Raw genomic sequence first — 450,267 nt, 5'->3', positions numbered from 1 at the left:
GCAGCCGGCTCACGAGGCTGCGCGGCTCGGGTTCGGGCTCCGGCTCGGCCGAAAGGTTGTTGATGCGCCGGCTCAACCCGGGCAGCACCGTGGTGATGAGATAGAGCAGCATCAGCACGCTGGTCAGGCTCAGCAGCAGGGTGAAGTAGTCGAGCCAGTCGTGGCGCGGCGCAGGGCCGGCTTCAGTGGACTGGGAAGTCAGTGGCCGCTCGTCGCCTGAAGCGGACGTTGCATCGTCGTCGTGTGTGGTGAGCGGGGCCGTAACGGGCGCTTCGGCCTGGGCATCCACGTCGGCGGGCGGCACGGCGGCCACCTCTTCGGGGGCACCGGACGCGTTGAATTGCGCCGTGGCCTGCTGAATGAGGCGCTGCTCGGCCCGAATGAGGGCCACCCGCTCGTCGCGCGGCAGGTTGTGAATGAAGAACTCGAAGTTCTTGTCGAGCAGCACCGACTTGAGCTGTTTTTCGAACTCGGCCAGGGTGTTCGGGCCGTTGCCGTAGCGGTTTTTGTACCGCTCGGCAATGCCGTTATAGTTCATAAACAGCTGCTTGAGTGCGGCGTTATTACCAAACTCATCGAAGCTGCGGCGGGCGGCCGCAGTGCGCAGCGTGATGGGAAACTTGCCACGGGTAAACGACTTGTCGTACACCGTCTCCATTGTCCGGAAGTTCAGCTCGTCGATGGTCTTATCGAAGAGGCGCTTGTTGGCTTCGGCGGGCGTTTGGGCGTGGGCCAGCTGGCCCAGCAGCAATAGCAGAACGAAAAGAAACGGTTTTACCATGGAGCAAAGGTATAGCGCAAGGTTTCGCGAAGTTTAAAAAGAAAGTTTCGCAAACTGCATCTGTCTCGGTAGGCACGCGTGCGCTAACCCATGCCCATTTTCGCGAAACTCACTTTTAAACTTCGCGCTACTTTGCGCTGTGGGCTTCTACCAACGATTCGCGGCAGGCCGTGAGGTACTTCTCCACCAGCTCATCGGTGATGGCCACGGACACAAACAGGGCTTCGAACTGCGAGGGCGCCAGGTAGATGCCCCGGTTCAGCATGGCGTGGAAGTAGCGGCCGAAGGCGGCAGTGTCGCACAGCTTGGCGTCTTCCAGGTTGTTCACCGGCGCACTGGTGAAAAACAGGCTGAACATGGAGCCGACGCGGTTCACGGTGTAGTTCAGGCCCAGGCTCGGCGGCAATCTGGCGGGTGCCATCGGCAAGGCGGGCGCTGCTGGCCTCGAGGTCGCGGTAGAGCTCGGGGTGCTCGTGCAGGTAGCGAAGTTGAGCCATGCCGGCCGCGGTGGCCATGGGGTTGCCCGAGAGCGTACCGGCCTGGTACACTTTGCCGGCGGGGGCCACGCAGTTCATGATGTCTTCGCGGCCGCCATAGGCGCCCACGGGCAAGCCGCCGCCAATGATTTTGCCTAGCGTGGTGAGGTCGGCTTTGATGCCATACAGCTCCTGAGCACCGCCCGGGGCGAGGCGGAAGCCGGTCATCACCTCGTCAAAAATCAGGACGATGCCGTGCTCGGTGCACAGGGCGCGCAGGGCCTGCAGGAAGCCTGCGGCGGGCGCGACCAAGCCCATGTTGCCGACCACGGGCTCCAGGATGAGGGCGGCTATTTGGCCGGGGTTGGCGGCGATGAGGGCTTCGACGGCGGGCAGGTCGTTGTAGGGCGCGGTGAGGGTGTCCTGGGCTACGCCGCGGGTTACGCCGGCCGAGTCGGGCTCGCCGGCGGTGAGGGCGCCGCTGCCGGCGGCAATCAGGAAGGCGTCGCCGTGGCCGTGGTAGCAGCCCTCAAACTTGATGATTTTGGCGCGACCGGTGTAGCCGCGGGCCACCCGAATGGCCGACATGCAGGCTTCCGTGCCGGAATTTACGAGCCGTACTTTTTCGATGCTGGGCACCATTTTGCGAATCAGCTCGGCCATTTCAACTTCGCGCTGGGTGGGCGCGCCGAAGCTCAGCGAGTTGGGCAAAGCCTGGGTTACGGCATCAAGCACCACTTGCGGTGCATGCCCCAAAATCATTGGGCCCCAGGAATTGATGAAGTCCACGTACCGATTACCGTCTACGTCGGTCAGCCAGGCGCCCTGAGCACTTTGCATGAAAACCGGCGAGCCGCCCACCGAGCGGAAGGCCCGCACCGGCGAATTGACGCCGCCCGGAATCAGGGTTTTGGCGCGGTCGAACAGGGTGGTGGAAGTGGTGAGGTTGAGCATAGAAAAACGGAGTAATCGGGATTGAGTAGTTAGAAATTGGGTTGAGCAAGAGACAACTTAACTCACGCCATCTGTCATGCTGACGAAGGAAGCATCTTCTCACGTCCGGACGACTCGTTCCGCGGCGATAAGATGCTTCGCAAGCTCAGCATGACAGACAGCGCGGACGTGATGCCCCTTAACTCGCCTGACCGGTCTTTTGCCAGGGCGCTCCTAGCGCAGCACTTGCAGCTCCAGATTGGTGAGCTTGACGATGGGTACTACCTGGTTGTCGTGTGCACCACCGGCGTAGCTCTGGCTCTCGAAAATGGCTCCGGGCACGGCCGGCGCGCTGGCCAGGCTGGCCTGGAACGCGGGGCCATACTGGAACAGTGCCGAGCCAAAGTACAACAGCATTTCGAAGCCCTGGTTGGCATACACCGACGGGGGAATGCGCTGCTGCTGCAGGTACAGCTGCCGGAACCGCCGGAAGCCGGGCGCCTGCTCGTCGTAGTACTCGGGGTGCACAAAGTACATGCCGGGCGCGCCCAGCTGCGACACGCTCAGCTTGGGGTTATCGAGCCAGGAGCCCGGGGCCAGCAGCGCGGGGCGGGTAGCGGCGGGCTGCTGCTGCAGCACCTTCACGGCGAGGGGGCCCACCCGGCGGTTTTCCGACGCAACAACAACATGGCTGCTGGCCGAAAGCGCAAGGCCCGCAAACGCGGCGCTTACGTTTTCATCGGTATCGGCCTTGAAGCGCCGCAATACGCTGATTTTGCCGCCTTCCGCTTCGTAGGTGGACTTATAAGCATTGGCGAAATCGGTGTTGTCCTTGCTTTCTTCCTGCAACAGAATACCGGGCCGGCCAGTCCCGAAAGTGCCGAGCGCAAACTGCGCGGCCACCCGGCCCTGCGTAGCCGAGCCTGGGCCCGAAGAGGTAGTGCCAGGGGTTGTCCACTACCAAATCGCCGTCCTGCGACAGGGGATTGACGCACACTATCTGGTGGTCGCGGGCGTAGCGGGCCAGCAGCCGGGCGCCGGATTTATACACCGGCCCAATCAGCAAATCCATGCTAGCCAGCTCGGGTTGAGCCAGTACCTGCTTCAGGGTCAGGGTGTCGGCGCCGGTGTCGTAGGCGAAGAGCTGGAGGGTGCGGCCGGCGCGCTGCAGGCTGTCCTGGGCTAGGCGCAGGCCGGCGTAAAGGTCGGTTACGAACTGCAGCTTGCGCTGCTTTTGCCAGCTGGGGTCGTTCAGGCTCGAAGGGCAGCAGCACGCCCACGTTGTAGCTGCTTTTCTTGAGGGCGCGGGGCTGCGGGGTGTAGCGGGCGCGGTCGAGCTTAAACTTGCCGATGAGCTCCTCGAGCCGGGGCCGGTCGGCGTCGGTGTAGGCGCGGCCATACACGAGGCGGTCGGCGTAGAGGCGGCCCAGGGTCGCGTCGTCCGGGTAGCGACGCAGCAGCCGCAGCCACGTGCTGCGGTCCGAGATGCGCGGCAGGTAGGTGGCCTTCATCACCTCGCGCTCTGGGGTGAGGCGGGCATCAGGCAGCTGGCTCAGGGTTTTCAGGGCGGTGTCGTAGTCGCCCTGCTCGAACGAAACCTGGCCCTGTAAGAACAGCACGTCGGGCAGGTTGGGGTACGTGGGGTACTCGGTCCGGAGCAGATTGAGCAGCTGCTCGGCTTCGGCCCAGTCCTTGAGGCGGGCGGCGGCCACGGCACTCAAGTAGGCTGCATCGGCGGCGCGGGCAAAGCGGGCAGCGGGCCTAGCCAGGGGTTCCAGCGTTTTGAGCGCCGCCTGGTAGTTGCCCTGGTCGAGCTGGGCTTTACCGCTGCGGTAGCGGGCGTCGGGGCTTTGGGCCTGAGCCGGGGCAGTGGCGGGGCGCGGCTTGGCGGGCGTTTGGGCCAGCACCGGGCCGGCGAGCAGCAAGCTGGTCGCTAGCCACCCAAGCGGCCGCCGCAGCGTAGGAGAAAAGGTCATCGAACCAGAAATTAGCTTGCCCTTGTGGAAAGCGGAGCAAAATTAGCCACAAATGCTGCGGCCCCGTGCCCGCCTGGGTCCAGCTTATACGCTGGCCATTGCGCGGCGCGTTATCTTCCCTCACTTAACCTTGCTGTTTGCCGTGTTGTCTCCTTCCAGCCTGCCCCTGTCCCGCGCCCGGCTTACGCTGGTGTTTGTGCTGGGCACTTCACTCACGCTGAGCATCTTGCTCATTGCCGGCCGCGTGCTGATGACGGGCCGCCTGCTGTTCCTATTTTTGATTTGGAACTTGTTTCTGGCCCTGATTCCCTACGCCCTGAGCACCATGCTGGGCCTGGCCCGGGGCCGCTGCGGGCCCGGATGCTGGTGCCGGTGGGCGCGGCCTGGCTGCTGTTCTTCCCCAACGCGCCCTACCTGCTCACCGACCTTTTTCACCTGGAGCCCCGCCCCGGCGCGCCGCTCTGGTACGACCTGGCCCTGATTCTGAGCTGCGCCTGGAACGGCCTGATGCTGGCCTATGCCTCCCTGGCCGACATGCAGCGGCTGGTGGAGCTGCGGCTGGGCGTGTGGGTGAGCTGGGTGTTTGCGGCAGTGGCGCTGCTGCTGGGCAGCTTCGGCATTTACCTGGGCCGCTTCCTGCGCTTTAATTCCTGGGACGTGCTGGCCAACCCCCTCACGCTGTTCTACGACATTCTGAACCGGGTGCTCCATCCATTTTCGTACCCGCGGGCCTGGGGGTGACGCTGGTGTTTGGCGTATTTCTGCTGGTGGGCTACAGCACGGTGCGGCTGCTGGGCCGCCCGCACGAGGAGCCCCTGGCATAGCTGCAGGAGCTGCATCATATATAGAATAAAATCCCTTTTCGGCGAGAGCCTGGCTCGCACCTGCTACTTTCGCTTGTCCGCAAGTGCGGACTCGCTCGCCGTTTCTACCCTGGCATGACCCAACATATTCTCCTCGGGCTTCTGGCCCTGCTGCCCGGCCTGGCCGTGGCTCAACCCGCCAAACCTGCCCGCGCCACCACGGCCGCCTACTTCCAGCAGCAAGTCAATTATGCCATCGACGTGGCCCTCGATGACAAGGCCCACCAGCTCACCGGGCGCGAGGAGCTGACTTATACCAACAACTCGCCGGCGGCCCTGTCGTTCATCTGGTTCCACCTGTGGCCCAATGCCTACCGCGACAATACCACGGCCTTTGCCAGGCAGGAGCTGCGCAACGGCAAGCGCCGTTTTCAGTTCGCTAAAGCGGCGGAGCGAGGCTTTATCGACGGGCTCGACTTCAAGGTAAACGGGCAGGCGGCCAAGCTGGAGTTCGACCCCAAAAACCCCGACATTGCCAAGCTGGTGCTGCCGCAGCGGCTGGCGCCGGGGGCCAGCGCCACCATCAGCACGCCGTTTCGGGTGAAGCTGCCGGCTTCGTTTTCGCGCCTGGGCCACGTGGGCCAGAGCTACCAGATTACGCAGTGGTATCCCAAGCCCGCGGTGTACGACCGACGCGGCTGGCACCCCATGCCCTACCTCGACCAGGGCGAGTTCTACTCCGAATTTGGCTCGTTTGACGTGACCATCACGCTGCCGGCCAACTATACCGTGGGCGCCACCGGCGAGCTCCAGAACCCCGACGAAATTGCGCGCATGGATGCCCTGGCCGCGGCTACAGCGCTTAAAAAGACGGCCAAGGACTTCGGCAAAGACCTGGCCTTTCCAAAGTCTGATGTCGTTACCAAAACCCTGCGCTACAAGCAGGACCGGGTGCACGACTTCGCCTGGTTTGCCGACAAACGCTTCAACGTGCTCAAGGGCGCCGTCACGCTGCCTTCGGGCCGGAGCGTGACCTCGTGGGTGTTGTTTACCAATAAGAATGCGGAGCGGTGGATAAAAGGCCTGCAGGAAGTCAACGATGCCCTCACCTACTACTCGCAATGGGTGGGCGAATACCCGTACACCGCTGCCACCGCCGTGGATGGCGCCCTGAGCGCCGGCTCCGGCATGGAGTACCCCATGGTGACCGTGACCCAGCCCGACGCCATTGTGCACGAGGTGGGCCACAACTGGTTTTATGGCATCCTGGGCAGCAACGAGCGGGACTTCCCTGGATGGACGAGGGCGTGAACACCTACGAGCAGCTGCGGGTGGAAGGCCGCGAAAACCCCAACGCCGGCCTGCTCAAAGACCTGGCTAAGAGCAAGCAGGCCGTTTCGGCCCTGGGCCTGGAGAACCTGCCCGCCAGCGCCCTCAACCAGCTGCCGTACCAGGTGATGGCCAGCCGCGGGCTCGACCAGCCGGTGCAGGGCCCCACAGCGGGCCAATATGGCAAGGGCAACTACGGGGTGATAGTGTACTACAAAACGGCCGCGCTGCTCAGGTACCTGGCCGGCTACCTGGGGCAGGAGAAATTCGACGACGCCATGCGGGCCTACTACACCAAGTGGCAGTTCCGGCACCCCTACCCCGAAGACATGGAGGCCGTGTTTGAGGAAAGCACCGGCCAAAAGCTCGACTGGTTTTTCCGCGAGATGCTCACCAACACCCGCGAATACAATGCGGACATCTTTGCCACTCAGACAATCGGCGACCAGGTGAAGGTGCTGGTGCGCACCGACTCGCCGGTGCTCTGGCCCGTGCCAGTGTCGACGGTGGACGCTCAGGGCAAGGTGCTGCAAACCCTCTGGACCCCGCCCTTCGGCAACCCCGAAGACGATGCCGAAAGCCAGCTCAACTTCCGCAAGGAAAACGTGGCCGCCGTGGTGGTCGACGCCGAATACCTCACGCCCCAGCTCAACCGCCGCGACGACCGGCTGGCGCTCGGCGACGGCAACTTCCGCCGCTGGGAGCCCGTGCGCGTGCAGCCACTGGCCAGCGTGGAGCGCTGGGACCGGTCCGCCATCAACTGGATGCCGGTAATCGGGGCCAATACCTCCGACAAATTCATGCTCGGGGCCGCGTTCTACAACGGCCTGCTGGCGCCCAAAAGCTGCAGTACCTGGCCATGCCCATGTACAGCTTCAGCCGGAACGAGCTCAACGGCATCGCCACGCTCAACCTGAACGTACTACCGGCCAAGGGCAGCCGCCAGGTAGTGACCAGCCTCACCCTGCAGCGCTTCGAGCGCTACCTCAAGCTGGAGCCCAGCATCACCGTGGTGCTGCCGCACTCGGCCTACGACGCTCCCCAGCAGCAGGTAAAAGTCGCGCTCACCTCCGTCGAAGACCAGGACCGGGGCCTCACCAACATTCTCACTGCCGAATACGGCGTGCGCGGCGGCAATGCGCTGCAAACCTGGGGCGCCAACGTTGAGCTCAACCAGCTCGATAAACTACCCGAGGGCGACGCGCTGACTGGGTCGGCCCTGCTGCTGCGCGCCAATGCCACCTACGAGCGGTTTTACTCGCCTAAAAAACGCGTGAGTGCGCGCCTGTTTGGCGGGCGCTTCCTGACCCAATCCGCCAACAACGCCTTCGTGATGGGCCTGAGCGGCAGCCCAGACTACCGCCGCCAAACCGCTTTCCTCGACCGCCAGCAGATTTCCAACACCTTCACCGCCCAGGTGCACCAGACCGACAACCGCGACGGTGCCTTCAAAGCCTACGTGCCTGCCAGCAGCAGCAAGTGGCTCAGCACCCTCAACCTGCAGGCCGATTTGCCCGTCACCAACCTGGCCGTATTCGCCGATTTTGGGGCCACCGCCGAGCGCAATCTGCTCGAAAGCGGCTCGTCGCAGCGCCTGTATTACGACGCGGGCCTGGTGCTACCGCTCGTCCGCAACTTCTTTGAGCTGTACCTGCCCGTGGCGGGGTCGCAGTACGAAAGCGGCCTGCCCAACAGCGGCCGGGACTTGTTCAACCGCGTCCGCTTCGTGCTGAACCTCAACCAGGCCAACCCATTCCAGCTCCTGGACAAAAAGTTAGCTCAATAACCAATGAGTGAATGAGTGAATTAGCGAATGGGTGAGGACTTCAGGGCTTGTTCTCAGTCCTCCTCGTTTACCTCTTCGCTCCTTCGCCCAATCACTCGTTCACTCCTTCACTCATTGATGAAGCCCATGCAGTGGCCGCGTTTGCTTTCGCAGCGCCGCTTCCCCGACCAGCAGTTGCCCCCGCCCAGCGCCGCGCCCGTCCGGGGAGCCTTTGTGCAGGACTACGACCGGGTGGTGTTCAGTTCCGCGTTCCGGCGCCTGCAGCGCAAAACGCAAGTGATGCCCCTGCCCGAAACCGACTTCGTGCACACCCGCCTCACGCACTCGCTCGAAACTGCCGTGGTGGGCCGCTCGCTGGGCCGCCTCGCTGCCCGACAGCTGCTGGAAAATGATGCCGCCCTGGCCCAATCACAGCCCAACCTCGACCAGGACTGCGGCGACATCGTGGCCGCCGCCTGCCTGGCCCACGACATCGGCAACCCGCCCTTCGGCCACTCAGGCGAAGACGCCATCAGCAGCTACTTTGCCAGCCACGCGGCTGCTCCCTACCTCGACAAGCTCACCCCAGCCCAAGTAGCCGACCTGCAGCATTTTGAAGGCAACGCCGCCGGCTTCCGCATCCTCACGCACACCTACGCGGCCCACAGCACCGGCACCGCTGGCCTGGGCCTCACGTATGCTACGCTCGGCGCCTTCACTAAGTACCCCAAACCCAGCGTGGTGCCCGCCGCGGCCAGGCTGGGCGGAGCTTCCGAAAAGAAGTACGGCCACTTCCAAACCGAGAGCCCCCGGTTCCAGCACGTCGCGGCCGAATTGGGTTTGCTTTCGAAAGGCGACCCCGCGCTGGGCTTCACGCACCGCCACCCTCTGGCCTTTCTGGTGGAAGCGGCCGACGACCTGTGCTACCGCATTATCGACTTCGAGGATGGCCTGAAGCTAGGCCTGATTGAGCCGCAAACCGGTCTGGGCTTGCTCAAGAAAATGCTCAACGACCCGGCCGGCCGCGTAGGCAGCGTGCAGTGGCACGACTGGCGCGAGGAATTGGGCTACATCCGCGCCCGCCTCATCGGCAAGCTAGTGGCCGAGGTCGCGGGCCTGTTTGCCCAGCACGCCTCTGCCATCCTCCGCGGCGAATACGACCAGCCCCTTATCAAAGAGCTCGGCTGCTGGGCTGACTTGCAGGAAGTGCAGCGCCTGAGCATCGAGAAGCTTTACCGCAGCCGCCCGGTGCTGGAGATTGAAGCGGCGGGATTCGAAGTACTCGGTGGGCTGCTCGATGCTTTCCTGTGCGCCGTGTTCGACCAGAGCCAGGGCCACCGCAGCCGCAAGTTGCTGCTGTTGCTCCCCGAGCAGTTCCGCGCCGAAGGCCACCAGGCGGGGGTATGCGACTACGAGAAGATTCTGCTCCTCACCGATTTCGTGGCCGGCATGACTGACCAAAACGCCCTGAGCTTGTACAAGACCATCAAAGGAATTGAGCTGCCGAAAGGATTCTGATTTTTATTTCCCAGGCGCTGGATCCATAGGATGATTGACAAAAAATAGAAACGGTAGTACCACTACGAGTCCTAACAGTAGCCCGCCGCTCATCAGCAACCACACCAGCCAAAGCATCAAGCGTGTAGCTAATCTCAGGCCTTTGACTTTAGCCAAGCGGTAAGCCAGGTAAATGCATAGCGCAAACCCTGCCAGAGCCGCTATCGGAAGGGAATAGTACTGCGCTTCAATCGACATCTTCCTTCATTCTGCTACAACCACTTGGGTAACCCTAGCTGCCCAATGCACTTTCGGAGTTGTACTCCAAAAGAGCGAGCGTCATGCGTTGTCACATACATAAGCAGTCGCTAAAACGTAGCCCCAGTGGGGCGGCATATTGGTAGAAAGCATCTATTTACTGCCAAAAAAGCCCCAGCGGGGCGACACTCGTTGCAACGAGTGTCGCCCCGCTGGGGCTTAAGCCTTTTATAAACCGCCTTTCACTACCAATATGTCGCCCCGCTGGGGCTGCGTTTTAATAGGGCAACACTTCCCCCTCGTGGAGCGCCACCATATTCGCCAGCAGCGACTCGAGCAGCTTGCGGCCCTTCCACACCGATTTTAGCTTGGCGCGAATCTGCTCGGCGGTCTGCACAAACTCCTGCTCTTCGGCTGTTTCGTGGCCTTCGATCTCCATGAGCTTCTCCACCATCTCTACCGTGAACTCGGGGTGAAACTGCAAGCCAATGATGCCGTCGCCCCACACAAAGCCCTGCGTGGCGCATCCCGCCGACATGCCCACGCGGATGGCGCCCGGCGGCACCGTAAACGTATCGACGTGCCAATGCAGCACGGCCGCCTTCTCGGGCCAACCCTGCAACAACGGATGCTCCAGCGCCTTAGCTGAGAAGCGCACCGTCCAGAATCCCATCTCGGGGTCGTGGTTAGGGCGCACCTCTGCACCAGCTCCTGGGCCACCAATTGGGCCCCCAGGCAGATAGCCAGGGTGACCTTGCCCGCCCGCAACACCTCCTTTATAAAAGCCTTTTCGGGCACGAGCCACGGGCACGCTTCTTCATCGTGCACACTCATGGCCCCGCCCAGAATCAGCAACCCATCAAACTCGCTCAGCGCCGGGAATACCGGATTCGGCTTAAATAAATAGGTATAGCTCAGGAAATGGCCGTGCGCCGCCAGCCATTCGGCGGCGTGGCCGGCGCCTTCTTCGGGCATGTGTTGCAGGCAATGCCACCGCATTTGATGCTTTTTTATAAAGTTTCTAAAATCTAGAACGTCATGCTGAGCGAAGTCGAAGCATCTCTACCGCGCCACTAATCAATTTTAGTATTGCACTAGAGATGCTTCGACTTCGCTCAGCATGACGTTCTTTTTATTTCTTATTCAGCAAGGCAAAATCCCTATTCCCACTCAATCGTCGCCGGCGGCTTGGAGGAAATGTCATACACCACGCGGTTAATCCCCCGCACCTGGCTGATGATTTTGTTGCTCACCTCGGCCAGGAAATCGTAGGGCAAGTGGGCCCAGTCGGCGGTCATGCCGTCGATGCTGGTTACGGCGCGCAGGGCTACCACTCGCTCGTAGGTGCGCTCGTCGCCCATTACGCCCACACTTTGCACGGGCAGCAGCATGGCACCCGCCTGCCACACGTGTTCGTAGAGGCCGTGCTCTTTCAGGAGGCTAATGAACACGCCGTCGGCGCGTTGCAACAAGTCCACTTTTTCGGGGGTGATGTCGCCAAGGATGCGGATGCCAAGGCCGGGGCCGGGGAACGGGTGGCGGTTGAGGATTTCGGCGGGCAGGCCCAGGGCGGCGCCCACTTCGCGCACTTCGTCTTTGAAAAGCATGCGCAGCGGCTCCACCACCTTTAGGTTCATGTCGTCGGGCAGGCCGCCTACGTTATGGTGGCTTTTGATGGTCACGGCCGGGCCCTTCACCGATACCGACTCAATCACATCGGGGTAAATGGTGCCTTGCGCCAGCCACGTAGCGCCTTCCACTTTGTGCGACTCGCGGTCGAACACCTCAATAAAGGTGCGGCCAATGGCCTTGCGCTTGGCTTCGGGGTCGGTGAGGCCCGCCAGCGCGGCGTAAAATTCGGGGGCGGCCCGCACGCCGGTCACGTTCAGGCCGAGGCCTTCGTAGGCCTTGAGCACCGTGGCAAACTCGTCCTTGCGCAGCAGGCCGTTGTCGACAAAGATGCCGTGCAGGCGCGGGCCGATGGCGCGGTGCAGCAGCAGCGCCGCCACGCTCGAATCGACGCCGCCGGACAGGCCCAGAATCACCTGGTCGTCGGGGCCGATGGTGTGCTGCAGGGCCAAGACGGTCGAGTCCACGAAGTGGTCGGGCGTCCAGCTTTGGCTACACTGGCAGATGCCGACCACGAAGTTGTGCAGCAGCTGCTTGCCGTCGGTGGAGTGCGTTACCTCGGGGTGAAACTGGATACCGTAGGTGTCCTGGCCCTCGATGGCGAAGGCTGCCACGGCCACCTCGGGTGTGCTGGCGATGATGTTATAGCCCGCGGGCAGGGTCTGAATGGTGTCGCCGTGCGACATCCACACCTGCGAGCCGGCGTGCACGCCCGCCAGCAGCGGCGAGGCGGCGTCGAGGGTGGCCAGGCGGGCGCGGCCGTACTCCCGAATGGTGGCGGGCATTACCTCGCCGCCGCCCTGCTGGGCCAACAGCTGCGCGCCGTAGCACACGGCCAGCACGGGCACGTGGCCCAGCAAGTGGCTCAGGTCGGGGTTGGGCGCATCTTCGTCGCGCACCGAACACGGCGAGCCAGAAAGAATAACGCCCCGAATATCGTCGGTCAGAACGAGGTTCGGGGCGTGGGTGTAGGGGTGAATTTCGCAAAACACGTGCAGCTCGCGGATGCGCCGGGCTATCAATTGCGTGTATTGCGAGCCGAAATCCAGAATGATAAGTCGTTCCATGGTGCAAAGCTAACCACGGATTAGCGCGGATTCTTGCGGATTTCACGGATTTTGTGGACGGCGCGACCCCGCCCCGATGAGCTTTAGCAACTAAGATTCCGGAGCAGCGGCCAAATCGTTTTCCACATTAAATCGCCTCAGTACCAATTTCCTGTTCCTTCCGAAGGCTGCCATTCGGCTACAAAATCCGTGAAATCCGCAAAAATCTGCGCTAATCCGTGGTCTGTGCATTACCTTTGCATCGGCAAGTCAGAACGACCAGCTCCCGCTGAACTCCCCCAGGACCGGAAGGTAGCAAGGGTAAGTGGTTGTAGCGGTGCGATTTTGGCTTGCTTTTTTGCCCTTTCGTGTCGGCCCCGGAGCTGCTCTTTACCGCATTTAGCGGCTCAATGAGTAGCTTTGGGGCCGACCTTTTTGTTTCTGGTTGCTTGTTTCTGGTCAGGGTCCTTTTGGCAGCACCAAATGGCAGCAACGGACCCTGACCAAAATGAGCAACCGGAAACGAGTAACCAGAAACCAGAACCCCCTTTCCAATGAAGTTCTTCATTGACACCGCCAACCTCAACGACATCCGCGAAGCCGTTGAGCTGGGCGTGCTCGACGGCGTGACCACCAACCCTTCGCTGATGGCCAAAGAAGGCATCCGCGGCGTCGATAACGTGATGTCGCACTATCGTCAGATTTGCGAGCCTGGTGGATGGCGACGTGTCGGCCGAAGTAATTGCCATCGACTTTGCCGGCATGGTGCGCGAGGGCGAAGAACTGGCCGAGCTCCACCCCAACATCGTGGTGAAAGTGCCAATGACGAAGGACGGCGTGAAGGCCATCAAGTACTTCTCGGAAAAAGGCATCAAAACCAACTGCACCCTGATTTTCACGGCGGGCCAGGCCCTGCTCGCGGCCAAAGCGGGCGCAACCTACGTGTCGCCCTTCGTGGGCCGCCTCGACGATATCGGCCACGACGGCCTGCAGGCTGGTGGAGCAGATTGTGCAGATTTTCAGCAACTACGGCTACCCTACCGAAGTACTGGCCGCCTCGGTGCGCCACGTGCCGCACCTGATTCAGTGCGCCGAGATTGGCGCCGACGTGGTGACCTGCCCGCTCAGCGTCATCACCGGCCTGCTCAACCACCCGCTCACCGACAAAGGCCTCGCCACGTTCCTCGCCGACCACAAACGCGTTAATTCTTAACGCTTAATTAGGAATGAAGAATGAGGAATTATGAATTAGCTTTTCATGAATTCCTCATTCTTCATTCTTCATTCCTAATTCAAGAAAATGTACATCATCAAAGTAAAAGGCAAGGCCAAAATCCCGGATTACATCCAACTGCGGGACGAAGCTTTCGTGCTCATCGCCTACTTCCGGGCCGACCGGCCGCTGAAGGATTTGCACCGCTACGGGCTCGAAGGCAAGGAAACCGAGCTGGCCGCCGTGATTGCCGACCTGGAATTCGGCAAGCTGCGTCCCCTGGCCATCTGAGCCAGGGCCGCGTCGCGAAGCAGGCTTTCTTTTTACTTACTGTTAAATTCCGCACTGATTTTTAAACCGGCATTATAAATAGCCGTCTACAAAATCCGTGAAATCCAATAAATCCGAGCGAATCCGTGGTTCAAACAGAAAACGTTATTGAATTACATGATGCCACCATCATGCAGGAGCAACAGGCTGTTTTGCAAAGGGTGACGTTTTCGCTGGAGAAAAGCGCGTTTGCCTACCTGGTGGGCCGCACGGGGTCGGGCAAGTCGTCGCTGCTCAAGACGCTCTACGCCGACCTGCCGCTGCAGAGCGGCATGGGCACGGTGGCCGGGTTTCCGCTGGCAAAATTATCGGCTGGCAAAGTGCCGTTTCTGCGCCGCCGGCTGGGCATTGTGTTTCAGGACTTTCAGCTCCTCTCCGACCGCACCGTGGCCGAGAACCTCATGTTTGTGCTCAACGCCACCGGCTGGAAAGGCAAAGCCAAAAAGCAGCAGCGCATCAGCGATGTGCTCACGCAAGTGGGGCTAAACGGTACCGCCAACCGCATGCCGCACCGCCTCTCCGGCGGCGAGCAGCAGCGCGTGGTTATTGCCCGCGCCATGCTCAACGAGCCCGTGCTCCTGCTCGCCGACGAGCCCACCGGCAACCTTGACCCCGACGTATCAGACAGCATCATGAAGCTGTTTGGGGAGATAAACAATTCGGGCACGGCCATTTTGATGGCCACGCACAATTTCCAGCTGATTGAAAAATACCCGCACCGCGTGCTGACGTGCAAGGACGGAGAATTGCACGACTCGGCCAACCAGCGCTAGCGTGAGCTTTCTTGTGCGCATCCCATATGCTCATTGCTAACGGTGGAGTAAGATGACCCCTGGGCTGTCGGTATTGATTCCTGTTTTTAATTGGGACGTCAACGAGTTGGTTGGGGCTTGCTCGCGCAGCGAGCCGACTGGCCCGGACCGGTCGAAATCATCTTGTTCGATGACGGCTCGGGCGAAGAAATCCGGAAGTTGAACCGGCCCCTGGGGGCGCAGCCGGGCGTGCGCTACCACGGTGGCGCACAACGTGGGCCGCGCCGCCATCCGCAACCAGGCGGCCGCGGCCTCGGCGCGCCAGGAGTGGCTGCTGCTGCTCGACAACGACAGCCTGCTGCCCGACGGCAAGTTTTTGCGCGCTACGCAGCGGCGCGGCACCAGGCACCGCTGCTCATTGGCGGCACCAGCTATGCCCCGCTGCCGCCGGCCGATACGGCGCTGCACCTGCGCTGGCTGTACGGCCACAGCCGCGAGGCCCGGCCGGCCGCCGTGCGCCAGCAGGCGCCGCACGCCCAGCTCACCATCAACAACGTGCTGATGCACGCCGACATCCTCGCGCGCTTCCCCCTCGACGAACAGCTCAACGGCTACGGGCACGAGGATACCACCTTTGGACTGGCACTGGCGGCGGCCCGGATTGACGTGTTTCATCTGGACAATCCGGTGCTACACGCGGGGCTGGAGCCCGCGGCCGCGTTCCTGCAGAAAAGCGAAGAGGCCGTGCACAACCTGGTGCAGGCCTTTCGCGATGGCGGCGTGGCCATCGATTCGCGCTTGCTGCGGCTGGCCCTGCGGCTGCGCAAGCTGCGGCTGGCAACGCCTACGCGGGTAGCGCTGGCCGCCATCGAGCCGCCCCTGCGGCGCAACCTGCTCTCGGCCACGCCCCGGCTGCAGGCCTTCGACATGCTCAAGCTGCGCTGGCTGCTCAAGCTGCTTTAAATCTCTTTCTTTTTGTGGGAGGCCGGCGCCGGAAGCGGCCTTGGCGCCTTACGGTCCGGTTATCTTTGCCCCGGCTTTTCTCACCCTTATCCATTGATACTCCCGGCTCCACCCTCCCCCATCCTTCTGCTTGATTTGGCGGCGGAGCACGCCGCGATGCAGCCGGCGCTGGACGAGGCGCTGCGCGAGGTAATGGCCACGGCTGCCTTTATTCAGGGGCCCGCGGTGGGCGAGTTTACCACCGAGTTGGGCCAGTACCTGGGCGGGGCGCAGGTCGTTCCGTGTGGCAACGGCACCGATGCCCTCACCCTGGCCCTGATGAGCCTGCAGCGCCCGCGGGAGCCGAAGTTATTGTGCCCGCCTTCACCTACGTGGCCACCCTGGAGGCCGCGGCGCTCCTGGGTTTGCGCCCGGTGCTGGCGGATGTACTGCCGGGCACTTTTAACATAGACCCGGCCGCGGTAGAAGCTGCCATTTCGCCCCGCACAGGCGCCATCATTGCCGTGCATTTATTCGGGCAATGCGCCGATTTGGAGGCCCTGAGCCAGCTGGCCCAACGGCACGGGGTGGCCTTGATTGAAGACAACGCCCAGGCCATCGGCGCCACCTTTCGGATGGGCAGCGGGGTAACAGCCTATGCGGGCACCGTGGGCGAAGTAGGCACCACGTCGTTTTTTCCATCCAAAAACCTCGGGGCCATGGGCGACGGGGGTGCCCTGCTCACCCGCGCCCCCGCCCGCGCCCACTTGCTGCGCCAGCTCGCCAACCACGGCCAAAGCCAGAAGTATCACCACCAGCACATCGGCCTCAACTCCCGCCTCGACACCCTACAAGCCGCCCTGCTGCGAGTGAAGCTGCAGCACCTGCCCGCAGCCACTGCAGCCCGCCAGGCCATCGCCGCGCGCTACGATGCAGCCCTGGCGGCCTTCCCCAGCCTGGCCATTCCGGCCCGCGCCCCGCGCAGCAGCCACGTCTTTCATCAGTACACCCTCACGCTGCGGGAAGCCGGCCAACGCGACGAACTGCGCCACTTCCTGGAGCGGTGCGGGGTGCCCACCATGGTGTATTACCCGCTGCCGGTGCACGCCCAGCCGGCCTATGCCTACCTGGGCTATCGGGCCGGGCAGTTTCCGGTAGCGGAGCGGCTGTGCGGGTCGGTGCTGTCGCTGCCCATCCATCCGCGGCTCAACCTGGAGCAGCAAGCCTACATTATCGAGTGCCTGGGGCTTTACTTTGGGGGTTAATTCTGTTTTGTGAATAATTCGACCTCGGAAGTACGCTTCGCCATCTGCGGCGTGGGCCACATTGGCCGGCGCCACGCAGCCCTCGTGGCGCGGCATCCCGGCGCCACGCTGGCGGCTCTGATTGACGTGCGCCCCGAACTGCAGGCCGAGCTGGCCGCCGAGTTTCCCGGCACTCCCTTCTTCACCTCACTGGAAGAATTCCTTGCCCACGGCCCGGCCGCGGATGTGCTCACCGTAGCCACCCCCAACGGCCTGCACGCCCCGCAGGCGGTGGCCGGCCTGCGCCACGGCTTGCATGTGGTAATCGAAAAACCCATGGCCCTGACCCGGGCCGACGCCCAGCTCATCGTCGATACGGCGGCGCAGACCGGGCAGCGGGTGTTCTGCGTGATGCAAAACCGTTATTCGCCGCCGGCGGCCTGGCTCAAGCAGGTGGTAGCGGAGGGGCACCTGGGCCAAATATATCTGGTTCAGCTGAACTGCTTCTGGAACCGCGACGCCCGCTACTACCGCCCCGGCGGCTGGAAAGGCACGCAGGCGCTGGATGGCGGCACGCTCTTCACCCAGTTCAGCCACTTCGTCGATTTGCTGTACTGGGTGTTTGGGGACATCACCAATATTTCGGCTCGCTTCCGCGACTTTAGCCACGCCGGCCTCACCGAGTTTGAAGACAGCGGCCTCGTCACCTTCGACCTCGTGCGCGGCGGCAGCGGCACCCTCAGCTACAGCACCGCCGTGTGGGACCGCAACCTCGAAAGCAGCCTCACCGTGGTGGCCGAGCGGGGCAGCCTGCGCATCGCCGGCCAGTACATGGACAAGGTGGAGTATTGCCACCTGCAAGGCTACACGCTGCCCGACCTGCCCCCCACCAACGCTGCCAATAATTACGGCGCCTTCCAGGGCTCGGCGGCCAACCACGTGCAGGTCATTGAAAACGTGGTGGACACCGTGCAGCAGCGCAGCTCAGCTACAACCAATGTACTGGAGGGCTTGAAAGTGGTGGAGATAATTGAGCGGATTTACGCGCTGCGGTAAATAATTGCCATTACTATTCGTCAGGATTTGTGCCCTTGTAGTAAGCAACACGGTGAATGAGACCGGGGCTGAACAGTAATCCAACGGCGGCGCCGACGAAGATGCCGCCCAGATGCGCGGCGTTATCGACCCCGGGCATCAGGAAACCCAGCACTAGGTTGAAGCCGCCCATTACCGCCACCAAGGTGACGAGCACGCCTCCGAGGTCGTCGGGCAGCGCTTTGCGCAGCGCCAATACCAATGCGGCACCCATTAACCCAAAAATGGCTCCGGATGCCCCGACGCTTACCGTATCGGGGTGCCAGTAGAGGCCGACAAGGCTGCCGCCAATGCCGGCAAGTAAGTACACAAGCGCAAACCGGACGGTCCCAACTGGCTTTTCCAACATCCACCCTAGCAAGCCCAGAATCGCGAGGTTGTTGGCCAGGTGCATGAAGCCGCCGTGCAGAAAGGCGCTGCTCAGCAACCGCCACCATTGCCCGGCCGCCACAGCCGGGCCGTAGTTTCCTCCCCAAGCCCTCAAATCGGATGCGGCAAAGGATTCGATGCCCGAGTGCGTAGCCAGGGCCATGGCCACATACACCCCGGCGTTGGTGAGCAGCAACAGCGGCGTCAGGAAATACCCACGCGGGGCGTGAGCCATTCCGGCCAGCCTTGAATTCGGTGCTGGCCGGCGCGGAACTCGTTTACTCGCCAACTCCGCGTGTTCGGAATCATCAGGAGCAGAAGAAACAGAATTGAACCTATTCCGACACAGCCCACAAGAAGCACTGCTGAATCGTTACCACGCGTCGCAAAGGGTTCGTCTCCGGGCTGGAGCACAAGCAGGGCCTGGGTATTATCAGAGGTGGCAAAGCCGGTGCGGCGGGCGGCTTCAACATAGGCATCTCGTTCGTCGGTATTTCCCAACCGGGTATAGTAGCCCCGGTAATTATTCTCAAATTTTTCCGCTTTAAAATGGCTTTCGCTACGCTTGACAAACGCCTGCAAAGCAGCTTCATTTTCCCTATATGAAGCCCCGGTGGGTATGTTATCAGCGTAATGGACCCCTAGCCAGACAGGGGTCCGACGGAGCGTGTCGGCTGGAGAAGCTAACACGGGGACGCTGAGATACAAGTCGAAGTTGAGCTGCCTTCCTTTGTTTACGGTTTTTGTTTTGACGACCCATTCTCCATATTTCCCATGGATGTATTCGGTTCGAAACCGGTAGTGGCGTTCAAACGTTTGGGTGGGGTTTACGCTGGCCGACGATGCCAGCACGACGAGTTTACCTTTGGATGAAACTAGATAGCCGTGTAGGCAAGCCGCTCCACAAGCCATCACGGCCAGTGTGATTAGCGCCAGGAACACGCGCGCATCAAATCGGCCCCGCCCTTCGGACAGCAGACGCAGTCGAGGCCATAGCCACACTACTGCCACAACGGTTCCTACGAGCAACGGCAATCCCAATTTCCAAAGCGTCTCGGGAGGTTCAAAGGCGGGGACCCAAGTTAGCAAGGCCCAATCGAGCAGGCCATAAACCGCTAAAAACAGCAGCATCAGCCGTAAATATGGCCAGAAAATGAGCTGCAGTTTGTCCTTAAGTTGGGTGTAGTCGTTGGCCATAAGCATGGAGCCAAAGTCAAACTTACGTCTCAAATCGGCGCATCATTTCCTGTGCGTCTGGCCCGGTCTGCATCCATATTGCTACTTCTTCTCGTCCACAAAATTCTGGAAGGCGTAGGCGATGCCGATGTTCAGCCCCTGCGAGTACTGCACGCCGGAGTCCTGGTCGAAGTCGTAAAGCGCGATGCCGTTGAGGGCCACGTTCACGTACTTGCCCACCTTGGCGGTGAGGCCGAGGTCGAGGCGGTGGTCAATTTCTTTGGTGTTGAAGTGCTCGTAGTTGGCAAACAGCAGGTAGCGGGCCTTTAGGCTCACGGTGGGGCTGAGGTTCTTGTCGTACTCGGCCAGGATTTGGGCGGCCAGGACCTCGAAGCGGGTGCTGTGGCCGGGGTTCACGCCGTAGGGCTTGTCGCCGAGCACTTCCACAAACCGTTCGGCGCGGTTTACCACCGTCAGGCGCGGGGCAAAGGGCGCCAGGCGCACCCGGAACGTGGGGTTGGGGTGGTACTCGAACCCGTAAGCTGCCGTGATGAAGCCGGGGGCAAAGAAGTCGGACACCTGCCGGGCGCGCTCGTTGCCCTGGGCGTTCTTGTCGTACTTATAGCCGGGGGCAAACTGCGTGAGCAGGTTCAACGACAGGAACATGTTCCAGTCGGTGCTGATGTCGCGGCCGAACTTGGTGTCGAGGTACAGCCGGTCCTGGCCTTTGCGGTAGCCCAGGCCCTTGGTTTCGGAAAAGGCAAAGAGGAAATCGGCTTCGTTGTCGAAGGATTTTACCCCGCTTTTGCGGTTGGCCTTCAGGTTGGCCAGGGCATTGAAGCCAATGGTGTTGACGCCGCCTCCGCGCCAGTTAGTGCTCAGCAGCGATTCGTTGAGCCCGAGTCCGGTCTTGCCGGATTTGCGCCAGAGCGGGGCGGGCGGAGCCGATACGGTGGCAGAATCCAGGGGCGTGGTTTGGGCCTGGGCGGAAGTAGCCAGCAGCCCAGCCGTCAGCAAGGCGAGGAAATGTGGACGCATAATAAGGAATTATTGAGCTAACAAAGAAAGCGGACAAGCGCCACTCCACCTTCCCCACGCTGTTTAGCTCAATTCATTGCCAAAGCACTAACCGCGCAGATTTTCCCGCCGCCCTTTCTTGAGCCAACGCCCGCCCGGCGCGCCGGTATGTTCGCAGAGAAAGCCAGACAATTTTCGTAAATTACTGCCTCAGAAACCACTCCGGTGCTTTGCCATACCTGGGGCGATGCCGAAGCCGTGCTGTTTCACCATCTTGTTGCGGCCATGGGACTTTACCAACTGATTTACCAGAGCCAGGCGCTGGTGCCGTTCGAGACCCCGGACCTTGACGCCCTGCTTCAGCAGGCCCGCGCGTTTAACCTCGAGCACAACATCACGGGCCTGCTGCTTTACACTCCCGACGGACGGTTTTTGCAGGTGCTGGAGGGCGAGCAGGCCGTGGTGCACCACTTGTACTACGACCGGATTGTGGCCGACCCGCGCCATTTCAACTGCCGGGTGCTGGCCGATGGCCCCTGCCTCAAGCGCAGCTTTTCCGACTGGTCGATGGGCTTCCGGGTGGCCAACGCGCAGGACCTGCGCAAGTTGCTCCGCAACGTTCCGTCCGATTCGCCGGGCGTGAACGTGCCGCGCCAGCACACCCGCCCCGAGCTGCTGGAGCTGCTTATCGAATTTGTGGCCAACAGCGAAGCCGAGCCGTGGCTGGAGCACCCTCATTAATTGGCGGCGAGCCAGCTCAACCTGTCAGGCGGGTGAAACGGGGCCGGTCGGCGCGTTGTTCGGTAGGCTGAATATCCGCGCCACCGATGAAATCCAGGGTCCTTCTGACCGGGAGTAGCAGCCGGGGCCGGTATCTTTACCCCAATGCCTGCCCAGCCTACTTCCTACCCCACTCCTGCCCCTGTTTCGCCGCTCACGGCTCCCGTTTCCTTCCTGGCCGCCACCGCCCGCGAGCTGCTGGACCGCTACGGTTCCGGCCCGCTCGACGAGCTGTCGGAAGTCATAGTAGTGGTGCCCACGCGCCGCGCGGTGGTGTACCTAAAGAACGAGCCTGGCTCTGGCCCTGCCGCCGGGCGCCCCGCTCTGGGCCCCGCGTGTGGCGGCCATGGAAGACTACATGGTGGAGCTGGCGGGCGTGCAGGTCGAGGAGCCGATTGCCTTGCAGCTCATGCTGTTCGACATCCTCAAGCACATCGACACCCACCTCGATTTTGACCGGTTTGTGGGTTGGGCCGGCCTGCTGCTCGGCGACTTTTCCAACCTCGACCAAAACCTGGCCCCCACCCGCAAGGTGTTCGAATACCTGAGCCAGGCCAAAGCCCTGGAGCGCTGGGACCTGGACGCCCTGCCGGAAAAAGCAAGGCCGCGGCCCACTCCTTCAGCTTCTGGGACCAGCTCGAACGGGTGTACCGCGAGCTGCAGCGGCGCATGAAAGCCAACCACCTGGCCTACCCTGGCCTGGCCTACCGCCTGGCCGTCGAGAAACTAGAAAAGCGCATTCAGGACCCTGCCGAGCCCGAAGTGGCCCGCCACGTGTTTGTGGGCTTGGGCAATTTGTCGCGCTCCGAGGAAAAGCTTATTCGGCTGCTGCTAGCCGCCGGGCGGGCCGAAGTCCGTTTCGATGCCGACCCGTTTTACCTCGAAGAAGGCTCGCCCAACCGGGCCGGCCAGCACCTGGGCCGCTACTTCAAGCAGTGGAACCTGCCCCGCGAGAACATGGGCGGCGGCGTGGAATGGCTGCGCGGCCAGCCCCACCACGTGCGCTACCTGGGCGTGGCCAACCCCAGCATGCAGGGCAAGCTGGCCGGGCAGCTCCTGGCCGAAGCCCGCCGCCAGCACCCCGATGCCACCGTGGCCGTGGTACTGCCCGACGAAACTCTGCTCCTGCCCGTGCTCCACGGCTTGCCGCCCGACGAGGTCCCCGACTACAACGTGACCATGGGCCTGAGCTTCCAGGCCACGCCCCTGTTCAACCTAGTCGACCTGCTCTTCGAAGTGCACCTGACTGGCATCCGGGAAGGCAGTGCCGAGACCGGCTACGGCGTGCCGCGCTACCACCACCTGGCCGTGACCAAGCTGCTGGGCCACCCTTTCCTGCGCCGCTACCAGCACTGGCTCGACCGCCAGCCCGACCAGCCCCAGTACCACGGCGTCCTCGACCTCGTATGCCGCGAGATTGTGCGGCTCAACGCCGTGCTGCTGCCTGCCTCCGAGCTGCTCAAGCTCGGCTCGCACCACCCGCTCATCGAGGCGCTGTTCAAAACCTGGGACAACTGCGACGACATCATCGCGGCCTGCAACACCCTGATTGACTTGCTCAAGCAAGTATATTCAGACAAGCAGTCGGGCATTGAGGCCGAGTACCTGTACCTGTTTTATACGCTGATAAAGCAGCTCGACTCGGCGTTCGACTGCCGCGAGCAGCGCTTGTCGGTGCGTTCGTTCCGGCGGTTTTTGTACGAGCAGATGGGCCGCACGCGCCTGCCGTTCAGCGGCGAGCCCCTGGCCGATGTGCAGGTCATGGGTCTGCTCGAAACCCGGGCCCTGGACTTCGACCACGTCATCATATTGAGCTGTAACGAGGGCGTGCTGCCCGCGCCCAAAAAGCAGCAGTCGCTGTTTCCCTACGACGTGCTGCAGGAGTTCAAGCTGCCCACCTACGCCGATGCCGAAGCCATCACGGCCTACAACTTCTGGCGCCTGCTGCAGCGCGCCAAGCGGGTTGATTTGGTGCACGTGCTGCCCGGCGCCGAGGGAATCAAGAGCGGCGAGCGCAGCCGGTTTTGCTGCAGCTGGAAAACGACTTGCTGCCCCAGAACCCGCAGGCTCACGCTGGAAGACCTCACAGTGACCGTGGCCGGCCCCGACCACGAGGCCCCCGTTGACCCCTACGAAGGCGACCTCATCCTGGAGAAAGACCCCGAGATGCTGGCGGCCCTGCGCGGCGTGCTCGAGCGCAATATCTCCCCTTCGCGACTCAACGATTTCCTGGCGTGCTCACTCCGGTTCTACTTCTCGAAAGTGGCCCGCTTCCAGGAAAACGACGCCGTGGAGGAAACGCTGGAAGCTGGCAGCTTTGGCACCATGGTGCACACTGCCCTGGAGAACCTGATGCGGCCGTTTGAGCAGGACGCCCGGCCCATCACCGCCGCCGACATCCCCGCGCTGCTCAAGCAAGTGCCCGAAGAGGTGCGCAAGGCCCTGCGCCAGGAAGAAACTGAAAAGCACGCCCGCCCCGACGAAGGCCTCAACCACGTGTATGGCCAAGTGGCCGGCCGGCTTATCTCACGCTACCTCGAAGGGCTGGAGCAGACCGAGGGCCTGCCGTTGCGCCTGTTCAGCCTGGAGAAAGACCTGGCCGCCACGGTGTTTGTGGATGTACCCGGCTCAGGCCGGCTGGCCGTGCGTTTGTTTGGCAAAGCCGACCGGGTCGACCAGCTGCCCGACGGCCGCCTGCGCGTGGTGGACTACAAAACCGGCCTCGTCGAAGCCAACGACCTCAACCTGACCGGCTACAAGGGTCGCTTCAGCCCCGCCGAAGCCACCGAGCGCCTGCTCTGGGAAGCCACTTCCAGCGCCGACAAAGTGCGCCAGCTCTGGCTCTACCGCCTCATGCTGGCCAGCACCGAAAAGCGCGAAACCGAAAACACGGGCATCGTTTCGATGCGCAACCTCGACAAAGGCCTGCTGTCGGCCGACTTAAGCTTTCTCACGCCGGAAGGCCAGGATTTCGTGCAGGTTTCGGAGGAATTGGTGCGTAAAATTGTGCTGCGCATTCTGGACCCCACGGAGCCCATTCGCAAAACCGACGATTTGAAAAAATGTGAGTATTGCTCCTACCGCGGCATCTGCGCCAGATAATTATTGAGCTGTTAGCTAATAGCCGTTAGCTGTTAGCTCATCTTCAAACATTCATTCTCACTCATAACCTGGCTAATAGCTAACGGCTATTAGCTAACAGCTCAATTTACCATGGACGAATTCATGCAAGCCGCCATCGACGAAGCCCGCCTGGGCCGGTCGCAGGGCGGCATCCCCATCGGCTCGGTGCTCATCCGCGACGGCAAAATTGTGGGCCGGGGCCACAACAAGCGCGTGCAGGAAGACTCCGCCATCAAGCACGGCGAAATGGACTGCCTGACCAACGCCGGCCGCCAGCGCACCTACCGCGACACCGTCATCTATACCACGCTGATGCCTTGCTACATGTGTGCCGGCACCATCGTGCAGTTTAAAATCCCGAAGGTGATGGTGGGCGAGTCGCGCACGTTCGGCGAGTCGCGCGCTTTCCTCGAAAGCCACGGCGTGGAAGTAGTCGACCTCGACCTGCAGGAGTGCGTGGACATGATGAACGAATTCATTGAAGCCGAGCCCACCCTCTGGAACGAGGACATCATGGAGCTGTAGGCCGACGCCAATCCCGACCGATGAGTTGGGCCGGAAATTTCAGGGGTTCGACGGGGTTTTGCTATAAATCAGTACCTGCCGGCGCCATTTTTGCGTTGCTCATAATGCGTTAGCCTTCCATTATAGCCCATGCCTCACCACGCCGTCCACCGCTTGCTGCGCCCGCTGCTCATTTGGCGGGCGCGCCACATCAGCGAGCGGATGTACATGCTCCTGCTGAGCATCGTGGTGGGGCTGGGCGCCGGCCTGGCCGCGGTGGCCCTCAAAACCTGCATCAAGGCGCAGGTAGACCTGCTGCAGGGCGCCATCTCGGAGCCGCAGCGGGTATTTGCCTTGTCGGTGTACCCCATCATCGGCATTTCGCTCACGGTGATATTCACCAAGTACCTGCTGGGCGGGCAGGCTGGGCCGCGGCATTGGGCCCATCATCTACAGCACCGCCCGCGAAAACAGCGTGGTGCCGCGCTCCAAGCTGTATTCGCAGCTGGTGACGGCGTTCCTGACGGTGAGCTTCGGCGGCTCGGCCGGTACCGAGGCCCCGATTTCGGTGACGGGCGCGGCCCTGGGCTCCAACATCGGGCGGGTGCTGCACGTGGACCGGCGCCGGCGGCGCCTGCTCACCGGCTGCGGCGCGGCGGCTGGCGTGGCCGCCATCTTCAACTCGCCCATTGCGGGTGTGCTGTTCGCGGTCGAAACCATTCTGATGGAGCTGCCCGCGCAGTACTTCATCCCACTCCTGATTTCGTCGGCCACAGCCACGGTGATATCCAAAGCCCTGTACGAAGGCCAGCCGTTTGTGCTCATCACCACGAGCTGGCCCGTCGATGCGGTGCCGTTTTACGTGCTGCTGGGCTTGTTTACGGCCCTGTTCTCGGTGTACATGATTCGGACCTACCACTGGTTCGAGCGTTTTTTGAGCGGTGGCCGGGCCTAAACTGGCGCAAGGTCTTGTTTGGCGGCACCGCGCTCGGCCTGCTGATATTCCTGTTTCCCACGCTATACGGCGAGGGCTACAACACCGTGGAGCTGCTGCTGCGCGGCCACGCCGAGCGCCTCACCGACGGCAGTATTTTCTCGGTGTACCAGGACAATAACCCGTGGCTGGTGCTCGTACTGGTCGTATTCAGTATGATGCTTAAAGTAGTGGCTACCAGCATTACGGTGGGCAGTGGCGGCAACGGCGGCATGTTCGGTTCGTCGCTGTTTGCGGGTGCGCTGGCAGGCTTCTTCTTTGCCCGGCTGCTCAACCTGAGCGGGGTAGTGCACATTCCCGAGGTCCACTTTGTGGTGCTGGGCATGGCCGGCATGCTGGCGGGTGTGATTCACGCGCCCCTCACGGCCATCTTCCTCATCGCCGAAATCACAGGCGGCTACGCCCTCTTCGTGCCCCTGATGCTGGTAAGCAGCTCTTCCTACCTCATTACCAAGTACTTCGAGCCCTACTCCGTGTACACCCGCAAGCTCACCGCCCGCGGCGTGGACGTGTATGCCAACCGCGACCGCGGCCTGCTGGCTCAACTCGACCCCCGCAAGCTGCTCGAAACCGACTTTATTGCCGTGCGGCCCACTACTACGCTGGGCGAGCTGGTGGAGGTGTTCCGGCACGCTACCCGCAACCTGTTTCCGGTGGTAGCGGCCGGCGGCCGGCTGCTGGGCGTGGTCAGCCTCGACTCGGTACGCAACGCGCTGTTTGACAACGCGCACTACAGCACCACGCAGGTAAAAGAGCTGATGAAGCCCGCCCCCGCCGTGGTGGGGCCCAACGACGACTTGGAGCACACCCTGTCGCTGCTCGACCGCTACGGCGCCTGGGCCCTGCCCGTGTGCGAGGAAGACGGCCGCTACCTGGGCTTCATCCTGAAGTCGACCATTCTGGCCCGCTACCGGCGGCAGCTTATTCTCGAAAGCGAGGCGTAAGCCAGGCGGTGGCTGGCTACACTTCCAGCATGTCCGGGGTGCGGTGGGCCAGCTGCAGGCCTATCATCATCAGCAAGCCCGTTAAGAGAATCACGACAAACAGAATGTTTTCGCTGACTTCGCCAATCAGCATGGGCTGGGGAATGCTGTAGAACAGCAGCACCGAAATCAGTCCTTTGGGAGCGATGAAGAGCTCGGGAATCAGGTCGGTGCGGGCCACGTACTTCAGGTACACGAAGCGGATGAGGGTGAGCACGCCCACGATGAGCGCGCCCTGCAACAGTAGCGACCAGCTGATGAGGTTCGACAAGGTGATGGAAAACCCAAACAGCAGGAAGAAGAACGTGCGGATGAGAAACGCCGACTCGGCGGTGATGCTCTTGAGTTGCTGGAGTTCAGCGGCCAGCTTTTCGGGCCGAAAGAAGCGCTGCAGGCGGGGCCCGCGGGCCAGCAAATCTGCGTTGTTTACCACCAGCCCAAACACGAGCACCAGCACCAGCGACGACAGGTGCAGCTTCTTGGCCAGGCTGTAGATGAGCACCAGAAACGCGAACAGCAGAAAGAACTTGACGTGGGCCCGCAGCCGCCCCAGCAGAAACACCAGCAGCGCCGTGCTCAGCACCGCCACTACGCCCACCGCCAGCACGTCGCGGCCAAAGGTGACGACCGACAAGCCCTGCGCAAAATTGTCCTGCAAAGCAAAGTTGAAAAGCATGATGCCGATGATGTCGGAAAACGTGCTTTCGTAAATAATAAACTCCTGCTTTTCGCCGCCCAGCCCGGCCACGCTGGGGATGGCCACGGCGCTGCTTACCACGGCCAGCGGCACGGCGTTCACGAGGCAGCTCTGCCAGCTCGCACCCAGGTACATGTGCAGCAGCGCGGCAATGGCCCCGGCCTGCACCAGCATAATGAGGGCCGCCGCCGCGAACGAGCGGCGGATAAGAGGAAACTTTTCGGGTGTCAGGCGCAAATCAAGCGAGCCTTCCAACACAATGAGAATCAGCCCAACAATGCCAAACATCTGCAGTAGCAGTGGAGGCACCGCGATGGGCAGATTCCAGTAGACGGTGGCCTGACTCAGGGCGATGCCGGCCAGCAGCAGCAGCAGCACCGAGGGCACTTTGGTGGCGCGGGCCGTGAGGTCGAACAGGTAAGATAAAAGGACGGCCAGGCTCAGGCCGATTAGAATAGAGTATGGTCCCATGTGCTAGGGCTAACGGTTGAGCGGCTCTTTGGTTAGCCGGCGCAGCCGCTGCCGCCGTACCTTGGGGCGCCTTTGTTACTCCAGGTTGTGGCCGAAACAGTACCCGATAATTCTCCTTTTGTGGCCGTGGTGGGCGGCGGTCCGGCGGGCTTGCTGGCGGCCCAGCGCCTGGCCGAGGCTGGCCAACGGGTGCGCGTATTCGAAGCTCAGGCCACGGTGGGCCGCAAGTTCCTGGTGGCCGGGCACGGCGGCTTCAACCTAAGCAATGCCGAGGACCTGTCCCGCCTTACCAGCCGGTACGGCGCCGAGGAGGCCCGGTTCCGGGACCTGCTCAGCCACTTCTCGCCGGCCGAGCTGCGGGCCTGGGCCGCCGATTTGGGCATCGAAACTTTTGTGGGCACCAGTGGCCGCATCTTCCCGGTGGCCGCGCACAAACCCGCCGACCTGCTCCGGGCCTGGCTCACCCGGTTGCGTGACCTGGGCGTCGAAATTCATACCCGGCACCGCTGGCTGGGCTTTGCAGGCGCCACCGGCCTGCGCCTGCGGGACGAGACCATGGGGACGGAAGCAGGCCGCGAGCCATAATTGAGCCAGCTGCCACGGTGCTGGCCCTGGGCGGTGCCAGTTGGGCCAAAACCGGCTCGGATGGCGCTTGGGTGCCGCAGCTGCAGGAAATCGGGGTGTCCGTAACTCCCTTTTCGCCCGCCAACTGCGGGGCTGAAATCGTCTGGTCCGAGTTCTTTAAAGCGAAAACCGGCCGGGTCCCGCTCAAGAATATTGCCCTACGCGTGAACAACGGGCCCGAGGTGCGCGGCGAAATCATGCTCACCGAGTACGGCGTAGAGGGCACGCCGGTGTATGCCCTCACGCCCCAGGCTGCGGGCCGCGCTCGGGGGCGGCGGGCCCGCGCTGCTCCAGCTCAACCTGAAGCCCGACCTCCCGGCTTCCGAGCTACTGGCCAGGCTGCAGCAGCGCCGGGCCGGGGCGTCGCTGCCCGATATCCTGCGCAAGGCGCTGCACCTCGGGCCGCCCGTGCCCACGCTTTTGCGGGAAGCCCAGCCCAACGTCGCCGCTCTAAGCCCGGAGGAATTAGCGCAGGCGCTGGCTGCAGTCCCGCTGCCCGTGACGGGCCTGCGCCCCCTGGATGAAGCTATTTCGACGGCCGGTGGTATTGGGTTCGCGGCCCTGGATGAGCACCATATGCTGCGGCAGCGGCCGGGCACGTTCGTGGCAGGCGAGATGCTCGACTGGGAGGCCCCAACGGGCGGCTATCTGCTGCAGGGTTGCTTCAGCACCGGGGCGTGGGTTGCGAAGGGAATATTGAGCTGGCTCAGGGAGACTGGAAGCCCTGAGGAATCTGCAGTTTAGAAGATGTGGGATTGTGAAGCTGTAGAGACGCAATATTTTGCGTCTCGTCGTTGAACGACGAAAACTGCGCCTTTCCAACAATGACCGTCCAACGACGAGACGCAAAATGTTGCGTCTCTACACCGTTATGAAATCCAGATAAGTAGCGCCAGCCGCTTCCGGGGCCCGCTATTTCTGAGCTTTGGTGCGCGCGGCGGCTTCTTGGGCTTCGCGTAGGATTTGCCGGGCCTCGGCCAGGAGGCGGCGGCTGGGGTTGAGCTCGTCACGGGCGATGAGGGCGAAGAGCAGGAAAAACGAAACCAGCGGCAGCGTCCAGCCCAACACAAACCACAGCCAGAACGACCGGCCCCGGCTGTGCGCGCAGTAGCCAGTGAGAATCGGGATAAAGGAAATGGCCACCGCCATCACAAAAAGCATGTCGACGAAGAGCATAAGCTTGCGAGATTTGCGGTGGTGAGGGCGAGGCGGCTAGAACCTGCCGGGCGTATGCCGAAGATACGGATTTGGAGGCAGTGCAGAAGCGGCGGGCAGGTAATTTTGTTCCGGAGCACCACTATGCCGAGCTTTTTCCGTAGTTCGGGCTGAAGTCGGGTCCGCAAGGGGACACGGCCGTCCTCTATTTGCCCATGTGGGAACACCAAAGTCTGTTTCGAGTCTCGGCCCAACTCTTTGCCGAGGGTATTTTTAATCTGCTTGACCGCAACCTGCGGCCCGAAGTATTTCTGGTAGGCTTTGCGTCGGCCAAAGAGGCCGACGACCCTGCTGCCGTGGTAGTTGAGCCCCCACCACCCGCTATGCTCCGTCCGACTTCAAGGACGTGAAATCAACCGCGGCCTCCCTCGAAGCCAACGCGGGGCCGCAGGGCGTGGTGTACCACCTGCACCCCAACGACCACGACCGGTTTGAAAAACAGCACTGGTACGAGTGGTGTGCCAGGCCACCGAGTCGACGCTGAACACGCTCACGGCGAACCGCCACGAAAACCGGCGCTCGTTCTGTGCCGTGCCGGTGAGCCTGCAGGGCTACCTCGTGACGGTGGTGCTGCAGCTCTCGGCCGACTGCTACGAGGGCTACTACGCCCTGCCCAAGTCCAGCGGCGGCCGCCCGGCCAACCTGCCCCACGCGGCGGTGCTCGAGTTTCTGCACGACTGCACCCGCGCCCTGCGCGAAGCCGACACCGCCGATAACGACCAGCCCGTGCTGGACCGTGACTACAACGAGCTGCTGCGCTCGGCTGGCCGACGCCTGATGCTGCGCGTGGCCCCGGCCGGCACCCACGGCCTCTACGACGCCTGCAACGGCGTGGCCGCGCTGCGCCACGAGGGCGACGAGGGCATCGGGACCATGCTCGTGAGCCGGCGCCTGCACCCGGCCATCGTGCCGGTGCTCACGCTCGAAACGCCCGTGCCCATGCGCGACCACCGCTCCATTCGCAAGCTGCTGGAGCTCAGCGAAGGCCACACCGCCCTGATTTCGGATGCCTCCCACGTGTTCGGCCTGGGCCAGGCTCGTGCCCGAAAACGACAGCCAGTACGAGCCCCTGGTGACGGTGCATTTCACGAATCACTACAGTTGGGAGATGAGCCACGCCGGCCACGTGCTGATGCGCGTAGTGAGCAACACCCCCGCCTGCCCCAGGGCCAGGTCGCGGCCGACAACTTTGCCCGCACCGCGCGCATCGTCTTCCCCAACCTCAACGCCGACAGCATCGATTACCTCTGGGACCTGGCTCAGAAAGCCAGCACCCAACCCACGGGTACCATCCTGGTTATCAGCACCGGCGCATCTAAAGAAGCGCAGCGCCTCACCCGCCAGTGCTTCCGGGTAGTGCCCCGCATCATGACGCCCTCGGTGCTGCGCCTCGTCACCAACATCGACGGGGCCGTGCTCATCGAGCCCAGCGGCATGTGCCACGCCATCGGCGCCATTCTCGACGGCCTGGCCACGGAGAAAGGAGATTCGTCGCGCGGCTCGCGCTACAATTCGGCCCTGCGTTACGTCAACAGCAGCAAGTACCCCGTGCTGGCCGTGGTGGTAAGCGAAGACGGCTGGATAGACTTGCTGCCGAGCTAAACAGCAGAACCAAAAACTCCCCTCCTTTTTTAAGGAGGGGATGTTTTCGCGCAGCGAAAACGGGGTGGTTGCACTCGTTGAACGACGGTCGAACGACTAGCAGCAGAACGAGTTGGGCTGGAATCGTTCGGGTTTCCCTGGGCATCGTTCTTATGCAATCGTTCGGGTGTCGTTCAACGACTTCACCACCCCGTCCGAGCCTTTGGCTCGAACATCCCCTCCTTAAAAAAGGAGGGGAGTTGCTCGTTCTTTCCTGCTACCTAGCCATTTACCGAGCCCATCATGGCTTCGGGGTAGCGCATGCCGGCTGCGGCGGCCCCTTTGGGGGCAATTTCATCGAGTTGAGCCAGCTCACTGCTGGACAGCTCAACTTCCAGCGCGCCCAGGTTTTCTTCGAGGTACTTCACGCGTTTGGTGCCGGGAATGGGCACTACGTCTTCGCCCTGGGCAAGCACCCAGGCCAGGGCCAGCTGGCTGGCGGTGCACTTTTTCTGTTGAGCCAGGTCGTTGATGCGGGCCACGAGGTCGAGGTTCTTCTGGAAGTTTTCGCCCTGAAAGCGGGGCGTATGGCGGCGGTAATCATCGGCTTCCAGGTCCTCGAACTTCTGAATCTGACCGGTGAGGAAGCCACGGCCCAGCGGCGAATACGGCACAAAGCCCACGCCCAATTCGCGGATGGTGGGCAGGATTTCGTCTTCGGGCTCCCGGCTCCACAGCGAGTACTCGGTTTGCAGGGCGGCGATGGGGTGCACGGCCACGGCCCGGCGCACGGTGGCCGGGGCGGCCTCGCTCAGGCCCAGGTACCGCACTTTGCCTTCTTCCACGAGGCGGGCCATGGCGCCCACGGTGTCTTCGATGGGCGTGCCGGGGTCGACGCGGTGCTGGTAGTAGAGGTCGATGTAGTCGGTGCCGAGGCGGCGCAGGCTGGCCTCGCAGGCGGCCTTCACGTACTCAGGTCGGCCGTTGATACCGCGTTTGGCAGGGTTGCTGGGGTCGCGCTCGATGCCGAACTTGGTGGCCAATACGATGCCTTCGCGCTTGCCTTTGAAGGCTTGGCCCAGCAGCTCTTCGTTTTTGAAAGGCCCGTACATATCGGCCGTGTCAAAGAAAGTCACGCCCAGTTCCAGAGCGCGGTGCAGGGTGCGGGTGCTTTCGGCATCGTCCTGGCCTCCGTAGAAGTCGGACATGCCCATGCAGCCCAGGCCGATGGCCGAAACGGTGAGGCTGGAGCGGCCCAGTTGGCGGGTTTTCATAGATGGAAAGGGTTTTGGTAAAATGGAAAGTGGAATTGTTACCTACGCACAGGTCTTCTCAACCGGCTAAGAGTTGCTTTTGATTTATGGGCGTGTGCTCCTTTGTTTCGTTTCCGTCAGCGTCTTCCTTTACGGCCGGCGGTCTTGGGTTCGCGCCGGCCGGCCGTACCTTTGGGGCGTGAAATTTTATCAGAAAAAGGCCTTGCAAGCGTTGCTGCTTGCCCTGGCGCCTGCACTAGCCGCTTGCCCCTCAGCAGCCCCGCCGCGGCAGGTGCCGCCAGCCCAAGCCGCCGAAAAAGCCCTGATGGCCCGCCACGATTCGCTGATGGCGAAGATGGACCAGCTTTACACCCTAAAGGCCACCATCAATAAGGCGCATTCGCCGGCCGCCGGGCCCTACTTGCGCGGCCTGGCCGCCGCCGACGCGGCCATGATGGACTGGATGCACCAGTACCGCGCTCCCGATACCACGGCCGCCCCGGCGGCGCGCCTGGCCTACTTCCAGCAGCAGCAGCAGGTGCTGGCCGGCGTCAGCCAGCAGTTTCGGGCAACGATAGACTCGGCTACGTTGTTTATCAGGCAGCTGCCGACAGCTCAATCTGACGCAACAGCGCCCGCTCCTACTAAATAACTCATGCTCAAACGCTTCGTCCTGTTGCCTCTGCTGGCGGCTTCCTTGTTTACGGCCTGCACCGGCCCCAGCGCCGACATCACCGCCCGCCTGCCCATCCTGGGGGAGCGCGACGTGCGCCCCGCGCCGACGGCGGCCCCGCCGATACGGTGTTCAGCAAGGTGCCCGCCTTCCGCCTCACCGACCAGAACGGCCAGGTCATCACCAACCAGACTTTTGCGGGCCGGGCCTACGTGGCCGATTTCTTCTTCGCCACCTGCCCCGGCATCTGCCCCAAAATGCAAGGCGAGCTCCTGAAGGTGTACGCCAAGTATGGTAAAGACCCGCGCCTGGCGTTTCTCTCCCACACCATCGACCCGGCCCACGACAGCATCCCGGTGCTGCGCGACTACGCCGAGCGCCTGGGCGTGGGCGGTGCCCGCAACTGGTACTTTGCCACCACTGGCGCCCACGGCGTGCCCACGGCCAAAGACACGGTCTTTCAGCTGGCCCGCGCCTACTTCACGGCGGCCGAGCCCGACAAAGCCGCGCCCGGCGGCTTTGCCCACAATGGCACCTTCGCCTTGGTTGACGACCAGGGCCACATCCGCGGACTCTACGACAGCCTCAACCCCAAAGAAGTGGAGCGCCTGCTGGCCGAGTTGCCCACGTTGCTAGCCGAAATCGACAGCCGGAAGCAGGCCGTCGCCCGCCAGTAAATGCGAACCTGGTATTACCCATTGGTTGGCAGCCTGATGCTCCTGCTCACGCTGCCCGGCTGCTTCAGCAACAACCGCAACCAAGGCGAGCGGTTGTACGTGCAGCACTGCGCGAGCTGCCACGGCGAGCAGGGCCAGGGCTTGGCGAAGCTCATTCCGCCGCTGGCCGGCGCCGATTATCTGGCTACCCACCGCGCCGAGTTGCCCTGCATTCTGCGCAACGGCCAGCACGAGCCGATTGTGGTAAACGGCGTCAAATATCACAACGTGATGCCTGGTCACAAATACCTTAGCCCATCCCAGCTCACCAATTTGTTGAACTACATCGAAAGCCACTGGGGCAACAAGGCAACACCGTGGACTATTCGGGAGGTGCAGCAGCAATTGGATGCCTGCCGCGTGCCGTGAGTGCTTGCTGTCGGTTCGGCTTAGCTCAACGTCTCTCATGCTGAGCGCAGCGAAGCATCTTTACTATGGAAGTAATCCAATCGTCTGTTATGCTGAGCCTGCGAAGCATCTTCTCACCGATGAACGAATAGTTCTGACCTGACAAGATGCTTCGCAAGCTTAGCATGACAGAGGTATAATTGAATTGAAGGGGATTTAACACCGGTTTCAAATAATCGAGGGAAGGGATTCATCAAGCTCAACCCAGCCCGATTTTCCAGTAATAAGACCGCCAGATTAACCACTTTTTACCGACTCCTAACCCGTTTTCCGCCGTAGATTGCACTCCCAATCCACTCGCATTTGTATTCCATTATGGGCCTGCTCGACTTCCTGAAAAACAAACCCGCCGATACTACGCCGGCTACTCCTGCCTCCGCTACGCCCGGCGCTCCCGCTCCGGCGGCCGAAAAGCCAGCCGGCGGCCCTCGTTACCAGGGCGCTAAGTTTACGGCGCCGCCCGCCCCGGTTGAGCCAACATACAGCATGCCGGAGCCGGAGCCCCTGCCCTTCGAGCCCGAGAACGTGCTGGAGCAGTTGCTACTGCTGGCGGCCACCGACGAAAACGCCCGCCCTGCCTTCTACCAGGCCCTGCTACAGGAAGAAATCCTGATGATTCTGGCGCCCATGGAAGGCATTGCTGAAGGCGAAGTGGTACTCGCCGAAGGCCAGGAAATCCAGCTCCAGATTTTGTCGGATGGCAAGCTGCCCATCTTCTCATCGGTGCCGCGCCTCACGGATGGCGGCGTCGACAACGGCACCGTGAGCTACGTGCGCCTGCCGGGCCACGCGTTTTTCAGCATGGTGCAGGGCCAGGACTGTGTGCTGAACCCCTTCTCGCCGGCCGGCAAGCTGCTACCCAAAGACGAACTGGCCGCCCTGCTGGCCGGGCATCTCACCGGCCCCACCTCCCCCGGAGGCGGCGACGCGCAGGTGCTCCTGAGCCAGCCCGCCGAGTACCCGACGGCCGTGGCCGACGCCATCAAGGCCTGGGCGGGCACCCAGCCCCACATCGAACAAGCGTTTCTGGCTCAGATGCAGCTCGCTGACAACCCCGACGTGCCGCGCCTGCTGCTAGCCTTCGAGAGCAATAACCCCGACCCCAGCTTCATGCAGGACCTGGGGCCCGTGCTGCAAGGCCAGACCGACGCCTACCAATTCGTGGACCTGATGCTGCTGGACATGAGCTCGGAAGAGGGCGTGAATCCCTATTTCCGCACTATTGAGCCGTTTTATAAAGCCGGCTAACGGTTGGCCTGAGTCCGCCGTTGTTTATCGGAACGTCCTGCCGAGCGCTGCGCTTGGCAGGACGTTCTTTTTGTTATCCTCGTTCCCGTCCTACCTTTCCCGCATGAAACTCGCTACGCTCTTCCTCCTGGCGCCCTTCGCCACCCTGGCCCAATCCAAACCCGGTCCGCTGCTCCCACCCGCCGACCCCCGTATCCAAAAGCTGGTGGATGAGATTTCGGCCAAAAACCTGGAGGCCGATATCCGCAAGCTCGTCTCCTTTGGCACCCGCCACACCCTGAGCGACACCCAAAGCCCCACCCGCGGCATTGGCGCGTCGCGCAATTGGGTGCGCGATGAGTTCCTGAAGTACAGCAAAGCCGGGGGCGGCCGCATGACCGTGGAGATGGACACCTTCACGGTGAAGCCCGACGGCCGCCGCATCAACAAGCCCGTGCTGATGGCCAATGTGCTGGCCACGCTTCCCGGCACCGACCCCAGCGATACCCGCGTCATCCTGGTGAGCGGCCACATCGACTCGCGCGTGAGCGACGTGATGAACGCCACCGCCGACGCGCCCGGCGCCAACGACGACGGCTCCGGCACGGTGCTGGTGATGGAGCTGGCCCGCGTGCTGGCCGGCCAGAAGTTTCCGTGCACGCTCAAGTTTGTAGCGGTGCAGGGCGAAGAACAGGGTCTTTACGGCTCGGGCCACCTCGCCGAGCGCGCCAAAAGAAGGCTGGAACCTGATTGCGATGCTCAACAACGACATCGTGGGCAACTCGCACGGCTTCGACCCGGTCATCAACGACGACAAGCACCTGCGCGTGTTCAGCGAAGGCGTACCGGCCAATGAAACGCCCGAGCAGGCCAAGACGCGCCGCCAGCTCAGCAACGAGAACGACGGCATCAGCCGCCAGCCTGGCCCGGTACACCCAGCGCATCGGCAAGCTCTATGGCAAAGGCCACGAGGTGGTGCTGGAGTACCGCCCCGACCGCTTCCTGCGCGGCGGCGACCACACGCCCTTCAACCAGCAGGGCTTTGCGGCCGTCCGCTTTACGGAGATGAACGAGGACTACACCCACCAGCACCAGGACCTGCGCACCGAAAAAGGCCGGGCCTACGGCGACGTCATCGAAGGCGTGGACTTCGCCTACCTGCGCCGCAACGCCGGCATCAACCTCGCCACCATGGCCAGCCTGGCCCTGGCCCCCGCCGCTCCCGCCAAAGTAGAAGTCCTTACCGCCAACCTCACCAACCGCACCGAGCCTGCGCTGGCAGGCCCCGGCCACCGGCGCCAAGCCCGCGGGCTACGTGGTGCTGGTGCGCGAAACCAGTTCCCCAGTGGCAGCAGCGCATCCCCGTGAGCGGCTTAACTGCCAACCTGGACATCAGTAAAGACAACTTCATTTTCGGCGTGGCATCTGTAGATGCTGCCGGGCACGAGAGCGTGCCGGTGCTCCCGGTGGTGGGCCGGTAACCACTTAGAACCTATCCGAAAGATAAATTAAACGTCATGCTGAGCTTGCCGAAGCATCTCTACCGCTCAACTAATCTTAATTAGTACTGAGGTAGAGATGATTCGACAAGCTCAGCATGACGTTCTTTTTTCGAAGAGGGTATTTTTCAGATACGCTCTTATTACCCAAATTGAACACCACGATTTCCCAGTAAAGCAAAGCGTACGTGATAATTAGGTAGTGGAAAGCACAAAGCACAGATTTACAAAGCCAACAGTCTACTTCTCACTTGTTGGCCTTATTGCCGCCGCAATCCCTGCTTATGTTTTTCTAGGCGCCGTATCGTGCCTGGAAAAGTTAGGCTATAGCTGCATAAGTGCCATACCAATAGTCTGTACTTACGCAGCCGTTATTTGCTTATCGCTGCCTGTCACCTTTTTCTTTTACCTAATTCGTTCACGCACTTGGTTTTCCAATTCGCAAATCAAGACAAGGATATTAGTCTTTAACTCTATCCTTTTTGTGTGTATTCCGGCAGCTTTGGAACCACGCATGAGTACAGCAAATACACTTTGCAACGTAACCGATGGACAGAACGGCTTAGAGCTAGTATTCAGCGCATGGATTGCCCTGCCAATTTTACTGCTCTTAAGTTTTCTATTTGAGCAGGCATTTAAGCGCAGGAATGGAATCTTGCCTCGGCTCAATCAGGCTTAAAACATTATTCATCAGTATATTTAGCAATTTAAAAGGAATAAAAAAAGCTCCGTGCTTGATTGCACGAAGCCTTTTTTCATGTCCAGCTTTTGAATTGAGCTGAATTACTTCTTCGCTCCAGCGGCGGCCAGTACCTCCTGGTTCAGGCGGATATACTCGTTGCGGGCGACTTCGTTTTTGTCGTCCTTCAACAGCTCCAACGACTTCTTGGCGGCCACAATGGCTTCCTTATTGTTGCCTTGCTTCTGGAGCAGCTTGCCTTTCCAGTAGTAGCCGTTGTACCGGGTGGGATTGGCGGCGATGTACTCGTCGAGCCAGCCCAGGGCCGGGGTGAGGTCCTTGCCCGCGTTGTAGTAGTACTGAATGGCCGTCAGGTACGGCTTCTTTTCGCCCTTCATGGCCTGCTCAATCTGGCCCATCACAATGCGGTCGGGGTCGGCGGTGATGGGCAGGGCCACCTGGGTGCGGTCCCAGGCCACAACGAGGTCGGCGGAGGCGGGGCGCAGGTTCTCCACGGTCAGCGACATGGTTTCCTGGGGCGCGGCTAGTTTGGTGGGTTTGGCTTTCACCCGCAGCACGTCGAGGTCCGACTTGTAGGCGTAGGTGCCCCATTGGGCCGTGTCGCGGTTCAGGATAAAGGTCCACTCCCTGGCATCCGGGATGGTGAGCAGGGCGTAGGCGCCGGCCGGCACCACCTTCCCGCCAATCTTCACTTCTTCGCCGAAGCGCACCTTGGTTACGGTGTTGGCACCAGTGCGCCACACCGTGCCGTTGGGCACCAGCTTGCCGAAGGCCACGCGGCCCCGGAGCGAGGGCCGCGAATACGTCAGGTCGATAAACGAAGTGGAGAACTCCTGGCGCACGTGCGTGCCCGGGCTGAGCGGCGGCACCGTGAGCTTGGTTTGGGCCTGGGCCGCGGAGGTTAGGAGCAGGCCGGCGGCCAGCAGAGAGGCAAAGTGTTCCATGCGGGTGAAGTTGAGGTGTAGCCTTTGGAATGACAGCCGCGGCAAGAGCTTCTGTAGCGACGGTCCCTAAACAACCAAAGGCCTCAGACGTTCAGTTATGGAGTGTTACTGCCGCCCACATAGCTCAACGCCGCATGAAAATCCTCCTCACCGGTGCCACCGGCTACATTGGGCAGCGCCTGCTGCCGCTGCTGGCCGCAGCCGGCCACGACGTGGTGTGTCTCGTGCGCGACCCGCGCCGCTTCTCGCTGCCCGAGACGCTTCCCGAAGCGGCGCGCACGCAGGTGCAGGTGGCCCAGGGCGACTTGCTGCAGCCCGATAGTCTAATTCAACTTCCCACCGACCTCGACGCCGCCTACTACCTCGTGCACTCCATGAGCGGCCACAGCGAGAACTTCTTCAACCTCGAGCAGCAGTCGGCGCACAACTTCGTTCAGTACCTGAATACCACCACGGCGCGCCAGGTAATCTACCTATCCGGCATTGCCAACGACGAAGGCCTGAGCGTGCACCTGCGCTCGCGCCGAGCCGTCGAAACAGTGCTGGGCACGGCCATTAAGGCCCAGCTTACGGTGCTGCGCGCCAGCATCATTATCGGCTCGGGCTCGGCGTCGTTTGAGATAATTCGGGACCTGGTAGAGAAGCTGCTGGTGATGGTTACACCGCGCTGGCTCAACTCTCGTTGCCAGCCAATTGGCATCCGTGACATCATGTTTTACTTGATGTCCGTTCTCGACCGTGCAGAATGCTTCGGGAAGGCCTTTGACGTGGGCGGCCCCGACGTACTCACCTACCGACAAATGCTTGAGGGCCTGGCCGCCGAGCGTGGCTACAAGCGCTGGATATTCACGGTGCCGGTGCTCACGCCGCGGCTGTCGTCGTGGTGGCTGTACCTGGTCACGAGCACCACTTTCTCCCTGGCCCAAAGCCTGGTCGAGAGCCTGAAAAACGACACAGTGTGCGACCCGTCCAAAAGCATCAGCGCCGTGATTCCGCACGAGTGCATGAGCTACAGGGCCGCCCTGGCGCTGGCGTTCCAGCGCATCGAGCAGAACGAAGTGGTCAGCAGCTGGAGCGACGCCCTGAGTTCGGGCACCATGCGCCAGAACTACATGGACGCCATCCAGATTCCCAGGCACGGCATGTTCTTCGACCGCCAGGTGCAGCCCTTCACGCGGCCTGTACCGGAAGTGCTCGACAATATCTGGCGCATCGGCGGCGACCGGGGCTGGTACAAAACCGACTGGCTCTGGCGCCTGCGCGGGTTCCTGGACAAGGCCGTGGGCGGCGTGGGCCTACGCCGCGGCCGCCGCTCCCCAACCCGCCTGCGCGCCGGCGACCCACTCGATTTCTGGCGCGTGCTGGTGGCCGACCGCGCGGGCCGGCGCCTGCTGCTCTACGCTGAGATGAAGCTACCCGGCGAAGCGTGGCTGCAGTTCCGGATACTGGACCAGCCCAATGGCAGCCACGCCGTAGAGCAACTGGCCGCGTTCCGCCCCCGGGGCCTCGCCGGGCGGCTGTACTGGTACGCCATGCTGCCCTTCCACGGCGTCATTTTCAAAGGTATGCTCGAGAACCTGGTGCGCTTTGAGCAGTGAGCAGTGAGCAGTGAGCAGTGAGCAGTGAGCAAAAGAACGTCATGCAGAGCGCAGCGAAGCATCTTTACGCGATACCATTTCCCTTTCAAAGGATTAGTGGTGGCGGTAAAGATGCTTCGCTGCGCTCTGCATGACGCAATTCCTATACTCTAGCTAATTCCACAAGCAAGCGGTAATTACCCAAACACCGGCACCACGCGCCCTTCCTCCACTTTCAGCGCGGCGTCGTACTTGTTCCCCGTCTTCGCCGAGATAAATCCCTTGATAACACTCGTTTCGCCGCGGCGCAGCAGTTGCTTGAGCTGCGTTTCGGTGAGGGCCTTGCCGCCCCACTCGAAGGCCACGCGAAACTGGCAGTCTTCGCGGAAGCGGGAGCAACCGTAGGCGGCTTTGCCCTTGAGCATGGTGCCGAGCTTGCACACCGGGCACGGAATCTGGCCCGATTCGGGAGCGGCGCCGGGCTTGCTGTCGGCCAGCAGCAGCAGCGTGGGTTGGAACGCTGAGTCGAGGCCAATGGCGGCGTCGAACTTCTGGCCGTCGGCCCCCACAAAGCCCTTCATAATGGGCGTGCGGCCTTTGGCGAGCAGGGCTTTCACCTGCGGGTCGCTCAGCTTCTTGCCGTGAACTTCGGCGGGCAGGCGGAACGTGCAGCCCTCCCGGAAACGGGCGCAGCCGAAGGCGGTTTTGCCGCGCAGCACGTGTCCGGTTTTGCACACCGGGCAGTAGCCCAGGCCGTTGCCGCTGGTGGTGCCGGCGGGGTTGGCAGCTTTCGCGGCCTTGGTTCCGGTTAGGCCGGCGGGCACTTTGTTGCCCGCGGCCGCGCCATTGGCCTGGCCCTGGCTCATGGCCAGCTCCGCACTACCGGACGTGACCATGAGCCCGCGGCCGTCGGTTTTCACTTCCTGTACCATCTCGCGCACCAGCCCCGTGAGCTCGGCCAGGAACTGCTCAGACGAGAGCTCGCCCTTCTCAATCTGGCGCAGCTTGCGCTCCCACTGCCCCGTGAGCTCCGCCGACTTCAGGGTGGGGTTGCGAATCAGCCCAATCAGCTCAACCCCGGTGGGTGTCGGCAGCAGGCGCTTTTTCTCGCGCCGGATGTAGTTGCGCTTAAAAAGCGTTTCGATGATGGCGGCGCGGGTACTGGGCCGCCCGATGCCGTTTTCCTTCATGGCCTGGCGCAGTTCTTCGTCGTCGATGTTACGGCCCGCTGTTTCCATGCCGCGCAGCAGGCTGGCTTCGGTGTAGTCCTTGGGCGGCTGCGTGATTTTGCTATCGAGGCGTGGGTTGTGGGGGCCGCTTTCGCCTTTCACGAAGCTGGGCAGCACGGTGCTCACCACGTCTTCCTGCTCCTCGCCACCGGTCTTTGCGTTGGGCGCGGGGGCTGGCGTGGGCGCCTGCTGCTCTTCGGGGTTGCCGTACACCACGCGCCAGCCGGGGCTCAGAATCTGGCGGCCCCGCACCCGGAAGGGGCGCTCGGCGGCTTCGGCCAGCACGGTGGTGTTGCTCACCTCGCAGTCGGGGTAGAAGGCGGCAATGAAGCGGCGCGTGATGATGTCGTACACGCTGCTTTCCATGCCGCCGCCCGGGCCGGCCGCGCCTGTCGGAATGATGGCGTGGTGGTCGGTCACCTTGGCGTTGTTGAACACCTTGGGCGTCTTCGGAATCTTGATGGCCAGCAGTGGCGCGGTCAAACTCTCGTAGCCAATGCCGCGCAGAATGCCAGGAATTTTAGCATACTGGTCGTCGGGCAGGAAGGTAGTATCAACGCGCGGATAGCTCACTGCTTTCTTCTCGTAGAGGCCCTGCACAATCTTCAGCGTGTCCTCGGCCGACAGCCCCAGCCTGGTTGTTGCACTGCACCTGTAAAGATGTCAGGTCGAACAAACGCGGTGGCGACTCGCGGCCTTTTTTTATCTCAACATTAGTGATAACCAGCGGAGCAGGCCGCACTGCCTCAAGCGCTTCTTGAGCTTCCTGCTCGGTCACGAAGTAGCCCAACGCCCGCAGGCGGGTCTTTTCGTCGGGCGCGTCCTCGGCGTCTTTGGCCTGCTTGGGGGCAATGTGGCTGAACATGGTGCCGCGGTATTCGGTGCGCAACACCCAGTACGGCTCGGGCTTGAAGTTCTGGATTTCGTGCCAGCGGTCTACCAGCAAAGCCAGCGTGGGGGTCTGCACGCGGCCGATGCTCAGCAGCTGCTTGTCCTGGTAGGTGGTGTACTTTAGGGTAAACAAGCGGGTAGCGTTCAGGCCCAGGAGCCAGTCGCCCACGGCGCGGCTTTTGCCGGCCTGGTACAGCTTGTCGAACTCCTTGCCGTCGCGCAGATTGGCGAAGCCCTGGCGGATGGCTTCCTCGGTAAGCGAGGAAATCCAGAGGCGTTTCACAGGCTTGCGGCACTTGGCTTCCATCAGCACCCAGCGCTGTATCACCTCCCCTTCCTGCCCGGCGTCGCCACAGTTGATGACCTCCTCGGCCTCGTCGACCAGCTTCTTGATGGTGTGAAACTGCTTCACCACGCCCTCGTCGCGGCGCATGAGCTTGATGCCGAACGAGTCCGGAATCATGGGCAGGTTGTGCAGGCTCCAGCGCTTCCATTCGGGCAGGTAGTCGTCGGGCTCCTTGAGCTGGCATAAGTGGCCAAAGGTCCAGGTGACCTGGTAACCGTTGCCCTCAAAATAGCCGTCCATGCGGCGGGTGGCGCCCAGCACGTTGGCAATTTCTCGGGCCACGCTGGGCTTTTCGGCAATACAAACCTTCACTGATTTTCGCTAAGTAATCGGACGCGGCTGATACCTTGAGCCGCGTCGTAATCAACAAAGGTAACCGGAGAAAAGGTCGTTTTTGAAGGGCTTAAGCCAGCTCCTGCTGTGCCCTTCCTGCATAGTGAATTCTCCTCACGTCGGGCGCTTCCCTGGCTGAGTTGCGGGGGCTGCTCTGCCACGAACGGAAATAAATCTGTAATAAGATTTTGCACTCTTCGCATTAGCCCGGTGCCCGCCAGCTGGATTGGTCCCTGCTCGGCTTTAGGCTTTTTAACCTTCTGACTAGCAATCATCACAATGGACTGGCTCAATCTGAACCGCTAATCAAATTACCCTGCTTAGCACCAACCGCCGGCTAGTCGGCCGGGGCTTTGCCCTGCATAATTATCAACCCCCTCCTACTACGACCGTATTTCTGACCATGTCTCCAAACGACCCCGAATTCCTTCCCTCGTCGGCTACGCCCGAGTTCCTGCCCCGGACCATTCCGGTCATCGAAGAAGTAGCCCACATCGAGAAACAAGTAGTCGATACGGGCACGGTCACCGTGCGCAAAACCGTGCACAATGAAACCCAGACCGTGAACGTGCCCACCAAGCACGAACAGGTTTCGGTAGAGCACGTGCCTGTAAATCAATACGTAGACGTAATTCCCCCGTGCGCCACGAAGGCGACACAATGATAATTCCGGTGTTCCGTGAAGAAGTGGTGGTGACTACCCGCATCCTGCTCGTGGAGGAGGTGCACGTGCGGAAGCAGGTAGTTACCACCAATACGGCCCACCAGGTGGAGTTGCGCCGCGAAGTCGTGACGGCCGAGCGGGTAGCTGCAACTCCCGGCTCTACCGGCCCAAATACAGGAAATTCCGGCTCAACCCCCGGAACTCCCAGCCCATCCCCAGGAGCTCCCAACGGCTCCCTACCCTCCTAGCCTTCCCATTCCTTTTCCTTCCTTTCCACATTTCTAATCGGTTACTTATGGCCCAACAAACAGTAGTTGGCTTGTTCAATAGCGCTTCAGAAGCGCAGCAAGCCGTTCAGAGACTCATGTCCGCCGGTTTTGTGAGCAGCAACGTGGACGTAGCTGCCCAAGACGCTCAGAATGCCCAGCGCATGACCGCAGGCGCAGGCAGCACCGGTACCCGCAATAACGACCCTTCGGATTTCCAGAACACCAGCGGCACGGCCGTGGAAGGCGCCGCCGACGCTACCAGCCGGGCCGCCGGCCGGGCCGAAGACGGCATCAGCCGGTTCTTCAGCAACCTGTTTGGCAATGACCACCAAGACACCCACGCCTACACCAACGCAACCCGCAGCGGCCGCTCGGTGGTGACGGTGCACGCCGCCTCGCCAGAGGAAGCCGAGCGCGCCCGTGACATCATGGACGACAACGGCGCCATCGACGTGCGCGACCAGGCGGCCACCCAAGGCTACGGCATGACCGGCGCCCGCGGCTACGCCGCCGATACCGGCTCCACCCAAACGGCTACGGGGCAGCAGAATGGCGCACTGCCCATTATCGAAGAAAACCTGCAAGTGGGCAAGCGCGTGGAGCAAACCGGCGGCGCCCGCATCCGCAGCCGCATCATTGAGCGGCCGGTGGAAGAGCATGTACGCCTGCGCGAAGAGCACGTGAACGTGCAGCGCCGCGACGTAAACCGCCCCGCTACCGAAGCCGATTTCGCCGCCTTCAAAGAAGGTGAAATCCAGGTGACGGAGCAGGCCGAGCGTGCCGTGGTTTCTAAAGAAGCCCGCGTGGTAGGCGAGGTCAACATTGGCAAAGAAGTGACCGAGCGCGACGAAACCGTGCGCGGCACCGTGCGCAAAACCGACGTCGATGTGCAACAGCTCGGCGCCAACGATACCCGCACGGGCAACAATGACCTCAACGACCCGAACCGCACCAACCGTTAATCACCCTTAACGCACATAAAAAAGGCAGCTGATAACTCGGCTGCCTTTTTTTGTGCGCATTGGGCTAAAGCTAGCCCGTGATTAAACCACCGTTTTGGGAGGTACTTGAGCCGCTGCTTGAGCCAAACGCAGCTTGCTGTGCTTCTTTCCGTAGCCGTAATAGATACCCAGGCCAATGGCCAGCCATACAAACAGGCGCAGCCAAGTGTCGAGCGGCAGCGAGAACATCATCACCAGGCACACAATGATGCCCAGGATGGGCACCACCGGCACCCACGGCGTGCGGAACGAGCGCGGCGCGTCCGGGTCGGTGCGGCGCAGGATGAGCACCCCGAGGCAGACCATAACGAAGGCCAGTAGCGTACCGATGCTCGTCATCTCGCCTACCACCGCAATGGGTACAAAGCCAGCGAACAAGGCAATGAAGGCGCCCAGCAGCAGGCTAGACTGAAACGGCGTGTTGAACTTGGGGTGCACCTTGGAGAATACCGGCGGCAGCAACCCGTCTTTCGACATGGAGAAAAACACCCGCGACTGGCCCAGCAAATCCACCAGAATCACCGACGTGTAGCCGATGAGGATGGCCAGAATCACGGCCGAGCTTAGCCAGCCGTAGGGTGTCTTTTCAATGGCAATAGCCACAGGGGCCGCGCTGTTCTTGAACTCCGTGTAGTTGGCCAGGCCCGTGAGCACGTGGCCGAACAGCACAAACAACACCGTGCACACCGCCAGCGAGCCCAAGATGCCGATGGGCATGTTGCGCTGCGGGTTCTTGGTTTCCTGAGCCATGGTGGCCACGATGTCGAAACCGATGAATACGAAGAAGATAACGCCCGCCCCGCGCAAAATCCCGCTCAGGCCAAACTCGCCAAACGTCCCGGTATTGGCCGGAATGTAGGGTTGGTAGTTGGCCGGGTCGATGTATTGCCAGCCCAACGCAATGAATACCAGCACCACCGCCACCTTCAGGGCCACCACCAGCGCATTGAACCACGCTGAGCCCTTGGTCCCACGCGTGACAATGGCTGTGATGGCCAGCACGATGAGTATGGCCGGCACGTTGACGAAGCCCGATACCACCGAGCCGTCGGCCAGCGTGGCTTTCTCAAAGGGCGACATCACCAGTTGAGCTGGAATGTGCAGGCCGTACTTGCCCAGAAACTTGATAAGGTACTGCGACCAGCTGATGGCCACCGTGGCCGCGCCCACGGAGTATTCGAGCACCAAATCCCAGCCGATAATCCAGGCGAACAGCTCGCCCATGGTAGCATACGAATAAGTGTAGGCGCTACCCGACACGGGTACCAACGCCGCGAACTCGGCGTAGCACAGCGCCGAAAAGGCGCAGCCCACGGCAGCTACAATAAAGGAAAGGGTGACGGCCGGCCCGGTGTTGTTGGCCGCGGCAATGCCCGTCAGGGAAAAGAGGCCGGCCCCAATAATAACGCCGATGCCAATAGCAATGAGGCTAACGCCGTTGAGGCTGCGCTTGAGGGTGTGAGCCCCCGTTTCGGCTGCTTCCAATCGAAGCAGCTCCAGTGATTTTTTTAACATGAAATAGTTGAGGCGCGCCGGTGGGCAGGTTGAATTGCCGATAGGCACATGGAAAGTAGGAACGCGCCTTGGCGCGTTCAGCAACAGAACAGTTAGGCGGACGGAAAGCTATTTTTCCGTCCGCACCGTCGTTCCGGGATGGAACGCGCCGAGGCGCGTTCCTCCAGAGTTAGGCTAATACTTGAATGACGGCTTCCGAGAACCGCTCCATTTCCTCTAGCTGCGGGCTGGCCTGCAGCAGAAAGAAGTCCACCCCGACCTGCTCGAACGCGCCGATGCGGTCCTGAATCTGGGCGGGCGTGCCGGTGAGGCCGGTACGCAGGCCGCGGTTCGATACCGAATAGTCGTGCAGCGATACTTGCTGCTCGAGCCTGCGTGCCGGCCAGCCACTGCTGGTAGTTGCCGTAGCCCGCGGCCGACGCCTTCACGTTGGTGATGCGGTCGAGCTCCTTCTTCACGTCCTGGTCGTTGTCGCGGACGATGGTGTAGCCAGCCACGCCAAACTTCATGGGTGGCAAGCCTTTCTGCTCGCGGCGGCGACGCATATCGGCAATGCGGGCACCTATTTGCTCGGGCGAGTCGCCGTGCATCACGTAGCCGTCGCACTGGCTCGAAATCAGGTCCTTGGCCGCTTCCGACTCGCCGCCGGCGTACAGGAAAGGCGTCTTGGCGGGCTTGGGCTGCAGAACGTTATCGGCCACCTGATAGTACTTGCCGTCGTAGCTGAAATGGTCCTGCTTCCACACATTTTTCACCACGTCGAGCCACTCCCGGGTGCGGGCGTACCGGTCGTCGTGCTGCTCGAAGTGCAGGCCGTACTTGGTGGCCTCGTCGCGCCACCAGGCTCGACACCACGTTCAGCGACAGGCGGCCGGGGGCAATCAGGTCAATGTTAGCGGCCTGCTTGGCCAGCTGTGCCGGGTTGTGGAAGGTGGGACGCACCGCCACCATGATTTCCAGCTGCTCGGTCACGGCAGCAAGGGCGGCAGCGGTGCTCCAGGCTTCCATCGAAGGAGCTTCCGTGCCCTTAATGTCGTTTAGGTACAGCTCGGCGATGAGCGTGAGGTCGTAGCCAAGGGCTTCGCTGCGCTGCGCCAGCTTCTTGACGTAGCTCCAGTCGGTGGGCATCTGCTCGTCTTCCACGTTGCGCAGCCAACCTCCAAAAATGGGCATCCAATATCCGAATTTCATGGCTTAGTGTATTGATTCCGTGACGAGTTGTTGAGCTGGTGCGGCCGTGGTTGCGGCAGTAGGTTGGGCTAGGCTGCCGTTGACGGGCAGTTGGGTTTCCAGGTAATCCACGAAGCGGGCGTAGGGGTCGAAGCCCACCACGTTCACTGCATCGGCCACGAAGTTGGAGAGGGCGTTGATGTCGTAGAACAGCACGTCGCCGCTGCGGTCGTCGATGAGGTATTCGATGCCGCCCACGTCGATTTTGGCGGCGGCCACGATGCGTTCCACGGCGGCAATCACGTCGGCCGGCGGGGTAAAGGCTTCCACCTGAATGCCCTTCTTGGGCGCTTCGGTCAGGCAGAACTCGGCCGACTGCTCTTCCGGAATCTGGCAGATTTCGGCCGGGCACAGGTTGAAGCTCTCGCCGGTGGTGTACACCTTCATGGCGTAGAGAAACTTGCCATCGAGAGTCTCTACGCGGTGGATGTTGCCGCCGCGGGGCGTCACGTATTCCTGCACCAAGGCGGTTTGGTCGATGCCCAGGTCAATCTGGTTGTTATCAACCGCCGCTTGCAGGCCCTCCGGTGTGTCGAAGCGGATGATGCCCGCGCCGCTGCCGCCGATGTTCACCTTCACCACGATGGGGAAGCGCAGCTCTTTGGCTGCATCCACCGCCCGCGAGGCGTGGTTTATCACAAACGACTTCGGGTATTTCAGCCCCAGCGACTCAAACAACGAGAGCTGGCGGGCTTTGTTGGTTTCGATGGCCGTGGCCGCCGAACCGTTGATGATGCGCACGCCCAAGCGCTCGAGGTGGGTGGCGTAGCCGGCCGTATGAAAAATGCCCTGCCCGTGCCCACGCAGGTAAGCCGAGGAGCTCATGCGGTTCACTACAAGGCTGTAGCGGCTTTCCTTTTCCGAAGGATTGAAGAGGTGATGAGCGGCATCAATTTTTTCGTAGGGCAGCTCGCGGCGGTCCAGCTCGGCAAACAGCGGCTTAAACCATTCGGGGTGCTCGAAATAGATGCCAATGGGCTTTTGAATCAGCGACATAATCAAAAAATAGAAGTTGAGAAACGAGGTTGAAATTGGATGGGTCAGCTCCAATTTGGGCTGGCACCACCGGGGCAGAAAGCCCAACAATTGAAAGAGCCCTGACTGGTCAGATGGTGGCGGCGCCTCAGCTTCAGGGGGTTCCCACCGCGCCTCGCGTTAGCCCAAGGCTAGGGCGGCAGGGCTTGCTAGGCAGCAATGCGGGGCGGCATGAAGCCAGCCCAGCACGAGCATGCAGGAGCAAGTAGAAACCCAGAAAAGGTGGAAGCGGCGCCGCGGGCGGCCACAAAAATGCAGGCGTGCGCCAGCCCCAAGCTTGCGCAACTGCCTACCTACCCGCGAAAAACCATTCGGGACAGGCTAAGCCAGACAACAGCAACAACAGCCCATGGCTGCCCGACGCATGACAGCGGCGAGGGCAGTTACAGCAGTAATCGGAAGGGGGAGTTTGTTGGCAGCGTCCACGGCAACTTGTTTTTATATGGTCAGGAATTGGCACCTTGCCCACGAATGTGGATGGTTGCCGGCGCGTCTTAGAGCCTGTCTCTCAGCGCCTCTGTATAAAAACAATCCTTTGGGGATAAAGAATTGATACTGCAAATATACAGCGAAGCCCCCGATATGTTCCAAATCGGGGCTTCAAAAGAAAAATGATGTTGAAATGCGCCTCGGCGCGTGCCTACTTCTGCAGGGCCAGGCGCACGCCGCCCATCAGCCAGCGGCTGGGCATTTGGGCTCCCAGCAGGTCAGAGTACTGCTCGTTGAACAGGTTCTGCACCTGGCCGGTGAGCCAGAGTTTCTTAGGCAGCAGCGCCACCTCCAGCCGGGCGTTGAACACCATGTATTCCGGGTCCAGCGTGCGGTTGATGCCGGCTGCGGCGTTGCGGTCGCGCTGTTTCCATAGGCCGCTGAGGCTGCCGTTTACCCGGGTGGTGGAGAGGCTAACCGTACCAGACGCTACCTGGCGGGCAATGTTCGCCAGGTACTGCGAGGCAATGTTTTCGGCGTTGGTGACCCGCACGTAGGTGTAGCCCAGGCTGCCGTCAAGGCGGGTAGTTGAGCTAAGCTGGCGCATGAGGCTCAACTCCGTTTCGACCCCGCTGGTGGTCACGTCGAACAGGTTTTGGGCAAAGCGGTAGGTTCGGGTGGCGTTGAGGTTGGTGAGGCCGGTGGCTTCGATAACCTGGGCGCCCGATACGGGCACGTAGTCTATTTGATTGTTGCCCTTCCGGAGAAAATAAGTCGCCTTGGCGGTGAAGCCAGCGAACGGGCGGTAGTCGGCGCCGGCTTCGTAGTTGAGCGTACGCTCGGCCTGCAGTTGGGGATTGCCCACGTTAAACCCGTTGGGCACGATGCCGGGCCGGCCGTTGGACGTGTAGCGCTCCGTAAAGTCGGGGGCGCGAATGGCCCGGCCGATGGCGCCGCGCACCGTCAGTACCTCCCCTAGCTGCTGGCTCACGTTGAGCTGAGGCACGAGCTCGGTTCCGTAGGCCTGGTCGTGGTCGAGGCGCAGGCCGCCGGTGAGAGCGAGGCCGGGGGCGGGCGTTACGGCCACTACGCCAAAGGCGGCATAGTGCCACTGTGCGTGGTTGCCGCGGTCGTTGCTTTGCACGGCGCGGCGGTCGGCCTGGGTGCCCAGCGTAGCGCGCACCTTGTCCGAAAACTGCTGCTCGTGGCTCAGCAGCACGTTGGTGTAGTGCGTGAGGTGGTCGCTGGCCACGGACGTGGGCGTAAACACATAGTAATCAGTGCTGAGGCTGGTGGACACCTGCGCCTCGGTGCGGGCGCGCTCGTTGTGCTGGTAGCGCACCTGGCCCTGGTACCAGTCGCGGTTGGTGGTTTCGCGGGCCTGGTCGGTGGGGTTGGTGGTGTAGAAATACTGGGCGTTGTAGTCGCGGCGGTCGAGGCTGGCGCGGGCGGCCAGGTTGAGCTTGGGGGCCACTCGTAGGCGGCCGAGAGCGAGTAGGTTTTCAGGTCTACGTCGCTGCGCAGGCTGCTGGGGGCGTTGCGCAGCTGCCCGTCGGTGGTGTTGAGCAGGATGCCGCCGCCCAGGCGCAGGCGGTTTTTGGCCAGGAAGCCGCCGGTGTTGGTGTGCCAGAGGTTCCACTCGCCGCGCATGGTGGTGCTGCTGAGCTCGGCTTCGTCGCGGCGCTCGGTGGCCGCGAAGGTTTTGGTCACGATGTTGATGACCCCGCCCACGGCATCGGGCCCGTAGAGCGCCGCGCCGGCGCCGCGGATGATTTCAATCTGCTCAATTTCGGCCGGGGTGATGGGCATGTACGCACCGAAGTGGCCCGACAGCGGGTCGTTGAGCCGCACGCCGTCGAGCAGGAAAAGCACCTGGTTGAAGGTGCTGCCGCGCAGGCTCACGTCGGCCTGCGCCCCGAAGCTGCCGCGGCTCTGCACCTCCAGGGCCGGCAGGCAGCGCAGCAAATCGTCGAGGGAATTGACCGGGTAGCGGGCCACGCTGGCCCCCGAAATGACGGTAACGGCGTGGCCGGTCTGGTTGAGCGGCTGGCTCAGGCGCGAGGCGTACACCGTGACTTCGCGCAGGCTGCGGCTGCTGTCGGCCGCGGTCTGCGCCAAGGTGTTAAGCGAAAAGAAAAGACCGAATGCGGGGGCCGCGAGGCGTAAAAACTGCATCACATTGAGCTGAATGAGGCCACAAACTTACAGGCCGAAAGCGACCCGGACCGTCGGGCAGGCATCACGGGACTAGCTGAACAGTAGAGAAGCAGTACTTCTCGCTAATAGTCAGGCAGCGGCGGTAGCACGCACACTTTCCCTACTTTCGTAGCCGGATGGGCAACCTCGCCAGTGCGGCGCTGTCCTTCGCGCGAATCCTCATTTTATCAAACCGTTTTCATGAAGCACCTTTTAGCGCTGGGCCTGCTGGGCCTGGTGTCCGTTTCGCCGGCATTGGCTCAGGCTCCTGCCACTCCCGCCCCCAAGGCGATTTCTCCCTACCGGGCCTCGGCCACGAAGGTCAACGACTTGGTGCACACCAAGCTCGACGTGCGCTTCGACTACGCCAAGCGCTACCTCTACGGCAAGACCTGGATTACGCTCAAGCCCCACGCCTACCCCACCGATTCGCTGCGGCTCGACGCCAAGGGCATGGACATCAAAGCGGTAGCGCTGATTAATGGCGAGCAGCAGGTACCCCTGAAGTACACCTACACCGATGGCGCCAACCTGCGCATCAACCTGGGCAAGACCTTCAAGCCCGGCGAGCAATACACCATCTACATCGACTACACCTCCAAGCCCGACGAGCTGAAGGTGCAGGGCAGCGCCGCCATCACCGACGCCAAGGGCCTGTACTTCATCAACCCCGACAGCGCGGTGAAAGGCAAGCCGGTGCAAATCTGGACGCAGGGCGAGACCGAAGGCTCGTCGGCCTGGTTCCCGACCATCGACCGGCCCAACCAGAAAACCACCCAGGAAATCAGCATGACCGTGCCGAGCAAGTATGTAACGCTCAGCAATGGTGCTTTGGTAAGCCAGAAGCCCGCCGGCCCCGGCCTGCGCACCGACACCTGGAAAATGGACCTGCCCCACGCCCCCTATCTCTTCATGATGGCCGTGGGCGACTTCAAAATCTACAAAGACACCTGGCGCGGCAAGGAAGTGAGCTACTACCTCGAGCCCAAGTACGCGCCCTTCGCCAAGCAGATTTTCGGCAACACGCCCGACATGATGGAGTACTACTCCCAGCGCCTCGGAGTGGAGTACCCCTGGAACAAGTACAGCCAGATTGTGGCCCGCGACTACGTGAGCGGCGCCATGGAAAACACCACCGCCACCCTGCACGGCGAGCAGGTGCAGATGACCGACCGCGAGCTGCTGGACCGCGAGTACACCAACGAGTCGGTGATTGCCCACGAGCTGTTTCACCAGTGGTTTGGCGACTACGTGACGGCCGAATCGTGGTCGAACATTACCGTGAACGAGACCATGGCCGACTTCTCGGAGGGTCTCTACGCCGAGCACAAGTACGGCAAAGATGCCGCCGACGCCCACTACTACCGCTACCTGCGCCGCTACCTGAGCTCGCCGCGCGACGCCGCCAAAACCCTGGTTCGCTTCCACTACGAGCAGCAGGAAGAGGTGTTCGACCTGGTGAGCTACCAGAAGGGCGGTGCCATCATGGACATGCTGCGCACCTACCTCGGCGACGACGTATTCTTTGCCGGCCTGCAGAAATACCTCAAGGACAATGCCCTGGGCAACGGCGAAGCGCACCAGATGCGCCTGGCGTTCGAAGCCGTGTCGGGCCAAGACCTGAACTGGTTCTGGAACCAGTGGTACTTCGCCCCCGGCCACCCCGTCGTGACCATCGACTACGCCTGGGACGCGGCCAAGAAAGTGCAGTCCGTAACCGTGAAGCAGACCCAGCAGGGTCAGACCTTCCAGTTGCCCTTCACCATCGATTACTACGTGGGCGGCAAGGTGCAGCACCAGCCCGTAGTGATGACCGAGGCCACCCAGACCTTCACCATGCCCCTTTCGGCCAAGCCCTGGTGGTGAACGTGGATGCCAACAAGAAAATGCTCTGGCAGAAAACGGATACCAAGTCGATGGCCGAGTACGCGTATCAGTACGCCCACGCGCCGTTGTTCGTCGACCGCCGCGAGGCCGTGGACGCCGCGGCTAAGGAACAAACCAACCCCGCCGCCCGCACCATCCTGCTGGCTGGCCTCAACGACAAATTCTACAGCGTGCGCCTCGGCGCCATCGAGCCGCTGAAGCTCGAAGACAAAGCCGTGGCCAAAACTTTCGCATCGGCCCTGCGCAAGCGGGCTGCTATTGAGAAAGAGCCCGCTGTACTGTCCAGCCTGCTCACGGCCATAGCCAAGCTCAAGGACAAAAAAGACGAAAAGCTCTTCACCAAGCAGCTCAACAGCCAGTCGTACAACGTGCAGGGCGCCGCACTGCGGGCCTTTGCCGCGGTGCAGCCGGCCCAGGCCATTGCCCGCGCCAAGACCTACGAAGACGACAGCCACGGTGCCCTCACCGAAGCCGTGATGGAGGTGTATGCCAAAAACGGCAGCGCCGCCCAGTGGCCCTACGTGCGCGACAAGTTCGACGCGGCCCGGCCCCAGGGCAAGTTCAACCTGATGGAGCCCCTGGCTGCCATGCTCGGCCGCCTCGACGATGCGGCCGCGGTCAACGAAGGCATCACCCGGTTGAAAGACCTCGGCGTGAAGTACAAGGTCTACGGCGCCGACAAGCCCGTCATTGGCCTGCTGCAGGGCGTGGCAACGGCCAAAGCCGGCAAGCCCGCCGCCGCCGAAACCCAGCAGGCGGTGGAAAAGGCAGTAGCCGAAATCCAGGCGGCTAAATAGAGCACCTACCGCACACAAAAAAGGCCTTTCGCATTGCGCGAAAGGCCTTTTTTGTTATTGCAGCGAGCTTATTCGGCTACGCTCGCCAAGGGCTGCTTGGCTTGGTCTTGCTTGGGCGCTTTCCCGTTTTTGGCCGATTGGTCGGCCTTGGCCTCCAGCTCTACTGCGGCCGTGGGCTGGGGGCGTGCGCGGCTTCCGCGTCTTCGGGCACCTCGGTGCCGTAGATGTGCTCCATGTCGCGCATCACGTCGTCTTCGCTCACGTTCAGGTCCTTGAGCACACCGTCGGCAATGTCGTACACGAGGCCGTGCAGGCGCGGCGGGTTCTCGCCGCGCATGGCGTTCTGGATGATGTTGGTTTTGGACAGGTTGCGCACCTGCTCTATCACGTTCAGCTCAACCAAACGGCGCAGGCGCTGGGTTTCGTCCTTGATGCGTAGCACTTCGGTTTCGTGCAGCCGCACCACGTCGCGGATGTTCACCAGCCAGTTGTCAATCAGGCCATACTGCTTGTTGGAAGCCGCCGCCGCCACGCCGCCGCAGCCGTAGTGGCCCACCACCAGAATGTCTTTCACGCCCAGCACTTCCACGGCATACTGCAGCACCGACAGCAGGTTCATGTCGGAGTGTACTACCAGGTTGGCGATGTTGCGGTGCACGAACATTTCGCCCGGACCCGTGCCGGTGATGCCCGACGCCGGCACCCGCGAATCGGAGCAGCCAATGAACAAGTACCGCGGGGCCTGGCCGTTGGCCAGGCGCTGGAAAAACTCGGGGTCGTCGGCTTTTTTGGAGGCCACCCATTGGCGGTTGTTTGCGAGAATTTTTTGAATGCCGGACATAATAGAAACTTGTTTTTGCTTGTTGCCTCGGTATACACCAACGTGTATGCCGGGAGTTGGTTAAGGGAAAGTAACAGTTGAGGCTTTCGTCGCCGTGCAAGCTCCTTCCCGAACGGGTAAGTACACAACGAAGCCAGCCCAATAATGGCTCAATTAATGGCCGGCTACGGCTACCTCGCGGATGCCGCGCAGCTCCAGGTCGATGTTGCGCTCGGCGGCCACCTGCTTGTAGGTTTCAATGGCTTCCAGCACGTCGTGGTCGATGTCGGCCGACTTGGTGCCGTCGAGAATCACGCGGCTGTTGGCCGGGAGCCGGTCCAGCGCGCTCACAATGCTGGCCTTGTTCAGAAACGACACGTGCTCGGACAGGCGCAGGTAGAACGTGCCGGGCTCGCGGCCCGGAACATCGCGGCTGATGAAGTACGCCTGCTCGGCGTTGGCTTTCAGGATAAAGAAAAAGCCCACGGCCATGCCCAAGCCCACACCCTTGAGCAGGTCCGTGAACAGCACCGCTATAATGGTGACGATGAACGGGATGAACTGCGCGTAGCCCAACTTCCACTGCGTGTGGTACAGCACCGGCTTGGTCAGCTTATAGCCCACCATCAGCAGCACGGCCGCCAGCGCCGACAGGGGAATCATGTTGAGCACCGAAGCCAGGAACAACAGGCTGGCCAGCAGCAGCAAGCCGTGGATAAAGGCCGACATCTTGGTTTGGCCACCCGCGCCAATGTTGGCCGACGACCGCACAATCACGGCCGTCATGGGCAGGCCGCCAATCAGGCCGCTCACCATGTTGCCGATGCCCTGGGCAATCAGGCTCGCGGTTGGGGGCGTGCGGCGCTTGTGCGGGTCGAGCTTGTCGACGGCCTCTACGCTCAGCAGGGTTTCCAGCGAAGCCACAATGGCAATGGTGAGGGCGACGCCATAAACGGCGGGGTTGGCAAAAGCCGACCAGTCCGGAAATTTCAACTGGCCGAATAAGTTGCCCAACGACGAAATCACGGGCAGATTGACCAGGTGCTCGGGACGTACCTGCATGTCGGGAGCCACGGCCCGCAGCACTTGGTTGAGCCCAATGGAAACCACCACCACGATGAGCGCGGCCGGAACCTTGCTGGCCCACGCGAAACGCTTGATGAAGCCACTGTCCCACAGCAGCAGCAAGGCCAGCGAAACCACGCCTATCAGTACCGAGCCCGGGCTGAGGCCCTTCAGCGCGTAGCCAATGGCCGAGAAGGTGTTCAAGCCGTCGTACTGCAGGAAATCCATGTCTGCGAAGTAATCGGAGTCGGCTCCCAGGAAGTGCGGAATCTGCTTGAGTATCAGAATCAAACCGATGGCAGCCAGCATGCCGCGAATAACGGAGGCCGGGAAATACATGCCGATAACGCCGGCCTTCACCAGCCCCATAATGACTTGAATAGCGCCGGCTACTACCGTGGCCGCCAGAAATGCCGGAAAGGAGCCCAGCGTGCTGATGGCCGTGAGGACAATGACCGTCAGGCCGGCCGCCGGGCCGCTCACGCTCAGATTCGAGCCGCTGAGCCAGCTCACCAGCACGCCGCCCACGATGCCGGTGATGAGGCCCGCCAACAGCGGCGCGCCCGAGGCCAGGGAAATGCCCAGGCACAGCGGCAAGGCCACCAGGAAGACCACCAAACCAGCCGGGGCATCCTGGCCGATGGTGCTGAAAATCGACTTGTGGGCCGGCTGCGGCGTTGGCGCCGGGGTTGGGTTAATGCGAGCGCCGGTGCGGGCCGGCGAGGAAATAATTTCGGGCATAACTAATCTTGAATAAGGGCCTCGCATACGCGGGCTTCCTGGCGGCAGAACTGTGATAATTCTGGCACAAGGTTACGGGGCCCCTATTAAGACCGAATTAAAGAGAAATTAAAAGGAAATTAAAAGGGCTCTAATCCCTATCTGGGCTGTTTCAGGGGCCATTCCAGCCACACCTGCGTGCCCTGGCCCACCTCGCTTTCCACGCGCACGGTGCCGCCGTGCAGCGCCATAATCCGGGCCGTGAGCGGCAGCCCAATGCCGTGCCCCGGCACCGCCCGGGCCGACGCCGCCCGAAAAAAGGCACAAAAACCTGCTGCAAGTCGGCCGGCGAAAGGCCCGCGCCCTGGTCGGCCACCAGCAGCGTGAGGGTGGTGCCGGTGCGGGCCAGCGTGGCCGTAACGGTGCTGCCGTTGCCAGCCGAGAATTTGCACGCGTTGTCCAGCACGTTCAGCATGGCCGAGAGCAGCAGGGCTTCGTTGCCGCGCTTCAGGGTAAAGTCGTTTTCGTCGGGGCTTCGCCAAAATCCAGGTCCACGCGGCAGGTGGCGTGGCGGCGCTCGATTTGCTCGTGGGCCAGCAGCAGCAGTTCATCAAGACGGACCTCGGCCATGGGCACCTGCGAGGGGTCGTCGGAAGCGCGCGCAATCTGCAGCAGGCCGTTGGTCAGGTTGTTGAGCTGGCGGGCCGAATCCAGGGTCGACTGCAGCACACGCCGGTATTCGGCCGGCGACCGTTCGGCCTGCAGCAGCGACACCTCCAGCTCGCCAATGAGGGCCGTGAGCGGGGTGCGCAGCTCATGCGAGGCGTCGCGCACAAAGGTGCGCTGGCCGGCAAAGGCCGACTCCAGCCGGTCGAGCAGGCGGTTGAAGCGCTGGGCCAGGCGGCCGATTTCGTCGTTGGAGCCCGAGCCCTGGGTCAGGCGCTGGCTCAGGTCGGTGGCCGTGATGCCGTCTACTTCCTGCACCATGCGCCGCAGCGGGCGCAGGGCCCGCCCGGCAAACACCCAGTTGCCCACGCCCACCACCCCCAGGGCGGCCAGCAGGCCCACGGCCAGCAGCTTGCGCAGCTGCTCGAGCCTGCTGGCGGCTGTCTTCGTCTACCGACGATGCCACCACCACCAGCGGGCCCAGCCGGGCATCCTGGTAGAGCAGGCCCACGGTTTCGTGGTAGTTGGTTTCGGACTCGAACACGGCCCGGCCTTCCCGGCGCACTTTGGCCAGCCATTCCGCGGGCACGGGCTTGGCGGGCCCCTGCCCTTCCTGAAACACCAGGCGGTTGGCCTTGTCGTACACCCGGCCTTCTTCCTCGGGCAGAGTGCGGTAGAGCTGGCGCAGGTAGCGGCGGTAGGATGCTTGCTGAGTGGAATCGCTGCTGCTCTCCTGCCCGTCGGCGTAGGCGTGGCCCACCACCAGCGTCCGCCGAAACAGGCTTTGGGTGAACAGCTCCTGCCGCGATTTCTTGGTGGCGAAATAGATGGTGAGGGCAAACAGCAGCAGCGTCACGGCCAGAATGGAGCCGAACTGAATGGCGAGACGAAGGCGAATGGACACTAGACGAGGAAGAAAATCATGAACAATCGGCCACGGCGGAGGTAAATGAGAAAAGTGAACAACGAAGCCGGACAACAGGCTTTGATTGGCTTGGCAACTTTTTGAGTTGACCACTGCTTCGCCGCTGCTTTATTATCCCAGCTTCAAGCTCTCCTCATCCTTCGCTTTTCATCACGTAGCCCATGCCCACCAAGGTGTGAATCAGCTTGGGCTCGAAATTTCGGTCAATTTTTTTGCGTAGGAAGTTGATGTAGACGTCAATGACGTTAGAACCCGTGTCATAGCTCATGTCCCAAACCTGCTCCAGCAAGTCGGCCCGCGACACGACCCGGCCCTGGTTGCGCAAAAAGTACTCGAGCAGGGAAAACTCCCGCGCAGTGAGCTGAATCACCTGGCCCGCCCGCTCCACGCGCTTGGCCACGGGGTCCAGGGTCAGGTCGGCAAGGTGCAGCACGGCCTTGGTCGCGGGGGCTTCGGTGCGGCGCCGCACCAGGGCCCGCAGCCGGGCCAGCAGCTCCTCGAAGGCAAAGGGTTTCACCAGATAATCGTCGGCCCCAGCGTCGAGGCCGCGAATCTTGTCGTCGGTTTCGCCCAGGGCCGTGAGCATCAGAATGGGCACGCCCGGGTCGTGGGCCCGCACCTGGCGGCACACTTCCAGGCCGCTCAGGCCCGGCAGCATCTGGTCCAGAATCAGGCAGTCGTAACGGGTACTTTGGGCGCGGCGCAGTCCCAGCAGGCCGTCGGCCGCGAGGTCCACGGTATAGTCTTGCTCGGTGAGGCCCTGGTGCAGGAACGCCGCTACCGAGGGTTCGTCTTCAACTAAAAGAATTTTCATGGCGCCGGAAGGTAGTGCTGGCTGCCCGAAAATGCCGCCGGCCCGGCCCCGTAGCGTGCGCTACGGGCCGGGCCGGCGAATAATAAACGGGCCGAACTTCAGCTGCCGGGCCTACCGGGTGGCAACCTCAGCCGGGGCATTACGCACCTGATTGCCAGCTGGTGCAGCCGCTTCGGTCTCTTCTTTCACTATCGAATCGGTGCCGAGGGGGCAGCCTGCATCCGGACACCCACTGCCAACATAATAATCAAGGCAAACGCCAAGTAATAGCGAAAGTACTGTTGAATATTAGTCTGAATCATAGAAGCCTGTTACTTGATTAGCCGAATTAAATCCCGGCTGATTACCATTTCTAGACTTCAAATTTATCATCAAAATAAGCTGAACCCAAACTTATTTAGCTAAACATTATGGTTTTCTAGCCGAACTTACCCAAAGGCTCGCTGAATGCCAACCAGGGAAACCCCGACTGTTATAATATCATTGCATTATGTCTATATCATTACCTAAAAGCAAGGGATAATTACAGCTCAATTTTACCGGTAAGGCCCCATTTGCCCGGGCACTTCTGCCTGGTCACTCGTATAGCAGCGCGCCCTTGTAGTGAACTTCCTTCGGGCGCGCTTACTTGTTACCTCGTTTACGTTAATCCATGACCGAACTCCAGCGCCTGCTTCTTGCCTACGACCAGCACCGCGCCGAGGCCCGGCCCTGCGCCCTGGCCACGGTGGTGGAGGTGCACGGCTCGGCTTACCGGCGCCCGGGAGCCCGCATGCTCGTCACCGACGACGGCCGGCTGACCGGCGCCATCAGCGGCGGCTGCCTGGAAGGCGATGCCCGCCAGCGGGCCCGGCAGGCCATTTTCCGGGGCCAGCCCGCGCTGGTCAGCTACGATACCCGCGACGAAGACGACCCGCGTCACGGTCTGGGCCCCGGCTGCCAGGGCGTGGTGCGCATCCTGCTCGAGCCACTCGACTTCGCCGCCCCCGACAACCCCATGGAGCTGCTCCGCGGCTTTGCCCAGCACCCCGAGCCCGCGGTGCTGGCCACCGTATTTGAAACCGACAAGGCTAATGGTCTGCGCGCCGAAGTAGGCCAGCGCCTGCTCCTCACGGCCGGTGGCGCGCTGCGCGGCGCTTCTGCCTTGGCCACGCCGCTAACCCAGGCCGCGCGCGCCACCCTGGCCCAAGGCCTCTCGCAAGTGCTGGACATTGAAACCGAAGCGGGCTCCGTGCGGGCCCTGCTTGAGCCTGCTCACTCCTCCCCTGCGCGTCATCATCTATGGGGCCGGCAACGATGCCCAGCCCCTAGTGCGGCTGGCGGCCTCCCTGGGCTGGCACATCACCGTGCTCGACGGCCGGCCCAACCTGGCCACCGCCGCCCGCTTCCCCGAAGCCGCCGAAGTGCGGGTGGTGCCCGTAGCAGACCTTGCCCAGGAAACCCGAACCGATGCCTACGCCGTGCTGCTCAGCCACAACTACGCCTACGATTTGGCCGCGCTGGCCCTGCACATTCCGGCGTCCACGCCCTATATCGGCTTGCTGGGCCCCCGCCTGAAAGCCGCCCGCCTGCTCGACGAGCCGGAACTTGGCCTCAGCGAAGCTGAAAAGAAGCCCTGCTGCAAACCCGCCTGCACAGCCCCATCGGCCTGGACCTGGGCAGCGAGACGCCTGAGGAAATTGCACTGGCCATCGTGGCCGAAATCCAGGCCCGGCGCAACCAGCGCAACGGGCGCCCTCTACGCGAAAAAGCGGGCACTGTGCACGCGCCCGCTTCTCATTCCATTTCTATGGAAGTGCTATAAAAGCGTCAAGGTCTGCCAGCAGTGTCTTAACTCGTTTTCTAAACCTCGGCCGGCGCCTCGGTTTCGCCGGAGTACACGCGGGCCTTGCCGGGCAGGGTCTTGTGGCGCTCCTTGCCCAGGGCCGCGGCGGGCTCGGGCACCCAGTGGTGGCGGCCGCCAGCACGTTCGTCGTTGAATTCGGTGGGCGCGGTGCCGGCTTCCACCCGCTCCTTCCAGGTGAGGTGCTCGGTGCCGGAATCGGTGCGGTCCATGGTAATGCAGTCTTCCACGGGGCACACCAAGGAGCACAGGTTGCAGCCCACGCAGTTCTCTTCGATGATTTCGGGCACACGGGTACCAGCGTTGAGCTTGATGGCCTGGTGGGCACCGTCTTCACAGGCCGTGTAGCAGAGCTGGCAGCCAATGCACTTGTCCTCGTGGATGTTTGCCGTCACCTTATACTTCATGTTCAGGTCTTCCCAGTGCAGCACGTTGGGCAGGGCCTTGCCCACGAAGTCGTAGATGGTGTTGAAGCCCTTGTCGACCATGTACTGCTCCAGCCCGGAAGTCATTTCCCGAATGATGCCGAAGCCGAAGTGCATGGCCGCCGTGCACACCTGCACGCTGCTGGCACCCAACAGAATATGCTCCACAGCATCGCGCCAGTTCTCGATGCCGCCAATGCCCGAGATGGGCAGGCGCACGTCGGGGTGCTGGGCGCAGTTTTTCACCATGTTCAGCGCAATGGGTTTCACAGCCGGGCCACAGTAGCCGCCGTTGGTGCCCTTGCCATCCACAATGGGGTAGGGCGCGAATTTGTCGAGGTCGACCCCGACAATGCTCTGAATGGTGTTGATAAGCGAAATGGCATCCGCCCCGCCGCGGCGCGCGGCCATGGCCGGCTCGGTAATGTCAGAAATATTGGGCGTCAGCTTCACGATGACGGGCTTGGTGGCCACTTCCATCACCCACTCCACTATCATCTGCAAAATCTTTGGCTCCTGCCCTACCGCCGAGCCCATGCCGCGCTCGCACATGCCATGCGGGCAGCCAAAGTTCAGCTCAAAACCATCGGCGCCGGCGTCCTGGCTCTGCCGCACGATGTCGTGCCACTCCTGCCGGCTCTGCACCATCAGCGAGGCGATAACGGCGTGGTTCGGAAAGCGCTTTTTCACTTCCTCAATCTCGCGCAGGTTATCGGCCAGCGGGCGGTCCGAAATCAGCTCAATATTGTTGAAGCCAACCAAGCGCTTGTCCCGATAATTCACGCCGCCGTAGCGGCTCGATACGTTCACGACGGGTACGCCCAGCGTCTTCCACACCGCGCCACCCCAGCCGGCGTCAAAAGCCTTCATTATCTGGTAGCCGGAATTGGTAGGCGGAGCCGAAGCCAGCCAGAAAGGATTCGGCGATTTGATGCCGGCGAAATTGATGGATAAATCAGGCATATCAGTAGCGTGGACTCTGCGAGTCCGCGCGTTTGGTTAGGATGTGGGAGGATTGACCGTCGCGGCGCGGACTCGCAGAGTCCACGCTACATTTCTACTTGCTCAGGTATGCATGGATGCCGCGGGCCGTGAGCTTGGCCTCGGCGGCGGCGTTCACTACTTCAGCCCCGCCGTTCCAGGCATCGCCGGAGGCGAAGTACTTGGGGTTTGAAGTCTGGCCGGTGTGCGCATCAGCCACGATTCGGCCCTTGCCGTCCACTTTCAAGCCCGGTATCAGGCTCAGGAAATCGGTTTGCTTGGCCTGGCCGGTGGCTTTTATCACCATGTCGCAGGGCTCCACGAATTCTGAGCCGGCAATTTCCGAGACCTTGCCATCCTTGGTTTCGGTGCGGATAAACTTCACGCCAGCCACGTAGCCGTTGCCCATAATCTCGACCGGAGCCACGTTGAACAGGCCCTTCACTCCTACGCCTTTCGCCAGGTCGTACTCGAAGTCGTAGGCCCCCATTTCCTCCTTGCCGCGGCGATAGGCCAGCACAACATTTTCAGCACCCAGCCGGGCCGATTCGGAGGCAGCGTCCATGGCGGTATTGCCGCCACCCAGCACAATTACCTTTCGGCCCACCGCCACCTGGTGGTGATGCTGGCGCAATTCGGCAATAAATTCCACGGCGCCGGTGCAATTGATTTTGTCTTCTCCGGCAAGGCCCAATTCGTTGGTTTTGCCCAAGCCAATGCCTAGGAAAATGGCGTCGTATTTATCCTCTAATCCGGCTAATTCTTCGCGTGAATTAATGGGCGAATTAAAGTGCACATTGTACCCGAATTGCGCTTGCAAATAAGCCATTTCGGCGAGCGTTTCTTCATTGGTAATTTTATAGGGTGCCACGCCGTACACCGTGAGGCCCGAGGGCTGGGCTTTGGCTTCAAATACATCCACTTCGTACCCCAACGCCCGCAGGCTCGCACGCCGCCGAAATGCCCGAAGGTCCGGCGCCAATTACGGCCACGCTTTTCCCATTTGCTTCGCCGGGGCCAAACAGCTTTTTGCCGCTCTCAATCACCTTGGTGGTGGCGTAGCTCTGCAAGCGGCCGATTTCGATGGGCTTCACATCCTGCAGGTTATACACACAAGCGCCCTCGCACAGCACCTCCGTGGGGCACACCTTGCCGCAGGCATTACCGAAGTAATTGGCCTCGTAAATAGTGCGCGCGGCGCCGGTATCGTTGCCCGAATTTATCTGGCGAATAAACTGCGGAATGTCAATGCCCGAAGGGCAGGCTTGGATGCAGGGGGCGTCGAAACAAAACAGGCAGCGCGAGCTTTCGTACAGCGCCTCCGTCCGGTTCATGTGGGGCTTGAGCCTGCGCAAAATTGAGCTGGAATGCCTGTTCGGTGGTGGGGGTGGAATATTCGGCCATCTTTGGCAATGTTGAGTTTTGAGTTTTGAATGTTGAGTGAAAAATATCGAGTGCTGAATTTGAGACCGAATATTATCCGATGCTCAATTCAACACTCAACATTCACCACTCAAAACTGCTAGAGTTCCACCAGCTTCTCGTAGGTCTCCGGGCGACGGTCGCGGAAGAACTGCCAGGTCGAGCGCACCTCATCAATCATGTCCAGGTCGAACTCCGTTACCAGCAGTTCGTCGTTGTCTTCGCTGGCTTGGGCAATGATTTGGCCGCGCGGGTCTACGAAGTAGCTGGTGCCGTAGAACTTACCCAGATTCCAGGGCTTCTCGGTGCCCACGCGGTTGATGCAGCCCATGAAATAGCCGTTGGCGGCGGCGTGCGCGGGCTGCTCCAGCTTCCAGAGGTACTGCGAGAGGCCGGCCACGGTGGCCGAGGGGTTGTACACGATTTCGGCGCCGTTGAGGCCGAGCACGCGGGCGCCGTCGGGGAAGTGTCGGTCGTAGCAGATGTACACGCCCACTTTGGCGTACTTGGTCTGGAACACGGGGTAGCCCATGTTGCCGGGCTTAAAGAAAAATTTCTCCCAGAAGCCGGAAGTGTGGGGAATATGGTTTTTGCGGTACTTGCCGAGGTAGGTGCCGTCGGCGTCAATCACGGCGGCCGTGTTGTAGAGGAAGCCGGCGGCTTCGCGCTCGTACACCGGCACAATCATCACCATGTTGTACTTCTTGGCGTACTCGGCCATGCGGTCCGTGGTCGGGCCGGGCACGGCTTCGGCCGAGGCGTACCAGGCTTTGTCCTGGCCGGGACAGAAATACGGGGTATTGAAGATTTCCTGCAAGCACAGGATTTGCACGCCCTGACGGCCGGCTTCCTCAATCAGTGGAATGTGCTTCTGCACCATGGCCTCCTTGATTTCCTCAATGGTGCCTTCGCCTTCGGTCATCGGCAAGCTCATCTGAATCAGGCCGGATTTGATAATTCTGGACATGCGGTTGGAGTGGGAAAATGAAATGTTGCGGATAATTTGCATTGCACCGGGAAAGAGCCACGCTGGTGGTCCGGCTCTCAGTGCAACGGGTTGAGTTGAGGTAAAATCAAATTAGAAACGGACAGCCCAAAGTGGGCTAAAAGTTAAGCAAAAAATAGGGCTTTGCGCAATGTTGAGTGGCCGCCTGGGCACAACGACTTCCTTCGTTCCACTCGGAACGGGAATACGCTTGCCCATAAACCCAATCAATTCATTAGAAAGCAGTTTTACCGCGCTTTATAAACTGGCCGTAGCCCTTTGCCACCTTGGTTTCGCCAGCATCAATGGCCACTTTTCCGCGCAGCAGAACCGTCTCAATCTTGCCGGTCAGCTCCCACCCTTCGTAGGCCGAATAGTCGACGTTCATGTGGTGCGTCTTGGCCGAAATGGTGTGCTTTTTATTTGGGTCAAACACCACTAAATCCGCATCGGCCCCGATGCTGATGGTGCCTTTGCGCGGAAACATGCCAAAGATTTTTGCCGCATTCGTAGAGGTTACTTCCACGAACTTGTTCAGCGTGATTTTTCCGGTTTTTACGCCTTCTGAAAACAGCAATTCCATGCGGTGCTCCACGGCCGGGTGGCCGTTGGGAATTTTGGAAAAATCTTCCTTGCCCATGAGCTTCTGCTCCCACAAAAAAGGGCAATGGTCGGTGCCCACCACATTCACCAGTCCCTGGTTGATGCCGGCCCAGAGCGTGGCCTGGTCTTTCTTTCGCGCAGCGGCGGCGACATCACCACTTTGGCGCCGTTGGCTTCGTCTTCGTAGAGCGAAGCGTCGAGCAGCAGGTACTGAATGCACGTCTCGACTAGCATGCGCTGGTTGCGCTCAGTGGCGCGGCGCACTTGGTTGAGGGCGCCCTCGCAGGTGAGGTGCACGATGTAGGCATTCACGCCGGTGTAATTGGCAATGTCGGCGAAGCGCCCGGAGGCTTCGGCCTCGGTCACTTCGGGCTGCGAGAGGTAGTGGTAAAGCGGCGAGAGCTTGCGCTGCGCCCGGTGCTGGGCAATGAGGGTATCAATCATGTCGCCGTTGGTGGCGTGGGCCGTCACCAAGCCACCGTGCTTTTTCACCTCCTGCATCAGGCCCACCATTTGCGCGTCGTCAATCATGAGCGCGCCCTTGTAGGCCATGAAGGTTTTAAAGGAAGTGATGCCCTCGGCAATCATTTCCTTGATTTCCTCCTTGGTGTCGGGGTTGAAATCCGTCACGGCCATGTGGAAGCTGTAGTCACCCACGGCGTTGCCGGTGGCGCGTCCGCTCCATTCATCAAATGCGGCGCGCAGCGAATTGCCCTGCTTCTGCAGGATAAAATCGATGACGGTGGTGGTGCCGCCGTGCAGTGCCGCGCGGGTACCGGTTTCGTAGGTGTCGCTGCTAAAAGTGCCCATGAAAGGCATCTCCAAATGCACGTGCGGGTCGATGCCGCCGGGCACGATGATTTTGCCAGTGCAGTCGATAACCTCCGCCCCATCGGCCGACAAGTTGCGGCCAATGGAAACGATGGTTTCGCCCTCAATTAATATGTCGCAAATCGAGTCAGAATCAGCGGTGACAACGCGGCCGTTTTTTAGGAGGATGGACATGGTCCGGAGAACCTCACCCCGGCCCCTCTCCATAAGAGAGGGGAGCCAAGAGTGAAATAGTAAAGCGGTTAGATTTAAAAAGTCGTTGGGCTCCCCTCTCTTATGGAGAGGGGCCGGGGTGAGGTTCCGCGGCTACGGCCTAGTACACGTGCTTATCGGCAATGCTAATGGCCTCGGAAATGATGGCCAGGCCTTCGTCGATTTCGTCCTTGGTGATGGTCAGCGGCGGGCAGATGAAGATGTAGCTCCAGCGCACGAAGGTGTACATGCCCAACTCGCGGATTTTCGCTGCTACCTGGTTCATGATGGCCATTTGGTCGGCTGTCGCATTCCAGGGGGCCATGGGCTCTTTGGTGTCGCGGTTTTTCACCACTCGATGCAGCCGAAGAGGCCGGTGTTGCGCCAGTCGCCGATGCTGGGATGGTGGCGCATGAGTTGAGCTACCTGCTCGTCCATGTACTTGCCCATTTCCACCGTGTTTTCCAGCAGGTTGTCCGACTCGTAGATATCGAGCACGGCCACAGCGGCAGCGCACGAAACCGGGTGGGCCGAATAAGTCAGGCCCAGCGGCAGAGGCTTGTCGTCGAAGGACTTGGCAATTTTCTCGTCCACCATCACGGCACCTAGGGGCAAGTAGCCGGCAGTAATGCCCTTGGCCATGCACATGATGTCAACTTTCACGCCGTGGTGGTCCGAGCCGAACCACTTGCCGGTGCGGCCGAAACCGCTCATCACCTCATCAGCTACCAGCAGAATCCCGTGCTTGTCGCAGATTTCGCGGATGCGCGTCCAGTAGCCGGGCGGGTATTTGATGCAGCCCGACGTGCCCGACTCCCCTTCCAGGATAATGGCGGCCACGCTGCCGGGGTTTTCGTAGCCAATGATGCGCTCCATGGCATCGGCGGCGCGCTGGGCGCACTGCTCGGGCGTTTCGGAGTGCCAAGGGCAACGGTAGAAAAACGGGTTCTCGACGTGCACCACGTTGGGCATGGCCTGGCTATCCACGGCAAACTTGCGGGGGTCGCCGCCGGCGCTCATGGCACCGTAGCTGGCCCCGTGAAACGACTGGTACAGCGTCACAATCTTGTGGCGGCCGGTGTACACCCGTGCTAGCTTGATGGCATTTTCAATAGCCTCGGCGCCGCCCAGCGTGAAGAAGGCTTTGGTGAGGTTGGGTGAGGTGATTTCGGCCAACTTCCGGCCCAAGTCGCCGCGGGCCTTGGTTATCATGCCGGGGTACACGTAGCTCAACTCGCGCATCTGGGCAGCCACGGCTTCGGTCACGCGCTGGTCGCCGTGGCCGATGTTCACGTTCATCGCCTGAGACGAGAAATCGAGGTAGCGCTTGCCGTCGCGGTCGTACACGTACACGCCCTCGGCACGCTCGGCGTTGATGGGGTTCAGGCCCGTTTGCTTCGACCATGAAAAGAGCGTGTGGTCGAGGTTGTCGTGCAGGATTTGGTCCTTGTCGGTATCGAGCGTCGGATGCATAAGTATCGAGTGGAAAGGAATGGAAGGAAACGGAAGCGAAGGACTTCCCCGTTCGGCGCAACAACTTACGAAACAGGAGGCAGCCTTCTATCTCTGCGGCCCCGAAGCCAGTAAGGTGTTTTGGTATTGTGCGCCGTTCAGAAAAGCCCTCCGTTCCGCCACGGCGCGCGGCGGAAGCGCGCCGTGTTGAGTGGGAATTCTCGCCGGGTGTTTTTGCTGGTTATCAGTTGGAACTTTGTGAAAAATCAGGCCGTCATGCCGAGCGCAGCCGAGGCATCTCGGGTGCTGACGTAAGGGTACTTTTTAGCCGCTCCAAGTTTGTAAATCTATTGGCTCCCAGGCAGGGTTCATTGTGTTTATGAGAAAATCCTTTTTGGCACGCCCCCAATTCTTTATCTGCTTCTCCCTGGCAATAGCTTGCTTAGCATCGGGACTGATTTCAAAGTAGACAAGCAGATTGCATTGGTAGCGCCCAGTGAATTTCCCGGACTCGCCTAACCCTGTACTATGCTCGTGCAGGCGCCGCTCCAGGTTGTTTGTAATGCCGGTATACAATACCGTTCGGGCTGGGTTGGTAAGAATGTTGACGTAAAAACTCATTTTAGAACGTCATGCCGAGCGTAGCCGAGGCATCTCGCTTGCCTCGTTGAGCCGGTTGAATTACTGCTGCAAGCGAGATGCCTCGGCTACGCTCGGCATGACGTTCTTTTTCCAATACCACATGGTCTAGCTCATCCAGTTCACCCGCGACTCCGGGTTCCACTTGGTGGTGGTCTTCTTGAGCTGGGTCCAGAATTCGATGGAGCTTTTGCCGGTGATGTCGCAGGCGCCGAACTTGGAATCGTTCCAGCCGCCGAAGGAGAAGGGCTCGCGGGGCACGGGCACGCCGATGTTCACGCCAATCATGCCGGCGTTGGCGTGGTCCATGACGTAGCGGGCGCTGCTGCCGCTGCTGGTGAATACCGCAGCGGCGTTGCCGTAGGGGTTGGCATTTTCGATGGCTAAGGCTTCGTCCAGCGTATTGGTGCGCATGATGGCCAGCACCGGGCCGAACACCTCTTCCTGGGCAATGCGCATGTCGGGCGTCACATGGTCTATTACCGTGGCGCCCACGTAGTAGCCGTCTTCGTGGCCGGGCACCACGGCGTTGCGGCCGTCGAGCAGGACTTTGGCTCCGGCGGCTTCGGCTTCGGTGATGTGCTGCTCGATGCGCTCCTTGGCTTCTTTGCTGATGACGGAACCCAGGTTCTGGCCGGGCACAATCTTGCGGGCTTCTTCCACAATCTTGGCCACAATGCCATCAATTGCGCCCACGCCCACCATGGTGGAGCCGGCCATGCAGCGCTGGCCCGCGCAGCCCGACATGCTGGCGGCCACGTTGGAGGCCGTCATTTCGGGGTGGGCATCAGGCAGCACCATCAGGTGATTTTTGGCACCGCCCAGCGCTACGCAACGCTTCAGGTTGCTGGTAGCCCGGATGTACACCACTTTGGCAATCTTGGTGGAGCCCACGAAGCTCACGGCCTGAATATCAGGGTGGTCGCAAATGGCTTCCACGATTTCCTTGTCACCATTCACGATGTTGAGCACGCCGTCGGGCAGGCCGGCTTCTTTCAGCAGGCTCGGCGATTTTTACGGCGCTCAGCGGCACCTGCTCCGAGGGCTTCAGCACCATGGTATTGCCGAGCACAATGGCATTCGGGATGGTCCAGTGCGGCACCATGTTGGGGAAGTTGAACGGCGCGATGCTGGCCACCACGCCCAGCGGCTTGCGCTCGACGCGGGCTTCTACGCCCTTGCTCACTTCCAGAAACTCGCCCTGAATAAGCTGCGGCATGGAGCAGGCAAACTCGGTTAGCTCAATGGCTTTTTCGACTTCGGCGCGGGCCTCGTCGTAGGTCTTGCCGTTCTCCTCGCGCACCAGGTCGGCGAGGGCTTTCATGTCGCGCTCGAGCAGCGTTTTGTAGCGGTAAAAGATTTGCACCCGCTCCTTAATCGGCGTGGCCGACCACGCGGGGTAGGCGGCCTTGGCGGCTTGCACCGCGGCGTCGAGCGCGGCGGCCCCGCTCAGCGGCACGGTGGAAATCAGCGCGCCGCTGAGGGGCTGAACACGTCCATCGTGGCCGTGGAGGAATTATCTACCGACTGGCCGGCTACAAAATTGCGGATGGCCGGATACTTCAACGTTTGAACTTCCATGTTACCTAAATGTTAAGCGGGGCGCAAGCTAAGGGTTTTGCGGGAAAAGAAACAGGGGCGCAATCGTTTCCGGAAAATAATTTTCGGGCGCTCCACGCCCAGGCCCTTTCCTTCCACCGCTAAAACTGTAAAAGCGAGGCCGTCAAATCCCGCAATCAGAATTTGTTAAGCGCTTGCAAAGCCGCAACTGAGAAGCCGCTCCATTAAAGCAGGCAGGGCGCCCGGCTACTTTACCTCTTCCCCGTTCTTGTCGATAATGAAGCTGCGGCCATCGAGCATGACCCAGGCTTTGCCCCCGACGAAGTCGGTGGCTTGGGCGTAGCGTCCGAAGGGCTTGGTGCCCGTGCTCGGGTCTTCGAGATAATCGGGGGTGATGAAGGTGTAGCCGTCGGGCAGCTTCACCCGGGCCAGCCCATCCACGAACGAATAGGCTTCGAGAAACACCGCGGGCACCGCTTCGGCTACATCGGGCCCGGTGATGTAATGCCAGCCGCGGTAGTCGCGCACGGCGGCGCGGCCTTCGGCAAAATCGCGGGCGTTGAAATAGTAGTGGTCGAACTCCTCCCCTTCCTCATTCAGAAAAGTATACGCCTCGCCCACGCGGGCCCGGGCGTAGCCGCCGTGGTAGGCGTTCAGCGAGTCGTAGGCCGGCGCTATCACCTCGTCGCCGTCCTCGTCTATAATGCCATACGCGCCGTCTTTGGCCACCACGGCCTGCCCGTCCCGAAAAGGACCGGCGGCCGTGAATTGAGCTGAAATAACCGGGGTGCCGCTGGCTTTAGCATAGCCCCAGCGGCCATTTTCCTGGTAGGGCACCAGGGGCCCGCTGCCCAGGTGGCTCAACCCCCAAACGCCCAGGCCGAGCGTGGCCAGGCCCGCCACAGCCATGGCCGCCTGCGGCCGGCGTCGGCGCCACTCCTGCAGGAGCTGCAGCCGTTCGGCAGCCCACGGCGCCGGGCGAAAGCCGGCCCACGGCCGCGGCTTCGGGGCGGTTGGCGGCATTGGCGGTGCGGCACTGGCCGGGGCCGCAGCCGCCGGCTGCGATGGGCGAGGGGCGGCGGCTGGCTGGGAATTGAGCTGCTCAATCAGCTGGCCCAATTGCTGAATTTTGGCGTCGAGCTCCCGGTTACGGGCGGCAGACTCGGCCTTCGAAGCTTCCATAGCCGCTTCCAATGCTTCCTTCTCGCGGTTCTCGGCGGCGAGGCGGGCTTCCAGGGCGGCGGCTTGGGGCGCTACGGCGGGGGCTTGGGCCAGCTCCTGGCGCAGCTGCGCAATGCTGCGCTCCCGCTCGGCGTCGCGGGCTTCCAGGGTGCTGAGCCTGGGCGTTCAGGTCGGCTTGCATTTGCTGGCGCAGGTGCTCGAGCCTGCTTTTTCTTCGCTGCGGGCGGCGGCTGTGTTGGAGTCGTAGCCGTAGGCCGGGTCGTCCGACACATCGTCCGCCCCCAGCCAGCGCCACAGGGCCCCGGCTTTCTGGCTCAGGAAACTGCGGGAAGCGGGTGGCTCGGGCGCTGTGGCCGATGGATTGGCAGCAGCGCGGCCGTACTCATCGGCCGGCTGGCCGGCTGGCTGCTGCGCACCAGCCGCGGCGGCCGGTTGTTCGCCGGCGGCAAACGCTGCCCACTCTCCCGCCCACTCGGCCAGGTCTTCGGCGGTGAGGTCAATTTCGGGCGTGGCCAGCTGGCGCAGGCGGCGGGGCAGGTCCGTAGGTTCGCTGAGCAGCCTGGAAGCTTTGGGTGGCGCTGTTGAGCGCGGCCTCTACGTCGGGGGCAAAGGTGACGGACTCGGCAAACAGCACCAGACTGCTGATAAAGCGCAGGTTGACGTGCTCGGGGCTGAACCGGGGACTCAGCCACGCCTCAAGCTCCTGCTTCTGGTGCACCAGTTGCTCAAAGGGGTTGTCGAAGTCCTCGGCCCCGGACAGGGCGCGCCGCCCAGCTGCCAGCGGCCGTAAGCCAGGGCAGGTATGCTCAGGCGCCCGCCCCGGGGCACCAGCACCAGCAGCGTGATGCTGTGCGGGCGCACCACCACGGCATCGAGGGGCGCGGCACCGTCCTGCAGTACGAGGTTGCCCAGCAGCAAAGAATCGGTGGTGGCATCAGCTTGCAGGGCGGCTTGCACGGCGGCGTACTGCGCAGTCCGGGCGGCGTCGGCAAAAGGGGAAGCGAGGAAACTATAAACCATAAAATCTTAAGTCGATGCCAACGGAGCGGCGGAACCCACGCGCAAGCCAGCGCCCCGGGCGGTGGGGCTTAGTCGTCGTACTCCTCCTCATTCCCGCGGCCGTGCCCTTTGCCGTGCTTCTTTTTGGCCTTTTTAGGCTTTTTGTATTTGCCCTCGCGGTACTGGTCGTCGGCGCTCCGGCCAAACATTTCTTCCATCACCGTGCGGGTGGGAATGGCCGGGGCAGCGCTGGCAGCCGACTTTGCCAGCACCAGGGTGCCGTCGGGCGCGGCGCGCACGGCCACGGGCCGGCCCCGAAAATCGCAGGCCTGGCCTTCGCGCAGCTCCGTGCGCTGGCCACTGGCACTCACCACAAAGCCATCGGTGGTGATGGTAGCGCCGTTGGGCAGGTGGGCGTCGCGGGTCAGGGGCGGGGGCGGCCGTTGCGCACCACCTGCATCTGGCCGTTGAGCCGCTGGAAACCGTCGTTGTTGGGCGTTTGCTGGGCAAGGGCTGAAAAGCTCAGCGCCAGCAAAAGGCCAGCGCTGCGGCGACCCGAAAGGTGGGCATTGGCATGGGTAAATCAAACTTTAAAGCAAAGCCGCGCAAAATCTGGCTCAACTAATGGCCCGAATACGGCAAACTGAGCACCAGGATGCCCGGCTGACGGTGAATCAGGCCGCTGGCGGCGGTTCATTCGAGCGCGGTTGACCAGCTGCGGGACGCACAGGCTGCCCGGTGCGCATTCGGGCTGGAGGGACAAATTTACCTCCATAATCAGGTCAATAGGCTGGCCCTGTTCCAGAAGTTTCCGGTTCTGATGATTCCAACGCGCAGTTGGCTCAATAAAAACCAGCCGGATGGTATGGTGCTGCTTGCTACGTTTGCACCGGGCACCCGTACTACGAGCGAATTTCTTCTCAACCCCTCACCTACATTTTCTTGATGCGCACCTTTTTGCTTACTCGCTATGCGGCACTGTTGCTGGTTTTTAGCGGAATGAGCCCGGCTTTGGCCCAGGTTAAACCGGTCCCGGCCGATACCACCCACAAGTTTGAGAACCCGGCTGGTGTGTCGCCCCCAGGCAACGCGAAGTGGTACAAGAGCAAGCTGTTTCGGGCCACCGTCATCCCGGCCGCGCTCATTGGCTACGGCGCCTACACCTTCAACGGGGGCGGCTTTTACACCAACCAGGAGGCCAACCGCGACATCCACAAGCTCTTCCCTACGTACCGCACCAAACTCGACAACATCCTGATTCTGGTGCCCTACCTGGAGCTGGGAGCCGTGGCCCTGGCGGGAGTTGAGTCGCACAGCGACCGCATCAACACGCTGCTCATCATTGCCAAAGGCGAGGCCATTATGCTGGCCACCACCTACGCCCTGAAGTACTCAACCCACGAAACCCGGCCCGACGGTTCCGACAACCTGTCGTTCCCCTCGGGCCACACGGCCCAGGCCTTTCTGGCCGCCAGCATCGTGCACACCGAGTTTCGCGACAAAAGCCAATGGTACGGCATCGGGGCCTATACCATCGCCACGAGTGTGGCCGCCCTGCGCATGATAAACACCAAGCACTGGCAGAGCGACGTGGTGGCCGGCGCCGGCATCGGCATCCTCTCTTCCCACCTCGCTTACCTGAGCCACCGCAACCGCTGGGGGCGCAAGTCCATTGGGCGCGACGTGGGCGTGGCCCCGGCTTATTTCGGCAACGGCACGCCGGGCGTGACCATTTCCTGGCGGGCGCGCTAAGCGTCGGCCACAAGCCGCCGCCCGGCAATTGTTAGCTCAACTTCTGCGGCGGCTTGAGCTACTCACAGTTTCTCTCCCGCTGCCAGAGAAGCGGCCTGAGTTAACCCTTAAACAGAAAAAGCCCGCTCAACGCGGGCTTTTTCTGTTTAGCTGAATTTAGGTTGACGGAGCTAGCTGCGCCAACCACAAATTGGGCTAGGTTTGTCCTCGCTGATTGGTGCCTGAGTGGAGCAATAATTAAACTCAGCAATTTTTTAAGGCGAAGCCTGACATTCGCGCAACGTCAGCGGCGGCAGCATGTCTTTTCAGTTAATATTTCTGCCCATCTTTACGAATCTAGTTTTCTATTCCCCAATTCTATTCTCTTTTGAAACGACGCGACTTTGTGGGACTCTCCGGCCTGGCGGCCGGCGGCTCCTGTTTCTGCCCAGCTTTCCCAGTTTAGGCGGCACTCCGGTTGACCCATCCCGCCTGCTGGAAGGCATCGACCAAGCCGTGAAAAAGCGCCTGGCCGATGCCGGCCTCAATGCCGCCAAAGCCGCCGGCGCCAGCTACGCCGACGTCCGCATTGGCCGCTACCTCAACCAAAGCATTTCGACCCGCGAAAAGCAGGTGCAGAACATCGCCAGCGGCGAGAGCTTTGGCGCCGGCGTGCGGGTGCTGGCCAACGGCACCTGGGGCTTTGCCGCCACCAACACCGTGACCGAAGCCGGCCTGGCCAAAGCGGCTCAACTCGCTGTAGCCATCGCCAAAGCCAACTCCAAAGTGCAGAAGGAAAAGGTGGTGCTCGCTCCGCAAAAAGGCTACGGCGAGGTAAGCTGGAAGACGCCCATTCAGCAAAACTCCTTCGAAGTGCCGGTGGCCCAGAAGGCCGAATTGCTGCTCGCCGCCAACGCCAAAGCCCTGGATAACGGCGCCAGCTTCGTCAACTCCACGCTTTTTCAAATCAACGAGCAGAAGTACTTCGCCAGCACCGACGGCTCTTACATCGACCAGGACGTGCACCGCATCTGGCCCACGTTCAGCGTCACGGCCATCGACCGCGCTACGGGCAAGTTCCGGAGCCGCGATGCGCTCAGCGCGCCCATGGGCCTGGGCTACGAGTACCTTACGCCCAAAGCCGCCGACAAAATTGCGGGTGCCGCCGGCACGGGCCTCGTTGGCTACCGCAACAGCTACGACATACTGGAGGACGCCGCCCTGGCCGCCAAGCAGGTGAAGGAAAAACTGACCGCCAAAACGGTAGTTCCCGGCAAGTACGACCTGGTTCTCGACCCCAATCACCTGGGCCTCACCATTCATGAAAGCGTGGGCCACCCCACCGAGCTCGACCGGGTGTTGGGCTACGAGGCCAACTATGCCGGTACTTCCTTCGCCACGCTGGAGTGGAAAGCCAAGAAAATTCCCTTCGGCTCGAAGCTGGTGAACATCGTGGCCGACAAGCTGCAGCCCGGCTCACTCGGCGCCGTGGGCTACGACGACGAAGGCGTGAAAACCAAGCGCTGGGATATTATTAAAGACGGCATCCTGGTCGATTACCAGAAGATTCGCGACCAGGCGCACATCGTCGGCCAGAAGGAATCGGACGGCTGCTGCTACGCCGACTCCTGGGACTCGGTGCAGTTCCAGCGCATGCCCAACGTGAGCCTGCAGCCCGGCAAAGCCAAAATGAGCGTCGACGACATGATAAAGAACGTGGACAAGGGCATCTACATCGCCGGCCGCGGCTCCTACTCCATCGACCAGCAGCGCTACAACTTCCAGTTTGGCGGGCAGGTGTTCTACGCCATCGAAAAAGGCAAGATTGCGGGCATGATTGAAGACGTGGCCTACCAGGCCAACACCCAGGAATTCTGGAACAGCTGCGCCGCGATTTGCGACGAGTCGGACTACCGCCTGTTCGGTTCGTTCTTCGACGGCAAAGGGCAGCCCTCGCAGGTGTCGGCCGTGAGCCACGGCTCGGCCACCACCCGCTTCAACGGCGTGAACGTCATCAACACCGCCCGCAAAATCGGCTAACCGTCGAACGACAACTCCCCTCCTCAGTTGAGGAGGGGATGTTTGAGCTTTAGCTCAAACGGGGGTGGTTGAAGTCGTTGAACGACACTCGAACGATTCCAGCTCAACTCGTTCTGCTGCCAGTCGTTCGCCCATGGTTCAACGACTTAACCACCCCCTGACGCTTCGCGCCAGCATCCCCTCCTTAAAAAAGGAGGGGAGTTTAAAAAAGCATTTCCAACTGCACTTCACTCCCAAATGGCAATTCTCTCTCAAACCGAGGCGCAGGACATCCTGAAGAAAGTCCTCAGCTTCAGCACCGCCGACGAGTGCGAGGCGACCCTCAACGGTAACATCGGCGGCAACGTGCGCTCGGCGCGCAACACCATCAGCACCTCGGGCGCCGTCGACAACGTGTCGCTGGCGGTGCAGTCGCGCTTTGGCAAGCGCAGCGGCGTGGCCACCTGCAACGAATTCGACGAAGCGAGCCTGCGCCGCTGCGTGCAGCGCGCCGAAGAAATCGCCAAGCTCGCGCCTGAGTCGCCCGAGTACGTGCCGTTCCTTGGTCCGCAGAAGTACCTGGCCTCGCCCGCGTCGTATGCCCAGCGCACGGCCGACATCACGCCCGACTACCGCGCCCAGCAGATTGGGGCGAGCATGGCGCTGTGCGAGGCCCGCAAGCTCACCTCAGCCGCCTTCTTCAACGATTCCACGGGCTTCATAGCCAAGCGCAACTCCAAGGGCCTCGAAGCCTACCAGCGCCTCACCGGCCTGGACTTTACCATCACGGTGCGCACCGCCGACGGCACCGGCTCGGGCTACGCCATCACCAACTACACCGACCTGGCCAAGTTCGACGCCGCCCGCCTCACCCGCGTGGCCGCCGAGAAAGCCGCTTCGTCGGTGAAGGCCAAGGCCATTGAGCCGGGCAAGTACACCGTGATTCTGGAGCCGGCAGCGGCCGTGGATTTGCTCAGCAACATGATGCGGTCCATGGACGCGCGCAACGCCGACGAAGGCCGTAGCTTCCTGAGCAAGAAAGGCGGCGGCAATCGCAAGGGCGAAAAGTTATTCGACGAGCGGGTGACCATCTACTCCGACCCCACCCACCCCGACGTGCCCGACCTCACTTTCGCCGGCGACGGCCGCCCGCAGCAAAAAGTGACCTGGATAGAAAAGGGCGTGGTGAAGAACCTCTACACCTCCCAGTTCTGGGCCCAAAAAGCCGGGATTGCCGACATCCCCCTCCCGGCGGCTGGATAATGGAAGGCGGCACCCAAAGCACCGCCGACCTCATCAAGGGCACGGCCAAGGGCATCCTGGTAACCCGCCTGTGGTACATCCGGGCCGTCGACCCGCAGACCTTGCTCTACACCGGCCTCACCCGCGACGGAACGTTTTACATTGAGAATGGGCAGATTAAGTTCCCCATCAAGAACTTCCGCTTCAACGAAAGCCCGGTGATTATGCTCAACAACCTGGAGGCCGCGGGCAAGCCCGTCCGCCTGGGTGGCAACCTCGTGCCGCCGCTCAAAATCCGCGACTTCACCTTCACCAGCTTGTCTGACGCCGTGTAGCTTGTAGCGTGGACTTTGTGAGTCCGCGCGGGGCAGGTATCGTTCAGGCGCGGACTCGCAGAGTCCACGCTACTTTTTTCGCCATCACTCTTCTTCCTTTTTTAATGAAACGTCGCGACTTTGTGGGACTCTCCGGCCTGGCGGCCGGTGCCCTGTTTATTCCCAGCATACCCAGCTTCGCCGGCAACCTGGTGGACCCCGCGCGCCTGCTGGAGCCGGGCGCCGACGCGGCCATGAAAAAGCGCCTGGCCGATGCGGGCCTGAATGCCGCAAAAGCCGCCGGCGCCACCTATGCCGACGTGCGCATCGGCCGCTCCCTCAACCAGGGCGTGGTGACCCGCGAGAAGCAGGTGCAGAATATCTCGAGCACCGAGAGCTACGGCGTGGGCGTGCGCGTGATTGCCAACGGCACCTGGGGCTTCGCGGCTACTAACACCGTGACCGAAGCCGGCATCGCCAAAGCGGCTCAACTCGCCGTGCAGATTGCTAAAGCCAACTCCAAAGTGCAGAAAGAGAATGTGCAGTTGGCCCCGGTAAAAGGCCACGGCGAGGTAACCTGGAAAACGCCCATCCAGCAAAACGCCTTTGAAGTTCCGATTAAAGACAAGGTAGATTTACTACTGAGCGTCAATGCAAAGGCGCTTGAGCTGGGTGCATCGTTTGTAAACTCCGTGCTGTTCCAGGTGAACGAGCAGAAGTACTTCGCCAGCACCGACGGCTCCTATATCGACCAGGACATCCATCGCATCTACCCCACCTTCGGCGTGACGGCGATTGACCGGGCTTCGGGCAAATTCCGGACGCGGCAGGCGCTGAGCTCGCCCATGGGCCTGGGCTACGAATACCTCACCCCCAAGGCTGGCGACAAGGTGGCCGGCCCGGCGGGCTCCAACATCATCGGCTACAAAAACAGCTACGACATGCTGGAAGATGTGGCCGCTGCTACCAAGCAGGTGAAGGAAAAACTGACCGCTAAATCGGTAGTTCCCGGCAAGTACGACTTGGTGCTGGACCCCCACCACCTGGGCCTTACCATCCACGAATCGGTGGGCCACCCTACTGAATTGGACCGGGTGCTAGGCTACGAAGCCAACTATGCCGGTACCTCTTTCGCCACGCTGGAGTGGAAGGCGAAGAACATCCCTTACGGGTCTAAGATGGTGAACATCGTGGCCGACAAGCTGCAGCCCGGCTCGCTCGGCGCGGTGGGTTACGACGACGAAGGCGTGAAAACCAAGCAGTGGGACCTCATCAAGGAAGGCAAGCTGGTGGACTATCAGAAAATCCGGGACCAGGCCCACATGGTGGGCCAGAAGGAATCGGATGGCTGCTGCTACTCGCAGTCGTGGCAGGATGTGCAGTTCCAGCGCATGCCCAACGTGAGCCTGCAGCCCGGCAAAGCCAAGCTGAGCGTGGACGACATGATAAAGAACGTGGACAAGGGCATTTACATCGCCGGCAACGGCTCCTTCTCCATCGACCAGCAGCGCTACAACTTCCAGTTCGGCGGACAGGTGTTCTACGCCATCGAGAAAGGCAAGATTACCGGCATGCTCGAGGACGTGGCTTATCAGGCCAACACCCAGGAATTCTGGAACTCGTGCTCGGCCATCTGCGACCAGAGCGACTACCGCCTGTTCGGCGCCTTCAACGACGGCAAGGGCCAGCCCTCGCAGAGCTCGGCGGTGAGCCACGGCTCGGCCACCACCCGCTTCAACGGCGTGAACGTTATCAACACCGCCCGCAAAATCGGTTAATTATAAAGCTGTTAGCTATTAGCTGATGGCTGTTAGCCTTTTCGCGAAGGCACAGTTAAAAAGCTAACAGCTAACAGCCATCAGCTAATAGCTCAACCCATCATGCCCATTCTTTCTAAAGACGACGCTCAGACTATCCTGAAAAAGGTACTGAGCTTCAGCACGGCCGACGAGTGCGAGGTTTCCCTCAACGGTAACATCGGCGGCAACGTGCGCTCGGCGCGCAACACCATCAGCACGTCGGGCGCCGTAGATAACGTGTCGCTGGCCGTGGAGAGCCGCTTCGGCAAGCGCAGCGGCGTGGCCACCTGCAACGAATTTGACGACGCCACCCTGCGCCGCTGCGTGCAGCGCGCCGAGGAAATCGCCAAACTCGCCCCCGAGTCGCCCGAGTACATGCCCCTGCTCGGGCCCCAGCAATACCAGGAAAGCAACAAAGCTTTTGCCGCCGCTACCGCCGCCATCGACCCCGACTACCGGGCCCGCCAGATGGGCGCCAGCACCGGGCTGTGCGACCAGCGGAAGTTGAATTCGGCCGGCTTTCTGGTAGACTCCGCCGGCTTTGTGGCCAAGCGGAACTCCAAAGGCCTTGAGGCCTACCAGCAGTTCACCAACGTGGAGTTCAGCGTGACCGTGCGCACGCCCGACGGCACGGGCTCTGGCTACGCCGCGGCCGACTACACCGACGCCAGCAAGTTCGACGCTGCCCGCCTTACCCGCGTGGCCGCCGAAAAAGCCGCCTCGTCGGTAAAAGCCCGCGCTCTCGAGCCCGGCAAGTACACCGTGATTCTGGAGCCCAACGCCCTAGTATCGAACGTAGATACCTCGCTGATGGTGGCGCTGATGAGCGCGCTCGACGCGCGCAACGCCGACGAAGGCCGCAGCTTCCTGAGCAAAAAAGGCGGCGGCAATCGCAAGGGCGAAAAGATGTTCGACGAGCGGGTAACCATCTACTCCGACCCCATGAACGCCGAAATCCCCGACCTGATGTTTTCCGGCGACGGCCGCCCGCAGAAGCGGGTAACCTGGATTGAAAAAGGCGTAGTAAAGAACCTGTATTCCTCGCGCTACTGGGCCCAAAAACCGGCATCCCGGACCTGCCCCGCCCCGGCGGCTGGATTATGGAAGGCGGCACCCAAAGCACGGCCGACCTGATTAAGGGCACGGCCAAGGGCATCCTGGTCACGCGCCTCTGGTACATCCGCCCGGTTGACCCCCAGACCTTGCTTTACACGGGCCTGACCCGCGACGGAACGTTCTACATCGAAAACGGCCAAATCAAGTTCCCGGTGAAGAACTTCCGCTTCAACGAAAGCCCGGTGATTATGCTCAACAACCTGGAGGCCATTGGCAAGCCCGTACGCTTGGGCGGCAACCTGATTCCGCCGCTCAAAATCCGCGACTTCACCTTCACCAGCCTGTCCGACGCTGTTTAATTGACTAACCAAAGGCCGTCAGGTTGAGCTAAGTTGAGGCCATTCTACTGGGCTAGTAATTCGATTACTTTGCCGGTGGAGTTGCTTCAACTTAGCTCTACTCGACGGCCTTTTTGGTGTCTTGCCCTCTCCTACTAACCCTGAGTTATTGATTCACCTTTACCGCTGCAAAAATGAAAAGACGTGACTTTGTAGGCCTCACCGGCCTAGCGACTGGTGCGCTGTTTCTGCCGAGCCTGCCCGGCTTTGGCCACACGACCGTCGACCCGGCTCGCCTGCTGGAGCCCGGCGCCGATGTCATCGTGAAAAAACGCCTGGCCGACGCGGCTCTGAATGCCGCCAAAACGGCCGGCGCCAGCTACGCCGACGTGCGCATTGGCCGCTCCCTCAACCAGTATGTGTTTGCCCGCGAGAAGCAGGTGCAGAACATTGTGAGCACCGAGAGCTACGGGGTAGGCATTCGGGTGCTGGTAGCGGGTTGCTGGGGCTTTGCCTCCACCAGCGTGGTAACCGAGGCCAGTCTGGCCGCTACCGCCCGCGCGGCGGTGGACATTGCCAAGGCCAACCGGCTGTTGATGAAGGTGCCCGTGCAGCTGGCGGCCCAGCAGGGCTACGGCGAGGTGAGCTGGAAAACGCCCCTGCAGCAAAGCGCATTTGAGGTGCCCATCAAGCAGAAAGTGGACCTGCTGCTGGCAGCTAATGCTGCCGCGCTCGATGCGGGGGCCAATTACATCAACTCGGTGCTGTTTCAGGTGAACGAGCAGAAGTACTTCGCCAGCACCGACGGCTCCTACATCGACCAGGACATTCACCGACTGTGGCCGACCTTCAACGCCACGGCTGTGGATACAAAGTCGGGCAAATTCCGCTCGCGCCAGGCGCTGAGTGCGCCGGTTGGGCTGGGCTTCGAGTACCTCACGGCCAGCACAGCGGAGCAGGTGCGCGGCCCGCAGGGCACCGATACCGTGGGCTACAAGTTGCGCTACGATATGCTGGGCGATGCGGCGCTGGCTGGCAAGCAGGCCAAGGCCAAGCTGACGATGAAATCGGTAACGCCCGGCAAGTACGACCTGGTCCTCGACCCTGCCCACCTCGGCCTGACCATCCACGAATCGGTGGGCCACCCCACGGAATTGGACCGCGTGCTGGGCTACGAAGCCAACTACGCCGGCACCAGCTTCGCTACGCTGGAGTGGAAGGCCAAGAACTTGCCCTACGGCTCAAAAGAAGTGAACATCGTGGCCGACAAGCTCCAGCCCGGCTCGGTGGGGAACGTGGGCTACGACGATGAGGGCGTAAAAACCCGCGAGTGGGACATCATCAAGGAAGGTAAGCTGGTGAACTACCAGAAAATCAGGGACCAGGCGCACATCGTGGGCCAGAAGGAATCGGATGGCTGCGCCTACGCCCAGTCGTGGGAAGACGTGCAGTTCCAGCGCATGCCCAACATCAGTCTGCGCCCCGGCAAAGCCAAAATGAGCGTCGATGAAATGGTGAAGGGCGTGGACAAGGGCATTTACATTGCCGGCGCGGGCTCGTTTTCCATCGACCAGCAGCGTTTCAACTTCCAGTTCGGCGGGCAGCTCTTCTTTGCCATCGAGAAAGGGAAAATCACGGAGCCGTTGGAAGACGTGGCCTACCAGTCGAATACCCAAGAATTCTGGGGGCCTGCGCAGGCTCCTGCGACCAGTCCGACTACCGCCTGTTCGGTACTTTCTTCGATGGCAAGGGCCAGCCGGCGCAGGTGTCCTCGGTAAGCCACGGCTCGGCTACCACACGCTTCAATGGCGTGAACGTCATCAACACGGCGCGCAAGGTTTAGCGTCAGGACGACAACTTCCCTCCTTCCAATCCCTGCAAATCCATCATGGCTATTCTCTCCAAAGACGACGCCCAGACTTTATTAAAAAAGGTTCTCAGCTACACCACTGCCGACGAATGTGCGGCCACGCTGCGGGGCCGCACCGCTGGCAACATTCGCTACGCCCGCAACAGCGTGAGCACGGCCGGCTCGCAAGATTCCGTATCCCTGGCCGTTGAGGCGCGCTTCGGCAAACGCAGTGGCATTGCCACGTGCAATGAATTCGACGATGCTACCCTGCGGCGCTGCGTGCAGCGGGCCGAAGAAATTGCCAAGCTCGCGCCCGAAAGCCCGGAATATGTGCCATTTATTGGCCCGCAAACGTATCTGAGCCCACCCTCCTCGGCCACTACGCTGCTTACGGCCACCACGCGGGCCCAAGCCGCTGCCGATAGCATGGCCGTATGTGCGGCCAAAAACCTGAGCGCCGCCGGATTTCTGGATGGCGGCACCCGCTTTGTGGCCCACCGCAACTCCAAGGGCCTGGAAGCCTACCAGCAATCGACCAATACCGACTTCTCGGTAACGGTGCGCACGGCCGATGGCAAAGGCTCCGGCTATGCCATTGCCGACGTGACCGACCCCGCCAAGCTCAACGCCAAGGGCATCACCGAACGCGCCGCCAACAAGGCGCTGAGCTCGGTGGGGGCGAAAGCCATTGAGCCCGGCAAGTACACGGTCATTCTGGAGCCGGCCGCCCTGATGGCCGGCGACGACCTATCGCTGCTGGGCGGGCTCGTCTTTGGCATGGGCGCCCGTGAGGCCGACGAAGGCCGCAGCTTCCTGAGCAAAAAAGGCGGCGGCAACCGCAAAGGCGAAAAGCTGTTTGACGAACGGATTACCATCTACTCGGACCCCATGAACGCGGAGGTGCCCGGCAATGCCTTCGACGATGACGGCCTGCCCACCAAGCGCCAAACCTGGGTTGAGAAAGGCGTGGTCAAAGACCTTTTACACCCGTTTTTGGGCGCAAAAAAGCAACGTGCCTGCCACGGCCTTCCCCAGCGGCTTTATCATGGCCGGCGGCACCCAGAGCACGGCCGACCTCATCAAGGGCACAGCCAAAGGCATCTTAGTTACGCGCCTGTGGTACATCCGCGAAGTTGACCCGCAAACGCTGCTCTACACCGGCCTCACCCGCGACGGAACCTTCTATATCGAGAACGGGAAAATCAAGTTTCCCATCAAGAACCTGCGCTTCAACGAGAGCCCCATCATCATGCTCAACAACATCGAGGCCATCGGCAAGCCGCAACGCCTGGCTGGCTGCCTGGTGCCCCCACTCAAAATCCGCGACTTTACCTTCACCAGCCTGTCCGACGCTATTTAACTTAGTTGGTGGTTAGTTGAAAATGGAATAATAAGCGGAACGTCATGCTGAGCTTGTCGAAGCATCTCGCGTGTGGTAGTAAATCAATCGTTCAACGATGCGAGCGAGATGCTCCGACAAGCTCAGCATGACGTTCCGTTTTTCTGCCCTCTACTTCTTGCCAAATTGCAGGGCTGCATACACCTGAAACACCCGGTTCTGAAGGCGGGGGTCGTTGATACCTGAGAGGTTCTTGGCGTCGTTGATGTCGTTGAGGCCGGCTACCAGGCGGGCGCCCAGCGAAAAGTTGCCGGCCAGCTTCAGACCGGCGCCGCCCACCAGGCTGAAATCGTTGCGCTTGAAGCTGCCGGTTGCGGGCCGCGACTCATTGCCGTAAGCCGGTGTGCCGTCCGGCGCGAGGCCCACTTGCAGCTTGCCCGATTGGTTGGCACTCAGCAGCACCCCGAACTGCGGGCCCGCTTCTACAAACACGGGGCCCAGGGTAACTTTGGCCAAAACTGGAACCGTGAGGTAGTGCAGTTCGCTGTCGTAGTTGGTAAAGGCCGATTTCAGGTTGCCGCCGGCTACGGAGTACTGCACTTCCGGCTGAATGGCGAGCGGCCCCAGCAGGTTGGCTTGGTAAAAAACGCCGACGTGGTAAAACGCTTTGTAAGACGCGCTTTCTCCTTCACGGCCCGTTAGCTCGGCTACATTCAACCCGCCTTTTACTCCAAACTGTGCTTGCGCCAAGGGTGCTGAAAACACACTTAGCAAGATGATAATCAGAGCCTTTTTCATAGGATAAAATAAAATTATGGATAGGAATAAACTGCTGCGAAGCGTTCGATGGACAAGCCTGTTTTCGTCTTAAAAAACGGCTCAACCCGAAGTGGTAGCAATGAGTACGCCAGCTTCCCGACTAAAAGTTGCAAACCTCCTTCCCACCCCAGTTCAGGAAGCGCCTCGGTAACTTCAGCCCAATGGCACCGAAAAAGCAACTCCAGTTTTTCTAATCCGAATAACAGCCTTACAGCCCTGCTTCCGGCCGCTTCCCCTTTACTGCCCTATTTCGTTATCTGTGTCTGCTACTCCCTTCACTTTTGTGCGTTTGAAATACCACTCCGGCGACTGGGACGCCGTGGACGAGCGGATGCCGGCCAACCTGCTGCACTCCCTGGTGCAGTACACCACGGTGCCCGTCGACCCCAAGGAAAAAGTAGTAGCCCTGGATAGTCCGGAGCTGTTCAATTACCCGTTCTGCTACCTCTCGGGCCACCGGCTGGTGCAGTTTTCGGCGGCTGAGAAAAAGAACTTTACCCAGTACGTTCGCAACGGCGGCTTCGTGTTTGTTGACGACTGCAACCACGACATCGACGGCCTTTTTGCCCGCTCTTTCGAGGAGCAGATGCGCCAGTGTTTCGGCGCGGGCGCCCTCAAGAAAATCGCCAAAACCCACCCGATTTACTCGCAGTTTTTCAAGTTCAAGGACGGCCCACCCAATACGGGTTTTGAGCTCAACGGCTGGGGCGACGACCTGGTGCACGACTACCTGAAAGCCGTGGAAATCAAGGGCCGCATCGGCGTGCTCTACTCCAACAAAGACTACGGCTGCGAGTGGGACTACGACTTCCGCAACAAGCGCTTTCTGGCCGAAGACAATACCAAGTTTGGGGTCAATATTCTGCTTTATGCCCTGACGTAAGCTGTTAGCTGATGGCTGTTAGCTATTAGCTTTTTTCACGCTTTCCTTATATAACATCGGCTAACAGCTATCAGCTAATGGCTAACAGCTAAAAAAATGACTGAACAAGAAGTAAACACCCTACTGGCCAAGCTGCCAGTGCTCAAAGCCGAAATTGCCAAGGTCATCGTGGGCCAGGAAACCGTGCTGGACGAAGTGCTGGTGGCCCTGCTGGCCGGTGGCCACGCCCTGCTCGAAGGCGTGCCGGGCCTGGCCAAAACCCTGCTCGTGCGCACGCTGGCTTCCGCCACCGACCTGCCCTTCCGCCGCATTCAGTTCACGCCGGATTTGATGCCGACTGACATTCTCGGCACCGAGGTGCTGGAGGAAGACCACGGCACCGGCCACCGCTCGTTCAAGTTCAACCCCGGGCCCATTTTCGCCAGCCTCGTGCTGGCCGACGAAATCAACCGGACGCCGCCCAAAACCCAGGCGGCCCTGCTCGAGGCCATGCAGGAAGGCCACGTAACCTACGCCGGCACCGAACACGCCCTGCCCAAGCCCTTCTTCCTGCTGGCCACCCAAAACCCCATCGAGCAAAGCGGCACCTACCCCCTGCCCGAAGCCCAGCTCGACCGCTTCCTGCTCTACGTGCGCATCGGCTACCCCACGGCCGAGGAGGAACTGGCCGTGCTGCGAGGCACTACCGGCGCCAATGGGCAGCAGGTACAGCCCGTGCTGGGCGGCGCCGACATCCGGCAGCTCCAGCAGCCTGGTGCGCCAGGTCAGCTTCAGCCCCGAGCTCATGGACTTCGTGAACCGCCTAGTGCGCGCCACGCGGCCGGCTACGTCGGAAGTGCAGTTCATCAAAGAATACGGCCGCTGGGGCGCCGGGCCCCGGGCCGGGCAGGCACTTATTCTGTGTGCCAAAGCGCGGGCCTTACTGCACGGCCGCTTTGCCGCGACGCTAGAGGATATCCGCACGCTGGCGCCGCCCGTGCTTCGCCACCGGGTCCTGCTCAATTTCAACGCGGAGGCCGAGAATCTAACGCCGGACGATGCCGTTGCGGCGTTGCTGGCAGCCGTCGCGGTAACGGTGTAGCTGGAATTAGAACGTCATGCTGAGCGCAGTCGAAGCATCTCGCTAGCTCAACTAATCGAACCACTCACAATCATCTGTCATGCTGAGCGCAGCGAAGCATCTTATCCCCGCAGAACAAATCTAACGTGATAAGATGCTTCGCTGCGCTCAGCATGACAGACGTTTGAAGCAAAGCCGATTAGCTCAACCCCTCTAAGCTCCTTCAATCTATCTGACTCTAAGCCCCAAATGCTGAACCCCGAACTCCTACATGGCCTGCGCAACCTGTCCCTGGCTGCGCGGCAAGCGGCCCAGGGCTTCCTGAACGGCGCGCACGCCAGCCGCCGGCACGGCGCGGGCATGGAGTTCAGCCAGTACCGCCCCTACCAGCCCGGCGACGACCTACGCCGCCTCGACTGGCGCCTGGCCGCCCGCTCCGACCGCTACTACCTGCGCGAATCGGAAGTAGACACCAGCCTGACGGTGCACCTGCTGCTCGACGCCAGTGCCAGCATGAACCACCGCGACGACAACGGCCTCACCAAGCTCGACTACGCCCGGCTGCTACTGGCCGCCTTGGCCTACATCAGCCACCAGCAGGGCGACGCCGTGGGGCTCACAATTCTGAGCCCAGCCGGCCTGCGCCACCTACCGGCCAGCGGCGATACCCGCCAGCTGCCCCGCCTCTACCATGCCCTCGAAACCGTGGAAGCCGCGGGCCAATTCCCCGATGCGGGCACGCTGGCACCGCTCACTGCCCGGCGGCAGCGCGCGCTTACGGTGTGCGTGAGTGATTTGTACGAGGAAGAATCTGAAATCAACGCCCTGCTTACTCGCTTGCGCGCCGTGAGCGGCGACGTATTGCTGCTGCACCTGCTCTCGCACAACGAGCTGGCCTTCAGCTACCAGGGTTCGGTTACTTTCCGTGATTTGGAAACCGGCCGCACCCTCCAGGCTCGACGCCGACCAGCAGCGCCCCGCCTACCAGCAACAGCTGCAGCAGTGGCTGAAAGAAACAGCTCAAGCCGCCCGCCGCAAAGGCTTCGACTACCACCAGCTCAGCACCGCCGAACCGCTGGACCAGGCCATTCGGGAGTTTCTGCGGCGGCGCAATGCCATAAGTTGAGCTGCTTTAGGGAGCCGCAGCCCCGGCGTTCTGCGCCGGGCCTTTGCATGCTTTTACCAGCCGATTTACTTGACCGGGGCAAGGGCCGAATTAGTGAACAACTGCGTTGATATTTCGCTAAAACAGAACCCCGCTCGTATATATCTACGTTTTTGGGCCGGAAATTGCCCTGCTTAAGTAGCGCCTGACAGCCGGTCGCTCGTATAGCTTCCTTTCCCCGACTTATGAAACGCATTCTTCTTCCTGTAGCGCTTGTTGCTCTGCTGCTTCCGTTGGTTGCCACTTCGGCCACTGCTCAACAGACCACGGTTAAAAAAACGACAACCACGGCCACTTCTACTCCGGCAAAGCCCAAAGTAGCTACTACTTCAAAAGTATCGACTACGAAGGCCACCACCAAGACCACGGCCGCCCCGAAGAAGTCGGCCGCCACTCCGGAGCAGGACCTGCGCACGTTCAGCTACTGGGTCGATGAGAAGCTGGAGATGAACATGGCCACGGTCCGGCTCGACTGGGAGACCCTTCTGAACGATTACACCCGCATGACCAAGCGCCTCGATGCCGCGCTCAACGACCTGTCGGTGCAGTCGCGCCGCGAGTACCTTGGGCAGAAGGCGCGCTTCAAGGACTGGGCCATTGAGCAAGGCCATCCGGTGCCCGAAACCGTGCTGGTGGGCGAGGCCCGCGACAGCGCCGCAACGGCAGTGCAGCGCCGCCTGCTAAACACCAGTGCGCCTATCAATCGGGCTATGGCCAGCACACTGCCCGACCTCTACAGCCGCCTGGTGGAGTCCACGCGCCTGGAGCACAAGCGCTGGACCAAAGCCAACTGGGACGATGCAAACCTGGTATTGAGCCGCCTCAACGACCGTTACAGCCAGGTGGGCGACCAGCTCCACTCGAGGACCGGGTGCGCGTGCGCTCCCTGCAAGCCGAATTCCGCACCCTCGAAAAAGCCCGCGACCTTAAAGGAATTCTCAACGGCTTTTAGGCCGTGAGCAGTTAGTAGCCTGCGAATAATGCCTGGTCGAACCTGGCTAACACAGGCCCTTTGGCGGGTCAGAATACGGAATGTAAAATTTAGCCCGGGCGGGTTGGCTGCCTGGGCTACTTTTGTTACAGTACTTGCGAATTCTCTGATGCCATTGCACTCCCCTGCAATGGTCGGTAGTGGTTCTGCGTCTGTGTTCTGATTTCATCCTGGCCGTACTTTCTTGCTCACGCTTCTTAACCCATCTGCGTTGCTGGCCCTGCTGGGCTTGCTGGTACCGGTGGCCATTCATTTGTGGAATCGCCGGCCCGGCCGGGAAGTGGCAGTGGGCAGCCTCCGCTGGCTAGCGGCGGGCGCCAATCGGCGGCTGCGCAACCTCAAGCCCGAGCAATTGTGGCTCCTGCTGTTACGCACGGCCTTACTAGCGGTACTGGCCGTGGGGCTGGCCGGCCCTGAGTGGCGCCAGGTGCTGCCCGGCGGTCGGGGCCAGGTGCTGGTGAGCCCGGAGCTGATTGGCACGCCCGCCTTTGCCGCCCTGCGGCCCACGGTAGATTCTTTGCGCCGGCGGGGCTATGCGCTGCGGTGGTTGGCGGCCGGCTTCCCCAAGATGTCCCGCGCCGCTTTGCGGGTCGATTCGGTGGGCCCGCGCGATAGTGCGCGCGTGCTGGCGGCCGTGAGCAAATCGGGGATAAATTTCCAATGGGCGCGGGTGCAGCAAGCAGCCGGCACGTTTCCGGAGCAGCCGCTTTATGTGCTCACACCGGCCACCCTGCGCAGTTTCCAGGGCCTGCAGTCCGGGCTTCCCGCCACGGTTACCTGGCAAACGCTGCCAAACTCTGCCTCGGCCACCTGGGTGCAGGCCGCTGGTTTTCGGGCCGATAGCCTACGACTTATATTGGGCCAAAGCAACGAAACACGGACGACGTTTCGGACTATATCGATTAAACGGCCGCAGCCCGGCGCAGTGGTTCGCCTGGCCGGGCTCCCGGCTTTCCGCCTGGAAATTGGGGCTAGCGGCAGCATGCTTCGCCCAGTTCAGGAGGGTTCCGCCGGCAGCTATCAGCCGTTGCCGGCCATTCCGGTGCGTTCGCGGCCGCTTCGCATCGCCATTTATGCAACTGCGCCCTTTGCCTTGGACGCGAGCTACCTGAAAGCTGGGCTGCGCGCCGCCGCAACGGGCCTGCCCGTGCCGCTGGCTCTGCAAACCACCGCCACGCCGCCCACACCTTCCACCGCTCCCGACTGGCTGTTCTGGCTGAGCGATGCGCCTTTGCCCGCTCGCTGGCGCGAGGCAATGCGCCGGGGCACCCGCGTGTGGCAGGAAGCGCCCGGCCCCGGCGTGCCCGATAAGGCCCGCCTGGCAGTAACTGAGGCCGACGAAGTCCCTGTGAGCATCTTCAGACGCAGCACTGCGCAGCCCAACTCGGCAGTTGCCAGCTTGCCACTCTGGTCCGATGGCTTGGGCAGGCCGGTGCTTTCCCACCGCACCTTGGGCGCAGGCGCATTCTATCAACTAGCTACCCGGCTCAACCCCCTGGAGCGAACTGGCCGACAGTCCTTCCTTTCCGGCGCGGCTGCTCAGGCTGCTCCAGCCCGACTTCACCGATGAGGCGGACCCAGCCCCAACCGCACTGGAGCAAACATTGGCCTCCTTCGACCAGCGTGCTCTGGACCCCACGCAGCTGATATTAAGCAGCAAGCAATTGACACCCATGCCGTCAGCCAGCGCGGCGAAAACCAGTGCCGTGCCCCAGAGCTTCCGCCAGACCGATTTGCGGCCCTGGCTGGTGCTGGTGGCGGGGCTGCTATTTGCTCTTGAACGCCTGCTGGCCCGTCGACGGGAAGCGCAGACCCTCCCTTCCGCCCTATGAGCCAGCCGGTAGCTTCTTCTCAAACCGTGGATTTAGCCCAGGCCCGGCAGCTGCTCAGGTCGGTTGGGCGCAGCTATGCTTGGCGGCGGGCGGCAGCTATCCTGTTGCCAGCCGCGGCGGGTGCCCTGCTTTTGCTGGGGCTAAACCGGCACTGGCCGGCCGCGCAGCTGGCCTTTGCCGCCGTGGCGGCGCTCGGGTTCTTGCTCGTGCTGGTGCTGCTCTGGCCCCTGCTCAAACTGGCTCCCAGTATTGCGCCCCGGCTCGACCGGCAGTTCCCGGCTTTGGAGGACAGCACCGGGCTGCTTTTGCAAGACCCCGACCACTTCAATCTACTTGAGCGCCTGCAGCAGCAGCGCGTAGCCCAACGCCTGCACGAGCTACAGACGGCCCGGGAGTTAACCCTTCCCGTGTCATTCCGGCAGCCGCTGCTGATTACGGGCGCACTGCTGCTGGCCAGCGCGGTGCTGTGGTGGTGGCCCACTCAGTCTCAAAAGCCGGCCCAACCGAAAGGAGTTGCGGTGCGCTTCTCCAATAGCGCGCCCATCGTGGCCGGCCAGGCTCCGGCCCGCATTCTGGAAACCAAGCTGCTGGTAACGCCGCCGGCCTACACCCGACTGCCGGCTTTCGCTCCGGCCCAGGCCTCGTTTCAGTGCCCGCAGGGGGCGCGGGTGCGCTGGCAGGTGCGCGTGAGCGGCTCCCGCCGACTGGTACCGGAGGTAGAACTGGGCCGGCAGCGGTTGCTGATGCAGGCCGTGGCCGGGCAGGCGGGCATGTTTTTCCTCGAGCAAACTTTGAGCGCCTCCACGCTCTACCGGCTGCGCTTTGCCGGGACGGTTTCCGATGATTATGCCATCGACGTGCGGCCCGACCAGGCGCCGGTGGTGCGCATTCAGACGCCTAAACCGTACACCCTGGTGGAGTTTGGCGTGCGGCCCGACCTGCCGGTGCGTGCCACGGTGCGCGACGACTACGGCCTGAGCCGCGCCGAGCCTGGTTATCACGGTAGCCCAAGGGCAGGGCGAAGCGGTGAAATTCCGGGAAGTACGCCGCGACCTGAGCGCGGCCCTGAGCGGGCAGCCGGCCCAAAGCAGCCTCGCCAGCCAGCTCAACCTACCCAAGCTGGGCCTGACTTATGGCGACGAGCCTGTACTTCTACATCTCGGCCCGCGACAACGCCGGCCACTCTTCCCGCACCGATTCTTACCTGGTGCAGTGGCAGGACACCGCCGTGGCCGACAGCCAGGCCGACATGGGCATGGGCGTGAAAGTGGCCCCGGCGTACTTCCGCAGCCAGCGCCAAATCATCATCGACACCGAAAAGCTGATAGCCGAAAAACCCAGGCTCGCCCCCGCCACCGTGGCCGACCGCGCCAACGCCCTGGGCTTTGACCAGCAAACGCTGCGCCTGCGCTACGGCAAGTTTATGGGCGAGGAGGTGGGCGGGAGCATGGCCCCCAGCGCCCCGCCCTCTCCCATTGCCGAGGACGAAGACGAGGCGCCCACTGCCGACCACGCCGGCGAAAAACCGGGCGAAGCCGACGAGCACCACGAGCACGACACGCCGCCCGCCACTTCCGCCAAAGCGTCGCCCACCGCCGAAAGCGACGCGCTGATGGAACCCTACATGCACAAGCACGACGACTCAGAAACGGCCGACTTCCTCGAGCCCGCCGTGAAAGCCAAGCTGCGCGCCGTGCTCAACGAAATGTGGGCCGCTGAGCTGCGCCTGCGCACCGGCCAGGCTCAAGGCCGCGCTGCCTTACGAGTACCGCGCCTTGCGCCTGCTCAAGCAAGTGCAGCAGCAAACCCGTGCCTACGTCAAGAAGGCGGGCTTTGTGCTGCAGCCCATGCCCGAGGCCACCCTGCGCCTGACCGGCGACCTGGCCGGGGCTGCCGTGCCCCAACGCCAGCAGAACGTACCGGCCGCCACCACCCAGCCCGCGGTGCGCGCCGCCCTGCGCTGGCTGGCGCAGAATGCCACCACAACCCGCCCCGCTCCCACCGATGTACGGGTGCTGGAGCAAGCCGGCTCGGAGCTGGCCGGCGCGGCGCTGCAACGGCCGGGCGTGTATTTGCCGGCCCTGCGTGCCCTGCGCGAGTTGGTAGCCGACGTCCGCGCCGGGCGCCCCGCCTGCCACGAGTGCCGCGCCCCGATAGAGCGCGCCCTCACCGACCTGCTGGCGGCGCCCGCTCCAGCCCCGGTAGCTCCACCCGCTCCCAACCGTTTGGCCCGGCGTTATTTCCAAGAGTTAAGCCGCTAGCATTTTGGCCTTTACGACTACGCACCTCACCATTTATTATATTTTACTAGCTTTCTGCCTGCTGCTCGGCGTTGGGCTGATGGCGCTGGCATGGCAGCGGGCGCGGCAGCGGGCGCGGCAGCGGCAACGGTGGGCTCGGGTGGTGGCCGGGGCAGTCGCAGCGGCGGCCTTGTGGTTTACCGCTTTCCCGCCGATGCGGGAACTGCCCGCGGCCCGCGCCGAAGCCATTCTGCTCACCGATGGGTTTCAGCCCGACACGCTACGCCAGTTGCTGCGGGGGCTGGGGGCGGGCACGCCGGTCTGGTATTATGGACGGGCAGCGGCGCCGGCCAGGGCCCGGCCGCTGGCCAGCCTGCTCACGCTGGCGGAGCAGCGGCCGGCTCTGCGCCGCCTGCACCTGGTGGGCCAGGGCCTGCCCGCGGCCGAGCTCTCGGCCCTGGGCGCCTTGCCGATGCAGCTGCACGCCGCCCCGGCCCTGGCAGGCTTTCGCACAGCATTATGGAACCAAAAGACCCTGCTAGGCCAGCTGCTGAGCGTGGAAGGAACCGTAGCGGCCCCGAAGGGCAGCAAGGCAGCCTGGGTGTACCTGCGCGCGGCAGGCGCGGCCCGCGATTCGGTGCAACTACCAGCCGGAAGCGGCGCCTTCCGGCTTCGCTACCAGCCCAAAACAGCCGGCCTGGCGCTTTATGAGCTTCAACTCCGCCGAGCCGGCCAGCCCGTAATCTCCGAACCGGTACCGGTGGAGGTGACAGCGCCGCAGCTGCCCGCGGTGCTGCTGCTCACGGCCACGCCATCGTTCGAGTTCCGGTTCCTCAAAAACTACCTGGGCGAAGCGCACTACCCCGTAGCCCTGCGCACCACGGTAAGCCGCGGCCTGGTACAAACGGATTTTCTTAACCAGCCGGCCCTGGCCCTCAGCCGGCTTACGCCCGCATTGCTCACGCATTATTCGGTTATCATCGCCGATGCGCCCACCTTGGCTGCGTTGTCGGGGGCTGAAACGCAGGCCTTGCAAGCGGCCGTCGACGCGGGCCGGTTAGGCCTCATTGTGCTGGCCAATTCGGCCCCGTTGCCCAGGGCCACGCCCGCACGCTTCGATTTTGCGGTCCTGCCGCGCGCAGCGCTCAAGCCGTGCCGCAAGCCCTGACCTGGCCAGATGCGCCCGCTGAAGCCCGCGCGGCGATGCCCGCCCAGCTACGCCCGGCGCCGGCGTTGCGGTCCCTGGTCATGGGCCCGGGCCAGGCGCTGGTGGCGGCCAGCCGCCGGACCGGCCTAGGCTTCGTGGTGGTGTCGGTGGTGCCCGAAACCTTCCAGTGGGCGCTGCAGGGCCGCACACCGGTATACGCCTCGTTCTGGACCCGCCTACTGACTGCTGCCACGCCCCCGCCCCGGCCACGGCCACCTGGCGCGCGGGCTCGCCGTGGCCCCGCCCCGCCCAGCCGCTTACCCTTCATTTGGCCGCGGCTTTTCCCGAAGCCCAGCCCACCGTAAAAGCGCTGGCCGGGGGCCCCGCCGTTCGGCTGGCCATGCGCCAGGGCACCCGCCTGCCCGAGTGGAGCACAGCTCAATTTTGGCCGGCCGCGGCTGGCTGGCACCAGGTGCGCGGACCAGGCCGCAGCACCCACAGTTTTTACGTCTTTCCTGCTTCGTCCTGGCCGGGCCCGGAAGGGCAAGCCCGGCAGCAGGCCCTTGCGCAGCGCGCAACCGCGGTGCCCGCGGCTGGGCCCCAGGCCACAGACACCGTGCAGGTGCCATGGCCCACGGCGTGGTTCTTTGGCCTCTTCCTGCTGGCAGCAGGGTACTTGTGGCTGGAGGAGAAGCTGTAGCTTTTCACCTACTTAAGGCTGGTCAATTGGCAGTTCAAGAGACCTCAGTTGCTTGCTTCTCTTTAGCTGTTTTGCTGCTTGATTACCTGAAATCACGACCAAACAAAAAAGCCCCTGCCGAAGCAGAGGCAGTTTTGTTTGGTCTTAAAATTCTGCCCAACTTATTGGGCTAACTCTGAATTGAGCTAGTTCTTCTGAATGCGGCGCACGGCAGTCACCGAACCTTGATGCACCTCGAGCAGATAAGTACCAGTGGCGAGGCTGTTAGGCAGGCGCACCTGCTGGTCGGCGGCCAGGGCCGCAGGAGCGAGCACCAAACGGCCCGTAAGGTCACGCAGGGCTACCGTAGCAGCGCCAGCCTGGGGCAAGCCCACTGCGATACGGTCGGTGGCGGGGTTGGGCGACACCGTTAGGCCGGGCATGGCTTTGCTGGCGCTGGTAGCCGTGGCGGTGCTGCAGGCATTGGTGTTCAGGGGGTATCCGTAGCCGTCAAAACCAGGGCGGCGCCGGCACCACCGGTGGGGTTTACGGTATTGGCACCGCTGGGCCAGGTACCATCGGCATCGGAAGCGCATCCCACAATTGAATTGTCAACGATGGAGCGCTGCTCTACGCGGCGGACGCCATTGGCGAGGGCATTGGGGACAACCGCGGTGTACGCGCCCGCGGCAGTGCTGTAGGCGTACACGGTGGGGCCGGCGGTGCTAGAAACCGTGCCGGTGGCAACGCCCACGCTTTCAACCAGGCCCACGCTCAGCGGGCGGCCCGTGCCAGCCACGTTATCGTAGGTGAAGACGAGGTTCTTGGGAGTGGCCGACGAAGAGCCGGTGAGTAGCGTGCCGTTGGCGGCGCCAGCGGCATTCACAAAGCCCAACACGGTAACGCTCTGGTTGAGGGCGCGACGGGCCACAATAGTGCCGGGAACCGCGTCGGTTGCCAGTGTAATGCTTGGGAACAACGCCGTGCCGGGCGTCTGGAAACGGGCGTTGTTCGAGTTTACCAAAGCAAACCAGCCGGTGTAGGCCCCGTTGGCATCGGTGGTGAAGCTGCCGTACTGCCCTGCTGCCGACAAGCTGCCCGTGCTGGCCGTAACGTAGGTGGTAGCGGCCGTGGTGGCAGCGGGGTTTACCATCAGCAATACGCCAGCCCCGGAGGCCGTGGTTCCGATATCCGTCTGCGAAGCCGCCTGTACATAATAGCGGTAAGCCGTATTCGCCGTTAGATTCGATACGGTGGCCCGAAACACGAGTGCCAGACGCGGGCCCGGGTAGTTGGAAGCGCCCACTGCGGCATTGCTGTTGTTGCCATTGCTGATGTACTGGGGCACGAGCACGCCGGTGAAATCGGACTGGGCCAGGTTCTGGCCCCAGCCGGCCAACGGCATTACGGACAAGAACGTGAGGAGAAGTTTTTTCATGAGAAATGGCTTGAAATGAGTGGGTAACTTAGATTGATTGGCAATTTAACACCTGAGTGCCGTTGTGTTAGCTCAACTTACGGGCGCAAGGCTAGAAAACTACTGTCGGGCACTATTCCCAGAGCGGATAGTGCTCCAGATGCACTTCCTGCTCGAAAAATATCCTCGTGCTTTCCTCAAACGACCGGGTAAAATCGGACACGTAGAAGTGGTGCGCGGGCGGCGTAGTGCTGGCCGGTGCCAGCAGGCCGTGCGCGGCCAGGTAGGCTTCGGCGTCGGCCGCTACCACGTCGGAGGCGTCGAGCACGTCGACCCGGCCGCCGTAGAAGCGGGCGATTTGCTCCTTGATGAGCGGATAGTGCGTGCAGGCCAGCACCAGGGCGTCGATGTCGGCCAGGGTCGCGTGGCTGAGGTAGGTGCCAATAATGTCGTCGCTGATGGAGTTACTGAAGAACCCCTCCTCTATCATGGGCACCAGGAGCGGGGTGGCCAGCGACTGCAGGTCCACTCCGGCGTCGAGGTCGTCGACCTTCTTTTTGTAGACGTTGGAGTTCACCGTCTGCTTGGTGCCGATGAGGCCCACCCGCCGGCCGGGGTACGCCTGACCCAGGTGCGCCACGATGGGGTCGATGACGTTCAGCACGCGGGCTTTGCTGCCCACGTACTCGCGCACCGCTCGTAGGCCGCCGCCGAGGCCGAGTTGCAGGCAATCATGATGAGCTTGCAGTGCTGGCGCAGCAGCAAATCGCAGATTTTGACCGAATAAGCCTGAATGGCGGCCGCGCTTTGTCGCCGTAGGGCAAGTGGGCCGTGTCGCCAAAGTACACAATGCGTTCGTGGGGCAGGCGCCGCGCCACGGCCCGGGCCACCGTGAGCCCGCCAATGCCCGAATCGAACATGCCAATGGGCCGGGAGTCGTGCGCGGCGGCCGAAACGGCGCGCCCGGAAGCTGCTGTTGTCATGCGGTAAAGGTACGGGGAGGCTGCAACTGGGAGGTCAACTGCCTTACCTCGACCATAAGAGTACAAATTTTTCAGCCATTTGCTTTCTAATTTCTTAAAAACCTTCTATATTTCGCCCCTTAACGGCGTTTTATTACACATGAGCATTATCCTGACGGCCATTGACAGCGCCCTGGCCAGCCACGACGCTCGCCTTGGGCGCCCCGTAGCCATTTACCTTGGCGAGCGCAAGTACACGCAGCTCACCCTCGACGCAGCCCGCTCCCTCCTCCCCGACCTGAGCACCGACGCCGGCCGCCCCTGGCCTACCGCAACCTGGAGCTCCTGCGCGATGAAGTGGACGTGGACGGCCTGCGCGTTATCTAATAAGCTGTTTAGTTGAGCTGTAGAGACGCAATATGTTGCGTCTGATTTTCTGCGCCTTGGGTTAATTGTTCGCGAATTTTCGTTCAACGACGAAAAGCAACATATTGCGTCTCTACAAGCCTATGAGCCCGCAGGGGCAGCAGCGCCCTGTAGCAGCGGCTGGAGCACGGCCCACACCGTGCGGGCCACTATGCGGTGCCCGGCCGGCGTGGGATGAATGCCATCGGGCTGATTGAGGCGCCGGTCGCCTCCCACGCCTTCGAGCAGAAAGGGAATCAGCACCAACTCATTTTTTCGGCAATTTCCTGATAGAGCGCCTTAAAGTTGGTGGCATACGAGGCGCCCAGGTTGGGCGGAATCTGCATACCGGCCAGCACAATCTGCGCGCCGGGGCTGCGCCGCCGCACCGTGTCGATGATGGCCTGCAGGTTGCGCCGCGTGTCGGTGAGCGGGATGCCGCGCAGGCCGTCGTTGCCGCCCAGCTCCAGCACAAATACGTCGACGGGCTGGCGCAGCACCCAGCCCACGCGGCTGCGCCCGCCGGCCGTGGTTTCGCCGCTCAGCCCGGCGTTGATGACCTCATACTTCAGGCCCAGCGAATCAATTTTCTGGCCCACCAGCGCCGGAAAGGCCTCTTCGGGTTCCACGCCGTAGCCCGCCGTGAGGCTGTTGCCAAAGAACAACAGGCGCTTCCTGCCGGTGGGCTGGGCGGGTTGAGCCGGGGTTTCTGAGCCACGGGTGGAGCCGTGGCTGTTTCGGCCGGCGGGTTGGAATTGCAGGCGTTCAGTGCCAGGGTGAGCAGGGCGGCCAGCGCAAAGCGAACAAGAGTCATGGGCAGCGGGTTGGGCAGAAAGCCGTAAAGACAGAAAACATAGCGAAGGTTTTGGCGTCTTCCGTAGTCGTAACGCGCCCGGCGCGGCGCGGTTTCGCGACCAGCCACGCGGTGGCCGCGTCAGCAAGGATAGTGGGATGCCCTCCTCGTTCCCGCTTCCTTCGTGGCGCACCACGGCCAAAACTCCGATTTATATTTCCTGCATGAGCATTCTTCGAGTAGACTCCCTTACCAAAACCTACGCCAGCGCCGGCCACTCCCTCACCGTGCTGCACGCCGTGAGCTTCGACTTGGCGGCGGGCGACACCTTCGCCATTGTGGGCCCCTCGGGCTCGGGCAAAACCACCCTGCTGGGCCTGTGCGCCGGTCTCGACCGGGCCACGTCGGGCAGCGTGTGGCTCAACGGCATTCAGCTGGATAACCTGAGCGAAGACGAGCGGGCGGCCGTGCGCAACTACCACGTGGGCTTCATTTTCCAGAACTTCCAGCTGCTTCCCACGCTCACGGCGCTCGAAAACGTGCTGGTGCCGCTGGAGCTGCGCGGGCAGCGGGGCGCCGCGCACACGGCCCTGGCGCTGCTCGACCGGGTTGGGCTGGCCGACCGCGCCCACCACTACCCGGCCCAGCTTTCGGGCGGCGAGCAGCAGCGCGTGTCGCTGGCCCGGGCCTTCGCCAACCGCCCGGCGGTGCTCTTCGCCGACGAGCCCACCGGCAACCTCGACCCCGACACTAGCGAGCGGGTCGTCAACCTCCTGTTTGAGCTGAACCGCGAAGCTGGCACCACCCTCGTCCTCGTCACCCACGATTTAGAGCTTGCCGCCCGCACCCAACGCACGCTGCGCCTTCGCGGCGGCAAGGTGGTGGAGGCCTGAACATCACTCCCCTCCTTGGATAAGGAGGGGACGCTCAACTGCTAAGTTGAGCTGGGGTGGTGGCACCGCAGGGGATTCATTGAACGACTGGCGCACGACTCGCGTGGAAATCGTTCGGGTATCGTTCAACGACTCAACCACCCCCGTTTGAGCTGAAGCTCAAACATCCCCTCCTCAACTAAGGAGGGGAGTTATTGGCTCAACTTCCCTCAATTAACAATGACCAATTTCCCTGGCTTCTTCGCATGGCGTGGCGCGACAGCCGCCGCAGCCGTGCCCGGCTGCTGCTATTCATGGCCAGCATTGTGCTGGGCATTGCCGCGCTGGTGGGCATCAATTCGTTTGGCGACAACCTGGCGCGCAGCATCAGCGAGCAGGCGCGCGAGCTGCTGGGGGCCGATTTGGTTTTGTCGGCCAACCACCCGTTTGCCCCGAGCCTGCTGCCAACCCTGAACCGGCTGGGCGAGGCGCGCACCCGCGAAATCTCCTTTGCCTCCCTGGTCGAGTTCCGGCCCGGTGGAGGCGTGCGGCTGGCGCAGGTGCGGGCCCGCGACGGCGGCTTTTTCTACGGCGATTGGGAGACCGAGCCCCGGGCCGCCGCCCAACGTTTTGGCGCTCCCGGCCAAGCTCCTGGGGCTTTGGTCGACGATGTTCTGCTGGCTCAATTTGGAGCGAAAGTCGGTGACTCGGTGCAGGTAGGCGGCATTACGCTGCCCATTATCGGCCGGGTGCTCAAGACGCCAGGGCAGTCGGGCATCAGCTCGGCGGTGGCGCCCACGGTGTTTATTCCAGTTGGCTTGGTGGCGAATACGGGCCTGGTGCAGCGCGGCAGCCGGGTTCAGTACCGGCGCTCGTTCCGGTTTGCGCCGGGCACCGAGGTGGCGGCTGTGGTCAAAACCCTGCAGCGCCGCCTCGACAAGGCCGACGTGGACGCCGACACCGTGGCCAGCCGCCAGCAGCAAATCGGCCGCTCCTTTGCCGACCTCACGCGCTACCTCAGCCTCGTGGCGTTTGTGGCCTTGCTGCTGGGCTGCGTGGGCGTGGGCAGCGCCGTAAACCTGTACGTGCGCGAAAAGCTGGCCGCTGTGGCCATTCTGCGATGCCTGGGGGCCAGCGGCCGCCAGGCCTTGCTCATCTATCTGTTGCAAACCTCAGGCCTGGGGCTGGTGGGCGCAATAGTGGGCGCGGCATTGGGCGCCGCGGTGCAAGGGCTGCTGCCGCGGGTGCTGGGCGACTTTTTGCCGGTGGCCATCACCGTGAGTGTGTCGTGGCCGGCCGTGCTCACGGGCCTGGTCACGGGCCTGCTCATGGCGGTGCTTTTGCGCTGCTGCCGCTGCTGAGCATCCGGCGGGTGTCGCCGCTGCGGGTGCTGCGCGTGGCTTTTGAGGAAGACACCAGCGCCCCCGACCCGCTGCGGGGCGTGGTGCTGGCCGTAATAGGGCTGTTTATTCTGGCCTTTGCCTACAGCCAGACCCGCGACTGGAAGCTGACGCTGGGCTTTGGCGCGGGCCTGCTGGCGGCCTTTGCCGCGCTGGCTGGCCTGGGCCGCTTGCTGATGGGGCTGGTGCGCCGCTTCTTCCCGGTGAGCTGGGGCTACGCCTGGCGCCAGGGCCTGGCCAACTTATACCGCCCTCAAAACCAAACACTCACCCTGGTGACGTCCATCGGGCTGGGCACGTTTTTGCTGGCCACCCTATTCCTCACCCAGGCCCTGCTGCTGGGCCGGGTGCAGCTGGCGTCCCAGGCTCGCAGGCCAATCTGGTGCTGTTCGACATTCAGGCCGAGCAGCGGGCCGGGGTAGAAGCCTTGCTGCAGGCCCAACGGCTGCCGGTGCTGCAGCGGGTGCCCATTGTCACGATGCGCCTAACGGCCATCAACGGGCGCTCGGTGTCGGCCATCAAGAAAGACACGGCCCTGGGCATTCCGCCCTGGGTGCTCACCCGCGAGTACCGCGTCACGTACCGCGACTCGCTGAACTCCTCGGAAAAGCTGGTAGCCGGCACCGCCCCCAGCCGGGCACCCGACGGCACGCCGCGCATTTCGGTGGAGCAGAGCTACCTGCAACGGGCCAAGCTAAAGCTCGGCGACACGCTGGACTTCAACGTGCAGGGGCGCCGCTGCGCACCGTTGTAGGCGGCACCCGCGAAGTTGACCGGAGCCGCGTGCAGCCCAGCTTTCTGGTACTTTTCCCGGCGGGGTCGCTGGAACAGGCCCCGCAGTTTTACGTGCTGCTTACGCGCACGGGCAGCACGGCCGCGCTGGCCAGGGTGCAGCAGGACCTGCTGCGCCAGTTCCCCAACGTCTCGGCCATCGACCTGGGGCTGATTCTGCAAACCATCGAGGATATTCTGGGCAAAATCTCCTTCGTCATCCGCTTCATGGCGGGCTTCAGCATCCTCACCGGCTTGCTTGTGCTGAGCAGCTCGGTGGTTATCAGCCGCTACCAGCGCGTGCGCGAGAGTGTGCTACTGCGTACCCTGGGTGCCAGCCGGGCCCAAATCATGCGCATCACGCTGGTGGAGTACGCCCTGTTGGGTTTGTTGGCCGCGCTGGCGGGCATTGGGCTGGCGGTGCTGGCGGCGTGGGCGCTGGCGGTGTGGGTGTTCGAAGTCGGATTTGGCCCCGCGCTGCTACCGCTGCTGGGGCTGGCCGGGGTTGTCACGGTGCTCACGGCTGGCATTGGCTTGCTCAACAGTCGCGACGTACTGCGCCGCTCGCCCTTGGAAGTACTGCGGGCAGAAGGCTAGCGGCGGTTGAACAGGCCGATGGGTGATGCTCGGACGGTGTAGAGACGCATAATTGCGTCTCATCGTTGAACGACACCCAAGGGGCGCGGACGACGAGACGCAATTATGCGTCTCTACACCGTTCTGCTTACTGTAAATACTAACCCAAACAACTACTAAAACTATTTGAATTTAAGCCTATTACATTCATTCGCCAAGTGGCTGCCAGCCGGTCTTTTCTGCCCATAGCTCAGCCGCTTGGTACACAAGGTGGAAAACCGGTTCTTTCAGAAACAGGTAGCCGTCGATACTGTTGGGAAACAGCGCGGCGGCGCGGCGTTTTAGCTCGCCGTACTCGTCCCGGGCCGGCGCCTCGGCGCACAGATAATCGCGAAAGAGCAGCGCGTAACGGGCATTGAACCGGCCGGCCTCTCGAATGTGCAGGTGCACGCGCCGCTCACCCACCGGCTCGCGCATGTACAGCTTGGCGAGCTCGGGAGAGTGGGGCGACATGCCATGAAAAATGTCGCACGTGAGCTGTTCTCCTTGCCGGAAACCATCCGCACACAGCCGCCGCGTGAGGCCCGCTGCATCTGCTAAGCTGGGCAATTGCAGCTGCACGTCGAGCACGTCTTTGGCGCACAGGCCGGGCACGGCGGTAGAGCCAATGTGGTCGATGCCCATTAGCCCCGCTCCTGCCGCGGTGCGCAGCCGTTGGGCCAGCGCAACAAACTCCTGGGCCCACGCGGGCTGGTACGGCAGCAACACCACCGGCCGCGAGGATTCAAACTGGGACAAATTGTGCATGTATTTTCCTAGCCCCGGGTACTCCCAAACTTACGGACACCCTAAGCTAACCGCCGGTGCCGTCTTGAGCCATTCCCAGCGGCAAGTCCCGCTACCGCGTCAGCATCACGTGGGTTTGCAGGGGCAGCCCCGCTCCCACTACCCGCAGCGTGTACACACCGGCGCCGATGCCTCCGGGCAAAGCAAGCGTGACCTGATGCTGCGCTACGGTAGGTTTCGAAGGTTGAGCCAACACCACGCGCCCGGTGGCGTCGAGCAGCTGCAGCAGCAGCGTCTTGCCCTCGCAGTTGTCCACAGTCGCCGTTAGGCCGTCGCCGGCGTGGGCCGGATTGGGCGCCACCCGCACCTGCGCGGCGAGGGCGGCGCCCGCCGCTACCTGCACCACGGGGCCATAGGCGCGGGTGCCGTCGTTATCGATCTGCAGCAGGCGATAATACCAGTTGGTGGCGGGAGGTACCGAGGCGTCCAGATAGGCGTAGGTGCGGGGGCTGGAGCTGGTGCCCGCCGAAGGCACCGTCCCCACCGACGTAAAGCTCCTGCCGTCGGCGGAGCGCTGCACCTCAAACTGCTTAGCGTTCAGCTCCGACGCCGTGCGCCAGTCCAGCCGCACGCCCGCACTTTCGCGCCTGGCCGTGAAGGCCGTGAGCTGCACGGGCAAGGGCGGCCCCTGCTGCACCAGGGACCGGTATACGTTGACCTGCTTGGTCGCGGGATTGAAGCTGCTGCTGTCGGCGCCTGTAACCCTAACCTCGGTGATGGTGCCGGGCGAATCGACCAGCCACGTCAGGCTTTGAAAACGGGTGCCGGGATTTACCCGCGAATAATCCAGATTGATGGTCAGTGTGTTGCCGGTCAGCGACTCGGTTTTTACGACCTGGCTGCTCACGCGGCGGTATTCTTCAAACTCGCGCAGCGTGGTCACCCACAAACGGTCTTGGGCAGCGGTCTGGGTGTAGTTCATCCACTCGCTCAGCACGTTGAAGTTGATGGTATGTGCAAAAACCCGCTGCAGGTACACGTCCGAAGTAGATTCGCCGGGAGCCAGGAGGTCATCGGTCACACGCTTGAGTCGGTTGAGCAGCGATTGGGCCGTTTCCTCGTTGTTGGCATCGGCGCTGTAGCGGCGATACACAAACGGCGTACCGGGCGCCGGCAGCGTTCGGAGCAGCACCCGGTTGTTGGTGTAGGCATCCACGAAAGGCAGGCCGTCGCTCTGGCTGGCGCTGGAAACGCCGATGTAGCCGGCGGCAAAGGCGGCCGTCGGGTAGCCCCCAAAATTGGTGGGCACAACGAGCACCGATGGCTGATAGCCTTGTAGCCGGCTGGCTATCAGCATATCCAGGTCGGCTATCTGCTGTGCGGGCGATGGATTGCCAGCCGTGTGCAGGTCCGAGTGGTTTTCGATGTCCCAGCCCTTGTCGAGCAGCTCCTGGGCCTGCGCCCACACCAGCTTGCCGGGGTCGTGCTGGGGGCCGGGGTCCAGCCACACCGCATTGTTGTAGGTATTGTGGCCGTTGATGGCCACGGCAGCCGTGTAGCGCCGGCTGTGGCCGCAGCCGTCGGTGTAGCGCAGGCCGGGGTACACTTGCCCATTGGGGCCCCTGCCGCCGTGAAACAGGGGGTAAACGTCGGTATAAATCGTAGCCGGGGAGTCGTCCTCTTCAAATTGCAAGACCCGCGTTTTATTGTACAGCGTGGGCGCCAGGCGCGAGTAGGCACTGCCCGGCGGGGCGGCAAACGTAACCGTGATGCGCACGGCGCTTCCCGCCGCTTTGCGCGCAGAGGCATTGGCTGCCGGGGCCTTCGGTCCGGTAGCCCGCGCGGAGGTTTTGGCCGTTAACGCGAGGGGCTCGGGAGGGGCTTCCTCTTGAGCGTCAAACCGAAAAGGGTTGAAAAAAACAGCAGAGATATAAAATAGTGGCTCACGCTCAAAGTATTTAAAGGACAGAGGCTCCGGCGGGATTTAGCCAAACAGCTGAGCTACAGAACATAGGCTCGCTACTCTATCCAAATTGTTCAACATCAGAATTTAAGGCCCTAACGAGCAGTCTTTCACTTAAGTTAACCCTCTTTTTCCAGTATCTTATTGCCGAGGTGCCAGCAGCGGGCCTGCCCGGCTGCTACAGGCATTTGCATCGGCTAAGAAAATTGAGCCGAATTGATTGCAGGTACGGCGGTCTGTCATTGCTGCCGTGAAATGAGGGCTGCTCCACCCCGTTCAGACTCCCAGGCGGCACCGAGTTGCGGTGGGATGGTTCCCGTCTTGCTCAGTTGCAGCAAAGTGCGGCATCTTGCGGCGGACACTGCTACCGGCCGTGAGTCGGAGCTACTGGCGGGCGTTTTGGCAGCTCCATTTGCTGCCCGAAAGCAATGGCCGCACGGGTGTACATTTGGGAATAATCCCATTGCATATGCCCAAGCTACTCTTACTCTTCGCCTGCTTTGCTTTTCTACCGCTTGCCCGGGCCCAGCAGGCCCCGAAAAAGCCGCTCGACCACTCGGTTTACGACCAGTGGGAGAGCATCGCCAACCAGCGAATCAGCAACGACGGCAAGTACGTGGTGTTCCAGATAAAGCCCCAGCAGGGCGACGGTACGCTCTACATCAAAACGGCCAGCAACCGCGCGCTGAAGCAGATTAGCCGCGGCGACTCGGCGGTATTTACCGCCGATTCCAAGTTCGTGGCTTTCCTGATTAAGCCCCTGTACAAGGATGTCCGGCAGGCCAAAATCAAGAAGAAAAAGCCCGAGGACATGCCGAAAGATTCGCTCGGCGTGTATGCGCTGCAAACGGGCAAGCTCACGAAATACGCCAACGTCAAGTCATTTCAGCTGGCCGAAAAGGCTTCGGTTCTGGCCTTTCTGGCCACGAAAATGCCGACCAAGGATGGAGCTAAAAAAGCGCCCACCGACTCGCTCAAGAAAATAACCGACGAGCCTGCTCGAAACGAAAAAGCCGGCGCCGACTTGACCGTACTCAACCTGTCGAAGGGCAGCTCGCGGGAGTTCGCGGCCGTGACGGATTATCGGCTCAGCAAATTGGGCAACAAAACGGCCTTCGCGGTGGCGGCCCCCAAGAACAGCAAGACGGTGAAATCGGGCTTGTTTGTCTACGACCTGGCTTCCGGCGACGTCAAAAAAGCCAGCTCGGGGAAAGGCGTTTACAAGAACCTGGCCTTCGACGACGCGGGCCAGCAGCTGGCTTTTACGGCCGAGAAGCACCCCGAAAAGCCCTGGTGAAGCCGTTTACGCTCTACTACACCGACTTCCGGGCCGATAGCGCCCAGGCCGTGCTGCTGCCCGGCGCCAGGAACCTGAAATCGGGCTGGTCGCCGAGCGGCTTTGGCAAGGTGCAGTTCAGCGACAACGGCGAGAAGCTGTTTTTCGGCACCGCCCCCGACCCCATCCCGCAGGACACCACCCTGGTAGAATTTGAGCACGCAAAGCTGGATATCTGGAATTATAAGGACGACTACCTGCAGCCCATGCAGCTCAAGAACCTGAAGAAGGACCTGCAGCGCAACTACCTGGCGGTGATTTATCCCAAGCAGGACAACAAATTCATTCAGGCTCGAAGACGAATACCTGCGCGATTCGTACCAGGCCGAAAACAAGAACGCCGAGTACATACTGGCCGTCACGGACACCGCCAAGCGCGTCTCGCTGCAATGGGAGGGCAACACCCGCAAGCAGGCTTTTCTGGTTTCGACGCGCACCGGCGAGCGGATTGCCATCAACTCGAAGGCGGCCAAAAGCCGGTTTCAGCTTTCGCCGCACGGCGACTACGCCGTGTGGTACGACGACGCGGCCAAGAACTGGTTTGCCTTTTCGGTGGCCACCCGCAAAACCACGAACCTGACCGAGAAAGCGGGCGTTTCCTTTACCGACGAGGAAAACGACTCGCCCGAGGACCCGCAGCCGTACGGCATTGCCGTCTGGATGAAAAACGACGAGGCCGTGCTCATTTATGACCGGTACGACATCTGGAAAATCAACCCCAAAACCGGGCAGGCCAGCAACTTTACCAACGCAGTGGGCCGGAAGAACAAGCTGCGGTTCCGCTACCGTATTCCGGTGGACAAAAAGGAATTTATTGAGCCAAAGGACGAACTGCTGCTGCTCGTGCAAAACGACGTGAGCAAGGAATGGGGCTATTACAAGAAGAGCATTGCCAGCACCAAAAGCCCCGAGCCTGGTGGTGATGGCCCCGATGGGCTACTCGAACGTTGAGCAGGCCAAAAACAGCTCAACCTTCCTGTACACCAAGTCGGACGTGAGCCGGCCGGCCGACGTGTACGTGAGCAGCAACCTAAAAAAGGAAACCAAGCTCAGCGCCATCAACGCCCAGCAGAAGGACTACAACTGGTTTAGCGCCGAGCCTGGTGCGCTGGACTACGCCGAAGGGCTACAACGCCACGGGCGTGCTCTATAAACCGGAAAATTTCGACCCGGCCAAGAAGTACCCGATGGTGGTGTATTTCTACGAAAAGCTGTCGGACGGGCTGTACAAGTACACGGCTCCCGCGCCCACGCCCTCGCGGCTCGACATCGCCATGTTTGCCAGCAACGGCTACCTGGTGTTCACGCCCGACATCAGCTACACCATCGGCGCGCCCGGCCCGTCGGCCGTCGAGTTCATCAACTCGGGCGTGGAGAGCCTCAAGAAAAGCAGCTGGGTCGACGCCTCGCACATTGGCATCCAGGGCCAAAGCTGGGGCGGCTATCAGGTGGCCTACCTCATCACCCAAACCAACATGTACGCCGCCGCCTGGGCCGGGGCGCCGGTGGTGAACATGACCTCCGCCTACGGCGGCATCCGCTGGGAATCGGGCATGAGCCGGCAGTTCCAGTACGAGCACACGCAAAGCCGCATCGGGGCCACGCTGTGGGAAAAGCCCGAGCTCTACATCCAGAACTCGCCCCTGTTTTACTTGCCCAAGGTGCAGACGCCGGTGGTCATCATGTCGAACGACGCCGACGGGGCCGTGCCGTGGTACCAGGGCATCGAAATGTTCACCGACCTGCGCCGCCTCAACAAGCCCGTGTGGCTGCTGCAATACAACGGCGAAGCCCACAACCTGGTGAAGCGCGAAAACCGCAAAGACATTTCCGTCCGCGAGCTCCAGTTTTTCGACCACTACCTCAAAGGCCAGCCGGCCCCCGTGTGGCTATCCAGCGGTGTGCCTGCCGTAGAAAAAGGCCGGAACTGGGGCCTGGAAGTGCCGAAAGGCAATGGCTTGTAGGAAGCGGCCGTGAACTCGCGCGAGTTCACGGCCGCTTGAGCTAACAATTAAGTCTTAGTTGGCCAGCGTTTTGGCCTGCAGCAGCGGGGCCAGCGTGCTCCATACGGTGCGGGCTACCACGCGGTAGCCGGTGGCGGTGGGATGAATGCCGTCTTCCTGGTTCAGCTCGGGCACGCCGCCCACGTCCTCCAGTAGGTAAGGAATCAGTGCGGCCCGGTTCTTGGCTGCCACTTCCCGGAAAAGCGACTGAAACTCGCTGACGTAGCCCGGGCCAAAGTCCCCGGGAATCTGCATACCGGCAATGACGATTTGCGCGCGGGGATTTTTCTGGCGCACGGCCGCGATAATGCCCTGCAGGTTGCTCCGGATTTCAGCCACCGGGGTAAAACGAAAGACGTCATTGGAGCCCAGCTCCAGCACAAACACGTCCACCGGCTGGCGCAGCACGGAGCCCACGCGGCGCAGGCCGCCGGCCGTGGTTTCGCCGCTCACCCCGGCGTTGATTACCTGGTAATGCAGGCCGGCCGAATCAATTTTCTGGGCAATCAGGCTCGGCAAGTTGCTTTGGTGTGATACGCCGTAGCCGGCGGTGAGGCTGTTGCCGAAGAAGACCAGGCGCTTTTTGGGGCCTATAGCCACGCCCCGGGCAGCCGTCCCAACCGCAGAGGACGCGGCTTGAGACGCCCTTTTAGGAGGAGCCGTTTGGGCCAGACCGGTAAAGCCCGACGCGGATAAGAGCACAATCAACCAAGAGGTAATTAGGAATTGGGGCACTTTCATGGAGGCAAACTGACTTTGATAGATAAATCGGGCCGGAAACGGCGGGAGGCAAAAAAGCTGCCGGAATTGGGCTAGTTAAAACACCGCGCGCCACACGCAGTTCCAGCCCAACGCGCGCTTTTTGCCAGGAGGCAGTTGGGCCGCGGCCCGCTGTGAAGCTCAACGCTTGTCCGGCTCAATTCCTTCTCCCCGTTGATTGCCCACCAATCGCCGGCCCCAACGGCCCTACCTTTGCAAACTATGAACCTGTTATCCGCCGAGAATATCTCGAAGAATTACGCCGACCGCTGGCTGTTTAAAGACTTGAATTTTGGCCTGCAGCAAGGTCAGCGTGTGGCCTTCGTGGGCATCAACGGCACCGGCAAAACCACGCTTTTGCGCGTGCTGGCCGGCCTCGAAATCCCCGACACCGGCCTGGTGAGCGTGCGCAAGGGCATCCGCGTGACTTACCTGGGTCAGCAGCCCGTGTTCGACGAGAGCCTGAGCGTGGAAGAAACCATCTTCGCCAGCCAGAACGACACGCTCAAGGCCATCAAGGAGTACGAGCACGTCATCAACGACCCCAACCACAAGTCCGACGACCTACAACGCGTGATGGAGCGGATGGATTCGCTCAATGCCTGGGACTATGAGGCGCAGGTGCAGCAGATTCTGGGCAAGCTGGGCATCCTGGGCGAGCTGCTGACCCGCAACGTGAGCCAGCTTTCGGGCGGGCAGCGCAAGCGCGTGGCCCTGGCCCGCGTCCTCATCGAAGAACCCGACGTGCTGCTGCTCGACGAACCGACCAACCACTTGGACCTCGACACCATCGAGTGGCTCGAAAACCGGCTGAACTCGCCCAGCCTCACCCTGCTAATGGTGACCCACGACCGGTACTTCCTCGACAAAGTGGCCAACGAAATCGTGGAGCTCGACAAGGGCCAGATGTACCGCTACCAGGGCAACTACGCCTACTTTGTGGAGAAGAAGGCCGACCGCGAAATGCGCGAAACCGTGGAAGTAGAAAAGGCTCGTCAGCTCTTCAAAAAGGAGCTCGACTGGATGCGCCGCATGCCCCAGGCCCGCGGCACCAAGCAAAAAGCCCGCATCGACGCCTTCTACGTAACCAAGGAAAAGGCCAGCACCAACCTCAACAAGCAGCAGGTAGAGCTGAGCGTGAAAACCACCCGCCAGGGCGGCAAAATCATCGAAGCCGACAGCCTAAACAAAAAGTTTGGGGACAACGTGGTACTGAATGATTTCAGCTACGTCTTCAAGAAGAAAGACAGGATTGGCCTCGTTGGGCCAAACGGCGCGGGTAAATCCACGCTTCTCAACATGCTCACGGGCAAGCTGAAGCCCGATTCCGGCACCATCGACGTGGGCACGAACACCGTGTTTGGCTACTACACCCAGACCGAGCTGGAATTCGACCCCGAGCAGCGCGTCATCGACATCGTGAAGGAAGTGGCCGAAGTGGTGGAACTGGCCAACGGCGACGTGCTCACGGCCAGCCAGTTCCTGAACCTGTTCCTGTTCCCGCCGGCCCAGCAGTACACGCTGGTGAGCAAGCTGAGCGGCGGCGAAAAGCGGCGCCTGCAGCTGCTGCGCGTGCTCATCAAAAACCCCAACTTCCTGATTCTTGACGAGCCCACCAACGACCTGGACCTGGCCACGCTCAACATTCTGGAAGACTTTCTGCTGCACTTCACCGGCTGCCTGCTCATCGTGAGCCACGACCGGTACTTCCTCGACCACCTCGCCGAGCACCTCTTCGTGCTCGAGCCCGGTGGGGCCGTCCTGAATTTCCCCGGCAACTACACCGACTACCGCGAATACCTCGCCGAGCGCGAGACCGAAGCCGCCCTGGAAGCTGAAGAAAAGGCTGCCAAAGCCGCTCGCGCCGCGGCCAAAGCGGCCATTACCCCCGCGGCCGTGAGTACCTTCGTGGCCCCATCGCCGGCCAAGCGCCGTGCCACCTTCGCTGAGAAGAAGGAGTACGAGCAGGCTCGAAAAAGCCATGGCCACGCTGGAAACCGAAAAGGAACAGCTCACCGCCAACCTGAACGGCGGCAGCGGCAGCCCGCAGGACTTCGCTGCCTGGGGCGCCCGCCTGCAAGCCCTGGAAAAGGAATTGAGCCAGAAAGAAGAACGCTGGCTGGAACTGGCCGAGCCTGGGATAAGAAGAACATCAAACCTCCTTTTTTAAGGAGGGGATGTTCGAGCCAAAGGCTTGGACGGGGGTGGTTGAAGCCGGTGAACAACTTGCGCCCGCATCGTTCGGGTGTCGTTCAAGGGCTTCAACCACTCCCGTTTTTGCTCGCGCAAAACCCCTCCTCATCTGAGGAGGGGAGTTTGTCGTTCCGGCCTTATCCTAGCGCCGCCGGCGCACCTGCACGAATTCCAGCGGCACGGCCCGGCTACCCACCGGCGCTTTCACCACCAAGCCATCGGCTGCGTCGTAGCGCGGGAAGTAGAGGTAGCCACGCACTTCATAGCCGGGCTCCAGGGTTACCTTGCGTAGGGCATATTCCTGCAGGTTGGCGGCGCGCTGCTGCATCACCTCCGCCGCCACAGCGTGCCCAATTTTGGCGGCCGTGGAAATGGCGCTGTAGGTCACGGCCGCGTCGTGAATGGCGGCCCGGCTTTGGACCTGCGCCGAGGTTTCGCGCTTGCCGATGCTGGCCACATCGGTAGCGAGGCTGGCGGCACCCAGGGCCAGCCCCAGCCAATCGATGCGGGCCGCTTTGGCAGCTTCTTTGTCGGCCTTTTCACGCAGGGCTGTGATTTCTGGTTCGGGGTCGAACGCCGCCACGGCTTGCGGCGGCAGCGGGGGCAGCGGCAGGGCCATGCTGGCGGCTGCTTCGGCGGCCGTCACCTCCGCGCCGGGCAGGGGCTTGGGCCGCCTGGCTTTCTGGCCAGGGGACGGTTCAGGCGGCGCTACGCGGCTGGCCTGGTACTGAAAGGCAGCCGGGTCGACCACGAGCCGGCGTTTGGTGGGGTTGAAGTACTCGGCCTCAAACACCACCCGCGTGGGCTCGTAGCACACGAAGCTCAGGCGCACTTCCACGCTGTCGCCCACGGCCAGCGCCTGTTCGCGGCCCTCGTTGTAGAGGCCGGTGGGCCGGGCCGGCTTCAGGCCAAGCTGATAAGTGGGCGCACAGGCCGCGGTGGCCAGGCCAGCCAGTGCCAGCAAAGGCAAACGGAGCAAGTAGAAAGACAGCATATGACCGGGTTAAGGGAAGGTGCTTCTCAGGAGAAGATGCCGAATTGCGACGGTTGGTTGCATCGATATCGGCGCTCCCTGTTTAGGCAAATACCTTTTAAAGAATTGATTCAAAGGCCAACAGCCACTGTCGTGGAGGGCCCTCCCCTACCAAAACCGGTTGGTGCACACCACCTGGGCTTTTTCTTCAGCCGCAAGCCCAGCAGCACTTCGTGGCTGCCGCCGTGGTAGCCGGCCAGCTCAGAGAGTCCTGCATCGTAGGAATAGCCCAGCGTGTACTGCTCGTAGCTCAGGCCCACCATGGCCACGGCCGAATCGAAGGCCCGCCACGAGGCCCCGAGCCACAGCAGGTCCTGGTACTTGAGTTTGGCGTTGAGGTCGACCGATACCGGGGCCGGGCTCACAGCCTTCACCAGCACCGACGGCACCAGCGACCAGTCGTCGTTGAGCGGCACCCGCGCCCCGGCCGTGGCGAAGTAGTGCCGCTTCAGCGTGTTGCCGGGCGCGCCCTCGCCCGTCTGGTCGGGCCCGTAGGAGAAGTTGAGCCTGGTTGCCCAGCACCTGCGCGCCGGACACGCCTACGTAGAACTTGGAGCTGTACAGCCACAGGCCCACCGACCCATCCAGCACCCGCGAGGCGGCGCTGCCAGCGCGGGTGGTCTGGTCAAGTGCAGCTGCTGCCCGTCGACGGCAAACTGCTGCATGCCCGCCGACGCGCCCAGCGCCAACCGCAGGTCGGGCATCAGCACCAGGTTGTAGGCGTAAGAAAGGTAGGCGCCCGTCCGGCTCGTGGGCCCGGTCTCGTCTTTGTACACGAGGCCGCCCACCGCATGAAACGGCCGGCGCCGGTCGCGGATGGTGCGCTTGGGGGTGCTGCGCCACTTGCCCAGCGAGGAACTGGCGCTGGCGTAGTAGGTTTTGGGCGCCCCCTCCAGGCCCGTCCACTGGGTGCGGTAGCTGAACTTGACGTCGATGTAATCCTCCACCCCGGTGGCGCCCGGGTTCAGGAGGTAGTTGTTGTTCATGTACTGGCTGTACTGCGCCTGCTGCTGGGCCCGGGCCGGCGCGGCGGCCAGCAGCAGCGGGAGCAGCAAAGGGAGGGCTGTTTTCATAGCATTCGGTGCCTAATTGTCGGGGGAGGAAGCAGGCGGGGCGGCTCCGCGCGGCGCGTTGGTTAATACAGAACCGTCAGCGAGCCGGTGTAGGAGCGGCCCAGCGGGCCCTTCGTCACGAGCACGTAGTAATAGGTGCCGACCGGGGCGGGCTGACCGTTGATGTCGCCTTTCCACCCGTTGGCTCGGCCGTAGCTGGTGGCCGAAAAGACCCGGTTGCCCCAGCGGTTGAACACGTTCACGGTATTGTCCGGGAACTGATCTATGAACTCAATCTCCCAGGTGTCGTCGCGGCCGTCGCCGTTGGGCGTGAAGGCGTTGGGGATGCGGATGGGCGGGCGCACGGTCACCGTTACCTGGTCGGAGGAGGCGCAGCCACCGGTGCCACCGGTGAGCGTGTAGGTGGTGGTCACGGCGGGCGCCGCCCGGGGCCGCAGCGGGTCGTTGTCGGGGAAAGTGAGCCCCGTACTCGGGGTCCAGGTCACGGGGTAATTGCCGTCGGCGCGGCCTTCCAGCCGCACGGAGGTGCCGGCCAGAACCTCCTTATCGGGGCCGGCATCCACCATCGGCGGCATAACGCGCACGGTTATGCCATTGGAAACAGCCGTCGCGGCCTGGCCGCACGCGTTGGTCGTGCGCAGGCGCAGCGTCACGGTCTGGCCGTCGCGCAGCGTGGTGCTGGTAAAGACCGGCCCCGTGGCGCCGGCTATGTCCGTGCCGTTGACCTGCCACTGGTAGTCGGGGGCCGGGCCTGCCCCGGTTACGCTCGCGATGCTGAAGGTCAACGGCTCGCCTGGGCACACCTGCCCGTTCGGCTGCACGGCAATGGCGAGCGTGGGCAGCGGCGGCGTGGGCGTGCGCGTCACCGCGACGGTGGCCGTGGCCGGGCCCGTGCTGCACTGCCCGGTCGAGGGCGTGACCTCCACCCGCACCTGGTCGCCGGTCACCAGCGTGCTGCTGGTGAACGTGGGCCCGCTGGCCACGGCCACGTTGTTGACGAGCCAACGGAACGTAGGCGCGGCACCCGCGTTGGTAGCCACGGCCGTGAAGGTGAGCGGCGTGCCGGGACACTGCGCGGGTGGGGCCGCCAGGGTCACGGCGGGCGTCACGACGGGCTGCACCTGCACCGCCACGGCGTTGGCAAAGGCGGTCGCACAGGTGCCGGTGCCCGACGTCACCCGCCGCCGGTAGTAGGTCGTGGCCGTGAGCGGACCCGGCGCGAACGTTTCGCCGACGGCTCCGGGAATGTCCATCCAAGTGCTTTTATCCGGCGAGGATTGCCACTGGTAAGCAAACTTACCATCGCCGCCCGTGGCCGGGGCGGTGCTGCTGAACGGCGCCACGGGGCTGCCAGCACATACCGTTTGGTCGGCAGCAATGCTTCCAGCCAACACGGGGACGGTAATCGCGACAGACGTCGTGGGGTGCGTGGCCCGCAAAAGCCCGAGGTCACCACCCGGCGGAAGTAGGTGGTGGCGGTCAGGGGGCCAGGAGTGAAATTCAGACCGTTGGCCCCGCTGATGTCGGTCCAAGTTGAATTATCCGGCGACGATTGCCACTGGTAGCTGAACTCACCGGTGCCGGCGCCGGCCGGGGCGCTGCTGGTGAGCGGCATTGGCGTCGCGCCCGCGCACAGCGCTTGGGGAGCCCCAATGCTCCCCGGGGTAGGCGGACCGGGCACGAAAATGCTGCCGTTAACTTCGCGGCAGAAGCAGGCTTTGGTGACGCGTAAGGTTAAGTTGTAGTAGCCGGCAGGTGCCGGGAAGGTAAATACGGGGTTTGCCGCCGCCGAAGTGCCGAGAACGGTCCCGTCCGGCTTTTTGAATATCCATTCGTAAGAATCCGGGTTGGGCACGGGCGAGTTGGCCTGAAAGGAAATCTCCCGGCAAGCCGTGAACTTGAACGAGAAGCCCACGCGCAGCAACGAGGTTTGGCTGAAGTTGGGCAATCCCAGGCCGCTGCGGCGGCCCCCAACTGCACGCCGTCATCGACATAGCGCGCATTGGCCCCCAGCGAGTCGGGGTAGCTGATGAAGCCCAGCGCGGGCTGATTTTCGCGGGCCACGTAAATCTTGCCATCGGGCGCCGCCTGCAGGGAGCCCAGGTTAACGGGGGCCTTTTGCTGGAGCGGAAGGACTTGCTTGCTGGCCGGCACGTTGCCGACATTCAAATCAAATTGCAGCAGCTGGGTAGGGCTCAGCGCGGTGGCCAGCACGGTGGCGTAGAGCCGGCTGCGGCTAAACGAAAACTCGACGCCGTAGTAAGGGCCAGCCCCGCTCTCGATGACGCGGCGGTTGCTGACCTTGCCCGTGGCTGCATCGAAGTCGAATAGCTCAACGGTACTGTTATTACTATCGCCCGGCGTTTCGCTGAAGCGGGCCACGGCCAGCCGTTCCCCGTCGAGCGACGCTTTCATTTGGCCGCGGTAGCCCTGGGCCGCGGCGCTCGGTGCATGCAGCGCTCCGATGGTTGAAACCACCGGAATATTATCGACGCCAGTCGGCCTCACGCGGTACGCCAGAAAAGAATCACCCCGGTTCTCATAGCCGGAAGTCGCCGTTCCCCAACCGTGCACAATTATCCAAACATCGCAGCCGTCTTTATGCAGCACACCCGTCATCTTTTCAGTAGTACCCAGGGTGAGGCGCTGGTTCTTGGTGGCCGCAACTACATCGCCCTGGCCCCCGGGGGGAATAACAATTTCGGAATAGCTTAAGCCCTTGGGGCCACCCTGCGCATCTTGGGTAAAGAGGTAGTAGCTCGTAGGTCCTCCAGAAGTGATTGGGCTGCCCGGCTTGCGGATGGCCAACGGGCCGTCAGTGGTCAGGCGGTTGCCGTCCAGCCCAGTCCCGTTGGGCATCGCGGCATGGTTACGGCTCCAGACGGTTTCGCCGTTGCTGTAGAAGAGAATCTTGCCGTCTTTATCCGACATCACCCCGGAGCCGGCGGGGGCATCCATCTGGCCATCGGTTAGCGCCGAGGGCGGAATGGAGTCCGTGGCCGCGTTGAAGTCCAACCCAGCCTTATAGCCAAAATACCATTGATTGATGGCCCTATCGTCCTGGTTGCACTCGCGGGTCTGAGCCAGGGCGGTGGTGGCCGCGCCGGCTAGCAACACCAACATGAAGGCCAACGTGAGTAGCCAACCAGCAGCCAATTGCACCCGCTTGGCGGGCATTTTTACACTACTGTTAACCAATGATTTGGTATTTGGGAGGAGTGATATACAGAACTTGAATATGGCAGGATAAGGTAGCTCTGCGGGCATAGAAGGATAAGTAAATTGGCGAACCGGTAGGCGGGCTCTCCGTAAGAAGCAGAGCCAAACACCGCATTTGAAGACCGGAACTTAGTGGGGCTGGCCACTTCTAAAGGGGCATTACCAGCCGGTTTAAGTAAAGCTACGCACAGCCAGCTTGGTTGTTGCGCAAGGCAGTGCCTGATTGATTCTGGAAGCCACAGCCAACTGCCCGCCCGGCCCGGGTTAGCTTTTTAATCCATTTTTTGTGTTATCGAGACTCCCAACCCTCGTTTGCTCACCACAAAAGGTGTACCATAGGCCGCGAAGAGGAATGCGAAAAATTGGTGGGCTGATGTAGAAACGCAACTCATCGCGTCTCCGGGACCGCGCCGTTTCGGCATGGTCCACCGCCGATACTCGCTGGTTCGCGTCTCTACACCGCTCGCATTCCTCTCCGCGACGAGTATAACGCCTGCAAAACGTCACTACCCCGCTCCCCTACCCGACAGATCAGGCGGCAAGCAAAAGGTGCCCTGCGCATCCGCGGCAAAGGGCCACACGCGCCGCACGGCCGCCAGCGGCACCGGCCCAAATACGTGGGCAAATGCCTCCCCACGAGAGGCCACCCACTCGCGCTCCACGCGTACGCCGGCCGTGGCCAGGGCCGCTTCGTCCCATTCCAGCAAAACAAATCGGCCCGCCCGGCATAATACCGGCGGGCCGTTTCGAGTATCTGGTGCTTTTCCGAAGAATGAATAAAGCCTTCGGCTGCTAAATCGGGGCTGGCAAAAAAGCCGGTTTGCTGGGCTTGCTGCCAGTCGGCAGGTTCGGCAATGCGGTATAACACTGTGTTTAATGAAGAATGAGGAGTGAAGAATGAAGATTACCCAGGCTGAAATAAAGCCCAATTCTTCATTTTTCACTCCTCATTCCAAATTAAGCGAAGCGTTACGCCTTCCATAGTTCCTGCTGCACCTGCTTGCCGACGGTGAGCATGATGCGCACAGGGTTAGGTATCAGCGTGATGCGGGCTTCCTTGCCGGGGTACTTCTCCGAATCGACCCACACGCCTTCTTTGGGCGAGGGCGTGGAGCCGGGGTTGCTGGGCAGGTAGGCCGTGGGCAGCAGCACGTCGGTGTCCGACTTCAGGTCGGTGTGCACCTTGTCGAGCGCCGATTCGAGGAAGTCGCCGTACTCGTCGTTGAAGTCGTCCTCCAGGTCGTGCAGGGCTTCTTCCACGTCGTCGTAGCGGGCGTCGTCGTAGGTGAGGGTGTGCAGCTCGGCCTTCTTTTCAATCAGGGCCACAAGGGCGCGGTTTAGTTCTTCGGTATTCATGGGAGCGCTAAGGCAGATGATTGGGCACAAAAATGGGGATGATTTGCTAAACACACGCCGCGGCCCGCTATCATTTTTTTTGCATCGGCCTACATTATTTCCGAAACCGTATTTTTACCCGACCATCCCCACCCCTCACCCACCCCGTCCCACCCATGCAAACCATGACCTCGCCCGAAGTGCTGGCCCAACCCGCCCAGGACTTCCTGCCCCTGAAAGGCACCGACTTTGTTGAATTTTACGTCGGCAACGCCAAGCAGTCGGCTTACTACTACCAGGCCGCTTTCGGCTACGAGCCTGGTGGCCTACGCCGGCCCCGAAACAGGATTGCGCGACCGCGCCAGCTACGTGCTGCAGCAGGGCAAAATCCGGCTGGTGCTCACCACTTCCCTCCTGCCCGATTCCGACATCACGCGGCACGTGGCCCAGCACGGCGACGGCGTGAAGGTGATGGCCCTGTGGGTGGACGACGCCCGCAAATCGTTTGAAGAAACCACCAAGCGCGGCGCCCGCGTGGCGTTCGAGCCCTACACCATCGAAGACGAGTACGGCTCCGTCACGCTGGCCGGCATCTACACCTACGGCGAGAGCGTGCACACCTTCGTGGAGCGCACCAACTACACGGGGCCCTTCATGCCGGGCTTCGTAGCCAAGAAAAGCCTGGTGCCGCAGGGCACGCCCGTGGGCCTGCTGCACGTGGACCACTGCGTGGGCAACGTGGGCTGGGGCGAAATGAACACCTGGGTGAAATTCTACGAGGACGTGATGGGCTTCAAGCTCCTGCTCACCTTCGACGACGAAGACATCAGCACCGAGTACTCGGCCCTGATGAGCAAGGTGGTAAGCAACGGCAACGGCTACGTGAAATTCCCCATCAACGAGCCGGCGGAAGGCAAGAAAAAATCGCAGATTGAGGAGTACCTCGACTACTACCACTCGCCCGGCGTGCAGCACATCGCCATCGCCACCAACGACATTCGCGCCACCGTGACGGAGCTGCGCCGCCGCGGCGTGGAATTCCTCTCGGTGCCCGGCACCTATTACGACGACCTGCTCGACCGCATTGGCGCCATCGACGAAGACCTGGCTTCCATCAAGGAGCTCAATCTGCTCGTGGACCGCGACGAGGAAGGCTACCTGCTGCAGATTTTCACCAAGCCCGTGGAGGACCGGCCCACTGTTTTCTACGAAATCATTCAGCGCAAAGGCGCCAAGAGCTTCGGCAAAGGCAATTTCAAGGCCTTGTTCGAAAGCATTGAGCGCGAGCAGGCCCTGCGCGGCAATTTATAGGTTGAATTATCCGTAGAGACGCATATTTGCGTCTTGTCACTGAACGCGGGCCCCGGCCAACGCTTCAACGACAAGGCGCCGATATGCGTCTCTACATTTCCTGCCCTCACACCTTTCCCTTTCCCATGGCCCTTTCTCCCGAAATCCAGAAGACCGTTGATGCGTGGCTCACGCCCGACTACGACTCCCAAACCCAGGCTCGCAATCCGCGAAATGGTGGCCAGCGGCCACCACGAAGCCCTGACCGACGCCTTCTACCGCTCCCTCGAATTCGGCACGGGCGGCCTGCGCGGCATCATGGGCCCGGGCTCTAACCGCATGAACCGCTACACGCTGGGCATGGCCACGCAGGGCTTGTGCAATTATTTGATTCAGAGTTTTCCGGGCCAGGAAATCAAGGTGGCCATTGCCCACGACAGCCGGAACAACAGCGCCGAATTTGCGCAAATTGCGGCCGGCATTTTCTCGGCCAATGGCATCATCGTGTACTTGTTTGAGGCGCTGCGCCCCACGCCCGAGCTGTCGTTTACCATCCGCGAATTGGGCTGCCAAAGCGGCTGTGTGATAACGGCGTCGCACAACCCCAAGGAGTACAACGGCTATAAAGTATACTGGAACGACGGCGCCCAGGTGGTGGCCCCGCACGACAAAAACATCATCATCGAGGTGAATAAAATCACCAGCGTCGGCGAGGTAAAATTTGAAGCCGACCCCTCGAAAATCATCAGCATTGGGCAGGACCTCGACGCCCGGTATTTTGCCCGGGCGCGCCAGCTCAGCATCGACCCGGCCGCCATTCGGCGCCAGCACGATTTGAAGATTGTGTACACGCCCATCCACGGTTCGGGCATTACGCTGGTGCCGGGCTTGCTGCGGGAATTCGGGTTCACCAACGTGAGCATTGTGGAAGCCCAGGCCACGCCCGACGGCAATTTCCCCACCGTGCAGTCGCCGAACCCGGAGGAGAAAAGCGCCATGCAGCTGGCCCTCGACCAGGCCCAGGCCCAGGACGCCGACATCGTGCTGGCCACCGACCCCGACGCGGACCGCGTAGGCGTGGGCGTGAAAAACGACAAGGGCGAGTGGGTGCTGCTCAACGGCAACCAGACCGCTGCCCTGCTCACCTATTACCTGCTCTCGGCCCGCCACCGTGCCGGCCAGACCACGCCCAAGGACTTCATCGTCTACACCATCGTGACGAGCGAAATCCTCGGCGACATCGCCCGCGCGCACAATGTAAAAAGCTACCGGACACTCACGGGCTTTAAGCACATCGCCGGCCTCATCCGCGACCTCGAAGGCGTGGAAACCTACATCGGCGGCGGCGAGGAAAGCTACGGCTTCCTCATCGGCGACTTTGTGCGCGACAAAGACGCTGTGTCGGCCTGCGCCCTGATTGCCGAAATGGCCGCCGTGGCCAAGGACCAGGGCCGCACCCTGTACCAGGAAATGGTGCAGATGTACGCGCAATACGGCCTCTACGTGGAAGACCTGATTTCGCTGACCAAAAAGGCCAGCGCGGCGCCGAAGAAATCCAGGAAATGATGGCCGGGCTGCGCGCCAACCCGCCCGCCAGCATCGCCGGACTGAAGGTGGTGGAAATCCGGGACTACAAAACCGGTAAAATTCACGACCTGCACACGGGCATATCCACCGATACAGGCCTGGAAAGCTCCAACGTGCTCCAGTTCATCACCGAAGACGGCAGCAAAATCTCGGCCCGCCCCAGCGGCACCGAGCCCAAAATCAAGTTCTATTTCAGCGTGAAGCAACCGCTGCACTCTGCCGTGGATTACGACCTGGCCACGCGCCTGGCTCAGGAGAAAATCGCGGCCATTATTGCTGATATGAAGCTGCAATAGCGCGCAAGGTTTCGCAGAGTTAAAGGGAAGTCTCGCAAAGTTTGGCAAAACGTCAAACTTTGCGAGACTTCCTTTAAACTTCGCGAAACCTTGCGCGCTACAGTCGGACCCCAATGCCCGGCCCAAGCAGGTAGAACCACTTGCCCACGCCCAGCAAGCGCCCCCGCCGAGGTACAACGGGAACGTGAACTTGGCGTCGCGGCGCGTGGGATACACCGAGCCGAGGATGACCACGCCCAGGTCCCGCTCGCTGGTGGCAGTGGGGCTGAGGTTGAAGGCGTTGAGGGCCACGAAGCCGGCGCCGATTTTATACGGCCGCAGCCGGTTGATTTTGTCGGGGCTGTAAAAGCTAAGTTGAGCCAGCGTGGCTAGCGAAATACCGCCGAAGTTGCCGTAGCCTTTTTCATCTTCGCGGCGGGTGAGCAGGCCGGCCGGGAAGCTCACGTCGATGTCGAACTTGTAGCGGCGCTTGAGCACGAGTTCCACCGTCTGGGTGTAGCCTGGTTCAGAATAGGGTCCGGTTTGGTGTTTCACCGTGACGAGGATGCGGCTCCAGTCGTCGAGGTCGTAGGTTTTGCGGCCCAGCAGGGAGTTCAGGCTGAGCGGGTCGGTGCGGCACTGCTTGTCGGTGTAGAAGGCGTACCGGGGCGAATTGTCGCCGGGGCAAACGACGACGTTGTCGACGTTGCGCATCTCGATGAGCTCGCCTTTGCTGTTGAGCGTGCGCACTTCGAAGCTCAGAAACTGCTTGCCGTAGAGCTGCTCGCCCTGGTCGATGCCGTTGGGGTTAAACTGAAAAACGACGTCACGGATGGTGCCGTTGTACAGCACCGGGCCGCCGAGGCGGGTAACGGGCCGGGTGGCCTCGCCGTAGCTCACCGACACAAAATCGAGCGGGTGGGGCCGCTGGAATTCCCGCACGCTAATGGCGTAGCCGGTGGGCTGCCCCGCGTTGTAAATCGTGCTTTTGCGCTTGGAAAAATTCACCGGCACCATCACCCGGTACACCAGGCGAGCGTCGGTACGCACCGACGAATCGGAGGGGATAATGGGCAGGTCTTCGAAGGACATGCGCGCCTTTTGCAGGCCCTCGCCTTCGAGGCGCACGTCCACCATTTCGCCAGGGCTCACGCTGAGCGACGACGTCCATTCGCCGCCGCGGTGCAGCACCTGCACGCTTCGCACCACGGTTTGGGGCGTGATATCGAGGTTGGTGATGTAGCGGGCCACGTCGTTTTCCTTGATGTAGAGGTAGCCGGCGGTCTGGCGGTGGGTGTTGTAGGGGCGCAGGTAGCAGAGCACCCGGTCGTTGCTCAGGTACTGGCGCGTGTACACTTCGGCGATGAGGGAGCCGCCGGGCTCTTCCTGGTCCTCAATGCGGTAGGTGCGGTGTAAATCGAAGCTGCGGCCGTTGTCCAGAATCAGCTCAACGCCGCGGCGGCGGCTCACGTCGTCCATGGTCACGCTGCGCTGGTCGGGCGACAGGAACTTCAGGCGGCTCCCTTTCACGTTAAACTCCTGCCGCAGCACGGGCAGCTGGTAGCTCAGGCGGCTGCCGCTCAGCAAGGTGGGCCGCTCGGTTTGCAGCTTCACCAGCAGCGTGCGTTGGCCCAGCCTGGTTGGGCAGCACGTGCAGCCGGAGCAAGCCGCTGGCCTCGGCCACCACGCGGTAGTCGAAGTCGGTACCGCGCACCCACTCGCCGGTGGTGCGCACGTTGCGTGCGTTGGAGCTGGTCAGCTCAAAAACTTTTTCCTCACCCACAAACAGCTCGGTATCCGCTACGCGCAGGGCCAAAGTCGTGCGCGTCAGCGGCAGCAGCGGCACCACTTGGCGGCGCGGCTCCCGGCCCGCCGAATCGGACGGCTGCTCCACCACCAGGCGCAGGAAGTGGCCGGTGGTGAGATTCTGAAATTTGAGCCGGGTGCGAAAGCTGCCATCCTCTTCCTTGGTCAAGGAATCAAGCTGCGCATAGTCGGGCGTGCGGCGCAGGCGCAACGGGCGGGAGCTGGCGGGCGTGGCCGGGTACAGGCGCAGCTCCACGGTTTCATCGTCGCGCCGAAACCAGAAATACTGCGTGGCCACGCCCTGCACAGGCACTGTATTTCGGCTCAATAAGTAAACGGCCGTATCGGTACGGATGCTTACGTCGCGCAACACCGGCGAGTCCGCCGAGCTTTTTGGGCCATTGCCAACCGAGGAATCCCCCCAATAAAATGCCACAAACGGCCAGAATTACACGGAAGCGTATCGAATAAGGCATTCAACTCAACCGGGGCGGACATACAGCCCCGTGCCGCAAAGGTCGGTGCAGCCAAGCTCGACTACAATGGCTGGCTTACAAATTAGAATGCGCAACGCTGCGTGGAACCTCACCCCCGGCCCCTCTCCAAAAGAGAGGGGAGCCGGACGGCGCGGGAATGTAGCGCGGACTTTCAGTCCGCGCTCAAAAGGTGTAGCAGGCATTCCGCGGACTAAAAGTCCGCGCTACTTGTACCCCGCCGTGGCTCCCCTCTCTTTTGGAGAGGGGCCGGGGGTGAGGTTCCACCAGCCGTAAGGTCCCGCCACTATGAGGTCCAACCGACGCGCGCACACTCCTACTCCTTCGCCCGCCGCCCGGTGCCGAGCAGCATCAAAATAAGGAGTACGAAGCCCGTGGCGCCCAGGCTCCACCACGTTATTTCGGGCACGCCGCGGCGGTAGGGCATGTCGGGCGAGTAGCGGCCCATCAGCGAAAGACCCGAAAAGATGAGCCCGCCCACGCTCAGCAGCGCCAGAATGGTGCGGCTCACCAGCTGGTCGGCTTTGCGCAGCAGCGTGTTGTAGCCCACTAGCTCAAATTTCAGCCGCAGCTCCCCTTTGCTGATTTTGCGCACAATCTGGCGCACATCCGAGGGCAGGGTTTGGAGCAGGGCCAGGAGCTGGGTGCCGGTGTATTCGGCCTCGCTCAGCAGGTTTTGGCGGGAGTACTGTTCGCGGATAATCTTGGCGCCGTAGGGCCGCACAAACTCAAACGTGTTGAAGTTGGGGTGCAGCACCTTGCCGATGCCTTCCAGAATGACCAGGGCCCGCAAAATGAGGAACACCGCGCCCGGCACCTGCAGCTTGTAGTTGTAGATGACGGTTTGCAGGGCATCGGCCAGGTCGCTCATGCTCATCTCCTTCACGTCGAGCGAGGCAAAGTCCTCAATCAGCAAGCTCAGGTCGGCCTCGAAGGCCCGCATGTCGGGGATTTCGGCCGTGAGGGCCAGGCGCCGGAAGTTGAGCGCCATGCTGCGGGCGTCCTGCCGCGCCATGCCGATGAACACCCCCGCAAAGGCGTATTTCTGCTGCTTGGTGAGCCGGCCCACCATCCCAAAGTCGATGAGCACCACCGTGCCGTCGGGCTGAACCAGCACATTGCCCGGGTGCGGGTCGGCGTGAAAAATCCCAAACTCAAAAATCTGGGTAAGGTAGATGTCCATGCCCGTTTCGGCCACGGTGGCGGGGCTCAGGTTCCAGGCCAGCAGCTGCGCCTTGTCCGTAATTTTGCAGCCGCTCACAAACTCAATCACGAGGATGCGCTGCGTGCTCAGCTCCCGAAACGGCTTGGGAATGTAAAACGTGGGGTAGTCTTCGTAGAGCTTGCGGAACTGCTCCATGGACCTCGCCTCGGCCGTGTAGTCCATCTCCTTGCTCATGCTCCGTTCGAAGGCATCCACGATGTCCTGGGGGTTGGACAGACCCTGCTTTTGCAGGAAACCGGCCGTGAGGCGCACCAGGCTCGCGCAGCAAGGCCAGGTCGGAACGCACTTTCTCGCGCACGCCGGGGCGCTGCACCTTCACTACCACTTGCTCGCCGGTGAGCAGGCGGGCCTTGTGTACCTGCCCAATGCTGGCCGAGCCCAGGGTAGTGTCCTCAAATTCGCTGAACACCTCCGTGATGGGACGGCCCAGTTCTTCCTCAATTATCTGGCGGGCCGTGGCCACGTCGAAGGGCGGCACGTTGCTTTGCAGCTTCTCAAATTCGTCTATCAGGCCCTGGGGCAGCAGGTCGGCCCGGTTGCTCATGGCCTGGGCCAGCTTGATAAACGTGGGCCCCAATTCCTCGATGATGAGGCGCACCCGCTCCCAACGCGTGGTTTCGAACACCTGGCGGTCGGCCCGCTGCCAGCTCAGGCGGCGCGCCTGGCTAACCAAGCGGCGCAACGGCGTGGTAGTCACCACATCCTCAAACCCGTAGCGCAACAACACCTCGGCCACCTGCCGGATGCGGGTGAGGTTGGAAATCGTGTTTTTAAACATCGACAGTGAAAGTAGTGCGGCGGCGCGGCAACTAGCCGGTCAGCACGCCAGCCGCCCCAGGGCGGCGACGAACAAAAGCCCCGTTCACGCGACGCAAACGGGGCTTTTAATTGGGAAACGACGCGGAAGCTTATGCTTGCTCGCTACCGCCTGCGGAGGCACCGGCCGACGAAGTCGACTTCTTGGCGGCCGGCTTTTTGGCGGCACCGGCTTTGGCGGCGGCCGATTTCTGGGCCGTGCCGGCGGCGCTGCTCACTTTGTCGGCTACTTTTTTGGTAGCGCCGGCAGCTTTGCTGGTGGCGCTGCTAGCTGGCTTAGCCGCGGCTTTGGAGGCAGGCTTCTTGGCGGAGGGCTTGCTCTTGGGCTTCGATTCGCCCAGGCCTACCGACCGTTTGATGCTTTCGGACAAGCCCTGGAACTGCTTTTCGAGCTCGTGGCGCTTGCTTTCGCCGCTTTTCATGAGCTCGTCCACGATGCGCTTGCCCTCTTCCTGGGTCATCTTGTTGTCCTTCACCAGCTTCTCGATGGTGCTTTGTACCGTCTTGCTGCCCTGGGCAATGTAGCCAACGCCAGCATTTACGAACTTCTTAAACAAATCTTCCATGGTAAAAAATGGATTGGGGTGAAAAATAGTAACAGGGGAAGTGGTTGAACTCAAACAGTTTGACCAACATATTTAGTATGCAAGCCGACTATTATTGCTGCAAACCTACGAAGACTATGCAATATAGTGGAGTTGTGTACGCCGCTTTTAGTGAAAAGTAGTCTTAATTACGCAAAAACAAGAATTATTTTTCTGCAGCACAGGCAGATGGCTTCTTCAATTCACTTTTTGTTCGCATGAATCTGCTTAGCGCTTTCCCCTCCTAGCTCACGCAGCCCGGCGGCGCGCTACCGGCCGGCGCGCCTCCTCAACGGGCAACGTCGCCGAAACGGCCCGGGGTTCTTCCCAAAGATGATTCAGGAAGGCCGCTATTTGGTCGAGGGCCTGCCGGGCCTCGGGCACGATGCGCCAAAACAGGTGCCACCAATGCACCAGTCCCTCAAAGGGTTGGAGCGTGACCTTGACCCCGGCCGCCCGGGCTTTGTCCACGAAAGTCACCACGTCTTCGTACAGCACTTCGGCCGTGGAAATCTGGATGAGCAGCGGCGGCAGGCCGTGCAAATCGGCCTGGGCCGGCGAGAGCAGCGGGTGCGCCAGCGAGGTTTTGTGGGCGTAGAGTGGGCCCCAGGTCCGCATTTGCAGGGCTTCGAGCAACAGCCCCTCTTCGCGGGCCACGCGGCGCAGGGCCGTGATGGGCAGGTTCAGGTCGGTCCAGGGCGAGAGGCCCACGCCGGCGGCGGGCAGGGCCTCGCCGGCATCGCGCAGGGCCAGTAGCAGCGCCAGGGCCAGCCCGCCGCCGGCCGAGTCGCCGGCCACCACGATGTCGTGCGCCTGGTGGCCGTGGCGCAACAGCCAATGGTAGGCGCGCTTGGCATCCTCCAGCGCCGCCGGAAACGGGTGGTCGGGCGCCTTGCGGTAGTTGATGGTCAGGATATTGAGCCGGCAGCGCTGGGCCAGGCTGCCCACCAGGCTGCGGTGGGTATTGAGCGAGCCCAGCACGTAGCCGCCGCCGTGCAGGTACAGCATCACGCGGGTGGAGTGGGCAGCGCGGGGCCGCACCCACTCGGCGTCGAGGCGCTTGTCCAGCTTCAGGCTTTCCAGGTGCACACCCCATGGCATAAACTGGAACAGGGCGCCGGCCTCCATGGCCAGGCGCATGGCCCCCACGCTGGGCTTGCGCCGCGCCAAGGAGACGCCGCCGCCGTAAGGAACTGCTTGAGCAGCAGGTGCTGAAAAGAGGGCATTGGGTGGGATGAATGCGGGAGGAGAGTAGCGCAGGGCAGCCTGAAAACGTCCAATTTCGCCAGCTCTTGGCCGGACGTTCTCATTTGTTTTTCAACAACAGCAACCCTAGGATTTGTGCCCAAGCTTGTTGTGCCGATATCCCTTGATGGCCAACGGAATCCAGCCCAACAAAGGGATGAAATAAGCCAGCGTGAGGGGATTTCGCCACAGCATACGCAGCCAGGCGCCCGGACGGTCGAGTTTCATGCGAAAGTCGCGGCGGCCTTCCTTCAGGTAAAGCCGCTCAAACTCGGTGAAAGCGGCCGGCCAGGCAAAGGGCAGGAAAAAGGGAAAGAACCGACGGTTTTCCTTCATGCGCTGCCACAGCTCGCCCCAGCGGTAGGGCTTTTGGCCGTGGGCCAGCACGGCGGCATCCAGCTCAACCTGCATTTTCTGGCGAATCTGCTCCGACAGGGCCAGATAATCTTCGCGGGTGAGCTCGTCGACGGGTTTGTCGGTGAGGTCGGAGGGCCGGATGCGGGTGCCCATCACGAAGATGAGCTTGGCCGGAAAAGCCAGGTAAAAGGCCCAGGGCTGCACCAGCACCAGCAACAGCAGCAGCGTGATGGGCAGAAACGGGATGCCGATTTTCTTGGTGTAGTGGTTTACCCAGGGGATGCTATAGGCGTAGGGGTTGAGGTACTCGGCGTTGATGGTGTAAAACGGCACGATATCGGTGCGGTGCAGCAAACTCAGGCGCACCATGCTGGTGGCCAGGCGTTGCACTGGTACTTGCGGTTGAACCCCTTGCCGATGCCCGGCACGCCCTCGGGGTACAGCATCAGGTTGTGGTCCTGGTAGTACATCATGGTTTCGAAATTCAGCGTGGTGGCATCCACGGCGCCGCAGCGCTTCCAGAAATTCCGGATGAGGTAAGGGTTCATCAGGGCCGTTTTCGAGAGCAGCGGGGCCGACAGGGGCCGCGGCAAGTCGTGAATGGACCCGTGCTTGGGCAGGTACCGGAACAGGTGCGACAGGGCCACGATGGCATCCCAGGGGAAGGCCATGCCGGAGTGGTTGCTGGCGAAAATCAGCGGCCGGTCGGGGTTGTTGCGCTGCGGAAAGTTCTCGAAGCCCACCAGGCTCGGAGCGAAACCACACGCGGTCGAGCAGCTGCAGGATGTTTTCGTCCACCGTGCGGGTGAATTCCTCCTCAAAGTAGTCGTCGTAGATGTGCTGGTTCGCCTGAATGTAGGGCGGAGGCGACGTAGCAGAAGCGGCAGAGGACATAAGCTGAAAAGCGGCAGACGGAGGAAAGATAGGAGAATTTCGCCTGCCGCCCGGGCCGCTCCTGCCCCACCCTTGGGCAGCGGGGCGCTTAGCCCCGGCTGCCGAAGATGGCGCTGCCCACCCGCACCAGCGTGCTGCCTTCGGCCACAGCCAGCGGATAGTCGCCGCTCATGCCCATGGAAATCTCGCTGAAAGCCGGCTCCGAGGCGAAATACGTGGTTTTCAGCTGCTCAAAGTAGCTGCGCAGCTGCTGGAATTCCTGCCGCAATTGGGTTTCGTCGTGGGTAAAAGTGGCCACTCCCATCACCCCGGTCAGGCGCACGTGCTGCAGCTGCCGGAACTCTTCCGACGCCAGAATTTCTTCGGCTTCCGAGAGGCTTAGGCCTGATTTGGTTTCCTCCTGGGCGATGTGGAATTGCAGGAGTCCGTTGATGATGCGGTTGTTCGCGGCGGCATGCTTGTCCAACTCGCGCAGCAGTTTGAGGCTGTCGATGCTTTGCACAGTATGCACGAAGGGTGCCAGCAGCTTCACTTTGTTGGTTTGGAGCTGGCCGATGAGGTGCCACTCCACGTCCGCGGGTAGTTGGGGCTGCTTGGCGGCCATTTCCTGCGGGCGGTTTTCGCCGAAGATGCGGGCCCCGGCGTCATACGCCTCCTGGAGTTTCTCGACGGGGTGCGTTTTGGTAACCACAACCAGGCGGGCGGCGGTACCGGTTAGCTCTTGCTCAGTGCGGTGGATGTTTTCGGCGATTGACATTATTTAAGACGAGTGAAATAAACCGTCATGCTGAGCGCAGTCGAAGCATCTCGCGTGCAGTCACTAATCCTGACGATTGGTTTACTGCTGCTAGCGAGATGCTTCGGCTGCGCTCAGCATGACGCTCCTTTAATAACAATGAACTCCGTTAATCCTCCAGCGGGTTGCTCAGGAAGGTGCTGCGCAGCGCCAGCCACAGCACCCAGAGGCCAATGGCCAGCCACAGGTACGGCGGGTAAAAGTCCTTGGTATTGCGGAAGCGCAGCCTGCTTGATTTCCGATTTTTCGAGGCGGTTGATTTGCTGGAATACCTGGCGCAAGCCGGGCGCATCGGTGGCCCGGAAGAACTGACCTTCGGCAGCGGCAGCGAGCTGGCGCATGGTGGTTTCGTCGAGTCGGGTTTGCACGTAGCGGGTGCGGCCGGCGGCATCCTGGCCGTAGGGCACAAAGCCGTCTTTGCCCAGCCCGATGGTGTAGATGCGAATGCCGAAGGCGTGGGCCAGGCGGGCAGCCAGCAGCGGGTCGAGGCTGCCGGCGTTGCTCTCGCCGTCCGAGAGCAGGATGCACACCCGCGAGCGGGCCGTGGACTCGCGCAAGCGGTTGGTGGCCACGCCCAGCGCCGTGCCAATGGCCGTGCCGTCGAGCTTAATCATGCCCACGCGCAGGCTGGCCAGGTGCTCGCGCAGCAGGTCGTAGTCGGTGGTGAGGGGCGCCAGGGAATAGGCCTCACCGGCAAAGGCCACCAGCGCCAGCCGGTCGCCCACGCGGGTTTTAAGGAAATCGGCGGCGATGCGCTTGGCCGCTTCGAGGCGGTTGGGCCGCAGGTCCTGGATTTCCATGGAGCCCGACACGTCGAGCGCCAGCACGATGTCGATGCCGCGGCCGGACTGCTCCACCCGCTCGTCGGTGCGCTGCGGGCGGGCCAGTGCCACAATGCCGAAGTTCAGGGCGAGGCCCAGCACCACATCGGGCAGGAAGCGCAGGGCCGCCACCCAGTCGCGCCGCACCGGGCCGGGCGCAAACGCCACGCCTACCTGGGGCCGGCGGCGGGCAAGCACCCAGCGCAGCACAAACAGCAGCGGCACCACCCCGATGAGCAGCAGCAGCCGCGGCTGCTGCCACTGATAGGCGGCCAGCGTGGTATAGCGCAGAAGGTTAAAAAGTCGTTCAAGCAACCGCGAAGGTAAGTCTGGGCGGTTCTCAGTTGTCAGTTAATAGTGAACAGTTAGCAGTGAGCAGTAACCCGGATGATAACTGTTCACTGATAACTGCTTACTGCGTCACCGAGGCGTATCGCCGCTCGGCAAACCCGCGCAGGCGCTGAAAGGCGCGGTCAACCTCGGTGGCTTCTTCGGTTTGCAGGTTGCCGTAAATCACTTTGTCCGTGGCGCTTAGCGCCTGTCGCACGTCGGTGTCGTTTTCGAAATGGACCACAATCTCGCGGGTTGTAAACGAGCTAAGGCCGCTGTTTTCGAGGTTGGATAGGTAATTTTTCCAGAGCGCCACGGCCCGTTCCACGTTGGTGGCCGAGCGCGAGAGCTCGAACCGCTCGACGTGGCGGGCAAATTGAGCCAGAAAATACCCGTGGTTTTTGCGCAGCTTGTAGGCTCGGTAGCGCCGCAAGAGGCGCCGCCGAAACAGCGCCGCACTGACCGCCAGCAGCAGTAGCACCGCCCCCGCCCCCGCCAGCCAATAAGGATAATTGAACACCGGCTCCACCGGCACCAGGGCCAGGTTCTGGCGCAGCTCTGGCAGGCCTCCCGATAGTTGCGGGGCGGCGGTGCGCAACAGCCGCACCCGGCTCGGCGACGGCGCGATGCTCAGGGTGTCTTCGCCCTGCAGAACGGCCACTGGCAAGGCCAGGGTTTGAATTGAGTCGAGGCGAAAGGTGCGCAGGTGGTAGATGGTGCGGTCGAGGCTGCGGCCGGCGCGGGTGCGCGTGGGGAAGTAGGTTTTGCCGGTGTACTCAAACGGCCCAAACGCCGCCAGCGAGTCCGGAAACACCACTTCCAGGTCGGGCGCGTGCTCGTAGCGCAGGCTCGTAGTCGATGGGCTCCCCCACCAGCACCGTCTGCTTCAGAAAATGGCCTTGGGGAACCGGCACGGGCACTGGTTGGGCTGCCGCCCCGCTGCTTAGCAGCAAGCCCAGGACGCAGGCGGCCACGCCGGTTTTCGTGCGCTTACCCACGGCGGCCCGACTGTTGACGGTGACGGAACAAGTTCACGAGCCTGGGGCACAAAGTCGCCTTCGGTACTCAGGGACACAAAGCCCGTGCGGGTGCGGCGGCAGATGTTCACCGCCTGGGTTTCCTGCTGGTCGGCGGTGGCCTCGACCCGGGCCCGGAAACCCGGAGCAGACGTATTGACCCAGCGCACCTGCCCGGTTTCGGTGTCGCGCAGTGGCACGATGCCCAGGGCCGGGAAATGCCGCTCGCGCGGGGCCAGCAGCTGCACCACTATCAGGTCGTGGCGCTGGGCCAGCATGGTCAGCTCCCGCTCGTAGCTGTTGTCGATGAAGTCCGAAATCAGCACCACCAGGCTGCGGCGCTTAATTAGGCCCAAGGCCTGCCGGATGCCTGCGCCCAGCCCCGTGCGCCGCGAAACCGGCTCAAGCGCAAACAGGCGTTGAATGAGGGCGTAGGCGGCCCGTGGGCCTTTGCCGGACGGCATGTACAGCTCCTTTTGGTCGGAAAACGCGAACAAGCCCAGCGCCGAGCCCTGCCGGGCGGCCGACAGCGCCAGCAGGCCCGCGATGTCGCGGGCCACGTCGAGCTTGCGGCGCTGGCCGTCGCCCACTTCCAGCGAGCCGCTCACGTCCAGCAGCACCAGCACCTGCTGCTCCTTCTCCTCCTTGTAGGTCTTCACGAAGGTGCCGTGGCCCTTGCTCGAGACGGCCCAGTCGATGGCCCGCACCTCGTCGCCGTACTGGTAGAGGCGCACATCGTCGACTTCGAGGCCCGTGCCTTTGAAAACGGAGTGGAAATCACCCTGCAATTGGGCCTCCACCGCTTTGCGAATGCGGATTTCGAGGTGGCGCAGGCGGCGCACCAGGGCGGTGAGAGCCGGAGGCACGGAGGGGTTCATATCGGCGAAGCTACGGCTTGGGACTAACTTTGCGCTGTGAAATCATTCCGTCGTTGCTGCCTGGCCCTGCTGCTGGCCCCTCTCCTCCTGGCTTTGCCGGCCTGCCAGCGCCCCGAAGAGCCGCCCCGGCCCGCCGACCTGATACCGCGGGAAAAGATGATTTCGCTGCTCGCCGACCTGCACGTGCTCGAAGCGCGCGTGGAAAGCAGCCGCCTGCAGGCCGACTCGTCGCGCGCTCTGTACCTGTCGCAGCAAAAAGCCCTGCTCAGCAAAAGCCAGGTGACCGACTCGGCGTTTCAGCGCAGCTACCGCTACTACGGCATCCACGGCAAGGACCTGGACGAAATTTACAAAGCAGTAATCGACACCCTGAACCAGCGCGAAAAGAAGCTCGACCCCGCCGCGGCCGCCACGCCCAGGCTCGGGAAGGCCGCCCGGCTCTGCGGGCCGCTAAATCAGCCGACTGCCGTTGGGCACCGGGCCTGCGACGCTAGCCAGCACAATGTGCCCCTCGGCGTCGGCAAAGCCGGTAACGAGGACTTCGGACCGAAACTTCCCGATTTGCTTGGGCGGGAAGTTGACCACGGCCAGCACCTGCCGTCCCAGCAGCGCCTCGGGGGTGTAGTGGTGTGTGATTTGGGCACTGGACTTTTTCAGCCCAATTTCCGGCCCGAAGTCAATGAGCAATTGATACGCCGGTCGGCGGGCTTCCGGAAAGGCGCGGGCCTCGCAGATGGTGCCCACGCGCAAGTCCACGTGCTCAAACTCGGCCCAGGTAAGGTTAGGAGAAGTCATGCGCGAAAGTAGCGCCGCCACGAGTTGCCGGTTAGCAGCAGGCTACTCAGCGGCCGCGAACGCCTCCAGCTGCGCGAGCTTCGTTTGCGTCTGCTTTTCCCAGAAGGCCTGGCGCACCGCGTTGAGGCCGTGGTTGGTTTCGGCGTCGTAGCGGTTTTGCTCCCGGTTCCACTCGGAATACACCATCTTGGTGAGGTTGTTGAACGCGGGCTGGAGCTTTTCGCAGTTCACTTTGGCCCGGAATGCCACCAGCCGCTGCCGCATGATGCGGGCGTACACCTCCGTGAGGTCGAAGTGCATCTGCTCGTGGCGCAGTAGCTGGGGCGTGAAGTTTTTGGGGTCCCGGAACCACGACGTGTTGGGGTCAAAGGTGGCCTGCACCGTGCCGGTAAACACAAAGTCGCGGCAGGCAGCGCCGGCTTTGATGTCGGTGGTGGTCAGGGCCGCCAGCTTTTCGTACGGCTTGGGCCGGCTCTGAAAATCGGCCACGGTAAGCGGGCGGGTGGCCGACCAGGTAATGGGCGCGACGGTGGGCTTAGCAGCCGGAGCGGCTTGGTTTGGCTGAGCGGATGGGCCCTGCAGCGCAGAAATGGCCACCAAAAAGGGGGTCAGAAATGAAAGCATAAACGTGGTAGTGAGGGCAAGAAGCGAGCATGGAATTGAGCTCGGCGCATTGAACACCACCGGGCTTACAAAAATTGCTCCAACAGCTCAATTTATTACCCGAGGTCTTCGCCCACTGCTCACTCTATACCGTAGCGGGCTCTTCGGCCGCAGCGGGCCGGGAGGCAAATTCCGGCTCGGTTTCGCGGCGGAAGCGCAGCAGCAGCACCACGGCCACGATGGTGAGGCCCACCAGCAGGCCCGTCCAGACGCCGGGCGCGCCCATGTGCAGCTTGAAGCCCAGAAAGTAGCCCAGCGGCAGCGCCACGGCCCAGTACGCCAGCAAGGCCACCACCGAGGGCACCTTCACGTCTTCCAGGCCGCGTAACGCGCCCAGGCCCACCACCTGCAGCCCATCGGATACCTGAAACAGCGCCGCTACCAGCAGCAGCGTGCCCGCCTGCGCCACCACCTGCGGGTCGGTGATGTACACGTACGGCACCACGTTTCGGGTCAGAATCAGCAGCAGCGCCATGGTGCCCATGAAGCCGAAGGTGAGCCAGTACGCTGCAAAGCCGGCCTGCCGGGCCGCGCGCAAGTCACCGGCGCCGCGCAGGTTGCCTACCCGGATGGTGGCCGCCGCGGCAATGCCGCTGGCCGCCATGTAGGTCATGCTGGCCACGTCGATGGCCACTTTGTGGGCCGCCTCGGTGGTTACGCCCAGCCAGCCGGCCATGAGCAGCGACAAGCCGAACGCGCCGACTTCCAGCGCCATCTGCACGCCGATGGGGGCGCCCAGGTCGGCCACGCGGCGCAGGGTGGCGCCCTCGGGCACTAGGCTCACCACGGCTTCCCGCTCGGCCCGCAGGCGCCGGGCGCGCAGTACGTATACGGCCATAAATGCGGCCATCAGCCCGCGGGCCAGGAGCGTGGCCCAGGCCGAGCCCATCATGCCCATTTCGGGGCGCCCCAGCGGCCGTACACCAGTGCATAGCACAGCAGGCCGTTCAGAACGTTGGCCAAGATGGAAAGCCACATGGCCTGCCGGGTAAGGCCCAGGCCCGCGGCAAACTCCCGGAATCCCTGGAACACCATCAGCGGAAACAGCGACAGGCTGATGACCTGAATCCAGGGGCCGGCCAGCGCTACCACCTCGGGCGGCTGCCCCAGCAGGTACAGAATGGAGGGTATCGCTGGCCCACACCGGCCAGCACCAGCCCGGCCAGCGCGCTCATCCACACAGAGGCCACCAGCAGGCGGCCGAGCTCCGGCACGTCGCGGCGGCCATCGGCGGCGGCCACCAGCGGCACAGTGCCCATGCTCAGGCCCACGCCCAGCACCAGCAGCACGCTGGTGGTGCTCACGCCCACGCCCACGGCCGCCAGCGGCACTTTGCCAATGTGGCCCACCACCACCGAATCGACGAAATTCACAAGCACGTGGCCCAGCTGCGAGAGCATGACCGGGAAGGCAAGCAGCAGCGTAGGGCGCAGATGCGGACGAAGGTTTTCCAACTTAAACAACAAAATCAACCGGCGAACTAGCCGGCCACAAAGGTACGCCCCGCGTCCCGTGGGCTAGGCCGAAAAGGTGAATTTCATCGCCGTTTCGGGGCAGGCAAGACATTGCCCGGCGCCCTTGCGTTCCTTAGGACGCGGGTTTTCAGACGGCCAGCGGCGCAAACACCTCCTGCATCCGGGCCAGGGCCTGCCGCAGCTCGGTTTCCGGCACCGCGTAGGAAAGCCGCGCAAAACCAGGAGCGCCGCAAGTGGCGCCGTCCACTACCTCGACGCCGCCGGCCGCCAGCTGCTGCACCGCCTGCGCCGAAGCCAACGCGGCGGGCAGCGCGGGGTCCAGAAAGCGGGTGAAATCGGCGAAGACGTAGTACGTGCCTTCGGGGGCTACCAGGGCCGGGGCGCCCGGCAAGGCTGCCAGCCCCGCCAGCAGCACCGGCCGCGTCTGGCTCAACTGGGCACACAGGGCCGCACTGATGGCCTCGGCGTGCTGCGTGGCAGCTAGGGCAGCGGCCTGCGCCAGCACCGTTGCCGGAGGTACCGTGCTGAAGAGCCGGGCCTCCACGGCGCGGGCCAACTCGAGCGGCGCTACCAGGCAGCCCACGCTCCACCCGGCCAGCGCCAGGGATTTGGAAAAGCCGCTCACCACCACGTGCCGCCCGTGCGGATTGGGCTGGGCCAGTAGCGTGGGCACGGGCTCGGGGCCGAAGCAGATGCCTTCGTAAATCTCATCGCTGAGCACCCACAGCTCAGGAAAATCCTGGGTGACGGCCAGCACGGCGGCCCACTCCTCCTGCGAGTACACGCGCCCGGTGGGATTATTCGGGTTGCTGATGATGAGCAGCCGCGTGGCCGGCGTGAGGGCGGCGCGCAGCGCCTCAGGATGCAGGGCGTAGTTGTCGGCAGCGGCCAGCGGCAGGGTGCGCAGCTGCCCACCGGCCCGGCGCACCATCTCGTAGAACCCGAACCAGTTGGGCGTCGGCATCAGCACATCGGCGCCAGGCTCCAGCAGCTCAGTGAGCAGAGCAAACAGGCCGGCTTTGCTTCCAGCCGTCACCAATACCTGCTCGGCGGTGGTGCCGCGCGCGCCGCGCTGGCGGTAGCGCGCGGCCAGGGCCTCGCGCAGCTCCGGCAGGCCGCCGATGGGGCTCACGGCCAGCGGCGCGTGGCGTTGTTGCGCGCTGGTTAGTACCGCTGTGGCGGCCTGCAGCGCAACGGCTGGCACTGCAAAATTTCCGTAGCCCGATGCTAAGCTTATCATTCCTGCTGTCTTGTTTTTTGAGATGATGGCGAAAGGTAGGGCGATGCTAGAAAAACAGTTGCTACTTTCCTCCGTGTGTCATGCTCATCTGGCGTCCGCCTGCGAAGCATCTTCTCACGGCTCAACGATTGGTTCTGACCTGATAAGATGCTTCGCAGGCGGACGCCAGATGAGCATGACAGACAATTAGAATCAATTTGCGGCACCTCAAAAAGCAGCCGGTTAGCTCAACTTAGCCTTCCTGGGCCGCCAGCACCACGTCAGCAAAATCCTTGGCCGAATCGGTGAACGACGTCATCACACGCAGGCCTGCTTCAGCGGCCACTGCTCAATTTGCGGCAGGGTAAACTTGTAGGAGTTCTCGGTGTGAATCACTTCCCAGGCATTGAAACTGTACGTCTCATCCAGCGCTTCGATGCGCACCTGCTGGGCAAGGGTGCTGACCAGATACGACCGCACGGCCCCGTTCAGGGGGTTGTAGTCAGTGTAGTGCTGCCACCTGGCGAGGTCAAAATCGGCGCCCAGGCTCGCGGTTGAGGCGGGTGAGCAGGTTGAGGTTGAAGGCGGCGGTCACGCCCTGGGCATCGTCGTACGCGGCCCGGATGCGCCGCGGGTCTTTCTGCAAATCGAACCCGATGAGCAGGCGGTCGGTGGGGCCCAGGGGCGCGGCCGCCTGGCGCAGGAAGTTGAGCCGGTCTTCCGGATGGAAATTGCCGATGTTCGACCCCAAAAACAGCACCGCCTTGCTGCCGGGACGCGTGCGCAGCTGCGTGAGCGCCGTGGCGTAATCGGACACCATGGGTGCCACGCGCAATTCGGGCAGCTCCTCTTGCAGCGCCTGCACCAGGCCCGTCATGGCGCCTTCGGAAATATCTACCGGGGCGTAGGTGAAGCGGGTGCCGGCCTGCAGCAGCTCGCGCAGGAGCAGCTTGGTTTTGGCGCCGTCGCCAGCACCCAGCTCCACCAGCGAAAATGCCTCGCCAGCCGGCGAACTCAGCGCCGCTGCCAGGGCTGCTCCGTGCTCCCGAAAAATAGAGAACTCGGCCCGGGTAGGGTAATACTCCGGCAGCTCCATGATTTGCTGAAACAGCCGGCTGCCCTCGTCGTCGTAGAAGTACATAGACGAAAGCGTTTTAGGCGTTCGCCGCAGGCCGTCGGCCACGTGCCGGCCCAATTCAGTGGTGGTCCGGCTGAGGGTAGGAGAAGTCGTCATGGAGCAGCTTAAAAACAGAGGTAACACCCGGGCCGAACCGGGTTTTATTGGAAACGTCGCACGTCAGGATAGGTGGCTCAATAGCAGCAGAACGCTTTTTCAGCCCAACCTGCCGGTTAGCGAGCCAGCCGGATGCCAGTGAACTGCCAGCGCTTGTCGGCGTGGAAAAAGTTGCGGTAGCTCACGCGGATGTGGTTTTCGGGCGTGGCGCAGGAGCCCCCGCGCAGCACCACTGGTTGACCATGAACTTGCCGTTGTACTCGCCCAAAGCCCCGGCGGCGCGGATGTAGCCGGGGTAGGCGTGGTAAGCCGAATACGTCCATTCCCAGCAGTCGCCCAGCAGGCGGTGGCAGGCGGTGGGGTCGGCGCCGGCGGGCACGGGCTGCGGGTCCAGGGCCGGGTTTTCCAGCCAGGTGCCGCCGGCGGTGGTGGCCCCGAAGTGGCGAGCGGCGGTTTCCCACTCGGCCTCGGTGGGCAGGCGGGCGCCGGCCCAGTTGGCGTAGGCGTCGGCTTCGTAGAAGCTGATGTGCGTGACCGGCGCCGCCGGCTCCACCACTTGCAGGCCGTGGTGAGTGAAGCGATGCCAGCCCCCTCCTTCTGCACCCAGTAAAGCGGGGCCTCCCAGCCCTGCGCCTGAGCCAAATCCCACCCCTCGCCCATCCAGTAGCGGAAGTCGCGGTAGCCCCCGGCTTCCATAAAAGCCAGGTATTCGGCGTTGGTCACCAAGCGGTTCTGCAGCTCGAAAGGCGCCAGCAGCACCTCGTGGGCCGCCACTCGTTATCGAAGCAAAAGCCCGTTTCCTGAAAGCCTATGCGGTAAATGCCACCGGGCACCGGCAGCCAGGACGCAGGCGCTCCGCTTGAGAATGAAGAATTGGCTGGTGCCGATAATTCCTCATTCTTCATTCCTAATTCCTTATTAAGCGGAGCGTAAGCCGGGGCCAGCGGACTGGTGCTTAGGATGTATTTGATGTCGGTGGCCAGCAGTTCCTGGTGCTGCTGCTCGTGCTGCAGGCCCAGCTCCAGCAGGCTCGTAGAAGGCGGCGGGCAGGTGGTCGTTTTCGGTAAGGAGCGTTGCGAGGGCCGCATCCACGTGGGCGCGGTAGCCCAGCACGTCGGCCAGGGGCGGGCGCGAGAGCGTGCCCCGGTCGGCCCGGTTCACGCGGGAGCCCAGGGAATTGTAGTAGGAGTTGAAGAGGAAGGCGTAGTCGGGGTGGAAGAGCTGGTAGCCGGGGGCGTACTCTTTCAGCAGAAACGTTTCCCAAAACCAGGTGGTGTGGGCCAAGTGCCACTTCGGGGGGCTCACATCGAGCATGGGCTGCACCACGGTGTCTTCGGGTAAGAGCGGGGCGCACAGCGCCTGGCTTTGGGCCCGCACAGCCTGGTAGCGCGTCAGCCAGGACTGGGCCACGGGCGGAGCCGCTGGGGAAGGGTGTAGTTGAGACATGGCAGGCGGCAAAAAGGTAATCACAGCACTAACCGCATTAGTAGCCCCGGGGTTGCGATACGGGGATTTTTCGCGCTGTGACGCAAGTTGAAGGTCAACGGTGAAATAAACACGCAGAGCCCCTCAGTAAGTACGTAGAAGCTCTTCGGTAGAAAGTGGTATTTACACTCATTTTCGGCCTAAATCACAACGAATCAGCCTGATATTAGTACGACTATGGGCAGGGTGGCTTATACTTGTAATACACTAAACCTTCTCAACATATTACTATGTCAACCTCCCCCTCAAACCTCGCCAACTCGGCGGCTGCGGCCGCCAAATCGTCCACCCGCCCTGCTAACCGCGTAGGCACCAAGAGCCGCCGCGGCTTTGCAGCCATGAGCCCCGAAACCCAGCGGCGCATCGCCAGCGAGGGCGGCAAAGCCTCCCACGCCAGCGGCCGTGGCCACCGCTTCTCGGCCGAAGAGGCCCGCGACGCCGGCCGCAAAGGCGGCCTGGTAAGCCGTCGCGGCAAGACCAACGCCACGGCCACTAAGTAAGGCTAGGGCTGGGACTAGCTGACTGAGTCACGCCGCGCATCTTTGCGGCATGCTTCGACTCAGTTTTTCGCAGCGCGCGTTGCGTTTCAATTTTCCAGCCCGCACTTCGCGTGGCTCCCTGGCCGAACACGTGGCCTGGTACCTGCACCTTGCCGACGATGCCGCGCCCGCGGTGGTCGGTGTGGGCGAAGCCGCACCACTGGCCGGCCTCAGCCTAGACTACGTTCCCACGTTTCCAGCCGCAATAGCCCAGCTTTGCGAGCGGTTCAATGCCGGAGTATTTGCCACCTTCTCGGCGGCCGATGCTCCGGCATTCGTGGGTTTGGGGTGGCCGTCACTGGTCTTTGCCCTCGAAACCGCCGCGCTCGACCTTGCGCGCGGCGGCCGGCGGCAGCTCTACGCCAATGCCTTCAGCGAAGGCACTGCCCCCTGCCAATCAACGGCCTTGTGTGGATGGGCGACGCGCCCTTCATGCGTGAGCAGATACGGCAAAAGCTGGCCGCCGGCTACTCCTGCCTCAAGCTAAAAATCGGCAGTCTGGATTTTGCGACCGAGCTGGCACTGCTGGCCGAGATACGCGCCGTGGCCGGCCCCGAGCAGCTCACCCTGCGCGTGGATGCCAACGGCGCCTTTGCCCCGGCCGACGCGCTGGCCAAACTCAAGCAGTTGGCCGCTTTTCAGGTGCACTCCATCGAGCAGCCCCTTGCCGCGGGCCAATGGCCTGCCCTGGCGGCCCTGTGCCGTAGCTCGCCCATTCCCATCGCCCTCGACGAAGAGCTGATTGGGGTGAGCGACCCGGCTCAACAGGCGGCCTTGCTCGACGAGGTTCGCCCCGCTTATATCGTACTCAAGCCCACGCTGCTGGGCGGCCACGCCGCCACCCGCCACTGGATTGCCCTGGCCGAAGCCCGCGGCATTGGCTGGTGGATGACGTCGGCCCTGGAGTCCAATATTGGGCTGAATGCGGTGGCCCACCACAGGCGAATACGAGGTGAACGGCTTTGCGCAAGGCCTCGGCACGGGCCAATTGTACCATAACAATATAGCCGCGCCGCTGTATATCGAGCAAGGCGTCCTGCGCTACGACCCGGCCAGGCCGTGGGAGCGGCCGGAATAGTGCGGCGCGGCTAGGTAAAGGCGCGTCTTATCGCTTTATTTACCAGCCCCGTTGCGCCATTCTGCCATGCTTGTTCAGCGTATTGTGTATGTGCTGCTTTTCCTGAGCATCTGCTGGGGAATGGGCGGGCTGCGCTTGCCCAGAACACAAACCCCGGAAGGCCTTTCGTTTTTGAAAGGAAGCGCAAAAAGGTGCGGGTTCCCACAGTGCTGCAGCGCAACCTGCTGGTGGTAAGCGCCAAGATTAACAACGCCGGGCCCTTTAACTTCCTGCTGGATACGGGCGTCAACACATCCATTATCACTTCCACGGCCCTGGCCGACTCCTGCAGCTGCGGAAGGGCGAAAAGTACCGGGTGGTGGGGGCCGGCGGGGCCGAAACCGGCCTGCTCGCCTACCAAACCGACAGCGTGCGGGTGGAGCTGCCCGGCGTGGTGGCGCCCCACATGACGTGGCTGGTGCTGTCCGAAGACGTGCTCAACCTGTCCGGCTTCATTGGCGTGCCCATCCACGGCATTCTGGGCTCGGAGCTGTTCCGCAGCTTTGTGGTGACGCTGCGGCCCGAAGAAGGCCTCATGGTCCTGACCGACCCGGCTGCGTACCGCGCCCCGCGCGGCAAACAGTGGGCGAGCGTGCCGCTGCTGCTGCAAAACAACAAGGCCTACTTTATGGCCACCGTGCAGCTCACCGACTCGCTCACGCTGCCGCTCAAGCTGGTGCTCGACACGGGCGCCAGCCACGCCCTGTCCATTGAGCTGGATTCGGACCCGCGCCTGGTGGGCCCGGCCAAACGCCTGCCCGCCGACTTGGGCCGCGGCCTCACGGGCTTGGTGCAGGGCTACCTGGGCCGGGTAGAGTCCCTGCAATTGGGCCGCTACGCCCTGCGCTCGGTGCTCACTTCCTTCCCCAATGCTTCCGATGTGCACCGGCGCGTGGGAGTGTCCCGCAACGGCAATGTGGGGTACGAGCCTGCTCAAGCGCTTTGCACTCGTCGTCGACTACCCGCACGAGCGCCTGCTGCTGCGGCCCAACACCAATTTCCGCGACCCCTTCGAGCACGACATGTGCGGCATGGAGCTGCTGGCCACCGGCCCCGACTTTCACCGCTTTCTGGTGTTGCGCGTGATGCCCAACTCGCCCGCCGCGGCCGCGGGCATCGAGGTCGACGACGAGGTAATTAGCATCAACCTGATGCCGGCCAGCATCTTCACCCTCAGCCAGCTCGACCGCATGCTGCATTCCGAAGACGGGCGCACCCTGCTGCTGGTGCTGCGCCGGGCCGACGGCAACCTGCACACCGCCACCGTGCGCCTGAAACGGCAAATATGAGCGGCGCCTGTCGTCGTTGGCCTTACCTTCGGGCCCACTTTTACCCTCCCTGCCTTATGAATGCTCGACTCTTACTGCAACTCGCGGCCCTGCTCGGCGGGCTGGGCGTGGCCATTGGCGCTTTCGGCGCCCACGCCCTGCGCGACATGCTGGTGAAAGCCGGCCGCCTCGACACCTTCGAGACCGCCGTGCGCTACCAGTTCTACCACGTGCTGGCCCTGCTGGCCATTGGGGTGCTGTGGGCCGCCCGCCCCGAGCTGCAGAGCCTCGGCACCACGGGCTGGCTGTGGCTGGGCGGCATCCTCATTTTCAGCGGCTCGCTGTATGCGCTGTGCTTCACGGGCATTACCAAGCTGGGCGCGGTGGCGCCCCTGGGCGGCCTGCTGCTGCTGGCGGGCTGGCTGAGCCTGCTGCTGGCCGTGCGCAAGCTCTAGCCGCGGTACGCGAATAGTTTCTGCCTGCCTGGGCCAACGGTTCGGCATCTGCACGAACGCGAAAAAGGGCTGTCCGCACGTGCGGACAGCCCTTTTACTGAGTCAGCAGCTGAAATAGCTTACTTCACCTTGGCTTTGAGTTTGCTGTCGGTGGTTTTGGTCTTAATCTTTTTGCCGTTGTCCTTGATGGCAGTCGAGCCTGTCGAAGCCGAGGCTTCTGCGTGCGCAGCAGGCGTAGCGCTGGCCGTGGTCGAAGCTTCTTTCACTTCGCCTACGAGCGCAACGGTGGTGCTGCCGCCCACGGCGTTCGACTCGATGGTCAGCACCTTGTTCTGCATGCCGATTTTGCCGGCCGAGTTGAATTTGGCGGAGATGGTGCCGGTTTTGCCGGGTAGCACGGGTGCTTTGGTCCAGTCCGGGGTGGTGCAGCCGCAGCTCACGCCGATGTTGGATATAATGAGGGGCGCGGTGCCGGTGTTTTTGAACTTGAAGGTGTGGTCAACGATGCCGCCCTGCGCGACCGAACCGAAATCAAACTTCGACTCTTCAAACGTGATGGAGGGACCAGCAACCGGGCCAACTGCTTTGGCAACGGGCGGTGTAGCCTGGGCCTGGGCAGTGTATGCGGCGGCGGTTAGGCTCAGGGCGAGGAGCAGGGTTTTTTTCATGAGGCTAAAGTAATGTGGGTTGAGAAGGCCAGCTAAACACTAAGTGGATACAACAAATTTACTGGTTTCGGGCCGTGAGACAAATTTACGACCAAACTAACCAAGCATGTATGAAGATACAAAAAAGCCACCTCCCGAACCAAATTATTATCCTTTAAATTCTTAGAATAAATAAATTCATGCAGTGCTTCGCGCAGCCCTCTGGTACTGATTAATTTATAATCCAAAGTAAGGCCTCTGCTTTCTTAAAGTGGGTGTTTACTACTGCTGAGGCCGGCTATGAAGCCAACTGTCCTCCAAATACTTGCGCAGGCCAGCTAGTCCTCCTCCGGCGCGTCGCTGATAAGCTTCTGCTGAAAATTGAGCAGGAACAGCCGCTCTGAGGCCCGCGTGATGGCCGTGTAGAGCCAGCGCGCAAACTCGCCCGCCAGCGGCTCGTCGGGCTTCAGGAAACCGTGGTCGACGAACACGGCCTGCCACTGCCCGCCCTGCGCTTTGTGGCAGGTGAGGGCGTAAGCAAACTTTATCTGCAGGGCGTTCAGGTACGGGTCTTTGCGCATTTCCTTATAGCGCTCGGCCTTGGTTTTGAGGTGGGCATAATCCTCGCTCACGGCCAGGTACAGGGCGTTGTTGCGGTCGGAAGGCAGGGCCGGGCTTTCGGTGTGCAGGGTGTCGAGCAGCAGCTTGACTTCAATCTCAGGCTCGTCGGGGTAATCGACGAGGCGCACCTGGGCCTGGGCAAAATGGAAGCCGTACATCTCCTCGCGGCGGATGATTTTGCTGATTTGCAAGAAGTCGCCGTTGGCCAGGAATCCGATTTCCGAGTCCTTGGGCAGCCAGAAGTAGTTGTTGCGCACCACCATCAGGTAGTCGCCGCCTTCTATTTCCTCCTCGGCATCGAACAAGGCCCGCCGGATGAGCTGGTTGTACTGATTGGCGTTGCGGTTGGAGCGGCAGATGATGGTGGTGTTTTCGTGCCCAAAATTGCGATACGCCCAGCGCAGGCCGTCCTCCAGCTTGTCGCCGCCCATCTTGAAGATGTCGCGAAAGCCCTTGGTGTGCAGCTGAATGTTGGGGTGTTCCTCGCGCAGCTCTTCCCGCAGCTCGGTGGCATTCACCAAAATGCCCGATTCCTGGGCCTGGCGCATTACCTGGCGCAGCTCCACGCTGCCCACGGCGGCCCGGAAGCGGTGGGCCAGCAACTCCGGGTCGAGGGCCGGGCTTAGAGCTGGCCCACCGGCGGCAGCTGGGCCGTATCGCCGATGAGCAGCAGCTTGTTGCTCGTTTTCTCAAAGACAAAGCCCATCAAATCGTCGAGCAGCCCGTTTTCGCCGAAGGCTTTCTCGTCCGAAATCATCGAGGCCTCGTCCACGATGTAGAGCGTTTGCTCCACGCGGTTGGGCTGGCGCTGGAAGTTGAGCCGTTCGCTGGGCGCGCCCGAGGTCTGGCGGTAGATTTTCTTGTGGATGGTGCTGGCCGGCACGCCCGCGTAGCCCGCCATCACCTTGGCGGCACGGCCGGTGGGCGCCATCAGCGTGTACTTGCGCTGGAGCTTGTGCAGCCACTGCACCAGGGCGCTGATTACCGTGGTTTTGCCCGTGCCCGCATAGCCGCGCAGCACAAACACCTTGCGCCCCGGCAGGTCGTCGCGCAAAAATGCGTCGAGCTGTGTGAACAGCAGGGCCTGGTCGTCGGTGGGCTCGTAAGGAAAGTAGTCGCGGACCGACGGGGTTCTCAGTTTTAACATCAATTATTTAATCTTAATCAAATCACCGTCTATAAAACCGGTATAAATTGGAATACCACGTCCCAAAAATGATGCTTGAACTGAGCTCTTGCTTAAAATCCTCTCCAAGAAATCAATCATTTGCTGCAGCATTTCATTCCACTCCCCTGCTTCATTTTCGGCAATAACAAGTTCGTCTTCGGCAATGAAGTCAGGGGGTAGCTGGCCCATTCTTCATCTTCACTTTCATAAGTTTTAGAGCCAGCTAAGTAAGCCAAGTACCCTTCTTCGACTTCGGACAAGCCAAAGCGAAATACTTTGATTTCGCCGGGAGGCTTTTCAGTGGCAATGATTCTTTCTAGCCAATTCTCCAAAAGCGACTGTAGTGCAGTATTCACGTTTTGTGTATTAGGCAACTGGCTCAATTACCGCCATCGTGGCGCTGGCCTTGGCAATCAGCAGGTCGTCGCACCATACCTCGGCTTCGCAGAACTGCAGACGCCGCCCGGCTTTCAATACCCAACCGATGGCTTTTAATTTCTGCCCCACGCCAGGGTGCAGGTAGGATATTTTCAAATCGGAGGTAACCAGCCCAAAATGGTCCGGAATGAGGGTGACGCCGGCAAAACCGGCCACCAAATCGGCCATGGTGGCGATGAGGCCGCCGTGGGCAAAGCCGCGCTGCTGCTGGTGCTGCTCGCCCATCATCGCTCGGCCTCCACGCGGCCGGGGTAATCACCGTCAAATCGGCCCCGATGAGGTGCATAAAGCGCTGACGGGTAAGCTTGCGGCGAATGCGGGCTTCCAGCTCGCTTTGGGTATCGGCGGGCGCGAGCGGAGCTGCTGTTTCTTGGTTAGTGGACACGGGAATCTTTATGTTTGCTGACAGACCACGGAACGCACTACGTTCGCAGTCCCTTGTTTGTACATCTTTATACTTCTGGCACGGCCTGAGAACTCCTTAGTGCCTTAAAATGGCTCCGGCAGCTCATCAGGCCACTTTGCCGTTCAATAGCCCAAAGGTACTGGCTACGTAGCAGGCAGGTACCTTGCCCACTCACTTCAGCCCTTCGAATCTGATGGAACAGTTGCCGACGATGCAGTATCTGGTGGCGGGCGCGCTGGGCCTGGGGCTCGCGGCGTGCAGCGGCTTTCGGGTGTTTGTGCCGCTGCTGGGCGCCAGCGTGGCCTACCATTTTGGCTACATGACGCCCGCCGCGGGCTTTGTGTGGCTGGGAAGCTGGGCCGCGCTGCTCACCTTGGCCACGGCCACCGTCTTCGAAATAGCCGGCTACTACATCCCCGTGGTCGACAACTTGCTGGACTCCCTCACCACGCCGGCCTCCTTTGTGGCGGGCACCATCCTCATGACCTCGGCCCTCCCCCACCTCGACCCCACCCTGCGCTGGACCCTGGGCGTACTGGTGGGCGGCGGCACGGCCGGGCTGGTGCAAACCGCTACGGCCCTGCTGCGGGGCGCCTCCACGGCCGCTACCGGTGGCTTGGGCAATCCCGTGCTGGCTACCGCCGAAAACGCCCTGGCCGTGGGCGGCGTGGCTTTCACCCTGCTTTTGCCGCTGGTAGCGGCGGGCACGGTGCTGTTGTTTGTGGTCTTTATCGTGAGCCTGCGGCGCTGGCGCTCCCGGCGGCGCAACGCCGCGCAGTAGCCCCGGGTGACTTTTGGTGGGGCCAGAAGAAACAATGTTGTCGGGATGGCGTTAGGCGTAATGCGCCCGGCCTATGCCCAGCCGGCCGCAGCCTATTCCTCTCTACCAGCCCACCATGCACACTCCCCTTGATACTCCCCCAGATGCCTTACTCGACGCTTATGCCGGCAAGGTGCGGGTACGGGTGGGGGCTGCTGCTGCGCGATGGGGCCGTACTGCTGGCGGCCCACCGGGGCTTGCTGCCGGGGGCGCCGTTCTGGTCGCCTCCCGGCGGGGGCTGGCAGTTTGGCGAGAGCATCCGGGCTTGTGTGGCGCGCGAATTCAAGGAAGAAACCGGCCTCACCGTGAGCGTGGGCCGCTTTCTGCACCTCCACGAGTTTAGCGAGGGGAGCCTGCAGGCGCTGGAGCTGTTTTTTGAAGTCTTCGCCGAAGACGGTGCCCAGCCGCAGCTCGGCCAGGACCCCGAGCACTCGCCCGGCCAACAGCTGCTCACCAAATTGAGCTGGCACACCCCGCGGGAGCTGTTGCAGCTGCCTCCGGCGCAGGTGCACCCCATCCTGCGCATGGTGCTCAGCATCGACGACATTTTCGTACCCCAGACCCTTTTTGCGTAAGCTTCAGCGCGCGCTCTGGTTAGACTTTTGAGCGGAGAAAAGCAGGTTTCCGGGCCTGTCTGCTATTTCGGGTGCTTTCGGTTTCGTTCCTCCCGAAGCCCGGCCTTATCTTTAGCCCCGGCCACTGCGCCTGTTTAGCTTCGATTCGTGCCTGCTTCCGCTGCTTCTTCTGCCCCCCGGCCGCGCCGTCGTCCTTGTTGCGCCTGCGCGACGAGACGTTTGACCCCGCCAACCTCACCGCCTACAACCTGTACCTGCTGGTGGGGCCGTCCCGCCTCTACCTGGCCGTGGCCGATGTGGAGCGGCACAAGTTTGTGGCCCTCGAAGAATACACGCTGGCCGCCGGGGGCCTGCCCGCCCTGGCCGCGCAGCACGACTTTCTGGGCCAGCGGGGCTGGAATGCCGTGCGCATGGCCGTTACGGGCCGCGCCTTCACGCTGCTGCCGGCGCCCCTGTTCCGGGCCGGCGACGAGCCGGCCGCGCTGCGGCTGCACCACACCCTCGCCCCCACCGAAACCGTGCGCCACACCACCCACCCCGGCCTGGAGCTGGTGAACGTGTTTGCCGCCGACGCGGGCCTGGCCGACTGGCTGGCCGCCACGCACGGCGCCACCGGCCGCATGCTGCACCACACCAGCGCGCTGCTGGCGGGCCTGGTGCACCAGCGCGGCGCCGCCGCCCCGCGCCGCCTCTACCTCAACCCCGGCCAGCAGGAACTCACGCTGGTGGTGCTGGGCCAGCACCTGGAGTATTGCAACGTGTTTGCCTGCACCACTGCCGAAGACGTGGTGTATTACACCATCCTCGTGATGCAGGAGCTCAACCTCGACCCCGACCAGGACGAAGTAACCGTGTGGGGCGAGCTCATGCCCGACTCCGCGGTGTTCAGCCTGCTGCGCACCTACGTGCGCAACGTCCGGTTTGGGGCGCGGCCCAGCGACGTGCAGTACAGCTACCGGCTCAACGACGTGTTTGAGTACCGGTACTTCGACTTGTTCAGCCTGCATTTTTGCTGAGGAGTTATGAGTTATAAATCATGAGTTATGAGTTGTATCGCTGTCCAAATTGGCTCAATTCCTAACTCATAACTTCTAATTCAAAACTGATAACGCTCCTCCCCATGGCCCGCATTGCCCTGTTTCCCGGCTCTTTTGACCCTTTCACTAACGGGCACCTCGACATTGTGCGGCGCGGTACGGGGCTGTTCGACCAGGTCATCGTGGCCATTGGCACCAACAGCAGCAAGCAGCGCTACCTGCCCGTAGAGCAGATGCAGGCGCTCATCGAAGACGTATTCCGGGACGAGCCCCGCGTGACGGTGCGCACCTTCAAAGGTCTTACCGCAGAGTTTGCGCGCGAAACCGGCGCCCGCTACCTGCTGCGCGGCCTGCGCAACAGCCCCGACTTCGAGTACGAGAAGCCAATTGCCTACGGCAACCAGCACGTGAATGCGGAGCTGGAAACGGTGTTTTTGCTTACCTCGCCCACCCTGGGGGCCATCAGCAGCACCATCATCCGGGACATTCACCGCTACGGTGGCAATGTCGATGCGTTTCTGCCTTTTGCGCTGCCGCCGCTGGCTCAATAGGCTGCTTACGCCGCACTCGGGCCTGCTGTTTTAGCTCAATTTCCCGAGCTTACTGATTCAGCGACACGGCCAGCACCCGCAGGCCGAGCAGCTTGGTGGCGTTGCGTTCCTGAAATACGGGCAGCACCAGGTACTGGTCGGCGCCGAGCTGCAGCTGGGCGCGGCGCATCACTCGTTTTCATTGCTGCCGAGGAGGAGCAAATTGCTCACCTTGCGGGTGCGGTCGTCGTACGAGGCCACAATGTTCAGCCCCCGGCGCTGGAACAGGGCCGCAGAGTCCAGCTGCTCATTGCGCTGCACCAACGGGGCCATCACCGGGTCTTCGAAGCCTGCGGGCAGCGGGTGGCGCGGCCCGCCTGCTGGCCCAATTCGTCAATCGACAGGGCCAGCAGGCCGGGCACATTCAGCCCGGAGGCGTCGCGCGCGGGCTTGGGCGCCGACCGCGCCGTACGGTCGTACGGGGGCTCGTGCGAGCCCGAACAGGCTCCCACCGCCACCACAACCCCCACGAAAAGCGCAAATAGAACCGGTCGCATAGACCGCAATATAGCTTATTTCCCGGCAGTTGGCACCGCTTTCACCGGCTTGCTGGCCATGTTGTTGAGGTAGTGCCGCATCACCAGCGCAATCGAGGCGTAGGAGTTTTCGAGCTTGGACAGGGCTTCCTGGGGCGACATCCAGCGCACTTCCTCGATGTATTCCTCGGTCTGGGGCTTCATCAGGCTGTCGTCCAGGCACTTCATGAGGAACCAGCTGGTCTTTTTCAGCATTTTGTTGCCCTTGTAGGCGTAGCTGTGCCAGGTGCTGGGCAGCTCTTCGCCGAGCTCCAGCTTGATGTTTGTTTCCTCCTCCACTTCGCGCAGGGCGCCGGCGGCCTGGTCTTCGTCGCTCTTGAGCTTGCCCTTGGGCAGGTCCCACTTGCCGAGCCGGTAAATCATGAGCACCTGGTCGCCCTTCACCACCAGCCCGCCGCCGGCCTTGGCGATTTTGAACTGGTCCTTGAAGTGCAGGGTGATGTATTTTTTCTTTTTGACCAGCATGGTCAGCGACTTCAGCTTTTTCAGCTTTTTCACCTCCATCAGCCGCAGCAGGCGGTCGATGAACAGGGGGCCCGCATCGCGCACCAGCACGTCGCCCACCAAATCCTTCGAGGTGAATTCATCGTCCGGATTAAGTATCAGGTCGAACTTGTGCTTGTACACCTTTTCGCTCAGCTTTTTGATAACCAGCGGAATGTCGTTGATGAAAATATTCATCGGGATATGCGAATTGAGAGGATGATGACGGGCAGCGGGCGGTGCTGGGGTCAGTAAATTACTAAAAAATAAGCTCCGAGCCGCGGCTGCAAGATACGGGGCGGCACCGATTTGGCGGCAGGCCGCATCTTTGCGCCATGACGCGCATTGGCCTGCTTTCCGACACCCACAGCTACTTTGATGACCGTATCGCGCACCATTTGCGCGATTGCGACGAAATCTGGCACGCCGGCGATTTCGGCGACGCCCGGGTGATAGAGGAGTTAGAGAAGCTAGCGCCGCGGTTTCGGGGCGTGTACGGCAATATCGACGGCACGGACGTACGCCGGACCCAACCGTTGGTGCAAGACTTTGAGATTGAGGGCTTGCGCGTGCTCATGACGCACATCGGCGGCTACCCGGGGCACTACGCGCCGGCCGCCCGGCCCCTGCTGGCTGCCTCACGGCCGGGGCTGTTCATCACGGGCCACTCGCACATTTTGCGGGTGATGCCCGATAAAAAGCTGGGCCTGCTCCACCTCAACCCGGGCGCCGCGGGCCGGCACGGCTTTCACCAGGTGCGCACGCTGCTGCGCTTCGGCATTGAGGCCGGCAAGGTGGTCGACCTGCAAGCCGTGGAGCTGGGCAAGCGGGCCTCTGGCTGAGCCCGGCGCCGGAATCGGGCCGCAAAAAGCAGCTCAACTTTCTATAAGCCAACAAGCCCCGTTGCCTGCATCACAGGCAACGGGGCTTGTCACAGAAGTAGGCTTCCATCACGAAACAGACCAAAATGCGTGGTGCTGCTTCCGACGAAAAGCTTGATTACAGCGCGATTTCGGGCTTGGGGTGCTCGCCTTCCTGGCCGTCGGCGTTGACAGGCTTGGTTACGGCTTCGGCGTCGTCGAAAGCCGCGGCGTTGGCGGCCGTGGTGTCAGCAGCTTTGGTTTTCTTAGCGGGAGCAGCAGCGGCAGCCGTGGTGCCACCGGTGGTGGTGAAACGCGACTTCAGCTCTTCAATATCCACGTTTTTGAGAACGGGCGTGCGGAGCAGCTCCTTGATGATGTGCTGCTTGTTGTTGGCACGGGCAATGTTTTTGCGGTGCTTGCGCTTGAGGCGGGTAACGGACATGGTGCCGGAATGGTTAAAGTCTAGGGGCTTACGAAACGGAGGGCAAAAGTAAGGCTTTCATTTCGAAAGTGCAAGCCCATGAGGCATTTTGCTGAATTACTGCGGATTCGGAACCGGCATGGGCAAGCCGCTCCGCGCGTTATTTTTGCTGCCATCCTGGCCGCGGCGCTAGCCAATGCAGCTCCTGCAGGCCTACCTTCGCTTTCTCCCTTAGCCTTATACCTTATGTCTTATAATACTCCCCTCTTCCCCCAGCCTCTGACGGCCGAAGGTTCGGCCCTGCCCGTGGTGGACCTGCGCTCTGATACCGTGACGCGCCCTTCGGCCGCCATGCTCGCGGCCATGTCGGCGGCGGCCGTTGGCGATGATGTGTACGAAGAGGACCCCACCGTGCGGCGCCTTGAAGAAGTGGCCGCCGCGCGTTTCGGGCTCGAAGCCGGCCTGTTTTGCCCCTCGGGCACCATGACCAACCAAATCGCCATTAAGGCCCACACCGAGCCGCTGAGCGAAGTTATTTGCGAGCAAACGGCCCACGTGTACCTGTGGGAAGTGGGCGGCATTGCCTTCCACTCCAGCGCGTCGGTAGCACTGCTGGCCGGACAGCGCGGCCGCCTGACGGCCGCACAGGTGGAAGCCGCCATCCGGCCCCAAAACATTCATTACCCCACCACCCGCCTGGTGTGCCTGGAAAACACGCACAACCGCGGCGGCGGCGCTGCTACAGCTGGGAAGACATGGCCGCCATCAGCGAGGTGGCCAAGCGGCACGGCCTTGCCCGGCACCTGGACGGCGCCCGGGTGTTCAACGCCCTGGTGGCCACCGGCCAGCGGAGCGAGGACTACGGCCAGCTGTTTGATTCGATTTCGGTGTGCCTGTCCAAAGGCCTCGGGGCGCCGGTGGGCTCCGTGCTGCTTGGCTCGGCCGATTTCATCCGGAAAACCAAGCGCATCCGCAAGGTGATGGGCGGCGGCATGCGCCAGGCCGGCTACATCGCGGCGGCGGGCCTCTACGCCCTGGAAAACAACGTGGAGCGCCTGGCCGACGACCACCGCCGGGCCACGCGCCTGGCCGAGGTGCTGCGCCAGCAGCCCTACGTGGCCGAAGTGCTCAACCCCGAAACCAACCTCGTCATCTTCCGCCTGCACGACAGCCAGCCGGCCGCCGATTTCCTGGAAGGGCTCGAGCAGCAGGGCATCAAGGCCAGCAGCTTTGGGCCGCAGTGGGTTCGCTTCGTGACCCACCTCGATGTGGACGATGCCGGCATCGCCCGCGTGGAGGAAGCCTTGCAGCAGGTGGCGCAGCCCGCCTAGGCCCGCTGCTCGCCGGTGCCGGTGAATACTGCCGCTTCGTCGGGCTCTTCCTGGTTGTTTTTCGCAAACCCGAGCACGGCGGCCCCCACCAGGGCCGCCGTAGCCGAGCCCAGCAGCACGGCCAGCTTGGCTACGTCCACCGCGGTAGGGTCGCGGTAAGCCAGGGTGGCGATGAAGATGGCCATGGTAAACCCGATGCCCGCCGTGAAGCCCAGCCCCACCATCTGCCGCCAGTTGACCTGAGCCGGCAGCTGGGCCACGCCCGCACGCACCAGCAGCACAACCGTGCCCACGATGCCCACGGGCTTGCCCACCAGCAGCCCCAGCCCGATGCCCAGCGCCAAAGGTGAGGCCAGCGCCGGCAGCAGGCTGCCGTTGAGCACAATGGCCGTGTTGCAGAGCGCAAAGATTGGCAGAAGAATGTAGTTTACGGGCCGCTGCAGGGCGTGCTCAAGGCCTTCGATGCGGTGCACCGGAATGGTGAGGGCCAGCAGCACGCCCGCCACCGTGGCGTGGATGCCCGATTCGAGCACGCAAAACCACAGCAGAGCGCCCAGACCCAGGTATATGGCCAGCGGTTTCACCCGCAGCTTATTGAGCAGCACCAAGACCGCGAAAATCCCTGCGGCCCCGCCCAGGTAGGCCAGGTGCAAGGTGCCCGAGTAAAAAATGGCGATGATGAGCACGGCCATCAGGTCGTCGATAATGGCCAGGGCGGTAAGAAAACGCGCAGACTGGGCGGCACGCGCTTGCCCAGCAAAGCCAGGATGCCCAGGGAGAAAGCAATGTCGGTGGCGGTGGGAATGGCCCAACCCGTGGCCGCGGGCGTACCCTTGGTGAACGCCAGATGAATAAGGGCCGGCATCGCCACGCCGCCAATGGCCGCCAGGGCCGGCAGCAGGGCCTGGCGCGGCTGGGCCAGCTCGCCCTCCAATACCTCGCGCTTGATTTCCAGCCCAACCAGAAAAAGAAGATGGCCATCAGGCCATCGTTTATCCAGTGCGCTACTGATTTATCCAGCAGGCCGCTGCCGACGTGCTGCTCCCACAACGCCAGGTAGCGGGCGCTCAGGGGCTGTTGCTGAGCAGCATGGACACGGCAGTAGCCAGAATGAGCAGCAGGCCCGCAAGCTTACCACTATCAGATAACTCCCTGATAGGACGGAGGACGCGACGAATGGGCATAGAACTGCAAAGGTAGCCACGCCGGCAAAGGGGCCTGGTTTGGGGGTGAATGCGGAGGTGGAATTCCTATTTTCGGACCCAAAGCCGGGCGTTTGACGTTCTAGTAGCCATGAATCTTTTCATTATTGGCGATGTGCACGGGTGCTTTCACACCTTCGGGGAGCTCCTGCGGCAATGGCGGCCGGATACGGAGCACCTGGTTCAGGTGGGCGACTTGGTGGACCGTGGCAACCATATTCCCGAAACCGTGGAGCTGGCCCGCAGCCTCAGCGAGCGGTACCCCGGCTCTACTACGTTTTTGATGGGCAACCACGAGCACGGCATGCTGCGGCACTTGGGGGCCAGCGGGCCGTATCCGAGCTGGCTGCAGTGGGGCGGGCGCAGCACCATGAAGCAGTACGGCCGCCGGCCCGGCCTACTGGCCCAGCACCTGCCCTGGCTGGCCGAGCGGCCGCTGCAGTGGCAAAACGAGCACGTACTGGTGAGCCACGCGGGCCTGTCCAAATCGGCCCACGCCCTCGAGCCCAACCACCCCGACGGGCTGCTCTGGCGGCGCGGCCCCCTCAAGAAACTGCCGCAGCTGCAGGTAGTGGGCCACACTCCCACCGAGGGCCAGCCCGTTTTGGACGAAGCCACCAACACGCTCTACCTCGACACGGGCGCTTTCCTGAGTCGGAACCTGGCGGGCGTGCGGCTCTCGCCCACCGGCAAAGTGCTCGAGACCATCCTGGTGCCCACCAGCGCCGAGGATGTATGGTAAAATTGCTTTCCCTTCCCAATTCCTTTTTATGCTAAACCACGCCGCAATCCAGCATTTGTCCACGGCCGACCCGGTCCTGGGCGCCGTTATTGCGCAGGCCCGCGAAATCCACCCGCGGGCCCACGAAGATTTGTACCTGGCGCTGCTGCGCGCCATTGTCAGCCAGCAGATTTCGACCAAGGCCGCGGCAGCCATCTGGAAGCGCTTCCAGGCCCTGTTTCCGCCCGAGGGCTACCCCGAGCCGCGCGAGGTGCTGCAGATGGACGAAGACCTGATGCGAAGCGCGGGCCTATCGCGCCAGAAAGTGGGCTACCTCAAGGCCATAGCCGAGTACAACGAGCGCGGCCTGCTCGACTACGAGCACCTCACCAGCCTGTCGGAAGACGATTTTACCCAGCACCTCACCGCCATTCGGGGCGTAGGCCGCTGGACGGCCCAGATGCTGCAGATGTTTGCCCTCGACCAGCCCGACGTGTTTTCCGAAGGTGACCTGGGCGTGCAGAACGCCATGCGCCGGCTCTACGGCCTGGAAGAAACCGGCCGGGCCCTGCAAAAGCGCATGCTCCTTATTGCCGAAACCTGGCGCCCGTACCGCACGCTGGCCTGCAAGTACCTGTGGCAGTCGCTGGACAACGGCACCCAGATTCCACCCACGGTATGAGGGTCAGTTAACAGTGAGCATCCTGATTGGCTAAGAACTTATCCGAAATATGCTCTGTCGAAAACAGGCACGTCATGCTGAGCTTGCCGAAGCATCTTTACCGCGCAAGTAATCCCAATCGTCTGTCATGCTGACGAAGGAAGCATCTTTTCACCGCTGAACGATTCGTGCAGACGTGAGAAGGTCCTTCGCAGGCTCAGGATGACAGACGAAGCGCGCGAGATGCTTCGACAAGCTCAACATGACGTGCCTATTGTTTTTCGGCTAGGTTTTAATCCGCTAACTGACAACTGTTCACTGTTCACTGCTCACTGCCCCTACGGCTTGCCGGTGAGCTCGAAGACTTCCTCGCGCAAAAACTGGTCGCCTTTTTTGCACAGAATGGCCAGGTTGTTCACATTCAGGCGCAGGTTGTAGGTTTCCTTGTTGAGGTAGCCCAGCACGGGGCCCAGCAGGTCGGGTGTGGTGTCGTGCAGGGCCAGCGAGAGGTGCGGCAGCCAGCGGTCGGGGCTGTAGTTACCGCTGGCCCGGCAGAGCGGGGCCGTTACGTCGAGCACGCGCTGGTGCAGCAGGTTCAGGTCGTTGGAGCGCAGCACCGGAACGTAGATAACCGGGTTTTCGCCCGGAAACACGCCCAGGCCGGTGGTGTAGGCCGAAAAAGGCGCTGTGGTGGCGGCCACTTCCTGGAGCAGGGCCTTCAGGTCGCTCAGGCGCCGGGTGCTGGCGAGCAGGTAAGTCAGGTGCGGGTCGGGCGTATCCTGCACATCGTCGAGGGCGAAGCGGGTTTCCAGGCCCTTCACAATGCGGTTGATGCGCTTGGCATTGCCGGGATTGAGCAGCGAAGTAATGGCGTACATATACCGGACTAAACTGGAGAAGAGCCCTGCGGGTTGGCGCGGAAGGGCATTTGCTGATTGAATTGTTCGCTCTGCCCCCGCGGAATGCTCAGGCTGTGAAAGGCTTCGCCCCGGATGGTTTTGGCCAACTGCACCACCTGGCCCACGTGGTAGGCATAATGCGCCACCTGGCGCTGCACGGCAGCCAGCACGGTGTGGGCCTCGCCCCTAATCGTGACTGTGTGCAACAAATCCTCGGGCTGCAGCTCGTCGAGCAGCGTGAACAAAACCTGCCAGGCCGCCTCCCACTCGAGCCGCAGCGCCGGAATGGCGGCCGCGCTTTTGGGCTCTGCAAACTCCTTGTCGCGCTGGCGGGTGGGCTTTTCGCCATCCGTAGTCAGGAAATCGGTGAAGCGGGAGCGCAGGTTGCCCGCCATGTGCTGCACGATAACGGCAGCACTGTTGCTACCGGGCGCTGGCACGTGCAGCCACTCCGCATCGGTGATTTGGGCCAGGGCGCGGTCAGCCAGCGACTTGTACGCCAGGAAGTTTTGACGAAATGAGGCGAGCAGTGCCGCGCCAATGGGGTCTTGAGAGGGCATGGCCCAAAAGTAAGAAATATAGCCAGCTCAGAATAGACAAACATTTTGGCGGTTCAGACCCTTAGACTTGGCTTACTGGTCGGCAAATCAGCCATCTCCGTCCACTTATTAGCCCAATACCCCATCCTTGAAGGGGTATTTGCCGTTAAGCCCAGCCTTGCCTTTGTACTTGTTGTCGTGTCCGAAACGCTTACTGCGGCCGATTCTGCTGCCGCGCCCTCCTCGCCAAGTAATTCGTTGCCTCCCCGGCCCCGCCGCTGGGGACGCTGGCTGCTGGGCGCCCTGGCGCTGCTGGTGCTCCTGGGATTCGTAGCCCTGCAGTTTCTGGACCCTGGCTGCGCCAGAAGCTGGAGAAGCAAGTAGCCACCCAAACCCACGGGCAGTACCGCCTGCAGGTGGGCGAGCCTGCGCACCAGCCTGTGGCAGCGCGCCGTGCGCCTGCGCCACGTGCGCCTGCGCCCCGCCGCCACCGTGGCCGATACCCTGCCCCGCGTGCGGCTCGACGTAGCTCAGCTCAATATTACCGGCGTGGGCCTGCTGGCCCTCCTGCGCAAAGGCACGGTGCCCATCGACAGCGTAGTGCTGGATTCGGCCCGAATTGAGCTGCTCGCCCTGGCCAAGGCCACGACCAAAAACGCCGGCAAGCCTCTGCACGAGCGGTTGCCCCTCAAAGTCGAAGGCTTCGAAATCGGCTACCTCGGCCTGCTGCACACCCAAGCCAGCTTCCGGCCCAGCGGCCAGCCCACGGCTCAATTTCAGCAAGCAAACCTGAGCGCCCGCGACCTGCACCTGACCGCCGCCGGCGCGGCCGATTCCCAGCGCCTGGGCTACGCCGCCGCCTGGAACCTGAAGCTGCTGCATAGCCAGGCGCAGATAGCCGGGCACCGCCTCGCACTAGCCAGCCTGCATCTGTCGACAGCAGATAAGCGCATCCAACTCGATTCCATTCGCATCCGTCCGGTTGGCGCCGGAGCTTCTTCCAATCCCAAAGTTGAGCTAACGCTCCGGCGGCTTCGGCTCACGGGGCTCGATGCGGCCGCGCTGCAGCACCAGCGCCGTTTCCGGGCCGACTCGCTGCTGATTCAAACGCCGCTGCTTACCGTGACGCCACCGGCCCAAGGTTCGGCAAACGGCTCAACTTCCATGCTGAAGTACCTGCGGGCGCTAGACCTGGCCCACCTGGCCGTGCGCAATGGCTACATAAAAGTAGCTGGCATTCCCGAGGCCCCCACGGTGCAAGACATTGAGTTGGCCAGCACGGCTTTGCACTTCGATTCGGCTGCCGCACCCGACGCGGGCCGCATCTTGTTTGCCAAGGCCTGGACCGTGGCCCTGGGCCGAAGCCAGGCGACTGTGGCAGCCCACGCCCTCTCCTGGGCCAGCCTGCGCCTGTCTACCCGGGCGGGCACGTTCGATTTGCGGTCGGTGCGCATCCGGCCGCCCGCGCCGGGCCGGGGCCAGCCCGGCGCGGTACGCGTGGACCTGACGCTGCCAAGCCTCGCGCTGACCGGATTTGATGCCGCAGCGTTGCAGCAGCGCCAGCATTTCCGGGCAGCTTCGCTGGTGGTTAACAATCCCAGGCTCAACTTCACGCCGCCGAAAAAGACGCCGCCTCCGGTCTGGAAGCTGCTGTCGAAATTCCTGAGCCGCGCCGATTTAGCTCAACTTCGCGTGCAAAGCGCTGATGTGCAGATTGACGGCCTGAAGCATTCTCCGCAGGTATTCGCGCTCAACCTGACGGGCAAATCCATCCGCATCGACTCGCTGGCGGCGCGCACGCCCAGCCGCATTGCCTACGCCCGCGCCTGGCGGGGCGGCTCCGGCCTAGTCACGGCGCCCTTCGACCCGCCCTATTACCGGGCCACGAGCCAAAGCACGCGCTTCGACACCGATGCCAAGACCTTCCGCTTCGAGCAGATGGCCCTCACGCCCAAGTACTCGCCGGTGGGCATGAACCTGCACAAAGGCTACCAGGCGCCGGCCATTACCATAAAGCTGGCCTCGCTCACGGCCAGCGGCCTGGACTTCGCCGGCCTGGTGCGCAACGGCGACTTCCGCCTGGCGCGGCTCACGGCCCAGAGCCCGGTGGTGCGCATCGCCTCCGACGGCCGCGGGCCCATCAACCCCAACCTGTCCAAAATTTCGCCCGAGGAGATGCTCAAGCTTCCGGTGATAGTGGACGTGCGCCGGCTCGACATCCGAAACGGCAACCTGTACTCCAGCTACCGCAGCCCGCTCACGCCCATCACCGGCACGATGAGCATCAACCGCTTCAACAGCAGCTTCCGCAACCTGAGCAACGACCCCAGGCGCCAAACCGCCGCCACGCCGCTCACCGGCACGGCCTCCACCTATCTCCAGAACCAGTGCCGGCTCGACGTGCAGCTTACCATGTACCTGCTTGACCCGCAGGGCCGCCACCACGTGTGGGGCTCCTTCGGGCCCGGTCCCTTCACCATGCTCAATCCAATGACTGTGCCCACGCGCCTCGTCAAGTTCAAGAGCGGCGACGTGCGCCGGATGCGGTTTGATTTCCGGGCCGACCGCCAGGGCGTGAAGGGCACAACCTGGACCGAATACTCCGGCCTGCAGATGACGTTGCTCAGCTACAAGCCGGAGGAAGAAGAAGTGAAGAAGTCATTATTGAGCCGCATTAAATCCAAAGTGGTGAACGTGCTGGTCATCCGCGACCAGAACCCGCGCAAAGGCGGCAAGCTGGTGACCGGCGAAATGACTTCGACCCGTGAGCCGCGCTTCTCGGTGTTCACGCTCTGGCGCCAGGGCGTGGTGAGCGGCTTGTTCAACAACGTGGGCGTGCCCCAGAAAATAGCCCAGAAGCTGAGCGAGGCCAAGGACGAAGCGCCCCTGCCCAGGTAAACCGACACCCGCTTGCCAAAGCACAGGCCCTACCGGGCGTCGGCAGGCACGAACCAAGTCTTAACGAATAAGGGCGGAAGCTACAGTTTGCTACGGCTGAGCTTTTTATTTTGTGGCTCAGGGAATATTAACCAGGGTTGGGCTGTTTGAAGGCGCCGAGCCAATTGCGCAAGCCGTACCTTTGCGCCCGAATACTCCAGACCCGATGATTTCCATTTCCGACCTCGACTTCCACTTTGGCTCCCGCACGCTTTACGACAACGCCAGCCTGCACATCAAGCCCAAAGACAAAATCGGCCTGATTGGCCTCAACGGCACCGGCAAATCCACCTTGCTGCGCTTGCTGGTGGGCGAATACAAGGCCGACGGCGGGTCGATTTCGATGAGCAAAGACGTGAGCCTGGGCTTCCTGAACCAGGACCTGTTGAGCTACGACACGCACGAGAGCATCCTGCACGTGGCCATGCAGGCCTTCGAGGAAGCACTGGACCTGCAGAAGAAAATCGACGAAATTCTGGTGCAGTTCGAAACCGATTATTCCGATGATTTGGTCGACAAGCTGGCCACCATGCAGGAGCGGTTTGAGGCCCTGGGCGGCTATACCATGCAGTCGCAGGCCGAGGAAATCCTCGAAGGCCTGGGCTTCACGACTGAGGAATTGTCCAAGCCGCTCAAGACCTTCTCGGGCGGGTGGCGGATGCGCGTGATGCTGGCCAAAATCCTGCTCCAGAAGCCTTCGCTCCTGCTGCTTGACGAACCCACCAACCACTTGGACCTGCCGTCTATCAAGTGGATAGAAAACTACCTGGCCGACTACGAGGGCGCGGTTATCATCGTATCGCACGACCGCGAATTCCTGGACCGCACCACCAACACCACCGTGGAAGTAACCGGCGGCAAGCTGGTGCCCTACGCCGGCAACTACTCCTACTACCTCGAAGAAAAAGAAGAGCGCAACCTGATTCAGAAAGGCGCTTTCGAAAACCAGCAGTCGCAGATTCGGGCTGCCGAGCGCTTCATTGAGCGCTTTAAGGCCAAGGCCAGCAAGGCCAAGCAGGCCCAGAGCCGCGTGAAGGCGCTGGATAAGCTGGAGCGCATCGAGGACGTGGCCAGCGATGCGGCCAAGATTAACATGAAGTTCCAGTTCAAGGTGGAGCCCGGCCGGCACATCCTGCGCATGGAGCACGTGATGAAGAAGTACGACCAGAAGCTGATTTTCCGCGACACCCACGTGCACATCGAGCGGGGCGACAAAATTGCCCTCATCGGCGCCAACGGCAAGGGCAAATCGACGCTCATGCGCCTGGTGGCCGGCACCGAAGCTCCCACCGACGGCAAGCACCGCCTGGGCCACAACGTCATCATGTCGTTCTACGCCCAGCACCACCGAGTCGCTGACCATGGAGAACGAAATCATCCAGGAGATGCTGGAAGCCGGCTCCAAGCGCAGCGAAATGGAACTGCGCTCGGTACTGGGCTCATTCCTGTTCACGGGCGAGGAAGTGTTCAAAAAAATCAAGGTGCTGAGCGGCGGCGAAAAAGCCGCGTGGCCCTGGCCAAAACCCTGATTTCGGAAGCCAACTTTCTGCTCCTCGACGAACCGACCAACCACTTGGACATGGTGTCGGTCAACATCCTGATTCAGGCCCTGGAGCAGTACCAGGGCACGTTCATCGTCATCAGCCACGACCGTTTCTTTGTGGAGAATGTGGCCACCAAAATCTGGTACATCGAAGACTTCCAGCTAAAGGAGTACCCCGGCACCTACGCCGAGTACGAGCAGTGGCAGGAAGACCGCGAGAAAGCCGCCAAGAAAGCTGGCCTGCCCAGCCCCTCAGCCCCCAAGCCCATGCCCAAAGTGGAAGAGGCCAAGCCCAGCCACACCAGCAACAGCAACAGCAACGACGCCAAGAAAGCCGCCAAAGAGCTGGCCGAAGTGGAAGCCCGCATCACGGCGCTCGAGAAAGAGCTGGCCATTTACGAGGCCCAATTGGCCGATTCGGCCATCTACTCCAACGCCGCGCAGCTAAAAGACGCGACGCTGAAATTTGAGACCGTGAAGAAAGAATTAGCTGCTCAAACCCAACGTTGGGAGCAACTGATGTAGCCCCCGGCAACACTTGATGCAGCTAAAAGCGACCGGCGCTGTTCCTATATAGGAGCAGCGCCGGTCGCTTTTTGGCACTGGGCAATTGAGCTAATCTTAGGTTCTGATTGGCTTCGGAGCGTGAAGTACCCCTGTGCTCTTTTGCCCACCTGACGTCGAGCCCGTGCCATTGGCAGTTCTGGCACATAGGCACTTTTCGGTGCTAAATCATCGGTTATCAGCTTGGTAGCAGAAGCGTTGCCCGCCGGATACACAGAAAGTTTTGGGGATTTGTTAGGTGGTCTGACAAATTTCCATTTACTTTGAAACACAAAGTTCTTTTGAAGCACCAAAAGCAGAGGAGGTTTGGAGCTGTGGGCATGTTCTCCACATTTAACCGGCTTCATTTCCAGTCTAGCCCTAATTGTTCACTTCAATCTCAAAGGAGAAACAAGCCATGAATAATACCTCAAATTTCATAAGGGGCGAATCAATTATTTCGAATGTAACCGGGTGGCTATTTGGCCTGGTTGCGCTGGCAATCGGCGTAATAAATACATTTTGGGGAAATGACCCCGGCTTTGGCCTTTTTATTATCCTGCTGGCTTTCTTCTTTTTCCCACCGCTAAATGTTTTCCTCAAAGAGAAAACCGGGTTTGTCATTCCTAGAGTTGCGAAATGGCTTTTGGGCTTTTTTATTCTCTGGGCTTCCTTAGGCGTAGGCGAATTATTCAATAAGATTGAGCTGATGATGGCGTCTTTTTAATAATTAATCCGGAGCGACCTACGCGCACATAAACTAATTCATATAACCTGATTACCTGCGCTTTATGCACATTTCACCCAAAACCTCATAAAAGAAAAAGCCATGAATAATAACTCAAATGTTATGAGTGAAAACTCAATTGTATTTAACCTAATCGGGTGGGTATTTGCAACGCTGGTTTTCGCAATTGGCATAGCGAATTTGCTTTGGGTGCATCCGGTTCCGGGAATTGCTTACCTACTTCTCTCTTTGGTTTATTTTCCTCCGGCAAACGCTTTGCTCAAGGAGAAAACGGGGTTTGCTATTCCTAAAATCGTAAAAATCGGCCTGGGTATTATCATCGTCATGTTCACCCTGGGCGTGAGTGACCTGGGAGATATGATAGATAAAAAGGCCTGGATATCCTGAACCGTTTTAGTGATTCTGATGCGTCATCAGCGGGCCGGGGTGGGCTAATGAACCCTCTTTGCGGCTTCGTTGCCTGGGGCTGGCATGGGCTAGCTAGGCTATCAAAATCTTAGCCCGGCCGTCTGACGAATAACCTGACAGATTTACAAGTGATAGCGCAAACTTTTCGGGGAGCTACGCATTGTAAGGGGGCGAAATAAACCGCCATTTCAACATGCATAACCCCCAAGGCACCCCGCCCCCGAAAACTCCATCCTCTACGAACTGAACGAGCCCGCGGCCCAATGCCCGTTTAGCAGTGGCGCCGTGAAACAAAGCGCCGGCGGGGGCCGCACCAACCGCGAGTGGTGGCCCAACCTGCTCAAGCTAAGCATCCTGCGCCAGCACGCCGACCTGTCCAACCCACTGGGCAAGGATTTCAACTACGCCGAGGAGTTCAAGCAGCTTGATTTGAATGCCGTCAAGCAGGACTTGTTTGCGCTGATGACGGATTCGCAGGACTGGTGGCCAGCCGACTACGGGCATTACGGCCCGTTCTTCGTGCGGATGGCCTGGCACAGCGCCGGCACTTACCGCATCGGCGATGGCCGGGGCGGCAGCGGCTCGGGCGCCCAGCGCTTTGCGCCCCTCAACAGCTGGCCCGACAACGCCAACCTCGACAAGGCCCGCTTGCTGCTGTGGCCCATCAAACAGAAGTACGGCCAGAAGATTTCCTGGGCCGACCTGATTGTGCTGGCCGGCAACTGCGCCCTGGAGTCGATGAACTTCCAGACCTTCGGTTTCGGCGGTGGGCGCGACGACGTGTGGGAACCCGAGCAGGACATTTACTGGGGCCCGGAAACCGAGTGGCTGGGCGACAAGCGCTACACCGAGGACCGGGAGCTGGACAACCCGCTTGCCGCCGTGCAGATGGGCCTCATCTACGTGAACCCGGAAGGCCCGAACGGCGAGCCCGACCCGGTGCGCTCGGCCCGCGACATCCGCGAAACCTTCGGCCGCATGGCCATGAACGACGAAGAAACGGTGGCCCTGATTGCCGGCGGCCACACCTTCGGCAAAACCCACGGCGCCGCCGACCCCGGCCAGTACGTGGGCAAGGAGCCCGCGGGAGCCAGCATAGAAGAAATGGGTTTGGGCTGGCGCAACAGCTTCGGGCAGGGCCACGGCGGTGACACTATTACCAGCGGCCTCGAAGGCGCCTGGACCAGCACGCCCGCCCAGTGGAGCAACGACTACTTCGATAACCTGTTCGGCTTCGAATGGGAGCTGACCAAGAGCCCCGCCGGGGCGCACCAGTGGCGGCCCGTGAACGGCGGGGGCGCCGGCACCATTCCCGATGCCCACGACCCGGCCAAAAAACACGCCCCCTTCATGCTGACCACCGACATCGCCCTGCGGGCCGACCCGGCGTATGAAGTCATTTCGCGGCGCTTCCACGAAAACCCCGCGGAGTTTGCCGATGCATTTGCCCGGGCCTGGTTCAAGCTGACGCACCGCGACATGGGCCCCAAAGAGCGGTACCTGGGCCCCGAAGTGCCCACCGAAGAGCTGCTCTGGCAAGACCCCATTCCGACCGTTACGCACCCGTTGGTTGATGCGCAGGATGTGGCCACTCTGAAAGCCAGGATTCTGGCTTCCGGCCTGTCGGTGTACCGCCTGGTGTCCACGGCCTGGGCATCGGCCTCTACTTACCGCGACTCCGACAAGCGCGGCGGCACCAACGGCGGGCGCCTGCGCCTGGCCCCGCAGCGCAATTGGGAAGCAAACAACCCAGCCCAACTGGCTCAGGTGCTGCAAACGCTGGAAGGCATCCAGCGGGAGTTCAACAGCGCGCAAGCCGATGGCAAGCAGGTTTCTATGGCCGACTTGATAGTATTAGCCGGCGGGGTTGGCATCGAACAGGCAGCCCAGAAAGCCGGGCAGGTGGTGACGGTTCCGTTCACCCCGGGCCGCGCCGATGCCTCGCAGGCGCAAACCGACGTCGTGTCCTTCGCAGCGCTGGAGCCGGCGGGCGACGGCTTCCGCAACTACCTGAAGCCTCATCACAAGGCCGCGGCCGAGGAAATGCTGGTCGACAAAGCCCAGCTCCTGACGCTGACCGCCCCGGAACTGACGGTGCTGTTTGGCGGCTTGCGGGCCATCAACATCAACTACGACCAGTCGCAGCACGGCGTCTTCACCACCCGTCCGGGCGCGTTGACCAACGACTACTTCGTGAACCTGCTCGACATGGGCACTACGTGGAAATCCACGTCGGATGCGCAAAACACCTTCCAGGGCCGGGACCGCAAGACCGGGCAAGTGAAGTGGACCGGCACCCGCGTGGACCTGATTTTCGGCTCCAATTCTGAGCTGCGGGCCCTGGCGGAAGTCTACGGCTGCTCGGATGCGCAGGAGAAGTTTGTGACCGACTTCGTGGCGGTGTGGACCAAGGTGATGAATCTGGGCCGTTTCGACCGAGCTTAACTCATTATTGGGCAAACAAAAAGCCTCGCCTACAGCAATTGCTGTAGGCGAGGCTTTTTGTTAAATCCTAATGAAGCGCTATTTAGCGGCAGCGGCAGGAGGAGTTACCTTGTAGCCAAGAGTTTGCAACACGAACAGCCGGTCGTAGTAAATGCGGTCAGCATCAATCTTCCCGTTCGTAACGTGAGCGGTGTATTGCACCGGGAATCCGGCCTTTTTGCCGTTTTGGGTGAAGCTGTAGTCGCCCCATATGGAAACCCAGTTGCCCTTCAGCTTGCCCGATTTCACGCGAAATGTTTCGTACACAAAGCTCAATTTTCGATTCATTTGGGTGGCATAGGTTTGCTTCCAGTTGCTCATTACTTTCTCGGTATTGAACGAATCCGCCGCGGACGGGCCGTATCCTTTGTAATTGCTGGCCAACAACAGCTGGGCTTTCGCGGCATCTCCTGCGACCATCATGTTGATGTAGTCGCTCACAACCTTGATATCGGCGTCTGCCGTGGGGTTGGCCTCCACCTCGTCTTTGTAGCGGGCCGGGGTGGCCGTTTTCGTTTGCGCTTGAACCGATAAGGTGGCCACCGCGAGTAGAAGGCTGGCAACAGAGAGTGCAACTGTAAATTTTTTGTTCATGTGAATTGTGAAATGAGTGAAATGAGTGAAATGGATTTAAGAATTACCTAAGCAGAAAGAATTCAACCTAAAGGCACGAATGTACTGTATATTTTACTTATCCAATTTTTATTTGCAGTATATACTGTGGGATGACTTACAGCTGCCAGTGCTGACAAGCGCTTGGTCTTACTTTCGCGGCATGCGCATCTCCCGTTTCGCCTCCCTCCTGCTCCTCGCCACCGCCTGCGTTCCCCTCGGCACGCCCATCACCAGCACCAGCCCGGCCGCCACTGGCACCCAAAAGGCGCCGGAATACTACGCCGACAAAACCCTGCGCTACCAGGACTACACCTACTCGCCCGACGTGCGCAGCGTGCAGTGCTACGTGGCCACGGGCCAGCCCAACGAGGTGTTTCAACCGCCGGTGGTGCCGTTGGGCCGCAGCCAGGCCATCACCCTGGAGTTTGACGTGCTGGGCGAGCAGAGCCAGCGCTACACGGCCAAGCTCATACACTGCGACGCCAACTGGCAGCCCTCGGTGCTCACCGACATGCAGTTTCTGAGCGAGATAAACGAGTTTTTGGTAACCGATTACCGGGTGGGCATCAACACCAAGGTGCCGTACTTCCACTACCGGCTGCGGGCCCCGGGCGTGAAGCTGAGCGGCAACTACCTGCTGGTGGTGCAAAGCCCGGGCAGCGTGCCGCTGGTGTCGCGCCGGCTGCTGGTGTATGAAAACCAGGTGCAGGTGGCCCTCAAGCCGGGTATTGTGATAGGCGGAGCCGAGCGCTACACCCTGCAGCAGCTCGATTTTGGCATCGGCTATTCCAGTGTAAATCTGGTCAATCCCATGTCGGAAGTGAAGGTGGTGCTGCGCCAGAACTTCCGCTGGGACAACGCCAAGTACAACCTGCGGCCCACCTTCGTGCGCGACGCCGAGCGCCGGCTAGAGTACCAGTACTTCGGCTTCGAAAACGCCTTTCCCGGCCTGAGCGAATACCGGTTTTTTGATACCCGCTCGGTGCAGGCCGCTGGCATTGGCGTGCTGCGTATCGACCCGCAGGCTACTCCCGTGGCCGCTACGCTGCAGCCCGAAGCCTCGCGCGCCAAGCAGGCGTACAACCAGTACCAAGACGCCAACGGCCAGCGCGTATTTGAAAGCCGTGAGTTCGGCAACGGCGACACCAACGCCGACTACGTCGACGTGACGTTTCAGCTCAAGGCCGAGCAGCCCGCGCCCGGCCCCGTGTACGTGCTCGGCGCCCTCACCGACTGGCAGCTCAAAGACGAGTTTAAGCTGACCTACGACGAGGGCAAGCAGCTTTACACCGGCCACGCCCTGCTCAAGCAAGGCTACTACAACTACAGCTTTGCCGTGGGGGCAGCACGCGGCGCGGCCCCCAACGAAGTGTACTTCGAAGGCAGCCACCAGGAAACCGAAAACCAGTACGACCTGCTGGTGTACTACCGCCCGCCGGGCACCCGCGCCGACCTGCTCATCGGCTACCAAACCGTGGGGGTGAACAACCGGCAATAAGGCGGCCGTACAACCTGCTCCGTTCGGTTGCGTTTGTTAGCGCACACCAGCGGCCTACCAGGCGCCGGCCGATATCCGGCCGCACGCCCGGGGTCGGCATTCCCACCCATATGAAAACACGCTTTCCCCTCAGCCTTGCCACGGTAGCTTTACTGCTGTTTAGTGGCTGTGCAACCAACCCCGTCACCGGCAAGAAAGAAGTCATGCTGGTATCGGAAGGACAGGAGCTGGCCATGGGCCAGCAGTCGGACCCCGCCGTAGTGGCCCAGTTTGGCTTGTATCCGGATGATAAGCTGCAGAAGTTCATCAACGACAAAGGCAAGCAGATGGGCGCCGTCTCGCACCGCCCCGAACTCACCTACAACTTTCGGGTGGTGGATTCGCCCATCATCAACGCCTTTGCCATTCCCGGCGGCTACGTGTACTTCACGCGCGGCATTATGGCCCACTTCAACAACGAGGCGCAGTTTGCCGGCGTGCTGGGCCACGAAATTGGCCACGTCACTGCCCGCCACTCGGCCAAGCAGCAAACCAGCGCCATTATCGGGCAGGTAGGCCTGATGGGGGCCATGATTGCCTCTCCCAGGCTGGCTCAATTTGGCGAACAGGCCATGCAGGGCATGCAGCTGCTGTTCCTGAAGTTTGGGCGCGACGATGAGCGGCAGTCCGACGAGTTGGGCGTGGAGTATTCGTCGAAAATCGGCTACGACGCCAGCCAAATGGCCGATTTCTTCCAGACCCTGGCCCGCCAGCAGCAGCAGTCCAAGGCCGAGGCCATACCCGACTTTCTCTCGACCCACCCCAACCCCGAAGACCGGTACAACACCGTGCACAAGCTAGCCGACGACTGGAAGCAGAAAAACGGCAACCCCAAGCTGGCCATCAATCGCGACCAGTACCTGCGCCTCATCGACGGCATGGTGTACGGCGAAGACCCCAAGCAGGGCTTCGTGGAAAACAGCATGTTCTACCACCCCGAGCTGAAGTTCCAGATGCCTGTGCCCACCGGCTGGAAGAGCCAAAACACGCCCCAGCAGTTCCAAATGGCCGACCCCGCCGGCAAAGCCCTGCTGATTCTGATGACGGCCCCCGGCTCAACCCTGGAAGAAGCCGCCCAGGCCATTGCCAAGCAGCTCAGCCTGCAGCCCACCGAGTCGCGCAACACCACCATCAACGGCTTCCCGGCCCTGGCCTTCGTGGCTGACCAGGTGCAGCAGGACCAGCAAACCGGCCAGCAGGTGGCGGGCGTAAAAGTGCTGGGCCACATCATTCAGGACGGCAAAACCCTGTACGCGCTGCTCGGTGTGTCGGCTCCGGCCGATTTCCCGACCTACGCCCCGCAGTTCAGCAGCGTGGCCGAATCCTTCAAGCGCCTCACCGACCCCGACAAGCTCAACCGCCAGCCCGAGCGCATCCGCATCAAGAAGCTGGCCCTGCGCAGCAGCCTTTCGCAGGCCCTGAGCAGCAACGGCGTGCCCGAAAAGCGCCTCGAGGAAATGGCCATCCTGAACGGCATGCAGCTCAACGAGCAGGTGAACGCCGGCTCGCTGATAAAAGTGGTCGGGAAATAACTGGCATTATGTTGGATTACTAACGCTCGGGCTTGCCGCGCAACCCAGATTCCTGCGGTGCGTTTGCAAGCTCAGCCGCTGCATCCCGCGTGGCTCACCTAGCTATATACGAATATGAAATTCTCCTTCTTGCGTACCGGCGCCGCGCTGCTGTTGCCGTTGAGCTTAATCAGCACCATTCCCAGCTTTGCCCAAGGCCCCAAGCCCGACCCGCAGGTTCTGGCTCAATTTGGCCTCTACAACAATTCCAAGCTGCAAAGCCTGATTGACACCAAAGGCCAGCAGATGAACAAGGTCTCGGACCGCCCCGGCGACTACGGCTTCACCATCGTGGACTCGCCCATCATCAACGCCTTTGCCACGCCCGACGGCCACGTGTACTTCACGCGCGGCATCATGGCCCACTTCAACAGCGAGGCGCAGTTTGCCGGCGTACTCGGCCACGAGTTGGGCCACATCACGGCCCGGCACGGGCAGAGCCAGCAGCGCCGCTCCACGGCCGCGGGCATTGGCTTGCTGCTGGGCTCGATTATCGCCCCCAAAATCACGCAGTCCATCGGCGGCATTGCCCAGCAGGGTTTGGGCGTGTTGTTCCTGAAATACGGCCGCGACGACGAGCGAGAGTCTGACCAGCTGGGCGTAAAATACTCGACCAAAATCGGCTACGATGCCAGCCAGATGGCCGACTTCTTCCAGACCCTGCAGCGCAACGAGCAGCAGAACGGAGGCTCCAGCGTGCCCACCTTCCTCTCCTCCCACCCCAACTCGGCCGACCGCTACGCCACGGTTAAAAAGCTTGCCGCCCAGGCTAAGCAAAACGCCGGTGGCCGCCACCAACGTGGGCCGCGACTCCTACTTGCGCATGATTGACGGCCTGCCCTACGGCGACGACCCGCGCCAGGGCTACGTAGAAGGCGGCGTGTTCTACCACCCCGACCTGAAGTTCCGCATGCCGGTTCCGTCGGGCTGGAAGTCCCAGAACTCCCCTTCCCAGTTCCAGATGGCCGAGCCCAGCGGCAAAGCCATGATAGTGCTGGTGCCCGCCAGCGGCAACTCCTCGATGAAGCCGCCCAAGGCCTGGCCAAGGCCATTGGCCTGCAATCGGCCAACGCCCAACGCACCACCATCAACGGCTTCCCGGCTGTGGCCATGCAAGGCCAGCAAGCCGCCGACCAGCAAGGCCAGGCCGGAGCCGCCGTGCTGGCTCACGTCATCCAGGACGGCAGCAACTACTACGGCATCGTGGGGCTGACGGCACCATCTACGTTTTCGTCTTACAGCAATACCTTCAGCAGCGTAGCCCAAGGCTTCGCCCGCCTCACCGACGCGAGCAAGCTCAACCGCCAGTCCGAAAAAATCCGCATCAAAACGGCCACCGGCACCCAAACGCTTGACCAGGCCCTGGCCGCCAATGGCATTCCGGCCAACCGCCGCGAGGAAATCGCCATACTTAACGGCATGCAGCGGTCCGACCGTCTGAGCAAAGGCATGCTGTATAAGGTAGTGGCCAAATAGACCACTGATTGGCACGGATTTAAGCGGATTTCACGGATTTTGTAGATGGCGCGGCTAAGCTCTGGCGAGCTTTCCTCTACTCATCCAGCAACTTCACAAAAAAGGCTTGCCAATTGGCAAGCCTTTTTTAATTAGGGAACCGTCCACAAAATCCGTGAAATCCGCTTAAATCCGTGCCAATCAGTGGTCCTAGACGTTGAAGCGGAAGTGCATGATGTCGCCATCCTGCACCACGTAGTCTTTGCCTTCCACGGCCATTTTGCCGGCTTCTTTGATTTTCACTTCGGTCTTGTACTCCTGGTAGTCGGGAAGCTTGATAACCTCGGCGCGGATGAAGCCTTTCTCGAAATCGGAGTGGATAACGCCGGCTGCGGCCGGCGCTTTATCGCCGCGATGGATGGTCCAGGCGCGTACTTCCTGCACACCGGCGGTGAAGTAAGTAATCAGGTTGAGCGGCTCGTAGCTGGCGCGAATGAGCTTGTTCAGGCCCGATTCGGTGAGGCCGTACTCGCCCAGGAACATGGCTTTTTCCTCGGGGTCTTCCATCTCGGCAATCTGGGCTTCGATGGCGGCCGACACTAGCACCACCTGGGCACCTTCGGCTTTCACGTGCTCGCGCAGGGCGGTTACGTGGTTGTTGCCGTTGCTGGCAATGCTGGCTTCGTCCACGTTGGCCACGTAAATCACGGGCTTGATGGTGAGCAGCTGCAGGTCGGCTACGGCTTCGAGCTCGTCGGGCGTAGCCTGGATGGCGCGGGCGTTTTGGCCGGCTTCCAGCGCGTCTTTGAAACGCTGCAGCACCGCCACTTCTTTCTTGGCCACGGCGTCGCCGCCCTTGGCGCTGCGCTCCGATTTCACCAGCTTCTTGTCCACACTCTCCAGGTCTTTAATCTGCAGCTCGGTGTCGATAACGTCCTTGTCGAACACGGGGTCGACGCCGCCGGCTACGTGCACGATGTTGGGGTCGTCGAAGCAGCGCACCACGTGGATGATGGCGTCTACCTCGCGGATGTTGGCCAGGAATTTATTGCCCAGGCCTTCGCCCTTGCTGGCGCCCTTCACGAGGCCGGCAATGTCGACAAACTCGATGATGGTGGGCAGCACGCGCTTGGGATTCACAAGGGCTTCCAGAATCTGGAGGCGCTCGTCGGGCACGGTGATGACGCCCACGTTGGGCTCGATGGTGCAAAAAGGATAGTTGGCCGATTCGGCCTTGGCGTTCGAAAGCGCGTTGAAAAGAGTGGATTTACCGACGTTCGGCAAGCCGACGATACCGCAGCGGAGGCCCATATTGGGAGTGAATGAGTGACTGAGTGATTGAGTGAATTGGGGGCAATTCGGCCGCAAAGGTACAGCTTGCAGCAACGCCAAACGGCGCGAACGGACTTTAATCCATTCGCGCCGTTTGGCGTTGCTGCAAGCTGGTTGTTGGTTTCTAGTTTCTGGTTGCTGGCTTGAGAACCGCCAAATAACCAGAAACAAGCAACCAGAAACTAGAGACCCTTAGTAACTCTCCTCGCTCTTGTTGGGGTCGAAGGCGGGCCGCTCGAACTCCGGACGGGGTCGGTCACGGTCGTCGAAGTCGCGCGGGCGGTCGAGCTCCGCTACTTCTTCGGGGGTCAGCAATTCCTCCCGAACGTATTCTACGGCATCCTGCAGGGCATCCACGAACTTCAGAAAGTCCTCCTTGTAGAGGAAGATTTTATGCTTTTCGTAGGAGACCGAGTCGTCGCCGTTCTGGCGGCGCTTGCTCTCGGTGATGGTCAGGTAGTAATCCTGGCCGCGGGTGGCTTTCACGTCGAAGAAATACGTGCGCTTGCCGGCTTTAATACGTTGGGAGTAAATTTCTTCCTGGTCGTGACGGTCGTCCACGGGAATGGGTTGGGGTATGAGTGGGAAATAAAATCGCGCAGTTAATTGAGGGGCCTAACTTACGAAGGTTGAGCCAAAGGTAAACGCCGCGGCTGCGCTTGCTGTTGGTAGAACGTCATGTCGAGCGTAGCCGAAACATCTCGCTCGCATCGTTGACCTATTGATTTAGTGGTGGCACGCGAGATGTCTCGGCTACGCTCGACATGACGTTCTTTACAACCCCATTTGCTTGCCCTCTCCTACTGCCTTATGCCCCTAGACCTCGCCGCCATCCGTTCCTTCGAAAACCTCGAGTTTCTGGCCCGCCAGCTGGTCGATGGCTTCATCACGGGCCTGCACCAGTCGCCCTACCACGGCTTTTCGGTCGAGTTTTCCGAGCACCGCCTCTACAACCCCGGCGAAAGCACGCGCCACATCGACTGGAAGGTGTTTGCCCGCACCGACAAGCTGTTTGTGAAACGCTACGAGGAAGAAACCAACCTGCGCGCCCACATCCTGCTCGACGTGAGCCCCAGCATGTATTACCCCGCGCCGGGCTATGACAAGCTGAAATTCAGCATCCTGGCCGCCGCGGCGCTCACCACCCTGCTCACCCGCCAGCGCGATGCCGTAGGTCTCGTCACCTTCGCCGAGGCCGTGGAGCAGCAAACGCCGGTGCGCTCCACCAGTACCCACCGCCACACCCTGCTCCTGCTCCTGCAGCAGCTGCTAGAGCGGCCGCCCGCTCCCAAAACCGTGCGCAGCACCGACGTGGCCGGCACCGTACACGCCATCGCCCAACAGATTCCAAAACGCTCGCTCGTTATCCTGTTCAGCGACATGCTGGGCCGCAGCAAATCGGAGCAGGACGATGCCCTGGCCGCCCTGCAGCACCTCAAGCACCAGCACCACGAGGTGCTGCTCTTCCACGTGCTCGACCGTGCCACCGAAGCCAATTTTGACTTCGCCGAGCGGCCGTACATCTTCGAGGACATCGAAACCGGCCAGGAAATCAAGCTGCAGCCTTCCCAGATAAAAGAGCAGTACCAGGCCGCCATGACGGCCTACGAGCAGGAGCCTGGCCCTGCGCTGCGGCCAACTGCGCATCGATTTTGTGCCGGTCGACGTGCGCGAGCCCTTCGAGAAAGTGCTCTATGCCTACCTGGTAAAGCGCGGCAAAGTGCGGTAAACGAGCTGGTTGGCGGGCAGTGCACGAAACAAAAGCCGTTCGTCATTTGTCCGAAGCACCACCGTGGCGTAGCATTGCACTTTCTTTGGCGTGGGTTCGGCCCAGGCCTTCACCTCTTTCACCCTTCTATGTACCCAATTCTCCTCGCGCTGCACTCCTGGTCCCGCTGGCTGGTCATCATCTTCGGCCTTATCGCCATTTACCGTGCCTACGTGGGCTGGACGGGTCGCCGCCGCTTTGTGGGCGCCGACAACGGCATGGGCGCCAGCTTCGTGGGCTCCATGCACCTGCAGGTGCTGCTGGGCCTGGGCCTCTACTTCGGCCTGAGCCCCTGGGGCCTGAACGCCATGAAGCAGGCCGGCGCAATGAAAGACCCCACGGCCCGCTTTTTCGGCATGGAGCACGTGGTGGTGATGATACTGGCCGCCGTGCTGGCGCAGGTAGGCCGCACGCTTTCCAAGAAAGCCAAAGACGACACCATCAAGCATAAAAAAGCCTTCACTTACTTCGCAATTGCACTCGTACTGGTGCTGCTTATGATTCCGTGGGGCATTTGGAACCCGGCACGGCCGTTATTTCGCTTTTAGTTATTAAGTTTGGAGGACTAAGAGTAAATCGCCCCCTCCTGCTATTTTGCATTATAATCTATTGTTGAAATCGTGCCTTCTGAGCTCAAACGTTCCTACTCGGTAGAGGACTTCTCTGATTTGATAAGTTCCCGGCTCCAAATGATTGAGAGTCAGAAAGAGGCTCAGCAGCGCTATGGCAGTTTGCTGGCCGTGCTACGCCAGCAAGTCGATACCTATCGCCAACGGCGCCCCCGGAAGTAGCTACCGGCCTGAGGCCGATTTTCAGTGTCCCTACAACAGAACGCCTGCCGGATGTGTATCCGGCAGGCGTTCTGTTGTAGGGACGTTTCTGGTTAAACCACTTTGAGCCAGCGGGCAGCCCCCGGGTGCGAGCTCAGCGCAGCGCAACTCGTGCCAGTACAGGCTCCGAAACCAAAGCAACTAATATTCCCTATACTTCGGGGTACTTCACCAACAACCACCTTTATATGGGCTTTTTCTCTGCAATACTGGGCAACGCGGGCGTTGTCCAACCCGCCGAACTGCACGGCGAATACGGCGTGCTGCTCGCCGACGGCGAAGCCATTGAAATCGGCTTCAAGCTGGTGCGCGACGTCTTTATCTTCACCAACAAGCGGCTGATTCTGGTTGAAAAGCAAGGCCTGACTGGCAAAAAGACAGACTACCTGTCCATCGCCTACAAAAGCATCTCCCGCTTTGGCATCGAAACCGCTGGCCACCTGGACCTGGACGCCGAACTGAAAATTTGGGTATCGAGCGAGGCACAGCCCAGCATCATCCGCAAATTCAATAGCCAGGTCAATATCTACGACCTGCAAAAGGTGTTAGCCCAACACGTGTTGGGCTAACTTGCTGCTACCAAAATCAGCCATTACGCTGCGGGAATTACAAGTGAGAAAAGTCCTTCACCGAACACGTGAAGGACTTTTTTGCGCAAAAGCGAAATGCGGGTGAAAGACCTCCCGAACCGCGCATCCGGGTGGCAGATAGCAGGTATATGCTTTGGTCTTTTTATCGGCGCGGGAAGCAATTTTCGCTGCTGAACACTCACAATTGTCCGTTAAGCATATCAGTATCGAAGTATTAAATTCCGCAATCATCCGCACCAATCCAGCAATCGTATAGCGCTGTATGTCTAACCCTTAAACACCCGAGCAATGAGTAGCAACCTAATAGACATTGTGCAGAACTACTTCGCAGGCGACACCGTGCGCCAAACCAGCACGGCGCTGGGCGAGAACGAGAGCAGCATCGGGACGGCGCTGCGCAGCGTGGTTCCCCTGGTGCTGGGCGGCATATTTGCGCGCTCGCAGCAGCCGGGCGGCAGCACCGAGCTGTTTGGCATGGCGCAGCAAGCGCACAGCAACGGCATTTTGGGCAACCTGGGCAGCCTGCTGGGTGGCTTGAGAAGCGGCAGTGCCGCGCCCGCTTCCGACGGGGGCCTGCTCAACCGCGGTACCGAACTGCTGCGCTCGGCGCTGGGCCACGGCTACACGCCCGCCGTGGAAGGTGTGAGCCAGCAAGCCGGCGTGAAGACCTCTACGGTGAGCAGCCTAATGAGCATGGCCGTGCCGGTGGTACTGGGTGTATTGGGCAAGCACGCTGCTGAGAATAACCTGGATGCCAACGGCTTCAGCAACTACCTGAGCAGCCAGCGCGGCAGCATTATGGGGGCGCTGAGCAGCTTGCCGGCTGGGTTGGGCTCGGTGCTTTCCGGGCTGGGCCTCGGGGGCGTGGCCGCCGGCGTGGGCAATGCCGCGACGGGCGCGGCCCGCAGCATGGGCAATACGGTTTCGGCAGCCACCGAACGCACCGGCGATGCCCTGCGCAACACGGCCCGCGACGTTGAAACAACGACTTCATCGCCAAGCCGCTGGCCCTGGCTTTTGCTGTTGCTGCTGGGATTGGCCGCACTGCTATATTTCATGCGCAGCTGCAACAAAACTCCTGAGGCCACGGCGCCGGCCACCACCGAATCCGTGACGGACACTACCACCACAACGACCACCACGGTCACGGCGCCCTCCGGCCGCTATGACGACGCCACCGGCAACTACATCTACGACACGGGCACCACCGCCAACATCACGCTGCCCGATGGCACGGTGCTCAACGTGGGCAAGAATTCGGTGGAAGCCCGGATGTTCAATTTCCTGAACGATGCCAACCAGACCGTGAGCGACGACAAAACCCAGGGCTGGATGAGCCTCGACCGAGTGTATTTCAACACGGCCAAGTCCACGCTCACCGCCGAGTCACAGGCGCAATTGAAGAACATTGCCGCCATCCTAAAAGCCTTCCCGAACGCCGCCATCAAACTAGGAGGTTACACCGACAACCAAGGCAAGGCCGCCATGAACCTGGCGCTCAGCACCGAGCGCGCCAACACCGCCCGGCAGGCCGTCATCGCCAACGGCATCGATAAGGGCCGCGTGACGGCCGAAGGCTACGGGCCGGAGCACCCCATCGCCTCGAACGACACCCCCGAAGGCCGCGCTCAGAACCGTCGGGTAGACGTGCGCGTCACCAAGAAATAAGGGCATCCGCGCACAAGCCTGCCGGGCTTGTGGCACAACAAAAAAGCCAGCCGCTACAGTAGCGGCTGGCTTTTTTGTTAGCTCAACTCAGACAATTATTGCCCGAGCACGATGGCAAATACCAGCGGGGCCACAATGGTCGCGTCGCTCTCGATGATGAACTTCGGCGTTTTCTCGCCCAGCTTGCCCCAGGTGATTTTCTCGTTGGGCACGGCGCCGGAGTAGCTGCCGTAGCTGGTGGTGGAGTCCGAAATCTGGCAGAAGTAGCCCCACAGCGGCACCTCGTGGCGCTGCAGGTCCTGGTGCAGCATCGGCACCACGCAGATGGGGAAGTCGCCGGCGATGCCGCCGCCAATCTGGAAGAAGCCGATTTTGCTTTCCTCGGTGGCGGTTTCGGTGTACCAATCAGCCAGGTACATCATGTACTGAATGCCCGTGCGCATGGTGTGCACGTTCATGATGTCGCCCGTCATCACGTGGCCGGTGTAGATGTTGCCCAGCGTAGAGTCTTCCCAGCCCGGGCACACAATCGGCAAGTTCTTCTCGGCGGCGGCCAGCATCCAGGAGTTTTTGGGGTCAATCTGGTAGTACTGCTCCAGCTCGCCCGAAAGCAGAATCTGATAGAAGAATTCGTGGGGGAAGTACGATTCGCCGGCCTTATCGGCCTTTTCCCAGTATTTCAGCACCACGTGCTCGAGGCGGCGCATGGCTTCCTCTTCCGGAATGCAGGTATCGGTCACGCGGTTCAGGTGGCGCTTGAGCAGCTCGTGCTCGTCGGCGGCCGTCAGGTCGCGGTAGTTCGGAATCCGCTCGTAGAAATCGTGGGCCACCAGGTTGAAGATGTCTTCTTCCAGATTGGCGCCGGTGCAGCTGATGATTTGCACCTTGTCCTGCCGAATCAGCTCGGCCAATTGGATGCCCAACTCGGCGGTGCTCATGGCACCAGCCAGCGTTATCATCATCTTGCCACCATCGGCGAGGTGGGCGGTATAGCCATCGGCGGCGTCGATGAGCGCGGCAGCGTTGAAGTGACGGAAGTGGTGGCGAAGGAAGTTAGTTACTTGCATTTTTGGGTGGGTTATTATCTGGGTTAATTGAACGGGTCATGCCGAGCGCAGCCGAGGCATCTCGCGTGGGGTAGCAATCAAAATCGTTTCGACGATTGAATTAGTAAAGCACGCGAGATGCTTCGGCTACGCTCAGCATGACGTTCTGGTTGGTTTTTCAACCGACTGATTAGCTCGGCGACTCAATCATCAGGTTATGATTGGTGTAAATGCAGATGTCGGCGGCAATGTGGAGGGCGTCTTCCACCATTTGCCGGGCCGACAGGTGCGGGGCGTGTTTCTTGAGCGCCAGCGCGGCGGCCTGGGCATACATGGCCCCGCTGCCGATGGCGGCCACGTCGGAGTCGGGCTCTAGTACGTCGCCGGTGCCGCTAAGGATGAGCAGGCTCGTCCTTGTCGGCCACCACCATCATGGCTTCCAGCTTGCGCAGGTACTGGTCTTTGCGCCATTCCTTGGCCAGCTCAATGGCGGCGCGCTTGAGGTTGCCGCCGTAGCCGTTCAGCTTTTCGTCGAATTTGTCGAGCAGCATAAAGGCATCGGCCGTAGAGCCGGCAAAACCGGTCACGATTTTGCCATCCTGCAGCTTCCTGATTTTGCGCACGTTGCTCTTGGCCACGTGCTTGTCCATGGTGGCCTGGCCATCGGCGCCGAGGGCGATTTCGCCGTTGTGGCGGATTCCCAGGACGGTTGTAGAACGGATTCTGGTCATTGGATTCGGTAAAATGTAGGGGCGGGGCTCGTCCCCGCCCGTCGTTGAACGGAATTGAACAGGGAATGCCTAATTCAATCGTTCAACGACGGGCGGGGACAAGCCCCGCCCCTACTTCAGTTAAAATCAAATCAGCATGCGCATGGGGTCTTCCAGCAGGCCTTTCAGGGTCTGGAGGAAAGCGGCGCCGGTGGCGCCGTCCACCACGCGGTGGTCGCAGGCTCAACGTCACCTTCATGATGTTGCCGACCACAATCTGGCCGTCCTTCACGATGGGCGTCTGCTTGATGCCGCCCACGGCCAGGATGCAGGCATCGGGCGGGTTGATGATGGCCGTGAATTCGTCAATGCCGAACATGCCCAGGTTGGAGATGGTGAAGGTGCTGCCCTCCCACTCGGCGGGCTGCAGCTTCTTGCTCTTGGCTTTACCGGCCAGCTCTTTTACTTCGGTGGCGATTTGCGACAGGCCTTTCTGGTCGGCGTTGCGAATCACGGGCACCAGCAGGCCTTCATCTACGGCCACGGCCACGCCGATGTTGATGAGCTTATTCTGGCGGATTTTATCGCCGAGCCACGAGGAGTTTACCACCGGATGCTGGCGCAGGGCCACGGCCGCCGACTTCAGCACCAGGTCATTAAACGACAGCTTGATGGGCGACAGCTCGTTGAGCCGAACGCGGGCTTCCATGGCCTTGTCCATGTTGATTTCCATCGTGAGATAGAAATGTGGAGCCGTGAACAGGCTTTCCGAGAGGCGCTTGGCAATAACCTTACGCATCTGCGATACGGGCGTATCGGTGTAGGTGCCTTCGGTGGCGGCCGGCGCGCTGGGAGCCGCTTGTGGCGCGGCGGCCGGAGTGGCAGTTGGGCTGGGAGCGGCGGGAGCAGCTTGAGGAGCGGGAGCAGCCGAGGGCTGGAAGTTCTCCACGTCGCGCTGCACGATGCGGCCGTTGTCGCCGGAGCCCACTACCTGGGCCAGGTTGATTCCTTTCTCTTTGGCAATGCTCTTGGCCAGCGGCGAGGCCAGGATGCGGCCAGCGGGTGCGGCTGCTTGGGCCGGAGCTACCGGAGCAGCCGGGGCAGTGGCGGGCGCGGCCGGCGCTTCAGCAGCCTTGGGGGCTTCGGGGGCGGGTGCCGCAGCAGCACCACCGCTCTGGCCGCCCAGAAGGGCTTGAATGTCGGCTCCTTCTTCGCCGATGATGGCCAGGATGCCATCGACGGGCACTGCTTCGCCAGCTTTGGGACCGGTGTAGAGAAGGGTGCCGTCTTCGTAATTCTCCAGTTCCATCGTGGCCTTGTCGGTTTCGACTTCGGCCAGGATATCGCCGGACTTCACTTTATCGCCTACTTTCTTGAGCCAGGAGGCAATGGTGCCCTCGGTCATGGTGTCGCTCATTTTGGGCATGCGCACCACAGTGGCTTTCTTGCCATTAGCTGGCGCGGCCGGAGCTGCTGCAGCTGGCGCAGTAGCCGCGGCGGGGGCAGCTTGCGGGGCAGGAGCGGCTGGGGCAGGTGCCGGAGCAGCCTCGGCCTTGGGAGCTTCGGCAGCCGGCGCGGCACCGCCGCTTTGGCCGCCCTGGGCCTGGGCCAGCAGGGCCGAGAAATCCTCGCCTTCCTTGCCCACGATGGCCAGCACACCGTCTACTACCACCGATTCTTTTTCCTTCGGCCCGATGTAGAGCAGGGTGCCGTCTTCGTAATTCTCCAGCTCCATCGTGGCTTTGTCGGTCTCGACTTCGGCCAGGATATCGCCGGATTTAACTTTATCACCCACTTTCTTGAGCCAGGCCGCGATGGTCCCTTCGGTCATCGTGTCACTCATTTTGGGCATTTTTATGATTTCGGCCATCGGGTTTGTCGCGCTTGAATTGAGGAGGCCAAAATTAGCCCGAAAAGTTGGCCAGACAATTTCTGGCCGCATTCCATTGCTTACAACCCGCTTTCGGGCCTACGGCACGCCAATTTCCGACGGTACCCTGGCACCCTAAGCTGGAACCTGCAGATGCGATACATCCAGGAAATTCTTCACTGTAAACATGCTGCCGGTGTATTCCAGCTTATAGAGGCATAAGTTGCTGTGCTCGAAGCCTTCCATGTAGCTCAGCGGGTAGTTGAGCAGCTGGCAGAGCATCACGCGCATGGCGCGGCCGTGCATGCAGATGAGCACCGTTTGCTCTTCTTCCCGGGATTTCAGCAGCTCAATAAAAGGCCGTTGGCGCGCGGCTACTTCCTCGGGACTTTCGCCGCCGGTGAGGCGGGCGTGGGTGTTGCCGGCGGCCCAGCCGGCCAGCACCTGGCGGTATTCGGCGTCTTCTTCGAGGGTAATGCGGGTACCCTCGCGCACGCCCAGCCTGATTTCGTTCAGGCCGGCGTGGGCTTCGTGGGGCAGGCCCAGGTCCAGGAACTGCTGCACCGACTCGTGCGTACGCCGCAGGGCCGAGGTGTAGATTTTGTCGAAGGGCATGTGCTGGTAGGCCGTAAAAAACTGCGCGGCCTGGCGCCGCCCGGTCTCGTTCAGGCTCGAATCGACGCCGCTGCCCTGCACAATGCCCTGCACATTGAAATCGGTCTGGCCGTGGCGCAGCAGAAAGATGGTCCGGGCCCTCACGTTGCGTGTAGTTTTGCGTGAACATGCTTCAACAATAGGTCAAAGTACGGGGTTTTAAACCCGGCCGTTGGCCGTTATCCTAAACAACCGGCAGCGAGCGCGCCACTTCCGGCTTTGCTCGGCTGCCCCGCCCCTCTCCCCATGACATTGGAAGAAGTGAAGCGCTGGACGGCTTCCCGCCCAACCCTGGCCGATGCTCTCGGCATTGAAATCACCGAAGTAGCTGAAGGCTACATCGAAGGCCGCATGCCCGTCGACGGCCGCACCCACCAGCCCATGGGCCTGCTGCACGGCGGCGCCTCGGTGGCGTTTGCCGAAACGCTCGGCAGCATCGCGGCCGCTACGCGCGTCGACCGCACCAAGCAGGCCACCGTGGGCCTCGAAATCAACGCCAATCACCTCAAAGGAGTTCGCGACGGCTGGGTGCGGGGCCGCGCCACGCCCGTGCATGTGGGCCGCAGCACGCAGGTGTGGGAAATCCGCATCAGCCACGAAGAAACCGGCGCGCTGGTGTGCATCAGCCGCATCACCATGGCTGTGATTGACCTGCCGGCCGCAAAAACCGCCTGATGAACACCAGCAACTTCCGGCAACTGCGGTGGCCCGCCGTGGCCACCGGCCTCGATGCGGCGGCCCGGCTGCGGCACGTAGCGGCCGGCGCCCTGCGCACAAACCGGCCGCTGGCGGTGTGGCGCGAGCCCGGCGCCCCGCCCCGCTTGCTGGTGGCCCGCTCCCTGGAAGCGGCCTACACGGGCTTGCCACCGGCGCTCGATGCCCAGGCGCCGGCGGGCTTTGCCTTTTTCCTTTCCGCGACTCCGACCACAACCCGGCGCTGTTTCTGCCCGCCGACGTGCTCTACGACGCCGCCCAGCCCGATGTCGTGGCCGTTTCGGCCCTGGCCCGCGACCTGGTGCCAGCCCTCACGGCCTGGCTGGCCGCCGCGCCAGTAGAGCAGTTGAGCTGGCACCACAGCGCCCAGCCCCTGCCCCACGCCGCTACCGAAGCCGAGTACACCGCGCTGGTGCGCACGGGCGTGGCGGCCATTGAGGAAAAGGAAGTAGTGAAAGTGGTGACGTCGCGGGCCGCGCGCCGGGCCCTGCCCACCGGCTTCGACCCGCTCGCGGCCTTCGACGACTTGAGCCAAAAATATCCGCAGGCGTTTGTGTCGCTGGTGAGCGTGCCCGGCGTAGGCACTTGGCTGGGGGCCACGCCCGAAATCCTGGCCGAAGTCACTGCCGATGGTACTTTCAGGACCATGGCCCTGGCCGCCACCCAGCCACTCACGGCCGACGTGACGCCGCGCACGGCCATCTGGCGGCAGAAGGAAATCGAAGAGCAGGCCCTGGTGGCACGCTACATCGTGAGCTGCTTCAAGCAGCTGCGGCTGCGCGAATACCACGAAACCGGCCCCCGCACCGTCATTGCCGGCCAGCCTGCTGCACCTGCGCACCGACTTCGAGGTGAACCTGCAGCACGTGCCGTTCCCGTCGTTGGGCACAGATATGCTGCGGCTGCTGCACCCACTTCCGCCGTGGGCGGCATGCCCAAAGTGGCCGCCATGGCGTTTCTAAACAAGCACGAAGGCTACGACCGCGCTTACTACAGCGGCTTTCTGGGCCCGGTGAACGTGGCCGCGCCCGGCATTGCGCGCCTCTATGTAAACCTGCGCTGCCTGCAGCTGCACGCCCACGAAGCCGTTCTCTACGCCGGCACCGGCCTGACGGTGGATTCGGACCCGGAGCGGGAATGGCAGGAAACGGAAATGAAATTGCAAACCGTGGGCACTGTGATTGCAGCAGCCTCCTAGCAGCATTTGTGACTTAAGCAGCTCAACCGCGCCGTCTGTCATGCTGACGCAGGAAGCATCTTATCACGCCTGAACCGTTCAGCGGTGATAAGATGCTTCCTGCGTCAGCATGACAGACGATTGAACATGAACTGAGGTTTAGGATAACGGCCAAGTGAAAAACGCAGCAAAACATATCTACAGACATGCTTAAACCAGCTCAGCATTCGTTTTAGGCAGATGTCCTTTTCCGTGCCCGCTTCCTCCTCTTCCGGTAAATACCTTCGCTTTCACATCTGTCCAAATTCATTCACCCGAATAAACGCCCCGTGCTTATGCGCTTTTTTACATTGCTGTTGCTGCTTAACAGTTGGGCTGGAGTAGCCGGGGCTCAGTCGCCGGCGTTGCTGCAGGCGTATGCCCGCACGAGTGCCGTTGCGGGCCGGGAAGAGGAAGCCAGCCGTTTCGTGCAGGCGTTGTTCAAGGCCGGGACTGTGCAGCGCGACCGCCTCGGCAACCTAGTGCTGGTGCTGGGCAGCGGCACCCCGCGTCGCCTGTTGGTGGCCCCGCTCGATGAGCCGGGGTACGTGGTGAGCCAAATTCAGGACAATGGCTACCTGCGGGTGGCGCCCGTGGGCGGCGGGCAGGTTGGGCCGCTGTTCCATCAGTTTCTGGAGGGCCACGATATAAGCATCCTCACCGAGCAGGGCGCCCGCAACGCCATCTCGTGCGTACCATCCTCGCACTACGAAAACCTGCGGGCGGAGCCGGAAAGAAACAAGCTTCCCTTTTCCTGGCAGTCCTCTTTCCTCGACGTTGGCGCCGGCTCGGCCGCGGGAGTAGCCCAACAAGGCATTTGCCTGCTCGACCCGCTTACACTTGAAAAGAAGCCCGTAATCATGGCCCAGCAGTGGGTGGCGGCCCCGGCCATGAAGGCCAAAGCGGCGGCCATGGCGCTGGCCACCGTGGCCCAAACGCTGGCCGCCACACCCGTGAAGGGGACGGTGGTAATCGCCTGGACCACGCTGGAACTACTAAACGGCAAAGGCTTTGAAGCCGTGGCCAACCAGTTCGGTCCCTTCGAGGAAGTGTACCGCTTCGACCGCACCCTGGAGGCTGAGCCCACGAGTACAGCTCAATTTCTGGCTAGCCCGGCGCTGCCTTCGACCCTGCCGGGGCAGGTGCTCGTGCAGCCGGCCCGGCCCGCCCGCAAGCCCGTGCTTCCCAATACCAAGCTGGCCGCGGCCCGCACCTACCTGCTGGGCTTGCCGGCCCGATACGCCAATACGCCCGTGGAAGCCGTAACGGTGGCCGACGTGCAGCTGGCGCAGGCATGGCTGCGCGCCGCTGGCGCTACCACTACTACCCTGGCCACGCTGTCGCTGCCCGCCGCTAAGCCCGGACCCAAGCAACCAGCCCAATCGCAACAGGCCAAGCTCCTGGCCGGCCTCGTGGCGCAATACGGCGTGAGCACGGCCGAGACGCCCGTGCGCGAATTCATTGCGCGGCAGCTGCCCGCCTGGGCCAAACCCGTGGTGGACCCGGCCGGCAACCTGACGCTGACCTTCGGGCAAGGCAAGCGCCACTTGGTTTTCGTGGCGCACATGGACGAGGTGGGCTTCGTGGTCGATTCCATCCGCCCCGATGGCCGGCTGGTGCTCGGCCTGAAAGGCGGGGCGTACACCTGGCTGTGGGAAGCGCAGCCAGCCTTGCTGCACATTCCGGGTCAGGCAGATATCGCGGCGGTATTTGAGCCCCGGCCGGGCTACCAGAAGGCCACCAAAAGCGCGCCCACCACGGCCCTAACTGCGTTTGCGGGTTTTACTTCGGCCCAGCAGGCCCAGGCCGCCGGCATTCGACCGGGCAAAACCTCCGTGACCATGCCCAAGCAGCTGCGGCCGCTGGGCCCGCAGCGGGCCGCCGCCCGGGGCTTCGACGACCGGGTGGGCTGCGCGGCCTTGCTGCTGAGCCTGCAGAAGTTAGACCCCGCCAAGTTGCCTTACCGCGTCACCTACGTGTGGTCGGTGGGCGAAGAAATTGGGCTGATTGGCTCCGCCTTTGCCGCGCAGCACCTGCAGGGCGCCAGCGTGGTGTACCCCATCGACACGTTTGTATCGTCGGACGCGCCCCAGGAATCCCGGACTTTTGGCTACTGCCCGCTGGGGCAGGGCGCCGTAATCCGGGTATTGGAAAGCCCGAACTTTGCCCGGCGCGACCTGGTGCGGGATGTGCACGCCCTCGCCGACCGTCAAAAGATTCCCATTCAGGAAGGCATGACCGTGGGCGGTACCGACGGGCTGGAATTCCTGAACTACGGCATCCCGTCGGTGCCGCTTTCCTGGCCGGGCCGCTACTCGCACTCGCCCGTAGAAGTGCTCGACTACCGCGACATGGACAGCCTCGTGCGCCTGCTGCGGGCACTGGTGCAAGCGGAGCCCGCGGTCAAGCCTGCTTCAAGAACTGCCAAACCCCGACCCTAGCTAAGGGCGCATTTCGTGCGTAAAGGCTTTGCTCAACAAGCCTGGTGCATTCCCGATTACCATCTATGACCATACAAGCTGTATTCAACGTTGCTGAAATCTGTGCGCAACACGGCATTACCGACGTCGTACTGTCGCCTGGCTCGCGCTCGGCGCCGCTCACCCTGGCCTTTGCCCGCCACCCGGCCCTGACGGTGCGCGTGGTGCCCGACGAGCGCGCGGCGGCCTTTATTGGGCTGGGCATTGCGCAGGCGCAGCGGCGGGCGGTGGCGCTGGTCTGCACGTCCGGCACGGCCGGGCTCAACTATGCACCGGCGGTGGCCGAAGCCTTCTTTCAGCACATTCCGCTGGTAATTTTCACCGCCGACCGGCCGCCGGAATGGATAGACCAGCTCGACGGACAGACCATCCGACAGCGCAACCTCTACGGCGCCCACGCCAAGGGTGAGTTTGAATTCCCGGTGGACACTTCGCACGCCGATGCCAAATGGCATTCAGCCCGCATCGTAAACGAGGCCATCAATCTGGCTCAAGCCGCGCCTGCCGGGCCGGTGCAGGTGAATGTGCCGCTGCGCGAGCCATTTTACCCCAAGGCGGGAGAAGAAATCGGGTATGAAACGGACGTCAAAGTTACCCGCGAGCTGCCCGGCGCCACCGGCCTGACGGATGCGGACATTGCCGACTTCACCGAGCAGCTGCACACGACCGAGCGGGTGCTGATAGTGGCGGGCCAGCAGCCCACCGATGAGAAGCTCACCCACGCGCTGCAGGCTTTCTCGGCTGCTTTTGGCACGCCGGTCGTCGGCGACACTATTGCGAACCTGGACGACGCCGGGGCTTTCGCCATCGGCAGGCAGGACATTTTTCTGGCCGGCCTGAGCAAAGAAGCTAAAGCTGCTTTGCGCCCAGATTTGCTCATCACCTTCGGGCAGTCGCTTATCTCCAAAAGCCTGAAGCTGTTTTTGCGGGACGTGGCCCCAAAGCGGCATTGGCACATTCAGGCAACCGGCGCGGCAGCCGATACTTTTCGCAGCCTCACCTCCATCGTGCGCGTGGAGCCCGCTGCCTTTTTTGCACGCCTGGCTGCGAAGGCCACCGCCAGGCAGGACGACGCGGCTACTCCCTGGTTCGAGGCCGAGAAAGCAGCTGATTACTTTCTGAAGGGCTTTTTTGCTGCTGAAGGCCAGCCATTCAACGAGTTTTCGGCTTTCTACCACACGCTGGCGGCTCTTGCCGAAGGCACGGCTCTGCACCTGGCCAACTCCATGGCCGTGCGCTACGCCAACATTATTGGTATTCCGCAGGGCAAGCACATCGAGGTATTTGCCAACCGCGGCACCAGCGGCATCGACGGCTGCAACTCCACGGCCGTGGGCGCGGCGCTGGCCCAGCCCAACCGGCCAGTGGTGCTGCTCACCGGCGACGTGGCTTTTTCTACGACCGCAACGCGTTCTGGCACAATTATCCTACGCCCAACCTGCGCGTAGTACTGTTCAATAACCACGGCGGTGGCATCTTCCGTATCATCGACGGGCCGCGGCAGCAGCCCGAGCTGGAAGAGTTTTTGAGACGCGCCAGACGCTCACGGCCGAGAACACGGCCCGGGATTTTGGCCTGCGTTACTTCCCGGTTTCATCGTTTTCAGAACTTGAAGCCGCGCTGCCGGTTTTCTTTGCACCCAACGGTGGAGCTGCGATACTGGAATTCATGACCGATAGCCGCACCAACGCCGCCTTTTTTGAAGAATACCGTAATGCAGTGAAAGCCGCATTTGCATAAGTTTTAACTTAAACGTCATGCTGAGCGTAGCCGAAGCATCTCGCGTGTGGTAGCAATCCATACGTGAGAACGAAGCGGGCGAGATGCTTCGGCTACGCTCAGCATGACGTTCTTTTTTCATCTTAATCTATGTCAGAAACCATTCAGTGGAGCCCTATCAAGGAGTTCCGCGAAATCCTGTTCACGCAGCACGGAGGCATCGCCAAAATCAGCATCAACCGGCCGCAGGTGCACAACGCCTTCACGCCGCTCACGGTGCAGGAGATGATTGAGGCCATGAACATCTGCCGCGACCGCACCGACATCGGCGTCATCGTCCTCACCGGCGAGGGCGGCCGGGCCTTCTGCTCGGGCGGCGACCAGAGCGTACGCGGCCACGGCGGCTACGTGGGCGAAGACGCCATGCCCCGCCTCAACGTGCTTGACTTGCAGCGCATCATCCGCACCATTCCCAAGCCGGTGATTGCCATGGTGGCCGGTTGGGCCATCGGCGGCGGCCACGTGCTGCACGTGGTGTGCGACCTGACCATTGCGGCCGAAAATGCCCGCTTCGGCCAGACCGGCCCCAACGTGGGCTCCTTCGATGGCGGCTTCGGTGCTTCTTACCTCGCCCGCGTGGTGGGCCAGAAGAAAGCCCGCGAAATCTGGTTTCTCTGCGACCAGTACGACGCCCAGGAGGCCCTCGACATGGGCCTCGTCAACAAAGTAGTGCCGCTCGATAAGCTGGAAGAAACCACCGTGGCCTGGTGCCACAAAATCCTGCAGAAAAGCCCGCTCTCGCTGCGCATGCTCAAGTCGTCGTTCAACGCCGAGCTCGACGGACAGGCCGGTATTCAGGAGCTGGCCGGCAACGCCACGCTGCTCTACTACCTCTCCGACGAGGCCAAGGAAGGCCGCAACGCCTACATGGAAAAGCGCCAGCCCGACTTCTCGAAGTTTCCTAAGTTTCCGTAAGCAGCGTCTCCCCTCGTTGCACAAACCACAAAAAGCCTTGCCATTTGGCAGGGCTTTTCTGTGCTAACTGGCGCGGTGCCGGCAATTCAAAACGCCGAGCCAAAAGCCTGGCAGCCCTCGCACCAGCCCAGGAAGAAGCGCATTCGTTCCGCTTTGCGCTCCTTTTTGAGTGCTTTGGCCTGTGCTTTTTGCTCCGGGGTGCGAGAATCGGGAACTGGAGAACCGGCGCCACTGGGCTGCGGTACGGGGGCGGGCTGGGGCTGGGTGGTCATGGCAACGCGAGGCTGATGATGCACCCATATTAATCATTTTGCTGCCGAATGTCAAGATATATTTCGCTTGAAGCGACTGACCTTGAGTCGTTACTGCCTGAGCTGTCCTTTCCGGTACCTTTCCGGCTCAATGCGGGCGTGTTCGCAGCCTGGCCGAATTAAAACGGAACCATGAATTTTTTACAGCGAATCGTCAGCTACGTTTATCCGCTGACTCGAAAAATAAAATCGGAGTATAACGGCGAGTTGGAGCTGACGCTGACGAATGGACGAAAAATCCTCGACAGCGCCAACGCTAATTATTCTTACGGCTCGCTGCAGCGCATTTTGAAAGTCGCGCTAACCAAAATTGACCTGGTTGCCACTCAGAATATCCTGCTGCTGGGCCTGGGCGGCGGGTCGGTGGTGGCCACGCTGCGCAATGATTTCCAATTCAACGGGCGAATTACGGCGGTTGAAATTGACCCGGCAGTAATTCGAATTGCAAAAGAAGAATTTGAAATTATCCCTGCCGAAAACCTGCACATTGTGTGCGCTGATGCTTTCAAATTCATCAAAGAAAGCAGCGAAAAACACGATTTAATTATTGTCGATTTATTTATCGATAATCGGGTACCAGACCAGTTTTTATCGCGGGAATTCTGGCACAGCATCCGGCTGAAAACCGGGCCAAATGGCTACCTGATATTCAACACCATTGCCGATACCACGAACGCCGGCGTGGTAAAAAGCGAGTTGAGCCGGTTGGGCTACGCGGTGCAGGAATACGCGCAGGTTGAGGGCACCAACACCATCTTCATCGGCCACTGTCGCTAACTATAAAATGCTCGCAACCGTCTGTCAGGGCCAGTTCTGAGGGGGTGAAGCTACAAGATTTTGGGGTGCAGAAACATGAGCGGGCTTGCTTGCCGTAGCAGTGGCTCGCACGCTATTTTTGTTGAAGGGGCTGCCGGTCCCGCCTCGCCGCCCATGACCGACGCTGACTTCCACCGCGCCATCCGCCGCATTCGCTGGCTGCACTGGTTGCATTACCTGGTGCAGGCCCTGGTGATGGGCAGTGTGGTGCTGGTGGTGGGTCGCCGCGCGGCCGTGGGCAACACCCTGGAGCCGCGCCTGGCCACCTGGCCCGCGCTGCTGCTGCTGGCCACGCTGGTGCCGGCGGTGGGCGTGCTTTTGTACGGGGTGTATCGGCGCATGCAACCCAACCTGCGGCGCCCCGCCGAAGAGAACCTGCGCATCTACCTCTGCCGGATTTTTATCCGCAACAGTCTGCTGGGCCTGGTGGGCCTGCCCATGCTCGCCTCCTACCTCATAACGCACAAACCCTTCGACCTGATTGCGGCCGCCGGGATGCTGCTGGCATTGAGCTGGCGGCTGGCGCCCTCGGCCCAGAAGTACCAGCGCTGGCTACTGAGCTGAGCCCACGCGCAGGGCGACTTCCGGCACGCCAGCGCCCTGCCCGGCTCGTGGCCTTTGGCCATGAATTCTGAGCGGCGGCAGCGGTGCGAGCACCGGCGCAAGTAGTTTTGCGCCATGACCACCACTGCCCTGCCCACTTCCCTCCTGCTCAACGGCCGCGAGTTCAGCTACGCCGCCATTCGCCAGTACCCCGCCCAGGCTCGATGTGCCGGTGAACGGCTACGAAGCCAAGGTGCTGGATTTCATTCGGCAGTGGCTCAACGGCACCCAGGAATTTAACCTGACTACTTCCGGCTCAACCGGCACGCCGCAGCCCATTGTGCTGCGGCGCCGGCAGCTGGAAGCCTCGGCCCAACGCACCGGCGACTACTTCGACCTGGGCCCCGGCGACCGCGCATTAGTGTGCCTCAACTGCGAGTACATCGGCGGCATGATGATGCTGGTGCGCGGGCTCGAGCGCAACCTGCACCTGACCATTGTGGAGCCCCAGGCCAACCCGTTTGAGCCTGGTAGCGCCCGAAGCCGAGTTTGACTTTGCGGCCTTTGTGCCCTTGCAGCTCAAGGCGGTGCTGGCGGCCGGCCTCAGCCCGCGCCTCAACCAGATGAAGGCCATGCTGATAGGCGGCGCTCCGGCCGACACCAGCCTGCAAAAAGAGCTGCAGTCGCTGCGGGTGCCGGTGTACCTGACCTATGGCATGACCGAAACCTGCTCGCACGTGGCCCTGCGCCGGCTCAACGGGCCCGAGGCCAGCGCCAGCTTCCGGGTGCTGAGCGGCATTACGGCCGGGCAGGACGAGCGCGGCTGCCTGACCCTGCGCGGCGATGTGACCGATGACCAGCTCATCGTCACCAACGACCAGGTAAAGCTGCTCGACGCCCACACGTTTGAGTGGCTGGGCCGGGCCGATTTTGTGATAAACTCGGGCGGCGTGAAGGTGGCAGCCGAGAAAGTTGAGCTGGTGCTCGATGTGGCGCTGGCCGAAATCAGCGAGGCGCGCCGCTGCTTTGTGGCCGGCCAGGACGACGAGCGACTGGGCCAGGCCGTAACGGCGTTTATCGAAGGCGCGCCCCTGCCCGACAAGGCCGAGGAGCGCCTGCAGGAACTGCTGGCCGAGCGCCTGAGCCGCTACGAACGGCCCCGGCAGCTGCGCTACGTGCCCCGGTTCCAAACCACGGCCACCGGCAAGCTCGACCGGCCGGCCACCCTGCGCCAGGCTGGCGCCGGCCGATTAGCCAACGCCGGGCCGGCGGCTATTCTTTCGTGCCGGCGTCTTCGCGGCGCAGTCCGTCCTGGGTGAAGAGGCGCTGCCGGCCCCTTATCACCTTCAGCAAATCGCCGAGAAACAGCTTGCCCCGCAGGTAGAAAACCGGGCCGTTGAGCTCGCGCTGGATGGGCGCGGCCACCAGCACCGGTTGCCGCCAGCCCACCCCGGCGCCCAGCCCCGCCCAGCGAAAAACGCGCATCTGGCCCGAGACAGAAGGCTCGACTACGCCCATAAATTGCTTACGTGTGCGGTACACGCTGCCTTCGGGCGCGGCGTAGCGCACGTACGCCGACCCCAGGCCGAGCTGCAGGTTGCCGCTGAGCTCCCAGCGCGGGGTTTCGAGCAATACGTACTCGCCATACCCGGCCAGGTAGCGGAAGCGCAGGTCGCCCATGGCGGTGGGCGACGCGTTTTCGGGCCGCTCCTGGCGCGTGGGCACCCCGCGGCTCAGGAAATAGATGGCGGCGCCGGTCCGAAAGCGGTTCTTGAATTCCACGCCCAGCTTCAGGCCGTTGATGGTAGTGAAGTGGTAGTTCAGAATGGAATAGCGCGAGTCGTACTGCACCACCACGCGGCGGTGCGAAATGCGCGGCACCGCCCGCCGGCCCACCGCCGTATCGGGCGGGGCCGGCAAAGCGAAGGGCCGCGCTGCTGGCGTGCGCCAGCAGCAACAGCCCCCAGTATCGGAATCAGCGGTGCCATTATGGGCAAAGTACGTAGGAACGGCCGGCGGGTGTTGCCGCTCAGCTGTGCACAACCGGCCCGGGGGCCGGAGGTTATGGAGCCCCGGTGGCCGCCACTTCGGCCACACCGAGCGGTGAGCCGCTTCACTCCAGCAGAACGCTGCTTGAACCTACTCATTCGACACTTCGGGGTGATAACAGTAGCAGAACGCGGGGCAAAAATGTACTTTTGAAGCAACGCACTAATTCTGCCTCCCAGCCACTTATGCTCACGCCCGACTTCCTTTTTACGGTAGCCAATCAGCTTGCTTTCGGAAGCTGGCTCCTGCTGCTGGTGGCCCCAAACTGGCGCTGGACCCGCGCGCTCGTGCTGCGGGGCACGGTGCCGTTGCTGCTGGCGGGCGCCTACGTCATTCTCATTGGCTACCAGACGCTGGCACACCCCGCGGCGGGGGCAGGCTTTGGGTCGTTGGGCCAGGTGGCGGCGTTGTTTCGGGAGCCGTGGGCGCTGCTGGCCGGCTGGGTGCACTATCTGTGCTTCGACCTGGCCATTGGGGCCTGGGAAGCCCGCGATGCCAAGCGCCGGGGCGTGCCACACCTGGCCCTGATTCCCTGTTTGGCCGCCACGTTCATGCTCGGGCCGCTGGGCTTGCTGCTGTATTCTGGGGTGCGGCGGTTCTATCGGCCGGTTGCGGCACCGGTGCCGCTCATCTAATATTAAAGCGTTGGCATATTAACTAATTCAGCCTGAGCCATGACCAGCCTCGACTTCCCTTTTTCTGCTGCCACCCGCCCGTCGAACCCGGTTGCCCAATTCCTGGTGCGCTTGCACCGTGCCAACCCGGTTCTGTTCTGGACCGGCGCGCTGAATGTGGCCTTGGCACTATTGGCCCTGACCCTGCTGCCCTTCGACCACCGCACCGTAACCGGCCTGGCCGTCTGGATAAAGCCGCTGAAATTTTCCCTATCAATCATTGCCTTTGTCTGGACATTGGGCTGGCTGCTGAGCTACCTGCCGGCCGCGGCCCAGCGCAGCGTGCGCCGCCTGAGCTGGGGCGTGGCCGTGAGCATGACCGTGGAGCAGGCCGTCATTTTTGGCCAGGCGGCCCGCGGCACTACCTCGCACTTCAACATCGGCTCGGCGCTGGATGGGATACTGTTTGCCGTGATGGGGTGGTTTATTGTCATCAATACCCTCATGACGTGTTGGGCGCTGTGGCTGGTGTGGCGGCACCGGCCCGACGGGCCCGCCAGTGCCGTGTGGGGCATGCGGCTGGGCATGCTGCTCTTCGTGGTGGGCAGCCTGTTGGGCGGCGTCATGATTCACCTCAACCAGCACACGGTGGGCGCGCCCGATGGCGGCCCGGGCCTGCCCGGCCTGGGCTGGAGCACGCGGGCCGGCGACCTGCGGGCCGCCCATTTCCTGGGCATGCACGCCCTGCAAGTGGTGCCGCTGTTGGGCTGGGCCCTGAGCCGCTGGGTGCCGCGCCGGGCCGTGCTGCTCACGTGGGTGGGCACCGCGCTGTACGCGGCCGCCGTGGGCGGCTTGTTTGCGCTGGCCATGGCCGGCCGGCCCTGCTGGCGCTGGGCCACTAGCTTTTCGTGCATTCCGGGCCACCACTTTCCATTACTTCCGAGCCTCAGCTGCCTTGCGCACCCGCATGCCGGCCTTGCCCCAGGCTCAATATGCCGTGCACGCGGGATTCGGCAGCGCAGGCAGTGGCTTTAAGCCAATTGCAAAAAAGTAGCCAAGCCCCTGTAACGTTCCGAAAGTCGCGCGGTATTCACATTCAAACACGCTGCTCACCTTCTTTCTGCAACCGGACTTCGGGTCCGAAAAGTCTCGGCGGAGCAGGCTGGTTCACGACTGGCCTGCTCCGCTGAAAAGGCAACTAGCAACTGCGCCGCGACAGCCGCGTAGTCAAGCTGTCCTTCACTTGCGCTTCGGCAACAACATAGCCACGGCCACGCCCGCCGCAACAGCGGAGCAGAATCAAGACGCCGGGCTTAGTATTCATTATGAACACGAACGCCGCTGCTGAGCCACTGGAACCTCACCCCGGCCCCTCTCCAAAAGAGAGGGGAGCCAGTCGTTACCAAGTAAAAGGCCCGGCTCACTTGAGCCGGGCCTTTTCGTTCTTATTAATTTAATTGAGCTGATTCTTGTGCCGTGGCTCCCCTCTCTTTTGGAGAGGGGCCGGGGTGAGGTTCCGTCGGGCTGAGGTCCCACCGGCTCCGCTGGACCACCCCTTTACCTATCCAGCCAGTTCTTGAACACGTTCACTTTCTCGCGGCTCACCAGGACCTGAGCATCGGGCGCTACGGGCTTGAGCACGGTTTGCAGCCGGGAGTTGGTGTAGTGGATGATGTCCTGAATGGCCGATTGCTGAGCCAGATACGCGCGGTTGAGCCGGAAAAAGCGGCGCGGGTCCAGCAGGCCTTCGAGCTGGTCCATGGTATAGTCTACCACGTACTTGCGGCCTTCGGTGGTTTGCAGGAAGGTGGCTTTTTCGAGGCTGAAGAAGTAGGCAATCTGCTCCAGGGGCACCACTTTCAGGTGCTCGCCCACCCGCACCACAAACTGCGTTTTGTAGCTGGTGCCCGGGGTGGTTTGGTGCATCTGCTGCAGGAGTTGGCCCAGCAGCGCGGGGTCGAAAGCCGGGGCCGGCGCGGCGGTTTGGTGCAGGGCGCGCAGCTTGCGCAGGGCCGCCGCCAGCTCTTCTTCGTCGATGGGTTTGAGCAGGTAATCGACGCTGTTGACCTTGAAGGCCTGCAGCGCATACTGGTCGTAAGCGGTGGTGAAGATGACCGGGCAGCGCACCGGCGTGCGCTCAAACAGCTCAAAGCTGAGGCCGTCGGCAAGGTGAATGTCCAGGAACAGCACATCGGGCGCGGGCTGGGTGCTTTCGAACAGGGCCACGGCCTGGGCTACCGACTCTGCCATGCCGAGCACCTGCACCGGCTCGGGCTGGCGAGCCAGCATGTCGGCCAGGCGGCGGGCGGCCAGGGGTTCGTCTTCGACGATGAGGGCGCGGAGAGTAGTCAATGAGCGAATGAGTGGATGGGTGAATGACTGATTGGGTGAATTAACGAAGGAGTGAAAGAGCAGCTGTTCGGGGTTAAAACGAATGAGGGAGAAAGCACACGGCAGGAAAACCATTCGCTCCTTCACTCATCCGCTCATTCACCCATTCACCGATTCACTCATTGTCAAAAGTGGTAAGGTCACTACAAATTCTCCGTTTTCCTCAGTCACGACCAGCGGCTTGCTGGTGAGAAAGGCGTATCGGGCGGCCAGGTTTTTCAGCCCAAGGCCGGACTTTTCTTCGGGTGGGAGGCGGCGCGGGCGCAGTGTGTTGCGCACGGTAAGGGTTTGGGCGGCCACGTCGAGGTGCACGACAATGCGCAGCGGGTCGGCCTGAAAGGCGGTGTTGTGCTTCACCACGTTTTCGAGGAGCAGCTGTAGGGCCAGCGGCGGCACGAAGAAGGACGCCAACTCGCGGGCGGGCGGCAGGTCCATCTCCACCGCCAGGGCGTCGCCGAGGCGGGTTTTCTGCAGGTACAGGTAGCTTTCGGCAAAGCGCAGCTCCTCGGCCAGCGGCACCAGCCTCCTGGTTTTCGCTGTCGAGCACGTAGCGGTACACTTGCGAAAGCTGCCGGATGAAGCGCACGGCGCGCGGCGGGTCGTTTTCTTCAACCAGCGACGTCAAGGCGTTCAGAGAGTTGAAGAGAAAATGCGGGTCTACCTGCCGGCGCAGGGAGTCGAGCCGGGCCACGGCGGTTTCCTTTCCAGGCGCTCGACGCGCACCGCCGCCTCGCGCCACTGCTGGAAAAACGAGCGGCTGTGGTTGAACAAGGAAATAATGGTGGTCACGCCCAGCGGCACCAGCACTTGCCCGTACATGCGCGGGCTCCAGAGCATGGCCATCGGCTCGCCCATGAGCAGCAGAAACGCCACCTGAATAAGCAAAATCACGACCATCGACCCGCCTATCGATACTACCAGCGTGAGCAGCAACCGCCGCAAAGGCCGCTCAACCCACGACACGCGGCGGTTGAGCCAGTCCACACCATAGCCATTCACAAACCACAGCCCGGCGCTGTATGCAAAGGTGATGGCGAAGGTGATGGCCAGCCTTTTGGCATCGGTAAGCGACTGGGGGTTGAGCACCACCGTGAGCACCACCGAAATGAGCAGCAGCACCTGCAAGGCCTTCCACTTGCTCACCCACGAACCCGAAATGGGCAGGTAGCCACCAGTAAACTGCGGAGTCGATTTGGGCTGGGCCACGGAACAGGACGGGGAAGGGTGCATCAAAGTAAAGAAAAAGCAGCCAGCGGGTCGCAGCGCGGGCTTATTGACCCACTCCCGCAGCCCGCTGGCAGGACGAGCAGGTTATTTGGTTTTGGCGGTAGCTCCGGCGGCCTCGGCGGCCATTTGCTCCAGGGCGTACGCCACGTTCTTGGCGCCCCCGGGGCTCAGGGCTGTGGCAGACTTGAAGGTGGCGAAGCTCTGGCGTGCCCGCTCGTAGTACGGCCGGGCCATGTCGGCCCCGCCGCCGAACATCCTGGGCCGGTAGTAGAAGTCGTTGCCCATCACCAGCAGGGCTCGCGGATTATTGGGGCTGAGGTTCAGGGCTTGCTCCAGCGCCTCGTGCACCCGGCCGGTGAAGACGGGCCCACGCGTCATGGGCGATACCTGGATGCGGCCCTGGTAGATGTAGGCCTGCAGCACAAGCACCTCCGCTTTGTCGGCCCCGGGCAGTTTGTCGGCTTGGTCGAGGGCGGTTTGGGCCTGGTCCAAGAACTTCTCTTTCTGGTCATCATCCTTGGCCGCAAACCCCATTTTGAGGTAGCCGCGGGCCTGGTAGTAGCGGGGCAGCCAGTCGGCGGGCCTGGCACTGGCGGCGCGCTCCAGCTTCGCGATATTGGCGGGCAGGGCGGCGAGGGGCGCGGCATCCTGCTCGGCAATGGTGCTGGCCATCATGGCGGTATAGGAATCGGCGGGGGCTGTGCCCGGCTGGGCAGCGGGCGAGGGTTGGGTCTGGGCCCTGGCGGCCAGCGAAGCGGTGGCCAAAGCCAGGGTGAAGAGGATGGTTTTCATGGTCGTGGAGGGGGTTGGTGAAGTGTTGCCTGATTGATGATTCAAAGGTGGCTGCACCGGCCCCCGGCCGAAAATCTCCGTTACCGAAGCGTCGGTTGGGGCTGATGAACCGACGGAAACCCGCGATGACGCCAAGGCAGGATTCCCAGCTTTTCGGCTACAGCCTTGCAACGATTTCGGGGTCAACTGACCCTTATCAGCATCTCACCTTATTCTGCTGCTCCCTTCATGCGTTTCTTTCCCTTTGCCCTCGGCACCCTGCTACTCGCGGCGCCCCACCTGAGCCTCGCCCAAACCACCGACCCGGCCCCCGCGCCGCGTTTCTTCGTGGGCCTGGGCGCCTACAGCAGCTACTATCAGAAGCTGGGCAACCAACGCTTTCTGAACTCCGGCCTGCAGGTGCCGGTGCAGCTCACGGCGGGATACCAGTGGCGCCCGCGGCTGGCGGTGCAGGTGGGCGTGGCCTATAGCGGAATGTCCAACCGCTACTCCAACTCGGGCTACTATTACACAGGGCCCAATTCGCTCAACTACTACGAAGCAGCCGGCAGGTACACCGGGCGCAGCGCCTCCGTGTCTGCCCTGGCCCGCTACACGCTCACCCGCAACCCAGCCCACCGCATGCAATTCGACGCGTTGGGCGGCCTGACCCTCGAGCGCCGAACGTCCAGCAGTCGCGGCACCCGGTCCGACAGCGTGCAGAGCAGCTTCGTGACCACGCCCTACAACTACAATTTCTCCCAAAACACCGTCCTGCTCACGCTGGGCATGGGCACGCGCTACCGCATCACGCCACGCTTCGAGCCTGACCTATGACTTCACCCTCAACCGCGAGGTGGCGTCGAGCTCCTCGTACCTAAACCCGAACATTACCAGTAGCCACGCACTAGGCCTGCGCTACCGGTTCGGCAGTCGCTAGGAGGCGCAACAAAAGCAAAAGGCCGTTCCACAGAAGCAGAACGGCTTTTTTGCTAAATTTCGCTCTTTCAGAGTAATACTCCGAAAAAGCAAACGGGGAGCACAGGGGTGGCTAGGGCCTTTAGTCCGGCCGCTCGTTCAGGTCCACTTTGGTAGTCTTATTAATCGAGATGAACAAACCCAGGAACAGCATACGGGGTGCGCCGGGCGTCACGGCTACGCTGCGAAACTGGCCGGAGGCGTCGGCCGCGCCGGCGTAGTTGTAGCCGTACACGTTGTTGCGGCCCAGTACGTTGGAAACCGCGGCGTGCACAATGGTGAACTGCCCAAACCAGTTGGTGAGGTAGCTCGTATTCAGGCTCAGGTCCTGGTAGGCGGGTAGGGTGCTTTGGTTGTAACCGGGCTGGTTGGGGTCGTGGTAAGAGCGGCCGCTGCCGTAGCTGTAGGTGAAGCAAAACTTCGTGTGGAGCTTCTGCACCCAGTACTTGCCCACGGCGTTCAGGTTGTGCCGGGCGGCGAAGGTGGGCACGGCCGGCACGGGGTCGGCCCGGAACTGGCGGCGCGTGTCCAGAAAGCCATAGCTGAACCAGTAATCTACTTTTTGAAGGTGGTGCGGTCGCGCCAGAGCAGGTCGAGGCCGCGGGCGTAGCCGGTGCCGCCGTTGTGGTACGTGCGGGGGTCGAAGGGCCGGGCGCCGTCGTAGGTGGTGAGCTGGGTGTAGTTTTTATGGTACACTTCGGCCCGCAGCGTGCGGTCGTGCACCAAGCGCTGGTAAGTGAGCATGTAGTGCTCGGCCCGCTCAAACTTGAGCTGAGCGCTGATGCGGAGCAAGTCGGTGGTGGGAGTTTGATAAAACCAGCCCCAGGCCGCCGAAAGCTGGCTGTTTTCGCCGGTTTTGTAGGCCAGGCCCAAGCGGGGGCGGCGTTCCAGCGGCCCAGCAGCGCTGAGTATTCGGTGCGCAGCCCGGCGCGGCCGGCGACTTTATTGCTCAACATTAGCTCACTTTCGACGAAGCCCGCGCCGCGCTGCTCGTTTACACCTAAGTGCTGCGTGGCGGCTTCGGGCGTGGCCCGGTACTGCTGGCGGTAGCGCTGGGCGTAGCCTTCGGCCCCCAGCTTGAGGTTAAACCACGTGCTGGCCGAGTCGTTGGTGAGCACCACCCGGGCCACGGCCGACTGGTCGAGCTCGTGCACGGCCTGGGCTGCAGGCCGGATGGTGTTGTCGTCGCGGGTCAGGGCCAGGCCGGTATTCAGGCTCCAGCCGCGCACCAGCGGCGTGCGGTAGCTGGCGTTGAGGTAGGCGTTGTCGTTGGCCAGGGCCACGGGCCGGCCGCTGGCCGCAAATTCGGGGTTGGCATCGGGCTGGCGCATGGCCAGGCGCTGCTGGCTGAAGGTGCCGTAGAGCTTGAGCATGCCGGCCTGGCCGGTGCGGTGGGCCAGCTTAAAGGAGCCGCCCAGGTTGCGCGGGGCCTTTTCCCAGCCAAAGCGCTGCGGCACCAGGTTGAAGTAAGGCGCGAGGTTCACGTAATCGGCCGTAACGGCCAGCGACGTTTTCTCCCAGCGCTTGGTGCGCGCCACGCTCGCGCCCAGCGACATTAGCGAGAGGCTGGTTTGGGTTTCCGGGGCGAAGTCCGTCGAATTCAGGGCCACCACCGCGCTCAGCGCCTGCCCAAACTCGGCCGAATAGCCGCCCGTGCTAAACACCGTGCCCTTGAACAGGAACGGCGAAAACCGGCCCCGCGCGGCCACGTTGGGCACCGAGCTGCCGTAGGGCGTTTGCACGGGCAGGCCGTCGAGGTAGGTTTTGGTTTCCGAGGCCGCCCCACCGCGCACGAACAGCTGCCCGCTCTCTCCTACCCGCGTAGTGCCGGGCAGGGCATTGAGCGCCCCGGCAATGTCGCCCAGCGCGCCGGCCGTGGTTACGATATCCAGCGGCTTGAGCGTGGCGGCGCGCTTGTCGTCGCTGGCCTCGAAGGCACCGGATGTCACCACCACGTCGCCGAGCCTGGGCCCGGCTGGCTTTGAGATTGATGTTGGGCAAGGAAACCGCGCCCTGGCCCAGCGTCACGGGCAGCTCCTGGGGCTCGTAGCCAATGAAGCTAACCACTAGCAGCAACGGGCCCGCTGCGTGGTCGGTGCTGAAGCGGAAACGACCCAAGGAGTCGGTGCTGGCGCCGTCGAAGGTGGTTTTCAGAAACACGTTCACGCCGGGTAGGGGCTGGCCGGCGGCGTCGCGCACGGTACCAGCTAGGTGGGTGGTGGCACTGGCGAGTTGGGCTGAAGGGGCCGGCGTTTGGGCGGTGGCGGGGCGGGCGGCGCTCAGCAACAGCAGCGGCAGGAGGAGCAGGGTTTTCATGGGACCAGCAGGTAAGGAATGGCCCAAAGGTGTCCGCGGCCCCCACCGGCCCCCAACTCCGAGTTGCCGAAGCGTCGCAGCAACCGGATGAATTGCGGGCTTCGTTGGATAAGGTTTTTTGACCAAGCCCTGCTTCTCTCCTTACCTGTGAGAATTGAGCTAAGCTTTTACGAGCCCAAGCGCCTGTTTTACCTTTCATTTAAACCAGCCAAAGTACCTTTACAGCCCAGCTTTCCCGGCCAGTTCATCCGGCCCTCCTGTTGAAGGCTCTCCTTTGCCTCCTAGTTGTTCCACCCGACTATGCCGACCCCCGATTCTCCCGTTGACTACCAGCGCCTATTTCGCTCGCTGCCAAACAATTTGCTGCTGATGGAGCCGGATGGCACCATCCTGGACAATACCGACAGCCACGTAGCCGTGTCGATGAAGACGCGCGAGGAAGCCGTGGGGCGGTCGCTATTCGACGCCTACCCTTCGGTCGACCAGAACCAGGGCGACATCATTGCCGCTTCGCACGAGCACGTGCGCCGGCACCTGGAGCCCCATTCCATGCCGATTATCCGCTACGACCTGGCCCGCCCCGCCGAGCTGGGCGGCGGCCTGGAGGAGATGTACTGGCAAGCCACGCACTATCCCATCTTCGATGAGCAGGGCCAGCTCCAGTACATTCTGCAGCGCACCCAAAACGTAACCGAGCAGTATCTCGCCACGCTGGAAGCTGATAAGGCCCAACAGGCGCTGGCCGACGCGCAGGACCGCACCCGCTTCGTGCTCGAAAACCTGCCCGTGTCCATCTGGACGGCCCAGCCCAACGGCGAACGCGACTACTTCAACACCCGCTGGCTGGCCTTCACCGGCCGAACCCTTGAGGAACAACTGGGTGGCCAGTGGATGACTAGTCTTCACCCGGAAGACCGGGACCGCGTGCTCAACACGTGGCAGGAATCCATCGCTACCGGCAACCTCTACCAGGTAGAATACCGCCTACGCCGGCACGACGGCCAGTACCGCTGGATACTGGTGCGGGCCACCCCCGCCGCAACGCCGAGGGCGAAATCACCATGTGGGTGGGCGGCGCCATCGAGATTCACGAGCAGCGCCAGATGGTGCAGGAGCTGCTCGAAGCCAACGAGCAGCAGAGCGCCCTGTCGGAGCAGGCCTACGACCTGTACCACAAGGCCGAAAACCAGCGCGAGACCTTCTTCAACCTGTTTATGCAGGCCCCGGCCATGATTTGCATCCTGCGGGGCCCGGAGCACACGTTCGAGTTTGTAAACCCGGTGTACCAGCAGATTTTCCCGCACCGGGAGCTGGTGGGCCACCCGGTAGCCGAAATCCTACCTGAAATCAAAGACCAGGGCATAGTTGAGCTGCTGGACAAGGTGTACCAGACCGGCGAGACATTTAATGGCAACGAGCTCAAGCTGCAGCTGGAGCGCGACGCCAGCAAGCAGCTGCGCGACTCCTACTTCAATTTCATCTACCAGCAGTTCCGCGAGAAAGACCAGCCCGCCGGCATCATGGTCTTTGCCTTTGAAGTAACCGACCTGGTGCTGGCCCGCCAGGCCCTCGAGCAGCTGCGCGACACCCCCAACGCAGCCCAATAAGAAGCGGGCGCCCCACCCCCTCCTCTTCCGTTCTACGCTTTTTCTGCTTACCCCTCCCCCGCATGGCCCTCTCTTCTTTCGACTTTCAACAAGCCCGCGTGAAGCAGGTCTTGTTCAAGTCGCGGCTGCGCTCGGTGCTCTACGGAGTGCGTGCAGCAGAGCCAGAACTGTTCTCCCTTCACGACAACCCCTGGGCCAGTGGCTCCAAACCACCGTCAAACCCACGCACAGCGGTTATCCCGAAGTGCGCGAGATTGAGCGTGTGCTGCAGCAGATGCTGCATGCCGGCCGCGACCTGGCCACCCGCTATGCCCACGGGCACATCGAAGAGTCGCGCGCCGGTCTGGACCAGATAAATGGCTACGCCGAACAAATCGAGGCCCTGCTCACCCAACTGGAAAAGGCCGTTACCAGCCGGGCTTAATCGGCGCACCCACTAAAAAGGGCGGATGGCTTAGCGGCTGTCCGCCCTTTTTAGTGGGTGCCGGGCCCGCGCTGCATGAACATTAAAGCTCGACCATTCGGTAGTGGCCACTACTCGGGATGCATTCCAGCCTGCCAAGGCCGATTTTGCTGCCAAATACCCGGAAATGAAGCACGCTTGGTCTTAGCGGTTTTTAATAGGGCTTTAACGTGCTTCTAATAAACTTATAATTCGGCTTTAATTCTGGGCCTGAAGGGGGATTCTACCTTTGTTATAGAAAGTTCACCGTCCCATTTCGGGGCCGGCTTGCTCACAAAACCCCGCTAGAAAGCTCCCTTTTCTACCAGCCTGGCACTTCCCCGCCGGCCACCTTCCAATTCGGTTCCCTGATGCTTCGCTGCTTTTGGCAGTGCCGGAACCCTCATGCCTTTTGCTAAGCCTATGACTACCACCTCAGCCTTCCCCAAAACCTGGGATTTTTCTTACTTCAAAAGCGACCTGCAAGGCGGCCTGGTGTCGTTTCTGGTGGCCGTGCCGCTGTGCCTGGGCATCGCGCTGGCCTCGGGGGCGCCGCTGTTTGCGGGCATCATCGCGGGCATTGTGGGCGGCCTGGTAGTAGGCACGCTGAGCCGCTCAGCGGTCAGCATCTCGGGGCCCGAAGCTGGCCTTATCCTGGTGGTGGTGAGCAGCATTAGCACGCTGGGTTCGTTCAAGGCGGTGCAGCTGGCCATCTGCGTGGCCGGCGTGATGCAGGTCTTGCTGGGCGTGGCCAAGGCGGGGTTTATCAGCAATTTCTTTCCGTCGTCGGTTATCAAGGGCATGCTGGCCGCCATTGGCATCATCCTGATATTAAAACAGTTGCCGCACCTGATGGGCTACGATGGCGACACCGTGGAGTCGCTGGCGCTGTTTCCCTGGGATGGGGGCAACATTGTGGCCTTGCTTGAGCATGCCGTGCGGGAGGTCAATCCTACGGCGGTGGTAATTGCGGTGGCCAGTCTGGCCGTCCTGCTCGCCTGGGAAAGGCCCTTCTGCAAGACGCACCGGGTGCTGTCGAAAATACCCGCCGCGCTGGTGGCCGTGCTGCTGGGCGTGGCCCTCAACGAACTGGCCCGCGCCCTGAACCCCGGCTGGGCCCTGGGCGGCACGCACCTGGTGCAGCTGCCCGTGCCGCAGAGCGCCGCCGAATGGGCCGGGCTGTTCACCCTGCCCGATTTCTCGCAGCTCACCAACCCCGACGTATACAGCGCGGCCGTCGCCATTGCGCTGGTGGCCAGCGTGGAGGCCCTGCTGGCCGTGGAAGCCAGCGACAAGCTGGACCCGTTTCAGCGCAAAACACCCACCAACCGCGAGCTCAAGGCCCAGGGCATCGGCAACGTGGTGAGCGGCCTGCTCGGCGGCCTGCCCCTGACGTCGGTGGTGGTGCGCAGCAGCGTGAGCATCAACGCTGGCGGGCGCACCAAGCTGGCGGCGCTGGTGCACAGCAGCTTCCTGCTGCTGAGCGTGGTGCTCCTGCCCCACTTGCTTAACCTGATTCCGTGGGCGGCGCTGGCGGCCATCCTGCTCATCACGGGCTACAAGCTGGCCCGCGTGAGCATCTTTAAAGAGAGCTACGCGGCCGGCTTCAACGAATTCCTGCCCTTCGTGGTGACCATTGTGGCCATTCTGCTCACCGATTTGCTCATCGGCATTGGAATTGGGGCCTTGGTGGGGCTGTTTTTCATCCTGCGCGAAACCCACAAAAACGCCCACTTCTTCCAGCGCTACACCGTGAAGGGGCAGGAGCACGCCCGCATCAGCCTCGGCGAGCACGTGTCGTTCCTGAACAAGGCCAGCATCTTGTCGCTGCTCAAGGACATCCCGGCCGACTCGACGGTGGAAATCGACGGCACCAACTCCGCCTACATCGACCGCGACGTGGTGAGCGCCATCGAGAACTTCCGCGAAACGGCCCGCCAGCGCAATATTGAGCTGATTTTTATGCGCCGGGGCGAAGACTATGCCCACAACGTGGCCCAGCAGCCCCACGTGAGCAGCAAGGAGGCCGACTTTGAAGCCTACTACAAGCTCTTCGACAACAACCGCAACTGGGTGGCCGAAAAGCTCCGGCGCAACCCCCGCTTTTTCGAAAATGCGGCCGAGCAGGCCCCAAGTTCCTTTTCATCGGCTGCTCCGACAACCACGTGTCGGTGAGCGAGATGACGGGCACGGCGCCCGGCAAAGTGTTTGTGCACCGCAACGTGGCCAACCTGGTGGTGAGCACCGACCTGAACCTGCTCTCGGTGCTGCACTACGCCATCGAGACCCTGCAAATCCGCCACATCATCGTGTGCGGGCACTACGGCTGCCGAGGCGTGAAAACCGCCATGCAAAACACCGACGCCGGCGTGGTCACGAGCTGGCTCAACAGCGTGCGCGAGGTGATGCACCGCCACCAGCACGAGTTGGGCGACCTCGAAACCGAGCAGGAGCGCTACCGCCGCCTAGTGGAGCTGAACGTGATTGAGCAGGTCTACAACCTGCACCAGACCGCGACTGTGCAGAAAGGCTACCAGCGCGGCGCGGCGCTGCACCTGCACGGCTGGGTGTACGACATCCACGGCGGCATCATCCGCGACCTGGAGGTGGACGTGCGCAAGGATTTTGCCGAATACGACACCATTTTCCGCTACCAGGTGGCCCCCGAGGGGCTGCGCAAGCTGCCTGGCGAGCTCTTCCAGGCGCCCTCCATCTACTCCATGAACCCCGGCGGCCGGCACGGCTCGGTCATCGCCATTCCACCCTTCGACGGCGACGGCGCGCTGGGCGTGCCGTAGTTGCCTGATTATTAAGCCACTTGTCGAACCCAACCGAAACTCGGCGGTTGCTTTTGCAGCACCATGTTCTTGCCTATTCCAATTCCCACCCAACACCAGTCTATCACCGGCGACGCTGCGGCCTCCGCAGCGTTGCCTTTCGACCAAATCGGGATGAAGATATTAATTGTAGAAGATGACCTCAAGATTGTTTCCTTCCTGAAAAGTGGCCTGGAGCAGTACGGCATCAAAACCGCCGTGGCGCTCGATGCCACTTCGGCCCAGCAAATGCTGGCCACGGCCGAATACTCGGCCATTATTCTCGATGTGAACCTGCCCGAGATGAACGGCTTTGAACTGTGCCGCCTCGTGCGGGAGCGGTACGACCAGGTGCCCGTGCTCATGCTCACGGCCATGGCCTCCACCCACCACAAGCTCATGGGCTTCGACGCCGGGGCCGACGACTACCTCGTGAAACCGTTCGAATTCAACGAGCTACTGGCGCGCCTGCGGGCCTTGCACCGCCGCTTCGCCGTGGGCTCCGACGACAAGGTGCTGAAAGTAGCGGACCTGGAGCTGCACAGCACCAGCAAGCTTGTGAAGCGCGGCGACCAGCGCATCGAGCTCACCGTGCGGGAGCTGGCGCTGCTCGAATACTTCATGAACAACCAGGGCCGGGCCCTGAGCCGCCCCGAAATCGTGGGCCAGGTCTGGGACCTGTCGTTCGACACGGGCACCAACGTCGTGGACGTGTACGTGAACTACCTGCGCAAAAAGATTGACAAGGATTTCTCGCCCAAGCTCATTCATACGCTCAACGGCGTGGGCTACATTCTCGAAGACCGGGAGGCCTAAAATATGCTGGTATTCCTGCTTCTTGGGTTTGTGGCGGGCGCGGCCCTGGTCGGGGCCTTGGCCTGGCGGCGGCACCGGCGCACGCAGCGGCAGCTGGCCCAAGTGGCGCAGGCGCTGGCCGCCCTCAACCCAGCCTCCTTGGTGCGCTGCCGGCCAGCGCCGAGCATTCGGCGGAAGTAGCCCGTCTCACGCACCACGTCAACCAGCCTGCTGGCGCGCCTGCAACGGTCGGTTGAGAGCCAGCGGACGTTTGTGATGCACGCCTCACACAAGCTGCGCACGCCGCTCACCATCCTGCGGGGCCAGATTGAAGTGGCGCTGCTGCGGCCCGCAGCGCGGCCGAGCACGAGCACACGCTGCGCACGCTCCTGGAGGACATCGCCGGGCTCAACCAGCTCTCCAACGACCTGCTCCTGCTCAACCAGGCTCGAGGCCGACCACTACCAGCCTGCCCCGGCAAGCCGTCGACCTCGACGAGGTGCTGTTCCAGGCCTGCCACAAGCTCAACGCCCAGCACCCCACGCATCGGGTCACGCTGGCCTTCGACGAGCCTGCTGGCCGAACAAGCCGGCCCGCTCACCGTATCTGGCGACCCCGATTTGCTGGAGCAAGCCTGCCTGCACCTGCTCGACAACGGCTGCAAGTTTTCGCCGGCCGGCCAAGTCCAGGTACTGCTAAAGCGAAACGGGCCGCACGCCCGGCTCGAGTTCCGGGACCACGGCAGCGGCATTCAGCTCAAGGAGCGGCCGCACATTTTTGAGCCGTTTTATCGCGGCAGCAATGCCCGCTCCAGCCCCGGCCACGGCCTGGGGCTGGCGCTGGTGCAGCGTGTGGTGGAGCTGCACGCGGGTACGGTTCAAGTGGTGACCGGCCCGGAGCCGGGCACGGCGATGGCCGTTGAGCTACCCCTTGTGCACTAGTACCCGGGGGTAACAAAGGCCTTTACCCAGCTTACAGCAGATTCGTAGTCGTTGCACAGGTTACGCCTCACCCCCGGCGCCTGTCCGAGGGTTGCCAAACGAGTGTAGCGCGGACTTTTAGTCCGCGACTTGCTTGATTCTACGCCGTTCAGGCGCGGACTAAAAGTCCGCGCTACGTGCGCGCCGCCGTGACACCCCTCTCCCTCGGCTTCGCGCATCAAGCGAACCGGGGCCGGGGGTGAGGCCAATCGAGTACACGGACCTTACGCCCTATAAATTGAAAAGCGCCGCGGCATTGCGTGTGGTGGCTTCGGCCACTTCTTCCACGTCTTTGCCCAACAGCTCGGCCACGCGGCGCAGTACGAAGGGCAGGTAGGACGGCTCGTTGCGCTTGCCGCGGTGCGGTACCGGCGCTAGGTACGGGCAATCAGTTTCGAGGAGCAGGTGCTTGAGGTCGATGCCGGGCAGCACCTTGTCGGCCCCTCCGTTTTTGAAGGTAGCCACGCCGCCGATGCCCAGCAGAAAGCCCAGCTTGATGGCTTGCTCCGCTTCTTCGGGCGAACCCGAAAAGCAGTGGAACACCCCGCGCAGGGTGCCGTCTTGGGCTGCTTCTACCAGGGCCACGGTTTCGGCAAAGGCCTCGCGGGTGTGCAGCACGATGGGCAGGTTGTGCTTTTTGGCCATGTTGAGCTGAATCTTGAGCGCCTCCTGCTGCTCGGCTAGCAGCGACTTGTCCCAGTATAAGTCCAGCCCAGCCTCGCCCACGGCGGCGAAAGGCCGGCGGCCCAGCCAGGTTTCCACCTCATATAGGTCCTGCTCGAAGCTGCGCGTGACCGAGCACGGGTGCAGGCCCATCATGGCAAAGCAGGTTTCGGGGGCCTGCACTTCCAGCTCCATCATAGCGTCGATGGTGCTGTGGTCCACGTTGGGCATCACGATGGTGCGCACGCCGGCTTCCTGGGCGCGGCGCAGGGCCTCGAGCCGGTCGGGCTTGAACTGTTCGGAGTAAAGGTGGGCGTGGGAATCGGTGATGTGCATGGTGAAGCAAAGGTCGGCGGAGCGCGGGGCCAACCACAAACTTTCCGCACAAATCCTCATTTGCAGGCCGACATCAGCTCAAAACGCATAAATCAGTTTCATAACTGAAAAATAAGTTTTGAAACTGATTTATGCGTTATACATTTGGAGCATGGAAGAATTAACCAAAACCGAGGAGCGCATCATGCAGGCCTTGTGGAAGTTGAAGAAGGCTTTCGTCAAAGATGTCATCGAGCACCTGCCCGACGAGCCCAAGCCGCCCTACAACACCGTCTCGTCGGTGGTGCGCATTCTGGAGCGCAAGGGCTACGTGGGCTTCAAGGCTTATGGCAAAACCTACGAGTACTTCCCGCTCATCAGCAAAATGGAGTACCGGGCGGCCAGTCTCAAGCGCATGCTGGCTCAATATTTCGACAACTCCCCCACGGCGCTGGTCTCCTTTATGGTGGAGGAAACCCTGAGCCAGCGCGAAAAGCAGCAGCTGCTCGACCTGCTCCACGATTCCGAAACTTCCTCCAAACCCGACGGCGATGCTCAGTAATATCTTGCTGTACCTGGCTGAAGCCAGCTTCTGCCTGGCCGTGTTCACCCTGGCCTACCGCCTGCTGCTGGCCCGCCTCACCTACTTCGCCTGGAACCGGGCCTACCTGCTCGGGGCGCTGGCGGCGGGCGTTGTCTTGCCGTTCGTAGCCTTTCCGGGGCTGGTGGATTTCCTGTCCTCGTCGGCCCAAGTAACGCGCCCGCTGCCCTTTCAGCTCAACTGGCAAGTGGCGGCGCAAGCGGCAACCGCCTCGGTACCAACTGCAGCCAAGCCCGACATAGTCGAAATGGCCATGATGGCGCTGTTGGTCGTTTACGCGCTGGGTGCCTTCTACAAGCTCATTTTATCGGTGCGCAGCCTGCGGAAGCTCACCCAGCTCGCCCGGCGCCACCCCAAAACCGAGCACGGCCCCTTTGCCATCGTGCACCTGCCCGCGCCCGGCATGCCGGCTTTTCCTTCGGCCGGTTTGTGTTTCTCTCGCCGCGGCACGAGGCCCTGAGCGAATCGGAGCGCCAACAGCTGCTTTTGCACGAGCAAGTGCACGTGCGGCAGCGGCATACGCTCGACCTGCTGCTGGTGGAGGCGCTGGGCGTGCTGTTCTGGTTCAACGGGCTGGTGCCTTATTTCGGCCGGCAACTCAAAGCGATGCACGAATTCCTGGCCGACGAGGCCGTGGCGAGCACCCAACCCAGCCCCACCGCCTACGGCAAGCTGCTGATAATGCTCGCAGCCCAGCAGCCTCCCTTTTCCCTCGCTCACACTTTCTCCAACAAACAAATTTTTCTGCGAATCCAAATGCTTACCCAACCTACCTCCACGCCTCTGCAAAAGCTGCGCTTTCTGCTCGTTCTGCCCGTGTTTGCCTTTGCCTGGGCCGCCACGGCCTGCACGGGCTCGCCCACTCCGGAAGCCGCAACGCCCGCCACCGCTGGCTCTACCGCCCCTGCCACTTCGGCCAGCCGCATCGGCCGCATCACCTGGAAAGGCAACACGTACCTGTCAACAGCTGAGCTTAACGAAGCCCTGGGCTTGAAAACCGGCGACGCGTACGACTCGGCCACCGTGGTGCAGCGGCTGAATTACGACCCGCAAGGGCACGATATCGCTTCGCGGTACATGAACAACGGCTATTTGTTTTTCTGGGTAAACCCAAGCGCCACCCGACAGCCCGATGGAACCACCGACCTGGAGCTTACCCTCAACGAAGGCCGGAAAGCCCAGCTGCGCACCATTTCCATCGTCGGCAATAAGAAAACGTCTGCCTCCGCCTTGCTCAAACTTCTCCCGTTGCGCTCCGGCGACGAGTTCAGCCGGGCCAAGCTCATGGAATCGCAACGCATTTTAGCTCAACAGGGAGACTTTGACGCCACTAAAATTGGGGTAAATCCGAAACCCGTAATGCGCCCCGACAAGCCGACGGACCTCGTGGACATCGACCTTGTGCTGGTTGAGAAAGCCAAGCTCTAACGCTTCATAGCCTTTTTCTGCATTTCACCTGGCTCAACTGCTTCCCCAATGGCAGCTTGAGCCGGGTGAAACTCGTTTTACGGCTGGGCAAAAGGCTAATCGTAGCGCCGGCCCTTCCACACCACGGCCCCACCCAAGGCCCGAATACCAACGAGGCCGATGGTTAGCCCCAGCGTGTATAGCTCAAACAGCGGCAACAGCAGCAACGGCAGCCGCAGCCCCGCCCGCCGGTGTGCAAAATGCGCCAACACGCCCTGCGTCAGAACTTTCAGACCCCAGGCCCCTAGCGCCGGCCCGGGCCCACCCACCACGGCCAGGGCTACCAGCGCCGGCCAAAACCCGCTGAAAAAGAGCAGCTCCAGCCGCAGGCGCAGCGGCAGCGCCTCCACGCCGCGCAGCCAGCGGCGGCGCTGCTTCATCAGGGCTGCCCAGGTGGGAATGGGCAGCGAGTCGGCCCGGGCCTCGGAGTTGAATACTTGACGGAAGCCGAACCCTTGTGCTAGTACGGCCTGGAAGAGGGCAAAATCCTCGGTAACGGAGAACGGCAAGGCTTCGTAGCCGCCGGTGGCTTCGTAGGCGGCACGGGTCACGAGCATATTGTTGCCCATGGCCGTCACGGGCCGGCTCATGTCGCTCACTACCTGCACCATGCTCAGCGACAGCAGCCAGTCGATGCCCTGCAGCCGATGAAACACTTGCGGCCCTCGCACCGCCGTGATGCCCGTGACGGTGCCCACGCCCGGGGCTGTATGCGCCAGCAGCGCCGTTATCCAGGTTGGGGGCACCTGGATGTCGGCATCGGTGATGAAGAAAAATCTGTGGTGGCCTGCCGCGCCAAGTGGGCCAGTACGTTGGCCTTGCCCCGCGCTGCGCCCATGGTTTCCTGGATGGGAACGAGGCGGAATGTGCCCTCGAAACCCTGCATGGCCGCGGTGGCCACGGCCGCGGTGTCGTCGGTGCTGGCGTCGTCGCCGAGCAGGGTTTCCAGCAGCTCGGACGGATACTGCAGCGCCCGCAGGCTGGCCAGGCAGCGGGGCAAGGCCGCTTCCTCGTCGCGAGCCGCGATGAGCACGCTCACGCGCGGCAGCGGCGCCGGAACCGACCCCGCCGGAATAGTCCCGCGCCGGGTAGCGAAGCGCCAGGCGGCGTACGCCATTCCCAAGAGCCAAAACGCCAAAAAGGCCAGTAGCAAGCCCTCCACCCAGCCGCTCACAGCGTGGAGAATTGATAGCCTTGCTCCGCCAAGTGGGCTAGTACCCGCGGTAGCACAAAGCGCAGCCGGGCGCTGGCCTTGCGGCTGTCATGAAACACGATAACATCGCCCGGCCGCACGGCCGCCAGCGTAAACCGCAGGCAGTCAGTTGGGCTAAGGTCCAGGTCGTAGTCCCGGGTCAGGACCGACCACATGGCCACCCGGTACTGCGGGCGCAGGGCCCAGAGCAGCGGCCAGGTCAGCCGGCCGTGCGGGGGCGAAAAAGCATTTCGGGAGCTCCCAAGCCCGAGCCGGATTCTAGCCCAACTTCGGTCAGTGCCGCTTGGCAGTCGGCTATTCCGGCCAAGTACTCGCTGCGCGTGCTGGCCCAGGCGCTACGATGGTGGTGCGTGTGGTTGCCCAGGCGGTGCCCGGCGGCCAGGGTAGCACGAGCAATTTCGGGGTAGCGCTCCAGGTTTTGGCCCACGCAGAAAAATGTAGCTTTAGCCTTGAACGCCGCTAATTGCTCTAGAACCCAGGGGGTTTCTTCTGGGATGGGGCCGTCGTCGAAGGTCAGGTACACCACAGGGGCGCCAGCGGGTGCGGTGCGGGGACCGGTCCATTCGCAGCCGGGCAGCAGGGCGTGGAGCAGGCGGGGCGGGCGGGTGAGCAGGGCCGCATCGAGCCGGGTACCCATGGGCATCAGGAGCGCACCACGCGCATAAACGGCACGCCCGTATCGGGCAGCGGCCCGAGCACCGTGGCCAACGCGTCGAGGAAGGCGGTGGGGGTTTCGGGCTGACCAGCAGAGGGGCCCCGGCCCAGGTGGCGGTGCACTTCGCCGGCCCACTCGCCTACCAGGGTAGGCAGGCCCCCGGCGCCACTAAGGCCCAGCGTGGCTTCCAGGGTGAAGTAGCGAGGCCGCGTTTCTTCGGCTTCGGTGTTGGCGGGTTCGTCGGTTTCCTCATATACCAAAGCCGACAGATAGGCTTCCATGGTGGCCTGGGGCGCGGGCAAGTGGAACAGGGCCGTGACGCGGCCGGCTACTTCGTGCCAGCTCAGGCGCAGGCCCTTGGGCACCACTTTCTCGGCGGCGGGCAGGTTTTCGGCGGCCTTGTCCCAGACGTAGTGCAACAGCTCGCGCGCCAGGTAGGGGTCGCTCAGCTCGCGGCGCACGGAGGCGGGGCGGCGCCAAGCCAGCTGCGGCAGCAGCACATGGGCAAAATTATAAGGGTGCGAACGGGCCATAGCGAAGGGCAAAAGTAACCGCGCGGCGCCAGAAACCCGCCTGCTCAGCCCTGGCCCGTGGCCGCCAGCACGGCACTCCACAAGACTTCGGCGCTTTGGGCCCAGGAAAACCGGCTCAAGTTCTCGTGTCCCTGAGCTACCGCCTGCTCGCGCAAGGCATCGTCGTGCCACAGGCGGGTGAGGCCGGCGGCGATGTCGTCGGCATCGTGGGGGTTTACGTAGAGCGCCCCTCCTACCCCGCCCACCTCCGGCATGGAGCTAACGTTGGCCGTGAGCACGGGGCAGCCGCTGGCCTGGGCTTCCACGATGGGAATGCCAAATCCTTCGAAATAAGGCACGTATACTGTGGCCCGGGCTGCGGCGTAGAGGCCCGCCAGCTCGGGGTCGGCCACGCGGCCGGTGAAGTGCACAGCCGACTGGTGCCGCATCTGCTGGTAGGCCGTGAGAATGGGGCCCGCCTTCCAGGCCTTGCGCCCCACAATGAGCAACTGGGCGTTGGCCACGCCCTCCCCGCCTGCGGTTTTGAACGCATCGAAGGCCCGCAGCAAATTGCCCAGGTTTTTGCGGGGCTGCAGCGCGCCCACAAACAGGAAGTAGGGCTGCCCGTGGCTGAAGCGCCGGCGAATCTCGCGTTGAGCTGCCTCTGGCTGGGGCCGAAACAGCTCTGCCGGTGCGTTGTAGGCTACGCTGATTTTGGCAGGCGGGATGCCGTAGGTTTTCACGATATCGGCCTTGGTGGCTTCCGACACTGCTACCACCCGCGCGGAAGCCCGCGCAAACCGCGGCACGAAAAAGTGGTAATATTTCCGCTGTAGCAGGCCTACGTCGAGCGGGAAATGCTCGAAGGCCAGGTCGTGTAACACCGTAACGCGGGGCACGCGGGTAGCGAGCGTGGTAAAGCCGTCGAGGCTCAGGAAAGCTGCCGGCCGGTGCCTGGCCAGCCACCGGGCCACCGCCCCTTCAAACCACGCCACGAAGAGCAACGGATGCCGCGCCGGCGGAAACAGCACGTGCGGCACCACGTTGGGCCCGAACAGGTAGCGCACGTCAAATGGCCGGTCGAACAGGAAATGAAACGTCACCTGCGGGTGCTGGGCCACCAGCCGGCTCAACGTCTCGTAGCTGAACCGCCCAATGCCCTCGAGTTGGTCGCCAGGCAGCAGAAAACGGGTGTTGACAGCGATTTGCAAGGGAGAGAGGAATGGGATGATTAAATAGTACGTCTTGCAGGGCGCAACTGGAGTATCAGAGCCGCTTCATTAGCATGCAACACCACTCGTCTGTCATGCTGACGAAGGAAGCATCTTCTCAAGTCTGCACGAATCGTTCTAACGTGATAAGATGCTTCGCGAGCTCAGCATGACAGATGGTGTGTAGCTGTGGATACCGAGTTCGTATGCGCCGCTCTCACAAACGCCCTTTTAACTTTTAATTTTTGCCGGCAGCAATTGGGCTATTTCACTGCGGCGCACCAGCCCCGTGCCCAGCACAATCAGCCCAAATACCACGCCCATAATTCCGGCTTCGAGCCACCACTCAATTCCTGATTTAGGCGAAACTGCAGGGCGTACCATGTGCCGCAGAGCAGGCCAAAAGCCAGTAGCAGGCGGGCTAGCAGGCGGAAAGGCACCGGCACGCCCGTGCGCCGGGCCACCAGCACCAGGTAGCCCACCGACACGGCCACGGCGCATAGCAGCGTGTCGAGCGAGGCGGCCACGGCCCCGTAGCGGGGCAGCAGAAACAGGTTCAGCCCAATATTGAGGGCAATGCTGCCGGCCACCAGCCAGCTCACGGCCTTCTCGTGGGTGGTGCTGGTGAGCAGAGTGCTGTAGATGGCGAAGAAGGCGTGCACCAGCACATTGACAAACAATATCTTCAAACACAGCGTCATGCGCGCTACTTCGGCCGGGGAGCTGTGGCTGAACTGCCAGAACAGGACCTCGCCCCGAAACAGCACGAAGGCCACCACAAACAGCAGCGGCAGCGTGAGTACCCGCTGCCCAAACCGCAGCAGGCTCGCGCTGGGCCGCGGCGTCGCGCGGCACACTGGCAAACTTGGCAAAAAACAGCGGCAACACCGTCCAAGCGTACATCATCACGGCATCGACCCAGCGGTAGGCGCCGGCGTAATAACCGGCCTCGGTGGGCGAGGCCAGGCGCTCGAGCATCACCATGTCGATGCGCTCGTTCATGCCGTAGAGCAGGGTCATGAGGGCAAACGGGAGGCTGGCGCGCAGGGCGTTGCGGGCCACGGGGCCCTGCCAGCGGTACTTCACGCGGCCAAACAGGCGCGTCATCAGCCCGTAGAGCACCACAGTGGTGAAGGCCGCCGCCCCCAGCCGGGCGCCCACGTAGCGCGGCAGCGTGAGCCCCAACGGGATGAGTACCAGCACGGCCCCGAGCAGCAGGAACTTCTCCACCACCGAGAGCACGGCATCGGTGTTGAATTTCTGGTGGGCCTGCAGGGTGCCGCGCAAAAACTGCCCGTACTGGGCCAGCAGCAGGGCCGTGCCCACCGCGGCCAGCAGCCCCAGCTCGGCGCCGCGGTAGCCCAGCACCCAGCCCACGCCCAGCATGGCGGCCAGGGCCAAGAAGTTGAGGGCGCCGCGCAGGGGCAACAGCGTGGGGAAGGTTTCGGCCATGAAGGTGGGCTCGGCGGCCACGCGCTGCACGGAGTAGGGCGTGAGGCCCAAATCGGAAAGCGCGGCCACCACCAGCGTGAGCGCCGACAGCGCCGTGATGAGGCCAAACGAAGCGTGCCCGAGCCGGTCCTGCACCAGGTTTTCGACCACCACCCAGCCGGGTTTCACCAGCAGGTTGAGCAGGACCACGAAGCTGATATTGCCAAAAAACCGTTTGATGCCGACGAGGGAGCTAAATGCGAAATAAAAAACCGCCGCCGCGCGCCGGAACGGCAAAGCTACACAACGCGCCGGGGCAGCCGCGCAAGGGGCACGGCCGGGCTATTTTCCGGCTATCTTTGCTTGCCGCCCTCCCGCTTCCGGCTCAATTAATACGAGAAGCAGGGTAAGTGGCTTATTTTCTGTATGTCTGCACCTTCTTTCTCGCTGGTGGGCCTGGGCCCCATTATCAACCGCTGGAAATACTACGTGGCCGGGGCCGTGGCGCTGGCCGCCCTGGTGAGCATCGTGGTAGCGCTGCTGCTGCCCAACGTGTACCGTTCCACCGCCGTGTTTATCCCCACCAACCCGCAAACGGCCGACCCCGACCGCCTGCTGGAAGACAACGCCGAGGTACGCGGCAAGCTGGAGCTGGGCAGCCGCGCCGAAGACCTGGACCGCGTCATCACCATCGGCGAGTCGCAGCCGGTGGCCGAGCTCATTATCAAGAAATTCGACCTTTACAAGCACTACAAAGCCGGCTCGCCCGGCGACGATGCCACCGACAACTACGTGCTGAGCGAGTTCAGCAGCAACTTCAGCATCGTGCACAACGAGCGCGACGCCATTGAGCTGACGTTCCTCGACGAAGACAAAAACCTGGCGGCCGCCGTGGCCAACACCATGGTGCACGTCATCGACTCCATCAACCAGCAGCTGACCCTGGAAAACCGCCGCACGGTGCTCGACCTCTACCGCAAGCGCTACGACTACCTGAGCACCAGCTTCGAGCGCAGCCGCCGCGAGCTGCTGGGCGCCCGCCGCCGCTACGGCATCTACGGCTTCGAGATGCAGGGCCGCTACATGGCCAAGCAAATCGTCGAGACCGAGGCGGCCCTGCGCAAGGCCGAGGGCGGCGGCGGCGACGTGGCCGGTCTGCGGCGGGCTCTGCGCGGCCTTACCCGCGCCGACGGCGGCAATACCATCAACCTGGAAAGCTACGTGCAGGGCATCGACTCGGTGACCATGTTCAGCCAGCGCGTGAAGGACCTGCAGGAGCGCCTCATTGCCGCCCGCTCGGCCTTCGAGACGGCCGAGCTCACCATCAAAGGGCACATTTCCAGCATCTACCTGGTGCAGAAAGCCTACCCCGCTACCCGAAAAAGCAAGCCTTTCCGCACGCTCATCGTGCTCGGCTCCATGCTGTTGACCTTTACCTTATCGGTGGTGTTTGTGTCGCTGCTGGAGTTGTACCGGCACAACCGGGCCCGGGCCCTGCAAGCGGCGTGAATCCGGCCGTAAACGAGCCTGGTGCACCGGCTTCGGCGCTCCTTCGACGGCGCGCAGCTTCTCTTTATGGGGTTTGTGCTGCTGCTGCTGGGCGGAGGAGCCGGGGCCGCGCTCCTGCGGCAGCCGGCCCTGCTGTTGCCGGGCCTGGCCGCGGTGGGCCTGCTGGTGGCGCTGGTGGAGTGGCGGTGGCTGTACTACCTGTTGTTTTTTCTGCTGCCCTTCAGTCAGGAAATCAGCCTCTTCGGTGGGCTGAGCATGGACGTGCCCTCCGAGCCGCTGATGCTCGCACTCACGGCCTGCGTGGCCGGGGCGCTGCTGTTGGGCACGGGCCGCCTGCGGCGGCGCGAGTGGCAGCACCCGCTGCTCGTCATCCTGGGCCTGATGCTGCTCTGGACGGCCGTCGACACCGTTTTTTCGGTTGATGCGGTAAAATCCATCAAGTACCTACTGGCCAAGGTCTGGTACATCACGCCGTTTGTGCTGGGCACGCTGCTCATTGTGCGACAGCCCCGCGAAACGTGGCGCTTTGCGGCCATCTACACGGCCGGGGCTTGCCTGAGCGTGCTTTACGTGGCGGCGGGGCACGCCGGCCGCGGGTTTAGCTTCGAAGGGATTAACGACGCGGTGCACCCGTTTTTTCGCAACCACGTCATCTACGCCAGCATGCTGGCGCTGCTGCTGCCGTTTGGCTGGCTGGCGCTGCGGTCGGTGCGGCACAGGGGCGCCCGGCTGGCCTGGCGCGTGGGGCTGGCCATTTTGCTGTTTGGGCTGCTCACTTCGTACACCCGGGCGTCGATGCTGTCGTTGCCGATAGCGGGCCTGTTTTACCTGATGATGCGCCTGCGCCTCACGAGAGTGGTGCTGGTATTGGTAGCAGTGAGCGGAGCGGTGGGCGTGAGCTACATCGTGCGCGGCGACAACTACATGGAGTTTGCGCCCGACTACGAACGGACCATTTTCAACGGCCAGAACTTCGAAAAGCACCTCGCCGCCACCTACAAGCTGCAGGATGTGTCGGGCATGGAGCGGGTGTACCGCTGGGTAGCCGCCAGCCGCATGATAGCCGACAAGCCGCTGGTGGGCAGCGGCGCTGCCACGTTCTACCCCGAGTACAAGCGCTACACCCTCAAGAGCTTCCGTACCTACGTGAGCGACAACCCCGAAAAGTCGACCACGCACAACTACTTTCTGCTGCAGCTGGCCGAGCAGGGCATTCCCGGGTTTCTGTTGCTCATCATCCTCATGGCCACCGCCCTGCTGCGCGCCGAGCGGCTCTACCACCGCGCCCGGCCGTGGCCCGAAATCCGGCGGGTGGTGCTGGCTGCCACGCTCTCGTTTGTGGTCATCGCCTTTCACCTCACCCTCAACGAGCCTGGTGGAAGCCGACAAGATTGGAGCCGTCTTCTTTGTGTGCCTGGCCTTGCTGATTCGGGCCGAAACCTGGCTGGAAGACGCTGCGCTGATTGAGGAATGAGGAAGGGGGAAATGAGGAATGGGGAATGAAGAATGAGGAAGGGGCGGACAACTCCCCTCCTTACCAAGGAGGGGACGCTCAACTTTTAAGTTGAGTGGGGTGGTTGCAGTCGTTGAACGATGGGCGAACGAGTTGAGCTGGCATCGTCCGGGTGTTGCTCAACGGCTAAACTCGTTCTGCTGCCGGGTCGTTCGGGTGTCGTTCAACGAGTTCAACCACCCCACTCAACTTAAAAGTTGAGCGTCCCCTCCTTAAAAAAGGAGGGGAGTTGTCGTTCGCCCATTCCTCTTTCAGCGCAGCGCTACTTAAACCGGCAGCTCAGAATGGTGATGTCGTCGGCAAACTGCGCATTGTGGGAGCTGAACTCGTCGATGCTGCGCAGCAGCTCCTGGTGCAGCTTGGGCAGCGGCAGGTAGCGGTTGCGCAGCAGCACGTTGAGCACTCCTTCTTCCCCAAACTCGTTGTTGTCGTCGTCGAATACCTCCGTGAGGCCGTCGGTGTAAAGCAGCAGCAGCGAATGCGGCGGAATGATGACCTTGCCCACCATCAGCAGCGGCAGCTCTTCCATGATGCCAAGCATCACGGTGCCGTGCTTGAGGGGCTGCACGGTGGAGTCGTCGGTGATGAGCAGGGGGTCATTGTGGCCGGCGTTCACGTACTGCAGGCTGCGCGTGCGGCGGTCGTAGATGCCCAGAAAAGCCGTGATAAACTTCTCGCCGCCCGAGTTGCGGAACAGCAAGTGGTTGAGCTCGGGCACAATGGTGGCCAGCTCCACGCCCTGGCGCAGCAGCGTACGCAGCCCGGCCTGGAAGTTGGACATCAAGAGCGAGGCTGGCACGCCCTTGCCGCTCACGTCGGCCACGCACAGCAGCAGGCGGTGCTCGTCAATCTCGACCACGTCGTAGTAGTCGCCGCCGATTTCGGTGTGCGGCACGTAGCTGCGCTCGATGGCCAGGTGGCCGTCGTTGGGCAAGGTGCGGGGAAAAGCATCGCCTGCACTTCCTGGGCAATCTCAATCTCCTTGCGCACGGCCGCATCGGCGATGCGCTGGGCTTGCAGGCGGCGGTTTTCCACGGCCCCAATCAGGGTATTGGCCAGCGAGCCCAGAAACGGGATGATGGTGCCGGTCGAAGTCGCTGCGCAGTCCGCCCACAAAGACGTAGGCAGACACCTGCTTCTGGCGCAGAATGGGGATTATCAGTTCGTACTTGTCCCAATCCGGCCCCAGGTGCAGGTCTTCCACGGCCTGGGGCTGGGTCACGCCGCCTTCGGTCAGGTGCGGGGAGAGCTTGAGCTTTTCGGCTTCGGCCAGGTCGCAGCCCAGGGATACGCGCACCCGAAAGCCATCCTCTTCCAGCGCAAACAACAGGAGCTGCACCACGTTGCGCTGGCCCTGCAGGGTGAGGCGCAGCATGTGGTAGAGCTCTTCCACGGTGTGGTCGCGTGCTGTCATGTCGTGCGCCACACCCAGCACCGTGTCCAGCTCAAACTGCTTAAGCAAAAGCTGCCGCTTGAGCTGCTTTATTTGCTCAATGTGAGCCGCTTGGCTCGCGGCAGACTCGACATAAGACTCAGCAGAAGAAATAGGGAGAATAGGAGACATACAGCAAGGTACGCAACGTGGACCATACGCACACCCTGCCGCAACCTTAACCCGCTACCGGAGTTTTGGGGTCGTAGGCATCGCGCAGGGCATTGCCAAGTAGGTTGAAGCTGAGTACCAGCAGGGAGATGGCCAGGCCCGGCAGCAGCGTCAGCCACAGGCCGGCCTCGGTGCCCAGCAGGTCGTAGCCTTCTTTCACCATGAGGCCCCAGGCGGGCGCGGGCGGCTGCACGCCCAGGCCCAGAAAGCTAAGACCAGCCTCCAGCAAGATAGCCGCAGCAAAGTTGCTCGTGGCCAGCACAATGAGTGGGCCGCGCATGTTGGGCAGCAGGTGCTGGGCAATGAGGCGGGGCGTGGGCAGCCCCAACACCCGCCCGGCCTCCACAAACGTGGCCGAGCGCAGGCTGAGCATCTGCCCACGCACCACGCGGGCCACATCGACCCACATGGTAAGGCCCACGGCCACAAAGCTGACCCACACGCCTTTGCTGTCCAGGGCCAGCGAAATGGCGATGACCAGCATGATGCCCGGAATGCTCCACACCACGGTCATGATGCCGAGCAGCAGCGAGTCGACCCAGCCGCCAAAGTAGCCGGCCACGGCGCCCACGGCCATGCCCAGCACCAGCGAAATGAGCACCGCCACCAGCCCAATGCCCAGCGAGATGCGCGTGCCCAGCAGCAGCCGGCTCAGCTCGTCGCGTCCGGCTTTGTCGGTGCCCAGCCAGTAGGTGCGGGTGCTGAGGTGGTCTTTCTGCACGAGGCGCTGCAGCTCGGCGCGGGGGCCGGGGTGGCCCACCACGTCGGCCAGGGCCAGGCGCCGGAGCCGGCCGGCCTCGGCCGAGTGCTCGCCCAGGGGCTTGAGGATGATGGAGTCGCCAGAGAATTCGTAGCCGCCGATGGGCGTTTCCTGCACCTTGGGCTCGCGGCCGTGCAGCCAGGTGGCGAAGATGTTATCGGCGGCCTGGTTGTCGCGGGCCGAGTCAGGCAAGGGCTGGCGCAGCAGCTGCACGCGCAGGACGGGCCGCTCTTTTTGAATCTGCACGAAGCCGTGGTTGGCGTTGGGCGAGTTGTCGGGCATCACCCAGTAGCCCAGCAGCGCCACCAGCGTGCACAGGGCAATAAACGCCAGCCCGGCCACGGCGGGCCGGTTTTGCCACAGGCGTTGGCGCACGTAGTAGCCCGGCGGCCGGGCCACGGCACTCGCCTGGACGGCCGCAACCGGCGCGGCTGAGGAAACTGCTGTGGCCACGCTTAGCGGGTGTTGTGCTGCAACAGGCCTTCCTTAGAGGCCAGGTAGGAGGCGTCGCGGGCAATGGCGCCAAACGAGGTGGTCTCGTAGGCCAGGCTCGGTGTCCGGGTCGGGCCAGAAGCTGCGAATGAGGCCCTGCTCGAGCAAGGTGCGCAAGTGGCCTTCCAGCTCAGGAGCAGGCAGGCCGGTTTTTTCAACCAGCGTGCGAAAAGGGGTGACGAAGTACAGTTCGTCGAGCAGGTCAAATTCGGGGTCTGTCACGGGGAAATGGCGTGAGAAGGTAGTTAGGCAAATGTAAGCCGGGCGGGCGGCAAAGGCAGCTTGAATTGCGAAACCCTACATTCACTTACGCAAAGCAGTGTGAAGCTTACTACTATTTATCAGCCTTCACTTTAATATAGGGAACTGCTTGACTTTTTACCAGAGACTTAAAGTATGGTGTATCCACAAGAAATATTTCTAAGAATGGCGGTCGTTTGGAAGGACGAGCATATGCTTGAAGTCGAGTTTACTGCCAGCAACGCTTCTTTCAAAGGCACTACTCAAGCTTACGACACAAGTGAATCCCTCAGCGACTTAGCCAATAAACTAGTCGATTTTCCTAACAAAGAAGCTTCAATATTTCATCAGGTTGGAGCAAAAGACGGTTATGCCTATTGCTCAATGAGGTTCTATCCAATAGGCGGTGGTGGATTGATTGGGGTTTTAATACAACTGGAAGAAAACGTATCAACCGCCTACAGAAAGGAAGAAAAATCAAAGCTTGCGTTGGAGCTAATAGTTGAGCCATGTGCCATTGACAACTTTTACAAGCAGCTAAAAACAATGGCCCATAAGCAGGAAGGCATTGCTTTATTGGTAGGCAGAATGTAAAAGTTAAAATAAACCCATCATTTAAAACGAGCAGATTTCTGCAAATATTTGAATTAGCCAGTGGAAGTAAATTTTGATTTACCGCACCGCCCTCCCCTTCCATTCATAGCCGCCGCGCCAGCCCGCCGCCCCCACCGCCAGCGCGTACGGCGCGTACAGTACTTGCAGCGGCAGCAGGCCCCACAGCCACTTGCGCTGCCCGAAAAATGGAGCACTGGGCCCAGAAACCACGCATCGGCGCCCAGCTTGATAACCCACGCCGCCAGTACCCACGGCCACAGCCCGGGCCATACCAACGCAGCGCCGGCCCCGGCGGCCAGGGCCACGTTGGCGCCCAGTACCAGCAGGGCCAAGCGGCGCGGGGCGGCGCTTTGGTAGTGCCGCCACTTGCTGGCCCAGCGCACCCGCTGCCGTAGCAGCGCCCGCAGGGTAAGTGGGGCCGCCGTGCGCACTATTGCCGCCGCATCGGCCAGGAAATAAGCGGAGCCGGGGAAGGCTGCGTGAATTTTATGGAGCAGAAATTCATCGTCGCCGCTGGCAACGTGCAGGTTATCGGCAAAGCCGCCAACGGCCTCGAACGCCGTGCGCCGGTAGGCCAGGTTGGCGCCGTTGCACATGGTGGGCTGCTGGCGGGTGAGGCAGGCCGCGCCCACGCCCACCAGTCCCGCGAACTCCAGCCCAATTAGCAGCTGCAGGAAAGAATTCGGCCCCGTGAGCAGCACCGGACCACTGATAAAATTGGCCTGCGGGGCCCGCTCGAGCCTGCGCGGCGTAGGCCGCCAGCCAGCCGGGCTGCAGGCGGCAATCAGCATCGGTGCATACCAGCCAGGGCGCCTGGGCCGATTGCAGCGCGGCAAGCAGCGCGGCTTTCTTGCCGGTTTCGCCAGCTGGCAACGTGATGAGGCGAAGCGTAAAACCAGTTTCCTGAGCTGCTTTTGTTACCAGCGCGGCGGTGGCATCGGTGGAATGGTCGTCAGAGATAAGGACTTCAAAGTTCGCGGCGGGCAGGGTTTGCGCAGCCAGGTCATGCAGAAGTTGGGGAAGGTTGGCCGCTTCGTTGCGGGCGGCGATGAGAACCGAGAAAATCAATGAGGAATGAATGGTCGAGAATGAAGAATGAGGAATGAGGAATGAAGAATTATTACCCGGTGAGGGCGCCTTCCAGCTCAATTTTTCCTTCTCGCCCAATTCCTCATTCCTCATTCTTAATTCTTCATTCATACTCATAACCCACCCGCCACGCAGCCAGCCCATCAGCCCAGCGTACAGCAGCGGCAAGACCAGCAATGCTGCTCCGGCCACCATCATCGGGCGGCGCGGCTTGAGCGCAGCACCCGCAGCCCGGGCACCAGCAGCAGCCCGGCGGCGCTGGGCAGCGCTATGTTGATGACCCACAAGCTGAGGCTGGCGCTGAGCACCGGCAGCGCGGGCTGGCCCAACAACCCAAACAAGTGGGTGGCCGACAGCTCCCGCACGCCCACATCGGCCAGGGCATTGAGCGAGGGCACTAGCGACTTAAGCAGAAACGTACCTGCCACTGCCGCCAGCCCCGGCCCCAGCGGCGAGGCCACGCCATACGCCCCCAGCAACAGCAGAAACTGCGCACAAAACACCGCGTAGCGCAGCCCCGAAATGGCCAGCACCGCGTGCAGCGCCCGCGCCGGATACGTGGGCATGATGGCCAGCGCCGGCCGGAATCGCCGCAGCGGGCGCCACAGCCCCAGCGCCGCCAGCAATAGCCGCGACCGGTACAGCGGCACCAGCACCGCCGCGCTTATCAGTACCGCCGACACCACCACGCCCAGCCCCGCCGCCGGGTAGCCCTTCAAATAAAACGTGAGCAGAAAGTAGAGTAAGCCCAGCACGCCCGCCAGCACCGTGGCCACCAGCGGCAGTAGCGGCCCAAAAACACGGCGCCCAGCGCACTCACGCGGCGGCTTTTTAGCTCAATAATGCGGCCGGCGTAGTCGCCCACGCGGTTGGGGGTGGCAAAGCCCAGGGTGAGGCCCACCAGCACCGCCCGGAAGCTGCGCCCGAACGTGACGGGCTCCAGGTGCCGGGCCAGCCGGTGCCACTTCCACGCCTCCAGGCCCCAGTTGACCGGCACCAGGGCCAGGGCCAGCAGCACCGGCGTGCGCCCCGCCCCGCTCAAGGTAGTGGCCAGCAGCGTGCGCCAAGCCGCGGCGGTGTCGGGCGCCGCAAAAATGGAATTGTAGAGCAGACCCAGCGTGAGCAAGGTCACCAGCACTTTGCCCCAGAATACCAGGCGGCCCCATTTCTTGGCGGCGGGACCTTTTTCGGGCTGCTTTTCACTTCTAAGGGGAAAAGAAGCCGGCGCCCGGCCGCTGGCCGCTGCTGAGGCCTTGGCCGCGTCGTAGCTTTGTGAAGGAAGCTCGCTTTCCGTTTCTTTTTCGCCGCTTCCGGCTGTTTGCTCACTTCCGCTCCTTTGGCTGCCCCCTTCGCCCCCGCCCCGCTCCTGCTGTCGAGCCTGCTGCCCAAAATCATCATGGGCGTGGACCCCGGCACCCAGATTATGGGCTACGCCCTGATTGAGGTGCGCGGCCAGCGGGTCGACGTGTTGTGCTACGACGTTATCAATATGAAGGCGCTCGGGTCGAATCACGCCGTAAAGCTAAAGCGGATTTTTGACCGCATGCTGGAGCTGATTGACGAGTACCTTCCGGATGAGCTGGCCATTGAAGCGCCGTTTTTGGGGTGAACGTGCAAAGCATGCTCAAGTTGGGCCGGGCCCAGGGCGTGGCCATTGCCGCCGCCCTCAGCCGCCAGATTCCCTACGTGGAGTACGCCCCCACCAAGGTGAAGCAGGCCGTAACGGGCTCGGGCGCGGCCACCAAGGAACAGGTGGCCCACATGCTCCGCCAGACGCTTACGCTGCCGCCCATCGCCGAAGCCTCGAAGTTTCTGGATGCTACCGACGCGCTGTCGGTCGCGCTGTGTCACCACTACCAAAAGGGCAACAACGTGCAGGCCGGCAGCAAAAGCTGGGGCAAGTTTCTGGCCGATAACCCCAGCCGCCTGAACGCCACCACGACCACGAAAAAGGCCGCTCCCAAAAAACAGCCTAGCCGCCGGGCTGCTCCCGCTTGGGGCTGCGGCCCCGGGCGGTGCTGGCTGGGGGCGTACCGGGCGAGAATATCACGGCCTTCACTTCGGGGTAGCGCGTGTGGAAATCCTGGGCCCAGCGGTAGGTCTTGGGCGTTTGCTCTTCGGGCACAAACAGCACGATGGGCTTGCTCTGCATTTCAATCTTGATGGCTACCTGCTCGCGGAACGGCAAATAGCAGCTACCCATGGCACTCGTCACGGCCGGCGTATTCCGGCAGTCGCTGGCCACCCACGTCACGTTGGCGGCTCCGGGGAAATAGGCGGCGATGGAATCGGGGCGCGGCGGCGTCCAGACCCACACCACGGTAGTATCGCCGGAGGCGCGGTAGCTTTTCACCAGCTTCTGCCAGGATTCGCGGTAGGCGCTGGCGTTCGGCGCTTTCACGATGGGGCGCAGCAGCAGCTGGTTTTCGTGCTTGAGCAGGTTGAGCACCTGCGCTTTAAACACGCGGGCACCTTCGGGCGAATCTTCTGGCACCCAGGTCAGCAGCGGAATATCGCCGCGCTGGTTGATTTCTTCGATGGCCGCAACGGGAAGCTTGGCGGGCTGGCCCGCTGGCAAATCCAAGGCAACTACCTGGCCGAGCGTTGCCGGCGATTTCACCCAGGAAATAGCAATCTGGCTGGGGTTAGTAACCGTCTGCACGGGCATTTTGGAGCTGGCTGGCCGGTATCGGGCTGGCCCACCCGGAAGGAGCCGAAGCCGGTGTGCGCCCAGATGTAGTCGTCGGAAATGGACTGCTGCTCCTGCCACTGCACCAGCACCACGCCGCCCGATATCAGCGTGTGCAGGATGGCCAGCCCCGTAGCAAATGCAACCGAGCCCGTGCGCAGCCGCTTGGTGATAACGCCCGAGCCGGCCGCCAGCGTGTTGTCGACCCAGCGCTTAACGGCGTGTAGCGGCCGCGTCGACCACATGAACGAACGGATGCTGTTGAGCAGCGCGTGCTGGGCCATTAGCACCGACATTATCAGAATGAAGGCGTTGATGAGGGCCAGCGTGGCCATGAGCTTGGTGTACGGGCCGCGAATGCCCTGCACCTGCATGCTGTACACCGCCGCCCCTATCGAAATAAAGGCCAGCAGGAGGTTGGGCATGCATAGCAGCCACTCGTTCTTCACTTTGCCTTCCTTGGGCGTCGGGATGTACGGCACCTTGATGTTGAGGAAGGTGTATACCAAACCCAGGGAATAAACCCACCAGGTGGCAATGCGCAAAAACCCGCCCGCCAGGTGCAGCCCCGGTTCGTGGGGCTCGCGCAGCCACTGCTGGGCGTTGTAGCGAATCAGCAGGCCTATCATCGTGACGGGCAGCATGTGCAGGGCAAACTCGGGCAGCGAAAGGTGCCACGGAAACTGCAGCAGCAGCAGCGAGGCAATGGGCACCGTGATGTCAATCAGGGCCACAATACCCGAGAAGAAGTACAGCGGCAGGGTGAAGTAGTGCAGCCGCTGCCGCCACGAGAAATTCTTGAACAGCTTGGGGTACACGTGCGCCAGCAAATCGAAGGTGCCGCGCGCCCACTTGAGCTGCTGCATGTAGAAGGCGCCGAGCGTGGAAGGAACCAGCCCGCGGCTCACCACCACGGGGGCGTAAATGGATTTCCAGCCGGCCGCGTGCATGCGCATGGCCGTGTGCATATCTTCGGTGAGGCCCGCAGCGTGCCCGCCAATGGACTCGATGGCCGTGCGGCGGAACGTGCAGTTGGCCCCGATGGCCTGCACGGTGTTGTACACGTTCATGCCCATCATGAGGGGGCCGTAGAAGTGGTAGGTCTGCTCGGCGGCGCCCAATGCTACGAGACTATCTTTCTGGTTGCCATAGGCCTGCACTACCTGCACGTAGCCCACGGTGGGGTCTTCGAAGTAGGGCATCACCTGGTCCAGGAAGTCGGGGGTCACTTCGTGGTCGGGGTCGAGCACCACGCACATTTCGCCCGTGGCCTGGCGCAGGGCGTTGTTGATGTTGCCGGCCTTGGCGTTTTTCTTTTCGATGCGCGTGACGTGCACTACGCCGAGGCGCTCGCACACGGCGCGCAGTTCGGGGTCGTCGCCCTCGTCGCAGAGGTAGGTGGTATGGGGGTAGCGCACGGCCACCAGCGACTCCAGCGTCCGGATAATCATGTCGTGCGGCTCACCCGGGCAGGCCGTCGTGAGCATGTCAACGGTGCGCAGCGGGGCGCTGGGCGGTACCTCCGGGGCAATGGGCTCCACCACGTGCACGTAGTGGTACCACTCGTGCACCATGCGGAGCATTTTGTAGCACAGCGAGAACGTAAGCAGCCAGTACAGGGGCGCGTAGCCCATGTGCTCGGAATCGGCGAACCACCAGAAGAACTGGGCCAGCAGCACCACCCCAATCAGCACCAGAATGCGCATCTGCTTGGTGCCCTTCATGTCCCGAAACTGAACAGTAGCCCTGTTGGGTTGTAGCGCTTCGTTGAGTTGCGGCTCCTCTAATACTTCGGCGGGTAGAGTTTTTGAGACCGGTAGATTTTCCATTAAAACTGCTCGCGCAGATGATTTAAAATTGATAGATGCTCTTGCGCAACTTTATAACGATACGATATATCAGCAGCCCGCGGTCTTGGTCTTATAAAAAAGCAGCGCTTTCTTAGAATTTGCGCCTTCTAACGTAAACAAATCTAACAATGCCGCCCCGGATGGTTAATTATTTTTGACCTTCGAACGTATAAGCCGCGTTGTATAATTCAGCATTTGGAATCCAAGAAGCTTTTAAGGCAAACCGTACTGCTGCTAAAACCATTACCCTCAGTGACATATTTCGTTTTCAAAAATAAAGCAGTCGTAGCCTCACTTTTCCTTGCGCTCGCACAGGTGGTGGGCTGCCACCCTGCCCCCGAAGCGGTAGTTGAAACAATTACGCCCCTGCACCCGGCCGAGGGCGTGGTGCCCGTGCGGGTGGTGCAAACCGCCGGCGGCTATGAACTGCAGCGGGATGGCAAGCCGTATCTGATAAAAGGGCCGCCGGCGTGCAGTACTTCAACCAGGTGCGGGAAAAGGGCGGCAACTCGGTGCGGATTTATACCCCCAACTACGCCGACGTGCTCATGGACCAGGCCCACCGCGAGGGCCTCACCGTCATGTTTGGCTTGTGGATGAAGCCGCCCTATGAGAAGTTCGACTACTACGACCCCAAGGCCGTGGCCGAGCAGCAGGCCGAGGTGTACAAGCAGGTGATGCGCTTCAAAAACCATCCGGCCCTGCTGATGTGGAACCTGGGCAACGAGCTGGACAACCACACCGGCGACTTCAAGGTGTACCAGATTGTGAACGAGACGGCCCAGATGATTCACAAGCTGGACCCCAACCACCCCGTCACGACCACCATCACCGACGGTACGTACTCCATCCCCGCCATTGCGCACCTGTGCCCCGATATCGACGTGCTCACCGTCAACGTGTTCCAGAAAATGCCCATTCAGCCCAAGCGCATGATTGACGCGGGCTGGCATGGTCCTTTCATCATCGGCGAGTTTGGGGGCCGCGGCTGGTGGGAAGCCCCCGAAACCGGCTGGGACGCCCCCTCGACCAAAGCAGGCTCGGCCAAGGCAGCCTTTCTGCGCAACGGCTACGTGTCCACAATTGAAGGCAACCGCGGGCGGTGCCTGGGCTCCTATGTGCTGTACTGGGGCAACCGTTTTGAGCAGACCGACATGTGGCTGAGCATGTTTGCCCCCACGGGCGAAAAAACGGCCCTCGTGGACATGATTGAGATGATGTGGACCGGAAAAAACCGGTAAACCAGGCCCCGCAGGTCGGCGCCATCCGACTGGACAACAAGTTTGACACCGATAACGTCGCCTTAAAGCCCAATGCTGACTACCCGGCTACCATCCCGGCTTCCGACCCCGACGGCGACTCCCTGCGCATAGACTGGAAGGTAACGCGCGATGTGGACGAGTTTCACACGCTGCCGCAGAGCCGCACGGCGCCGGAAGCCATTCCCAGTGCCATCCGCGAGGCCAATGGGCCGACTGCCCTGATACATACACCGACCTCGCCCGGCGCTTATCGCCTGCTGGTGAACGTTTACGACGGCAAAGGCAGCGTGTCGACCAACAGCTTCCCCTTCTACGTAGGCACGCCCCCGCCCCGGATAAAGGCATCCACATGCCCAAGTACGAGCGCAAGTAATTGGGCTGGAAGTTGAGCTGAAATGGCCGAAGCAATGCGAAGCCCTTGCTCCTATTCAAACCGGTGCTGGCAAAACGTCTGTCATGCAGAGCGCAGCGAAGCATCTTTACCGCAGTAGTAATTATGATTAGTTACGCGGTAAAGATGCTTCGCTGCGCTCTGCATGACGGCCTATTGAAATGGGCTCTTTGGAATGGGCACTAGTAGTCAGCTCCTAAAATCTACACCATAATTTGGCCAACCGAATACGTCACGGCGTAGCCGCTGATGTCGACCCGGTCGTGGCGCAGGCGGCACCAGAGGTCACCGCCGCGGGGCGAAATCTGGCGGGCGCGCAGCTCATTTTTGCCCAATTTTTCGGCCCAATACGGAATCAGCGTGCTATGGGCTGAGCCCGTAACGGGGTCTTCGGGCACGCCCACGCGGGGGCAAAAAGCGCGACACGAAATCAAGGCCATCGGCCGCGGTGCCCGGCGCGGTGGCGATAACGCCCACGTATTCGAGCGCCGCAATGCGGGCAAAGTCGGGCTTGAGGGCGCGCACTTCGGCTTCGGAGCTGAACACGGCCAGCAAATCGCGGGCGGCCAGCACCTGCAGCGGCGTGGCCCGCAGGCCATCGACCAGGCCGGTGGGATGCGTGGCCAGCAGGCGGGGCGGACGTGAGGGAAAATCGAGGGTGAGGCGCCCGTCGGCTTCGCGCGAGACTTCCAGCGGGCCGCTCTGGCTGTGGAACACCACCTTGGGCTGGGCAAAGCCGAGGTGGGCAAACAAGACGTGGGCCGAGGCGAGCGTGGCGTGGCCGCACAAGTCAATTTCGACGGTGGGCGTAAACCAGCGGATGTCGTACTCGGCCGCGGTGCCGGCGCGCGGCACGATAAAGGCGGTTTCGGCCAGGTGGTTTTCGGCCGCAATTTGCTGCATGTGCTCAGCGGGCAGCCAGGTTTCGAGCGGGCACACGCCGGCGGGGTTGCCCGTGAAAGGGTTTTGGGCGAAGGCGTCGACGTGGAAGTAGCGTATCACGGGAAGGAGCGGGATGAGGTTGGCGGCGTAATTCTGAGCAAGAATACGGCAAAGCGTCTTTGCCGGGAACAGTTGGCGGCGGCACTGGCAGAAATTTTAAAATAATTTAGGGGCCATGCAACCGCTCCGGCCTGGCGCCGGTCAGGCCTTTACCAGGCGGGTGCTGTACAGCCCGCCTTCTATCACACTTCTCCATGCCGCCTCCCATTGCCCCGGTCGATGAGGCGCTGCTGGCGGCATGCCGTCGCGGCGAATCGGCGGCGCAGCACCGGCTTTACCAGCGGCTGGCGTACCTGCTCATGGGCGTGTGCCTGCGCTACTGCCCCAGCCGGGCCGAGGCGGAGGACGCGCTGCAAAACACGTTCGTTAAAATCTTTACCCGCCTCGACCAATACCGGGGCCAGGGTCCGTTTGAGGCCTGGGCCCGGCGTATTGCCGTGACCACCTCGCTCCATGCCCTGGAGCAGCACCGCCTGCGCCACCCCGGCCCGGGCGCCGACCTCGACGAGCCTGGCCACCGACCTACCCAGCCCCGAGCCTTCGGCGCTGGAGCAGCTCGCCGCCTCCGACCTGCTGGCTCTGCTGGCCACGCTGCCGCCCGGCTACCGCACCGTGCTCAACCTCTACGCCGTGGAGGGCTACTCGCACCAGGAAATCGCCGAGCTACTGGGCATTGCCGAGGGCACTTCCAAATCGCAGGCGGCCCGGGCCCGCCGGCTGCTCGAAACCCGCCTGACGGCCCAGGCCCACCATTCCCCGCAACTGCCATGACCCACCGCAAACCCGACGACTTGTACGATGCCCTGCGCGACCGGCTGGCCGACTACGGCCAGGAGCCGCCGGCGCAGCTGTGGGCCGGCATTCGGGCGAAGCTCCCGGCGCCGGTGGCCCAGCCCAGGCTGCGGCGGCGCCGGCGCTGGAACCCGGTGCTACTCGTGGGCCTGCTGCTTCTGGTAGCCGGCGGGGCCGGCTGGCAATGGTGGCGCACAGCCGGCCCCGGCCAGGTCACTACCCGCCAAGGCCAGGCTGGCTCAGGCCGGAAACGGAGCGCGCCCAAACGGAGCAGCAGGTTCGCAGGAAGCAGCCAGCATACACGAGCCAGCCACTAGCGCGGCAGTAGTCTCCACTGCAACACCTTCCGCAATCGACTCTGAGAATAAGACAGAAGCACCACAAGTGCCACTTACATCAGCAGAGCAATTCTCAGCAGGCGCTATCGCAGCTACCAGCACGCATTCTCCAGCTTCGCCAGAAATGGTGAGCGGCGGGACTTTCTCAGCGGGGCTGGCTGCGGCTGCAAAGCGGAGAAGGCCGGTTCGATTGCCGGCTGGCCAATTTGACGGAATCCGACCGGCCCGCCACGCCCAACCAGAACCGGGAACGCCGGCGACAAGCACAACAAAACGCCTATCGCGGCAGTCCGGACATGTAGCCTCTGCGGTTACGGGGTATCAATCCCCTGCGTCCAGCCTGACTGATTCAAAAAGTCCAACTACTACTAGCCAATCGGCCAGCGCAATCGCGGCGGTGCGGCCTACTCCCGGGGCACCGGCGGGCTTCCGAAAGGAAACCCTGACCAGCGCCACGGCTGCATCGGGTGCCGCAACTGCTGCGGGCACCTCCGGAACCGATGCCAGTGCGGTTTCGACCAGCTTGCTGGTGATGCGCCCGGTTGAGGTAGCTACGCCGTCCTTCAACCGGCCGGATTTGCTGGTGAGTTCGGACTCTATGCTTTCGCATCCGGCAGCGCCTTCGCGCTGGGCGGCGCAGGTAATGGCAGGGCCTACCCTCACCCACCGGCAGTTGGGAACCGCCCAAGCCAACTCCTCAAGCCCGGGCTACCCAATTCCCAGCACCAATTCGCTGCCTTACGATTCCTGGGGCAGCCGCCTGGCAGCCCAGGAAAAAGCCAGTATGGGCTTCGGCGTGCAGCTGCAAATTCAACGGGTGCTCACCGGGCGCTGGAGCGTGAGCGGCGGCTTGGGCTACCAGGAATACGCTAGCCAGAACACCTACCCGGGCTGGGGCAGCGCCAGCTTAAAAGCTCTTACTCAATCCCTCAAAATATAAACCCGAACCTTCCCAGCTACACCAAGCGGGACACCTACCGTTTTGCCACGGTGCCGGTGCGGGTCGGCTACACCCTGGGCCCGGCCCGGGAACGGCTGCGCTACGGCGTGGTAACGGGGGTCGATGCGGCCTGGTACCTGGGCGGAAACAGCGCCGGCACCGACACCGCCCCCACCGCCTGGAGCAGCAGCGGCAGCCCCTACCGCCCGCTCAGCCTGAGCGTAAGCGCCGGGCTGGACCTGCGCTACCGCGTGGCCTCGCGCCTCGACCTGATGGCTCAACCCACGGTTACGCGGTTTCTCACTTCCCTAACCGAATCCGGCTCGGGCCTGCAGTCCCGCTACTTACTTGGGGCTGGGGTGTTATTCGGGGCTTCCTATCAATTGAGGTAGCCTGGGAATTACACCTGCGGGAATAAGATAATGCCTTTGCCGTTACAATACGTTGCCACCAATCACGACGTCGCGCACCGGGTTTTCGCCCAGCCAGTACGGGATTTCGGCCACGCTGCCCACGTTCAGCACCAGCACGTCGGCGCGCTTGCCGGGCTCCAGGCTGCCGCAGTCGTGCGCCTGGGCAATGGCCCAGGCCGCGTTGAGCGTGACGGCCGCCACGGCTTCCTTGGGCGTGAGCCCCATTTTCAAGCAGCCCACCGACAGGGCCAGCCACAGGTTTTTGCTGGGGCAGGAGCCGGGGTTGAAATCGGTGCTCAAAGCCACGGGCAGGCCCTCGTCGATGAACGCCCGGCCCGCCGCGAACTTCTCCTGCCGCAGAAACAGCGGCACCAGGGGCAGCAGCACCGCCACGGTGCGGCCCTGGCTTTGCTGGGCAATGCGGGCCGCGGCTTCGGGCGTGAGGTAGTCGCAGTGGTCCACGCTGGTGGCGCCCAGCTCGGCCGCCATTTCGCAGCCGCCCAGGTCGTGCAACTGCTCGGCGTGGATTTTCAGCCCAAACCCCATTTTGTGGGCCTGCTCCAGGAAATACCGCGCCACGGCCAGCGGAAAAGCGCCTTCTTCACAGAAAACGTCTACAAAAGCGGCTTCCCCTTTCAGGTCCGACAGCACTTCGCGCAGGATAAAATCGACGTAGGCGCGCGGCCCGGCGTCTTTAAATTCCGGCGGCACCACGTGGGCCCCCAGGAAGGTGGGCACCACCCGCACGGGCTGTTGCCGGCCGGCTTCGCGGGCCACGCGAACGAGGCGCAGTTCGGTGTCGCGGTCGAGGCCGTAGCCGCTTTTGGCTTCCAGGGTGGTCACGCCGTAGCGCCGAAAACCCTCGAGGTGGTGCAGGGCATTAGCCAGCAGTTCGGCTTCGGTAGCGGCGCGGGTGGCCCGCACGGTGCTCAGAATGCCACCGCCGCCGGCCAGAATTTCGAGGTAGGATTCGCCGCGCAGCTTGCGCTCAAACTCATCGGCCCGGTTGCCGGCAAACACGAGGTGGGTGTGGCACTCCACCAGGCCGGGCATCACCACCCGGCCAGAGGCATCGAGCAGACGGGTTTCGGGGCCAATGTGCGCCAGGTTGAGCTCAGCCATCGGCCCCACGGACACTATTTTATCGCCCACGCAGGCCACGTAGCCGTGCTCGATGACGGTCCAATTGCCAAGGTCGGGCCCGGCCAGTGGGCGGTCGGTCGGGCCACCGGCCAGGGTAAGCACCTGCGCAGCGTGCTGAATAACGAGGGTGTAAGGAAGCATCCGGTAAATGTAGACCGGACCGTTGTTTTAATGAAGAATGAGGTGAGGCGGTCAATTCCCCTCCTCAGTTGAGGAGGGGATGCTCAACTGTCAAGTTGAGTGGGGTGGTTGCGTCGTTGAACCATACCCGAACGAGTCCGGCCCAGCGGTTCTGCCGCGAGTCGTTCAACGAGCGCAACCACCCCAGCCGCAGCTGAAGCTGCGGCGTCCCCTCCTTAACTAAGGAGGGGAGTTAACCGCCACTCTTCGCCCAATTCCTCATTCTTCATTAAACGCAGCGTCACGTCCAGTACTGTACCGGCGCGGCCGGAAAACGGCGCTGCCACTCGGTGTAAAACCAGGCTTTCATGGCTTTCATCTGCTCGGGCTGGTACACGTATTTCAGGCCGCCGAACTTGTTGCGCTTCACGGCGCGGCCTTCCTCAGCCAGGTCGAGGCTGGTGTTGGGGTACCACTGCAGCAGCACGTCTTTCGAGCCCGGCGTGAAGCGGTGGGTGATGAACTCCATGGTCAGGTCGCAATCGAAATCGAGAGCCTGCTGCAGGCGGTCGAGCAGCTCGGTATAGTGCTGCTGCCAGTCGGGAATGGGCATGATGGGCGCCAGCACCACGCCCACGGGGTAGCCCCCGCCCCCGAGTGCCACCGGCAAAGCCAGCCGGCGCAGGGCCTGCATGCGCGCCTCTACCGAGGCGGTGCCGCCTTCCAGGCGCCGGGCCACGGGCTCGGCATTGAGCGAAAAGCGGGCGCGGGTGCGGCCGTGGTGGGCCAGGCCCATCAGCGGCCCAATGTGGTCGTACTTGCTCACGAAGCGCAGCTGGGCGCCTTCGCGGGTACTGAAGTGGCGCACAGCCTCGGCCAGGCTGCCGGTGAGGTGCTCGATGCCCAGCACGTCGGTGTAGCAGGCGGCCTCGAATCTCACCACGCGGCCGGGCTGCTCGTAGGTGGCGGTGTTGGCCAGCAGGGCAGGTTGGCGAAGGCCTTCACCACGGGCGGGCCGCTGAGCGAGCCGGCCAGGTAGCAGTACTGGCAATGCGCGGGGCAGCCTTCGGCCATGTTGAGCTGCCAGTCGGCCGATGGCGGGGTGGGCTGCAGGCGCAGGGCGCCGGCGGGCGCTTTCACGATGGCCAGGGTGTTTTTGGCGGTGCGGTAGGTGGCGCGCACGTCGTCCTGGCGCAGGCCGGTGAGGCGGTTGCTTTTCAGCAGCTCAACTTCCAGGTTTTGGGTTGAAACGCGGGCCAGGATTTGCTGGCCGAACTCTTCGTCCAGGGCATCAGGAGTGAACACCACGCGCTGGGGCAGCCACAGCTTGGCCGAATGCGTGCGCGGGGCCGAGACCGAAGCCGGCTGGTCGGTAAGCAAGGTGTCGGAAAGGGAAACCTGAGAGCCGGCAGTGAGCATAAAAACGGGTAAGTGACGGATATTTTACCAACGTTTTTCAGGTCAGATACAGTCCTTCGTACTGCTTCTAATTAATTGATTTTATCGGTTTTTAGCCATTTGCAAGCCAAGCTCTTACCTGCATGATAAAGCAGAAAAAACCGACGAATTGAGCTAAATCTGCGTACCTGTTCCGCTTCGCTTTCGCTCTGCTTTATGTCCTACCTTGCTGCTGCCCCGCTCATCCTCACGCTCACGCTCGACGATGCGGCCCAGACGTATTTCAACGCCCTCCGCCGCCGGCATTTCCCACCCAAAATCAACTATCTGGAGGCCCACCTCACGCTCTTTCATCACTTGCCTGGCCCGGAGCTGGACGCCGTGTGCGAGCAGCTGCGCACCTGCAGCCTGGCCCATACGGAGCTCCCGCTCCAGGTGACGGGGCTGCGCTTCCTGGGCCGGGGCGTGGCTTTCGTGCTCGAAAACCCTAAGCTGCAGGCCCTGCACCGGCAGCTGCAGCACACGTTTGGACCTTCCCTTACGCCGCAGGACCAGCAGAAGCTGCAGCCCCACATCACCGTTCAAAACAAGGTGGACCCCGCCGAAGCCCGGCAGCTGCTGGCCGACCTGCAGGCCGATTTTGCTCCCTTCGGAGCCGTGGGGACCGGGCTGCACCTGTGGGCCTACCGCAACGGCCCGTGGGAAAGTGTGGCCGAATTCCCCTTCGCCGTGAAAGCGGCGCTGGGCTAGAATTGGGCCAGGCCGCGATATGAGTTTTGTCTTTTTACCTGGCCGGGCCCTCCCACTGGCTCAGGGCGGCCCGCCATTCGCGGCGCACGAGGGCCTGCACGGTGCTGTCGGGCAGCAGGCCGATGGTGATGTGCGTGCCCCACTCCCGGGCAAAGGGGTTGGTAACGGACCCGAAGCGACGGTAGGCGCCAAAATGCGGGGCCAGCTGGTCGTCGGGCTCGTCGTCGACGATGATGATGGCCCGGTGGTGGTTTAGCGTCGGGTACCAGAATAAATAACTGCCGTTTAAGCTATTGGCTATGGGAAGTGCGCGGCGCCGGTTGTAGTAGTTGATGGCGCTGGCCTGGCCGTAGTTGGCGCAGAAGATGAGGGTGTGGGCGCGCACCGAATCGGGCAGGCTTTGGTAGGCGGCCCAGGTTTTGTCGGCCAGGCTCGCGCCAGCCCAGCATGTCGGCGTAGTCCTGGGGCAGGGCGTGCTGCTGGCCGTCTTCCCACCGGTATATGCCCAGGTGGGCATAGCGGGGCGCAGCGCGGCCATGGTGGCAGGGCTCCGCACCGGGGACATCAGCGGCAGGAAAAACAGCAGGAATGCCAGCGGGAAAAGCACCATGGCCAGCTGCAGCACCTTGGTCCACCCAAAACGCGCCCGGGCCACTTGCGGTCGCCGGCCGGCCCGGGCCAACCGCTGCTCCCACCACACCGCCCCAAAAGCAAACAGCACCGGGTAGTAGCCCAGGGCGTAATAATCCTTGCCGTGCAGAACGGCCAGCAGCCCCACGCCCAGCACCGCCACCAGCCCCACAGCCCGGTACGGCCTGAAGTCGTGCCCCAGCAGCAGGGCCAGCAACCCGGGCACCCACACCCAGGTGGCCGGCAAACACATCAGCAGGCTGGGCTTTCAAAAATCGGCCGGCTCCACGTGCACCAGGCTGGCTTTGCTTGAGCAGGGCCATGTGGTGCAAAAACGGAATGCCGTGCCGCAGCTGCCACACCACGTTGGGCAACCACAGCAGCAGCGCCAGCCCCGCCGCGCCCCAGAAGTGGCGCTGGAGCAGCAGCCGGCGCTGGGGCGTAAGCAGCAGCGCGCCACCCAGCGCCGCAATAAAAAACAGCGTGGTGTACTTGTTGAGCAGGCCCAGCCCCAGGCACAGCCCCATAGCGTATAGGTAGCGCGGCCGATGCTCCTGGATGTAGCCCACCAAAGCATACAGGCACGCCACAAACCCAAACACCTCAAACGAGTTGGGCTGAAACAGAATATTGAGCCGGGCGAAAGCCGAACCCAGGTAGCAGGTACCCGCCAGGGCCTGGGCAAACCAGCCGCCTCCCAGCCGCCCGGCCAGCCGCACCACCACATACACCGTGGCCGCGCCCCACAGAAAGGGCCAGAACTTCACCCAGCCCTCGCCCCCGCCCAGCGCCAGCGCCGCCCAGGCCTGCGCCGCGATGAGCGGCGGCACTTCCAGGTAGCCCCAGGCCAGGTGTTGGCCCTGCACGAGGTAGAGGTATTCGTCGCGCTGCAGCTCATACACCGGGCTGATGAGGAAATAGCCCGACACGAATTTGAGCAAGGCGAAGGCCCACGGCAAGATGCGTTTCATGCGGCCAAGGTAGCATGTGCCACGCGTTGGCTGGATTATTTGAATAAGTAATTTACCAAGCAATTATCACGCGTAAGTCCCTGGTTTTATTCCAATTTGCTCCTATTTTTACCGCCCCACTTTATCCCTTTTGCCTCTCGACCCACTCCTACTCTTCCATGATTATTTTCGGAACCAAAGGTGCTCACGTGCGCACCGAGCCCTTGCCCGCCGTCACCTGCCCTACCTGCACCGTCCCCGAAACCCTGCAGCTAAGCGTATTCAGCCGGTACGCGCACGTGTATTGGATTCCGCTGTTCCCCATCGGCAAGCCCGCCGTGGCCCAATGCACGCATTGCCTGAGCGCCTGGGAGCAGCAGAACATGCCGCTGGAAGTACGCGGCGCGGCCCAGGAGCTCAAAGAGGGCGTTTCGGCGCCCATTTGGCATTGGGCCGGCTTGGCGATTATTGGGCTGTTCGTGGCGTGGAGCGCCGTGGTCGGCGCGCTTTAAGGCGGCAGCAGCCCGGGGCGGCGCAAGGACCTATAAGTTGGTCGGGAGCTGCACCAGGCGAAGGTAGTCGCCGAGCCCGGCCGGCTTCTGAAACACGTGGATGAAGAGGATTTGCTCCTCGCCGCGGCTCCGCCAGATTTCCGCGTAAAAGCCTTCCACGGCGTACAGCGTCAGGTCGAAGCTGTCTTCCTGGCGCTCGGCCAGGCGGTGGCCGTGCCGGGCGAGGTGCTCGGCTTGGCGGCGCTGGTGCAAGGCTTTGAAGTCGGCAATGGTCATGGGGGCGCAACGGTGGTTTTGCAAAGTTCGTGCGTAGCCGCCCTACTTTGTGCCATGAACACCTTTCGCTTTCCTCACCCGCTGGTGCTACTGGTGGGTTTTATTATACTGGCCGCGGCGTTGAGCTACGTGCTGCCGGCCGGCCGCTTCGACCGCCAGAAAGACCCCGCCACCGGGCGCGACGTGGTGGTGGCCGGTTCCTACCACCGCGTGCCCGCCACGCCCGTGGGCCCGCTCGAGATGGTGGTAGACATTCCCAAAGGCCTGGCCGATGCGGCCGCCGTGGTGTTCCTCATTTTCCTGGCCGGCGGCGCTTTCACAGTCGTGGACCAGACCGGTGCCCTGCGCCACGGCGTCGACTGGCTGCTCGTCAAAGCCCACGGCCGCGAGGTGGTCGTGATTCCGCTGGTGTGCCTGCTGTTTGCCACCATGGGCGCCCTGGAAAACATGGGTGAGGAAATCATCCCGCTGGTGCCCGTGCTGCTGGTGCTCATGCGGCGGCTGGGCTTTCCCACGCTCACGGCCGTGGCGGCCAGCGCAGGGGCGGCCTTTGTGGGCGCCTCGTTCAGCCCAATCAATCCGTTTCAGGTGGGCATCGCGCAGAAGCTGGCTCAACTGCCGCTGCTCTCGGGCGGGGCTGGCGCCTGGCGTTTCTGGCCGTGGCCGTCACGGTCTGGATAGTGGGCACCGTGCGCTATGCGACCCGCCACCGCATCGCGCCCGAAATCACGACCGCCGACGTGGCTGCCGACCAGCGTGGCGCCGGCCGCCACGGCCTGGTGCTGCTGTTGCTGCTGGTCACGTTCGCCGTGTTTGCCTACGGCGTGCTGAAGTTGGGCTGGGATTTTGAGCAGATGTCGGCGCTCTTTTTCGTGCTGGGCGTGAGCGCCGGGCTGCTGGGCGGGCTGGGCGCCACCGGCACCGCCGAGGGCTTCGTGCAGGGCTTCCGCGACATTGCCTTTTCGGCCATGCTCATTGGTTTTGCGCGGGCCATTTTCGTGGTGCTCGAGCAGGGCAGCATCGTCGATACGATTGTCAACGGCCTGGCCACGCCGCTGGCGCATTTGCCCGTCACGTTTGCTGCGCTGGGAATGATGGCCGTGCAAACGGCCCTGCACGTGCCCGTGCCCAGCGGCAGCGGCCAGGCCACGCTCACCATGCCGCTGCTCACACCGCTCTCGGACCTCATTGGTTTGTCGCGCCAGGTTATGGTGCTGGCGTTTCAGTACGGCGCCGGCCTCTGCGAGCTCATCACCCCCACCAACGGCACCCTCATGGCCATGCTCGCGGCCTGTGGCGTGCGCTTCGACCAGTGGCTGAAGTTTGTGTGGCCCCTATACGCGCTGCTCATTTTGCTGGGCATCGCCAGCGTAGTCGGCGGCATTGCCGTTGGGCTGAAATAGCGCTTGACCTCAGTGAGCAGTGAGCAGAAGAACGTCATGCTGAGCTTGTCAAACCGAAGGTCGGCGTAGCCAAGCATCTCGCCCGCGCCGTCTGTCATGCTGAGCGGAGCGAAGCATCTTCTCACGGTTCAACAATTCGTGCTGGCCTGATAAGATGCTCCGCTCAGCATGACAGACGATTGGGTTCGTGCTGCACGCGAGATGCTTGGCTACGCCGACCTTCGGTTCGACAAGCTCAGCATGACACACTTTCATTCCTCATTCCTCATTCCTAATTAAGCGCAGCGTCTAGTCGGCGCGGAGCTCGGCGGCCGTGAACACGCGCGGCAGCTTGCGCTTGCGCTCCACTATCTGAAAGGAAGCCGTGTCGGTGGCTTCGTCCCAGAACACGTCGGACACCTGCCCGAAGTGGCGGTACTGGCCCGGGGCGGGCGTCACTTCCTCCACCGAATCGCCGAAGCTGAACTTGGGCCGGTGGTAAATCTCTTTGAAGAGCTCTGGCCGCACCAGAAACTGCTGCTCGTCGTAGCGAATCGTGACCCACTCGCCTTCTTCGTCTTCGCTGATTTTCTCAAATAGTTTGCCCACGGGCTCCAGCAGCTCAAACGAGCGGCGGTTGGCGGGGTGGATATACCGGAAGCCGTATTCGGGCGACCAGCCATAAAGACCAAAAATGACGGGTTTGGGACGGCGCATCTAACAAAAGGGGTAATGAACAATGGGCAAAGAACACGCAAGCCGCCCAATTTGCTCATGGCGTTCCAAAATTATCGCACTGGTCGCCGCGGCAGTGGCTGCCGTTATTGCCCACAAGTATCTTTAGCTCAATTCTTTATGAGGCGTCCTTCATTGCCTGCCGGGCGTGTGCCAGCAGCCGGTCGCGGTGGGCGGGGCCGTCGTGCAGCCTATCGAAGGCAATGCGATGCTCCTGCCCGTCGAGGCGCCGGATGAGCACCCCGTGGGCCCGGCCGGCTCCACGGCCGCCACGTCGGCCCAGCGCACGTGGTGCGCGCTACCGAGCTGCCCCGTGCGCACAGCAAACCCATCGCCGTGCAGGTGCAGGTACAAGCGGCTAGCGAGCTGCCGCATGCGCAAGGACAGCACCACGTACATGCACGCCACGGCGGCGTAGAGCCACGGCAACACGTGCAGGCGGTGCGGGGCCCCGGCCAGGCTCGGCCACGTGGTGGCGGTGCCAGATGTGGTAGCTCTCCAGGGCCAGTATGGCCGCCGCGGCCAGCTCCAGCCACGCCACCTGCTCCTGATGAAACGGGTTGTGCCGCAGGTGCACCAGGCTCGCGCACCATCAGGGCGAGATAGGCGGCGCCCGCCGCCAGCTCCAGGCCGGCCATGAAGGTGAAGGGCTCGGCTCCCGAAAGAATGGGCGCTACCCCGCTCACCAGCACCAGGGCCGGCCCAAAATGCCCGAGGGCTTTGGCAAGCTGCCGCCGCGGGTGCCGGCGGTTAAAAAGCGTGGTGCGGTCCTGAGCTTCAGGCGTAGGGGTCTCGGCTTTCATGCCCGAAAGTCGGCAAAAAAGCGGAGCACGGCCCGCGCGGGCGCCCCGCCCGCAGCCGGGTCATGGTTGGGCTCAGCCGAGCACCTCCACGGCCTTCCACCTGAAGCAGTTAGGCGCCAGATAGCCAAAAAACAGCGAGTCTCGTATTGTTGAGCTACGTGCTGTCCAGCATCGGCCGCATTTTCGGCACTCCGGGCAGCGCGGATTTCTCTTTGTCATGCCTGCCCCTTCCACCCCCATCCGCGCCACCGCGGCCCCCAAAGTCTCCCTCAAGAAAAAAGTTACCTCGCTTCCTTCGGCCCCGCAGCCGGGCATGGGCGCCGTGCCCCACGCGGCCGGCACCACGTTCCGGGTGTGGGCCCCGCACGCCGATGCCGTCTCCGTCGTAGGCACGTTTAATGACTGGAAGCCCACCAAACACCCGTTGCAACACGAGGCCGACGGCTACTGGGCCGTCGACGTGCCCGACGCCCGGCCCGGCGACGAGTACAAATACCACATCAGGCACAACGGCAACGCGTTTGACCGCAACGACCCCTACGCCCGGCAGGTAACCAACTCTGCCGGCTCCTCGGTGGTGCACGACCCGCACTTTGACTGGGGCGACGACAATTTCCAGATGCCGCCCTGGAACGAGCCTGGTGATTTACGAGCTGCACGTGGGCACCTTCAACGCCCCCCATGCCGACCGCGTGGGCACCTTTCTGGGCGTGGCCGAGAAGCTGCCGTACCTGCGCGATTTGGGCATCAACTGCATTGAGCCTGCTGCCGGCCACCGAGTTTCCGGGCAGCCGCTCGTGGGGCTATAATCCGGCCAACCCGTTTGCCCTGGAAAGCGACTACGGCGGGCCGGTGGCCTTCAAGGAAATGGTGAAGAAGGCCCACGAGCCTGGGCATCGCGGTGGTGCTCGACGTGGTGTACAACCACTTCGGGCCCGGCGACCTTGACCTCTGGCAGTTCGACGGCTGGAGCATAAACGACGGCGGCGGCATCTACTTCTACAACGACTGGCGCGCCGAAACCCCCTGGGGCCACAACCGCCCCGACTACGGCCGCCCCGAGGTGCGCCAGTACATCCGCGACAATGCCCTGATGTGGCTGCACGACTACCGCGTGGATGGCCTGCGCATGGACGCCATTGCCTTCGTGCGCAACGTGCACGGCGAGGAAGACCCCGGCGCCGACCTGCCCGACGGCTGGAGCCTGATGCGCTGGATAAACGAGGAAATCGACCAGACCATGCCCTGGAAAATCACCATCGCCGAGGACATGCGCAGCAATTCGCGCATCACCGACAGCGTGGCCACCGGCGGCCAGGGCTTCAACTCGCAGTGGGACAACTCCTTCGTGTACCCGTGGTGAAAGCCCTGACCGCCCACGAAGACGCCGACCGCGACATGCTGGCCGTGGCCCAGGCCCTCACCCAGACTTACAACGACGACGCCTTCCGCCGCGTCATCTACACCGAAAGCCACGACGAGGTGGCCAACGGCAAAAGCCGCGTGCCCGAGGAAATCATGCCCGGCGACGCCGCCCACTGGTTTCCCAAAAGCGCGCGACGCTGGGCGCGGCCCTGGTGCTCACGGCCCCGGGCATTCCCATGCTGTTTCAGGGCCAGGAGTTTCTGGCCGATGGGGCGTTTGTCGATACCGAGCCCCTGCAATGGGAGCACGTGGCCGCCCGCCCCGGCCTGGTGCACCTCTACCGCGACCTGATTGCGCTGCGCCGCAACGCCGGCGGCCACACCCGAGGCCTGAGCGGGCAGCACACCCGCGTGTTTCACGTGAACAACGACGCCAAGCTGGTGGCCTTTGCCCGTTGGGCCAATGACGGCGGCCCCGGCGATACCACCGTGGTGCTGGCCAATTTCGCCAACCAAACCCACGCGGCCTACACCATTGGCCTGCCCGGCCCCGGCCACTGGCACGTGCGCCTCAACAGCGACTGGCGGGGCTACGACGGCGAATTCTCCGACCACGGAAGCTTAGGCATCGAAGCCCACGAGGGCGAGTACGACGGCTACGGCTGGCACGGCAGCATTGGCATCGCGCCGTACGCCGTGCTTATTTTGTCGCAGGAAGACTAGTTCCCAGGCGCCCCGCGTCCGTGCTCAGGCATGGGCGGGGCAGTTTCCCTGATGGGCCGCAACACTTTCTGCCTCGGTCCGAAAGCCCGGGCTTTCCCCAATTCTGCCCTCCCGCACTATGACTACGGCTACTCGCGCCTCCAACATCAACGACCCAAACTCCGAGCTGCAAAACGCGGCTTTCATCATTGCCGGGGTCGTTTCAGCGGCCTTTGGGCTGAAGGCGTTTCTACTGTCCAGCCATTTTATCGACGGCGGCGTCACGGGTGTTTCGATGCTGCTCGCGGCAGCGCTAAAGCTGCCGTTGGCTGTTCTCATTCTGGTGATTAACCTGCCCTTCGTGGCGTTGGGTTACCGCCAGATGGGGCGCCGCTTTGCCCTGCGCAGCGCCATTGGCATCGGTGGGCTGGCCCTGGTATTGGCCCTGGTGCCGTTTCCCGACGTCACGCCCGACCCGCTGCTGACGGCCGTGTTCGGGGGCGTCTTCATCGGGGCCGGCATTGGGCTGGCCATGCGGGGCGGCGCCGTGCTCGACGGCACCGAAATCGCGGCCCTGCTCGTGAGCCGCCACCTGGTGCTGCTCAAGGTCAGCGACATCATCCTGATTCTGAACCTGGTCATCTTCTCGGCGGCGGTGTTCATCCTGGGCACCGAGTCGGCCCTGTATTCCATGATTACCTACTTTGCCGCCGCCCGCGTGATGGAGTTTGTGCTCAACGGCATCGAGCAGTACACGGGCGTCACCATCGTGTCGGAGCACAGCGAGGCCATTCGCCTGGCCATCACCACCGGGCTGGGCCGGGGCGTGACGCTGTACCAGGGCAAATCCGGGTACGGCAAGCGCGGCGACCAGCTCGCCCTGCGCGACATCGTCTTCACCGTGGTCACGCGCCTCGAGCTGCCGCGCCTGCGGGCCGAAGTGCAGCGCATCGACCCGCAGGCCTTCATCATTCAATACGGCATCGACGATGCCCAGGGCGGTATCATTAAGAAGCGGCCGCTGCACTAGCCCCATTCCGCTACTTCGTAAAGCCCTTCACGACCAGCTTCCGGGCTTCGTCCAGGAGCAGAATGGCGGAAGCCACGGCGGCGGCGCGGCCCCAATCGGGCGCACTCAGGGCCGTGGTTTGAAAGATGGCCTGGGCCGGGGGCCAATGGACCACCAGCACCTGCAAGCCCACCACCAGGCCCAGGGCCACCCACAGCTTGCCATTGCTGAAGAAATGCTGGTTGAAAGCCGAATGGTGCTCGGCGCGGGCATTGAACACATTGAAGAACTGAAATAGCACGAACGTGGTGAAAGCCAGGGTCAGGGCGTAGGCCTGGCCGCGCTCCAGCGCGTAGTGCAGCAGCCCCAGGGTGCCCACGGCCATAACGATGCCGTAGAGCAGCAGCCGGGTGAAGCGAGGCAGGGATAAAATACGCTCATCGGCCCGGCGCGGGGCTCCTGCATAATGCCCGCCCGGGCCGGCTCCAGGCCCAGGGTCATGGCTGGGGGGCCGTCCATGATGATGTTAACCCACAGGAGCTGAACGGCCGTGAATGGGGTGGGCAGGCCCAGCAGTTGCGCGCCGAGCATGGTGGCGATGGCCCCCATATTGGTGGAAAGCTGGAAGCGGACAAACTTAATGATGTTGTCGTAGATGGTGCGGCCCTCCTGCACCGCGCCCACGATGGTGGCAAAATTATCGTCGGTGAGCACCATCGTGGCCGCCTCCCGGGTCACGGCCGCGCCGGTGATGCCCATGGCCACGCCGATGTCGGCATTCTTCAGGGCCGGCGCGTCGTTCACGCCGTCGCCGGTCATGGCCACCACGTGGCCCCGCGCCTTGAGGGCCTGCACAATCTTGACCTTGTGCTCGGGGGCCACGCGCGCAAACACCGCCGTTGCTTCGATGTGCCGGGCTAGCTCGGCCACGTCGATTTGGTCGAGCTCGGCTCCGGTCAGCACGGCCCCTTCCAGGCCCAGCGCGCGGGCAATGGCAGCGGCCGTGAGGCGGTGGTCGCCGGTAATCATCTTGACCTGAATGCCGGCCTGCTGGCATAGCCGAATGGCCTCGCGGGCTTCGGGCCGGGGCGGGTCGATGATGCCCACCAGCCCAATGAGCACCAGTTCATGAGCCCAGGCCATCAGGTCGGCAGCGGGGTTGAATTCGACGGCTGGAATGACGCGTCCGGCCACGGCCAGCACGCGCAGCGCCTGGCCGGCAAAGGCCCCGTTTGCCGCCTCAAAAACGGCCCGGGCGGGCTCGTCGAGCGGCGCTTCGCCCGCGGCGCTCAGCCAGCGGGTGGCCCGTGCCAGCAGCGCATCGGGGGCCCCCTTCACGAGCATGCGCACCTGCTCGCCTTCCCGATGAAAAGTAGCCATGAACTTGTGCGCCGAATCGAACGGGATTTCGGCCGTGCGGGGGCTGCGCGCCGAGGCCGCGGCTGGTTCGAGGCCCCCTTTGGCGGCGAGTGCCAGTAAGGCCCCTCGGTAGGGTCGCCAAGGAGCTGCCCCTCATGAATGCGGGAATCGGAACACAGGGCCGCCGGCAGCAGCAAGGGCCGAAAGTCGGGCAGAGGGCCGCCGGCCTCGCGCTCAATCGTGCCGGTGGCAGCGTAGCCTTCGCCATTCACGTCAAAGTTCTGCCCCTGGTAGAACAGCTTCCGGGCCGTCATCTGATTGAGCGTCAGCGTGCCGGTTTTATCCGAGCAAATAACCGTGGTGGAACCCAGCGTTTCTACGGCCGACAGCTTTTTGACGATGGCCTGGTGCCGGGCCATGCGGTGCATGCCGATGGCCAGTATCACCGTGACCACTGCCGGCAGCCCCTCGGGAATGGCCGCCACCGCCAAGGCAATGGAGGTCAGACTGGTGTGCACCAGCGAGTCGCCCCGCAACAGGCCCAGCACAAAAATCAGGGCCACCACCACCCCGGCGATGCCGGCCAGGCGCTTGCCCAGGGCATTGAGCTGCACCTGCAGCGGCGTGGGGCTTTCGGGCGCGGCCTCCAGCAGGCCGCTGAGGCGGCCCATTTCGGTGCGCATGCCGGTAGCCGTCACGGCCAGCTCCAGGCGGCCGCGGGTGAGCACCGTGTTCATGTAGGCCATGTTGGCCCGCTCGGCCAGCGCCAGCTCGGCGTGGGGCAGGGCGGCGGCCTGTTTGCCCACGGCTTGCGACTCGCCGGTGAGAGAAGCTTCGGCCACTTCGGCGTTGTGCGCAGCCAGCACGCGGCCATCGGCGGGCACCTGGTCGCCGGCGTCCAGCAGCACCACATCGCCTGGCACCGCCTGCTCGGCGTCAATCTCCAGCGTCTGCCCGTTCCGCCGCACGCGGGCGTGCCGGGCCAGCATCTGGCGCAGGGCAGCCAGGGTCGCTTCGGCCCGGTGCTCCTGATAAAAGCCCAGCACAGCGTTGAACAACACCACGACGAGTATCACCAGGGCATCTTGCACGTCGCCAATGACGGCGGCCAGCACCGTGGCCCCGACCAGCACCAGCACCAGTACGTTTTTGAACTGGTCGATAAACTTAAGCCACGCCGAACGGGGCGGCTTCTCGGCCAGCCTGTTGGGGCCGTAGCGGGCCAGCCGCTGTTCGGCCTCGGGTTGGCTCAGGCCGTGGGCAGCGGTAGTGGCCGCTGCTGAACACACTGTTCAACACCAAGGGCATGCCAGGCCGGAGAGTCTGCTTCATTCGACATGGCCAACTACCGCGTCAGGGGTTTATCAAGAGAGAAGGAATGAACGCCGAACACCAACCGGGCACCTGTCCGGGCCCAATGCCAACGCCCGTCCCAAGGCCCCGGCCCAGGCATCCGGGCACCGCCCTAAATACAATCAATTCTTTTTCAGTAGCTTAAAAGCATGGCCCCACTCGTTGGACCGAAAGCCGGGAATGCACCAAAGAATGCACAGCGGCTCGATGGCGCGGGCGGCTTCGGCGCCGCCCATGTCTTCGGGCTCGTGGCCAAAGGCGCGCACTATCCCGGCTACCTCGGCTTTAGCGTCAGCGTCGTTGCCGCAGATGAACATGCTGGGCTGCGTGCCGCCAAAATCCGGCTGCACCATCAGGTGCGCCCCCACGCTGCTAAAAGCTTTCACGAAATGCGCCCCCGGCACAGCCGTCTGGCAGGCTTCCATCAACGACTCGTCGAAGTTGGTGAAGAAGTGAAGCACGCCGTTTTCCGGTGGGGTTTCGGAGATGGGGTTGGTGGCATCAATCACGGTTTTGCCGTCCAGCGTGTTGGCGTCCAGCGTGCGCAGCAGATGCGCGGCCACGTGGCCCTTCACGGCCAGCACCAGCAGCTCGCCAAAAGCGGCCGCCTCAGCCATGGAACCCACCCGGGCGCCGGGCCCGGCGTTGGCTTGCCACTCGGCCAGCTTCTCGGGGTGCCCGGTGCCCAGCATCACGGCGTGGCCCTGCTTCAAGAAACCATCGCCCAGCGTGGTGGCCACCACGCCCGAGCCCAGAATGCCAATATTTTTCATAGCTGAACAGTTTGATTGTTAGCTACTAATATAAAAATAATTGGCTGGCATAGCCAATTATTTACACCGGAGCCACGTCGTAGCGCTCGGAGGCCGGCGTGGGCCAGGCCCCTTCAAACATGAACTCGCCGAGGGGCTTGCGCACGCGGGGCGTCGTTTCTTTTTCGCGCAGCCCATCGGGCAGGATGGCGGGGTCGCCGGGGTAGCCCAGCGTGAACACGGCCACGGGCTCGTAGCCGTCCGGCAGGCTGAAAGCCGCCCGGATTTTATCGGCCGAGAAGCCGGCCATCTGGTGCACCTGCAGGCCCAGGCTCGGTGGCCTGAATGGCCAGCGTGGCGGTAGCCTGGCCCACGTCGTGCCGGGCCCAGGCGTTGGGGTTGTCGTCGTGCGAGAAGTGCAGCTTGGCAATGCTCACGGCCAGCACGGGTGCGCTTTTGGCCCACACCTGGTTGAATTCGCCCATGCTGGCGAGGATTTTTTCGTACGCCTCGGGGCTGCTGGCGCGGGTGCCCACGAGGTAGCGCCAGGGCTGCTCGCCAAAGCACGAGGCGGCCGAAGACGCCGCGGCGAACACCTGCTGCAGCACCTCGGTGGGCGCGGGCTGGCTGGTGTAGGCGCGGGGGCTGCGGCGCTGCGTGAGCACGGGCAGCACCGGGTGTTCGAGAACGAGGACGTTGGTGGTATCGGCCATGAGGGCGGGGTTATTTATATAAAGGAATGCAGGTAACAGGCGCCGCGCCGCGAAGTTTCGGTACCGGGCTAAACGGAATTCCGGGGCGGTCCGCCGAAAAATAGCATTTGCGGTGGCATCAGAACATCAAGCGGCTTACCTTTCGCCGCGTTCTAACCTCCGCCTTTCCACTATTCTTCTATGCAGCCTACGCCCCACGCCCCCGATGTCCTGTTTCCCGATGCTTTGCTGGTGGAGGTAGCCTGGGAAGTTTGCAATCAGGTTGGCGGCATCTACACGGTGATTCGGTCGAAAGTGCCGGCCACCGTGCCAGCCTGGGGCGACCGGTACTGCCTGCTGGGCCCGTACTTCCCCAACCAGGCGCAGGGCGAGTTTGAGCCCCTCGACGACCTGGCCGTGCACACCGCCTCCGACCCTTACACCGCTGCGGTGCGCACCATGCGCGCCCAGGGCTACGACGTGCAAATCGGCACCTGGCTCGTGACCGGGCGGCCCCGCACCGTGCTCATCAACCCGTTTCAGGCCTACGACCGGCTCGGCCAGCTCAAGTCGGACCTGTGGGCGCGCCACGGCATCCCGGCCCCGGACACCGACGACTTGCTGCACCAGGTGATTGCCTTCGGGCACCTCACCACGATTTTCTTTCAGCACGTGGCCGCCCAGGTGGAGGCGCCCCAGCGCCTGTTGGGCCATTTCCACGAGTGGATGACCGGCGTGGCCATCCCGGAGCTGCGCCGCCTGCAGGTGCCGGTGCACCTGCTGTTTACTACCCACGCCACCCTGCTCGGCCGCTACCTGGCCATGAACGACCCCAACTTCTACGACCACCTGATGTGGGTGAACTGGGAAGCCGAGGCGCGCAAGTTCAACATTGAGCCGGCCGTGCGCATGGAGCGCGCCGCCGCCCACGGCAGCCACGTGTTCACTACCGTGAGCGAGCTTACGGTGCGCGAGTGCATCTACCTGCTCGACAGGATTCCGGACGCGGTGCTGCCCAACGGGCTCAACATCGAGCGGTTTGTGGCCCTGCACGAGTTCCAGAACCTGCACCAGCAGTACAAGGCCAAGATTCACGAGTTTGTGATGGCCCACTTCTTCCAGTCGTACTCGTTCGACTTGGATAAGACGCTGTATTTCTTTACCTCGGGCCGCTACGAATACCACAACAAAGGCTTCGATTTGACGCTCGAAGCCCTGGCCCGGCTCAACCACCGCCTGCAGGCCAGCGGCCTCGAAGGCCAGGTAGTGATGTTCTTCATCACCAAGCGGCCCTTCACCAGCATCAACCCGCAGGTGCTCGAGCGCCGCGCCATGCTCGATGAAGTACACGAAACCTGCCGGGCCATCGAGCAGCAGGTGGGCGAGCGGCTGTTTTATGCGGCTGCTTCCAGCCCCGACCACAAGCTGCCCGAACTGGGCTCGATGGTGGACGACTACTGGAAGCTGCGCTACCGCCGCACGCTGCAAAGCTGGAAAACCAACGCCCTGCCCCCCGTCATCACCCACAACCTGGTGAACGACCAGGACGACGACATCCTGGACTTTATGCGGCGGGCCAACCTGCTCAACAACCGCCACGACCGGGTGAAAATGGTGTACCACCCCGATTTTGTGTCGCCGGCCTCGCCCCTGCTGGGCATGGAATACGGCCAGTTTGTGCGCGGCTGCCACCTGGGCGTGTTCCCGTCTTACTACGAGCCGTGGGGCTACACCCCGCTCGAGTGCGTGGCCCGCGGCGTGCCCGCCATCACCTCCGACCTCTCGGGCTTTGGCGACTACGTGCTGCAAACCATCCCGGACCCCGAACAAAAAGGCATTTTCGTGGTGCACCGCCAGGAAAAGTCTTTCGACGAATCGGCCGAAGAACTCACCGACATGATGTGGCAGTTTGTGCAGCACACCCGCCGGGAGCGCATCATGCAGCGCAACGCCGTGGAAAGCTCCGCCGAGCTGTTCGACTGGAAAAACCTGCGCGTGCACTACGACCACGCCTACGCCCTGGCCCTGGAGCGGTAAGGCGGTTGAGCTGTCTTCGGTATACTTTTTCTTTTGATTAACCTCCATGCGCCGGCTTTCCCTCACCATTGGCCTCTGCGTCTCGGCTGGCCTCACCGTGCTGGGCCACGAGTTCTGGCTGGAAGCTCCGCGCTTCCGCCTGAAGCCCGGCCAAACGCTTAGCATTCGTCCCCTTATCGGCGAGAATTTCAAAGGCGGGCCCTGGACTACCAAAGCCGAGAAGGTGCGGCGGCTGGTGCGCTTCGGCCCCACCGATTCTACGGCGCTCACGCCCGCCCCGGGCGTCGCGCCCACTGATACTTTTCGCACCGCGTTCACCTTTGCCCTACCGGGCACGCACGTGGTGCTGCTGCGCTCCACCAATTCTTTTATTGAGCTGACGGCCGAGCAGTTCACCGCGTACCTGCGCGAAGAAGGCCTCGACTCGGCCCTGAAGCTGCGCCAGGAGCGCGACCAGCAGGCCACCCCGGGCCGGGAAACCTACAGCCGCTGCGCCAAGGCGCTGGTGCAGGTTGGCGAAGCCAGCGCCCCGGCTGCCGCTGCCGACAGCGCTTGGCGCCATGTGTACGGCCTGCCGCTGGAGCTGGTGCCCGAACAGAATCCTTATCGCCTGGCTACGGGCAAATCCCTCACGGTGCGGGTGTTGCGCGGGGGCAAGCCGGCCACTGGGGCAGCCGTGCAGATATGGCAGCGCCAGGCCGGGGGCCTGCCCACCACCCATTTTACGGTGCGCGCCAACCAAAACGGCCGCGTGCTGTTACGACTATCCGGACCGGGGCCATACCTGCTGGCTACCGTCGACATGACCCAGGCGCCGGCCCAACTGCGCGACCGCGCCGACTGGCAATCGACCTGGGCGTCGCTGACATTTTCTGGCCCTGCTATTGCAGGGTCACGTTTCCCCGCAAAACATTAGCCAAGTTCATAGGAACATCACCCAAAATTTTGGGTTTTTTCATTTACCTTCGCCGTTCTCTTACCCTCCTTGCCTACGCTGTATGAAGTACACGATTGATAAAAAAGAAAGCTACACCATCATCACCATTGAGGAAAAGAAGCTCGACACCACCGTTGCGCCCGACCTCAAATCGGAGTTTGTGAAGCTTAACGCCGAAGGCATTAACAATCTGATTCTGGACCTGACCAACGTGAAGTACACGGATTCGTCGGGCCTGAGCTCCATTCTTATTGCCAACCGCCTGTGCAACTCCACCGGCGGCCTGCTCGTCCTCACGGGCTTGCAAGACCATGTACTCAAACTCATCACCATCAGCAAGCTGGAGTCGGTTCTTCACATTCTGCCCACGGTAGAAGAAGGCATCGACCGGGTGTTTTTGCACGCCATCGAGCGCGACCTCACGGATAAAGAGTAGGCTTAAGTTGTCAGTGGTTGGTTGTCAGTTGTCAGTTTGTTGAAGCTGGCAACCGGCAACCAACTTTTTGTTACCCCTCTACCAGCCCCCTGGCAACCGCCAACTATCAACTGACAACCATTACGCCTTGACTTTTGAGTTGAAGATTTTGGGCTCGGCCTCGGCTACGCCGGTACTTACGCGCCACCCCACGGCGCAGGTGCTCACGGTGGGCGCGCACCACTACCTGATAGACTGCGGCGAAGGCACCCAGTGGCAGATGCTCGAGCACCGCGTGCGCCCCCATCGCCTGCGGGCCATCTTCATCTCGCACCTTCACGGCGACCATTATTTCGGGCTCTTTGGCCTGCTGGGCACCATGCACCTGCAGGGCCGCACCCAGCCGTTGCACATCCTGGGCCCGCCCGGCCTCGACGAGGTGCTCACCACGCAGGCGCGGGTGTCCAACATGCAGATGGGCTTCACGATGGAGTTCACGCCCATCGACACCGAAGCGCACGCCGTGGTGTACGAGGACGAGCTTATCACCGTGTCGTCGCTGCCCATGCGCCACCGCATTCCCTGCACCGGCTACCTGTTTGCCGAGAAGCCGCGCCGCGCCAACCTGCTCAAGGACAAACTGCCGCCCGGCCTGCGCCCCGACCAGCTGGCCCGCCTCGCCCACGGCGAAGACCTCGAGCCCTACGACCACCAGCCCGGCGTGCGCCACGCCGATGTGGCCGGCCAGCCCCCGGTGCCCCGCCGCTACGCCTTCTTTTCCGACACGCTCTACACGCCCGACCTCGCCGACCTCATCCGCGGGGCCGACCTGCTTTACCACGAGGCCACCTTCCTGGAAGACCTCAAGGAGCGCGCCGCCCAAACCCACCACAGCACCGCGCGCCAGGCCGGGCAGCTCGCCGCCGACGCTGGCGTGAAGCGCCTGCTCCTGGGCCACTTCTCCAGCCGCTACAAGACCCTCGAGCCCCTGCTGCACGAAGCCCACGGCGTGTTTCCCACCGCCGAGCTGGCTACCGAAGGCCTGGTCGTGAGCTTGTAACTATTTTCATCTGTCACTATTTATGCTGTCGTCCTGAGCTTGCGAAGGACCTTATGGCGCCCGAACGGATTGAAATAACAGCAAAACCGTTCAGCCGTGAAAAGGTCCTTCGCAAGCTCAGGAGGACAATAGGTAGATGACTAAAGCTTGTCCCGATGACTCCCTTCGCCCACAAGAAGCAGCAGCTTTACCTTGTTCTCAGCGGCATCTTTCTGGTGAACGCGCTGCTGGCCGAAATCATCGGCGTCAAGATTTTTTCGGCTGATAAGCTGATGGGCCTGCCCGGTAATCTCACGGCCGGCGTACTCATCTGGCCCGTGGTGTTTGTCACCACCGACATCATCAACGAGTATTTCGGCAAAGCCGGCGTGCTGCGCGTGAGCTACCTCACGGTGGCTCTCATCCTGTTTGCTTTTGGAGTAATCTACTTCACTACCAAGCTGCCGCCGGCCGACTTCTGGCTGGACGTGAACAAGACCGACAACCTCGGCCGGCCCTTCAACATCGACTTTGCCTACCAGAGCATTTTCCGGCAGGGCCTGGGCATCATCACCGGTTCCATCGTGGCGTTTGGCATAGGGCAGGTGCTCGATGCCACTATTTTTGCGGCCATTCGCAAAGCCACCGGGGGCCGCTTTGTGTGGCTGCGGGCTACCGGCTCCACCCTGATTTCGCAGCTGGTCGATTCCTTCGTGGTGCTGTACGTCGCGTTTTACCTCTTCGGCAACTGGACGCTGGACCAGGTTCTGAGCGTGGCCAACACCAACTACTGGTACAAGTTTGCGGCGGCCATTCTTCTCACACCGGTGCTGTACTTAGCTCACTTTCTCATTGATAAGTACCTGGGCCAGGAAGAAACCGCCGAGCTGCAGGAAGAGGCCGTGGAGAACGTGAGTGTCTGAAGTGGCCGGAATTTTGACCTGTTGTATGGCTATGCGCCACTTGAAGATTCTGCTTGCTGCCGCCGCCGCTTTACTGCCCGGCCTGGCTCAGGCTCAATTTAATTTTGCGCCCGGGACCTACCAGGCGGCCAATGGAGCCAAAGGCTCGGCTTCCCTAAAGCTGGCGCTGGCCGAAGGCGGCCAACCCACCCGGATGGTGGGCATCAAAAACGACGACGAGCGCACCTTTCGCAGCGCCCAAGTCGTAGCGTTTACCACGGATGGCCACCGGTTTGTACAAATCAAGGACTTCCGGTTTCGCCTCGGCACCGATGCGGGCTTCAAAGACCCGGCCTTGCTGGAAGTGCTGGAAACCGGCGCCGTTGAGCTGTTTTATTACTACTACCTCGTGGACATGGGCCCCAGCATCACGGCCCACGTCAAGCTGCCCGTGTTGCGAAAGGCCGGCACAACCACGTTCTTTGCCTACAGTCCCGGCCGCACGCCGGGCCTCGACCCCAAGCTAGCCCCCAACGGCTTCGTGGCGTCGCTTTTCCCCGCCGACCCGGTGCTGCAGAAGCAATTTGCGGCCAAAGCCGTGACCCGGGCCCAACTCGCTGCCGTGGTGCGCGCCTACAACCAGGGCGTGCGCTTATCTCATTAATTTCTTTTATGTCCCGCATTCTTACCGGCATCCAAAGCACTGGCCGCCCGCACCTGGGAAACCTGCTCGGCGCCATACTTCCGGCGATTGAGCTGTCGAAAAACCCCGCCAACGACTCGTTGTATTTCATCGCCGACCTGCACTCGCTCACCACCGTGCGCGACCCTGAGCTGCTCCGCCAGAACACCTACGCCGTGGCCGCCGCCTGGCTGGCCTGCGGGTTCGACACCGAGAAAAACCTGTTCTATCGGCAGTCCGACGTGCCGCAGGTCACCGAGCTGACGTGGTACCTGAGCTGCTTCACGCCGTACCCGATGCTGGCCAACGCTCACTCGTTCAAGGACAAGTCCGACAAGCTTTCGGACGTGAATGCGGGCCTGTTTACCTACCCGGTGCTCATGGCGGCCGACATCCTGCTGTACGACGCCGAAATCGTGCCCGTGGGCAAAGACCAAATTCAGCACCTGGAAATTGCCCGCGACATTGCCGCCACCTTCAACGCCCGCTACGGCGAAACGCTGGTACTGCCCCAGGCCCGCGTCGATGCCGAGCCTGATGACCATCCCCGGCACCGACGGCGCCAAGATGAGCAAGAGCTACGGCAACATTCTCGACGTTTTTGCCCCCGAAAAGGAGCTGCTGAAAGCCGTGAAGACCATTATCTCGGATAGCACCCCGCTAGAGGCACCCAAAAACCCGGACACCGATACCACCTTCAAGCTGTATTCGCTGCTGGCCACGCCCGCAGAAACAGCCACCCTGCGCGCCAACTACGAGGCCGGCGGCTACGGCTACGGCCACGCCAAAAAAGAGCTGTACGAGTTGATTTTGCGCCGCTTTGCTACGGAGCGTGAGCAGTTCAATTTCTACATGAACAACCTGCCCGAGCTCGACGCCAAGCTGGCCGTGGGCGCCCGCCGAGCCCAGGAGTACGGCGCCGGCGTGCTGGCCAAAGTGCGCCAGAAAGTGGGCTACGGGCGTTAATATTCGCACAGCGTCAGGGGAGGTAAAGGAGTTTCACGGAGCAAGTACGCGTCTCTGTGAAACTCCTTTTACCTCCCCTGACGCTGTGCGAAACAGCTAAAACTCCTGTTGGGCTGAAAAGCTGAACCCGACTTTACTGCCGCGGCTCACCTGCTGGTTTTCCATTTTTTGCTTGACGCTGATTTTCTGGATTTCGGGCAGCGGCGGGGCAATCAGGTCGTTGTTGACGGCGGCAATCATGGCGCTTTCCACAAACAGGCGCATGGTTTTCGGCGTGATGATGTTGTCCGACATATCGTTGTCGGGCAGCTCGAGCCTGCTGCACGCCTTCGAGGTAGTAGTGGTTGTCGATGTTGATGAGCAGGCGGCCCACCAGGTACCCGGGGTCGTTCAGGCGGTGGTACTTGATGCTGTCGGCCATGAAGTTGTAGGCCATGATGTGCCCAAAGAAGCGCCGCCGAAAGTCCTGGTTTACATACGTGGTGGACATGGGCCCGTAGTCATCGGCAAACGTGACGATGTTGGAGTGCATGATGAACATCAGCAAATCGCCCGAAAACCGGATGTGAAATTCCATTTCGTTGACGGGACGGTACTCTATCGCCACGGACGAGTCGAGGGGCGTGAGCTTGCGGCTCAATTCCACTACCAGCTCCTGCGACACCAGACGCAGGCAGTCAAACGCCGCTTGCGTGTTCCGGAAAATAGCCTGCTTGGCGGTAGATTTCTGCTTCAGGCCTTCAAAAATCTGGTCGAGGCGGTCGGCCGGGGCTTCGGTGGGCGAGCCGGCTTCGGCGGTGGGCTGGTTGTTGGTGGCCGTGGCCCCGCGGTGCGTGGTCTCGGGCGCCGGAGCGGTTGCAGCAGCGTCCGGCTTCTTCTTGCTGGTCTTGGCGGCTTTCTTTTTGGCAGGCGCCGAAGCGGTGAGTTGGTCAGCCGCGGGAGCACCAAGCGTTTCGGCGCTGGTAAACAGCTCGGGTTCGGCGTTTTTTGGGTGGTTGACTTGGCCATGCGATAGGGAAATAACGCCCCGCAAACCCGTGGAGCGAAGGAAGACATCGAAGATAAGCGCAACAACAGGCGCAGCTACTGCTTAGCTTTTACGTAGCCGGCGCGCCGGAGGGTAATGGTGACCCTGTTTCCGCCGTGGCTTGCCTGCCATCGTTAAAGCCGACCTTGGAAGACTGGCCCAGCGCCGGAGGTCCGCTTAGTTGGGCTGCTACCTCCCATGCTGAGCTGCGGAAAGCTACCGTGCGCAGCCCTGCCCGCTGGTTTCCGGCTGCTGGCAGCAGCATGGCTTGGGCCGCCGGCTGGTTTAGCGCCTCCCCTACCGTGCGCACGGCGCCGGCAGGCACAGCCCGGCGTTCCAGCTCGGCCAGCAGGCTCGTCGCCGTTCACGGCAGCAATGCGCTGGGTGAGCAGGGCTTCGAGCTCGGCTCGGTGTACCACGCGGGCGGCATTGGTTTGAAAGCGGGCATCGGTTGCCCAGTTGGGCTGGCCCAATGCGGCGCAGAGCTGCCGGAACTGCCCATCGGAGCCCACGGCCAGCACCAGGCGGCGGCCGTTGGCGGCGCGATACACGGTACCATAGGGCACTATGCTGGGGTGGCCCGAGCCCATGGGCCGCGGGTCGTGCCCGGTCACGAGGTAAGTGGCAGCCTGGTTGGCCAGGGCCGATAAGGCACTGTCGAGCAAGCTGACATGCACCAGGGACCCGCGCCCGGTTTTTTCCCGCTGGTACATAGCGGTGAGCAGCCCTTCCTTGAGCCTGGTGGGCGGCCAGCAAATCCACCATGGCCACGGGCATTTTTTGGGGTGGGCGGCCGGGGCCCTCGGCGTTGAGGTGCATGAAGCCGGCCTCCGCTTGAAGCACCGCATCGTAGCCGGCGCGGGCATTAGCGGGGCCGTAGCCGGTGAGGTGGCCGTAAATCAGCCGCGGGTTCTGCGCAGCTAGCGTGGCGTAGTCGGCGGCCAGCTTCTCGGCATCGCCGGGCTTGTAGCTGGCCAGTACGATGTCGGCCTGGGCTGCGAGGTGCTGCAGCATGGCCTTGCCTTCTGGGTAAGTAAGGTCCACTACCAAAGACTGTTTGCCCCAATTGGAAGCCGAGAAATAGGCCGAAACCGACGCATCGAACGTGGCGCTGGGAGCGGCTGTTTCAGCCGTCGTTTTCCAGGTGCGCGTCACGTCGCCGGCCGGGCTCTCAATCTTCAGCACCTCGGCCCCTAGCTCGGCAAAAAACTGGCCCACCTGCGGGCCCGCCAGCACAGAAGCCAGCTCAACAACGCGGATGCCGGCGAAAGGAAGTTGATTATTCATGAGTCCGCAAAATAAGCCGCTGCAAAGCATGGCCAGCACGTTCTGCGCTAGTGGGCCAGGTAGCCATAGTCGCGCAGCGCCTCTCTCACGTCGCCTTCCAGCTTGAGCAAGCGGCCCTGGTGCAGCAAATAAACCACGTCGCAGAGGGGCAGCACCTCGGCGTAGCGGTGGTCGGTCAGGAGCAGGCCCTTGCGCTGCTTGAGGCGCTGCATCTCGTCGGCCAGGGTTTCTACGTGCACCGGCATCACGCCGGAAAATGGCTCGTCGAATAGTGAGAAGGCCGTGTCGGCGTGGAGCAGCAGCAGGGTTTGCAGCAGGCGAGCTGAGCCACCCGACAACTCGCTGGAGCGGCAATCGAACTGCGCCCGAAGTTCGGGAAAGCTGGCGGTAGCTTTATCCAGGTCGACACCCAGCAGACGGGCGGCCTGACGCAGCGGCAACGACGGCGGCAACAGCGGCTCCTGCGGCAGGTAGTTTACCAGCCCCCGCCGGTGGAAAGCCGGCACCACGCGGTGGCCGTTCACGCGCACCGAAGCATCGGCCACGGACCGGGCTCAAAAACGGTTTGGAGCAACACCGATTTGCCGCTGCCGTTGCGGCCCAACAAGCCCACTATCTGACCAGTCTGCACCCGCAGGTAAATATTGGCCAGCACCTGCCGCGCACCAAACGCCACTTGAATGCCGTCGGCCTCCAGCACCTGCGGGCCCGCCGGGTTCCAGGTCGCGGCCCTCACGCCAGGCTGGCCCGCATCGCCAGTACGCCCCCAGAAACACCAGGCCATCCAGGGCCACAACGCCGCTCCACAAGCGCCGGCGCGACACGCCCAGGTTGAAATAAAACCAATACTGGTCGGGCCGCATCTGTTCCGACAGGTACCACACCACCGGCGCTGTGGCCAGCTTGGTGAGCAGCAGGCCGGGCAGCAGGCCTTCGCCCCAGCCCTCGTGCAGGGCCGGCAGCAGCACGGCCAGCAGTATCAGGGCCGACACGCCCAGCATGAAAGGCGCCACCGTCCGATAAAAAAGCAATAGCGCCCGGATTTGGGTAGCCAGTAAGGTCATAGAAGGAAGGTGCGTGAGGTGCTCCAACGCGGGCGCTGCGGATTATTCTATTCGCCCGGCCCGCGCAAAAACCGGGAATACAACCTCCCGCTCGCCGGGCCCCCACCGCTGCATTATTTCCTCTGCAATCAGCGCCACGGCGTCTTCGCCCAGCGCCTGCTGGTACTTGGCTACGCTCGACCACGTGCGCAGATACTGCAAAAACCACTCGGCCGACCACTGCCGCTGCACCGCAAAGTGCGCCCGCTGCACGCCCGCAAACGGGAAGGGAATGCGCGCGTATTCGTCGTCGATGTGCCAGCGGTTGGCGTCCCAGTACGCGCCCATGATGGCGTCGTGAAAATGCCGGACGAGCGAGCCAATTTCCGGGCTGATTTGAACCAGACCGTAGCCCCATTCGGCCAGTACCGCGCCGGGCCGGGCCACGCGGCGCACCTCGCGGTGGTACGCCTCCGGCTCGAACCAATGCACCGCCTGGGCCACCGTGATGAGGTCGAAGCGCTGGTCGGGGAACGGCGTTTGTTCGGCGCGGGCGGTTTGGTAGTGAATATTGGGCCGGGGCGCGGCCTGGGCCAGCTGGCTGGCGCTGAGGTCGGTGGCGTTCACCCGCACGAAATAATCGGCAAGCACCACGGCTACCTGGCCGTTGCCGGTGGCGCAGTCCCAGGCCCGCTCCCGGCCGGGCACCTGCGGCAGCAGCCACTCGTAGAGCGCGGCGGGGTAATCTATGCGGTAGCGGGCGTAATCGGCGGCTTGGGCTGAAAAACGGTCGAGGGCCATGAGAAAGTAGGTACGGATGCGCGCACTGTAAAGAACGTCATGCCGGGCGCAGCCGAGGCATTTCAGGTGGGGACTAATCCAATCGGCTGTCATCCTGAGCAGAGCGAAGGACCTTATCACGCATGAACGAATCGTTGAGCCGTGATAAGATGCTTCCTTCGGGACGCCAGATGAGCATGACAGACGGCAGCATGACGGGCGGCGCGAGCGAGATGCCTCGGCTTCGCTCGGCATGACGTTCTGTTTTAATGGTGTTCTGTCCCGGCTGTTCCAATCCACTGTGCAACACCCGTTGCCCGCCGTATCTTTACCTCAAATCAAGCGGTTTGCTGGCCCAAGCACCAAGGTCAGCCCAATATTCAACCCCAAATAAGCTGAACCTTGACGTTTCACGAATTTAAGCTCCACGACGACCTGCTGGCCGGCATCGATGCCATGAACTACCAGCAGGCCACCCCCGTGCAGGAGCAGGCCATCCCCAAAATCCTTGACGGTAAAGACCTGATTGCCTGCGCCCAAACCGGCACCGGCAAAACCGCCGCCTACCTGCTGCCGCTGCTCGACAAGATTTCGCACGCCAAGCACGGCCACACCACCACCCTCATTCTGGTGCCCACGCGCGAGCTGGCCACCCAGATTGACGAGCAGGTGATGGGCTTCGGCTACTACGTGGAAGCCAGCTCAATTGCCATCTACGGCGGCGGCAAATCCGAGAACTGGGAGCAGCAGAAGCGCGCCCTCACCTCGGGAGCCGACATCATCATCGCCACGCCTGGCCGCCTCATTGCCCACCTGCAAATGGGCTACGTGAAGTTCGACCAAATCAAGTACTTGGTGCTCGACGAAGCCGATAAGATGATGGACATGGGCTTCAGCGATGACATCTTCAACATCGTGCGCCAGCTGCCCAAGGAGCGGCAGACGCTGCTGTTCTCGGCCACCATGCCGACCAAAATCCGCGACTTCTCGCAGCAGATTCTCAAGAACCCCGAGGAAATCCGGCTGGCCGTATCGAAGCCCGCCGCCGGCATCGACCAGCAGATGTACATGGCCTTCGACCGCCAGAAAATCTACGTCCTCGAGCACATCATCAAAACGCAGGACGTGCAGAGCATGGTGCTCTTCACCAGCCAGAAAGCGGCCGTGGGCGGCATCGTGAAGGCCGTAAACAAGCTGGGCATCGAAGCCCGCGGCATTAGCTCCGACCGCACGCAGGAAGAGCGCGAGGAAATCATGCGCGCCTTCAAAAACAAGCAGTTCCCCATCCTGGTAGCCACCGACGTGTTGAGCCGCGGCATCGACATCGACTCGCTGAGCCACGTGGTGAACTACGACATTCCGCGCGCCGCCGAAGACTACGTTCACCGCATCGGCCGCACGGCCCGCGCCGCCACCAAAGGCACCGCCATCACCTTCATCTCCGACCAGGACCAGGACCGGGTGGTGAAGATTGAGAAGCTAATCGAGCGTGACTTAGAAAAGAAAAGTATCACCGAAGAGCTGGGCCTGGGCCCGGCTCCGGAATTTGACCCCAAGCGTTTCGCTGGCCTCGGCGGCAAAATCGGTGGCCGCCCCGCCCGTGGTGGGCACGGTGGCAGCGGCGGAGGCGGTTCGCGTGAAGGCGGCCCGCGCCGCGAAGGTGGCGGAAGCCGCGACGGCGCCCGCGATGGTGGCCGCGACGGTGGCCGTCCGCCCCGTCGCGACGCGCCCGACCCCAAAGACCCCAAGCACATCGAGCGCATGGCCAACGCCAAAAATGCGCTGGCTGCCCTCGATGCGGGCCACGCCCCCACCGTGCCCTACCAGCGCCCCCCGCGTGAGCCCCGGCCCGAAGGCGAAGCCCGCCCGCACCGGGAGCCGCGTGCCCCCCGCCCCGAAGGAGAGCAGCGCCCGCCTCGCGAGCCCCGCGCTCCACGTCCCGAAGGCGAGCAGCGGCCACCCCGCGAGCCACGCCCGGAAGGTGAAGCCCGTGCACCTCGCGAGCCACGTGCAGAAGGCGAATCGCAAGAGCCCCGCGCCGAAGGCGAGCGCCGCCGGAGCCGCGGCGGCCGCAACCGCAAGCGCGGGCCTAAGCCCGAAGGCGGCGAGGTGACTGCTCCGGCCGCCCCCGCTCCTACTGCTGAGTAAGTTTTAGCTCAACAAAAAAGCCCCGCTGTGCGACACAGCGGGGCTTTTTGTTGAGCTTCATGTGGGCCTTTTAGCGTGGCCTCGACCCATGGCCCACCTTCAAAAGGTCATAGCCACGGCCATCTTTATCCCACCACCTGCCCAATCCCGAAAAGCAACGTGAACACCAGGGTGCTCAAGGCCATCTGCTTGAGCAGCGGGTCAATCTGCATAGAGTCCTGCCGCTGCCACACCTGGATAGCGTTGAAGGCAAAAAGCGGCGTGGCCAGGGCAAACAGCCATTGCCAGGGCGAGTGATACGTGAGGGCCACAAACACGGTGGCGCAGCCCAGGCCCAGCAGCAGCAGCAGCCAGTGATAGCGGCGCGCGTGGGCCGGGCCCAGCCGCACCGGAATGGTGATTTTACCGGCCAGCACATCGGAGTTGATGTCGCGGATGTTGTTCACGTTGAGCACCGCGGTGGCGAAACAGCCCAGGGCCGCGGCGGGCAGCAGAATTTGCAAGGGCAGCGTGCGCGCCTGCAGAAAATACGTGCCGCACACGCCCACCAGGCCAAAGAACAGGAACACCGAGATGTCGCCGAACCCGGCGTAGCCGTAGGGATTTGAGCCGGCCGTGTAGTTCACCGCCGCCCAGATGGCGGCCAGTCCCAGCGCCAAAAAGCCCAGAAACAGCCCCAGGCCCGCTGCCCCCAGCGCCACCCACAACAACGCCAGGCCGCTGGCCAGCGCCAGCACACCACAAATGAACATGCCGCGCTTCATCTGGGCGGGGGTGATGGCGCCGCTCTGTACGGCGCGCTGCGGGCCCTGGCGGTGTACGCTGTCGGCGCCGTTTTGCGAGTCGCCGTAGTCGTTGGCCAGGTTGCTGAGCACCTGCAGCAGGATGGTGGTGAGGGCCGCCAGTCCCACTATCAGCCCATTGAACTGGCCGGCCGCAGCCGCCAAGAAGCCCCCGTGAGGATGCTGGCCAGGGCCAAGGGCAGGGTGCGCGGACGGAATGCAGAAATCCAGGGACTCATAGCAATGAGAATGAAAAACAATCAGACAACAAAAGAACGTCATGCTGAGCGCAGCCGAAGCATCTCGCGTGTGGTAGTAACTCAATCAAATGGTTTACTGCCCCTAGCGAGATGCTTCGGCTGCGCTCAGCATGACGTTCTGGATACGCTGGAATGCGGCCCTACTTCGCGATATCCGCCAGCAGGCTCGGGGCTCAGGGGCTTCACGTCGGCTTTGTAGAACTTCACCACATGGCCGTTCTCATCGACCAGGTATTTGCAGAAATTCCACGACGGAGCGCTGTCCACGGCGCCGTTCTGCTTCTTGTCGGCCAGGAACTTGTAGAGCGGGGCCGTATCTGCCCCCTGCACCGAGATTTTGCTAAACAAGGGGAAGGTGACGCCGTAGTTTTTCTCGCAGAAAGTGGCAATCTGGGCTTCGGTGCCGGGCTCCTGGCCGCCGAAATTGTTGGCCGGGAAGCCGAGCACGGTCACTTTGTCGCCGTGCTTTTTGTAGAGCTCTTCCAGGTCCTTGTATTGCGGGGTATAGCCGCACTCCGAGGCGGTGTTCACAATCAGCAGCTTTTTGCCTTTGTACTGGCTCAATTTCACGTCTTTACCGTCGATGGATTTCACGGTAAAATCGTAGACGGAAGCAGGAGCGGCTACAGTTTCTGAAGAGTTGTTCATGGGGAAAAGTTGGGCTGGTTTCGCGGCAATAAAAGCTACCGCAGCGGTAGCCGAGGCCAGCGTGAGAAAAATGGATTTCTTCATGGGGAATGAAAGCCGGCACTTGCCAGCCGAGTGCATAACCGCTGGTGGGCCGGCAGGTTTTCGGTGGTGCCGAATCAGGTAGTCGGCGGGGTGAGCCACTTTTCGAGCTTCACCGGCTGGTAGGCCGCTAGTTGAGCCAGCAGGTCTTCGGCATTGTCCGACTGCAGGAGCTGGGAGCGGTTTTCGGCGCGCAGGAGCTGGTCGTCGCGCATGCGGTCGAGGGCCAGCAGCAGGTGGTCGTAGTAGCCGTCCACGTTCAGCACGGCCACGGGCTTGCGGTGCAGGCCCACTGGCCCCAGGTCAGGACCTCAAACAGCTCTTCGAGGGTGCCGTAGCCGCCGGGCATGGCCACGAAGGCATCGGCGCGGTCGGCCATCAGGAGCTTGCGCTCGTGCATGCTTTTCACCACGTGCAGCTCGGTGCAGCCCAGGTGAGCCAGTTCCTTATCAGCCAGGAAATCAGGAATAACCCCGATTACTTTCCCACCATGGGCCAGCACCGCGTCGGCAATGGTGCCCATCAAGCCCACGCGGCCGCCGCCGTATACTAAGGTAAGGTCATTCGCGACTAAGGCTGCGCCCAAAGCTTGGGCATGAGCAATGTAGAGCGGATTGGTTCCGGCGCTGGAACCACAGTAAACGGCAACACTTTTCATAAGAAGAATTGTAGCGTGGACTCTGCGAGTCCGCGCGTGGCGCGATAGTATATCTGTTCGTTCAAGCGCGGACTCGCAGAGTCCACGCTACATGCGCTCGGGCACCTGCATACCCAGCAGGCCCAGCGACACCTTTATCTGCTCGCCTACGCGGGCCGACAGCGCCACCCGCAGGCTGCGCTTGGCCACGTCGGTTTCCTGGAAAATGGAAACTTCGGCGTAGAAGCGGTTGTAGGCTTTGGCCAAATCGTAGGCGTATTGGGCTACTACGGCGGGCGACAGGTTGCGGGCGGCATCGGCCACCACGGCGGGGTAGCGGGCCAGCTCCTGCACCAGGCTCGCGCTCGGTGCCGTCGAGGCTGGCGATGCTGCTCCAGTCGGCCGCTTCGCTGATGCCCAGCTCGGCGGCTTTGCGGCGGATGGCGGCGATGCGGGCGTGCGAATACTGGATGAACGGCCCTGTGTGCCCTTCCAGGCTCACCGACTCTTCGGGGTTGAAGAGCATGCGCTTCTTGGGGTCCACTTTCAGCAGGTAGTATTTCAACGCGCCCAGGCCCAACATGTGGTACAGTTCCTCCAGCTCAGTGTCCGTCAGGCCTTCGGTTTTGCCTTTTTCGAGGGTGGCGGCTTTGGCGGCGGCCACTACGTCGCGCACCAGGCTCGTCGGCATCCACCACGGTGCCTTCGCGAGACTTCATCTTGCCCGAGGGCAAATCCACCATGCCGTAGCTCAGGTGATGAATGGCCTCGGCGTAGGGCTTGCCCAGCTTGCGTAGGGTGGCCTGCAGCACCTGCATGTGGTAGTTCTGCTCGTCGGCGATGACGTAGATGCTGCTGTCGTAGCCGAAATCCTGGTACTTGAGCTCGGCCGTGCCCAGGTCCTGGGTGATGTACACGCTGGTGCCGTCGGCGCGCAGCAGGAGCTTCTCATCGAGGCCCTCGGCCTGCAAATCAACCCACACCGAGCCGTCGTCCTTGCGGAAGAATACGCCTTTCTGCAGGCCTTCTTCTACCCGCTCCTTGCCCAGCAGGTAGGTCTCGGACTCGTAGTAAAACTTGTCGAAATCGACGCCGATGGTCTTGTAGGTTTCGTCGAAGCCTTCGTACACCCAGCCGTTCATGCGGCGCCAGAGGCTTACTACTTCGTCGTCGCCGGCTTCCCAGGCTTGCAGCATCTGCTGGGCTTCGGCCATAAGCGGAGCCCGCTTCTTGGCAATGTCGGTGGCGACGCCTTCGGCTTCGAGCTGTTTGATTTCTTCGCGGTAGTGCTTCTCAAACAGCACGTAGTATTTGCCGGCGAGGTGGTCGCCCTTCAGGCCCGCCGACTGTGGCGTTTCGCCGTGGCCGAAGCGCTGGTAGGCAATCATCGACTTGCAGATGTGGATGCCGCGGTCGTTCACCAGGTTGGCTTTGGTGACGGTGGCGCCAGTGGCTTTCAGAATCTCAGCCACCGAGTAGCCCAGGAAGTTGTTGCGCAGGTGGCCCAGGTGCAGGGGCTTGTTGGTGTTGGGCGAGGAGTATTCGACCACCACGCGGCGCGGGGCGTCGGGCAGGTTCACCGGCGCTTCGGCGGGCTGCGCGCGCAGGCTGGTTGAATACCGTCAGCCACTCCGTATCGGCCACTTCGAGGTTCAGGAAGCCTTTCACCACGTTGTAGCCGCTCACGCGGGGCTCGTTGGTTTTCAGCCACTCGCCTAGCGCCTGGCCGATTTGCTCCGGGCCTTTGCCAAAGGCTTTCGTGAGCGGGAACGTAACGAGGGTGAAGCTGCCGGCAAACTCCTTGCGCGTGGGCTGAAGCGTGAGACTGGCGGCGGGGATTTCTACGCCAAAAACAGCCTGAGCGGCGGTTTGCAGGGCGGTTTTGAGGGACTGTTCGAGTTGTTGCACTAGGCAAAGGTACGGGCTGGCGTTAACCTCACCCCCTGCCCGCCTCTCCAAAAAGAGGGGAAACCGATTCAGGTTCTGTTGGCGGGCCAGCGGCCTTAGCTAGCAGCCAAAGCGGCCAAGTGCCGCTGCGCCCGCCGGACGAATAGACTAACGAAACTTGAGCAACAAAAAGCCCCGTCAGTGTCTGGCGGGGCTTTTTGTTGCTTGTCAACATGAGTTATATTTACTCATTTAGCATACCATTCCCCGTTTCCGCCGCAGCGAGCAATAGCTTCTTTATGCCGATGAAATACAAAAGCCCTGCATTCCATCACTCACTACACGTATTTATACTAATTCAGAGCACGTTAAACCTTGGCTTCTTTATTGACAGCAAAATTAAAACTTATTATTTTTTCAATAATATCCTTATAGGATGCATCTCGCATTTCAGGTGATATCTTTTCTACTAACTGTATAGCTGTCAGAAACTTTTCTGTACTCTGTAGACTAGTATGAAAAATATTAATTTGCTTTATCGCTTTGCTGTATAACCAAAAGAAAAGACCTGCTATAATTTCAACAATTGCGCCACCAATAGTTGAATAAGGAACTGCTGCTGATTTTTCTGGCATATAATACACTGAAAATATGCCAGCAGAAAAAATAAAAAACCCTAGAATACTAATAGTTAAAGCTGCTGAGAATGCGTTTCGAGCCTGTTGCTTATTCATTACATAGTATTCACGCAGCTCTGCAACATTTTTAATCATTAATGTCAAAACATCCTTATCACCTTCTTCGATAATCTTGGTTATTTTGGTAACTTCTTCATTTATTTCTCTATTATCTGCATTTGCTGTTTTCTTATCAACAAAGGCTTTTAATATATAAGACAATACAGGAGCAACAACTGATGCACTAGCGACTAGAACTACTTTGAGAATATCGGATTCAAACATGGCTCTGATTAAATATTACTACCAAGCTACAACAAAGTCCCAGCTTCAACAGTATCGCCCTTACCCAAATCTTTTTTTAGCCTCTTAGACGTACAAAAAACGTCTTTCCTAGTCGGATAGCACTGCTTAGAAAAATTCAAAGCGGCCAGTTAATTGTTTAAACGAAGCGACTGGGCTGCCTCCGAGAAACATGGAGACAATTTGATGAAAGCCCCGCCAGCTACTGGTGGGGCTTTTTGTTTCTTCAGCGGCTTAGGCGGCGGGATTGGTGGTGGGGCTGCCTTGGCTGAGGGCAACTTGCCGCCGGCGGCCGTTTAGCGCGCGGTACGTACCGACGGCCAGCGGTAAATCTGCCAGCGACTACTGACCAGTTGTCGGAACGCCGACGCCGCGAAGCAGTGTTGGGCATTGATTCTTGCTCTAATTCTTTCCTACGTGCTGCTATCCCGTTTTTCCTTCCCTGCCAAATACCGTTTCCTGTGGCTGTTTGTGGCGCTTGCTGCTTCCCCGGCCTGCAAGAACACAGCTCCCGAGCCTGCCGCCGCAGCCCCCACCGCCGATACCTCGGTCCTGGCCGGCAGCACGCTGATTGGCGAGTATAGCGCCGCCACCCTGGGCAGCCGCGTGCAGAGCGTGCCGCTGGCAGGCAGCCTGGTGCGCTACCCCATTCGGGTGTACCGCCTTACCTACCACACCCGCACGCCCGAGGGCACTGAGACCACGGCCTCCGGGGCCGTGCTGGTGCCGGTGGCCACCGCCACCCTGCCGGTGCTCAGCTACCAGCACGGCACGCTGGCGCCCAGCAGCGAAGGCCAGGCCCCTCCTACTACGCCACCGGCAGCGACGTGTGGTCGGTGGTGTCGGTGCTGGCCTCGACGGGCTACGTGGTGTCGGCCTCCGACTACCTGGGCTACGGCGCCTCCAAGGCCTTGCCCCACCCCTACGAGCAAGCCGCCTCGCTGGCCTCCGCTTCGGCCGATATGCTGCGGGCCACCCGCGAATTCTGTCAGCAGCAGAAAGTGAGCCTGAACCAGAAAAACTTCCTGCTGGGCTACTCCGAGGGTGGCTACGCAACCATGGCGCTGCACAAGCTGCTGGAGGAGAAATACGCCACTACCCTGCCCGTGACGGCCAGCGCGCCCGGCGCGGGCGCCTACCACAAGTCTGCTTTTGCCCGCTACGTTCTCAGCGCCACGCAGCCGCTCAGCTTCCTGAGCACCTACGTGTGGGTACTGCGCACCTACGACCGCATTTATGCCCTGAACCGGCCGCTGTCGTTCTACTACCAGGAGCCCTACGCCACCCAACTGCAAGCCAACCCATTCGCCGCCGTGCCCAGCCAGCAAGACCAGTTGTTCACCCCCGCCTTCCGCCAAGCCGTGCTGAATAACTCCGATGCGCCGCTCGCCGCCACCCTCACCGCCAACGACATCTACGACTGGCAGCCCCGCGCCCCGCTGGCCCTGTTCCACGGCACCGCCGACGACTACGTGCCGTTCTTCAACTCGCAGGATGCCTACGATGCCATGCAAAAGCGCGGCGCCACCCAGGTTGAGCTACGCCCCATTCCAGGCGGCAACCACTTCACCTCGACCACAGAGTACACGCTGGGCGCTTATGCGTTTATCAGCAGGTTTTAAATGAGGAGTGAAGAATGAGGAATGAAGAATTGGGTCAGGAATGGGCGGACGACAACTCCCCTCCTCAGTTGAGGAGGGGATGTTTGAGCTTTAGCTCGAACGGGGGTGGTTGCCCTCGTTGAACGATACCCGAACGACTGGCGGCTCAACTCGTTCGGTCGGCAGTCGTTCGCCCATCGTTCAACGAGTGCAACCACCCCACTCAACTTGGCAGTTGAGCGTCCCCTCCTTAAAAAAGGAGGGGAGTTGTCCGCCCATTCCTCATTCTTCACTCTTCATTCCTCATTAATTTTCAATCACCGGCTCACCACTTCATCCAGGCGCAGGCGCTGCTCAATGGCCTCCGTGGCGGCTTCCAGGATGTTGAAGGCATTCTTGGCCATGGTGTTCTCGCTGTCGAGCGTGGGGTTGATTTCAACCATCTCGAAGCACACCACCCGGTCGTTTTCGAGCAGGGCGCGGCAGAGGGCAATGGCTTCGGGCACATCGAGGCCCAGCTCAACGGGGGTGCCGGTGCCTTTGCTGAAGCGCGAATCCAGGGAGTCCACGTCGAAAGAAATGTAGACCAGGTCGCAGAAGCGCAGCTGTTCGTAAATCTCGCGGGCTACCTGGCGCGGGCCTTTGGCGCGGAACTCGTCCAGCTTGAAGTTCTTGATGCCCTGCTGGTCGATGATGGCGTTTTCCTGCTCCTCGGTGTCGCGCACCACCACGTACACGAGGTGGTCGGGCGTGAGCTTGGGCCCGGGCTCGCCCAGGTCCTTGAGGCGGCGCCAGAAAAACTCGGTTTCGGGGTCGGGCTGGTTGCGCTGGTGCTGCAGGTTGTCGAGGCCGAGCGCGGCGGCCAGCGGCATGCCGTGCACGTTGCCGCTGGGCGTGGTGTAGGGCGAGTGAATGTCGGCGTGGGCATCTATCCAGACCACGCCCAGGGTTTTGTGCGGGTACGTCGCCTTGATGCCGGCAATGGTGGCGTTGGCGCTGCTGTGGTCGCCGGCCAGCACCAGCGGGAATTCGCCAAAGCGCAGCGTCTGCTCCACGGCGCTGGCAATGCCCTTTTGCACGGTATAGATGGCGTCGATGTGCTTGGCGAACGGGAATGGGTTCTTGTCGAACAGCACGTGGTTCAGGTCCGGCACCACCACGGAGTTGAAGCGGCGGAAATAATCGGAGCCTTTGTTGAGGCAGGCCACGCGCAGGGCGTCGATGCCCATGCTGGCGCCGCGCGTGCCGGCCCCCAACCGGAGCGGACTTCCAGAAGTTTGATGCGTTTCATCGGGTGGGAATTTGGGTAGCGTAATGGGGCATCGCTCTTTTAGCTGTTAGCTATTAGCTGTTAGCCATTAGCTCTCTTAAGTCGAGAAGCTAACAGCTAATAGCTAACAGCCAACAGCTAGAATTGCGCTGCCTTGCGGTAGAGATGCTCTACCGTAGCCAAGTCGCTATCATTCCATCGTCACGATGCAAGGCCGGATGGGAGTAGAACAACGGATTGTTCCCACTACTTCCCGACCTCGGCGGTACTTTTGACCTGCCGACTGCAAAGGTCGGCTTTTCCCGCCGCTTTTTCAAAACCGATGGATACTTACCACGACCTGATTTCTCAAACCTTCGATTTCCCCACGGCCGATTTCACGGTGCAGGAGCACGAATTGCAATTCCACGGCATCGACCTGATGGGCCTCGTGGAGAAATACGGCACCCCACTCCGCCTCACCTACCTCCCCAAAATCAGCTCCCAGATTCAGCGGGCCAAGAAATGGTTTGCCGATGCCATTGCCCAAACTGGCTACCAGGGCTCGTATTCCTACGCCTACTGCACCAAGTCGTCGCACTTCCGCTTCGTGCTGGAAGAGGCCCTGAAAAACGACATCCACCTCGAAACCTCTTCGTGGTTCGACATCAGCATCATCCGCAACCTGCACGCCCAGGGCAAGGTCGACAAGCAGAAGCACATCATCTGCAACGGCTTCAAGCCCGAGGCCTACAAAAAGGAAATCGCGGACCTGATTAACGACGGCTTCGTGAACTGCATGCCCATCATCGATTCGCCGAACGAAATCGAGTACTACCACGACCACGTGCGCGAGAAAGTGAACCTGGGCATGCGCCTGGCCTCCGACGAGGAGCCGCGCTTCCAGTTCTACACCTCGCGCCTGGGCATCCGCTACGCCGACGCCATCCCGCTCTACGAGAAGCGCATCAAGGAAGACCCGCGCTTCGAGCCTGACGATGCTGCACTACTTCATCAACACCGGCATCAAGGACACGTCCTATTATTGGTCGGAGCTGAGCCGCTTTGTGCACAAGTACTGCGAGCTGCGCAAGGTGTGCCCCACCCTGCACACCATCGACATCGGCGGGGGCTTCCCCATCCAAACCAGCATCCAGCCCGAGTACGACTACCCGTACATGGTGGCCGAAATTTTGCGCACCATCCAGCGCATCTGCCAGGAAGAAGGCGTGCCCGAGCCCAACATTTTCACCGAGTTCGGCATCTTTACCGTGGGCGAAAGTGGAGCCACCATCTACTCCATTCTCGACGAGAAGCTGCAGAACGACAAGGAGCTGTGGTACATGATAGACGGCTCGTTCATCACGAACCTGCCCGATACCTGGGCACTTAACCAGCGCTTTATCATGCTCGCGGTTAACGGCTGGGAAAGAGGCTACAAACGGCTGCAGCTCGGTGGCCTCACCTGTGATTCGCAGGACTATTACAACGCCGAAAAGCACATCTACCAGGTGTTTTTGCCCGAGCGCAAGCCCACCGACGCGCAGCCGCTCTACGTGGGCTTCTTCCACACCGGCGCCTACCAGGAAAGCCTGAGCGGCTACGGCGGCATCAAGCATTGCCTCATCCCCGCGCCGCAGCACGTCATCCTCGACCGCGCCGCCGACGGCACGCTTATTGACACGGTATTTGCGCCGCAGCAGGAAGCCGCCAGCATGATGAAAATTCTGGGATACCAATAATGCAATTTCTGCGTTGGCATTTTTTCTTAAAATATAGGTGTAGCTCCTTATCTTTGAAGCCCAACCCCGTCATCCCTCACCCGTTTTGTTTATAATTATGAAAAAGCTCATTCTGCTTGCAGCCGGTTTCACGGCCCTTTCGCTCGGCGCCTGCAACCGCCAGGTGTGCCCCGCTTACACCAGCACCAAAGCAGTGAAATCTGTTTCTGCGCCCGTCACGGCCAGCACCGCTACGCCTGCTGAACGCCAGTAGTAATTGAGCTGGATTGCATAAAAAAGGCCGGCCTTCCCAATTGGGGAGGCCGGCCTTTTTATATACTAGTTGGTGCATGTAGAGACGCAAAATGTTGCGTCTCGTCGTTGAACGGCTTGCGTTGCGCAACCGCTAGTACCGTTCGCTTGCAAACAACAGCAGCAACGACGAGACGCAAAATATTGCGTCTCTACACCCCCAGAATCATGTCCGTGGCGGCCTGCAAATCCAACGCCCGGGGCGTGAAGTCTACCGCTTCGGTGGCGCCCACCAGAATGCCGCGCACGCCAATCTTGGCGCCCGCTTCCATGTCGCGGAACCGGTCGCCCACCACCCAGCACTGCGCCACGTCGAGGTTGAACCTGGCCACGGCTTTTTCGAACATGCCCGAGTCGGGCTTGCGCAGGATGGATTCGCTTACGCTGGGGTGGCCTTCGCTGAAATAAAAGGCGTCCACAGCGTGGTTGCAGGCTTCCTGCAGCTTGGCGTGGCATTTCCCGACGTCGGCGGCGGTGTACAGCTTTTTGGCGATGCCGGCCTGGTTGGTGACGACGATGAGGTAGTAGCCAGCCGCTTTAAGGCGGGCCAGGCTTTCGGGCACGCCGGCGCACACGATGAAGTTTTCGACCTGCCACACGTACTCTCCTATTTCCTCGTTCAGCACGCCGTCGCGGTCCAGGAAAATTGCTTTGTTCCTTGTTGTCATTGCGGCAAAGCTACGGGCGAACCGCGGGACCGCGCCCCTAACTTTGCTGCATCATTCGCGCTACGACATTATGAGAATTGCCATCATCGGCGGCGGCATCAGCGGCCTCACCCTGGCCTGGTACCTGCAGAAAGGCGGCGTGGCGTACGACCTGTACGAAGCCGACAACCGCCCCGGCGGCAACCTGCGCAGCCTGTCCCGGCCCGAAGGCTACCTGCTCGAAGCCGGCCCCAACTCCCTGCAGTTGAGCCAGGAGCTGGAAGAACTACTAGCCGACCTCGGCCTGACTGACCAGATTCAGGACAGCGCCGCGGTGAGCAAGCACCGCTACGTGCTGCGCGGCGGGCGCTACCGCCAGCTGCCCGGCTCGCCCCCGTCCCTGCTCACCAACGGCTTTTTCAGCTTGAAAGCCAAGTGGAACCTGCTCCAGGAGCTGCGCCAGCCCGCCGCCCCCACCGATGCCACCGAAACTGTAGCTCAATTTTTCCGGCGCCGCTTCGGGCCCGAAATCGTCGACTACGCCGTCAACCCCTTCATGGCCGGCATCTACGCCGGCGACCCGGAGAAGCTGCTGCTGCACAAAACCTTCCCCCTGGCGGCCCTGGAGCAGCAGTACGGCTCGGTGCTGCGCGGGCTGGCCAAAACGGGCAAAGGCGCGCCGCGCCGCCGCATTGTCACGCTCAAGTCGGGCGTCCAGACCCTCACCGATACGCTGGCCGCCCGGCTCACCAATTACCACTCCAATACGCCTGTTGAGAATGTCACCCGACTTGCCGATGGCAGCTACCAGCTTCAACTCAATTCTTCAGCCCAACCCGCGGCTCACTACACGCACCTGGCCCTGGCCCTGCCGGCATTTGCGGCCGCTAACCTTTTGCAAGGGCTGTTTCCACAAGCAGCGGCCGCGCTGGCCGCCGTGCACTACCCGCCGATGAGCGTCGTTTTTTCGGCCTACGACCGCGCAGCTGTCACCCATTCGCTCAACGGGTTTGGCGCGCTGCACCCCAAGGTGGAAGGCACCTACGCGGCCGGCTCCATCTGGACCAGCGCCATCTACCCGCAGCGCGTGCCGGCCGGGCAGGTGCTGTTTACCACGTTTGTGGGCGGCGCGCAGTACGAGGCCGCCGCCACCCAGCCCGAAGACGTGCAGAAAGCCGCCGTGCACGCCGAGTTGAGCCGGTTTTACGGCATTGCGGGCGGCCCGCGCTGGCAGGAACGGTACTTGTGGCCGCGCAGCATTCCGCAGTATGATGAGCGCATCGTGGCGGCCCACGCGGCAGCCGATTCTCTGGAATCCGCCAACATCCTGGCCGTAGCCAATTGGCGGGCGGGCGTGAGCGTGCCCGACTGCATTCGTCACGCGCGGAAAGTCGCCGAAGGCCTGGCGGCTGGTCAGTAGCCGGTTTGGAGTGCCTGGCAGACTGCGTGCAGAGTACCCCATTCCGATGCCGCAGCTGAAATAGTAGCAAGGTGGACCGTACGGGCATGCAGCTTCGTGCCCCCAAACCCTATCTTTGAGCCCATGAGCGAAGGGGTCGTCCTAATTCCAACTTACAACGAGCGCGAGAATGCGGAATTAATCATCCGAAAGGTGATGTCGTTGCCGCTGGCGTTTGATGTATTGATTATCGACGACGGTTCTCCTGATGGCACGGCGGCCATCGTGCGTCGGCTGCAAACGATATTTCCGGGCCGGTTATTTCTGGAAGAGCGCAGCGGCAAGCAGGGCCTGGGCACGGCCTACCTCCACGGCTTTCGCTGGGCGCTGGACCGCGGCTACGAGTACATCTTCGAGATGGACGCCGACTATTCGCACAATCCCGAGGACCTGTTGCGCCTTCACGACGCCTGCGCCGTCGAGGGCTACGACATGGCCATCGGCTCGCGCTACATTCAGGGCGTGAACGTGGTGAACTGGCCCATGTCGCGGGTGCTGATGTCGTACTTCGCCTCCTGGTACGTGCGCCTGATAACGGGCATGCCCATTCGCGACGCCACGGCCGGCTTCAAGTGCTACACGGCGCGGGTGCTGCGCGCCATCGACTTGCCCAACATTCACTTCGTGGGCTACGCGTTTCAGATTGAGATGAAATGGCTGGCGTACCACTGGGCTTCCGCATCAAAGAAGTGCCCATCATCTTCACCGACCGCACCCGCGGCACGTCCAAAATGTCGAGCGGCATTGTCGAGGAAGCCTTTTTCGGGGTACTGCAAATGAAGGTCAGCAGCTGGCTGCATCCGCTCAGGCGGGTAGGCGGCCGGTAGGCGGGCCCGGCGGTGTGCCTTGGCCGGGCCGGGTGCCCGCGTTTTGGCAGGTAAGCCGGCCGGTGCCGCATTGGGCCTGGCTCAACGTCGCTGGCTCAACCAGCTTGCGAGCCCCGGTGTATCTTGCCCCTACGCATGGAAAACACCCCCTGTTCTGGCTCGGCTTTAATGCTTTTGTAATCGGGCTGCTGCTGCTCGATTTATTCGTGTTCAACCGCCAAGCGCACGCCATCAAGCTGCGCGAAGCCCTGGGCTGGAGTGCGTTCTGGGTGGCCCTCTCGCTGTGCTTCAACTATTTGGTGTACCGCACCATGGGCCACGAGGCGGGGCTACAGTGGCTCACCGGCTACCTAGTAGAAAAGGCCCTGAGCGTCGACAACCTGTTTGTCTTCCTGCTGATATTCAACTATTTCAAGGTGCCGGCGCAGTACCAGCACCGCATTCTGTTCTGGGGCGTGATGGGCGCGCTCATTCTGCGGGCCGTATTCATTCTCGTGGGGGCGCGCTGCTCGCCAAGTTTCACTTTCTGATTTATCCGCTCGGGGCCTTCCTCGTGTACACGGGCGTGAAAATGGGGTTGAGCGCCGACGACCCCGAAATCGACCCCGACAACAACCCGGTGGTGCGGTTCCTGAGCCGGCACCTGCCCATCACCCGGCAAATGGAAGGCGGCAAGTTCTTTGTGCGCCGCGACGGCCTGCGCTTTGCCACGCCCCTGTTTGTGGTGCTCGTGATGGTGGAAACTACCGACGTGGTTTTTGCCGCCGATTCCATACCCGCCATCCTGGCCATCACGCGCGACACGTTTATCGTGTTCACCTCCAATGTGTTTGCACTGCTGGGGCTGCGCGCCATGTACTTTGCCCTGGCCAGCATGATGCGCCTGTTCCACTACCTGCACTACGGGCTGTCGCTGATATTGGTGTTTATCGGCTTTAAAATCCTGGTTGAAAGCATTTTCCCCATTCCCATGCCGGTGGCGCTGGGCGTGGTGGGCGGCCTGCTGCTGCTGAGCATCCTCGCCTCGGTGGTATGGCCCAAAAAGAGGTGGAAGAGCTGCAGTAGCTCTTCCACCTCTCGTCTATTTGGGCCGGGCGGCAGCCGTTATTTAGGTGGCTTGGGCGGCTCAACTTCGGGGGCGCCGGCATTCACGCCGGCATCGGGCGTGGAGGCGCCGGTGTTGAGCAGGTCAATGAGGTTGAGGGGCTCAAACTGGCTGGAATCGGCCGCGGCGGTGGTGCGCGTGGTGTCGGGGCGTGCGGCAAACCGCATGTATTTGCGCGCCGGTCCGTTCAGGTTGAGGGAATAGGCCATGTTTTCGCGGTCGTTGTTGGTGATGAGGCCGCGGGTGGCCATGATGTCGGCAATGAGCCGGAAGAAGTAGCGGGTGCTGCGGCGCAGGTCCCCATAGGAGTCGAACGACGACCGGTAATACTTCGGCTTGGGAATGATGCTCGCCAGGTACAAGCTCTCCGACAAGTTGAGCTCGCTGGGGCGCTTGCCGTAGTAAAACAGGGCCGCGTCTTTCACGCCGTACACGCCCCGCTTGCCGCTGGGCCAGCGATATTGGCTCGGCCCCCACTCGATGATGTTCAGATACACCTCAAACATGCGCTCCTTGCTGGCCAGGTGCGTGTTTTCGAGCAGCCACACAATCAGGGCTTCTTCTACCTTGCGGGCCACGGTTTTCTGGCGGGTCAGAAACACGTTTTTGACGAGCTGCATCGACAGCGTGCTGCCGCCGCGGGCAAAGCGCTTTTCCTTGATGTTCTGAATGGCCGACTTCACAAAGGCCTTCTCCATGAAGCCTTTGTGCACGAAGAAGCGCGGGTCCTCGGCCGTGGTGATAGCCCGGATGAGGTACGGCGACACGTCGTTGTAAGACACAAAATCGGGGTTGGGTGGGCCCACCAGGAAGGTGCGCACCGAGTCGCCCTTGTCGTTGTACACCGTGTGGCGGAAGGCCGTGTTCAGCTTGCTCAGGTCCTCCTCGCCGTAGTTGGTGAGCTTGAAATTCTTGCCCTTGAGGCTGGAATCGAACTTGAGACTGTCCACCTTGGCCATGTCTACACTGGCGCTCATGCGGTAGGTGAGTGTACCGGTGCCCTGCACGCCCCGCACCTCGTCGAAGATGCCAGTAGGCAAGGAGCTGAAAAAGTCGTTGGCCTGCGTTTCGTTCGAGGTGACTTTGATGGAAACGGCCCGGCTGGGCTTCATCCGCACGCTGATTTCGGGGTTGAGCACGATTTTATTTATCGTGATTTGGCTGCCCTTCTCCAGCGAGGCCGTGCCGCGGCCCAGGGTGGCCACAAAGTCGAGCGCGCCGCGCTTCACTTCGATGTCTTCAGCGGCCAGCTTGGGGTGGTAGAGGCTGAAATTGCGGGCGGCCATGGAGCCGCGCACCGTGAGGTGGCCGCCGGTGTCGTCGTTGTCGAAGTCCTTGCCATCGAGTCGCACCAACACCGTATCGAAGCTGACCAAGGCTCCAAAGCGGCGCGGCAAATACGGCAGCTGCACCGAGCCTCCCACTCCGAATACCCGGGCCGTGAGGGCGTAGTCGCCGGGCTCGATGTGCCCGCTGATGCCCAGCTCGTTCACCACCGAATCGATGTTGGCGGTGAGGCGGCCCGAAATATCGCCGTCCTTGATTTTGAGCTCCGGCAGGCGCAGGATGGCCGAGTGCCGCGGGCTGAGGTAGCTCACGTAAAAATCCTTGAAATCAGCTTCGCCGGGCACGTTGTCGAAAGCCGTTTCGAGTGCCCGGTTGAGCAGCAGGCCGTAGTTGGTGCCCTTGGTGGTATCGCGGGGCACGGTGGCAGTCTTGTCTTTCTTTATCAGGAAGCCATAGTTGTCGCCGGTAGCCGTTTTGCGAGCGGTAAAGCGGGCCGTAATAATTTCCAGCCCACTAAACACCGGCCGCCCGGCAAACAGCGAGCGAACGCTGAGGCTGGCCTGCAACTTCTTAGCCGTGAGCAGGGTATCGGCAGGATTGGCGCGGGGCACCAAGCTCATGCCGGCAATTTCAACGGTTTTGAAGCCGGCAAACTCCGCGGGCCCCAGGGTAAGGATGACGGGGTATTTGCGCTCAACCTTGGCTTTTACCTCCCCGAGGGCGTAGGTAAGTAGTTGCTGACGCTTCCACTGAAACACGGCAAAAGCAACCAGCAGCAACACGGCGAGGCCGGCCAGAATGCCGAAAAGAAGTCGTTTGGTGGAGGGGGATATGGACACGGAACTCAATAAAGTAGGCGGGTTAGCCGACGTCAAAGGTAAGAAAAACGGTAGCGGCAAGCAGAATTAACCGCGCCACGCCGGAGGTACTATACGGGCAATGTGCCGGGTACGGGGAGCTCCCGGGCTTGTCGCGCTTTTTTCTGCCCGTACTTTTGCCTTCATGCCTAGCTCACTTACTGCCCTCTCGCCCCTTGATGGGCGCTATGCCCGCGCCACCGCCCCTTTGGCGCTGCGGTTCTCTGAAATGGCGCTGATTCGCTACCGCGTGCTGGTAGAAGTCGAATACTTCATAGCATTAGCTGAGCTGCCGCTGCCCCAGCTTCAGGGCGTCTCGGCCGAAACGTTTCCGGCCCTGCGCCGCCTCTACGAGGCGTTTAGCGAAGCCGATGCCGAAGCGGTGAAGGCCCACGAAGCCGTGACTAATCACGACGTGAAAGCGGTGGAATACTGGCTGCGCGACCAATTCACCACACTTGGGCTGGGCAGCTTTGTAGAATTTATACATTTTGGCCTCACGTCGCAAGACATCAACAACACTGCCATCCCGTTGAGTTTCCGCGATGCGCTGATGGGGGTGCTGCTGCCGGCTTATGCGCAGGTGCGCAACGCCCTTTCGGCCCGGGCCCAGGAGTGGGCCGCGGTACCCATGCTGGCCCGCACGCACGGCCAGCCGGCCTCGCCTACGCGGCTGGGCAAAGAAATAGAGGTGTTTGTGGCCCGGCTCGATGCCCAGGTGACGCTGCTGGCACAGGTACCGTTCGGGGCCAAGTTTGGCGGTGCCACCGGCAACTTCAACGCCCATTACGTGGCCTACCCGCAGGTAAACTGGCACGCCTTCGCCAACACGTTCGTAAACGACCGGCTGGGCCTGCACCGCTCCTTCCCCACTACCCAGATTGAGCACTACGACCACCTTGCGGCCCATTCCGACGGCCTGAAGCGGCTCAACACCATCCTGCTCGACCTGGCCCGCGACGTGTGGCAGTACATTTCCCTGGGCTATTTCAAACAGACCATCAAAGCCGGCGAGGTAGGCTCCTCGGCCATGCCGCACAAGGTCAATCCCATCGACTTCGAGAACGCGGAGGGCAATCTGGGCGTTGCCAACGCCCTGCTTGAGCACTTTGCCGCCAAGCTGCCCATCTCCCGCCTGCAGCGCGACCTCACCGACTCCACGGTGCTACGCAACCTGGGCGTGCCCCTGGGCCACATCCTCATTGCCCTCGGTGCCCTACAGCGCGGCCTGGGCAAGCTGGCCTTGGATGAGACTGCCCTGCAGCGCGACCTGGAAGCCAACTGGGCCGTGGTGGCCGAAGGCATCCAGACCATTCTGCGCCGCGAAGCCTACCCCGACCCCTACAACGCCCTCAAAGCCCTCACCCGCACCGGCGAGGCCATTTCTGCGGAGAGTATCGGGGCGTTTATTAATGAACTGGACGTGAGCGAGGCAGTGAAAGCCGAGCTGCGGGCCATCAGCCCACATAACTACGTGGGTCGATAAATGGCTTTTCCGCATTTCTATAACTCTACCCTTCGCATGCTCGCTATCATCTACCGTTACAGTAGTATCATTTGTCTGTTAGCTGCTATAGTTTTCACGGCCTGCACTTCCGCCAAAAACGATGCTCCCACGCCTCTTGTGGCGGACGGCCTGAGCTGGACGGTGGACGGCGCAGCATCGACCACCAACACCTACACCACCAGCTCTCCAAGCGCCAACAATCTAGTAACGGTAATTGGGCAGTTGAACGTTAACACTTCTACGACCAACAGCCAGCTTATGCTGGATATGCCCCGGACGGTGGGTACTTACCCATTTGGCCCAGCAACACTTGCTGGGGCTACTTACATCTCCTCTGCTAATAATAAGTCCAAGGTATATTTTGCTGGCTATGATGGCCGCACTTTAATTGGCTCGGGGACCATTGTCGTAACGGAAATAACTGCATCCCGCATCAAGGGCACCTTCGCCTTCACTGGCATCGACCAACTTATCCGAGACACTAAGTCGATTACAAACGGCACGTTCAACGTGGGGCTGTAGCCTCATATAGCTACAATCTATTTTTAAGGCCGTTGAAACTATAGCGGCTTTTTGCGGGCGTACCTGCCTGTTACTTTTACCATCCCAACTCCTTCTCGCCGCTTTGCCCCACCTCCAAGAAACCGTTGTGCACCCCGATTGCCGCCATTTCCGCGGCGACCTGCCCTGCCGCCCAAATAAAACCCACGGCTACGTGTGCGAAAGCTGCCCGGTGTACGCTCCCGTGAGCAGCCGGGTGCTCATCATCAAGCTGGGAGCCATCGGCGACGTCATTCGGACTACGCCGCTGTTGCGCCGGCTGCGGCAGGAACGGCCCAACTGCTTTATTACCTGGCTCACGCACACGCCCGCCATCTTACCGCAGGCGGAGGTCGATGAGATTCTGAAGTTCGATTTTGCCAGCGCGCTGCAGCTGCAGGCCCGGCAGTTCGACGTGGTCATCAACCTCGACAAGGAGAAGGAAGCCTGCGCCCTGCTCAACACCATTCAGGCGCCGGAGAAATTCGGCTACGCCCTGCGCCCGCACGATGGCGTGGCCTGGCCCCAAAACCAGCCTGGCGGAGCATAAATTCCTCACCGGGCTCTTCGACCAGGTCAGCCAGGCCAACACCAAGCCCTACGTCCAGGAGATTTTCGAGCTTTGCGGCTTCGATTTCCGAGGCGAAGAGTACGTGTTCGACACCCACGAAGACAAAGGCTACGACTGGAGCCTGCTGCCCACCGCTGGCCCGCGCATCGGCCTCAACACCGGCTGCGGTGACCGCTGGACCACCCGCCTGTGGAGCGACGAAAAATGGATTAGCCTGATTATCCAGCTCCAGCAGGCCGGCTACAGCCCCGTGCTGCTCGGCGGCGAGGCCGAAGCCGCCCGCAACCAGCACCTGCGCGGTGCCACCGGCGCCACTTACCCCGGCACCTTCCCCTGCCCCAGTTCATCAACCTGATGCATCAGATGGATACCATCGTGACGCAGGTGACCATGGCCATGCACATCAGCATTGCCCTGCGCAAGCCCACCATCCTGATGAACAACATCTTCAATCCCCACGAATTCGACCTGTACGGGCGCGGCCAGATAGTGCAGCCCAACCGCGAATGCGTGTGCTTCTACCGCGGCACCTGCAAGCTGGGCACCAGCCTGCATGGAGGATTTACCGGCGGAGAAGGTATTTGCCGCAGTGCAAGCCGCTGCTCCAATAGCCCAACAGCACCAGATTGCTTCTTAAGCTACGCTTGAGCTAAAGCCCCGCGACTTCCTTGAGCGCGGCTACCATAACCGGCCACGAAAACTGCTTCTTGGCTTCCCGCACGCCCGCTGCAAATGCTTCTTCCCGCTGGTTGCGGTAGAAGTCCACCACGGCATCGGCAATGGCCTGGGCTGTGGGCGGCACCACATAGCCCACCACGCCGTCCGGAATCAGCTCGGCCAGTCCGCCCACGTCGGTCACCAGCATGGGGCGCTCAAAATGATAGGCTATCTGCGATACCCCGCTTTGTGTGGCGTTTTTATAAGGCTGGACAATTAAATCGGCCGCGCAGAAATAATTCACCACCTTTTCATTGGGGATAAAATCCGTCGCTCTAATTATTCGGTCTTCTAATTGATACCGTTGAATTAAAGCGTCATACGGCGCAGCGCCCTCATAAAACTCGCCAGCAATAATCAATTTAACGGGCAATGCGGCAATGCGCGCATCCGCCATGGCTTCGAGCATGATGTCCAGCCCTTTGTACGCCCGGATAAATCCGAAAAACAATAAATAGCCGGTGGTATCCGGCAGCTGCAACGCCTGCAATGCCTCGGGCTTGGGCTTGATTGGGCCGAAGTTGTCGTAGAGCGGATGCGGGCGGTATTGAGCTGGTTTCTGGCCAAAGCCCAGGCGCTGCAGGTCCTGGAGCACGCTGCGGCTCATGGTCACAAATCCATCGCAGGCGCTCAGGAAATAGCGCGTCAGCGGCGTATCGCCGGGCCGTTTCTCGTGCGGAATCACGTTATCGGTTATGGCTACCACGCGCGTGTGTCCATTGCCGCGCACCAGCCGCGCCACCGTGCCCAGCGCCGGTCCCATGAACGGCAGCCAAAAGCGAAACACCACCAAGTCCGGCCGCTCGGCCCGCAGTTTTCTGCCCACCCGCCACCACGAGAGCGGATTCACCGAGTTCAGGCTTACCTCGATATCCAAATCAGCCGGCCCCGGCTCGGTGCTGAACTGGGTTTGCCCGGGAAATAAGAAATCCGGGTACTGCAGCGAAAACGTGACAATGCGTACGTCGTCACCGGCTTCTTTAAAAACCCGGGCCAGCCGCTCATTGTAGGTAGCCAGTCCGCCCCGCAAGGGATACGCCGGCCCAATAATTACAATCCGCATGCAAGCAGGCCTAATTATTCACGTTACTTAAGCGTTTCCCGCACCAGATAGTCGTTGCGCCGGGGCCCGTTGAGCTGCACCATCTCGGCCAGAAAGCCCGCCAGAAACAGCTGCACGCCCACAATCACCGCCACCAGTGCCAGGAAAAACAACGGCTGGTCGGTTACGTCCCGGGCCCGCAGGTTGTGGTAGGCCAGCCACCATTTTTCGCCCGTCAGCCACAGCGTCAATATCATCCCGACGAAGAACGACAGCGAGCCCAACGTCCCAAAAAAGTGCATGGGCCGCCGCCGAAACCGGCTCACAAACGTGATGCTGGCTAAATCCAGAAAGCCGTACACGAAGCGCTCGAGCCCAAACTTCGTGACGCCGTACTTGCGCTCCTGGTGCTGCACCACCTTCTCGCCAATGCGCCGGAACCCGTTCCACTTGGCAATCACGGGAATGTAGCGGTGCATTTCGCCGTACACCTCGATGCTTTTCACCACGCGCTGGTCGTAGGCTTTCAGCCCGCAATTAAAGTCGTGCAGCCGAATGCCCGAAATCATCCGGGTGGCACCGTTGAAGAGCTTGGTGGGCAGGGTTTTTGAAAGCGGGTCAAACCGTTTCTGCTTCCAGCCACTCACTAGGTCAAACTTGTCTTCCGTAATCATCCGGTAGAGCTCGGGCAGCTCCTCGGGCGAGTCCTGCAGGTCGGCGTCCATGGTAAAAACCACCCGGCCACGCGCCGCTTCAAAGCCCACGTTCAGCGCCGCCGACTTCCCATAGTTCCGGTTGAAGCGGATGCCCCGCAGGGCCGTGTCTTCTCTGGCCAACGCTTCAATTACTTCCCAGGAATCGTCGGTTGAGCCGTCGTCAATCAGGATGACTTCGTAGGTCAGCCCACGCTCCAGCAGCACCCGCGCAATCCAACGCGTGAGTTCGGGCAAAGACTCTGCTTCGTTGAGCAGGGGAATAACGATGGACAGTTCCACCGGAAAAACAGCAGATGATTTATTCAAACTCAGGTTTCGAATGCTTGATAAAGGCCGACACGACCAGTGCGATTAACAGCCCAAAGAAGATGCTGGTGAACAAAACGACGGCAATCATGATGGGGCCGTTCATGAATTTTCCGCTCAGGGCCATGGCCTGGTCAATTTGCTCATCCGACATGCCGCCCCGGGCTTCCATGTCGGCACGCATTTTCTCCGTCATGCGCCCCACCACGTCGGGGTCGATAATGTTCATGTAGAAGTACGTAAAAATGGCGCTCAACGCCCCCACCACGGCAGAAATCAGGGTGCCGATGCCCACGCCCTGCCCAAAGCTCATAAAGCCGTAGTTGTTCTCTTTAAAGTGTCGCATGGCCATCACCATGCCTCCTATCAGTACGAGAAAGCTGACGTAGCGCAAAGGGCTTTGCTCCATGCTCAGGGCAAACAGCCCAAAGGAGATGATGACGCTAATGAGCCCGGTTAAGAGGCCGTAGCGCAGGCCTACCGAAGTAGCAGAGACAGGTGTAGAATTTGCTTCCATTGGGGTTGAATAAAATGAACCGAAAGGTATATTAAATTATTCGCGTAGAAATATTCCGCCCGGCAGGGCCAGAATAAGTCCCATAAACAGCACCTTGAAAAAAGTGCCGCTCGCCATATCCCCAATAGTCATGTTCTCTACCAGCTGAATCTGCTGCTGCTTTTGCTGCTCACTGAGAACTACTTTGGGGTTTTCGCGCTGCTGTGCACGCACAATCTCCAGGACTTCGGCCCGATTTACGGCCAGAGCCTTTTCGCCGGCGCTATGGGCCAGCCCAATCAAACTGCTTGCGGAAATAAGGGCCGCTACGAGCACCGTCAGCACGCCCACGCCCAAGGAACGGCCCAGACCCGGTTTCTCGGGTTTCAGGCGACGACGCAACATCCACTCGCTCGCGACGGCAGCAAGCGGCACCAAGAGTTGAGCCAGTATCTGCTTCGGGCCAAATCCGTTGTTGCCCGTTAGTTGAAGCCCCACCATCCACAGCGCACACGCCAACCCGGCCGCCAGCCCAAAACGCAACCCCAGCCGCAGAGCCAGTCCCTTCGCAGCTTCGGCTTTGGGTGTATCGGAAGCAATGGAAGAACCGGCCATAGGTAACGCGTCGTTTAAAGCCGAAAGATACGCGTCAGGGCCGCACTGCCCCGGCCATTTCTTGCGAAAGCGCCGCCTTACGCCGCAACTTTAACCTTCGCCGGCACCACCCGCCGATTCCCAAAGCGGATGAGCAGCACCTCGGCCAGCAAGCACACCAATGCGAACACCAGGAAATATCGCCAAAGCGGCTCACCCGTTTGCTCAGCCCGAAACTTGGCCAGACCCGCCCCGTTTTCACCCGGCTCCAATACCTTGATGTTCGGGTGATTCGCGCCAAGCAGTTGCCGCAGCTCATCGGGTGAATACGCCGCCAGCTCCGATTCCTTTTTGTCCTGATTAAAAGCCAAGGTGGTCACTATTTTCCCGCGACGCTGCAGCTGATAAAATCCAGGAGCTTCCATGTCAGCCGGAAGGTCCAGCCTCACCTCTTGGCCCACAACGCGTTGAGCTGGAATCAAGGTCAGGCTATCTTTCACAAGTCGAAAGCTGGCTTCGTCGCTCCCGCCTGCCGCCCCGGCTTTTGCGTCAGCCTTCGGGAGCTGCAAATTTATCGTCGGCTGCGTCAAGCGGTAGGCCGGGAGCTGCTCGTTGCGGTAGCTCAACATCGCCATCCGATACATCACGGGCACAAAAAGGGCGTGCGAAACAAAGTCAGAGTACTCCGTCGAAAAAGGAGCGGAAAATACGTACACGCGCCCAGCGCTACTAGCAAAATTCGCCAAGTAACTCTCTCCATCCCGCAGCCGCAGAATATCGGTCCCCGTGCGTGACCAGCGCAACACCGGCGCCACACGCGGCATAGTTACCGCCCGCTGCTGTGCCCCAAAAACATCCCTAAAAAATGGCTCCCGCGCATTCGGCATGGCCACCTCCCGCAGTTCGGGCTTCTGTGCATTTGCCTCCCACTGAGCTGTTCCCAGCCCCAAATCCCTAAACAGGTTTTGATAGGAAGCCCGCCCGGAAGCCAAAGCACTAGGCACCACCACGACACTGCCACCGCGTTTGACTACGGCTTTCAACCCCTCCCGCAATCCGGCATCCACCTCGTTCACCTCCCGCACCAGCACTAGGTTTGCTTGCTGCATCACCCCATAGTTTACGCTTTGGGGCTTAGAGTAGGAATACTCGAACAATGGCTCGTTGGCATACAGTTGCCGGGCCATTGGCTCCGGCCCAATTTCCAGGACGCGAATTGCCGCCGCGGGCTGAATAGTGAAATAGTAGGTGTTGTCAAAAGTTACAGGCACGTCATCCGTCACGACCCGCCCCAGAGCCAGCTGCTCATCACTCACCTGCACCTGCACCGTGGAAGCCGCCGTTTGTCCTGGCTCAATGGTTACCTGAAAAGCAGCTACCTGCCTCGAACCGAGGAACACCTTCACCGGACAGTTACTGGATACGATGCTCCCTCCATTTTTTAATCGTACGTGCAGCCCAACGTTGGTTCGCACGCGCACAAACGCATCATCCAACCACACACTATCTACATAAACATTTCCACTTTTCCGGCTAGCAAGCGGCACCAAAACCACTTCACTCCTACCCGATAAAGCATCCAACATCTTTATATCAAAGGAGCTTTTCTGAAAATCAGAAAACACAAAAAGCGAAGCATCAGAGCTGCCATTGTCGGCACTCAGCTTAGTAAAAGGGGCCCGCGATGAGAGTCTTAACTCGTCAACTTTATCCTGGTAAGCCGCCTGGGTCATCAACCCGTTACCCTTATTAAGCACCTTAAACTTGCTGCTAGCCAACCCTGAGCTTCCCAAACGCTTTGCTTCTGAAACAGCCTCTTCAAACATGGAAGCTTGCACGGCACTCTGTCGCTGCATGCTAAAAGTGTTATCAATTAACACATCAACACTTGCTGCACTATTTATTCGACTATCGAACTTAGGAGGAATAAATGGTTGACAGAAGGCAATAACCAGAGCACTTATAGCTAAAATTCGCGCAAGCAGTACCAATAAATTCTGCACCTTTCGATGCCGAACAGTAACTAATTCAACCTCCCGAATAAATGCAGTATTAGTAAATAATAGACGTTGAGGCCTGCGTAACTGCAGCAAGTGAATAATAATTGGGATTACAATAGCTACTAACCCGGCCAAGAACCACGGATACATCAATTGCATAACTACACGTCTTTAATACCCGAAAGTAATAGCTACACAACAAGCAACAGCGGTTAAAGAAATTGAACGGATGTTCGTTTAAGCAATCTGTATACAATCAGCAGAAACGAGAAAATCTAGGCTTCCATTGAGCAGGGGTTTGCATGGGTATAAAAGCAAAACGCCTGCCGCTGGTGAAAGCGGCAGGCGTTACAAAAAGGTTGGCGGCGACCGACTCTCCCACCGGTGAAGGCAGTACCATAGGCGCACCGGGGCTTAACGGCTCTGTTCGGAATGGGAAGAGGTGAACACCCGGGCTAAAGCCACCATTGCTGGCGGGTCACTGCGTGTTCGTGCAGGACTCAATAACGTTGACATAAGGGGACAAAAACGAAGCGTGTGTTGCGCGCTCGACGAATGAATTCAATTGCTTGAAGTAGCGAAGCCCTCGGCCACTTAGTACGGCTCAGCTATTGCATTTCTGCTGGTTCACCTGCCGCCTATCCACGTCGTCATCTCCGACGGGCCTTCATATTGGGAAATCTCATCTCCAGGTGAGTTTCGCACTTAGATGCTTTCAGCGCTTATCTCGTCCCAGCGTAGCTACCCGGCGCTGCACCTGGCGGTACAACCGGCGCACCAGCGGCTGGTCCATCCCGGTCCTCTCGTACTAAGGACAGGTCCTGTCAAATTTCCAACGCCCACCACAGATAGGGACCGAACTGTCTCACGACGTTCTGAACCCAGCTCGCGTGCCACTTTAATCGGCGAACAGCCGAACCCTTGGGACCTTCTCCAGCCCCAGGACGTGACGAGCCGACATCGAGGTGCCAAACCTCCCCGTCGATATGAGCTCTTGGGGGAGATCAGCCTGTTATCCCCGGCGTACCTTTTATCCTTTGAGCGATGGCCCTTCCATGCGGAACCACCGGATCACTATATCCGTCTTTCGACCCTGCTCGGCTAGTCGGCCTCACAGTCAAGCCCGCTTCTGCTATTGCGCTCTGCGTACGGTTACCAAGCGTACTGAGCGGACCTTTGAAAGCCTCCGATACTCTTTTGGAGGCGACCACCCCAGTCAAACTACCCAGCAGCCACTGTCTCCTTCTTGGAAGGATTAGGCATCAGGCACGGCAAGGGCGGTATTTCAACGGTGGCTCCCCGAGAACTAGCGTCCCCGGCTCAGCGCCTCCCGCCTATGCTACACATGCCGAACCCAACACCAATGGCAACCTATAGTAAAGGTGCACGGGGTCTTTCCGTCCCGTGGCGGGTACTCGGCATCTTCACCGAGACTACAATTTCACCGAGCTCACGGCTGAGACAGCGCCCAGATCGTTACACCATTCGTGCAGGTCGGAACTTACCCGACAAGGAATTTCGCTACCTTAGGACCGTTATAGTTACGGCCGCCGTTTACCGGGGCTTCGATTCAAACCTTCGCAGCTTGCGCCACTAAGTTCCCCTCTTAACCTTCCGGCACCGGGCAGGTGTCAGGCCTTATACGTCCGCTTGCGCGTTAGCAAAGCCATGTGTTTTTGTTAAACAGTCGCCTGGGCCTTTTCACTGCGGCTTCTCGCATTGCTGCGAGGAAGCGACCCTTCTCCCGAAGTTACAGGTCCATTTTGCCGAGTTCCTTGGCCGTGATTCACTCGAGCGCCTCAGGATACTCTCCTTGACTACCTGTGTCGGTTTGCGGTACGGGTAATGTTAAAATTAAAACGCTTAGCAGGTTTTCTTGGCAGTCGGATTAGGCACACTATCCGCGTGTCCCGAAGGACGTGCGGTACTATCAGCTTTCGACAAGAGTGGCGTACTTAACTACCTCTCCTATATCTACGGCCTTCAACGGGCACTTCCGTCCGCCCGCGGTGCTTTCACTTCTGCGTCACTGCATCACTTTTTAACATTAGTACAGGAATATTAACCTGCTGTCCATCGAGTTCACCTTTCGGCTGCCCCTTAGGTCCCGACTAACCCAATTCCGATTAGCGTTGAATTGGAAACCTTAGTCTATCGGCGTGGGGGTTTCGCACCCCCATTATCGTTACTCATGCCTACATATGCTTTTCTCCACGCTCCAGCACGCCTGACGACGCACCTTCACCGCAAGGAGAATGCTCCCCTACCACGTAGCAGTCTTGCATGCTACATCCATTGCTTCGGTACTAGATTTGATGCCCGCGTATTATCGATGCCCGGTCGCTCGACCAGTGAGCTGTTACGCACTCTTTAAAGGAATGGCTGCTTCCAAGCCAACCTCCTGGCTGTCAAAGCAACTGGACCTCCTTTGTTCAACTTAATCTAGATTTAGGGACCTTAGCAGATGGTCTGGGTTCTTTCCCTCTCGGCCGGGGACCTTAGCACCCCAGGCCTCACTGCCGTGTATAGCCGCTGGCATTCGGAGTTCATCAGGATTCGGTAGGCTCTGACACCCCCTAGTCCTATTGGTAGCTCTACCTCCAACGACCTCACCACGACGCTGTACCTCAATACATTTCGGGGAGTACGAGCTATTTCTCAGTTTGATTGGCCTTTCACCCCTACCCACAAGTCATCGAAATCCTTTTCAACGGAAACTCGTTCGGTCCTCCAGTGCGTGTTACCGCACCTTCAACCTGCTCATGGGTAGCTCACCAAGTTTCGCGTCTACCCCCCGACTCCGCGCCCTGTTCAGACTCGCTTTCGCTGCGGCTCCGCGACTACAATCGCTTAACCTTGCCGGGGAGGAGTAACTCGTAGGCTCATTATGCAAAAGGCACGCTATCAGGCCACAAAAGCCCTCTAACTGCTTGTAAGCACACGGTTTCAGGTTCTTTTCACTCCGGTATTCCCGGTTCTTTTCACCTTTCCCTCACGGTACTAGTTCACTATCGGTGTCTGAGGAGTATGTAGCCTTAGCGGATGGTGCCGCTCGCTTCAGACGGGGTTTCTCCGGCCCCGCCCTACTCAGGGTATCGCTACCGTGAATCAGAATTGTCGCTTACCGGGCTCTCACCGTCTCTGGCACTGTTTCCCAACAGCTTCAGCTAACTCGATTCAATCAGATGTCGCGACCCTACAACCCCGGACTGGCCGTAACCAACCCGGTTTGGGCTCCTCCCCGTTCGCTCGCCACTACTTGGGGAATCATTGTTATTTTCTTTTCCTGCCGGTACTTAGATGTTTCAGTTCCCGGCGTTTGCCACCGCTCGTCAAGCGAGTCGGTTCCTGCCTCTTCCAGGCAGGGGTTGCCCCATTCGGAAATGCGCGGATCACAGAGTATGTGCCTCTCCCCACGCCTTATCGCAGCTTATCGCGTCCTTCGTCGCCTCTCAGACCCTAGGCATCCCCCGTGTGCTCTTGCTTACTTCGCTTTCGTATCGCTACTCTATTGCTAGAGTGTGCTTGTCTGTTGCCAGACCAAGCGCGCTACGCTTCGTTTTTGTTACCCCTTACGTCAAAGAACGTGTATCACTCTGGTATTTAGTGATGTCGTGAAAAGCAGCCAATTGCTGTTTTTCTTGAATTATTATGGTGGAGAATAACGGATTCGAACCGTTGACCCCCTGCGTGCAAGGCAGGTGCTCTAGCCAGCTGAGCTAATCCCCCGTGTTTCGTGCCAGCAGCAATCCCGCTAGGTACAGTGGGCCTGCGTGGACTCGAACCACGGACCTCTACATTATCAGTGTAGCGCTCTAACCACCTGAGCTACAAGCCCGGGTTTCGACGATACCCGAAGGCAAACGTAGAATCCGTATTCAAAAATTATTTGAATGAGGAAACAAACAAAGAGTAAGTACCAAGCAGTACTCATATAGATAACATCGTGAGCAAGGCCGCTCCAGAAAGGAGGTGATCCAGCCGCACCTTCCGGTACGGCTACCTTGTTACGACTTAGCCCTAGTTACCTGTTCTACCCTAACCGGCTTCTGTGACGAGCACCGGCTTCAGGTCTACCAAACTTCCATGGCTTGACGGGCGGTGTGTACAAGGCCCGGGAACGTATTCACCGCGTCATTGCTGATACGCGATTACTAGTGATTCCAGCTTCACGGAGTCGAGTTGCAGACTCCGATCCGAACTGAGAACGGCTTTTCGGGATTGGCGCACCATCGCTGGTTGGCAACCCGCTGTACCGTCCATTGTAGCACGTGTGTAGCCCTAGGCGTAAGGGCCATGATGACCTGACGTCGTCCCCGCCTTCCTCACTGCTTGCGCAGGCAGTCTGTCTAGAGTCCCCGCCATTACGCGCTGGCAACTAAACATAGGGGTTGCGCTCGTTGCGGGACTTAACCCAACACCTCACGGCACGAGCTGACGACGGCCATGCAGCACCTTGCTTTGTGTCCCGAAGGAAAGCCCCATCTCTGGGGCGGTCACGCGCATTCTAGCCTAGGTAAGGTTCCTCGCGTATCATCGAATTAAACCACATGCTCCACCACTTGTGCGGGCCCCCGTCAATTCTTTTGAGTTTCACCCTTGCGGGCGTACTCCCCAGGTGGGATACTTAACGCTTTCGCTAAGCCACCGACATTGTATCGCCGGCAGCGAGTATCCATCGTTTACGGCGTGGACTACCAGGGTATCTAATCCTGTTCGCTCCCCACGCTTTCGTGCCTCAGCGTCAGTTACAGTCTAGGCAGCTGCCTTCGCAATCGGGGTTCTGGATGGTATCTATGCATTTCACCGCTACACCATCCATTCCGCCACCCTCGTCTGTACTCAAGCCGTCCAGTTTCCAGGGCAGTTCCACTGTTGAGCAGTGGGCTTTCACCCCGGACTTAAACGGCCGCCTACGCACCCTTTAAACCCAATAAATCCGGACAACGCTTGCACCCTCCGTATTACCGCGGCTGCTGGCACGGAGTTAGCCGGTGCTTATTCACCAGGTACCGTCGTCGACCCACGCATGAGTCTTATTCTTCCCTGGCAAAAGCAGTTTACGACTCAGAAAGCCTTCATCCTGCACGCGGCATGGCTGGGTCAGGCTCTCGCCCATTGCCCAATATTCCCTACTGCTGCCTCCCGTAGGAGTCGGGCCCGTATCTCAGTGCCCGTGTGGGGGACCAGCCTCTCAGCTCCCCTAGCCATCGTCGCCTTGGTGGGCCGTTACCCCCCAACTAGCTAATGGCACGCAACCCCATCCAATTCCAATAAATCTTTAACCACTGTATGATGCCATACTATGGTCTTATGCGGTATTAATCCGCCTTTCGGCGGGCTATCCCCCAGAACTGGGTAGGTTGGTTACGCGTTACGCACCCGTGCGCCACTATGGTATTGCTACCACCGTTCGACTTGCATGTATTAGGCCTGCCGCTAGCGTTCATCCTGAGCCAAGATCAAACTCTCCATTGTAAAATGTTCTACACCTATTCGAAAATAGGCTGATGTCGAGTGCTGACCTTGCTCACATATTTGACGTTATCGTCTAATTCGTTTCGCTTGGTTTGTTTCACTGTGTTCTTTCCGAAGAAAGAGCAGCAAGTGGAACACTTACTATTTTGTCTGTTTCCGTCATTCAAAGAACGTGTGTTACTTCCATTTGAAGTAACAGTGTGGAGTTTGTTTCAACTCCTTTTCGTTGCTAGTGCAGCGCCCTATTCGATTTGGGAGTGCAAAGGTACGAGGACTTTTCTAGTTGGCAAGTTTTAATTAGAAAAGTTTTTTATTGGCTTTTCTTCTATCTTTTCAACTTTTTCCGTTTCCTATCGAAGCGGGTTGCAAAGGTACGGTAGCTCTTTTCGGCTTTGCAAGCGGTTCGAAAAATAAATTCTTTCGAGGCTTTTTAAGCGCCGCAGATGATAGACAATTCTATTGTCTGCAGGAGTTCCGACACTTTCAAAATTTCGCTGAACACCTTCGTTTCGTGGCGCCCCGTAGTCCGTTTGACGTTTTGGGACTGCAAAGGTAGGAGGAGTTTTTGGAGCAGCAAGGGTGCTTCTACGAAATACTCGCAAACTGGTTCTAAGTGTCTGATTGATGCGATGAAAAATTTCTCCTCGTCATAATAGAGCATGTTGTGGAATCGCTGTTGAGCTAAACCAGCCAGAGTATAAAGCCTACTATTCGACACCTAAAGTGCCACAGTTGAGCTAAGACTTAGCCGTTTTCACATTGCCTTCAAGGCCTCATTTATCCCCTATTTGCTTATTCAACTGACAAGCGAAGCATTATAGGCTTGCCATGAGTAAGGACAAAAGCGCCGTAAGCGGCCCCTATCAGGTCCAGCTTACGGCGCTTTTTTCCTAGCGCATCGCGGTACCACCGATTTGCGGTGGTCTTCCACAAGAATTAGCGGTGGAGGGTGCTTACTCTATCGGGGCCTACGCTGACAATGCTGATGGGCACTTGCAGTTCCTGCTCCAGGAAATCCAGGTAGGCTTTCAGGTTGGCAGGAAGCTTGGCAGCGTCGGTTATGATAGTGAGGTCGCTATTCCAGCCCGGGAGGGTGCGGTACTCGGGAGTGATGGTGGTGAGCTCACCCGGGTCGGGCAGCTGCGGGGTGCTTTCGCCGGTGGCGGTGCGGTAATGGGTGCAGGCCTGGATTTCGGTGAAGGCGTCGAGCACGTCGGCTTTCATGAGGTGCAGCTCGGTGACGCCGTTGAGCATGATGGCGTAGCGGAGGGCGGGCAGGTCTATCCAGCCGGTGCGGCGGGGGCGGCCGGTGGTGGAACCGAACTCGCGGCCTGCCTGGCGAATCTGCTCTCCAACTTCATCATGAAGCTCCGTGGGGAACGGGCCGCTCCCGACACGGGTGCAGTAGGCTTTGGTGATGCCGTATACCTTATCGATGTGGCGGGGCGCGATGCCGAGGCCGGTGCAGGCGCCAGCGGCGATGGTGCTCGAAGACGTGACGTAGGGATAAGAGCCAAAGTCAATATCTAACAAGGAGCCTTGGGCTCCTTCGGCGAGGATGCGCTTGCCTTGCGTGAGCAGGTCGTTGAGGAGGTATTCGGTGTCGATGAGTTGGAGGGTGCGAAGAAAGTCGACAGCCGAGAAAAAGTCGGCTTCGAGCTCTTCGATTTCCAACTCCTTATTATAGTGAGAAGCCAGGGAGGCATGCTGGGCAACGGCTTCCTTATAACGGGCCTCGAAATCGGGCAGCAAGATGTGGCCGACACGGAGGCCGACGCGGCCGATTTTGTCGGAGTATGTGGGGCCGATGCCTTTGAGTGTGCTGCCGATTTTGGAGCCGCCGCGGGCTTCCTCGTTGATGCGGTCGAGGGTGCGGTGCGAGGGCAGGATGAGCTGGGCCTTCTTGGAGATATAGAGGTTTTTAGCCCAATCCACTCCCCTATCGGTGAGCTTTTGGAGCTCGGCGCGGAAGACGATGGGGTCAAGCACGACGCCGTTACCTACGATATTGAGGATGTGCGGGTGGAAGATGCCGCTGGGCACCTGGTGCAGCACGTGCTTGATGCCGTCGAAGGTGAGGGTGTGGCCGGCGTTGGGGCCGCCCTGGAAGCGTGCTACGGCATCGTAGGTGGGCGCGAGTACGTCTACGATTTTGCCTTTGCCTTCATCGCCCCACTGGAGGCCTACTAATACGTCTACTGGCATTGGAAATGGGTTTGTGTCAGACTGAACATGGGAGGACTTGATGCCTCCGGGCCTGCTCAGAGAATTTATTATATAAAGTAAAAAGCTGCTATTGGGTCCGTGGCAAGCTTTCGGATGGCAAATGGCAAAAAAACAGCCGCCCTATTGGACGGCTGGGATTAGCTGTTGGCGGGCGGCCGCTTCGTCGGTGGTGACGGCGAAAATATTGGTAAGCTTGGTTAGCGCCAGCATTTTCTTGGGGTGGTCGGCGGGGTTGATGAGGACCATTTCGCCGCCCCGACTCCGGAATTTGGTAAGGAGCGAGACGAGGACGCCGATGCCGGTGCTGTTGATGTAGCGGACTTCGGACAAGTCGACGGCGCAAAAATTCAGTGTTTCGCCCAGGTGGTCGTTGACGGACTTGAGAAGCTGGTCGGTGTCGGGGCTGCCGATGAGGTCGCCGGCAAGTCGAATAAACAGGATGCCGTTTTGAACGGAGCTGGTAATGGTCATGCGGGAGAAACGGATGAGCGGGCGGCAGCCTGGGCACGGCAGTCGCCGCAAATGCCGTAAAGATTTAAAGAATGGTGCAAGATATGGAAGTTCAGAAGCTCCCCGACCATAGTCTGGATGCCGTGAATGCGGGGGTCGCAGAATTCCACCACTTTATGGCATTCGGTGCAAATGACGTGGTCGTGCTGGCGGTAGCCGTAGCTCTTCTCATATTGAGCCAGGTTGCGCCCGAACTGGTGCTTGCTCACGAGGCCCTGCTCCACCAACAGGTCGAGCGTGTTGTACACCGTGGCGCGGCTCACTTGCAGGCCCCGCTCCTTCATGCCGGCGTAGAGTTCCTCCACGTCGAAGTGGCCGGAGCGGGCGTAGATTTCTTCGAGAATGGCGTACCGCTCGCCGGTTTTGCGCAGGCCTTTGTTCTCGAGGTGGGCGGTAAAGAGCTTGCGCACCTCCTCCAACTTGTCGGTATTGAGGGTGGCCTGGGAGGCAGCGCTGGGCGTATGCTTGGCCGCGTAACCCGTTTCGGAAGAGCCGCCTACCTCCTGCCCTGCCGCATTGGCGGGGTCGGCGGGTGGCTGGGGCGCCTTGCGGGTGGCTTGAGGGGAATTCACGTTATATATAAGGTATAGTTTGGCAAAGGTAGAAACTCAGGCTAGCTAAGCGCCAACGCCTGCTTTCGGTTTTACCGTTCGAAATAAAGATGGTAATGATTGGCACAGCCTGGGTTTAAGGCGGCCTGGCACGTTGGGCAAGTGTTGGCGCATCCCAGGTACTCGGTGATGCTCAAGGTGCTTTTGCAATTGCCGCAGTAGATGGCCTGGGCTGAAAATTCAGTCTTGGGCCAAACCACGGGTGGATGGTCGGCCATTTCTTCGTGGCACTGAATGCAGGCGTAGAAGGCCTCGCAGCACTTGAACTGGATGGCGATGATGTCGCGCACGGAGTGGTAGTGGGCGCATTGCGTGCGCTCGTTTACCCCGGTGCCGTGGCAGATGATGGGGGCCGCTATTTTCACTTCAACGAATCAAACCGCTCTACCTGCAACACGCCGTGTACCTTGCTCAGGCGATGGATGAGCTTATTCAAGTGGTCCGTGTCGTTTACAAAGACCATAATCTCGCCTTCAAAAATACCGTCGTTGCTATCCACAGTAATGGCCCGCATGTTCACCTTGAGGCTGGTGCTGATGATGCGGGTCACGTCGTTGACAAGGCCCACCCGGTCGGTGCCTTTGATGCGGATGCCAGCCAGGAAGGCCAGTTCAAGCTGCTCCGTCCACTTGGCGCGCACGATGCGATTGCCGTAGTTCGACATCAAATCCACGGCGCGCGGGCAGTTGGTGCGGTGGATGATAATGCCGCTATCGGTCTCGAAGCCGAACACGTCGTCGCCGGGAATGGGATTGCAGCAGCGCGCAATGCTATAGTTGAACTTGTCGGTGTGCTCCCCCACCACGAGCATATCGGGCCGAACGCCGCGAATTTTCTGCACCTCGTGGTCGAAGGACTTGGGCTCAAGGACCGAGGCCACGCTGGCCACGGGCTTGTCGGCATTGAACAACGACTCCCGAATGGTACGGCCGTCGACCTGCCCCACCGCGAGGCGGTAGTAGAATTCCTGAGCCGTAGGCACATTAAAGTACGCCAGCAGCCGGTTAAAATTCTCCTGCGTGAAAGGCACACCAATCAGCTCAAGCCGCTTTTCGAGCAGGCTGGCGGCCGTCTTCGGCTTTGGCCCGGCGGTCGTCGCGCAGAAAGTCCTTGATTCTGGACCGGGCCTTGGTCGTGATGACGTAGTTGAGCCACTCGGTGGTGGGCCGCTGCTTGTGCGAGGTCAGGATTTCGACCTGGTCGCCGTTGTGGAGCTGGTAGCTCAGGGGCTCCAGCTTCTGGTTGACTTTGGCGCCGAGGCAGTGCAGCCCAATTTGTGAGTGAATCTCGAAGGCAAAGTCCAGCGCAGTGGCCTTGTCGGGCAGAATTACGAGCTTGCCTTTGGGGGTGAAGGCGTAAACCTCCTTTACGAACAGGTTCTGGCGGAACTCGTCCATGAATTCCAAGGCACTGGAATTGTTGGATTCCAGCATCTCGCGCACCTTGTTTACCCAGCCTTCCAGCGAGCTTTCGGGCTGGATGCTGCCGGTGTCCTTGTATTTCCAGTGCGCGGCATAGCCTTTCTCGGCAATGTCGTCCATGCGTCGCGAGCGAATTTGCACTTCCACCCATTGGCCCGAGCGAGACATCACGGTGGTGTGCAGGCTTTCGTAGCCGTTGGCTTTTGGTGTGGATACCCAGTCGCGCAGGCGGTCGGGGTTGGGCTGGTAGAAGTCCGTGACAATGGAGTACACCTGCCAGCAGGCAGCTTTCTCCTGCTCCGGCGGCACGTCCAGAATTACGCGGATGGCAAACAGGTCATACACCTCGTCGAAGGTGATGTTCTGCTTTTTCATCTTCTTCAAGATGGAGTAGATGCTCTTGGGCCGCCCTTTGATTTCGTATTCGAAGCCCTGGGCCTTCAGCTCATCATCGATGGGCTGTACAAACTCCTTGATGAAGCGGTTGCGCGCGCTTTGGCTCTGGCGGACTTTCGCCTTGAGGTCGTTGTAGGTCTCGGTGTCGGTAAACTTGAGGTACAAATCCTCGAGCTCACTCTTTATAGTATAGAGGCCGAGGCGGTGGGCCAGCGGCGCGTACAGGTACAGCGTCTCCGAGGCAATCTTGAGCCTGCTTGTGCCGCGGCATCGAGTCGAGTGTCCGCATGTTGTGCAGGCGGTCGGCGATTTTGATGAGGATGACGCGCACGTCTTCGCTCAGCGTGAGCAGCATTTTGCGGAAGTTCTCGGCCTGCTCGCTGGTGCCGTACTCGAATACGCCGGAAATTTTCGTGAGGCCGTCAATAATGCGCGCCACCTTGGGGCCGAACTCGCGCTCGATGTCCGAAATTTCGGTGGGCGTGTCCTCCACCACGTCGTGCAGCAGGGCGGCCACAATGCTGGTGGTGCCCAGCCCAATTTCCTCCACCGCAATCTGGGCCACGGCCAGCGGGTGCAGAATGTACGGCTCGCCCGACTTGCGGCGCATCTCCTTGTGCGCCTCAAGGCTCTGATTGAATGCCTTTTTGATGAGCTTAGTATCGCCCTCCTTCAGGTAGGGCTTGGCAGTGCGCAGAAGGCGGCGGTAATGGCGCAGGATTTCCTGGCGCTCAGCTTCGGGAGAGATAACGGGAGGCATAATAGGTAAAGTAACAAAGCAGAAGAGGAAAAGGTGGCCCGAAAATCCCTACTCCGACTACTTACGCTTGGGCTTTGCGTACAATCGTTTTAGCGAGTACCTTTGCGGGCCCGTAGCAATTGGCTGGGCGATGCTCATATGCGGATATGGCGAAATTGGTAGACGTGCCAGACTTAGGATCTGGTGCCGCAAGGCGTGTGGGTTCGAGTCCCTCTATCCGCACTTTATTTGATGTAGGCCTTCAGTCGTATAGGCTGGAGGCTTTTTTTCAACTTTTCAACCTGGCCAGCGGAAGCCGGCTCCCCTGTTTTGAACATTACCCTCGACAAGAACGACGAGCAGCTGACCGGGCTGCTGACCGTGCACCTGACCGAAGCCGACTACGCGCCTACGGTTGACAAGCAAATCAAAGAGTACACCAAGCGTGCCCAGGTGAAGGGCTTCCGCCCCGGCATGGTGCCCGTAGGCATGGTGCGCAAGATGTACGGCAAAGGCATTCTGGCCGAGGAAATCAACAAAATGCTGGGCAAAGCGGTGGACTCCTATATTAAGGAGAACAACATCAAGCTGCTCGGCGAGCCCCTGCCGGTGCAGAGCAACGTGGACTTCGACACCGACAAGGACTTCGATTTCCAGTTTGAGCCTGGGCCTGCTGCCCGACTTCGAGCCGCCCGCCGAAGGTGCCCTGCAAGTGGAGCGCCACCAGGTAACCATCGACGAAGACACCCTGAGCCAGACCAACGAGCAGATTGCCCGTCAGTACGGTGAGACCACCAACCCCGAGGTTTCGGAGGCAGGCGACTACCTGTTCGGCAAGCTGAAGAAGGCCGACGAGGAAGGCGAAGGCCGCACGGTGCTGCTGCCCCTGAACAAGGTGACCGGCGACGCATCGCAGTTCATCGGCAAGAAGGCTGGCGACGTTATCACGTTTGACCTGCAGGCGGCTTTCGGCAACGACGCGGCTTCGATTTCGAATTTCTCGGGCTTGAGCAAGGAAGAGGCTGCGGCCGCCACCGGCGACTACGTGCTGAACGTAGAGAAAGTGAACCGCACGGCGGCTCCCGAGTTCAACCAGGAGCTGTTCGACAAAGTATTCGGCCCCGAGGCCGTTTCGAGCCAGGAAGAGTTCGACGCCAAGGTGCGCGAGACCATCCAGTCGAACTACGACCGCGAGAGCGACGGCGCGCTGAACAACAGCATCGTGGAGCAGCTCGTGAACACCGTGGACATCAAGGTGCCCACGGAGTTCTTCAAGAAGTGGCTGGTGCGTGCCAACGAAGGCAAACTGACGCCCGAAAAGGTAGAAGAGCACTACAGCGACTACGAGAAGGAGCTGAAGTGGAGCATGATTCGCAACAAGGTGGTGGAAGACGCCGGCCTGAAGGTGAGCAACGACGAAATCGTGAACCGCACCCTCGACAAAATCATGGGCCAGTTCAACATGCCCAACATGCCCGACGAAATGCGCGAGTCGATGCGCCAGTACGCCGACAGCTTCCTGAAGCAGGACAACGGCAAGAATTACGTGAGCGAGTACGAGGCCATTCTGGCAGAGAAAGTGCTCGAAAACCTCCGCGGCAAAGTTGTTGTTACGGACAAGCCCGTAACGGCCGAAGAATTCCGGACCCTGCACAGCTAAGCTTAGCCCCGCAGTTTCCCTTTTTCAAAAAGCCCTTACGACATCGTAAGGGCTTTTTTGTTGGCTTTCCGGCAACATTCCTTTACTTCGTTCGTCTTTCATACCTCACTGCGCAGGCGCAAGCGGCGCTACATTCCTCACAAATGCTGAATAAACAAGAGTTTCGCAAGTTTGCCGTTAAGCACCAGGGCCTCAGCGGACTGGGTGTAGACCAGTATATCCAACACGTAGAAGGCCAGACGCGCGGTGGCCTTATCCTGCCCACGGGCATGACCCGCTCGGTAATTGAAGAGCGCCCGACGCGCTTTGCCGAAATCGACGTGTTTTCGCGCCTTATCATGGACCGGATTGTGTTCTTGGGCACGGCCGTAGATGATTATGTAGCCAACATCCTGACGGCCCAGATGCTGTTTCTGGAGTCGGCCGATGCCAAAAAAGACATTCTGCTTTATATCAACTCGCCCGGTGGCTCGGTGTATGCCGGCCTGGGCATCTACGACACCATGCAGTACGTGAACCCCGACGTGGCCACGATTTGCACGGGCCTCGCCGCTTCGATGGGTGCTGTTCTGCTGGCCGGTGGTGCCGCCAACAAACGTTCGGCCCTCCCCCACGCCCGCGTGATGATTCACCAGCCCTCGGGTGGCGCACAGGGTCAGTCGTCGGACATTGAAATCACGGCCCGCGAAATCCTGAAGCTCAAGAAAGAGCTGTATGACATTTTGGCCCAACACACCGGCAAGACCTACCAGGAAATCCACGACAACTCGGACCGCGACTACTGGATGCGTGCCGACGAGGCCAAAGAATACGGCCTGATTGACGAGGTGCTGGAGAAGAAGAAAGACTAATTACGAGTTAGTAGGATTCTTCTGAATCGTTATATAAAAAAGCCCCTGCTGTTTTGGCAGGGGCTTTTTTGTTGTTGAAGCTGTTCAGTAAGTTGTAAGTCCGTCATGCTGAGCGCAGCCAAGGCATCTCGCGTGTGGTAGTAATCCAATCGTCTGTCATCCTGAGCAGAGCGAAGGACCTTATCACGCCTCAACGATTCGTTCGACGGTGAGAAGATGCTTCGCAGGCTCAGCATGACAGGCGGCGCGAGCGAGATGCCTCGGCTGCGCTCGGCATGACGTCTCTTTTGAAGTAGCCGACTTTATAAACGCGTTCGGTAAATTAGATTGAGCTAAAACTTAGCTGAGAGGCCTATTTTGAGGTAGCTCTGGTCGTAGCCCAATTCGGCGAATGCGCCGAAATTCTGGAGCAGGAAGTAACGCGCGCCTACAAATATGCCCGTGGCGAGCTCCGTCTTGTTTCCTTCATCGGGCGAAGCAGTGCTGCCCTCGTAGGAGGCGCTGTTGTGGCGGACGCCCAGCCCAACTCCTGCGTAAGTATCCAGCTCGGGCAAGGCCGGGATGGGGTAGTGAAACACGCCGCGCACGGTCATGATGACGTCGGCGTATTTCCACTTGCCGCCGCCATTTACGGTGTAGCTCGCCCGGCGAAAGCCAGCCAAGACGCCCGCCGACACCACGCCCGGCCCCGCGGCCAGCAAGCCCTGTTCGTAGGATAGGCTGATGGCCGGCGACACCGACGAGGTGCCAGGCAGAAGCTTGGTGCCGTAGCTGTAGCGGCTGCCTACTCCAAAGCCCAGATTCAGCGCCCGGGTGCCCACCTCAAAGGGGCCGCCGGTGAAGGTATTGGGAATCACAGTTTCGATGAGCGACGGTTCTGCGGCGGGTGCGGGCGGAGGCGCGGGTTGAGCCGGGGCCGCGCAGGAGCGGGTTTGGCAGTGGGTTTGGGAGCGGACTTGGTGGCTTTTGGAGCGGGCCGAGGCGCCGGCTTGCGCGTGGTTTGGGCCTGAGCGCTCAGGAACGGGAACGCGGCCATTGAGGCGGCCACTACTAAAATATTGAATACACTTTTCATAGGGAAGCAAAGTAAGCGGGTCCGCACAGAAATGCGCGGCGATTAGCCCCTGCGGGTCCTGACGAACTGGCACCGCGTTGGCCCGGTTGGCTACATTCTGGCTCTGAGAACCGGACAGCCTGTTGGCGTGAATGTCTTGGCACCAATTCGGTGAGCCGGAAAAAACACTAGTTGCTAAACCTGGTTTTGCCCTTGCCAAGCGGGCCGTTTTCTAGTGATACGGTAGGCGTAGCAACCCTTAAGCCCTTGGCAGTGTCTTAATAGCGTGCGCATTGCAAACTGCCGCAGCCGGCCGCCAAGGATTTCCAACTCCTGAGCATTTGACAGTTGGCTTGTTTTAAATGGCTCAACATCCAGGAAATAGCTTATCCAAGCTTTTAAGAATGGCACCATTTTTCACGCGGCAGGCGTTGGCGGTGTTGTACCTTTGAGCCCGCTTGTTCAAAAACGAGCCTTCCCACCTTACTATTCTATCCCTCTTTCCGTGGCTGAAATATCCTGTTCCTTTTGCAATAAGAGCAAGCGCGAAGTCGCTGTTATGATTTCGGGCATCAACGCTCACATCTGCGAAAAATGCGTGGGCCAGGCCCAGCACATCCTCAACGAAGAAGCTAAAGCGCAGGACGCCAGCAAGCAGCCCAAGTTCAACCTCATCAAGCCCAAGGCCATCAAGGACCACCTCGACCAGTACGTGGTGGGCCAGGACGAGGCCAAGCGCGTGATGTCGGTGGCCGTGTACAACCACTACAAGCGCCTGATGCAGAAGCCGCAGGACGACGAGGTGCAGATTGAAAAGTCGAACATCATCATGGTGGGCGAAACCGGCACCGGCAAAACCTTCCTGGCCCGCATGCTGGCCAAGATTCTGCAGGTGCCCTTCTGCATTGCCGATGCTACCGTGCTCACCGAGGCCGGCTACGTGGGCGAAGACGTGGAAAGCATCCTCACCCGCCTGCTCCAAGCTGCTGATTATAACCTCGAAGCCGCCGAGCGCGGCATCGTGTACATCGACGAAATCGACAAAATTGCCCGCAAGAGCGACAACCCCAGCATCACGCGCGACGTGAGCGGCGAGGGCGTGCAGCAGGCCTTGCTGAAGCTGCTGGAAGGCACCGCCATCAACGTGCCACCGCAGGGTGGCCGCAAGCACCCCGAGCAAAAGATGATTTCGGTGAACACCGAGAACATCCTCTTCATCTGCGGCGGCGCCTTCTCCGGCCTCGACCGCATCATCAAGAGCCGCCTGAACACCAAGCCCATGGGCTTTGCTAAGACCAACCTCGACGACCAGGTCGACACCGAGAACTTCCTGCGCTACGTATCGGCCCAGGACATCAAGTCGTTCGGCCTCATCCCCGAGCTCATCGGCCGCCTGCCGGTGCTCACCCACCTCAACCCGCTGGACCGCACCACGCTACGCATGATTCTGACCGAGCCCAAAACTCGCTCGTGCGTCAGTACAAGCGCCTGTTCGGCATGGAGAACATTGAGTTGAGCTTTACCGAAGACGCCCTCGAGTACATCGTGGAGAAAGCCGACGAGTACCGCCTCGGGGCCCGCGGCCTGCGCTCCATCTGCGAGAGCATCATGACCGACGCCATGTTCGAGATGCCTTCCGAAGAAGGCGCCGACGCGCTGGTCATCAACCTGAGCTACTGCCGCAGCAAGTTTGAGAAATCGACGCTGCGCCACATGCGCGCTGCTTAATCTATTATATTTCTGCAGCTTATCTGTTGTTAAAGAAGAAGGCCCGCCGATTGGCGGGCCTTCTTCTTTCAGCCCCTTGCTGGTTTTAGCTCAACTTTACTCTACCACCACGCGCCGGATGCTCGGGCCGCGGCCTTCCACCTGCACGGTGAGCAGGTAGGTGCCGGCTGCCAGCCCCGCCGTGGTCAACTCCGTGGCATTGCCGCTGAAGGCGCGCGTGCTCACCAGGCTGGCCCAGCACCGTGCGCAGGGTCAGGCTGGCTTTGGCGGCGGGCAGGGCCAGTTTTATGTGCAGCGTGCCCTTGCCGGCCACCGGGTTGGGCCACACGCTGAACTCGCTCCTGGCGGCGTTGGTCGCGGCCGTGACGGTGGTGACGGTGAAGGCCTGCGGGTTGCTGCTGCCGCCGGGAGTCGTTACCACGATATTGCCGGTGCTGGCTCCGGCGGGCACGCTGAACGTGAGCGTGCCGGCATTCACTACGGTGTAGCCACTGATGGACACGCCATTCAGGGTCAGGCTGGTAGCGCCGGTGAAGTCCGTCCCCGTAAGCGTTACCACCGTTCCTACGGGCCCGCTGGCCGGACTCAGCGCCGCTAAAACCGGAGCCGGCGGGGCGCAGGTAGCACTGATGGTGAAAGGGCCGCTTTCGTCCTGGTAGCCCGTCACGAACACCAGGTAGCTGGCGCCGGCTATCGAATTGAAGGTAACGGCGGAGGCAGTGCCGTTGGAGCCGCAGCTTGCGTCGTCGTCGTTGCCGTCCACGCAGGTGTAGTTGCCGCAGCTGCCCGTGAACACAAACAGCTTGCTATCGAAGGTGGTAGTAGCGCTGCAGGTCGAAAGCGTAATGCTGCCGCCGGTGCCCACGATGCTGTAGAATACCCCGCCCGCGTCGATGGTCTCGTTGCCATTGCAGGTGCCGGCAGGGTCACCGGTAGCGGTAGCGTACAGCGAGGTACCACCGAGGGTTTGGCCACAGGCCAGCGGCGTAGCACTGGCGCACAGGTCGTTGGGGGCGACACCTGGAAATTGACGGCAGAACTGCCCGGCCCGCCGGGGGCCGTGACGGTGATGGGACCGGTGGTAGCGCCAGCCGGCACGGTCACCGTAATCTGGGTGGGTGAATTCACGGTGAAGCCGGGCGCGACGGTACCGTTGAACGTGACCTGCGTGGCGCCGGTAAAGTTGTTACCCGTAAGCACCACCACCGTACCCACTGGGCCGCGCGTTGGGCTAAACGAGGCAATAACTGGCGCCGGAATCACCGTGAAGCTGCTGGCCGAAACGCCCGTGCCGGTGGGCGTGGTCACCGTAATTGAGCCGGTAATAGCCCCGGGCGGCACCGTCACGGTGATTTGCGTGGCCGAATTCACGGTGAAAATCGGCGCATAAGTTCCGTTAAACTGCACCGCGCTAGCCCCGTAAAGTTGGTCCCGGTGAGCACCACGGTGCCTCCTACTGCCTCCGTATTAGGGGTAAAGCCGGAAATGGTTGGCGGATTGCCAATGACAAACGGCGTGGCCGAAGTGCCCGTGCCGGCGGGCGTGCTCACCGAGATGAGCCCCGTGCTCGTGCCGGGCGCTACGGTGGCCGTAATCTGAGTAGCCGAGTTCACAGTGAAGCTGGCGGCGAGCGTGCCGTTGAAGCTCACGGCCGTGGCTCCCGTCAAGTTGGAGCCGTTGATAATTACAACAGCGCCGGGCAATCCACCTGCTGGCGAGAAGCTGCTGATGGTGGGCCCCGCTACCGCCGCAATGCTGAAATCCGTGTTCGAAATGTCGAAGAAGTAGTTGTCGGCCGCTTCCACCATCAAGCGGGCCTGGGAGGTAGTCAGGTTGGGCGCGGCCACCACGGCAGAGCCGTCGTTCGACTCGTTCTGGGCCAGCACGATGGGGTAAGTCAGGCCACCGTCCAGGCTTAGGCGCAGGTTCACTACGGCGCAGCTTACTGGCGGGGCAGTGGTGTTGGCCACGTCCCAGGTGATGGTTTGGGCCGCGCCACCGGTCCAGGCCACGGCCGCGTTGGGCGCCGTTACCACGAAGGGCCCGGCGACGCTGCTCACCTTCAAACTCACCAGCGAGCTGAAATTGATGCCGCCGACCAGGCCGGCGGGGCCGCTGTGCTCGTCGCGGACCGTGCAGCGGAAATTGAGCTGGCGCGAAACCGTAGGCAGGCGCTCGCCAAACACCAGGGAGTTGTTCACCAGGTTGGTCAGCTGCGGAAAGTACCGGGTGCCCGAAGTGCTGGGCAGAAATGAGCGGAACAGCGGCACGTTGTCGTTCGGTACCTGGGCCGTGGCCGGCGAGGAACTCGAGCCCGTATCCAGCTCTTCCCACAAATAAGTAAGCGGGTCATTCTCAATATCCGCGGCGGTGGCCGTCAGCTTGAAAGGCGTGCTCACAGGCAGGGTTTTGCCACCCGCCGGGGCCGTTACCGTGGGGGCGGTGTTGCCGGTGGCCAGCGAGGTGCCGCAGGTGGTGGCATCTACAAAAGCGCGAATCTGCTCGTAGCTGCCTGTGTGGAATATCGGGTCTGAATTAGGCTGCAAATCGTTGGTTGATTCGCAGATGCCCGCGTAGGCCATGATGGTTGAGCCCGAGCCCGGCTCCCAGGCTGTGGCGGGCGTACGGGTACCCGCGCAGTTACCGGCATTGCCGTTGAAGGTGTGGGTGCCGCCAAACTGGTGCCCCATTTCGTGCGCCACAAAGTCAATGTCGAAGGCGTCGCCCACCGGATTGGGCTGGCCCGTCACGCCGTAGGCTTTAAAGGCGTTGCGGCACACCACGCCGAGGGAAGCCACGCCGCCCCCGCCGGTGCTCACCACGTGGCCAATGTCGTAGTTGGACGGGGCGATGACGCGGTCGATGTTTTCTTGGTTTTGGGGCAGCATGGCCTCGCCGTTATTGTTGGTATACGCCGGCGAGGGCTGCGGCCCAGTGCCGCTAAGGAAATTGAGCTGGTCGTTGTTGGGCACCAGCACCATGCGCACGGTCAGTTCCCGCTCGTACACGCCCACCACGCGGTTTACCGTGGTCACCTTCGCGGCCATCACGCCGGCATCGGTGTTGCCTTTGGTGAGGGCATATTCGGGGGTATTGGCCAGGGCCAGGCGGTACACGTGCAGCATGGGCCCGCTCGATAGCGTCGAGGCCGTTGCATTGGCCCGGGCGGCCAGTGGGGCCGCAGTGCCTTTGGCGGCGCTGCCGGTGAGTTTGAACCCGCAGCTCAACGCCGTGGTCGCGCGCCGGTTCATGTCGCGCTGGTAGAAGCCCAGGTAGTGGCGGGCATCGTTCGCGGCCACGGGGTCGATATAGAAGCTATTGCCGGCTCCCGTAAGCACTTGGGCATGAAATCCCTGCGGGCTCAGGTCGAGCCGAACGGTGGCCGCGGCATCGTCGAGGCCCACGCCGGAGTAGGTTTTAATCTGGGGAAACCGGGCCGCCAGCTCCGGAGCCATCACCGAGGTTTCGCGCACGGCAAACCGCCCGGTCCCACCGTTGGGCAAAGGCAAAGCCACCAGCAGCGGGGCCGCGCCGGCCTGGCCTTCCGCAGGCGCAGCAGCCAAAGCTGCCCGCAGGCCGGCTACGTCCAGAGTAAGGGCCTGCGATTTTAACAGAGCCGACGCCAGCCGCGAGGCCGCGGCTACGCGACGAGCTTCGCCATCCGCCCGAAAAAACAGGGGCGCTGGCCCTTTCTGGGCCTTCGCGGGTAGCCCCATTCCCAATACGAGAACGAGGAGGGTCCCAACGCCCTGAAGAAAAGTATTAGCCGCTAAAGGGAAAGCTGACCACAAGCAAGCTGGGCGGCGCGGGTACCGTTGTGTCATCTAACCGGAGCTGTTTTAGGTGTAAATAGTAAATCTAAGGCAAAAACCGATTTGCGTCCGCAGGCAGCAGCAGGCTTGCCGAGCCTTAAAACACTATTGATGAGGCTAACATTCTGGCGGCTGAAAAAGGTGAGCGCATCTGCCCCGGGCACTAAAAAGAAAACTCCGATGCTCGGCACCAGAGTTTCAGGAATTGTAGGTCATCCGCCGTGTTACGGCCCAAAGTGGCCGGGCAACAGGAGGCGGTGGTTGTTAGCTCGACGGAACCGGGGCGGCCTTTAAGTACTTCACCATCAGCTCGGCCGTTTTTTTGGCTGCTTGCTGCTGGCCCAGCTTTTCGCGCAGCTCCGAATAGCCGGCTTTGATGCGGGCCATGTAGTCGGTGTCGGTCAGCATGAGCCGGAGCTCGTCGAGCAGATTACGGGCATTGAAACCACTCTGTATCAACTCCTTCACGACGGCGCGGCCGGCAATCAGGTTCACCAGGGAAATGTAGGGCACCTTGATGACCATTTTGCCAATGGCGTAGCTCAGGCTGCTGGTGCGGTAGCACACTATCTGGGGCACGCCAAACAGGGCCGTTTCGAGCGTGGCCGTGCCGCTGGTGACCAGGGCCGCTTTGGCGTGGCTCAATAAGTCGAAGGTTTGCTCAAACAGGAACTTGATGCCGTTGCGCTCGAAGTGGCGGTAGTAGTTGGGGTCCAGGTTGCTCACGCCGGCTACCACAAACTGGTACTCCTGAAAGCCCGGCAAAATGGCAATCATCTCGTGCAGCATTTCCTCGATTTCCTGCTTGCGCGAGCCCGGCAGCACGGCAATAATGGGCTTATTAGGGTCGAGGCGGTTGCGGTCGTAAAAGTCGGGCGAAGGCTCGAACTCGGCCACCGCATCGGCCGTGGGGTTACCGGTGTAATCGACGTTGTACCCGAATTTCTGGTAGAACTCTTCCTCAAAAGGCAGGATGACAAACATCTTGTCGACCCGCGCCTTCACCTTCTCCACGCGGCCCTGGTTCCAGGCCCAGATTTTGGGCGAGATGTAGTAAAACACTTTGATGCCGTGGTCTTTGGCCACTTTGGCCATGCGCAGGTTGAAGCCCGCGTAGTCCACCAGAATCAGGACGTCGGGCTTGAAGGCCAGCAAATCGGCCTGGCACTGCTTCAGGTACCCGCGGAACTTGAGCACGCTGGTAGCCGCCTCCACAAAGCCCATGATGGCCAGGTCCTGGTAGTGGCGCACCAGGCTCGCCGCCCACGGCCTGCATCTGGTCGCCGCCCCAGAACCGGAATTGCGCGGCATCGTCCTGCCCGCGCAACTCGCGCATGAGGTGGGCAGCGTGAAAATCACCCGAACGTTCGCCGGCAATGAGATAATATTTCACTTTGGAAGTGTTGAATGTTGAATGTTAAGTTTTGAATTGGGGGTTAGTTTTCAGATGTTGCTGCTTCCGGACGAAACTGCCGCTTCCACTCAACATTCAACCCTCAAATTTTAAAACTTCTAGCCGCCGTAGTACTCTACGAAGTTGCGCGGCGTTTCGTAGAGTTTCACGCAGTGCAATTGGGCATCGGTGATGGCCGGTAATTCGCGCTCCAGAATCTGCCAGAACGCAATGACCAGGTTTTCGGTGCTGGCCATCTGGCCGGCCATGAAGGGCACGTCGAGGTTGAGGTTTTTGTGGTCGACCTGCTCGGTAATGTGCACGCGCAGCAGGTCGGAAAGGGCCTTGAGGTCCACTACAAAGCCGGTTTCGGGGTCGGGCGTGCCCTTCACGGTCACGATGAGGTCGTAATTGTGGCCGTGCCAGTTGGTGTTGGCGCAGGGCCCGAAGACCTCGCGGTTGCGCTCGTCGCTCCACTTGGGGTTGTGCAGCTTATGGGCGGCGTTAAAATGTTCCTGACGGCTAACGTAAATCATGTTTCTAGTTGCTTGTTACTGGTTTCTGGTTACTCGTTCTGAAAATGGAACGCCCCAACGGAGCTTTCAACCAGAAACCAGCAACGAGAGACTAGAAACTCTTTTTCCGCAGCAAATATACGAAGAAGGGTACCCCAAACAGGGCCGTGACCAAGCCTACCGGCAGCCCGGCGGGCGGGTAGAGCAGGCGCGCGAGCAGGTCGCAGGCCAGCAAAAGCACCCGCCCAGCAGCGCGCACCCCAGCAGATTGTAGCGCCCCGTGGTGCCGAGCAGCCCCCGCGTGAGGTGCGGCACCAGCAAGCCCACAAAGCCCACCGGCCCGCACAGCGCCACCACCCCGCCCGTGAGGCCTGCCGCCAGCAGCACCAGCAGCCAACGCCGCTGCGCCACCGGCAAACCCAGCGCCGCCGCCCGCTCTTCGCCCAGCAGCATTAGGTTGAGGTCTTTTTGCAAAAACGCCAGCACGAAGAGGCTGAGCCCCAAGGCTACCGCCGGGTACGGCAGCACGCTCCAGCCCGCCCGCTCGAAGCTGCCAAATGCCCAGAACACCACGCTGCGCAAGCTGCCTTCGGGCGAGGCTAAGAAGGTGAGCAGGCTGCCAATGGCTGCGGCCAGGGCGCCTACTGCTACGCCGGCCAGCAGCAGCGGCGCCGGCAGTATCCGGCCCTTCTGCGTGCCCAGGGCCACCACCAGCAGCGTGGCCCCGAAAGCGCCTAGCAGGGCCGCTACCGGCGGCAAGTACACGCCCGCCACCGTGAGCGACGGCACCAGCACGTAGCTGGCAATGGCCCCCAGCGAAGCGCCAGACGCCGTACCCAGCAGGTAAGGGTCGGCCAGCGGGTTGGTTACCAGCGTCTGGAGCAGGTAGCCGCTCACGGCTAGGCTGGCGCCGGCCAGCAGCGCCAGAATGATGCGCGGCAGGCGCAGCTGCACGAGCACAAGTTGAGCCGGGTCGCTGGGGTCGTAGTGTAAGAATGTGTTCAGAATGAAGCTGTACGACGTGGCATAGCTGCCCACACGCAGGCCCAGCACCACCAGTGCCAGCAGCAGTACCAGGCCCACGGCCAACCACAACAACGGGCGATTCTTCAGGGAAGAATGAGTCTTCAATGAAGAATGAGGAGTGAGGAAAAAGGAATTATTTGAACGCGAATTCTTCATTCTTCACTCCTCATTCTTCATTGAAGACTCACTCCTCGAAGACTCACTCCTCATTAATAACAGCTTTTTCAGCTCCTGCACCGATTCAACCACCCGGGGGCCGGGGCGCTCCATCAAGTTGCCCGTGATGGGATACACACGGCGGGTTTGGTAGGCCCGGATGCGGCGCAGCTCGGGGTAGTTCCGGAAAAAGGTGCTGTCGAGCTTCTCGAAGCTGCCGCCGAGTAGCACGTCGGGGTTAAGCTTGAGGATGTACTCCCGGGTGAGGGCCGGGTAAGGCTGCGGGAAGGCTTCGGTAACGGCGTTTTGCCCCCGGCGAGGCGGATTTCGTCGGTAAAGAGCGTGTTCTGGCCGTAGCAGTAAATGGGGTCCTGCCAGGTAATGGCCAGCACTTTGGGTGCCATACCGCGCCGGGAAGCGTCATCCGCAAGGGTCTTCAGCTCCCGGCGGAGCGAATCGGCGAGGTGTTGGGCCTGCGGCTGGCGGCTCAGCAGCGAGCCCAGCTTTTCAATTCCAGCAAAAACGTCTTCGACCCGGCGGTAGCGCTGGTAGTACACCGGAATGCCCAACTCCTGCAGGCGTTGGGCATCGTCGATGGACGTAATGCCTTCGATGGTAAAAACGACGTCGGGACGCAGCAGCACCAGTTTTTCCAGGTCGAGCGGGAAGTTGTTGACGACCGGCTTTTGACGAACGGCGGCGGGGTAGTCGTCCTGCGGCACGCGGGCCACGATGGTGGCGGTATCGGCCACAGCGTACAGCATCTCGGTCATGCTGGGGGCCAGGGCCAGCACGCGGCGCGGGACCGCGGGCAGCGTGAGGGTGCGGCCCAGGTCGTCCTTCACCACCACGGTAGCCGCCTGGCGGGCCTCGGGCTGGCAGCCCGCCAGCCCGGCAACGAAAAACAGCAGAAACCGGTAACGCATGGGGCAAAGGTAGGCCCGATGGCCTACGGCCAAGCCCAACGGTTTACCTTTGCCCCGTCCCAAACCTGCCTTGTATGATAGTAGTTACCGGCGCAGCCGGCTTCATTGCCAGCTGCCTTGTCTCCCGCCTCAATGCCTCCAATTTCAACGACGTGGTCGTGGTTGATAATTTTTCGGTAGAAAAAGCTGCCCAACATCCGGGGCAAAAAGCTGCGCGAGTACGTGGACCGGGAAACGTTTTTTGAGTGGCTCGATGCCAACCATGAGCAGGTGGAGTTCGTGTTTCACCTCGGCGCCCGCACCGACACCACCGAGATGGACCCGGCCGTGTTCGACCTGCTCAACCTGAACTACTCCAAGCAGATGTGGCAGGCCTGCTGCAAGTACCAGTTGCCGCTGGTGTACGCCTCCTCGGCCGCTACCTACGGCGACGGCATCCTGGGCTACACCGACACCGACGAGGCCTTGTTCCCGCTCTACCGCCCGCTCAACCCCTACGGCGACTCGAAAAACGACTTCGACAACTGGGCCTTGCAGCAGCCCGAAAAGCCCTACTTCTGGGCCGGGCTCAAGTTTTTCAACGTGTACGGGCCCAATGAGTACCACAAGGGCCGCATGGCCTCGGTGATAATGCACGCCTTCAATCAGATACAGCAGACGGGCTCGATGATGCTGTTCAAATCGCACAACCCGGACTACACCGACGGCGGGCAGATGCGCGACTTCGTGTATGTGAAAGACGTGGTGGAAGTGTGCTACTTCCTGCTGCACCACCGCAAAGATTCGGGCATTTACAACCTCGGCAGTGGCCAGGCCCGCACGTTCCTGGATTTGGCCCTGAACACGTTTCAGGCCCTGGGGCGCACGGCCGATATCCAGTTTAAGGATACGCCCGAGGACATTCGCGACAAGTACCAGTACTTCACCGAGGCTGATATGAGCAAGCTCAAGGGCATTGGCTACGACAAGCCGTTCACGCAGTTGGAAGACGGCATTGCCGATTACGTGCAGAACTACCTGGTGCCGGGGAAGTATTTGTAAACTGAAATTTTTAGCTTGCACCAACTTGGGTGGCCGCAAACTATTGGGCCAGCCCCGGGTTGCCACCCTTCTGCCGCTACTATTTCGGCGCTGAATGCGTCGGCGCATTCAGCTCTTCACCACTCTCCCGCCCTGCGCCTGTGAATCAATCCGCTGCTCCCGTTATCACCGTTGTGGGCGGCGGCTTTGCGGGCACGGCGCTGGTGCTGCAGCTGCGGCGGCAGCCTGCTCTGGCGCAGGCCGAGATTCACCTCATTGAGCCTCGCGCAGTGCCCGGCCCCGGCCTGGCGTACACCGCCCGGCGGCCCGAGTACCTGCTCAACGTGCGCCCCGGCGCCCTGAGCCTTTACCCCGAGCAGCCCCAGCACTTTGCCGCCTGGCTGCAGCAACAGCCCGAAAGCGCGGCCGGCGTGCCGGAATTTGCGTCGCGCTCCGCTTATGGCCGCTACTTACACGAGGAGTTGGCCCAGGTTCTGCAGCCCTCGGCAAGCCAGCTTGGGGTAGTGTGGCACGCCACGCGGGCCGTGGCCGCCCCCTCCTGACGGAAGGCGGCCGGGCCGTACAGCTGGCCGATGGCACCGTCATCAAAAGCGACTATGTGGTGCTGGCCCTGGGCAATTTTTCGCCCCCGCCGCCGGCCGGCCCCGACCTGGCTTACCTCACGCATCCCGGCTACCACGCCGACCCCTGGGTGGCCGGCAACCTCCGCCGCATCGGCCCCGACGAAGACGTGCTGCTCATCGGCTCGGGACTGACTTCCGTTGATGTGCTGCTTGCCCTGCGCCAGGACGGCCACCGCGCGCCCATCACGGTGGTGGCCCGCCACGGCCGCTGGCCCGCCGCGCACGGGCCCATATCGGAACCTTACCCCAACTTTTACCCCGAGCCTGGCCCACGAAACCACCGTAACGGGCGTAGTTGCCGTGGTGAAGCGGCACCTGCGCGCCGCCACGGCCCAAGGCGCCGACTGGCGGCCGGTGCTCGACTCCCTGCGACCCGACCTGGGCCGCATCTGGGCGGCCTGGCCGCTGGCGGAGCAGCGCCGATTTCTGCAGCACCTGGCCAGCCTCTGGGCCGTGGCCCGGCACCGCAGCCCCCGCAAAACGCGGAGGCCATCGAGGCGCTTACCGCGGCCGGCATGGTGAAGATGCAGGTGGGCACGGTGCGCGAAATCCTGCCCGAAGGGGAAAAGCTGCGGGTACGCGTGCGGCCCCACGGCACCGCAGGCTGCTGGCACACCGCGCACCACGTGGTGTGCTGCGCCGGCCCGCTCCTGGACTACGGCCGCATTGCCGACCCGCTGGTGGTGAGCTTGCGCGAAGCCGGGGACCTCACACCCGACTCGCTGGGCCTGGGCCTGCTCACCGACGAGCAAGGCGCCCTACGCCGCCGCAGTGGCACCCTGGCCCCGGCGCTGTTCACACTGGGCCCGAGCCGGCGCCCGGCGTATTTTGAATCGACTGCCGTGCCCGAGCTGCGCCAACAGGCCGCTGCCCTGGCCGTCGAGCCTGGCCCGGCTGGCTGGCCTATCACCGGCTGACTAAAGCACCACGGTGCGAAATACGGGCGCATACCGCCCGGCGCGCAGCTGCAGGAAGTAGGGCCCGGGAACCAGGCCGCCCCGCTCCCACCGCACTTCGTGATGCCCGGCGCGCAACGGGCCATCGAGCAGGCGGCCTACTTCGCGGCCGGCTACGTCCAGCACCACCAGCCTGCACGGCCATGCGGCGGGGCACCGAGAATGCCACGCGCGCTGTTTCGAGCACGGGGGTTGGGTACACGCCGTACAGCATGGGCAGCGGGCTCAGGCCCTTGCGCAGCGTGTAGGCGTCGACGAGCCTGGCCGGTGCGGGCGTAGAAGCGCAGGCTGAGGCTGTCGGCGCCAGCTTCTAGTAATTGGGCTCCGTAATCGGCGTTGTACCGGAACTTGCTACCGGCAATGGGGGCGATGCTCATGTTATACTGGCTGCGGCCGCCCAGGCCGTTGACGCAGTACACCAAATCGCCGCGCACCAGCCGCTCGTAATGGTGGTCGTGCCCGGCCAGGACCAGCGAGGCGCCCCAGTCCTGGAACGGCCAGCGCAGCAACAAGGTGCTGCCGTGCTCGCCCGACGAATACGGCGCATGATGGAAGTAGACCACTTTCCAGGGCTCCGGAGCCGCCGCCAGCCGCTCGCGCAGCCACTGTGCCTGGCGCGACAACACGGTAATACCGTCGGGCTCGGAGGGGTGGCTGTTCAACACAAAGAAGTGCACCTGGCCGCGCGCAAAGTCGTAGTACCGCTCGTTGCCAGGCAGGTCGAAATAATCGAAGTAGGCCCGCGCGCTGTCCGTGGCCAGGTCGTGATTGCCGAGGGACGGAAAAAGCGGTTTTCGGCCGCGCCCGGGCCATAGCTGCCGCGGTAGGAGCCAATAAACTCGTGGTAGTACTGCCCGATGTTGGCGTCGATGGTGCGGGCCTCGCCGGCGTCGTAGTTGTTGTCGCCGAGGGTGATGATGAACTCCGGTTTCCAGCTTTTCACTAATTGAGCCACGTCGCGCTCGGCCGGGCTGGCATAGCCGTAGTCGCCAATGGCTGCGAACCGCTGCGCTGCCGCCGGCTGCCAAACCAAGGTGCCCACCAGAAAGCAGCAAAGAATTAGACGGGATAGAAAATCACTCATACAAGCGGAGACAAACGGCCTGCTAAACACTATCACGGCGGTATCAGTGCCTGTTTTCAGCTCAATAACTCAAAAGCGGCGACAGCAGGCTACAGGTAGCTACGCAAAAGCCGCCCTTTGTGGGGGCGGCTTGCCTTACGAAGATTAAAGTGAAAGCTGACTGCTTAAGCGGCCATCGATGGGTACAGCGGCAGCACGGGCGCGTCGGCGCCGGTGAGCGGGAACGAATGGCTGATGTCGGACAGGCGGGCCGGGGGTGAGACGGGCTTGGTTCCGTCGGCGTGGCGGCGCAGGGCGCGCATCAGCAGGTACTTGTATTTCTCAGCGTCGGCCAGGCTTGCTCAATGGCATGCACGGCGTCGGAATAGGCTACCACGGGCTGCAATTCACGGCGCGGACGGCGGGCTTCGAACACATGGGCTTCGAGGTAATTGGCAGCAGACTTCATGGCAAAAAATTTAGCTGAATTAGGGAGTATTTCGTCGTGCTTTATTAACCCCAAAACCTTCATTTTCATTCCTTCTACCGCATATTATACTGCAGTTTCAGGCAATAAAAATTAGGCAGAATTCAGCTCAATTTCAAGCACCTGGCTCAAACGATTTTCAGCACCACCTTCCCGAATTGGGCACCGGCTTCGAGGCGGCGCAACGCGGCCTCACCCTGGGCCAACGGGAAGACTTCGTCCACCACGGGCACAATGCCTTTTTCGGTGACGAGCTGCAGCATTTCCTCGAAGTCCTGCTCGGTGCCCATGGTGGAGCCCAGGATACTGAGCTGCTTCCAGAACACCTTGGCGGGCGGCAGCTGCGGAATGGCGCCCAGCGTGCCGCCGTAGAACACGATGCGGCCCCCGGGGGCTGCCGCGTCGAGCAACGAATTAAAAGCGTCACCGGCCGCGCTGTCGATGATGACGTCGAACGGGCCGCCGGCTTGCTGCACGAGGGTTTTCACCCAGTTTTCGGCGTTGTAGCTGATGCCGCCTTTGGCGCCCAGGGCCTGGGCCCGGGCCAGTTTTTCCTCCGAGCTGGACGTCACCCACACCTCGGCCCCGCGGGCGGCGCAGAACTGGGCCGCCAGCAGCGCCACGCCCCCGCCCACCCCGGTTACCAAGACCCGTTCGCCGGCCTGCACCTGCGCCCGCGTGAAAGCAGCGCGGTACGCCGTGAGGCCCGCCAGCGGCAGGGCCGCGCCCTGCTCAAAGCTAAGGTGGGCTGGCATAGGCCGGATGTAGCGGGCCGGCAGCGTGATGTACTCGGCAAAGGTGCCGGGGTCGGGCATGCCGAGTACCACAAAGTCTTTGGCCTGGGCGCGGGGGTTGTTGCCCCAGCGCAGGCCCGGGTTAATGAGAACGCGCGTGCCCACGGCGGGGGCCTCGGCGGGCACGTTTTCGCCGTGCGCGGCTATTTCGCCCGCGCCGTCGGCCCCCAGCGTGCAGGGCAGGCGCAGGCCGGCGTACTGGCCCTTCTGAATCCAGACGTCGCGGTGGTTGAGGGCGGCGGCGTGCAGCTTCACCAGGATTTCGCCGGCGGCGGGCGTGGGCGTGGGCACCTCGCGAACGGCCGCGGGCTGGTGGATGGCGTCGAGCCTGGAGGGCTTGCATAAAGCGGTAAGTCGTGAGTAGTTGCTTGGGAGTAATGGTAATCAATTATACCGTTGGTTGTTTGGTTGAGCTGTTGCAAGCGTGGCGGCAGGTGCTCTCGCGTGTTGGCTCAACGACCTACATCGCTACCGTTTTCTTCATGCCCAGCAGCGCCAGCGGGCCGGCTACCAGCATCCCGGTCAGCAAGCCGCCGAGGTGAGCGGCGTTGTCGATGTTGCCGGTGAGGCCCGAAATCAGGTTGCTGAGCACCAGGTAGAGCACCAGCCCCAGCATGGCGCGGCGGTCAGACTTGTCCAGCACCATTTTTTTGCTCACCAGAAGCGTCAGAAGTAAGCCGTAGAGGCCGAATATGGCGCCGCTGGCCCCCACCGAGTTGATGCCGAAGCTGTGCCACCACAGGCTGGCCAGGCCGCCGCCAATTCCGCTGGCCAGATATACCAGCACCAGGCGCAGGGCCCCACCCGGTCTTCAATCAAAAGGCCCAACAGCCAGAGCGAAAACATGTTGAGCAGCAGGTGCGAAAGCCCGGCGTGCACAAACAAGGAACTGACCAGACGCCACGGCTCGCCGTGCAAGGTGAGGCCCGACACATTGGAGCCCCACAGCACCAGCTCCCGGCCCCGGGGTTCGGAGGCAGAAATGCCGGAAAGCACCATCAGGCCAAACACCAGCAGGTTGAGGTCGAGCAGCAGCGGCGTGGCCAGAAAGCGGCGCGAGGGAATAAACAGGCCGCGGAACAGGTGGCCCACCAGGCTCGGCCCAGGTTTCTTCGGCGGCAGGCGGAGCCGCGGCGGGTGGGCTGGAATCAGGCAGCAGGCCGCGGCGCTTGAGCTCGGCTACGGCGGCGGCGCCCACGGCCGGGGGTAGCGCGCGGCATTCTGCGCCAGGTACAGCAGCTCGGCTTCGGGCTTTTGGGCGAAAAGCTGGGCGGCCAGGGCGGCCGTGGAGCCGGGCGCGGGCGTGCCGGTTTCGGGTTCGGGTGCTTGCATAAGGAAGGGAAGCGGCAAGGATGGCGCCACCCTCGCCCAACCGGCCACTTTGCCAGATGTTGGGCGGCGCTAGAGGCGCGCCTTGAGCAGCGTGGCTTTGTAAGGGCGGCCGGTGACGGGCGACCTGGGCACCAGCGCGGCCAGCCAGTCCTGCACGTCGGCCTGACGGGCGTTCAATTCTTTGTCGTTGATGAACTGGCGGTTCGCCAGCTTGGCCGGCAGCTGGTCGAGGATGTGCTGCTGGCTGCTGGCGGCATTGGCCATGCGCTCGAAGTGCTCCTTCATCACCGGGCCAAATTTGTAGGAGTACACCGCGGCCTGGTTCCAGCCCCGCCACGTTTGGCGCACCAGCAGGGCCTGGTCGACAAACATGGGCCCCGCCTTGCCGGCCTGCGCCTGGCTGGTGAGGTGCTCGGTTTGGGTTTCGGCCGTCCAAAACCGCTTCAGCAGCTCCCGGTACTGGCGCAGGTGCTGGGCATCGGTTTTTTCGGCGGCGGGCACCCTGCTCGGCTGCTGGGCCACGGCGCTGGCGACGGCTCCGTCGAAGTTGGGAATGGCATTGGTGGGCACTTCCGTGAGCTGCGGCGGGCCTTGGTGGCGCCGCCGGGCTTCGTTGCGGGCCTGCACCTCGGCTTTCTGGGCGTCGCTGTGCTGCTGCAGCCAGTAAATCCCGCTCACCAGCACCACCATCCCCAAACTCAGCCCAACGGCCTTGCCCCAGGCCCGGGGCGGTGGGGCGGCCTCGGCCGGGGCGGGCACGGGGGCAGCCACCGCCACCCCGCGGCGACGGAGCTCGCGCTGAGACGCTTCCACCAGACTGGGATGGTAAAGGGCCGGCTGCTGGACGATAAACTGCAGCTGCTCGTCGGTTTTTTGGTGGTAGAAGTCGCTAACGGAGTCAGACACGGCTGTAAACAAAGGCTGGTGAAGGAAAGGAAGCAGCAAGATGGCGAACGCCGGCCAATCGGCAAGCCCCAACCGTTGGGCCCGGCGGCCGTAAACCCTGCTACCGGGGCCGCAGCCGTGCCTCGGCTCCATTTTTATTTCCCATCCGCCATGCCCCGCCCCGAACAAAACCCCACCGACCCCCGCCCCGACCTCGCCAGCACGAGCACCGGCGGCGAAACCCCTCCCAAGACACTGACCGCGACCAGAACGCCACCGGCAACCCCGAAGCCGGCACCGCCGCCGACGGCGCCATGCCCACCGAAAGCACCCAGCAAAACATGGGCGACGGCGCGGGCATCCGCGGCGAATACGGCACCGCCAGCCAGACCAACGGCATGGAAGGCGGCGACGACCAGCCCCTGACCGATACCGAGCTGACCGGCTCGTAGGAAATCCATCCCTGGCGCTCCACAGCCCAACTTAAAAAAGCCCGAAGCCAAAATAGCTTCGGGCTTTTTTCGTTCAGCGCCCAGCCGCGCCCCCGCCCGGCCGGGCCCAATTGGCCGTCTGCCCCACAGATTTCCCATTGGCGCTACTGTTGTGCTCCGTAATTTGCAGCACTTATCTGTATTGTTATTCTTATTAATGCGTCCTCCATCCGCCGCTAGCCGATTCCTTTTTTCTTTTTGCTACTGGCCTGGCCCGGCCTCGTGGCGCCAACCCAGGCCCAAGCCGCGGACGAAGACGAGGTGCCCTTGCCGCCCAAGCGCGAGCTGCGCGGCATGTGGATTGCCACCGTCGAAAACATCGACTGGCCCAACCAGCGCGGGCAGTCGCCGGAGGTGTACCGCCGCAGCTACCTGCGCCTGCTCGACGCCGGCCAGCGCGCCGGGCTCAACGCCGTGTTTGTGCAAATCCGGCCCGCGTCGGATGCCTTTTACAAATCCAGTCTGGAGCCCTGGAGCAAGTGGCTCACCGGCGTGCAGGGCCAGGCCCCGGCCAACGGCGACGACCCCCTGCCCTTCCTCATCACCGAAGCCCACCGGCGCGGCATGGAGTTTCACGCCTGGTTCAATCCCTACCGCGCCACCATGGACTCGGTGACGCGCCGCCTTGCCGCCAACCACCCCTACCGCCAGCACCCGCAGTGGTTTTTGCGCTACGGCGGCCAGCCTGCTCTACAACCCCGGCCTGCCCGAAGTGCGGGCCCACATCACCCGCGTCATTCTGGACGTGGTGCGCCGCTACGACATCGACGCCGTGCACTTCGACGATTATTTCTACCCCTATCCCGAGCCCAGCAAGGTGTTTCACGACGAAGCCGCTTTCCGCGATTTCAACCCCGAGGGCTTTGAAAAGCTGGCCGACTGGCGCCGCAACAACGTGAACGTGCTTATCCGCGACCTGCACGACAGCATTCAGGTGACGAAGCGGTGGGTGAAGTTCGGCATTTCGCCCTTTGGGGTCTGGATGAACAAATCGGCCAATCCCCTGGGCTCCGATACCCGCGCCGGGCAGCCGTCTTACGCCAACCTGTACGCCGACTCGCGGCTGTGGCTCGAAAAAGGCTGGATTGACTACATCGTGCCGCAGCTGTACTGGAGCACCAATTTCAAGCTCGTGCCCTACCCCATTCTGCTCGAATGGTGGACCCGCAACCACTTCGACCGGCACCTCTACATCGGCCACGGCACCTACCGGATGCTCGAAAGCACCCGCTCCGATACCACCTGGCGCAACCCGCGCGAGCTGCCCCGCCAGATTCGTCTCAACCGCTCTTATGACAACGAGGTAACCGGCAGCGTGTTCTTCTCGGCCAAATCATTACTGGCCAACCCTCTGCATACCACTGACACCCTGCGGCAGGACCTGTACCACTACCCGGCACTGGTGCCCACCATGCCCTGGAAAGACGCCACGCCACCCCTGCCCGTGGCCAATCTGGCCCTGCGCCGCCTCGGCCGCTCCGTCACGTTGAGCTGGCAGCCCGGCGCCGTGGCCTCCGATGGCGACGCGGCCACTTACTACGTGCTCTACCGCTTCGAAGCCAACGAGCGGTCGACACCCCACGACCCGCGGCGCATTCTGGCCGTGCCCCGGCCGGCGCCCGGCTTCCCCGCCGTTTACATCGACACCACTGCCGCACCCGGCCAGGCCTACGCCTACTACGTAACCGCCGTCGACCGCCTGCACAACGAGAGCCGGCCCATGCGCGTCATCACCACCGGCCAGCAAAGTGTCGAGTTGGCCGTGGGCCAGTCGCCGGCCGGCGCACCCCGCCCCGCGGGCCAGCCCACTTCGGCCACGGCCTCCACGCAGCCGGGCACGAGCACGCCGCGCATCGTCTTCCGGCCCACTATTCCGAATGAAAAACCCGAGGCTTCGGTCCCGTTTAGCAAACTAAAAATCAAGGAGAAGGCCAAAACGAAAGAAGCTCCCCGGAGGCGTGGCTTCCTGTCGCGGCTGTTTGGCAAATAAATTTCTCATAATTCTTCGGGATTTAAAAGCAAAAGGGACGCTTACCGGCTGGGGTAAGCGTCCCTTTTTGCATTGGGCGCTGAATGATTAAGGCCGTATCGACATAGGAGCTTTTGAGAAGGCAAGGCGCATTTAGAGCAGTTTCGGAGCCGTGGAGCGGCCAGGCAAGTAGCGCGGACTTGTAGTCCGCGTTTCCGGCGAAAGCTCGAACATCACTCAACGGCGCGGGGATGCGGACTACAAGTCCGCGCTACTGTACACGCAGTCTGAAACCGGTCCGGCAGCCTCTTTTCGGCTGGAATCCGTACCCCTTTTCGGGCACCGAATTTCCTTGGGGCCTGGGGTGGAGCCGAATCGGCCGCCACTGCTTCCTATCAGCTTACTGTTCATGCGTAAAAAATTATTTAACTGGCTGCTTGGGTCGCTTAGCGTATTGCCCCAGCTAGTTCATGCCCAAGTTGAAAAAGGAGAGCCCACCGTCGTTCCCAAACCGGCCGTAGCGGCGGTTCCGGCGGCAGCCAAGCCGGCCTCGCCCCGCCAGCTGTTCCTGGTCTTTTTGAGGCTGTGCAGCTGGGCCGCGTTTTCCCCGACAACAAAACCTTTGTGGATGCCGCGCCCCGGCAGCGCCCCGCCACCATTCTGGCCGCCTGGAACCGCGAGAAAAGCCAGCCTGGCTTTAAGCTCAAGGCCTTTGTGGCGGCACACTTCGTGGTGCCCACCGACAGCACCACGGCGTTCCAGAGCAACCTAAAAGCAGGCCTGCGCCGCCACCTCGACACACTCTGGACGGTGCTGGCCCGCCCCGCCGCCCCGCCCATCGACACAAATGATTCGCTGGCGGCCTACCGCTCCTTGCTGCCCTTGCCCAAGCCCTACATCGTGCCCGGCGGGCGCTTCCGCGAGGTGTATTACTGGGATTCGTACTTCACAATGCTGGGCCTGGCTGAAGCCGGCAAAAACCACTGTTGCAGTCCCTCACCGACAACTTCGCCTTCCTGATAAACCGCTACGGCTTCGTGCCCAACGGCAACCGCACCTACTACCTCACCCGCTCGCAGCCGCCGTTTTTCGCCAGCATGGTCAGGCTCCTGGCGCAGGACCAGGGCAACGGCATGCTGCTGCGCTACCGTCCGGCCCTGGAGCGTGAGTACAAATACTGGATGCTGGGCTCAGAAAAATTAGTGCCCGGCACCGCCGCCCACCGCGTGGTGCGCCTGCCCAACGGCGCCCTGCTCAACCGCTATTGGGACGAAAGCACCCAGCCCCGTGAAGAATCCTATGCCGAGGACGTGGCCGCCGCCAAGCGCAGCAAGCAGCCGGGCGCGCAGTTCTACCGCAACGTGCGGGCCGCCGCCGCCTCGGGCTGGGACTTCAGCAGCCGCTGGTTTCAGCCGGGTGGTGGCCTGGCTACCATCCAAACCACCGACCTGGTACCCGTGGACCTCAACTGCCTGCTCTACAACCTGGAGCAAACGCTGGCCGAAGCCTGCCGGGCCGCCGGGCAGCCGGCTCAGGCACGCGACTACGCTGCCAAAGCGGCCCGCCGCCAGGCAGCGCTGCTCGCCTTGAGCCTGGGACCCCAAAGTAGGCTGGTTTCAGGACTACAACTGGCGCTTGCGCCAGCGCTCGACGGTCCGCACGCTGGCCGGGGTGTATCCGCTGGCCTTCGGGCTGGCCACGCCGGCTCAGGCCAAGCGCGTCGCGACTAATCTGAAAGCTAACTTCCTCAAGCCCGGCGGCCTTGTCACGACCCTTGCCAAAACCGGCCAGCAGTGGGACGCGCCCAACGGCTGGGCGCCGCTGCAGTACCTGGCCGTGGAAGGCCTGCGCCGCTACCAGCAGCCCACCCTGGCCGATACCGTTGCCCACCGCTGGGTCCGGCTCAACCGCCGCGTATTCAACCAGACCGGCAAGCTGCTGGAGAAGTACGACGTGGTGGACCCCAACCGCCCCGCTGGCGGCGGCGAATACCCGCTGCAAGACGGCTTCGGGTGGACCAACGGCGTGCTGCTGCGCCTGATGGAATGGTATAAGATTGAGTAACCTGTCGGTTGAGCTAAGAGCGTATCCGAACAGGCAATAAAATGAAACGTCATGCTTTATCTGGCGTCCGCTTGTCGAAGCATCTTTACCGCACCAGTAAATTCTGTTGATTGGGATTACTACTGCGGTCGAGATGCTTCGACAAGCTCAGCATGACAGTCCTATTGGCATTGGCTCTAAAAGAGCTGAGCTAAAGAAAGGGAGGCTTTCCAGTTGGAAAGCCTCCCTTTCTTTAGCTCAACCGGCAGCCCAGAGCTGCCCATCAGCCCACTTTACAGCGCTTTGATGCTCAGCGTCACGGCTACGTCGGTGGCAGAGGTGCGGTTGATGCCGGTCACCTGCATGGCTACGTACTGGTCGAGGCCGCGCAGCTTGGCGATGATGACATCGCCCACCACGATGTTGTCAAGAGTCGTCACCTGGGACGCAGCGGCCGTGGCGTTGTACGTCTGGCGAATGCTGGTGAGTGTGGCCGCGTTGTACACCGCTGCGGTCGAGCGCACGAGTTTGGTGTTCGTGCTCAGGGCCTTGAACTGAACCTGATTAGTAGCGGTGCTGGTAATTGCCAGGTCCTTGCTGGTGGCGGGGTCGGCCGCGGCCACGGCTGCAAAGGTGGTCAGGTCATAGGCCGCCAGGTCGCCGCCGGTGGCGCCGGTGTAGCTGAGCGTGGCCGTGCGCACGGCGCCAAACGGCGTGGCCGCAACGGGCGTAATGGTAGCCGATGCTGTAGCTGATGCCGTGCGCGCAGGGGTGCGCACCTTGGCCTCAAAGCGCAGCGTCACGGGCTGGCCGGCGCTGCCGGTGGGCAGGGGCACATCCACGTTTTGCGTGGCTGTGCGCCGCTGGCGGCCGTTTTGATGCGCACCACCCGACGCTCGGCCGCCGTGCCTACTTTGGCATAAACCACCAGGCTGTCGAGGTCTTTGTAGAGCGTGCCGGTGGGCACGGCGGAGGTAGACGGCGGAATGGGCGCCGTGGTGATGCCCCCGGCGTTCAGGGTCACGTTGTAGCGCACGATGTCACCGGGAGCCGGCGAGCCCGCGGCGGGCACCGTCACATTGGTCGGGCCCGAGTTGATGACGATGGTGGGCGTGGCTTCGGCCAGGCGGAAGTAGAAGGTCCGCAGCTTGGTTTGGCCGTTGTTGCTGTCCACGCGGGCATCCACGCGCACCAGGGCTTTGTTGGCACCAGCGGGCACCACGTAGTTCACCATCAGCGTATCGGTGCGCTTGATGCGCGAATAGGCCGGCTTGTACGGCAGCGTTTGCACCACCATGGAGTCGCGGCTGGGCTCCACTTTCTGCAGGATAACAATCTGCTTGATGGGGTCGGTTTGCTGGGCAAACTGCAGCTCAAACGTCACTGTTTCGCCGGTAGCGTACTTGGTGGCGGGCGCGGGCAGCAGGTTCAGGAAGCCCGGGTACTGCGGCCCTTGCTCGGTGTAGTAGTCGTCCAGCTCTTTTACAGCCGGTGGCCAGCACGGCCAGGGCGAAAAGCCCGCACAGCGCGGCGCGGGCCGGTATCAATGATTTCATATGGAAAGTCGGTTAGGTGAGGGCCCGGAAGCCAGGTAAGCTAAAGCGCGGCAGGGCCGCGGGGCGCCTCAGGGCATGTCGAACCACAGCGGCTTGGTGATGTAGTCCGCATCGGTGGTGGCACCGGCTTCGGCGTAGAGGGCGGCCACGGCGTTCGGGTTCACGGTGACTTCGGTAGCACCGGGCAGCAGGCGGGGGTAGCGGCCCTGCAGCGGGCCGTTGCCGCTCGGGTAGCGCGGGTACTCGTAGTTCACGTAAATCAAGGGGTCGTAGTCCAAGCGGCGCAGGTCCGTCCAGGCCTCCGGGTTCATGAACATGGCAATGTACTTCTGCTCCATAATGGAGCGAAGCGTCACGTCGGCCGCGGTCTGGGGCACGGCGGCGCTGTTCAGGTAGGCCGTAATCTGGGCGTCGGTGATGACGGGGAACGTGACAGCGGGCGGCGAGAAGCTGCCACCAGCCGATACCTTCTTCATGTGCGCCCGAATGCCTTCACGCAGCGAAGCCAATGCCTTGGCGTTGTCCTTGGCCCGGTAAGCGGCCTCGGCCTCGATGAACTTCAGGCTCGTGGTAGGTGATGGCCTCGTAGTAGCCCAGGTCGCGGGCGTACCAGCCGCCGTACACGTCCGTCACCGTCGTGGAGCCGGGGGTCAGGTTGGTACCCGTGGGCGTCCCGGCGCCCGGCGAAGCACCCGTGCTGGTGTTGGGCACAATCACGCCAAAACGCGGGTCTACTACTCCCGCAAAGGTTGTACCGTTCAGATACTTAACAATGTTGGTCGAGAAAGCGGACGTGCCAAAGTTGTTCCGCGTGGGCCCGAAGATGTTGGTGGTGCCCGCTAGCGGCGCCGCGGCCACCTGGAACTGAATCTGGGCATCGTCGGCCGACGTCTTGAAGCCCTTGGCGCACAAGGCCAGCACGGCGTTGGGGTCGTAGCTGGCTTTCTTAATAAGGTGCTGGGCCTGGCGGGCCTTCAGCGAGTAAGCCAGACGCTCCCACTTGGCGGGGTCGCCCTTGTAGAGGATGTCGCCGCTTTCGCTGGGGTTGGTGCTGTAGAAGGGCCGGAAATTGGCGCTGGCCGGCTTGGCCATTTCCACCGCGCCTTCGTCGCACAGCTGGTTTACCACCTTATAGATGTCTTCCTGCTTGTCGTACTTCGGCGTGAAGTTGGCGCCGCCCTGGTAGGCTTCCGAATACGGAATGTTGCCCAGCATGTCGGTGGCGTGGGCCAGAATCATGGCCTGCATGATTTTGCCGGCGCCCACGTAGTAGGGCGAGCCCTCTTCCTGGGCCGTCTTTATCATGCCCGGGATGTTGCCCCCGGCCTGGTAGTAGAGTAGTTGAAGGTGTTGGTGCTGTTGCCGTTGGTGAGGTAGTACTGGTCGTTGCCGAGGTTGTTGGCCGTGCGGCTCACCACGTACTGCGCCAGAAAAGGCGTGCGCAGCGCCGTAAACATCTGCGTTTGAATGCCGTTGGAAATGATGCCCGGCAGAATAAAATTGGTGTGGAAACGACGGGGTTATTGGGGTTGTCGTTCACGTCGAGGAACTTCTCGCACGATGATAGGACGGCGCCGCTCAGCAGCAGGCCCAGGCCCATCAAATGGGGTTTCAGGTTCATATAATATCGGAAAGGACAGCGGAGCCGTCGATTAAAAATTTACGCGCAAGGCCATGTCCACGCCGCGCGTGCCGGGCACGTTGCCGTAGTCGAAGCCGCCCGAGCCACCGCCGCGCACACCTGCACCAGCGGCCGACGTTTCGGGGTCGGCGCCGGTGTACTTGGTCAGCAGCACGAGGTTGCGGCCCGTCACGCTCAGCTCCACGCCCTTGATAAACTTGGTGCCGGTGAGCAGCGAAGCAGGCAGCGCGTAGCTCATGGTTACGTAGCGCAGGCGGGCCCACGAGCCGTCTTCGATGAAGGCGGTGCCCACGCGACCCAGAATGCTGGTGTAGTACGCCTGGGTCAGCTCAACCGAGCGGGTGTTGCGGGTGTACTTGCCATCGGCCCCGAGGCTCACGCCGTCGAACACCACCTGCTTGTAGCGGTCGGCGGTGCGGGGCGAGGTGCCCACGCCGGTCTGGTACCAGTCGTTGCCGTTCACTACCACGCCGCCCACGCGGAAGTCGAGCAGCGAAGTCAGCGACAAGTTCTTGTAGGTAAACGTGTTGGTGAGCTGGGTAGTAAAGCGCGGGGCGCGGTTGCCAGCGTACAGCAAGTTGGCATTCACCGACGGGTAGCCCGTGGTGGGGTTAATCAGAATCTGGCCGTAGAACTCGCTGTTCGGGTCGGTCACGCGGTTGAAGTCCGTAGCACCGAGGCCCGACAGCGGACGGCCCGGGAAGGCGCCGCCTTCGTGCACGTCGGTGATGAAGGCATCGGACTGGAACACCACGGTGAGCGGGAACGGCAGCTCCTCCACGCGGTTGGTGTTGTGGTAGAAGTTGGTGATGATGTCCCAGGTGAAGTCACGCGTTTTCACCGGCGTGCCGGTCAGCGAGATTTCCTGGCCCTCGTTGGTCACCACGCCGCCGTTGATGTACTGCAGGATGAAGCCAGCGGCCTGGCTCACGCGCGGCGCAATAATCTGGTCCTTCGTCCGTGAGTAATAGTAGTTGAAGTCCAGGCCCAGGCGGTTTTTGAAAAACTGCAGGTTGATGCCGGCTTCGTAGGTGCGGGTGTTTTCGGGCTTCAGGTTGGGGTTCGAACCGAAGAAGTCGTTGCGGAAACCGCCGCCGATGTAGGTGTTCTGGGCCAGCGCGGCCTGCACCTTGTAGGGCGGCGCGTCTTTGCCCACGCCGGCTATCGAGGCGCGCACCTTGCCGTAGTTCAGGACGTTGTTCTGCTCCAGGCCCAGGATTTTGGTGAATTCGTAGCCCAGGCCGGCCGAGCCGTAGAAGAAGCCTTTGCCGAAAATCTTGCCTTCGTCGGGCCGCGGCAGGGTCGACGACTGGTCGTAGCGGCCCTGGAATTCGAGGAACAGCTGGTCGTAGAGCGTCAGGTTCAGGCGGGCAAAGTTGCCGATGAGGTGGCGCTTGGTGTCGCGCTGCAGGGCGTTGCGGTTCACCGTGTTGTTGAGGCCCACGAAATCGGGGTTCTGGAAAATCAGGCCGATGTAGTCCACTGCCTGGTCCTTGTTTTCCTCAATGGTGTTGCCCAACACCAGCGAGCCGCCGAGTTTGTCGCCAAAGTCGTGCGTGAAGCTGGCCAGCGTGGTGGCCGTGAGCAGGCGGAACTGGTCCACGGTTTCGGCCAGGCCGCCGTTCTGGTTGCCAATCTGCGACGTGCCCACGGCCCGCACCGACGTGGTGCGCGAAGTGTACAGGTCGGTGCCGAGGTTGTGGCTCAACGTCACGAAGCTGAAGGGCTTAAAGCTCAGGTTCACGTTGCCGATGAAGCGGTTGGTGCGGTCGGTCTGGGGGTTGTTTTTCGCCGACCAGTAGGGGTTGTCGGCGTCGGCGTCGGTGCCGTTGCCGCGGGCCAGCAGGCGGCGGCGGCTGCCGTCGGGGTTGAGGTAGTTACGGGCATCGTCATCGCGCGGCCAGTTGAGCAAGCTCAAGAGGAAGCCGCCCGACGACTGGTACAGGCCGGGGCCCTGAATGGGCCGCTGCCCACCCGAGGTGAGGTACTGGGCCGCGCCGCTCACTTTCAGCTTGGGCGATATTTCGGCCGTGCCCGACAGGCGGAAGGTGCTTTTATCGTACTTGCTTTCGGGCACCACGCCCGACTGCTGCAGGTTGGAAGCCGACACGAAGAAGCTGGCCTTGTCCGAGCCGCCCGACATGTTCAGGAAGTTCTGGAACATAGTGCCCTTCCGGAAGAAGTCGCCCACGTTGTCGTACACCTGCTCGCCGGGGCCGAAGCGCGGGCCGAACGAAATGCGCACCGTAGGGTCGGCAATGCCGTTGGAGCCGCGCTTGTACTGGTCTTGCATCTTGGGCAGGCGGCTCACCTCGTCTACCGAGTACTGGGTGCGGTAGTTGAGGGTGGTGCGGCCGGCCACGCCTTTTTGGTGGTAATCACCACGGCACCACCGGCGGCGCGCAGGCCGTAGAGGGCGGCCGCGGCGGGGCCTTTCAGCACCGTAATGCTCTCAATGTCTTCGGGGTTGAGGTCGCCGGCGCGGTTGGAAGCGCCCACCGAGCGGCCCAGCAGGCCGTTGAACTGCGAGCCGGCACCCGGCGCGGCGCTTTCCGAAAACGAGCCGTTGTCCATAATCATCCCGTCGATGACGAACAGCGGCTGGTTGTCGCCGTCGAGCGAAGTACCCCGCGTATGACGATGGAAGTGCCTTCGCCCGGCGCGCCACCCGACGACGTGATGTTCACGCCAGCTACTTTGCCTTGCAGGGCGTTCACCACGTTGGTCTGGCGCGAATCGATGATATCCTTGCTCTTCACCTCTTGGATAGCCGTCACAATCGTGCGCTTTTCCTGGGGAATGTTGTAGCCCGTTATCACCACTTCTTCGAGGCCGGTGGTGCTTTCTTTCAGGGCCACGTCCACGCTGCCATCGGCCGGGACGGTGCGCTCCTGCGGCGCGTAGCCGATGAAGCTGAACACGAGCACGGCGCCCGGCGAGGCCTGCACGGCGTAGCGGCCGTCGGCGCCGGTGGTGCTGCCGTTGGTGGTGCCTTTCACGAGCACGGTCACGCCCGGCAGGGGGCTTTGGTCAGTGGCGGTCGTGACGATGCCCGTCACGGAGCGGGCCGTTTGGGCCCAGCCGGGAGGCGCCAGCAGCACGCCCAGCAAGAGCAGAAGTAGCCAGTATTTTTTTCATCAGAAAAGAGAAAGGGGTGGGGAAAGAATTGGAAACGGAAGCCAACAAAAAAGCCGGAACCCAGCGCTGCGCGCAATCAGGTTCCGGCCTAAAAGGTCGAAAAAAGCCTTACCCTGCTACAACAGAAGGCCTTAACATTAATAAGGGTATCGGGGAAACGCATGTGGATGGAAGGAAGGGGTTCAAATGTGCACAATAATCAGGTAACCTCCTCTCTAAACCCCCAAAAAGAAACCGGCGCAGCTCAATAATTCATAGTATCATTACCCTCATTTATTTGCTACTTACTATTTGCTAACGCCCGCGTCTCGGCTGGCGCTGGCGGCGCTTTGATTACCGCTTGGCTTTCGCCAACTTTCTGCCCCTTTCACTTCGTTTTCCGGATTTTGCCATGGCTCCTTCCCTCGACACCTTGCCCGCCACGGCCGGCGCCCACCTGCCCGTGCGCATCTACGCCGATTCCGAAGATGCCTCGGCGGCGGTAGCGGCTCAGATTGCCGCCCTCATCGGGGAGCGCGCGGCAGAAGGCCGGGCCTGCGTGCTGGGGCTGGCCACGGGCTCCTCCCCCACCCGCGTGTACGAGGAGCCTGGTGCGCCTGCACCGCGAGGAGGGCCTGAGCTTCCAGAACGTCGTGAGCTTCAACCTGGACGAGTATTACCCCATGGCGCCCGACTCGCTGCAGAGCTACGTGCGCTTCATGCGCGAGTACCTGTTCGACCACGTCGACATCCGGCCCGAAAACGTGCACATCCCCGACGGCACCGTGCCCCCGGAGCAGGTAGCCGAGTACTGCCGGCGCTACGAAGAGCAAATCCGAGAGGCCGGCGGCGTCGACCTGCAGCTGCTCGGCATTGGACGCACGGGCCACATCGGCTTCAACGAGCCCGGCTCGGGCCCGGCCTCCCGTACCCGCATTATCACCCTCGACCACGTGACGCGCACCGACGCCGCGTCCGACTTTTACGGCGAGGAAAATGTGCCCCGCCGTGCCCTCACCATGGGCGTGGGCACCATCCTGGAGGCCCGCAAAATTGTGCTGCTGGCCTGGGGCGAGGGCAAGGCCGCCGTGGTAAAGCGCATGGTGGAAGGCGAAGTAACCGACACCGTGCCCGCCACTTACCTGCAAAGCCACCCCGACGTGCAAGTGGTGCTGGACGAAGCCGCCGGCGCCGAGCTCACTCCCCGCAAAACCCCTGGCTGCTGGGCCTGCCCTGCGACTGGCACGACGCCGCGCTGCTGCGGAAGGCCGTGACCTGGCTGGCCCGTTCCGTAACCAAGCCCATCCTCAAGCTCACCGAAGAAGACTACAACGAAAACGGCCTCTCGGAGCTGCTGGCGCAGTCGGGCCCAGCCTACGACATCAACATTCGGGTGTTCAACGAGCTGCAGCACACCATCACGGGCTGGCCCGGCGGCAAGCCCAACGCCGACGACACCTACCGTCCCGAGCGGGCCGCGCCCTTTCCGAAGCGCGTACTCATCTTCTCGCCCCACCCCGACGACGACGTAATTTCGATGGGTGGCACCCTGCTGCGGCTCGTCGACCAGGGCCACGAGGTGCACGTGGCCTACCAAACTTCGGGTAACATCGCCGTATTCGACGACGAGGCCATCCGCTTCGCCGAATTTGTGGCCGACTACGACCACGCCTTCGGCCTGCCGGCCAACGAGCCCGCCGACAACCTCTACCACCGCGTCTCGGATTTTCTCAAAAACAAGCAGCCCGGCCAAGTCGATTCCGACGAGGTGCAGCAGATAAAGGGCCTCATCCGGCGGGGCGAAGCCAAAAGCGCCTGCCGCCTGGCTGGAATTCCGGATGCTAACGCGCACTTTCAGGACCTGCCCTTTTACGAAACCGGCCGGGTGCGCAAAAAACCGCTGGGCGACGAGGACATCCGCCTCACCATGGAGCTGCTCAACCGCGTGCAGCCCCACCAGATTTACGCGGCCGGCGACCTCAGCGACCCGCACGGCACCCACCGCGTGTGTTTGGCAGCCATATTCCAGTCCATTCAGCAGCTCAAAGCCTCCGGTACCGCCTGGCTCGACGACTGCTGGGTGTGGCTCTACCGCGGCGCCTGGCAGGAATGGGATATCGACCAGATTGAGATGGCCGTGCCGCTCTCGCCGCAGGAGCTCACGCGCAAGCGGCGCGCCATCTTCAAGCATCAGTCGCAGAAAGACCGGCCACTCTTCCCGGGCGCCGACCAGCGCGAGTTCTGGCAGCGCAGCGAAGCCCGCAACCGCACAACGGCCAAGCTCTACGACCAGCTGGGCTTGCCCGAATACGAAGGCATTGAAGCATTTGTGCGCTGGGAATTCTAGCCCATTGAACGTCCACAACTCCCCTCCTTTTCTAAGGAGGGGATGTTTGAGCTTTAGCTCAAACGGGGTGGTTGCCCTCGTTGAACGATGGCGGAACGATTCGAGCCCAAGTCGTTCGGGTGTCGTTCAACGAGTGCAACCACCCCACTCAACTTGGCAGTTGAGCGTCCCCTCCTTAAAAAAGGAGGGAGTTTTAGGTGCTATCGCAACCAATAGCCCCTATTGCCAGCACAAGGCGGCACAAAATACTTTTGTACTGCTGCAGCAGTTCTTAAAAGCCCTAGCATGAATCCATCTGTTGCGCGCCTCTACCAGCTTGCCGGCCAGCCCAGTCGCCGTATTATCGGCTTGATGTCAGGCACTTCGCTCGATGGGCTCGACGTGGCGCTGTGCCGCCTCACCGGCGACGGGCCCGGCACGCAGCTGGAGCTGGAACACTTCCGCACGGTGCCTTACAGCGACGACACGCGGGCCCGAATCCGCACCGTGTTTGCGCGGGAGCAGGTCAGCCTCGAATACCTGACTTTGCTCAACCCCTGGCTGGGCAGCCTGCACGCCGCGGCCATCCTGGACTGCTTGCGCGAGTGGAACATTGCGCCCGCTGATATTGACATAGTTGCCAGCCACGGCCAGACCGTATATCACGCTCCGCAGCACCAGCACCATCGGCCCGATTTCTCTATAAATGCCACGTTGCAGCTCGGCGACGGCGACCATGTGGCGGTAGGCACGGGCATCATTACCCTCAGCGACTTCCGTCAGAAGCACGTGGCAGCCGGCGGCGAAGGTGCGCCTCTGGCGGCCTACGGCGACTTTCTGCTGCTAAGCAGCCCGGATGAAGAGCGCCTTCTGCTCAACCTGGGCGGCATTGCCAATTTCACCTACCTGCCCCGTGCGGGCGGCGACGCCAGTACTGCCTTCAGCACCGATACGGGCCCCGGAAATACCCTGCTTGACGCCACCGTACGCGCCCACTGCCCCGGCCTGCAGTACGATGAGGATGGCCGGCTGGCCGCGGCCGGCCGCGTGCACGAAGGCCTCCTGGCGGCGCTACTCGCTCATCCCTTCTTCGCGGCGCCCCTGCCCAAAACCACCGGCCCCGAGCTGTTCAGCTCAACTTATCTGGCGGAGGCGCAGCAGCGCAGCGGCACCACTGCGCTGGGCCTGGAAGACACTTTGGCAACGCTGGTTGAGCTGAGCGCCGTGGGCGTGGCCCGCGCCGTGCAGGCGGCTTTTGCGGAGCGGCCGGCTCCCACGGCCGTGTACACCAGCGGCGGCGGCGCGCACAATCCAGCGTTGGTGGCAGCGCTGGAAAGACATTTACCGGGCGCGCGCTTCACCACGACCGATGCGCTGGGCGTACCCGGCGATGCTAAGGAGGCCATCCTGTTTGCGGTGCTGGCCAACGAGGCGGTGGCAGGCCAGCCGGTGGCCATCGGCGCTGGGAGGCAGCGGGTGCCGGCAGTGAGCATGGGCAAGATTTCCTTTCCGGGCTAAGCGTTTAAGCTGGGCGGTTGAGCTAACCGGCTGGTGGGCGCGCGTGTCATCGTGTTTATGGTATAATGTGAATGTTGTACATTACGATTCCTACAGCTTACTTCGGGTTTCCCTCTTCACCTTTCACCTTTTTCACTACGGTATGTCCCACTCCTACTTATCATCTGGCCTCCGACGCTACGTTGGGGGGCTAGTGGCGGTGCTGCTTCTGCTGCTTGGCGGGCCCGCCGCCGCGCAAACCACTCGCTACATCATGCAGGGCCGCGTGCTGGATGCCAGCAACGAGCCTTGCCGGGCGCCACGGTGCGCCTGCTCAACACGGTGGTGGGAACGTCATCGGGCGGCGATGGGCGGTTTTCCATCGAAGCCAGCCTCGCGCCCGGCACTTATCAGCTGGAAATCTCCTCGGTGGGCTACCGGGCCGTGCGCCGGCCCGTAACGCTGGGCACCGAAACCACCGTGGCGATAGGCGACGCCGCCCTAACCGAAGACCGGGTGGGCCTGAACGAAGTGGTGGTAACCGGTACCTCGGTAGCCACCAGCAAGCGCCAGCTGGGCAACACCATTGCCACGGTGAGCGGCGACGAGCTGCGCACAGCCGTGCCTACCCAGATAGACCAGGCCCTGCAGGGCAAGTTTGCGGGCGTGCAAATCACGCAGAACTCGGGCAACCCGGCCGGCGGTATATCGGTGCGCCTGCGCGGGCCAAGCACCGTGGGCGGCTCTTCGGACCCGCTCTACATCATCGACGGCGTGCTGGTGAACAACGACTCGCCCGCCTGCTCGACCTGGGCGGCTACGCCCAAAACCGGCTGGTCGACATCAGCCCCAACGACATCGAGCGCATTGAGGTAATCAAGGGCGCGGCGGCGGCGGCCATCTACGGCTCGCGGGCTTCCAATGGCGTGGTGCAGATTTTCACCAAGCGCGGCAAGGAAGGCACGCCGCAGGTGACGGTGGGGTCGCAGTTCATGGTGTCGCAGCTGCGCAAAAAACTGGCCTACAACAACTACCCCTTCCGCTTCGCCACCATTGGCGGCACGGACCTGGCCAACGCCGACCTGACCCAAACGCCGGTGACGCGCTACGACTTGCAGGATGAGATTTTCCGAACGGCCATTGGCACCGACGACTACGTGAGCGTGAGCGGCGGCGGCGGCGGCACCAAGTACTTCGCCTCGGGCAACTACTTCCGCAACCAGGGCATTGTGAAAAACACCGACTTCAACCGGGGCGGCGGCCGGCTGCGCCTCGAGCAAACCATCGGCACCAAAGCCCGCCTGAGCGTGGGGGCCAACTACAACCTGAGCCACAGCAGCGAGCTGCCCAACGGCGGTATCAACGAAGCATACGGCGTACTTACGGGCTTCATTTTCGCCAACAACTACATCAACCCCGCGCCCGACCCCAACACCGGGCGCTACCCCAGCACGGCAGCCAACATCACGCGCACCAACCCGCTGGAAGCCATCAACCGCTTCGATTTTCAGCAGCGCACTTCCCGCTTCATCGGCGATGCCCAGCTCAACCTCACGCCATTTGCCGGCTTCTCGGTGGATTACGTGTTGGGCTACGACGCCAGCACGCAGGTAGCCAGCGGCTTTATTCCCAGCGGCAGCACGGCGCCCACCTTCACCACGGGCCTGGCCCGCCGCGCCGACCTCACCACCATTCTTGTCAACAACGACCTGACGTTTAGCTACAAGCGCGATTTAACCGAAAACTTCAACAGCACCACCACCGTGGGCGGCACCCTGCAATACCAGCGGGGATTCAGCACGGGCATCCAATCCATCGGGCTGGCACCCGGCATCGTTACGACCGCCACTGGCACGGTGGCCGGTTCGGGTGAGTTTCGCAACGAGCGCACCATTCGAGGTGCGTTCGTGCAGCAGACGTTTGGACTGCTGAACCGCTTCTATCTGACCGGTGCCCTCCGCGTGGACGCCGCGTCGGTGTACGGGCCCAAGGTGCGCACGCAAGTTTACCGCAAAGGCAGCTTTTCCTATGTGCTATCGGAAACGGATTTCTGGAAAAATGGCCCTCTGAGTCGGCTGGTGCCTCAGCTCAAGCTGCGCGCTTCCTACGGCGAGGCTGGCAACCTGACCGCCATCGAATCCTATCAGCGCTTCACCAACTACGACCCCGTGGCGCTCGGTACCCAGCCAGGATTGGCCCCATCCACCCTGCAAGGCAATAAATCTCTGGGGCCGGAGCGGCAGCGCGAAATCGAAGCCGGCGTAGACGCCAGTTTCCTTGGCGACCGGGTGGGCATCGAGTTTTCGGTGTACGACAAAAAAGTATTCGACCTAATTCTGCGGCGCGACCTAGCCCTGAGTTCGGGCTTCCTCACGCGCATCGACAACATCGGCAACATGAGCAACCGCGGCGTGGAGTTGCTGGTGCGCGCGACGCCGGTGCGCAGCTCGGGCGGCCTGACCTGGAACGTGACGGGCACGTTCACGCACAACAAAAACCGCATTACCGGCATCCCGGGCGGCCTAGTCACCTTCCCCAACGGCTTTGGGCTGGTGGCGGCGGTGGAAGGCCGCCCGCTGGGCACCTACTACGGCACCTACTCGGCCCGCCGGCCCGATGGCTCGCTGCTGCTCACGCCCGGCGGCCTGCCCCAGCGCGAGCGGGGCATCCAGGGCACCTTCGGGGCGGCCAACACGCCCCAGCGCGGGGCCGATGGCCAGCCCTCGGGCACCCTGCTCAACGGCGTGCTCGGCGACCCCAACCCGCGCTATGTGGCCTCGCTCATCAACGAAGTGGCCTTCAAGAACCTGTCATTGCGGGTGCAGTTCGATACCCAGCAGGACTTCTCGGTGTTCAACTTCACCGAGCGGGTGGGCTCGCGCGAGACGTTTGGCGGGCTGGAAATCTACGAAGCCGAGCTGCGCGGCGAGAAGCCCAAGGGAACGAGCGTGAACGAGTACACCACCTTCGATAAGTGGGTGCAGGACGGCTCGTTTGTGAAGCTGCGCGAAGCCTCGTTGAGCTACCTGCTCAAGCCCAAGTTCCTGGGTTTGCGCGATGTGCGCTTCTCGCTGACCGGCCGCAACCTGCTGGTGTTTACCAAGTACCGCGGCTACGACCCCGAGGTGAACGCCGCCGGCCAGAGCAACGCCGTGCGCGGCTTCGACTTCGTGGAAGTGCCCATTCCGCGGTCGGCTTCGCTGGGCTTCACGGCCACGTTTTAACGCCTCATTGGTTTAATAATCGACTGTCATTGTCATGAATATATTTGGTTTAACTCGTTCGCGCACCCTGGCCCTGCAGCTGCTGCTCGCCGGGGCCCTGGGGCTGGGCCTCACCGCCTGCAGCCTCGACCTGCCCAACCCCAACGCCGCCACCGACGAGCAGACGCTCAACACCCGCGAAGGCGTGCTGGCCCTCAGCCTGGGCTTGCGGCAGCTCTACTCCACCTCGGCCCTCGAGCCCAACATCATTACCACGGGCGCTACGGCCCGCGAGCCTCAAGGGCATTACCACGTTTTTCAACATCATTGAAATTGAGCAGGGCGGCACCCAGCTCTCGCCCAACAACGCCAACACCACGGCGCTGTTTTCGCGCAACTACCGCGTGGCCAACATCGCCGACCAGCTCATTGCCGCCGCGCCCAAAGTCCTGGGCTCCGACGCGGCCACCCGCAGCGGGGTGCTGGCCCACGCCTACTTGTTCAAGGCCGCCGCGCTGGGCGCCATTGCCATGGGTTTTGAGCAGGGCCCGCTCAGCGCTAACCCCGAAGGCAACGGCACCACCGCGTTTGTGGGCCGCCAGGAGCTGCTGACCGAAGCCGTGCGCCTGCTCGACCTGGCAGCTCAGGAACTAGCGGCCAACCCGCCCTCGGCCGAATTCAACGCCCAGGTGCAGGGCACGGCCTTCAACCTGCCCAACACGGTACAGGCCTACCGCGCCCGCTTCAACCTGCTGGCCGGCAACTACGCCGCCGCCCTGGCCGCCGCCAATCTGGTGAACCTGACCATCAAGTCGGCCTTCACGTATTCGGCCCAGAACCCCAACCCCGTGTTCACGGCTGCCACGCAGGTGGGCAACTTCAAGCCCCGCGACCAGTTTGGGCTGCCCGCCAGCTTGTTTGAGACCGGCGACGGCCGCCTGAATTTCTACCTCACCGGCCCCGTGGTGGTAGACCGCAACAACGGCGGCCCCGACAACCTGCGCACCCTGGCCGGCTTTTTCACCTCCCAAACCAGCGAAATCCCGGCCTACCTGCCCGACGAAATGCGCCTGATTCGGGCCGAGGCTAACCTGCGGGCCGCCACGCCCAACATTACTGCCGCCCTGGCCGACATCAACGCCGTGCGCACCCAGTCCAGCGGCGACCCCTTTGGTGTGCACGCCAACCTGCCGGCATACTCCGGCGCACTCACCGTGCCGGCGCTCCTGCTGGAAGTGTACAAGCAGCGCAGCGCCGAGCTGTACCTCAGCGGCTTGCGCCTGGAGGACAGCCGCCGTTTCGGCCGCCCTGCCCCGCCCACCAGCCTGGCCGAGCGCACCCGCAACTTCTACCCCTACCCCCAGCAGGAGCGGGTAAACAACCCCAGCACTCCGGCGGACCCGGCCATTTAGGCACGCAGGGTATTCAGCTGGATTGAATCCCCTGATTTCCCTGATTATAGCTTAATATCCAGAACATCATGCTGAGCGGAGCCGAAGCATCTCGCGTGGGGTAGTAATTCAATCGGCTATCATTAATCGTCTGTCATGCTGACGAAGGAAGCATCTTATCACTGTTGAACGATTCGTTAGACGTCATAAGATGCTTCCTTCGTCAGCATGACAGACGGTTTGGTTTACATGCGCGGTAGAGATGCTTCGGCTCCGCTCAGCATGACGTTCTTTTTCTGGGCCAAGAGCTTCTGAATTGCCAGCGAGCAAGACATCTGTTTCATGGATTAACCTGCGAATACCGACCTTAGTAGCGTTTCCTACCCAGTCCGCCACCCATGCAAACCATTACCGACGCCGCCGTAGCCACTACCGGGGCCCAGCCGCTCGCCGAGGCCTCGCAGCCGGGCCGCCTTATCTCGCTGGATGTCTTCCGGGGCATCACCGTCATGGCCATGATACTGGTGAACAACCCCGGCGACTGGGGCCACATCTACCCGCCCTTCGAGCACGCCGAATGGAACGGCTGCACGCCCACCGACCTCATTTTCCCGTTTTTCCTCTTCATCGTGGGCGTGAGTCTGGTGTATGCCCTCGACGGCGTAAAGCAGAAAGGCGGCCCGCAGGGAGCGGTGCTGCTGCGCGTGCTGCGGCGGGCCGCCGTGCTGTTCGGGCTGGGTTTGCTGCTGTCGCTTTATCCAAAATTTGACTTTTCGGTGGTGCGCATCATGGGCGTGCTGCAGCGCATTGCGCTGGTGTTTCTGGGCTGCAGCTTCATCTTTCTGAAAACCAGGCGGCGTACGCAGGTGTATCTGCTGGTGGCTTTCCTGGTGGGCTATGCCGTGCTCATGCAGGCTGGTGCCCGTGCCTAGCTTCGGCCCCGCCAACCTGGAGCCCAGCACCAATCTGGGCGCCTGGCTCGACCGCCTCGTGTTCAGCGAAGCCCACCTCTGGAAATCAAGCAAAACCTGGGACCCCGAAGGCCTGCTGGGCACCCTGCCCGCCCTGGGCACCGGCCTGCTCGGCGTGCTCACAGCCCAATGGCTACGGCGGCGCGACCAGCAGCCGGCCGCCAAAGTGGCGTGGCTGTTTGTAGCGGCGGGTGCGGTGGTCATCGCGGGCCTGGTCTGGGCGCCGTGGTTCCCCATCAACAAAGCCTTGTGGACCAGCTCCTACGTGCTCTACACGGGCGGGCTGGCCATGGCCGGGCTGGCCGCTCTGTACTGGATATGCGACGTGCAGGGCTACCGCGCCTGGACTCGCCCGGCGCTGGTGTACGGCGTCAACGCCATCCTGGTGTTCTGCCTTTCGGCCCTGCTTTCGCGCACTTTCAGCCTGTTCAAACTAACGGGGCCGAGCGGCAAAACCGTAGGCCTGAAGGAATGGCTGTACCAGTGGGGCATTGCGCCGTTTTTTGCCGACCCGCGCACGGCCTCGCTGGTGGGAGCGGTGGTGCTGGTGCTCATCTGGCTGGGTATATTGAGCTGGATGTACAAAAAGGGCGTGATTGTGAAGGTCTAGCCAATCAGTATTTCAATGGTTAGCGAGCAGATTGTGTTATGAAAATTCTTATCATCGGCGGCGGCAACATGGGCCTGACCTACGGCCGCAGCTTTGTGCGGTCGCACATCACCTCGCGGCTCGATTTGCGGCTGCTGGCCCGCTCGCCCGAGCGGGTGCCGGCCCTGGCCCTGCACGATATCGGCACGGTGTGGGGGCACCCCAGCGAGTGCGTGCCCGGCGCCGACCTGCTTATTCTGGCCGTGAAGCCGCAGGACTCGCCCGCGCTGTTTGAATCGTTGCGCGGGCTGGTGCAGCCGCAGCAGGTGGTGCTCAGCATCATGGCCGGCGTGCGCATTGACACCCTGCGCGAGGCCCTGGGCACGCCCAAAATCATTCGGGCCATGCCCAACCTGCCGGCCCAAATCGGCATGGGCATGACGGCCTTTACCAGCACCGACGCCGTGACGCGCGCCGAGCCTGGTACAGGTGCAGAACCTGCTCAGCACCACCGGCAAGACGGTGTACGTGGAGGAAGAATCGGCTATTGATGCCGCCACGGCCATTTCGGGCAGCGGCCCGGCCTACGTGTACTATTGCATGGATGCCCTTATGAGTGCCGCCACCCAAATGGGCTTCTCCCCGCCGAAGCCGAGTTGCTGGTGAGCCAAACGTTTCGCGGCGCCGTGGAGCTCTACTCCCAATCGGGCCTGAGCTGCACCGACTGGATTGCCAAGGTTTCCTCCAAAGGCGGCACCACCGAAGCCGCGATGAAGTCCTTCGGCGCGGGCCAGGTGCGCGAAGGCCTGGTGGCCGGCGCCACCGCCGCCCGCGACCGGGCCGAGGAGTTGGGCAAGTAGATAAATGCCCAATTATGAAATAGCCTACTTTCTCTTAAATAATTACTATATATTTGTTAATATTGGGGACCCTGGAATGATATGCCCAGGTGCTTTTCGATAAGCGTTGACCCTTCCCCGCCCATTCCTTTTACCCACTTCTACCCAGCCCGCTTCCATGGCCACTCACTTGTCTAAGCGCTGCTTGCTTTTCATCCCGCTCCTGGTACTTGGCGGTCAGGCGGCCCTTGCTCAGTCTCAGACCGCAATGGCGCCGGCCAAAGAGAACCTGCCTCCGCCCGCCTGGATTAGCGAGAACTTTGCCAAAGACCGCGCAAAGGCCACCAGTGATGCCCGAAACACAACGAAGTTCAAATTGCCCACCGCCGAGTCCTACTACCTATTTCCCACTTGGACACTGGGAACTTTACAGCCTATTGCCGGTCCGGTGGCCCGGCGTTGGCTGAAGTACAATATTATTGACCATCAGCTTATTGAGCGTATTTCCGGTGACAAAACGAATATTGTAAACATTGTCAACACCGATAATCTTCGCGAATTCTCAGTGGGCGATTCCGCGCGCGGCCTACGCCTGACCTACCGCCGCTACCTCAACGTGCGCTCGACCAAGCGCGCCCTGCGCACCGCCTTCTTCGAAGTGCACTACGATGCTGGCAAAGCCGCCCTGCTGTGCCAGCGGGTGGCCGCTCCCAACCGGGAGGATGTGCTGAAGTATTACGTAAAAACCGCTCAAAACCAGCTCACTCCAGTAGAGCTAGCTCCTCAGCCGGTGCTGGCTGCATTGGGAACCGAGCACGCCGACGCACTGGCCGCATATGCCCACCAGCAGCAGCTGAATCTGACCCTGGAAAACGACGTGGTGCGGCTGCTTGCTTTTAGCGACACCCTGTAAAAAGCGGTGCTTTCGGGTTTAAGCCACCGAGTACCCCGCAAAATCTTTGCGTATCTGGGTCTTGAGCAGCTTGCCAGTGGCCGTGTGGGGCAGCTGCTCCACAAATTCCACGGCGTCGGGCTCGCAGAATTTGGCCACTTTGCCCCGGAAAAATCGAGCAGGCTCCTGAGGTGATACGTCCATGCCGGGGCGGCGCACCACTACCAGCAGGGGCCGCTCGCTCCACTTGGCGCTGGGCACGCCGATGACGGCGGCTTCGGCCACGGCCGGGTGGGCCACGGCCAGGTTCTCGAGGTCGATGCTGGAAATCCATTCGCCGCCCGACTTGATGACGTCCTTCGAGCGGTCGGTGATTTGCATGAAGCCGTCGGGGTCGATGGTGGCCACGTCGCCGGTGCGGAACCAGCCGTCGGCGGTGAGCTCGCCGGGCTGGCCGCTGCGGAAGTAGTCGCGCACCACCCACGGGCCGCGCACCAGCAGGTCGCCGAAGGCCACGCCGTCGTGCGGCAGCTCCTGGCCGTCGTCGCCCACGATTTTCATATCCACCCCAAACACCACGCGGCCTTGTTTGGCGCGCACGGCCAGGCTGTCGGCGGGGCTGAGGGCGGCGTGCTTGGGCTTGAGGTGGCCGGCGGTGCCCAGGGGGCTGGTTTCGGTCATGCCCCAGGCGTGCATGATGGTCACGCCCAGCTCTTCCTCAAACGCCTTCATGAGGGCCGGTGGGCACGAGGAGCCGCCCACCACCGTGCGCCGCAGCGTACTGAACTTCCGCTGGCCTTCGCGCATAAACTGCAGCAGCCCCAGCCAGATGGTGGGCACGCCGGCGGAGAACGTGACGCCCTCGGTTTCGAACAGTTCGTACAGACTGGCGGCATCCATGCCGGCACCGGGCAGCACCAGCTTGGCACCGTTCAGCGGCGCTGCGTACGGCAGGCCCCAGGCGTTGACGTGGAACATGGGCACCACGGGCATTACCACATCGAGAGCCGAGCAATTGAGCGCATCGGGCAGCGAAATACCCAACGCGTGCAGCACCGTGGAGCGGTTAGAATACAGCACGCCCTTGGGCTGGTCGGTCGTGCCGGAGGTGTAGCACAGCGAGCACGCCGTGTTTTCGTCGAGCATCGGCCACTCATAATCCGCCGTTTCGGCGTCCAGCAGGTCTTCGTAGCTGCAGAGGCCGGGCATCTCCGACGCGGCGGGTAGGTGCTGCGGCCCGGCCATGAGCACCCATTTCTCCACCTTGGGGCACAAGGGAGCCAGGCGCTCTACCAAGGGCAGAAAGGTGAGGTCGAAGAACAGCAGCCGGTCTTCGGCGTGGTTGATGATGTAGACGAGCCTGCTCCGGAAATAGGCGCGGGTTGATGGTGTGGCACACCGCCCCTATGCCCGCTACGCCATAGTACAGCTCGAAATGCCGGTGTGTATTCCAGGCCAGCGTGCCCACCCGGTCGCCGTCCTGCATGCCCAGGCGGAGCAGGGCGTTGGCCAGCCGCTTGCTCCGGTGGTGTGCCTGGGCGTAGGTGTAGCGGTGGATGCCGCCTTCGGGCAGACGCGACACAATTTCAGAGTCGGCGTGCCACTTGGCGGCGTGCTCAATTATGCCAGCTACGCGCAGCTGGTCGGCCATCATCAGTCCTTGCATAAGTTCGGCGGTGGTGGGTGGGAGGGAAAAGCAAGCACCCAAGCTAGCTAATATTTACGACATCGAAATCGCCCCGGCGCCAGCATTCAGCACGGCTGGTTTCAAGGGCTAAAATGATGACAATTCCCTATGCTGTAATGTTGCTGCACAACACTATTACCCACCAACAAATTACTCGCAAACAAGCCCATACGGCACCCCATCAGGCCTTTTACTTCATAACCATCAGCTCATTACATTTCGCTCAACTAAGCAAGCCTGTCTGAAAGCAGAAGCCGCGGCGGCCGGCGCTGACGGGTGGCCGAGGGGCGGTACCCCAGCACCGGAACGGGTGCCCTGCTACTTCTTCACCGCCTCTATGGCCAGCTGCAGCAGGGCGCTGCGCACACTCAGCTCCGAGAGCTTGTTGTTGTTGCGCGTCGGGTGTACGCGGTTGGCCAGCAGTACCACCACCAATTCCTCTTTCGGGTCGACCCAGAAGTAGGTGCCCGTGAAGCCGGTGTGGCCGTAGCTGCTGGGCGAGGCGCTTTTGGCGGAGTTCACCGTCGGGTTGGCGGCGGGCCGGTCGAAGGCCAGGGCGCGGCGGTTATCGGGGCAGAACTGGCAGCGGGTCCAGTCGGCCATGATGTCCTTGTTGAAGAGCTGCTGATTGCCGTAGCGCCCGCCCCAGGCGTAGGTTTGGGCGAGCTTGGCCACGTCGTTGGCATTGCCAAACAGGCCGGCGTGGCCCGACAGCCCCCGAGCAGAGCCGCGCCTTCGTCGTCGACGGTGCCGTGCAGGAGCTGCCGCCGGAAAGCCGAATCAACCTCCGTGGGCACAATGCGGCGGAGCGAGAAGCGGTTGGTGGGCCGGAAGCCCATGGTGGTAGCGCCCAGCGGCCCGTATACTTCGCGCTGCAAAAAGGCGTCAAACGTCTGCCCCGTGCGCGCTTTCACTAGCTCCGGGTACAGAATAAAGGAAAGGTCAGAGTACACGTAGCCGGGCTTTTCGTTCAGCGGCGACTCCCCTATTTCCTTGTAGATGCGGGCCGGCAGCTTCCGGCGTGCCCACAGGTCGTGAGCGGCCTGCAGCGGAAACCGCGCCGACGAATCGGCCCGGAAGTAGCGCCGCCGCAGCTTGCCGTTTTTCTTCGTGAGCTCCTTCCAAAACGGAATCCACGCCTTGAGCCGCGCCTGGTGGGCCAGCACGTCGCGCATCCGCAGGTTCTCTTTATTGGTACCGCGCAGGAAGGGAAAATAGTTGCCCATGGTGCTGTCGGGGCTGAACTTGCCTCGCTCCTGCAGCTTGAGCAGCGCCGGCGTCGAGGCCATGAGTTTGGTCAGCGAGGCCAGGTCGTAGATGTCATCGTCACGCACCGGACGCGGCGTGGATAATGAGGAATGAGCAATGAGCAATGAAGAATTAGCAGAGGAGCTTTGCTTCTTAGCTCTTTTCCTCTTTTTCGATTCCTCATTCTTCATTCCTGATTCTTCATTGGCTGCAAAGCCGGCATAGGTCTGGTTGCCATAGCTTTTGCGCAGCACCACAGTGCCACGCCGGGCAATAACAACCTGCGCGCCGGGAAATGCCTGGGCGGCCAGCGCCCGGCCAATGAGGCTATCCACGCGCGCTTCGAGGCGGCCGTCCATGTCCACGTCTTCGGGGTAAGCGTAGCGCAGGCGCTGGTTGCCTGTGGTGCGCAGCCCGAAGCCGCGCGGGTACCGGTCCGACACCGTAACCGGCAGCTTGCCGGTGGCCGCCATGCCGCCGAACATGGCCTGGGCGGCCAGGCTTTGGGCATCTTTGCTTTCCTGGTACGCCAGTACCACGGCCCCGGCACGCTCCAGGTCGCGCACCTTGGCCACGGCGTAAGCCGAGCCAAACACGCTCAAAACCACCTTCTGGTTTTGGTTTACCAGCTCCCGCAGCAGCATGTTGGTTTCGGGCGTGATGCCAAAGCTGGTGGCCGGCAGGCGGCCCAGCCCCTGCAGCGCCACTAGCACCATGTTATAAGGCTTGAGGGCCGCGCGCAGCTTTATCAGCTCATCCAGAGTGGGCGTGGCCGCGGCATGAAAGTGAGCCGCTGGCGCGTAATCGGCTACCGCTTTCTGGAAATCGGTGGTGTCGCGGGGCGAGCCGCCCAGTACCAGCGTGGCTATACGCAGGGTGTCGAGCCGCTGCAAGGGCAACAGGTTTTGCTGGTTGCGCAGCAGCGTAATGCTCAGCTCCGTGAGCCGGTGGCTCAGGTATTGGGCGTGGGGCGCGTTGAGGTCTTCGTAGAGGTTTTTGGTATCGATGGGCCGGTAATGCTTCAGGCCCGACCACTGCTTGAGGGCCAGCACGCGGCGGCAGTGCTCGTCGATTTCCTTTTGCGAAATGCGGCCGCTGTCTACTGCGGCCCGCACCATCTGAATGGCCAGCGGCACGTTTTTGCTGAACTCCAAGATGTCGTTGCCGGCCATCAGAGCGCGCACATCGGCCTCACCGGGCGGGAATTTCGAGATGACGCCCTTCATGTTCATGGCATCGGTGAAAATCAGGCCTTTGAAGCCCATTTCGCCGCGCAGAAAATCCGTCACAATGGGCCGCGACAAGGTGCTGGGCCCGCTCACCGTATCCAGCGCGGGCACGTTGAGATGGGCCACCATCATGCCGCCCAGGCCGCCGGCAATGAGGCTGCGAAAGGGCGGCAGTTCCAGCGTATCGAGCCGCCGGCGGTCGACGCGCACGGTGGGCAGGGCCAGGTGCGAGTCGGCGTCAACGTCGCCATGGCCGGGGAAGTGCTTGGCCACGGCCAAAATGCCCGCATCCTGCATGCCGCGCATGTACTGGCGGCTGTCGCGGGACACGGCGGCCGGGTTTTCGCCCCAGGAGCGGAAGCCGATGACGGGGTTGGCGGCGTTGTTGTTCACGTCCACCACAGGCGCGAAGTTGACGTGCATGCCCAGCCGCTGAAATTGCCGGGCCACCTCGCGGCCCATGTCGTAGAGCAGCGTCGTATCGGTGTCGCCGCCCAAACTCATTTGGTACGGGAACTTCACCACGCTGTCGAGGCGCATGCCCACGCCCCATTCGCCGTCCAGCGCCACCAGCAAGGGTACTTTGCTTTGGCTCTGGTAGCGGTTGAGCAGCCGCGCCTGCCGGCCCGGCCCACCCTGAAAGAATATCAATCCCCCAATGCCGTACTGCTGGATAAGCGCCGAAATCGAGTCCTCATCCACCCGCGTGCGGTTGGAATACGCCGCCACCATAAACAGCTGCGCCGCTCGCTGGTTGGGGGTGAGCACCTTCATCAGGCTATCTACCCACGGCGAATGCAGATACTGCGTGAAGGCCGGGTCGTTGGGGGCTATCAGCGGGGTAGCCGGAGCCTTGCGGGTAGAGGCTGACTTTTTCCCTTGCTTCGCTTTTGAAGCAGAAGCCCTAGGCTTTCGACCGGCGGGGTGGGCCTTCTGCGCAGAGGCAGGTACCTGCCGGGCAGTGCCTTTTGATGTGGCTGGCGAAGTGCGGCGCTGGGCAGGAGCCAGTGATGGAGCAGCCAGCAGCAAGAATAACAGGAAAAACTTAAGAATTGACAAGGGCGGGGCGGGATTTTTACACGAAAGTAGCACCTGCTCTACAGTGAACCTTAGTTCGCCTTATCAGTCGAAGGCTCTCATCCCCCTAAAGAGCAAAGGCATCAATTGAAAGTCCTGACTTTCCATGTGCTCCACTAAGCGCATCAAAAGAATAATTCATAAATTGTATTTATAATATATATTATACTAATATAAGTGATGGCTATTTCCTAAACACCTAATTTTTGATAATTAAAGGCCTTTTTAAAAGCAAAGGTGCATTACGAGCAATTTGAATATTTGTTACAATACCACGAAGTATTCTTACCTTGCACAGGTTTTATGAACGAACATTCTTTTTTTGTCATAAATAGAGTACAATTCTAATTGAAGCTGCTTCACAAATCCTACTTATGAAGCAAATACAAACTAAGCTATAGTCCACTTGCACAATTGGCACTAACGCTTTTACGCTTTTAAATCTGACGCTTTCCAGAAAGCTTCTTCTTTTTCAAATACAACTCTAATTAAATTTTACCCTTTTCAATGTTGCAAGTTTTTACTTCCTTTTCAAATAAGCGTAACCACCGGGCGGCGATATTGCTTGGCACATTTGCGCTGTTAAGCTCAGTAGGTGCCCAGGCGCAAACTACTACGTTTGTAAGTCCGAATATTCAGAATTTCTCTCCCAGCAATCTTGGTTCGTCGGTATTAACCTTTACTCCGACAGTTATTGCTGGAGGCACCGGGACCACCGGTTATTTTACTGAAACCGGTGCTGCTGGATTTGGAGCTTTTGGGGTTGCCGATGGTAACAACAATCAAGTTGCCACTGCTATCCAATTGGATTTTGATGAAAGAACATTCGCTCCCGGCTCCGGTTCATCTTCCCCTAATACGCTAAGATTTGACTTGGCAAGCTTATCATATACCAATGGGAATGGGAAAACAAGTGGCTTTGCAGACTTGTCAAAGGTTGAAGTTTATATCAGCGTAAATGGCGCTGCCTATTCTGCTACCCCTCAACTCAAAATCACAGGCCCGCAAGTTTCTGGTAACGACCAAGGCCCTATTTATAACTTTGGCGGTGGCACAACGCCTCCACCATATAGCTACGCCACCAATAACAATATCGTGTTGAGCCCAGCTCCAAGCCCTGGTATCTCCACTGTTGTAATTATCCTTCCTTCCTCTGCCACGGCCTATACAAGGGTGGGGGTTCGGATTATTCTGGGTTCGACGAACAAAAATCAGCTTTTGATTGACAATGTCACACTAAGGTCAGGTAATGCTTCGCCCCTACCCGTTGAGCTGACCCGCTTCAATGCGACCAGCCAAGCACAAGCCGTGAACTTGAGCCTGGGCTACGGCCTCGGAAAAGAACAACGACCGTTTCGAAGTACAGCGCAGCGCCACCGGCGACGCTTTCCAGACCATTGGCACCGTGAAGGGCCAGGGCAACAGCAGCAGCCTGCACGACTACACGTTCGTAGATAGCCGTCCGCTGGCGGGCCAGTCCTACTACCGCCTGCGCCAAGTCGACGCCGACGGCACCAGCACTTTTTCGCCGGTAGCCACTGCCCAGGGTCCGAACAACATCTGTGTGGCCGTGTACCCCAACCCCAGCGCCAGCACCGTGACGCTGCCCGCCACCATGGGTGCGGTACGGTACCGCATTCTCAATACCTTGGGCCAGGAGCTGCTCAGCGGGAAAGCTGCCGGCAACGACCGCCTCGACTTGACCACGCTCAACAAAGGCACGTTCTTCCTGGAACTGACCGGCGAATCCGGCCGTACCACGCAGCGCTTGGTGCGCGAATAACTCAACTTCAATACTAAGCTACTTCACAGTATTGAAATATAAAAAAGCCCTGTGCCCTTCTTGGGATGCAGGGCTTTTTTACGTTCCAGCCCACTCCTCCGAAAAGACGGTCCCACAACGTAGAAGGCATGGCCATGAGCCGCGCAGCCAACCCAAAATTTTCCCGTTATTTGGCCCAACTCTTTCGTTTCCTCCCGCTTCACCTTTTTCCATGAAAAAACTTGCCTTAGCAGGCCTTGTGGCCGCGGCGCTCACCACGGCCTGCAACCAAACCAAAACCACTGAAACGGCCACCAGCGGCACTGCCGACTCCGGCACCGGCACGGCGGCCGATTCGACAAAAGGCCTGACGGGCCTCTTTAGCAGCTACTGGGAAACGCAGTCGCGCCTCGACCCGCTGGCGGCCACGGCCCAGGGCGACAACCGCTACAACCACATCTTACCCAACGACCAGACTCAGGCGTTCCGCGACACGCTGCGCACGTTCTACGGCGACTACCTGGCACAGCTCGGCAAATTTGACCGCGAGCAGCTCAACGACAACGACAAAATCAGCTACGACATCTTCAAGTACGAGATGGAGCAGCGGCTGGCCGGCCTCAAGCTGAACACTTGGATGATGCCCACCAACCAGTTTTGGGGCCTGCCCATCACGCTGGGCCAGTACGGCTCGGGAGAGGGCAACCAGCCGTTTAAGACGGTGAAGGACTACGACAACTGGCTGGGCCGGGTGCGCGGCTTCACGGTGTGGACCGATTCGGCCATCGGCAATTTCCGCCGGGGCATGAAGGCCGGCGTGGTGTTGCCCCGCGCCCTGGTGGTGAAAATGCTGCCGCAGATGCGCGGCAAGGACATCTTGGTGAGCGACCCCACCAAGAGCCTGTTTTACGGCCCAATTACGCGCTTTCCCAAGGACTTTTCCGACGCCGACAAGTCGCGCCTGACCGATGCTTATAAGAAGGCCATCAGCACCGAGCTGGTGCCATCGTACAAGAAAATGGGCGACTTCCTGGAGAAGGAATACCTGCCCAAGTCCCGCAGCACGAGCGGGATTGCGGCCATTCCGGGCGGGCCCGAGATGTACAACTACTACGTGGCCTACTGGACCACCACCACCAAAAAGCCCGCCGAAATCTACCAGACCGGCCTGGCCGAGGTGGCCCGCATTCGCGGCGAGATGGAGCGCGTGAAAACCCAAACCGGTTTCAAAGGCGACCTCAAAGCGTTTTTCAACTACCTGAAAAACGACAAGAAGTTCATGCCTTATAAGCAGCCCAAGGAGGTGCTCGACGCCTTCCGCAAGATTCAGGCGACCATCGACCCGAACCTGAAAAAGATGTTCGGCCGCACGCCCAAAACGCCGTTTGAGATACGCCAGACCGAGGCGTTCCGGGCGGCTTCGGCTTCGGCCGAATACAACCAGGGCTCGCCGGATGGTACGCGGCCCGGCATTTTCTACGTGCCGATTGTGGACGCCAGCAAGTTCAACACCACCTCGGGCATGGAGTCGCTGTTTTTGCACGAAGCCATTCCGGGCCACCACTACCAGATTTCGCTGCAACAGGAAAACAACGACCTGCCCAAGTTCCGCCGCTTTGCCTGGTACGGGGCCATGGGCGAGGGCTGGGCGCTGTATTCCGAGAGCCTGGGCAAGGAACTGGGCCTCTACACCGACCCCTACCAGTACATGGGCGCGCTGGGCGACGAAATGCACCGCGCAGTGCGCTTGGTGGTGGACACCGGCCTGCACTTCCGCAACATGACCCGCGAAGAAGCCATCAAGTACATGATGGACAACGAGGCCATTTCGGAAGACGGCGCCACGGCCGAAATTGAACGCTACATGGCCATCCCTGGTCAGGCGTTGAGCTACAAAACCGGCGCCCTGAAAATCCAGGAGCTGCGCGCCAAGTACCAGAAGCAGCTCGGCAGCAAGTTTAAGCTCAGCAGCTTCCACGACGAGCTGCTGAAAGACGGCGTGATGCCGCTGGCCGTGCTCGAGAAGAAAATGGACGCCTGGGCCGCCAAGCAATAGCCCTAGCTACTGTTGAGAAAACCCGCGCCGTGCACCCACGGCGCGGGTTTTCTTTAGCGGCGGCAGTGGCTCAACTACTTTGCTCAACTATTTCAATTTTCGTGAATTGCTGTAGCTTGCTTTCCCAATCGCACTCTTCAACCCCATGAAAATAACAACCTTGCCCTTGCTCGCGGCGCTGTGGCTGCCGGCCGGACTGGCCCTGGCGCAGGCACAACCCACCAAGAAGCAGGCAGCGCCTGCCAAGAAGACGGTGAAAGCGCCGGCCAAGGCTTCTGGCAAGGGCGCTGCGACCACCGTAGCGACGTCGGCCCCGCTTGCTGCCTTGTTCGACGCCTACTGGGAAGACCGCGCCAAGCTGTTTCCGCTGAACGCCACCAGCCAGGGCGACTACCGCTACAACGACCAGCTGCCCAACGACCAGACCCGCGCCTTCCGGCAGCAGCAGGAACGGTTTTACGAGCAGTACCTGGCTTCGCTCAAGAAATTTGACCGAACCCTGCTCTCCGACGCCGACCGGGTGAGCTACGACATCTTCGAATATGAGATGCAGAACCGGCTCGAAGGGCTGCAGCTCAACACTTGGATGATGCCCTTTGCCCAATTTTACAGCCTGCCCAACACCCTCGGGCAACTGGGCGCGGGTACGGGTGCCCAACCGTTCAAAACGGTGAAGGACTACGACGACTGGCTGGCGCGCGTGGGGCAGTTTCCGGTGTGGGCCGATTCGGCCATCGGCAACTTCCGCCGCGGCATGAAGGCCGCCGTGGTGCTGCCGCGCGTGCTGGTGCTGAAAATGGTGCCCCAGCTGCAAGCCCAAATCACGGCAGACGCCACCAAGAGCCTGTTTTACGGGCCCATCACGCGCATGCCGGCCAGCTTTTCGGAGGCCGACAAGGCCCGCCTGACCACGGCTTACCAGCAGGCCATCCTCACCCGCCTGGTGCCCACCTACCGCAAGCTGGCCGACTTCCTGCAAACTGAATACCTGCCCATGGCCCGAACCAGCACCGGCCTGGCCGCTGTGCCCGGCGGAGCCGCCATGTACCGCTATGCCGTGCGCAGCTATACCACCACCGACCGCGCGCCGGAGGCCATTTACCAAACCGGCCTGAGCGAAGTGAAGCGCATCCGCACCGAGATGGAAGCCGTGAAAAACCAGGTAGGCTTCCAGGGCGACCTGCCGGCCTTCTTCAAATACCTGAACTCGGACCCGAAATTCACGCCCTACAAAACGCCGGAAGACGTGCTCAATGCCTTCCGCGCCATTCAGGCCCGGATTACGCCCAACCTGCCCAAGCTGTTTGGGCGCACGCCGAAGTCGCCGTTTGAGATTCGGCAAACCGAAGCCTTCCGCGCCGCCACGGCCTCGGCCGAGTACAACCGCGGCACGCCCGACGGCTCGCGGCCGGGCATTTTCTACGTACCCATTCTCGATGCCACCAAGTTCAACACCACCTCGGGTATGGAGTCGCTGTTTGCCCACGAGGCCATTCCCGGGCACCACTACCAGCTCTCGCTGCAGCAGGAAAACACCGCCTTGCCTAAATTCCGGCGCTTCGCCTCCTACCCGGCCTTCAGCGAGGGCTGGGCGCTGTACTGCGAAAGCCTGGGCCCAGAGCCTGGGCTTGTATCAGGACCCGTACCAGAAAATCGGGGCGCTGGGCGACGAAATCCACCGCGCCATCCGGCTGGTGGTGGACGTGGGCATGCACGCCAAAAACATGACCCGCGAAGAAGCCATCAAGTACATGATGGCCAACGAGCCCATCTCGGAGCAGGGCGCCACGGCCGAAATCGAGCGTTACATGGCCATGCCCGGCCAGGCCCTGGCCTACAAAACCGGCGCCCTCAAGCTGCGCGAGCCTGCGGGCCCGCTACGAAAAGCAGTTGGGCTCCAAGTTCAGCCTACGCGCCTTCCACGACGAAGTGCTGGCCGGGGGCTCCATGCCGCTGGCCGTGCTGGAGCGCAAGATGGACGCCTGGGCTGCCCGGCAACTGTAGCGCCTCAAAGTGTATCGCTGCTTTATTTGTTTAATTTCAATAATATATAGTAAAATATAACAATAAATCGAATCATAAGGGCGAGATTTGATAATTCTTTAAACGAATTTTTCAAATCTTCGACATGCTCCGAATTGCTCTCCTCAGTAGTGCCTTGGTCGCGGGATTGTTCCTGTCGGCCAAGGCACAATCAGTTTCTACTACCGTAGGCCCGCTCGATGTGGCAGCCGTGGATGCCGTGGTAGCCCGCACGCTGAAGGCATTTAATGTCCCAGGCATAGCGGTAGCCGTGGTGAAGGACGGCCAGGTCGTAATGTCCAAGGGCTACGGCGTGAGCTCTTTAACCACCAAAACGCCGGTGGATGCCAATACGCTGTTTGGCATTGCGTCCAATACCAAAGCATTCACCACTGCAGCACTGGGGCTGCTGGTGGAGGCGGGCAAGCTGCGCTGGGACGACAAGGTGACCGATTACATCCCCGAGTTTAAGATGTACGACCCTTACGTGACGGCAGAGTTCACGGTGCGCGACTTGCTAACCCACCGCAGCGGCATGGGCTTGGGCGCCGGCGATTTGATGTTTTTCCCGGACTCGACGGATTTCACCATCAAGGACGTGATTCACAACCTGCGCTACTTCAAGCCGGTGTCGTCGTTTCGCAGCAAGTACGATTACGACAACAACCTGTACCTGGTAGCGGGCGAGGTGGTGACGCGGGTAGCAGGCCAGCCTTGGGCCGACTTTGTGGAAACCCGCCTGCTCAAGCCGCTGGGCATGAGCCGGAGCGCCACCCTCTTTTCCCGTCTCCCCGACCCCACCAACGTCATCGACGGGCACGGCCCGGTGGAGGGCACAGTCCGGGTAATTCGACGCGACCTAGGCACCGTGGGTGCTGCAGCCGGCGGCATGTACAGCAGCGTGGCCGACCTGAGCAAATGGGCAATGATGCTGGTTGGCGGCCCCGGCGCGCCAGCCTCGCTGCTCAAACCCAAAACCCAGCACGAACTGTGGTCGGCCCAAACCATTCTCCCCGTGGGCCCGGTACCTGCAGCGTACTTGCCGTATAGCTACAACACGCACTTTGCGGCCTATGGCTTGGGCTGGGTCCTGCGCGACGTGCGGGGCTACAAGGAAGTATCGCACACCGGCGGTCAAATCGGGATGGTGACCAAAGTAACGCTGCTGCCCGAGCTGCACCTGGGCATCATTGTGCTTACCAATCAGGAAAGCGGGGCGGCTTTTACGGCCATTACCAACACCATCGAAGACCATTACCTCGGGATGACCGGGCTGGACCGGGTGAAGCTCATGGCAGACTTAACCGCGGCCAGCAAGGCCACTGATGGCAAGGCCACCGCGGACGTGTGGAAGCAGGTAGCGGCAGCTACCAAAAAGCCCCCAAGCGGCCCGATTATACGCCTTTTCTGGGCCGCTACCACGATGCCTGGCTGGGTGATGTAAACCTTTACCTGCAAGGCAATCAACTGTGGTTGAAATCGGTACGCGCCCCACGCTTGGTGGGCCAGGTCCTGCCCTACCGCGGCAGCACCTACGTAGTACGCTGGAAGGCCCGCAGCTTAAATGCCGATGCCTTCGCCGCCTTCGCACTCGATGAGCAGGGCCACGCTTCGGGCTTTAAAATGAAGCCCATTTCGGCCCTAACCGACTTCAGCTACGACTTCCAGGACCTGGACCTGAAGCGGGTGCCCGAACCGGCCGTCGTGAATTAAGGCCAGCGAATAAAGCGCCCGGACAATCCTCCTTATTCCTGATATTGGGCAAGAGGACCTGCTATTCTGGAGGCACGGCCGGCTTTCCTTCCCTAATCTATACCGATGAAACAGCACTCCCTTACCTTACTCGCGCTGGCGCTGACGGCAACCAGCTACTTCCCGGCGGCCAGCCTGGCCGCGGCTCCCGCTCCCACCCCCGACGCCCGGTTTGATGCTTACAAAACCCAGTTCCTGCTGGCCCTGTGGCGCCAGGAGCCGGAGCTGGCAGCTGCCAAGGGCTACCACAAGTACGACTCGCTGCTGGTGATACCCGACGCGTCCCAACGGCAGCGGAGCGCCAAGTTTGCCCAGACCAATCTGGCCACACTGGGCACGTTTGACTTGGCTCGCCTCTCGCCCGCCAACCAGATTGACCTGCGCCTGCTGCGTAACGCCTGCGCGCCCGCCGCTGGTATGCCGATACCTTGAAAGCCTGGCAGTGGAATCCCGCCAATTACAACCTGGGCGCCACCGTCGGCCCCCTGCTCAATGGCCGCTACTACCGCCTGGACCGGCGCCTGCGTAACATCTCCGATAAAATCAGCCACGCGGCCGAATACTACGCCGCTGCCCGAGCCAACATCAGCACGCCCACCAAGGAGCACACCGAGCTGGCCCTGCAACAAGTGGCGGGCGGCATGGCCGTATTTGGCCTCGCCCTGGCCGATTCGGTGCAGAAGTCGGGATTGAGCGCGGCTGAAAAACAGACCTTCACCGCCCGCATTTCCGCCACCCGGCAGGCCATACAAGGGTACCTGGATTTCCTGAAGAACGACGTGTTGCCAGCGGGCAAATTCCGGTCGTTCCGCATCGGCAAGAAGCTCTACGACCAGAAGTTTGCCTACGACATCCAGTCCCGATTTACGGCCGACCAAGTGTACCTGCAGGCCCTGAAGCACAAGGCCGAGCTGCTGCACGACATGGGCCACCGCGCCGCCCGCCTCTATTCCAAATACCTGCCGGGCAAGGCCGCACCCGCCGACTCGCTGACTCTGATTGCAGCCGTCATCGACCAGCTTACTCTGAAACACACCACGCGCGACGGCTTCGTGGCGGCAGTGAGGGCCCAGATTCCGACGCTCGTGGCCTTCGTGAACGATAAAAAGCTGCTGACCCAGGACCCACGCCAGCCGCTGATTGTACGTGAGACCCCGCTCTACATGCGCGGCAGCGGCGCGGGCGCCAGCGTGTCGGCTCCCGGGCCGTATGAAAAAGGCGCCAATACTTATTACAACGTGGAGCCGATTCCGGCCGAGTGGACGCCGGCCCAGGCCGAGAGCTACCTGCGTGAGTACAACGACTACACCCTGCAGATTCTTAACATCCACGAAGCCATTCCCGGCCACTACACCCAGCGAGTATACGGCAACCGCTCGCCCTCGCTGGTGAAGAGCATCTTCAGCAACGGGGCCATGACGGAGGGCTGGGCCGTGTACGCCGAGCGCATGATGCTGGAAAACGGCTACGGCAACAACTCCGACGAAATGTGGCTGCTCTGGGACAAGTGGAACATGCGCGTGACGCTCAACAGCATCATCGACCACGCCGTGCAGGTCGACAACATGAGCGAAACCGAAATGGTAACCTTGCTGCGGCGCGAGGGCTTCCAGGAAGAGTCCGAAGCCCGCAACAAGTGGCGGCGCGCCACCCTGAGCCAGGTACAGCTCAGCAGCTACTTCGCCGGCTACACCGAGATTATGGCCCTGCGGGAGGAGATGAAAAAGAAACAAGGCCAAGCCTTTTCCATCAAATCCTTCAACGAGCAGTTTCTCAGCTACGGCAACGCGCCGGTCAAATACATCCGCGAGCTAATGCTGGCGCCGGCCGTGGCGAAGCGTTAAGAGGCTCGGGTGATAAACCCCAGAACCGGATTGACTAGAAAAGCGGGCCATCAGCATTTGTATTAAAGTCCTTTTCCAGCTTCATTAACTTCAGCGACGAATTGCAGGACCTGGGCTTGCGGCGGATTTATGAATCCCCGCAATGACAAACCAATTTCCAAGAACTAAATAATGAGAAGATTACTACCTCTGGCCGCCGGCTTACTGCTGGCTACGGCGGCGCCCGCAGTGGCGCAAAAGGTAAACCTACCGCAAAGCCCGCCGCAACCGCAGCAAAGCCGGTCGCTTCTGCGCCGCTGGCGGCACTGTTTGAGGCGTACTCGGAAGAACAAGTCCGGCTGCTTCCGCTGAATGCCACCAGCCAGGGCGACTACCGCTACAACGACCAGCTGCCCAACGACCAGACCCGCGCCTTCCGTCAGCAGCAGCAACAGTTTTACCAGCAGTACCTTGCCTCGTTGCAGAAATTTGACCGCGCCAAGCTCTCGGCCGAAGACCAGGTCAGCTACGATGTATTCCGCTACCAGCTGCAAACGGATTTGGCCGGCCTCCAGCACATCCGGTGGATGATGCCTTTTGGCCAAGCGGGAGGGCTGCCGCAGGGCATGGCTCAGTACGGGTCTGGCACGGGCGCGCAACCCTTTAAAACCATCAAAGACTACGATAATTGGCTGAGCCGGGTGCACGGGTTCACCGCCTGGGCCGACTCGGCCATCGGCAACTTCCGCCAGGGCATGGCCCGGGGTGTGGTGCTGCCCAAGGCATTGGTGGTCAAAATGATTCCGCAGCTGGATGCCATGGTGGTCACGGACGCGACCAAAAGCGTGTTTTACGGCCCCGTTGCCAAGCTGCCCGCCAGCTTCTCGGAGGCTGACAAGACCCGGCTCACCAGCGCCTACCAGCAGGCCATCCTCACCGAGCCTGGTGCCGGCTTACCAAAAGCTAAACACCTTCCTGAAGAACGAGTACTTGCCCAAGTCCCGCAGCACTTCCGGCTTTGCCGACCTGCCCGGCGGCCCGGCTGCCTACCGCTACGCCGTACAGGCCGCCACCACGACCACCAAAACGCCCGAAGAAATCTACCAGACCGGCCTGAGCGAGGTGAAGCGCTTGCGCACGGAAATGGAAGCCGTGAAAAAGCAGGTAGGCTTTCAGGGTGACCTGCCGGCCTTCTTTGCCTACATGAAAAACGAGCCGAAGTTCCGGCCTTATAAAACGCCGCAGGAAGTGCTCGACGGCTTCGAGGCCATTCACCAGCGGATGCTGCCCAACCTCAAGAACATGTTCGGCCGCACGCCCAAAACGCCTTTCGAAGTGCGCCAAACAGAGGCGTACCGGGCCGCTTCGGCTAGTGCCCAGTACTCCCGCGGGTCGGCCGATGGCACCCGGGCCGGCATTTTCTACGTGCCAATCCTCGACGCCACCCAGTACAACATTACCTCCCTGCCGCCCATGGAAGACGTGTTTTTGCACGAAGCCATACCCGGGCACCACTACCAGATTTCGCTGCAGCAGGAAAATACCGCCCTGCCCAAGTTCCGGCGCTTTGGCGGCTACAGCGCCTTTAGCGAAGGCTGGGGCCTTTACTGCGAGTCGCTGGGCAAAGAGCTGGGACTCTACACCGACCCCTACCAGTACGCCGGCTCGCTGGGCGGCGAGATGCACCGCGCCATCCGGCTGGTGGTGGACGTGGGCCTGCACGCCAAGGGCATGACCCGCGAGGAAGCCATCAAGTACATGCTCGACAACGAGGTCATCAGCGAACAGCTGGCAACCGCTGAGATTGAGCGCTACATGGGCAACCCCGGCCAGGCCCTGAGCTACAAAGTGGGCCAGGCTCAAGCTCCTGGAAATGCGCGCCCGCTACGAAAAGCAGTTGGGCTCCAAGTTCAGCCTGCGCGCTTTCCACGACGAGCTATTGGTTGGCGGCGGCATGCCGCTGGCGGTGCTGGAGCGCAAGATGGACGCCTGGGCTGCCCGCCAGAAGTAGGCGAAAATCTGGCTCAACCGCTTACCTTAGAACGTCATGCCTGGCTTCGCCGACCTTGGGTTGGAAGTTGGCCGGCATGACGTTCTTTCATTTCTATTCTTGTCGTCCGTCACCTGCTTTCGCCTCGCATGCCCACGCCTACCCTGCCGGCCGACGCCCCCGCGGCCACTTTCCCCAAAGCGGTGCCCTTCATCATCGGCAACGAGGTGGCCGAGCGGTTCAGCTACTATGGCATGCGGGCCATTCTGCCCACGTTTCTGGTGGCTCAATTTTTCAACCCCGGCCACAGCGCGGCCCTGACGGCCGTAGCGGAGGCCCGCGCCAACGACTTCGTGCACTCGTTTGCGGCGTTGGGCTACGCGCTGCCGGTGGTGGGCGCCCTACTGGCCGATTGGGTGGTGGGCAAGTACCGCGTCATTCTGTACCTCTCGCTGCTCTACTGCGTGGGCCACGCCCTGCTGGCTGCCTTTGCCGACGACCTGAACGGCTTTCGGCTGGGGCTGCTGGTAATAGCGGTGGGCATGGGCGGCATCAAGTCCAGCGTGACGGCCAACCTCGGCGACCAGTTTACCCGCCACAACGCCCACCTGCTGCCCAAGGCTTACGGCTGGTTTCAGTTGGCCATCGACGTGGGCGCGGCGCTATCCACGGCCTTCATCCCGGAGCTGTATGCCCGCTACGGTCCCGCCGTGGCCTTCGGCGTGCCCGGCCTGCTGATGGGCGCGGCCACGCTCATCTTCTGGCTGGGCCGCCGGCGCTACGTGCGCGTGCCGCCCACCGGCCTGCTGCCGGGCCTGCGCCAGACCTTCGGGCCGGGCGAGGGCCGGGCGGCGCTGCGGCGGGTGGGCGTGGTGTTCGTCTTCATCCCGGTGGTGTGGGCGCTCTACGACCAGAGCGTGAGCGAATGGGTGCTGCAGGCCGCCCACCTCGACCGCGAGCTGTGGCCGGGCTTTACGCCGCTGCCCGAGCAGATTCAGATTCTGGGCATTGTGTTCGGCATTGGGCTGAATCCGCTGCTTCCCTACCGCGTATATCCGGGCCTGGAGCGGCTGGGGCTGCGTATGACGCCGCTGCGGCGCATGGGCACGGGCATGGTCATCGTGGCGCTGGCCCTGGCCATTGTGGCCGGCATTCAGCACAGCCTGGATATGGGCGGGCAGCCGTCCATCTGGTGGCAGGTGCTGGCGTATTTTGTGGTGGCGGGCGGCACGCTCATGGTGGCCGTTACGGGGCTGGAGTACGCCTACACGCACTCGCCACAGGTCATCAAAAGCCTCACCACGGCGCTGTGGCTGCTCACCATTGCCGGCGGCAACTTCTTTCTGGGCATCATGAATGCCAGCATTGCCGGTGGCGGGTTTTTCGCCCGCTTTCAGGGCGCCAACTATTACTGGTTTTTTGTGGGTTTGATGGCGGTGAATGTTACCCTGTTTCTCGTGGTGGCCGCTCGGCTGCGCGAAAAAACCTACGTGGGGGCCGGTGCCGCCGCCCTGGCTTAAAAATAGCTTGACAAAATCGGCCGTCATGCCGCACCTTCGGCTTCGTAAGGCTTACCACTGCCTTACTTTGAAGTAAATCCAACTCCACTGCTTTTCGCTCATGAATACACTTTTGAAAACCACCACCGGCTTGCTGCTGGCGGGACTGAGCCTGGCTGCGCCCCAAACGGCCTTCGCTCAGAAAAAGCCAGCTCAAGCGGCCCGCAAACCTGCCACTTCGGCCAACGCCCTGGCCGCCATTAAGGAGAGCGACATCAAGCGCGACGTGTTTGCGCTGGCCGGCGACCATTTCCGGGGCCGCGAAGGCGGCACGCTCGACGAGCCTGAAGGCCTCCGTGTGGCTGGCCGACCAGATTCGGGCCATTGGCCTGCAGCCGGCCGGCGACGACGGCACCTATTTTCAGTGGTTTAACCTGCAGCGCACGCGCCTCGCCAAAAGCAGTACGCTGCGCATCGGCACGCACCAGGTCAAGCTCGACGTGGACGGCGTGGTGACGGCCCCCACCAACGCCACCGTGAACGCGCCGCTGGTGTTCGTAGGCTCCGGCTCGGCCGCCGAGCTGGCCAAAGTAGACGTGAAGGGCAAAGCCGTGGCGGTGCAGATATCGGGCGCTCCCACCGACGGCATCAGCTACCGGCGCTATGTGTTTGGCAAGTTCAGTGGGCAAACGACCGACCTGGTGAAGGCCGGGGCCGTAGCGGTGGTGTTCATTTCCGACGCGCCTTCGCAGGCCCTCTACGACCATTGGAGCCACATCTATGAGCGGGGCCGCTACAGCCTGCCCGGCGCGGCCAGCACCAAGGTGGTGAGCTCGCCGCCGGTGATATGGCTGCCCGCCAGCGCCGCCATCTGGGCGCAGCAGGCCGGCCAGCAGCTCACGGCCGATTTGAAAGTGGAAAGCTTCCTGTACCCCTCCGTGAACATCGTGGCCAAAGTACCCGGCACCGATGCCCAGCTCAAGAAAGAAAACGTGCTGTTCAGCACCCACCAGGACCACGACGGCGTGCGCGCCCCCATTGCCGGCGACTCGATTTACAACGGCGCCGACGACAACGCCACCGGCTGCGCGGCCCTGCTGGCCATCATGCGGGCCTTCAAGCAACAGCCGGCCCGTCGCACGGCCCTGTTTGTGTACCACGGCGCCGAAGAGCGCGGCCTCATTGGCTCAACTTACTACGCCGCCAAGCCCACGGTGCCGCAGGCGTCCATCGTGGCCGTGCTCAACGCCGAGATGATGGGCCGCAACGCCCCCGACAGCGCCGCGCTGCTGGGCTCCATTGCCCCGCACCTCAACTCTTCCGACCTTGTGAAAACCGCCCTGGCTGCCAACCAGGCTGGCCCCAAGTTCAAGCTCGACACCGAGTGGGACAAGGCCACGCACCCCGAAGGCTGGTACTTCCGCTCCGACCACCTGCCGTATGCCCGCCTGGGCATTCCGGCCGTGATGTACACTTCCTGGCTGCATGTGGATTACCACACGCCCAAGGACGAACCCAGCCGCATCAACTACTCCAAGCTCACGCGCATGACCAACTGGATGTACCTCACCGGCTGGGCCGTGGCCAACCGCACCGCGCCGCCCGCCCGCGAGCCCGGCTTCAAGCTGGAACGGTAGCACGCTTCACTTAATGAGGAATGAAGAATGAGGAATCTGGAGTTGTCCCGATAACAATTCCATGTTCTTCATTCTTCATTCCTCACTCTTCCTTAAACGCAGTGTTTCATGCGCCACATTACCGCCGCCGACATCAAGAACTTTGAGCGGATATACCGGCTCAACCTCGTCAACGGCCTGCCGGGCTTCAAGCCGGCCAACCTCATCGGCACGGCTGCGCCCGATGGCGCCACCAACCTGGCGGTGTTCAGCTCGGCGCTGCATCTGGGCTCCGACCCGCCCCTGCTCGGTATTGTGACACGGCCCGCCACCGTGCCGCGCCACACCTACCAAAACATCAAAACCTGCGGCTGCTACACCCTCAACCACGTGCCCGTGGCGCTGGCCGCGCAGGCCCACTATACTTCGGCCGACTTCGGGCCCGAGCTGTCAGAGTTTGAGGAATGCGGTTTTACGGCCGAGTACCGCGACGATTTTCCGGCGCCCTACGTGGCCGAAAGCCCGTTGAGCATTGGCCTGCGGCTGCGTGAAGAACTGCCGATTTCCAACGGTACGGTGTTGCTCGTGGGCACCGTGGAGCACGTGTATGTAGGTGATAAAGGCCTGCGGGAAGATGGGACCCTGGACCTGTTTGCCCTGGGCACGGCCTGCGTTTCGGGCCTCGACGGCTACCACGAAACCATGCCGCCGGCGCGCTTCGGCTACGCCCGGCCGGGGCAGCCGCCCGTGGCGCTCTAGGCCGTTTTTCTATTCGCTGCCAAACACAAAAAAGCCCGCTCCTTCGTCTGGAGCGGGCTTTTTTGTGTTCATCTCACTACGGATATTGTGTTTCGATGCGGCGGCTGCGCTGGTCGGAGTAGCGCAGGTCGGCGTAGGACTTGCCGGCGCTCGGGGAGCTGGCAGCGGGCTGGTCGGCAAAGGTGCCGGGGCGGCGGTACTGCCAGTCGGGCCCCGAGGGGCTATGCTCGGCCGGGCTGTCGCGGTACCAGGCCCGGTAGCTGCTGTCGCTGGTATTTGCGCTCAGCTTTTCTTTCCGGGACTTGCCGCGGCCGTCGTTCTTTTTCCATTGCCCGCCTTGGCCAGCGCCACCGCGCCGAGGGCCAGGCCCGCTACGGCCAGGCCGGCCACCCACGGCTTCACCACGGGCGGCGGTACCGAGCGCACCCCACTGGCATCGGCCGTGGCGGGCTGGTGGGCGTAGCGGCCCGTCTTGGGCCGGGCCATGGCATCGAAGTGCGCAGCCAAATCGGCCAGGCGGCGGCGCAGGCTGCTCGCCGTGCATGGGAATGCCGTGGCCGGTGGCGGCTACTTCCGGCTCCATGCGGGCCAGCAGCTCAACCGAGGCGCGGGCGGCGTCCCAGTCGGGTGTGAAGTAGGCCGGGGGCCGTGCACTTCCTGCTTTTGCGTGTAGGTGGCCATGCCCGACTCGGCAAAGACCGTGGTGAAGGCATCGCCCGCCACCAGCAGCTTGTCGTGCTCGCGGAAGAACGACACGTGCCCAAACGTGTGGCCCGGCGTGTGCACCCAGCGCCAGCCCGGCAGGCCGGGCACGCTGCCATCGGCCGGCAGGGCCTGCACCCGCGCGCCAAAATCGTAGGCGTGCTTGGGGTAGGCAAACGACAGGTAGGCCATCATGCCCCCGCCCACGGTGGGGTCGGGGGCGGAAAGCTCGAGCGGCCCGTGAGGTAGGGCAGCTCCAGCGGGTGGGCGTACACGGGCACGTTGGGCCAGGCCGCGAGCAAGCCGTCCAGGGCGCCCACGTGGTCGAAGTGCCCGTGGGTGAGGAGAATGGCTTCGGGCGGGTTGTTGGCGCCAAACTGCTCGTCGGCGTGCTGCTTGATTTTGTCGGCCGAGCCCGGCAGGCCGGCGTCGATGAGCACCCAGGGCCCCTGGGGCTGGTCTTGTGGAAAGGCGTAGTAGAGGTTCACAAACACGTCGCGCAGCACGCTCAGGCCAGGCGCTACGGCGGTGAAGGCGGGCGTACTGGCCCGCGTGGCATCGTTGGAAAGCATAGGCAGAAGGAATGTAAAATGTGGAAAAGCAGGAGCCCTCGCCAAGGGCCGGAAGTAGCTACTACGGCCCCACCCGCCGGCGGGGTTGAGCCCCGGCCGCCCAGGCCCAGCCCAACGCCGCGCTACGGTGGCGCTTGGCCCAAACGTAAAAAGCCCACTATCGGGCAGATAGTGGGCTCTTAGGGCAGCGTTTAAATTATTTGGGCTGGGTGGCCGGCTGCGGCTTCACATTTTGGTTGCCGGTGCCGCTGGTGGATTTTTCACCGGCGCCATTTGGCCGCTGGCGCTTTGCGACGCAGCGGCGCTCTTGCCGCCCGGGGCCGAATTGAGCTGGTCCTGCACGGTGCCGTTGGCAATGGCCGCGGCCGAGCCTACGCCGCCGGCCTCGGGGGCCCGCTGCTGGTTGTTGATACTGTCACGGTCGACGTCGACTTTCCGCCAGCCCGGAGGGTTATTGAAATTGTTGACGGATTGGGGGTTTTTGCCGGGGCCCCAGTGATAGTCGCAGGAGGAGAGCGAGCCGGCAAGGGCGGTGCCCAGCACCAAGGCCAGGGCAGAACGGGAAGAAAGCTTCATGAAGTAGTGCTTGGGAATTTAGCCACAATGTACGGTGATTTTTAGCGGAAGGGTACGCGGCCGATGCACAGCCGGCCCCGCCAATGCCGGCCGCAGCGCTACTTTAGTACTTCATTACCGCCGCGTTTTCCCGCTCATGCCCGATTCCGACCCCAAGCCGCCTTCCCGCTTCCGCCGGGCCCTTCAGGCCGTGGGGTGGGCGGCCCTGCTACCCGTGAAAGGGGCGGGCTACCTGGTGCGCTCCGGCAAGGCCCACCAGCACTTCTTTCTGCCGGTGCTAAACGGGGCCCTGGGCGACCAGCTGGCCGCCCGCTACGACCGCCGCGCTATCCGGATGAGCTTCCGGCGGGGCGGGGAAGACGTGTCGGTGGCCGACCTGCGCCTCAGCGAGCCCCGCCAGAAAACCGTGGTGTTTCTGCACGGGCTCATGGGCGACGAGCCGATTTGGCAGTCGGGCTTTCAGGACTCCCCCGCCACCCACCGCTACGGCACGCGCCTGGCCCGCGAAGCGCACCTGCGCACCCTGTACCTGCGCTTCAACTCCGGCCTGCACCTCTCCGAAAACGGCCGCGAGCTCAACCGCCTGCTCACCGAGCTGGTCGAAACCTACCCCGACGCCATCGGCGAGCCTGGTGCTGGTGGGCCACAGCATGGGCGGGCTGATAATTCGCTCGGCAGGGTATTACGCTTCGCTTAATGAAGAATTAGGAATGAAGAATGAAGAATTGGATGCGCAGGAGAAAATGAGCGAGGAAGTGCCTTCACCGGCCAATAATTCCTCATTCTTCATTACCCATTCCTCATTTAATAAAGCTCCCTGGCTGGCCCACCTGCGGTCGGTGTTTCTGCTCGGCACGCCCAACGACGGCTCCTGGCTCGAACAGAACTCGCACCTGACGGCACGGCTGCTGGAGCGCATCAACCTGTTTCCCACCCGCTTTCTGAGCAAGGCCCTCAACAAGCGCAGCAACGGCATCAAGGACCTGCGCTATTCCATTCTGGTGGAGGACGACTGGCAGGACGCCCACGCCAACGACCTCGTGCCGCCCCGCACGAGCGTGCCGCCCTTGCCGGGAGTGCAATACCACATCCTGATGGGCTCCTGGCTGCGCTCGACGCGGCCCTCGGCCCTGCGCGAGTACTTCGGCGACGGCCTGGTGGGCCACGGCAGCGCACGCGGACACACCACATTTGGCGACGAGGCCGCCCTGGCGGCCGGCGCCAAGGTGCGCACCGCCGTATTCAACCAGCAGCACCACGGCGGCCTGCTCACCCACCCGGAGGTGTTTCAGTATCTCAAGCAATGGGTGTAAGCATTCGTATCCTAACATAAAAAATGCCATTCCCTGCGCGGGAATGGCATTTTTTATCTTCTTAGACGCAAGGTTATCGAGTAGTGGTACCGGAGGTCGTGCCCGATGTCGTACCCGAGGTGGTTGTGCCAGTTGTGGTGGTACCCGAAGTGGTAGTGCCCGACGTAGTGCCGCTGGTAGTACCCGTTGTCGTAGTACCTGTGGTGGTACCCGTGGTGGTGGTGCCGGTATCGGTGGTGCCCGATGTGGTGCCGGAAGTACTGCCGTAAGTGGTCGAGCCAGACGTTGTGCCTGAAGTAGTACCGCTGGTGCTACCCGAAGTTGAGCCGCTCGTGGAGCCGGCATTTTCGGAAGCGGTGCATGCGCTGAAGAAGGTGAGCGACGTGCACATGATGGCACCGGTCAGCCCAAAAAGCCATTTACGTTTCATAAATCGTGGAAAAAGTGGAAAGGAAGGTTTGTTAGCCATCGGCTACATCACTATACGAGTGTTGCTGGCGCGATTAACCCGTATTTTCCTAAGGGTAAATACCCATTTATTGCTTGGGCTTCCCCGATTCGACTGCTAACTCGCACTCGCACAGTACTTCACGGATTGGCGTCGACGTTTCGTAATCGGGCAATGACACCTCTTTCATGTACACCACCGACAGGTGGCGCAGCGGCGGGTGCTGGGGCCGCTCGTGCCAGACGCGAAGCAGGTAGTTGCAGTAATACGGCCGCATCCAGGCATTATTTACGAACAAGTAATTCTCGGAGTACTTGCGCCACCGGTCGTTCTTAAACAAGGCCACCACCGAGGCAGGCTTGTCGTAGCGCACGGGCGCGCCGTTGCGGTTCAGGTCCAGCTGCCGGCCATCGGTGGTGGTGCCTTCGAGGATGTACCAGCCATCGTCCTTAAACACCGTGGGGGCAAACATGCCCCAGTGCTGGTCGACCCGGAACAGGTAGCCGAACCAGCGCATGGGCGCCGACATGAGGCCGCCTGCCGGGCGGATGACGGCCACATCGTCGAGGTTCCACCAGCACACGTAGGCCAGCACCACGGCCACGAAGGTTTCGCGCACGGCGCGCGCCAGCCGCCGCCGGCCGGGCGCCGGGGCGCCCGTGCGCTCGAGGCGCAGGCGCCACGGCAGCTGCCAGGCCGGCAATTGCGGGCGCCAGCGGCGGGCCCGCGCCGCGTGGGGTGCCAGGCGGTGCGTAATCCAATCGAGCACCCCGCCGGGCAGCAGCCCCTGGATGGAAGCCAGGTTCACCAAAAAGAAAATCCCCACAAACAAGGTGACGCTGATGGAGAGGTGAAAAACCGCCAGCACCCCAAATACCAGCATGCGCCACCACGCCACGCCCACCGGAATAAACAGCGCAAACGGCAGCAGCAGCTCGGTGAAATACGCCCCAAACGTGAGCAGCCGCAGCAGTTCCGGGTACGGATAGAGCAGGCGCCCGGCGGGCAGCAGCACCTGGTCGAGGCTGAAGGCGTAGTACAGCGCGGTGCCGTCGCGGGTCCACTCGGCGCCGCTTTTCAGCAAAGCCGTGCACCAGTAGAGCAAGGCCAGCTGCACGATATACGCAACGGTGGCCGCGCTGAAATAGTCGAGCCGCTCGGGAGCAGGTTTGCCGCGCGCATCCCAGGACCAGACCCGGCCCCAGGGCAAAAAGATGCCCCAGAACAGCAGCATGCGCAGCAGGTCGTCGCCGCCCTGCGCGATGAAGGGGTTGCGGTTTTGCAGCGACACCAGCAGCACCCACGAGGCCACCGTGGCCAGCCGCGTGTGGTAGCCCAGCAGCAAGGCCCCGGCCAGCACCGCCGCTATTATAAACAAGAGGGCTTCGAACTGCCACATGCCACTGGCGGCGTGCAGCGAAAACTGGTAGGGCGTCCAGCCGTGGTCCAGCACCGCGACGATGGGCATCACGCCCATGTTGGCGTAGTGGGCTTCGAGGTCGGTGCTGCGAATGGCCAAATCGATGAGCAGCACCGCGGCCGTGGCTATCCGCAACAGGGCCAGCGCCCGCAGGTCGAGCACAAACGGCCGCCGCAACACGCCCCAAAAACCGGTACTATCGTTACCCATAAAACGCTTACGTGCGTGGCCGCCAGGGGCTCAAATTGAACAAGGCGAAAAGGCGGCCATCTACAGACCAACCTTTTCGCCTTGCGAAGAAAGAACAAACTTTTGTTCGGGGCCGCAATTTAGCGGGTAGTGCTGCCGGTGGTGGTCCCGCTGGTTGAGCCCGAGCCCCCGCCGAGCCCGTGCCGCCGGTAGCCGCACCGCCCGCTCCGGCCGTGGAGCCCGAGCCGCCCATTGCACCCGTGCCAGCCGTGTCGGTACTCATGGTAGATTCTGTACCAGCAGTAGTGCCGGAGCCAGACGTGTCGCCAGCGGTTGTGTTGTTCTTGCTTTGGCACGATGCCAACAGACCGGGACCCAGCACCATGGCAGCAATTATTATCGAAGGCTTTTTGAAAAACTTCATCTTGATTGATTGGTTGGTTCGGATAAGCTATACGGTCATCTTTGCAAGCGGAACTGCCGGGAAAACCCTTAATCTTCAAGGACAACTACGTAGATACGGCCGACGCCCACTCTCTCCCTGGCCAGGCTGCACTGCGGAGCTGCCCGGTGGTGGCGGCTAACCGTGGTGGCCCAACCCGGCGCCCGGTTGCTCGTTACTAGTCCCGCACCTGCCTGCCCAATGCCCTCCATGCCCGACACTGCTCCCGATACCATCCTTTTCGACGGGGTGTGCAACCTCTGCAACGGGTTCGTGCAGTTTGTCATTCGCCACGACCCTGAGGGCCGCTTCCGGTTTGCCGCCTTGCAAAGCGAAGCTGCCCAGGCCGTGTTGGCGGACCTAGGCCTCGACCCTGCCGCCCTGCCACGGGAGCCGGAGTCGGTACTGTTGGTCAGTGGGGGCCGGCTGTACTCCCACTCCACCGCGGTGCTGCGCATTGCCCGCCGCCTGGGAGGCGTGTGGCAGCTGGCCGGGTTGGGCTGGCTGATGCCCCGGCGCTGGCGCGACGGCCTGTACCGCTTCGTGGCCCGCAACCGCTACCGGTGGTTCGGCCGCCAGGAGAGCTGTATGCTCCCCACCCCGGCCCTCAAAGCCCGCTTTCTGTAGAGCATTTTTGGGTGCAGCGGCTCCATTAGGGTCAGGTTGCTGCGCGCCTTTCTGCTGCTGTAGAGCAGCGCGCGGCCGGCATTGAGCCAACTCGCACGGCTGGTTTGGGGAAGTAAAAACGGCAGTTCGTCGAACTCCCGAAAGGAATCCATTTGGCTTAATTCCGCCGGCTCGTTGAGCCAACCTTTGGGCTTAAAATATAAATAATACAGTATTGCCTAAATCCATGGCGCAACTGCGTGCGCAAGAGCTTGGCCGCTCTTGCAGAAGCGCCAGCAACGACAGCGGCCAGCACAACAAGTGCTGACCAGCGTTGAAAATATATAGGCAAAATTCTTATACGGGATTTGATTTTTCGAAGTGATTATACTCATTATACACTGATTTTTAATTTGTTAGTAATAATCATATTGAATTTTCAGCAACTTATTTCTAGGAGCAACCTGCTTAACTTAGCAATAAGCGAGGCTGAGAAACATATGCATTCTTCGATGATTTTGCTTGTGAAATATCAATTCGCAATAGCTCAATAAAACGTCGGACCGGGGAATAAGCAGCCGTTTTAGCATCAAGTTCGAAATTAATATTTAGTACATTTTCCACTATCCTATGAACAGTAGACCCCGTACTCCCTATTTCAGTTCTTTGGTTTTTTTGCTGCTACTCGTGCAGCAAAGCTTTGCCCAGACGGGCGGCCCGCTGTGGCAAGCGGCCGCCACTCCTACCGCCCGCGCCGCCGGAAAGCAGCAGCCCGGCAGCTGGTTTACCCTCGATGCCGCGCAGCTCAAGGCCCGCCTGTCGCTAGCCCCCGTAGAAACGAGCCCGGCCGATGCCGTGACGCTGGAACTGCCGTTTCCGGATGGCACCCTGCACCGCTTTGCCATGACCCGGGTGCCCGTGATGGCCCCCGCGCTGGCGGCCCGCTACCCCCAGATTCAGACCTATGCGGGCCAGGCCCTCACCGACCGCGCCACCTCGGTGCGGCTGGAAACCACGCCGGCCGGCCTGCACGCCCAGGTGCTCACGCCCACCGGCCCGCTAAGCGTGGTGGCCGAAGGCGCCGCCAACCTCTACCACAGCCGCGCCGATGCCCCCGATGCCTTCGAGTGCCTGGCCAGGCAGCTACCCACCCAGCAGCGCCTGCTCGGCGGCACGCCGCCCGCGGCCCCGGCCCCTTACGGCGCTCGCTGCGCACGCTGCGGCTGGCCCTGGCAGCCACCGGCGAGTACACCCAGAGCCTGGGCGGCGGCACGGTGGCCGGCACGCTCGCCACTATGGTAACGCTGGTGAACGCCATCAACGCGGTGTATGAGCGCGACTTGTCGGTACGCATGCAGCTGGTAGCCAACACCGACCAGCTCATCTTCACCAACGCCAGCACCGACCCCTACGACAACAGCAGCCCGTCGGCCCTGATGGAAACCAACCGCACGTACGTGCCCGCCACCATCGGGGCGGGCAGCTTTGAGGTGGGCCACGTGCTGGGCTACTGGGCCGGCGGCTACTCGGGCGTGGCGTATGTGGGCGTGGCGTGCTTTCCCACCTACTCGGCCGGTGGGGCGTCCACGGGGGCTCGGCCAGCCTCATGGTTTCGGTGCTCACGCACGAGATTGGCCACCAGGCCGGGCTCCAGCCACACGTTCAACGGCACCGGCGGCTCGTGCGGCGGGGGCAACCGGGAGGCTTCGCTTGCCTTCGAGCCGGGCGCGGGCAACACGCTCATGTCGTACGACTCGCGCTGCTCGCCCGACAACGTGGGCGCCGGCATCCCTTACTTCCACGCCGGCAGCATCAGCGCCATTCTGCCCAAGCTCACCTGCGGCACCCTCACGGCCACCGGCAACCGGCCGCCCAGCCTGACCGTGCCGCCCAGCAGCTACACCATCCCGACGGGCACGCCCTTCAGCCTGGCCGGCAGCGGCACTGACCCCGACGGCCAAGCCCTCACCTACTCCTGGGAGCAGATGGACACGGGCGACCCCACCGGCCTGGCCGGCGCGGCTGCCGACCCCTCGGGCCCGCCGCTGTTTCGCAGCTTCGCCCCGAGTGCGAGCCCGGTGCGCACCTTTCCCACTTTGACGTCAATACTGAACAACACGACTTCGCTGGGCGAAATTCTGCCCCAGGTGGCCCGGGCGCTCAACTTCCGCCTCACGGCCCGCGACAACCGCGGCGGCGTGGCCAGCGCCAACATGGCCCTGACCGTGGCCGCGAGCGGCCCCTTCAAAGTAACTGCGCCGGCGGCTGCCTTCTCGGCCGCGCCGGGCAGCTCCTACAACCTGACCTGGGACGTGCAGGGCACCAACCAGGCCCCCGTGAGCTGCGCCAACGTGCAGGTGCTGTTCTCCACCGATGGCGGCAACACCTTCCCCATCGTGCTGCTGGCCAGCACTCCCAACGATGGCTCGACGCCGTTGCAGCTGCCGCGCGTGACCACCAACCAAGGCCGCATAAAAATCCAGGCCGTGGACAACGTGTTTTTTGCCATCAACAACGCCAACATTACCATTGCCGGCAGCGTCCTGCCGGTTGAGCTGTCGGCCTTCACCGCCGAAGCCCGCAAGACCACGGCTCACCTGGCCTGGACCACGGCATCGGAAAAGAACAACGCCGGCTTTGCCGTGGAAGCCTCCACGGATGGCACGGTGTTCCGCCGCCTGGGCTGGGTAGCCGGGCAGGGCAACAGCTCCAGCCCCATCCGGTATCAGTTCGACGACGGCACTCTAAGCGCCTACCCCAGTGCCACCGTGTACTACCGCCTGCGCCAAATCGACACCGACGGCACCGAGAGCTTCTCGCCGGTGCGAACCGTAACAGGGCCCGTTGGGCTGGTGGCGCAGTTGCAGGTATGGCCCAACCCCACCCGGGGCACGGTATCGGTGGCCGGTCTGGCGCCTGGCCAGGTGGTGCAGCTGTTTGACCTCACCGGCCGCGCGCTGCTCACGGCCGTGCTGCCCACCAGCGGCCCGCTCCAGCCGGTATTGCCCAGCGGCCTCGCGCCGGGCTTCTACGTAATAAGCGGCGGCGGCCAGTCGCGCCGCCTGGCGGTTCAGTAAGGCAACCAGGGAACTGCGAAGGGGAGGTAAAGCTCTGGCTACCATGGCCGGGGTTTTACCTCCCCTTCTTCGTTGCGCGTTGGGCCCGGCGGCATTCGGCTTCGTACACTCGCAGGCCCAGGGAGCGCAGAAAGGGAAAGCCGATGCTGTCGTACTCGTATTGGTCGTCGTTCAGCACGCCGTCGGCATTCACGTAAATCACGGCGCTGAGCAGGAATTCCACTCCTTTCTCTTCGTTCGTGATGTAGGCATTATCGATAAGAAAGCCGTAGGCCTGGCCGATTTTGTTGAACACGCGCACGCCTGCCGGCAGCGCCGTGGTGCCACCCCCACCCAGCAAGAACTTGGCGTAGGTGTCGGGGTAGTGCGCGGCGTCGAAGCGGGGGTGGGTGCTTTCGCGGGGCAATTGCGAAAGCGCCTGGCGCAGCAGGGCGTAGTCGTCGGGGGCCAGGCGCAGGCGGCGGGCGGCCGGTACGGCTTCGGGAAAGAGCACGGCCCGGAGCAGCCGCTGCAGGTCGGGCAGCGAAAACGCGTTTTTCTGGCTGAAATCCAGCGGGCCGGGCACGCGCTCGGCACCTTGCAGGTAGGCCTGGCCGATACGTTCGCCGCACAGGCCCGGCTTGGGCCAGGGCCACCGTAGAAGGCGGCCGGCTGCTGGTAGAGCAGCTGCGTGGCGGCCGTGTCGGCGTAGAAAGCTATGGGGTTGGTGTGGCGGCTGGCGGGTTCCTGGTCGCCCACGGACAGGCGGTGCAGCAGGCGGCTGCGGTGCAGGCCCAGCCGGGCCAGGCCCGCGTTCAGCTCGGCCGGCCCCACAAACTCGTAGAGCCGATTGAAGGCGTCGTTGTCGCTCACGAGCAGGGCCTTGCGCACGTAGTTGGCGAGGCTGGGCCGGCCGGAGGCGCTGCTGGTATCGCGCAGCACCCGCGTTTGCCCGGCGAAGGCTGAGTCGGTCAGCATCGGCGAGTCGGGGCCAATGGGCGGCGTATGTCCGTGAAACGCTTCTAGCTTGAGCCGGTTAATATCACGCATCTTCTCTAACGCCAGGGCCGCGGCGGCCAGCTTCACCGCGCTGGCGGGGTAGAAGTATTCGCGCGGCCGCAACCGGTAGCGGTAGCTGCGAAAATGCGGGCGGCCCGCCACGTCACGCCGGATGCGGGTATACAGGATTTGGAGGCGGTAGGCGCCGGGCCGGGCCAGCACGCGCGCCATGCCCGCGGTGTCCGCTCGCAGCAGGCGCCGCAGGGGATTGGCCAGCCATTGGGCTGATGAGGGCCCGGCTCCGGCCAGCAGCATTCCCAGAACGATAAGCGCCCTCCGCGCTACTTGCTGCATCCCGGCCATGGGGTAAATATAAATCGGCAATTATTGCTTATTTTAGCAAGATGCAATTCTTGAGCTAACTTACAGGCCAGAAGAATGTTGTACCCGAGCTTACTCCTTCCTTCCCTCAACTTATGACAACACTTCTTCGCCCGCTGCTGGCTTTGCTGACCGGCATCTGCCTGCTGGGCCCGACCCAGGCCCAAACCATTAGCAACCCTGGCCTCGAGACCTGGGCCCTACGCACCAAAGCAGTACCGCTCGGAGTGGAAGCCCCCAGAACTGGCAGACCATCGACGATTTACTAAGCGATGCGGCCAAGTCCCCGTTACCGTCCAGCACGGCCACCGTCACGAAGACCTCCGACGTGCACGGCGGGTCGTTTGCCGCCAGGATTGAGAATAAGGTGTACGCCCCCTTTCAGTCCATCTTCCCGGTATTGCCGGGCATCCTGTCTTTAGGTAGTGGCATCAGGTACACCACGGACGACACGGAGTTTACCGGTGTGCCCTACACTGGCCGCCCCACCCAGATTCAGTTTTATTACAAGCTGACGGGCCCCGCGGCCACCAACGACTCGGCAGCTGTTTTTTCTCGCTCACCCGCTACGTCAGCGGCAAAACCCAGGAGGTCGCCTCTGTAGCAGCCCTGCTGGCGCCCGCCGCCACGTACACGGTGGCGACCATACCCATCACCTACTCCAACGCGACCATCCCCGATTCGCTGCACCTGTCGTTCACTTCGAGCGCCGCCAACCGCCCAACGGTCGGAACAGTGCTTTTCGTTGACGATATAACCATCGGTACCGCCATAACGGCCACCCGCGACGCCGCTCTGGCTGCCGCGCTCACCGTGTGGCCCAACCCCAGCTCCGACGGGCGCTTCACCCTCCAAACCACTGACCCAGCGCTCCTGGCCGCGCCCCTGCTCGTGCAGGACGCCACCGGCCGCGTGGTGTACCGCGACGAAACGCCGAAGCCAGCTGCCGCGCGCACGCTTGATTTGAGCAGTTTGGCCCGGGGCCTCTACACGCTGCAGCTCTTCACCGCAAAAGGCCTGGTGACCAAGAAACTTTCGCTGCGTTAGGCGCGCCAGTGGCCGCAGTGGCGGTGCTAATTGCTAGGCGCCTTGAGCCTTAGTCAGCCGCCTTTGAGAAGTTGAAGCTGTAGCGCAGTCCGGCACCAACGCCGAAGGTAAAGGGTTTGACACCGTCGGAAGCCGGTTTTTCCGTATCCCGGTTGGCGGTGGCTTCCACCATAAGGTCGAGGTGGGGCCTGAGGCGGCAGCCGGCGCTAAAGCCGCCGCTTAGATACAAATGCCGGCTGGTGAAATCCTCGTGTACATCACTTTGCACTTGCCCTCCCACCGTGAGGGTTTCGTCGATTTGATACCGGTGAAAGAGTAGCGTGGGTCCCAGCAGGGCATCTACGTAGAAGCGGTTAGCCGGCTGGCGGGCCAGACGTACGCGCAGCAATACGGGTACCGCGACATTGTATCGCTGCAGTTCCTGGCTGTAAAGGACCACCTGATTGGCCTGGTTATAACTGGTCGAAGTGATTTTTGAACTGCCTGTACTGCGCCGCATAAAGCCCGCCTGGATGGCTACATGCGGCGTCATTTGATAGCCGGCAAACACGTAAAGCGGCCTCACAATGGCTTCCTGCGTAGCATAACTGGTCGATTGTACCCGAAAGGCCTGCACTGCCGCCTGCGCCCCGGCGTAAAACCGGTACTGCTTCAGCAGTTTAGCGCTCGGCTCGGCCTTGGCACTTGGTTGGGCCGCGGGAGCCGGACCGCTGCCGGGGGCATCCTGCGCGCGGCACGGAAGCGCGGCGCAGCTCATTATCAGGGCAACAGGCAGCAGGCGTAGGCCTGTCATAATTGAAGTGTGAGAACGGTAGAAATAAGCGGCTTTTTCTCTATCGCCATGGGGCTATTTTATTGCAATAACAGAAATATTGCACTTCATCTATAATAATTCGCAGTTAAAAAGCAGGTAGATTTTTTTATTTATAGACATCGCGAAGTGGCTTGCGAGCATGAGGTAGAGACGCAATATTTTGCGTCTCGTCGTGGGCGCAGCGTGGGTGTAGTTCAACGAGGAGACGCAAAATATTGCGTCTCTACCTCTGCTTGATATTCGCAGCTTATTTCGCGACGAGTTTAATCAGTACTGAAAAAGCGAAATGGACACAGGCATGGGGTAAGCAAGGCAGCTTCGATACCCGGCTCCGCCGCGGGATAGCATGACATAACCCTTCCACGCTATCATATTTGCATAAAAAAGCCCCACAACCGCCGGTTTGAACCAGCAGCCGTGGGGCTTTTTGCATCAGGAAACCAGCCTTATGCCGCTGGCTGGCCAGTTGCCGGGGGCGTCGGAGGCACAATGGCCAGCGCCACCCGTACCTCCCCAAAGCCCACGCCTACTACCACGCTGGGCAGCACGAGGCCGGTTTCCAGCGTTGCCTCGGCGGCCTGAGCGGCAGCGCCATCTACTGAAATGGCGGCGGGGCCCACGGGCAGGCCGTGCAGCACCACGCGGTAGGTGGCGTAGCTGGTCCGATACTCACCTTCGATGGTCTGGGTGAGCACCAGCTCCGTTTCGGACCCCGTGACGGTGAAGCGGCGCAGCGTTTTGTGGCCGTCTTCGTAGGCGTAGCCTTCGCCGCCGTCGTCGTAGTGCACGCTGTCGGCGGTGCCGTTTTTGTAGTACACGTGCAGCGTAAGCTCCTCAATGGACTTTTCGCCCACGTACTGCAGCACGGGCTGCATGGGCAGCACGGCGCCGGCGCGCACGTAGAGCGGAATGCGGGTGAGGTCGGCATTGGCCCACACCTCGCTGCCGCCGGCATTGGGCGCGTCGGTCCAGTAGTAGAACCAGTCGCCGCGGGGTAGGTACATCCAGCGGCCATCGGCGCCGGGCTGCGTGATGGGGCACACCAGCAGGTTGTCGCCGAGGCCGAATTCGGCCATGCGCAGATAAGTTTCGGTGTCGTTCTGGTCGAGGAAGGTGAGCGGCCGCAGCATGGGCGTGCCGGCCGTGGCGTACTGCCAGAACGTGGTGTACATGTAGGGTAGCAGGCGGTAGCGCAGCTCAATAAAGTGGCGCGCCAGGCTCGTGAACGGCTCGCCGAAGCTCCAGGGCTCCTGGTCGCCGTGGTCCCCGGAAGAGTGCGTGCGGAAGAACGGGTGGAAGACGCCGAGCGCAATCCAGCGGGAATAGAGCTCGCCAGTGGGCGTGTCGACGAAGCCACCGATGTCGGAGCCGATGAAGCTGAAGCCCGAGATGCTCAGGCGCTGGCACTGGATGTTGGCCAGCCAGAGGTGCTCCCAGGAGGCGATGTTGTCGCCGGTCCAGCCCGAAGAGTAGCGCTGCCCGCCCGAGTACGTGCTGCGCGTGATGGTAAACGGCCGGTTGGGGTAGCAGAACTGCTTCATGCCCTGGGCCGTGGCGCGGGCCATCTGCATGCCGTAGATGTTGTGGGCTTTCTGGTGCGAGGCGTGGTGGCCGTCGTAGTTGAAGCGCACGTCGGGCGGGAACGTGCCTTTTTCGAACACGGCCGGCTCGTTCATGTCGTTCCACACGCCCTTCACGCCGATGTCCTGCACCAGCTCTTTGAACAGGCCGGCCCACCACTCGCGCACGTCGGGGTTGGTGAAGTCGGGGAAGTTGCAGAGGCCGGGCCACACCGAGCCCTTCATGAGCGGGCCGTCGGCGCGGCGGCAGAAGTAGTCGTTGGCAATGCCTTCCTGGTACACGGGGTACTCGGGGTCAATCTTGATGCCCGGGTCGATGATGACAACCAGCTTGAAGCCGTCCTCGGCCAGCTCCTGCACCATGCGCTTGGGCTCCGGGAAATGCTCCTTGCTCCAGGTAAAGCAGCGGTAGCCCTCCATGTAGTCGATGTCGAGGTAGATGGCATCGCAGGGAATCTGGCGCTCGCGCAGGCCGGTGGTGATTTCCTTCACGTTGGCCTCCGGGAAGTAGCTCCACTTGCATTGGTGGTAGCCCAGGGTCCAGAGCGGGGGCAGCTCGGGCGGGCAGGTGAGCAGGGTGTACTCCTCGGTCACCTCCATCAGGGTGGGGCCGTAGATGAAGTAGTAGTTCAGCTCGCCACCCTGGGCCCAGAAGCTGGTCACGTCGGCGCGCTCGGCGGCAAAGTCGAAGCTGGCCTTGAAGGTGTTGTCGAAAAAAATGCCGTGGGCAATTTTCTGGTGCAGCACGTGGTAGAACGGGATGTTCTTATAGAGCGGGTCGCTGCCTTTGGTGTAGCCGTAGGTGTCGGAGCCCCAGTTGGTGAAGCGCTTGCCGCGCAGGTTCATGTTGTCGGGCTTGTCGCCGAGGCCGTAGTAGTGCACGCCGGCGGGCACGTGCTTGCTCATCTTCACGATGTCGTTGCCGGTGTCGTAGTCGTACTCCCAGTGGAAGCCCTTCTCGTCGTCGCTCAGGATGGAGCCGGAGCGGTCGAGCACGCGGGTTTTCAGGTTTTCCTTCTGCACAATGCAGATGAGGCGCTCGGTGGTGATGCGGTAGTGGTCGCTCTTTTCCTTGAATTCCAGAAACTCGGGCGCCGGGCGCTGGCGGCCGTCGGTGGGCAAGGCGTAGGAGAAGTCGGGCAGCAGCGGGCCGTCGGTGAGGTAGCGAAAGCGCAGGATTTTATCGCTGAGTACGTGCAGCACGAGCCGAACTCCGTTTTGGCAGTTAAAAAGGAAGCGGTTGTCGTCGAGCTGGTCGGCCCGGATAATTTCGCCTGGATAATGTTCCTGGTGGCTTTGGGCCGCCAGGTCGTTGACCATGTAGTTATTTTCCTGAATCGTGGTATCCATAAAGTTATTCTAAACAAAAGGCAAAACCGACCGCCAAACCGGGCAAAAAAGACCGGCGAGGCCGGTTAACTGCGGGATTAGTACGCAAGTTACTTTTCGGAGGCTGGGCAGTCGCGAATTTTTCGCTGATATATGGTCTAGGTTGCGTAGCATTGGAGGCAGATTGGCTACTGCGCCGCTACCAACGCCCGGGCGGGCCAAATTTTGCTTCCTCTTTCCGACCCATGACCCTGTCCGATTTTTCTGTTCTGCTGCTGGCCTGGGACGATGCCGACCCGAGTGTGGCCGTGCTCGGCGGCACAGCCCTGCCCCCTACCCTGCCCCTGGTGTACCAGGCGGCCGCGCAGCAACCGGTGGTGGCCTTGTACCCAAACCTACCCCCGGCGAAGAACCAGCCCAAGCCACAGAAACCAAACCCAGCGGCTTAGCTCAAGAACACGTTGGGCTGTCCAAAGCCTCAACACCAGGCCCGGAAGCCACCGCAACCGACGCCGAAGCACCAGCCCCCGAAGACGCATTGACCACCGTGGCTCCCACGGCGGGGGTCCGGCTGCTGCCCGGCACGCGCCCGGCCCCCAAAGCCGCCGCCGAAATGGTCCTGTTGCAGTCGCGCATCATCGGCCTGAATGACCTGTCCCAGGCCAGTGCGGCCACCATGCCGGATGAATTGGAGGGGCTGGCGGCCGCCCACAGCCAGTGGCCTACTCAGGCGGGCAGCGCAGAAGCTAGCTCCTGGCAGTCGCCAGCGGCGCCTTACCTCGGTGCCAGCACCAGCGGTGAGGGTACGCGGCAGCTGCTGGCGCCCGTAGCACCCTCCCTGCCTTCCTCCACGGTGCGCGAAGCCGCCGACCTGTCGAATGGGAAATCGCTGCCGACTCTCAGCTCAACGGCTTTGCCTGCGGGCACGCTGCAGCCCAACGCGCACCCCAGGGACGGCGACCTGAATTTTGACCCCGACCCCGAGCTGCCCGCCGTGGTGCGGCCAGCGGCGTTCAGCGAAATGGCAGCGGAGCCGGGCCCCGACGAGGCCATTGCCCTACTGGCACCCGAGGACGACATCACGCTGGATGAGCTACTCGTGGCGGAAAACCAGCCCTGGGCCGAACCCATAGCGCTGGAACCCGAACCCGTTGCTGCTGTGCCCGTCGTGCTCATGCCCGTGCTGGACGGGCTCAATTTTCGCATGATTCAGTATGCCCGCCGGGCCGCGCTGGTGCGGGGCCGCTCCGACTTCGGCGTCATCTACGCGCCCAACTGGCCGGCGTGGCTGGCGGCGCTCGAAATCCGCAACAGCACGGGTCAGCCCATGGTGCTTTATGTGGCGAGTCTGGCAGCCGACTTTATCAGCCCCGGCGACCGCGGCTGGCTCCTGGAAGTGGAGCGCATGACCCTGCGCCGCGCCCGCGTGATTCTGGTGCCCGAAGAAAGCATGCAGCACCGCCTGGCCGAGCAGTACGGCACCACCATTGGCGAGGTGCGCGTGATAGCCGCCGCCGATGAAGAGGCCGTGCAGCGCATCCTCAGCGAAGTGGCCATTGGGTAACCCCGCGAGGTTGGGCTGGCGGCGCAATGGTTTACTTTGCCCCGGAAAGCCATTCCCAACCCTTGCAACCCCAATAGCCACCATGCAGCCAGAACACGAGTTTGAAGCCATTTTAGAAGCGGGCGAAGACCGCGGCGGGGTATTTGTGGTGGTACCGTTCAGCGTGCCCGACGTGTACGGCACCCGCGGCCGCGTGCCCATCCAGGCTACTTTCGACGGCTATCCTTACCAGGGAAGCATCGTGCCGCTCGGCGATGGCCACCACGCCCTGCTCCTGCTCAAGGAAATCCGCCGGGCTATCGACAAAACGGTGGGCGACACCGTGCGCGTGACCCTGTCGCGCGACGTGGCAGAGCGCAAAATGGAAGCCCCCGCCGACCTGGCCGAACAGCTGGCCGGCAACCCCAAAGCCGCCGCCTACTTCGCCAAGCTGGCCTACACTCACCAGCGCGAGTTCGTGCGCTGGCTGGAAGGCGCCAAGAAGCCCGAAACCCGCACCCGCCGCCTCGGCGAAATCGTGGAGATGCTCACACAGGGCCGCAAACGCGCGTAATTCGGTTGCCCTATTGATCGGAGCCTTTGTCCGATGGTACCTCACCCCGGCCCCTCTCCAAAAGAGAGGGGAGCCACGGCACAAGGTTTTAGCTCAATTCCTAAACACAGGAAGCCCCAGTTCAATTAAGTCGAAGCTGTTTGTTAGTTACCGTCAGGCTCCCTCTCTTTTGGAGAGGGGCCGGGGGTGAGGTTCCCCGGTCGCACTCAGCAAGACGAACTTACGCACACGACGTTGTTACTTATTCTTTCAAGTTTAAGCTGAGGCAGACACCACGCATAGCGCTGGCCTTCAAATTTCTTACTTCATGAAAAAAGGATACCTACTTCTGATTCTATTGCTTGCGGCCCTGCTGCCGGAAGTAGCCCAAGCCCAAGCCGTTTCCATTCAGCGCATCAACCCCACCAACTGGTGGGTGGGTATGAAACGGCCCAACGTGCAGCTGCTCGTGTACGGCCCGGGCGCGGGCACGCTGACCTACACCATCGCCTACCCCGGCGTGAAGCTGGTGAAAACCAACACCGTCGAGAACTCCAACTACGCCTTTCTTGACCTGACCATTGCGCCCACCGCTAAGCCCGGCAAGTTGCAAATCGTGGGCAAGAAAGGCAGCCAGACCCTCACCCGGGCCTGGGAGTTGAAAGCCCGCGACAACGCCGCGAAGGCCCAGGGCGTGACACAGGCCGACTTTATCTACCTGGCCATGCCCGACCGGTTTGCCAACGGCGACCCGAGCAACGACAAATTCGCCGACCTGCGCGACCCCAACTCTGACCGGGCCAACCCCTTCTTCCGGCACGGCGGCGACTTGACCGGCGCGGCCCAGCACATCGGCTACCTCAAAGACCTCGGCATCACGGCCGTATGGTTTACGCCCGTTATTGAAAACAACCAGCCCCTGACCAACGAAGGCGGCACCATGCGGGCCTCCTACCACGGCTACGGCTTCACCGACCACTACAACGTGGACCGCCGCCTGGGCGGTAACGCCGCCTACAAAGCCTACGTGCAGCAGGCCCACGCCGCCGGCCTCAAGGTGGTGCAGGACGCCGTGTACAACCACGTGGGCAACACGCACTGGTTTATCCAGGACCTGCCCATGAAAAGCTGGCTGCACCAGTGGCCCACCTACACTAACACGTCCTACCGCCAGCAGCCCATCACCGACCCGCACGCCTCGCAGATAGACCGGAAGATTACGCTCGACGGCTGGTTTGTGCCCTTCCTGCCCGACCTGAACCAGCAGAACCCGTACGTGGCCAACTTCCTGATTCAGCACGCCATCTGGTCGGTCGAGAACTTCGGGGTGGACGCCTGGCGCATCGACACCTACATGTACAACGACCAGCCGTTTATGAACCGCTGCAACGCCGCGCTGCTCACGGAGTACCCCCGCATCCACATTTTCGGGGAGTCGTCGGTGAGCAACGTGGTCGACCAGTCGTACTATGTAAAGAACAACATCAACTTCCCCTTCAAATCGAACCAGCCCGGTGGGCTGGACTTCGTGCTGGAAGGTGCCATGGTGGATGGCCTGAAGCACGACGGCAGCGCCCAGCGCATGTACGAAGCGCTGGCTCAGGATGCAGTTTACCAGGACCCCACCCGGCTGGTGACCTTCCTCGACAACCACGACCACGACCGTTTCCTGTCGGTGATTGGCGAAGATTTCAGCAAGTACAAAATGGGGCTCACCTGGCTGCTCACCACCCGCGGCATCCCGTCGATGTACTACGGCACCGAAATCCTGATGAAAAACCTCAAGAACCCCACCGATGCCGAGGTGCGCAAGGATTTTCCCGGCGGCTGGCCCGGCGACAAAGAAGACAAATTCACCGCCGCTGGCCGCACCGCTCCCGAAAACGAGGCCTTCGATTTCGTGAAAAAGCTGGCCACCTACCGCCGCTCCCACCCGGCGCTGCACTCCGGCAAGCTGATGCAGTACCTGCCCGAAAACGGCCTGTACGTGTACTTCCGCTACGGGGCTACTGGCACCGTGATGGTGGCCACCAATACCACCGACAAACCCGTTGCGCTGCCCACTGCCCGCTTCTCGGAGCGCACCACCGGCTTCAGCAAAGCCCGCAACGTGCTGACTGGCGAGAACCTGGCCAGCATTGCCACGCTGCAGCTGCCGGCCAAAACCGCCGTGGTGCTGGAGCTGCAAAAGTAGCAGCGCGTTCGGATTAGGTCTGTTCTTTTTTGAGCCCGATGAACTCAGAAGACAATAGCCGTTGCAGAACCCTTCGGTGAGCGTCATCACTGGACTCTTTTGCGCCTTAAGCTTCCTGAGCAAGTATTTCAACTTTTAATGCGGCTTTTAGCAAGCCGTTGCGAGCAGCGCAGAGTTCTGCCAAGGCTATGGCTGGTTGTGTAAATCGTGCTGCGGTCGGGACCTAAATAAAAGAGTCGGCGTGCACTAGGGTGTGTGGACAATCGCCGACCTTTGGGTGGTGCGACGCTATGAACTCAAAGATGCCGATTGGGCGCGATTAGCGCCCCTGTTGCCGGGCAAAGCCGGCGATGCCGGCCGCTCGGCGGCAGACAACCGCTTGTTTTTAAACGCCGTGCTCTGGATTGCCCGCAGCGGCGCGCCGTGGCGCGATTTGCCCGAGCGGTTCGGGCCGTGGAACTCCACGTACCGCCGCTTCCGCCGCTGGGCGCAGAAAGGCGTCTGGCAACGCGTATTCGAGGCCGTACAAGACCCGGACCTGGACTGGGCCATGCTCGATTCCACCAGCGTGCGGGCCCACCAGCACGCCGCGGGGCAAAAAAGCAGTGCCCTAGCCGAAGCGCTGGGCCGTTCGCGCGGCGGGTTCACCAGCAAGCTCCACGTCGTCGTAGACGCGCTGGGCAACCCGCTGCGCTTGCGGTTGACGCCTGGACAGCAGGCCGATTGCACCGTGGCCGCGGACTTGCTGGCCGGATTGGCGGTGGGGGCCGTGCTGGCCGACAAGGCCTACGACACCGATGCCCTCGTGGCCGGCTGCGCCCAAACCGGCGCGGCCCTCGTCGTGCCCAGCAAGCGCAGCCGGCGCGTGGCGCGGGTGCTGGACCGCAACCTCTACGCTGACCGCAACAAAGTCGAGCGCTTCTTCAACCGCCTCAAGCAGTACCGACGCCTGGCCACGCGCTATGAAAAAACGGGCGCCTCCTTTCTCGCTTTCGCGCATTGCGCCGCTACTTTCGTCTGGCTGCTCTAATTGTCCACACACCCTAGTAGGTTGGGCTGCCAGTCAACGAATTAGAACCCCTGCCCTTCCTTCATGAACCCGAAACTCACCCGCATTACGGCCTGGCTGCTCGGCAGCCTTTGCACTATGGCAGTCGGGGGCTGCACCAGCCAAAAAGAGGCGCCTGCACCCGAGCCTGGTGGGGGTGCGCTACGCCCAAACCCAATGCGCCGACCGCTGGGGCCAGGCCTCGGGCACGCAACAGCTCGCCGCCGCAGCCCAGGCCTACCTGGCCCAGCAGGGCCTTACGCTGCACCAGCCCCAGGCCAGCGTCAAAAACGCTGGCGCTGTTTGCAGCGCCTGCAACTGTCCCACGGGCCTGGTGCTGGAGGGCACGGTGCAACCCGCCGATTTATCGGCCGTGCTCGCTTTAGGTTTTACCAGACAGTAGCCACCGCGAAGCGCACCTGCTTCTTTTGCCATCCTAAGCGATTTGCAATAAAAGCGAGCTTGGCATAAAGCGCGTTTGGTCTTTCCACCGTTTGCCCAAACTCCTAAGTAGAGGCGGTTCTACTTATAAGTCAACCGAAGGAGCAATCGTTGGGCCTTTTGAATAAGGGCGGTTTGGAGTTGCACACCGGCCGCTGCCTTTGCAAGGCAGCACCGACCTAGCGCTTGAGCAAGGGTCGAGCGGGGGCTTGGTCTAGTACTAGCCAGTAGAGGCCCGCCGGCAGGAAGGAGAAGTTCAACGGCTGTCCGTCGTGATACACGCCGGTCAGCAAGCTGCGGCCCGTGCTGTCAAAAAGGCGTAGCGCACCGGCGCGGGCCCCGCCGGTGACGGTGAGTTGCTCAGCGACGGGGTTGGGAAAGAAGTTGGCACTGGCTCGTGGCGCAGCCGCAGCGCGCTGGGCAAGGGGGTGCTAGCCGTAGAAAAACCCACGTCGCCCCTAGTTTGTTGTTGTCATTCCATCCGCCCGTGGCCATGGTTGAGCCGTCGGCCGATAAAGCGACAGAATGGCCTTGTTGTACACTGCCCAGGAAGGACCCGGTTCCGACGATTTTGGCCCCCTGTTCGCTCCACGTCGTGCCGGTGCGGGTGAACACCCACGTGGCCCCGACGTTGCCGTTTTCTCCGGATGCGCCCGCAGCGAGCGTGTTGCCATCGGCGGACAAGGCGACGGAAGTGCCTTGGAAGGCATCAGAAAGTCCACTTGCCCCGCTTCCAACGAGCTTGGGCCCCTGCTCGCTCCACGTGGAGCCGGTGCGGGTGAACACCCACGTGGCCCCAGCGAACCGGTTGTCGTGCGGTCCGCTCGCAGCCAACGTGTTGCCATTGGCTGATAGGGCAATGGAAGTGCCTTGGGCCGCCCCATAAAGTCCACTTGCTCCGGTTCCGACGAGCTTGGGCCCCTGCTCGCTCCACGTGGAGCCGGTGCGGGTGAACACCCATGTGGCCCCTGTTTCGTCGGCGTCTGAGGGTCCACTCTCAGCCAGGGTGTTGCCGTCAGCAGACAAAGCGACGGATTGCCCTTGCTGTACAAGGGGGCCCCTGGCACCGGTTCCGACGAGCTTGGGCCCCTGCTGGCTCCACGTCGTGCCGGTACGGGTGAACACCCACGTGGCCCCCGTTTGGTAGTTGTCTCCGGGTGCGCCCATGGCCAAGGTGTTGCCGTCGGCCGATAGGGCAACGGAAAGGCCTGCTGCCACGGAACCAGCTCCGACGAGCTTGGCGCCCTGCTGGCTCCACGTTGTGCCGGTGCGGGTAAATATCCATGTGGCCCCGGCGTTGCTGTTGTCGCCTCGCCCCCTACAGCCAGGGTGTTGCCGTCAGCAGACAAGGCGACGGAAGTGCCTTGGAAGGCAGTAGTTCCCGTGGCCCCGGTTCCGACGAGCTTGGCGCCCTGCTGGCTCCACGTGGAGCCGGTACGGGTGAACACCCACGTGGCCCCGGCGTTGCTGTTGTCAGCATTTCCGCCCACGGCCAGGGTGTTGCCATCGGCCGATAGGGCGACGGATTGCCCTTGCTGTGCACCAGTCCCAATAGTCCCGGTTCCGACGAGCTTAGGGCCTTGTTGGGCGGTGGTTAGGGGCGTGCGGGTAATCGTAAAAGTGGCGGGAGAAATGGCCGTGGCCGTCCCCGTGGCAGTAATGGTGCCGGAGGTAGCACCGGGCATCACCAGCAGATGCAACGAGGTGCCCGTTTGGTCCAGAATCACGCCGGCCGTGCCGTTCACGGCCACGGCCGTAACCAAGTCCAGGCTGGTCCCGGTGAGCGTTACCAGCGTGCCCACGTTACCCGACGTCGGTGACACGGAACTGATGGTTTGGGCGAAGACGGCGGCGGGCAGCCAGGCCAGCAGTAGCGTAAGGGCAGCGGAGTAGAGACGGGGCATGCAAGGGGAAACTAGAAAAAGAAAAGGACAAGCGGAGGCCAAATATATGGTGCCCTTCCAGAGCAACCGCCGTCTGGAGCGCGGGGCTTCCCCTGAAGCCATGGAGCCGTAAAAAGGAATGCGGAAGAACGGAAGTCCAGAACAGGAAGGCTATTGGATGAGAGAGCCAGTAAAGCACAATCGCTCGTTTGAGTAAACAACTGCCAATGGACGCTTACCAGGCTGGCGACAGGGCCCTACTGTCCAGATTGAGTTCAAGAAACCCGTTCACTTTTCAAAGTTCACGAAACTCGAATTAGAGATGAGTTTCGTGAACTTCTATTGCAGTTGTTTTTCCGACTACTTGACGGGCAACGCAAAGGCTGCATGGCAGGAACACGCGGGGTAGCAAAACGAGCCTTAGGTAATGGTACATTTGAGATAAATCTTGAACTTTGAGAAGCAGGAAACGGCTCCTCTTTCGAATCACTGTAGTAAGCCACACCACCGGGTTGACTCAGGAGGTGTACCAGGATGAAGGTGGCGCCGCTAGCTTTTCTGGCGCTCCTGGCACCGCCCGGCACCGTTCCCTCAACTTCTTTGCTCTTTGGCATGACTTCTCAACTGCTGCGACTTGGGCTGCTGCTGGGGCTGGTGGGGTGCGCTGCGCCCGACGAGCCCGTCGTTGTGCCCGAGCCCGACGGCCCGGTTGTGGCTCCTTCGGCTTATAACCTGGCCGTGCCCAGCAATTTTCCGGCACCGCTCGCCCAGCCCACCGACAACCCGCTCACAGTGGAAGGCGTGGCCTTGGGCCGGCAGCTGTTCTACGAAACGGCCTTGTCGGTAACGAGCAACGTTGCCTGCGCCTCGTGCCACCGGCAGCAACTGGCCTTCACCGACGGCCTGGCCAAATCTATCGGCGTGAACGGCGCCCGGTCGACGCGCAGTGCCATGTCGCTGGCCAACCTGCTCTGGGAACCCAGGCTGACGTGGGACGGCGCCGCAAGCACCCTGGAAACGCAGGCCCGCATCCCCATCGAGAAAGACGTAGAAATGCACCAGTCGCTCGCCGTCGGGGTGGCGCGCCTGCAGCAGGACGCGCGCTACCCGCCGCTTTTCCGGCGGGCGTTTGGCAGCAGCACCATCACGGAAGCCAACACGCTCAAAGCCCTGGCTCAATTTGAGCGCACCCTCATCTCGGGCAACTCCCGCTACGACCGGTTCCGGCGCGGCAACCGCACGGCCCTGAGCCCGTTCGAGCAGCAGGGGCTGGTGCTGTTCACTACCCACCCCAACGGCACGCTGCGCGGGGCAACTGCGGCGACTGCCACAGCGGCGACCTGCAAACCAACCACACCTTCAGCAACAACGGCCTCGACGCCACTCCCGCCGACCTGGGCCTGGGCACTGTCACCGGCCAGCCCACCGACCGCGGCAAGTTCCGGGTGCCTTCGCTCCGCAACATTGCCCTGACGGCCCCCTACATGCACGACGGCCGCTTCAGCACCCTCGAGCAAGTGGTGGACCACTACAACGAGCACGTGGCCCTCAGCAGCCCCACCATCGACCCGCTGCTGCTCAACACCACCAACGACCCGCGCCAGCAAAGCACCACGCTGGAGCTCACGGCCACCGAAAAGGCCCAGATAGTGGCGTTCATGCGTACGCTCACCGACTCGACGTTTATTCAGGACCCGCGCTTTGCCAAGCCCTAGTTCTCGGCCGGCGGGGCGCCGGTGCTTCAGGACTTGCGGTGCAGCAGGTACTTGGTTTGGTTGAAGCTGTAGCCCACCGATACCACCAGGCGCCCGGCGCTGGCCGGGTGGTCGGTTTCGGCGGTGTAAATGGGGAGCTGCCGCTGGTGTTCAGCGACGCATTTTTGTAGTACAAATCCAGGCCGGGGCCCAGCAGGGCGTTGTTCATGGCGTGCTCGCCGGTGAGCTGGCCTTCGAGCATTTCGCCCTTGGTCTTCTCGTAGAAAAATTGACCTGAAGGGTAGAGCTGCCAGTCGGTGCCTACGGGAATGCGGTAAAACAAGCTGGCAAACGTGGCCGTGCTCGGCGCCAGGCTGTTGCGGAAGGTGTTTTCCGTGGAGCGCCGGTAGCTGGAGTTCACGCTCAGCCCGAAGCTGCGGTAGCTGCCGATGTAGTTGGCGTACACAAAGCCGTCGGTGGTGCCGGTGCCCACCTGGTTGAGCAAGGGTACCGCTCACCCTGGGCGTTTTGGCGCCGAAACGCGCCGGTGGGCAGCTTCACGCCGCCGCCCACAATCAGGCGGCTTTGCACCCCGGCGGTTTCGATGGCCCGGATGAGGTGGTAGCCGGCAAACACGGTCACGTCGCCCAGGCCCGAGGCGTTGAGCTGCCGCCGGTTTATCTGCGAGGTGTTCATCACGTACGGCACAAACGCATTGACTTCCACGCGCTGCGAAAGGAAGTATTTGCCGCGCAGCTCCACCACCCGGAAGGCCTCAAAATCGGTGGGGTCGCCGGAGTGGTGGTGTTCGTAGCCGTCATCGCCGTTGAGCGGCGACGGGAAAAATGGCCGCGCGCCCTTCGGGAAAAAGCGCGGCGAGTGGCCGTACTGCTGGTAGCCGTTGAAGATGCGGTAGCGGTGCATCAGGCTGATGCTGCTTTGGTTGTCGTAGGGCGTGATGCCCATAAAGCAGCCGCAGATGTCGCAGGCGCGACTGGCCCGGGGCAGCAGCCCCAGCGCCGCGCCCAGCAAAAGAAGGGAAAGGAGTCGCATGAGGCGTTTAATTGGCGTGAATGTGGGACACCGAGAACATGCCCGCGGCCAGGTTGTCGGCTATGCGGGCCGCGGGCAGGCCGCCCATCACGTTGTAGGTGGTGCCGAAGCGCACCGGGTTCGGGCCGTCGAACAGCTTGGCGAGGTCGACGTGCATGTGGATTTCGGGCGAGTGGTCGGTGCGCACCAGCAGCTTGGCCGTGGGGAAGGGCAGCGTCACGGTGCGGATGGTATTGGTGGTGGCGTGCTTGTAGCCCGCAATGTGAAACACCAGGCCGGTAGTGGGCGACTGCGGCGAGCGGCCTTCCAGCTTGAGGTTGATGAACTCCGGGCCGTTCATGTCCCAGTACATGCCGTTGTTGGCGTCGAGCACGCCGGTGAAGTTGACTGCTTTGGTGCGGGTGCTGTCCACGCCCACGGTGAAGCTGATGCCGGTGTAGTCGCCTACGGGCACGCCCTTCATGGCGAGGGCCTGCGTAGCGGGCGTGGCGTGGTCTACCAGAAAGTAAGTATCCGGCACGGCGTAGGTGCTGCCGTCGGCTTTTGCGAGCTTCACGTTGGAGATGTAGTACTTAAAGGTGCTCACCGCAAAGTCGTCGCCGGCGGCGGTTTTGTAGGTGTTAGCGTTCAGCACCAAGGCGCTGAAAGTGGTGGTGCCATTGGCACCGGTCACGCTCAGGCCGTTGTCCATGTGCAGCGTAAACACGCCGGTTTCGGCGGTGGGCTCCACCGGGTCGTTGGTGCAGCCCCCAGGCTCAGGGCCACGAGGGCGAGGGCGCCGGCAAAAGCGGAGATAAAAGAGAAATTCATCGGAAAAGGAAGCTAAAGCTGATTGAAAATCTGGCGCGTGCGCGCACGCGCCAGCCCGCCGTGGGCACGGCCGGGCTCACCCATGGATCGGCGGCCGGCCATGCCAGCTCAACCGGTTGCCAATCAGACGCTTAATGGGGGACGGAACACGCCCGCGCTGTGCGCCGAGGCGTAGCAGGCCCGCGCTGGCGTGGGGTAGTGGCGCGCGGGCCGGGGCCAGTGCCGGAGCTCCAACAAGGCAAAAGCCGCCGTGGCCAGCACCTCGTATTTCACCTTCGCCAACGAGCCGGCCGGGGCTTTCTTCTCCGAAGCATCGACTGCGCGCAGCTGCTTCGCCAAATGGCACTTGCCGTTGCACTTGAGCTGGGGGCGCGCTTTGTTGACGCAGTACAGCTCTGTGATGCGCGCTTTATTGAGCTGATAATCCAACACCAGCACTTCCCGCCCCAGGGTCTGGAGCAGCATCAGGGAGGTAAGGAAAAGTGCCAGAAAGCGGTTCACAGGCAAAACAGAGCCAGCGCGTGCCAGCAGCAACAAAGGTAGAAGGCTACTTAAATATACCACTGCCTGTGCATCTCTTGACTAAGAGCGTGTTTGGATTTTGCATAAAGCAGCTTTTTTAACGTCATACTGAGCTGGTCGAAGCATCAAGACCGCGCTACTAATCTAGGTTAGAGCAGTTTCAGGGTGCGTGTATTCGATTTCACGCCCGGCCCCGGTTCGCTTGCTGCGCGAAGCCGGGGCTGGGGGTGAGGCATAACCTGTACACCCACTACGAATCTGCTGTAGTATTGAGGTAGAGATGCTTCGACCAGCTCAGCCTGACCCAACCTCAAATTCCCAAATACGCTCTAACGTTTATTTAGAGACCAACAAGCCGCCCGGTTAAACGCGGCTCATTTCGCCCTGCCCCTTCTAAACATTCCCGTGTTTTCGTTCTCCGAAACGGTGGTTCAAGCACCTTCGGCTGCCTGGTCAACGGCGAGCCGGGGACCCATTTGCCGGACCGCTGCTGTCCACCGCTTATTCAGGCAGCCGATACGGCATTTCCGCGAATCGCAGCATGCCAGATATAGGAAACCAACTCATCAGCAGAGTCAGGAGCACCAGCGCGCTAAAGAATGTCATTGCTCGGCCTTTGCTCGTCGGTTTGGCTGGGTAGCGGCTCAGGACTTGGGCCACCGACTCCTGGCCGAGCAACAGATAGTAGTTGACCGCAGAAACTATCAGCCACAAGGCAACGGTGCCTGGGGTACCAATGGAGATATTGAAGGCCATTTCCACGAGCATAACAGCCTGAATTATTGGCGTAAGCAGCAACACATTAAGCGCAATGAGAGCAGCGACGGGTAATTGTTCGACAATAGCGTCAGGCTTTAGCGTGTGAATGTTATGAAAGAGGCGCGCGAAAAGCCAGTGAATAGGATTCATAAGGGCTGAAAGTAACCAGTTGTTGCCGGTCCTATCCTTTTGCTAAGCTAGTTCAGGAAAACAGCCACAGCAGCAGAGCCACGAATATCTGCTTTAGAACACGTTGTCGCGCTATATCAACATGAAATGTGCTGTTGCGAAGCAGCGCCACATACGGCATGCGGCGAGCTACCTTTACGCCTCTTCGCGCCCTTGCCGTTTCATGAAGATTTTACTCGTAGAAGACGAAGCCAAGCTCAGCTCCTTCGTTCGTAAGGGCCTGGAAGGCGAAGGCTACTGGGTCGATACGGCCTTCGATGGCCGCTGGGCCTGAGCATGGCCCTGCACGGCGCCTACGATTTGGCCATTCTCGATGTCAGCCTCCCCAGCTCAACGGCTTCGAAGTGTGCCGCCGGCTACGGGCCGAACAGCCCCAGACCGCTATACTGCTGCTGACGGCCCTGGGGGCATCGCCCACAAAACGGAAGGCTACGATGCCGGCGCCGACGACTACCTGGTCAAGCCGTTCGAGTTTCAGGAGCTGCTGCTGCGGGTGCGCGCCCTCTACCGCCGCTACCACGACGCCGGCCCCGGCCGCACCCTGAGCATCGCCGACCTCACGCTGCATCTCACCACCAAGCGCGTAGAGCGGGCCGGCCGGCCCATTGCCCTCACCGCCCGGGAGTACGCGCTGCTTGAGTACCTGCTGCTCAACCAGGGCCATGTGGTGTCGCGGATAGACATCGCCGAAAAAGTCTGGGAGCTGAAATTCGACACCAACACCAATGTTATCGACGTGTACATCACGTACCTGCGCCGCAAGATTGACAAAGATTTTTCGCCCAAGCTCATCCATACGGTAGTGGGCATGGGCTACGTGTTGCGCGAGTAAGGTTCCCCGCCCTCTCGCTTACCGCTGCTACTTATTTGCCCCTAAAGAGTGTGTTTAGAAATTTTCAAGTTCGGGTCATGCTGAGCTTGTCGAAGCATCTCGCGTGCAGTGGTAATCAAGCCAGTTCAACGAAGCGAGCGAGATGCTTCGGCAAGCTCAGCATGACGTCCAAAGGATGTTTTTTGCTAAATCCAAACACGCACTAAGTCGTTTGATTCGATGACCATTCGCACCCGCCTTACGCTCTTCTTTGCCGGCCTGATGCTGGCGCTGGTTGCGGCGGTGTCGTGTGGCGTCTATTTCTTTGAGCGCAGCAGCCAGCGGGGCATTTTCGAAGGACTGCTGCTGCGCAAGGCCGAGGCCACGGCGAAGGTGTACGTGCGCAAGCACGACCGCCTGGAGCCCACCGATGCCATCCTGCTGCTGACCCAGGAAAACCAGTACGAAGCCATCTACAACGACGCCAACCAGGCTCGTGTACGCCAGCCGGCCTAACCCCGGCCTGGTTATCACGCCGCGCTTGCTGCGGCAGGCGCGCACGGCCGGGCGGGTCACTTTTGGCCACGGGCCGGCGTTGGGGGTGGCGCTCTACACCAGGGAAGGCAACGAGCGGTTCGTCGTCATCGTCACGGCCGAAGACAAGTTTGGCCGCGAGGGGCGGGCGCGCCTGCGCAACAACCTGCTCATCACCAATATCCTGGGCCTGACGCTGGTGGTAGCCTTGGCCAACCTGTTTGCGGGCCGCGCTCTGCGCCCGGTGCAGCAGTTGAGCCAGGAAATTCAGGCGCTTTCCTCGCGCACCCTGGACCAGCGGCTTTCTACCGGCAACGGCCACGACGAGCTGGCCCGCTTGGCGGCTCAATTCAATGCCCTGCTCGCCCGCCTCTCCGACACGGTAACCCAGAACCGCACCTTTGTGTGGCATGCCTCACACGAGCTGCGCACGCCCCTGGCCAACCTGCTGGGGGCACTCGACATTTCGCGGACCTACGACGAGCGCCCGAAGGAGCTGCGCGCCACGCTTACGTCGGCCACCGAGGAGGTGCGGCGCCTCATCTCGCTCACCAACGACCTGCTGCTGCTGGCCGAGTTGAGCCAGGAAAACCCCGCCCACGACCTGCCCCTGACGCCCGTGCTGCTGACCGAGCCCCTGCTCGATGCCGTGCAGGCCGTGCAGCGCCGCTACCCGGCCGCCACCATCGAGCCTGCACCTGCCCGCCGCGATGGAGGACTGCCAGGCCCGGGCCCACGCCGAGCTGCTCACCCTGGCCCTCGTCAACCTGCTGGATAATGCCTGCAAGTATTCGCCGGCCGGTGCGGCCGTGCACGCCAGCCTCACCGCCGGCCCCGGCGGCTGCACCTATGCCGTGCGCGATTCCGGCATCGGCATCGCCCCCGAGGCCCTGCCGCACGTGTTCGAGCCGTTCTACCGGGCCGAGGCGGTGCGCGCGCGCATCAGCGGCAACGGCGTGGGGCTGAGCCTTGTGCAGCGCATCGCGGAGCTGCACGGCGGCGGGGTCTCCGCCCAATCGGTGGTAGGTGAAGGCACGGAGTTTCGCCTGTGGCTGTAAAGAGCCCAATGCTGGCTAGGAGCCTGTAACCTGGCTTTCTGGTAAGAAGTCCCGCCCCGAAAACCGGTAACCCAGGCATGGGAAATCCCGACATTAGAAAGTTCTAATTTCCTTCCAATCCCACGTTAATACCGCCTCCGCACCTTTGCGACTTCTAAGGAGTAGAACTCAACGGTATGGTCTCGTTTCAGCGTTTTTTGGAGGTGCCGGCTACGCTGCCGTGGGCGCTTTGGGCCGGGGCAGCTGCGCCTCCGCCGCTAACACCAGGCGCGGCGCCGGCCTACGGCGCTGCTTGGCCATCGAAGCGCCGCCGGCCCGCTTGCAGGGCCTAGTGGAGTTCTTCCGGAAACAGGGCAGCTCAACGCGCTTGCCCTTCTGGCCCAATATCATAAGGGCATTTGCAAACGCCCGTCATTGTACTTGATTTTATGAAAAGAATGCCCCGGCTCGTGCTGATGAGCTTGTGTGCCTTGTATTGCGGTACAAGCTGCTCAGAAGAGAAAAAGGAAGTGGAAGAAAAGGTGCAGCTGCTGGCCACCAGCCCTTTGCAAAAAGACACGACCGTTACCAAAGAGTACGTCGCCCAGATTCACTCCATCCAGCGCATTGAGCTGCGGGCCCTGGAGAAAGGCTACCTCGAAAAGATTTACGTCGACGAGGGGCAGCACGTGCAGCGAGGGCAGCTCATGTTTCAGATTAAGCCCACCGTGTACCAAGCCGAGCTGAAAAAGTCGCAGGCCGAAGCCAACTACGTGGGGCTGGAATACGACAACACCAAAAAGCTGGCCGACAAGAACATCGTGTCGAAGAGCGAGCTGGCGCTGGCCCAGGCCAAATACGACAAGGCCAACGCCGACGTGTCGCTGGCCCAGACGCATCTGCAGTTCACCACCGTCCGGGCGCCTTTCAACGGCATCATGGACCATTTCCAGGGCCGGCTGGGCAGCCTGGTCGACGAGGGTGAATTGCTGACCACCCTCTCCGACAACAGCAAAATGTGGGTGTACTACAACGTGCCCGAAGCCGAATACCTGGCTTATAAAGCCCATGCCAAAGCCAGCGACAAGCCCACGCACGTGAAGCTGCGAATGGCCAACAACGAGGAATTCAAGCAGACCGGCGTGGTGCAAACCATTGAGGCGGATTTCAACAACGAAACCGGCAACATTGCCTTCCGGGCCACCTTCCCCAACCCCGACGGGCTGCTGCGCAACGGCCAGACCGGCAGCGTGCTCATGACCGTGCCGCTGAAAGGCGCCCTGATTATCCCGCAGAAAGCCACGTTTGAGATTCTGGAGAAGAAATACGTCTTCGTGGTCGACAAAAACAACGTGGTGCACCAGCGCGAAATCGGCATTGCCTCCGAAATGCCCGACCTGTACGTCATCAAATCCGGCATCTCGGCCACCGACCGGATTCTGCTCGAGGGCCTGCGCAAGGTGAAAGACGGCGACAAGGTGAGCTACGACTACAAGGCCCCCAGGCGGTCATCTCGAATTTAAAGGTGTACAGCGAATAGATTATTAGCTGTTAGCCATTAGCTGTCAGCTGTTAGCCTTCCCTGGGCTGAGAGCGGACGGACGCTGGCTAGTGGTTTTTCCTCAGAACAACAGCTAACAGCTATAAGCTATTGGCTGACAGCTAAAAACGTATGTTTAGTAAATTCATTCGTAGGCCAGTATTTGCCATTGTTATATCGATTGTCATCCTGCTCATGGGCGGGCTGGCCATCCTGCAGCTGCCTACGTCGCAGTTTCCGGAGATTTCGCCGCCGCTGGTGATGGTGAGCGCCTCCTACCCCGGCGCCAGCGCCAAGGTGCTTACCGAGTCGGTGCTGATACCGCTGGAGCAGGCCGTGAACGGCGTGCCGGGCATGAAGTACATGACCTCCGACGCCGTGAGCGCCGGCGAAGCCAACATCCAGATTGTATTTAACCTGGGCACCAACCCCGACCAGGCCGTAGTGAACGTGAACACCCGCATTGCGCAGGTGCTCAACCGCTTGCCGCTGCTGGTGCAGCGCGAGGGCGTGATTGTGAACCGCGTGGTGCCCAACATGCTCATGTATGTGAACTTGTACTCCAAGGACAAGAACACCGACATGAAGTACCTGTTCAACTTCGCCGGCGTGAACATGATACCCGAGTTGCAGCGCCTCAACGGCATCGGGCGGGCCAGCATTCTGGGCAGCCGGCAGTACGCCATGCGCGTGTGGCTCAAGCCCGACCGCATGCGGGCCTACAACATCTCGGTGGATGACGTGATGAAGGCCCTGGAAGAGCAGAGCGTGATTGGCTCGCCCGGCCGCATTGGCCGCTCCGACGGCAAGCAGGCGCAGTCGCTGGAGTACGTGCTCAGCTACCAGGGCCGCTTCAACGACGTGGAGCAGTACAAGAACGTGATTCTGAAGGCCAACGCCAACGGCGAAAGCCTGCACCTGCGCGACGTGGCCAACGTGGAGCCTGGGCTCGGAGTACTACGACATCTACTCCAACCTGAACCAGTACCCGTCGGCGGCCATCGTGCTGAAGCAGACCTACGGCTCGAATGCTTCGGACGTAATTAAAGAGGTGAAGTCCAAGCTGGAAGAGCTGAAGAAAACCAGCTTCCCGCCCGGCATGGACTACAAAATCACCTACGACGTGTCGAACTTCCTCGACGCCTCGATTGAGAACGTAATCCACACCCTGCGCGACGCCTTTATTCTGGTGGCGCTGGTGGTGTTCCTGTTCCTGGGCGACTGGCGCTCCACGCTGATTCCGGCGCTGGCCGTGCCGGTGTCGCTGGTGGGCTCGTTCGTGGCCATGCAGGCCTTTGGGCTCACCATCAACATGATTACGCTGTTTGCGCTGGTGCTTTCCATCGGCATCGTGGTCGACAACGCCATTGTGGTGATTGAGGCCGTGCACGCCAAGATGGAAGAGAAGCACATGTCGCCCTACAACGCGGTGCGGGAAGTGGTGGGCGAAATCAGCGGGGCCATCATTGCCATTACCATCATGATGACGGCCGTGTTCATCCCGGTGTCGTTCATGAGCGGCCCGGTGGGCATTTTCTACCGGCAGTTCTCTATCACCATGGCCACGGCCATCGTGATTTCGGGCCTCGTGGCCCTCACGCTGACGCCGGTGCTCTGCGCCATGATTCTGAAGAACAACCACGGTCAGCCCAAGAAGAAAACGCCCATGCAGCGCTTCTTCGACTGGTTCAACCGCAGCTTCGAGAAGCTCACCAACGCCTATGTGGGCCTGCTGGAGCGGATTGTGGCCAACCGGATTATCACCTTCGTGATGCTGATTGCCTTCGGGCTGGGCATCTGGGCGATTACGGCCAAGCTGCCGGCCGGCTTTATTCCGAGCGAAGACCAGGGCCTGATTTACGCCATTGTGCAGACGCCGCCCGGCACCACGCTGGAGCAGACGAACGCCGTATCGAAGCGCCTGCGCGACCTGGCCAAGGACGTGCCCGGCATCGCCAACATCTCCACCCTGGCCGGCTACGAGGTGCTCACCGAAGGCCGCGGCTCGAACGCCGGCACCTGCTTGATTGACCTGAAGCCGTGGTCGGAGCGCAAGGAGTCCATTGCCGAGATTGTGGAGAACCTGGAAAAGAAGGCCCACGAGATTCCCGGCGCGACCATCGAATTCTTCGAGCCGCCGGCAGTGCCGGGCTACGGCGCGGCGGGTGGTTTTCAGCTTCAATTACTGGACAAAACCAACTCCGGCGACTACAAAGCCCTGGAAAAGGTGAACAACGAATTCATCGCCAAGCTGAAAAAGCGCAAGGAGCTGACCGGCGTGTTCACCTTCTTCTCGGCCAACTACCCGCAGTACGAGCTCAAGATTGACAACGAGCCTGGCCATGCAGAAAGGCGTGAGCATCGGCAACGCCATGAACACGCTCTCCGTGATGGTGGGCTCGACCTACGAGCCTGGGCTTCATCAAGTACCAGCGCTTCTTCAAGGTGTTTGTGCAGGCCTCGCCGGAGTACCGCAAGCTGCCCGAGGACGTGCTGAACATGTGGGCCAAAAACGACAAGGGCGAGATGGTGCCGTTCTCGGCCTTCATGAAAATCGTGAAGACCCAGGGTGCCAACGAAATCAACCGCTACAACATGTACACCACCGGCTCCATCCGGGGCGGGGCAGCGGCGGGCTACAGCAGCGGCGAGGCCATCAAAGCGGTGCAGGAAGTGGCCCAGGACCTGCCCCACGGCTACGGCATCGACTGGGGCGGCCTCTCGAAAGACGAAGTAAGCCGCGGCAACGAGTCGACCGTTATTTTCCTGGTGGTGCTCGTGTTCGTGTACCTGGTGCTGGCGGCGCAGTACGAAAGCTTCCTGCTGCCGCTGGCGGTAATCTTCTCCCTGGTGGCGGGGGTATTCGGGTCGTTCCTGTTCATCAAGATGTTTGGCCTGGCCAACGACATATATGCGCAGGTGGGCCTGGTAATGCTCGTCGGGTTGTTGGGTAAAAACGCCGTGCTGATTGTGGAATTCGCGGCCCTGAAGCACGAAGAAGGCATGACGGTGCGCGAAGCGGCCATCGAAGGCGCCCGGGTGCGATTCCGCCCGATTCTGATGACGTCGTTCGCCTTTATCGCCGGCCTGATTCCGCTGGTGGTGGCCACCGGCGCGGGGGCCATCGGCAACCGCACCATTGGCAGCTCAGCCCTGGGCGGCATGCTGTTCGGCACCGTGTTCGGCGTCATCATCATCCCCGGCCTGTACTACTTCTTCGGCACCCTGGCCGGCAGCAAAAAGCTGATTCGGGACGAAAACGAGTCGCCCATTTTTGAAGGGGTTGAGCCGCGTGTATTAATCGAAGAAACAGAGGATTATGCTTAAGAAACGCCTTTATCAATGCCTGGGCGCCGCCGGCCTGGCGCTGGCCGTGGGCGCCTGCAAAACGCCCGAGCCTGGTGGTGAAAAACGAGAGCCGCAACACGCCGGCCCGCTACTCCACCGCCACTGCCGCCGCCCCGGACAGCGCCAACATCGCGCGCGTCCAGTGGAAGCAGTTTTTCACCGACCCCAACCTGCAAGCGCTGATAGCCACGGCCCTGCAAAACAACCAGGAGCTCAACATCACCCTCCAGGAAATCGAGATTGCCCGCAACGAAGTGCGCGCCCGCAGCGGCGAGTACCTACCCTTCGTGGGCCTGGGCGGCCGGGCCGACGTGGCGAAAGTAGGCCGCTACACGCTGCAGGGCGCCACCGAAGAGAAGGTCAACATCCAGGAAGACCGCCGCACGCCCGACCCGCTCACCAACTTTCAGCTGGGCGCGTTTGCCACCTGGGAGGTCGACATCTGGCACAAGCTGCGCAATGCCAAGAAGGCCGCCGCCCTGCGGTACCTGGCCTCGGTGGAGGGCAAAAACTTCATGACGACCAACCTGATTTCCGAGCTGGCAAACTCGTATTACGAGCTGCTGGCGCTGGATAATCAGCTGGCCATCGTGAAGCAGAACATCGGCATCCAGAGCAACGCGCTGGAGCTGGTGCGCCAGCAAAAGGAAGCGGCCCGCACCACCGAGCTGGCCGTGAAGCGCTTTGAGGCTCAGGTGCAGCACACCAAAAGCCTACAGTTCAAGCTGCAGCAGCGCATCGTCGAGACCGAAAACAAGATTAACTACCTGGCCGGCCGCTACCCGCAGCCGGTGGCCCGCAACGACGAGTCCTTCAACGACTTGGTGCCCACGGTTATCAGCGCCGGCATGCCCACGCAGCTCCTCACCAACCGCCCCGACATCCGGCAGGCCGAGCAACAGCTGGTAGCCGCCAAGTTGGACGTGCAGGTAGCCCGGGCCAACTTTTATCCCTCGCTCCGCCTTTCGGCCGCCGTGGGCATGGCCGCGTTCACGCCCGGCCTGCTGCTCTCCACGCCCGAGTCGATGCTGTACTCGCTGGGCGGCGACTTGGTGGCGCCCTTGTTTAATCGGAACGGCATCAAGGCCACGTACTACAGCGCCAACGCCCAGCAAACCCAGGCGGTGTACAAATACGAAAAGACCGTGCTCAACGCCTACGTCGAGGTAACCAATCAGCTCTCGAACATCAGCAACCTGCAAAAAAGCTACGATGCCAAAGCCAAGGAAGTAGCCGCGCTCAACCAATCGGTTGACATCTCCAACAGCCTCTTCCGCTCGGCCCGGGCCGAGTACACCGAAGTCCTCTTCACCCAGCGCGAAGCTCTGGAATCGAAGTTTGACCTCATTGAAACCAAAATGCAGCAGCTCAATGCTACGGTAGATGTGTACCGCGCCCTGGGTGGCGGCTGGAATTGAGCCGTTTCGTAAGCTGAGGAAGCTGTTCAGCACCACTTACCGCTGAACGCCAAGAGCACCGCTACTGTGCCAGTAATTAGGTTTACTGGCGCGGGAGCGGTGCTTTGCGGCGTTGGGAATGGGCGGTGCTCGTTGGGCTCCTCTTGCCCTGGAGCGAGTTTAGCGGAGCAGACGGGCTAATTCCTGATGCAGTGCCGCGCCCCGTAGGTCTTTGGCCACAATGCGTCCTTGGGGGTCGAGCAACAGCGTGGCCGGAATCGCCTTGAGTTGATACAGTTGCCCCGTCGGGCCTTGGATGCCTTTTTCGTCTCGGACCTGCGTCCAGGGCAGGGCGTCTTGCGCGACCGCCTGCTGCCACGCGGCCGCGTGTTCGTCGACGGACACACTGAGCACGGTGAAGCCGGGGCCGCGGTCGTGGTAGCGTTGGTACGCCGCCTGCACATTCGGATTCTCGGCTCGGCAGGGCGTGCACCACGATGCCCAAAAATCCATCAACACGTAGTGCCCCCGCAGGCTCCGCAGGGCCGTGGGCTGGCCGGTGCCGTCGGGCAACGTAAAATCGGGGGCCAGCGCGCCCACGTTGAGCGCCGGAGCGGGGTGGCGCAGCGCTTGCAGGCGTGGCAGGTACGGCGAATCCGGTTGCTCCTGCGCGAAGCGGGTGGTCAGCGAATCCAGCAACGACCGGGCGCTGGGGTGCAAGCGCAGGTAATAATACGCCAGGTAGGGCGCCACGTAGGTGTCCGGGTAGCGGCGGAGCAGGTTCGAGAAGTCGCGCAGTCCCTTGTCCCCGGCGGCGGCCGGGAAATTACGAAGCAGAAACCAGGCGCTAAAGACTTGCAGGGTCACGACTTCGTCCGTGCCACCCGGCCGCAACAGGTATTCGGGGTTCTCTGGCGAATGCACGCGCGGAAGCACTACTTCCACCGTTATCCGCTCGTTTCGGTTGGCCAAGGGGACGCGTTGGAAGACGGTGTTTTGGTCCACCCGTAGCAAGTAAATGTCGGGCGCGGGGACTTGTCCCCGCAAGAGGAAGCGGCCGCTGGCATCGGCCTGCGCCGACTGAAGGACGGGGTGCTGGAAGCGGTTGACCCGGGAATCGGGTACCTCGGCAGCGAGTAGGTGGATGGTCTTTCCGGCCAGCCGGGCATCGTGGCCGCTGATTTCGTAGCCTGTTGACGGTTGCGCTGGGCTGGTAAAGGCAACCAGCAAAGCGAGGGCCGTTAAGTAGATGTAGCGGAGCGACATTATGGCGAAGTGGCTAGTAATATTGCAATGTATTATTAATTAGCCACAAGAAAAACTGCTAAATGGTACCCTTGCACTGGCGCGAGTGTAGCGAAGCATAACTCGTGACCAGTTTAAACGTGGAGGCTGCGCCTCCGCTGCCACCCAAGCGGCAAGCCGGTACCGGGCCAGCAACGTCGTTCCGATGCGAGGCGCAGCCTCGCCCGAACAAGAGACACGAGTTACGCTTCGCTATACTCGCGCCAGAGAAGCAGGCCCTCCTATCGTCTTATGCATGGTCAGTTGAGCCACTGCGAGCAGCCACCAAGTCCCCGGGCTGTACTCGCAGCTTGGGAGTGCCTAATGAGCTAATGGGCATTGTCAGTTATTAGTAACTATCCTGAAAACCTTATTATCGGCTCTGGCAATATAAATCTCAATATCACCAGAACCCCCAAAGGAGGTATGGTACAGGTACATATACGTATCGGGCTCTTGACCTTCAAAGTAGGAGTTTTGCGTCCGATAGGGACGGCCCATTACGGCAGTTACCTGCTCAGCGCTCATCCCGTTGCGGAGGGTCCTCACCTTCTGCTCATTGTTCCGGGCACGTAGCTCGAAGTTGAGAAAAAGGCCCAGTAGCACGACACCGGCTACCAAACCTACCCTTAGCAAGATTTTCATGAGCCGTCCGAGGATGTTGGTTGATGAACATAGAACTGCATAGCTACGTCAGGAGGCACTATGGTATCTGGCTTCCTAGCAGTTGCGTCGTTCAGAAACGGCTTTTTTATGTTGCATAATAATCCGTTTTTATTCAGAAAACCAGTAGTTGTTTGAACTCCTCACGGCATAACTTCTAGCCCCGCGCCAGCACCAGCGCCACCCGGCTGGGAATGTACAGGGTGAGTTGATGCTCGAAGGTCTCGTACTCGAAGCTCTCATCGGTCCGGTCGAAGCCGCCGAACCGGGCACTGTCCGACGACAGCACCACGCGGTACTTGCCTTCCTCCGTTACCCAGAAGCGGTAGTTGGGCAGGCTTTTCTCGACGTGGAGGTTCACGATAAACACCAGGCCGTCGCGCTCGAAGGCCAGCACCTTGTTTTCCTCGTCGTGCTTAAGCAGCGTGGCGGGGCCGGCGCCCAGCACGTGGTACTTGCGGGCCATGTGCACCATGGCTTTATCGAAAGCGCCGAGCCTGGTGGTATTTCAGGTCGGGGTTGTCGGCGAGGCTCCACTGGCGGCGGGCGAAGTGGTAGCTCCAGTTGTTGCCTTCGCGGGGGAAGTCGACCCATTCGGGGTGCCCAAACTCGTTGCCGATGAAGGTGAGGTAGGCCTCCCCTCCTACTGCGAGCGTGAGCAGCCGGATAATTTTGTGCAACGCCACCGCCCGGGCCGCACCGGGGTCGGGGTCGCTGGCCTGCATATGCGTGTATATGCCCGCATCAAACAGCCAGTGGGACAGTGTTTTGTCGCCTACCAGGGCCTGGTCGTGGCTTTCGGCGTAAGCCACCGTTTTCTCGCCGGCGCGGCGGTTGGTGAGCGTGTGCCAGAGGTCGCCGAGCTGCCAGTGCTCGTCGTGCGTGTGCTTGAGCAGCTTTATCCAGAAGTCGGGGATGCCCATGGCCAGGCGGTAGTCGAAGCCCACGCCGCCTTCCACGATGGGGCGGCACAGGCCGGGCAGGCCGCTCATGTCTTCGGCAATCAGCAGGCTGTCTTTCTTGAAGCCGTGGGCCAGCGTGGTGGCCAACTGCAGGTACAGGATGGCGTCCTCGTCGGCCCCGGGGCCGAAGTAGTTGTCGTAGCCCACGAAGGCCACGCCCTCGCCGTGGTGGTGGTAGAGCATGCTCGTCACGCCATCGAAGCGGAAGCCGTCGAAGTGGTATTCCTCGAGCCAGAAGCGCAGGTTGCTGAGCAGGAACCGCTGCACTTCGGGCCGGCCATAGTCGAACAGCTTGCTGTCCCAGCCGGGGTGGTTGCCGCGGTCGCCGCGGTGGAAGTACAGGTTGCCGGAGCCGTCGAAATTGGCCAGGCCCTCGGCCTCGTTTTTCACGGCGTGCGAATGCACGATGTCGAGCAGCACGGCAATGCCGCGCCGGTGCGCCTCGTTGATGAGAAACTTCAGGTCTTCGGGCGTGCCGAAGCGCGAGCTGGCGGCAAACAAATTGGCCACGTGGTAGCCGAAGGAGCCGTAGTACGGGTGCTCCATCACGGCCATCAGCTGCACGGTGTTGTAGCCGCCGGCCTCGATGCGGGGCAGAATGTTCTCGGCAAATTCGCGGTAGGTGCCCACCCGGCCTTCCTCGGTGGCCATGCCCACGTGGGCTTCGTAGATAAACGGCTCGCGCACGGCCGCAGCGGTGTCGAACTGCTGGTCGGTCCAGGCAAACGGGGTTTCGGGCTGCCAGAGTTGAGCGGCAAAGTCCTTGGTTTGCTCGTCCTGCACGGCGCGGCGCAGCGTGGGGGGCAGCCGGTCTTTGCCACCGCCGGCCGTCACGACGTGCACCTTGTACAGGCTGCCGTGGGTGAGGCGGCTGCGGTACTCGGCATCGGGCAGCAGCACCTCCCACACGCCAAATTCCAGGCGCCGGAGCGGGGTGGCCTGCCGGTCCCAGTTGTTGAAATCGCCAATCAAATACAGCGCCTCGGCGCCGGGGGCCCACTCGCGGTACACATAGCCGCCACGCTCGGCGTCGTAGTTCAGCCCCGCTGCTGGTGCACGGTGGCGTACTCCTCCAGCGAGCCGTGGTACTTCTCAATTTCGGCCAGGCGCGCCTGCAGCCGGGCCTGGCGCCGCAGCAGCACCGGCTCGAAGGGTTCCAGCCAGGGGTCGTTTTTGACGAGGGTCAGCGAGGCCTGGCGAGGAGCTTCGGGCGCGGCGGGGGCGGTAGGTTTAGACTTGGCCATGGGACGGAAGGTTTGGGCCAAAAGTAACGCGCCAAAAGGGTCGGTCCAGCATCGGCGGCGTCTCGCGGTCAATTTCCTTTCACCCAGCCGGTAGTTTAACTCAACCGTAGCAATCAGCCCAATCCTGCCGTTTATTTGCTCAATGAAGCATACCCGTTTTTGGACCCTTCCGCTGGCATTGCTGCTGGCTTGCTCGGCCGAGCGTCCGGTTACGTCCACCTCGCGAGCGTTTGAGAGCTCGCTGGCCACGCCTATTCCCAAAGCGGCCGCGCCCCGCCTGGCCAACTACGCCATGGTAGTGTCGGCTCACCCCGAGGCCTCAAAAATCGGCACCCTGATACTGCAGCGCGGCGGCAACGCCTACGACGCAGCCGTGGCCGTGCAGTTTGCCCTGGCCGTGGTGCTGCCCGTGGCTGGCAACATCGGCGGCGGCGGCTTCCTGCTGTACCGCGACCGCAACGGCTCGGCCGGCAGCCTCGACTTCCGCGAAACGGCCCCCGCCGGCGCCACCCGCGACATGTACCTCGACAAGCAGGGCAACGTGGTGGAAGGCCTGAGCGTGGCCGGCCCGCTGGCCGTGGGCACGCCCGGCACCGTGGCCGGCATGGCCACGCTGCACAAGCAGCTGTGCAAGCTCTCGTGGCCTTCGCTGGTGCAGCCCGCCGTGGCGCTAGCGGCCAAGGGCTTTCCGCTCACGCTCAAAGAAGCGGCCGGGCTCAACCGTACCCGGGCCGAGTTCCTCAAGTACAACCCCGGCAGCACGCCGGCCTACCTGCGCCCCGGCGGCGGCGACTGGCAGGCCGGCGACACCCTGCGCCTGCCCGACCTGGCCCGCACCCTGGCCCGCGTGCGCGACCAGGGCCGCGCCGGCTTCTACCGCGGCGAAACCGCCCGCCTGCTGCTGGCCGAAATGAAGCGCAGCGGCGGCCTGGTGAGCCAAAAGGACCTTGACGCCTACCAGCCCAAGTGGCGCGAGCCCTGCGCGGCCGCTACCGCGAGTACGACGTCATCACGATGCCGCCGCCCAGCAGCGGCGGCGTGGCCCTGCTGCAAATGCTGCAGATGCTCGAACCCATCGACCTGGCCCAGGCCGGCTACCACACGCCCCTGGCCGTGCACTACGTGACCGAGGCCGAGCGCCGGGCCTACGCCGACCGCGCCACCTACCTCGGCGACCCCGATTTCGGGCACGTGCCGGTGCAGAAGCTGCTTGACGTGGACTACAACCGCCAGCGTGCCGCCACCATGCGCACCCACGGCCGGGCCACGCCCAGCAGCGAAGTGACCGCCGGCAAAGGCCTACCCGGCTACGAAAGCGCCGAAACCACCCACTACAGCATCGTGGACGCCTTCGGCAATGCCGTGAGCTGCACCACCACCCTCAACGGGGCCTACGGCAGCAAGGTGGTGGTGCCCGGCGCCGGCTTTCTGCTCAACAATGAGATGGACGACTTCAGCGCCAAGCCCGGCGTGCCCAACGCCTACGGCCTGGTGGGCGGCACCGCCAACGCCATTGCCCCCGGCAAGCGCATGCTCAGTAGCATGACCCCCACCATCCTCACACACAACGGCAAGCTGGCCCTGGTGGTGGGCTCGCCGGGTGGCAGCACCATCATCACCAGCGTATTGCAAACCATTCTGGGCATCGTTGATTACGGCTTCAACGCCCAGCAGGCCGTGACGGCGCCGCGCCTGCACCACCAGTGGTTGCCCGATGTCATCGACGTAGAAGCCGGCGCCCTCGTGCCGGTGGCTCAGGACACCCTCCGGGCCCGCGGCTACAAGCTCAACCCGCGCCTGCCCTGGGGCCGCCTCGACATCATCCATGTACGGCCCGACGGTAAGCTGGAAGGCGGCGCCGACCCGCGCGGCGATGATACCGCGATTGGGTATTAAACCCGTGTATGGTAATTAAGGCAGTAGCATTTCTGGCAAATTGCAACTCTTTAAAACAGGAAAAGATGGAAGACCACCAACAGGAAACGACCAATACCGCTTCACCTACCGGCGCCACCCCGAAGGTGACCGGCATTGGAGGGATATTCTTTTTTCAGACAGCCCGCAGGAAACGAGGGAGTGGTACGCCAAGAATTTAGGACTTGAAGTCAATGATTGGGGTTCGACTTTTGAATCAAGAAACGCCGACCGACCCGACGAGATAAATTCCCTTCAATGGAGTCCTTTCAAAACAGGAAGCGACTATTTCGCCCCTTCCCAAAAGGAGTTCATGGTTAACTACCGGGTTCAGAATATCGAAGGACTCGTAGCCAAACTCCAAGAAAACGGCGTGACCATCCTGGACAGCATTGCGAATTCCGACTATGGAAAATTTGTCCACATCATGGACGCCGACGGCAACAAGCTTGAACTGTGGGAACCCAGTTAACCGGCCAAATCAAGTTTCAAACCCGCGCTAAGTGCCCGAAACCGCAAAAAGCAGAAAGTCCCGCCAAGCAATGCGCTCGGCGGGACCTTCTGCTTTTTGATTTTTATCCGTTCGTTAGCGAACTACTGGAGCGTTAGCTACGAGGCGCAGGTTGCCGGCGGCGGCAATCAGCTTCTGGCTGATTTCGCGGGCTTTGTCGCCGTTGCCGCTGAAGTTATGCACCGACAGGGCCGACTGGGCCGTCATTTCGCCCAGGTTCTGGAAGGCCTCGGCCATGCCGGCGGCGTTGTTGCTGTCGATGTGGCCGCGAAGGGTTTCCAGCTCTGTTACGATGGGGCGCAGCGCGGGCTCGTTGGTGGAGCGCAGGTGCTGAATCCAGTTATCAATCTGGTTGTAGCCCGCGGCCGGGTCCATCTGGAAGCCGCTGCCGATGGCCGCGAAAATGGTTTGGATGCTGGATTCTACTTCGGAAATAAAGCTCATGGGAGGAATGGAGGGAGATGAAAATTCGGCCCATTCGCGCCGCGCTCCCACTTTGTGGGGTCGCAAAGCCAGGCTTGCAGGCACGAAGGTACGCAGGCGGGCAGGCAAAAAGCCAATTACTGCCAGCCCTCATTGCCTGGCGGCGCCGGGCAGAGTTGAGCTGATTTCAGCCAGAAAAGGCGGCCAACGCGAAAGTCGGCCGCCTTTTTTAATTGCTGCGGGCAAATGGCTGAACGTTGAGCTTAGCTCAACTCGTGCAGCTGGCTTGCCCCCTTCAAACTGGAGACTGCTAGGCGGCTACCGTGGTGCTGGCGGCCTGCAGGGCTTCGCCCAGCCGGCGCAGCTTGCTGCTCATTTCCTCGTCGACGCCGGTTTCGGTGGCCGCTTTTGTGGTGAGCAGACCCAAGCGGTTGAGCGCGTGGCTGATGTTGGCCACGTCGCCCTGGGCTATGTATTTTTTCAGGTCGGTCATCTCCTGGAGCATGGCGCCCTGGGCGCCGGCACCGGTGCCGTCGAGCAGGCGCATCCAGCTATCGAGCTGGCTGGCAGCGGGTGCGGCGGTCAAATCGCCTTTCACGGCGTTGATGGCATCGTCGAGGGATTGGCCTGCGGAGGCCGGGTTGAATCTGGACATAGGAAAGTAGTTGGGTGGAAAGAACCCTTGACTTTACTGCCCCGAAACCCGAAAGGTTGGGCTACCCGCGCAGCTGCACCGCGGCCGAGCTCAGGGCCTGGCCCAACTGGCGCAGCTTGTCCTGGGCATCGGGCGTGGCCTTGGCCGCGGCCCTGGTGGTTTGCTCGCCCAAGGTGCTCAGGCTGCTGGCCAGCGCGCTGGGGTCGCGGGTGCCGCCGTCTTCCAGCGCATCGTGCAGGGTTTGCAGCTCGGCGCTGATGTCGGCAAACTGCGGGGAGCCGCGCAGGGTCCTAATCCAACCCGAAATGTCGGCGCCCGCCAAATCGGCCGCGTTGGTCAGGCCGCTTTCCAGCGCGTTGAGCGTCAGGTCGAGCTGGCTGTTGCCCTGTCTTCCTTGTGATTGAGGATTCTTCATGAGCTTGAGGCTTGGCGATGGAGAACAATGCTTTACCAACGCGTTTGCCGGGGGCTTGTTAAGAATATGTCCCTCTAATTTCAACTCTTGTTATATAATCATCAATAATTCAAATACTTGCGCCGCGGTTAAAGTAGCAGATATTATTAACAAGAAGGGCTCCGGCAAATGCCGGAGCCCTTCTTGTTTTTTACGGAGCATTGGAAACGGCTCGGGTTCAGCTCAACTAGCTTTTCTTGCCAGCTGCCTTCTTCACCGGCGCTTTGGCCGGGGCCTTGCTGGTTTTCTTGGCCGTCATGGGGAAGCCGCGCTCCTTCATCAGAGCGTCGATTTTGGGGTCGCGGCCGCGGAATTTGCGGTAGGCTTCGGCGGGGTCCACGGTGTTGCCCACCGAGAAAATGTACTTGGTCAGGCGCTGGCCCACGGCCTTGTCGTAAGGGCCGCCGGCTTCGGTGAAGGCGCTGAAGGCATCGGCCGCCAGCACCACCGACCACAGGTAGCTGTAGTAGCCGGCCGAGTAGCCGTCGGAGGAGAAGACGTGCGAGAATTGCGGCGTGCGGTGGCGCATCACAATCTCATGAGGCATGCCGAGTTGAGCCAGGGTTTCGCGCTCAAACTTGTCGGGGTCAATCTTCTGGGCGCCAGCCAGGTGCAGCTTCATGTCGATAAGGGCGCTGGCCAGGAATTCGGTGGTTTCGAAGCCCTGGTTGAAGGTCGAAGCATTCTCGATGCGGTCGACCAGGGCCTGCGGAATGGGCTTGCCGGTTTCGTAGTGCAGCGCAAATCGCTGGAGCACCTGCGGCGTGGGCAGCCAGTTTTCGAGCAGCTGCGAGGGAAATTCCACGTAGTCGCGCACCACGCTCGTGCCCGAGAGCGACGGGTACGTGACGTTGGACGACAGCCCGTGCAGGGCGTGGCCAAACTCGTGAAACAACGTGGTGGCGTCGGTCCAGGAAATGAGTACAGGCTGGCCCTCCTTGCCCTTCACGAAGTTGGAGTTGTTGGACACAATGGTCGTGACGGGCTTGCCGTCCATGCGCTGCTGGTTGCGGTAGGCATTCATCCAGGCGCCGGAGCGCTTGCCCTGGCGGGCGTAGGGGTCAAAGTACCAGAGGCCCACGTGCTGGCCGGTGGTTTTGTCCTTCACTTCCCACACCTTCACGTCGGGGTGGTACACGGGCACGTTGGTCACGGGCGTGAAGTTGAAATTAAACAGTTCGCCGGCCACCCAGAACATGCCCTCGCGCATCTTGTCGAGCCTGCAGGTACTGCTTCACCTCGTTTTGGTCGAGGTCGTAGCGGGCCTTGCGCACTTTCTCGGCGTAGTAGCGGTAGTCCCAGGGCTCAATTTTGAAATCGGCCGCGGCGCCTTCTTTCTTGGCCAGGGCCTGCATGTCGGCCACTTCTTCTTTTACGCGGGCCACGGCGGGCGTCCACACTTGCTCCATCAGGGCCATGGCCGCTTCGGGCGTTTTGGCCATGGTGTTGTCGAGGCGCCAGTGGGCGTGGGTTTTGTAGCCCAGCAGCTTGGCCCGCTCGGCGCGCAGCTGCAGGATTTCGGTGATGGTGGCGTTGTTGTCGTGCGTGCCGCCGTTGTCGCCGCGGTTGTAGAACATGCGCCAGGCCTTCTCGCGCAGCTTGCGCTGGTCGGAATAAGTCAGGAAGGGCTCAATGCTGGAGCGGGTGTTGGTGATAACGCCGGCCGCCGTGAGCTTGCAGGCGGTGGCGGTGTTAGCCGCGTCGTCGCGCAGCGACGCCGGCAGGCCCGCCAAATCGGCGGGGGTTTTCAGCACCAGCACCGAGTCGGTTTCGTCGGCCAGCACGTTCTGGCTGAACTTGGTAAAAAGACCCGCCAGCTGCTGGTTGATGGCCGACAGGCGCGTTTTGGCGGTGGCGTCGAGCTTGGCGCCGGCCCGCACAAAGTTGTTGTAGTACACCCAGGCCAGGCGCTGCTGCTCGGGCGTGAGCTTCTTTTTGTCGGGCGAATTGTACACCGCCTCGATGCGGCGAAACAGCGGTGCGTTCTGGTTAATCTGGTCGGAGAAAGCCGCTAGGCGCGGCGCCATTTCGCGCTGAATGGCCTGCACCTCGGGGCCGCTCAGCGTGCCCGACCAGATGCCGTACACGGTCTGCACCTCGTCGAGCCGCTGCCCGGCCCGCTCGAGGGTGCCAATGGTGTTGTCGAAGGTGGCGGTCTGCTTGTTGCCGGCAATGGCGTCGATTTCGCGCAGGTTTTCGGCCATGGCGGCCTCCAGCGCGGGCTTGAAGTGCTCCACTTTTACCTTGTCGAAGGCCGGCACGCCGCCGTAGGGCCCGGCCCAGGGAGCCAGCAGCGGATTGCCGGCCGCCGAGGCCGTCGCGGGAGTGCCCGCACCCGAAGTCGTTTGGGCAAGGCTGGGCGTGGTCGTCATAAAAGCAGCAAGGCTAAGGGTGAGAAAAGCAGTGGCCAGACTGGTTTTGCCAGGAGAATTCGGGTGGGTCATGCGCAAGGGCTGAGCGTGGGAAGGATAATCAGATATCGGGCAAAGAACCAGATAAAGTTCCTTTCTTACGGTTGGGCCAAATTTCCTTGTTTGGAAAAAGGCATAATTTATTCTGAAGTACCTCAGGCTACATTAAGCGACGGGATGCCCCATGGAATGACTTGCTGCCCACTTTAAGGCCATCTTACTAATAGCCAAATGCACCAAACCAAATGACCATGCTGAATAGGCCGTCATGCTGAGCGGAGTCGAAGCATCTCGCGTGTGGTAGTAACTCAATCGATTGGATTAGTTGAACCACGCGAGATGCTTCGACTCCGCTCAGCATAACGGCCTATTTTATCTAAACAGGCAGCTTTGCAGTAAATGGCTTCAGGGCTTAAGCTCACTCTGGCCTTCCTTATCCTCGCTGCTGGCGGTCAGTTCCTGCACGTTGGGGTGATGGTAATTGACCACGATAACCGAAAACGGGTGGGGCTCGCCTTCGCGCTTTTCGATGCGGATGGCGCCGGCATCACGCAGCCGGTTGAGCAGGTCGCGGCGCTCGTAGTCGGGCAGCTCGGGCATTTCGTCGGCGAGCAGGCGCATGAACGGGCCCAGCCACAGCTCGCGCACCCGCCGCTGCTGCTTGGCCTCCAGCTTCAGAAACTCGGCCAGAATACAGGCCAGGGTTTGGCGCTCGACATCGCTGACCAGGGGCGCACCGGAGCAAAGTCGGGCACTTCGTCGGGAATGCGGGGGCGGGCCGGGCCGCTACTGGCACAATAGGCCGGATGGTTCCGGCCGCGGGCACGGCGGCTCCGGCGGCGTCCCGGGCTCCTTCGGGCATGGCACCGGCGCGGGCGGCCAGCCCCGCGGCCATGCCTCCCGGCAGGCCCTGCTCGCGCAGGCGGCGGCTTTCTTCCAGGGTGCGCTGGCGGTCGGCCCTTCGCTTTTCGAGGTGCTCTACCCGGCCGTCGGGCAGCAGCTCGCGGGCGTCGATAAAATGGTCGGCGCCGATGTTCTGGAGCAGGTCGCCGGATACCGACTCGCGGAAGCCGGCCACCAGCACCTGCCGGGCCTGGCGGCGCAGGTGCTGCAGCAGCGGGATGTAGTCGCGGTCGCCGGCCACGAGCACAAACGTCCCGATGTCGGGCCGCGTGTACATCACCTCCAGCGCATCGATGCAGAGCTGCATATCGGCGGCGTTTTTGTGGTTAGTGCCCAGCACGTTGCGGGTGCTCACGCCCATGAGGTACAGGGCGCCCTGTGGGGCGGTGGCCAGCCGCTCGAAGTCGGCGTACGCGTAGCAAATGAGCGAATCGAGGCCTTTTTGCTCAACTGCTCGCGGAGCGTGCCCACAATGTCGAGCACGTAGTCGTTGAGCTCGGGAGGGTCGTGGAAGTGGCTTTTGAGGAAGTAATAGATGTTTTCGAAGTCGATGAAAACAGCAGCGTAGGGCGAAGGGATGACTTTGTGGGACATAGCGCAACAACAAAAAATCAGAAGAAGCCGGTCCACCCGGAGCAGGCCGACCGACACCAGAAGTTACGGTCCATCCTGCATCGGAGGCCACGGCCGTAACTTGCCTTCTTCCTACTTTCCTGCATTTATTGAGCTGAAAACGTCGTTTTCACTGCTTGCTTCCAGTTTTTTGGTTTCTATCCCATGTTCAGCCTGCAGCCATTCGACACCGCCCGCCTTCACTTCCGCCCGTTGCGCGAGGATGATGCGGCCGGCATGTTTGAGCTGGACTCGGACCCCGCCGTGCACCTCTACCTCGACGGCATTGGCGGGCAACGCGCGACCGAGCCAGCCCAAAGCCTGGAAACCATCCGCTACGTGCAGGCCCAGTACGCGGCCAGCGGCCTCGGGCGGTGGGCGGTGGTGCTGCGGGCCACGGGGAGTTTATGGGTTGGGCGGGGCTGAAGCTGGTGGCCGGCCCGGTGAATGGCCACCGCGACTTTTACGACCTGGGCTACCGCTTCATCCCGCGGTTCTGGGGCCAGGGCTACGGCTACGAAGCGGCCCAGGCCTGGCTCAATTTCGGCTTCGAGACCATGCGCCTGCCCCGCATCTGCGGCTATGCCGACGTGAACAACGCCGGCTCGCGCCGCATCCTGGAGAAGATTGGCTTGCAGCCGGGGAACACATTCGAAGAAGGTGGCACCTGCTGTGCGTGGTACGAGGCCAGCAACCCGCACCTGGCGCAGCCTGCCGTTTAGTAATCGGAATTGTTTGTTGAATTAACCTCGGCACAAAAAGAGCGTCATGAAAAGAACGTCATGCTGAGCGCAGCCGAAGCATCTCGCGTGCAGTCACTCATTACGATTGGTTTACTACCACACGCGAGATGCTTCGGCAAGCTCAGCATGACGTTCCTTATTTTTTGTTTAGGAACAAGTCTATCAGGCAAAAATTAGCGCATGCCCCCTTTATTGGGCTGACTCTTGAACTGATGTTTTTTCGCCTCACCTTTGGGCGCTGCACCCGCTGGTAATTTGCCAGGCAGGGCGGCGGCTCCCTGCCGCAGCGGGCGGAAAACCGGCGAAAACAGCAGCTGCACGCCGGTGACCCAGCCCACGGCGCAGGCCCAGCCCGCCAGCACATCGGAGGGGTAATGCACGCCCAGGTACATGCGCGCCCACCCCACGCTGAGCGCAAACAACGGCCCCAGCGTCCAGCCCAGCCGGTGCGGGCGGTACTCCCAGAGCAGGAAGCTCACCGCCGCGGCCACGGCCGCCGTGTCCATGGCGTGCCCGCTGGGGAAGCTGTAGGTGAAGGCCGGCTTGATGCTGGCCCAGAGCTCGGGGCGGGGGCGCGCAAAAAGCGGCTTGAGCAGCTGCGTGAGCAGCATGGAGCCGCCCACCGACAGCACGAACACCCAGGCGTGGGTGAGGTGACGCCGCCACAGCAACCCGACCGTAATCAATAGCGCCAGCCCTATCATGGGCACGGTATCGCCCACATCGGCAAGGGCAATGGCCAGCTTATCAAGCGCCGGAGAGGCGTGCTGGCCCAGAAACAGCAGAAACCTTCTGTCGCCCACGAAGCCGCCCGTTTCCCAAACCCTCTTGGCCAGCACGCCATAAATGACCCAGGGCAGCACCAGACTCGCCAGCAGCACCAGCAGCGCCTTGTGGTGCCCCGCCAGAAACCTCCGAAGCTTCAGCCAATTTGCAGCAACAGACATAGCACCAGCCTAACGATGTGACAAACAACCGCAAGTATTCTCGTACGGGTGGCGTCGGCCGGCGTTAAGGTTTCTGGCTCAACTTCCTGTGGCCCCGGCTACTGACGTCGGACAGCCCAATTGGGGCTTGTTTTCGCCTCTAATCAGGCTCTTTAGAGACTATCCGAATAGGTCGTCATGCTGAGCGCAGCCGAAGCATCTCTACCGCAGCAGTAAATCCTGTTGCTTGGGATTACTACCCCACGCGAGATGCTTCGAAAAGCGGACGCCAGATGAGCATGACGTTTCATTCTATGGTCTATTTGGATAGGCTCTATGTATGGCGCAGCCCACCTGGCACTGGTTTTCCCGTAAGTTGCGGCATGATTTCTTCCTTGCTTTTCCGCCTAAAATGGGCCCTGGCTGTGCCGTTGCTGGCTTTGGGCGCTTGCCAGTCCGGCAGCAACTCTTCCACTGAAACGGAGACACAAGCCGCCGCAGGCGCGGCGCCCCCTGCAGCGGCGTTCACCGTGAAGCACCCGGCGTGGGCTAGTACGGCCACCATATACCAGGTCAATGTGCGGCAGTTCTCGCCCGAAGGGACCTTTCGGGCCGTGGAGCCGCACTTGCCGCGCCTGCAGAAAATGGGCGTGGGCATTCTGTGGCTCATGCCCATCAACCCCATCGGCGTGAGCCACCGCAAGGGCACGCTGGGCAGCGCCTACTCCGTGCGCGACTACCGCGCCGTAAACCCCGACCTGGGCACCCTGGCCGACCTGCAGCACCTGGTGAAGGAAGCCCACCGCCTGGGCATGCACGTCATCCTCGATTGGGTGGCCAACCACAGCAGCCTGGGACAACGCCCTCACCACAGAGCACCCGGACTGGTACACCCGCGACAGCCTGGGCCATTTCCGCCCGCCCGTGGCCGACTGGCAGGACGTCATCGACCTCGACTATACCAAGCCCGCCCTACGCCAGTACATGACCGAAAGCATGGCCTATTGGGTTAAAAACGCCGACATCGACGGCTTCCGGGCCGACGTGGCCGGCCTCGTGCCTACCGAATTCTGGAACCACACGCGCCAGGAGCTGGAGAAGATAAAGCCGGTATTCATGCTGGCCGAATGGGACGAACTGTTCCCGCCCACCTTCCTCAAGAAGAGTGAGTTCGACCCCAATACGCGCCTGCTCGAAAAAGCTTTCGACGCCACCTACGCCCTGCGCCTGCATGGCCTGCTCGACAGCCTGGGCCAGGGTCTTACCCGGCAGGGCCAAAAGTCCACGACGGAGCTGGCGCGGTACCTCGCCGCCGAGCGCCGGATGTACCCGCCCGGCGTAAACCTGATGACTTTCACCAGCACCCACGACATCAACGCCTGGGACGGCAGCGAGTACGAGCGGCTGGGCGCCAACGCCCAGCCCATGGCCGTGCTCACGGCCCTGTGGCCCGGCATCCCGATGCTCTACAACGGGCAGGAGGCGGCCCTGAAAAAGCGGCTGCGCTTTTTCGACAAAGACACCATTCCGTGGAACGGCTACCCGCTGCAGCGCTTCTACACCACGCTGCTGCAGCTCAAGAAGCGGCACCCGGCCCTGTGGAACTTCGATGCCGAAAGTCAGTTTCGCCTCCTGCCCAGCCCCGCCCAAACGGTGGCATTCGAGCGGCGGGAAGGCGACGACGTCGTTATCGTGGCCGTTAATCTGAGCGCTAAACCGCAGCAAGTGCAATTGCCTCAGCCCACAAGCGCAACCCCGGCGGTCGTGCTTGACGTATTCAGCCAGCGCCCCGCTCCTACCGGTCCCGTGCCCCTGGCAGCCCACGGCTGGCGGGTGCTGGCCACCCAATAGACGAGCCGGGGAAGTTCACCTTCTGCTCGTACCCATGCTCTTTCTGGCCGAAACCGTTACGCCTTTTGACTGGCAGCGCTTGTGGTGGCCCGGCGAAAACTCCCCGCTTTACGCCGTAGAAGTCCTTTTCCGGTGCGTGGTGACGTACCTCATGCTGCTGCTGGCCTTGCGCATCACGGGGCGCCGCAGCGTGAAGCAGCTTTCCCTTTTGAGCTGAGCATCGTGATTGGGCTGGGCTCGATTGCGGGCGACACCATGTTTACCCCGAAGTGCCGCTCAGCCACGCTGTCATCGTGTTTGGGGTGGTGATGGGGCTGTACTGGCTGTTCAACTACCTCACCGAAATCTCGCCCAAGTTCAGCGACTGGATGGAGGGCAAAGACGTGCTGCTGCTGCACCAGGGCCGGTTGCACTGGGCTAATTTTCACGCCCAAAACCTCACCCACAAGGAGCTGTTTGGGGAATTGCGCCAGCAGCAGGTCGAGCACCTGGGCCAGCTCAAGGCCGTGTACAGCGAAGCCACCGGCGAGCCTGAGCTTGTTTTTCTACGAAGACGCCGACGTGCGGCCCGGCCTGTCCATCCTCCCCAGGAGCTGGCCCGAGCCAGCGAAACCATTGCCACGGCGGGTCTCCACGCCTGCGTAAACTGCGGCCACGTGCTGGACGCGCAGCCCGCGCCCGCCCTGGCCTGCCCCACCTGCCGCGAAGGCCACTGGCTGCCCGCGTGCACGGCCCGGCGGGTTACTTAGCGCCTATTCGAAAAAATACCATCCCCACAAAAAGGCCGTCATGCTGAGCCTGCCGAAGCATCTCGCCCGCGCCTCTTGTCATGCTGAGCCTGCGAAGCATCTTCTCACGTTGGCACGGAATCGTTGTGGCACAACAAGATGCTTCGCAGGCGGACGCTAGATGAGCATGACAGACGATTGGAATAGTACCGAGTGAGGGAAATATGCTTCGACAAGCTCAGCATGACGGCATTTTTTGTGGGGGTATTTCTCGAACAGGCACTTAGCTCAATTTTTGGGCCGGGTCATCTTACCGCCTGCCCCGGCTTTTCCGAACATCGGGCTGGTTTTTGGGGTATTGCTATTCTTCATCAAGCCCCTTTATATGCCGCTGCTTCTGGGCCTGCACCACGTTGCCCTTATTTGTTCCGATTACGCTGCTTCGAAGCGCTTTTACACCGAAGTCCTGGGGCTGGAAGTGCTGGCCGAAACCTACCGCCCCGAACGAGACTCCTACAAGCTGGACCTGGCCGTGAACGGCCACTACCTGATTGAGCTGTTTTCCTTTCCCAGCCCGCCCCCGCGCCCAAGCTGGCCCGAGGCGGCTGGCCTACGCCACCTCGCCTTCGCAGTGACCGACGTAGCCGCCGCCATCCGGCACCTCGAGCAGCACGCGGTGGCCTGCGAGCCCATCAGAACCGACGAGCTGACCGGCCGCCGCTTCACCTTTTTCAGCGACCCCGACGGGCTGCCGCTGGAATTCTACGAAGCCTAAGCCCGTCTTTTTTACTTTCGAACCTTCAATTCCAATTAGCGATGCAAACCCGTCAACTCGGCCGCTCAGGCCTCCAAATCTCGCCCCTGATGCTGGGCGGCAACGTCTTCGGCTGGACCGTCGACGAAGCCACATCCTTCGCCGTGCTCGACGCCTTTGTGGCGGGCGGCGGCAACGCCATCGACACCGCCGACGGCTACTCGGTGTGGGTGCCCGGCCACGTGGGCGGCGAATCCGAAATCATCATCGGCAAGTGGCTCAGGCAGCGCGGCCGCCGCGACGACGTCGTGATTGCCACCAAAGTGGGCTGGGAAGTGAACACCGAAAACAAGGGCCTGGCCAAAAACTACATTCTGCGGGCCGTGGAAGGCTCGCTCAAGCGCCTCGGCACCGATTACATCGACCTGTACCAGTCGCACAAAGACGACCCCACCGTGCCCGTGGAGGAAACCCTGGAAGCTTATGCCCAACTCGTAAAAGAGGGCAAGGTGCGCACCATCGGCGCCTCCAACTTCACGGCTGAGCGCCTGCGCGAGTCGCTGGCAGCCAGCCAGCAGCACGGCTACCCGCGCTACGAAACCCTGCAAAACCTCTACAACCTCTACGACCGGGAAGATTTCGAGAAAAACCTGGTGCCGGTGCTGCTGGAGGAAAACATCAGCGCCATCCCCTACTACGGGCTGGCCGCGGGCTTCCTCACCGGCAAGTACCGCACCGAGGCCGACTTGCAGAAAAGCCCCGCGGCGGCGGCGTGGGCCAGAAGTACCTCAACGAAAAAGGCCTGGGCATCCTCACCGCCCTCGACGCTGTGGCCGGCCGCCAGCAGGCCACGCCCGCCCAGGTAGCCCTGGCCTGGCTGATGCAGGCCCCGAGCGTGGCCGCCCCCATTGCCAGCGCCACCAGCGTAGCTCAAGTCACGGAGCTGCTCAAAGCCACTGAGCTGCAGCTGACAGCCGAGGATTTGCAGACGCTGCAGCAGGCGCAGCCCGTAAAGGCGTAGGCAATCTGCCTCTTAAGCAAAGAGCCACTTTGCTGGTACTGAACGCCGTGCGCCTCTTTCTTCGGAGACACCTGGCGTTCAGTACCAGCAAAGTGGCTTTATTAAAGCACGGCAGTACCTGGCAACAATGCGGTTGCAGTTGGGCTATTTGGCGCTTACCACCGTGGGGTCCTTGGCCTTGGCATCGACCTGGGTGTTTTGGCCGGCCGTGAGCAGCCAGCGGCCCTGCTGCTTCACCATCACCAGGGTCACGATGTTCTGGTTGTCGCCCCACTTGTTGGTGCCCCGGTTCACGCCGTCGGGTGGGTAGAAGGCGCCCACGTGGTAGGTGGCGTTCACCACGGCCACCTCGGGCGTTACGGCCCTGATAACCACGGGGCCGGGCGTAAAGGCGACGCCTTTGAACAGGTTATCGAAAATGGCCTGGTGAGCGGCCTGCACCTGGGCCCGGCCGCGCCACCACATGCCCACGATGTTCACCCAGCTCACGTCGGGAGTGGTGTAGGTGGCCATGTCCTGGAAGTGGTGGTCGGTATAATTGGCATTCATGCGGTCAATTACTTTCCGGATGGCGTCATCGTCGTCGGCGGAGATTTTGGGGCCGGAGGCCGGGGCCTTGGCCAGCGTCTGGTGGGCGGCCAGCAGGCCGACCAGGGCAAAAAACAAGGTTTTCATGGGCATTGGTTTGGGGGTTTAAGTACCCTGCAAACCTAGCCGTGCCGCCTACCGGGCAGGTAGTAAAAATCCGACATTTACAGCCCTACCCCAATTTAGCCAGCACCTGGGTATGAGCCTCTTCCGCCGCTAGCAACAAGGGCGGCGTCACGTGGGCAAAGGCTTTGAAATCGCGCACCAGGTGGCGGTAATCGAAGTATCCCACGCGGGTGGCCACGTCCAGCCAGTCGAGCCCGGGCCGGCGCTCCTTGAGCCGGAAAGCGCGGTCGAAGCGCACGATGCGGGCGTACAGCTTGGGCGACATGCCCACCCGCTCCCGAAAGTTGCGCTCGAACTGCCGGGGGCTGAGGCAGGCCGCGGCCGCCTGCTGGTCGACGGTGGGCAGCAAAGCGCCCGCTACCAGCTGCGGCAGCAGGGCATCGATGGGCCGGGCCGGATGGCGCAGGGCCCGCAGGCGCCGCAGCAAGTAGGCTTCTACCACGTCCAGCATGGCCGCGTATTCGATGGTTTCGCTTAGCCGCGCGTCCAGCTCATCGATTTCCGGGCCCAGCAGGGCGCGGCTTTCGGCGGCAAAGTCGAACAGCTCCTGCACGGGCACGCCCAGCAGCCGGTGCAGCCCGCCGGGCCAAAACGCTACGCACAGCACCAGGTGGTCGGGCGAAAAACGGAGGTCGACCCGCGACACCTGCGGCCCCACGATGATGCTGCGCGGCGAGCGAATGTCGCGCCCCTGACCGTAATGATACGTCCACACTTCGTCGCGCGGGTAGAAGTAGAGGCAGTGCTGCGGGGCCGGCGGCATGGGCTTCACCGCCCGCTCGGGAGCGACGGCGTAGCGGGTGTGCACCAGCATATAGTGCTGCACAAAGGGCCGAAGCGGCGGGGCGGGCGGCTGAAAGTGTACTACCAACGGACGGCAAATCAGGAAGGGCTGAATATACCAATTATCCCTTGATTGCCCTACTCGCCAGCTGGTTGAGCCACTTAGGATGCCTTATTCCGTCACGTCGGCAAACTCATACGTCTTGGCTACTTCCAGGGGCTTGCCATCGGCTTCGGCGTAAGGGTACACGAAGTAGTTGAGCGGCGCAGCGGCTTGGCGGGGCGCGAGCACCACATCGCGGCCGCGGGTGAATTCCACGCGGTTTTCGTCGTGCGCGCCGAAGAAGTAGTTGCGCTTACTCGGGTCCTTGGCGGCTTCGGACGCGTCGACGGGCACCCAGCCGGTTTCGGGCGTGTAGAATTCAGCCCAACAATGGTAGCCTTTGATTTCGCCCTTGCCGCGCCCGGCGGGTAGCGGCAGCCCGATGCTGAAGCGCGCCGGAATGCCCACCGCCCGGCAGTAGCCGATGATGATGGCGTGAAAATCGGTGCAGTTGCCGCGGCGGGCGTCGCAGGCGTAGTAGATGTCGCCGCGGCCCCAGCCCTGGCCGGTTTTGTCGTAGGTCACGGTGCTCACCACGTGCTCGTAGATGGCGCGGGCTTTTTCGAGGTCGGTTTTGGCGCCGGCTTTGGCCACCACTTCTTCCGCCTGCTGGTGGATGAGGGGGTCGAGGGGCACGAGGCGGTCGGGGGCCAGCCAGCGGGCCATGTCGGCGTCGCGCTTTTCTTTTTTAGCGTGCTCCTGGGTGGTTGGGCTGGTGGCCAGCAGGTTGAGGTGCTCGCGGCGGGTGATGGTGGCCGTGAGCTTGACCAGCACGGGCGCGGCCGGCGGAGTAGCCAACTGCAGGTGCAGCATCTTGTTGCCGTAGGCGCCTTTCTCGATTTTATAGGGCACGGGCGACTCAATTTTGAGGTCACGCACGTCCTGGCTGCCATCGGAATGGGGTATGGGCAACCAGAAATCGACGGGGGTGCCGGTCGGGGCCGCGGGCACAGTGGCTGTGGTGGTGAGCACAAACGTGCGGCTGCGCCTGGCCGGCGCGGTCGGCTTATGCTCGGAGGCGTTAAAGCTGGACAGCAAGACGCTCGCCCCCAGCAGCCCAGCCCAAACGGCTGCGCTGTTCAACAACAGAATATTCACAACAAAAAGGCACTAAAACGCTGCTGGCGGGCGTCGGTCGAGCTGGGAAGGTGCCCAGAGCGGGCCCCTTGCCACGGCCGCTTCCGAAGAATGCGCCCGAGGTCCACATGCCCGAAAGCACGCGCCAGTCAGGGCCAACCAGACCCCAGCAGTACACAAAGTTACCTCCTGCGGGGCGGCCCCGGAGCAAGCGGAGCAGTGATTGGGCCCGCTTAGCCGAAGTTGAGCCGTGCACTGTGCCTACTTTCGCCCCCTTCCCTGCTCCCGCCCATGAAAGCTGCTGGCCCTCCGGTATTGGCCCTGGCCTCGTTTCCCCCGCCCCTGGCCCGCACGCCCTACTACTGCGAACGGCTGGAAACGCACGTGGTAAAATTTCCGCACGTGAACCTGCCGCACGCGCACGATTTCTACCTTTTGCTCTACATCACGGCCGGCACGGGCACGCACACCATCGATTTGGTGACGTACGAAATGCGGCCGGGCAGCCTGTTTCTGCTGGCGCCCGGGCAGGTGCACCACTGGCGCTGGGAGCCGATGCGTGCGGCTACGTGGCGTTCTTCGCCACCGACTTCTACCTGTTTCGCTACCCCGGCAGCGCCCTCTACGACTACCCGTTTTTCAACAGCACGCACCCGCCGGTGCTGTACCTGCCGCCCGCCGAAACCGACATCCGCCCGCTGGTCGAGTGCCTGCTGGCCGAGTACCAAACGCCGCAGCCCAACCAAGCCGAGGTTTTTCGCAGCTACCTGCACCTGTGCCTGGAGCTGGCCGCGCGGCACTGCCCCGCGCAGCCCACCGCCGAAACGGGCCTGGCCCAGCAGCAGATTCGGCAGTTTGGTACCTTGCTCAACCAGCACTACCGCACCAAACGCAGCGTGAGCGACTACGCCGACCTGCTGCACCTGTCGGCCAACCACCTCAACGCCCTGTGCCGCCGGGTGCTTAATAAAACCGCCAGCGCCCTCATTCACGAGCGGGTGACGGTGGAGGCGCAGCGCCTGCTTAGCCACTCGGCCCTGGGCGTGGCGCAGGTGGCCTACGAGCCTGGGGTTTGAGGATGCCTCGTACTTCGTGCGCTACTTCCGTAAGTACACCGGCACCACGCCCGAGGCGTTTCGGCAGCAGCGTTGATTTGTCCTGTAGCTGCCCGAAACCGGGCTGCCAGTGGGGCTGGCGGGGCTGGTAATTTTGTAGGGTAAAGCAGCTCAAGCAGCATTTACTTCGCTGCGGCGCTAGGCGAGCTTCGTATTTGCTCGTATACTTTCTACCCCTTCTCGACTTACTCTATTGGTTATGGCCACTCGCATCGATTCCAACACCATGGCCCTGCTGGCCCTGCGCTGCCCGCGCTGCCACCAGGGCAAGCTTTTCAGCCACTCCGCGCTCAACATTACCAAGTTTGCCGACATGCCGGCTCTATGCCCGGTGTGCAACCAGTCCTTCGAGCCCGAGCCGGGGTTTTATTTCGGCTCGATGTACATCACCTTCGCCTTCAACGTGGCCACCATCTTTCTGGTGGGCGTGCCGCTTTACTACTTCTTCGGCAATCCCGACACGTGGGTGTATGTTGTGACGGTGACGGTGGTCACGCTGCTGCTTACGCCGCTAATCCTGCGTTATTCCCGCGCCATGATGCTCTACTTGTTCGGTGGCGCGCACTACGACCCCAAATGGCAGGACAGCGGGCGCGCAGTTCGGTCGTGAACCTCACCCCAGCCCCTCTCCAAAAGAGAGGGGAGCCTGACGTTAATCAGCAAACAGAAAGGCCCGGCTAACTTGAGCCGGGCCTTTTGCTTTATAATTGAGCTAACCCTTGTGCCGTAGCTCCCCTCTCTTTTGGAGAGGGGCCGGGGGTGAGGTTCTGCCGAGGGCGAGGTCCCCGCTACTTCAGCACCTGGGGCCGCCACACGTTGTTATTGGGGTTAGCGTCGGGCAGCAGTTTGCTGGGGTTGAGCCGCACGAGCGTGAGCGGCGTGGTCGAATTGTAGCGGAACGTCCAGGTGCCGCCGCGCTGCCAGATTTCCACGGGCAGCTGCACGCGGCTGGTTTTGCCGTTGGTTTCGCGCACCTCGGCCGTGACGGGCATGGCGGCCTGCCCGCGGTTTTCGATGGTAATGAGCGCGCCCTGGGTCGGGTCCTGGTTGACGTAGGCCACGGTGGTCACGGCCTGGTCGAGGGTCCAGTTGTTGTACACCCACTCCTTCCAAAACCAGCTCAGGTCTTCGCCGCTGGCCTCATTCATGGTCCGGAAAAAGTCCTTGGGCTGCGGGTGCTTGAAGGCCCAGCGCTTGATGTAGGTGCGGAATGCGAAGTCGAACCGCTCGGGCCCGAGCACTTCTTCGCGCAGCATAAACAGGCCGTAGCCCATCTTGCTGTAGGCCGCGAAGCCCAGGTTCTGGGCCTGCGTCACGTCGGGCACGGTGTAGGGCGGGTCGACGGCCGGGATGGCGATGGCACGTGCCAGACCCTGCGCCAGCCGCACCGTGTCGTTCAGCAGCTTGGCGTATTCGCCGTTGTTGAAGGCCCCGGTCGAGAGGATGTTAATAAACGTGTTGAAGCCCTCGTCCATCCACGGGTACTTGCGCTCGTTCGAGCCCACAATCATCGGAAACCAGTTGTGGCCGAATTCGTGGTCGGTCACGCCCCACAGGCTGGCTTTGCGGGCTTTGGCGCCGCAAAACACGATGCCCGGGTACTCCATGCCGCCCACTACGCCGGCCACGTTGGTGGCCACCGGGTAGCTGTACTCGTACCACTGCTTGGAGTTGTACTCGATGCTTTTCTTCACGTATTCTGTCGAGCGGTTCCAGGCCGTATCCTGGGCCGACTCCGTGGGATAGAGGGACATAGCCAGCGACTTGCGCCCGCTGGGCAGGTTCATCTTGGCAGCATCCCACACGAAAGCGGCCGACGCCGCCCAGGCCACGTCGCGGGCCTGGCGGCAGCGGAAGTGCCAGCTCAGGCGGCCGTTCTTGCCGGCCGGCCGGGAGTTGGCCTGGGTCACTTCCTCGGCCGAGCGCAGCAGCACGGTTTTGTCGGAGCCGGCGGCCTGGGCCAGGCGCTTTTGCTGGGTGGCCGTCAGCACTTCGGCGGGGTTCACCAGCTCGCCCGAGCCGCCCACGATGAAGTTGGCCGGCACGTTGATGGTGTAGTCGTAGTTGCCGTACTCCAGGTAAAACTCGGCCGACATATAGGGCAGCGTGTTCCAGCCTTCCACGTCGTCGTACACGGCCATGCGCGGGTACCACTGCGCCACCTCGAAGATTTCGCCGTTCTGGGTCTTGAGCCGGCCGAGGCGGTCGGCGCCGTATTCGGGGATATTAAACGCATAGCTGATGCGGATACCCAGCTTGTCGCCCTTGGGCTTCAGGTCTTCGGGCAGGAAGATTTGCATGCGCGTATCGTTCACGCGGTAGTTGGCTCTCTGCTTCTTGCCGTGCAGCTCAATGGTCACGGTTTGGAGGCTGTCGCCGCCCCGGAAGCCCCGGGCCGCGTTGCCAAAGCGCCCGCCGCTCACGGGCGTGGCCGCCGCCCCGCGCGAGTCGGCCCGAAACAGGTTCTGGTCGAGCTGCAGCCACACAAAGGAGAGGCGGTCGGGGCTGTTGTTGGTGTAGGTGATGTTGACGGTGGCCGTCACGCGGGCCGTTTTGTCGTCGAGGCTGGCGTCGATTTTATAGTCGGCCGCGTTTTGCCAGTACGCCGCCCCCGGCTGGCCGCCGGCTGTGCGCGTGGGCGTGGCCAGCTGCTCAACGAACATGGGACTGAACAGCGTGCGGGCGTCATAAGCGGGCCCCGCGGCCGGCTGTTGGGCCGAAACTGCGCCGGCCGTGAGCAGCGCGGCCCCCAGCAGCACATTTGAGAATAACCGTATTGTCATATGAAAGGCGGGAAGAAAAAGGTGTTGAAAGCAGTTTGAAGAGAGTACAATACTAACCCGGCAGCTCACCTCGTCTGTCCTGCTGACGAAGGAAGCATCTTATCACGGATGAACGAATCGTTGAGCCGTGATAGGATGCTTCCTTCGTCAGCATGCCAAAGGCCGGCTGCCGGGCGTTTTGTTCGGCACCAAATGTACGAGTGCAGACTACCCCTGCGCTAGCCGGGCCTGCACCAGCGCCATCAGCCCATTCAGGTCCGTAGCGTCCATTTCCTGGGCCTGGATAAAAGGCAGCAGCGCGCCCGAATCGGACTCGGCAAAGGCCGCCGGCAGCTGTTGCTGCTGCCACTGCGGGAAGTCGCGCGCAAACTCGTCGCGGTGCAGAAACGCAACCGACACGGGCAGGGCCTTCACAAACTGCTTCCACTCGGGCCGCATCTGGGTGGTGCCGTGGGTAATGCCGCACAGCGAGCATGGGTACGTACTGGGCGAGAGCACCTTATGAAACGCATCTTTGAGGCTGGGCAGCAGGCCGCCATCGGCGTTGTACACAAAAAGCAGGCGCTGAAGCATTGGAGGCCGAGGAGTATCGGCGGGCAAGGTAAGGGGCAAGGGCATTTTCTCGGATTTAATGAACTGCTTTGGGGGCGGTGAGCTGCTTTACGAGCCACCCCACGACTTCGGTGTCCACTTGCTCGCGGCATTCGTCGAGGCCGTGGCCGCAGCCGGGGTACAGGCGCAGCTCTTTGGGCTCTTTGGCGTGGGCGTAGATGTAGCGCGAGCAGGCATCGGACAGCACTTCATCGGCCGAGCCGTGTAGCAGCAGCAGGGGGCGCGGGCTTATCCGCGGAACCAGGTCGGTGCCGTAGGTTTGGCTGCTCATGGCCACCACGGCGGTCACGGTGTTGCTGAGGGCGCCGGCCGCAATCACCACGGCCCCGCCAAATGAGTGGCCCACCAACGCAATGGATTGATAGCCGCACTTCAGCGCCAGATACTCGGCCCCAATCAGGGTATCCATCACGCAGTCTTCGAGCTGGTTGGGCCGGCGGTAGTGCAGGCGCAGCGAGGCAATTCCCCGGGCCGCGAGCCTGGCCCGCCAGGCGCGGGTACATGCCCCAGGCCGGCCCATCGAGCCCGCCGCCCGAGCCGCCCACCCACACCACGGCGGGCGCCCCGTCGGGCGCCGGGTGCAGCCGCGCCGTGATGATGCCATCGGTGGTGTTCAGGCTCAGTTCCTCCACTCCCTCGATGGTGCGGTGCGCCGTGACGGATTCGAGCGTCAATTCAACTTCCTGCTTGCCTGCCATGACCGCGCCGTTGAGGGTAAGAGTATGCTGGCTGTACTTGGCCCGGGCAATGTTGGTTATCGTGGAGCTGCGGGCTGAGCGGGATTGGGCAAGCCAGCAGGCTGTGGAACCTCTGGCGTTACAAACAGCCCACCTGCCTTGGCTACCCATTCAATTGCCTGTCATGCTCATCTGGCGTCCGCCTGCGAAGCATGACAGACGAAATAGTAGAGATGCTTGGCTACGCCGACCTTCGGTTCGACAAGCGGACGCCAGCTGAAGCAGGATGGAAACGGGGTTCTGCCATATCTCAAACAGACGCTCACAAGCCAGATTGAGCACTCCAGCCCTCTTGCCTAAAATACTTCGCTGGCAAATGGCCCGGCAAGCGGGCATGGCTAGCATCTTTGTGTATATGCCTACCGCCGCCGCTCCCCTGCCCTACCTCGTATTCGATTTCGATTCCACCTTCACGCAGGTCGAAGGCCTCGACGAGCCTGGCCGACATTGCCCTGCAGGGCCACCCCGACCAAGCCGCGGTAGTAGCTCAGATTCGGGCGCTTACCGACCAGGGCATGGCCGGCGAAATCGGCTTTCAGGAGTCGCTGGCGCGGCGGCTGGCGCTGCTGGGCGCCAACCGGCAGCACCTCGCGCCGCTAGTGGCTCGCCTGCACACCAAGGTGAGCGAGAGCATTCAGCGCAACAGCGCCTTCTTCCGGCAGTTCGCCGACCGCATTTACGTGGTGAGCAGCGGCTTTCGGGAGTTTATTGAGCCAGTGGTGGCCGAGTTCGGCATTGCGCCCGACCACGTGCTGGCCAACACCTTCACCTTCGACGAGGCCGGCAACATCACCGGCTGCGACCCAGCCAACGTGCTCAGCCGCGACGGCGGTAAAATCCGCCGGCTCGTGCTGCTCGACCTCGACGGCCCCGTGTACGTGCTCGGCGACGGCTACACCGACTACCAAATCCGCGAAGCCGGCCTGGCCCACCGCTTCTATGCCTACACCGAAAACGTGGCCCGCCCCACCGTGGTGGCCCGCGCCGACGAGGTGCTGCCCACCTTCGACGAATTTCTATACCACTCAAGCTCCCGATGACCCTTTCGTACCCCAAAAACCGCATCAAGGTCCTGCTCCTCGAAAACCCCGACGCCCGCGCCCGGGAGCTGTTCACCGCCGAAGGCTACCAGGTGGAAAGCGTGCCCGGCGGCCTCGACGAAGACGAGCTGATTGAGCGCATCGAGGGCGTGAGCATCCTCGGCATCCGGAGCAAAACCCAGGTTACGGAGCGGGTACTGGAAGCAGCCAACCGCTTGATTGCCATCGGCGCCTTCTGCATCGGCACCAATCAAATTGAGATGGCCGAGGCCATGAAGCGCGGCGTGGCCGTGTTCAACGCCCCATTCAGCAACACCCGCTCGGTAGTTGAGCCTGGCCCTGGGCGAAATCATTGTGCTGGCCCGCCGCATCCCGGAAAAGAACCCGAAAATGCACGCCGGCGAGTGGGACAAGTCGGCCAAAGGCTCGTTTGAGATTCGGGGCAAGACGCTGGGCATCATCGGCTACGGCAACATTGGCTCGCAGCTGTCGGTGGTGGCCGAGGCCGTGGGCATGAAGGTGGTGTACTTTGACATCGCCGAAAAGCTGCAGTTGGGCAACGCTGTGAAGTGCCGCACCCTGGAGGAGCTGCTCGCGCAGGCCGACGTGGTGACCCTGCACATCGACGGCCGCACGGCCAACGAGAACTTCATCGGCGCCGCCGAATTTGCCCTCATGAAGCCCGGGGCGCTGTTTCTCAACAACGCCCGCGGCCATGTGGTGGACGTGCCATCCCTGGCCGCCGCCCTGCGCTCGGGCCACCTCGGCGGCGCGGCCGTGGATGTGTTTCCCTACGAGCCCAAGACCAACCACGAGAGCTTCGAAAGCGAGCTGCGCGGCCTGCCCAACGTACTGCTCACGCCCCACATCGGCGGCAGCACGGCCGAGGCCCAGCGCAACATCGCCGAGTTTGTGCCCGAGCGCATCATGGCTTACATCAACACCGGCAACACCCAGCAGTCGGTGAACTTTCCCAACATTCAGCTGCCGGTGCAGCAGGCCCACCGCCTCATCCACATCCACGCCAACGTACCCGGCGTGCTGGCCAAAATCAACAACGTGCTGGCCGCGCACCACGTCAACATCCTGGGCCAGTACCTGAAAACCAACGAGCTAATCGGCTACGTCATCACCGACATCAACCGCGAGTACGACCAGGAAGTCATTAAGGCCCTGCGCGAAGTGGAGCACACCATCAAGTTCCGGGTGCTGTACTAAAGGACCGTAACCTGCTACCCAAACAGCTCAACCAGTCACTGGCCCTCCGGTTGCGTGGCGTTCGGGGCTTTCCGAATGATGTAAAAGCTCATCTCCTTGCGGGTTCTAAAGCCTAAGGACTCGTAGAGCTTTATCGCGCCCGTGTTGTCGGCTTTCACGTGCAGAAAGGGGATGCCCGCCTCCGCTCTGATGCGCCGGGCCTGGTACTGGAGGAGCTGCCTGGCGTAGCCCCGGCCCAGGTAGTCGGGATGCGTGCACACGGCGCTAATTTCGGCATACGGCTCCGGGTGCAGCCGCTGCCCGGCCATGGCCACCAGCTCATTTCCATCGAAAATACCCGCGTAGTGCCCAAACGCAATGGTATTGCTGGCAAATGGGCCGGGGTTGGTGCGCTTGGTCAGGGCCAGCATGGCGGGCACATGCTCCTGCCCCAGGGGAATTAGCCGCGCCTCCTCCGCCACCGCATCCGCAGTCGCAGCTTCCTGAACCATTTGCAGCACCTGCATCTGCTGCACCACCTGCCACTGGCCTGGAATAGCCAGCGCCGCCGGGCTGACCACTCCTAAAAGCCGCTGCGTGGGCATGAGGTCGTGCAGCAGCCCAAAGCACTGCGGCGCAAGCGTCTCAAACCCAACAAAGGGCGAAACGTCGCTGGCAAAATACTTCACCCCATCTACGCCTTCGGACAGGCCTTTATTGCCGGAAATCAGGGCGTTCCAGACGGGATTATCAAGTACATGGGCCATGAGTTACGGTTTTGTCGCGAGTTTTAGGAAGGCAGGTTTTCCAAGTCGCGCAGGTCTTGGGGGCGGCCACTGGCCTGCTTGGCGGCGCGCAACGCCGCGAGGCCTATGTACCGGACGGGCACGTCGGCAAATACCAGCTCTAAGCCGGTAGAAAACGCTTCATCAAACCCCACGCCCTGCAATTCGGTCAGCAAATCAATCCACACGCCATTAGTGTGGAAGGATATGAAATTGGGAACCGTGACGAAATCGGCTTCTTCGAACTCTCCCTGGGTGTAGCCAAATTGGCCGAGGGCCTTCACCACGCGCCGGGCATTTGCCGCACTGGGCCGCACCAGCAGGTCCAGGTCGCCGGTGGTGCGCGGAAAACCGTGCGCAATCACCGCGTATCAGCCTACCACCACGTACTCAACGCCCTCGGCGTGGAATTGGCGCAGCAGATTTAAGTACTCGTCCTCCATCGGTCGTCAGGGGTGGGTTGGCCGGGTTGGCAGTGTAAATCAGCCGCGCCTGCTGGTTGAGGCGCACGGCTAGGGCCAGGCGCTCGTGCGGCGTCAGGCTCCAGTAGTAGCGGCGCTGCTGCTCGTCAATCTGGGCTTTGTCGCGGGACTTAAAAACGGGGCTCATGCTCGAAGGTACGTTTTTCGCTCGCTGAAAGTGCCCCGCTCGTGCGCGCCCTACAGCCGGTCGCGCACCTCGCGGAGCAGGCGCTCCATTTCGTTGCGCACGGGCTGGTCGTCGCCCGGAAAGCCGTTGTTGAAGAAGCTCACCGCCACCAGCCGGCCGCTCTTGGTGCGCACGTAGCCGGCAATGTTCACGTTGTTGGTCAGCGTGCCGGTCTTGCCCCAGAACCAGGTGCCGCTGGCGTCGTGGTAGCGCTTGCGGAGCGTGCCCTGGTGCCCGCCGGCGGCCAGCACGCTGAGCAGGCGCGGCTCGGGCACTTCCTGGTGCAGCTTGAGCAGCAGCGCCGTGAAGCTGCGCGGCGACACCAGGTTGAGCCGCGAGAGCCCAGAGCCATCGACCCACACGGGCTTGTCGGGCAGGGTGTTGAGGTGCTTTTTCAGGGTGTAGCGAATGGCCCGGCTGGTGCTCAGCGAGTCGTGGCCCAGGGCGGTGCTGCACATGAGCAGCAGCTGCTCGGCCAGGAAGTTGTCGCTCACGCGCAGCATGCGGCGGTAGAGCGAGTCGACCGGCAGGCCGCGCAGGGTGCGCACGGCATCGGTGGGCCTGGGGTGCCACGGCACGCCCACAATGGCCCGGCGCAGGGTGTCACCCAGCATGCGCAGCAGCAGCGTGCGGCTGGTCCGGAACGGCACCTCATCGACCCACTTCTTGGGCGAGGGCAGGGTGTAGAAATGGTTCGTGGCCGGGTCGCGGCGCACGTGGGTATCCGGGTCGATGTCGGGCGAGAGGAAGTTGGCCGGCGCCGCCTCAGTGAGCGGGGCAAAGGAGCGCGGCAGCACCCGTACCCGCTGGGGCAGGGCCAGGCCGTGCGCCAGCGCGGCAGACCCGCCGGTGCGCTTGCGGGGCAGCGGGGCGGCGGCATAAAAGCGCACCGTGTTGCCATAAATAGGAAACGCCGTGCGCTCGGGCTGGAAATAAAACGTGAAATCGTCCCAGCCCAGGCCTGGGGCCGTAGGTGGGCACGGTGGCGATGTCGCAGTAGGCCAGCATCTTTTCGGGCCGGCTTTGCAGGAAGGTGTAGGCGCGGCGGCTGGGCACGTCGCCGTGCAGGAAGGTGGGGTCGCCGGTGCCCTGGAAAAACAGGGTGTCGCCGCGCGAGAAGTAGCGCAGGCTGGGCAGCGAGTCGGGCAGCAGGTGCAGGCCGGCGTAGAAGCTGAACAGCTTCATCATGCTGGCCGGCGTGAAATAGCGGGCGTCGTTGTAGCTAAACAAGGTTTCGCCGGTGGCCGCATCGGCCAGGCTGATGCCCACCTGGTGCTGGCGCAAAATGGCCGAGCTATCCAGCTGCAGCTGCAGCCAGGGCAGTTTGCCGGCCGGCAGCACCACGGCCACCGTAGTGTCCGACGATTGGGCACACGCTGGCAATTGGGTAGCACCCAGGGTCAGCAACAACAGGAAGTAGATGGGGCGTAGCACAGCACGCAAATTACGCAGTTTTGAAGCCCTGAGCGGGATATTTTTTCAGAATTAGCTCGGCATTATGCTGAGCGGGAGGATTTGGCGCTGGCCGCGCCTCATTTCGCTACGGGGTTTGGTAATCGTCGTGCTCAATGTGCTGGACTTTGGCCTCGTCCAGGTCGAGCCTGGGCTTCCTGCTGGCGCAGCACTTCGTCGTCGAAGGTGTTGTGGCGGCGCATCTCAAACAGCTCGGCCCGCTGCACGCGCAGCACGTCGAGCAGCACGCGGTGGTACTGGTGCAGGGCCGCGCGCTGGCGCTCGTCAAACTCCAGCGACTCCAGCGTGTGGGCGGTCAGCTGCACTTCGGTTTCCATGCGCTGCTGCAAGCGGCCAATCAGCATGTTGGCGCGGGTTTCCTCGGCGTACTGCTGCTTGAGGTGGGCAATGGCCGCCTTGCGCAGCCGCAGCCGCACGCCGGCTTCCTGCTCCTCGGGCGGCACGGGCTCTTCCAGCTCGTCGAGCCTGGTAAGCCGGATGAGAACCGGCAGGCTGAGCCCCTGGAACACCAGCGTCACGAGTATCACCACGAAGGTGATGAACAGTATCAGGTTGCGCTGCGGAAACGGCTGCCCGTTGGCCAGCAGCGGAATGGACAGCGCGGCGGCCAACGACACCACCCCCGCATGCCCGCCCAGCCCAACACCAGCGGCCCCTGCCAGCCCGGGCTGGGCTCGTTGCTGCGAACGGTGCGGCTGAACATGCGCGGCAGAAACGCCGCCGGGAATATCCAGAGCAGCCGAATCAGGATAACCATCGCGCTGATGATGAGGCCGTAGGTGATGGCCTGTTGCAGCGAATAATTCCCGAGGCCCTCCACCGCAATGGGCAGCTGCAGCCCGATTAAAATAAACACGAGGCCATTGAGCACGAAGCTCAGGCTGGCCCACACGCTGTTGGTTTGCAGGCGGGTGTTGGCGTCGAACACCGCGTGCGAGAGAAACGACATCAGCAGCCCGCCGCTCACCACCGCCAGCACGCCCGAGAAGTGAAATTCTTCGGCCACGAGGTACATCACGTAGGGCGCAATCAATGTGAGGCCGGTGTTGATGCTGGGCGTGGTGGGCAGGTATTTGTGAATCAGATAAAACCCGTACGCCACCCCTACCCCCACCACCAGCCCCATGCTGCTGGCCAGCAGAAAACTGGTAACGGCCTGCTGCCACACAAAAGCGCCCGAGAGCACCGTGGCCAGCGCAAAACGGAACACAATCAAGCTGGACGCGTCGTTGAGCAAACTTTCGCCGCCCAGAATGGCCAGCACGCGCTTGGGCACCTTGATGCCTTTCAGCACCGAAGTGGCGGCCACGGCATCGGGCGGCGAAATGATGCCGCCCAGCAGAAACCCCAGCCCCAGCGTGAAGCCCGGAATCATGGCCCGCGACACGTACGCCACGATGACCGACGTAAAAAACACCAGCCCAAACGCCAGCAGCCCAATGGCCCGCCGCCAGCGCCAGAAGTCGCGCCACGAGGTGTACCACGCCGCTTCGTAGAGCAGCGGCGGCAGAAATATCAGGAAGATGAGCTCCGGCTCGATGGCAATGCGCGGCAGCCCGGGCATAAAACTGAGCACCAACCCGCCCAGCACCAGAAAAATCGGGTAGGAAATCCGCAGCTTCTGCCCCAGCATCACCAGCAGAAACACAACGAACAGCAGGCCCAGAATCAGCAGTAGTCTTTCGTGCAGCATGAAGCGAAATTAGGAGAAAGAGTGTCATGCTGAGTTCGGCTTGTGGAGCGGTATGGATGCACGCTACCGCTTCGTTTCAATTCGCCAAGAATCGTCTGTCATGCTGAGCGGAGCGAAGCATCTTATCCCCGAAGCACGAATCGTTGAGCCGTGAGAAGATGCTTCGCTCCGCTCAGCATGACAGACGATTGGATTGGTTAGGCACAAAAGACGCTTGGATACGCCGGCATCCGGTTTAACAAGCTCAACATGACGGGCTAGTGTTGATTTTGCCCACTTGCTTGCGGCATTGCCAAGGCTGAATCCCCTCCTTTGGAAGCGACATTTCCCGGGTTCCAATTTTAGAAGGACTACTTTTGTCCCCCGTCATGCCCGAACGCTCCACCCCCACCCCCACCGCGTCGGCAGCGAAATATATTTTCGTTACCGGCGGCGTCACTTCTTCACTCGGCAAAGGAATAATTTCCGCCTCGCTGGCCAAGCTTTTGCAGGCCCGCGGGTTCCGAGTCACCATCCAGAAGTTCGACCCCTACATCAACATCGACCCCGGTACGCTCAATCCCTACGAGCACGGCGAATGTTACGTCACCGACGACGGCGCCGAAACCGACCTCGACCTGGGCCACTACGAGCGGTTTCTGAACACGCCCACCTCGCAGGCCAACAACGTCACTACCGGCCGCATCTACGACACCGTAATCCGCCGCGAGCGCGAAGGTGCTTTCCTCGGCAAAACGGTCCAGGTGGTGCCCCACATCACCGACGAAATCAAGCGGCGCATGCTGCTGCTGGGCCAGAACGGCCAGTTCGACGTCGTCATCACCGAAATCGGTGGCTGCATCGGCGACATCGAGAGCCTGCCCTTTGTGGAAGCCGTGCGCGCCTGCGCTGGGAGCTGGCCGATTCCGATTCGCTGGTGATTCACCTCACGCTGCTGCCCTACCTGAAGGCCGCCGGCGAGCTCAAGACCAAGCCCACCCAGCACTCGGTGCGCGACCTGCGCGAGGCCGGCCTGCAGCCCGACATTCTGGTGTGCCGCTCCGAGCACCCCATTCCGGCCGAAATGCGCCGGAAAATCGCGCTGTTCTGCAACGTGAAAATCAACTCGGTCATTGAGTCGCTCGACGCCGACAGCATCTACTCCGTGCCGCTGCTCATGCGCAAGGAAGGGCTCGACGAGCGGGTAATCAAGCGCCTGAAACTGACCGGCGGCACCGCCGTGCCCGACTTGGAAGCCTGGAAAGACTTCTTGGGCAAGCTGAAAAACCCAACCGAGGAAGTAACCATTGCCCTGGTGGGCAAGTACGTGGAACTGCCCGACGCCTACAAGTCCATCAACGAGTCGTTTGTGCACGCCGGCGCTCAAAACGAGTGCAAAGTCACCGTGCGCAGCATTCAGTCGGAGCACATCACCCCGGAAAACGTGGCCAGCCTGCTCCACGGCTGCGACGGTGTGCTCGTGGCGCCCGGCTTCGGCGAGCGCGGCTTCGAGGGCAAGATTGCCGCGGTGCGTTACGTTCGCGAAAACAACATTCCCTTCTTCGGCATCTGCCTGGGCATGCAGGTGGCCGTGGTGGAATTTGCCCGCCACGTGCTGGGCCTGCAAAACGCCAACTCCACCGAGATGGACGCCCTGACGCCCAACCCCGTAGTGGCCATGATGGAAGAGCAGAAAAACGTGACCCTGAAAGGCGGCACCATGCGCCTGGGCGCCTACGCCTGCGACCTGCGCCGCGGCTCGCGCGCCGCCAAGGCCTACGGCCGCAACCACATCAGCGAGCGCCACCGCCACCGGTACGAGTTCAACAACCAGTTTCTGGCTCAATTTGAAGAAGCCGGCATGCAGATGACCGGCACCAACCCCGAAACCGGGCTGGTGGAAGTAATTGAGCTGCCGAACCACCCCTGGTTTGTGGCCGGCCAGTTCCACCCCGAGCTGAAAAGCACCGTGGAACAGCCGCACCCACTATTCACGCGCTTCGTGCGCGCCGCCATCCAGCACCGCAAAGGCTAGACGCTGCGCTTAATGAAGAATGAGGAATGAGCGGACAACTCCCCTCCTTTTTTAAGGAGGGGATGTTCGAGCCGCAGGCTCGGACGGGGTGGTTGAGCCGTTGAACGATACCCGAACGATGGTTACTGCGCCGTTCTGCCGCCAGTCGTCCGGATATCGTTCAACGAGGGCAACCACCCCAGCTCTACTTGGCAGTTGAGCGTCCCCTTCTTAACTAAGGAGGGGAGTTCGCCGCCCATTCTCCATTCTTCATTCCTTATTCTTCATTAAGCGCAGCGTAACCCCGTACCTTTGCGCTTTAGAGCATCAGTAATTTCCTAATGGACAAAAATTCAGCAACCGGCCTTTTTCTAATCTCGGCCTTGCTTCTCGTGTACCTCTTCTTTTTCAGCCCGAAAAAGGAAGATGTGAAGGCCCCCGGCAAAACGCCCCCGCCCACTGCCGCTACGGCCCCGGCCGCCACTCCTGCAACAGCGCCTGCTTTGGCCCCGGAAGCGGCCCTCGTCGACACAGCCGCTACGGCCGCGGTGGCCCAGGATGTGACGCTTTCTAATGAAAACCTCAACGTGACCTTCTCCACCCGGGGCGGGCGCGTGGCTGCCGTGCGGCTCAAGAAATACAAGACGTTCTTCGGCCAGCCGCTTGACTTGTTCGACGCGAAAAGTGCCCGCATGGACACCCGCTTCCGCACCATCGACGGCAAAACCATCAAGTTTTCGGACCTGGTATTCCAGCCGGCTACCTCGCAGGGCACGGGCGGCGCTTCAGTTATCACCTTCACGGCGCCGGTGGCCGGCGGCAGCGTGGTGCAGACCTACACCTTGCCCGCCAACAGCTACGAACTGAGCTACAACCTGCGCCTGAACGGCCTGGAGCGCACCGTGGCCCAGGAGCCGCTCACCTTCACCTTCGTGGACCAGGTGCGCCAGACCGAGCAGGACCTGCAGCAAAACCGCAACCACACCACCATCAACCACTACCTCGCGGCCGGTGACCAGGGTTCTTTGGCCGAGGCCAGCGAGAAGCCCGAGGAAATCAAAGCCGCCGGCCCCGTGAAGTGGGCAGCTCACAAGCACGACTTCTTCGTGGCCGGCCTCATCGCCGACCAGCAGCCCTTCGCCGGCGGCGCGTTCAACTCGAACGTGAACATGGCCGATTCGTCGACCATCAAAACGCTGAGCACGACCCTCACCCTCCCGGTAAACGAAGTGGTGCGGGGCCGCGGCCAGTACCGCTTCTTCTTCGGCCCAAACTCCTTCAATTTGCTGAAGGAAGTGGCGCCGGAATTCGACCGCAACGTGTACCTGGGCTGGGGCTTGTTCCGCTGGGTGAACCGCTTTGTGGTGCTGCCGGTGTTCCACTTCCTGGAGCAGTTCATTTCGTCTTACGGCCTGATTATCGCGCTGTTGGTGCTGCTCATCAAGCTGGTAACGTGGCCGCTCACCTACAAAACCTACGAGAGCCAGGCCCGCATGAAAGTGCTGAAGCCGGAGATTGACGAGCTGAAGGAAAAGTACGGCGACGATGCCACCAAGGTGCAGCAGGAAACCATGAAGCTCTACCAGACCTTCGGCGTTTCGCCCCTGAGCGGCTGCGTGCCTACGCTGCTCACGCTGCCTATCCTGTTCGCCATGTTCCAGTTTTTCCCCAACGCCATTGAGCTGCGGCAGGAAAGCTTCCTGTGGGCCAAGGACTTGAGCAGCTACGACGTATTCCTGAAGCTGCCCTTCTACGTGAAATGGTACGGCGACCACGTGTCGATGTTCACCCTGCTGATGACGGCCTCCACCCTGCTCATGACCTGGCAGAGCAACCAGACCAACACGGCCATGCAGGGCCCGATGAAGACCTACAGCTACCTGATGCCCATCATCTTCCTGTTCGTACTGAACAGCTTCGCGGCCGGCCTCACCTGGTACTACTTCGTGTCGAACGTGGTGACGTTTGCCCAGCAGGCCATCACCAAGGCCTTTGTGGACGATACCAAAATCCGCGCCCAGCTCGACGCCAACAAAATCAAAAACAAAGACAAGAAGCCCAGCGGCATCCAGGGCCGCATTGCCGAAGCCATGAAAGCTGCGCAGGAGCGCGAGGCTCAGGCCAAGAAAAAGCAGTCGTAGCGCGTGCAACGAAACCGTCGTGCGCTGGCTCCCCTTCGCATGACGGCCTTGCAACTTGCCTGACACCGGCAGAACGAAACCTTAGCACGGTTTTCGTTCTGCCGGTTTTTTGTTGCCCTACTTGCACGCTCCTCCTCAACATGCAGCCAACCCCTTCCCTGCTGATGCGCTACTTCACTGTTCTGCTGCTTTTGTTTGCCGTCAGTTTTTCGCTGCTGCCGGCGTGTGCCCAAAAGGCCGTTACCACCCAGAAAGTAAAAGCGAAGAAGCTCAGCAAGAAAGAGGCCGCCCGGCAGGCCCATGCCCAGGCCATCAAAGCGAAGAATGAAGCCGGCGCGGTGCTCACCTTCGAGCGCACGCCGTGTATGGGCCGCTGCCCCGCTTATGTAATGCAGATATTTGCTGATGGCCGCGTGGCCTACGAAGGCCGTGGCGCCGTGCCCGTACTTGGTGCCAAGGAGTTGAAGCTGCCCGTCGCTACCGTCGCTGAGATACTACACACAGCCAGGGAAGCCCATTTCGAGCAGTTCGAGGACCGTTACTCGCAGGGCACTTCCGACTTGCCCAGCACCGTAATCACCATCCGCCAGCCCAACGGTCAGCTCAAAAGGGTAGTCGTGGAAGAAGGCGCGCCCCTCAACGTGGTGAAGTTCGTCACCTACCTCACCAACCAGTTCGACACCCTGGCTCAACTTCAGGCCGACCGATAGGCTTCAAAAGAACTCAGCAGCAATACTTAAAGCCTCTTATCCCAACAGAACGTCATGCTGAGCGAAGCCGAAGCATCTCTACCGCAGCACTAAAATCAATTAGTTGCGCGGTAAAGATGCTTCGACTTCGCTCAGTATGACGTTCTGCATACTGCTTTGACAATAACAAGGCTTAGTCCTTGTGCACCCGCTCCAGCAGCAGGCTGGTTCATGGGGTTGGGCGTAAGACCGCGGACGTTGTTTTGCGTTAGGCGCACTACTTCGTCGTAGTAAAGGCTGATAACCGGGCATTCCTCCACGATTATCCGGTCCATGGCCTGGTAGAGGGCCGTGCGCTTGGCTGCGTCCTGCGTACGGCGAGCTTCGTCGTAGAGCTTGTCGTAGGCCGCGTTTTTGAAGTGGGTTTTGTCGGGCCCGGCGGGGCTGAAGTTGGGGCTGTAGAACAGGGCCAGGTAGTTTTCGGCGTCGGGGTAGTCGCCCAGCCAGCTTTTGGCGAAGAAGGCCACGCGGCCGTTGTCCACTAGGTCTTGTTGAGCTGCTGATTGGTTAATGTCAATCTGCACCTGCACGCCCACATCGGCCCACTGCTTCTGCAGGTATTCGCCTATCTCCTTGCGCTCCAGCACGGTGCTCAGGCGCAGGCGCAGCGGCCGCTGCGGCCCGTAGCCCGCCGCGCGGAGCAGCTGCCGGGCCTTCTGGGGCTGGTAGGTGTAGCCCGGCACCAGCTTTTCGGAGAATGACGGCAGGGCGGCCGGCACGAAACCCGACGTGCCCGCCTGCCCCACCCGGTTCAGGATGTAGGTCAGCATCTCGGGCTTGTTCAACGCATAATTCAGCGCCTGCCGCACGCGCTTGTCACGCAGGGCCCGGCCCTGGATGGCCTGCTCCCCGGTCAGGTTCGCCGAATCGAGCTGAAAGCCCAGGTACTCGTTGTTCAGGTACGGCACTTTCTGCACCGTGAACTTGCCCTTGAAATCGTCCCGAATGGTGCCATCGGGATTCATAATTAAGTCGCGCGAGCCGGCGCGAATGCCCGAAAGGAAATCCAGCTTGCCCTGCATGAAGGTCAGGAACTCCGTTTTGCGGTCGGCCAGGAAGCTGATGGCCACGGCATCCAGGTAGGGCAGCGGGCGCCCCTGTCGGTCGCGCCGCCAGTAGGTGGGGTTGCGCTCATACAGCAGCACGTTGCCTTCGTCCCACAGCTTGAACCGGAACGGCCCGGTGCCCACCGGGTGCTCGCGGAAGTCCTTGCCATACTTTTCTACCGCTTCGTGGGGCACCACGTAGGCATAGGGCATGGTGAGAATGCCCAGAAACGGAATGAACGGCTCCTTGAGATGAATACGCAGCGTCGAATCATTGGCCGCCACGAAACAGGTGTCGCTGGGCGTACCATCGGGCTTCTCCAGCACCTTGCCCCGGAAAATCCATCCGCCCGTGCTGGCCGTAGCCGGGGCCAGAATGCGTTTGAAGGAGTAAACAAAGTCGGCCGCCTTTACTTCGCGCCCTTTGCCGCCGGGAAAAACATCGCTGTCGTGAAAGCGCACCCCCGGCCGCAGCACAAAGGTGTAGACCCGGCCATCGGGCGAAATACTGAACGTGCGAGCCAGGGCCGGGGTGGGCAGCAGGGTCGAATCCAGCTCCACCAGCCCGCTGTAGAGCTGCCCAACAGCCCACCAGTTGGCCTGGTTGCGGGCAAAAGCGGGGTCGAGCGAGGTGAGGGCCTCGGGCTGGTTGTAGCGGAACACGCGGCGCTCATCGGCGGCCGGGCGAGTTGCGTCGTGGCAGCCGCCCAGCGCCAGCAGGGCCAGCAAGGGCCCCAGCGGTTTAGCTATGCGGCTAGTCCAGCGAGCCAAAAAAGGGGGCATGCGAACAGGGAAAGAATGTATCTTTGTGCAATGCTACGGCAGGAAAGTTTCTAACGTAAGGTTTCTGGTTACTTGTTTCCGGTTTCTGGTTCCCTGAGCCGCCCGAACAACCAGACGCCAGAAACTAGAAACCAGAAACTAGAAACTAACTCCCATGGGAAAAATCATCGCGGTAGCCAATCAAAAAGGCGGGGTGGGCAAAACCACTACTTCCATTAACCTCGCGGCGTCCCTGGCCGCCCTGGACTACCGGACCCTGCTCGTCGACGCCGACCCCCAGGCCAACGCCACTTCTGGCGTCGGCTACGACCCCAAAGACATCCAGAACAGCATTTACGAATGCATGGTGGACGGCATCAACGCCCAGGACATCATCCTGCCCACCAACATTCTGCCTCACCTCGACCTCATGCCCTCCCACATCGACCTGGTGGGCGCCGAGGTGGAGATGATAAACCTGCCCAACCGGGAAGAAAAGATGAAGGAGGCCCTGCGCCCCCTCGCCGAGCAGTACGACTTCATCATCATCGACTGCTCGCCTTCGCTCGGCCTCATCACCGTAAACGCCCTCACGGCGGCTCACTCGGTTATCATCCCCGTGCAGTGCGAGTACTTCGCCCTCGAAGGCCTGGGCAAACTACTGAATACCATCAAAATCATTCAGAGCCGGCTCAACACGGAGCTGGAAATCGAAGGCATCCTGCTCACGATGTACGACGTGCGCCTGCGCCTCTCCAACCAGGTGGTAGAGGAGGTCCGGATGCACTTCCAGCAGTTGGCGTTCGACACCATCATCCCCCGCAACGTGAAGCTGAGCGAGTCGCCGAGCTTCGGCATTCCGGTCATTCTGCACGATGCCGATAGCAAAGGCTCCATCAGCTACCTCAACCTGGCCCGCGAGATTGTGGAGAAGAACAGCGTGGAAGCCCGGCCCGAGGAAACGGCTGAGGACGAGCGGATTTAGCCCAACCTTTTCATGTACACCTCCCCTGCCCATCCGTTGATTGGTATTGACCCGGAAATCCGGTTCGGGCGGGCGTGTATTATTGGAACCCGAATTAGCGTGGACGATGTGCTGGGTTGGCTGGGCAATGGGATGACCAACGCAGAAATCCTGGAAGACTTTCCTGAGCTGAACGAAGACCTGATTCGGGCCTGCCTGCGCTATGCCGCCGACCGGCAGCGCCACACGCGGCTGGTAGCTTAATGAAGCTGCTCATCGACCAAAACCTGTCTTACCGATTGGTAAGCCAGTTGCAGGATTTATTCCCCGGCACTGAGCAGGTTAAGCGGTTGGGGCTCACCGACCAGCGTGATACTGGGATTTGGGAATATGCCCGTCAAAACGAGTTTGTTATCCTTACGCAGGATGAGGACTTCCTGGATTTGAGCTTGTTGCGTGGGGCGCCACCCAAAGTAATTTTATTGCGCACCGGCAACCTGCCCACCGCGCGGGTTCTTGAGCTGCTGCAGGCTCATCAGCTGATGATTTACACGCTTCTGACGGCCGAAAGCGAGGTCCACTGCCTCCAGCTGGCTTAAAGAGTAAGCTCGTCTGGCCCGCCCGAATTTCGTGGCTTGCCCTTCGCCCAACAATCCGTAATTTTGAAGTTCCGTATGTGCCGACCTTTCGGCCAACAGGACCTTGCCGAGATGACTCCAGAGAAGAACGACGAGAAAACCACTCCGGCCACGGCCGCACAGCCCGTGCCCAAGCGTAAGATTGGCGGCCTGGGACGGGGCCTGAATGCCCTGATTGAAGGCAGCTACGAGAAAAAGGGCGACCGCCCCGGGCCCAGCGACCGGCTGGTGTCGCATCCCGTCAATTCGGTGGGCTTTATTTCGGTCGAGCACATCGAAGCCAACCCCTACCAGCCCCGCACGCACTTCGACCAGGAAGCGCTGCAGGAACTGGCCAACAGCATTAAAATCCAGGGCATTATCCAGCCCGTGACCCTGCGCCAGCTCGGCACCAACGCCTACCAGGCGATTTCGGGCGAGCGGCGCCTTCAGGCCTCCAAGCTGGCGGGCCTGGAAACCATTCCGGCCTACATCCGCAAGGCCGACGACCAGCAAATGCTGGAAATGGCCCTGATTGAGAACATTCAGCGCGAAAACCTGAATGCCATCGAAATCGCCCTCAGCTACCAGCGCCTGCTGAGCGAGTGCAACCTGCGCCAGGAAGAGCTGGGCGACCGGGTGGGCAAAAACCGCTCGACCGTGACCAACTACCTGCGCCTGCTGAAGCTGCCGCCCGATGTGCAGATAGGCCTGCGCGACGCCGAAATCAGCATGGGCCACGCCCGCGCCCTCATCGGCATCGACGACCCGAAGGCGCAAGTGGAGCTGTTCCGCAAGATTGTGGCCGAAGAGCTGTCCGTGCGCCGGGTAGAAGAATTGGTACGCGGCGGTTATGGCCGGCAGAACCAAAACACTGGGGATGAAACCAATGGCGCCAGCCCGGCAGCACCGGCCCACCAGGTGGTGCCCGCCGCCGAGCTGCGCCGCACCGAGCGCCACCTCACCGACCGGTTTGGCTCGCGCGTGCAGGTGCGGCCCGGCCCCAAGGGCAGCGGCGAAATCAAAATTGCCTTCGACTCGGTGGAGGACATGCAGCGCATTCTGCACATTCTGCACCCCTCCTGAGCCACGCCAGCGGGTCATTAGCAAGCCTTTGCGGTTTCGAAGCTCGTTCTTCGAATATAATGGGCGGCTTATGTGCGAATCCCCGGGCGTTTTCCGTTAGCAGGTCTGCTATGAAAAAATCGTATACCCACGTCGCGGCGCTGTTGGTTCTGGTCGGCTTGCTGCTGACGGGCAATAGCGGCTGGGCCCAGGTTTTCGACCCCACCACGCCCGCCGTGGTGCGCCCCGATACCACCGAGCGCCGCGAAGAGGTGATTACGCCCGAAGCGAGAAAAAGCAAAGCAGCTGCCGATTCGGCCAAGCGCACCGAGCACATGTTCCGGGCCTTCGGCTACGAAGGCATTCGCCTGACGCGGCCGGGCAAGGCGGCGCTGCTGTCGGCGCTTATGCCTGGGGCGGGCCAGATATACAACCGGCGCTGGTGGAAGCTGCCGCTGGTGTACGGCGGCTTGGGCGGCGTGGTGGGCGGCGAGATTTTTATCAGAGCCGCTACAAAGAGTACGTGAATGGCTACGAGGCCCGGACCGACAACAACCCGGCAACCGTTGACAAAGGGAAGCGCTCAAGTCTGGAACGCAGCCCGGGGGCCGTAAAAAGTGGAATCGTTTTCTACCGCGGCTATCGCGACATTTTCTACCTCTACATCGGCATTGCCTATACCCTACAAGTGGTAGATGCCTTGGTAGATGCGCACCTTCGGGACTTCGATGTGAACGAAGACCTGAGCTTCCACTGGGAGCCTACGCTGATGGCCACTCCGGGTCAGGCGCAGGCCCTGCCCACCAACCCGGGGGTGATGTTCGCCCTGCGGTTGAAGTAAAAACAGCTATTTGTATCTGAATTTCAGCTCAACTTTCCATCCATCTGCAAAACAAGTCTTCCCGGCCGCGCTCCCACAGCCAACGGCTGGTAATTGCATCAAGCTCTACCTTATGAAAATTCTACTCATCGGCTACGGTAAAATGGGCCAAACCATCGCGGCCCTGGCAGCTGAGCGCGGCCATGAGATTGCCGGCATCGTGGACCTGCACGCCAGCCAGCTCAACATCAGCGACTTTACGCCTGCCACGGCCGATGTAGCCATCGAATTCACGCACCCCGACTCGGCACTGGCCAACATCACGGCCTGCCTGCGCCAGGGTATCCCGGTGGTGTGCGGCTCCACGGGCTGGCTGCACCACTTCGAAGAAGCCAAGGACCTGACCAAAGAATTGAATGGCAGCCTGTTCTACGCTTCCAACTACAGCGTAGGCGTGAATCTGTTTTTCCATTTTAATGAGTACATGGCCGCCAAAATGCACCAGTTTGGCGGCTACGACGTGTCGGTCCGGGAAATCCACCACACCCAAAAAATCGACCAGCCCAGCGGCACGGCCCTCACTACGGCCGAGGGCATCATCCGCCATTTCCCCTCCAAGACCAGCTGGCGCAACGAGCCGGCCGTTGCCGATTCGGAGCTCGCCATTCTCAGCGAGCGGACCGGCGATGCCGTGGGCACGCACATTGTCACGTACACGTCGGCCGTCGACCTTCTGGAGCTTAAGCACGAGGCGCACAGCCGCGAAGGCTTCGCGCTGGGCGCTCTGCTGGCCGCCGAGTGGCTGCCGGGCCGCAAGGGGGTATTTGGAATGAAAGAGTTACTGGATTTGTAATTGCCCCAACATCTGCGGTTGGCGGCGGGGCCTGCTGGCTTTCTGCTGCGTTTCTTTACTTGATTTTCATTGCCAGGCCCAAGCTTGCTCCCCATGTCACTGCTCAAAACCGACCGCACCACCGCCCCCAAAGCGCCGAAGACAAAAACCCGCGAATGGGCCGATTCGCTGATTTTTGCCATTGTGGCGGCCACGCTCATCCGTTGGGCCACGTTTGAGGCCTACACCATTCCATCGCCCAGCATGGAAAACTCGCTGCTGGTGGGCGACTACCTGTTTGTGAGCAAGCTGCACTACGGCCCCATCACGCCCCAGACGCCGCTGCAGGTGCCGCTCACGCACCAAACGGTGTGGGGCACGGGCCTCAAAAGCTATTCGGAGCTGATTCAGCTGCCCACCTACCGCCTGCCGGGCTTCTCGGAAATCAAGCGCAACGACGTGGTGGTGTTTCACGTGCCCCACGAGTCGCAGTACCCCGCCGACTTGCGCACCAACTACATCAAGCGCTGCGTGGCTGTGGCCGGCGACACCCTCGAAATCAAGGATGCTCAGGTGTACCTCAACGGCAAGCCCGGCGAGACGCCGCCCGGCCTGGAAACGACTTACTTCATGCAGGTTGACAACCCCAACGACGAGGTAACCGCTGCCCTGCGCGCCCAGGGCGTGGTCGATTACGACCAGCCCGGCGGCGTCCCGCAGGCCGTAACTGGGCCCGATGGCAAAGTGGGCTACGCCATCAGCTGCACCGTGGCGGCGGCCGACTACTTCCGCAAGCAGTCCTACGTGCGGAACATGACCGTGATTCAGCCGCAGGTACAGCTGTTCCCGGATGTTGCCGACTTCCGCAACTCCGGCGCCATGAGCGCCACGCCTCGCGGTTGGACCTTGGACAACTACGGCCCCCTGCCCATTCCCAAGAAAGGCCAGACCATTACGCTCACCCCCGGCAACGCGGCTATCTATTACAAAATCGTAGCCCGCTACGAGCACAACGAAGGCATCACCTGGCAGAACGGCATGATTTACCAGAACGGTAAAATGCTCAGCAGCTACACCGTGAAGCAGAACTACTACATGATGATGGGCGACAACCGCCACAACTCCGAAGACTCACGCTTCTGGGGCTTTGTGCCCGAAGACCATGTCGTGGGCAAGGCCGTGCTTATCTGGCTATCCGTCGACCCCAACGCCGACTTCTGGCATAAAATCCGCTGGAACCGTTTGTTCAATATCATTCATTGAGGCCGGAACCTCACCCCCGGCCCCGGTTCGCTTAATGCGCGAAGCCAAAAGAGAGGGGAGCCTGACGAAAATATGATAGCAAAAAAGCCCCGGCTCAATATTGAGCCGGGGCTTTTACTTTGTTCAGGGTTGAGCTAACCCTTGTGCCGTGGCTCCCCTCTCCGCGGGAGAGGTGCCACACGGAAGATGTTGAGCTACCACTCTATCGGCGTCAGCCCTTTGCTCTTGAGCCAGGCATTGGTCTTGCTGAAGGGCTTGCTGCCGAAGAAACCCTTGTCAGCCGCAAAGGGCGAGGGGTGTACCGATTTAATTATCAGGTGCTTCTTTTCATCGATGAGCTCCGACTTCTTGCCCGCGTACGCTCCCCACAGGATGAATACCACGTGCTCCTTTTCCTCGGAAATTTTGCGGATAACCGCATCGGTGAACTCCTCCCAGCCTTTTTTCTGGTGCGACGCCGGCTCGCTAGCCCGTACGGTGAGGGTGGCGTTGAGCAGCAGCACACCCTGGTGCGCCCAGCGGTCGAGGTTGCCATTGTTGGCGGGCGGCGTACCCGGAATGTCTTCCTGCAGCTCCTTGAAAATATTCTGGAGCGACGGCGGCGTGCGCTGCCCGTCCTGCACCGAAAACGACAAGCCGTGCGCCTGATTGCGCCCGTGGTAGGGGTCCTGGCCCAGAATCACCACCTTCACCTGGTCGAACGGCGTGGCCTCAAAGGCATGAAAAATCTGGGGCCCGGCGGGGTAAACGGTAGCCGTGGCGTACTCACCTTTCACAAAAGCAATTAGGCGTTGGAAATAAGGTTTTTCAAACTCGTCGGCCAACACGGCCCGCCAGCTTTCGGCTATTTTTACCATCGAAATATTTTGAGAAAATAAGTGGGCATTTGCGGCGTTGAACCGTAACTTTTGCGTAAAACCAATTCTGGAGGGCGACTGTTACGCCCACAGCTATCCATCAGCCTAAGCTCCGGAGACCTATGCCCACCACCACTACGCAAGGCGTCACCGTTTCGGTTACGACCAACTACTTGCCCGACTATTCCAGCCCAGGCCAGGAGCACTTCGTGTTTGCCTATAAAATCGATATTCGCAACAACAGCGAGTTCACCGTGAAGCTGTTGCGACGACATTGGCACATTCACGATGCCAACGGTGTGGTGCGCGAAGTGGAGGGCGAAGGCGTAGTGGGCCGCCAGCCCGTACTCGAGCCCGGCGAAGCCCACCAGTACGTGAGCGGCTGCAACCTGAAGTCGGGCGTGGGCAAAATGTGCGGCACCTACCTGATGGAGCGCCTCGCCAACGGCCAGGAATTCTCGGTCGAAATCCCCGAATTCACCCTCATGGTGCCTTACCGGCTCAATTAATATCCTTTCGGAGAATAGCGGGCGGCCGTGCGACCTTTGTGGTTCGCATTGCCGCCCGCTACTTGTTTCAACTCCTCGCTTACCTCCGCTTCTGGCTTCGTTCGGGCAATGCCCACGGGCTGCATTCGCCTTTTGTCTTCGGCCTCTACACTTCCGTGGTGCGGCACACGGGCACCTTCGGGGCTTACGCGCCTATCGAAGCGCGGCGCCGGCAGTTGCTCAGCAGCTCGGCCAGCATCAGCGTCACCGACTTTGGGGCGGGCTCTCACACCGGCGCGGGCACCCAGCGCCGCGTCGCCGACATTACCCGCACGGCGGCCAAGCCCGCGCACTTAGCTCAACTGCTGTTTCGGCTGGTCAATTATCTGCGGCCGGCCACCGTGCTGGAGTTGGGCACTTCGCTGGGCCTCACCACGGCCTACCTGGCGGCAGCCGATTCCCGCCACCGCGTCGTCACGTTCGAAGGCTGCCCCAACGTGGCCGCCGTGGCCCGCGAAACCTTCGCCTCGCTGCAGCTGCGCAATATTGAAATCATCGAAGGCAACATCGACCACACCCTCGCTCCTGCCCTCTCCGGCCTTGCTGCTCCCGTGGACTTTGCTTTTTTGACGGCAACCACCGCTACGAGCCCACACTGCGCTACTTCGAGCTTTGCCTGGCCCACCGCACCGATGAGTCAGTTTTTGTCTTCGACGACATTCATTGGTCGGCCGATATGGAACGCGCTTGGGAGGTTATCAAAGCCCACCCGGAGGTAACCATGACGGTGGACCTGTTCTACATTGGGCTGGTGTTCTTCCGGAAAAATCAGCCCAAGCAGCACTTCTGGCTGCGCACCTGACCCGCGAAAGCGTTACAGGTTGGCAATTGCCTTCCTCACCATTTCCTCTCGGGTAGGTCGCTCGGCACCGCGCATGGCCAGCACGAACTCGGCCAGCCGCTGGGCATCGACATCGAGATAGGTCAGGGTGAGGTTCAGCTCCTGGAACCCGAGCTGCTTCCCGAAGCTGGCTACGCCCTGCCGGAATTTGTTTTTCCGACGGGAAGGCTCAAACACTTCGTCAACGATTAAGCAGATGATGTGCTGCTTATGCACTTGGGCCAGATACACGTCCTGAATAATCTCCCAGTTGATAAACTCGTGGTGCGTCGTTCGGTCGAAAATCCCGAATTCGTTAATAATTATCTGCGGACGACGGTCGAGCAATTGATAAATACCAACGGGAAAACCCAGCCCGAAAAACACGATGCTCAGCCAAGCGACCCAGTGTGGCGCATCGGGTCGCCCCAGCATAAAGTACCCAATCCCCACAAAAAGCAAACACCCCAGCATCAGCTTAATCGATACCCACGGGGATTTATACAGCTTTAGCTCAATCATTGCCGTTTTTACCGTTCCGACAGAAAACCAATTTGTTTATAGCTTCTACAGTTAAGCACACTATTTTAGCGAACCGCCTCTCGCACCCGCGTCAGCTTCACCATCAGGGCTTCTAGCTGGTCGAGGGGCAGCATATTAGCCCCATCGGACAGGGCGGTGGCGGGCGTGGGGTGCGTTTCGATGAACAGGCCGTCGGCGCCTACGGCGATGGCGGCTTTGGCAATGGTTTCGATGAGGGCGGGCTGGCCGCCGGTCACGCCGCTGCTCTGGTTGGGCCGCTGCAGCGAGTGGGTCACGTCCATCACCACGGGCACCTGGAACTCGCGCATGGCGGGCAGGTTGCGGAAGTCCACTACGAGGTCGGAATAGCCGAAAGAGTTGCCGCGCTCGGTGAGAATGACGTGGTTGTTGCCCGACTGGCGCACTTTGTCCACGGCAAATTTCATGGCCTCACCACTCAGGAACTGGCCTTTTTTGATGTTAACTACTTTGCCAGTTTCGGCCGCGGCAATCAGCAAATCGGTCTGGCGGCACAGGAAGGCGGGAATTTGCAGCACGTCCACATACTCAGCGGCCAGCGCGGCCTCGGCCGACTCGTGAATGTCAGTTACAGTAGGCACCCCGATTTCGCGCCCTACTTTCTGGAGGATGCGCAGGGCCGTTTCGTCGCCGATGCCGGTGAAGGAGTCGATGCGCGAGCGGTTGGCTTTGCGGTACGAGCCCTTGAAAATGAACGGAATCTGGAGCTTGTCGGTGATGTGCTTGATGCGCTCGGCAATGCGCAGGGCCATGTCTTCGCCCTCAATAACGCAGGGGCCGGCCATGAGAAAGAACTGGCCGGAATTGGTGTGGCGAAAATGCGGAAGGGTGTTGGCGAGGGCGGCTAGCATAGAAAAAGGCGATGGCGCAAAGCGTGCGCTTCGCATGTAAGAGAAATTGAGCTAAACAGCGCGGCCAGCGTGCTGGCTTCGCTACGAGGGAAATTATTTTTCTTCAGGCAAATAAACAGCTCTCGCCCCTGCCGGGGTTTGAGCGAATTGGTAGCCGTTTCAAAATGCCGGAACTCGAAATACGGCGCAAAGTAGGCACGGTACTCCTCCCTGGTGCCGCCAAAAGGCGGCTCCTGCGTCGGACCAAAATCGGTATCGAACAACAGCCCCATGAGGGTGCCGCCGGGCCGCAGCAGCGCCGCGCATTGCCGGGCATAAGCCGGCCGCAAGGTGGGATTCAGGGCGCAGAAAAACGTTTGCTCCACTATCAGGTCGTATGGCTGGGCCGTGGAAAGCGCAAAGAAATCAGCCCGCAAGAGGTGTTCGGCGGGAAAATCGGGCACGCGGGCGGCCAGGGCTTCCAATGGCTCGGGGGCCAGGTCGGCCACGAAGATGTGCTGGAAGCCGAGCCGGTGCAGGTACTCGGCCTCGTAGGCCCTGCCGGCACCGGGAATCAGGATGCGCGGCTGCTGGGCTACGTCGAGCTGGTCGAAATACGCCTGCAGCGGCGGCGTGATGGCGTGGGCATCCCAGCCGTCGCGGCCAGTGGCGTAACGCTCTTGCCAGTAGGCGGCATCGAAGGCAGAAAAAACCGAATCCATTGCGTCAAAGTATAGGGAAAACTTGCCAGGGGACGGAAGTCCCCTATTTTTACGCCCAAAGGTAAGCGCCGCACTACGGCGGGCGCCTTCAAAATCTTACGCTTTTCTCGTTTAATCATTACCGCATGGACCCAAACGAAACCCCCGAACCCCGTTCCAATAACAGCCGCGTGCTCCTCTGGGTAGCCCTCGTGCTCGTGCTGCTAGGCATCAACGGCGTTCTGTTTTATCTGAACCAGCAGAAAGGTCAGAAAAATGAGGAATTGACCACGGAAGTAAAAGCCAAAGACAGCAAGCTCCAGGAACAAATCAAGCAATACGAGACCCTGAAGGCCGATTTTGAGCGCCAAAGCCAGGAGCTGCAGGCCCTGGGCCTAAGCAACGACTCGCTCGAAGCCAAGATTGCCGGCGTCAATGCCGACCTGCTCAAGCTCCGTTCGTTCAAAGCCGGCAGCTTCTCCATCGCCCAGCAAAACCTCTTCAAGACGCGCGCCGCGAACCTGGAAAGCCAGCTGCGGAAGAAAGACGACGACATTGCCGCGCTTAAGAAGGACAACGAGACGCTCTACACCGAAACGACCACGCTGAAGGAGCGCCAGAACAAGCTGACCGACACCATCAGCACCATTGCGCGCACCAACCAGGACTTGTCAGAGAAGGTGAACGTGGCCTCGCGCCTGCAGTCCGAAAACATCCAGGTGGCAATTATCACCAACAAGAACAAGGAGAAGGACGACGACAAGGACGAGTTTAAGGCCAAGCGTGTCGAGAAAATCAAGGTGTCGTTCAACCTGGCCCGCAACGACGTGTCGCCCAAGGAAACCAAAGCCATTTACATGCGCATCCTCGAGCCCGATGGCGCGGCGCTCTACAACCTGAGCACCGGCGGTGGCACCTTCACCGTGGACGGCCAGGAGTCGTTCTACACCCAGAAGCAGGACGTGGTGTTCGACAACACCAAGCAGAAGCTGGACTTTGTGTATGCCAAAGGTGCTGACTACAAGAAAGGCCAGCACACCGTGGAGCTATATGAAAGCGGCCGCTGATGGGCAAAACCACTTTCACCCTGAAATAGTTAGTATTACCCCAGTGGCTACAAAAAAGCCGCTTCAGCTAGCTGAAGCGGCTTTTTTGTGTGCGCAACCTGCTTGCTTTATTGGGCCGCGTCCACCAGGCTTTCGAACTCGTCGAGCTTGGCCAGCGTGGCCGAAATGTCCTCCGTCAGGAGGGTAATTACGGCGCCTTCCGGCGCACTTTCGAGCACGTAGTCGATGGACTCCATCTCGTCCTCAATGTAGGTAATGGGCAGGTCGGGCTTGTCGAGTCGCAGGCCGCGCTCCATAATTTCGCGCAGGAATTCGGCGCTCTTGCCGCGCAGGTCGTCGTTCTGGCGCAGTACCACTTCATCGAAGATGCGGCCCGCAATGCGCGCAAAGTTCAGCGTGTCCTCGTCGCGCCGGTCGCCCAGCCCCGAAATCACGCCGATTTTGCGGGTGGCCGTGGTGGCCTCCATAAACTCCGCAAATTTGGTGATGCCCGCCGTGTTGTGGGCATAGTCCACGATGACTTCGAACTTCGGAAACTTGTAGGAGTTCATCCGGCCCGGCGTCTTCGAGCCCGAAGGCACAAAGGTGCGAAGGGCTGTTTTGATGTCGTCGCGCTCGAATCCGGCCAGGTAGCCGGCCAGGGCCGCCGCGAGGCTGTTCTCGATGTTGAAGCCGGCCCGGCCCCCAAACGTGATGGGAAACTCGGCGGCGCGGTCGATGCGCAGCTTGTAGCTGTTTTTGTAAATGGTGATGTAGCCTTCCTCGTACACGGCAGCCACCCCGCCGGCTTCCACGTGTTCGAGAATGCGGGGTTGTGCTCGTCCATGCTAAACAGGGCCACGCGGCAGTCCACGGTTCGGGCCATGGCGTACACCAGGTCGTCGTCGGCGTTAAGCACGGCCCAGCCATTTTTGCGCACCGTGCGGGGCAGCACCCCTTTCACCGCCGCCATTTCTTCTACCGTGTGAATGTCGCGCAGGCCCAAGTGGTCGGCCGCTACGTTGGTAACTACCGCAATGTCGCAGGTAGTGAAGCCCAGGCCGGAGCGCAGCATGCCGCCGCGAGCCGTTTCCAGCACGGCGTAGTTCACGGTGGGGTCTCTCAGCACGAATTCGGCACTGACACCGCCCGTGCAGTCGCCGGTTTGCAGCTGCACGCCCTGAATGTAAATGCCATCGGTAGTCGTAAAGCCTACTTTGTAGCCCTTGCTGGCCACCAGATGCGCAATGAGGCGCGTGGTGGTGGTTTTGCCGTTGGTACCCGTCACGGCAATGATGGGAATGCGGGCCGTGGAGCCGGGCGGAAACAGCATGTCGACCACCGGAGCGGCCACGTTGCGGGGCAAGCCTTCGGCCGGTGAGATGTGCATCCGGAAGCCCGGCGCGGCATTCACCTCAATCACGGCGCCGCGGCTCTCGTTGAGCGGCACGGCAATGTCGGTGGCCATGAGGTCGATGCCGCAGATGTCAAGGCCCACGATGCCGGCCACCCGCTCGGCCAGCAGCACGTTGTAGGGGTGCATCTGGTCGGTCACGTCGGAGGCCGTGCCGCCGGTGCTGATGTTGGCGGTGCTCTTCAGGTACAGCGTTTCGCCGGCCGGCAGCACCGACTTCAGCGTCAGGCCTTTGCTCTTGAGAATGTCGAGCGTGTGCTTGTCGGCCTTGATGGCGGTGAGCACCTTTTCGTGGCCCACGCCGCGCCGCGGGTCTTTGTTCACCTCGTCAATCAGGTGCTGAATGGTGCTGATGCCATCGCCGGTTACGGCAGCGGGCGTGCGCTTGGCCGCGGCCACGAGCTTGCCGTTCACCACCAAGAGCCGGAAGTCGAACCCTTCGATGAATTGCTCTACAATAACCGCCCGGGAGTACACCTGGGCGGCTTTCAGGCCCTCCGCGGCGTCTTTCCAGTTCATGATGCGGATGGTGGCGCCCTTGCCGTGGTTGCCGTCGAGCGGCTTGGTCACGATGGGGAAGCCCAGGCTCATCGATGGCATCGCGCAGGCCGTCTTCCGAGTACACGGTGGTGC

General features: G+C 61.7%; 436 protein-coding genes, 3 tRNA genes, 3 rRNA genes, 1 other RNA gene, 70 pseudogenes and 1 riboswitch (2 of these 514 only partly in view). Of the genes and pseudogenes, 260 read left to right on the top strand and 253 right to left on the bottom strand.

Features of this window, described 5'->3' with window-relative positions; all coding sequences use genetic code 11:
* The 5 genes and pseudogenes from ACFQT0_RS14550 to ACFQT0_RS14530 form a co-directional block, all read right to left on the bottom strand.
* On the bottom strand, positions 1-781 hold the 5' portion of the coding sequence (locus tag ACFQT0_RS14550; RefSeq protein WP_380203778.1) for a hypothetical protein. 95 nt of this gene lie to the left of the window's left edge; only the first 781 of its 876 coding nucleotides appear in the window; its start codon is at positions 779-781; the stop codon falls past the left edge of the window.
* A 127-nt stretch (positions 782-908) separates the two neighbouring features.
* A pseudogene (gene hemL, locus ACFQT0_RS14545) lies at positions 909-2,211 on the bottom strand (glutamate-1-semialdehyde 2,1-aminomutase).
* A gap of 213 nt (positions 2,212-2,424) precedes the next feature.
* Positions 2,425-3,039, bottom strand: coding sequence for a hypothetical protein (locus ACFQT0_RS14540; RefSeq protein ID WP_380203776.1), 615 nt, complete (start codon positions 3,037-3,039; stop codon positions 2,425-2,427).
* Positions 2,993-3,262 (bottom strand): hypothetical protein, encoded by a 270-nt coding sequence (locus ACFQT0_RS14535; RefSeq protein ID WP_380203774.1) that lies wholly within the window; start codon positions 3,260-3,262, stop codon positions 2,993-2,995. The genes ACFQT0_RS14540 and ACFQT0_RS14535 overlap by 47 nt, the downstream gene beginning before the upstream one ends.
* Before the next feature lies 1 nt (position 3,263).
* Positions 3,264-4,166: a tetratricopeptide repeat protein gene (locus tag ACFQT0_RS14530; protein WP_380203772.1), complete on the bottom strand. Its 903-nt coding sequence runs from the start codon at positions 4,164-4,166 to the stop codon at positions 3,264-3,266.
* A 145-nt stretch (positions 4,167-4,311) separates the two neighbouring features.
* On the opposite strand from ACFQT0_RS14530, the gene ACFQT0_RS14525 reads away from it, so the two are divergent.
* The 6 genes from ACFQT0_RS14525 to dgt all read left to right on the top strand — a co-directional run bounded on the left by ACFQT0_RS14525 (position 4,312) and on the right by dgt (position 9,581).
* The gene (locus tag ACFQT0_RS14525; protein WP_380203770.1) at positions 4,312-4,647 is read left to right on the top strand and encodes a hypothetical protein; all 336 of its coding nucleotides are present in this window, start codon (positions 4,312-4,314) and stop codon (positions 4,645-4,647) included.
* Entirely contained in the window at positions 4,533-4,907 is a 375-nt protein-coding gene (locus ACFQT0_RS14520) for a DUF1361 domain-containing protein (protein ID WP_380206028.1), read from the top strand. Before ACFQT0_RS14525 ends, ACFQT0_RS14520 begins: the two co-directional genes overlap by 115 nt.
* A 197-nt stretch (positions 4,908-5,104) precedes the next feature.
* The gene (locus ACFQT0_RS14515) at positions 5,105-6,280 is read left to right on the top strand and encodes a M1 family metallopeptidase (RefSeq protein ID WP_380203768.1); all 1,176 of its coding nucleotides are present in this window, start codon (positions 5,105-5,107) and stop codon (positions 6,278-6,280) included.
* Complete coding sequence (locus ACFQT0_RS14510) at positions 6,265-7,215, top strand: M1 family aminopeptidase (RefSeq protein WP_380203766.1); 951 nt, start codon at positions 6,265-6,267, stop codon at positions 7,213-7,215. The genes ACFQT0_RS14515 and ACFQT0_RS14510 overlap by 16 nt, the downstream gene beginning before the upstream one ends.
* A complete protein-coding gene (locus ACFQT0_RS14505) occupies positions 7,158-8,084 on the top strand; it encodes a hypothetical protein (RefSeq protein WP_380203764.1) in 927 nt (308 codons plus the stop codon). The genes ACFQT0_RS14510 and ACFQT0_RS14505 overlap by 58 nt, the downstream gene beginning before the upstream one ends.
* A gap of 117 nt (positions 8,085-8,201) precedes the next feature.
* On the top strand, positions 8,202-9,581 hold the full coding sequence (gene dgt / locus ACFQT0_RS14500; protein WP_380203762.1) for a dGTP triphosphohydrolase: 1,380 nt from the start codon (positions 8,202-8,204) through the stop codon (positions 9,579-9,581).
* Between the two features lie 514 nt (positions 9,582-10,095).
* Here the strand turns inward: dgt and ACFQT0_RS14495 are convergent.
* Both ACFQT0_RS14495 and guaA read right to left on the bottom strand, forming a co-directional pair.
* Positions 10,096-10,652: pseudogene (locus tag ACFQT0_RS14495) on the bottom strand (type 1 glutamine amidotransferase).
* A 326-nt stretch (positions 10,653-10,978) separates the two neighbouring features.
* Positions 10,979-12,514 carry a glutamine-hydrolyzing GMP synthase gene (guaA, locus tag ACFQT0_RS14490; protein ID WP_380203760.1) on the bottom strand — a complete coding sequence of 512 codons (1,536 nt, stop codon included), beginning with the start codon at positions 12,512-12,514 and terminating at the stop codon, positions 10,979-10,981.
* Between the two features lie 242 nt (positions 12,515-12,756).
* Between guaA and ffs the strand changes: the two genes are divergently transcribed.
* The 7 genes and pseudogenes from ffs (at position 12,757) to ACFQT0_RS14455 (ending at position 18,030) form a co-directional block, all read left to right on the top strand.
* Positions 12,757-12,852: signal recognition particle sRNA small type (ffs, locus tag ACFQT0_RS14485), an RNA gene on the top strand.
* Positions 12,853-13,047: 195 nt separating this feature from the next.
* A pseudogene (gene fsa / locus ACFQT0_RS14480) lies at positions 13,048-13,706 on the top strand (fructose-6-phosphate aldolase).
* An 87-nt stretch (positions 13,707-13,793) separates the two neighbouring features.
* The gene (locus ACFQT0_RS14475; RefSeq protein ID WP_380203758.1) at positions 13,794-13,997 is read left to right on the top strand and encodes a fructose-6-phosphate aldolase; all 204 of its coding nucleotides are present in this window, start codon (positions 13,794-13,796) and stop codon (positions 13,995-13,997) included.
* Between the two features lie 170 nt (positions 13,998-14,167).
* On the top strand, positions 14,168-14,809 hold the full coding sequence (locus ACFQT0_RS14470) for a cell division ATP-binding protein FtsE (protein ID WP_380206027.1): 642 nt from the start codon (positions 14,168-14,170) through the stop codon (positions 14,807-14,809).
* Positions 14,810-14,926: 117 nt separating this feature from the next.
* Entirely contained in the window at positions 14,927-15,751 is an 825-nt protein-coding gene (locus ACFQT0_RS14465) for a hypothetical protein (protein ID WP_380203756.1), read from the top strand.
* 156 nt (positions 15,752-15,907) lie between these two features.
* Positions 15,908-16,995 (top strand): annotated as a pseudogene (locus ACFQT0_RS14460) (DegT/DnrJ/EryC1/StrS family aminotransferase).
* A 9-nt stretch (positions 16,996-17,004) separates the two neighbouring features.
* Positions 17,005-18,030: a Gfo/Idh/MocA family protein gene (locus ACFQT0_RS14455; RefSeq protein ID WP_380203754.1), complete on the top strand. Its 1,026-nt coding sequence runs from the start codon at positions 17,005-17,007 to the stop codon at positions 18,028-18,030.
* Between the two features lie 13 nt (positions 18,031-18,043).
* Here ACFQT0_RS14455 and ACFQT0_RS14450 read toward each other — a convergent pair whose 3' ends face one another.
* The 3 genes from ACFQT0_RS14450 to ACFQT0_RS14440 form a co-directional block, all read right to left on the bottom strand.
* On the bottom strand, positions 18,044-18,634 hold the full coding sequence (locus ACFQT0_RS14450; RefSeq protein WP_380203752.1) for a rhomboid family intramembrane serine protease: 591 nt from the start codon (positions 18,632-18,634) through the stop codon (positions 18,044-18,046).
* Positions 18,635-18,642: 8 nt separating this feature from the next.
* Entirely contained in the window at positions 18,643-19,635 is a 993-nt protein-coding gene (locus tag ACFQT0_RS14445; protein WP_380203750.1) for a hypothetical protein, read from the bottom strand.
* An 81-nt stretch (positions 19,636-19,716) separates the two neighbouring features.
* Positions 19,717-20,652, bottom strand: coding sequence for a DUF3078 domain-containing protein (locus ACFQT0_RS14440; RefSeq protein ID WP_380203749.1), 936 nt, complete (start codon positions 20,650-20,652; stop codon positions 19,717-19,719).
* Between the two features lie 204 nt (positions 20,653-20,856).
* Here ACFQT0_RS14440 and ACFQT0_RS14435 point away from each other — a divergent pair, with 204 nt between their 5' ends.
* From ACFQT0_RS14435 to ACFQT0_RS14420, 4 genes are all read left to right on the top strand, one after another.
* On the top strand, positions 20,857-21,372 hold the full coding sequence (locus ACFQT0_RS14435) for a BLUF domain-containing protein (protein ID WP_380203747.1): 516 nt from the start codon (positions 20,857-20,859) through the stop codon (positions 21,370-21,372).
* Positions 21,373-21,757: 385 nt separating this feature from the next.
* Complete coding sequence (locus ACFQT0_RS14430; protein WP_380203745.1) at positions 21,758-22,084, top strand: hypothetical protein; 327 nt, start codon at positions 21,758-21,760, stop codon at positions 22,082-22,084.
* Positions 22,081-24,513 (top strand): PD-(D/E)XK nuclease family protein, encoded by a 2,433-nt coding sequence (locus tag ACFQT0_RS14425; protein WP_380203743.1) that lies wholly within the window; start codon positions 22,081-22,083, stop codon positions 24,511-24,513. Before ACFQT0_RS14430 ends, ACFQT0_RS14425 begins: the two co-directional genes overlap by 4 nt.
* A 111-nt stretch (positions 24,514-24,624) precedes the next feature.
* Positions 24,625-25,059: a nucleoside deaminase gene (locus tag ACFQT0_RS14420; protein WP_380203741.1), complete on the top strand. Its 435-nt coding sequence runs from the start codon at positions 24,625-24,627 to the stop codon at positions 25,057-25,059.
* Between the two features lie 120 nt (positions 25,060-25,179).
* Here the strand turns inward: ACFQT0_RS14420 and ACFQT0_RS14415 are convergent, their stop codons facing one another.
* Positions 25,180-25,476, bottom strand: coding sequence for a hypothetical protein (locus tag ACFQT0_RS14415; protein WP_380203739.1), 297 nt, complete (start codon positions 25,474-25,476; stop codon positions 25,180-25,182).
* Between the two features lie 37 nt (positions 25,477-25,513).
* On the opposite strand from ACFQT0_RS14415, the pseudogene ACFQT0_RS14410 reads away from it, so the two are divergent.
* Positions 25,514-26,424 (top strand): annotated as a pseudogene (locus ACFQT0_RS14410) (chloride channel protein); the annotation flags it as partial.
* Positions 26,425-26,451: 27 nt separating this feature from the next.
* Positions 26,452-26,976, top strand: a complete 525-nt coding sequence (locus ACFQT0_RS14405; protein WP_380206026.1) for a CBS domain-containing protein — start codon at positions 26,452-26,454, stop codon at positions 26,974-26,976.
* A gap of 16 nt (positions 26,977-26,992) precedes the next feature.
* On the opposite strand, the gene ACFQT0_RS14400 is transcribed toward ACFQT0_RS14405, so the two are convergent.
* Positions 26,993-28,183, bottom strand: coding sequence for a cation:proton antiporter domain-containing protein (locus ACFQT0_RS14400; protein WP_380203737.1), 1,191 nt, complete (start codon positions 28,181-28,183; stop codon positions 26,993-26,995).
* A gap of 87 nt (positions 28,184-28,270) precedes the next feature.
* On the opposite strand from ACFQT0_RS14400, the gene ACFQT0_RS14395 reads away from it, so the two are divergent.
* Together ACFQT0_RS14395 and ACFQT0_RS14390 are read left to right on the top strand one after the other, a co-directional pair.
* Positions 28,271-28,768: an NAD(P)/FAD-dependent oxidoreductase gene (locus tag ACFQT0_RS14395; RefSeq protein WP_380203735.1), complete on the top strand. Its 498-nt coding sequence runs from the start codon at positions 28,271-28,273 to the stop codon at positions 28,766-28,768.
* 273 nt (positions 28,769-29,041) lie between these two features.
* Positions 29,042-29,551: an NAD(P)/FAD-dependent oxidoreductase gene (locus ACFQT0_RS14390; RefSeq protein WP_380203733.1), complete on the top strand. Its 510-nt coding sequence runs from the start codon at positions 29,042-29,044 to the stop codon at positions 29,549-29,551.
* Positions 29,552-29,719: 168 nt separating this feature from the next.
* On the opposite strand, the gene ACFQT0_RS14385 is transcribed toward ACFQT0_RS14390, so the two are convergent.
* On the bottom strand, positions 29,720-29,983 hold the full coding sequence (locus tag ACFQT0_RS14385; protein ID WP_380203732.1) for a hypothetical protein: 264 nt from the start codon (positions 29,981-29,983) through the stop codon (positions 29,720-29,722).
* Positions 29,984-30,177: 194 nt separating this feature from the next.
* Here ACFQT0_RS14385 and ACFQT0_RS14380 point away from each other — a divergent pair, with 194 nt between their 5' ends.
* Genes ACFQT0_RS14380 through ACFQT0_RS14370 form a run of 3 tightly spaced genes read left to right on the top strand, consistent with a single transcriptional unit; the run spans position 30,178 to position 31,624 of the window.
* On the top strand, positions 30,178-30,372 hold the full coding sequence (locus tag ACFQT0_RS14380; protein WP_380203730.1) for a hypothetical protein: 195 nt from the start codon (positions 30,178-30,180) through the stop codon (positions 30,370-30,372).
* Positions 30,369-30,506: a hypothetical protein gene (locus tag ACFQT0_RS14375; protein WP_380203728.1), complete on the top strand. Its 138-nt coding sequence runs from the start codon at positions 30,369-30,371 to the stop codon at positions 30,504-30,506. The genes ACFQT0_RS14380 and ACFQT0_RS14375 overlap by 4 nt, the downstream gene beginning before the upstream one ends.
* Entirely contained in the window at positions 30,479-31,624 is a 1,146-nt protein-coding gene (locus tag ACFQT0_RS14370) for a diadenylate cyclase (protein ID WP_380203726.1), read from the top strand. The genes ACFQT0_RS14375 and ACFQT0_RS14370 overlap by 28 nt, the downstream gene beginning before the upstream one ends.
* 260 nt (positions 31,625-31,884) lie before the next feature.
* Here ACFQT0_RS14370 and ACFQT0_RS14365 read toward each other — a convergent pair whose 3' ends face one another.
* On the bottom strand, positions 31,885-32,877 hold the full coding sequence (locus ACFQT0_RS14365) for an aldo/keto reductase (RefSeq protein WP_380203724.1): 993 nt from the start codon (positions 32,875-32,877) through the stop codon (positions 31,885-31,887).
* A 178-nt stretch (positions 32,878-33,055) separates the two neighbouring features.
* Here ACFQT0_RS14365 and ACFQT0_RS14360 point away from each other — a divergent pair, with 178 nt between their 5' ends.
* From ACFQT0_RS14360 to ACFQT0_RS14335, 6 genes are all read left to right on the top strand, one after another.
* Positions 33,056-33,508, top strand: coding sequence for a hypothetical protein (locus ACFQT0_RS14360; protein WP_380203722.1), 453 nt, complete (start codon positions 33,056-33,058; stop codon positions 33,506-33,508).
* A gap of 149 nt (positions 33,509-33,657) precedes the next feature.
* Positions 33,658-34,206 carry an SCO family protein gene (locus tag ACFQT0_RS14355; protein ID WP_380203720.1) on the top strand — a complete coding sequence of 183 codons (549 nt, stop codon included), beginning with the start codon at positions 33,658-33,660 and terminating at the stop codon, positions 34,204-34,206.
* Between the two features lie 36 nt (positions 34,207-34,242).
* Positions 34,243-34,614 carry a c-type cytochrome gene (locus ACFQT0_RS14350; RefSeq protein ID WP_380203718.1) on the top strand — a complete coding sequence of 124 codons (372 nt, stop codon included), beginning with the start codon at positions 34,243-34,245 and terminating at the stop codon, positions 34,612-34,614.
* Between the two features lie 342 nt (positions 34,615-34,956).
* The gene (locus ACFQT0_RS14345; protein WP_380203716.1) at positions 34,957-35,901 is read left to right on the top strand and encodes an enhanced serine sensitivity protein SseB C-terminal domain-containing protein; all 945 of its coding nucleotides are present in this window, start codon (positions 34,957-34,959) and stop codon (positions 35,899-35,901) included.
* A gap of 103 nt (positions 35,902-36,004) precedes the next feature.
* Positions 36,005-36,736, top strand: a complete 732-nt coding sequence (locus tag ACFQT0_RS14340; RefSeq protein WP_380203714.1) for a M28 family peptidase — start codon at positions 36,005-36,007, stop codon at positions 36,734-36,736.
* Positions 36,733-37,248, top strand: coding sequence for a hypothetical protein (locus tag ACFQT0_RS14335; protein ID WP_380203712.1), 516 nt, complete (start codon positions 36,733-36,735; stop codon positions 37,246-37,248). The genes ACFQT0_RS14340 and ACFQT0_RS14335 overlap by 4 nt, the downstream gene beginning before the upstream one ends.
* Before the next feature lie 914 nt (positions 37,249-38,162).
* Here the strand turns inward: ACFQT0_RS14335 and ACFQT0_RS14330 are convergent.
* Positions 38,163-39,023 carry a DUF2911 domain-containing protein gene (locus ACFQT0_RS14330; protein ID WP_380203710.1) on the bottom strand — a complete coding sequence of 287 codons (861 nt, stop codon included), beginning with the start codon at positions 39,021-39,023 and terminating at the stop codon, positions 38,163-38,165.
* 134 nt (positions 39,024-39,157) lie between these two features.
* Here ACFQT0_RS14330 and ACFQT0_RS14325 point away from each other — a divergent pair, with 134 nt between their 5' ends.
* Positions 39,158-40,621 carry an SDR family oxidoreductase gene (locus ACFQT0_RS14325; RefSeq protein ID WP_380203708.1) on the top strand — a complete coding sequence of 488 codons (1,464 nt, stop codon included), beginning with the start codon at positions 39,158-39,160 and terminating at the stop codon, positions 40,619-40,621.
* A 176-nt stretch (positions 40,622-40,797) separates the two neighbouring features.
* Here ACFQT0_RS14325 and ACFQT0_RS14320 read toward each other — a convergent pair whose 3' ends face one another.
* The 3 genes from ACFQT0_RS14320 to ACFQT0_RS14310 are packed head-to-tail and all read right to left on the bottom strand — an operon-like array spanning position 40,798 to position 43,692.
* Positions 40,798-42,429, bottom strand: a complete 1,632-nt coding sequence (locus ACFQT0_RS14320) for a type IA DNA topoisomerase (RefSeq protein ID WP_380203706.1) — start codon at positions 42,427-42,429, stop codon at positions 40,798-40,800.
* Positions 42,383-43,378, bottom strand: a complete 996-nt coding sequence (locus ACFQT0_RS14315; RefSeq protein WP_380203704.1) for a DNA topoisomerase — start codon at positions 43,376-43,378, stop codon at positions 42,383-42,385. The genes ACFQT0_RS14320 and ACFQT0_RS14315 overlap by 47 nt, the downstream gene beginning before the upstream one ends.
* Positions 43,375-43,692, bottom strand: a complete 318-nt coding sequence (locus tag ACFQT0_RS14310) for a hypothetical protein (protein WP_380203703.1) — start codon at positions 43,690-43,692, stop codon at positions 43,375-43,377. The genes ACFQT0_RS14315 and ACFQT0_RS14310 overlap by 4 nt, the downstream gene beginning before the upstream one ends.
* 110 nt (positions 43,693-43,802) lie before the next feature.
* On the opposite strand from ACFQT0_RS14310, the pseudogene ACFQT0_RS14305 reads away from it, so the two are divergent.
* Together ACFQT0_RS14305 and ACFQT0_RS14300 are read left to right on the top strand one after the other, a co-directional pair.
* Positions 43,803-44,311 (top strand): annotated as a pseudogene (locus tag ACFQT0_RS14305) (YsnF/AvaK domain-containing protein).
* A gap of 116 nt (positions 44,312-44,427) precedes the next feature.
* The gene (locus ACFQT0_RS14300; protein ID WP_380203701.1) at positions 44,428-45,294 is read left to right on the top strand and encodes a YsnF/AvaK domain-containing protein; all 867 of its coding nucleotides are present in this window, start codon (positions 44,428-44,430) and stop codon (positions 45,292-45,294) included.
* Between the two features lie 81 nt (positions 45,295-45,375).
* Here the strand turns inward: ACFQT0_RS14300 and ACFQT0_RS14295 are convergent, their stop codons facing one another.
* The 6 genes and pseudogenes from ACFQT0_RS14295 to ACFQT0_RS14270 form a co-directional block, all read right to left on the bottom strand.
* A complete protein-coding gene (locus ACFQT0_RS14295) occupies positions 45,376-46,848 on the bottom strand; it encodes an amino acid permease (protein ID WP_380203699.1) in 1,473 nt (490 codons plus the stop codon).
* 92 nt (positions 46,849-46,940) lie between these two features.
* Positions 46,941-47,660 (bottom strand): LLM class flavin-dependent oxidoreductase, encoded by a 720-nt coding sequence (locus tag ACFQT0_RS14290; RefSeq protein WP_380206025.1) that lies wholly within the window; start codon positions 47,658-47,660, stop codon positions 46,941-46,943.
* Between the two features lie 91 nt (positions 47,661-47,751).
* Positions 47,752-48,021, bottom strand: a pseudogene (locus ACFQT0_RS14285) (LLM class flavin-dependent oxidoreductase); the annotation flags it as partial.
* A gap of 21 nt (positions 48,022-48,042) precedes the next feature.
* On the bottom strand, positions 48,043-49,074 hold the full coding sequence (locus tag ACFQT0_RS14280) for an ATP-grasp domain-containing protein (protein ID WP_380203698.1): 1,032 nt from the start codon (positions 49,072-49,074) through the stop codon (positions 48,043-48,045).
* Between the two features lie 474 nt (positions 49,075-49,548).
* Positions 49,549-49,641: riboswitch (SAM riboswitch) on the bottom strand.
* Positions 49,642-49,753: 112 nt separating this feature from the next.
* Positions 49,754-51,016: a TonB-dependent receptor plug domain-containing protein gene (locus tag ACFQT0_RS14275; protein ID WP_380203697.1), complete on the bottom strand. Its 1,263-nt coding sequence runs from the start codon at positions 51,014-51,016 to the stop codon at positions 49,754-49,756.
* A 257-nt stretch (positions 51,017-51,273) separates the two neighbouring features.
* Positions 51,274-51,717 (bottom strand): annotated as a pseudogene (locus tag ACFQT0_RS14270) (TonB-dependent receptor); the annotation flags it as partial.
* A gap of 222 nt (positions 51,718-51,939) precedes the next feature.
* On the opposite strand from ACFQT0_RS14270, the gene ACFQT0_RS14265 reads away from it, so the two are divergent.
* Complete coding sequence (locus tag ACFQT0_RS14265; protein ID WP_380203696.1) at positions 51,940-53,604, top strand: M1 family metallopeptidase; 1,665 nt, start codon at positions 51,940-51,942, stop codon at positions 53,602-53,604.
* Entirely contained in the window at positions 53,601-54,422 is an 822-nt protein-coding gene (locus tag ACFQT0_RS14260; RefSeq protein WP_380203695.1) for a hypothetical protein, read from the top strand. Before ACFQT0_RS14265 ends, ACFQT0_RS14260 begins: the two co-directional genes overlap by 4 nt.
* 160 nt (positions 54,423-54,582) lie before the next feature.
* Here ACFQT0_RS14260 and ACFQT0_RS14255 read toward each other — a convergent pair whose 3' ends face one another.
* The 6 genes and pseudogenes from ACFQT0_RS14255 to ACFQT0_RS14230 all read right to left on the bottom strand — a co-directional run bounded on the left by ACFQT0_RS14255 (position 54,583) and on the right by ACFQT0_RS14230 (position 59,432).
* Positions 54,583-55,221: a carbonic anhydrase gene (locus ACFQT0_RS14255; protein WP_380203693.1), complete on the bottom strand. Its 639-nt coding sequence runs from the start codon at positions 55,219-55,221 to the stop codon at positions 54,583-54,585.
* A 195-nt stretch (positions 55,222-55,416) separates the two neighbouring features.
* Positions 55,417-57,048 (bottom strand): SulP family inorganic anion transporter, encoded by a 1,632-nt coding sequence (locus ACFQT0_RS14250; RefSeq protein ID WP_380203691.1) that lies wholly within the window; start codon positions 57,046-57,048, stop codon positions 55,417-55,419.
* A gap of 137 nt (positions 57,049-57,185) precedes the next feature.
* Positions 57,186-57,502, bottom strand: a pseudogene (locus ACFQT0_RS14245) (sensor histidine kinase).
* Positions 57,503-57,534: 32 nt separating this feature from the next.
* Complete coding sequence (locus ACFQT0_RS14240; protein ID WP_380206024.1) at positions 57,535-57,861, bottom strand: histidine kinase dimerization/phospho-acceptor domain-containing protein; 327 nt, start codon at positions 57,859-57,861, stop codon at positions 57,535-57,537.
* An 87-nt stretch (positions 57,862-57,948) separates the two neighbouring features.
* Positions 57,949-58,014 (bottom strand): annotated as a pseudogene (locus ACFQT0_RS14235) (hypothetical protein); the annotation flags it as partial.
* Between the two features lie 737 nt (positions 58,015-58,751).
* Complete coding sequence (locus tag ACFQT0_RS14230; protein WP_380203689.1) at positions 58,752-59,432, bottom strand: response regulator transcription factor; 681 nt, start codon at positions 59,430-59,432, stop codon at positions 58,752-58,754.
* Positions 59,433-60,084: 652 nt separating this feature from the next.
* Here ACFQT0_RS14230 and ACFQT0_RS14225 point away from each other — a divergent pair.
* The 3 genes and pseudogenes from ACFQT0_RS14225 to ACFQT0_RS14215 all read left to right on the top strand — a co-directional run.
* A pseudogene (locus ACFQT0_RS14225) lies at positions 60,085-60,315 on the top strand (XdhC family protein); the annotation flags it as partial.
* Positions 60,316-60,742: 427 nt separating this feature from the next.
* Positions 60,743-60,997, top strand: a pseudogene (locus tag ACFQT0_RS14220) (XdhC family protein); the annotation flags it as partial.
* Between the two features lie 50 nt (positions 60,998-61,047).
* Positions 61,048-61,236 (top strand): XdhC family protein, encoded by a 189-nt coding sequence (locus ACFQT0_RS14215; RefSeq protein ID WP_380206023.1) that lies wholly within the window; start codon positions 61,048-61,050, stop codon positions 61,234-61,236.
* Between the two features lie 38 nt (positions 61,237-61,274).
* Here the strand turns inward: ACFQT0_RS14215 and preA are convergent, their stop codons facing one another.
* The 15 genes from preA to ACFQT0_RS14140 form a co-directional block, all read right to left on the bottom strand.
* Positions 61,275-62,663, bottom strand: coding sequence for an NAD-dependent dihydropyrimidine dehydrogenase subunit PreA (gene preA / locus ACFQT0_RS14210; protein ID WP_380203687.1), 1,389 nt, complete (start codon positions 62,661-62,663; stop codon positions 61,275-61,277).
* Between the two features lie 94 nt (positions 62,664-62,757).
* Complete coding sequence (locus ACFQT0_RS14205) at positions 62,758-63,615, bottom strand: FAD-dependent oxidoreductase (RefSeq protein ID WP_380203685.1); 858 nt, start codon at positions 63,613-63,615, stop codon at positions 62,758-62,760.
* Positions 63,590-64,036, bottom strand: coding sequence for a hypothetical protein (locus tag ACFQT0_RS14200; protein WP_380203683.1), 447 nt, complete (start codon positions 64,034-64,036; stop codon positions 63,590-63,592). The genes ACFQT0_RS14205 and ACFQT0_RS14200 overlap by 26 nt, the downstream gene beginning before the upstream one ends.
* A gap of 167 nt (positions 64,037-64,203) precedes the next feature.
* Positions 64,204-65,070, bottom strand: a complete 867-nt coding sequence (locus ACFQT0_RS14195) for a nitrilase-related carbon-nitrogen hydrolase (protein ID WP_380203681.1) — start codon at positions 65,068-65,070, stop codon at positions 64,204-64,206.
* Positions 65,071-65,323: 253 nt separating this feature from the next.
* Positions 65,324-65,779: an amidohydrolase family protein gene (locus ACFQT0_RS14190; RefSeq protein ID WP_380203679.1), complete on the bottom strand. Its 456-nt coding sequence runs from the start codon at positions 65,777-65,779 to the stop codon at positions 65,324-65,326.
* Positions 65,776-66,696, bottom strand: a complete 921-nt coding sequence (locus ACFQT0_RS14185) for an amidohydrolase family protein (protein ID WP_380203677.1) — start codon at positions 66,694-66,696, stop codon at positions 65,776-65,778. The genes ACFQT0_RS14190 and ACFQT0_RS14185 overlap by 4 nt, the downstream gene beginning before the upstream one ends.
* Before the next feature lie 139 nt (positions 66,697-66,835).
* Positions 66,836-67,066, bottom strand: coding sequence for a hypothetical protein (locus ACFQT0_RS14180; RefSeq protein WP_380203675.1), 231 nt, complete (start codon positions 67,064-67,066; stop codon positions 66,836-66,838).
* Positions 67,063-68,187, bottom strand: a complete 1,125-nt coding sequence (locus ACFQT0_RS14175) for an aminotransferase family protein (protein WP_380203673.1) — start codon at positions 68,185-68,187, stop codon at positions 67,063-67,065. Before ACFQT0_RS14175 ends, ACFQT0_RS14180 begins: the two co-directional genes overlap by 4 nt.
* Positions 68,188-68,490: 303 nt before the next feature.
* Positions 68,491-68,787, bottom strand: coding sequence for a GIY-YIG nuclease family protein (locus ACFQT0_RS14170; protein ID WP_380203671.1), 297 nt, complete (start codon positions 68,785-68,787; stop codon positions 68,491-68,493).
* Between the two features lie 126 nt (positions 68,788-68,913).
* Positions 68,914-69,777, bottom strand: a complete 864-nt coding sequence (locus ACFQT0_RS14165; RefSeq protein ID WP_380203669.1) for an aldehyde dehydrogenase family protein — start codon at positions 69,775-69,777, stop codon at positions 68,914-68,916.
* Complete coding sequence (locus ACFQT0_RS14160) at positions 69,755-70,264, bottom strand: aldehyde dehydrogenase family protein (protein WP_380203667.1); 510 nt, start codon at positions 70,262-70,264, stop codon at positions 69,755-69,757. The genes ACFQT0_RS14165 and ACFQT0_RS14160 overlap by 23 nt, the downstream gene beginning before the upstream one ends.
* Before the next feature lie 347 nt (positions 70,265-70,611).
* Positions 70,612-71,547, bottom strand: coding sequence for a WG repeat-containing protein (locus ACFQT0_RS14155; RefSeq protein ID WP_380203665.1), 936 nt, complete (start codon positions 71,545-71,547; stop codon positions 70,612-70,614).
* 496 nt (positions 71,548-72,043) lie between these two features.
* A complete protein-coding gene (locus ACFQT0_RS14150; protein WP_380203663.1) occupies positions 72,044-72,265 on the bottom strand; it encodes a hypothetical protein in 222 nt (73 codons plus the stop codon).
* On the bottom strand, positions 72,232-72,567 hold the full coding sequence (locus ACFQT0_RS14145) for a hypothetical protein (protein WP_380203661.1): 336 nt from the start codon (positions 72,565-72,567) through the stop codon (positions 72,232-72,234). Before ACFQT0_RS14145 ends, ACFQT0_RS14150 begins: the two co-directional genes overlap by 34 nt.
* A gap of 68 nt (positions 72,568-72,635) precedes the next feature.
* On the bottom strand, positions 72,636-72,920 hold the full coding sequence (locus ACFQT0_RS14140) for a hypothetical protein (protein ID WP_380203659.1): 285 nt from the start codon (positions 72,918-72,920) through the stop codon (positions 72,636-72,638).
* Between the two features lie 571 nt (positions 72,921-73,491).
* Between ACFQT0_RS14140 and ACFQT0_RS14135 the strand changes: the two genes are divergently transcribed.
* From ACFQT0_RS14135 to ACFQT0_RS14105, 7 genes and pseudogenes are all read left to right on the top strand, one after another.
* Positions 73,492-74,298 (top strand): phosphatase PAP2 family protein, encoded by an 807-nt coding sequence (locus ACFQT0_RS14135; protein ID WP_380203657.1) that lies wholly within the window; start codon positions 73,492-73,494, stop codon positions 74,296-74,298.
* Between the two features lie 367 nt (positions 74,299-74,665).
* Positions 74,666-76,317, top strand: a pseudogene (locus tag ACFQT0_RS14130) (TldD/PmbA family protein).
* A 237-nt stretch (positions 76,318-76,554) separates the two neighbouring features.
* Positions 76,555-77,873: pseudogene (locus ACFQT0_RS14125) on the top strand (TldD/PmbA family protein).
* Between the two features lie 104 nt (positions 77,874-77,977).
* On the top strand, positions 77,978-79,630 hold the full coding sequence (locus ACFQT0_RS14120; protein ID WP_380203655.1) for a TldD/PmbA family protein: 1,653 nt from the start codon (positions 77,978-77,980) through the stop codon (positions 79,628-79,630).
* A gap of 102 nt (positions 79,631-79,732) precedes the next feature.
* A pseudogene (locus tag ACFQT0_RS14115) lies at positions 79,733-81,066 on the top strand (TldD/PmbA family protein).
* Between the two features lie 173 nt (positions 81,067-81,239).
* Positions 81,240-82,888 (top strand): annotated as a pseudogene (locus ACFQT0_RS14110) (TldD/PmbA family protein).
* A gap of 45 nt (positions 82,889-82,933) precedes the next feature.
* Positions 82,934-84,257: pseudogene (locus ACFQT0_RS14105) on the top strand (TldD/PmbA family protein).
* Between the two features lie 150 nt (positions 84,258-84,407).
* On the opposite strand, the gene ACFQT0_RS14100 reads toward ACFQT0_RS14105, so the two are convergent.
* The gene (locus tag ACFQT0_RS14100; RefSeq protein WP_380203653.1) at positions 84,408-85,034 is read right to left on the bottom strand and encodes a porin family protein; all 627 of its coding nucleotides are present in this window, start codon (positions 85,032-85,034) and stop codon (positions 84,408-84,410) included.
* A 280-nt stretch (positions 85,035-85,314) separates the two neighbouring features.
* Here ACFQT0_RS14100 and ACFQT0_RS14095 point away from each other — a divergent pair, with 280 nt between their 5' ends.
* From ACFQT0_RS14095 to ACFQT0_RS14045, 11 genes and pseudogenes are all read left to right on the top strand, one after another.
* A complete protein-coding gene (locus tag ACFQT0_RS14095; RefSeq protein WP_380203651.1) occupies positions 85,315-85,938 on the top strand; it encodes a DUF4159 domain-containing protein in 624 nt (207 codons plus the stop codon).
* 96 nt (positions 85,939-86,034) lie between these two features.
* Positions 86,035-87,019: pseudogene (locus ACFQT0_RS14090) on the top strand (AAA family ATPase).
* Positions 87,020-87,247: 228 nt separating this feature from the next.
* Positions 87,248-88,234, top strand: coding sequence for a DUF58 domain-containing protein (locus ACFQT0_RS14085; RefSeq protein WP_380203649.1), 987 nt, complete (start codon positions 87,248-87,250; stop codon positions 88,232-88,234).
* A 114-nt stretch (positions 88,235-88,348) separates the two neighbouring features.
* Positions 88,349-89,122, top strand: a complete 774-nt coding sequence (locus tag ACFQT0_RS14080) for a hypothetical protein (protein WP_380203647.1) — start codon at positions 88,349-88,351, stop codon at positions 89,120-89,122.
* Between the two features lie 216 nt (positions 89,123-89,338).
* Positions 89,339-90,724: a BatA domain-containing protein gene (locus tag ACFQT0_RS14075; protein ID WP_380203645.1), complete on the top strand. Its 1,386-nt coding sequence runs from the start codon at positions 89,339-89,341 to the stop codon at positions 90,722-90,724.
* A 34-nt stretch (positions 90,725-90,758) separates the two neighbouring features.
* The gene (locus ACFQT0_RS14070; RefSeq protein ID WP_380203643.1) at positions 90,759-90,986 is read left to right on the top strand and encodes a hypothetical protein; all 228 of its coding nucleotides are present in this window, start codon (positions 90,759-90,761) and stop codon (positions 90,984-90,986) included.
* Positions 90,983-91,975 (top strand): annotated as a pseudogene (locus ACFQT0_RS14065) (DUF4175 family protein); the annotation flags it as partial. The gene ACFQT0_RS14070 and the pseudogene ACFQT0_RS14065, both read left to right, overlap by 4 nt.
* 143 nt (positions 91,976-92,118) lie before the next feature.
* The gene (locus ACFQT0_RS14060; protein ID WP_380203641.1) at positions 92,119-93,297 is read left to right on the top strand and encodes a hypothetical protein; all 1,179 of its coding nucleotides are present in this window, start codon (positions 92,119-92,121) and stop codon (positions 93,295-93,297) included.
* Positions 93,252-94,394, top strand: coding sequence for a hypothetical protein (locus ACFQT0_RS14055; protein WP_380203639.1), 1,143 nt, complete (start codon positions 93,252-93,254; stop codon positions 94,392-94,394). The genes ACFQT0_RS14060 and ACFQT0_RS14055 overlap by 46 nt, the downstream gene beginning before the upstream one ends.
* On the top strand, positions 94,379-94,738 hold the full coding sequence (locus ACFQT0_RS14050) for a hypothetical protein (protein ID WP_380203637.1): 360 nt from the start codon (positions 94,379-94,381) through the stop codon (positions 94,736-94,738). Before ACFQT0_RS14055 ends, ACFQT0_RS14050 begins: the two co-directional genes overlap by 16 nt.
* Entirely contained in the window at positions 94,702-95,073 is a 372-nt protein-coding gene (locus ACFQT0_RS14045) for a hypothetical protein (RefSeq protein WP_380203635.1), read from the top strand. Before ACFQT0_RS14050 ends, ACFQT0_RS14045 begins: the two co-directional genes overlap by 37 nt.
* 185 nt (positions 95,074-95,258) lie before the next feature.
* On the opposite strand, the gene ACFQT0_RS14040 is transcribed toward ACFQT0_RS14045, so the two are convergent.
* The 3 genes and pseudogenes from ACFQT0_RS14040 to murI all read right to left on the bottom strand — a co-directional run bounded on the left by ACFQT0_RS14040 (position 95,259) and on the right by murI (position 97,389).
* On the bottom strand, positions 95,259-95,495 hold the full coding sequence (locus tag ACFQT0_RS14040) for a T9SS type A sorting domain-containing protein (RefSeq protein ID WP_380203633.1): 237 nt from the start codon (positions 95,493-95,495) through the stop codon (positions 95,259-95,261).
* Positions 95,496-95,542: 47 nt separating this feature from the next.
* Positions 95,543-96,490 carry a hypothetical protein gene (locus ACFQT0_RS14035; RefSeq protein WP_380203631.1) on the bottom strand — a complete coding sequence of 316 codons (948 nt, stop codon included), beginning with the start codon at positions 96,488-96,490 and terminating at the stop codon, positions 95,543-95,545.
* 112 nt (positions 96,491-96,602) lie between these two features.
* Positions 96,603-97,389: pseudogene (gene murI, locus ACFQT0_RS14030) on the bottom strand (glutamate racemase).
* Between the two features lie 202 nt (positions 97,390-97,591).
* On the opposite strand from murI, the gene ACFQT0_RS14025 reads away from it, so the two are divergent.
* Positions 97,592-97,834 (top strand): hypothetical protein, encoded by a 243-nt coding sequence (locus ACFQT0_RS14025; RefSeq protein WP_380203629.1) that lies wholly within the window; start codon positions 97,592-97,594, stop codon positions 97,832-97,834.
* Between the two features lie 104 nt (positions 97,835-97,938).
* Here ACFQT0_RS14025 and ACFQT0_RS14020 read toward each other — a convergent pair whose 3' ends face one another.
* Positions 97,939-98,100 carry a hypothetical protein gene (locus ACFQT0_RS14020; protein WP_380203627.1) on the bottom strand — a complete coding sequence of 54 codons (162 nt, stop codon included), beginning with the start codon at positions 98,098-98,100 and terminating at the stop codon, positions 97,939-97,941.
* Complete coding sequence (locus ACFQT0_RS14015; protein WP_380203625.1) at positions 98,094-98,501, bottom strand: arylesterase; 408 nt, start codon at positions 98,499-98,501, stop codon at positions 98,094-98,096. Before ACFQT0_RS14015 ends, ACFQT0_RS14020 begins: the two co-directional genes overlap by 7 nt.
* A gap of 352 nt (positions 98,502-98,853) precedes the next feature.
* On the opposite strand from ACFQT0_RS14015, the gene ACFQT0_RS14010 reads away from it, so the two are divergent.
* From ACFQT0_RS14010 to ACFQT0_RS13990, 5 genes are all read left to right on the top strand, one after another.
* Positions 98,854-99,522, top strand: coding sequence for an ABC transporter ATP-binding protein (locus ACFQT0_RS14010; RefSeq protein ID WP_380203623.1), 669 nt, complete (start codon positions 98,854-98,856; stop codon positions 99,520-99,522).
* A 245-nt stretch (positions 99,523-99,767) separates the two neighbouring features.
* Positions 99,768-100,862, top strand: coding sequence for an ABC transporter permease (locus ACFQT0_RS14005; RefSeq protein WP_380203621.1), 1,095 nt, complete (start codon positions 99,768-99,770; stop codon positions 100,860-100,862).
* Positions 100,790-101,323, top strand: coding sequence for a hypothetical protein (locus tag ACFQT0_RS14000; protein ID WP_380203619.1), 534 nt, complete (start codon positions 100,790-100,792; stop codon positions 101,321-101,323). Before ACFQT0_RS14005 ends, ACFQT0_RS14000 begins: the two co-directional genes overlap by 73 nt.
* Positions 101,284-101,655, top strand: coding sequence for a hypothetical protein (locus ACFQT0_RS13995; protein WP_380203617.1), 372 nt, complete (start codon positions 101,284-101,286; stop codon positions 101,653-101,655). Before ACFQT0_RS14000 ends, ACFQT0_RS13995 begins: the two co-directional genes overlap by 40 nt.
* Before the next feature lie 29 nt (positions 101,656-101,684).
* Complete coding sequence (locus ACFQT0_RS13990; RefSeq protein WP_380203615.1) at positions 101,685-102,269, top strand: FtsX-like permease family protein; 585 nt, start codon at positions 101,685-101,687, stop codon at positions 102,267-102,269.
* A gap of 186 nt (positions 102,270-102,455) precedes the next feature.
* Here ACFQT0_RS13990 and ACFQT0_RS13985 read toward each other — a convergent pair whose 3' ends face one another.
* Both ACFQT0_RS13985 and ACFQT0_RS13980 read right to left on the bottom strand, forming a co-directional pair.
* Positions 102,456-103,055: a GrpB family protein gene (locus tag ACFQT0_RS13985; protein WP_380203613.1), complete on the bottom strand. Its 600-nt coding sequence runs from the start codon at positions 103,053-103,055 to the stop codon at positions 102,456-102,458.
* Between the two features lie 91 nt (positions 103,056-103,146).
* Complete coding sequence (locus ACFQT0_RS13980; protein WP_380203612.1) at positions 103,147-104,811, bottom strand: hypothetical protein; 1,665 nt, start codon at positions 104,809-104,811, stop codon at positions 103,147-103,149.
* Between the two features lie 655 nt (positions 104,812-105,466).
* On the opposite strand from ACFQT0_RS13980, the gene ACFQT0_RS13975 reads away from it, so the two are divergent.
* From ACFQT0_RS13975 to ACFQT0_RS13955, 5 genes are read left to right on the top strand one after another with little or no spacing between them, the layout of a single operon-like run.
* A complete protein-coding gene (locus tag ACFQT0_RS13975) occupies positions 105,467-106,294 on the top strand; it encodes a hypothetical protein (protein WP_380203610.1) in 828 nt (275 codons plus the stop codon).
* Positions 106,291-107,025, top strand: coding sequence for a hypothetical protein (locus ACFQT0_RS13970; protein ID WP_380203608.1), 735 nt, complete (start codon positions 106,291-106,293; stop codon positions 107,023-107,025). Before ACFQT0_RS13975 ends, ACFQT0_RS13970 begins: the two co-directional genes overlap by 4 nt.
* Positions 106,994-107,284 carry a hypothetical protein gene (locus ACFQT0_RS13965; RefSeq protein ID WP_380203606.1) on the top strand — a complete coding sequence of 97 codons (291 nt, stop codon included), beginning with the start codon at positions 106,994-106,996 and terminating at the stop codon, positions 107,282-107,284. Before ACFQT0_RS13970 ends, ACFQT0_RS13965 begins: the two co-directional genes overlap by 32 nt.
* A complete protein-coding gene (locus ACFQT0_RS13960) occupies positions 107,250-107,486 on the top strand; it encodes a hypothetical protein (RefSeq protein ID WP_380203604.1) in 237 nt (78 codons plus the stop codon). Before ACFQT0_RS13965 ends, ACFQT0_RS13960 begins: the two co-directional genes overlap by 35 nt.
* Positions 107,437-108,297, top strand: a complete 861-nt coding sequence (locus ACFQT0_RS13955; RefSeq protein WP_380203602.1) for an alpha/beta hydrolase family protein — start codon at positions 107,437-107,439, stop codon at positions 108,295-108,297. Before ACFQT0_RS13960 ends, ACFQT0_RS13955 begins: the two co-directional genes overlap by 50 nt.
* A 54-nt stretch (positions 108,298-108,351) precedes the next feature.
* Here ACFQT0_RS13955 and ACFQT0_RS13950 read toward each other — a convergent pair whose 3' ends face one another.
* Positions 108,352-108,936 (bottom strand): arylesterase, encoded by a 585-nt coding sequence (locus tag ACFQT0_RS13950; RefSeq protein ID WP_380203600.1) that lies wholly within the window; start codon positions 108,934-108,936, stop codon positions 108,352-108,354.
* A 381-nt stretch (positions 108,937-109,317) separates the two neighbouring features.
* On the opposite strand from ACFQT0_RS13950, the gene ACFQT0_RS31660 reads away from it, so the two are divergent.
* A complete protein-coding gene (locus ACFQT0_RS31660; RefSeq protein WP_449272065.1) occupies positions 109,318-111,753 on the top strand; it encodes an ATP-binding cassette domain-containing protein in 2,436 nt (811 codons plus the stop codon).
* 639 nt (positions 111,754-112,392) lie between these two features.
* On the opposite strand, the pseudogene ACFQT0_RS13930 reads toward ACFQT0_RS31660, so the two are convergent.
* The 6 genes and pseudogenes from ACFQT0_RS13930 to ACFQT0_RS13905 all read right to left on the bottom strand — a co-directional run bounded on the left by ACFQT0_RS13930 (position 112,393) and on the right by ACFQT0_RS13905 (position 117,969).
* A pseudogene (locus tag ACFQT0_RS13930) lies at positions 112,393-113,394 on the bottom strand (PorP/SprF family type IX secretion system membrane protein).
* Positions 113,395-113,456: 62 nt separating this feature from the next.
* A complete protein-coding gene (locus tag ACFQT0_RS13925) occupies positions 113,457-114,785 on the bottom strand; it encodes a gliding motility-associated C-terminal domain-containing protein (RefSeq protein ID WP_380203596.1) in 1,329 nt (442 codons plus the stop codon).
* 343 nt (positions 114,786-115,128) lie between these two features.
* Positions 115,129-116,517, bottom strand: coding sequence for a hypothetical protein (locus ACFQT0_RS13920; RefSeq protein ID WP_380203594.1), 1,389 nt, complete (start codon positions 116,515-116,517; stop codon positions 115,129-115,131).
* Between the two features lie 602 nt (positions 116,518-117,119).
* Positions 117,120-117,320 carry a hypothetical protein gene (locus ACFQT0_RS13915; RefSeq protein ID WP_380206169.1) on the bottom strand — a complete coding sequence of 67 codons (201 nt, stop codon included), beginning with the start codon at positions 117,318-117,320 and terminating at the stop codon, positions 117,120-117,122.
* 59 nt (positions 117,321-117,379) lie between these two features.
* A pseudogene (locus tag ACFQT0_RS13910) lies at positions 117,380-117,481 on the bottom strand (DUF952 domain-containing protein); the annotation flags it as partial.
* A 101-nt stretch (positions 117,482-117,582) separates the two neighbouring features.
* Positions 117,583-117,969: a hypothetical protein gene (locus tag ACFQT0_RS13905; RefSeq protein ID WP_210517140.1), complete on the bottom strand. Its 387-nt coding sequence runs from the start codon at positions 117,967-117,969 to the stop codon at positions 117,583-117,585.
* 155 nt (positions 117,970-118,124) lie between these two features.
* Here ACFQT0_RS13905 and hppD point away from each other — a divergent pair.
* Positions 118,125-119,259 (top strand): annotated as a pseudogene (gene hppD / locus ACFQT0_RS13900) (4-hydroxyphenylpyruvate dioxygenase).
* A 213-nt stretch (positions 119,260-119,472) separates the two neighbouring features.
* Positions 119,473-120,804, top strand: coding sequence for a phospho-sugar mutase (locus tag ACFQT0_RS13895; protein ID WP_380203592.1), 1,332 nt, complete (start codon positions 119,473-119,475; stop codon positions 120,802-120,804).
* Here the strand turns inward: ACFQT0_RS13895 and ACFQT0_RS13890 are convergent.
* From ACFQT0_RS13890 to ACFQT0_RS13830, 13 genes and pseudogenes are all read right to left on the bottom strand, one after another.
* A complete protein-coding gene (locus ACFQT0_RS13890) occupies positions 120,738-122,714 on the bottom strand; it encodes a hypothetical protein (RefSeq protein ID WP_380203590.1) in 1,977 nt (658 codons plus the stop codon). The two genes, ACFQT0_RS13895 and ACFQT0_RS13890, sit on opposite strands and share 67 nt — an antisense overlap.
* The gene (locus ACFQT0_RS13885; protein WP_380203588.1) at positions 122,632-123,279 is read right to left on the bottom strand and encodes a hypothetical protein; all 648 of its coding nucleotides are present in this window, start codon (positions 123,277-123,279) and stop codon (positions 122,632-122,634) included. The genes ACFQT0_RS13890 and ACFQT0_RS13885 overlap by 83 nt, the downstream gene beginning before the upstream one ends.
* 437 nt (positions 123,280-123,716) lie before the next feature.
* A complete protein-coding gene (locus tag ACFQT0_RS13880) occupies positions 123,717-124,877 on the bottom strand; it encodes an ABC1 kinase family protein (protein WP_380203586.1) in 1,161 nt (386 codons plus the stop codon).
* 67 nt (positions 124,878-124,944) lie between these two features.
* Positions 124,945-125,169: pseudogene (locus tag ACFQT0_RS13875) on the bottom strand (AarF/UbiB family protein); the annotation flags it as partial.
* Positions 125,170-125,533: 364 nt separating this feature from the next.
* Positions 125,534-126,007, bottom strand: coding sequence for a phasin family protein (locus tag ACFQT0_RS13870; protein WP_380203584.1), 474 nt, complete (start codon positions 126,005-126,007; stop codon positions 125,534-125,536).
* A gap of 267 nt (positions 126,008-126,274) precedes the next feature.
* A complete protein-coding gene (locus tag ACFQT0_RS13865) occupies positions 126,275-127,195 on the bottom strand; it encodes an alpha/beta hydrolase (RefSeq protein ID WP_380203582.1) in 921 nt (306 codons plus the stop codon).
* Positions 127,196-127,357: 162 nt separating this feature from the next.
* The gene (locus ACFQT0_RS13860) at positions 127,358-128,017 is read right to left on the bottom strand and encodes a hypothetical protein (protein WP_380203580.1); all 660 of its coding nucleotides are present in this window, start codon (positions 128,015-128,017) and stop codon (positions 127,358-127,360) included.
* Complete coding sequence (locus tag ACFQT0_RS13855; protein WP_380203578.1) at positions 127,984-128,370, bottom strand: hypothetical protein; 387 nt, start codon at positions 128,368-128,370, stop codon at positions 127,984-127,986. The genes ACFQT0_RS13860 and ACFQT0_RS13855 overlap by 34 nt, the downstream gene beginning before the upstream one ends.
* Positions 128,371-128,609: 239 nt before the next feature.
* Complete coding sequence (locus ACFQT0_RS13850) at positions 128,610-129,278, bottom strand: YggS family pyridoxal phosphate-dependent enzyme (RefSeq protein WP_380203576.1); 669 nt, start codon at positions 129,276-129,278, stop codon at positions 128,610-128,612.
* 113 nt (positions 129,279-129,391) lie between these two features.
* Positions 129,392-130,453, bottom strand: a complete 1,062-nt coding sequence (locus ACFQT0_RS13845; protein WP_380203574.1) for a VWA domain-containing protein — start codon at positions 130,451-130,453, stop codon at positions 129,392-129,394.
* 97 nt (positions 130,454-130,550) lie between these two features.
* Positions 130,551-131,282, bottom strand: a complete 732-nt coding sequence (locus ACFQT0_RS13840) for a hypothetical protein (protein ID WP_380203572.1) — start codon at positions 131,280-131,282, stop codon at positions 130,551-130,553.
* A complete protein-coding gene (locus ACFQT0_RS13835) occupies positions 131,245-131,421 on the bottom strand; it encodes a hypothetical protein (RefSeq protein WP_380203570.1) in 177 nt (58 codons plus the stop codon). Before ACFQT0_RS13835 ends, ACFQT0_RS13840 begins: the two co-directional genes overlap by 38 nt.
* The gene (locus ACFQT0_RS13830; RefSeq protein WP_380203568.1) at positions 131,412-132,362 is read right to left on the bottom strand and encodes a DUF58 domain-containing protein; all 951 of its coding nucleotides are present in this window, start codon (positions 132,360-132,362) and stop codon (positions 131,412-131,414) included. The genes ACFQT0_RS13835 and ACFQT0_RS13830 overlap by 10 nt, the downstream gene beginning before the upstream one ends.
* 36 nt (positions 132,363-132,398) lie before the next feature.
* On the opposite strand from ACFQT0_RS13830, the pseudogene ACFQT0_RS13825 reads away from it, so the two are divergent.
* Positions 132,399-132,737 (top strand): annotated as a pseudogene (locus ACFQT0_RS13825) (DUF4296 domain-containing protein); the annotation flags it as partial.
* Between the two features lie 75 nt (positions 132,738-132,812).
* Here ACFQT0_RS13825 and ACFQT0_RS13820 read toward each other — a convergent pair.
* The 10 genes and pseudogenes from ACFQT0_RS13820 to ACFQT0_RS13775 all read right to left on the bottom strand — a co-directional run bounded on the left by ACFQT0_RS13820 (position 132,813) and on the right by ACFQT0_RS13775 (position 139,194).
* Entirely contained in the window at positions 132,813-133,157 is a 345-nt protein-coding gene (locus ACFQT0_RS13820) for a tRNA-binding protein (protein ID WP_380206021.1), read from the bottom strand.
* Between the two features lie 42 nt (positions 133,158-133,199).
* Entirely contained in the window at positions 133,200-133,754 is a 555-nt protein-coding gene (locus ACFQT0_RS13815) for a DUF922 domain-containing protein (RefSeq protein ID WP_380206020.1), read from the bottom strand.
* Between the two features lie 151 nt (positions 133,755-133,905).
* On the bottom strand, positions 133,906-134,718 hold the full coding sequence (locus tag ACFQT0_RS13810) for an MATE family efflux transporter (protein WP_380203566.1): 813 nt from the start codon (positions 134,716-134,718) through the stop codon (positions 133,906-133,908).
* Entirely contained in the window at positions 134,709-134,912 is a 204-nt protein-coding gene (locus ACFQT0_RS13805) for a hypothetical protein (protein WP_380203564.1), read from the bottom strand. The genes ACFQT0_RS13810 and ACFQT0_RS13805 overlap by 10 nt, the downstream gene beginning before the upstream one ends.
* On the bottom strand, positions 134,906-135,274 hold the full coding sequence (locus ACFQT0_RS13800; protein WP_380203562.1) for an MATE family efflux transporter: 369 nt from the start codon (positions 135,272-135,274) through the stop codon (positions 134,906-134,908). The genes ACFQT0_RS13805 and ACFQT0_RS13800 overlap by 7 nt, the downstream gene beginning before the upstream one ends.
* A gap of 148 nt (positions 135,275-135,422) precedes the next feature.
* Positions 135,423-136,535 carry a pyridoxal phosphate-dependent aminotransferase gene (locus ACFQT0_RS13795; protein WP_380203561.1) on the bottom strand — a complete coding sequence of 371 codons (1,113 nt, stop codon included), beginning with the start codon at positions 136,533-136,535 and terminating at the stop codon, positions 135,423-135,425.
* 297 nt (positions 136,536-136,832) lie between these two features.
* Entirely contained in the window at positions 136,833-137,006 is a 174-nt protein-coding gene (locus ACFQT0_RS13790; RefSeq protein ID WP_380206019.1) for an L-histidine N(alpha)-methyltransferase, read from the bottom strand.
* Between the two features lie 37 nt (positions 137,007-137,043).
* The gene (locus ACFQT0_RS13785; protein ID WP_380203559.1) at positions 137,044-137,748 is read right to left on the bottom strand and encodes an L-histidine N(alpha)-methyltransferase; all 705 of its coding nucleotides are present in this window, start codon (positions 137,746-137,748) and stop codon (positions 137,044-137,046) included.
* Positions 137,749-137,929: 181 nt separating this feature from the next.
* Positions 137,930-138,471: pseudogene (locus ACFQT0_RS13780) on the bottom strand (SUMF1/EgtB/PvdO family nonheme iron enzyme).
* Positions 138,472-138,666: 195 nt separating this feature from the next.
* Positions 138,667-139,194, bottom strand: coding sequence for a DinB family protein (locus ACFQT0_RS13775; protein WP_380203557.1), 528 nt, complete (start codon positions 139,192-139,194; stop codon positions 138,667-138,669).
* 269 nt (positions 139,195-139,463) lie between these two features.
* Here ACFQT0_RS13775 and ACFQT0_RS13770 point away from each other — a divergent pair, with 269 nt between their 5' ends.
* The 6 genes from ACFQT0_RS13770 to ACFQT0_RS13745 all read left to right on the top strand — a co-directional run bounded on the left by ACFQT0_RS13770 (position 139,464) and on the right by ACFQT0_RS13745 (position 142,612).
* A complete protein-coding gene (locus tag ACFQT0_RS13770) occupies positions 139,464-139,733 on the top strand; it encodes a KGG domain-containing protein (RefSeq protein WP_380203555.1) in 270 nt (89 codons plus the stop codon).
* Between the two features lie 49 nt (positions 139,734-139,782).
* Positions 139,783-140,259: a hypothetical protein gene (locus ACFQT0_RS13765; protein WP_380203553.1), complete on the top strand. Its 477-nt coding sequence runs from the start codon at positions 139,783-139,785 to the stop codon at positions 140,257-140,259.
* The gene (locus ACFQT0_RS13760) at positions 140,187-140,771 is read left to right on the top strand and encodes an enolase C-terminal domain-like protein (RefSeq protein ID WP_380206018.1); all 585 of its coding nucleotides are present in this window, start codon (positions 140,187-140,189) and stop codon (positions 140,769-140,771) included. Before ACFQT0_RS13765 ends, ACFQT0_RS13760 begins: the two co-directional genes overlap by 73 nt.
* A 434-nt stretch (positions 140,772-141,205) precedes the next feature.
* Entirely contained in the window at positions 141,206-142,030 is an 825-nt protein-coding gene (locus ACFQT0_RS13755; protein WP_380203551.1) for a hypothetical protein, read from the top strand.
* Complete coding sequence (locus ACFQT0_RS13750) at positions 141,975-142,178, top strand: PDZ domain-containing protein (protein WP_380203549.1); 204 nt, start codon at positions 141,975-141,977, stop codon at positions 142,176-142,178. Before ACFQT0_RS13755 ends, ACFQT0_RS13750 begins: the two co-directional genes overlap by 56 nt.
* 56 nt (positions 142,179-142,234) lie before the next feature.
* A complete protein-coding gene (locus tag ACFQT0_RS13745) occupies positions 142,235-142,612 on the top strand; it encodes a DUF423 domain-containing protein (protein WP_380203547.1) in 378 nt (125 codons plus the stop codon).
* A gap of 119 nt (positions 142,613-142,731) precedes the next feature.
* On the opposite strand, the gene ACFQT0_RS13740 is transcribed toward ACFQT0_RS13745, so the two are convergent.
* From ACFQT0_RS13740 to ACFQT0_RS13725, 4 genes and pseudogenes are all read right to left on the bottom strand, one after another.
* Positions 142,732-143,280 carry a DUF1573 domain-containing protein gene (locus ACFQT0_RS13740; protein ID WP_380203545.1) on the bottom strand — a complete coding sequence of 183 codons (549 nt, stop codon included), beginning with the start codon at positions 143,278-143,280 and terminating at the stop codon, positions 142,732-142,734.
* A gap of 317 nt (positions 143,281-143,597) precedes the next feature.
* Positions 143,598-145,027: pseudogene (locus ACFQT0_RS13735) on the bottom strand (ATP-dependent DNA helicase).
* 3 nt (positions 145,028-145,030) lie between these two features.
* Entirely contained in the window at positions 145,031-145,237 is a 207-nt protein-coding gene (locus ACFQT0_RS13730; RefSeq protein WP_380203543.1) for a hypothetical protein, read from the bottom strand.
* 177 nt (positions 145,238-145,414) lie between these two features.
* Positions 145,415-145,714, bottom strand: a complete 300-nt coding sequence (locus ACFQT0_RS13725; RefSeq protein WP_380203541.1) for a PaaI family thioesterase — start codon at positions 145,712-145,714, stop codon at positions 145,415-145,417.
* A gap of 371 nt (positions 145,715-146,085) precedes the next feature.
* Here ACFQT0_RS13725 and ACFQT0_RS13720 point away from each other — a divergent pair, with 371 nt between their 5' ends.
* The 4 genes from ACFQT0_RS13720 to coaD all read left to right on the top strand — a co-directional run bounded on the left by ACFQT0_RS13720 (position 146,086) and on the right by coaD (position 148,875).
* Entirely contained in the window at positions 146,086-146,673 is a 588-nt protein-coding gene (locus ACFQT0_RS13720) for a DUF4126 domain-containing protein (RefSeq protein WP_380203539.1), read from the top strand.
* A gap of 161 nt (positions 146,674-146,834) precedes the next feature.
* Positions 146,835-147,287: an NUDIX domain-containing protein gene (locus ACFQT0_RS13715; protein ID WP_380203537.1), complete on the top strand. Its 453-nt coding sequence runs from the start codon at positions 146,835-146,837 to the stop codon at positions 147,285-147,287.
* A gap of 197 nt (positions 147,288-147,484) precedes the next feature.
* On the top strand, positions 147,485-148,303 hold the full coding sequence (locus ACFQT0_RS13710) for a DUF3822 family protein (RefSeq protein ID WP_380203535.1): 819 nt from the start codon (positions 147,485-147,487) through the stop codon (positions 148,301-148,303).
* 104 nt (positions 148,304-148,407) lie between these two features.
* Positions 148,408-148,875 (top strand): pantetheine-phosphate adenylyltransferase, encoded by a 468-nt coding sequence (coaD, locus tag ACFQT0_RS13705; RefSeq protein ID WP_380203533.1) that lies wholly within the window; start codon positions 148,408-148,410, stop codon positions 148,873-148,875.
* Between the two features lie 168 nt (positions 148,876-149,043).
* Here the strand turns inward: coaD and ACFQT0_RS13700 are convergent, their stop codons facing one another.
* From ACFQT0_RS13700 to ACFQT0_RS13690, 3 genes are read right to left on the bottom strand one after another with little or no spacing between them, the layout of a single operon-like run.
* Positions 149,044-149,187: a hypothetical protein gene (locus ACFQT0_RS13700; RefSeq protein WP_380203531.1), complete on the bottom strand. Its 144-nt coding sequence runs from the start codon at positions 149,185-149,187 to the stop codon at positions 149,044-149,046.
* Positions 149,187-149,411: a hypothetical protein gene (locus tag ACFQT0_RS13695; protein WP_380203529.1), complete on the bottom strand. Its 225-nt coding sequence runs from the start codon at positions 149,409-149,411 to the stop codon at positions 149,187-149,189. Before ACFQT0_RS13695 ends, ACFQT0_RS13700 begins: the two co-directional genes overlap by 1 nt.
* A 15-nt stretch (positions 149,412-149,426) precedes the next feature.
* Complete coding sequence (locus tag ACFQT0_RS13690) at positions 149,427-150,131, bottom strand: NUDIX hydrolase (RefSeq protein WP_380203527.1); 705 nt, start codon at positions 150,129-150,131, stop codon at positions 149,427-149,429.
* Positions 150,132-150,268: 137 nt separating this feature from the next.
* Here ACFQT0_RS13690 and ACFQT0_RS13685 point away from each other — a divergent pair, with 137 nt between their 5' ends.
* Positions 150,269-150,775 carry a metallophosphoesterase family protein gene (locus ACFQT0_RS13685; protein ID WP_380203525.1) on the top strand — a complete coding sequence of 169 codons (507 nt, stop codon included), beginning with the start codon at positions 150,269-150,271 and terminating at the stop codon, positions 150,773-150,775.
* Between the two features lie 157 nt (positions 150,776-150,932).
* On the opposite strand, the gene ACFQT0_RS13680 is transcribed toward ACFQT0_RS13685, so the two are convergent.
* On the bottom strand, positions 150,933-151,238 hold the full coding sequence (locus ACFQT0_RS13680; protein ID WP_380203523.1) for a hypothetical protein: 306 nt from the start codon (positions 151,236-151,238) through the stop codon (positions 150,933-150,935).
* Positions 151,239-151,568: 330 nt separating this feature from the next.
* Between ACFQT0_RS13680 and ACFQT0_RS13675 the strand changes: the two are divergent.
* Positions 151,569-152,548 (top strand): annotated as a pseudogene (locus tag ACFQT0_RS13675) (threonine aldolase family protein).
* On the opposite strand, the pseudogene nhaA reads toward ACFQT0_RS13675, so the two are convergent.
* Positions 152,545-153,598: pseudogene (nhaA, locus tag ACFQT0_RS13670) on the bottom strand (Na+/H+ antiporter NhaA). The pseudogenes ACFQT0_RS13675 and nhaA overlap by 4 nt on opposite strands.
* A 243-nt stretch (positions 153,599-153,841) precedes the next feature.
* Here nhaA and ACFQT0_RS13665 point away from each other — a divergent pair.
* Positions 153,842-154,492 (top strand): metallophosphoesterase family protein, encoded by a 651-nt coding sequence (locus ACFQT0_RS13665; RefSeq protein WP_380203521.1) that lies wholly within the window; start codon positions 153,842-153,844, stop codon positions 154,490-154,492.
* 28 nt (positions 154,493-154,520) lie between these two features.
* A complete protein-coding gene (locus ACFQT0_RS13660; RefSeq protein ID WP_380203519.1) occupies positions 154,521-155,153 on the top strand; it encodes a DNA-3-methyladenine glycosylase family protein in 633 nt (210 codons plus the stop codon).
* Positions 155,154-155,470: 317 nt separating this feature from the next.
* On the opposite strand, the gene ACFQT0_RS13655 is transcribed toward ACFQT0_RS13660, so the two are convergent.
* Both ACFQT0_RS13655 and ACFQT0_RS13650 read right to left on the bottom strand, forming a co-directional pair.
* Complete coding sequence (locus ACFQT0_RS13655; protein ID WP_380203517.1) at positions 155,471-156,010, bottom strand: 2'-5' RNA ligase family protein; 540 nt, start codon at positions 156,008-156,010, stop codon at positions 155,471-155,473.
* 8 nt (positions 156,011-156,018) lie between these two features.
* Positions 156,019-156,591 carry a DUF1572 family protein gene (locus tag ACFQT0_RS13650; RefSeq protein ID WP_380203515.1) on the bottom strand — a complete coding sequence of 191 codons (573 nt, stop codon included), beginning with the start codon at positions 156,589-156,591 and terminating at the stop codon, positions 156,019-156,021.
* A 177-nt stretch (positions 156,592-156,768) separates the two neighbouring features.
* Between ACFQT0_RS13650 and ACFQT0_RS13645 the strand changes: the two genes are divergently transcribed.
* From ACFQT0_RS13645 to katG, 6 genes and pseudogenes are all read left to right on the top strand, one after another.
* Positions 156,769-156,954, top strand: coding sequence for a hypothetical protein (locus ACFQT0_RS13645; RefSeq protein ID WP_380203513.1), 186 nt, complete (start codon positions 156,769-156,771; stop codon positions 156,952-156,954).
* A 69-nt stretch (positions 156,955-157,023) separates the two neighbouring features.
* Positions 157,024-159,468 carry a hypothetical protein gene (locus ACFQT0_RS13640; protein WP_380203511.1) on the top strand — a complete coding sequence of 815 codons (2,445 nt, stop codon included), beginning with the start codon at positions 157,024-157,026 and terminating at the stop codon, positions 159,466-159,468.
* A 205-nt stretch (positions 159,469-159,673) separates the two neighbouring features.
* Positions 159,674-161,575, top strand: a pseudogene (gene abc-f / locus ACFQT0_RS13635) (ribosomal protection-like ABC-F family protein).
* A 403-nt stretch (positions 161,576-161,978) separates the two neighbouring features.
* Positions 161,979-162,320, top strand: a complete 342-nt coding sequence (locus ACFQT0_RS13630; protein ID WP_380203509.1) for a hypothetical protein — start codon at positions 161,979-161,981, stop codon at positions 162,318-162,320.
* A 102-nt stretch (positions 162,321-162,422) separates the two neighbouring features.
* Positions 162,423-162,728, top strand: a complete 306-nt coding sequence (locus ACFQT0_RS13625; protein WP_380203507.1) for a hypothetical protein — start codon at positions 162,423-162,425, stop codon at positions 162,726-162,728.
* 252 nt (positions 162,729-162,980) lie between these two features.
* The gene (katG, locus tag ACFQT0_RS13620) at positions 162,981-165,194 is read left to right on the top strand and encodes a catalase/peroxidase HPI (protein ID WP_380206017.1); all 2,214 of its coding nucleotides are present in this window, start codon (positions 162,981-162,983) and stop codon (positions 165,192-165,194) included.
* Positions 165,195-165,272: 78 nt separating this feature from the next.
* Here katG and ACFQT0_RS13615 read toward each other — a convergent pair whose 3' ends face one another.
* Positions 165,273-165,827, bottom strand: coding sequence for a hypothetical protein (locus ACFQT0_RS13615; protein ID WP_380203505.1), 555 nt, complete (start codon positions 165,825-165,827; stop codon positions 165,273-165,275).
* A 181-nt stretch (positions 165,828-166,008) separates the two neighbouring features.
* Here ACFQT0_RS13615 and ACFQT0_RS13610 point away from each other — a divergent pair, with 181 nt between their 5' ends.
* The 5 genes from ACFQT0_RS13610 (at position 166,009) to ACFQT0_RS13590 (ending at position 170,432) form a co-directional block, all read left to right on the top strand.
* Positions 166,009-167,346: a type IX secretion system plug protein gene (locus ACFQT0_RS13610; protein WP_380203503.1), complete on the top strand. Its 1,338-nt coding sequence runs from the start codon at positions 166,009-166,011 to the stop codon at positions 167,344-167,346.
* A 110-nt stretch (positions 167,347-167,456) separates the two neighbouring features.
* Complete coding sequence (locus ACFQT0_RS13605) at positions 167,457-168,917, top strand: M48 family metalloprotease (RefSeq protein WP_380203501.1); 1,461 nt, start codon at positions 167,457-167,459, stop codon at positions 168,915-168,917.
* Between the two features lie 114 nt (positions 168,918-169,031).
* Positions 169,032-169,787, top strand: a complete 756-nt coding sequence (locus ACFQT0_RS13600; RefSeq protein ID WP_380203499.1) for a M48 family metalloprotease — start codon at positions 169,032-169,034, stop codon at positions 169,785-169,787.
* The gene (locus tag ACFQT0_RS13595; RefSeq protein WP_380203497.1) at positions 169,741-170,169 is read left to right on the top strand and encodes a hypothetical protein; all 429 of its coding nucleotides are present in this window, start codon (positions 169,741-169,743) and stop codon (positions 170,167-170,169) included. Before ACFQT0_RS13600 ends, ACFQT0_RS13595 begins: the two co-directional genes overlap by 47 nt.
* On the top strand, positions 170,115-170,432 hold the full coding sequence (locus ACFQT0_RS13590; RefSeq protein ID WP_380203495.1) for a hypothetical protein: 318 nt from the start codon (positions 170,115-170,117) through the stop codon (positions 170,430-170,432). Before ACFQT0_RS13595 ends, ACFQT0_RS13590 begins: the two co-directional genes overlap by 55 nt.
* A gap of 189 nt (positions 170,433-170,621) precedes the next feature.
* On the opposite strand, the gene ychF is transcribed toward ACFQT0_RS13590, so the two are convergent.
* Both ychF and ACFQT0_RS13580 read right to left on the bottom strand, forming a co-directional pair.
* On the bottom strand, positions 170,622-171,722 hold the full coding sequence (gene ychF, locus ACFQT0_RS13585) for a redox-regulated ATPase YchF (RefSeq protein ID WP_380203493.1): 1,101 nt from the start codon (positions 171,720-171,722) through the stop codon (positions 170,622-170,624).
* Between the two features lie 213 nt (positions 171,723-171,935).
* Positions 171,936-172,304, bottom strand: coding sequence for a DUF3276 family protein (locus ACFQT0_RS13580; protein ID WP_380203491.1), 369 nt, complete (start codon positions 172,302-172,304; stop codon positions 171,936-171,938).
* 249 nt (positions 172,305-172,553) lie between these two features.
* Here ACFQT0_RS13580 and ACFQT0_RS13575 point away from each other — a divergent pair.
* The 4 genes and pseudogenes from ACFQT0_RS13575 to ACFQT0_RS13560 all read left to right on the top strand — a co-directional run bounded on the left by ACFQT0_RS13575 (position 172,554) and on the right by ACFQT0_RS13560 (position 176,599).
* Positions 172,554-173,472: pseudogene (locus tag ACFQT0_RS13575) on the top strand (DUF58 domain-containing protein).
* Positions 173,473-173,600: 128 nt separating this feature from the next.
* Positions 173,601-174,059, top strand: coding sequence for a hypothetical protein (locus tag ACFQT0_RS13570; protein WP_380203489.1), 459 nt, complete (start codon positions 173,601-173,603; stop codon positions 174,057-174,059).
* A 470-nt stretch (positions 174,060-174,529) separates the two neighbouring features.
* Positions 174,530-174,910: a PH domain-containing protein gene (locus ACFQT0_RS13565; protein WP_380203487.1), complete on the top strand. Its 381-nt coding sequence runs from the start codon at positions 174,530-174,532 to the stop codon at positions 174,908-174,910.
* Between the two features lie 309 nt (positions 174,911-175,219).
* Entirely contained in the window at positions 175,220-176,599 is a 1,380-nt protein-coding gene (locus ACFQT0_RS13560) for a DUF937 domain-containing protein (protein ID WP_380203485.1), read from the top strand.
* Between the two features lie 95 nt (positions 176,600-176,694).
* Here ACFQT0_RS13560 and ACFQT0_RS13555 read toward each other — a convergent pair whose 3' ends face one another.
* The 4 genes and pseudogenes from ACFQT0_RS13555 to ACFQT0_RS13540 all read right to left on the bottom strand — a co-directional run bounded on the left by ACFQT0_RS13555 (position 176,695) and on the right by ACFQT0_RS13540 (position 180,984).
* Positions 176,695-177,666 (bottom strand): deoxyhypusine synthase family protein, encoded by a 972-nt coding sequence (locus ACFQT0_RS13555; RefSeq protein WP_380203483.1) that lies wholly within the window; start codon positions 177,664-177,666, stop codon positions 176,695-176,697.
* Positions 177,667-177,835: 169 nt separating this feature from the next.
* Positions 177,836-178,376: pseudogene (hslV, locus tag ACFQT0_RS13550) on the bottom strand (ATP-dependent protease subunit HslV).
* Between the two features lie 126 nt (positions 178,377-178,502).
* Positions 178,503-180,225 (bottom strand): annotated as a pseudogene (locus ACFQT0_RS13545) (pyruvate dehydrogenase complex dihydrolipoamide acetyltransferase).
* Positions 180,226-180,360: 135 nt separating this feature from the next.
* Complete coding sequence (locus ACFQT0_RS13540; protein ID WP_380203481.1) at positions 180,361-180,984, bottom strand: histidine phosphatase family protein; 624 nt, start codon at positions 180,982-180,984, stop codon at positions 180,361-180,363.
* A gap of 141 nt (positions 180,985-181,125) precedes the next feature.
* Between ACFQT0_RS13540 and ACFQT0_RS13535 the strand changes: the two genes are divergently transcribed.
* The 11 genes from ACFQT0_RS13535 to ACFQT0_RS13485 all read left to right on the top strand — a co-directional run bounded on the left by ACFQT0_RS13535 (position 181,126) and on the right by ACFQT0_RS13485 (position 190,972).
* A complete protein-coding gene (locus ACFQT0_RS13535) occupies positions 181,126-181,554 on the top strand; it encodes a hotdog fold thioesterase (protein ID WP_380203479.1) in 429 nt (142 codons plus the stop codon).
* A complete protein-coding gene (locus ACFQT0_RS13530) occupies positions 181,554-181,934 on the top strand; it encodes a hypothetical protein (RefSeq protein ID WP_380203477.1) in 381 nt (126 codons plus the stop codon). Before ACFQT0_RS13535 ends, ACFQT0_RS13530 begins: the two co-directional genes overlap by 1 nt.
* On the top strand, positions 181,835-182,791 hold the full coding sequence (locus ACFQT0_RS13525; RefSeq protein WP_380203475.1) for a chorismate-binding protein: 957 nt from the start codon (positions 181,835-181,837) through the stop codon (positions 182,789-182,791). Before ACFQT0_RS13530 ends, ACFQT0_RS13525 begins: the two co-directional genes overlap by 100 nt.
* A gap of 335 nt (positions 182,792-183,126) precedes the next feature.
* Positions 183,127-185,250 (top strand): M28 family peptidase, encoded by a 2,124-nt coding sequence (locus ACFQT0_RS13520; RefSeq protein WP_380203473.1) that lies wholly within the window; start codon positions 183,127-183,129, stop codon positions 185,248-185,250.
* A gap of 65 nt (positions 185,251-185,315) precedes the next feature.
* Positions 185,316-186,737 carry a 2-succinyl-5-enolpyruvyl-6-hydroxy-3-cyclohexene-1-carboxylic-acid synthase gene (gene menD / locus ACFQT0_RS13515; RefSeq protein WP_380203471.1) on the top strand — a complete coding sequence of 474 codons (1,422 nt, stop codon included), beginning with the start codon at positions 185,316-185,318 and terminating at the stop codon, positions 186,735-186,737.
* A gap of 421 nt (positions 186,738-187,158) precedes the next feature.
* Positions 187,159-187,983, top strand: a complete 825-nt coding sequence (gene menB, locus ACFQT0_RS13510) for a 1,4-dihydroxy-2-naphthoyl-CoA synthase (protein ID WP_380203469.1) — start codon at positions 187,159-187,161, stop codon at positions 187,981-187,983.
* 443 nt (positions 187,984-188,426) lie between these two features.
* Positions 188,427-189,071 (top strand): spermidine synthase, encoded by a 645-nt coding sequence (locus ACFQT0_RS13505; RefSeq protein ID WP_380203467.1) that lies wholly within the window; start codon positions 188,427-188,429, stop codon positions 189,069-189,071.
* Between the two features lie 153 nt (positions 189,072-189,224).
* Entirely contained in the window at positions 189,225-189,674 is a 450-nt protein-coding gene (locus ACFQT0_RS13500) for a hypothetical protein (protein ID WP_380203465.1), read from the top strand.
* A 114-nt stretch (positions 189,675-189,788) separates the two neighbouring features.
* A complete protein-coding gene (locus ACFQT0_RS13495) occupies positions 189,789-189,953 on the top strand; it encodes a hypothetical protein (protein ID WP_380203463.1) in 165 nt (54 codons plus the stop codon).
* Entirely contained in the window at positions 189,886-190,206 is a 321-nt protein-coding gene (locus tag ACFQT0_RS13490) for a hypothetical protein (RefSeq protein ID WP_380203461.1), read from the top strand. The genes ACFQT0_RS13495 and ACFQT0_RS13490 overlap by 68 nt, the downstream gene beginning before the upstream one ends.
* Positions 190,175-190,972, top strand: a complete 798-nt coding sequence (locus ACFQT0_RS13485; RefSeq protein WP_380203459.1) for an AMP-binding enzyme — start codon at positions 190,175-190,177, stop codon at positions 190,970-190,972. Before ACFQT0_RS13490 ends, ACFQT0_RS13485 begins: the two co-directional genes overlap by 32 nt.
* Here ACFQT0_RS13485 and ACFQT0_RS13480 read toward each other — a convergent pair.
* Entirely contained in the window at positions 190,926-191,573 is a 648-nt protein-coding gene (locus ACFQT0_RS13480; RefSeq protein WP_380203457.1) for a hypothetical protein, read from the bottom strand. The genes ACFQT0_RS13485 and ACFQT0_RS13480 overlap by 47 nt on opposite strands.
* A 314-nt stretch (positions 191,574-191,887) precedes the next feature.
* Between ACFQT0_RS13480 and ACFQT0_RS13475 the strand changes: the two genes are divergently transcribed.
* Together ACFQT0_RS13475 and ACFQT0_RS13470 are read left to right on the top strand one after the other, a co-directional pair.
* A complete protein-coding gene (locus tag ACFQT0_RS13475; RefSeq protein ID WP_380203455.1) occupies positions 191,888-192,337 on the top strand; it encodes an ABA4-like family protein in 450 nt (149 codons plus the stop codon).
* A 39-nt stretch (positions 192,338-192,376) separates the two neighbouring features.
* On the top strand, positions 192,377-193,351 hold the full coding sequence (locus ACFQT0_RS13470; protein ID WP_380203453.1) for a hypothetical protein: 975 nt from the start codon (positions 192,377-192,379) through the stop codon (positions 193,349-193,351).
* Between the two features lie 522 nt (positions 193,352-193,873).
* Here ACFQT0_RS13470 and ACFQT0_RS13465 read toward each other — a convergent pair.
* From ACFQT0_RS13465 to ACFQT0_RS13445, 5 genes and pseudogenes are all read right to left on the bottom strand, one after another.
* On the bottom strand, positions 193,874-194,668 hold the full coding sequence (locus ACFQT0_RS13465) for a LytR/AlgR family response regulator transcription factor (protein WP_380203451.1): 795 nt from the start codon (positions 194,666-194,668) through the stop codon (positions 193,874-193,876).
* A 138-nt stretch (positions 194,669-194,806) separates the two neighbouring features.
* The gene (locus ACFQT0_RS13460) at positions 194,807-195,226 is read right to left on the bottom strand and encodes a hypothetical protein (protein ID WP_380206168.1); all 420 of its coding nucleotides are present in this window, start codon (positions 195,224-195,226) and stop codon (positions 194,807-194,809) included.
* Positions 195,227-195,293: 67 nt separating this feature from the next.
* A pseudogene (locus ACFQT0_RS13455) lies at positions 195,294-195,398 on the bottom strand (histidine kinase); the annotation flags it as partial.
* A complete protein-coding gene (locus ACFQT0_RS13450) occupies positions 195,365-195,913 on the bottom strand; it encodes a hypothetical protein (RefSeq protein ID WP_380203449.1) in 549 nt (182 codons plus the stop codon). The pseudogene ACFQT0_RS13455 and the gene ACFQT0_RS13450, both read right to left, overlap by 34 nt.
* A gap of 105 nt (positions 195,914-196,018) precedes the next feature.
* Positions 196,019-196,726: a hypothetical protein gene (locus ACFQT0_RS13445; protein ID WP_380203447.1), complete on the bottom strand. Its 708-nt coding sequence runs from the start codon at positions 196,724-196,726 to the stop codon at positions 196,019-196,021.
* 228 nt (positions 196,727-196,954) lie between these two features.
* Between ACFQT0_RS13445 and ACFQT0_RS13440 the strand changes: the two genes are divergently transcribed.
* Complete coding sequence (locus ACFQT0_RS13440) at positions 196,955-197,542, top strand: hypothetical protein (protein ID WP_380203445.1); 588 nt, start codon at positions 196,955-196,957, stop codon at positions 197,540-197,542.
* A gap of 1,797 nt (positions 197,543-199,339) precedes the next feature.
* Here ACFQT0_RS13440 and ACFQT0_RS13435 read toward each other — a convergent pair.
* The gene (locus tag ACFQT0_RS13435; RefSeq protein WP_380203443.1) at positions 199,340-199,999 is read right to left on the bottom strand and encodes a carboxypeptidase-like regulatory domain-containing protein; all 660 of its coding nucleotides are present in this window, start codon (positions 199,997-199,999) and stop codon (positions 199,340-199,342) included.
* A 300-nt stretch (positions 200,000-200,299) separates the two neighbouring features.
* Here ACFQT0_RS13435 and ACFQT0_RS13430 point away from each other — a divergent pair, with 300 nt between their 5' ends.
* From ACFQT0_RS13430 to ACFQT0_RS13395, 8 genes are all read left to right on the top strand, one after another.
* The gene (locus tag ACFQT0_RS13430; protein WP_380203441.1) at positions 200,300-201,232 is read left to right on the top strand and encodes a PAS domain-containing protein; all 933 of its coding nucleotides are present in this window, start codon (positions 200,300-200,302) and stop codon (positions 201,230-201,232) included.
* A complete protein-coding gene (locus ACFQT0_RS13425) occupies positions 201,214-201,606 on the top strand; it encodes a PAS domain-containing protein (protein ID WP_380206016.1) in 393 nt (130 codons plus the stop codon). The genes ACFQT0_RS13430 and ACFQT0_RS13425 overlap by 19 nt, the downstream gene beginning before the upstream one ends.
* A gap of 244 nt (positions 201,607-201,850) precedes the next feature.
* On the top strand, positions 201,851-202,030 hold the full coding sequence (locus ACFQT0_RS13420) for a hypothetical protein (protein ID WP_380203439.1): 180 nt from the start codon (positions 201,851-201,853) through the stop codon (positions 202,028-202,030).
* Between the two features lie 441 nt (positions 202,031-202,471).
* Positions 202,472-204,223 (top strand): SulP family inorganic anion transporter, encoded by a 1,752-nt coding sequence (locus ACFQT0_RS13415; RefSeq protein ID WP_380203437.1) that lies wholly within the window; start codon positions 202,472-202,474, stop codon positions 204,221-204,223.
* The gene (locus ACFQT0_RS13410) at positions 204,214-204,846 is read left to right on the top strand and encodes a carbonic anhydrase (RefSeq protein WP_380203435.1); all 633 of its coding nucleotides are present in this window, start codon (positions 204,214-204,216) and stop codon (positions 204,844-204,846) included. Before ACFQT0_RS13415 ends, ACFQT0_RS13410 begins: the two co-directional genes overlap by 10 nt.
* Positions 204,847-204,999: 153 nt before the next feature.
* Complete coding sequence (locus tag ACFQT0_RS13405) at positions 205,000-205,680, top strand: response regulator transcription factor (RefSeq protein ID WP_380203433.1); 681 nt, start codon at positions 205,000-205,002, stop codon at positions 205,678-205,680.
* 3 nt (positions 205,681-205,683) lie between these two features.
* Positions 205,684-205,860: a hypothetical protein gene (locus ACFQT0_RS13400; RefSeq protein WP_380203431.1), complete on the top strand. Its 177-nt coding sequence runs from the start codon at positions 205,684-205,686 to the stop codon at positions 205,858-205,860.
* A gap of 419 nt (positions 205,861-206,279) precedes the next feature.
* The gene (locus tag ACFQT0_RS13395; RefSeq protein WP_380203429.1) at positions 206,280-206,600 is read left to right on the top strand and encodes a sensor histidine kinase; all 321 of its coding nucleotides are present in this window, start codon (positions 206,280-206,282) and stop codon (positions 206,598-206,600) included.
* A 270-nt stretch (positions 206,601-206,870) separates the two neighbouring features.
* Here the strand turns inward: ACFQT0_RS13395 and ACFQT0_RS13390 are convergent, their stop codons facing one another.
* Complete coding sequence (locus tag ACFQT0_RS13390) at positions 206,871-207,638, bottom strand: TatD family hydrolase (RefSeq protein ID WP_380203427.1); 768 nt, start codon at positions 207,636-207,638, stop codon at positions 206,871-206,873.
* 151 nt (positions 207,639-207,789) lie between these two features.
* Here ACFQT0_RS13390 and ACFQT0_RS13385 point away from each other — a divergent pair, with 151 nt between their 5' ends.
* Genes ACFQT0_RS13385 through ACFQT0_RS13375 form a run of 3 tightly spaced genes read left to right on the top strand, consistent with a single transcriptional unit; the run spans position 207,790 to position 209,646 of the window.
* Positions 207,790-208,179 (top strand): BlaI/MecI/CopY family transcriptional regulator, encoded by a 390-nt coding sequence (locus ACFQT0_RS13385; RefSeq protein ID WP_380203425.1) that lies wholly within the window; start codon positions 207,790-207,792, stop codon positions 208,177-208,179.
* On the top strand, positions 208,169-208,678 hold the full coding sequence (locus ACFQT0_RS13380; protein WP_380203423.1) for a hypothetical protein: 510 nt from the start codon (positions 208,169-208,171) through the stop codon (positions 208,676-208,678). The genes ACFQT0_RS13385 and ACFQT0_RS13380 overlap by 11 nt, the downstream gene beginning before the upstream one ends.
* Positions 208,648-209,646, top strand: coding sequence for a POTRA domain-containing protein (locus ACFQT0_RS13375; RefSeq protein WP_380203421.1), 999 nt, complete (start codon positions 208,648-208,650; stop codon positions 209,644-209,646). The genes ACFQT0_RS13380 and ACFQT0_RS13375 overlap by 31 nt, the downstream gene beginning before the upstream one ends.
* 95 nt (positions 209,647-209,741) lie before the next feature.
* On the opposite strand, the gene ACFQT0_RS13370 is transcribed toward ACFQT0_RS13375, so the two are convergent.
* The 7 genes from ACFQT0_RS13370 to ACFQT0_RS31655 form a co-directional block, all read right to left on the bottom strand.
* Positions 209,742-210,431: a glycosyltransferase family 2 protein gene (locus tag ACFQT0_RS13370; protein WP_380203419.1), complete on the bottom strand. Its 690-nt coding sequence runs from the start codon at positions 210,429-210,431 to the stop codon at positions 209,742-209,744.
* Entirely contained in the window at positions 210,413-210,802 is a 390-nt protein-coding gene (locus tag ACFQT0_RS13365; RefSeq protein ID WP_380203417.1) for a glycosyltransferase, read from the bottom strand. The genes ACFQT0_RS13370 and ACFQT0_RS13365 overlap by 19 nt, the downstream gene beginning before the upstream one ends.
* 53 nt (positions 210,803-210,855) lie before the next feature.
* The gene (locus tag ACFQT0_RS13360; RefSeq protein ID WP_380203415.1) at positions 210,856-211,053 is read right to left on the bottom strand and encodes a hypothetical protein; all 198 of its coding nucleotides are present in this window, start codon (positions 211,051-211,053) and stop codon (positions 210,856-210,858) included.
* 44 nt (positions 211,054-211,097) lie between these two features.
* Positions 211,098-211,541 carry a polysaccharide deacetylase family protein gene (locus ACFQT0_RS13355; protein WP_380203413.1) on the bottom strand — a complete coding sequence of 148 codons (444 nt, stop codon included), beginning with the start codon at positions 211,539-211,541 and terminating at the stop codon, positions 211,098-211,100.
* Positions 211,541-212,086, bottom strand: coding sequence for a hypothetical protein (locus tag ACFQT0_RS13350; protein ID WP_380203411.1), 546 nt, complete (start codon positions 212,084-212,086; stop codon positions 211,541-211,543). The genes ACFQT0_RS13355 and ACFQT0_RS13350 overlap by 1 nt, the downstream gene beginning before the upstream one ends.
* 44 nt (positions 212,087-212,130) lie before the next feature.
* On the bottom strand, positions 212,131-213,276 hold the full coding sequence (locus tag ACFQT0_RS13345; protein WP_380203409.1) for a glycosyltransferase family 4 protein: 1,146 nt from the start codon (positions 213,274-213,276) through the stop codon (positions 212,131-212,133).
* Positions 213,277-213,507: 231 nt separating this feature from the next.
* Complete coding sequence (locus tag ACFQT0_RS31655) at positions 213,508-214,917, bottom strand: oligosaccharide flippase family protein (RefSeq protein WP_449272064.1); 1,410 nt, start codon at positions 214,915-214,917, stop codon at positions 213,508-213,510.
* Between the two features lie 216 nt (positions 214,918-215,133).
* Here ACFQT0_RS31655 and ACFQT0_RS13330 point away from each other — a divergent pair, with 216 nt between their 5' ends.
* A complete protein-coding gene (locus ACFQT0_RS13330) occupies positions 215,134-216,216 on the top strand; it encodes a hypothetical protein (protein WP_380203407.1) in 1,083 nt (360 codons plus the stop codon).
* A 21-nt stretch (positions 216,217-216,237) separates the two neighbouring features.
* On the top strand, positions 216,238-217,683 hold the full coding sequence (locus ACFQT0_RS13325; RefSeq protein ID WP_380203405.1) for an O-antigen ligase family protein: 1,446 nt from the start codon (positions 216,238-216,240) through the stop codon (positions 217,681-217,683).
* Positions 217,684-217,991: 308 nt separating this feature from the next.
* Here ACFQT0_RS13325 and ACFQT0_RS13320 read toward each other — a convergent pair whose 3' ends face one another.
* From ACFQT0_RS13320 to ACFQT0_RS13305, 4 genes are all read right to left on the bottom strand, one after another.
* Positions 217,992-218,663: a PP2C family protein-serine/threonine phosphatase gene (locus ACFQT0_RS13320; protein ID WP_380203403.1), complete on the bottom strand. Its 672-nt coding sequence runs from the start codon at positions 218,661-218,663 to the stop codon at positions 217,992-217,994.
* Between the two features lie 39 nt (positions 218,664-218,702).
* The gene (locus ACFQT0_RS13315; RefSeq protein WP_380203401.1) at positions 218,703-219,293 is read right to left on the bottom strand and encodes a hypothetical protein; all 591 of its coding nucleotides are present in this window, start codon (positions 219,291-219,293) and stop codon (positions 218,703-218,705) included.
* A gap of 46 nt (positions 219,294-219,339) precedes the next feature.
* Positions 219,340-220,491, bottom strand: coding sequence for an ABC transporter permease (locus ACFQT0_RS13310; RefSeq protein WP_380203399.1), 1,152 nt, complete (start codon positions 220,489-220,491; stop codon positions 219,340-219,342).
* Positions 220,492-220,578: 87 nt separating this feature from the next.
* Positions 220,579-220,806, bottom strand: coding sequence for a hypothetical protein (locus ACFQT0_RS13305; RefSeq protein WP_380203397.1), 228 nt, complete (start codon positions 220,804-220,806; stop codon positions 220,579-220,581).
* A gap of 174 nt (positions 220,807-220,980) precedes the next feature.
* Between ACFQT0_RS13305 and ACFQT0_RS13300 the strand changes: the two genes are divergently transcribed.
* A complete protein-coding gene (locus ACFQT0_RS13300; protein WP_380203395.1) occupies positions 220,981-221,418 on the top strand; it encodes a hypothetical protein in 438 nt (145 codons plus the stop codon).
* A 53-nt stretch (positions 221,419-221,471) separates the two neighbouring features.
* On the opposite strand, the gene ACFQT0_RS13295 is transcribed toward ACFQT0_RS13300, so the two are convergent.
* From ACFQT0_RS13295 to ACFQT0_RS13280, 4 genes and pseudogenes are all read right to left on the bottom strand, one after another.
* The gene (locus ACFQT0_RS13295; protein WP_380206014.1) at positions 221,472-222,230 is read right to left on the bottom strand and encodes a glycosyltransferase family 2 protein; all 759 of its coding nucleotides are present in this window, start codon (positions 222,228-222,230) and stop codon (positions 221,472-221,474) included.
* Positions 222,208-222,621: pseudogene (locus ACFQT0_RS13290) on the bottom strand (glycosyltransferase); the annotation flags it as partial. The pseudogene ACFQT0_RS13290 and the gene ACFQT0_RS13295, both read right to left, overlap by 23 nt.
* Positions 222,622-222,722: 101 nt before the next feature.
* Positions 222,723-223,304 carry a hypothetical protein gene (locus ACFQT0_RS13285; protein WP_380203393.1) on the bottom strand — a complete coding sequence of 194 codons (582 nt, stop codon included), beginning with the start codon at positions 223,302-223,304 and terminating at the stop codon, positions 222,723-222,725.
* A complete protein-coding gene (locus ACFQT0_RS13280) occupies positions 223,244-223,666 on the bottom strand; it encodes a hypothetical protein (RefSeq protein WP_380203391.1) in 423 nt (140 codons plus the stop codon). Before ACFQT0_RS13280 ends, ACFQT0_RS13285 begins: the two co-directional genes overlap by 61 nt.
* 285 nt (positions 223,667-223,951) lie before the next feature.
* Between ACFQT0_RS13280 and ruvC the strand changes: the two are divergent.
* A pseudogene (gene ruvC, locus ACFQT0_RS13275) lies at positions 223,952-224,457 on the top strand (crossover junction endodeoxyribonuclease RuvC); the annotation flags it as partial.
* Positions 224,458-224,500: 43 nt separating this feature from the next.
* On the opposite strand, the gene ACFQT0_RS13270 reads toward ruvC, so the two are convergent.
* Entirely contained in the window at positions 224,501-225,190 is a 690-nt protein-coding gene (locus ACFQT0_RS13270; protein WP_380203389.1) for a hypothetical protein, read from the bottom strand.
* Positions 225,145-226,941: a glycosyltransferase gene (locus tag ACFQT0_RS13265; RefSeq protein ID WP_380203387.1), complete on the bottom strand. Its 1,797-nt coding sequence runs from the start codon at positions 226,939-226,941 to the stop codon at positions 225,145-225,147. The genes ACFQT0_RS13270 and ACFQT0_RS13265 overlap by 46 nt, the downstream gene beginning before the upstream one ends.
* Positions 226,942-227,537: 596 nt before the next feature.
* On the opposite strand from ACFQT0_RS13265, the gene ACFQT0_RS13260 reads away from it, so the two are divergent.
* The gene (locus ACFQT0_RS13260; protein ID WP_380203385.1) at positions 227,538-228,308 is read left to right on the top strand and encodes a glycoside hydrolase family 2 TIM barrel-domain containing protein; all 771 of its coding nucleotides are present in this window, start codon (positions 227,538-227,540) and stop codon (positions 228,306-228,308) included.
* The gene (locus ACFQT0_RS13255) at positions 228,287-228,718 is read left to right on the top strand and encodes a hypothetical protein (protein ID WP_380203383.1); all 432 of its coding nucleotides are present in this window, start codon (positions 228,287-228,289) and stop codon (positions 228,716-228,718) included. The genes ACFQT0_RS13260 and ACFQT0_RS13255 overlap by 22 nt, the downstream gene beginning before the upstream one ends.
* Before the next feature lie 205 nt (positions 228,719-228,923).
* Here the strand turns inward: ACFQT0_RS13255 and ACFQT0_RS13250 are convergent.
* A pseudogene (locus tag ACFQT0_RS13250) lies at positions 228,924-229,659 on the bottom strand (PhzF family phenazine biosynthesis protein).
* Positions 229,660-229,904: 245 nt separating this feature from the next.
* Positions 229,905-230,078, bottom strand: a complete 174-nt coding sequence (locus ACFQT0_RS13245; RefSeq protein ID WP_380206167.1) for a hypothetical protein — start codon at positions 230,076-230,078, stop codon at positions 229,905-229,907.
* Here ACFQT0_RS13245 and ACFQT0_RS13240 point away from each other — a divergent pair.
* From ACFQT0_RS13240 to ACFQT0_RS13220, 5 genes and pseudogenes are all read left to right on the top strand, one after another.
* A pseudogene (locus tag ACFQT0_RS13240) lies at positions 230,028-230,135 on the top strand (RNA polymerase sigma factor); the annotation flags it as partial. The gene ACFQT0_RS13245 and the pseudogene ACFQT0_RS13240 overlap by 51 nt on opposite strands.
* 40 nt (positions 230,136-230,175) lie before the next feature.
* A complete protein-coding gene (locus ACFQT0_RS13235; protein ID WP_380206013.1) occupies positions 230,176-230,493 on the top strand; it encodes an RNA polymerase sigma factor in 318 nt (105 codons plus the stop codon).
* Positions 230,490-230,831, top strand: coding sequence for a hypothetical protein (locus ACFQT0_RS13230; protein WP_380206166.1), 342 nt, complete (start codon positions 230,490-230,492; stop codon positions 230,829-230,831). The genes ACFQT0_RS13235 and ACFQT0_RS13230 overlap by 4 nt, the downstream gene beginning before the upstream one ends.
* A 418-nt stretch (positions 230,832-231,249) precedes the next feature.
* Positions 231,250-231,792, top strand: a complete 543-nt coding sequence (locus ACFQT0_RS13225; RefSeq protein WP_380203381.1) for a hypothetical protein — start codon at positions 231,250-231,252, stop codon at positions 231,790-231,792.
* A 50-nt stretch (positions 231,793-231,842) separates the two neighbouring features.
* A complete protein-coding gene (locus tag ACFQT0_RS13220; protein ID WP_380203379.1) occupies positions 231,843-232,184 on the top strand; it encodes a hypothetical protein in 342 nt (113 codons plus the stop codon).
* A 42-nt stretch (positions 232,185-232,226) separates the two neighbouring features.
* Here ACFQT0_RS13220 and hutI read toward each other — a convergent pair whose 3' ends face one another.
* The 3 genes from hutI to ACFQT0_RS13205 form a co-directional block, all read right to left on the bottom strand.
* Positions 232,227-233,489: an imidazolonepropionase gene (gene hutI / locus ACFQT0_RS13215; RefSeq protein WP_380203377.1), complete on the bottom strand. Its 1,263-nt coding sequence runs from the start codon at positions 233,487-233,489 to the stop codon at positions 232,227-232,229.
* Between the two features lie 280 nt (positions 233,490-233,769).
* Positions 233,770-234,411, bottom strand: coding sequence for a spore photoproduct lyase family protein (locus tag ACFQT0_RS13210; RefSeq protein ID WP_380203375.1), 642 nt, complete (start codon positions 234,409-234,411; stop codon positions 233,770-233,772).
* The gene (locus ACFQT0_RS13205) at positions 234,405-234,887 is read right to left on the bottom strand and encodes a spore photoproduct lyase family protein (RefSeq protein WP_380203373.1); all 483 of its coding nucleotides are present in this window, start codon (positions 234,885-234,887) and stop codon (positions 234,405-234,407) included. Before ACFQT0_RS13205 ends, ACFQT0_RS13210 begins: the two co-directional genes overlap by 7 nt.
* A gap of 195 nt (positions 234,888-235,082) precedes the next feature.
* Here ACFQT0_RS13205 and ACFQT0_RS13200 point away from each other — a divergent pair, with 195 nt between their 5' ends.
* Positions 235,083-235,616 (top strand): 2'-5' RNA ligase family protein, encoded by a 534-nt coding sequence (locus tag ACFQT0_RS13200; protein ID WP_380203372.1) that lies wholly within the window; start codon positions 235,083-235,085, stop codon positions 235,614-235,616.
* A 34-nt stretch (positions 235,617-235,650) separates the two neighbouring features.
* Here ACFQT0_RS13200 and ACFQT0_RS13195 read toward each other — a convergent pair whose 3' ends face one another.
* Together ACFQT0_RS13195 and ACFQT0_RS13190 are read right to left on the bottom strand one after the other, a co-directional pair.
* Positions 235,651-236,001 carry a hypothetical protein gene (locus tag ACFQT0_RS13195; protein WP_380203371.1) on the bottom strand — a complete coding sequence of 117 codons (351 nt, stop codon included), beginning with the start codon at positions 235,999-236,001 and terminating at the stop codon, positions 235,651-235,653.
* Positions 235,907-237,217, bottom strand: a complete 1,311-nt coding sequence (locus tag ACFQT0_RS13190) for a glycosyltransferase family 39 protein (protein ID WP_380203369.1) — start codon at positions 237,215-237,217, stop codon at positions 235,907-235,909. Before ACFQT0_RS13190 ends, ACFQT0_RS13195 begins: the two co-directional genes overlap by 95 nt.
* A 158-nt stretch (positions 237,218-237,375) precedes the next feature.
* Between ACFQT0_RS13190 and ACFQT0_RS13185 the strand changes: the two genes are divergently transcribed.
* A complete protein-coding gene (locus tag ACFQT0_RS13185) occupies positions 237,376-237,708 on the top strand; it encodes a hypothetical protein (protein ID WP_380203367.1) in 333 nt (110 codons plus the stop codon).
* A 30-nt stretch (positions 237,709-237,738) separates the two neighbouring features.
* Here ACFQT0_RS13185 and ACFQT0_RS13180 read toward each other — a convergent pair whose 3' ends face one another.
* Entirely contained in the window at positions 237,739-237,984 is a 246-nt protein-coding gene (locus ACFQT0_RS13180; RefSeq protein ID WP_380203365.1) for a hypothetical protein, read from the bottom strand.
* Between the two features lie 54 nt (positions 237,985-238,038).
* Here ACFQT0_RS13180 and ACFQT0_RS13175 point away from each other — a divergent pair.
* Positions 238,039-239,387 (top strand): annotated as a pseudogene (locus ACFQT0_RS13175) (YfcC family protein).
* A gap of 288 nt (positions 239,388-239,675) precedes the next feature.
* On the opposite strand, the gene ACFQT0_RS13170 reads toward ACFQT0_RS13175, so the two are convergent.
* The 3 genes from ACFQT0_RS13170 to ACFQT0_RS13160 form a co-directional block, all read right to left on the bottom strand.
* Positions 239,676-240,083 carry a DUF6960 family protein gene (locus tag ACFQT0_RS13170; RefSeq protein WP_380203363.1) on the bottom strand — a complete coding sequence of 136 codons (408 nt, stop codon included), beginning with the start codon at positions 240,081-240,083 and terminating at the stop codon, positions 239,676-239,678.
* A gap of 150 nt (positions 240,084-240,233) precedes the next feature.
* Positions 240,234-240,530, bottom strand: a complete 297-nt coding sequence (locus ACFQT0_RS13165) for a hypothetical protein (protein WP_380203361.1) — start codon at positions 240,528-240,530, stop codon at positions 240,234-240,236.
* Positions 240,460-240,678, bottom strand: a complete 219-nt coding sequence (locus ACFQT0_RS13160) for a hypothetical protein (RefSeq protein ID WP_380203359.1) — start codon at positions 240,676-240,678, stop codon at positions 240,460-240,462. The genes ACFQT0_RS13165 and ACFQT0_RS13160 overlap by 71 nt, the downstream gene beginning before the upstream one ends.
* 443 nt (positions 240,679-241,121) lie before the next feature.
* Between ACFQT0_RS13160 and ACFQT0_RS13155 the strand changes: the two genes are divergently transcribed.
* The 6 genes from ACFQT0_RS13155 (at position 241,122) to ACFQT0_RS13130 (ending at position 244,000) form a co-directional block, all read left to right on the top strand.
* On the top strand, positions 241,122-241,664 hold the full coding sequence (locus ACFQT0_RS13155; RefSeq protein ID WP_380203357.1) for a GlgB N-terminal domain-containing protein: 543 nt from the start codon (positions 241,122-241,124) through the stop codon (positions 241,662-241,664).
* Entirely contained in the window at positions 241,661-241,852 is a 192-nt protein-coding gene (locus ACFQT0_RS13150; protein WP_380203355.1) for a hypothetical protein, read from the top strand. Before ACFQT0_RS13155 ends, ACFQT0_RS13150 begins: the two co-directional genes overlap by 4 nt.
* Entirely contained in the window at positions 241,806-242,267 is a 462-nt protein-coding gene (locus ACFQT0_RS13145) for an alpha-amylase family glycosyl hydrolase (RefSeq protein WP_380203353.1), read from the top strand. Before ACFQT0_RS13150 ends, ACFQT0_RS13145 begins: the two co-directional genes overlap by 47 nt.
* Positions 242,264-242,620, top strand: a complete 357-nt coding sequence (locus ACFQT0_RS13140) for a hypothetical protein (protein ID WP_380203351.1) — start codon at positions 242,264-242,266, stop codon at positions 242,618-242,620. Before ACFQT0_RS13145 ends, ACFQT0_RS13140 begins: the two co-directional genes overlap by 4 nt.
* Positions 242,599-242,991, top strand: coding sequence for an alpha amylase C-terminal domain-containing protein (locus tag ACFQT0_RS13135; protein ID WP_380203349.1), 393 nt, complete (start codon positions 242,599-242,601; stop codon positions 242,989-242,991). The genes ACFQT0_RS13140 and ACFQT0_RS13135 overlap by 22 nt, the downstream gene beginning before the upstream one ends.
* Before the next feature lie 118 nt (positions 242,992-243,109).
* The gene (locus ACFQT0_RS13130; RefSeq protein WP_380203347.1) at positions 243,110-244,000 is read left to right on the top strand and encodes a YitT family protein; all 891 of its coding nucleotides are present in this window, start codon (positions 243,110-243,112) and stop codon (positions 243,998-244,000) included.
* A gap of 10 nt (positions 244,001-244,010) precedes the next feature.
* On the opposite strand, the pseudogene ACFQT0_RS13125 reads toward ACFQT0_RS13130, so the two are convergent.
* From ACFQT0_RS13125 to ACFQT0_RS13105, 5 genes and pseudogenes are all read right to left on the bottom strand, one after another.
* A pseudogene (locus tag ACFQT0_RS13125) lies at positions 244,011-245,404 on the bottom strand (cation-translocating P-type ATPase); the annotation flags it as partial.
* Positions 245,314-246,627, bottom strand: a complete 1,314-nt coding sequence (locus ACFQT0_RS13120; RefSeq protein ID WP_380203345.1) for a cation-translocating P-type ATPase — start codon at positions 246,625-246,627, stop codon at positions 245,314-245,316. The pseudogene ACFQT0_RS13125 and the gene ACFQT0_RS13120, both read right to left, overlap by 91 nt.
* A gap of 186 nt (positions 246,628-246,813) precedes the next feature.
* Positions 246,814-247,464 (bottom strand): NADPH-dependent F420 reductase, encoded by a 651-nt coding sequence (locus tag ACFQT0_RS13115; protein WP_380203343.1) that lies wholly within the window; start codon positions 247,462-247,464, stop codon positions 246,814-246,816.
* 61 nt (positions 247,465-247,525) lie between these two features.
* Positions 247,526-247,762 (bottom strand): hypothetical protein, encoded by a 237-nt coding sequence (locus tag ACFQT0_RS13110; RefSeq protein ID WP_380203341.1) that lies wholly within the window; start codon positions 247,760-247,762, stop codon positions 247,526-247,528.
* Positions 247,731-248,156 carry a nitroreductase family protein gene (locus ACFQT0_RS13105; RefSeq protein ID WP_380203339.1) on the bottom strand — a complete coding sequence of 142 codons (426 nt, stop codon included), beginning with the start codon at positions 248,154-248,156 and terminating at the stop codon, positions 247,731-247,733. Before ACFQT0_RS13105 ends, ACFQT0_RS13110 begins: the two co-directional genes overlap by 32 nt.
* Positions 248,157-248,336: 180 nt before the next feature.
* On the opposite strand from ACFQT0_RS13105, the gene ACFQT0_RS13100 reads away from it, so the two are divergent.
* From ACFQT0_RS13100 to trpS, 7 genes and pseudogenes are all read left to right on the top strand, one after another.
* The gene (locus ACFQT0_RS13100; protein ID WP_380203337.1) at positions 248,337-250,172 is read left to right on the top strand and encodes a glycosyltransferase; all 1,836 of its coding nucleotides are present in this window, start codon (positions 248,337-248,339) and stop codon (positions 250,170-250,172) included.
* A 46-nt stretch (positions 250,173-250,218) separates the two neighbouring features.
* Positions 250,219-251,088: a DUF4198 domain-containing protein gene (locus tag ACFQT0_RS13095; protein WP_380203335.1), complete on the top strand. Its 870-nt coding sequence runs from the start codon at positions 250,219-250,221 to the stop codon at positions 251,086-251,088.
* An 82-nt stretch (positions 251,089-251,170) separates the two neighbouring features.
* Positions 251,171-251,545, top strand: a complete 375-nt coding sequence (locus tag ACFQT0_RS13090) for an STAS domain-containing protein (protein ID WP_046246220.1) — start codon at positions 251,171-251,173, stop codon at positions 251,543-251,545.
* Positions 251,546-251,672: 127 nt separating this feature from the next.
* Positions 251,673-252,584 carry a ribonuclease Z gene (locus ACFQT0_RS13085; RefSeq protein ID WP_380203332.1) on the top strand — a complete coding sequence of 304 codons (912 nt, stop codon included), beginning with the start codon at positions 251,673-251,675 and terminating at the stop codon, positions 252,582-252,584.
* A 155-nt stretch (positions 252,585-252,739) separates the two neighbouring features.
* On the top strand, positions 252,740-253,486 hold the full coding sequence (locus tag ACFQT0_RS13080; protein WP_380203330.1) for a queuosine precursor transporter: 747 nt from the start codon (positions 252,740-252,742) through the stop codon (positions 253,484-253,486).
* A gap of 25 nt (positions 253,487-253,511) precedes the next feature.
* Positions 253,512-254,129 (top strand): hypothetical protein, encoded by a 618-nt coding sequence (locus tag ACFQT0_RS13075; protein WP_380203328.1) that lies wholly within the window; start codon positions 253,512-253,514, stop codon positions 254,127-254,129.
* An 8-nt stretch (positions 254,130-254,137) separates the two neighbouring features.
* Positions 254,138-255,113, top strand: a pseudogene (gene trpS / locus ACFQT0_RS13070) (tryptophan--tRNA ligase).
* A 133-nt stretch (positions 255,114-255,246) separates the two neighbouring features.
* Here the strand turns inward: trpS and ACFQT0_RS13065 are convergent.
* The 5 genes and pseudogenes from ACFQT0_RS13065 to ACFQT0_RS13045 form a co-directional block, all read right to left on the bottom strand.
* Positions 255,247-256,146, bottom strand: coding sequence for a hypothetical protein (locus ACFQT0_RS13065; protein ID WP_380203326.1), 900 nt, complete (start codon positions 256,144-256,146; stop codon positions 255,247-255,249).
* A 128-nt stretch (positions 256,147-256,274) separates the two neighbouring features.
* Complete coding sequence (locus tag ACFQT0_RS13060) at positions 256,275-256,853, bottom strand: CoA transferase (protein ID WP_380206012.1); 579 nt, start codon at positions 256,851-256,853, stop codon at positions 256,275-256,277.
* Positions 256,854-256,935: 82 nt separating this feature from the next.
* Positions 256,936-257,427: pseudogene (locus tag ACFQT0_RS13055) on the bottom strand (CoA transferase); the annotation flags it as partial.
* A 47-nt stretch (positions 257,428-257,474) separates the two neighbouring features.
* Positions 257,475-257,972 carry an ABC transporter ATP-binding protein gene (locus tag ACFQT0_RS13050; protein ID WP_380203324.1) on the bottom strand — a complete coding sequence of 166 codons (498 nt, stop codon included), beginning with the start codon at positions 257,970-257,972 and terminating at the stop codon, positions 257,475-257,477.
* A complete protein-coding gene (locus ACFQT0_RS13045; RefSeq protein WP_380203322.1) occupies positions 257,948-258,211 on the bottom strand; it encodes an ATP-binding cassette domain-containing protein in 264 nt (87 codons plus the stop codon). The genes ACFQT0_RS13050 and ACFQT0_RS13045 overlap by 25 nt, the downstream gene beginning before the upstream one ends.
* Before the next feature lie 110 nt (positions 258,212-258,321).
* Here ACFQT0_RS13045 and ACFQT0_RS13040 point away from each other — a divergent pair, with 110 nt between their 5' ends.
* Positions 258,322-258,450: a hypothetical protein gene (locus ACFQT0_RS13040; RefSeq protein WP_380203320.1), complete on the top strand. Its 129-nt coding sequence runs from the start codon at positions 258,322-258,324 to the stop codon at positions 258,448-258,450.
* Between the two features lie 83 nt (positions 258,451-258,533).
* Here the strand turns inward: ACFQT0_RS13040 and ACFQT0_RS13035 are convergent, their stop codons facing one another.
* Complete coding sequence (locus tag ACFQT0_RS13035; protein ID WP_380203318.1) at positions 258,534-259,271, bottom strand: class I SAM-dependent methyltransferase; 738 nt, start codon at positions 259,269-259,271, stop codon at positions 258,534-258,536.
* A gap of 435 nt (positions 259,272-259,706) precedes the next feature.
* Here ACFQT0_RS13035 and ACFQT0_RS13030 point away from each other — a divergent pair, with 435 nt between their 5' ends.
* Positions 259,707-261,398 (top strand): DEAD/DEAH box helicase, encoded by a 1,692-nt coding sequence (locus tag ACFQT0_RS13030; protein WP_380206011.1) that lies wholly within the window; start codon positions 259,707-259,709, stop codon positions 261,396-261,398.
* A 125-nt stretch (positions 261,399-261,523) separates the two neighbouring features.
* On the opposite strand, the pseudogene ACFQT0_RS13025 reads toward ACFQT0_RS13030, so the two are convergent.
* The 5 genes and pseudogenes from ACFQT0_RS13025 to ACFQT0_RS13005 all read right to left on the bottom strand — a co-directional run bounded on the left by ACFQT0_RS13025 (position 261,524) and on the right by ACFQT0_RS13005 (position 266,655).
* Positions 261,524-262,419: pseudogene (locus ACFQT0_RS13025) on the bottom strand (1,4-dihydroxy-2-naphthoate polyprenyltransferase).
* A 126-nt stretch (positions 262,420-262,545) separates the two neighbouring features.
* Complete coding sequence (locus tag ACFQT0_RS13020; protein WP_380203316.1) at positions 262,546-263,172, bottom strand: glutathione peroxidase; 627 nt, start codon at positions 263,170-263,172, stop codon at positions 262,546-262,548.
* Between the two features lie 74 nt (positions 263,173-263,246).
* Positions 263,247-263,827 (bottom strand): annotated as a pseudogene (locus tag ACFQT0_RS13015) (LOG family protein).
* Positions 263,828-263,914: 87 nt separating this feature from the next.
* Positions 263,915-265,714: pseudogene (argS, locus tag ACFQT0_RS13010) on the bottom strand (arginine--tRNA ligase).
* A gap of 347 nt (positions 265,715-266,061) precedes the next feature.
* Entirely contained in the window at positions 266,062-266,655 is a 594-nt protein-coding gene (locus ACFQT0_RS13005) for a TRADD-N-associated membrane domain-containing protein (RefSeq protein ID WP_380203314.1), read from the bottom strand.
* Between the two features lie 845 nt (positions 266,656-267,500).
* Here ACFQT0_RS13005 and ACFQT0_RS13000 point away from each other — a divergent pair.
* Positions 267,501-268,295, top strand: a complete 795-nt coding sequence (locus ACFQT0_RS13000) for an alpha/beta hydrolase family protein (protein WP_380203312.1) — start codon at positions 267,501-267,503, stop codon at positions 268,293-268,295.
* Positions 268,296-268,591: 296 nt separating this feature from the next.
* Here the strand turns inward: ACFQT0_RS13000 and ACFQT0_RS12995 are convergent, their stop codons facing one another.
* Positions 268,592-269,530 (bottom strand): arginase, encoded by a 939-nt coding sequence (locus ACFQT0_RS12995; protein WP_380203310.1) that lies wholly within the window; start codon positions 269,528-269,530, stop codon positions 268,592-268,594.
* A gap of 336 nt (positions 269,531-269,866) precedes the next feature.
* Here ACFQT0_RS12995 and ACFQT0_RS12990 point away from each other — a divergent pair.
* Together ACFQT0_RS12990 and ACFQT0_RS12985 are read left to right on the top strand one after the other, a co-directional pair.
* Positions 269,867-271,265 (top strand): annotated as a pseudogene (locus ACFQT0_RS12990) (arginine decarboxylase).
* 97 nt (positions 271,266-271,362) lie between these two features.
* Positions 271,363-271,518 (top strand): hypothetical protein, encoded by a 156-nt coding sequence (locus ACFQT0_RS12985; RefSeq protein WP_380203308.1) that lies wholly within the window; start codon positions 271,363-271,365, stop codon positions 271,516-271,518.
* A 190-nt stretch (positions 271,519-271,708) separates the two neighbouring features.
* Here ACFQT0_RS12985 and ACFQT0_RS12980 read toward each other — a convergent pair whose 3' ends face one another.
* Positions 271,709-272,224, bottom strand: a complete 516-nt coding sequence (locus ACFQT0_RS12980; protein ID WP_380203306.1) for a D-glycero-alpha-D-manno-heptose-1,7-bisphosphate 7-phosphatase — start codon at positions 272,222-272,224, stop codon at positions 271,709-271,711.
* Positions 272,225-272,294: 70 nt separating this feature from the next.
* On the opposite strand from ACFQT0_RS12980, the gene hemG reads away from it, so the two are divergent.
* The 3 genes and pseudogenes from hemG to ACFQT0_RS12965 form a co-directional block, all read left to right on the top strand.
* Entirely contained in the window at positions 272,295-273,623 is a 1,329-nt protein-coding gene (gene hemG / locus ACFQT0_RS12975; RefSeq protein ID WP_380203304.1) for a protoporphyrinogen oxidase, read from the top strand.
* Between the two features lie 123 nt (positions 273,624-273,746).
* Positions 273,747-274,489: pseudogene (locus ACFQT0_RS12970) on the top strand (polyprenol monophosphomannose synthase).
* 311 nt (positions 274,490-274,800) lie between these two features.
* Positions 274,801-275,381, top strand: a pseudogene (locus ACFQT0_RS12965) (TerC/Alx family metal homeostasis membrane protein); the annotation flags it as partial.
* A 212-nt stretch (positions 275,382-275,593) separates the two neighbouring features.
* Here ACFQT0_RS12965 and ACFQT0_RS12960 read toward each other — a convergent pair.
* Positions 275,594-277,720, bottom strand: a complete 2,127-nt coding sequence (locus tag ACFQT0_RS12960; RefSeq protein ID WP_380203302.1) for a transglycosylase domain-containing protein — start codon at positions 277,718-277,720, stop codon at positions 275,594-275,596.
* A 163-nt stretch (positions 277,721-277,883) separates the two neighbouring features.
* On the opposite strand from ACFQT0_RS12960, the gene purB reads away from it, so the two are divergent.
* From purB to ACFQT0_RS12935, 5 genes are all read left to right on the top strand, one after another.
* Complete coding sequence (gene purB, locus ACFQT0_RS12955) at positions 277,884-279,224, top strand: adenylosuccinate lyase (RefSeq protein ID WP_380203300.1); 1,341 nt, start codon at positions 277,884-277,886, stop codon at positions 279,222-279,224.
* Positions 279,225-279,260: 36 nt separating this feature from the next.
* Positions 279,261-279,767 (top strand): DUF6252 family protein, encoded by a 507-nt coding sequence (locus ACFQT0_RS12950; protein ID WP_380203298.1) that lies wholly within the window; start codon positions 279,261-279,263, stop codon positions 279,765-279,767.
* A gap of 103 nt (positions 279,768-279,870) precedes the next feature.
* Positions 279,871-280,335 (top strand): glycosyltransferase family 9 protein, encoded by a 465-nt coding sequence (locus ACFQT0_RS12945; RefSeq protein ID WP_380203296.1) that lies wholly within the window; start codon positions 279,871-279,873, stop codon positions 280,333-280,335.
* Positions 280,295-280,711 (top strand): glycosyltransferase family 9 protein, encoded by a 417-nt coding sequence (locus tag ACFQT0_RS12940; RefSeq protein WP_380203294.1) that lies wholly within the window; start codon positions 280,295-280,297, stop codon positions 280,709-280,711. The genes ACFQT0_RS12945 and ACFQT0_RS12940 overlap by 41 nt, the downstream gene beginning before the upstream one ends.
* Positions 280,711-281,004, top strand: coding sequence for a hypothetical protein (locus ACFQT0_RS12935; protein ID WP_380203292.1), 294 nt, complete (start codon positions 280,711-280,713; stop codon positions 281,002-281,004). Before ACFQT0_RS12940 ends, ACFQT0_RS12935 begins: the two co-directional genes overlap by 1 nt.
* Before the next feature lies 1 nt (position 281,005).
* On the opposite strand, the gene ACFQT0_RS12930 is transcribed toward ACFQT0_RS12935, so the two are convergent.
* The 15 genes and pseudogenes from ACFQT0_RS12930 to ACFQT0_RS12860 form a co-directional block, all read right to left on the bottom strand.
* A complete protein-coding gene (locus ACFQT0_RS12930; protein ID WP_380203290.1) occupies positions 281,006-282,136 on the bottom strand; it encodes a glycosyltransferase in 1,131 nt (376 codons plus the stop codon).
* Positions 282,137-282,159: 23 nt separating this feature from the next.
* Positions 282,160-283,110 (bottom strand): glycosyltransferase family 2 protein, encoded by a 951-nt coding sequence (locus tag ACFQT0_RS12925; protein WP_380203288.1) that lies wholly within the window; start codon positions 283,108-283,110, stop codon positions 282,160-282,162.
* A 19-nt stretch (positions 283,111-283,129) separates the two neighbouring features.
* Entirely contained in the window at positions 283,130-283,654 is a 525-nt protein-coding gene (locus tag ACFQT0_RS12920; protein WP_380203286.1) for a DUF4199 domain-containing protein, read from the bottom strand.
* A gap of 36 nt (positions 283,655-283,690) precedes the next feature.
* Positions 283,691-284,248 carry a DUF4199 domain-containing protein gene (locus ACFQT0_RS12915; protein WP_380203284.1) on the bottom strand — a complete coding sequence of 186 codons (558 nt, stop codon included), beginning with the start codon at positions 284,246-284,248 and terminating at the stop codon, positions 283,691-283,693.
* A gap of 77 nt (positions 284,249-284,325) precedes the next feature.
* Entirely contained in the window at positions 284,326-286,377 is a 2,052-nt protein-coding gene (locus ACFQT0_RS12910) for a BatA domain-containing protein (RefSeq protein WP_380203282.1), read from the bottom strand.
* A gap of 207 nt (positions 286,378-286,584) precedes the next feature.
* Positions 286,585-286,696 (bottom strand): 5S ribosomal RNA (rrf, locus tag ACFQT0_RS12905).
* Between the two features lie 105 nt (positions 286,697-286,801).
* Positions 286,802-289,721: ribosomal RNA gene (locus ACFQT0_RS12900) — 23S ribosomal RNA — on the bottom strand.
* 158 nt (positions 289,722-289,879) lie between these two features.
* A tRNA-Ala gene (locus ACFQT0_RS12895) sits at positions 289,880-289,956 on the bottom strand.
* 35 nt (positions 289,957-289,991) lie between these two features.
* Positions 289,992-290,065 (bottom strand) — tRNA-Ile (locus tag ACFQT0_RS12890).
* 127 nt (positions 290,066-290,192) lie between these two features.
* Positions 290,193-291,705, bottom strand: a 16S ribosomal RNA gene (locus tag ACFQT0_RS12885).
* The 16S, 23S and 5S rRNA genes sit together here with 2 tRNA genes alongside, the layout of an rRNA operon.
* 936 nt (positions 291,706-292,641) lie before the next feature.
* Positions 292,642-293,910, bottom strand: a complete 1,269-nt coding sequence (locus ACFQT0_RS12880) for an adenylosuccinate synthase (RefSeq protein ID WP_380203280.1) — start codon at positions 293,908-293,910, stop codon at positions 292,642-292,644.
* Between the two features lie 141 nt (positions 293,911-294,051).
* Positions 294,052-294,402 (bottom strand): STAS domain-containing protein, encoded by a 351-nt coding sequence (locus ACFQT0_RS12875; protein ID WP_380203278.1) that lies wholly within the window; start codon positions 294,400-294,402, stop codon positions 294,052-294,054.
* Positions 294,399-294,860 (bottom strand): Fur family transcriptional regulator, encoded by a 462-nt coding sequence (locus ACFQT0_RS12870; RefSeq protein ID WP_068198527.1) that lies wholly within the window; start codon positions 294,858-294,860, stop codon positions 294,399-294,401. Before ACFQT0_RS12870 ends, ACFQT0_RS12875 begins: the two co-directional genes overlap by 4 nt.
* Positions 294,861-295,084: 224 nt before the next feature.
* On the bottom strand, positions 295,085-295,417 hold the full coding sequence (locus ACFQT0_RS12865) for a CHY zinc finger protein (RefSeq protein ID WP_380203276.1): 333 nt from the start codon (positions 295,415-295,417) through the stop codon (positions 295,085-295,087).
* Positions 295,414-297,629 (bottom strand): annotated as a pseudogene (locus ACFQT0_RS12860) (RelA/SpoT family protein). Before ACFQT0_RS12860 ends, ACFQT0_RS12865 begins: the two are co-directional and overlap by 4 nt.
* A gap of 140 nt (positions 297,630-297,769) precedes the next feature.
* On the opposite strand from ACFQT0_RS12860, the gene ACFQT0_RS12855 reads away from it, so the two are divergent.
* The 4 genes from ACFQT0_RS12855 (at position 297,770) to ACFQT0_RS12840 (ending at position 300,119) form a co-directional block, all read left to right on the top strand.
* Positions 297,770-297,851 (top strand) — tRNA-Leu (locus ACFQT0_RS12855).
* An 87-nt stretch (positions 297,852-297,938) separates the two neighbouring features.
* Complete coding sequence (locus tag ACFQT0_RS12850; RefSeq protein ID WP_380203274.1) at positions 297,939-298,397, top strand: trigger factor; 459 nt, start codon at positions 297,939-297,941, stop codon at positions 298,395-298,397.
* Entirely contained in the window at positions 298,321-299,268 is a 948-nt protein-coding gene (locus tag ACFQT0_RS12845) for a trigger factor (protein ID WP_380206010.1), read from the top strand. Before ACFQT0_RS12850 ends, ACFQT0_RS12845 begins: the two co-directional genes overlap by 77 nt.
* A gap of 143 nt (positions 299,269-299,411) precedes the next feature.
* Positions 299,412-300,119 (top strand): ClpP family protease, encoded by a 708-nt coding sequence (locus ACFQT0_RS12840; protein WP_262907692.1) that lies wholly within the window; start codon positions 299,412-299,414, stop codon positions 300,117-300,119.
* A gap of 332 nt (positions 300,120-300,451) precedes the next feature.
* Here ACFQT0_RS12840 and ACFQT0_RS12835 read toward each other — a convergent pair whose 3' ends face one another.
* Entirely contained in the window at positions 300,452-300,976 is a 525-nt protein-coding gene (locus tag ACFQT0_RS12835) for a hypothetical protein (protein ID WP_380203272.1), read from the bottom strand.
* Positions 300,973-301,194 carry a hypothetical protein gene (locus tag ACFQT0_RS12830; RefSeq protein ID WP_380203270.1) on the bottom strand — a complete coding sequence of 74 codons (222 nt, stop codon included), beginning with the start codon at positions 301,192-301,194 and terminating at the stop codon, positions 300,973-300,975. The genes ACFQT0_RS12835 and ACFQT0_RS12830 overlap by 4 nt, the downstream gene beginning before the upstream one ends.
* 484 nt (positions 301,195-301,678) lie before the next feature.
* Between ACFQT0_RS12830 and clpX the strand changes: the two are divergent.
* Positions 301,679-302,901: pseudogene (gene clpX, locus ACFQT0_RS12825) on the top strand (ATP-dependent Clp protease ATP-binding subunit ClpX).
* A gap of 85 nt (positions 302,902-302,986) precedes the next feature.
* On the opposite strand, the gene ACFQT0_RS12820 reads toward clpX, so the two are convergent.
* On the bottom strand, positions 302,987-303,766 hold the full coding sequence (locus ACFQT0_RS12820; RefSeq protein WP_380203268.1) for an IPT/TIG domain-containing protein: 780 nt from the start codon (positions 303,764-303,766) through the stop codon (positions 302,987-302,989).
* A gap of 102 nt (positions 303,767-303,868) precedes the next feature.
* On the opposite strand from ACFQT0_RS12820, the gene ACFQT0_RS12815 reads away from it, so the two are divergent.
* Complete coding sequence (locus ACFQT0_RS12815) at positions 303,869-304,291, top strand: hypothetical protein (RefSeq protein ID WP_380203266.1); 423 nt, start codon at positions 303,869-303,871, stop codon at positions 304,289-304,291.
* On the opposite strand, the gene ACFQT0_RS12810 is transcribed toward ACFQT0_RS12815, so the two are convergent.
* The 5 genes and pseudogenes from ACFQT0_RS12810 to ACFQT0_RS12790 form a co-directional block, all read right to left on the bottom strand.
* Positions 304,269-306,617, bottom strand: coding sequence for a reprolysin-like metallopeptidase (locus ACFQT0_RS12810; RefSeq protein ID WP_380203264.1), 2,349 nt, complete (start codon positions 306,615-306,617; stop codon positions 304,269-304,271). The two genes, ACFQT0_RS12815 and ACFQT0_RS12810, sit on opposite strands and share 23 nt — an antisense overlap.
* A gap of 360 nt (positions 306,618-306,977) precedes the next feature.
* Positions 306,978-307,964, bottom strand: a complete 987-nt coding sequence (lpxB, locus tag ACFQT0_RS12805; RefSeq protein ID WP_380203262.1) for a lipid-A-disaccharide synthase — start codon at positions 307,962-307,964, stop codon at positions 306,978-306,980.
* A gap of 261 nt (positions 307,965-308,225) precedes the next feature.
* A complete protein-coding gene (locus ACFQT0_RS12800; protein WP_380203260.1) occupies positions 308,226-308,642 on the bottom strand; it encodes a 6-pyruvoyl trahydropterin synthase family protein in 417 nt (138 codons plus the stop codon).
* Between the two features lie 91 nt (positions 308,643-308,733).
* Positions 308,734-309,803 (bottom strand): annotated as a pseudogene (locus ACFQT0_RS12795) (FecCD family ABC transporter permease).
* A gap of 113 nt (positions 309,804-309,916) precedes the next feature.
* On the bottom strand, positions 309,917-310,729 hold the full coding sequence (locus tag ACFQT0_RS12790; protein ID WP_380203258.1) for an ABC transporter substrate-binding protein: 813 nt from the start codon (positions 310,727-310,729) through the stop codon (positions 309,917-309,919).
* A 74-nt stretch (positions 310,730-310,803) separates the two neighbouring features.
* Here ACFQT0_RS12790 and rfaD point away from each other — a divergent pair.
* From rfaD to ACFQT0_RS12775, 3 genes and pseudogenes are all read left to right on the top strand, one after another.
* Positions 310,804-311,770: pseudogene (gene rfaD, locus ACFQT0_RS12785) on the top strand (ADP-glyceromanno-heptose 6-epimerase).
* A 140-nt stretch (positions 311,771-311,910) separates the two neighbouring features.
* Positions 311,911-312,312, top strand: a complete 402-nt coding sequence (locus ACFQT0_RS12780) for an FAD/NAD(P)-binding protein (RefSeq protein ID WP_380203256.1) — start codon at positions 311,911-311,913, stop codon at positions 312,310-312,312.
* Positions 312,276-313,310: an FAD/NAD(P)-binding protein gene (locus tag ACFQT0_RS12775; protein ID WP_380203254.1), complete on the top strand. Its 1,035-nt coding sequence runs from the start codon at positions 312,276-312,278 to the stop codon at positions 313,308-313,310. The genes ACFQT0_RS12780 and ACFQT0_RS12775 overlap by 37 nt, the downstream gene beginning before the upstream one ends.
* Here ACFQT0_RS12775 and ACFQT0_RS12770 read toward each other — a convergent pair whose 3' ends face one another.
* From ACFQT0_RS12770 to ACFQT0_RS12730, 9 genes and pseudogenes are all read right to left on the bottom strand, one after another.
* Complete coding sequence (locus tag ACFQT0_RS12770; protein ID WP_380203252.1) at positions 313,311-313,478, bottom strand: hypothetical protein; 168 nt, start codon at positions 313,476-313,478, stop codon at positions 313,311-313,313. It lies immediately after the preceding gene.
* A complete protein-coding gene (locus ACFQT0_RS12765; RefSeq protein WP_380206009.1) occupies positions 313,463-314,110 on the bottom strand; it encodes a metallophosphoesterase family protein in 648 nt (215 codons plus the stop codon). The genes ACFQT0_RS12770 and ACFQT0_RS12765 overlap by 16 nt, the downstream gene beginning before the upstream one ends.
* On the bottom strand, positions 314,008-314,391 hold the full coding sequence (locus tag ACFQT0_RS12760) for a hypothetical protein (protein ID WP_380206165.1): 384 nt from the start codon (positions 314,389-314,391) through the stop codon (positions 314,008-314,010). The genes ACFQT0_RS12765 and ACFQT0_RS12760 overlap by 103 nt, the downstream gene beginning before the upstream one ends.
* Before the next feature lie 206 nt (positions 314,392-314,597).
* On the bottom strand, positions 314,598-314,735 hold the full coding sequence (locus ACFQT0_RS12755) for a hypothetical protein (RefSeq protein WP_380203250.1): 138 nt from the start codon (positions 314,733-314,735) through the stop codon (positions 314,598-314,600).
* The gene (locus ACFQT0_RS12750; protein ID WP_380203248.1) at positions 314,735-314,881 is read right to left on the bottom strand and encodes a hypothetical protein; all 147 of its coding nucleotides are present in this window, start codon (positions 314,879-314,881) and stop codon (positions 314,735-314,737) included. Before ACFQT0_RS12750 ends, ACFQT0_RS12755 begins: the two co-directional genes overlap by 1 nt.
* A 146-nt stretch (positions 314,882-315,027) precedes the next feature.
* Positions 315,028-315,984 (bottom strand): zinc-binding dehydrogenase, encoded by a 957-nt coding sequence (locus tag ACFQT0_RS12745; RefSeq protein ID WP_380203246.1) that lies wholly within the window; start codon positions 315,982-315,984, stop codon positions 315,028-315,030.
* A 169-nt stretch (positions 315,985-316,153) separates the two neighbouring features.
* Positions 316,154-316,692 (bottom strand): annotated as a pseudogene (locus ACFQT0_RS12740) (rhomboid family intramembrane serine protease).
* Between the two features lie 180 nt (positions 316,693-316,872).
* A complete protein-coding gene (locus tag ACFQT0_RS12735; RefSeq protein WP_380203245.1) occupies positions 316,873-317,025 on the bottom strand; it encodes a hypothetical protein in 153 nt (50 codons plus the stop codon).
* A 69-nt stretch (positions 317,026-317,094) separates the two neighbouring features.
* Positions 317,095-317,931: a hypothetical protein gene (locus ACFQT0_RS12730; protein ID WP_380203243.1), complete on the bottom strand. Its 837-nt coding sequence runs from the start codon at positions 317,929-317,931 to the stop codon at positions 317,095-317,097.
* Positions 317,932-318,224: 293 nt separating this feature from the next.
* Here ACFQT0_RS12730 and ACFQT0_RS12725 point away from each other — a divergent pair, with 293 nt between their 5' ends.
* From ACFQT0_RS12725 to ACFQT0_RS12705, 5 genes and pseudogenes are all read left to right on the top strand, one after another.
* Positions 318,225-318,362 carry a hypothetical protein gene (locus ACFQT0_RS12725; protein WP_380203241.1) on the top strand — a complete coding sequence of 46 codons (138 nt, stop codon included), beginning with the start codon at positions 318,225-318,227 and terminating at the stop codon, positions 318,360-318,362.
* Between the two features lie 333 nt (positions 318,363-318,695).
* Positions 318,696-320,391: pseudogene (locus tag ACFQT0_RS12720) on the top strand (glycoside hydrolase family 10 protein).
* Between the two features lie 564 nt (positions 320,392-320,955).
* A complete protein-coding gene (locus tag ACFQT0_RS12715) occupies positions 320,956-321,390 on the top strand; it encodes a trehalase family glycosidase (RefSeq protein WP_380203239.1) in 435 nt (144 codons plus the stop codon).
* Positions 321,357-322,100, top strand: coding sequence for a trehalase family glycosidase (locus ACFQT0_RS12710; RefSeq protein WP_380203237.1), 744 nt, complete (start codon positions 321,357-321,359; stop codon positions 322,098-322,100). The genes ACFQT0_RS12715 and ACFQT0_RS12710 overlap by 34 nt, the downstream gene beginning before the upstream one ends.
* The gene (locus ACFQT0_RS12705; RefSeq protein ID WP_380203235.1) at positions 322,006-322,434 is read left to right on the top strand and encodes a trehalase family glycosidase; all 429 of its coding nucleotides are present in this window, start codon (positions 322,006-322,008) and stop codon (positions 322,432-322,434) included. The genes ACFQT0_RS12710 and ACFQT0_RS12705 overlap by 95 nt, the downstream gene beginning before the upstream one ends.
* Before the next feature lie 272 nt (positions 322,435-322,706).
* On the opposite strand, the gene ACFQT0_RS12700 is transcribed toward ACFQT0_RS12705, so the two are convergent.
* The 9 genes from ACFQT0_RS12700 to ACFQT0_RS12660 all read right to left on the bottom strand — a co-directional run bounded on the left by ACFQT0_RS12700 (position 322,707) and on the right by ACFQT0_RS12660 (position 328,712).
* Complete coding sequence (locus ACFQT0_RS12700) at positions 322,707-323,255, bottom strand: hypothetical protein (RefSeq protein WP_380203233.1); 549 nt, start codon at positions 323,253-323,255, stop codon at positions 322,707-322,709.
* Complete coding sequence (locus ACFQT0_RS12695; RefSeq protein ID WP_380203231.1) at positions 323,213-323,797, bottom strand: hypothetical protein; 585 nt, start codon at positions 323,795-323,797, stop codon at positions 323,213-323,215. The genes ACFQT0_RS12700 and ACFQT0_RS12695 overlap by 43 nt, the downstream gene beginning before the upstream one ends.
* Positions 323,787-323,969, bottom strand: a complete 183-nt coding sequence (locus ACFQT0_RS12690; RefSeq protein ID WP_380203229.1) for a hypothetical protein — start codon at positions 323,967-323,969, stop codon at positions 323,787-323,789. Before ACFQT0_RS12690 ends, ACFQT0_RS12695 begins: the two co-directional genes overlap by 11 nt.
* Before the next feature lie 68 nt (positions 323,970-324,037).
* The gene (locus ACFQT0_RS12685) at positions 324,038-324,478 is read right to left on the bottom strand and encodes a SusD/RagB family nutrient-binding outer membrane lipoprotein (protein WP_380203227.1); all 441 of its coding nucleotides are present in this window, start codon (positions 324,476-324,478) and stop codon (positions 324,038-324,040) included.
* Entirely contained in the window at positions 324,462-325,274 is an 813-nt protein-coding gene (locus ACFQT0_RS12680) for a SusD/RagB family nutrient-binding outer membrane lipoprotein (RefSeq protein ID WP_380203225.1), read from the bottom strand. Before ACFQT0_RS12680 ends, ACFQT0_RS12685 begins: the two co-directional genes overlap by 17 nt.
* Positions 325,271-325,426: a hypothetical protein gene (locus ACFQT0_RS12675; RefSeq protein WP_380203223.1), complete on the bottom strand. Its 156-nt coding sequence runs from the start codon at positions 325,424-325,426 to the stop codon at positions 325,271-325,273. The genes ACFQT0_RS12680 and ACFQT0_RS12675 overlap by 4 nt, the downstream gene beginning before the upstream one ends.
* Before the next feature lie 195 nt (positions 325,427-325,621).
* Positions 325,622-327,973 (bottom strand): TonB-dependent receptor domain-containing protein, encoded by a 2,352-nt coding sequence (locus ACFQT0_RS12670; RefSeq protein WP_380203221.1) that lies wholly within the window; start codon positions 327,971-327,973, stop codon positions 325,622-325,624.
* On the bottom strand, positions 327,928-328,191 hold the full coding sequence (locus ACFQT0_RS12665; RefSeq protein ID WP_380203219.1) for a TonB-dependent receptor plug domain-containing protein: 264 nt from the start codon (positions 328,189-328,191) through the stop codon (positions 327,928-327,930). The genes ACFQT0_RS12670 and ACFQT0_RS12665 overlap by 46 nt, the downstream gene beginning before the upstream one ends.
* Entirely contained in the window at positions 328,188-328,712 is a 525-nt protein-coding gene (locus ACFQT0_RS12660; protein WP_380203217.1) for a carboxypeptidase-like regulatory domain-containing protein, read from the bottom strand. Before ACFQT0_RS12660 ends, ACFQT0_RS12665 begins: the two co-directional genes overlap by 4 nt.
* 627 nt (positions 328,713-329,339) lie before the next feature.
* On the opposite strand from ACFQT0_RS12660, the gene ACFQT0_RS12655 reads away from it, so the two are divergent.
* From ACFQT0_RS12655 to ACFQT0_RS12600, 12 genes and pseudogenes are all read left to right on the top strand, one after another.
* Positions 329,340-330,002: a 6-phosphogluconolactonase gene (locus ACFQT0_RS12655; protein ID WP_380206008.1), complete on the top strand. Its 663-nt coding sequence runs from the start codon at positions 329,340-329,342 to the stop codon at positions 330,000-330,002.
* Positions 329,948-331,075: a PIG-L family deacetylase gene (locus ACFQT0_RS12650; RefSeq protein WP_380206007.1), complete on the top strand. Its 1,128-nt coding sequence runs from the start codon at positions 329,948-329,950 to the stop codon at positions 331,073-331,075. The genes ACFQT0_RS12655 and ACFQT0_RS12650 overlap by 55 nt, the downstream gene beginning before the upstream one ends.
* A 285-nt stretch (positions 331,076-331,360) precedes the next feature.
* Positions 331,361-332,572, top strand: a complete 1,212-nt coding sequence (locus ACFQT0_RS12645; RefSeq protein ID WP_380203215.1) for an anhydro-N-acetylmuramic acid kinase — start codon at positions 331,361-331,363, stop codon at positions 332,570-332,572.
* A 288-nt stretch (positions 332,573-332,860) separates the two neighbouring features.
* The gene (locus tag ACFQT0_RS12640; RefSeq protein ID WP_380206006.1) at positions 332,861-333,427 is read left to right on the top strand and encodes a carboxypeptidase-like regulatory domain-containing protein; all 567 of its coding nucleotides are present in this window, start codon (positions 332,861-332,863) and stop codon (positions 333,425-333,427) included.
* Positions 333,352-335,775 (top strand): SusC/RagA family TonB-linked outer membrane protein, encoded by a 2,424-nt coding sequence (locus ACFQT0_RS12635; RefSeq protein ID WP_380206005.1) that lies wholly within the window; start codon positions 333,352-333,354, stop codon positions 335,773-335,775. The genes ACFQT0_RS12640 and ACFQT0_RS12635 overlap by 76 nt, the downstream gene beginning before the upstream one ends.
* Positions 335,776-335,809: 34 nt before the next feature.
* Complete coding sequence (locus ACFQT0_RS12630; RefSeq protein ID WP_380203213.1) at positions 335,810-336,085, top strand: hypothetical protein; 276 nt, start codon at positions 335,810-335,812, stop codon at positions 336,083-336,085.
* Between the two features lie 73 nt (positions 336,086-336,158).
* Positions 336,159-337,166 (top strand): hypothetical protein, encoded by a 1,008-nt coding sequence (locus ACFQT0_RS12625; RefSeq protein ID WP_380203211.1) that lies wholly within the window; start codon positions 336,159-336,161, stop codon positions 337,164-337,166.
* A gap of 377 nt (positions 337,167-337,543) precedes the next feature.
* On the top strand, positions 337,544-338,077 hold the full coding sequence (locus ACFQT0_RS12620) for a heparan-alpha-glucosaminide N-acetyltransferase domain-containing protein (protein ID WP_380203208.1): 534 nt from the start codon (positions 337,544-337,546) through the stop codon (positions 338,075-338,077).
* Positions 338,070-338,726, top strand: coding sequence for an acyltransferase family protein (locus ACFQT0_RS12615; RefSeq protein ID WP_380203206.1), 657 nt, complete (start codon positions 338,070-338,072; stop codon positions 338,724-338,726). Before ACFQT0_RS12620 ends, ACFQT0_RS12615 begins: the two co-directional genes overlap by 8 nt.
* A 38-nt stretch (positions 338,727-338,764) precedes the next feature.
* Entirely contained in the window at positions 338,765-339,256 is a 492-nt protein-coding gene (locus ACFQT0_RS12610) for a pyrroline-5-carboxylate reductase family protein (RefSeq protein ID WP_380203204.1), read from the top strand.
* Positions 339,195-339,565, top strand: a pseudogene (locus tag ACFQT0_RS12605) (pyrroline-5-carboxylate reductase family protein). Before ACFQT0_RS12610 ends, ACFQT0_RS12605 begins: the two are co-directional and overlap by 62 nt.
* Positions 339,566-339,722: 157 nt before the next feature.
* Complete coding sequence (locus ACFQT0_RS12600; protein WP_380203202.1) at positions 339,723-340,457, top strand: hypothetical protein; 735 nt, start codon at positions 339,723-339,725, stop codon at positions 340,455-340,457.
* Positions 340,458-340,475: 18 nt separating this feature from the next.
* On the opposite strand, the gene ACFQT0_RS12595 is transcribed toward ACFQT0_RS12600, so the two are convergent.
* The 4 genes and pseudogenes from ACFQT0_RS12595 to ACFQT0_RS12580 all read right to left on the bottom strand — a co-directional run.
* Positions 340,476-341,759: an AMP-binding protein gene (locus ACFQT0_RS12595; RefSeq protein WP_380206004.1), complete on the bottom strand. Its 1,284-nt coding sequence runs from the start codon at positions 341,757-341,759 to the stop codon at positions 340,476-340,478.
* 118 nt (positions 341,760-341,877) lie between these two features.
* A pseudogene (locus tag ACFQT0_RS12590) lies at positions 341,878-342,087 on the bottom strand (AMP-binding protein); the annotation flags it as partial.
* Positions 342,088-342,441: 354 nt separating this feature from the next.
* Positions 342,442-342,819 carry a serine hydrolase gene (locus ACFQT0_RS12585; RefSeq protein WP_380206003.1) on the bottom strand — a complete coding sequence of 126 codons (378 nt, stop codon included), beginning with the start codon at positions 342,817-342,819 and terminating at the stop codon, positions 342,442-342,444.
* A 170-nt stretch (positions 342,820-342,989) separates the two neighbouring features.
* Positions 342,990-345,374: pseudogene (locus tag ACFQT0_RS12580) on the bottom strand (glycoside hydrolase family 3 N-terminal domain-containing protein); the annotation flags it as partial.
* Between the two features lie 810 nt (positions 345,375-346,184).
* Between ACFQT0_RS12580 and ACFQT0_RS12575 the strand changes: the two are divergent.
* From ACFQT0_RS12575 to ACFQT0_RS12495, 15 genes and pseudogenes are all read left to right on the top strand, one after another.
* Positions 346,185-347,135, top strand: a complete 951-nt coding sequence (locus tag ACFQT0_RS12575; protein WP_380203200.1) for a hypothetical protein — start codon at positions 346,185-346,187, stop codon at positions 347,133-347,135.
* A complete protein-coding gene (locus ACFQT0_RS12570) occupies positions 347,083-347,460 on the top strand; it encodes a T9SS type A sorting domain-containing protein (RefSeq protein ID WP_380203198.1) in 378 nt (125 codons plus the stop codon). The genes ACFQT0_RS12575 and ACFQT0_RS12570 overlap by 53 nt, the downstream gene beginning before the upstream one ends.
* A 211-nt stretch (positions 347,461-347,671) precedes the next feature.
* Positions 347,672-349,495, top strand: a complete 1,824-nt coding sequence (locus ACFQT0_RS12565) for a DUF885 domain-containing protein (RefSeq protein WP_380203196.1) — start codon at positions 347,672-347,674, stop codon at positions 349,493-349,495.
* A gap of 145 nt (positions 349,496-349,640) precedes the next feature.
* Positions 349,641-351,077: pseudogene (locus ACFQT0_RS12560) on the top strand (DUF885 domain-containing protein); the annotation flags it as partial.
* A 112-nt stretch (positions 351,078-351,189) separates the two neighbouring features.
* Entirely contained in the window at positions 351,190-351,549 is a 360-nt protein-coding gene (locus ACFQT0_RS31650; RefSeq protein ID WP_449272091.1) for a DUF885 family protein, read from the top strand.
* Between the two features lie 74 nt (positions 351,550-351,623).
* Positions 351,624-352,961, top strand: coding sequence for a serine hydrolase domain-containing protein (locus ACFQT0_RS12545; protein WP_380203194.1), 1,338 nt, complete (start codon positions 351,624-351,626; stop codon positions 352,959-352,961).
* Complete coding sequence (locus tag ACFQT0_RS12540; protein WP_380203192.1) at positions 352,865-353,230, top strand: DUF3471 domain-containing protein; 366 nt, start codon at positions 352,865-352,867, stop codon at positions 353,228-353,230. Before ACFQT0_RS12545 ends, ACFQT0_RS12540 begins: the two co-directional genes overlap by 97 nt.
* A gap of 105 nt (positions 353,231-353,335) precedes the next feature.
* Positions 353,336-353,701, top strand: coding sequence for a hypothetical protein (locus ACFQT0_RS12535; protein ID WP_380203190.1), 366 nt, complete (start codon positions 353,336-353,338; stop codon positions 353,699-353,701).
* Entirely contained in the window at positions 353,698-355,113 is a 1,416-nt protein-coding gene (locus tag ACFQT0_RS12530; RefSeq protein WP_380203188.1) for a DUF885 domain-containing protein, read from the top strand. The genes ACFQT0_RS12535 and ACFQT0_RS12530 overlap by 4 nt, the downstream gene beginning before the upstream one ends.
* Positions 355,114-355,292: 179 nt before the next feature.
* A pseudogene (locus ACFQT0_RS12525) lies at positions 355,293-355,970 on the top strand (DUF885 family protein); the annotation flags it as partial.
* A gap of 112 nt (positions 355,971-356,082) precedes the next feature.
* Positions 356,083-357,183 carry a DUF885 domain-containing protein gene (locus tag ACFQT0_RS12520; RefSeq protein ID WP_449272063.1) on the top strand — a complete coding sequence of 367 codons (1,101 nt, stop codon included), beginning with the start codon at positions 356,083-356,085 and terminating at the stop codon, positions 357,181-357,183.
* A 48-nt stretch (positions 357,184-357,231) separates the two neighbouring features.
* On the top strand, positions 357,232-358,602 hold the full coding sequence (locus ACFQT0_RS12510) for a POT family MFS transporter (protein ID WP_380203186.1): 1,371 nt from the start codon (positions 357,232-357,234) through the stop codon (positions 358,600-358,602).
* A gap of 100 nt (positions 358,603-358,702) precedes the next feature.
* The gene (locus ACFQT0_RS12505; protein ID WP_380203184.1) at positions 358,703-359,014 is read left to right on the top strand and encodes a hypothetical protein; all 312 of its coding nucleotides are present in this window, start codon (positions 358,703-358,705) and stop codon (positions 359,012-359,014) included.
* Entirely contained in the window at positions 358,938-360,218 is a 1,281-nt protein-coding gene (locus tag ACFQT0_RS12500; RefSeq protein ID WP_380203181.1) for a M28 family peptidase, read from the top strand. The genes ACFQT0_RS12505 and ACFQT0_RS12500 overlap by 77 nt, the downstream gene beginning before the upstream one ends.
* Before the next feature lie 108 nt (positions 360,219-360,326).
* Positions 360,327-360,956, top strand: a complete 630-nt coding sequence (locus tag ACFQT0_RS12495; RefSeq protein ID WP_380203179.1) for a flavin reductase family protein — start codon at positions 360,327-360,329, stop codon at positions 360,954-360,956.
* 76 nt (positions 360,957-361,032) lie between these two features.
* Here ACFQT0_RS12495 and ACFQT0_RS12490 read toward each other — a convergent pair whose 3' ends face one another.
* From ACFQT0_RS12490 to ACFQT0_RS12475, 4 genes are all read right to left on the bottom strand, one after another.
* On the bottom strand, positions 361,033-361,539 hold the full coding sequence (locus tag ACFQT0_RS12490; protein WP_380203177.1) for a hypothetical protein: 507 nt from the start codon (positions 361,537-361,539) through the stop codon (positions 361,033-361,035).
* Positions 361,524-361,865, bottom strand: a complete 342-nt coding sequence (locus ACFQT0_RS12485) for an MBL fold metallo-hydrolase (RefSeq protein ID WP_380203175.1) — start codon at positions 361,863-361,865, stop codon at positions 361,524-361,526. The genes ACFQT0_RS12490 and ACFQT0_RS12485 overlap by 16 nt, the downstream gene beginning before the upstream one ends.
* Positions 361,850-362,230, bottom strand: coding sequence for an MBL fold metallo-hydrolase (locus tag ACFQT0_RS12480; RefSeq protein ID WP_380203173.1), 381 nt, complete (start codon positions 362,228-362,230; stop codon positions 361,850-361,852). Before ACFQT0_RS12480 ends, ACFQT0_RS12485 begins: the two co-directional genes overlap by 16 nt.
* 225 nt (positions 362,231-362,455) lie before the next feature.
* Complete coding sequence (locus ACFQT0_RS12475) at positions 362,456-362,806, bottom strand: hypothetical protein (RefSeq protein WP_380203171.1); 351 nt, start codon at positions 362,804-362,806, stop codon at positions 362,456-362,458.
* 136 nt (positions 362,807-362,942) lie between these two features.
* Between ACFQT0_RS12475 and ACFQT0_RS12470 the strand changes: the two genes are divergently transcribed.
* From ACFQT0_RS12470 to ACFQT0_RS12455, 4 genes are all read left to right on the top strand, one after another.
* Positions 362,943-363,503: a hypothetical protein gene (locus ACFQT0_RS12470; RefSeq protein ID WP_380203169.1), complete on the top strand. Its 561-nt coding sequence runs from the start codon at positions 362,943-362,945 to the stop codon at positions 363,501-363,503.
* Positions 363,439-364,119: a hypothetical protein gene (locus ACFQT0_RS12465; RefSeq protein WP_380203167.1), complete on the top strand. Its 681-nt coding sequence runs from the start codon at positions 363,439-363,441 to the stop codon at positions 364,117-364,119. The genes ACFQT0_RS12470 and ACFQT0_RS12465 overlap by 65 nt, the downstream gene beginning before the upstream one ends.
* Positions 364,120-364,238: 119 nt before the next feature.
* Positions 364,239-364,388, top strand: coding sequence for a hypothetical protein (locus ACFQT0_RS12460; protein WP_380203165.1), 150 nt, complete (start codon positions 364,239-364,241; stop codon positions 364,386-364,388).
* Entirely contained in the window at positions 364,389-364,688 is a 300-nt protein-coding gene (locus tag ACFQT0_RS12455; protein WP_380203163.1) for a hypothetical protein, read from the top strand. It begins immediately after the preceding gene.
* On the opposite strand, the gene ACFQT0_RS12450 is transcribed toward ACFQT0_RS12455, so the two are convergent.
* Positions 364,656-366,197 carry a hypothetical protein gene (locus tag ACFQT0_RS12450; protein WP_380203161.1) on the bottom strand — a complete coding sequence of 514 codons (1,542 nt, stop codon included), beginning with the start codon at positions 366,195-366,197 and terminating at the stop codon, positions 364,656-364,658. The two genes, ACFQT0_RS12455 and ACFQT0_RS12450, sit on opposite strands and share 33 nt — an antisense overlap.
* Positions 366,198-366,819: 622 nt before the next feature.
* Between ACFQT0_RS12450 and ACFQT0_RS12445 the strand changes: the two genes are divergently transcribed.
* From ACFQT0_RS12445 to ACFQT0_RS12435, 3 genes are all read left to right on the top strand, one after another.
* Complete coding sequence (locus ACFQT0_RS12445; RefSeq protein WP_380203159.1) at positions 366,820-367,245, top strand: thiol-disulfide oxidoreductase DCC family protein; 426 nt, start codon at positions 366,820-366,822, stop codon at positions 367,243-367,245.
* A gap of 666 nt (positions 367,246-367,911) precedes the next feature.
* Positions 367,912-368,526 carry a hypothetical protein gene (locus ACFQT0_RS12440; RefSeq protein WP_380203157.1) on the top strand — a complete coding sequence of 205 codons (615 nt, stop codon included), beginning with the start codon at positions 367,912-367,914 and terminating at the stop codon, positions 368,524-368,526.
* Positions 368,433-370,301 carry a zinc-dependent metalloprotease gene (locus ACFQT0_RS12435; RefSeq protein ID WP_380206000.1) on the top strand — a complete coding sequence of 623 codons (1,869 nt, stop codon included), beginning with the start codon at positions 368,433-368,435 and terminating at the stop codon, positions 370,299-370,301. The genes ACFQT0_RS12440 and ACFQT0_RS12435 overlap by 94 nt, the downstream gene beginning before the upstream one ends.
* A gap of 55 nt (positions 370,302-370,356) precedes the next feature.
* Here the strand turns inward: ACFQT0_RS12435 and ACFQT0_RS12430 are convergent, their stop codons facing one another.
* The gene (locus ACFQT0_RS12430; RefSeq protein ID WP_380203155.1) at positions 370,357-370,503 is read right to left on the bottom strand and encodes a hypothetical protein; all 147 of its coding nucleotides are present in this window, start codon (positions 370,501-370,503) and stop codon (positions 370,357-370,359) included.
* Entirely contained in the window at positions 370,500-371,594 is a 1,095-nt protein-coding gene (locus tag ACFQT0_RS12425; RefSeq protein ID WP_380203153.1) for a serine hydrolase, read from the bottom strand. Before ACFQT0_RS12425 ends, ACFQT0_RS12430 begins: the two co-directional genes overlap by 4 nt.
* Before the next feature lie 161 nt (positions 371,595-371,755).
* Here ACFQT0_RS12425 and ACFQT0_RS12420 point away from each other — a divergent pair, with 161 nt between their 5' ends.
* The 3 genes from ACFQT0_RS12420 to ACFQT0_RS12410 are packed head-to-tail and all read left to right on the top strand — an operon-like array spanning position 371,756 to position 372,707.
* Positions 371,756-371,929 carry a hypothetical protein gene (locus ACFQT0_RS12420; protein WP_380203150.1) on the top strand — a complete coding sequence of 58 codons (174 nt, stop codon included), beginning with the start codon at positions 371,756-371,758 and terminating at the stop codon, positions 371,927-371,929.
* A 59-nt stretch (positions 371,930-371,988) separates the two neighbouring features.
* Positions 371,989-372,264 carry a hypothetical protein gene (locus tag ACFQT0_RS12415; RefSeq protein WP_380203148.1) on the top strand — a complete coding sequence of 92 codons (276 nt, stop codon included), beginning with the start codon at positions 371,989-371,991 and terminating at the stop codon, positions 372,262-372,264.
* Positions 372,265-372,296: 32 nt separating this feature from the next.
* Entirely contained in the window at positions 372,297-372,707 is a 411-nt protein-coding gene (locus tag ACFQT0_RS12410; RefSeq protein ID WP_380203146.1) for a T9SS type A sorting domain-containing protein, read from the top strand.
* A 49-nt stretch (positions 372,708-372,756) separates the two neighbouring features.
* On the opposite strand, the gene ACFQT0_RS12405 is transcribed toward ACFQT0_RS12410, so the two are convergent.
* Both ACFQT0_RS12405 and ACFQT0_RS12400 read right to left on the bottom strand, forming a co-directional pair.
* The gene (locus ACFQT0_RS12405; protein ID WP_380203144.1) at positions 372,757-373,464 is read right to left on the bottom strand and encodes an outer membrane beta-barrel protein; all 708 of its coding nucleotides are present in this window, start codon (positions 373,462-373,464) and stop codon (positions 372,757-372,759) included.
* Between the two features lie 503 nt (positions 373,465-373,967).
* Complete coding sequence (locus ACFQT0_RS12400) at positions 373,968-376,451, bottom strand: glycoside hydrolase family 31 protein (protein ID WP_380203142.1); 2,484 nt, start codon at positions 376,449-376,451, stop codon at positions 373,968-373,970.
* 224 nt (positions 376,452-376,675) lie between these two features.
* Here ACFQT0_RS12400 and ACFQT0_RS12395 point away from each other — a divergent pair, with 224 nt between their 5' ends.
* The 6 genes from ACFQT0_RS12395 (at position 376,676) to ACFQT0_RS12370 (ending at position 382,171) form a co-directional block, all read left to right on the top strand.
* Positions 376,676-376,879: a hypothetical protein gene (locus ACFQT0_RS12395; RefSeq protein WP_380203140.1), complete on the top strand. Its 204-nt coding sequence runs from the start codon at positions 376,676-376,678 to the stop codon at positions 376,877-376,879.
* Between the two features lie 98 nt (positions 376,880-376,977).
* Positions 376,978-377,994 carry a glycosyltransferase gene (locus ACFQT0_RS12390; RefSeq protein WP_380205999.1) on the top strand — a complete coding sequence of 339 codons (1,017 nt, stop codon included), beginning with the start codon at positions 376,978-376,980 and terminating at the stop codon, positions 377,992-377,994.
* Between the two features lie 82 nt (positions 377,995-378,076).
* Entirely contained in the window at positions 378,077-378,547 is a 471-nt protein-coding gene (locus ACFQT0_RS12385) for a YdeI/OmpD-associated family protein (RefSeq protein WP_380203138.1), read from the top strand.
* A gap of 307 nt (positions 378,548-378,854) precedes the next feature.
* Complete coding sequence (locus tag ACFQT0_RS12380) at positions 378,855-380,720, top strand: glycoside hydrolase family 13 protein (protein WP_380203136.1); 1,866 nt, start codon at positions 378,855-378,857, stop codon at positions 380,718-380,720.
* A gap of 280 nt (positions 380,721-381,000) precedes the next feature.
* Positions 381,001-381,750: an IS5 family transposase gene (locus ACFQT0_RS12375; RefSeq protein WP_380203134.1), complete on the top strand. Its 750-nt coding sequence runs from the start codon at positions 381,001-381,003 to the stop codon at positions 381,748-381,750.
* A 169-nt stretch (positions 381,751-381,919) separates the two neighbouring features.
* On the top strand, positions 381,920-382,171 hold the full coding sequence (locus ACFQT0_RS12370; RefSeq protein ID WP_380203133.1) for a hypothetical protein: 252 nt from the start codon (positions 381,920-381,922) through the stop codon (positions 382,169-382,171).
* A 398-nt stretch (positions 382,172-382,569) separates the two neighbouring features.
* Here the strand turns inward: ACFQT0_RS12370 and ACFQT0_RS12365 are convergent, their stop codons facing one another.
* Positions 382,570-383,376 carry a hypothetical protein gene (locus ACFQT0_RS12365; protein WP_380206164.1) on the bottom strand — a complete coding sequence of 269 codons (807 nt, stop codon included), beginning with the start codon at positions 383,374-383,376 and terminating at the stop codon, positions 382,570-382,572.
* A 548-nt stretch (positions 383,377-383,924) separates the two neighbouring features.
* Positions 383,925-384,113, bottom strand: a pseudogene (locus ACFQT0_RS12360) (IPT/TIG domain-containing protein); the annotation flags it as partial.
* Positions 384,114-384,704: 591 nt separating this feature from the next.
* Here ACFQT0_RS12360 and ACFQT0_RS12355 point away from each other — a divergent pair.
* A complete protein-coding gene (locus ACFQT0_RS12355) occupies positions 384,705-385,565 on the top strand; it encodes a cytochrome-c peroxidase (protein ID WP_380203131.1) in 861 nt (286 codons plus the stop codon).
* Entirely contained in the window at positions 385,538-385,807 is a 270-nt protein-coding gene (locus tag ACFQT0_RS12350; protein WP_380203129.1) for a hypothetical protein, read from the top strand. The genes ACFQT0_RS12355 and ACFQT0_RS12350 overlap by 28 nt, the downstream gene beginning before the upstream one ends.
* Here ACFQT0_RS12350 and ACFQT0_RS12345 read toward each other — a convergent pair.
* The 5 genes from ACFQT0_RS12345 to ACFQT0_RS12325 all read right to left on the bottom strand — a co-directional run bounded on the left by ACFQT0_RS12345 (position 385,776) and on the right by ACFQT0_RS12325 (position 389,080).
* Positions 385,776-386,279, bottom strand: coding sequence for a hypothetical protein (locus ACFQT0_RS12345; protein ID WP_380203127.1), 504 nt, complete (start codon positions 386,277-386,279; stop codon positions 385,776-385,778). The two genes, ACFQT0_RS12350 and ACFQT0_RS12345, sit on opposite strands and share 32 nt — an antisense overlap.
* Positions 386,210-386,839 carry a hypothetical protein gene (locus tag ACFQT0_RS12340; RefSeq protein WP_380203124.1) on the bottom strand — a complete coding sequence of 210 codons (630 nt, stop codon included), beginning with the start codon at positions 386,837-386,839 and terminating at the stop codon, positions 386,210-386,212. The genes ACFQT0_RS12345 and ACFQT0_RS12340 overlap by 70 nt, the downstream gene beginning before the upstream one ends.
* Positions 386,840-386,846: 7 nt before the next feature.
* A complete protein-coding gene (locus ACFQT0_RS12335; protein ID WP_380203122.1) occupies positions 386,847-387,569 on the bottom strand; it encodes an MbnP family protein in 723 nt (240 codons plus the stop codon).
* A gap of 203 nt (positions 387,570-387,772) precedes the next feature.
* Positions 387,773-388,114: a hypothetical protein gene (locus ACFQT0_RS12330; protein ID WP_380203119.1), complete on the bottom strand. Its 342-nt coding sequence runs from the start codon at positions 388,112-388,114 to the stop codon at positions 387,773-387,775.
* 558 nt (positions 388,115-388,672) lie between these two features.
* Entirely contained in the window at positions 388,673-389,080 is a 408-nt protein-coding gene (locus ACFQT0_RS12325) for a hypothetical protein (protein WP_380203117.1), read from the bottom strand.
* Positions 389,081-389,282: 202 nt separating this feature from the next.
* Between ACFQT0_RS12325 and ACFQT0_RS12320 the strand changes: the two are divergent.
* From ACFQT0_RS12320 to ACFQT0_RS12305, 4 genes and pseudogenes are all read left to right on the top strand, one after another.
* A pseudogene (locus ACFQT0_RS12320) lies at positions 389,283-389,951 on the top strand (winged helix-turn-helix domain-containing protein).
* A gap of 219 nt (positions 389,952-390,170) precedes the next feature.
* Positions 390,171-390,446, top strand: coding sequence for a hypothetical protein (locus ACFQT0_RS12315; RefSeq protein WP_380203115.1), 276 nt, complete (start codon positions 390,171-390,173; stop codon positions 390,444-390,446).
* Positions 390,427-391,242 (top strand): histidine kinase dimerization/phospho-acceptor domain-containing protein, encoded by an 816-nt coding sequence (locus ACFQT0_RS12310; RefSeq protein ID WP_380203113.1) that lies wholly within the window; start codon positions 390,427-390,429, stop codon positions 391,240-391,242. Before ACFQT0_RS12315 ends, ACFQT0_RS12310 begins: the two co-directional genes overlap by 20 nt.
* Positions 391,175-391,522 (top strand): sensor histidine kinase, encoded by a 348-nt coding sequence (locus ACFQT0_RS12305; RefSeq protein ID WP_380203111.1) that lies wholly within the window; start codon positions 391,175-391,177, stop codon positions 391,520-391,522. The genes ACFQT0_RS12310 and ACFQT0_RS12305 overlap by 68 nt, the downstream gene beginning before the upstream one ends.
* A gap of 210 nt (positions 391,523-391,732) precedes the next feature.
* Here the strand turns inward: ACFQT0_RS12305 and ACFQT0_RS12300 are convergent, their stop codons facing one another.
* A complete protein-coding gene (locus ACFQT0_RS12300; RefSeq protein ID WP_380203109.1) occupies positions 391,733-391,912 on the bottom strand; it encodes a hypothetical protein in 180 nt (59 codons plus the stop codon).
* A gap of 38 nt (positions 391,913-391,950) precedes the next feature.
* On the opposite strand from ACFQT0_RS12300, the pseudogene ACFQT0_RS12295 reads away from it, so the two are divergent.
* The 3 pseudogenes from ACFQT0_RS12295 (at position 391,951) to ACFQT0_RS12285 (ending at position 397,807) form a co-directional block, all read left to right on the top strand.
* A pseudogene (locus ACFQT0_RS12295) lies at positions 391,951-393,041 on the top strand (efflux RND transporter periplasmic adaptor subunit).
* A 132-nt stretch (positions 393,042-393,173) separates the two neighbouring features.
* Positions 393,174-396,368: pseudogene (locus ACFQT0_RS12290) on the top strand (efflux RND transporter permease subunit).
* Positions 396,361-397,807, top strand: a pseudogene (locus ACFQT0_RS12285) (TolC family protein). Before ACFQT0_RS12290 ends, ACFQT0_RS12285 begins: the two co-directional pseudogenes overlap by 8 nt.
* A gap of 159 nt (positions 397,808-397,966) precedes the next feature.
* Here the strand turns inward: ACFQT0_RS12285 and ACFQT0_RS12280 are convergent.
* The 5 genes from ACFQT0_RS12280 to ACFQT0_RS12260 all read right to left on the bottom strand — a co-directional run bounded on the left by ACFQT0_RS12280 (position 397,967) and on the right by ACFQT0_RS12260 (position 401,939).
* On the bottom strand, positions 397,967-399,052 hold the full coding sequence (locus ACFQT0_RS12280) for a TlpA family protein disulfide reductase (protein WP_380203107.1): 1,086 nt from the start codon (positions 399,050-399,052) through the stop codon (positions 397,967-397,969).
* A gap of 360 nt (positions 399,053-399,412) precedes the next feature.
* The gene (bamE, locus tag ACFQT0_RS12275) at positions 399,413-399,715 is read right to left on the bottom strand and encodes an outer membrane protein assembly factor BamE domain-containing protein (protein WP_380203105.1); all 303 of its coding nucleotides are present in this window, start codon (positions 399,713-399,715) and stop codon (positions 399,413-399,415) included.
* A 175-nt stretch (positions 399,716-399,890) separates the two neighbouring features.
* Positions 399,891-400,208 (bottom strand): alpha amylase C-terminal domain-containing protein, encoded by a 318-nt coding sequence (locus ACFQT0_RS12270; RefSeq protein ID WP_380203103.1) that lies wholly within the window; start codon positions 400,206-400,208, stop codon positions 399,891-399,893.
* Between the two features lie 4 nt (positions 400,209-400,212).
* The gene (locus ACFQT0_RS12265; protein ID WP_380203101.1) at positions 400,213-401,706 is read right to left on the bottom strand and encodes an alpha-amylase family glycosyl hydrolase; all 1,494 of its coding nucleotides are present in this window, start codon (positions 401,704-401,706) and stop codon (positions 400,213-400,215) included.
* A gap of 26 nt (positions 401,707-401,732) precedes the next feature.
* Positions 401,733-401,939, bottom strand: coding sequence for a hypothetical protein (locus ACFQT0_RS12260; RefSeq protein ID WP_380203099.1), 207 nt, complete (start codon positions 401,937-401,939; stop codon positions 401,733-401,735).
* 142 nt (positions 401,940-402,081) lie between these two features.
* Between ACFQT0_RS12260 and ggt the strand changes: the two are divergent.
* Both ggt and ACFQT0_RS12250 read left to right on the top strand, forming a co-directional pair.
* Positions 402,082-403,835 (top strand): annotated as a pseudogene (gene ggt, locus ACFQT0_RS12255) (gamma-glutamyltransferase).
* Between the two features lie 40 nt (positions 403,836-403,875).
* Complete coding sequence (locus tag ACFQT0_RS12250; RefSeq protein ID WP_380203097.1) at positions 403,876-404,325, top strand: VOC family protein; 450 nt, start codon at positions 403,876-403,878, stop codon at positions 404,323-404,325.
* A 114-nt stretch (positions 404,326-404,439) separates the two neighbouring features.
* On the opposite strand, the gene ACFQT0_RS12245 is transcribed toward ACFQT0_RS12250, so the two are convergent.
* From ACFQT0_RS12245 to ACFQT0_RS12210, 8 genes are all read right to left on the bottom strand, one after another.
* The gene (locus ACFQT0_RS12245) at positions 404,440-404,808 is read right to left on the bottom strand and encodes a hypothetical protein (RefSeq protein WP_380203094.1); all 369 of its coding nucleotides are present in this window, start codon (positions 404,806-404,808) and stop codon (positions 404,440-404,442) included.
* A gap of 289 nt (positions 404,809-405,097) precedes the next feature.
* The gene (locus tag ACFQT0_RS12240; protein ID WP_380203092.1) at positions 405,098-405,442 is read right to left on the bottom strand and encodes a hypothetical protein; all 345 of its coding nucleotides are present in this window, start codon (positions 405,440-405,442) and stop codon (positions 405,098-405,100) included.
* A gap of 61 nt (positions 405,443-405,503) precedes the next feature.
* The gene (locus ACFQT0_RS12235; protein ID WP_380203090.1) at positions 405,504-405,857 is read right to left on the bottom strand and encodes a hypothetical protein; all 354 of its coding nucleotides are present in this window, start codon (positions 405,855-405,857) and stop codon (positions 405,504-405,506) included.
* Positions 405,858-406,083: 226 nt separating this feature from the next.
* A complete protein-coding gene (locus ACFQT0_RS12230; protein ID WP_380203088.1) occupies positions 406,084-407,106 on the bottom strand; it encodes a M3 family metallopeptidase in 1,023 nt (340 codons plus the stop codon).
* A complete protein-coding gene (locus ACFQT0_RS12225; RefSeq protein WP_380203086.1) occupies positions 407,066-408,268 on the bottom strand; it encodes a M3 family metallopeptidase in 1,203 nt (400 codons plus the stop codon). Before ACFQT0_RS12225 ends, ACFQT0_RS12230 begins: the two co-directional genes overlap by 41 nt.
* A gap of 444 nt (positions 408,269-408,712) precedes the next feature.
* Positions 408,713-408,907 carry a hypothetical protein gene (locus ACFQT0_RS12220; RefSeq protein WP_380203084.1) on the bottom strand — a complete coding sequence of 65 codons (195 nt, stop codon included), beginning with the start codon at positions 408,905-408,907 and terminating at the stop codon, positions 408,713-408,715.
* Complete coding sequence (locus ACFQT0_RS12215) at positions 408,855-409,580, bottom strand: NYN domain-containing protein (RefSeq protein ID WP_380205998.1); 726 nt, start codon at positions 409,578-409,580, stop codon at positions 408,855-408,857. The genes ACFQT0_RS12220 and ACFQT0_RS12215 overlap by 53 nt, the downstream gene beginning before the upstream one ends.
* On the bottom strand, positions 409,562-409,804 hold the full coding sequence (locus ACFQT0_RS12210) for a hypothetical protein (RefSeq protein ID WP_380206163.1): 243 nt from the start codon (positions 409,802-409,804) through the stop codon (positions 409,562-409,564). The genes ACFQT0_RS12215 and ACFQT0_RS12210 overlap by 19 nt, the downstream gene beginning before the upstream one ends.
* Positions 409,805-409,987: 183 nt before the next feature.
* On the opposite strand from ACFQT0_RS12210, the pseudogene ACFQT0_RS12205 reads away from it, so the two are divergent.
* Positions 409,988-410,544 (top strand): annotated as a pseudogene (locus ACFQT0_RS12205) (GNAT family N-acetyltransferase).
* A gap of 194 nt (positions 410,545-410,738) precedes the next feature.
* Here ACFQT0_RS12205 and ACFQT0_RS12200 read toward each other — a convergent pair.
* Positions 410,739-411,446: a phosphatase PAP2 family protein gene (locus ACFQT0_RS12200; RefSeq protein WP_380203082.1), complete on the bottom strand. Its 708-nt coding sequence runs from the start codon at positions 411,444-411,446 to the stop codon at positions 410,739-410,741.
* A gap of 428 nt (positions 411,447-411,874) precedes the next feature.
* On the opposite strand from ACFQT0_RS12200, the gene ACFQT0_RS12195 reads away from it, so the two are divergent.
* The 6 genes and pseudogenes from ACFQT0_RS12195 to ACFQT0_RS12170 all read left to right on the top strand — a co-directional run bounded on the left by ACFQT0_RS12195 (position 411,875) and on the right by ACFQT0_RS12170 (position 415,845).
* A complete protein-coding gene (locus tag ACFQT0_RS12195) occupies positions 411,875-412,504 on the top strand; it encodes an alpha-amylase family glycosyl hydrolase (protein WP_380203080.1) in 630 nt (209 codons plus the stop codon).
* The gene (locus ACFQT0_RS12190) at positions 412,416-413,342 is read left to right on the top strand and encodes an alpha-amylase family glycosyl hydrolase (RefSeq protein WP_380203078.1); all 927 of its coding nucleotides are present in this window, start codon (positions 412,416-412,418) and stop codon (positions 413,340-413,342) included. Before ACFQT0_RS12195 ends, ACFQT0_RS12190 begins: the two co-directional genes overlap by 89 nt.
* A gap of 34 nt (positions 413,343-413,376) precedes the next feature.
* Positions 413,377-413,559 carry a hypothetical protein gene (locus tag ACFQT0_RS12185; RefSeq protein ID WP_380203075.1) on the top strand — a complete coding sequence of 61 codons (183 nt, stop codon included), beginning with the start codon at positions 413,377-413,379 and terminating at the stop codon, positions 413,557-413,559.
* A gap of 52 nt (positions 413,560-413,611) precedes the next feature.
* Complete coding sequence (locus ACFQT0_RS12180; protein ID WP_380203073.1) at positions 413,612-414,091, top strand: YetF domain-containing protein; 480 nt, start codon at positions 413,612-413,614, stop codon at positions 414,089-414,091.
* A gap of 364 nt (positions 414,092-414,455) precedes the next feature.
* A complete protein-coding gene (gene gloA2 / locus ACFQT0_RS12175) occupies positions 414,456-414,845 on the top strand; it encodes an SMU1112c/YaeR family gloxylase I-like metalloprotein (protein WP_380203071.1) in 390 nt (129 codons plus the stop codon).
* A 41-nt stretch (positions 414,846-414,886) separates the two neighbouring features.
* Positions 414,887-415,845 (top strand): annotated as a pseudogene (locus ACFQT0_RS12170) (aldo/keto reductase).
* A 144-nt stretch (positions 415,846-415,989) separates the two neighbouring features.
* On the opposite strand, the gene ACFQT0_RS12165 reads toward ACFQT0_RS12170, so the two are convergent.
* The 3 genes from ACFQT0_RS12165 to ACFQT0_RS12155 all read right to left on the bottom strand — a co-directional run bounded on the left by ACFQT0_RS12165 (position 415,990) and on the right by ACFQT0_RS12155 (position 418,483).
* Positions 415,990-416,526, bottom strand: a complete 537-nt coding sequence (locus tag ACFQT0_RS12165; RefSeq protein ID WP_380203069.1) for an SgcJ/EcaC family oxidoreductase — start codon at positions 416,524-416,526, stop codon at positions 415,990-415,992.
* A gap of 79 nt (positions 416,527-416,605) precedes the next feature.
* Positions 416,606-417,430 carry an AraC family transcriptional regulator gene (locus ACFQT0_RS12160; protein WP_380203067.1) on the bottom strand — a complete coding sequence of 275 codons (825 nt, stop codon included), beginning with the start codon at positions 417,428-417,430 and terminating at the stop codon, positions 416,606-416,608.
* A gap of 84 nt (positions 417,431-417,514) precedes the next feature.
* Positions 417,515-418,483 carry a transglutaminase-like domain-containing protein gene (locus tag ACFQT0_RS12155; RefSeq protein ID WP_380203065.1) on the bottom strand — a complete coding sequence of 323 codons (969 nt, stop codon included), beginning with the start codon at positions 418,481-418,483 and terminating at the stop codon, positions 417,515-417,517.
* Between the two features lie 330 nt (positions 418,484-418,813).
* On the opposite strand from ACFQT0_RS12155, the pseudogene ACFQT0_RS12150 reads away from it, so the two are divergent.
* From ACFQT0_RS12150 to ACFQT0_RS12135, 4 genes and pseudogenes are all read left to right on the top strand, one after another.
* A pseudogene (locus ACFQT0_RS12150) lies at positions 418,814-419,059 on the top strand (AraC family ligand binding domain-containing protein); the annotation flags it as partial.
* Between the two features lie 32 nt (positions 419,060-419,091).
* Positions 419,092-419,598: a helix-turn-helix transcriptional regulator gene (locus ACFQT0_RS12145; RefSeq protein WP_380206162.1), complete on the top strand. Its 507-nt coding sequence runs from the start codon at positions 419,092-419,094 to the stop codon at positions 419,596-419,598.
* Positions 419,599-419,614: 16 nt separating this feature from the next.
* Positions 419,615-419,674, top strand: a complete 60-nt coding sequence (locus ACFQT0_RS12140) for a hypothetical protein (protein WP_380205997.1) — start codon at positions 419,615-419,617, stop codon at positions 419,672-419,674.
* 162 nt (positions 419,675-419,836) lie between these two features.
* Positions 419,837-420,247, top strand: a complete 411-nt coding sequence (locus tag ACFQT0_RS12135) for a DUF983 domain-containing protein (protein WP_380203062.1) — start codon at positions 419,837-419,839, stop codon at positions 420,245-420,247.
* Positions 420,248-420,425: 178 nt separating this feature from the next.
* Here ACFQT0_RS12135 and ACFQT0_RS12130 read toward each other — a convergent pair whose 3' ends face one another.
* The 3 genes from ACFQT0_RS12130 to ACFQT0_RS12120 all read right to left on the bottom strand — a co-directional run bounded on the left by ACFQT0_RS12130 (position 420,426) and on the right by ACFQT0_RS12120 (position 423,636).
* Positions 420,426-422,396, bottom strand: a complete 1,971-nt coding sequence (locus ACFQT0_RS12130) for a M1 family metallopeptidase (RefSeq protein ID WP_380203060.1) — start codon at positions 422,394-422,396, stop codon at positions 420,426-420,428.
* Positions 422,397-422,627: 231 nt separating this feature from the next.
* On the bottom strand, positions 422,628-423,038 hold the full coding sequence (locus ACFQT0_RS12125) for a hypothetical protein (RefSeq protein WP_380203058.1): 411 nt from the start codon (positions 423,036-423,038) through the stop codon (positions 422,628-422,630).
* 10 nt (positions 423,039-423,048) lie between these two features.
* Positions 423,049-423,636 carry an alpha/beta hydrolase gene (locus tag ACFQT0_RS12120; protein WP_380203056.1) on the bottom strand — a complete coding sequence of 196 codons (588 nt, stop codon included), beginning with the start codon at positions 423,634-423,636 and terminating at the stop codon, positions 423,049-423,051.
* Positions 423,637-424,124: 488 nt separating this feature from the next.
* On the opposite strand from ACFQT0_RS12120, the pseudogene serA reads away from it, so the two are divergent.
* Positions 424,125-426,027 (top strand): annotated as a pseudogene (gene serA, locus ACFQT0_RS12115) (phosphoglycerate dehydrogenase).
* A gap of 35 nt (positions 426,028-426,062) precedes the next feature.
* Here serA and ACFQT0_RS12110 read toward each other — a convergent pair.
* The 7 genes from ACFQT0_RS12110 to ACFQT0_RS12080 all read right to left on the bottom strand — a co-directional run bounded on the left by ACFQT0_RS12110 (position 426,063) and on the right by ACFQT0_RS12080 (position 430,605).
* Complete coding sequence (locus ACFQT0_RS12110) at positions 426,063-426,773, bottom strand: GNAT family N-acetyltransferase (protein WP_380203054.1); 711 nt, start codon at positions 426,771-426,773, stop codon at positions 426,063-426,065.
* Between the two features lie 23 nt (positions 426,774-426,796).
* Positions 426,797-427,156, bottom strand: a complete 360-nt coding sequence (locus tag ACFQT0_RS12105; protein WP_380203052.1) for a hypothetical protein — start codon at positions 427,154-427,156, stop codon at positions 426,797-426,799.
* Positions 427,157-427,181: 25 nt separating this feature from the next.
* Entirely contained in the window at positions 427,182-427,400 is a 219-nt protein-coding gene (locus tag ACFQT0_RS12100; protein ID WP_380203050.1) for a hypothetical protein, read from the bottom strand.
* A 50-nt stretch (positions 427,401-427,450) separates the two neighbouring features.
* The gene (locus ACFQT0_RS12095; protein WP_380205996.1) at positions 427,451-428,053 is read right to left on the bottom strand and encodes a D-alanyl-D-alanine carboxypeptidase; all 603 of its coding nucleotides are present in this window, start codon (positions 428,051-428,053) and stop codon (positions 427,451-427,453) included.
* 151 nt (positions 428,054-428,204) lie between these two features.
* On the bottom strand, positions 428,205-428,873 hold the full coding sequence (locus tag ACFQT0_RS12090; protein ID WP_380203048.1) for a D-alanyl-D-alanine carboxypeptidase: 669 nt from the start codon (positions 428,871-428,873) through the stop codon (positions 428,205-428,207).
* 131 nt (positions 428,874-429,004) lie between these two features.
* Positions 429,005-429,532, bottom strand: a complete 528-nt coding sequence (locus tag ACFQT0_RS12085; RefSeq protein WP_380203046.1) for a hypothetical protein — start codon at positions 429,530-429,532, stop codon at positions 429,005-429,007.
* Entirely contained in the window at positions 429,460-430,605 is a 1,146-nt protein-coding gene (locus ACFQT0_RS12080) for a cation:proton antiporter (RefSeq protein WP_380203044.1), read from the bottom strand. Before ACFQT0_RS12080 ends, ACFQT0_RS12085 begins: the two co-directional genes overlap by 73 nt.
* Positions 430,606-430,973: 368 nt before the next feature.
* Between ACFQT0_RS12080 and ACFQT0_RS12075 the strand changes: the two are divergent.
* From ACFQT0_RS12075 to ACFQT0_RS12065, 3 genes and pseudogenes are all read left to right on the top strand, one after another.
* Positions 430,974-432,619: pseudogene (locus ACFQT0_RS12075) on the top strand (CTP synthase).
* A 320-nt stretch (positions 432,620-432,939) separates the two neighbouring features.
* Complete coding sequence (gene yidC / locus ACFQT0_RS12070; RefSeq protein WP_380203042.1) at positions 432,940-434,739, top strand: membrane protein insertase YidC; 1,800 nt, start codon at positions 432,940-432,942, stop codon at positions 434,737-434,739.
* 140 nt (positions 434,740-434,879) lie between these two features.
* Entirely contained in the window at positions 434,880-435,449 is a 570-nt protein-coding gene (locus ACFQT0_RS12065; RefSeq protein ID WP_380203040.1) for a DUF6438 domain-containing protein, read from the top strand.
* Between the two features lie 131 nt (positions 435,450-435,580).
* On the opposite strand, the gene ACFQT0_RS12060 is transcribed toward ACFQT0_RS12065, so the two are convergent.
* Positions 435,581-437,317 carry an ABC transporter substrate-binding protein gene (locus tag ACFQT0_RS12060; RefSeq protein WP_380203038.1) on the bottom strand — a complete coding sequence of 579 codons (1,737 nt, stop codon included), beginning with the start codon at positions 437,315-437,317 and terminating at the stop codon, positions 435,581-435,583.
* Positions 437,318-437,471: 154 nt separating this feature from the next.
* Here ACFQT0_RS12060 and ACFQT0_RS12055 point away from each other — a divergent pair, with 154 nt between their 5' ends.
* The 8 genes from ACFQT0_RS12055 (at position 437,472) to lepB (ending at position 442,857) form a co-directional block, all read left to right on the top strand.
* The gene (locus ACFQT0_RS12055) at positions 437,472-438,281 is read left to right on the top strand and encodes a ParA family protein (RefSeq protein WP_380203036.1); all 810 of its coding nucleotides are present in this window, start codon (positions 437,472-437,474) and stop codon (positions 438,279-438,281) included.
* A 12-nt stretch (positions 438,282-438,293) separates the two neighbouring features.
* Positions 438,294-438,524, top strand: coding sequence for a DUF433 domain-containing protein (locus ACFQT0_RS12050; protein ID WP_380203034.1), 231 nt, complete (start codon positions 438,294-438,296; stop codon positions 438,522-438,524).
* Complete coding sequence (locus ACFQT0_RS12045) at positions 438,524-438,859, top strand: DUF5615 family PIN-like protein (protein WP_380203032.1); 336 nt, start codon at positions 438,524-438,526, stop codon at positions 438,857-438,859. The genes ACFQT0_RS12050 and ACFQT0_RS12045 overlap by 1 nt, the downstream gene beginning before the upstream one ends.
* A gap of 111 nt (positions 438,860-438,970) precedes the next feature.
* Positions 438,971-439,963 (top strand): ParB/RepB/Spo0J family partition protein, encoded by a 993-nt coding sequence (locus tag ACFQT0_RS12040; protein ID WP_380203030.1) that lies wholly within the window; start codon positions 438,971-438,973, stop codon positions 439,961-439,963.
* Between the two features lie 110 nt (positions 439,964-440,073).
* On the top strand, positions 440,074-440,469 hold the full coding sequence (locus ACFQT0_RS12035) for a DUF5683 domain-containing protein (RefSeq protein ID WP_380203028.1): 396 nt from the start codon (positions 440,074-440,076) through the stop codon (positions 440,467-440,469).
* On the top strand, positions 440,466-440,783 hold the full coding sequence (locus tag ACFQT0_RS12030) for a DUF5683 domain-containing protein (protein WP_380203026.1): 318 nt from the start codon (positions 440,466-440,468) through the stop codon (positions 440,781-440,783). The genes ACFQT0_RS12035 and ACFQT0_RS12030 overlap by 4 nt, the downstream gene beginning before the upstream one ends.
* A gap of 112 nt (positions 440,784-440,895) precedes the next feature.
* On the top strand, positions 440,896-441,615 hold the full coding sequence (gene dapB, locus ACFQT0_RS12025) for a 4-hydroxy-tetrahydrodipicolinate reductase (RefSeq protein WP_380203024.1): 720 nt from the start codon (positions 440,896-440,898) through the stop codon (positions 441,613-441,615).
* Positions 441,616-441,708: 93 nt separating this feature from the next.
* Entirely contained in the window at positions 441,709-442,857 is a 1,149-nt protein-coding gene (lepB, locus tag ACFQT0_RS12020; RefSeq protein WP_380203022.1) for a signal peptidase I, read from the top strand.
* A gap of 194 nt (positions 442,858-443,051) precedes the next feature.
* Here lepB and ACFQT0_RS12015 read toward each other — a convergent pair whose 3' ends face one another.
* Positions 443,052-443,714, bottom strand: a complete 663-nt coding sequence (locus ACFQT0_RS12015; protein ID WP_380203020.1) for a uracil-DNA glycosylase — start codon at positions 443,712-443,714, stop codon at positions 443,052-443,054.
* A gap of 122 nt (positions 443,715-443,836) precedes the next feature.
* Between ACFQT0_RS12015 and apaG the strand changes: the two genes are divergently transcribed.
* The 3 genes from apaG to ACFQT0_RS12000 are packed head-to-tail and all read left to right on the top strand — an operon-like array spanning position 443,837 to position 445,064.
* Positions 443,837-444,223 carry a Co2+/Mg2+ efflux protein ApaG gene (apaG, locus tag ACFQT0_RS12010; protein WP_380203018.1) on the top strand — a complete coding sequence of 129 codons (387 nt, stop codon included), beginning with the start codon at positions 443,837-443,839 and terminating at the stop codon, positions 444,221-444,223.
* A gap of 38 nt (positions 444,224-444,261) precedes the next feature.
* Positions 444,262-444,981, top strand: a complete 720-nt coding sequence (locus ACFQT0_RS12005) for an O-methyltransferase (RefSeq protein WP_380203016.1) — start codon at positions 444,262-444,264, stop codon at positions 444,979-444,981.
* Positions 444,939-445,064, top strand: coding sequence for a hypothetical protein (locus ACFQT0_RS12000; RefSeq protein WP_380203014.1), 126 nt, complete (start codon positions 444,939-444,941; stop codon positions 445,062-445,064). Before ACFQT0_RS12005 ends, ACFQT0_RS12000 begins: the two co-directional genes overlap by 43 nt.
* Before the next feature lie 12 nt (positions 445,065-445,076).
* On the opposite strand, the gene ACFQT0_RS11995 is transcribed toward ACFQT0_RS12000, so the two are convergent.
* The 3 genes from ACFQT0_RS11995 to ACFQT0_RS11985 all read right to left on the bottom strand — a co-directional run bounded on the left by ACFQT0_RS11995 (position 445,077) and on the right by ACFQT0_RS11985 (position 447,195).
* Positions 445,077-445,604, bottom strand: coding sequence for an STM3941 family protein (locus ACFQT0_RS11995; RefSeq protein ID WP_380203012.1), 528 nt, complete (start codon positions 445,602-445,604; stop codon positions 445,077-445,079).
* A 65-nt stretch (positions 445,605-445,669) separates the two neighbouring features.
* Positions 445,670-446,494, bottom strand: coding sequence for a 3-deoxy-8-phosphooctulonate synthase (kdsA, locus tag ACFQT0_RS11990; RefSeq protein WP_380203010.1), 825 nt, complete (start codon positions 446,492-446,494; stop codon positions 445,670-445,672).
* Complete coding sequence (locus tag ACFQT0_RS11985; RefSeq protein WP_380203008.1) at positions 446,488-447,195, bottom strand: methyltransferase domain-containing protein; 708 nt, start codon at positions 447,193-447,195, stop codon at positions 446,488-446,490. The genes kdsA and ACFQT0_RS11985 overlap by 7 nt, the downstream gene beginning before the upstream one ends.
* 125 nt (positions 447,196-447,320) lie before the next feature.
* Between ACFQT0_RS11985 and ACFQT0_RS11980 the strand changes: the two genes are divergently transcribed.
* Positions 447,321-448,241, top strand: coding sequence for a hypothetical protein (locus ACFQT0_RS11980; RefSeq protein WP_380203006.1), 921 nt, complete (start codon positions 447,321-447,323; stop codon positions 448,239-448,241).
* A 107-nt stretch (positions 448,242-448,348) separates the two neighbouring features.
* Here ACFQT0_RS11980 and ACFQT0_RS11975 read toward each other — a convergent pair whose 3' ends face one another.
* The 3 genes from ACFQT0_RS11975 to ACFQT0_RS11965 all read right to left on the bottom strand — a co-directional run.
* Entirely contained in the window at positions 448,349-448,822 is a 474-nt protein-coding gene (locus ACFQT0_RS11975) for a glutamate ligase domain-containing protein (RefSeq protein WP_380203004.1), read from the bottom strand.
* Positions 448,789-449,553 carry a Mur ligase family protein gene (locus ACFQT0_RS11970; protein ID WP_380205995.1) on the bottom strand — a complete coding sequence of 255 codons (765 nt, stop codon included), beginning with the start codon at positions 449,551-449,553 and terminating at the stop codon, positions 448,789-448,791. The genes ACFQT0_RS11975 and ACFQT0_RS11970 overlap by 34 nt, the downstream gene beginning before the upstream one ends.
* Before the next feature lie 409 nt (positions 449,554-449,962).
* Positions 449,963-450,267, bottom strand: the end of a protein-coding gene (locus ACFQT0_RS11965) for a cyanophycin synthetase family protein (RefSeq protein ID WP_380203002.1). 724 nt of this gene lie beyond the right edge of the window; 305 of the gene's 1,029 nt are visible here — the last part of the coding sequence; its start codon lies off the right edge, out of view; it ends in the stop codon at positions 449,963-449,965.

The organism is Hymenobacter humi (genome assembly GCF_042665855.1).
Taxonomy (GTDB): domain Bacteria; phylum Bacteroidota; class Bacteroidia; order Cytophagales; family Hymenobacteraceae; genus Hymenobacter; species Hymenobacter humi.
This window is presented reverse-complemented; position numbering and strand designations above follow the sequence as displayed.

What these genes read in the sequence shown, in the direction of transcription:
- ACFQT0_RS12630 (WP_380203213.1), top strand. Translation starts at nt 335,810, where the DNA reads ATGAATATATTTGGTTTAACTCGTTCGCGCACCCTGGCCCTGCAGCTG.
- ACFQT0_RS14405 (WP_380206026.1), top strand. Translation starts at nt 26,452, where the DNA reads ATGCTGGTAAGCAGCTCTTCCTACCTCATTACCAAGTACTTCGAGCCC.
- ACFQT0_RS13440 (WP_380203445.1), top strand. Translation starts at nt 196,955, where the DNA reads ATGCGTTTCTTTCCCTTTGCCCTCGGCACCCTGCTACTCGCGGCGCCC.
- ACFQT0_RS14385 (WP_380203732.1), bottom strand. Translation starts at nt 29,983, where the DNA reads ATGCTCTTCGTCGACATGCTTTTTGTGATGGCGGTGGCCATTTCCTTT.
- ACFQT0_RS12490 (WP_380203177.1), bottom strand. Translation starts at nt 361,539, where the DNA reads ATGGAGCCGGAAGTAGCCGCCACCGGCCACGGCATTCCCATGCACGGC.
- ACFQT0_RS13405 (WP_380203433.1), top strand. Translation starts at nt 205,000, where the DNA reads ATGAAGATATTAATTGTAGAAGATGACCTCAAGATTGTTTCCTTCCTG.
- ACFQT0_RS12125 (WP_380203058.1), bottom strand. Translation starts at nt 423,038, where the DNA reads ATGCCCTTGCCCCTTACCTTGCCCGCCGATACTCCTCGGCCTCCAATG.
- ACFQT0_RS13570 (WP_380203489.1), top strand. Translation starts at nt 173,601, where the DNA reads ATGTACCCAATTCTCCTCGCGCTGCACTCCTGGTCCCGCTGGCTGGTC.
- ACFQT0_RS13115 (WP_380203343.1), bottom strand. Translation starts at nt 247,464, where the DNA reads ATGAAAAATATTGGCATTCTGGGCTCGGGCGTGGTGGCCACCACGCTG.
- ACFQT0_RS12405 (WP_380203144.1), bottom strand. Translation starts at nt 373,464, where the DNA reads ATGAGCTGCGCCGCGCTTCCGTGCCGCGCGCAGGATGCCCCCGGCAGC.
- ACFQT0_RS12645 (WP_380203215.1), top strand. Translation starts at nt 331,361, where the DNA reads ATGAATCCATCTGTTGCGCGCCTCTACCAGCTTGCCGGCCAGCCCAGT.
- ACFQT0_RS12425 (WP_380203153.1), bottom strand. Translation starts at nt 371,594, where the DNA reads ATGCTGCTGGCCGGAGCCGGGCCCTCATCAGCCCAATGGCTGGCCAAT.
- gloA2 (WP_380203071.1), top strand. Translation starts at nt 414,456, where the DNA reads ATGCCGCTGCTTCTGGGCCTGCACCACGTTGCCCTTATTTGTTCCGAT.
- ACFQT0_RS13770 (WP_380203555.1), top strand. Translation starts at nt 139,464, where the DNA reads ATGTCAACCTCCCCCTCAAACCTCGCCAACTCGGCGGCTGCGGCCGCC.
- ACFQT0_RS13005 (WP_380203314.1), bottom strand. Translation starts at nt 266,655, where the DNA reads ATGTTTGAATCCGATATTCTCAAAGTAGTTCTAGTCGCTAGTGCATCA.
- ACFQT0_RS14475 (WP_380203758.1), top strand. Translation starts at nt 13,794, where the DNA reads ATGTACATCATCAAAGTAAAAGGCAAGGCCAAAATCCCGGATTACATC.
- ACFQT0_RS12810 (WP_380203264.1), bottom strand. Translation starts at nt 306,617, where the DNA reads ATGGGGCTACCCGCGAAGGCCCAGAAAGGGCCAGCGCCCCTGTTTTTT.
- ACFQT0_RS12755 (WP_380203250.1), bottom strand. Translation starts at nt 314,735, where the DNA reads ATGCGCGCCCTGCGCCGCCACGCCGACGGAACCAAGCCCGTCTCACCC.
- ACFQT0_RS13365 (WP_380203417.1), bottom strand. Translation starts at nt 210,802, where the DNA reads ATGGCGTACGCCGCCTGGCGCTTCGCTACCCGGCGCGGGACTATTCCG.
- ACFQT0_RS12445 (WP_380203159.1), top strand. Translation starts at nt 366,820, where the DNA reads ATGCCCTCCATGCCCGACACTGCTCCCGATACCATCCTTTTCGACGGG.
- ACFQT0_RS13330 (WP_380203407.1), top strand. Translation starts at nt 215,134, where the DNA reads ATGTCTGCACCTTCTTTCTCGCTGGTGGGCCTGGGCCCCATTATCAAC.
- ACFQT0_RS12950 (WP_380203298.1), top strand. Translation starts at nt 279,261, where the DNA reads ATGCTCGCTATCATCTACCGTTACAGTAGTATCATTTGTCTGTTAGCT.
- ACFQT0_RS12750 (WP_380203248.1), bottom strand. Translation starts at nt 314,881, where the DNA reads ATGAAGTCTGCTGCCAATTACCTCGAAGCCCATGTGTTCGAAGCCCGC.
- ACFQT0_RS12355 (WP_380203131.1), top strand. Translation starts at nt 384,705, where the DNA reads ATGACTTCTCAACTGCTGCGACTTGGGCTGCTGCTGGGGCTGGTGGGG.
- ACFQT0_RS14380 (WP_380203730.1), top strand. Translation starts at nt 30,178, where the DNA reads ATGTGGGAACACCAAAGTCTGTTTCGAGTCTCGGCCCAACTCTTTGCC.
- ACFQT0_RS14335 (WP_380203712.1), top strand. Translation starts at nt 36,733, where the DNA reads ATGAAACGCCCGAGCAGGCCAAGACGCGCCGCCAGCTCAGCAACGAGA.
- ACFQT0_RS13565 (WP_380203487.1), top strand. Translation starts at nt 174,530, where the DNA reads ATGGGCTTTTTCTCTGCAATACTGGGCAACGCGGGCGTTGTCCAACCC.
- ACFQT0_RS12600 (WP_380203202.1), top strand. Translation starts at nt 339,723, where the DNA reads ATGGCCACTCACTTGTCTAAGCGCTGCTTGCTTTTCATCCCGCTCCTG.
- ACFQT0_RS12690 (WP_380203229.1), bottom strand. Translation starts at nt 323,969, where the DNA reads ATGAAATCATTGATACCGGCCCGCGCCGCGCTGTGCGGGCTTTTCGCC.
- ACFQT0_RS13295 (WP_380206014.1), bottom strand. Translation starts at nt 222,230, where the DNA reads ATGCTGATTGCCGCCTGCAGCCCGGCTGGCTGGCGGCCTACGCCGCGC.
- ACFQT0_RS12505 (WP_380203184.1), top strand. Translation starts at nt 358,703, where the DNA reads ATGAATACACTTTTGAAAACCACCACCGGCTTGCTGCTGGCGGGACTG.
- ACFQT0_RS12325 (WP_380203117.1), bottom strand. Translation starts at nt 389,080, where the DNA reads ATGAATCCTATTCACTGGCTTTTCGCGCGCCTCTTTCATAACATTCAC.
- ACFQT0_RS13415 (WP_380203437.1), top strand. Translation starts at nt 202,472, where the DNA reads ATGACTACCACCTCAGCCTTCCCCAAAACCTGGGATTTTTCTTACTTC.
- ACFQT0_RS12260 (WP_380203099.1), bottom strand. Translation starts at nt 401,939, where the DNA reads ATGGCCAAGTCTAAACCTACCGCCCCCGCCGCGCCCGAAGCTCCTCGC.
- menD (WP_380203471.1), top strand. Translation starts at nt 185,316, where the DNA reads ATGACCATACAAGCTGTATTCAACGTTGCTGAAATCTGTGCGCAACAC.
- ACFQT0_RS13975 (WP_380203610.1), top strand. Translation starts at nt 105,467, where the DNA reads ATGCCCAAGCTACTCTTACTCTTCGCCTGCTTTGCTTTTCTACCGCTT.
- ACFQT0_RS13745 (WP_380203547.1), top strand. Translation starts at nt 142,235, where the DNA reads ATGAATGCTCGACTCTTACTGCAACTCGCGGCCCTGCTCGGCGGGCTG.
- ACFQT0_RS12985 (WP_380203308.1), top strand. Translation starts at nt 271,363, where the DNA reads ATGAAAAAGCTCATTCTGCTTGCAGCCGGTTTCACGGCCCTTTCGCTC.
- ACFQT0_RS13985 (WP_380203613.1), bottom strand. Translation starts at nt 103,055, where the DNA reads ATGCACAATTTGTCCCAGTTTGAATCCTCGCGGCCGGTGGTGTTGCTG.
- ACFQT0_RS12510 (WP_380203186.1), top strand. Translation starts at nt 357,232, where the DNA reads ATGCCCACGCCTACCCTGCCGGCCGACGCCCCCGCGGCCACTTTCCCC.
- ACFQT0_RS12915 (WP_380203284.1), bottom strand. Translation starts at nt 284,248, where the DNA reads ATGGCCGGTTCTTCCATTGCTTCCGATACACCCAAAGCCGAAGCTGCG.
- ACFQT0_RS14440 (WP_380203749.1), bottom strand. Translation starts at nt 20,652, where the DNA reads ATGCGTCCACATTTCCTCGCCTTGCTGACGGCTGGGCTGCTGGCTACT.
- ACFQT0_RS13030 (WP_380206011.1), top strand. Translation starts at nt 259,707, where the DNA reads ATGAACTACCAGCAGGCCACCCCCGTGCAGGAGCAGGCCATCCCCAAA.
- ACFQT0_RS12535 (WP_380203190.1), top strand. Translation starts at nt 353,336, where the DNA reads ATGAAACAGCACTCCCTTACCTTACTCGCGCTGGCGCTGACGGCAACC.
- ACFQT0_RS14035 (WP_380203631.1), bottom strand. Translation starts at nt 96,490, where the DNA reads ATGAAAAAACTTCTCCTCACGTTCTTGTCCGTAATGCCGTTGGCCGGC.
- ACFQT0_RS12675 (WP_380203223.1), bottom strand. Translation starts at nt 325,426, where the DNA reads ATGTTTACGGCGCTGCGCACGCCTTTTCTGGCGCAGTACGTGGTGAGC.
- ACFQT0_RS13265 (WP_380203387.1), bottom strand. Translation starts at nt 226,941, where the DNA reads ATGAAGGGCACCAAGCAGATGCGCATTCTGGTGCTGATTGGGGTGGTG.
- ACFQT0_RS12245 (WP_380203094.1), bottom strand. Translation starts at nt 404,808, where the DNA reads ATGAGCTTTATTTCCGAAGTAGAATCCAGCATCCAAACCATTTTCGCG.
- ACFQT0_RS14230 (WP_380203689.1), bottom strand. Translation starts at nt 59,432, where the DNA reads ATGAAAATTCTTTTAGTTGAAGACGAACCCTCGGTAGCGGCGTTCCTG.
- ACFQT0_RS13795 (WP_380203561.1), bottom strand. Translation starts at nt 136,535, where the DNA reads ATGATAAGCTTAGCATCGGGCTACGGAAATTTTGCAGTGCCAGCCGTT.
- ACFQT0_RS12305 (WP_380203111.1), top strand. Translation starts at nt 391,175, where the DNA reads ATGGAGGACTGCCAGGCCCGGGCCCACGCCGAGCTGCTCACCCTGGCC.
- ACFQT0_RS12220 (WP_380203084.1), bottom strand. Translation starts at nt 408,907, where the DNA reads ATGCCCGAGCTGCCCGACTACGAGCGCCGCGACCTGCTCAACCGGCTG.
- ACFQT0_RS12495 (WP_380203179.1), top strand. Translation starts at nt 360,327, where the DNA reads ATGCGCCACATTACCGCCGCCGACATCAAGAACTTTGAGCGGATATAC.
- ACFQT0_RS14155 (WP_380203665.1), bottom strand. Translation starts at nt 71,547, where the DNA reads ATGGAAGCTTCGAAGGCCGAGTCTGCCGCCCGTAACCGGGAGCTCGAC.
- ACFQT0_RS12680 (WP_380203225.1), bottom strand. Translation starts at nt 325,274, where the DNA reads ATGATAAAGACGGCCCAGGAAGAGGGCTCGCCCTACTACGTGGGCGCC.
- ACFQT0_RS12060 (WP_380203038.1), bottom strand. Translation starts at nt 437,317, where the DNA reads ATGCCCCCTTTTTTGGCTCGCTGGACTAGCCGCATAGCTAAACCGCTG.
- ACFQT0_RS12330 (WP_380203119.1), bottom strand. Translation starts at nt 388,114, where the DNA reads ATGCTGCTCCAGACCCTGGGGCGGGAAGTGCTGGTGTTGGATTATCAG.
- ACFQT0_RS13500 (WP_380203465.1), top strand. Translation starts at nt 189,225, where the DNA reads ATGACCGACGCTGACTTCCACCGCGCCATCCGCCGCATTCGCTGGCTG.
- ACFQT0_RS12040 (WP_380203030.1), top strand. Translation starts at nt 438,971, where the DNA reads ATGACTCCAGAGAAGAACGACGAGAAAACCACTCCGGCCACGGCCGCA.
- ACFQT0_RS11970 (WP_380205995.1), bottom strand. Translation starts at nt 449,553, where the DNA reads ATGCTGTTTCCGCCCGGCTCCACGGCCCGCATTCCCATCATTGCCGTG.
- ACFQT0_RS12930 (WP_380203290.1), bottom strand. Translation starts at nt 282,136, where the DNA reads ATGCGGATTGTAATTATTGGGCCGGCGTATCCCTTGCGGGGCGGACTG.
- ACFQT0_RS14080 (WP_380203647.1), top strand. Translation starts at nt 88,349, where the DNA reads ATGAAACGCATTCTTCTTCCTGTAGCGCTTGTTGCTCTGCTGCTTCCG.
- ACFQT0_RS14350 (WP_380203718.1), top strand. Translation starts at nt 34,243, where the DNA reads ATGCTCCTGCTCACGCTGCCCGGCTGCTTCAGCAACAACCGCAACCAA.
- ACFQT0_RS13385 (WP_380203425.1), top strand. Translation starts at nt 207,790, where the DNA reads ATGGAAGAATTAACCAAAACCGAGGAGCGCATCATGCAGGCCTTGTGG.
- ACFQT0_RS12100 (WP_380203050.1), bottom strand. Translation starts at nt 427,400, where the DNA reads ATGAGCCCCGTTTTTAAGTCCCGCGACAAAGCCCAGATTGACGAGCAG.
- ACFQT0_RS13820 (WP_380206021.1), bottom strand. Translation starts at nt 133,157, where the DNA reads ATGACTTCTCCTAACCTTACCTGGGCCGAGTTTGAGCACGTGGACTTG.
- ACFQT0_RS12395 (WP_380203140.1), top strand. Translation starts at nt 376,676, where the DNA reads ATGACCCTGTCCGATTTTTCTGTTCTGCTGCTGGCCTGGGACGATGCC.
- ACFQT0_RS14100 (WP_380203653.1), bottom strand. Translation starts at nt 85,034, where the DNA reads ATGAAAAAGGCTCTGATTATCATCTTGCTAAGTGTGTTTTCAGCACCC.
- ACFQT0_RS14400 (WP_380203737.1), bottom strand. Translation starts at nt 28,183, where the DNA reads ATGGGACCATACTCTATTCTAATCGGCCTGAGCCTGGCCGTCCTTTTA.
- ACFQT0_RS13400 (WP_380203431.1), top strand. Translation starts at nt 205,684, where the DNA reads ATGCTGGTATTCCTGCTTCTTGGGTTTGTGGCGGGCGCGGCCCTGGTC.
- ACFQT0_RS12120 (WP_380203056.1), bottom strand. Translation starts at nt 423,636, where the DNA reads ATGGCATCATCACGGCGCGGCTGCACCCGGCGCCCGACGGGGCGCCCG.
- ACFQT0_RS13530 (WP_380203477.1), top strand. Translation starts at nt 181,554, where the DNA reads ATGAACACCAGCAACTTCCGGCAACTGCGGTGGCCCGCCGTGGCCACC.
- lepB (WP_380203022.1), top strand. Translation starts at nt 441,709, where the DNA reads ATGTCACTGCTCAAAACCGACCGCACCACCGCCCCCAAAGCGCCGAAG.
- ACFQT0_RS12380 (WP_380203136.1), top strand. Translation starts at nt 378,855, where the DNA reads ATGAAAAAAGGATACCTACTTCTGATTCTATTGCTTGCGGCCCTGCTG.
- ACFQT0_RS13725 (WP_380203541.1), bottom strand. Translation starts at nt 145,714, where the DNA reads ATGATGGGCGAGCAGCACCAGCAGCAGCGCGGCTTTGCCCACGGCGGC.
- ACFQT0_RS14515 (WP_380203768.1), top strand. Translation starts at nt 5,105, where the DNA reads ATGACCCAACATATTCTCCTCGGGCTTCTGGCCCTGCTGCCCGGCCTG.
- ACFQT0_RS13090 (WP_046246220.1), top strand. Translation starts at nt 251,171, where the DNA reads ATGAAGTACACGATTGATAAAAAAGAAAGCTACACCATCATCACCATT.
- ACFQT0_RS13830 (WP_380203568.1), bottom strand. Translation starts at nt 132,362, where the DNA reads ATGAACCCCTCCGTGCCTCCGGCTCTCACCGCCCTGGTGCGCCGCCTG.
- ACFQT0_RS13650 (WP_380203515.1), bottom strand. Translation starts at nt 156,591, where the DNA reads ATGCCCTCTCAAGACCCCATTGGCGCGGCACTGCTCGCCTCATTTCGT.
- ACFQT0_RS13750 (WP_380203549.1), top strand. Translation starts at nt 141,975, where the DNA reads ATGCCCAACTCGCCCGCCGCGGCCGCGGGCATCGAGGTCGACGACGAG.
- ACFQT0_RS14300 (WP_380203701.1), top strand. Translation starts at nt 44,428, where the DNA reads ATGTCCGCCGGTTTTGTGAGCAGCAACGTGGACGTAGCTGCCCAAGAC.
- menB (WP_380203469.1), top strand. Translation starts at nt 187,159, where the DNA reads ATGTCAGAAACCATTCAGTGGAGCCCTATCAAGGAGTTCCGCGAAATC.
- ACFQT0_RS13205 (WP_380203373.1), bottom strand. Translation starts at nt 234,887, where the DNA reads ATGCTCACTGCCGGCTCTCAGGTTTCCCTTTCCGACACCTTGCTTACC.
- ACFQT0_RS13895 (WP_380203592.1), top strand. Translation starts at nt 119,473, where the DNA reads ATGGTGGCCAGCGGCCACCACGAAGCCCTGACCGACGCCTTCTACCGC.
- ACFQT0_RS14010 (WP_380203623.1), top strand. Translation starts at nt 98,854, where the DNA reads ATGAGCATTCTTCGAGTAGACTCCCTTACCAAAACCTACGCCAGCGCC.
- ACFQT0_RS14390 (WP_380203733.1), top strand. Translation starts at nt 29,042, where the DNA reads ATGCCCTCACGCCCCAGGCTGCGGGCCGCGCTCGGGGGCGGCGGGCCC.
- ACFQT0_RS13200 (WP_380203372.1), top strand. Translation starts at nt 235,083, where the DNA reads ATGTCCTACCTTGCTGCTGCCCCGCTCATCCTCACGCTCACGCTCGAC.
- ACFQT0_RS11985 (WP_380203008.1), bottom strand. Translation starts at nt 447,195, where the DNA reads ATGGATTCGGTTTTTTCTGCCTTCGATGCCGCCTACTGGCAAGAGCGT.
- coaD (WP_380203533.1), top strand. Translation starts at nt 148,408, where the DNA reads ATGGCCCGCATTGCCCTGTTTCCCGGCTCTTTTGACCCTTTCACTAAC.
- ACFQT0_RS13765 (WP_380203553.1), top strand. Translation starts at nt 139,783, where the DNA reads ATGCTTCGACTCAGTTTTTCGCAGCGCGCGTTGCGTTTCAATTTTCCA.
- ACFQT0_RS13760 (WP_380206018.1), top strand. Translation starts at nt 140,187, where the DNA reads ATGGGCGACGCGCCCTTCATGCGTGAGCAGATACGGCAAAAGCTGGCC.
- ACFQT0_RS13600 (WP_380203499.1), top strand. Translation starts at nt 169,032, where the DNA reads ATGAAATTCTCCTTCTTGCGTACCGGCGCCGCGCTGCTGTTGCCGTTG.
- ACFQT0_RS13380 (WP_380203423.1), top strand. Translation starts at nt 208,169, where the DNA reads ATGCTCAGTAATATCTTGCTGTACCTGGCTGAAGCCAGCTTCTGCCTG.
- ACFQT0_RS13390 (WP_380203427.1), bottom strand. Translation starts at nt 207,638, where the DNA reads ATGCACATCACCGATTCCCACGCCCACCTTTACTCCGAACAGTTCAAG.
- yidC (WP_380203042.1), top strand. Translation starts at nt 432,940, where the DNA reads ATGGACAAAAATTCAGCAACCGGCCTTTTTCTAATCTCGGCCTTGCTT.
- ACFQT0_RS12545 (WP_380203194.1), top strand. Translation starts at nt 351,624, where the DNA reads ATGCTCCGAATTGCTCTCCTCAGTAGTGCCTTGGTCGCGGGATTGTTC.
- ACFQT0_RS13905 (WP_210517140.1), bottom strand. Translation starts at nt 117,969, where the DNA reads ATGAATACCGAAGAACTAAACCGCGCCCTTGTGGCCCTGATTGAAAAG.
- ACFQT0_RS12050 (WP_380203034.1), top strand. Translation starts at nt 438,294, where the DNA reads ATGTACACCTCCCCTGCCCATCCGTTGATTGGTATTGACCCGGAAATC.
- ACFQT0_RS13435 (WP_380203443.1), bottom strand. Translation starts at nt 199,999, where the DNA reads ATGAAAACCCTGCTCCTCCTGCCGCTGCTGTTGCTGAGCGCCGCCCGC.
- dgt (WP_380203762.1), top strand. Translation starts at nt 8,202, where the DNA reads ATGAAGCCCATGCAGTGGCCGCGTTTGCTTTCGCAGCGCCGCTTCCCC.
- ACFQT0_RS12400 (WP_380203142.1), bottom strand. Translation starts at nt 376,451, where the DNA reads ATGGATACCACGATTCAGGAAAATAACTACATGGTCAACGACCTGGCG.
- ACFQT0_RS12875 (WP_380203278.1), bottom strand. Translation starts at nt 294,402, where the DNA reads ATGACCATTACCAGCTCCGTTCAAAACGGCATCCTGTTTATTCGACTT.
- ACFQT0_RS14420 (WP_380203741.1), top strand. Translation starts at nt 24,625, where the DNA reads ATGGACGAATTCATGCAAGCCGCCATCGACGAAGCCCGCCTGGGCCGG.
- ACFQT0_RS13965 (WP_380203606.1), top strand. Translation starts at nt 106,994, where the DNA reads ATGAAAAACGACGAGGCCGTGCTCATTTATGACCGGTACGACATCTGG.
- ACFQT0_RS13095 (WP_380203335.1), top strand. Translation starts at nt 250,219, where the DNA reads ATGCGCCGGCTTTCCCTCACCATTGGCCTCTGCGTCTCGGCTGGCCTC.
- ACFQT0_RS14175 (WP_380203673.1), bottom strand. Translation starts at nt 68,187, where the DNA reads ATGCATCCGACGCTCGATACCGACAAGGACCAAATCCTGCACGACAAC.
- ACFQT0_RS13445 (WP_380203447.1), bottom strand. Translation starts at nt 196,726, where the DNA reads ATGAAAACCATCCTCTTCACCCTGGCTTTGGCCACCGCTTCGCTGGCC.
- ACFQT0_RS12480 (WP_380203173.1), bottom strand. Translation starts at nt 362,230, where the DNA reads ATGCTTTCCAACGATGCCACGCGGGCCAGTACGCCCGCCTTCACCGCC.
- ACFQT0_RS12450 (WP_380203161.1), bottom strand. Translation starts at nt 366,197, where the DNA reads ATGGGTAACGATAGTACCGGTTTTTGGGGCGTGTTGCGGCGGCCGTTT.
- ACFQT0_RS13555 (WP_380203483.1), bottom strand. Translation starts at nt 177,666, where the DNA reads ATGCAAGTAACTAACTTCCTTCGCCACCACTTCCGTCACTTCAACGCT.
- ACFQT0_RS13685 (WP_380203525.1), top strand. Translation starts at nt 150,269, where the DNA reads ATGACGCGCATTGGCCTGCTTTCCGACACCCACAGCTACTTTGATGAC.
- ACFQT0_RS12840 (WP_262907692.1), top strand. Translation starts at nt 299,412, where the DNA reads ATGCTGAATAAACAAGAGTTTCGCAAGTTTGCCGTTAAGCACCAGGGC.
- ACFQT0_RS12270 (WP_380203103.1), bottom strand. Translation starts at nt 400,208, where the DNA reads ATGGTGCACATGGCCCGCAAGTACCACGTGCTGGGCGCCGGCCCCGCC.
- ACFQT0_RS13355 (WP_380203413.1), bottom strand. Translation starts at nt 211,541, where the DNA reads ATGCCCATGGGTACCCGGCTCGATGCGGCCCTGCTCACCCGCCCGCCC.
- ACFQT0_RS13810 (WP_380203566.1), bottom strand. Translation starts at nt 134,718, where the DNA reads ATGGGCATGATGGGCTCGGCCTGGGCCACGCTCCTGGCCCGCGGGCTG.
- ACFQT0_RS13470 (WP_380203453.1), top strand. Translation starts at nt 192,377, where the DNA reads ATGACCAGCCTCGACTTCCCTTTTTCTGCTGCCACCCGCCCGTCGAAC.
- ACFQT0_RS13360 (WP_380203415.1), bottom strand. Translation starts at nt 211,053, where the DNA reads ATGTGGTCGGTCCTGACCCGGGACTACGACCTGGACCTTAGCCCAACT.
- ACFQT0_RS11980 (WP_380203006.1), top strand. Translation starts at nt 447,321, where the DNA reads ATGGACCCAAACGAAACCCCCGAACCCCGTTCCAATAACAGCCGCGTG.
- ACFQT0_RS13060 (WP_380206012.1), bottom strand. Translation starts at nt 256,853, where the DNA reads ATGTACCAGCGGGAAAAAACCGGGCGCGGGTCCCTGGTGCATGTCAGC.
- ACFQT0_RS13350 (WP_380203411.1), bottom strand. Translation starts at nt 212,086, where the DNA reads ATGGCCCGTTCGCACCCTTATAATTTTGCCCATGTGCTGCTGCCGCAG.
- ACFQT0_RS13190 (WP_380203369.1), bottom strand. Translation starts at nt 237,217, where the DNA reads ATGAAACGCATCTTGCCGTGGGCCTTCGCCTTGCTCAAATTCGTGTCG.
- ACFQT0_RS13850 (WP_380203576.1), bottom strand. Translation starts at nt 129,278, where the DNA reads ATGTCAATCGCCGAAAACATCCACCGCACTGAGCAAGAGCTAACCGGT.
- ACFQT0_RS12195 (WP_380203080.1), top strand. Translation starts at nt 411,875, where the DNA reads ATGATTTCTTCCTTGCTTTTCCGCCTAAAATGGGCCCTGGCTGTGCCG.
- ACFQT0_RS13610 (WP_380203503.1), top strand. Translation starts at nt 166,009, where the DNA reads ATGCGCATCTCCCGTTTCGCCTCCCTCCTGCTCCTCGCCACCGCCTGC.
- ACFQT0_RS12315 (WP_380203115.1), top strand. Translation starts at nt 390,171, where the DNA reads ATGACCATTCGCACCCGCCTTACGCTCTTCTTTGCCGGCCTGATGCTG.
- ACFQT0_RS14280 (WP_380203698.1), bottom strand. Translation starts at nt 49,074, where the DNA reads ATGTCGCTGATTCAAAAGCCCATTGGCATCTATTTCGAGCACCCCGAA.
- ACFQT0_RS13230 (WP_380206166.1), top strand. Translation starts at nt 230,490, where the DNA reads ATGACCCACCGCAAACCCGACGACTTGTACGATGCCCTGCGCGACCGG.
- ACFQT0_RS13680 (WP_380203523.1), bottom strand. Translation starts at nt 151,238, where the DNA reads ATGTCCGTTACCCGCCTCAAGCGCAAGCACCGCAAAAACATTGCCCGT.
- kdsA (WP_380203010.1), bottom strand. Translation starts at nt 446,494, where the DNA reads ATGCTAGCCGCCCTCGCCAACACCCTTCCGCATTTTCGCCACACCAAT.
- ACFQT0_RS13170 (WP_380203363.1), bottom strand. Translation starts at nt 240,083, where the DNA reads ATGCGCCGTCCCAAACCCGTCATTTTTGGTCTTTATGGCTGGTCGCCC.
- ACFQT0_RS12280 (WP_380203107.1), bottom strand. Translation starts at nt 399,052, where the DNA reads ATGTCGCTCCGCTACATCTACTTAACGGCCCTCGCTTTGCTGGTTGCC.
- ACFQT0_RS14145 (WP_380203661.1), bottom strand. Translation starts at nt 72,567, where the DNA reads ATGGTTTATAGTTTCCTCGCTTCCCCTTTTGCCGACGCCGCCCGGACT.
- ACFQT0_RS13430 (WP_380203441.1), top strand. Translation starts at nt 200,300, where the DNA reads ATGCCGACCCCCGATTCTCCCGTTGACTACCAGCGCCTATTTCGCTCG.
- ychF (WP_380203493.1), bottom strand. Translation starts at nt 171,722, where the DNA reads ATGGGCCTCCGCTGCGGTATCGTCGGCTTGCCGAACGTCGGTAAATCC.
- ACFQT0_RS13560 (WP_380203485.1), top strand. Translation starts at nt 175,220, where the DNA reads ATGAGTAGCAACCTAATAGACATTGTGCAGAACTACTTCGCAGGCGAC.
- ACFQT0_RS14430 (WP_380203745.1), top strand. Translation starts at nt 21,758, where the DNA reads ATGGAAGACTACATGGTGGAGCTGGCGGGCGTGCAGGTCGAGGAGCCG.
- ACFQT0_RS13100 (WP_380203337.1), top strand. Translation starts at nt 248,337, where the DNA reads ATGCAGCCTACGCCCCACGCCCCCGATGTCCTGTTTCCCGATGCTTTG.
- ACFQT0_RS12165 (WP_380203069.1), bottom strand. Translation starts at nt 416,526, where the DNA reads ATGCCCATGAAAACCTTGTTTTTTGCCCTGGTCGGCCTGCTGGCCGCC.
- ACFQT0_RS12800 (WP_380203260.1), bottom strand. Translation starts at nt 308,642, where the DNA reads ATGATTTACGTTAGCCGTCAGGAACATTTTAACGCCGCCCATAAGCTG.
- ACFQT0_RS13740 (WP_380203545.1), bottom strand. Translation starts at nt 143,280, where the DNA reads ATGAAAAAAACCCTGCTCCTCGCCCTGAGCCTAACCGCCGCCGCATAC.
- ACFQT0_RS12365 (WP_380206164.1), bottom strand. Translation starts at nt 383,376, where the DNA reads ATGGGCGCACCCGGAGACAACTACCAAACGGGGGCCACGTGGGTGTTC.
- ACFQT0_RS14170 (WP_380203671.1), bottom strand. Translation starts at nt 68,787, where the DNA reads ATGAGTTTTTACGTCAACATTCTTACCAACCCAGCCCGAACGGTATTG.
- ACFQT0_RS14085 (WP_380203649.1), top strand. Translation starts at nt 87,248, where the DNA reads ATGCTGAACCCCGAACTCCTACATGGCCTGCGCAACCTGTCCCTGGCT.
- ACFQT0_RS12575 (WP_380203200.1), top strand. Translation starts at nt 346,185, where the DNA reads ATGTTGCAAGTTTTTACTTCCTTTTCAAATAAGCGTAACCACCGGGCG.
- ACFQT0_RS13020 (WP_380203316.1), bottom strand. Translation starts at nt 263,172, where the DNA reads ATGAAGAAATCCATTTTTCTCACGCTGGCCTCGGCTACCGCTGCGGTA.
- ACFQT0_RS13715 (WP_380203537.1), top strand. Translation starts at nt 146,835, where the DNA reads ATGCCGGCAAGGTGCGGGTACGGGTGGGGGCTGCTGCTGCGCGATGGG.
- ACFQT0_RS13185 (WP_380203367.1), top strand. Translation starts at nt 237,376, where the DNA reads ATGATTATTTTCGGAACCAAAGGTGCTCACGTGCGCACCGAGCCCTTG.
- ACFQT0_RS12935 (WP_380203292.1), top strand. Translation starts at nt 280,711, where the DNA reads ATGCATCAGATGGATACCATCGTGACGCAGGTGACCATGGCCATGCAC.
- ACFQT0_RS13495 (WP_380203463.1), top strand. Translation starts at nt 189,789, where the DNA reads ATGACCACCACTGCCCTGCCCACTTCCCTCCTGCTCAACGGCCGCGAG.
- ACFQT0_RS14250 (WP_380203691.1), bottom strand. Translation starts at nt 57,048, where the DNA reads ATGCCCGAAATTATTTCCTCGCCGGCCCGCACCGGCGCTCGCATTAAC.
- ACFQT0_RS12910 (WP_380203282.1), bottom strand. Translation starts at nt 286,377, where the DNA reads ATGTATCCGTGGTTCTTGGCCGGGTTAGTAGCTATTGTAATCCCAATT.
- ACFQT0_RS13660 (WP_380203519.1), top strand. Translation starts at nt 154,521, where the DNA reads ATGCTAAACCACGCCGCAATCCAGCATTTGTCCACGGCCGACCCGGTC.
- ACFQT0_RS14025 (WP_380203629.1), top strand. Translation starts at nt 97,592, where the DNA reads ATGAGCATTATCCTGACGGCCATTGACAGCGCCCTGGCCAGCCACGAC.
- ACFQT0_RS12055 (WP_380203036.1), top strand. Translation starts at nt 437,472, where the DNA reads ATGGGAAAAATCATCGCGGTAGCCAATCAAAAAGGCGGGGTGGGCAAA.
- dapB (WP_380203024.1), top strand. Translation starts at nt 440,896, where the DNA reads ATGAAAATTCTACTCATCGGCTACGGTAAAATGGGCCAAACCATCGCG.
- bamE (WP_380203105.1), bottom strand. Translation starts at nt 399,715, where the DNA reads ATGAAAATCTTGCTAAGGGTAGGTTTGGTAGCCGGTGTCGTGCTACTG.
- ACFQT0_RS14510 (WP_380203766.1), top strand. Translation starts at nt 6,265, where the DNA reads ATGGACGAGGGCGTGAACACCTACGAGCAGCTGCGGGTGGAAGGCCGC.
- ACFQT0_RS13155 (WP_380203357.1), top strand. Translation starts at nt 241,122, where the DNA reads ATGCCTGCCCCTTCCACCCCCATCCGCGCCACCGCGGCCCCCAAAGTC.
- ACFQT0_RS12620 (WP_380203208.1), top strand. Translation starts at nt 337,544, where the DNA reads ATGCAAACCATTACCGACGCCGCCGTAGCCACTACCGGGGCCCAGCCG.
- ACFQT0_RS12110 (WP_380203054.1), bottom strand. Translation starts at nt 426,773, where the DNA reads ATGGCCCATGTACTTGATAATCCCGTCTGGAACGCCCTGATTTCCGGC.
- ACFQT0_RS12420 (WP_380203150.1), top strand. Translation starts at nt 371,756, where the DNA reads ATGACAACACTTCTTCGCCCGCTGCTGGCTTTGCTGACCGGCATCTGC.
- ACFQT0_RS12225 (WP_380203086.1), bottom strand. Translation starts at nt 408,268, where the DNA reads ATGACGACCACGCCCAGCCTTGCCCAAACGACTTCGGGTGCGGGCACT.
- ACFQT0_RS13730 (WP_380203543.1), bottom strand. Translation starts at nt 145,237, where the DNA reads ATGGGCCAGCTACCCCCTGACTTCATTGCCGAAGACGAACTTGTTATT.
- ACFQT0_RS12475 (WP_380203171.1), bottom strand. Translation starts at nt 362,806, where the DNA reads ATGAAGCTTTCTTCCCGTTCTGCCCTGGCCTTGGTGCTGGGCACCGCC.
- ACFQT0_RS14060 (WP_380203641.1), top strand. Translation starts at nt 92,119, where the DNA reads ATGGCGACGAGCCTGTACTTCTACATCTCGGCCCGCGACAACGCCGGC.
- apaG (WP_380203018.1), top strand. Translation starts at nt 443,837, where the DNA reads ATGCCCACCACCACTACGCAAGGCGTCACCGTTTCGGTTACGACCAAC.
- ACFQT0_RS11995 (WP_380203012.1), bottom strand. Translation starts at nt 445,604, where the DNA reads ATGATTGAGCTAAAGCTGTATAAATCCCCGTGGGTATCGATTAAGCTG.
- ACFQT0_RS12880 (WP_380203280.1), bottom strand. Translation starts at nt 293,910, where the DNA reads ATGCCAGTAGACGTATTAGTAGGCCTCCAGTGGGGCGATGAAGGCAAA.
- ACFQT0_RS12735 (WP_380203245.1), bottom strand. Translation starts at nt 317,025, where the DNA reads ATGCAAGCACCCGAACCCGAAACCGGCACGCCCGCGCCCGGCTCCACG.
- ACFQT0_RS12230 (WP_380203088.1), bottom strand. Translation starts at nt 407,106, where the DNA reads ATGCGCGAGGGCATGTTCTGGGTGGCCGGCGAACTGTTTAATTTCAAC.
- ACFQT0_RS13130 (WP_380203347.1), top strand. Translation starts at nt 243,110, where the DNA reads ATGACTACGGCTACTCGCGCCTCCAACATCAACGACCCAAACTCCGAG.
- ACFQT0_RS12610 (WP_380203204.1), top strand. Translation starts at nt 338,765, where the DNA reads ATGAAAATTCTTATCATCGGCGGCGGCAACATGGGCCTGACCTACGGC.
- ACFQT0_RS13655 (WP_380203517.1), bottom strand. Translation starts at nt 156,010, where the DNA reads ATGTACGCCATTACTTCGCTGCTCAATCCCGGCAATGCCAAGCGCATC.
- ACFQT0_RS12095 (WP_380205996.1), bottom strand. Translation starts at nt 428,053, where the DNA reads ATGCTGGGTGACACCCTGCGCCGGGCCATTGTGGGCGTGCCGTGGCAC.
- ACFQT0_RS12940 (WP_380203294.1), top strand. Translation starts at nt 280,295, where the DNA reads ATGGCGTGGCCTGGCCCCAAAACCAGCCTGGCGGAGCATAAATTCCTC.
- ACFQT0_RS12790 (WP_380203258.1), bottom strand. Translation starts at nt 310,729, where the DNA reads ATGCGTTACCGGTTTCTGCTGTTTTTCGTTGCCGGGCTGGCGGGCTGC.
- ACFQT0_RS13920 (WP_380203594.1), bottom strand. Translation starts at nt 116,517, where the DNA reads ATGTTGGTGTTGCTAGCCGGCGCGGCCACCACCGCCCTGGCTCAGACC.
- ACFQT0_RS13035 (WP_380203318.1), bottom strand. Translation starts at nt 259,271, where the DNA reads ATGGCCCTCGACCGTTTTTCAGCCCAAGCCGCCGATTACGCCCGCTAC.
- ACFQT0_RS12665 (WP_380203219.1), bottom strand. Translation starts at nt 328,191, where the DNA reads ATGATTATGGACAACGGCTCGTTTTCGGAAAGCGCCGCGCCGGGTGCC.
- ACFQT0_RS13075 (WP_380203328.1), top strand. Translation starts at nt 253,512, where the DNA reads ATGGCTATGCGCCACTTGAAGATTCTGCTTGCTGCCGCCGCCGCTTTA.
- ACFQT0_RS13315 (WP_380203401.1), bottom strand. Translation starts at nt 219,293, where the DNA reads ATGTCTCCTATTCTCCCTATTTCTTCTGCTGAGTCTTATGTCGAGTCT.
- ACFQT0_RS14295 (WP_380203699.1), bottom strand. Translation starts at nt 46,848, where the DNA reads ATGTTAAAAAAATCACTGGAGCTGCTTCGATTGGAAGCAGCCGAAACG.
- ACFQT0_RS13775 (WP_380203557.1), bottom strand. Translation starts at nt 139,194, where the DNA reads ATGTCTCAACTACACCCTTCCCCAGCGGCTCCGCCCGTGGCCCAGTCC.
- ACFQT0_RS13785 (WP_380203559.1), bottom strand. Translation starts at nt 137,748, where the DNA reads ATGACGACTTCTCCTACCCTCAGCCGGACCACCACTGAATTGGGCCGG.
- purB (WP_380203300.1), top strand. Translation starts at nt 277,884, where the DNA reads ATGCCTAGCTCACTTACTGCCCTCTCGCCCCTTGATGGGCGCTATGCC.
- ACFQT0_RS13605 (WP_380203501.1), top strand. Translation starts at nt 167,457, where the DNA reads ATGAAAACACGCTTTCCCCTCAGCCTTGCCACGGTAGCTTTACTGCTG.
- guaA (WP_380203760.1), bottom strand. Translation starts at nt 12,514, where the DNA reads ATGGAACGACTTATCATTCTGGATTTCGGCTCGCAATACACGCAATTG.
- hemG (WP_380203304.1), top strand. Translation starts at nt 272,295, where the DNA reads ATGAGAATTGCCATCATCGGCGGCGGCATCAGCGGCCTCACCCTGGCC.
- ACFQT0_RS14325 (WP_380203708.1), top strand. Translation starts at nt 39,158, where the DNA reads ATGAAAATCCTCCTCACCGGTGCCACCGGCTACATTGGGCAGCGCCTG.
- ACFQT0_RS14195 (WP_380203681.1), bottom strand. Translation starts at nt 65,070, where the DNA reads ATGTCCAGAATTATCAAATCCGGCCTGATTCAGATGAGCTTGCCGATG.
- ACFQT0_RS12000 (WP_380203014.1), top strand. Translation starts at nt 444,939, where the DNA reads ATGGAACGCGCTTGGGAGGTTATCAAAGCCCACCCGGAGGTAACCATG.
- ACFQT0_RS12300 (WP_380203109.1), bottom strand. Translation starts at nt 391,912, where the DNA reads ATGATATTGGGCCAGAAGGGCAAGCGCGTTGAGCTGCCCTGTTTCCGG.
- ACFQT0_RS12015 (WP_380203020.1), bottom strand. Translation starts at nt 443,714, where the DNA reads ATGGTAAAAATAGCCGAAAGCTGGCGGGCCGTGTTGGCCGACGAGTTT.
- ACFQT0_RS14425 (WP_380203743.1), top strand. Translation starts at nt 22,081, where the DNA reads ATGAAAGCCAACCACCTGGCCTACCCTGGCCTGGCCTACCGCCTGGCC.
- ACFQT0_RS12920 (WP_380203286.1), bottom strand. Translation starts at nt 283,654, where the DNA reads ATGGAAGCAAATTCTACACCTGTCTCTGCTACTTCGGTAGGCCTGCGC.
- ACFQT0_RS13615 (WP_380203505.1), bottom strand. Translation starts at nt 165,827, where the DNA reads ATGAACAAAAAATTTACAGTTGCACTCTCTGTTGCCAGCCTTCTACTC.
- hutI (WP_380203377.1), bottom strand. Translation starts at nt 233,489, where the DNA reads ATGCTTCCTTACACCCTCGTTATTCAGCACGCTGCGCAGGTGCTTACC.
- ACFQT0_RS14445 (WP_380203750.1), bottom strand. Translation starts at nt 19,635, where the DNA reads ATGGCCAACGACTACACCCAACTTAAGGACAAACTGCAGCTCATTTTC.
- ACFQT0_RS12830 (WP_380203270.1), bottom strand. Translation starts at nt 301,194, where the DNA reads ATGAAAAGTGTATTCAATATTTTAGTAGTGGCCGCCTCAATGGCCGCG.
- ACFQT0_RS14365 (WP_380203724.1), bottom strand. Translation starts at nt 32,877, where the DNA reads ATGAAAACCCGCCAACTGGGCCGCTCCAGCCTCACCGTTTCGGCCATC.
- ACFQT0_RS12565 (WP_380203196.1), top strand. Translation starts at nt 347,672, where the DNA reads ATGAAAAAACTTGCCTTAGCAGGCCTTGTGGCCGCGGCGCTCACCACG.
- ACFQT0_RS12235 (WP_380203090.1), bottom strand. Translation starts at nt 405,857, where the DNA reads ATGAAGAATCCTCAATCACAAGGAAGACAGGGCAACAGCCAGCTCGAC.
- ACFQT0_RS13625 (WP_380203507.1), top strand. Translation starts at nt 162,423, where the DNA reads ATGAATAATAACTCAAATGTTATGAGTGAAAACTCAATTGTATTTAAC.
- ACFQT0_RS12470 (WP_380203169.1), top strand. Translation starts at nt 362,943, where the DNA reads ATGCCCGATTCCGACCCCAAGCCGCCTTCCCGCTTCCGCCGGGCCCTT.
- ACFQT0_RS31660 (WP_449272065.1), top strand. Translation starts at nt 109,318, where the DNA reads ATGAACCTGTTATCCGCCGAGAATATCTCGAAGAATTACGCCGACCGC.
- ACFQT0_RS14005 (WP_380203621.1), top strand. Translation starts at nt 99,768, where the DNA reads ATGGCGTGGCGCGACAGCCGCCGCAGCCGTGCCCGGCTGCTGCTATTC.
- ACFQT0_RS13080 (WP_380203330.1), top strand. Translation starts at nt 252,740, where the DNA reads ATGACTCCCTTCGCCCACAAGAAGCAGCAGCTTTACCTTGTTCTCAGC.
- ACFQT0_RS14505 (WP_380203764.1), top strand. Translation starts at nt 7,158, where the DNA reads ATGCCCATGTACAGCTTCAGCCGGAACGAGCTCAACGGCATCGCCACG.
- ACFQT0_RS14120 (WP_380203655.1), top strand. Translation starts at nt 77,978, where the DNA reads ATGAAACGTCGCGACTTTGTGGGACTCTCCGGCCTGGCGGCCGGTGCC.
- ACFQT0_RS13105 (WP_380203339.1), bottom strand. Translation starts at nt 248,156, where the DNA reads ATGGCCGATACCACCAACGTCCTCGTTCTCGAACACCCGGTGCTGCCC.
- ACFQT0_RS12210 (WP_380206163.1), bottom strand. Translation starts at nt 409,804, where the DNA reads ATGTCCCACAAAGTCATCCCTTCGCCCTACGCTGCTGTTTTCATCGAC.
- ACFQT0_RS13870 (WP_380203584.1), bottom strand. Translation starts at nt 126,007, where the DNA reads ATGGAAGATTTGTTTAAGAAGTTCGTAAATGCTGGCGTTGGCTACATT.
- ACFQT0_RS14185 (WP_380203677.1), bottom strand. Translation starts at nt 66,696, where the DNA reads ATGTCCATCCTCCTAAAAAACGGCCGCGTTGTCACCGCTGATTCTGAC.
- ACFQT0_RS13425 (WP_380206016.1), top strand. Translation starts at nt 201,214, where the DNA reads ATGCAGGCCCCGGCCATGATTTGCATCCTGCGGGGCCCGGAGCACACG.
- ACFQT0_RS12065 (WP_380203040.1), top strand. Translation starts at nt 434,880, where the DNA reads ATGCAGCCAACCCCTTCCCTGCTGATGCGCTACTTCACTGTTCTGCTG.
- ACFQT0_RS13300 (WP_380203395.1), top strand. Translation starts at nt 220,981, where the DNA reads ATGGTGTATCCACAAGAAATATTTCTAAGAATGGCGGTCGTTTGGAAG.
- ACFQT0_RS13720 (WP_380203539.1), top strand. Translation starts at nt 146,086, where the DNA reads ATGGAACAGTTGCCGACGATGCAGTATCTGGTGGCGGGCGCGCTGGGC.
- ACFQT0_RS13665 (WP_380203521.1), top strand. Translation starts at nt 153,842, where the DNA reads ATGAATCTTTTCATTATTGGCGATGTGCACGGGTGCTTTCACACCTTC.
- ACFQT0_RS12080 (WP_380203044.1), bottom strand. Translation starts at nt 430,605, where the DNA reads ATGCTGCACGAAAGACTACTGCTGATTCTGGGCCTGCTGTTCGTTGTG.
- ACFQT0_RS14330 (WP_380203710.1), bottom strand. Translation starts at nt 39,023, where the DNA reads ATGGAACACTTTGCCTCTCTGCTGGCCGCCGGCCTGCTCCTAACCTCC.
- ACFQT0_RS13045 (WP_380203322.1), bottom strand. Translation starts at nt 258,211, where the DNA reads ATGGCCTGGTGTTTCTGGGGGCGTACTGGCGATGCGGGCCAGCCTGGC.
- ACFQT0_RS13535 (WP_380203479.1), top strand. Translation starts at nt 181,126, where the DNA reads ATGACATTGGAAGAAGTGAAGCGCTGGACGGCTTCCCGCCCAACCCTG.
- ACFQT0_RS12240 (WP_380203092.1), bottom strand. Translation starts at nt 405,442, where the DNA reads ATGTCCAGATTCAACCCGGCCTCCGCAGGCCAATCCCTCGACGATGCC.
- ACFQT0_RS12035 (WP_380203028.1), top strand. Translation starts at nt 440,074, where the DNA reads ATGAAAAAATCGTATACCCACGTCGCGGCGCTGTTGGTTCTGGTCGGC.
- ACFQT0_RS12340 (WP_380203124.1), bottom strand. Translation starts at nt 386,839, where the DNA reads ATGCGACTCCTTTCCCTTCTTTTGCTGGGCGCGGCGCTGGGGCTGCTG.
- preA (WP_380203687.1), bottom strand. Translation starts at nt 62,663, where the DNA reads ATGCCTGATTTATCCATCAATTTCGCCGGCATCAAATCGCCGAATCCT.
- ACFQT0_RS12725 (WP_380203241.1), top strand. Translation starts at nt 318,225, where the DNA reads ATGCCCACCGAAAGCACCCAGCAAAACATGGGCGACGGCGCGGGCATC.
- ACFQT0_RS14530 (WP_380203772.1), bottom strand. Translation starts at nt 4,166, where the DNA reads ATGACCTTTTCTCCTACGCTGCGGCGGCCGCTTGGGTGGCTAGCGACC.
- ACFQT0_RS13235 (WP_380206013.1), top strand. Translation starts at nt 230,176, where the DNA reads ATGCCCTGGAGCAGCACCGCCTGCGCCACCCCGGCCCGGGCGCCGACC.
- ACFQT0_RS14470 (WP_380206027.1), top strand. Translation starts at nt 14,168, where the DNA reads ATGCAGGAGCAACAGGCTGTTTTGCAAAGGGTGACGTTTTCGCTGGAG.
- ACFQT0_RS14340 (WP_380203714.1), top strand. Translation starts at nt 36,005, where the DNA reads ATGAAACTCGCTACGCTCTTCCTCCTGGCGCCCTTCGCCACCCTGGCC.
- ACFQT0_RS13695 (WP_380203529.1), bottom strand. Translation starts at nt 149,411, where the DNA reads ATGCGACCGGTTCTATTTGCGCTTTTCGTGGGGGTTGTGGTGGCGGTG.
- ACFQT0_RS12135 (WP_380203062.1), top strand. Translation starts at nt 419,837, where the DNA reads ATGGCCACTCGCATCGATTCCAACACCATGGCCCTGCTGGCCCTGCGC.
- ACFQT0_RS13505 (WP_380203467.1), top strand. Translation starts at nt 188,427, where the DNA reads ATGAATTTTTTACAGCGAATCGTCAGCTACGTTTATCCGCTGACTCGA.
- ACFQT0_RS14040 (WP_380203633.1), bottom strand. Translation starts at nt 95,495, where the DNA reads ATGCCCGGCCTAACGGTGTCGCCCAACCCCGCCACCGACCGTATCGCA.
- ACFQT0_RS12185 (WP_380203075.1), top strand. Translation starts at nt 413,377, where the DNA reads ATGCTCTTTCTGGCCGAAACCGTTACGCCTTTTGACTGGCAGCGCTTG.
- ACFQT0_RS13690 (WP_380203527.1), bottom strand. Translation starts at nt 150,131, where the DNA reads ATGAATATTTTCATCAACGACATTCCGCTGGTTATCAAAAAGCTGAGC.
- ACFQT0_RS14265 (WP_380203696.1), top strand. Translation starts at nt 51,940, where the DNA reads ATGAAGCACCTTTTAGCGCTGGGCCTGCTGGGCCTGGTGTCCGTTTCG.
- ACFQT0_RS12385 (WP_380203138.1), top strand. Translation starts at nt 378,077, where the DNA reads ATGCAGCCAGAACACGAGTTTGAAGCCATTTTAGAAGCGGGCGAAGAC.
- ACFQT0_RS13475 (WP_380203455.1), top strand. Translation starts at nt 191,888, where the DNA reads ATGCTCACGCCCGACTTCCTTTTTACGGTAGCCAATCAGCTTGCTTTC.
- ACFQT0_RS14135 (WP_380203657.1), top strand. Translation starts at nt 73,492, where the DNA reads ATGCGCACCTTTTTGCTTACTCGCTATGCGGCACTGTTGCTGGTTTTT.
- ACFQT0_RS14535 (WP_380203774.1), bottom strand. Translation starts at nt 3,262, where the DNA reads ATGGATTTGCTGATTGGGCCGGTGTATAAATCCGGCGCCCGGCTGCTG.
- ACFQT0_RS12045 (WP_380203032.1), top strand. Translation starts at nt 438,524, where the DNA reads ATGAAGCTGCTCATCGACCAAAACCTGTCTTACCGATTGGTAAGCCAG.
- ACFQT0_RS12980 (WP_380203306.1), bottom strand. Translation starts at nt 272,224, where the DNA reads ATGACAACAAGGAACAAAGCAATTTTCCTGGACCGCGACGGCGTGCTG.
- ACFQT0_RS14415 (WP_380203739.1), bottom strand. Translation starts at nt 25,476, where the DNA reads ATGCCGCGGCCCAGCCTGCCCGCCCAGCAGGTACTTGGTGAATATCAC.
- ACFQT0_RS13700 (WP_380203531.1), bottom strand. Translation starts at nt 149,187, where the DNA reads ATGGCCCCGTTGGTGCAGCGCAATGAGCAGCTGGACTCTGCGGCCCTG.
- ACFQT0_RS13180 (WP_380203365.1), bottom strand. Translation starts at nt 237,984, where the DNA reads ATGACCATTGCCGACTTCAAAGCCTTGCACCAGCGCCGCCAAGCCGAG.